A 459205-nucleotide genomic window follows, 5' to 3' on the forward strand; every position below is an offset into this window, starting at 1 on the left:
CGCCGCCGCCCGGGCCGTGGTGGAACGCGAGCTTCGCCACAGCGTTGGACGGGATGTCTTGTGGCCGTGCGACGATGACGACACCGAACGGACCGACACCACCGACAGGGATATAGCGGTAGGACTCGGTGGTTGCGCCTTCGGCTTCGCGGCCCCATTGGAAGCGACCGACCACCATGCCCAACACGTCGTTCCACACGCCGGAGCAGTCGGTACCGTCGCTGGGGTTCTGGCTGAACATTCCGCCGTAGACGTACGGATCGCCGAGCCGTGCGCCGACGAAAGCTTTAGCCGCTTCGATGTTGGCGCGGGTGATTGTCATTGCAGTGCAAGTCCTTTCAGAACGACAGAAGCGGGTCGTTGGTGGGGTCGGCGCCGAACGCCATCCACATGTAGAAGGCGGTCGAGAAGATGGCCAGGCCCGCAACGGTTCCCGCGACAACGGCCGCGATTGATCTGGCCATGTCAGAGGTTGATGTAGCCGGTGCCGAGGGCGTCCCACGGGATGGAGAAGTTCGCGGCGGTGAGGTTGTAGTCCTGGCCGAGGTCGACCCACGACACCAGAGGCTTATTCGGGGCGGTGTCGTCGTAGAACACACCCCGGCGGGCGCCGGTGACGGTGAGAGGGTTCCATGCCGGGTTGGTGCCGACCCACTTGACGCGGTCGTTCGCGGCGTCGTAGGTGACGGTGAGCGGGCTGAGGGTGACACCGCCCGCCGTGTATCCGGTTCCGGTGACCTCGTTGGTGATTGAGGACAGGTACTGATGTGCATCCTTGTCGATGGTGTAAGCGTTGGTGGTCAGCAGAAATTTGAAGGTGTCGGTGTTGAGGTTGATCTCCTTGTTCGCCAGGGAGAGACCGAACTTCCCGTACATGCCAGCGGTGATAGCCATGATTCGTTGCCTTTCATTTGTCGTTGAATGTGGTTGTGTCCGTGGGTGTTACGTGTAGGCGCGGATCCACACACCTCCCGCACCGCCAGCCCGGCCACCCACGTTCTGGACGTTGCGGCCACCCGCGCCACCGCCGGCCTGGTTGCCGACGGTGTTCGCTGCAGCTGCCGCGCCGCCGGGGTAGGTGATGCCGTTGAACGTGTAATCGCCCGCGCCTTGCCCGGTGCTGCTTCCTGAGTTGTTGCCGTTCGACCCTTTCGGGCCTCCGGGAGCAGTCAGTAACGCGGCCACGGTGGATGCTCCGCCGACGCCACCGTCACCGGCAGTCGGGCCAGCGGTACCGCCGGCGCCGACCGTCACGGCGAGTGTGGTGGCTCCGCCGAGGTCGGCCACGTTGACCGTTGTGCCGGACCAGGTTCCGGCCCTGGCGCCGTTGGCGGTGTAGAAGCCGGTGCCCTGCGAACCGCCGCCGCCCCCGATGCCGACGATGTCGAGCTTGGTCGCCCATCCCGGGATGTTGTAGGTGCCGCTCGCCGTGAACGGTGTGGTTTGGTCCATGACGACGTTGACCGACGGAGCTGGTGCGACCGCTGTGGCCGCGGCTGGCGGAGCTGCGGGCAGGGTGACACGGGTCGTCGGTGCCGGCGCCGTCACGGACGCAATGGCGGCTGGTGCTGGCGCAGCCACATTCACCTTGGGGACGGGCGCGATCGCGGTAGCCACGGCGGGCGGCGCAGCTAGGACGACGTCGTTGCCCGTCATCACACTGGGCGCCGGCGCGACGGCGGTCGCCGCTGCGGCAGGGGCGTTGATCGCCACGGCGGTCGTTGGCGCAGGTGCCACGGCGGTCGCGGCCGCCGGTGGCACTGGCAGCCCAAGGGAGATACTCGGTGGCGGAGCGGCGGCCGTGGCGGCGGCAGCGGGTGACGCGGGCAGAGTGACCCTGGTCGTTGGCGCTGGAGCGACGGCGGTGGCTACAGCGGGCGGGGCGAGCACGGTGACGCCGTGGTCACCCCACGGGATGGTGTTGCGTGTCCACCAGCCGGTGCGGGCAGCGGCCATTTAGGGCGCCTCGTCGAGCACGTACCCGGCGGCGGCCAGCGCGGTCGCGAAGTCGTTGCAGTCAGGCACCCGAAGCAGCGGAGTCATGCCGTTCGCGGGGTCGCCGTCCGCGTCGAGCACGTTGGCGTCGGCGTCGGCGAGGAACACGTCGGCGTGCGTCGGAAAGTTCACCGCACTGACGGGTAGTCGAATGCCTGTGCAGGCTTCAATCGACCCCGGCACGTCGTACCGTGCGATGGTCACCAGCAGGAAGACGCCGTCGGGTCCGTCGCCACAGTAGTAGTGGTTGGTGGTCGGGCAGAACTGCGAAAGCCCATGCCCGACAAGGGTTGCTGTCTTCATCGTCGCCTCCTGATTACCGGGTGAGAATCCACACGCAGCCGATCGCTCCAGGTCCGCCGACACCGGCCTGGTTGGGGGTGCCGTTGCAGTTGCCGCCGGCGCCGCCAGCGCCTCCGGGGTATCCGCCGGCGCCACCGTTACCGCCGACGTTCAGCGTTTGGACCGCGGCGCCGCCACCGCCGCCGCCCGATCCGCCGCACTTGGTGGCCGCGCCCGCCGACACAGACTGGCCGTCCTGACCGTTCGTCCCCCAGACGCCGTTGTTACTGCCAGGCAAACCGCCGGCGGCGATCGCGGACGAACCGCCCGATGTCGGCAGATCACGGCCGGTTCCCATCCCGCCGCCGTTGCCGCCACGGCCGGGTGTGCTCGTGGTGAGCGTGTATCCGAGCGGCGTGGCGATGCCGCCGGTGCTGCCGTGAGTCGGAGACTGGAAGACGATGGCGCCGGTGTGCGGGTTCGCCGTATTCGCCACGCGGACAACTGATCTATTGCCCTGCGTACCGATAGTGGTATCCAGTGCCGTGATGCCAGTCAGATCGACAGGCGTCACAAGCCAACTACCGTCGAGACCACCGATCTTGCCGATCGCGCTTCCGTTGTTGAAACCGTTATCGCCCTTCTGCCCGCCACCGGTGGCGATCATCAGGCACTCGGTGTGCACAGGTACCGGCCAGTTGGTTTGGTCGGCGGTGATCGGGTGCACGTTGTAGCCGTTCAGCACGGCATCGTGAACGCTCTCGACGACCTGCTGAATCTGGGCGACCGAGCCGTCACCGTCGGTGCGTTTGAACCAATGGTTCCACCAGGCTTTGAATCCGTCGCCGACCTGCTCAGCGAGGTCCTCCACGCCCTCGACCGCCGCCTTCGGAATGTTCATCAGCGCGTGGATGACATCGGCATCGGAATGGCCGGTCCCGCCGACTCCCAGCGCGTTGCAAATCGCATCGCGGATCGACTGCCCTGCCGCCGCCAGCGCGTCCTCCAGGCCGTCGACGAGGTTCTTCGGCAACTTGTCGGGTTTGGTCGCGCGTGGAGCGCCGAACCACACTGTGCCGGCGGGTGCGCCGGACATCGTCTTGAGGACGACCGATACCCGGTCCCATGGATCGGATGCCTGCCGCGTTACGAATCCGCTCAGCGTGGTCCAGTCCAGTGCCGCGCCCGATGGCTGGTGAACGGCGAAGTCGCCGCCGGCCACCTCGGCGTCGCCGTTCCACCCGATCCACGACAGGCGGATCGGTGAACCGTTTGACGAGGTGATGCCGGAGTACTTGATCTTCACCTCGGCATTGACCTTGCGGCCGATGTCGAGCTGGATGCGTTCGGAGATCAGTTCGTGGATGGTGCCGTCGAGCGTGGTGCGCACCGAACCGACCGCACCGGCAGGTTCCACATCGGGGTCGTAAACCCACTTGGTTTCGCCGACCAGCGCCGCGGGAGAGATGAAGTCCGCCAACAGGTTCGGAGTGGCGGCGGTGATCGCTCCGATCGGAATGTTGTTCAGCCACGACAGCGGATTGAGGAACGTGGCCATGATCTGCTGCCACGCCTGCTCGGGCGAAGGCAGGTGCAGCATGTCCAGGCCCTGACCGATCAGCGACTCAATGAACCGGCGCATACCGTCCAGGCCACCCTGCAGACCACCCAGGATGTCAGCCAGGACCGAAAGGTCCACGCCGGTAAGGTCTTTGATGCCTTTGATCCAGTCGTCGAACAGCTTGGACAGGTCCATCTTCGGCAGCCGCGGCAGCGTGGGGTCGAGCCGCTCGACCGGGTTGTGCGTGACCTGTACCGCTCTGCCGAGGTCAACCGACGCTGGCATGCGGATCTCTCGTCGCGACACCGCGGAAGAAGCGCCACCGGAAATCGGCGACGGGCCGCTTCAGTACCTCGCGTTCGGTCTGCGGGGATACCTCCGACGGGTCCAGGTCGCCGAGGTCCTCGAATTCGGTGATTACGAGGTACTCCGAGGCCGCCTCGCGGTCGAACGATTCACGGGTCAGCCACACCAGCATGGCGTCGTCTTCGTCGGTGTGCTGATCGACCAGCACCGGCACGACGGTCTTGAGTTCGCGTTGGTAGGCCATCAGACCTCGATCAGCTGGCAGACCAGCTGTGCGTCGGTGCGGTTGAAGCTGTACAAACCGAGCAAGCCGTCATTGACGAGGTTCACGTTGATCGTCTGCTGCTCGCCGGCATTGATCAACGCGACTTCGTTATCCATCGTCATCGCATCGGTCGGCGCTCCGGGCCGCGAAAAGTGCGGCAACAGAATGGTTTCCTGTGCGATGGTGCCCTTACCGCGGCCGATGACCTGGCCGCTGGTCGCGTCGCCGAGTCGAACCTCAGCGCCGATCTTGAACGGGTCGGTGATGTTGAGATCGACGCCGAACGCCTTGAAGTGTCCCCACACGAACGGCTTGCACGCGAAGTCGGGAACCGGCAGTTGGTACGACAGAATCCTGATGCGGCCGTTGATGATCGCGTTGACGTTGGTGAACGCCGCCTCAGGGATCGAGAAGCCGATAACCCGCTTGCCGAGGAAGCTGGACGGCTTCCACTTGCCGGCGGTCTCATCCCACATCGGGACGTCTTTGTCGACAGGCGGCAGCGTGTTGTCGTAGTCCAGCGCGCTACGGATCGCGGCCGCCGGCCCCGGGATACCCCGCGGGGCGGCGATCTTGAAGTGCAGATGCGGATTGAGCGCCGTACCCGAAGGCACCACGACGCTGGTTTCGCTCGGGTCGAGCAGCTCGATGCTGAACGACATCTGCGGCACAGGCCCCGGCTTACCCGCGTAACCCGCCGGGCGCGTGAGGTATTCGGTGCCCATCCACACGTACAGCAGGTCGCCAATCCACCAGGTCTTACCCTTGTCGGCCAGGCCGAGATCGCCGGGCAGCTGCGTCGGGGTGGTGATCGCGGGGTTGATGTGCAGATCCACCACCGGCGACGGCATGCCCGGTTCGCCCGGGTCGCCCTTGAGCACCGGGACGGTGGCCACGATGTCATCACCGACGCCCTCGAACGTGCAGGTGCGCAGGCCCGGGACTTCACCGTCGGACACGACACCGAACACATGCATGACGTTCAGCCAGTCCATCAGGTGCACCGGCTGACCGGGCAGTGGTGTGCTCACGTGAAATCTCCTTCGATTCGGGTGGGGGTCTGCCAGGGCACCAACTCGTCGAGGTCAGGCAGCTTCGGCGGCTCCGGTATTGGCCCGACCGCCGTAATCGGTTCTGGCGCATTGGGATCGTCCGGAGTGTCGACGGGCACCCAGTCGATGACACCGGCCAGCTGGCCCGGCCGGTCGGGGATGGCGCGGCGCTTGATGATCGCCTTATCGGGGTAGACGTCAGCGCCGGCCCGGGCGAGGTGGAAGGCGAAACAGACGCGCTGATCGTCGGTGAGGAACAGCACCTCGCCGCGCGGGCCGCGGGCGTAAGCGAGTGCGTCGGTGAGACGTGCAGCGGCGTCGAGTAGCCGCTGCGCGTCAGGATGGCGACTCACGAGCCAGACTCGATGATCTGCACGTCTTTGGCGAAGACGAAACACTCGAATTTCACGAGGGTTTCGTCGTTCCCCCACGGCTCTGTCGTCGGACCGCCCTCGCTGATCCAGTACGGCACCGGTTCGCCGTCGATCTCGACGACGTGGCGCACGTGGTCGATTACCACTCGTTGCGGCTCACCGCTTTTCGGACGTTTCATGAGAACTCCTTGGCATGACAGGTAGCCCCGACGCCGAGCGGCGCGGGGCAGAGCGGACAGGGGGTGAGTTAGACGCCGACGGCGGCGCCGCCGATGAGGGAGCCGATCGCGTTCCAGCCGTCCGCGAGCGCCTTCATCCCAGCTTCGAACGGGTCGTGGTCTCTGGCCTTGCCGATCGTCAAACCCAGTGTCAGAGGCTCGGTTTCGGAGACAGACCACTTCCCGCCACGGATCTGGTCGACGTAGTAGATGCTGTCGATTTCCCACATACCGCGGTCACCGATGAGGTAGTCGAACCCGTAGACATGCGGATAGCCGTCGCGGGTTGTCATCGTGAACGACACCTTGGGCGAGGTCTTCCAGATGCCCTGGCGGATCGTGAGGGCTGCCGACACGACCCAGGCGAAGCCGTTGCCGGATTCGACGTGATCGAGCAGGGCGTAGTCGTTAAGCCACACTGCCACTTTGGGATTGGTGAACTTCTGCCACGCGAAGAACAGGTCGTCCAGCTGGCCCTGGTAGATGTTGTCCAGACCCGAGGATCCCGGCTGCTGGTACGCCGAGCCCGGGTACGGAATCACTTGCTCGAGCTGAGCCAAGCCATAGCGGATCCCAAAGGTGATGCCCTGGTTCAAAATCGTCGGACTGTGACCACCGGTCCAGACCGTAGCGGCAGTACCGCGCTGCATGCGGTGCGTCGAGGTGATGATGCCCGAGTGCTTGCACTCGCGCCACACCAGATCCGGCTTCTTCGGCGCCACGCCGAGCAGCCGGCGGAAGAACGGATCGGTGATGCCGTCGCCGTCGCGGTCCAGCGGCAGGATGACCTCGGTGATCGTGTCGTCGAGCACGGCACCGATCGCGTCTAGTGCGCCGTCAAATGCAGTTCCTGTAGGACCGACGATGCCTGACTTGTTCTCGAACGCCAGGACGATGCAGTTGCGGCTCGGGCGGGCGTTCTTCTCGCCGACGATGGCGGCCAGCTCCGGGTGCGGGCTGGTGGCGTCCTCTTCCAGCCACAGGTAGTCGATCAGGCCGACACCGGTGTCCTCACCGATGGGCGCGTGAATGTCGTGCAGCATCTGGGCTTTCGCCGCGATCGGCACGATTCGCGAGGTGTCGGTGATCGGGTTCACGAACTGAACCTGGATCGGCCAGTGCAGCGGGCTGATGTTCCCGGCCCTGGTGGTCAGCCAGTGCACCGGGTCCGCCCACGAGGTCGGCAGCGACAGGAACGGCCAAAAGGTGCGCAGCAGGTTCAGGAACGTCGTAAATGCCAGGCCGGACCGTGCGTTCTGAATCCACAGCCAGGCTTTGAGCTGGAACTCCGGAGCAGACACCGGCGTCGGGATGAGCGCGATGTGCTTCGCGTGCTCGCGCAGCGAGATCAGTTCGAGGTCGACCCAGTGGGTGCCGTCCTCATCCTTGACCGCGACGACCGACTGAATCCGGTAGCCGATCCGGGTTTTCCACGACCTGATGTTCGGGTTGGGATCGACCGCCAAGTGCAGGTCTTCCATGTACCGGGTGCCCCGCGCCATCAGGTCTGCGAGCCAATCATCTCGGCGCACACGGATTTTCCCGACCCCGGTGTCGTCCCACAAGCGTTCCCAGTCGCCCTGGCGCACCTGACCGCGCAGCGTGCCGAGGTACTGCAACCGCTTGTCGAGCACCCGCAGCAGCGGCTTCTGTTTGCCGGCGCGCTTCCACATTTCGCGGCGCCCATCGAGCAGCCGGTACTTGGCGATGGAGTCGGTGGGTTCGGTGATAATCCGCGGCGGCATCAGTTGACTCCGCGCTTGTACCACTGCGGCATGACCATGGTGATCTTCCCCGCCGGATTCGTATGTGTGACTTTGATGTTCGCCATCGTCTCTGACGGGATCGGCGACATGAACCCGATGCCGCCCGGGATCCGCCGGCCGATCGGCAAGCCGGCATCGGCGTTGCTGATGTCGCCGAGAATGAAGTCGAGGATCTCGCTGTTGCGGATCATCTTCCACAGCGCGGTGTCGATCGGATCGTGCTCGGAGGTCAGCGTGCGGGCGGACGGGTCGGTGTCCACCAGGACCATGCCGTCCTGCGGCCTGATCTTGGGCAGCTTGATCATTCGGTCGGTCATGCCGTCCTGAATCGTCACGTCGCCAGCGCCTTCGACGATGAACTTCGGCCACTGTTCGTCCCAGTCGCCGTTGTTGGGCAGGCGCAGAACTCCGTGGTTGCGGCCGTTGATGATCGCGTTGGCCTCGTCGTTACGCCATTCCTTGGTCAGCACCCGCTTGCTGTAGAACGGGAACGGGCAGTGGATCGTCATGGCCGCTGCCGCGTAGTAGTTGCCGTATGCGTGCGGGTCGATCTCGACGTTGTCGTAGTTGGGCTCACCGATCCGGGCGCGGGTCCAGTGCCACCCGTCGTACCGGGTGAATTCACCGATGTAGCCCATTGGTTGGCTGGCGTCTTCGGGCCAGTCCCGGTACCACTGGCCGATGATCTGTTCGAGCGCTACAGCGGTGTCGGGGTACCGCAGCCGCGACACCGCGTTGATGTGCGGCGCGAAGTGCAGATTGAGCTGATAGATCCGCTTGGTGTAGTCGGTGCGCTCGTGCTCTTCACCGAGCATCCACGGGCCACCTGAGTATCGCTGATCGAACGATGCTCCGGTGGACCCCTTCATGCCGGGGGCCTGGACCACGCCGCGGTTGCCCTTGAAGCCGCCGGCCAGGTTGTAGATGCGTTCACTGTCGGGGGACACGTAGACGCGTTTGGTCTGATCGGACATCAGCTGACGTGCGAACGGCCCCATGTCCTCGTCGGTCCATGTCTGGAAGGACGGTTCGGCGGCGCGATCGAGGATCGGGTCGTATTTCAGCCATCTGCTTGTGCCAGCGGTCATTTCACCCTCCCATCCCGTGTCGGTTGGTCGCCGCCCACTGCCGTGCTTCGATTTTCGGCATGATCTCCCGTGGATTGACGCCGGAGACGTTGAAGGTGTCCCCTGCCGGCGCGGGGCCGGGTAGCGGTCCGGTTCCGGTACCGGCCGCGCCGATCGGTTGCAGGTTCTTCGGCTCGGTCGATGGCGCGATGTTCGGCAGGCCGAGGCTGCTGAGTGCACCGCCGAGCGGACCACCATTACCGTCAGAACCCCGTCCGTCCTCGCCGCCGGCCCATGCCTTGGCGTAGCCAGCGCCCCAATTCAGCAGGGCCAGACCGGACTTCACATTCGGCCACTCCAACGGGTTGGAAAACACCGAGCCGTCGAGCCCGATGCCTTGCAGCAGACCGGACACCAGAGACTGGCCGAACGACTGCACGCCGCCGTCACCGCCGACGGACTTCTCGGTGCCCTTCGATTTCTTGTTCAGGACCTCCGTCAGTCGCTGCTCGGCCGTGGCTTGGCGATCCACAGCAGAGTCCAGGCGCCGCTGCGCGTTGTCGCGTTTCTTCTCGGCGGCCTTGCGCTTTTTGTCGTCGGGCGCCGAGTTCAGCTCGGCGTTGGCGTCGTCGAGGTCTTTCTGCGCCGCGGCGCTGGCAGCCTTCGTGCGGCGCACCGAGGCCTGAGCGGACATCACCTGCGAGGTCGACGCACCACCACCGCCGCTGCCGCCGGTGCTCTTGCCGTTGTCGCCGCCGGCAAGTGCAATCCACGCGCGGTTCGGGAACGCCGACGCCCCCTGGGCGCCGCCCCCGAATTGGCCGCCGCCCTTCTTACCGCCCATCTCGACATTGACGTTGCCGCCGTCAGGGTCGACGATCGTGCCGGCGGTGTGTCCGCCACCCGGGCCGCCGTTCTCCCAGCCCACCCAGTAAGCGGCGACGCCGTCGGGCGGGTCGCCAGCCTGGAAGCCGCGCTTGAGCAACTCCGAGCTTTCGGACGCGGTAGCAAATCGGCCGCTGGCCCCGGTGATGAAGTTGGCGATCGTCGACTGTGCGCCACTGCAATCAGTGGAGAAGGTGTCGCCATTGCCGCCGCCCCAGTTGTAGCTGTTCCCAGCGATGTTCGAGGCGAACGACTTCAACTCGTCGACGCTGATGCCACCGGACTCGAAACTGGTAATCCCGAAGCGGCGTGCGACTTCGGCGAGGATGGCCATGGACCGCTGCCGTTTGTTCGGCGCCAACGGGATGTAGGCCTCGCCGCCGGTGGCCTCTTCCGCGAAGATCGTCCCAGCGCCGCGGCCGGCGTAGATGTCGGCAGACTGCGGCTTACGCGCCCAGCGTAGACCACCATCGGCCATCGGCACGATGGCGCCGAATAGCCGCTTCTCCGTACCGATTTCGGCCTGGCCTTCGATCTTCAGGTCACCAGTGTCGAAGCTGCCAGTCTGAGAGATGATCCGAACGGTCTTCGTCTCGGTCTTTGTCAGGTCACGCTGCTCGGCCTTGGCCTCATCGACTCCTTCGTTCTTGACGACGATGATCTTGCCGTTGTTGTTCTTGACCTCGTAGCCGAGCGCCTTCAGTGTGTCCAGGACATCGGGAGCCAGCGGGGCATCGACCTTGATGTTCTTGTCGTTGTCCTGCGAAACGGACTGGCCGAGCTTGACCAACAGATCAAACACGGCTTGCCCACCGGGCGCCGATACGTTGACCGGCACGTCTTTTGGCACCGCGTCGAACGCGGTTTTGATCTGCGACGCGGTTCCCACGACATCGTCACCGAGGCGCTTCAGTACCGGATTTGCTGTGGCGCCGGCCTGCTGTGCCCCGAGTAGGTCAATGCGCAGCTGCTTGATCTTCTCGGCCGCGACAACGCCGCCAGCGCCTTGCTTTTGAAGGTTGGCCACCAGCGCGTCGAAAACCGGCTGCCCGCCGGCCACCTGCTTGGCCAGCTCGTCCTGAGCCAGCTTCAGGTTGTCGATGGCACCTTGAGCATCCTTGGCGACTCCGGCTTGACGGCGAATTACATCGGCATACGTTCCATCCTTCTCATCGACGCCGAAGATTCCCTTGAAGCTGTGATCCTTGTCCCGGTACTCATCAGCGATCGTGGGCGTTCGTTCGGCCGCCGACTTGAGCTGGTTGTCGATCCCCGCAAGGCCACCCTTGAGCTTGTTCATCGCGTTTTCGTCGAGCTGGCCGCCCGATGCGATGAGGGCGTCGTTGAGTTCGTTCTGTGCCCGCTTCGAGTTCTTCAGCGCCTCGTTGTAGTTGTTCAACGAGGTTGTAGCGGCGTCGTTCTTCTCGGCGATCACAGCGAACGCCGTGCCAGCGGCAACCAGTGCAGCGGAGAACGGGCCGCCCAGTGCGCCAACGATTCCCGATGCTGCGCCCTTCATCATGTTCAAACCGCCGCCAACAGCGCTCCGCGCGTTGTCCCCGAGCACACGCAGGTGCGCACTGGCCGTCTTGGCTTCGGAGCCCATGCCGAATAGCACCCGGCCGCCGGTGGAGACTGTCGGGTTGGCCTGAGCCATCCACTGCACCGATGTGCGGTACGCATCCCCGAAATTCCGCACGCCAGCGACGGCGCCGGACACCCTTTGGCCCATACCCACGACGGTGCTGTTGACACTGTTCAGCGCAGGGGTGACCGCACCGAGAATCCCGGGTACTAGCTTGAAGGCGAGCCATGCGGCAGCACCGGCAGTGACCAGACCTTGATGTGCCGACATCATGTCGCCGATCACCTTGAGCGCAGGCGCGATCGTTTTCACCACGGCGGCAGTCGATTCCAGCACCGCGACGAACGTCTTCCATGCCGCGCCTCCGATGGAGATGGCCGCACTACCCAGCGACTTGCTGACTTCCACCAGGCCAGGGCCGGCCTGCTTGGCGGCGTTGGCCAGGTCGACAAACGCAGTCCTGGTGTCCGTGAGCAGCGATTGGACCTGTGGATTCTGCGCCAGTTCGGACAGCTTGTCGGGAACGTGCGAGACGCCGTCGATGACTTTCGTCAGCGGACCCTCAAGCTTGTCGTACGCCTGCAACTGGAGCGATTCGACCGTGTTCTTGAACCGCTCCCACGCCCCCGGTAGGCCTTGAGTTTTCGCAGCCGCGACGTCGGCGGCGGCGCCCTGGCGCTCGATCGCAACTCGCATACGGTCATACGATGCAGAGCCATCTTTGGCAGCGACACCGGCGATCCGCATGGCATCGGAGCCGAACAGGACCGCCGTCGCAGCCTGGTAGTCCTCCTGAGTCATCCGTTTGGCGGCCTCGCCCAGCTGTCCGTAGAGCGAGTGCAGGCCCACGAATCGGCCCTGTGCGTCGTAGACCGCGAGGCCGAGTTCCTTGATCGCGGCCTGCGCGGGCTTACCTTGATCGGTCAGTGCCAGCAGCGACGATTTGAGCAGGGTGCCGGCGTCGGAGCCTTTGATGCCGTTGTTGGCCAGTAGCGCGATCGCCGCCGCCGTGTCCTGCGCGGACAGACCGAACTGGTTGGCGACCGTGCCAGACGCCTGCAACGCGTACGCGACGTCGGTGATTTCAGCCGATGACGCGTTGGCGGCGTTGGCCAGGGTGTCCGACATCTTGCCGGCCTCTTTGGCGTCCAACCCGAATGCCTGCAAGGCCTGCGACTGGATCGTCGCGGCATCAGTCGCCGAAATTCCCGCTGCCGCAGCGAGTTGCAGGGACCCCTTGGCGGCGTCCATCGCTTGCTGGACCGTGAATCCGCCCTTGGCCAATTCGGTCATCGCAGCGGCGGCATCGTTGGCCGAGGTGGCAGGCAGGGACACATCGTTGCCCAGCGCTCGGGCGGCATCACCGGCCTTTTTCAGCTCGTCAGCGGAGGCACCAGTCACTGCCGTGAAGGTGTTCATGGTCCGCGTCCAGTCCATGCCCACCGACATGACCTGCTTGAACTGCGCCGCCAGACCCGCGACACCCGCGCCTAGCCCGAGCGTGGTCATCGCGAGCTTGGCCGAAGACGAGAAGCGCTCACCGAAGTTTCGGCCCGCAGCCGACCCCTGGCCGGCAAGGTCGGACGTGTTCACCCGAGGGGCGAGCTGCGCCGCGGAGTTGAACCGGGCGCGGAAGTTGCTGCCGGCGGCCGATCCCTGCGCCGACATCTGAGCACTGTCGATTCGCGGGGTGAGGGTTGCGCCACGGGATACCTGGTTGATTACGCGGGTGATGTCTCGCCGCATGTCTTGTGCGGAAATCGCGAGTGTTACCCATGCGCCAGCTAGTTCTGGAATGACGCACCTCCCAACATGTTTCAGTTGCTCATCAGTGAGGCGATGGCAGGGACCATCGCTGCGATCTTGTCGTCGCTCCACCCGGCCGCAGGATCCGCGGGCTCAATGCCGGGTCGCGGGGTTGGAGTCGGGAATTCGGGGCGCCCCTCGAAGTGGGCGCGCCGGAAGAACCAGGTGAGGACTTCGATCCTGTCGATCAGGACCGCGGTGAGGTGGTCGGATATTGACCAACCGCCGTCGTCACGTTCACGCTCGCGGGCCTGGTCGACCGCGTCCCGCAGGGAGGTCCCTAGGGGCGGGTAGTCGACGTAATCAGCCAGGCCTTGCCAACCAAGCTCGTCGAGGGTCAGCCGGTCCCGGATCAGGTCTCGCCGGATTGGACCCGCAAACAGGTCATCGGTGACGATCCGGGCCAGCCGAACTATTCCCCCGAGTCGAGCCCTTCAGCGCCGATCCACGCCCTGTAGAGGTCTGCGATCGGGTCGCCGACCGTATCGTCGAGTTGTATCAGCACTGCGTGCACCTGCGGGCATCCGCCACGCTTGAGCGCCGCGAACTCGATGTCGATGTCGCTCTGCAGTTCGCTGATCTTGTACAGCCACGTCTTGGAGTAAATGGCCGAGAATGCCTTGAGCGCCACGGTCTTTCCCCCAGGGAAGGTGTACGTGAACAGCTCAGTGCCATCGGGGTAGTGCTGTGACCAGTCATAGTCCGGGTCACCGGGCACTGGCGGCTTCGGATCGTCGGATTTGTCGATTTCCGGCGCGCCCTCAGGAACGGAGGCGTGGATGACGGGGCCGGTGACGTAATCGGACAGTGGGACATCACCGAGATCGGGTGCGACCTTGATCGGGTTTTCTTCCGCAGATTGCTTCTTGGACATGGCTTTTCCTCGACTCTCCTCGACTTTGGGCAAATGGTGGGGGGTCTCCCCGTGCCGCGTCGAGGGACGGCACGGGGAGACGATTCGGGGGAGGCAGCCTGTGGGTCTACGGCGCCGGGGCGACCGAGACGGTAGCGCCGACCGGGGCCAGGTTGGTGCCGTCGACCGAGATCGTCGGCACGCCGGCCGTAGTGAGCTTCACCGTCCACGGGCCGGCACCGGTGACCGTCGCCGACTTCACGCCAGGCAGCGCGGCCACCGCGGTCTGGAATGCGTTGTTGGTGGAGTTGTACCCGATCGCGGCCGGGTTGGTACCGACCTTGAAATCGAACGTGCCACCGGTCGCGGCGGTCCCGCCGAGGGTCACCACGACCGTGGTTTCCACGAGCTTGTCGTCCAGCTCGGTGACCTCGTACCAGGTGTAGCCGGCCAGATCGGGGAACAGGTCGAGCGTGATCTCGTAGACCTGCCAGTCCTTCGACTGGAAGATGATGTCGCCGATCTCTCCGACCTGCGCATCGGGGATGCGCTTGCGCACCTTGTCATTGCCGTCGACGGTATCGATGACGTACGACGCGTGCTCCAGCAGGCTGGAGTTCGACCGTGCTTCGATCAGGGTGCCGTGCAGTGCGGTGGCCTCGGTGACCTGAACGTTGGCATCGCCGTAAACCAGCTTCTTGGCTTCGGGCGACTTCGGCTCGATCAGCACGAACTTGCCGGTGTCATCCTTGCCGGTCTGGATGGCGCGAACCTTGTCGCCGTTCCAGTCTTTTTTCTTCTCCTGGTCGCGCTTGGTCGACAGGGTGAAGCCGGTTTCATCGCAGCCGCCGAGACGCGAGTTCCAGCCCGGGATGACCGGCAACGGATCGGACGGCTTGACGGGCAGAACGGTGCCCAACGGGAACCGGAAGATTCCGCCGGCCAGACCGGGCTTGAGCACTGCGGTGTTCTTCACGTTGGTGTGAGCCACTGTTTTCCTCCTTGGGAATGTGCCCCGCGCGGGGCACGAAAGATAACCCCTGTCCGCGGCGCGGGAGGGGCGACTACTTGTATTCGGTTGTGCTAGACGGGAATTGCGATCAGCCAGGACACGGTGACCTGGTACACGGCGACCTCAGGTAGGTCGGAATCATCCAGCCGTGCACACGATTCGACCTTGGTTCGGCCGACGGCACTGATGGAGTAGTCGGCGGCTTCGAGCGTCCCGGCGATCTCGCGTGCCACCCGGCCGCACTCCACGGCCTCGCCCAGGGGCATGTGGACTCGCGCAATGATCATGTAGTGCGCGATTCGTAGGTTGCCTTTGCGCCCGCCGGTGACGATGAATTTCACGAACCGGTCCGGGCGTGGATCGGGTGTGCGGGTGGCGACGGGCCAGTCGAGCCCGTTCTCGCTTAGCGCCCCGACGATGCACGTGTTGGCCATCTCTTCGACGTCGGGTGCGACGACCTTCATGAGATGGCCCGTAGCAGCGCTTGGGTTTTCGCCTCGTGGGCCATCGCGCGAGCGCCATTGGCGCGCACCCGGTACCGCGCGCGTTTGTCGTCCGATGCGTCTTCGACGACGTAGTACGGATCGGACGCAGCCGGCTGCGTCGTTGACGGGACCTCGTTGGCTCTCTCGGCCACCCGCTCGGCATGCTCCTTGACTAACGAATTCGCCGCGCCCGAGGTGAGAAGTGCTCGAAACCCGGCCTCGTTGAACTTGATTCGAACGGTCATCCACCCACCCACTTCAGTTCGACAATCCGACGATTTGGTGCGTAGCAGAATGGCCCGTGGTCGTAGTCCTTCGGCAGCCCGACCACACTGAACGCCTTGCTGTCGACGGTGAACCGGTCACGGTGGTCGACCGTCACCGCGGAGTCGATTACCAGCAGGACATCGGCGATGACGCGATCGCCACCGGTCGGCGGCTGTGGCGGTTCCGTCGAGGACGGAGCCCACCAGATGCAGTCACGCGCGACGGCCGGCCACCAGCCCGGAATCTCGTTGCCATGAGCATCCTTGACACCAGGCTTGTAGACCTCGTGCTGGCAGGTGAACCTCAGCGGTACATCAGCCACAGTCGTTCTCCCACAACGGGGTTCCGGCGATGTCTGCACCGCAGGAGCAGAAGTTCGCGCCGAGGTTACTCGAGCAGACATCCGCGTGAGAGCCCCGGCCGCCGCCGGCAGTGTCGTACGACCACGCCTTGCCCGGGGCGTTGTTGTCGCGGCACATCTCTTCGAGTTCTTCGATCTCGGAGGGAGTGAACAGACCACGGCGACGGACGGTGGTGTCCACGGTCTGTTGGAACGGTCCAGCGACGTTCTGCGTGACGGCTCCAGTGCCGGCGTCATTCCAGCGCAGGATCGCTTCGACGATCACGGCCTTGGCGGCTTCGGTGTGCTGGAAGTCGGCCTTCGCGATGCAGGGTGCTTTCAGCACCGCCCGGGCCAGCGCGCCCGTGATCATCGACTGCGCTTTGTCTTCGGCGATTGTGGCGTACGGGGCCAGATCGGCCGGGGTGATCGTTACGGGGCCGGTGACCGGCTCGGGCGTGGTCATGCCGTCTTCCTGCCTTCCTTGCCGGCGGCCCGCTTGGGTGCCCGAGCGCGCCGGGCAGAAGCCGGCGATGCATCGACGGGGGTGAGCCCGTCCATGCGTTCCGCCTTCTGCTCCGGCACGTCCACGACCACACCGGTGTCGGTGCGGTATTTGGGCATTGGGTTAGCCCGCGACCGCGTCGACGATCTTGGCGAAGGCGTTGAGGTCGGCGATGCCCCACCCGTAGATGACCTCGGCGCGGAACGCGACCTCGTTGTTGCGCTTGAGGTCACCCTGGCCGTCCGGGTCGCCGTACTCGATCATCTCCAGGCCGATGGCCCGCTGGATACCCCAGCGGATCGCCGAGAAGTCCCCGACGAATCCCTTGACCTTGGTGTCGGCTGCGGCGATGCCGACGGCGCCGACGGTGTCAGACACCGAGGAGTTGTGGTTCTCCAGCCGGCCGGCCGGTGCCGTGGCGTAGGTCAGGTCCGGGTACATCTTCGGGCCGATCTGCTCGCCCGTAGCCACCGGCATACGCTGCTTGCCGAACACCGCGGCGTAGACCGGGTCCAGGGCGACGTCCTTCGGATTGAAGCGGTCCGCGAGCACCAGTTCGTCGGCGGCGTCGAGGTTCAGCTGCGGCGCGACCCCGGCGACGACCTCCACGCTGTTGGTGGTCTGCGACAGGTACTCGGTCATCGCCGGGACTGCCGCGCCACCCGTGGGGTTGATGCCGTGGTACACACCGAAATCGAGTGCGCGCGAGAGGGCGGGCTGAATCTGCACGAGGATCTGCTGGATCGCGTTCAGCTGCTCGTCTTCGTCGGCGTACTTGACCTCTTCGGTCCAGCGCACCGTCTTGTGGAACTTGAACGGTGCGGTTTTCTTGACCGTCGGGGTGATGGTCGACGGGCCCTTGTTGGTGCCCTCCCCGACGTACTCGGCCTCACCGATGGTGAAGCTCATGAACTGGCCCTTGCCGAACTTCATCGGCTCGGACGCGGACAGGGTGGCGATGGTGGAGCCGAACTTCACCTTGCCCAGCCACGGGTCCAGGATTTCGTTGGGCAGTTCGAGCTGCGAGGTTGTCAAAACGCTCATGTTGCGATGCCTCCGTTATTCGTTGTTGCGGAACAGGTTTCGCGTGAACTCACGCATGTTGCTGCTGCCGCCTTCGTTGGTGGTGGTGCCCTTGCCTTCGTTGGACACGATGTGCCGCCTGTCTGGACGCTTGCCCGAGCGTGCGAGCAGTCGATCGACCTGCTTGAGCAGCAGTTCGGGATCGGTGGCGGTGAGGAACAGTTCGGCGTCTTCGGCGTCGATCTTGTGCAGATCGATCAGGTGTGCCTTGAGTGCCTCGGCCGTTTTCGCCGGCACCGTTGCGGCGTCGGCTTCGGCTTTTGCGAGCCGTTCGGCTGCCTTCTCGGCGTCCGTCTTCTGCGATTCCTTGAGCTGCTCAAGCTCTTTGGCTGCTGCGGCGTTTGCCTTGGCGCGCTTTTCCTGATCGCGGGCCTTCTCGCGCCAGAACTCGACCGTTTCGGTCGGCTTGCCGTCGCCGTCTACCGGGTTGTTCTGGTCGTCCGTTGCGGAGTTCCCAGCACCAGCGGTGCCATTGCCGTCGCCTGCGCCGCCGCCGCCGCCGTTGCCGCCGTCGCCGCCGTTGCCGCTACTTCCAGACATGCGTGTATCTCCCGTTCCGGGTTGATCCCCGTTCCGTTGCGGCCCGGGGAGGGGTGGTCCCCGACCGTTGCGGCGGGGAAAATTGGGTACGAAAAAACCCCGCAACCGACGGGTTACGGGGTTTTCGTTAGGGCGGTGAGGCTAAATCGCCCAACCTTGGGCGATTTGCTTAGCTCGCCGCCGACTCAGTGAATCGCCAGATGTCGGCGTCGGTGAGGCCTGCCTCACGTTCGGAGTCCTGCAAGGGCAGGCGGTAGCCGTACTCCTGCAGGTAGGCAGCTCGGGATTTCGCGATCTCCGCAAGGTCGGTGATGACCTCGGTTCCAAGCGTGCCGTTATCGAGTGCGCTCATCGTGTCCCACCTCCCGGTTCAATCAGCATCGTGGCTCGCCACATTCCTAGCCGTTCATCGTACGCCGGATTGACGATCGTGTATCGCAGCCCGCGGCCCAGCAGTATTTCGCCCTGCCCGGGGAACTTCGAGATGTCTTCGATCGCGGCAGCCGGAGTGCCGGCGGGTGCCATGACCGTCAACCGCACCGGCGTCTTGTAATCCTTGGTAGTTCCACCGCCAGGCAGTCGGGTGGTGGACATGTAGCCGCGTTCGATCCGTGGCACCCCGGCGATCTTGGCGAGGTCGTCGCCCCGGGTGATGCCGAACGCATCGACGTCCACCGTCCGGGTCAACACGGTTCGCCCGGGTAGCGGGTTGGCGGCCAGGACCGCATCGAGGTCTTTGATGCGGGCCTGCACCCACGGATCCGGTTTGGTGCTCTCACGCCGCAGCCAGCCGTTGATGCGCTCGTGGTCTTGGCCCGTGTAGCCGATAACCGACTGCCGGTACCGGCCAGTGAGACCGGACACGTGAGCGCGGCTCTGCCGGAGCCACTTCGGGTCCGGCCCAGATGGCTGGCCGAGGCCGCCCCGGGCCGGCGGTATCGGCGGGGTCGGTGGCGTGGCGACACGTCTGGACGCCTTGGACGCGTCCGTGGCGTTCTGCGCCGAGCGACCGCTGCTCGATGCGCGCCGCCCGCCGGCCGCCTTGTCCATCGCGTTGGCGATCTGTGCGGGCGTACGGGCGCCGTCGCTGCGTGCCTGGTTGTAGTCGTCGGTCCATCGCTCGACGTACGGCGCTGGCACGTACAGGCCGTCACGGTCGGGAACTGCCAGGCAGTGGCACCCATCGTGCGACTTCCGCGCTAGGGCCTGTGTGTGGTACACCGCGCCACGGGTGGCCAGCATGCGGCAGAAGCCGCACGCGTTGGCCGAAGCGTGCCGTGCCCAACGGACCCGCTCTCGTGCGGTGTTGGCTATCACCGTGTCGCGCGAGGCCGTGAATACCGCGCGGGTGCCGGTGCGTTGCAGCGCGGTCAGTGGCTTGGGTTGCAGCATTGCCCACCGCGCCGAAGCGGCGAGCTGCTCGATCGGTGCGAGCTCGGCAGGCTCGGCGATGAACGGTGCCGCGCCTGCCGGCAGCGGCGTCGATGGTTGTTCGTCGTACCAGGTGGCCGTCAGTGTCGCCGAACCGGCCAGATACGGGGTGATCAGCTGCGGGTAAGCGTCGCTGATGAACGCGAGCAGTTCACGCTGGTCGAGCCGGTCGACCGCGACGCCGAGCTTGTCGATCTGCTGCCCGAGGTCATTGGCCAGACCGGTCAGCAGGTTCTGGAACTCAGGAACCGCTACTGGCGGCACTCGCCGAATCCTGTTGCAATGCTTGAGCTGTCGCACCGTTCGGCGGCGGTGGCGGTGTCGCGGCGGTGATCCGGTCGATCAGCTTCTCGGACTGGCCCCCACGCTTTTCGGCGAGCGCGGCCTTGATCTGCTGCTCACTCAAACCGAGCAGCTCCAGTCCGACTCGAGTATCGCCGAGCCACGGGACCACCGATAACTGCTTGGTCCCAGCGTCGGCCTGGGCGGCACGCGATAGGTAGGCCGGGTTGCGCCACTTGGTGTCGATGGTGCGCCATTCCGCGGGGACCTCGTGCAGGCCGTTCTGGATGGCAAGGGCGCGAATCATGACCCGCCGGAAGGGCACCGACCAGTCATCGGTGGCGCCTTCAGCCTCGGCGATCAGCTGCTTTTCGGCATTGTCGGAGCCGTCGGCAGTGGTGCTGTTGACGGCGGCCTGCACGCCGAGAGCCGAGACGGGAAGATCGGTCTCACCGGCGAAGTCGTTGGCGGCCTGCTTGAGCAGCTCGGTGTGCGGCGTCGGCGACGACTGCTGGAACTGTTTGACGTCGGCGCGCTCTTTGCCTTCGACGGCCGAATCGTCGTCGGCGATGCCTTTGATCCGGCCCATCATGGCTTTCCACGTCGGCAGCGGATTGCCGTTGTCGTCAGTGAAGACGTCAGCTGGGTCCGCGCCGAGCATCCACAACTCGGGGAAGCTGAACAGGTCCGCGTGGCCCTCCATCCGGAGCACCACGCGCAGCGCACGGTCATGGATGGACATGACGGGCCGGGAGATGCGCGAGTATCCGAACGGGCGGCCGACCCGGGGCTTGTAGACCGCGGCCTCGGCCGGCACGCCCCACGGGTGCTCTTTCCAGTCGATTTGCCAGCGGCCGGCATCCTTCTGCGCGATCAGGGTTTTGCCTGCGAGGTACAGGTTGAACTCGGTAGGGCAGTCCTCGGCGTCGCGCTTGATGATCGACATCAGGTTGTCCAGGCGGCGGGTGCGGCCGTTCCAGTCACCAGTGGCGTTCATGGCGTCTTTGACGTGGATCAGCGACTTCGGCTCGTCCGCGTCACCCATGGTGTTGATCAGGAACGCGGGGCCGTGGATCAGCGACGAGATCATGCCACTGGAGGATTCGGCGCCGAAGTAGTTGTCGTCGAATACCTCCGTGTAGCCCAAGGAGCCGAGATCGCCATCTGGCCAGACGTATCCATCGAGGTTGCAGCGCCGGGCCAGCACATCGACAGCCTTGGCCGGCCAACCGAGCACCAGGCCCAGCTTGAAATACGAATCGGGGATGATCCCGGAGCCGAACCGTCTCACAAAGTGCTTGCCGTCATAACGGCAGGCGCGCAAGTAGTTTCGGCGGGTGCGCGCCGCGAGCTCGGCGACCAGATGGTTAATCAGATCGTTGGTGTCATCATCGACGCCAGGTAGACGCAGGGTCCGTGATTGCGCAGCGGTCATAAAACGCCTCCCCTCCTTCCCCGTCGTCTGGATTCCCTTGCAGGCCGGTGTGTTTCGGTCCCCGCCAACAACGCGAGCGCGAAGCCCACGATCGGATGAATGATGCTGTCGGGGTCACGGCGGTCGAATCCCCAGCCACCGGCGTCGCCGATCTTGCGCTTGCGGGCATCACGCAGCGCCTTGTCAACCGGGTCTTGGCCGGCGTGGCTCAGTTGTCTTGCCAACGCACGAGATTCGAAGCGCTGACAGGCCTTGACCATGTCGCGTGTGGTGCCGCGCCGGACGTTGACGCGGCGGGCGATCAAGTCCGGGATCATCTGCGCGGCCGGGGAGAGGTCGTCGATGAGTACTTCGATCCGGCGTCCGGCGACCTTCGCGATGAAGTCGATGCACGCCTTGATGTCTGTGCCGGCCCAGATCAACTCCAGGTGGGCGGTGTCGCCGTCGTCCCCGTCAAACCAGCAAGAATTCACGGCGATGTCGCCGCCGTGGCTCATGTCGACGCTGAGCCCATTCGGCGCCACGTGATGATCGGGGCCGTCGGCGCGCAGTGTGCCCCAGAATCCCTGGGTCAGGATCGGCTTGTCGACGATCACTTCGTCCCAGATGCCGAGCGCTTCGCGGCACCACGCGTGGATGTTCTTGAGTTTTTTGCGCAACCGCATCAGCGCGCGCCACGAGGTGCGGTGCGGGAACGACGGATTCGCCTCGGCGATGTACTCAGGGTTCATCGGATCGTCGCGGGCCTTCTCGGGAGCCGAGAACTCGATGTAGCAGGTGTCATGGACCTCGCCGTCGATGGCTTCCTGGCGCATCGAGGCGAACACTTCCCCGTTGTCCTGGGGACGCGGCGGGGTGCCCATCATGAAGAACAGCGGGTTCTCGACGGTGTTCTGCGTGGCCGCCATGTCCTCCATGAAGCCCTCAGAGAGGATCTGAGCTTCGTCCGCGACGATCACCCCAACGTTGGGGATTCCTCGGCCGAATCCAGTTTCTCTGGCCCCCAACAGGATTCGCGACCCGTTGTTGAAAACGATCTGCTCAGAACCACGGGCGCGGTGCACATTCTCGATGTACGGAGACACCCGCGGCATCACGGCCATGCCGGCGAGCGACTCAAACGTCTCGACGGCGGTCGTCTTGCGGTGCGCGGTCCACACCACCGTCAAGTTCGGCCTGATCAGGCACAGCGCGAAGACGATGCAGGCGACCAGGAACGTCTTCCCACATTGGCGCGGGATCGAAATGACGATGGTGTCGGCGGCGTAGTGGCCGTCGGCGTCTTTGGCCAGAATGACCCAGCCGGCCCCGGCCTGCCACCGGTCGAAGCGCCAGCCCAGGTTGCGGCAAGTGTTGCGGACCTGCGGCCACCCGGTCGAAGCGACACCGGCGGGAACGATTACGTGACGGGCGACCTCGTGCAGTGGGCGTTGGTCAGTAACCGGGGCCATTCCAGGTGCCATCCCATGGCTGGTCCGGAGCGTCGTCGACAATCGAGTCCGGGTCGTCGCCGGCCGCGCGGCGCATTGCGGCGATCTTCTCCGACAAGGTGGTCAGCTGTTGGTGCGCCCGGATACGGTCCGGCGCCTTACCGTGCTCGGCGATCTCGGCCAGTGACCGCTGCTGGGCCAGCAGGATCGTGAGCAGATCGCCGCCGTTGTCGAGGGCTTCACTGAGCGACTGCGGCGACTCGATCGACGGCGATTCGCTCGACTGCTCCGGTTGGGTGACCGTCGTTGTCGGTTCGGTCTGCTCGGCGGATCCGACGACGGTGAGGTTCGGGCGGTCCTCCGGTGTCGGTGTGCGTCTGCGGGCCACTGCCATCACGCAGCCCGGTCAGGCGAGCGCCGCGGCGCCCGCGCCGTCGCCAGAGCGAGTCTGGCCGGTGCCGGCGGGCGGTGCCGGCGGGTCAACGTCGGCCAGCTTGAGTCGTGCAAGCATGCCTTCGAGCGCAAGCCGATCTTTGCGCTGCTCGGCTCGCTCCGCGCGGACCACACCGAGCAGCGGATTTGGCCGGCGGTTGTAGCCCTGCGACCCTGCGACGGTCAGGGTTCCACCGATCGACGCGGCCAGCTCGGTGATCAGCGTGTCGCGGTCGGCGATCGCGTCGGCCAGTCGGGCGGCGTCCTCCAGGACGCGCCGTTCGTCAGGGCGCAGCGTGTACTCGGTGGTCACCGAGGTCCACAGGTGCTCACCGGGGCCATCGGTGATCAGGCCGTCCGGAACGGGCGCCTGATCGGGTGTCGTGGTGACAGCATGCAACATCGCGGGGCCTCCTTCCGGCCGTGTGAGGTTTGGGTTATTCCCACCAGCAACGCTCGGTCACGAAGGTGACCCCAGCCTGATGGGCGATCTTGTCGGACTTGTCGCGGTTGCAGTTTCGGTGTGCGGCCTGCTTGTTCGTGAGCACGTCGGCGCCGCCGTGACGAATCGGGATGACGTGGTCGACTACAAACTCGCCGGGGTCGAGGTACGGGAGCGTGTAGTCGATCGGTTCGCCACAGATGCCGCATGGCGGGTGCCTCAGGTTGCAGACGTGATGCGCGCTGCCGCAGGCCGGGTGTCCGTTGGCGATCAGGCGTCGGTCGCGGTCACGCTGCGTGGTGTTGCGCTGGCGGCCCGAGCCGCTCCGCGACGTCCGTGCCATCTGGTTGCTCCAATCGGCCCTGTACGCCGTTCTGCGGAATCGAACCCGCACGGCCGCCGCCCTGACCTTCGGCAGATCGGGTCGCTGGCGCCACCAAAAAAGTGAATCGCTCACGTTCCACCGGGTGAGGATTTCCGGACTAGGGGGGGCGGTTGCCTATGCCCTGAGGGGCGCGCGCGCAAGACGTCGGGTCGACCCGCCCAGGGGGTAGGTGCCGGGGCGATCCCTCACAACCCTGGCCCGGCGTCCGCCGGATTAAAGGCGGTGGGCAGCCCTGGGTTTAGAGGGTGGCGGGCAGCCCATGGAACGCGAATCGCCCCCAACGTCGGGAAGGCGTCAGGGGCGATTCGAGAAGGCGAGCATAAGACTCAGCCAACGGCGTGCAGCCTAACCGTCGAGGGGTCTACAACGTCAAGCACCATGAGTCGTGCGGCGTGTCGTTCCCTTGCGTTCGGCCGTGGTGCTGTGTGCCTTCAACGCGTCACCGAGCCGGTAGAACTTGGTGCCTGTGTCTGGGTCTGTCTTCACCGGCCGCAGGTGGCCGTTCGCTGCCATGTTCTGGATCCGCTTTACCGTGAGCGTCTTGTGTCCAGACCTGCCTGCTACTTGCTGAATCTGGTGGGCGGTGAGAACCTGTCGATTGGCGCGCGCCACACGCTTGTGATCCGTCGGTATGTAGTCATCGGCCGGTAGGTCAATAACCTCGCGGCACTCCAGGATTCGACCGGCAATGTCCTTGTAGGCGGTTTGTGAACCGTCAATCAGGGCAAGGTCGGTGATGTGGCGCTTGAGCCAGTTCCCGTGCGACAGTGCACTTCTGCCGCCTGTGTAGTGAATCTTGCGATGGACGCAGACGAACCGGACCCAGCCTGCGAGGCACCGGTCCAGTTCGGTTGACTTCTCTGCGGCTTCCAAATTGAACGGCAACTGTGGTCCTGGTCTGCAGTGCTTGAGCTTGCCTAGGCCCGGGCGAATGATGCTGGCCTGGCGAGTCTCGGTGACCGCGAGGTCTTCGATCAGGCCGGGCAGTTCGCCCAGCTTGTCCCGCAGCCACTGCTGCTCGTGTCGCGACAGGTAGAACTCCGTGCTCATCCTTGCATTCCTCCGAGCAGCTCGGCCACGGTTGCGTCGTCGTAGTTGGCATCGATCGGTGTCATGACGCCGCCGCGCCGTTTGAGTTCGCAGAAGAGCCAGAGTCCGGCCGTCAGGAAGCGTCTGTGCGCGCAGTCTGCGTGGGCGTCCGTACTCGCATCTGTCCAGCTGAACACCCCGAAGAATGGCTTCAAGTATTCCGTTGCAGCATCAGTAAATTCACTCAGAGCAAGGGCGAGGCTGAAGCCACCGACGCCGTTGACGAACGGCTCGTCGGGCACTAGGCCGAGGTTGGTCACTGGCTGGTCTCCTTGGTTCGTGGTTGGCAGGGTGTCTTGCGAAGGTGGCCGTTGGGCCAGTGACAGAACTCGCGGGGCACGGCGCCGCATTGTGGGCAATGACGGTGCAGCGCATGGGTTTCGGCGTAGACGGCGAGGACGGGGTCTGGTGTGCAGCCTCGCCGCGCTGGGCCTCGGCGGTAGTCCACGTCATCGGCCATCCGACGGCTAGCCATGTCCGACCGCCGGCGGAAGTCGATCGGGTGGCTGGCCTCGGTGGTGGCACGGACTCAGGTCATCGAGTCGGCCGAAGTCGTCGCAGTCCGTACAGGCCGCGATCACCCGGCGCCGCTCACGGCGCCGTTCTTCCTCGGCCAGCTCGATCGCGGCGTCGTGCTCGGCCTGTGCGGCCATCCATGCCTTGCGGTGCGTTCGAGCGTTGCCGCAGTCACCACACGAACCGCGATAGCCGTGAGGGTGCTTGTCGCAGAAGGGCGATGGAGGATCGATGGTGTGTGCACCGGGGACCAGCTCTGGTGACGTACCCCAGTTAGGTAACACCCTTGATTGATGGTGATAGGTCTCTGGTGGGAGGAACGTACGTTCCGGTAGAAACTGCACAGCCGTTCCGGTAGAACGAGTTTCAACAGGAACGGTGGTTCCGGTTGAAGAGTTGTTCACAGGAACGGTGGTTCCGGTAGAACGAGTTTCAACAGGAACCACCGTTCCGGTAGAACCGGACTCGACCCCCACGATTGATCCCGGTGCGACGAGCCGGTAGACCGCAGCCTTGTGCGCCTTCGGGTTTGCCCGCTGCGTCTGCTGGATCAGCCCGAGGGCCTTGCCGCGGTCCAGGGCCATGCGGATCGCGCGGGTGGTCATGCCACACAGCTCTGAGAGTTGAATCTCGCCCGGGAAGGCATTCGTACCGTCGGACCAGTCCGCGTACGTCTCCAGGGCGAACAGGACGGTCTTTTGGGCCGCTGTGAGTTCCGACTGGAGCACCATGCGCGCCCACCGTCTGCGTTGGTCGTACGTAAGCATCAGGCCTCCTTTCGCGGGAAGTAGCAGTCGAAGTCACAGCACGGATCGCAGCGGTAGGGGCAACCACCGTCCGCTAGCGGCGGTAGTCCGTTGTGGATGCGTGGTCGCATTTTTGGGTAATTCACGAACCCGTACTCACGTCCGCAGCGCCGACAGATGCAGCGCTGCCTTCCGTCGCGAAAGAACACCGACAACGGCAAGAGATCGCTTCCCGGGCAACGACGTTCAGTCATCGTGTGCCACGTCCTCGCCCTCGTTCCATCCCATCGCCGCGCGCACAGCGGCCATTCCGCGCGCGGCCGCCGGCCGGTGATCGATGTGGTCGCAGATCGTTCGATTCGGCGTATAGCCATCGGCGTCGCACAGCTGACAGTTGGCGATGCGCAGAGCGTTCCGCCGTGAGTCGGCCTGCGCTGTGACCGTGCGACGATGCGCCCCAACAGCATTGGACTGCTCACGCGTGAGCGGTGCGTGCGCGGTACGGGTCTCATTGAGGCGTTCGCGCTGCTGGCGTGCGCGGTCGGCAGCAGCAGCGTTCTCTCGGGCACGACGGCGCGAGTCGAAGTCGACAACCGGTTCGTCAGCCATCAGCGGCCGGTATCGGGTAGAGGTCACGGCCGTGACGCCATCCGATCAGTCGCCGCCGCTTGTGCTCGACAGCTGCGGGTGTGTTCGGTTCCCACTCGTCGATGTCGTCGTCGCCGATGCCTTCGTCCCACCAGGCCGGATTGATCTGGTCGCAGTAGAGGTGCAGGAACGCGCGGCAGTGAGCGCAGCGCTTCCACGTGAACCGGCCACAGTCGTCAATCACGAACGACCGCACGTACTTTTCGCCCGGGTTGATGGCCCGGCCGCAGTCGTCGCAGGTGTGGTGCGTGCGTGCTGTCGGCTCGGCGTGGAGAGCTGGCGGCATCAGATCAGCCCCTTGTCCGCCAACCCGAACACGAGCACCAGGAACAGCACCACGACGATCAATACGACCCCGGCCGGCAGATCACCCACGGGGCGACTCCTGTTCGATGACGGCCAGAATGTCCAGCCACGCCTTCTCGCGGCAGACGTCGCCAATCACGTGAAAAGCGTTGGCGTTCGCGCTGGATAGACATCTGATGATTTCGATTCGGGCGCGCAGCTTCACAACCTCGGCCAGCAGCTCCGGGACGAGTTGCCGCGCCCCTGCGATGAACTCGGCGTTCCGCGAGCTGCTCGGCCCGTCGCCCGTCACGGCGGGAACGATGTACGCGAACTTCGGGTCCGGGCTCTCGGCAATCAGGACGTGGAGTTCTTCGCCTTGGCCGATCAGCGTGCCGGCCAGCCATTCTGCGTGCGTCTCGTCGCTGTCGTTACTCGGTGCGGTGCAGTGCCGCCACGGACCTTTAGTGACGCCTTCAAGCGCGGCCTTGGTGCGTTCGGTCAGGTCGGCGCTCATCGGACCTCATTTCCGGTGCTGTGGGTCCAATCGGTGTCGTCCTGGTCTTCGTCGTCGCGGTTGCCTGTCTCGCCATGGATGTCGCACCATTGACAGGCCGGTTCGACGCACTCGCATTCGGGCTGGCCGCGCAGCGCGTCACGGAGGTCAGCAGCCAACTTCGGATAGTCGGCCTCGCACGAGTTGGCGTAGGCGCCCAGGGCGACGGCGGCGTGCGGATCAGTGGTGTACCGCAGCACGAATGCCGGATCCGTCAGCGGCACAATCGCCCGTCCAGCATCGGTATTGCGATAGATCGAATACTTGGCGTACAGGCCGCGCTCGCGGTCATCGATGTCACTCATCAGCACGCCTTGTTTCCGTGGCGGTACGGCCGGGTCTGGTTGTACCGGTGCTTGTCGATCACTGCAGCGATCAGTGGAATGTCGAGTTCGTCCGCCATATCGAGCACGCGAATAATCACGTCGGCAAGTTCAGAGGCGATGCCTTGAGGCTTACCGAGAGCACCACCGAATGACGGTTGATCCGAAAAGCCATCGGTCGGCTTGTTTTTCAGAGTCTCGCCATTCGGGCCAGGAATCTCATACTCGAACCACAACGGCGGCTCGTTATTACGGTGCGCTTCAAAGGCTTCCGTCACCTCGGAGTGCAGCAGCGCGGTCAATTCGCCGACGTTGCGCGGAGCTGGCAGCGGTGCGCCACGGTCAAGCTTCTCGGGGTCGATGCGCCAACCCTTTTCGTAGTTGTTGGCGGTGACGGCGTCGATCAGGACAGCAAGGCCACTGGCCACGGCGTTCTCGCCAGCGGCAGTCAGGGTTCCCTTATTGTCTGCGAAGTACGTGTTGCTGAAGGTGGTCACTGGTTGGCTTTCTTCTTGTCGGTCCAGGTGATTTCGATGAGGAACGGTGGTGGCGGCGGCAGTTGCGCCGCCTTCCAGTTGTCGTGGCAGCTGTAGCAGCGCGGCATGCCGGCGGCCGGGTGCCCGCCGCAGTCGACGCACTGCCTCGGGTCGGCCAGGTAACGGGCCTTCTGCTCGGCGATACTGCTCACGGCGACCGGGACCGGCCTTGCAGCTGCACGACTACCCGCTGGTCGGCGTCGTCCAGGCGGCGGATCGCCGCGGCGATATGGCGGGCGTGGTGAAGTCGCGTCGGCCCAACGAAGTTACAACCGCCGCAACGGAATTCCGGGTCGATGTACCGGTCAGGCAGATCGGCGTCTACCCAGTGGTGCGCGATCAGTTCGGCGATCTGCTCGTCACGCTCGACCGGATTTGTCGTGGACCGGACGAGGTGGCGGAATGCCGACCGCAGCAGCAGGGTGACGCCGATGACCATGCCGAGCGCCACGCCGGCCACGAGGGTGTCCGTCACGACTTCCACCATTCGTCGCGGCGCCAGTCGTCGAGCAGCTCGGCGGCGTGGTCGTCGGGCCATCCGGAGATCACGAACTCGTCGCCGTTGTCCCAGATGCCGAATTCGTCTTGAAGCGCCAGCTTTTGAAAGGACAGTGTGCCGGCATTGTTCGCGAGACGGGCTGCCTGCAGAAGGTTCAGCGGCGCGTCGGCCAGGGCGCCAGCGACCGCGGCGGCCAGGCCGCGCAGAGGAGACAGCAGATGGTCTACGGGTGACATCGCGTTGGTCATGTCGCTCATGCCTGCACCGCCCAAACCATCAGCGGGAGCCCGTAGATCACGAGAGCGAGTCCACCGAGCAGTGTCGCGATGCCAGCGAGATTCTGAAGGAACGTCCGCATCAGGCCACCGCCCCAAGGTGGCCGGGTTCGTCGTGCAGCACCGTGTCAGGCGTGACGGGGTAGGTTTCGCGGTTCCCGCCTTCCGGCTGCCAGTAGCCACCCCAGCACGAGTAGTAGCCGCACACCGGCACCCAGCGTTTGGGCCACCAAATGGTGCGCTCACGGATCCATGAACCGTCTGCGTGAACCGGGGTGTCGCACAGTGTGCGGCGCTGCGAGAAGAGGACGCCCCACGGGACGGTCTGGCAGGCGATCCCAGACGGAGCGGCCTTGGCGTCGGTGGCGTAGCCGATTCCGATGCCTGCGAGCACCAGGACCGCCAGCGCAGCGCCGACGACGCGACGGGCGATCCGGAAGTGGTGTTCTATGCTGGTTGTTGACATTTCGAGTCCTTTCAACTGGTCACTCGGTGTGTCTCGCCGCCCCCGCCATCCACGGGGGCGGCATCTTCTCTGTGGTGGGTGACCGGTGCCCCAACCCCAGGGCACCGGCCGTTCCGGCGGCTATCCGCCGGAAGTCGTGGCGGCCGTCGCCATCTGTTCGGCGATTCGGCGGCACCGGTACTCGATCTCTCCGCACGCCTTCCAGTACTCGAGCGTGTGCACGATGGCCGCGATGTCGCGGTGAGTGAGGTCATCGGTCGAGGTGATGGCGCGCCAGGTGACGAACGATGCGACCGACAACCGGGCCTCACGGGCCTGCACCCCGCCTTCGCGGAACAGAGCGAACGCACGACGTACCAGCGCCTGGGGCGCGTTAGGAGCCACCGCTGCCGCTCCTAAGGAGGTGTCGAGCGACGGTCCCGGTACCGATGATGCGGAGCTGGCGGCGGTGTGCCTCGCAGCCGAGCACGGCCGCTTCGAACGAGGCCCGGGGCGTCAGCTCCATGTCGCCGTCATCGGTTGAAAGCGTTGCGGTCCAACGCTTCCTGCCGGTCGAATGAATCTTGTAGACCCAGCGGTTGATGTCGGTCGCGATCCAGAAACCACGGCACGGTGGGTCGAACTGCAGAGGCTGCAAGCCAGGGCTCGGGCACCAGCACCAGACGACGAACTCCGGGCAGTCGTATCCGTTGAGTGCAGCGTCGAGCGCAGCCAGTTCGGTAGGGCTCAGCCCTTGGGTGTGCAGCAGATCGAGCATCGCCGCAGCGGCTACCGGGGTGATCACTGGACGGCCCTGTCGGTGGTCCATGTGACGATCCCAGAGACGTGGTTGCCCGCGTGGCCGGATTCCCGCGTGCAGGCATACAGGGCCTTCGAGCAGCATCCGACATGCATGCTGTCGCAACGAATTTCAGCGGGCAGCTCCACTACCGGCGTCGTCAGCCAGTCGGCCTCGGCATCGGACCAGGAGACGCCGGCGCAGGTGTGGGTGCCGCCGTGACCGTTGGTCCGCATGCAGCGGTACTGCTTGCCGCTGCGAGGTTCGGTATAGCCGGAGAAGCACGGGCGGAATGGTGGGCGCGCCGTCGGCGTGGTCACGAGTCCGCTCCTACAGTGTCGATGAATACCTCGCCCGGGTGCTCGATGTGCTGGATGGTGAGCCGGCAGTTGGTGATCGCGTTGTTGAGCAGGCTGGTCAGTTCCGGGGCCAGTTTCTTGCGCTGCGCGTTGTTGGCGTCGTTGAACAGGCGCTCGATGCGGCGGATCGCGCGTTGCAGGTCGAGTCCGGCGTTCTGAGCTTGGAGCGCCAGGGGTTGCCGGTTCTGCTGCGGCGCAGATGATTTCGACGCGCGTGACGCCGGGGCAGGAGGCACGTGCGCCGCGAGTTCTTCGCGGCGTTGGGATACGGCGGCCACTTCGTGGTCGTAACGCTCTCGGACTTCGGGCCGCAGCCGACCGAGCATCGCGATCTGGCGCGGGCTCAGGACGACGTTCGGGTTAGAGGCGTGTGCGGCGGTGAGGTCTAGTGCTACGCACCACATCTGGCCGAAGTACTTGCCGCCGTTAGCCCATTCGCCATTGTCGAGCTGAACGAGGTAGTGGCGGCTGATGCCGTGGTTGTTGCCCATCAGGGACTCATTGGGCTCCCAGCCGCCGCAGGCCGGGCAGATGAGGACGGTGATCTCGGTGTCCACGTTGTAGATGCCGGCAGCCTCGGCGCTGGCGGCGTCTACCGTCTGGGTTCGCACCAGCTCGTCGAAGGCGGCGTCCCGGATTGCGGCGGGATCGGCGACGTCAGCCCGACCCGGGTCAACAAGGTCCTTGGCTTTCGTGATCGTCATGTCGGACGTGATCGAACCGTCAGCGATGCCCGCTTCGATCTCGTCAGCCGGCAGGCGTGAGAGTTCAGCCAGCGCGACGATGGAGCTGGGCAAATCGCCCAAGGTTGGGCGATTCGAAATTGCCGGGTTGGCCGCGATGGACATGAGTCGCTTGGCCGCCGACTGGCTGATACCGATCTGCTTGAGCATCGGTAGCCACTCGCCATGCCGCACATCGGCCTTCGCTCGTGCCAGGTGCTGGCCGGCCGCGACAATCCCCTGCACAGCGGTCGACAGGTCCGCCTTGATGACCTCGGCCCACTCGTCGGCGGTGCGCACCACCTCGGCGTCGATGACCGGGTCACCGACGATGCGCGATGCGACCGCGTCGGCAGAGTCGAGCAATGCCCGGACACCGCTGCGGTCAGGCACCGCGGGCACGTCCGAGAGCCGCGCCGCGAGACCCCGGGGCTTCACAGCGCTCACGCGGAGGCCGCCTTGGCACGGTCGGCGGCCAGCTTCTCGACATCGGCACGCCGAAACAGGTAGGCGCCGTTCGGCCCCGGGACCTTCATGGCGCAGGACAGTTCGCCTTGCTCCATGAGTCGTAGGACTGTGCGATAAGACCGGTCGAGGATGCGGCCAGCTTGCGACGCGGTTATGAGTTCGTCGGGGGTCGGCGTTGGCATGCGGTCACCATGCCGCAATGCGGCATAGTGTGTCAATCGTCGTACGTCGGCGTGTTGCGCCTTTCGGCCGTATCTTGACTAGCGTCCGACATGCGCCATAATTAGGCACATGAGCGAGCAAACTGATTGGGCGCCAGTCCCTGAACTGACGCTCGGATGGCGAATCCAAATGGCTCTGAGCCATGCGGACCTGAAGCACAAAGACCTGATGGAGAAGTTCGAGGTCAGCCGCGAGACCGTGTCTCGCTGGTGCCGCGACGTCGGTCAACCGCCGAAGAAGTTCGTGCTGAACGAGATTGCAGTGATGTGCGGGGTCAGTCCGCGGTGGCTGATCGACGGCACGATGCCCCCTCCGCCCCAGGGTGGAGGGGGTGGCCTAGTCTCGGGACCAACCAGTTGATTGGGTCCCGGGCCCCGCGCCCGGCTGCATAGAGTGAGCTGACATGTCCACAGAGTCGTCGCCAAAAGGTTCTGCCACGGGAGCGCCCGCGGGGGCATCAGCTGCGTCGAACGGGTCCAACGGCTCGTCGCGGCGCGAGGAGTTGCTGGCGGTCGCCGCCAAGTTGTTCGCGGCCCGCGGGTACCACGGGACCCGCATGGACGACGTCGCCGACGCCGTCGGGCTCAACAAGGCGACCGTCTACCACTACTACGCCAGCAAGTCGCTGATCCTCTGGGACATCTACAAGTCGACCGCCGACTTCACCGTCGACGCCCTGCACGACGACCCGACGGCCTCGGCGCGCGAGACCATCTTCAACTTCACCCGGCGCCTGCTCACCGGCATCGCCACCGACCTGGAATCCGCGGCGGTGTACTTCCAGGAGGGGCCGTACATCACCGAATGGTTCACCGAGGAGCAGGTCGCCTATATCCGCAAGGCGGAAACGACGGTCTACGAGCATGTCCGCGACGTCATCGACCGGGGCATCGCCAGCGGCGAGTTCAACGACTGCGACTCGCATGTGCTCGCTCTCGGCTACATCGGGATGACGCTGGGCGCCTACCGGTGGCTGCGGCCGCACGGCCGGCGTACGGCCTCCGAAATCGCCGTCGAATTCAGCACCGCACTGCTGCGCGGACTGATCCGCGACGAAACGATCCGCACCGAGGATCCGCTCGGCGGCGGAGCATGAACGCATAGAACCGATCAGCGCTACCGAGAGGTGACCGAGGTCCGATGAAATCTCTGCTGCTGTCCCGACGGGACCTCGACTTCCTGCTGTACGAGTGGCTGAAGGTCGACGAGCTGACCGGCCGCAAGCGGTTCGCCGACCATTCGCGCGAGACCTTCGACGGCGTCCTGGACCTCAGCGAGCAGCTGGCCGAACGCTACTTCGCGCCGCACAACAAGAAGAGCGACGCCAACGAGCCGACCTTCGACGGGGAAACCGTCACGATGGTCCCCGAGGTCAAAGAGGCCTGGGACGCGTTCGTCGCGGCCGACCTGATCGGCATGTCGATGGAGGAGTCGGTCGGCGGGGCGCAGGTGCCCGCCGTCGTGGCGCAGGCGGCGTTCGCGTGGATCGCCGCGGCCAACGTGTCGACGTCGGGCTACCTGATGCTGACCATCGCCAACGCGAATCTCCTGACCAAGTTCGGGACGCCCGAACAGATCGAGACCTACGTCAAACCCATGCTGGCAGGCCGCTTTTCGGGCACCATGGCGCTCTCGGAAACGCAGGCCGGGTCGTCGCTCGCCGACGTGGCCACCCGCGCGGAACCGCGCGACGACGGCACCTACCGGCTGTTCGGGTCGAAAATGTGGATTTCGGGCGCCGAGCACGAGATCACCGACAACATCATCAATCTGGTGCTCGCCAAGATCCCCGGTGGACCTCCCGGCACCAAGGGCATCTCGCTGTTCATCGTGCCCAAGTACCTGGTCAACGCCGACGGGTCGATCGGCGAGCGCAACGACGTCGCCATCGCGGGGCTCAATCACAAGATGGGACAGCGCGGAGTCACCAACACCGTGCTGAATTTCGGTGATACGCAATTCAATCCGGGCGGCGAGAACGGCGCGGTCGGCTATCTGGTGGGCGAGCCGCACCGCGGCATTGTCTACATGTTCCAGATGATGAACGAGGCTCGTCTGGCCGTCGGCATGGGTGCGGTGTCGTTGGGTTACACGGGGTACCTCAAGTCTGTGCAGTACGCGCGGGAGCGGCCGCAGGGCCGTCCGCTGGACGTCAAGGACCCGACGACGCCGCAGGTGCCCATCGTCGAGCATCCCGACGTCCGGCGAATGCTGCTGGCGCAGAAGGCTTATGTCGAAGGCGGACTGGCCCTGGGTCTGTACTGCTCCCGCTTGGTGGATGTGCAGCACAGCGCGGAGACGGACGCCGAGGCAGATGCTGCGGGCCTGTTGATCGACATCCTGACCCCGGTCGCCAAGAGTTGGCCGTCGCAATGGTGTCTCGAAGCCAACAATCTGGCGATTCAGGTGCACGGCGGATACGGCTACACCCGCGAATACGACGTCGAGCAGCATTACCGGGACAACCGGCTGAACCCGATCCACGAGGGTACCAACGGTATCCAGAGCCTGGACTTGTTGGGCCGCAAGGTGACTCAACGCGGCGGTGCCAGCCTGGCGGCGTTGGGCGAGGTCATCGGCAAGACTGTGGCGGCCGCCGGCGAGCTGGGTGGCGAGGGCGCGGAGTTGGCGACGGCGCTGGACGCGTCCTGGCAGCGGTTGGTGGCTGTGACGGCCGGCATGTTCGGCTCGGGCGACGTCCCCGCGGTGATGGCCAACAGCCACGTCTACCTGGAGGCGTTCGGGCATGTCGTGGTCGCGTGGCTGTGGCTCGAGCAGTTCGTCGCGGCCGCCGGCAAGGACGGCGACTTCTATGACGGCAAGCGCCAGGCGGCCCGGTACTTCTTCCGGTTCGAATTGCCCAAGACCGCACCGCAATTGGACCTGTTGGAGTCGCTGGACCGCACGACGCTGGAGATGCGGGACAGCTGGTTCTAGGCGTTCACCACCCGTCGTGTCCCCAACTGTGCCGGGAGTGTGGAGTATCCGCGGAGATTGACCAGGCCGCGGCGACTCGGCGGCTCGGTGAGGTGTAGGTCAGGGAATGCCTCGAACAGGGTTCGCAGCGCCGTGACACCTTCGATGCGGGCCAGCGCTGCGCCCAGGCACGCGTGCACACCGGACGCGAATGCCAGGTGCTCGCGGGCATTCTCGCGGCTGATGTCGAAACGGGCGGGTTCGGGAAAAACCTGTGGGTCACGGTTCGCGCCGCCGAGGAACAGCGCGACCATATCGCCGGCCCGAACCAGCTGGCCCGCGATCTCGACATCGCATTTCGCGGTGCGCGAGGTCATCTGCACCGGACTGTCGATCCGCAGGATTTCCTCGATCGCACGCGGCCAGAGCTCCGGTTCAGCCTGCAGCCGAGCCAACTGGTCGGGATTCTGCAGTAGGTGGACGATGCCATTGCCGATCAGATTCACGGTGGTCTCGAATCCCGCACCGATCAGGAGCGCGGCGTTCGCCGTGAACTCGTGCGCGCCGAGGGTGTTGTCGGCGGCCAGTCGATTGAAGGGGCTGTCTCCGGGCTCCCCGGCGCGCACTTCGTCGAATCGCTGGTGGAGGGTGTGATGTGCGTCCCGGAGGCCGTCGATCGCATTGCGATACGTGGCCCATGGGATGCCGATATCCAACAGCGGTGCGCCGCAGTACCCCCACTGCAGGAGATCGGGGTGGGTCACTGCCGGAAGGTCGAGTATTTCGGCGATGATCGCGAGCGGCAGTCGAGCGGCGAAATCGGCTATGAGGTCGGCGTGCGATGTTGCGGCGAGTCGATCGATGAGTTCCGCCGTGACGTCGGTGACTCGAGTGGTCAGCCGATCGATTGCGCGTGGGGTGAAGCTTTGTGACACCGCCTGTCGGTAGCGGGTGTGGTCGGGCGCCTCAACGACCACCATCGCGGGCGGCTCGACCGGGTTGGCCACGCCGGGGTCGGTGCGGGCGATGAGGGCCCGCAGGGGCCCGGGCAATTCCATCTGGGTGGGATCAGTTGCGCGGAATCGTCTGTCGCGCAAGATGTCCCGGCATATCTGGTGATCGGTGGTAGCCCACACATAGAACTTCCGTACCAACGGCCCCTGCGCTCGGAGTCGCTCGAGGTACGGGTATGGATCCAGGCCCCGACCGTGGTTGGTCAGTACGGCGGCCATGGGATCGCCGCGGCGTGCCTGCATCCGAAGGAACGTCCGGGGCACGCCGTGCAGCGCCAGCCAACGGGACCAGAGACCTAGCTGCATTGCGGTTCCTTCCGACTGCGGTGGACGCCCGGATGAGACATGCGAGACATTAAGACAATCTTTGTCTCGCCCGGATATGATCCACCGTACGATCGACGCATTGTGCTGGCAAGGAGAAATTCCGTGACATCAAGCCGAACAGAAGATTTCGTGCGTCGGCTCTCCGAACCGGACCCTGCCGTTGTCGCGTTGGTCGAGAACCCTGACGAGATCACCACCCGCATCCTGCGGGCAGGCCTGGAACAGGCCGAGCTGGTCGGCATGCGCCGATCGACCATGGAGGACGTCGCCAAGCGCAGCGGCGTCGGGCGGGCGACCCTCTATCGGCGATTTCCCACCAAGACCGCGCTCAACGACGCCATCGTCCTGTCGGAGGTGCGCCGATTCCTCGAGGGCAGCACCCAGGCCCGCGCGCAGGGCACGACATTCGAGGACCGCATGGTCTACGACACGGTCTTCACCGTTACCTTCATCCGCGAACACGCGCTACTGAAGAAGCTGTTGCGCCTTGAACCCGAAGCGATCCTGCCGAGCCTCACCGTCGACGCCGGCCCCATCGTCGATTTCGCCACCGACTACTCGGTCGCGCTGTTTCGTCGCGAGCTGTACGGCACGAAGGCCATCACCGCCGCGCAGGAACGGCATTTGCGGACCGCGGCCGAGCTGCAGACCAGGCTCACCCTGTCGTTCATCGTCACCCCGCACACCAGCATCAAGCTCACGAGCCTCGATGACACCCGGGCCTATGTGCGCCGCTACCTGATGCCGATGGTCACGTCCTAGAACCGCACGATCTGTCGCACCGCGCGGCCGTCGGCCAGGGCGTCCATGCCGGTGTTGATGTCGTCGAGGGAAATGGTGTCGGACACCAGCTTCTCGACCGGGAGCCGGCCCGAGCGCCACAGGTCGACGAAGCGCGGAATGTCGCGCGCCGGTACCGCCGACCCGAGGTAGCTGCCGATCAGCGACCGGCCGTCTGCGACCAATGCCAAGGGCGACAACGAGATTCGCGCGTCGGGATGCGGCAGGCCGACCGTGATGGTCTTGCCGCCCGGGGCCGTCATGGCGATCGCGGTTTCGAGCGCCGCGGGGTGACCCGCCGCCTCGATCACCACGTCGGCCTTGATGTCACCCGGATCGGTGACGGCATCGTGCGCGCCGAGCGCGCGGGCCTGCTCGAGCTTGTCCGGCAACCGGTCGACGGCGACGACGCGGACGTCGTCGTGCGCCAGGGCCGTGAGCATGGCGGCCATCCCGACCCCGCCCATGCCGACGATCGCCACCGTCTGACCGGGTTTCGGTTGTCCGGCGTTCAGGACGGCGCCGCCGCCGGTCAGCACCGCACACCCCAATAGCGAGGCGACTACGGGCGGCACGTCGGCATCCACCGGCACCACGGATCGACGATCTACCACCGCGTACGTCGCGAAGGCCGACACCCCGAGGTGGTGCAGAACCGTTGTGCCGCTTCGGGATAGCCGCGTGTCGCCGCCGAGCAGCGTGCCCGCCCCGTTGGCGGCGCTGCCGGGAATGCAGGGCGCCAGGCCGTCCGTCGCGCACGACCGGCACTGGCCGCAGCGGGGCAGGAACGTCATGACGACGCGTTGCCCGACAACCAAATCCGAAGTGCCACCGACCTGTTCGACGATGCCGGCCGCCTCGTGGCCCAGCAGCATCGGCAGCGGGCGGACCCGGTTGCCGTCGACCACGGACAGGTCGGAATGACAGAGCCCGGCCGCCTCGATACGCACCAGCAGCTCGCCGTCGCCGGGCGCGGCCAGGTCCAGCTCGCTGATGGTGAGCGGCCGTGATTCGGCGTAGGGGCGGGCTCGCCCGATCTCTTCGAGTACGGCACCGCGAATCAACATGGCACCAGCCTGACAGACTGGCCGACATGGAGCAGGCACTGACCACCGCGGAATTTCCGGTGCACTGGCCCGTGCAGACCCGGTGGACCGACAACGACATGTTCGGCCACCTCAACAACGCGGTCTATTACGAGCTGTTCGACACCGCGATCAACGCGTGGATCAACACCACCCGCGACGTCGACCCGGTGGCCGCACCGTGGCTCGGGGTCGTCGCCGAATCAGGCTGCCGGTACTTCGCGGAACTGAAGTTCCCGTCGCAGCTGGTGGTCGGGCTGGCAGTGACCCGGTTGGGCAACAGCAGCGTCACCTATCGCACGGGGTTGTGGGCCGAGGAAACGGAGCACGCCGCTGAGGCTGATGCGCGGCTCGCCGCGGCGGTCGGCAGCTGGGTACACGTCTACGTCGACCGCGACACCCGTCGTCCCGTCCCGATCCCGGCGCCCATCCGAGAGCTGCTGGAGACCGCCGTCGTCGGTTGACCCTGCCTTGGTGGCGGGAAAGTGCGAGTGACCGTGTGCGTGGGCGCAGGGTCAACGGTGTGGACGGCGTCGATATGCTCTGGCGCATGCCGATCGTGAGCAAGACCGTCGAGGTCGCCGCACCCGCAGCGCAGATCCTGGGGATCGTCGCCGACTTCGAGGCCTACCCGCAGTGGAATGAAGAGGTCACCGGCTGCTGGATCCTGCACCGCTACGACGACGGCCGGCCCAGCCAGCTCCGCCTGGACACCAAGATTCAGGGCATGGACGGCTCGTACATCCAGGCCGTCTACTACCCCGGTGACGGCCAGATCCAGACCGTCATGCAGCAGGGCAATCTGTTCTCCAAGCAGGAGCAGCTGTTCTCTGTGGTCGATCTCGGGGCGAGTGCCCTGCTGACCGTCGACATGGACGTCGAGGTCGATATGCCGGGTATCCCGTCGATAATGGTCAAGAAGGTCGTCAACGACGCGCTGGACCACCTGGCCGGCAACCTCAAGACGCGCGCCGAGCAGCTCGCCGCCAACTAGGCAGGCCACAACCCGAGTTCGTCGAGGCGGCCGGTCAGTCGTTCGGCGGCGTCGTCGAACTGGCGGCGGGTCTGCCGGACGACTTCGTCGATGTCCTTGTCCCGCAAGGCCGCAATCAATTCGCGGTGATTGGCGACCGCCGCGGCACCCCACTGCGGGTCGGCGGCGTAGATGCGGACCGGTAGGTACCTGGTCGCGTGCAGCAGAAACCACGCCAGCTTGGTCCGGCCCGCGGCGCGGTTGAACTCCTTGTGAAACAGGAACTCCGCCAGGGCGATCGCGTCGGCGTCGCCTGCCGCGACGGCGTCGGCGAGTTCGTCGGTGAGCCGCTCGAGTTCGGCGATGGCGGGCGCCGTGATCCGCCGGGCCGCGTTCGCGGCGATCTCGGTAGCGATGGTGGCCTGCAGCCAGAAGATATCGGCGATGTCGTCGCGGGTGAAAGCGGACACCACATGGCCGCGGTTGGGTTCGAGCTCGACCATGCCCTCACCGCGCAGCGTGCGCAGCGCCTCCCGGACCGGCGTGATGCTCACACCCAGCGCGGCGGCGGTTTCGTCGAGTCGCACGAAGGTGCCGGGCCGCAGCGTGCCCGACATGATCGCCGTCCGGAGATGGGCCGCCACCTCGTCGGACAGCTGTTCCCGCCGACGAGCCGGCTGGAGGCCGGGTAGCGATTTCGCCGAGGCGTTCACGACATTCCTTTTTGTGGCGGGGCAGGGGACACCCGCCGGTTGTCCGGATGATGCGGGCGCCCTATTGTGACGGCAGCAACACTATATTTGATCAAATATCAGCATCGTACGTCGCGATCACCGCAATTCCGCCGCGATGCCGATCGAGACACAGGAGCAGACCGTGTCATCCGCAGCACTCGAGCAGCCCTATCTGGCCCGTCGGCAGAACTGGACCACTCACCTTGCCCGCCATGCCCTCATGCAGCCGGAGGGGACCGCGCTGCGCTTCGTCGGCCATACGGTTACCTGGAGTGAGCTGGAGCGACGCGTCACGAAGCTCGCGGGAGCGCTGAGCCGTCGAGGGGTCGGCTTCGGCGACCGGGTGCTGATCCTGATGCTGAACCGCACCGAATACGTCGAGGCGTTCCTGGCCGCCAACCTGCTCGGCGCCATCGCGGTCCCGGTCAACTTCCGCATGACGCCGCCCGAGATCGCCTACCTGGTCCGGGATTGCGACCCGAAAGCCGTGATCACCGAGCAGGTGCTGGCCCCGGTCGCCACCGCGGTGCGCGAGCTGGAACCGTCGCTGGCCACCGTGATCGTCGCCGGCGGCGTCACCGAGGGGAACGTGCTGGGGTACGAGGACGTCCTCGCCGAGGACGGAGCGCCCCCGGCGCCTGTCGATATCCCCGAGGACTCCCCGGCGCTCATCATGTACACCTCGGGCACCACCGGGTATCCCAAGGGCGCCGTGCTCACGCACGTCAACATCATGGGCCAGGCCATGACGAACCTGTTCACGATCGCGCCGGACATCAACAACGACGTCGGCTTCATCGGCGTCCCCTTCTTCCACATCGCCGGCATCGGCAACATGATCGGCGGCCTGCTCCTGGGCCTGCCGACCGTCATCTATCCGCTCGGCGCGTTCGATCCCGGCGCCCTCCTCGACGTGCTGGAGGCCGAGGGCGTCTCGTCGATCTTCCTGGTCCCCGCGCAGTGGCAGGCGGTCTGCGCGGCTCAGCGGGCCAAGCCGCGCGACGTCAAACTGCGCGTTCTTTCCTGGGGCGCGGCGCCCGCGTCGGACACTCTTCTGAGGGAGATGGCGGCGACATTCCCGGGCACGCAGATCTTTGCTGCGTTCGGGCAGACCGAAATGTCACCGGTGACGTGCATGCTGCTGAGCCAGGATGCGCTGCGGAAGTTGGGATCGGTCGGACGGGTCATCCCGACCGTGGCGGCGCGCGTCGTCGACGACAACATGAATGACGTCCCGGTGGGCGAGGTCGGCGAGATCGTCTACCGTGCGCCGACCCTGATGGCGGGATATTGGAACAGCCCGAAAGCGACCGCGGAGGCATTCGCCGGGGGTTGGTTCCATTCCGGCGACTTGGTTCGCCAGGACGAGGAGGGTTACATCTGGGTCGTCGACCGTAAAAAGGACATGATTATTTCCGGCGGCGAAAATATTTACTGTGCGGAAGTAGAGAACATTCTGGCCGCGCATCCTTCCATTACCGAAGTCGCGGTCATCGGACGCCCGCACGAAAAATGGGGTGAAGTGCCGGTGGCCGTCGTTGCGGTGGCGCCGAATGCGACCGCCGCAAGTGAAAGTGCCCTGTCCCTGGCGGATCTCGATGATTTTCTGACCGAACGGCTGGCTCGCTACAAGCACCCGAAAGCGCTCGAAATTGTCGACGCCCTGCCGCGAAATCCTTCTGGCAAGGTCCTTAAAACGGAACTCCGCGAGCGGTTCGGTGATACAAGTGTGTCGTAAGCGTGGCAAGTGACGTCGCGCTGAGGAATTCGACCACCTGAGTGGAGGGCGGATGGGCCCATGTCGCGTTTGCTGAAACTGAACGCAATTATCCCTCAGTTGGGTCACGGGGTACGCGCTGTATCGGGTACAGTCCTGTGGTCCGTCTTACTACTCGGGAGTAGCGAGACAGAAATCACTCATTTTGTGCTAGGGGCTAAGGAGGGGGCGTGCCACGCGTGAAGCCGCGGAACGGCCGTTTTCCGGAAGGGAAGGCTGAACGTTGACAGCCTCGGACAACACCTTGGTCGGTTATCTCAAGGACCAGCTGGACAAGCCGCTTACCAAGGTGGGCGGCTTCGTCAAGATGTGCATCCTCACCTTCAAAGCGCTGGTATCCCGGCCCTTCCAGTGGAAGGAGTTCGTACTTCAGTGCTGGTTCCTGATCCGGGTGGCCTTCCTGCCGACGCTGGCGGTGTCCATCCCGCTGACAGTGCTCATCATCTTCACGCTGAACATCCTGCTCGCGGAGTTCGGCGCGGCTGACGTCTCCGGCGCCGGTGCGGCCCTGGGTGCGGTCACCCAGCTGGGTCCGCTGGTGACGGTGCTGGTGGTCGCCGGCGCCGGATCGACGGCCATCTGCGCCGACCTCGGTGCCCGGACCGTCCGTGAAGAGATCGACGCCATGGAGGTGCTCGGCATCGATCCGATCGAGCGCCTGGTCGTGCCTCGCGTGGTCGCCTCGACGTTCGTCGCCTTCATGCTCAACGGCGCGGTGATCATCATCGGTCTGGTCGGTGGTTACTTCTTCGGTGTCTACATCCAGAACGTCAACGCCGGCGCCTACGTCTCGACGCTGACGCTGCTGACGGGCTTCCCAGAGGTGGTGATCTCGGTACTGAAGGCGACCATCTTCGGTCTGATCGCCGGCCTGGTCGGCTGCTTCCGCGGGCTCACCGTGGCGGGCGGCTCGAAGGGTGTCGGTACTGCGGTGAACGAGACACTGGTGCTCTGCGTCATCGCGCTGTTCGGGGTCAACGTGGTGCTGACCACGATCGGTGTCAAGTTCGGAACGCAGGCCGGGTAGCGATATGAGTACATCGACAGTTCTGCGGGGCCGGTTTCCCCGCGCCTTCTCCAAGGTCGCCGATATCGGCGCCGCGCCGGCCCGGTTGTTCGACAGCCTGGGTCACGTCGCGGTCTTCGTGGTCTCGGCCGTCGGGCACATCCCGCACGCGTTCCGCTACTACCGCAAAGAGGTATTGCGCCTCATCGCGGAGGTCGGCATGGGTACCGGTGCCATGGCCGTCATCGGCGGCACCGTGGCCATCATCGGTTTCGTCACCCTGGCCGCCGGCTCGCTGATCGCCATCCAGGGTTTTGCCTCCCTGGGCAACATCGGTGTCGCGGCCTTCACCGGCTTCTTCGCCGCCCTGGCGAACATCCGCGTCGTCGCCCCGGTCGTGACCGGTCAGGCCCTGGCCGCGACGGTCGGCGCCGGTGCCACCGCCGAGCTCGGCGCCATGCGCATCAGTGAAGAGGTCGACGCCCTCGAGGTCATGGGCGTCAAGTCGCTGTCGTTCCTGGTGTCGACCCGGCTGATCGCCGGCATGGTCGTCATCATCCCGCTCTACGCGATGGCCATCCTGCTCTCGTTCCTGTCCGCGCAGCTGGTCACCACACTGTTCTACGGGCAGTCGGTCGGTACCTACGAGCACTACTTCCACACCTTCCTTCGCGTCGACGACGTGATGTGGTCGTTCCTCGAGGTCATCATCATGTCGGTGGTCGTGCTCCTCAACCACGCCTACTTCGGCTACTACGCCAGCGGCGGTGCCGTCGGCGTGGGTGAGGCGGTGGGGCGCTCGATGCGCACCTCCCTGATCTCGATCGTCACAGTCGTCCTGCTCTTCTCGTTGGCGCTCTACGGCACCGACCCGAACTTCAACCTGACGGTGTGACGCGATGACGAATCCAAATCAGCCACCCGTTGCCGAGGGCCAGGTCCGCGCCGAGCTCAACAAGGACCGCACGCCGCCGTACAAGATCGCCGGCATCGTCCTGGCAGTCGTCGCCGCGCTCGTCCTGACCCTGACCTGGGCCCAGTTCCGCGGCTACTTCGACACCAAGGCCCAGCTGTACGTCGTGACCCCGCGCTCGGGGCTCTCCATGGACCCTGGCTCGAAGGCCACCTACAACGGGGTGCCGATCGGCCGGGTCAAGGATGTCCAGGTCGTCGGCCACTCGGGCCAGTCGCCGGAAGCCCGGTTGGTGCTCAACATCGACCCGCAGTACCTCAATCTGCTCCCCAAGAACGTCGACGTGAAGCTGCTGGCCACCACCGCCTTCGGCAACAAGTACGTCTCGTTCACCTCGCCGTCGAACCCGGCGCCGCAGCGCCTGCGGGGCGGCGACACCATCGACGTGTCCAACTGCTCCCCGCCGACGCCGCCGACCGCGTGCGTCACCACGGAGTTCAACACGCTGTTCGAGACCATCACCGCGATCTCCGAGCAGGTCGACCCGATCAAGCTCAACGCGACGCTGACCGCGGCCGCGCAGGCTCTCGACGGGCTGGGTGAGAAGTTCGGCCAGTCGCTGGTCAACGGCAACACGATCCTGGCGGACCTGAACCAGCGGATGCCGACCTTCCGACACGACACCAGGGCCCTCGCCGACCTGACCGAGGTGTACGCCAAGGCGTCCCCGGATCTGTGGGACGGCCTCAAGAGTGCCGTGACCACCGAGCGCACCCTGAACGACCAGCGCGGCAACATCGACCAGGCGCTGATGTCGGCCGTCGGGTTCGGCAACACCGGTGGTGACATCCTCGAGCGCGGCGGTCCCTATCTGGTCCGCGGCGCCCAGGACCTGCTGCCGACCGCCCGGGTGCTGGACAAGTACGCCCCCGAGCTCGACTGCCTGTTCCGCGGTTTCGCCGCCGGTGCGCCGGCCGCGGCCAAGGGCCTGGGCGGCAATGGCTACTCGCTGGTGACGCACACCGAACTCGTCGGTGCGGCCAACCAGTACGTGTACCCGGACAACCTCCCGCGGATCAACGCCTCCGGCGGTCCGATGGGTCGCCCGGGTTGCTGGACGGTCACCAAGGACATCCTCCCGATGCCCTACATGGTGATGGACACTGGCGCGTCGATCGCGCCGTACAACCACTTCGGTCTCGGGTCGCCGTTCGCGTCCGAATACGTCTGGGGTCGTCAAGACGGGGAGAACACGATCAACCCATGAGCATCAAGGGCACGGCGTTCAAACTCGCCATCTTCTCCGCGGTCCTGCTGGCATTCACCGCAGGCATCTTCATCGTGTTCGGTCAGTTCCGGTTCAGCCGGAACAACGACTACTTCGCGATCTTCGACAACACGAGCGGCCTCAAGGCCGATCAGTTCGTGCGCGCCTTCGGCGTGGAGGTCGGCAAGGTCACCGAGGTCGAGCTGATCCCCGGCGGCAAGGTGCGGGTGCACTTCAACGTCGACAAGTCGGTTCCGCTGTATCAGAAGACCTCGGCGCACATCCGCTACCAGGACCTGCTCGGCAACCGGTTCCTGGACCTCACGCGCGGCGACAGCAACCAGGTGTTGCCTCCGGGCGGCACCATCCCGGTCGAGCGCACCGAACCCGCCCTGGACCTCGACGCGCTGGTCGGTGGCTTCCGGCCGCTGTTCCGTTCGCTGGATCCGCAGAAGGTCAACACCATCGCCTCGTCGATCGTCACGATCTTCCAGGGCGAAGGCGGCACCATCAACAACATCCTGGACCAGACGGCGCAGTTCACCTCGACCGTCGGTGAGCAGGACCAGGCCATCGGTGAGGTGATCAAGAACCTCAATACGGTCCTCGACACCACCGTGAAGCACCAGAAGCAGTTCGACGACACGCTGAAGAACTTCGAGGCGCTGGTGACGGGGCTGAAGAACCGCTCCGACCCGATCGCCGACTCGGTCGCCAACATCAGCAACGCCGCCGGCTCCCTCGGCGACCTGCTGGGCGACAACCGCCCGCTGCTGCACGACACCCTCGGCTACCTCGAGAACACCCAGCAGTCGCTGGTCGACCAGAAGGAACAGCTCAACGACACCCTGCAGAAGGTGCCGCAGGCGCTGAAGATTCTGGGCCGGTCCGGCGGTGTCTACGGCGACTTCTTCAACTTCTACGTCTGCGACATCGAGTTGAAGATGAACGGTCTGCAGCCGGGTGGTCCGGTGCGCACGGTCAAGCTCACAAACCAGCCGTCCGGAAGGTGCACGCCGAAGTGAGGACCATAGAAGGATCCGACCGGGTCCGCAGAGGCATGATGGGCCTCGCCGCCGTCGCGCTGGTCACCGCGGTCGGAGCGTCCGTCACCACCGTGCCGATGCTGTTCGCGGCGCCGACGTACTACGGCCAGTTCACCGATACCGGCGGCTTGGTCGTCGGCGACTTCGTCCGCATCGACGGCGTCAACGTCGGCCAGGTCAAGTCCATGGACATCGACCGCGACAAGGTGATCATCGGTTTCCAGATCGGGACCAACACCATCGGTTCGGACAGCCGTGCGCTGATCAAGACCGAGACGATCCTTGGTCGTAAGGCCATCGAGATCGAGCCCAAGGGCACCCACAAGCTGTCGCCGCGTGGCGTGCTGCCGTTGGGGCAGACGTCCACGCCGTACCAGATTTACGACGCGATTTTCGACGTCACCCGCGCCTCGCAGGGCTGGGACACCAAGACGATCAAGGACTCGCTCAACGTGCTGTCCGAGACCGCCGACCAGACGTCGCCGCACCTGACTGCGGCGCTCGAAGGGGTGCAGAAGCTCTCGGAGACCATCGGCAAGCGCGACGACGAGGTTCGGTCGCTGCTGGCCAACGCCAACAAGATCGCTACGGTCCTCAGCGACCGCAGCGGTCAGGTCAACGCGCTGTTGGTCAATGCCCAGACGCTGCTGCACGCGCTGAACCAGCGCGGTGAGGCCATCGGCGTGCTGCTCGAGCGGGTCTCCAAGGTGTCGCACCAACTCCAGGCGACCATCGACGAGAACCCGAATATCAACCACGTGCTGGAGCAGCTCCGGACCATCAGCGACATCCTGGTCGCCCGCAAGCAGGACCTGGCCGACACGCTGGTCTCGGCGGGCAAGTTCGTGGCCTCGCTGTCGGAGGCCATCGCGTCGGGCCCGTACTTCAAGGTCATGGTCGAGAACATCCTGCCGCCGCAGCTGATGCAGCCGTTCGTGGACGCCGCGTTCAAGAAGCGCGGACTGAACCCCGAAGACTTCTGGCGCAGCGCGGGCCTGCCCGAGGCGCAGTGGCCGGACCCCAACGGCAAGCGCTTCGCCAACGGTGCGCCGCCGCCGGCTCCGCCGAAGCTCGAAGGCACGCCGGAGCATCCGGGACCCGCGGTGCCTCCCGGCTCGCCGTGCTCGTACACCCCGGGAGCGGGCGCCGACCCGTCGCCGGCCGATCCGCTGCCGTGCTCGCACCTCAGCGTCGGTCCGTTCGGTGGACCCGCCTACGCCCCGCCGGACGTCATCCCGTCGGCGCCGAACCCGGCCGGTGTGCCCACCGGCCCGGGTGTGCCGTCGGCCGCCTTCCCGGGGCAGCCGGCCGAGAACGTGCCCGGTACGCCGGTGCCGCTCCCGCCCGCACCCGTCGGTGCCCGGACGGTTCCGCTGACACCGCAGCCCGGTGACAGCGACATCGCTCCCGGATTCGCTCCGATCCCCGGGCCGCTGATCGCGCCGCCGGCGCCGCCGGGACCTGGTCCCAACGCCGGCCCGGCCGGCACCGCGCCGCTGCCGGGTAACCCGCCGTTCCTCCCGCCCGGGTCGCAAGGATAGGGCCGCCACGATGTCGACTGTCTTCAACATCCGAAACATCAAGAAGCCGAACCTGTCTCGGGGAACGCTCATCGGCGGTGCCGTCGCGCTCGTGGTGATCGTGCTCGTCGGTTTCCTCGGTCTGCAGGCGTATCGCAAGCTGACCACCACCACGGTGACGGCGTACTTCCCCGAGGTGCTCGCGCTGTACCCGGGCGACAAGATCCTCATCATGGGGGTCGAGGTCGGCGCCATCGACACGCTCGATACGCACGACGGCAAGATGAAGGTCGTCTTCCACTACTCGAACAAGTACAAGGTGCCGCAGAACGCGTCCGCCTCGGTGCTGAACCCGAGCCTGGTGGCGTCGCGCGTCATCCAGCTGTCCCCGCCGTACACCGGCGGGCCGGTCATGGAGGACGGCGCCGTCATCCCGATCGAGCGCACCCAGATCCCGATCGAGTACGACGAGCTGCGCAACCAGCTGACCCGCATCCTCGCGGAGCTTGGTCCGACCAAGGAACAGCCCAAGGGCCCGTTCGGCGACATCATCGAGTCGTTCGCCGACGGCTTCGAGGGCAAGGGCGCCCAGATCAACAAGACCCTCAAGGGCCTGTCTGATGCCGTGAACACGCTGAACCAGGGCCGCGGCGACTTCATCCAGGTGATCAAGAGCCTGGCGGTGTTCGTCAACGCGCTGCACAAGAGCGACCAGCAGTTCGTCTCCTTGAACAACGACCTGGCGTCGTTCACCAACAAGTTCACCAACACCGACCAGGAACTGGCGTCCGCGCTCAAGGACCTGAACAAGGTGATGGCGACGACCCGCACCTTCCTGGACAAGAACGGCAGCGTCCTCGCACACGACATCAACAACGTGTCGGAGGCGACGACGGCGATCCTGCAGCCGGAGCCGCGGGACGGTCTGGAACGGGCGCTGCACGCCTACCCGAACTTCCTGGCCAACCTCGAGAACATCTACTCGCCGGCCACCGGCGGTCTGATCGCCTCCGGCGTCCTGCCCGGCGTGACCAACTTCTCGAACCCGCTGCAGTTCATCTGCAGCTCCATCCAGGCCGGCAGCCGGTTGGGCTACCAGGACTCCGCCGAGCTGTGCGCGCAGTACCTGGCGCCGGTGATGGACGCGATCAAGTTCAACTACCTGCCGTTCGGTATCAACATGGCGACCACCGCCATGACGCTGCCGAAGCTGGTCACCTACTCGGAGCCGCGACTGCAGCCCCCGGGCGGGTTCAAGGACACCACGGTGCCGGGCGTGTTCTCGCGTGACACCCCGTGGTCGCACGGCCAGCACGAGGCGGGCTGGATCACCGCGCCCGGTATGCAGGGGCTCAAGGTCGGTCAGTCGACCCAGGACCTGCTGACCCCCGAGTCGCTCGGCGAGCTCATGGGTGGACCGGACATCATCCCGCCGACCGGTGGCGTCAACATGGCCGGCCCGCCGGATGCCTACAACGAGAGCAGCCCGCTGCCCCCGCCGTGGTACCCGCAGCCGGGACCGGTTTCACCGCCGCGACCGGGTAACGATCCGAGCCCGATGAGTGCCATGGCACCTGGGCCTGCTCCCGGACCGGCTCCGGCGCCCGCGCCGGCCGGACCCGCACTTCCTGCCGAAGTTGGAGGCCAATGATGACCGGGTCGATGGGGTCGGAGTCGAGGCCCTCGGCATATTCGCGACACCGCCGCGGGTGGGCGCGTAACGCCCGCCGGGTCGGCGTGTTGTCGGCAGCGGCGCTGGTGCTCAGCTCCTGCGGCTGGCGCGGCATCGCCAACGTGCCGCTGCCCGGTGGTCCGGGCACGGTGGACGGCCACTCGACGATCTACATCCAGATGCCGGAAACGTTGGGTCTGAACGCCAACAGCCGGGTCCGGGTGGCGGATGTGTTCATCGGGCGCGTGCGGTCGATCGAGCTGAAGAACTGGGTTCCGACGCTGACGGTGGACCTGAACCCCGGCATCCACCTGCCTCGCAACGTGCTGGCTCGGATCGGCCAGACCAGTTTGCTGGGTTCGCAGCACGTCGAGCTCGACGAGCCGCCGAACCCGTCGCCGCAGCAGTTGAAGAACGGCGACACCATCGAGCTGAAGAACTCTTCGGCGTTCCCGACCATCGAGCGGACGCTGGCGGGCATCTCCGGCATCCTGACCGGTGGCGGTGTGCCGAACATCGAGAAGATCCAGTCCGAGGTCTACAACATCCTCAACGGGCGCGCGGATCAGATCAAAGAGTTCCTGCACCGGTTGGACACCTTCACCGACGAGCTCAACCAGCAGCGTGACGACATCACGCGGGCCATCCGGTCGAGCGACACGCTGCTGAAGGTCGTGGCAGACCGCAACGACACCCTGGACCGGGTGCTGACGGAGACGCCGCCGCTGATCGAGCACTTCAACCAGACCCAGGACCTGTTCACCAATGCGGTGCTGGCGCTGGGCCGGTTGTCGAAGGCCGCCGACACGACGCTGTCGAACAGCAACGCCAACCTCCACACCAACCTCGCGACGTTGCAGCGGGCGCTCAAGCAGATCGCCAAGACGTCACCGAACCTGGTGCCGGCCATGAAGCTGCTGTTCACGCTGCCGTTCCCGATCGACAACATCCCGAAGGTCATCCGCGGCGACTACATGAACATCTCGCTGCACCTCGACCTGACGCTGAGCGCGATCGACAACGGCATCCTGACCGGCACCGGCCTGTCCGGTATGGCCCGTGCGCTGGAGCAGTCGTGGGGCCGCGATCCGGCGACGATGATCCCGGATGTCCGATTCACCCCGAACCCGGCCACCGCGCCGGGCGGGCCGCGAGTGGAAAGGGGGGAGTGAGAACATGCTCACCCGGTTTCTGAAGATGCAGTTGGTGATCTTCAGCATTCTCACGGTGGCCGCGCTCGTCGGCCTGTCCCTGATCTACCTGCAGTTGCCGACCTACCTCGGGGTGGGCATGTACCGGCTGTATGCCGACCTGCCGAACTCGGCCGGTCTGTACAAGACGGCCAACGTCACCTACCAGGGCATCACCATCGGCAAGGTGCTGGCGGTGGAGCCGACGGAGACCGGCGCCCGCGTCAAGATGGACATCGACGACAAGTACAAGATTCCGGTGGACGCGGTCGCGAATGTCCACTCGGTGTCGGCGGTCGGTGAGCAGTTCATCGACCTCGCGTCGCCGGGTAACCCCAGCCAGTACTTCAAAGAAGGCCAGACCGTCACCAAGGGCACGGTGCCCAAGGAAGTCGGTCCGGCGCTCGACTCGGCCGAGAACGGTCTGAAGGCGCTGCCCAAGGAGAAGATCGGGGCACTGCTCGACTACACCGCTGAGGCGGTCGGCGGGCTCGGTCCCTCACTGCAGCACCTCGTCGACGGCACCCAGGCGCTGGCGGGAGATTTCAAGGACAACCTCGGTTCGGTCGACGACATCATCCAGAACTCTGGGCCGATCATCGACAGCCAGGTCAAGTCCGGTGACGCCATCTCGCGGTGGGCCCGGAACCTGAATGTGCTGGCGAGCCAGTCGGCGCAGCAGGACGCGGCGCTGCGCGGCGCCATCCAGCAGGGTGCGCCGACGGCTGATCAGCTCAACGCGGTGTTCGGCGAGGTCCGGGACGCGCTACCGCAGTCGCTGGCCAACGTCGAGATCGTGCTCGACATGCTCAAGCGCTACAACAAGGGCCTCGAGCAGGTGCTGGTGGTGCTGCCCATGGCCGGCCCGATCGTCGACTCGCTGACCGCGGTCTACGAGAAGGAACTCCCGATCAACTTGGCGCTGGGCATCAACCAGCCGCCGCCGTGCCTCACCGGCTTCCTGCCGGCGTCGCAGTGGCGGTCCCCGGCGGACACGTCGACCGCACCGCTGGAGTCGGGCCTGTACTGCAAGATTCCGAAGGACGCCCAGAACACGGTCCGCGGTTCGCGAAACCTGCCCTGTGTGGACAATCCGGCGAAGCGCGCGGCGAGCCCGATGGAGTGCCGGGACAACAAGCCGTACGAGCCGCTGGGCACCAATCCGTGGTACGGCACCCCGGACCAGATCGTGAACTGCCCGGCCCCGGCCGCGCGCTGCGATCAGCCGGTCGACCCGGGCAAGGTGATCCCGGCGCCGTCGATCAACAACGGGATGAACCCGCTACCGGCCAACATGCTGCCGCCCCCGGAGCGGGCGTCGGCTCCGTCCAGTGACCCGATCAGTGCACCGGGCCAGGGCACGGTGGAGTGCAGCGGGCAGCAACCCAACAAGTGCCTCTACACTCCGGCAGCAGGACCAGAGGCCACCTACAACCCGCAGAGCGGACAGGTGGTCGGACCGAACGGTGTGAAGTATTCGGTCAGTAACTCGAGCAACCCAGGAGACGACGGATGGAAGGAGATGCTGGCACCAGCCAGCTGAACCCCACCGATGAGCAAGACGTCACGTCGCAGGACGTGGTGACGACAGAGCCGTCTGCCGAGGAGTCGATCGAGGAGCCGGGAGCAACCGGCGAATCAGAGGGTGCGCAGCGCCCCGCCCGAATCGGGCGGGGCATCGCACTGACGGTGTGCCTGGCGCTTGTGGTGCTGGCCGCCGCTGTTGGCGCGGGCGGCTGGTTCGCGCTCGAGTCGCATCGGGAGAGCCAGGCGCTCGCGGCGAACGAGACGGCCGCCATCGCGGCGGCCAAGGACTGCGTCACGGCCACCCAGGCGCCTGATACGTCGGCCATGATCGCTGCGCAGACGAAGATCATCGAATGCGCCACCGGCGCGTACGCGACGCAGGCCTCGTTCATGAGCGGCATCACGCTCGAGGCATACAAGGCCGCCAACGTGCAGGTGCAGATCTCGCAGATGCGGGCCGCCGTCGAGAAGCACAACGACGACGGATCGATCGACGTGCTGGTCGCGGTGCGCGTGAAGATCAGCAACAGCGCCGAGAAGGACAAGGAAGTCGGTTACCGGATGCGGGCGCAGATGGCGCCGGTCGACGGGAAGTTCAAGGTGGCCAAGCTCGACCAGGTCACCTCGTGACGGTTGGCCAGGAGACGACGAGCGCCGAGTCAGCGAGCACCGAGTCGGAGCTCGACGCGGCATCCGTGCTGGCCTCATGGCCGGCGCGGGCCGGCGCCTTCGCGCTCGACGTGGCGCTGGGCATTGCGGTCATCGCCGTCATGGCGCTGTTGGGCTACGCCGCCCGGGCCGACTGGACGCTGTGGGTCTACGCCGGTGTGGCGACGCTGGCGGCGGCCGCGATCCTGGTGAACCGGTGGCTGCTGCCGTCGATCACCGGTTGGAGCCTGGGCCGTTCGCTGTTCTCGATCCGGGTGGAACGGGTTCCCGCCGGTGTCCCCGCCGGCATGGGCCGGCTCATCATGCGCGACTTCGCGCATCTGCTGGACACCGTCGCCGTGCTGCTGGGCTGGCTGTGGCCGCTGTGGGATCCGCGGCATCGCACGTTCGCGGATCTGTTGCTGCACACCGAAGTTCGCGTGGTTCCCGCTCCTGAACACGACCCCGGCCGGCGGGCCGGACAGGTGCTGGCGGCCGGTGCGCTGGTTTGCGTGGCGGCAGTGGGGCTGAGCTACGGCGTGCAGTTCCGGCACGACCGCGCCGTCGATGAGGCGCGGCACCAGATCTCCGAGCAGGGTCCCAAGATCGTCGAGCGCGTGCTGAGCTACGGCGTCGACACCTTTCAGAACGACTTCAAGACGGCCCAGGCGCTGGTCACCGACGGGTACCGCGACCAGCTGATCAAGCAGCAGCAGGCGGTGAGCAAGAAGCCGACGACCAACCAGTACTACGCGGTGAGCAGCGCGATCCTGAGTGCCGATGCGGACAAGGCCTCGATGCTGCTGGCGTTGCAGGGGCAACGCGGCGTCGACACCAACACGCTGCGGTTCATCACCGCCACCGTGCGGGTGGACTTCGTGAAGACGCATGACGGCAAGTGGCAGCTGTCTAATCTGACGGTGCTCAAGAGCCCGCGGGGAGGACGCTGATGAGCCCGCGCCGCAAGATCGATGCCGCCGAGCGCTTCGTCGCCGGTGATTACTTCAAGGCTGTGGCGACGGTACCCCGTCGCGCGGTATTGCTCGCCATCGCTTGTATCACAACGGTTTTGGTGATCGCGGCGATCGCGGCCAGCACTTACCTGGTGGTCGAGCACGAGAAGGACGTGGCGAGTCAGGCCCGCTCGGCGGCCGTGCTGGGCTACGTGGAGGAGTTCATGAAGGGCTTCACCGCGGTCGACCCGTTCCACGCCAACGCCTACGTCGAGCGGATCGCGGGGCAGTCCACCGGCGAGTTCGCCAAACAGTTCAAGGACAAGCACGACCAGATCCTGATGCAGGTGGCGCGCGCCCAGCCTGCCGAAGGGGCGGTCGAGGCGGCCGGTGTGCAACGGTGGAATGACGACGGCAGCGCCGATGTGTTGATCGCCATGAAGCTGACGACGACGACGCCGGACGGCAACTCGACCGTGGAGAACGGATCGCGGTGGGTGGTAACGGCTACGCAGGAAGGGCAGCAGTGGAAGATCAGCCGCATGAATCCGGTGATGTGACCCCCGGGGAGTCTGTGGCCGACGCTCCGCAGCCGGCCGACGCCCCGCAGGGCAAGGCGGCCCGGCGCAGGCACCGCCTGCCCCGTCATCAACCCGTCGGTGTGGCGCCGGCCGAGGAGGCTTCCGCCGAGGCGGTCGAGGCGCCGGCTGCCGCTGCCGACGAGAAGGCAGAAGTTGTTGCCGCACCGGAAGATTCGGAAACCGAAGCGGCTGACGAGGTAGCCGAGAGCAAGTCGGCGGACGAGGCCGGAGCGGCGCCGGTGGTGTTGGTGCCGCATCGTCCCGCCGGGCGCAAGCTGCTGGTCGCAGGCGTGGCCGCGGCGGCGCTGTTTGTCGGTGCCACGGCATTCGCGGGTGCCGCGGTGCAGCCGTACCTGGCCGATCGCGCGCTGGTTCAGAACAAGTTCGAGGTCGCCAAGACCGCTGCCGCGGCGGTGACCACCTTGTGGTCGTACACGCCCAACGACATGGACAAGTTGGCGGACCGGTCGCAGCAATATCTGGCCGGCGGTTTCGCCGAGGAGTACCGCAAGTTCGTCGACTCGATCGTCGCGAGCAACAAGCAGGCTCAGGTCACCAACCAGACCAAGGTGATGGGCACAGCGGTGGAAAGTATCGGTGCAAATGAGGCCACTGCCATCGTCTACACCAACTCGGTTGCGACCAGCCCGCTGACCAAGGGCATTCCCTCCCTGCGGTACCTCTCGTACCGGCTGACGCTGAAGCGTTCCGGCGCTGATTGGAAGGTCAGTCAGATGGGCGCCCTGACCAAATTGGATCTGACGCCGCAGGTGTAGCGGTAGCCGCCGGTAGGCGTGTTTGCCTGAATTGACGCGTGCTACCTGTCAGCACACTGTGAATCGGCTGTTTCGGGTTTGATCTCGAACGGCGCCGCGCTGGCTGACGTGGGCCAACTATGGCCTGAATCACGTTCGGACCTGCGGTGGGTGTGTATCACAGGGGCTGTCGGCGTCAATATTTGCCGGCACGCCGCGGCGGATCGAAGCCGCTTCATCGGCTAGCCAGCAAACAATTTTCCCCGGACGAAAATTAGCTGACCGCCCGGCGTTTCCGAGGTGCGGTCAGCCGCGCTCGCTCGTTTGCCAGATTTGGGAAAGCGGCAGGTCAATGTGGGTGTTGGAGCTGCGATGCATTAATGTTACCGTCCGGTTGATAACCGAATTGTGGCGGCTGAGGGGACGGGGCAAATGGCTGTTACGCATCTGGCAGGACGTGTTCAAGCAAAGCGGGCGGCATTGCTGGGTGCGGCTGCCGCAACGGCTACCGCGATGACGGTGACGGCATCGGTGCCGACCGCGCCGACGCCGCGGGTGGTGCCGTCGTCGCACTCGGCCGTCAACCTGTCGGCATTCACCACGCCGTTCCCGAAGCCGGGCGTGCTTCCCGACATCACCTTCGGCGTCGGTAACGCCGCGTACAACCTCGCGCAGGGCGGCGTCGAGGCGCTGCTCCCGCCGCTCGTCCAGGCGCTCAGCGGCATCGGCGGTCTCAGCGGGCTGAACCTGACCAACCTCATCAACCAGCTGCCGAAGAATCTGCTCAGCCAGATCCTCGATGCACTGCCGATCAAGCTGACGCCGCTGCTGAGCGCCGCGCTGGGGCCGCTCATCACCGGCGCGCTGGTCCCGCTGCTGAGTGGGCTGGGCATCATGGACGCCCAGGGCAACGTGACGCTGAGCGGTCTGCTGGACATTCTGGGAATCCACCTCGACAACATCCTCGACCTGAGCGACTTGAACGTCCCCGGCGTCAACATCGTCACCGCCGGTCCGGTGTTCACGTTGCTGAAGATCGCCGGTCTGGACCTGGGCTGGACCCCGGGCACCGCAAACGCGATCGCGAACGAGATCAACAACACTGAGTACCTCGATGTCGGCGCGATGGGCCTGCTCGACACCGTGTTGGGCCGGGCCGGGCAGCTTCCGGTGCTGGGGCCGCTGGTCACTGCGCTGAAGCTTGCTATCGACACCGTCGGCGGCGCCATCGGCCTCGACAAGCTGGACCTGATCGACGTGCGGGTGCCGCTCAGCGTCGGCTTCGGACTCGGCGCGTTCTCCATGGGACAGGCGTACTCGAAGGTCCTCGCGGACCTGGCGAACCAGCCGGGCGGTGCAACGCACAGCGGCGCCAGCCCGGTCCTCGGCAGCCTGACCGTCCTGCCCATGATCCTGCTGAACAACCTGGGCCGGGCCAACGGCGGCCTGCTGGCGCGTTTCTACCCGATCGGCGACCTGCTGGGTATCAACCTGATCACCCCGGATGTCGCAGCAGCGCACAGTGGCGGCATCCCGCTGCTGAATACCGGGCTGTCCATCGGTGGTGCGAACCTGCTGCCGATCAAGGTCGACGCGACCCTCGAATACCAGCCGTTCTCGGACCTGGCCGCTTGGCCCAACCCGTTCAGCCTGGCGAACAATCTGGTCGCGGGCACCCTGCCGACCTACCTGCTACGCGGCATCTCGACCGCCACTCTGACCAACCAGCTGACCACCCAGCTGGGCGCCCTCACCGGCGGCCTGCTGACCGGAAATCCGTTGGCCGTCAACATCTATCTGACGATTCCGACCAACACGCTGCCGTTGATGGAACCGATGTACCTCACCGGCGACGTGCTGAACATGGTGAGCTTCGGGACGCTGGGCTCGCCCATCTACAAGCTGGCCAACGCCCTCGCGCCGGCCATGACCAGCCTGGTGAACCTGGGCTACACCGACGTGGTGCGCAACCCGGACGGCACCTACAGCCGCACCCTGAATGACCCCGGCACCCCGACGCCGTTCTTCTCGTTCCCGAACGTCAACTGGCAGAAGGTGCCGGCGGACATCATGAACTCGCTGGTGGCGGGATTCAAGAAGGAGTTCTTCAGCGCCAACCCGACGGATGCACCGGACAACGCGGTCGAGGCGCTGCTCAAGCTGCTGACCGGCGGCAAGCTCAACGGCTTCAACCCGCTGAGCGGCTTGTCCGGCACCGTGCAGAACCTGCTCAAGGGCGTGCTCGGCACGCTGGGCGGCCTCACGCAGGGCGCCACGGTCAACTCGCTTGCGGCGAAGGAGGGCGTCGTCAGCCCGACGGCCGCGACGGACATCCCGTCGACCACGCCGAAGTTGGCGCCGCTGTCGGCCAGCCTCACCGGCCTCACCGGCTCGAAGAAGGACGCCAAGCAGGCCACCGAGCAGACGGCCGCCGAGAAGGACAAGACGGCCGAGGACAAGACGGGCACCACGCCGGCCGCCGAAGACCCGAAGACCGACCCGAAGGTCGAGCCCAAGGCAGAGGACCCCAAGGCCGACCCGAAGTCCGACACCACGACGGGCACCGAGCAGTCGTCGGGCAAGCACGCTGCCGAGGAAGGCACCCCGTCCACGCCGGACAGCGGTAAGAAGCCGAAGCATGCCGCCGACGACACGGACGGTGCATCGACCGCAGGCAAGGACAAGAAGGACAAGAAGGCCGACAAGCCCACGAAGGCCGACAAGGACACCAAGGCCGCCAAGGCCGGCACGGACAAGTCCGAGAAGGTCGCCAAGGATGGCCCGAAGACCAAGAAGCAGAAGAAGGACGGCGCCGCGAAGTCGACCTCCGGCACTGGCGCCACCGGCGGGGGCTCGGCCGCACACGCCGGCTGATCCACGGCCAACAGGGACGCCCGACGCGAATGTGCGTCGGGCGTTCTTGTTGTCCGCCGTTGCGTTGAGTGAGAACTGAGGTCGCAAAAGGTCGAGTGCGCAGGTGCGTACGTTCGCAGTCAATCTGGTCAGGTTAGGCGGACCAGGCCTGACGAGCCGCCTGCCGGCGCACGACGGCGCCGCCACCCCGGCGGCCCTGAATCCGTCGACCGCTCTTGGGCGGGTGACGTTGTCGCTCAACGTGGCCGGTGTCGCCGGCCCGCGTGCGAAGAACGATGCGAGTTATTCGACTGGTGCCAACGACAACGCCGACGAGCAACTGGCCCAGGAGCCAGAGGCACAGACCGAGACAGACCCCGAGGCCGAGCCCGATACAGAAAAGCCCGAGACCGATACGGAGGCCGATCTTCAGACCGATGCGCAAGCACGTCGGAAAGCGCTCGATCTCGAGGCCGGTGACGGGCGGTCGGTGCCGGCGCCCGACGGCGAGAAGGACGAGTCGCGCCAGGCGCCGTGACGACACGGAACGTCCCGGGCCGGCCGCTCCAAGGTCTAGAAGGAGTCGAAAGGCGCTGGCGCCAAGGCTGATTCCGGTGCCAGCGGCACCGGTGGAGCGACGGCCTGACGCCTGATGCCTCAAGCGAAACCGAGCCAGCCGGGTAGCGCGCGTTCCCTGGAGTCGCAAAGCACTGCCGGGGTGTCGCAGGAACCGCGCGGCGTGCCGGACCCGGCCCAGCGGCCGCCGGTGTCGCGCCGCAGCACGATGGCGGAGGAACCGCCGCCGTCGAGGAGGATGGCGGTGTCGCTGCCGAGCCCCCGGAACAGGTCCTGGATTTGGTCGGGTGTGTGGCTGCCGCCCTGGAAGATGTACATCTCGTCCCGGCTCCGTACATACCCGAGCGCCGTGCGGGCAGCGCTGGGGCCGCCGTCGTTCAGCTGGCCGGTGTCGCCGGGTGCCAGCAGGCCGATGCCGCTGACCGCGACGAACCGGGCGCCCTGGCTCACCAGATTGTTGATCGGGCCGGTCGCGGCATTGAAATCGCTTGTGCTGCTTGGGGTTATCATGTATGGCGCGCCGTCGGACGGGATGATCATGGTGCTCAGCGCCGTCCACACCTCGTTGCCGCCGGACAGGCCCTGCTTGCCGGCGTAGGGGATGGTGCCGGTGACTGCGGCGTTGGTGCGGCCCTGGCCGCGGGTGTTGTCGACGTAGGCGCCGAGCGGCGAGCTGCATCCAGTGGACGTCCACGACCCGCCCTGCTGGCCGCGGATGTCGAAGAAGTTGGCGTTCACCGCGATGGTGGGCCGGCCCAGCGCCTGCCACGCCTCCAGTGGCGTGAACACCTCAGAGGCCTGCAATAGTCCTTCGGCGGTACGGGCGCGGGGATCGCGTTCGCAGCGGGACTGGATACCGCGGTGGGAGTCGACGAGCAGGCGCGGGTTCATGCGCTGCGATGCGGCTTTGATGACGAGCAGATGGCCGCCGTTGCCCGACTCGTACCAGTTACCCGCGGCGTTGAGCAGAGGGGCGGGATGGTCGCCGCCGAAGTTGTAGACCAGGAAGCTGCCGCGGTAATTGGTGATGGCGTTGACCAGTAGCGAGCGGCCGTCGGCGGCGTGGGATGCCGGTGCTCCGGCGGTGCCGGCCAGCCCGATCGCGAGGGTCAGAATCGTTGTGTGCGTGAGGAACTGCCGCAGCCGGTAGATGACGCCGCGTCGGGGAATCGGCCCGAGAAACGACATTGTGGCCCTTCCTCCGGTCCGATGCAACGACCTTCAGCGTAGCCACAGCAAACACTCTGTCAACTTTGGTCACGTCGGTATCACGGGTCGATGACGGTTGAATCACCTTGGAGCACAGTGCAATTGGCCCCGCCGCCGACCGGAGTCGGGACGGGGCCAATGCCGTCGGGGTTACGAGCCGGACAGATCGGTGTGCATTTCCCACACCAGGATCTCGGCCGGCGTGGTGGCGGTGACGCGCTGGCCGCCGGATGCGGTGAGCCGGACGGCGTCGCCCTCTTGCAGCGGCCCGGCGCCCTCGAGCGCCACCTCGCCGCGTGCCACGAACAGGTGCAGGTACTTCGCCGTCGGCAGTTCGACGGTGTCGCCGGGCTCCAGCCGCGCGCCGTGCAGCGCGGCATTGCGCTGGCCGATGGTGATGGCGGTGTCGTCGGAGTGGCCGGGCATGCCCGAGGCGATGGTGACCAGCTTCCCGCGCAACAGCTCGTCGTCGATCTCCAGCTGCTGGTAGCCCGGCGTCTTGCCGGACTCGTCGGGCACCACCCACATCTGCACGAAATGCACTGGTTCGCTGTGTGATTCGGCTCCGGTCAAACGCCAGGAGTCGTTCTTCTCCGAATGCAGAATGCCGCGTCCGGCGGACATTCGTTGGGCCAGCCCGGGGTAGATGACGCCGGAGTTGCCGGTCGAGTCCTGGTGGACGAGCGACCCGCGCAGCACCCAGGTGACGATCTCCATGTCGCGGTGCGGGTGCGTCTCGAACCCTGAGCCCGGCGCGACGCGGTCGTCGTTGTTCACCAGCAGCAGGCCGTGGTGGGTGTTGGCCGGGTCGTAGTGGCCGCCGAACGAGAACGAATGCTTGGAATCCAGCCACGAGATGCGGGTGGCGTCGCGGTCGGCGGCGCGGCGGATGTCGACTGTTTCGGCCATGTGGTCCCCTGTCGTTGTCGGTGAGCTTAGGTGTCGCTACTGGACGGCACAACATAAATGATGTGTCATATATTTCATGTGGCTGACCGACGACCAGCAGGACCTGTGGCGCGCATATCTGGCGATGAGCGGCCGCTTGCAGGCGGCGCTCAACCGACAGTTGCAGCACGATCACGGGCTGTCGCTGGCGGACTACGACGTACTGGTCGCCCTCAGCGAGCTACCGGACTGTCGGATGGGCGCACTCGGTGCGCATCTCGGGTGGGAACAGAGCCGGGTATCCCACCAACTGACGCGGATGCGGACCCGCGGCCTGATCGGGCGATCCGGGTCCGCTGACGACCGGCGTGCCGCTGTCGTCACCCTTACGGACGCCGGCCGCGAGGCGCTCGAGGCGGCCGCGCCGGGGCACGCCGAGTTGGTCCGCGGGCTGGTGTTCGACGGCATGACCCGGGCGCAGGCGGCCACGTTGCGGCGATGGACCGCGACGGTGCTGGAGCGGTTGGCCTGAACAGACCCTGTGAGTCGTGGCGAATTCGCGGCTACAGTAGGGGCCATCGGGTTTGCGGGGAGGATTCACGTGAAACATTCAGTCGTCGCTGCCGGGGTGGCGGGCGCGCTGATCGCCGGGTTGACGTTGTTGCCGGCACCCCAGGCGCATGCGGAACGGTGTGTGCCGTTGGACGGCAGCCCGCTGGTGATCAAGCGGGAGAAGAGCTTCGGCATCGGCAAAGACCTTCAGCTGCTCAGGACCTACACGTACACCGATGGCATGGTGAACTGGACCATTGAGCAGGACGGTGGCGTCAAATACAACACCGGTTTCGGCTTCGGCGCGAGAATCAACGCGGTCTACATTCCCGAGCTGAATTCGAGCGGATCTGTCCCGGGTGCCCCCGGCGAATACGTGAACATCGACAGCTGGCACTTCCACGAGCAGATCCTGGTCTGTCCGCAGTAGCCGTTCGCGGTCTTCGCTAGCGCGTTTGCTGGCCTCGCCGGCGGTCCGAGCCGTCATGTGACACAACCGTCAATTCGCCGGAAATTGCTGTTCTGCCAGTGTTAGCGTCCTGTCGTCGCAGTCAATATTGCGGGATGGGGCGGGGCACATGAGTGGCAGACATCGCGAATTCGACATCCGCGGTTCACGTTTGGCAGTGATGGGCGCAGCGGCTGTGACGGCGACCGCCGCGGTGGTCACGGCGCCCACGCCGCCCCCGCTACTGGCTGCGGAAAGCCGACTCGCGGTGAACCTCACCGCGACGACGACGCCCTACCAAACGTTCCAGAACACCGTCGACGCCGTGCTGCCGGCGCTGGTCAACCAATTCGGTCGCCAGCCGACCGTCACCTTGCAGACGCTGCTGGCGCAGATTCCGCCCAGCCTGCTGACCGACGTCCTCAACGCCAACGTCGGCACCATCAACGTGCCGTCGCTGCTCAACATGCTGAGTCCCGACCTCCTCTCCGGCCTCATGTCTCAGGTGGGTGCCGGGACGACGTCGCAGCTGAGCTCGGCGATCAGCGCGGCCGTCAGCACAGCGCTGAACAGCACGCTGTCGGGCCTGACGGGCACGAGCTTCCTGAGCACGTTGCAAACGGGTCTGGTGAGCGCGCTCGTCGCGCCGCTGCAAACCCTGCTGGGCGGGCTGTCCATCACCGTCCCCGTGGTGGGCATACAGCTCAACCTCTCCGGTCTGCTCAACGTCTCGGGACTCGCCACCACCGTGGCGAATCTCGTCGCCACCGACCTGATCGGTCAGCTCACCACGGGCATCACCAGCGGTCTGACCGGCAGCCTGTCCGGCGGCGCGCTGACCAACGGCCTCGGCAGCACCCTGACTGGTGCGCTCGGCGGCATCGTCACCGGCAACCTCGGCGATCTGGTGAACCCCCTACTGCAGGCCGCGGGCTTCCAGGACGCCGCGGGCAACATCGGCGTCGGCACGCTGCTCGACCTCGCCGGGTTGAATCTCGGCAGCCTCGTCGTCAGCAATGCGATCTCCGTGACCACGGCAGGCCCGGCGTTCACCCTGGCCAGGCTGCTGGGCGTCGACGTCGGCTGGACCCCGGGCACCGAGACTGCCATCGCGAAGTCCGTCAACAGCACCCCGTACCTCACGTTGGGCACCGATACGCTGAAGGACGCGCTGGCAACCAACCTCACCGCCGCGCTCGGCACGGGGGCGCTGACCGCCAGCCTGACGCCGATCCTGACGAACGCCCTCACCTCGACCCTGACCAGCTCGCTCACCACGAGCCTGACCACCGCGTTGACGAGCGCACTGACGAGCACCGTCGATGGCACCCTGGGCAGCACCAGCACCCTGACCACGGCGCTCACGACCGCGATCAACAGCGCCGTCGGCGATCTCGGCCTCAGCTACACCGTGCCGGTCGTCGGCACCACGATCGACCTCACCAGCACGGTGCTGAATGCGCTGACGCCGTTGGTTGGGGGGATTGTCACCGGTCTGGCCGGCGGGACGAGCATCAGCACGCTGGTCAACAGCACGGTGAGCAGCACGGTCACGAGCGTCGTCGGCAGCGTCGTCTCCGGCGCCACCACCGGACTGTCCGGCAGCGTGTCCGGCGCGCTGACCGGCGTGCTGAGCAGCGCCGTGCTCGGCGTCGTCGACGCCATCCCGTCGCTGGACATCGGCTCGGTGCGGATCCCCATCGTGGTGGCCAGCGGCCTGGGTGCGTTCTCGGCCGGTGCGGCATACCGGGATGTGCTGGCCAAGTTGTCGTCGCAGCCCGGCGGGCTGAACTACACGGGCGCCACGTCCATCGCAGGCAGCCTCACCCTGTTGCCGGAGATTCTGCTGAACAACGCGGGCCGCGCGAATGGCGGTGTGCTGGCGCGGTTCTCGTCGTTCCTTCGGATGCTGGGCATCAACGCCGTCACGCCCGACGTGGCGATCACCAGCAGCGGCGGCACGGCGCTCGGCGGCACCGGCCTGGCCCTCGGCGGCGCGAACCTGGTGCCCGTGAAGGTCGACGCGACGGTCGAGTACCAGCCGCTGTCGGACTTCGCGGCCTGGGCGAACCCGGTGACGCTGTTGAACAACCTGGCGGCCGGGCTGATGCCGACGTACATCCTGCGCGGCGTCGACCAGGAGGCGGCAGCCGGCCAGCTGATCACGCAGCTGGAATCGATGGTCACGAATCTGGCGAGCGGAGGCTCGACCGACACCAACATCTATCTGACGGCCGCGGCGAATCACCTGCCCTTGCTGGAGCCGGTCTACCTCGCCGGCGACGCGTTGAACCTCGTCGGTCTGACACCGGTCGGGAACGTTGCCTATCGGTTGGGCAACGCGCTGTCGCCGGTCCTGACCAGCCTCGTGAACCTGGGCTACTCGGATGCCTACTGGGATCCCGCGTCGGGCCAGTACCTGCGCTCCCTGAGCACCGCGGCCACCCCGGTGCAGTTCGGCGCCATGCCGCACATCGACTGGTCGAAGGTCGTTCCCCGCCTGATGACATCACTGGTCACCGGGTTCCAGACGGCATTCACGGGCCCGGTCTCGATGCCGAACGCCATCTCGGAAGCGATCTCGGTGATCAGTAAGGGCGGGAACCTGTTGAGTCTGGGTGCGCTGCCATCGACCGTTGCGGCGGCCAAGGCGCCGGCCGCGGTGGCGACGACGACGCCGACCGCGACGGCCGGTACGGCGAAGACGACACCCGCGGCCATCGCCGCGGTACCGACCGGAACGGCCGCCCAGACCGGGAAGCAGACGACGCCGACGACGGCCGCCGACACCACGTCCACGACAACGGAGTCCCCGGCGGCGGAACCGACGACCAAGGAGCCGACGAAGCCCAAGCACGCCAAGGACGATTCCGACGCCGCGGCGACGGGTCCTACCGATGCCGCGAGTGCTGCGCAGGGCGGTGCCACCTCGGACGACACCAAGGCATCCGATGCGGGTATGGGCAAGGGCAAGACGGGCAAGCCCAAGGGGGCCAAGTCCCCGAAGCCGAAAGACAATGCAGCGAGCGGGGATTCATCCGCATCGAACGCGGATGCGGACGCCGCCGGAACCGGCCGGCACCGGGCCCCGGCGTCGACCGGCGGCAAGCACCGGGCACCGGATTCGGGCACCGGCAAGCACGCTGCCTGAGCTTTGCCAGGTCCGTCCCGCGCAGCGGTCGGCCTCGCATACGCTGTCGGCGTGGATATCAATGGAGCTAGCGCGGTCGTCACCGGCGGCGCGTCAGGAATCGGTGCGGCTGTTGCCCGTCAGTTGGCCGCCAAGGGTGCCCGGGTCGTCATTGCCGACCTCCAGGCCGAGAAGGGCGAGGCCCTCGCCAAGGAGATCGGCGGCGTCTTCGTCACCGTCGACGTCACCAACACCGAGCAGATCATCGACGCGGTCAAGACCGCCGCTGACCTCGGCCCGCTGCGTGCCCTGGTGAACTCGGCCGGTGTCGGCTGGGCCCAGCGCACCATCGGCAAGGACGGCGAGTTCGAGTCGGCACACAACCTGGACCTGTACAAGAAGGTCCTCGACATCAACCTGGTCGGCACCTTCGACTGCATCCGCATCGCCGCCACCCAGATGAGCAAGAACGACTTCACCGAGGCCGGTGAGCGTGGCGCCATCGTCAACATGACCAGCGTCGCGGCGTTCGACGGCCAGATCGGCCAGGCCGCGTACTCGTCGTCCAAGGGCGGCGTCGTGGGCCTCACCCTGCCGGTCGCGCGCGACCTGTCGGCTGTGGGCATCCGCGTCAACACCGTCGCACCCGGCCTGATCGACACCCCGATCTACGGCGAGGGCGAAGCCTCGGAAGCCTTCAAGGCCAAGCTCGGCGAGTCCGTGCTGTTCCCGCACCGCCTGGGCAAGCCCGACGAGCTCGCCTCCATGGTTGTCGAGCTGCTGACCAACTCGTACATGAACGCCGAGGTCGTCCGCGTCGACGGCGGTATCCGGATGCCCCCGAAGTAGTAGTTCTCCCAGTCGGTTCCGAAAACCCCCAATCTCCAACGAGATTGGGGGTTTTCGCGCGTTTTGGAACGGGAGTCCGGGGCCTGTCCGGTCGAACCTTCGCGGTCGCCGGCGAACGCAACCGGGTGGCGGAGAAACCGGCCTTGTAGCGCCGTGCAGTTGCGTTGGGCGCGACAGCGTCCGACGGTCGGCACGAGCCTGACCTGATGGCGGAACGCCGCGTGGAAAATCGCCCTGTGGCCAGGTTCGACGAAGCTCGACGAACTCGTGACGCATCGGCGGTAGGTGTGGCTGCACATTCGCCGGGCAATTCCTGTGAATCGCTGCGTACGCTGGGATGGCATGACGCGCACGCGGTTCCGACCGGTCGTATTTCTCGCTCTGTTGATTGCCTCGTTGTGGTTGGTGGCCGGATGTAGCGGCGGCAACTCGGCACGGCATGCCGACTCCGCCCCGGCGCCGATGAAGGCGCCGATGAGCGGGCCTGCGGAGTCCAAAGGCGGTGCGCCTGAAGCGCCTCCACCACTCGTCGATCCCGCACGCGACGTCGTCAAGACCGCGTCGCTGATCCTCGTCACCGCGGACCCGGTGGCGGCGGCGGACAAGGCCACCGCGATCGTCGGCAAAGCGGATGGACGGGTCGATGAGCGCTCGGACGACGCCGGGTCAACGTCGGGCCGGGCGAGCGTCCACTTGGTGTTGCGAGTGCCTGCGAACGGTCTCGACGCCGCACTGGCCGCCCTCAAGGGGCTGGGGACGGTGCAGACGCTTGAGGTCAAGACCGACGACGTGACCGCGCACCGCGTCGACCTCGACGCCCGGATCACCGCGCTGAAGACATCGGTGGACCGGTTGCTGGCGATCATGCGCGACTCCAAGGACCCCGATGCGTTGATCAAGGCCGAGGATGCGTTGTCGTCGCGGCAGGCCGAGCTGCAGAGTCTGCAGGCGCAGCGTGACACCCTGCGAGACCAGATCACCTACAGCTCCGTCGATGTGCAGATCACCGCTGAGCGCACTGGCGGTCCCGCCCCACAGCGCTACCACGGGTTCTTGGGGCAGGTCGAGCGCGGCTGGGATACGTTGTGGGCCTTTGGTTCTCACCTGGTCTTGGCGTTCGGCTTCCTGCTGCCGTGGCTGATTCCGCTGGCGGTCCTCGGCGGCGTGCCCTACGGATTCGTCAAGTGGACGGGCTCGCGCCACAAGAGCAGCGCGCCGGCAGAGCCTGCGCCGCCTGCCGGCCCGCCGCAGGAGTAGCTCCCGCGACCAGACGCAAAACTGCCCCTCTTCGTCGGAAAAGGGGCAGTTTTGCGCCTGCTCGGCGTCTACTTGGCAGCCCCCGAACTGGCCTTTTGGCTCTTGTTCGAGTTGCTGCCGTCTGAGTCCGCCTTCGTCGGCCTGGTCGACGTATCCGCTTTGGTAGGTTTGCGAGGCTTGGTGAATGTCTTCTTCAGATCCTCACCGATCTTGTTGGTAGCGGACGTGATTTGCTTACCTGCAGTCGAGATCGCCTTGGCAGCAGCCTTTTCCGCCGCGTTGATCGCCTGACCGGGGGTGGTGATGGGTAGGGGTTTGGGTGCGGGGCTCGCGGGTTCCCTTTCGGTCTGGGGTACAGAGGATGCGGACGCAGCCGAATCATCTGTTTTCGATGCGGAATCAGAGTTTATCGAATCAATTTGCGCTGTAACGGAATCAGTCTTCGCCAGGGTGACGGTCGATGCTGACGTCGCAGATTGGGGCGACGGTGTGATTGGCGATGCGATAGATGAGTTCGGCGCCGCAGAGGCAGACGCTGGTTCGGTGCTGATGGTTGACGCCGACGCTGGGTCGGGGACCGCCGCCGCCGGCTTTGGCTTGGGTTTGCCGATTGCTTCTGCAGCGGTTTCTAGCCAGCGCAGTATGGTTCTGACCGGACCCGCTTTGCCGAGTAGTCCGCTGGTGCTGTAAGGGGCGTAACCGTTGAGCATGGCGCCGGTCAGAACGGCGGGAGCATTGAGCGCAATGCTGGCCGCTGTCACGATGTCGCCCGCTTTGACTGCGTCTACCAGTCCTTGAACCGTGTGTCCTAACGCCGTTTCGAAGCCACCCAGCGTGCCGAATAGGAAGTTCATGCCGGGACCAACAAAGAGCCCCGGTGCAGCGGCGACGAACTTCTGGAAATGCTGCGCTGCGGTATTCACAACGTCGTATGCGGTAAGCAGCGGGAATCCGATTTGGTAGGCAGGCCGGACGATCAGTGCGGTGTAGACGCTCTCGATCGCACCCGCGAAATCACCCGATGCGATCTGTGTCAGCGCCTTCTGTAGGTAACTGGCCGAACTGAACGGATTGCGGGGATCGAGCATGGACACGAAGTTGGTACCCACCGTCTGTGCGATGCCGGCCAGCTTGTTGGCATTCACGACTTGAATCGCGATCAGTTGTCGCACGAGCGGGAATGGGTTGTCGGCGACGACTTGGCCGAGATTGCCGAGGTTGGCGAAGGTGGCGGTCGCCACGGAGGCCCACGTTTCGAGCGGGTTGGTGAATGCCGTGAGCTCCACTGTCGCAGCAGAGGGCAGGGCTGGAGCATGCAGGGCCGTCGGCGGCGCCGCCACGGGGGTGAGGGCAATGACGCCTGCGCCGACCAGCGCGACGCCGGCATTCATATACGGTCGTAGAGCGAGACTCAACTCGGTCTCCTTTGGTTCAGTTGAGGACGTCAGTTGTCACTGACCGGCCCGAAAAGTACGGACTGAACCAAAGATGCGCATTCACATTCTGTGGGCCTTTTCAAATATTCGGGCCTGGTGAAGTTACCAATTGGTAGGTCTGCAAAACCGGCCACGATATGCGTTGGAAGGTCTACCATTCCGCCGACCGTGTGATCGAAAACGATGTGCCAGTGGGGTTTCGGATGGGGATGAAGCCGTGGGACGGTGACCGTCCACTCACGCCGCGAATCATGTTGGAGCGTGCGGATGTTGCCGCGCGCGGACTGTCGTTCGCCTTCTCGACGGAACAGATATCGCTGCCAACCGACTGGTGCAGCGCCAGTGATACGCACCATCTTGTGTATATATATCGCGGCGGGACAATGCATTCCATGCAGACAGCTCTGGATTGGGGGCCGTCCGGACAGGTGCCGCCGACTGCGGGAGACGTCTGGTGGAAGCCCGCTGGAATCGAATGTGCCGCCTTGGTCCAAGGAGATGTCGCGGGGATCTGCGAGATTGCCGTCCCGCGCGGGGTGATCGACGATGCCGGACTGTTGCCCAGAATCAAGTACCGGGACCGACTGATTCACCATCTCGTCGAGGAGATCTACAGCGTCGCCGACCGTGACGACGCCGTGGCGCAGTTGCTCACACATTCCATGGCGGAAACGGTTCGTCTACTGATCTGCGAGAAGTACACCGCTGCCGCGCCCAAGAAGCGGGAACACCGGGTCATCGACACCAGGACCCGCGCCACGCTTGTCGAATTCCTCAGTGACGGACTCGATTCCGAGATTCATTTGGATGCATTGGCGCAACTGGCCGGTATGCCGGTGCAGGCGTTCATCAGCGCGTTCCGACGAGCGTTTCACACGACGCCCTATCAATTCCTACTGGACCTGAGGATCGATCGCGCCAAGACACTATTGTCCTCTACCACGCAGGCGGTCGCGGAAATCGCGCTATCGGTGGGGTTCTCTACACCCAGCCACTTCGCGACCGCGTTCCGCAAGCGGGTCGGTATTTCGCCCACCGCCTACCGGGACAGTTACTGAGTTATTGGGGCGAACGCAAAACTGCCCCTTCTCCGAAGAGAGGGGGCAGTTTGCCGCGTGCGAAAAGAACAGTTACCAGTCGGACTCGTCGAAGGTGACGACGCCACGAATGTTGTTGCCGTCCAGCATGTCCTGGTAGCCCTGGTTGATGTCCTCGAGCTTGTAGGTCCGGGTGATCATGTCATCGATGTTCAGCAGGCCCGACTTGTACAGCGCGGCCAGGCGCGGGGTCTCGATGTGCGAGCTGCCGCCACCGAAGATGTTGCCCTTCAACGTCTTCTGCAGCATGGTGAACAAGAAGAGGTTCATCTTGACGTCGGCGTCCATCATCGAGCCCATGCCGGTCACGACGCAGGTGCCGGTCTTGGCCGTCAGGATCATGGCCTCTTCGATGTACTCGCCCTTCATCTCGCCGACGGCGATGATGACCTTGTCGGCCATCAGGCCCCAGGTCAGGTCGATCATCGGCGCGATGGCCTCGGCCATCGACGGGTAGACGTGCGTCGCACCGAACTTCAGCGCCTGCTCGCGCTTCCACGGGTTGGGGTCGATGGCGATGACGTGCTTGGCGCCCGAGATCACCGCGCCCTGCAGCGCGCTCATGCCGATGCCGCCGACGCCGACGATGGCGACCGACTCACCGGGCTGCACCTGCGCGACGTTGGTGGCCGAGCCGAAGCCGGTCGGGACGGCGCAGCCCATGATGGCGGCCGACTCGAACGGGATGTCCTTGTCGATCTTGACGACCGAGTCCTTGTGGACGGTCATGTACGGGGCGAACGTGCCCAGCAGGTTCATGGCCGCGACCTCTTTGCCGCCGGCGGTGTGGATGCGGTTGGTGCCGTCGGCGATCGACTTGCCACCCAGCAGGACGGCGCCGCGGTCGCACAGCGAGCGGAAGCCCTTCATACACGGCGGGCAGGAGCCACACGCCGGGATGAACGCGAGGATGACGTGGTCGCCCTCTTCGATGCCGGTGACGTTCTTGCCGACCTTGGTGACGACGCCCGCGCCCTCGTGCCCGCCGAGGCAGGGCAGCGGCATCGGGGTGGCGCCGGTGGTCAGGTGGTAATCGGAGTGGCACATGCCCGCGGCATGCATCCGGATCTGTACTTCGTCGGCAACGGGGTCGCCGAGGTCGATCTCCTCGACCTGGAACGGGGAGTTCACTTCCCACAGCAGAGCACCTTTGGTCTTCATGACGAAGATCATAGCCACAAAGTAAGAACACGTTCCAGAAAGATGCTACAGCAGGCCATCTACCTGGGTAAATATGGTGTCAGAACATGTCATGTAGGGGAACCCGAAACTAGCCCTAATAGCGCTCTGGTCCCGAAGCCGTGGCTAGCCGGCCGCGAAGTCGGGGCACAGGTGCGTGGTCGAGGCACTGACGAAGAGCGCGCCCTGGTTGAAGGCGTACGCCTTCTCGACGGCCGTCATCTCATCGAGAACCGTGACACCGCCGCGCAGGTCTCGGCAGACGCCTTGGCCGGCGGCCACCATCTGGTCGGGCGTCTTGCCCGGCAGCGCGGCCCCATTGATGCCGATCTCTTCCAGGAACGAGCCGGGGCTCGCGATCGCCGCCGGGGCCGCCAAAACGGCACTGGCTGCGGTGATCACGGCGGCACCGAGAAGCGCGATCTTCATGAGCGATCCCTTTCGTCAGCGGGTCACGAGGCTGTGCCACTGAACGTATCGGCGATCGGAGTGTGGAGATATAAGGGAGATCCCTACCGTTTGGGTAGCGGTCAGAGGCTGGGCGCGAGCCCGAACTTCTCGAACAGCCTCGGGTCCATGAATGCGACGACGTGCGAGATCCCGTCGGGCTTGATATCCAGCACGTGCAGCTGGAACGCCTCGTGCCGGCCGGTCTCGGGGTTGCGCATGTACATGCCCGCGGCGGACTGCCCGTTGGCGGTGGTGACGACGAACCGCATGTCGCCCGGGTGCTCGGCGGGGCATTTGAACCGGGACAGTTCGACGATGTCGCGCGGACCGGCGTACCAGGTGTCGAACGGCGGCATCTCCCACACCGAGTCGGCGGTGAACAGTTCGACCAGGGCGTCCATGTCGTAGGACTCGAAGGCATTGACGTACTTGGCGAGCAGGTCGCGCGCCTCGTCGGACTCCGGCGCGACCAGGGCGTCGTCCTGGCTGGGGCCGACGGAGTCGAGCTGGGCACGAGCCCGTTGCAGCAGGCTGTTGACGGCGGCGGTGGACGTTCCGACGGCCTCGCCGACCTCGGCGGCCTTCCACTGCAGGACGTCGCGCAGTACCAGTACGGCGCGTTGTCGAGGCGAAAGATGTTGCAGCGCAGCGATGAACGCCAGCCGGACCGACTCGCGTGAGCCGACGATGGTCTGCGGGTCGCCGGGGGCGTCATGCACGTCGGGCAGCGGCTCGAGCCAGGCGGTGTCGGTGCGCTCGGTGATCTCGGCGTGCGGATCGGCCGCCGGCTGACCGAGCCCGGACGGCAGCGGCCGGCGCTGACGGCCCTCCAGCGAGGTCAGGCAGGTGTTGGTGGCGATGCGGTACAGCCACGTCCGCACCGACGATTTGCCCTCGAAATTGTCGTAGGCCTTCCAGGCGCGCAGGTAGGTCTCCTGCACCAGGTCCTCGGCGTCGTGCAGGGAACCGGTCATGCGGTAACAGTGGGCCAGCAGCTCGCGCCGGTGCCGTTGGGCGTCGGACAGGAACGCATCGCGGGCCCGGGACGACGTGTCTGCTGCGCTGGAATCGCTGAGGACACTCACCCCACCCAGGGTACGCAGGGGGTGTGACATCCGGCGGGCGTCACGGCGGCGACGGACGCGCCGCGGGCGGACCCCAGATATTGTCTCTCCATGGCCACGACCCGCAGCGAACGCAGCTTCGACGGTATCGGCGGCACCAAGATCGTCTACGACGTCTGGGTGCCCAATACCGACCCGACAGGCGTCGTGGTGCTGTCCCACGGTTTCGGCGAGCACGCCCGTCGTTATGACCATGTCGCCCAGAGGTTCGGCGAGGCCGGGCTGATCACGTTCGCGCTCGACCACCGCGGGCACGGCCGCTCGGCCGGAAAGCGCGTGTTCGTCCGGGACATCTCCGAGTACACCGGGGACTTCCACCATCTCGTCGGCATCGCCACTGCCGAATACCCCGAGTTGAAGCGCGTCGTGCTGGGCCACAGCATGGGCGGCGGCATCGTGTTCTCGTACGGCGTCGAGCATCCCGACGACTACCACCTCATGGTGCTGTCGGGTCCCGCAGTCGACGCCCGGTCCCAGGTCGGCCTGCCGTTGGCGCTGGCGGCGAAGCTGCTGGGCTCCATCCTGCCTGGGCTGCCGGCGCAGAGCCTGCCGTTCGACGCGGTGTCGCGCGATCCCGAGGTGGTCGCGGCCTACAACGCCGACCCGCTCGTCTATCACGGCAAGGTGCCCGCCGGGGTGGGCAAGGTGCTCATCGGCGTCGGCGAGACCATGCCGCAGCGGGCCGCCGCCATCACCGCGCCCCTGCTGGTGGTGCACGGTGAGGAAGACAAGCTGGTGCCGGTGGCCGGCAGCCACAAGCTGGTCGAGTGCGTCGGCTCGTCCGACGTGTCGCTGAAGGTCTACCCGGAGCTCTACCACGAGGTGTTCAACGAGCCCGAGAAGGCCGTCGTCCTCGACGACGTCGTGAGCTGGATCGAAGTGCGCCTGTGACCGGAGTGTTCTCGTGAAAAGGGTTGCCCGCCCGCTGGTTTGGTTGGCGGTGCTGGCGGTCGCGGCGTGTGGTTCCAGTCCCGGAACCGACTGGGTCGACGAGGACGTCAGCTTCGTCGCCGACGGCCTGACCATCCACGGCAGCTACCGCCATGTGCCCGGCGCCGCCGCGGCGCCGTCGGTGCTGATGATCTCCGAGAGCGGCCAGACCGACCGCAATGGCGACAACGCCGTCGCCGGCAAGGTCGGCAACATGCGCCAGCTGGCCGAATACCTGTCCGGCAAGAACGTCGACAGCCTGCGCTACGACAAGGTCGGCACCGGCAAGACCGGCGTCGGGCCGCACGCCCAGAACCTCCGGGACGTGGGCAGCGCGGTCTACACCGCCGGTGCGAAGGCGGCCGTGAAGTTCCTGTCCGAGCAGAAGGGCACCGATACGTCCCGAATCTCGGTGTACGGCTTGGGCGAGGGCACGGTGCACGCGCTGGCGGTGGCCACCGACACCAGTTCGGGCGCCCCGAAGATCCGTTCCCTCGCGCTGCTGCAGCCGCTGGCCGGCCGCTATCTCGACGTCATCACCAATCGGGTGCGGTCCTCCGTCGACGCCGACGTGAAGGCCGGTGCCAAGACCCGGCAGCAGGCCGACCAGGTGCTGACCGACTGGAACGCAGCCGTCGCAACGACGCGGGCCAGCGGCACGCCGCCGGCCAAGCTGCCCGAAGGCCTGAGCGCCATCCTCAACCCCGGCAACGCCAAAGCCGTGCTGGAGGCCGACTCCATCGACCCCCTCGCGCTGGCCGCGAAGGTGCCGAACGGCACCCCTGTCCTGCTGACCTGCTCCGACTCCGACGTGCAGGCCTTCTGCGACGCCGAGCAGCCGCTGATCGCCGCCCTGGCGCACACCGCGCTGACCGTGGTTCCGCTCAAGGGCGTGAGCCATGTGCTGCGCGACGATCCCAGCGACAACGTCGCCAATTACGCCAACAAGGCGCCTCTCTCGCCGCAGCTGACGAGCGCGCTGGACGGGTTTGTCGGCAAGTAGTCACCACGCGCGGCCGCGGTAGGAAGTGTCCAACCTTCATCGGTGGGTATACCTGCATCACGACGCCTACGGGGCACGAGTGTTTCGTGGCGCCGTACGACCGACGAACAGGACGGACTGCCATGGACAAGGATGATCCCGGTTCCCGGAGTACATACACCGACGCGGACCTCGAGACCGGCGAGGCCAAGGGACCCGTCAGCGCCGTCGACGAACTTCGTCGCGCCAGGGCCACCGGCCGTGACGATACGCCCGACGTGGAACAAGAACCGGCCGAAGCGCAGGAGCCGCCGGACTGACGGCGGTTGCGGCGACGGCCACGACACGTCGCGCGCGCGGAAACGTCGTATCCGTCCCATAATGTCGCGAGCATGAGTGACGACAGGATGTTGGCCCGGATCGCGGCGCTGCTGCGGCAGGCCGAGAACACCGACAACCAGCACGAGGCCGAGGCGTTCATGGCCGCGGCGCAGCGGCTGGCCACCACGACCTCGATCGACCTGGCGGTGGCGCGGGCGCATTCGGCGACCCGGACCGCGGCGCAGGAGCCGGTGCAGCGCACCGTCACCATCGGCGATGCGGGCACCCGGGGGCTGCGGACGTTCGTGCAGTTGTTCGTGCTGATCGCCCGGGCCAACGACGTGAAATGCGACATCGCGTCCAACTCGACGTTCGTCTACGCCTACGGGTTCGCCGAGGACATCGACGCCACTCACGCCCTGTACGCCAGCGTGGTGGTGCAGATGGTGAAGTCGTCGGACGCCTACATCTCGACGGGTGCGCACCGGCCGACGCCGACGATCACCGCCCGGCTCAACTTTCAGCTGGCGTTCGGCGCGCGCGTTGGCCAGCGGCTGATCGACGCCCGCGAGGAAGCGCGGCAGGCAGCGACCTCCGAGAGCGCCGATCAGCCGGGGACCGCGGTCGCGTTGCGCAACAAGGATCTCGAGCTGGTGTCGTTCTACAAGAAGACGTCCCAGGCGCGGGGGAGCTGGCGGGCGACGAGTGCGTCGGCCGGTTACTCGTCGGCGGCGCGGCGGGCCGGGGACCGGGCGGGACGCCGCGCGCGGTTGGGGCCGAGCCCCGAATTGTCCGGTGCGCGTACGGCTCTGGAGCGATGACCCGGGACGTCCAACGGTCTGCGGTGTATGCCGCCGAGCAGTTCGTGCGTACGTTGTTCGACCGCGCGGGGGAGCGTGGCAACCGGGCGGTCGAGTTCTTCGGGGCGCAGTTGACGCTACCGCCCGAGGCGCGCTTCGGCTCCGTCGAGGCGGTGCGGCGCTACGTCGACCAGGTGTTGACCATGCCGACGGTGGCGGCGCGGTGGCCTGACGCCGGTGCGGTGGCGGTGCGGGCACGGCGGGGCGTGACGGCCGCGCACTACGAGGCGGGTGACGGGGGTGCGGTCATCGCGGTGCCCGAACGCCAATCCACCTGGGCGCTGCGGGAATTGGTCGTCTTGCACGAGGTGGCGCACCATCTGTCCGCCGCGGTGCCGCCGCACGGGCCGGCGTTCACCGCGGCCTTCTGCGACCTGGCCGACATGGTGATGGGCCCGGAGGTCGGGCACGTCCTGCGCGTGGTCTACGCCAAAGAGGGCGTGCGCTAACCCTTTCCTTTCCCCGCGAGCGGCCGTGTTTGTACGTGGACACGCCGCGTTCGGCGTGTACTTCGCGGCCCCTCGCGGCCGGCGAGCGTGCGCCTGCTGATCGTCTAATGCGGCGGCCCCAGATACGGGAAGACGTCCAGCGTGTCGGTGTGCGGACTGAGGCCCGACGGCGGGCAGTCGCCCTTGGTCAGTGAGGCCAATCGGTAGTCGATCACGTCGTCGGTGAACACCCGCCCGTTCGGGTATTTGGCCGGCAGTGACGGGTTGAACGTCAGCATGTCGGGCAGGATGCCCTCGGCGTCGACAGCGGCGACAGCCTCCTCGTCGGTATAGCCGCCGGTGTGCCCCAGGAGGTGCACGAACATCGGCATCCAGCGGTCCCGGTCGTGCTCCGGCTCGCTGGCGTTGTACTCCTCTTTGGTGTCATCGGTGTTGAAGAAGCTGCTGACCGACGGATGGCCGGCCCGGTCGACGTGCAGCAGCGCGCCGTCGCGGCGGACGCTGCAGCGTCCCCAGATGCGGATGTCGGGCGTGGCGGCCAGCAGTTCTGCGGTCGGCAGCTCCAGGACCATCGAGCACACGTTGGCCTGCGTGTTGGAATCCACTCCGGTCCAAGGGAATTCACCGCTGAGGTGGAGCGCGGTGAAGTTGCGGCCGCCTCTGATGTCGAACAGGTTCTTGATGCCGTCGAAGTCGAAGAAGAAGGCGTCGCTGCGGGCGCCGGCGAAGAACGTGTAGCCGCCGGACTCGGCGATCACCGGCTCCTTGCCGAACGACACCTCGACGCTCTCGAAGATCTTGTCGCCCACCGCCTCTGGTGATCGGGCAGCCTCTCCGGTCGCCACGTACACGTCGACCGTCTGCCGTCCTGAGTCCGGCGCGGAGAAGACGTAGCTGAATGCGATGTCGTTGCGCAGGTCACCGTCGTTGTCGATGGCGAGCCGGTAGATCGCCTCGGGATGAAGGGCGTCGGCGTTGGGGTTGGCGTTGAGGATGAGCACTGTGCGAGCCGGGTCGGCCGGCGATTGGAAGGCGTACAGATCGCAGAGGTCCAGGCGCTGGTCGCCCAAGGGTGGGCCGAGGCTCAGACCCGTGAAATGATTTGACATAGACGTCATTCAAGTGGTCGATGGACCGCGCCGAACCGGAATCGGCCAATCTGGGGACCGGATTCTCCCGCGCTAGCCTGGGGCCATGACCCAACCCGAACCGCAAGCTGTCGACCAGATGTTCAACGAGGTGCTGCGTACCGAGGACGAGACGTTGGCCGCGGCGCGCGAGTCCGCGGTGACGGCCGGCATGCCGGCCATCGAGGTGTCCGCGCAGCACGGAAAGCTGTTGTCTCTGTTGGCGACGATCAGCGGCGCCACCCGCGTGCTGGAAATCGGGACACTCGCGGGCTACAGCACCATCAACCTCGCCCGTGGCATCGGTGCCGAGGGCCGGGTGACGACGTTGGAGTACTCGCCCGAACACGCCGCGGTCGCGCGGGCCAATTTCGAGCGGGCCGGCGTCGCAGACCGGGTGGAAGTGCTGGTGGGCGCGGCGCTGGACACCTTGCCGCAGTTGGCGGAGCGGGGCGACCAGTTCGACTTCTTCTTCATCGACGCCGACAAGGAGAACAACACCGCCTACGTCGAATGGGCGGTGCGATTGGCAGTGCTGGGCGCGGTGATCGTCGTCGACAACGTCACGCGCATGGGCCGGGTGCTGGATCCGGCCGCTGATGACCTGCAGGCGCAAGGGGTGCGCAACATGCTGGAACTGGTGGGCAACCACCCGCGTCTCGAGGCCGCCGCCATCCAGACCGTCGGTGCCAAGGGCTGGGACGGCTTCGCCGTGGCGCGGGTGGGGACGTAGTGCGCAGGGTCGCTGCTGCGGGACTCGTGTTGGCGGTCGGCCTGGCACCGACGGCCTCGGCCGACGCGACGCCGCTACCGGAAGTGCCCGTCTCGTCGGGATCGACGTTCGTCGACGAGCCGTCGATCGTCGACCCACGTCCGCTGACGGCGGAGTCCTGGAGCCGCCTGGACCCGGAACCCGCACTGGCGCTGAATATCTCGATCGGATCGCCCGACTGCTACGGGGTGCACGCCACCGTGCGGGAGACCGACCAGACCGTGACGGTCACGCTGACGTCCGGCCGCCGGTCGGATCGCGAACGCATGGTCTGCACCATGATGATCATGCCCGGCACGATCGTCGTGCCGCTGGCCGATCCTGTCGGCGGTCGGGCGGTGCTGACGGCGGAGTAGAGCCACAACTCGAATTTGACGCAGCCGCTCATTCCCGGTGTTACGTTTTGGTGAGGGTGGGCGTCGACGCGCGAGGAGTTGCGGTGACAGCTTTGGCCGAGGTTCGACATTTCCGCCGCGGTGACGCGGGCTATGACGAGGCGCGCTGCGCGACGGTGTGGAATGCGCGTGTGCCGCAACGCTTTCCGGATGTCATCGTGCAGGCTTCGTGCACTGCCGATGTGGTGGTGGCGGTCCGGTATGCCCGTGCGAACCGGTTGGCGGTCGGCATCCGTTCCGGCGGGCACAGCTGGTCGGCGAATCACCTCCGCGACGGCGGCATGCTGCTCGACGTGAGCCGGCTCGATACGTGCCGGGTGGATCCCGACGCGATGACTGCCGTCGTGGGACCTGGCAAAGGCGGCAGCGTCCTGGCGACCGAGTTGGAGCAGCAAGGCCTGTTCTTCCCGTCGGGACACTGCCGGGGCGTGCGTCTCGGCGGTTACCTGCTGCAGGGCGGCTACGGCTGGCACAGCCGGGTGCTGGGGCCGGCGTGCGAAAGCGTGCTGGCGCTCGACGTGGTCACGGCCGACGGTGAACAGATCCGGTGCGACGCCGAACAACACCCGGATTTGTATTGGGCGGCAAGGGGATCCGGTCCCGGATTCTTCGGTGTGGTGACGGCATTCCACCTGCGCCTCTATCCGAAGCCCGCGGTGTGCGGCAGCAGCCTGTACGTCTACCCTTTCGAGGCTGCCGACGAAATCTACGCGTGGGCCCGCGCCATCAGCGCCGACGTTGACCGCCGCGTGGAGCTGCAGATCGTCGCCTCCCGGGCCATGCCCAGTTCGGGCCTGAGCACGCCGGGCATCGTGCTGGCCTCGCCGGTGTTCGCCGACAGTGACGACGAAGCCAAAGATGCAGTGGCACTGCTCGATACGTGCCCCGCGCGGCCGCACGCGCTGATGGCCGTGCCGTTCGCGCCGACGAACCTGCCCACCTGGTACGACGCGGTGATGAGTAACTACTTGAACGACCACCGCTACGCCGCGGACAACATGTGGACGTCGGCGTCGACGGCCGAGCTGCTACCGGGCGTGCGGAACATCCTCGAGACCATGCCGCCGCACCCGTCGCATTTCCTCTGGCTGAACTGGGGACCGTCGCCCGCCCGTCAGGACATGGCCTACAGCCTGGAGGACGAGGTGTATCTGGCGCTGTACGCCGGCTGGTCAGACGCGGCCGACGACGAAAAGTACGGTGACTGGGCCCGATCCAATATGGCGGCGATGTCGCACCTGGCCACCGGTATACAGCTGGCCGACGAGAACCTCGGCGCCCGGCCGGCGCGGTTCGCCACCGACGCGGCCATGGCGCGACTGGACGCCGTGCGCGCACAATATGACCCGGAGGGTCGCTTCTACGCCTGGATGGGACGGACATGAGCTACCTGGGTTACCGCGGCGACGACGCGGACACACCGTTCGGCAGGTTCTTCAACCCGGAGATGGCGGCGCTGCCACGTCATGTGGTGCAGGCGCTCGAGCACGGGCCACAGGCCGGCCCGGTGCTACCTGACTTCGACGAACCGTTGGCCGGGGACGGTTATCAGCAGACCGAGAACGGCTACGGCAGCCTGTCGGACGGCGGTTACACCGTCGCCGTGCGCACCGACATGCCGGGCGTGACGCCGCAGATGTGGGACTGGTGGTTCGGCTGGCACGGCTGCGACGCGCGCCGCTACAAGCTGTGGCATCCCCGGGCGCATGTGTCGGCGCAGTGGCGCGACGGCCGTGACGACCTGGCCTATATCGGCCGGACCTCGCTGGTCGAGGAGTACCTCGGCTCGGCGCTCAGTTCGGTGGCGATCCAATTCGTCGACCCGGCCCCACTGGGGCACGCCGGGCTGGCCATCGCCGCGCGCCTGGGGTCGCCCGACATCCCGGTCGATATCGGTTGGCTTGTTCATCAAGTGCGCCCGACGCCGGACGGTGCGGAGATGCGCTCCCGATTCTGGATGGGCGGACAGCACGTCAGTTTCCGGGCTGGTAAGTCCCTGGCGGACCACGCATTTCGGGTGCTTGCCGCGCGTCAGCTGCCCCATCCGCGCGACCTGCTGGTGCACTGCGCGCAGGAGATGAACCATCTCGCCGGCTTCCTGCCGGAGCTCTACGCGCAGTGCGGCCAACCCCCAAGCTGAGACTCGTGCGTCAGGAGGTGCTGCCAGTTCGCCGAGCTCGTCAGGTGGTGGCGGAAGTCGCCGCGCGGAGCAGTTCCGCCGCCTCGGTCTGATAGGCGTGCTCGGCCCACTCCAGCGGGGTCGAGTCGAATCGCCCGTCGGTGATCGACGGGTCGGCGCCCGCGTCCAGCAGCCGCCGGATCAGCGACAGGTCGCCCTCCCATGCGGCCTGGTGCAGCGGTGTCGCGCCGTCGTCGTCGCGGGCGTTCGGATCGGCGGGGAAGGCCGGCTGGATGGTCTCGACGCCGGACACATCGATGCCGTGCCGCGCGAGCAAAGCGAGACGATCGCTGAATCCGTGCTCGGCCGCCCAGCGAATCTGCCGTTGCCACAGCTGTTCTCGGGTCTCCATCGCCTCGCCGAGTCGCTGCTCCCACGGGCTGGGCGCGGGCTCGGCGAGGCCGTGGGCGAACAGCAGCTCCAGGTGCGAATCATCCGGACGGAACATCCGGTTGTAGAGCGTCTGCTGATCAACCGGATGGGCGCCGCGGCGCAGCAGCAAGGTGGCGAGCGCGGTGGCGTGCGGATGCCGGGGCTGACGCCGCGGCCCCTGCTCGCCCTCACCGAACACCCCGGTCAACAGCGTGAACGGCGTCGACATCCCGCACCAGAGGTAGCCGGCGTTCGGGTCGGCGCCGGCGTCGAGCAGCAGAGTCGCGGCCGCTATGACGTCACTTGCACTGCGGCCCAGGGGAATACGTGTGTAGCAGAGGTACATCATGGGGACCCAGCCGAACGGCCCGCCGCCGGTGTTGGCAAGTGTCGGTCGCGCGGCGAGGTGACGGTTCAAGGCGACCGGGTCGGATGCGGCGGCAGCGGCCCAGATGCTGTGCTCGGCCAACCTGGGATCGACGGCAAGCATGTCGGCGGCGGACTGCCAGCGGGGCGGGGCGTCGGATTCGTCGTAACGCAACGCCGCCAATGAGCAGAACCGGTCCGCCGCGGCGAGGGCGTCCTCGTCGACGGCGCCCGGGTCGACGCTCAGATCAGCAGCGAGCCGCAGGTAGTGCACCAGCGCCGGCCAGCCGGTGAAGCCATAGCGGCGGGCGACTGTGAATTGCGCGGCATGAAGCGCGATGCCCTCGGCGCGCTGGAACCGACGCGCTTCATCGCGGAGTTTGTCCAGGGACGGATTGGTGGGCAGTGTGCTGGCCATGACGGCCTCCTCTCATGCGCCCGCGTCCGCGAATCGGGCCGAGAAGAGGTCGGTCACAAGGTAAAACACCAGCAGGGAGGCTGAGCCCCTTCGAGCGGACGTCGGGCGGTCCTGCGCGCCCGATCGCCACTGTACCGGCCCGTGAGCGTGCGCGAAATGCACACCAATTGCGGTGTGTCCACGTACAGACACGCACGCTCGCGGAAAGCGGTTAGGTGCAGACCGCGCCGACCGCGGCCGATTGGACCAGCTTCGTGTACTTGGCCAGCACGCCCGTTTTGTAGCGCGGCGGCAACGGCTCGAATCCTTCACGGCGCGCGGCCAATTCGGCCTCGTCGACGAGGAGGTCCAGCGTGCCGTTCGCCACGTCCAGGCGGATGCGGTCACCGTCGCGCACGAACGCGATGGGACCGCCGTCGACGGCCTCCGGCGCGATGTGCCCGACGCACAGGCCCGTCGTGCCGCCAGAGAAGCGGCCGTCGGTCATCAGCAGCACGTCCTTGCCCAGGCCGGCGCCCTTGATGGCGCCGGTGATGGCCAGCATCTCGCGCATGCCCGGACCGCCCTTGGGCCCTTCATAGCGGATGACGACGACGTCGCCGTGCGTGATGGTGCCGTCTTCCAGTGCGTCCAGGGCGGCGCGCTCGCGCTCGAAAACCCTTGCGGTGCCCTCGAACACGTCGGAATCGAAGCCGGCCGACTTCACGACGGCACCCTCGGGAGCCAGCGAGCCGTGCAGGATGGTGATGCCGCCGGTCGGGTGGATCGGGTTGTTCATCGCGCGCAGCACCTTGCCGTCCGGGTCGGGCGGCGCGATGTGGGCGAGGTTCTCGGCCATGGTCTTGCCGGTGACGGTCAGGCAATCACCGTGCAGCAGACCGGCATCCAGTAGCGCGCGCATCACGACGGGCACGCCGCCGATCTCGTCGACGTCCTTCATCACGTGGCGGCCAAAGGGTTTCACGTCGGCCAGGTGGGGCACCTTGTTGCCGATGCGGGTGAAGTCGGCGAGGGTCAGCTCGACCTCGGCCTCGCGGGCAATGGCCAGCAGGTGCAGCACGGCATTGGTGGAGCCGCCGAATGCCATGACGACCGCGATGGCGTTCTCGAACGCTTCCTTGGTCAGGATGTCGCGGGCGGTGATGCCGCGGCGCAGCATCTCCACGACAGCTTCGCCGGACTTGCGGGCGAATTCGTCGCGGCGCTTGTCGATGGCCACCGGAGATGCGCTGCCCGGCAACGACATACCGAGCGCCTCGGCGGCCGACGCCATGGTGTTGGCGGTGTACATACCGCCACAGGCACCCTCACCGGGACAGATGGCGCGCTCGATGATGTCGACGTCCTCGCGGGACATCAGCCCACGCGCGCACGCACCGACGGCCTCGAAGGCGTCGATGATGGTGACTTCCTTCTCGGTGCCGTCGGTGAGCTTCGCGACGCCGGGCATGATCGAGCCGTTGTAGAAGAACACGCTCGCCAGGTCGAGCCGGGCCGCGGCCATCAACATGCCGGGGATCGACTTGTCGCAGCCGGCCAGCAGCACAGAACCGTCCAGGCGCTCGGCCTGCATCACGGTCTCGACGCTGTCCGCGATGACCTCACGCGACACCAGCGAGAAGTGCATGCCTTCGTGGCCCATCGAGATGCCGTCGGACACGGAGATGGTGCCGAACTCCAGCGGGTAGCCGCCGGCGGCGTGCACGCCCGCCTTGACGTCCTGCGCCAGTCGCTGCAGCGACATGTTGCACGGCGTGATCTCGTTCCATGACGACCCGACGCCGATCTGCGGCTTGACCCAGTCGTCGTCGCCCATGCCTACCGCGCGCAGCATGCCTCGGGCTGCGGTTTTCTCCAGGCCGTCGGTGACGTCGCGGCTGCGGGGCTTGATATCGGGCTGGTCGGCAGACATGCAGGTAAGTATGCCCTCGGGCAGTTGGTCGCCAAAATCCTTTTCAATACCCCTAAGGGGTATGCGGTACGCTGGGGTTATGACGGCAGACGAGTCGGGGGCCACCGGCGGCCATACTGGGGCCTCACACGGCGATGCGCCGCAAGAAGCCCAACACGGCTATTCGTCCAACAAGGACAACTACGCCAAGCGGCTGCGGCGCGTCGAGGGACAGGTCCGCGGCATCGCCAAGATGATCGACGAGGACAAGTACTGCATCGACGTGTTGACGCAGATCAGCGCGGTCAACAGCGCACTGCAATCGGTCGCGCTGGCGTTGCTCGACGAGCACCTGGGTCATTGCGTGAGCCATGCCGTGGCGGTCGGCGGCGACGAGGCCGAGCAGAAGCTGGCCGAGGCCTCCGCGGCGATCGCGCGGCTGGTGCGGTCCTGAATCAATCGACCCTGAGCTGAGGGCGCACTTGTGCGAGAACGCCGCGCCCTCACTGCAGCGTCAACGGAGTAGGGGTTACGCGCCGAGTTCGTCCTCGATGCGCTGGACCTTCGCGGTGAGCTGGCCGGTGTAGCCCGGACGGATATCGGACTTGAGGACCAGACTGACCCGTGGGGACACCGCCGCCACCGCTTCCACGGCCCGTTTGACCACGGCCATGACCTCGTCCCACTCGCCCTCGATGTTCGTGAACATCGCATTGGTCTCGTTGGGCAGGCCCGACTCTCGCACCACCCGCACGGCCGCTGCGACGGCTGCACCGACACCGCCGGACTCGTCACCACCCATCGGGCTGACGCTGAAGGCAACAATCACAGGTTCGATTGTGCGCGGATCCCGCGGGTACCGACAGCCGTCGAGGCGTTTCCGGAGCGTCCAGCGCCGCCGGCGGGAGTAACGCGCGACATATCTGCGCCGATCAACTGTGCAGTTCAACGCCCTTCGATGGGGCTGAAAACGCGGTGCGAGGGCCTTTCGCGGCAGGGGCCGCCCAGCGCGCTATGAGAGACTGGAGGCGTTGTGAACTGGAGGTGGCGGATGCCGCAGTGGAAGAAGAGCAAGCTACTGACCGCGGTCGTGGCGGCCGGACTGGTCGCCGGAATGACCGTCGCGACCCCGTCGGCACTGGCCGACCCGGACGCGCCGGACCCAGGTGTGGCAGCTGCGCCGATCGATCCCGGGCTGCCCGTCGAGGCCCCGCTGCCGCCGCCGATCCCGCCGGCCGGTGACCCTGTCCCCGCGCCCGCCCCGGTCATTCCCGGCGCCCCGATTCCCGGCATCGCGGAGCCCATCCCGGCAGGCACCCCGGCCGGACAGAACCCCACCCCGTTCGTCGGGCAGCCGCCGTTCAACCCGCCGACCTTCAACCCGGTCAACGGGTCCATGGTGGGCGTGGCCAAGCCGATCTACATCAACTTCCCGCGGCCCATCGCCAACAAGCAGATGGCGCAGGACGCGGTGCACATCTCGTCGAACCCGCCGGTGCCCGGCATGTTCTATTGGGTGACCGACAGCCAGCTGCGCTGGCGGCCCATCGCCTTCTGGCCGGCGAACACCGTCGTCAACATCGACGCCGCGGGCACCAAGTCCAGCTTCCGGACCGGCGACTCGCTGGTCGCCACCGCGGACAACGCGACGCACCAGATGACCATCAGCCGCAACGGCGTGGTCGAGAAAACCTTCCCGATGTCGATGGGCAAGGCTGGGGACGAGACCAAGAACGGCACCTACTACGTGCTGGAGAAGTTCGCGGAGGTGGTGATGGACTCGTCGACCTATGGCGTTCCCGTCGACTCTCCGCAGGGCTACAAGCTGAAGGTGCAGAACGCCGTCCGCATCGACAACAGTGGCGCGTTCGTGCACAGCGCGCCGTGGTCGGTGGCCGATCAGGGCAAGCGCAACGTGAGCCACGGCTGCATCAACCTGTCGCCCGACAACGCGAAGTGGTTCTATGACCAGTTCGGTAGCGGCGACCCGATCGTCGTGAAGAACTCGGTCGGTCTCTACAACTACTCCGACGGTGCCGGCGACTGGCAGTGGGGCATGCAGACCCCGGCCGCCGCACCCGCGACGTCCGGTACCTCCGGGACTCGGTAACCCGCGAGCAGGCGTAAACCCCCAATTTCCTTCGGAAATTGGGGGTTTCGCGTGTCGGGGCGCTCCTCTGTCGCCGGCTCAGTGTTGAGCCTGCGGTCAGGGCGCGGGCTACTCGAACGTTCTCACCGTGGCCGCAAGATCAATCCCAGCCGGTCATTGATTCTGCGCTCACGGTCGCCGCCACTGGGGTTTTCTCGCCCTCCCGCAGAATCGACTGACTCTGCGCTCAAACCCGCCCGGCGGACCGCTAGTTCCAGATGCGCACGCGCTCAGCGGGATCGAGGTACAGCTCGTCGGACGTGGTGACGTCGAACGCCTCGTAGAACGAGTCGATGTTCCGGATCACGCCGTTGCAGCGGAACTCCGGCGGCGAGTGCGGGTCGACGGCCAGGCGCCGAATGGCTTCGGCGTCACGGGATTTGGTGCGCCACACCTGTGCCCAGCCGAAGTAGACGCGCTGGATGCCGGTGAGCCCGTCGATGACGGGGGCCTCCTCGCCTCCGAGTGAGAGCTCGTAGGCCAGCAGGGCGATGGACAGTCCGCCCAGGTCGCCGATGTTCTCGCCGACGGTGAAGGCGCCGTTCACGTGGTGGCCCGACTCCAGTGCCCGGGGCGTGAACGCCTCGTACTGTTCGATCAACGCCTTTGTCCGCAAACCGAATTCGGCGCGGTCGGCGTCGGTCCACCAGTCGACGAGGTTACCGTCGCCGTCGTACTTGGCGCCCTGGTCGTCGAAGCCGTGCCCGATCTCGTGCCCGATCACCGCGCCGATGCCGCCGTAGTTGGCGGCGTCGTCGGCCTCGGCGTCGAAGAACGGCGGCTGCAGAATGGCTGCGGGGAAGACGATCTCGTTCATCCCCGGGTTGTAGTAGGCGTTCACCGTCTGCGGCGTCATGAACCATTCGTCGCGGTCCACCTCGCTGCCCAGCTTGGCCAACTCCCGGTCGTGCTCGACAGCCTGCCCGCGCAGGTAGTTGCCGTACAGGTCGGCGGCGTCGATCACCAGCGCCGAGTAGTCGCGCCAGCGCGCCGGATAGCCGATCTTCGGGGTGAACTTGTCCAGCTTGGCCAGCGCGCGCTGCCGGGTCTCGGGCGTCATCCACTCCAGATTGGTGATGCTGACGCGGTAGGCCTCGCGCAGGTTGGCCACCAGCTCATCCATCCGGGCCTTGTGCGCGGGCGGGAAATGCCGGTCCACGTACAGCTTTCCGACGGCGTCGCCCATCAGGCCCTCGACCAGGCCGACGCCGCGCTTCCAGCGGTCCCGGATCTCCTCGGTGCCCGACAGGGTGCGGCCGTAGAAGTCGAAGTTCTCCGCCACCACGTCGTCGGTCAGGATCGGGGCGCGGCCGCTGATCAGACGCCAGCTCAGCCACGCCTTCCAGTCCTCGAGCGGTTCGGAAGCCCACAGGGCCGCGAACGCGACAAGGAAATCTGGTTGCCGCACAACGACTTCGGCGACCACATCGGTGGACGAACCCACGGTCGTCAGCCAGCCGTTCCAGTCGAAACCCGGCGCTTCGTCGGTGAGGTCGGCAAAGCGGCGCAGGTTGTAGCTCAGGTCTGCGTCGCGGCGCTTGACCACATCCCAGTGCGCCGCAGCCAGTTTGGTCTCCAGCGCGACGATCCGGGCGGCGGTGTCGGCTTGGTCGCCCCCGACGACGAGGCTCAGCATCCGCGCGATGTGCTGCGGGTAGGCGGCCAGCACGGCGGCGTGTGCCGGCTCGCGGTAGTAGGACTCGTCGGGCAGGCCCAAGCCGGACTGGGTGAAGTGCAGCAGGTACCGCGTCGAGTCCTTGGAGTCGGTGTCGATGTAGGCGCCGGCACCACCGCCGACGCCGGTGCGCTGCAGCGCACCGAGGACCGCGGCGAGAGCGTCCGCGTCGGCGGCGTCGGCGACCAGAGCCAGCTCGGCCAGCAGCGGCGCGAGACCGACGGCAGCGACCCGCTCGGTGTCCATGAAGCTCGCGTACAGGTCGCCGATGCGCTGAGCGTCGGTGCCCACCGGGCCCGAGGCCGTCGTGATGAGATCGCGCACCTGCTCTTCGGCGCGGTCGGCCAGCAGCCGGAAAGCGCCGTCGGTGGCCCGGTCGGCCGGGATGTCGTAGTCGGTGAGCCAGCGGCCGTTGACGTGACCGAACAGGTCGTCCTGTGGACGGGCGTCGGCGTCGAGGTAGCTCAGGTCGATACCGGATCGGGGAGAGGTAGCTTCGAGAGTCACCTGGCCATCCTGCCATCGCCGCTGCAGTGGCGGCGGGCGCTGCGGGTAGCCTCACGCCCATGCCCGACGAGCGCAGCGAAGACTCCGCCGAAAAAGACGCAGCGAAAGACGCCGTGGCCGGTGACGCCGAGCCCGCCGGCAAGGCCGCTGCGCCGAGTGCTCAGACTGATCGAATCTTCAGCCCCTACGGCGTCGCCTCGGCGGTGCTGGGCGCGGTCGCGGTGGTCGCGGTGGTCCTGGCGACCTGGGTTTACCTGGGCCACCGGGCCGACGACAAGGAACGCGCGCATGAGGCGCAGGCGATGAAGGCCGCCGCGGAGTGGTCCAGCCTGCTCATCAACATGACGAAGGACAACGTCGCCGTCAACGTGCCGAAGCTGCACGAGGGCACCGTCGGCCAGCTCAATGCCGATTTCGACGCCACCGTCGCGCCGTTCACCCAGCTGGTGCAGAAGCTGCAGAGCCAGACCAGCGGGCAGATCGAGTCCGTCGCGCTGGAAACGCTGCATCACATACCGCCCGGCGAACAGGGCAAACCGCAGGTCCAGCCGGAGCTCGCCGCGATTTCCTCGGATACGACGACCGTGCTGGTGATCGCGACGTCCGTGAGCCAGAACGCCGGGGCCAAGCCGCAGACCGTGCGCTGGCGGCTGCGCCTCGGGGTGGCCGATGTCGGCGGCAAGATGCTGATTTCGCGATTGGAGACGCTGCGATGAGGAACGCGTGGCGGGTACTGGTCTTCGACGTGCTGGCGCCGCTCGCGGTGCTGGCGAGCCTCGTATACATCGGGCTGGCGTTGGAGCGGCCGCTGTGGTGGGTCGTGGTGGGCACGATCGTCGGGCTGCTGGTGCTGCAGGCGTCGGTGGTCAACTTCGTGCTGTTCCGCCGGGACGGCGTGACCATGGGCACCGACGACGACGCCCCGAAGTTGCGGCTTGCGGTCGCCGGGCTGACGGCGGTTGCCGTGGCCGCGGCCGCCATCGTGGGCTACACGAAGTGGACGGTGCCGGATCGAGCCACGAGCGCCGACATGTCCACGGTGGTCGGCATCGCCAGCAGCGTCGCAGAGGCATCGGCGACCTTCACCCCCGGCGCGCCGAACGTGTCGATCGACCGGGCCACATCGTTGATGGCGCCGCAGCGCGCCGAGGCCTACCGCAACGAGTTCAATGCGGTCGCCAAGGATCTCACCAGCCGGGGGGTGGCCGGTCAGGCCAGCACCATCTCGGCAGGCATCGAGACCATCGGACCGAATTTCGCCAGCGTCGCGGTGGTCATGCGGGCCACGCAGAACACCCCGAACAAGCCGGCACAGGCGACGGTGCTGGGACTGCGGGTCACGCTGACCAAGCAGGACGGACGTTGGCTGGTCATGGACGTGACGCCGATCGCGTCGCGGTAGCGCGGTGGGAAGGCCCGCTCAGGAGCGGGCGGAACGCATCCGGGCGAAGCGGTCCGAGAGCCGCCGCATGCGCACCAGCAGCGCGGCCGACGGGCTGGTGGTCCCGGCCGTGTAGGTCGAAAGCTCTTGTGTGCCAACGCCGATGCGGGACGCGAACTCGGTCTCGCTGAGACCGGAGCGTTCCATCAACAGCCGGATCTGGCGGGCCACCTCGGCGCACTCGTTGGCCTCGAGCTGGGTACGGGCGCGGCCGAGCACCTCGGACAGCGCCTTGGAGATGCCGTACGGGTTGGTCGTCGCCAGGATCTCTTCGACCTGCCGGGCGGTGCGGCCGAACGGGTCGCGCTTGATGGCGACGACGATGCGCTGCCAGACCGCCAGGTCGTCGTTCTCCAGTGCGGCGCGGATGGCCGACGTCGACCAGAACTCCACGGGCTTCTCGCCGGGGGCCTGCGCCGGGAACGCGACGGTGGGTGCCCCGTTGGGGCCGGGTGCGGCGGAGTCACCGGGATCGTCGGCACCAGAAGGGGTGTCCCTCACTTCGGATGTCAACGTCACCTCGCCTCCTCCAACATGGCCACCGCCACCGCCAGACAACGCTGTTTGACGTCGGGCCAATCTGCCGTTTCCTGGTCGTCGAACGGGTGCGGGTCGGCCAACCTGCGGACCAACTGGGTGGCCACCCACTGGTTCTTCGACCGTTCTCCACAGTAATACCCGTCAATTCCGGCTAGAACCGCGGCCGCGGTCCGGATGTCCATACAGGACACCAGGTCGACGAAGTCGGCGTAGTCCTGGACGCTGTTGCGGGACATGATCAGGTAGCACTTGAGCCGCAGCGTTTCGGCGCCCGTCGGGATGTCCAGCCGGTCGCCGGTGGGCAGCAGGACCGTCGTGGTCTCCACGGGACTGCGGCGCTCGATGGCGGGCCCGTCGGTGTCGCTGAGGGACAGGGCGTCGAGGGCGACCGACAGCCGTCCACCCCACATGGTGACGGGGTGCACGTCGGGGTTGTCCGACGCCGCCCGGGAATGGCCGTGTGCGCGCCGGCGCAGCAGCGCCAGCCCGGTGCGGGATCCGTCATTGCGAGCGGGTGCGGCCGCGATCCGCCGCGGCACCGCCCGTGGCACGTACTGCTGCTCGCCGGTGTCGCTGGCACCGCAGCCGCTGAACGCCAGCGGATCGGGGACGGTAACGGTCTGCGCGGCAAGGTTTTTCAGCTTGGCGGCGGACTTGACGACGCTGCGCAGCTCGGCGCCGGAGGGGCCCAGTGCGGAGATGTCGTCGGGGATGATGACCAGGCTGCCGGTATCGGTGGTGGGCAGCGGCTTGTCGAAATCGACCGACGGCAGCAGCCGGTCCAGCCACTTGGGCAACCACCAGTTCCACCGGTCGAACATCGCCATCAGCGCGGGCACCAGGACCAGTCGCACCACCGTCGCGTCGACCGCGATGGCGACAGCGCAGGCCACCCCCATCTGGGCCACCAGCGGCATGCCGGCGAAGGCGAACCCGATGAACACGGCGATCATGATCAGCGCGGCGCTGGTGATCGTGCGGGCGCTGGTGCTGACGCCGTAGGCGACGGCATCGCGCGTGTTGCCGGTCTGCAGGAAGCGTTCGCGGATGCGCGTCAACAGGAAGATCTCGTAGTCCATGGACAGGCCGAACGTCATCGCCAGTACCAGCGGCGGAATGGTGCTGTCCAGCGACTCCAGGGGTTTGAACCCGAGCGCCTGGAACCAGCCCCACTCGAAGACGATCACCAGGCTGCCGTAGGCCGCGGCCACCGACAGCACCGTCATCAGGACGCCCTTGAGCGCCAGCACGACCGAGCGGATCGAGATCAGCAGCATCACGAAGGCGATCAGCGACACGAACACGAACACGAGGACTTCGGTGTTCGCGACGCGATGGTCGAAGTCCATGATCAGCGCCGTCGGTCCGCCCACCGCGATGGCGACGTTGGGGCCGGTGACAGGCGGCAGATGCTGCCGCAGCCAGGTGATGGAGTCACGCGCGACGAGGTCTTCGGGGTCAACCGAGAGCACGACCGAGAACAGGGCGCTGCGGTTGTCATTGCTGAACACCGGCGGCGCGACCTGCGCCACGTCCGGCGCCTGCGTCATCGTTTGGTGCAGCGCGTCGAGCGTCGCGGTGTTCTGCGGGTCGGACGCCGTCGCCTCGGGGAACGTCGCCAGTACCCGGATCGGGCCGAGCGCTCCCGGGCCCAGCGCTTCCGCCGCCGCTGCCACGCCGCTGCGGATTTCGTGGGTCGGCGCGAACTGGCGCAACATGCTGTTGCCCAGTTGCATGCCGAACGACGGCGCCGCCAGGGCGACCAGGAAGACGGTGGCCAGCAGCGCCGACAGCCACGGGCACCGCATGGTGCGTTCGGTCCACTGGGTCCAGAACGGTGACTGCGTGGCGTCCGGGCGGCGGGAGACGTGCAGCCACGACGAGCGCTTGGCGACCCGCTTGCCGAACGTGGCCAGCACCGCCGGAATCAAGGTGGTCGACGTCAGCACCGCGACCGCGACGGCCAGGATGGCGCCGGTGGCCATCGACGACAGCACCGGCGTGCCGATCAGGTAGATACCCGTGATCGACGCGATCACGGTCAACCCGGACAGCAGCACCGCCAGGCCGGACGTCGCCATCGACGCGTCGACGGCCTGTTCCGGGTCGCGGCCGGCGCGAAGCTCCTCGCGGAAGCGCATGAGGATGAACAGCGAATAGTCGACGGCCAGCGCGATGCCGAACATCGACAGCGTCGTTGTCACGAAGACGCTCATCGTGACCCAGATGGACAGGAGGTAGACCACCCCCATCGTCACGATCACCGTGCAGACGCCGAGCAGCATCGGCATCGCCGCGGCGGCGAGGGAGCCGAATACCGCCAGCAGCACGATCAGGACGATCGGCAGGTTCCACTTCTCGGCCTCGGCGACGTCGTGCTTGGTCGTCTCGCTGGCGGCCGCACCGAGTGCGCCCTGCCCGATGACGTACAGCCGGACCTTGCCGTCGGCGGTCTGGCCGGGCTTGCCGCCCTCGATGCCGACCTCCTTGCGCAGCTTCTTGGCGATGTCGACGGCGCCGCTGTTGTTGAAGTCGAGCCGCAGGGTTACGACGTAGGGCTTGCCGGCTTGCGGCTCGGCCTGCGTGGGGTCGGGGACGACCTTGACGTTGGAGACGCCGGCCGCGATGCGTTTCAGCTCGTCGACAGCGGCGGTCATGTCTTCTTGTGACGCATTGGCGTTCGGGGCCGCGACCAAGGCCAGCGGCGAGGCGCCCTCGTCGGGGAAGTGGTCCTCGAGCTCGTACTGGACGTGCAGGGACTGGGAGCCGGCGACGTCGAACCCGCCGCCGCTGAGGTTGCTGGACTGGGTCGCCGCGAGATACAGAGACGGCACCATGAGCAGCAGCCAGGTGGCGAAAACCGCCCAGCGCCAACGCCGAAGCAGACCGCTCAGCCGCATCATCAACTGCTGGATGGCGAACCCTCTTCCTGCGGTCGTTCCGGTTGCCACCGGAGTCTTTTGATCGGCGTTGCGTGTCGCCGACCCTACCCCAGTATGGGGTAGGGTGACCGGCCCGCGAGCGGCGTTGAGCCGCCTGACGGGAACCTTGATCCAACTGCAACCGGGCGGCTCGCGGCCCCGTCGGCGCGGGTTCGCGGGTGGTGGGCGTCGCCGGGAACCATGCGGTGACCTGGATGTTTGCTGTGTGGATTGGTCAGCGGCCCGGCGGCGATGGCAAGATGGCGGGAGCCGAATCCCGGATGCGGTCCGGCGCATGTTCAGCGCCAGCCCGGGAAATCAGTGTTTGCCGAGTGTTTACACGGCCGTTGTTGGCCCGTAAACCCGTGAGGAGATTTGCCATGAAGACGACCAGTGCGACGGTTCGCCGCGGGCTCGCCGGGATGTTCGCTGTAACTGCACTCGGCGGTGTGATGGTCACGTCGTTCGGGGCCCCGTCGGCCGGTGCGGGCCAGGATCCGTGTGCCGCCAGCCAGGTCGCCAAGACGATCGGCATGGTGGCCACCTCGACCGGCACCTACCTCGATGCGCATCCCACCGCGAACCAGACGCTGACGACCATTTCGCAGCAGCAGCCAGGCCCGCAGTCGTTGGCAGCGCTGAAGACCTATTTCGATGCCAACCCGCAGGAGGGCGCCGCGCTGCAGAACCTGCAGGCGCCGCTGGTGACGCTGTCTTCGCAGTGCAAGCTGCCGTTGACGCTGCCGCAGCTCATGGGTCTGATGCAGTCGGTGCCGCAGGGCGGCGGGCTGCCGGCCACGTTGCCCGCGATGCCGAGCGTGCCCGGCGCCGTGCCGTTCACACCGACCCTGCCCGGCGTGACGACGGCGACGGGTTCCATCCCCGCGGCTCAGGCCGTGTCGGCGGCGCAACCCGCCGGGCGCTAGCAACGGCAGGCGGTTATCAGCTCTTCTGCTTATCTTTGAGGGGCCGGTAGCCCCGTCGGGGTTCCGCTACCGGAGCTCTCGACGAAGGGGTTTGACCACATGATGCTCACCGCACTGGCCAAGCGACGCGCTGTCGCCGGCTTCATCGGCGCCGGCGCGGTCGCCGGCAGCATGTTGTTCGGCGCCGTCCCGTCGGCCCTCGCCGACGACGTGCCGCCCAACTGCTCCGCGGCGGACCTGGCCGGCGTCAAGTCGGGTGTCGAGGCGTCGACCTCGGCCTACCTGTTCACCCACCCGGATGTGAACGACTTCTTCTCCAGCCTCCGGGGCCTGTCGAGGGACCAGGCGCACGCCAAGGTCAAGCAGTACCTGGCCGCGAACCCGCAGACCAAGGCCGAACTGCAGGGCATCCGGCAGCCGCTCAAGGATATCCGCGACCGCTGCGGTGTTCCTGGCCCAGCCGGCCGCTAGTCAGGGATTTGTGCACGAAAATCCGCGGGTAGCGCGGATTTTCGTGCACAGATCACTTCAGAAATCGAGCGACGCCGCGCCAGCCGAGCAGCAGGATGGCCGTGACGGTCGAGGCGACGATCACGAAGCTGACCGCGACACCCTGTGCCGACGCCTTGCGCAGCAGCATGCCGATGACGACGGTGCTGACCCAGACCGCCAAGCCGGTCGGGTTCAGCGCCGTCGGGCGGCGCCAGCCCCGCGACAAGGCCCAGCCCGCGACGGTCCCGGTCAGGAACGGCCAACTCGTCTGCGCCACACCGGCCAGGGTGATGCCCTCGGCGTGGCTGCGGCGGCCGATGGTGCAGAAGATCACCACGCATACCACGTCGGCGAGGAAAGCCAGTGCGGCGCTGCGGGTTCCGGTGGCCTGCTCAGTTGTCATAGGTCATCACGTCCAGATTCAGTGGGCTGACATTGTCTTCGTCGCGGGCGGTGAAGCCGGGCGCCGGCTGGGCGGGTCTGCCGGCTTCGAGTGCGTCGACGGCCGCCATATCGGCCAGGCGGCCGGTGAGCTTGAATGACCGGAAGACGAACGGCAGGCCGTCCGCGCGCAGCGGGTCAGCTGTGCTCATCACGTGGAAATGTAGATGCGGCGCGGTCGAATTGCCGGAATTGCCGACGTTTCCCAGTACCTGTCCGGTGCTCAGCCGGTCACCTGGCTTGACCTTGACGCTGCCGGTTTTCAGGTGCGCGTAGAACGCGAAGTTTCCGTTCCCGATGTCTTGGACGACGTGATTGCCGCCGTATTGCGCCAGCGTGAGTCCCGTCGGGTCGACGCCCGGCACCTGTTCGGGCAGGCCCTCGAGGACCGCCACCACCGGGCCGTCGGCCACCGCGTGCACGTCGGAGCCGAAGTAGCGATAGCTGTCCGTCTTCGCGCGGTCCCCGGTGAACAGCTGGCCGTCGGCTTGCAACTGTTCGTAGTCGATGGCGAACCGCTCTGCACCCCAGAGCTTTCCGTCGATCGGGTTGAGCGCCATCCGGTGCGGTGTCATGTCGCAGCAGCTGTTGGCGTCGACCCAGCCCGGGCCGCGCAGTGGCGGTTCGATGACGACGGGCTTGCGGCCGGACACCGTCACCGGGGCGACGGTCTCGGTCACCACCGGCGGCACGAGCGGCGGCATGGGCTTGGGGACCTTGACCACCACTCGGTGCGAAAGCTGCTGGGGCACCGCACTTCCCGGCTCCAGGCTGACGTCAAGCCACACGATCGACCGCTGGCCGGGACCCAGATCGTCGGTGCTGATCCGGGTGCCCATGGTCCGCGTCCAGTAGACGAGGCCGGCGCCGGACAGTTGCAGCAGTGGCCCCGCCGGCCCCATGACCGCGATCGAGGCGACCGTCACGGGTTCGGGTGAGGTGTTGGTGAGTAGCAGCTCGTATGCGAGATGTACCCGGCCGTCGGTGGCCGGAACCGGAACGGGCTCTGCCACCACATCGGCCAGGACCGGGGTGACCATCGGCTCGGCGGCGCCGGCGGAAGTCGTTGGGGAAGAAGAGGACTGAACCGATTTGGGTACGGTCGTACATGAAGTCAGTGCGGTGGCGAGCAACACCACCGCCGCCGCCAGCCGGCTACCCCGTGTCATGCGACGGCTCAGGACTCTCGGGCCGGGGACCCGGTTCGGTGCGAGGGGTTTCGGCCGCGTCCGGATCGAAATCCTTCTCGGTGCGGAAGAGGAAGAAGAACACCACCCAGCCGATTGCCGAGATGAAGATCCAGCTGACCAGGCGATAGATCAGCATGGTCGAGATGGCGGCTGCGAGCGTCATGCCGCTGGACACCAGGCCGGGCACGAGCACCGCCTCGACCACCAGCAGCCCACCGGGCATCAGGGGAATCGCCCCCACGGCGCGCGCCGCGGCGTACGCGACCGTCAGGCCCGCCAGCGACGGGTGGCCGCCGGTGGCGTAGGCCGCGCAGGCCAGGCATGCGACATCGGCGACCCAGTTGAAGAACGACCAACTGAACGCGATGGTCAAGGTCCGGCGGCTCAGGCTCACCGACTCCAGCTGGCTGAGGGTGCGGCGCCAGCCGTCCAGTCCGGTGTCGGTGGGCTTGCCGCGCAGCGAGTTGAACCATGACAGCAGCCGCACGCCGATGCCGTCGATCTGCTGGGGATTGGCCGCCACGGTCTGGGCCAGCAGCAGCAGCGCCACGAAACCGCCGATCGTGAAGATCAGCGACAAGGGGTTCTTGCTCGCGCCGAGCAGTACCGCGCCACCCAGCCCGAGCAGGGCGAGCCCGACCACCTGCAGAGCTCCGGACATCACCAGCTGCCACGACGCCACCAGCGGCGAGGCACCCCACAACCGCTGCTGCCGGTAGACAAAGGTGGCCGAGAGCACCGGGCCACCCGGCAGCGTGGTGGACAGTGCGTTGCCGGCATAGAACGCGGCTTCGGACCGCCACTGCTTGACTTCGACGCCGGCCGAGCGGAGCAGGGTGCGCTGAATCTGCGCGAAGCTGTGCATCGACGCCAGGGCCGCGAAGGCCGCCGCCGCGACCCACCACCACGTCGCCGACAGCAGGCTGCGCCACGCCTTGGCCAGCTGCTCCCACACCATCACGACCTCGATGGTCAGCACGGCGACGGCGATTCCGATGAGCACCCACCGCAGCCACCAGTACTTGCCGCGCACCCGACCCGGTTGCGCGCGGGCATCATCGCGACGGCAAGCCGTCCACAGCCAACGACGGCGAGCCGTCATTCGGCCTGGCACAGCCTCGTTCGACACCCGCCTAGCGTATCCGGCGTGTCGCGTGCGGCACGCCGTGTGCGGGCGCTTTGCGCAACACCCCTCGGTACGACACTCGCTACGACCCCGTGGCGTCATCGGTCGGCGCTACGCTGGCGCCCATGTCGCATGCCCGTGAAGCGGTAGATCCGGTGGTACGCAAGGCCGCAGCCTGGTCATGGCGCCTGTTGGCGATCTTCGGTGCGGTGCTCGCCGTGCTGTGGGTGGTCATCAAGCTCGAGGTCATCGTGGTGCCGGTGCTGCTGGCCACTCTGGCGACCGCGTTCCTGCTGCCCGCCGTCGACCTGTTGACCCGGCGCGGACTACCGCGCGGCGCAGCCGTCGCGGTGATGCTGCTGAGCTCCGTCGTGGTGATGGGCGGCATCCTGACGTTCGTCGTCTCCCAGTTCATCGACGGCGCCCCGGCGCTCGTCGAGCAGGTCACCAGGAGCATCGATGGCGCTCGCAGATGGTTGACCGAAGGCCCGATCCTGCATCTGAGCAGCGAGCAGATCAACAGCGTGGGCCAGACCGCCATCGATGCCCTGAAGAACAATCAGTCCAAGCTCACCAGCGGGGTCTTCTCCACTGCGGGCGCGCTGACCGAGATCATCACCGGCCTGCTGCTGGTCCTGTTCACCCTGATCTTCCTGCTGCACGGGGGCCGGGACATCTACGCGTTCGTCACCCGGATCGTGCCGGCCTCGGTGCGGGAACGGGTGCGGGACGCCGGCCGGGCCGGCTTCGGCTCGCTGATCGGGTACGTCCGGGCGACCTTCGTGGTGGCACTCGTCGACGCGGTCGGCATCGGCACCGGGTTGGCGATCATGGGCGTGCCGTTGGCGCTCCCGTTGGCATCGCTGGTGTTCCTCGGCGCGTTCGTCCCGCTGGTCGGTGCCGTGCTCACCGGTTTCGTGGCCGTGGTGGTGGCGCTGATCGCCAAGGGCTGGATCTACGCACTCATCGCGCTGGGCCTGATCATCGCCGTGCAGCAGCTGGAGGCCCACGTGCTGCAGCCGATCGTGATGGGCCGCGCGGTGTCGGTCCACCCGCTCGCCGTCGTGCTGGCGATCGCCGGTGGCGGTGTGATGGCCGGCGTCATCGGCGCGCTGATTGCCGTGCCGATCGTCGCGTTCCTCAACAGCGCCATCCGCGTGCTGGTCGCCAGCGACCCGGATGCCGAACAGGCAGAACTGCTCGCCGAGGCCGGCGCCGTGGCCACTGAGACGGTGTCACCAGGGGCCACGCCGCCTGCTACAGACGGCCCTCCCGGCGCAGCAGATCCTGCGCACTGACCCCGCCGCCGGTACCACGACGCTGGGTTTCGGCGGTATCGATCTTCTCGGTGGCGTCCGGGGCATCGCCCGGCTGAGCGCGGAATGCGGTGGTCGGCTCGTTGCCCTCGCCAGGAGCGTCTGACGGGCTCTGGATCTGCGGCCCGGAGGCGCTGATGTTGCCCCGCAGCTGGCCGAGCCACGACTCGATCTCCCGGTTGCCGGAGGCGCCCTGGCCCGATTCGGCGGGCCGGCCCGCGCCCGGCGCGCGGAACGCGGTGGTGGCGGGCTCGGAGGTCGGACCGAAGGCGGTGGTCGCCGGGTCACCGATCGCAGTGGTCGGGGGCGTCGGGTCCCCGTTCTGCGGGGTGACGGCGCGCGTCACATTCGAAACCACGTTGCGGAAGGCGCCCTTGGCGGCGCTGAACCGCGTGGTCGCGGGCTCCGCAGATTGGGCCGACGGAGCCGACGGCGGCGCGGGCGGGACCTGCGGAGCCGGCGGCTGTGCGGGAGCGCTCGGCATCCGGTTGGTCGGCGCCTGGCTCGGCGGCTGCGGCTGACCGGGGACGATGCGGGCCGGCATGGCCCGCTGGCCGGCGGCCGGATGCGTGGGATCGTGCGGCGGACGGGCCGGCGCACCGGACCCGACCAGCGCGCGCGGGTCCTCGGCTTCGCGGACCGTCGGGCGCTTGCGCTCGTCGGGCAGCTCGGTCTCGCCGAGCCCCAGCTTCTGCTGGACGCGCTTCATCCACAGCGGCGCCCACCAGCAGTCGTCGCCGAGCAGCTTCATGACGGCCGGCACCAGGAACATCCGGATGACGGTGGCGTCGAGCAGCAGCGCCATCAGCAGACCGAATGCCAGGTACTTCATCATCACCAGGTCGGAGAACGCGAACGCGCCGACGACGACAGCCAGCACCAGCGCCGCACCGGTGATCAGGCGGCCGGTCGTGGCGGTACCGATCCGGATGGCCTCGGCGGTGGACATGCCGCGCTCGCGGGCCTCCACCATGCGGGACACCAGGAAGACCTCGTAGTCGGTCGACAGACCCCAGATCACCGCGATGATCAGGCCGATCATCGGGGCCATCAGTGGCTGGGCGGTGTAGTTCATCAGCCCCGAGCCGTGCCCGTTCTCGACGAACATCCAGGTCAGGATGCCCATTGTCGACCCGAGGGTCAGGGCACTCATCAGGGCTGCCTTGATGGGCAGCACCAGCGAGCCGAACGCCAGGAACATCAGCACGGTCGTGGTGACCACCAGGATCACCACCATCAGCGGCAGCTTCTCGAACAGGGTGCTGATGCTGTCCTGCTCGAGCGCGGGGGTACCGCCGACCATGACCGTGACACCGTGCGGTTCCTGCAGGGTGCGCAATTCGTCGATCTTCTGGGCGGCGTCACCGCTGTTGATGAGACCGTTGGACAGCACGCGGACAGCCGGGTCCTTGGTGCCGCCCTCCTGATAGGTCCGCTCGGCCCACATCTTGGACTTGTCGTTGTCGTCCGGCGTCACGAACCCGCTGACGGTTCCGGCATTGGCCCGCACCTGGGCGATCTGTTGATCGGAGACGGGCTGGCCGTTGTCGCTCTTGATCACCAGCGTCAGCGCATTGGTGCGGAACCCGGGGAAGATCTTGTCGAACTCTTCCTGGGCCACGCGAACCGAGTTGTCCGGCGGCAGGTACTTCTCGCTCATACCGGCGAGGGCCAGCTGTCCCAGCGGGATGACCAGCAGGATCATGCCGATGGTGATGGGCACGGCGAATGCCAGCGGCCGTTTCATCACGACGTTGACCAACTTGCCCCAGAAGCCCTTCTCGACTTCTTCGCGGGTCTTGGTCTTCTGCGTCTTCTCGGCGAACCAGTCGATGATTCGGCGGGAGAACGGCCAGTTGGCCAGGAACGGCACCTTCAGCAGGGTGCGCACCCCCAGCGCGTCGACGTTGGTGCCGAGGATGCCCAGTACCGCGGGCAGCACGGTGTTCGACAGGAAGGCGGCCAACAGGACCGACGCGATGATCGCGTAGGTGATGGACCGCAGGAAGCCCAGTGGGATCAGCAGCAGGGGCAGCGAGGACGCGACGATGATCACGGCGGAGAACGCCACGGTCCGGCCCGAGGTCATGACGGATCTTCGTACCGCGGCCTCGACGTCGTAGCCCTCGGCGAGCTCTTCTCGGAACCGGCTCACGATGAACAGGCCGTAGTCGATGGCGATACCGAAACCCATCATGGTCACGACGGGCTGAGCGAAGAAGTGCACCGGGCCGAATTCGGCGGTGAACCGCAGGATGCCGAGCGCGCCGCCGATGGTCAGGCCGCCGATGATCGCGGGCAGCGCAGCGGCGACCGCGCCGCCGAACACGAAGAACAGCACGACCGCGACGAGCGGCACGATGGCGAGCTCGGCGCGCTTCTGGTCGGTGCCGATGGTGCCGGTCAGTTCGCTCGCGAGCGGTTCCAGGCCGGCCAGCTTGATGTTGCCGCCGTTGACCTTGTACAGGTCCGGGGCGACGGCCTGATAGTTCTTCAGGATCGCGTCGTCGTTGTCGCCCTTGAGCGGGACGGTGATGAAGGTGTGCCGCAGGTCCTGCGTCGTCATCTTCTTCAGACCGTCGCTGGGGGCCTTCAACCAGCCGACCCAGGCGACGACCTTGTCCTTGTGGTCGTTGACGAAGGTGTCCAGCTCGGCGCTGACCTTCTTCTGCCAGGCCGGGTCGGTGATCTTCTTGTCGTCGGGCGGCGTCAGAATGGCCACCACGAGGCTGGTCCGGTCGCGGCCGTAGACCTCGTCACCGAGCACCGAAGCGGCGACGGACTCGCTGCCTTCGTTGTAGAAGCCACTCTGGGTGACATGCTCGCCGAGGCTGGACCCGTATACGGCGCCACCAAGGCACAGTGCGACCATGACACCGATCACTATGTATCGGAATCGGTACACCGTTCGACCCCACCAGGCGAACACGTCAGCTCCTCACGATTATCTGCATAAAGTCCTGCTCAAAGTGATTGCCATTTTTGGCCAGCGCACACGTCATCTGTAGTTTTTCCTAAACGCGCGAGCTCAGCAGCGCGGACAACGGCCGGAAGGGCTGCAGCCACGCGCCCTGATCAGGCAGCGAATCCAGGCCGATTCGCGGCAGCGGCTCCCGGAAGACGCCAGGGATGTCTTCCAGGTCGACGAAGTCCAAGGTATCCGACGCTAACGCCCAACTGGCATGTTCGCGAAATCCGACGACGGTCGCGGGAGTGCCGTCGTGGGCGATTTCTTCGAGCGGTTGCCGGAACGCCTGGCCGTCGGCCGAGGCCACATAAATGCCGGCCAGCCCCTCGCTGCGGCGCAGCGCGATGTGGGCCAGCATGTCGCTGTCGACGTCGCTGCCCTCATCGATCTTGGGCTTGGCGAATACCGCGAAACCGACGTTGCGCAGCGCCTCCACCCACGGCCGCACGACGTCGGCGCTACCCGGGGCGATGTTGGTGAACACGGTCGCCTCGGGCTCCAGCGATACGGGAGCCTGGTCGGGCCGCCGGCCGTTGGCGATCTCGTTGGTGCGGGCCAGCAGCCAGCGGCCCAGCGCATCGAACCGGGGCCGGTGAGCGGCCGTCGGCCGGCCGCCGAGGATCGACCCGAGGCCCATGTCCAGGTTCGGCGCGTCCCAGACCAGCAGCACCCGGTGCGGCCGGGGCCCTGGCGGCGGGGTCGGCGCGAAGGGCTTGGGCTGGGGAATGGCCTGCGGAATCGCCTGCGGGAAGGCCTCAGTGGTCGTCACCTAGAGCTTCTCCCAGATGAGCTCGGTGATCGGGCTGCCCATCCGCATGCCCCGGGCCTCGTATTTGGTCGTCGGCCGCTGTACCGAGATCGGCAGGTCGGCGTCGACCGAGGTGCGCTTCAGCGTCGGCTCGGCGTCGCCCACCTCGGCGATCTGCACGGCGTAGTCGGCGTGGTCGGTGGCCGCGTGCAGGATGCCGCCGGGCTTGAGGCGGCTCGAGATCAGCGCCACGGTCTCGGCCTGCAACAGGCGGCGCTTGTGGTGCCGGGCCTTGGGCCAGGGATCGGGGAAGAACACGCGCACCGCGGTCAGGGTGCCCGGCGCGATCATGTGTTCCAGCACGTCGACGCCGTCACCGCGGACGAATCTCACATTCGTCAGGCCCGCCCGGTCGACGCCGCCGAGCAGTTGAGCCATGCCCTTGCGGTAGACCTCGACCGCGATGACGTCGAGGTGCGGTTCCTCCTGCGCCATGGCCAGCGTCGAGATGCCGGTGCCGCTGCCGATCTCCAACACGACCGGTGCGGTGCGGCCGAACCAGTCGGCGGTATCGATCAGCGGGGCCGGCTCACCGTCGTCGGAGCGGGCGACTTTGCCCAGCTCAGGCCACCGTCGGTCCCACGTGCTCTGCTGCTTGGTGGACAGGCTCGACCGGCGGGACCGGAAGCTGGTGACGCGCCGGTGCTGGTGTGCGGGGGCGTCGGTGGTTTGTCGCGGCGGCGTGGCGGTGGGTTCGGCCGCCGGGGCGCCGGCCGACGAGGCGGCGTCGACTTCCCCCGTCGCTTCGCTCGCCCCGGTGTCCTCGCGCTGGGCATACATTCATCCATCGTCTCTCATCAGGCTGTGAGAGCCCGCATCGTGGTGCAGATTGATACCCAACAGTTGCCTGGACACAGTGGGTTGAAACTGGCGTCGGCCGCACCCGCGCGGAGGTGCGACGATGGCATCCGGGGGTAGGTGGTGTCAGGGGATATCTGGCAGCGGTTCACGGCTGCTCTGGGGGGGCTGACGGACGAGGTTCCGGCGGTGGCGCACGTCGTCGCGGGACCCGATGCCGGCGACGCCGCGGGCCGCTATCGGGCCATCTGTACGGTTTTGAGTGAAATGTCCTGGGCGGCAAGTGAATTGGACGACGACCGCGTTCGGCGGTGGTTGGCCTCGGATGCGACGGCGGCACTGCTCACCGTCGCGGCGACGGCAGCGCTGGAAGCCGACGGACTGACCGTCGACCGCGGCATGGACTCCGACGCCCATCTGCGCCGAGCCGTGCACTGGCGCCGCCATGGCCGCCGTGCCACCGACGACCTGCACCGGCGCTGTGCCGCGGAGCTCAGCCGCGGTTCATTGCGGCTGCTCGCGGGGTCCGGCGCCCGGCCGGAGACGTCTCGATTGGAACTGCAGCGCATCAGGCTGGAACTGGTCCGCGATGCCCGCGCGCGGTACGGCGACCTGCGTGCCGAGCTGCTCAGGCGGGTGCCGTCCGGCCGGGTCGCGGCCGAGGATTTCGAAGCCGACGCCTGCGAGCGGCTGGCCGAGGTCGCCGACGGGATTCGTGACGCGACGGCGATCGCGCTGGGCGTCGCCGGGTCCACCGACCGGTGGCCGCTTCCCGCGGTGAGCGGTCCGGTGCTCGCCCAGCGTCCCGACGAGCTGTGGTTGGGCATCGTGCTGGGCACGGGATTCGGCTCGGGCGCGGCATTGGGGCTGGCCAGGGTGGCGACGGGGCTGGCAGGCGTGCCCGACGCGATCGGCGGGGTGCTGGCATTGGCTCTCGGTCTGGCGTTGACCGTGGCGGTCATCGGCGGCCGCGCGCGGCTGCATCGCCGGGCGGTGCTGGACCGCTGGGTGGGGACGGCCGTCGCGGCGGCACGGCAGGCGACCGAAGAGGAACTGTCGTATCGGTTACTGGAGGCCCAGGCGGCGACGGCGTCTGCACATCACAAAACGAAAAATTGAGCGATTTCGGAATTGTGCCGAGCGAGGCCGTCGCGCTACTGACCGGTAACCGTGTGCCGGTCGCCCCGAATCGCGGTACCAGCGGATACGGGACCGGTGATAAAGCTTTCTGAATCGGTCTTGTGAGAGATCGGACAGCCGCCCGATTGTCCACTTGTATGTCACTCACGTTAACCTCTAAAGAGGTATAGCTGCGATTTGCGAGCAGGAGAATTTGATGACCTCAGCGACCATTCCCGGTCTCGACGCCGCTCCCACTACTCACGCCGGGCTGCTTGCCTGGGTTCGTGAGGTTGCGGAGCTGACTCAGCCCGACCGGGTCATGTTCGCCGATGGCTCGGCAGAGGAGTACGACCGCCTCGCCGCCCACCTCGTCGAGGCCGGCACCTTCCAGAAGCTGAACCCAGAGAAGCAGCCGAATTCCTATCTGGCACTGTCGGATCCGTCCGACGTCGCCCGTGTCGAGTCGCGCACCTTCATCTGCTCGGAGCGCGAAGAGGACGCCGGTCCCACCAACAACTGGATGGACCCGGCCGAGATGCGCGGCATCATGACGGACCTCTACCGCGGCTGCATGCGCGGCCGCACCATGTGGGTCGTGCCCTTCTGCATGGGCCCGCTGGACGCCGAGGACCCCAAGCTCGGTGTCGAGATCACCGACTCGGAGTACGTCGTCGTCTCGATGCGCACCATGACCCGCATGGGGGCGGCGGCGCTGGCCAAGATCGGCGATGACGGCTTCTTCGTCAAGGCACTGCACTCCATCGGTGCGCCGCTCGAGCCCGGCCAGGCAGACGTCCCGTGGCCCTGCAACGAGACCAAATACATCACCCACTTCCCCGAGACCCGCGAGATCATGAGCTACGGCTCGGGCTACGGCGGCAACGCCCTGCTGGGTAAGAAGTGCTACTCGCTGCGGATCGCCTCGGCCATGGCCCACGACGAGGGCTGGCTCGCCGAGCACATGCTGATCCTGAAGCTGATCTCCCCGGAGAACAAGGCGTACTACATCGCCGCGGCGTTCCCGTCGGCGTGCGGTAAGACCAACCTCGCGATGCTGCAGCCCACCATCCCGGGCTGGCGCGCCGAGACCGTCGGCGACGACATCGCCTGGATGCGCTTCGGCAAGGACGGCCAGCTCTACGCCGTCAACCCCGAGTTCGGCTTCTTCGGCGTCGCGCCGGGCACCAACTGGTCGTCGAACCCGAACGCCATGAAGACCATCGCCGCCGGCAACACCGTCTTCACCAACGTCGCCAAGACCGACGACGGTGACGTCTGGTGGGAGGGCCTCGAAGGCGAGCCGGAGCACCTCATCGACTGGAAGGGCCAGGACTGGATCCTGCGGGAGACGGAGACCAAGGCGGCGCACCCGAACTCGCGCTACTGCACCCCGATCTCGCAGTGCCCGTCGGTCGCCCCCGAGTGGGATGACCCGCAGGGTGTGCCGATCTCGGCGATCCTGTTCGGCGGCCGCCGTAAGACCACGGTGCCGCTGATCACGCAGGCCCGCGACTGGCAGCACGGTGTGTTCATCGGCGCGACCCTGGGCTCCGAGCAGACCGCCGCCGCCGAAGGCAAGGTCGGCACCGTGCGCCGCGACCCGATGGCCATGCTGCCGTTCCTCGGTTACCACGTCGGTGACTACTTCCAGCACTGGATCAACATCGGCAAGAACGCCGACGAGTCGAAGATGCCGAAGATCTTCTTCGTCAACTGGTTCCGCCGTGGCGACGACGGCCGCTTCCTGTGGCCGGGCTTCGGCGAGAACAGCCGCGTGCTGAAGTGGGCCATCGAGCGCATCGAGCACCAGGCCGAGGGCAAGAGCACCCCGATCGGCATTGTTCCCACTGCGGCCGACCTCGACCTGGCCGGTCTGGACGTGGACGCAGCCGACGTCGACGAGGCGCTGGCCGTGCGTGTCGACGAGTGGCGCAACGAGCTGCCGCTGATCGAGGAGTGGTTCGAGTTCGTCGGCGAGAAGCTGCCGACGGGCATCAAGGACGAGTTCGACGCCCTCAAGCACCGCTTGGCTGAAGAGGGCTGATCCTTCCGGCGTAAACACACAACCCCCGTCTCCTCGGAGATCGGGGGTTGTGTGTATTTGGGGGCGGTCTCCGCAATCCAGGGAAGAATCCGGCGAGAGAAGTACGTCGCGTCAATCATCAGACGCGCGCAGGTGCCGTGGCTGAACTCAGGTACTCGGTGCTCGCTGTACGTCCGCCGGCTCCCCGCCACGCCCCGTCATGGTTAGCCATAAAATCAAGTTAGGGTTACCGAACTTGAAATATTCACGACGCTGACCAGCAAATTCAGCGCAACAAGCCGGGGTAATTCGTAGCAACGCTAAGTTGCTGGCGCGGTTTCTGATGGCTATGGTCAGCGACGTGACCAGCATCCGATCAGCCGGCCCGACCACGCGTCGGCCGCTTGTGCGATCCCTGCTGCTGGCCGCTGCGTTCGTTCTCCCGGCAGTGGTGCTGCGCCTCACTGGGGTGCATCCGAACCCGGTCGTCTCGCTGCTGGCCTTCGGGGCAGCCGTCGTCGCTGCCAGCTTCGTGCTGGCCTGGGCGGCCGAAGCGGCGCAGGTCGACGTGTCCGGTGGCCTCGCCATCGCCGTCCTGGCGCTGATCGCGGTGCTGCCCGAGTACGCCGTCGACCTCTACTACGCCTACGTGGCCGGCCACCACGCCGAGTACGTGCAATACGCCGCCGCCAACATGACCGGCTCCAACCGGCTGCTCATGGGGATCGGCTGGCCGGTGGTGGTGATCGTCGGCCTCTACGTCGCGCGGAAGATGTCGGCCGACAAGAGCAGCAAATCGATGCTCGCGCTGGACCCCGGCAATCGGGTCGAGCTGGGCTTCCTGCTGATCGCCGGAATCGTGGCCTTCGTCATCCCGACGACCGGCCGCATCCACCTGGTGCTCGGCGTGGCAATGCTGGCCTGGTTCGGCTTCTACCTGTACAAACTCACCCGCGGCGAGCCGGAAGAACCCGAGCTCGTCGGTACCGCCGCGGCCATCGGTGCGTTGCCGGACCGGGCCCGCCGGATCACCGTCGTGACGCTGTTCGTGGCGTCGGGCGCCGTCATCCTGATGTGCGCGGAGCCGTTCGCGAACAGTCTGATCAACGCCGGTACCGAGCTCGGCGTCGATCGCTTCCTGCTGGTGCAGTGGCTGGCGCCGCTGGCCTCGGAAGCGCCGGAATTCATCATCGCGACCATCTTCGCCGCGCGGGGCAAGAGCACGGCGGCGATCGCCACCCTCATCTCGTCCAAGGTCAACCAGTGGACGCTGCTGATGGGCTCGCTGCCGATCGCGTACCTGGCCGGCGGCGGCGGAACCGAATTGGTTCTCGACGGCCGGCAGATCGAGGAAGTGCTGCTGACCGCTACCCAGACATTGATGGGCGTCGCGCTGATCCTGTCGCTGCGGTTCCACCGGGCGACGGCGTGGCTGCTGTTGGCGCTGTTCGCGGTGCAGTTCCCGATCACCTCGACGACCGGACGGCTGGTGCTGTGCGGCGTCTACGGTGCGCTGACGGTCGTGGGTCTGATCATCAACCGCCGTCATGTGGCCGCGACGCTGCGGGCGCCGTTCGGCGGGGGCGACGATGACGGGGACGCCGTGAGGTTTGACGGCCGGGAGTTGTCGGTAGTAAGCCGGTAGGCTGCCACTTGACAGGTGTCAAGTTACTTGTCGTAGAGTGCCGTCATGCAGATTCGCCAGCATGTGGGCAATGGAAAACCGGCCGTCATCTTGCACCCGTCGGGCACCGTCGTGACGTTCGACGAACTGGAGGCCCGGGCCAACCGGCTCGCGCACCACTTCCGGGCCAACGGGCTGGTCGAGGGCGACGTCGTTGCCATCCTGATGGAGAACAACGAGCACATGCACGCCGCGATGTGGGGGGCGCGGCGCAGTGGCCTGTACTACGTGCCGATCAACATCCACCTGACGGCGGCCGAAGCCGCGTACATCATCGAGAACAGCGGAGCCACCGCGGTGATCGGCTCGGCGGCGCTCAGCGACACCTGCGCGGGCCTGGCCGAGCACCTTACGGCTGGACTGCCCAAGCTGCTCATGATCGCCGACGGTGAGCTGCCGGGTTGGGACCGCTACCCGGAATGCGTTGCGGCCCATCCTGATACGCCGATCGACGACGAGATCGAAGGTGACCTGCTGCAGTACTCGTCGGGTACGACGGGCCGTCCGAAGGGCATCAAGCGGGAGCTGACGCACCTGCCGCCGGCCGAGGTGCCGGGCCTGATGAAGATGCTGATGAGCTTCTGGCTGCCCAAGGACGCCGTCTACCTGAGCCCGGCGCCGCTGTACCACACCGCGCCGTCGGTGTGGTCGATGCAGATTCAGGCCGAGGGCGTCACCACGGTGGTGTTGGAGAAGTTCGACGCCGAGGGCTGTCTGGACGCCATCGCGCGCTACGGCGTCACGCACGGCCAGTTCGTGCCGGTGATGTTCACCCGGATGCTGAAACTGCCTCAATCCGTGCGGGATTCGTATGACCTGTCGTCGCTCAAGCGGGTCATGCACGCGGCAGCGCCGTGTCCGGTGGAGATCAAGAAGCAGATGATCGACTGGTGGGGACCCATCGTCGACGAGTACTACGCTTCCTCGGAGGCCATCGGCTCGACGTTGATCACCGCGGAGGACTGGCTGACGCATCCCGGGTCGGTCGGCAAGCCGATGCTGGGCGTCCTGCACATCCTCGACGAGGAGGGCAACGAGCAGCCGCAGGGTGTGCCCGGCGAAATCTACTTCGAGGGCGGCAACACTTTCGAGTACCTGGACGACGCCGAAAAGACCGCGGCCTCAAGGGATGAGCACGGCTGGGCCACTGTCGGCGATATCGGTTACCTCGACGAGGACGGCTACCTCTACCTCACCGACCGGCGACACCACATGATCATCAGCGGCGGCGTGAACATCTACCCGCAGGAAGCGGAGAACGTCCTCGTCACGCATCCCAAGGTGATGGACGCCGCGGTGTTCGGCATCCCCGACGCCGAGATGGGCCAGAGCGTGAAAGCGGTTGTGCAGACGGTAGATCCGGCTGACGGCACCCCGGATTTCGGTGGTGAACTGCTGGCCTGGCTGCGGGATCGGTTGACGCACTACAAGTGCCCGCGGTCCATCTCGTTCGAGGAGCAGTTGCCGCGGACCGACACGGGCAAGCTGTACAAGCAGTCGCTGATCGAGAAGTACTCGGCTGCCACTGTCTGACGCGGCTACCGCGTCAGCGCCTGGAAGCGCACTTCCAGGTTGGACCGCAGGGTGCGTTCGCTTGATGCGACCCCGATCGAGATGAATGGTTCGATGGCCTTGGCGAGCACGCGGCCGGCGAGCCCGCCGGGTAACTCGTAGTCGATCGTGGTGTGGATTTCGGTCAGCTCTTCGGCGAGTTCACGGAACCGCCAAGACGATTGGTTGACGATGCCGGCACGGGATTCGGTGGCGAGCAGGCGGTTGGGTTCGTGTGCGGTGACCTCGATGGAGGACCGGAGGGTGGCGCCGAGTTTGATGGCGCCTTCGTAGCGGGAGCCAACACCGTTCGGAATGCCGTTGATACACCGGATCTCTTGTATGCCGTAGAGCCATTCGGGCATCAGCGTGAAATCGGTGACGTAGTCGAACGCGAACGCCGTCGGCACGGAAATGGTTGAGCTGCTTTGGATCTGAACCATGAATCGACCTTAATGGGCGGAGTGGTGAACTTGGTGGATATCGGACTACTTGTCAGGCTCGGTGCCATCCAGTGCGGGCCTCCTGGTGCCAGCGCCACGAGCGCGGGACCAGCGGCCAGCTTCGCCGAATGGCGGCCCGGATGGTGCGATACGCACGGTCGTCCGCGCGTGTCCACCGAATCTTGAATCGCTCGCGCACGACCTCGGGCAGGCCGCCGAATATCGTGAGCTGCATGGGCGGAGCCAGCGCCGCCCGCGTCGCGTGCATCGGCAGCAGCCGGTCGGTCACGGCGCTCAGGCCAGGCGGCGCCGGGAAGTATGGTGACGCCGCCATATTCGGGATGGTTCGTCGTTTGATGAACGAAATCAGGTAGTCCGACGCGGGGTTGGGTTCCAGGATTTCGGTGCAGTAGCGCTCGAACTCAGCCTCGAAAGTCGTACGGTCCGGCGGCAGCGGCGCATCGCTGACGCCGTAACGGCGGTACCAGATGCAGCCCTCCGCGTAGAGCTGCTCGAAGTCGGCATCGGTGAGCTCATAGGTGTCCCAGTAGGTGGCGACTCGGTCGACCATCCGCTGGAACGTGGCGTGGGCCCACCAGTAGGTTCTCGGGTTCAGCGCGTGATAGTGCTGACCACCGGGCACCTCGCCCTTGATGTCGCGGTGGTAATCGCGGACCGCGATGCCCGTGGTGGCGCCGTCCGTGCGGTAGATGGTGCCGAGGATGCCTGGCAGGGAACGGAATACCCGGTCTACCGGATCATCGAAAAAGTTGGAATGTTCGATCAGTCCGTAGCCGATGGCAGGGTGCATCGTTTGCAACAGGCCGGCAGTGCCGCCTTCGAAAGCGATGCGCATGTCCCCTGCCCACCGCCACAGTAGTGACGCGCGGTCCAGCGGCATGTCGTTCGGCGTGCTCACGAGTTTCACGGTCCTCTTTGGTCGGTGCGTCGCGGGGCAGCTTGATCAAACGGTTGCCGGCTCGGCATCTGTGCTCGACTGCCGGCTCTGGCCATGACCGGAGTGGACAGTCGATCGGTACTTCCTCGCCGTCGGCAACTGCAATGCCGCGATGGCCACCCCGCCGTTGAGGACCGACGACACGATCGCGGCGAGCCAGAACACCGGTGTCGAGGCTTGCCCTTGAATGGCAAGGAAATTCGGCCAGGTGCAGGCCAGCACGTAGCCGAGGTACAACATCCCCACCGAGAACGGGAGGATGGCCCAGCGCCAACCGTGAAGGTGCGGAACCAGGGCCGCCAGCGCGACGCCGATCACCGCGAACATGCCGGCATTCTGGACCAGGCTCGGCAGCGGAACGCCGAAGATGGCGGCGTGGTTTCCGTAGTAGTTCATCACGCCGAAGTGCACGCACAGCATCTCCATCGGGCCCTCGGTCAGCGACATCGCGGCGAACAATGCCAGCGCCCTGGCGGCCGACCAACCGGCGAGCACGATCCGGTAACTCAGGTACGCGGTGACGCCGATCTGGATCCACGCGAAAACCACCATCAGCGCCATCGGTCGCCCGACCACTGTGAGGAGCTGGATGGGCAGGTCGTACGGGTACCACGTGGCCATGATGATGTCGTAGGTCGGTTCGACGGCGAACGCACCGAAGGTGGCGCCGCCCAGGATCAATAGCACCAGCAGGGGACTGCGGGTGCGCCAGGCGTCGATGACGGCGTACCCCACCGTTGCGACGGTGACGAGGGCAAGGCAGATCAGGAAGCCCCACGCAAAAGTCTGGTTGGCATGTAGCTCGACCGGTGGTGGGATGACGCCGGGGCCGGCTGCGATGAGGTGGTGTTGCGGGTAAATGGAAGTCTCCTTGCAATTGATGCGGCGGTCAGGCCTGAGCGGCCGGTACGGCGTTGGATATCAATGGGTTTCGAGTGACCACAGCGTCCGTGCGGTAGCGCTGCGCGATGTCGGTGTAGAGCGCTGCGATGGCAACGCCGCCGTTCAGGGCGGTGGATATGGCTGCCGCGATCCAGAAGGGGATGGGTGCGAATTGGCCGTGGATGGCGTAGAAGCTCGGCATCGTGCAGGCCACGACGTAGGCCATGAAAACCGTTGGGGGGACGATCGGAATGATCGCCCAGCTCCATCCACGGAGCTTCGGCACCAGCCAGGCCAGGACAACACCGATGACGACGAACATGCCCGCGTTCTGCACCAGTGAGGACAACGGGACGCCCAAGACCAGAGCGCGGTTGCCGTAGTAACTCATGAACCCGAAATGCACAGCGGTCATCTCGATGATGCCCTCACTGAGGGAAATGGCGGCCAGCGTCAACAGGATTCGTTTCACCGCGAGGCCGGTCACGATCATCCGATATCCCACATAGCAGGCCACGGGTATCCCGGCGGCATAGCCGATCACGACGAACCACGGGATGTGCCGACCGAGGATGGTGGCGGCGATGCCCGGCGTGTCGGCCGGGTACCAGGTCGCCAGGATGATGTCCCCGGCCGGCTCGACGAAGAAGGGGAACAGTAGTGCGCCGCTGACCAGCAGCAGGAGGAACAGTGGGTTTCGGTCTCGGCGCGTGATGATCACAGCGCTCGCCAGCGTCGTGAGAAGAGCGACGCAAACGAGCGCCAGCACGATCGAGGCTGCGGTCTGGTTGACATGTAAGTCGTTGGGCGGAGCAAGAATTCCTGACTCTCCGGCGGCCGATATCAGCATGGTCGGTTCACTGCTCCTCGAGGGTGATCGCAGCCGACGGACAGGTTGCCGCGGCGTGGTGCGCTTGCTTGAGGTCGGCGCTGCTCAGCGCGGCCGGGCCCGATGGTTGATCTCCCGCCAATCGGACGGGGCCGGCGTTATCGAGAACGAATAGACCGGGGAGGATGCGGGCGCATTGGCCCGTCTCCAGGCACAGATCGCGGTCTACGCGGATGGTGGTCATCACACCGGCTGCCGAGCATCGCCGAGGCCGGCGGTCTGGCGGTGTCGCAGCCGCACCGGAAGGCCGCCGTCGATGGTGCAGGAGAAGGTGGAGGCGTGGGTCGGGCGCCAGGCCGGATCGATGTCCAGGTGATAGCGCTGGTGCAGCAGGGTCAAGATGAATATCGCGTTCATGTAACCCATTTGAGAACCGATGCACCGGTGCGGACCCGCGCCGAACGGGATGTACGCCAACGAGGGGCGTGCCGAGGCGATCTCGGGGTCCGTGAACCGGCTCGGATCGAACGCATCCGGGTCCTGCCACCAGCGCCGATCCCGGTGCAGGGCATAGACCGATACCCCGACAATGGTGCCTTTCGGAATCCGATAGCCGCCGATTTCGCTGTCCCGCATGGTGATCCGTGGGTGGAAAGGATGCCCCTGCATCCGTTGGCCCTCGTCGAAGCAGGCCTTGACCCAGGTCAGGCGTTCCAGGTCGGCGTAGGTCGGCGCCTGCCCGTCGAGTGCGTCAACTTCGTCGTACAGACGCTGGAGGGCCGCGGGATTGTCTCGCAGCAGCGCCAATGTCCATGCCGTCGAGGCGACCACCGTTTCGTAGCCACCGCCGATCAGAATCATCAATTCGGCGACGAGATCCTTGCGGCTCAGCGGGTTACCGTCTTCATCGCGCGCGTCCAACAGCACCTGCAACAGGTCTACCCCGTCAATCGGGTTGGCCAGGCGGCGCTCGATCTGCGTTTTGATCCATCGTCGAGTGCGTCGATACGCCCGCCACAGGTTGTCGCGACCGCCAGGACGGAGGTTGGGCGGTTTGTTGATCAAAACAGCCGCGCTCATCATCTTCATGACGGTGCGGATATCGAGGTCGAGTTGGTGGATTTCGTCGTCGGTGACGGTGATGCCGAACATGGCGCGCATGAATGCCGGCATTGTCAGCCAAGCGATTTTGTGCTGGAGGTCGACGGTCGTACCTTCGTCGGCCCATCGTGACCAGGCGTCGATCCGGTGGGTGAATTCATCGACGATCGCCGGCGACAGCCCGGCGAGGGAGCTGTTGCGGAACATCGGGGTGATCAGGCGCCGCCGACGGCGGAAGGGTTCGCCTTCCATGTAGGGAATCGATGCGCCGATGATCGTGCGGGCCAGCGATTCGAAGGGGCCGATCATGCTGAAGGTGCCGGTGTTGTCAGCCATGATCTGGCCTACGTGGTCAGGGTGATTGATGCACACCACGTCCATGCCGGGCAGTGGCACCGAGAAGACATCGCCGTACTCTTCGGCACAGGTCCGCAGGTAGGTGAACGGATCACCCTGATACTCGCGCAGTACCCCGGTGACTGCGCGGCCGCGTGGGCCGGGCGGGCGGTTCGACGCTCGGCCGGTCAGGCCCAGCCGGATTTCGCGGATCGGGTTTCGGCTGAATCTGGCCAATTTGTCGGGCACACTCACTCCATTTGTTCTGCTGCGGTTGATGATTCAAGCGATTCTCGGGTCCGAGGCTGGATCAGCGTGCGGTGATCCGGGTGAAGAGTCGGACTGCGGGGGCGACGGCGGTTGCCGCTCGAATGCCCACTCGTTGCAGGCGTTCGCTGTGCACGAGCCCGCCGAGGCCGACAAGCTGGGCGGCGCCGTAGAGCATGTCCCAGTCGGTGTCGATGTGGGTGATCTTGAAGTCGTCGGTCAGGGTGTAGCGGTCGATGCCGATGAAGTTGAGGCACTGTCCGGTGCCGCGCAGCTTGACGTCGAGGCCGGGTACGACGGTCTCACCGCTCATCCGGCCGATGCCGCGCCACGGGATGGTGATGCGCCACTGCCCGTCGAAATAGTCGGCGTACGGCAGGGAGCGGATGGTGCCGTCCTGCGGGTAGAACGCGAAGTCGGGGAACACCTCGAAGCTCGCCTGACAATTGTCGATGGTGAATTGGCGGCCTTCCTTGTTCACCTGGAAGGTGGAGCTGTCGATGTAGCTGCACTCGTCGGCGATGCAGTAGTCGATCTTCTTGATGTCCTGCTCGGCCCACGCGTCGAACCAGGTCTGCGCGAAGTCGATCAAACCCTGTGCGGGAAGCCCACGTTCGATCGCGAGTTGTTCCTGCCGGGCGACCCGCTCCCAAAACTGAGGCAGCAATGCCTGGTACTTGGCGTGCTCGGGGGACGGGCCCAACTCGCTGATTTTGGACATGATTTCGCCTTTCGGGATGAATCGTGTTGGGGGCGCGGTGATCGGTTCGTCAACGCGCGAAGATGTGCACCGGAAGTCCGCCTGCCAGGCCCGTCGATACGCGCGCCACATGCCGCGGTCGCCAGCCGTTTCGGACCTGAAAGGTGTAACGCTGCAGGATTGTTCCGAGAACCAGGGTGCCTTCGATGTACGCCATTCGGGTGCCCATGCATTTTCGTGGCCCGATGCTGAAGGGCAGGAACGCGTTTCGGTTGATCTTGTCGGTGAGGAAGCGATCCGGATTGAACCGGTCGGGGTCGGTCCAGAACCGCGGATCGCGATGCAGCGCGTACTGCGTGATGACCACCTGGGACCCCTTCGGGACGAAATAGCCACCGATCTCGTCGTCGACGACCGCGGTGCGGATATTGGCGGGCGCGGCCTGGAACCGTTGCGCTTCGTCGAAGCACGCGCGGAGGTACTTGAGGTTCTCCAGATCGGCGTATTCCAGCCGCTTGTCACCGAGTGCGTCGACCTCGGCATATGCCCTGCCCAGTGCTTGGGGATTGCGACACAGCAGAGCAATCGTCCACGCCAGTGCTGCGGCCGTCGTCTCGAAGCCGGCGAACACCAGCCCCGCCGCCTCGGAGCGTCGTCGCCGCTGCTGCTGCGCGGGGCACCCGTCGAACGGCAGGTCCAGGAGCGCGTCTACCAGGTCCCGATCCTCGCCCACGGGACATCGCCGTCCGTCGGCGATGAAATGGTCGAGCAGGCCGAACAGCTCACGCTTGGCCTTTTCGCCGCTGTGACGCAAGGGGTTTGGCATCCATAGCGGCAGGAAGTGAAACGCAACCCGGCTGATGACATAGGTGCCGTACCGGCGCGCGCCGTCGACGGCGTCGTCGAGTTCCGTTGCGGTGAGCTCGATTTTGAACATCGATCGCATCAACCCGTCCATCACGACGGCGCCGAGTTCGTGCTCGAGGTTGACCTGCCGGCCGGATGTGACGTGGCGGGACCACGCGTCCAGCCGGTCGCTGATGCCATCCATCATCAGCGGAGTCGCCGCGGCGAGCGCTTTCTCGCCGAAGAACGGGTTGAACGTGGTTCGTACCCGCTTCCATTCCGCGCCTTCGAGAAGGGGCAGCGCGGCCGGCTCGCCGGAAACCAGTTCGTGAGCGGCCTCGTGTTTGACGTAGCGATCGTGGTGCCGTGTGAACACGTGGTCGACGAAGTCCGGGTGATTGATCAGGGTGAACGTGTACTCCGGGCGCCGCGACGTATTCAGCCGCACCACATCGCCGTAGCGGGCCGCGATCTTGGGCGGCAACACGTATGGCAACCGAGCTAAATCGCCCGCGCACGAGACGGCGAGTTTCAGCGCATCCCGGGGGGAGACCGACGGCGGCAGCTTTCGCTCCGCACGGGACGAGGTCTCTGCCTGCCCGCTGGTCGCAAGGTCGTTGGCCACACCCAGCTCCTCTCGTGACGTCAGCGTCGGCGTCGACGTGAATCACTGAATCACAGATCAATCATTGATTCAATGTATTGGTCGAAGTTGGGTCGACTAACATCAGCCACATGGCAGACCTGTCGTCGCTCGCCGGCGTGCTCGCCTCGGCAAACGCGCAGCCGACGACCGCGGCGCGTGAGCGGATGCTGGACGCGGCCCGGTCTGAGTTCATCGCGCACGGCATCGCGCGCACCTCGGTGGCGACCATCGCCGACCGTGCCGGCGTATCACGCCCGACGCTCTACCGGCAGTGCGGCGACAAGGATCAGATAGTTTTCGCGGTAGTCCAGCGCGATGTCATCGACTTCTTCACCCGCGCCCACCAGGCGGTTGCCGCGTTCGGCAGTGCCGAAGATCGAATGGTCGAAGCCGTTGTCATGGGACTACGCGAGTCGCGTGAGCATCCGTTGGTTCGAGCTCTGCAGACCTTCGAGGCTGAGTCGTTCACGTCTCGTCTCGTTGACCTGAACGGCGGCACTTATCGGGCCATGATCGCCGTCATCGCGGCCATGTTCGCCGACGAGGAGTACCGGCCGGCGGCGCTGGAGCGGGCGCTGGACGTCGCGCTGCGCGTTATCGCCACTTTTCTCATCTCGCCGTCGTCGTACGTGCCAACCGATAACGACGACAACGCCCGAGCCTTCGCCGACCGGTATCTGGTGCCAATCCTCCGCGCTTCGCGCTAGTTCCACTGCGCTGCGTCGACTGGTGCGCGTCTGAAACGCCCACGGGTTCTCATTTTGGTTGGGCTGGAGTGCTTCTCGCGCGTCGGCTGTCGGCGTATTCGTGGCTGTACAGAAATTCTCGGTCGTACAATCCGAGTTTCCGGCCGGCTCGCGGCAGGGTGCGGGTCAGCCAAGCGATGAACCGGGTGATGCCGTCGGCGAACGGCAGCATCTGCACGAGGGCTGCCAAGAAATCTTGATCGGTGTCGATTCGGGCGATCCGCCATTCTCCCTGTTCGCGACGGAGGATGTAGCGGTCTACGCCGCATCCGCGAATTGGTTTGCGCGGCCATGGGATAACGCGGTTCCAGAAGAACCGGGTCGCTCCGGAGTAGGGGAAGACGGCCCGTACCTGGCCGTCGAAGAAGTCGTAGTAGGGCAGGTGGGTGCCGGACCCATCCCACGGATAGAAGCCGAGTTCCCGCGCGAAGATGTAGCCGAATCGTGCGAAATCGCCTGTCTCGCTTCGCCCGTGAAACTCGAGCTGTCCGGTATTCGACATCGTCCACACGAGATCTTCCGTCCAGCAGTCCTCGAGCGCTTCGGGTGAGTCGTCGTTCCACGCGGCGAGCCACTTGCGCCAGAACTGCGCAATACCTTCCAGCGGAAAGCCGGCGGCGACGTACATGTCTTCTTGCTCTTTGCATCGCTGCAGGAACGGTTCGATGAGGGCTTCGGACTCGGCGACCGGGGGATACACGCGGCCTGGAGGTGCCTTTACCCCCCAACCGGGGTGCGAGTTTCCGGTCGTCACTTCGATGTCTGTCATACGGTGTCCTCTTGATTGTGGATTTCGATTGCGCCGGAAGGGCAGACTCGGCTGGCCTTCTGGATTCGATTCAGCGAATCGGCCTGTGGGGCAACGGCGAATCTGGCCGTCCCGTCGTCGTTCTCTGCGAATAGGTCGGGGTCGGTTCCGTAGCAGTAGCCGGCGCCCATACAGATGCCGTCGTCGACGGTTACCGAAAAGTTGGTCGTCGCCATCGGTCTCACGCTCTCGTAATCGTCACAGGCAGGCCATCTTTGATGGTTGTGGAGAAGGTGAATCGGTGTCGGGGGGTCCATCCGGGGCGAAGCTGCAGCCGGTAGCGCTGGAAGATGATCGCCAGGAGATACTGCGCGTTCATGTATGCCATGCCCGTTCCCATGCAGTGGTGCGGACCCGCGCCGAAGGCTTGGAAAGCCAGTCGGGGCCTGGCCTTGACCCGTTCTTTGTCGTGGAAGTTCTTGGGGTCGTAGGTATTCGGGTCATTGCCCCACCATCGTGGGTCTCGGTGAACCACATAGAGCGACGTGCCCACCATGGTGTACTTGGGGATCGGGAAGCCGCCGATCTCGTCGTCGACCATGGCGTAGCGCATGTTGATCGGGCCGCCCTGCAATCGTTGGCCTTCGTCGAAGCAAGATTTGGCCCATTCCAGCCGCGGCAGGTCCGTGATCGTTGGTGCGGCGCCGTTGAGCGCATCGATCTCGCTGTAAAGGCGAGTGAGGTGTTCTGGCTGTGCCAGCAGTAGCGCCAAAGTCCAGGAGAGCGAGGCCACGACAGTCTCGTATCCGCCGCCGATCAGGCCGATGAGCTCCATGATGAGGTCGCCGTCGGTCAAGGGTGAGCCGTCGCTGTACCGGGCGTCCAGCAGGACATTCAGCAGGTCGGGTTTATCGGTGGGGTTGGCTCGGCGCTGCTTCACCAGCTTCCGACACAGCAGCGCGATGCGCGCCAAGGACCGTGGGGCATTCTCGGTGCCGGGGACGGGGAGAATTCCCGGTGGCCGCATCATGAAGAGCGCCGATCCGATGGCGCGCATGCCCATTCGGATGTCGATGTCCACCTCTCGGATCTCCTGCTCGGTGATCGCCGTCGAGAACATGGATCGCAGGAATGCCGGCAGCGTGACGCTGGGTAGCACGTGTTGCAGGTCGATTTCCTTGCCGGTATCGGCCCATTGAGCCCACCGATCCACCCGTGCCACGAACTCTTCGGCGAACGTGTCGGACACGTGTGCCAGGTGTCGTTTGCCGAACATTGGCATGAGCATCCGCCGGCGTTCCCGCAGTCGCGGACCCTCCAGTGCCTGAACGGGGCTGCCCAGCTTGCTGATCAGGAGTTGCGCCAACCTGCCCTGGATCGGGGCGGTCATGCTGTATTTCAGCTCGGTGTTCTCCATGTAGTACCCGGTCAACTCGGGATGGTTCACCATGACCAGCGAATGGATGGGCAGCGGCACCCGATATATGTCGCCGTATCTCTCGTGGCACTTCTGAAAGAACGCGAAGGGGTCACGCGCCATGGGAATGGCTGACCCGAGGACTGGCAACCCGATCGGGCCTGGGGGAATCGGGCGATTGCGCCCTCGTCCGGTCGCCAGACTGTACGTCGCGCGCAATGGTTTACGTGTCGGCCAGAATGGGTCGTCTTTGAGGGTGGCCAGCACCGCGCGGCGCCCACTCGCCCACCCGGCCCGCTGATCTGCCGGGCCACTGCAACTCGCCGTGAATGTTGCCTCAGGGGCTGTTACTACCAACTCTTGGTCCACCCGAAATCCCTTCATGCTGAGACATTGGAATGTAGATGTCCCAGTGTCTCAGCGTCAAGAGGTAACATCAGCTGCGTGGATTTCGGCGCGATCTTGCGGCAATGGCCGCTGCCCCAGTCCGGCGCTGAGGATGACGAGCGAGAACGGCTGCTCGACGCAGCGCGAGCGGAGTTCGTCGCACATGGCATCCGGCGCGCCGCGGTGGCCGATATTGCCCGGCGCGCCAAAGTGTCTCGTCAGACTCTCAATCGCAAATGTGGCGACAAGGACGAGATGGTGGCAGCCGTCGTCACCCGTGAAGTATTCGAGTTCTTCCTCCGATTGGGCCAGTCGTTCGAGTCGGACGTGCCTGTCGAGGATCAAGTTGTCGAACTGTTCGTCGCGGGAGTGCGCGAATGCCAACAGAATCCGATGGTTACCGCGATCAGGGAGTACGAGCCCGAACGGATGTCGTTCAGCCTCCTTGAAGCCGAACACGACAACTATCAGATGGTGATCTCGGCCCTGGCGCTGCGCCTCATGGCGGAGTCGTTCTCCGCGGAAGGTGCGCGCCAGGCCGCCGAACTCATCACGCGGATAACGGTGACGCTCCTACTGGCGCCGTCGAAGGCCTTGCGCACCGAAACCGATGAACAGTCAAGGGAATTCGCACGCACATACTTCGTCCCAATCCTGAACGCTGCACGCGCCATCGCATAGTGTCGATGCCGAGCCATGCACTCGGCGTCATGGTGCAGTAGCCGGGGATGCCAAGGAAGGCAAGATGACACGACGGCCGCCGGAGGGGCGCCTCGCCCGCGGTGGAAAACTCGGGACCCTCGCTGCGAAGGAGGCCGTCCGAGGCGCCGGTGCGCGCCTGTCGATGATCGGCCGATCAGAAGAGGCGAAAAGCCTGCTCGCCGAACAGGCCACGATGGATGCCGCGCAAAGCCTGGTGACCGTGCTGGGCGCCATGAAGGGCGCAGCGATGAAGATTGGTCAGATGCTGTCGGTGATCGAACTCGACTTGGTACCGGAGTCGCACCGCGAACAGTTCCGCGGCAAGCTCGCGGCCCTGCGCGATCAGGCGCCCCGGGTGTCGTTCGATCAGATGCGCAAGATCATGGAGACCGATTTGGGCCGGCTCTCAACGGTATTCGCCGAGTTCGACGAAGCGCCGACTGCCGCGGCGTCGATCGGCCAGGTGTATCGGGCGCGCCTGCACGACGGTCGTGAAGTTGCCGTCAAGGTGAAATATCCCGGCATCGACCAAGCGGTCCGTGCCGACATGCAGAATCTCGGGCTCGTCATGAAACTGGTGCACACAGTGTGGCCCAGTGCGAACTCGGCGATGGTCGATGAGATCGCCCGGAACGTCGAGAGCGAACTCGATTATCTGCGGGAGGCGAAGACGCAGCATGAGGTGGCGGCGCAGTACCGAGGCCATCCGTTCATCGCGGTCCCTGACAGCGTGGTGGAACATTGCACGGACCGCGTGCTCGTCACCGAGTACGTAGACGGCGCCGGATTCGACCACATGCGGACCTTGTCGGCCACCGAACGGAATCGCATCGGCGAGTTGATCTACCGCTTCTACATCGGTTCGCTGTTCCAGCACAATGAGTTCTGTGGCGACCCGCATCCGGGAAACATCCTGCTGGCCCCCGATGGCCGGGTCGCGTTCATCGACTTCGGTCTCTACAACCGGATGGACCCGGCCAATGTGGCCTTCGAAAAGGCCGGCTTGGTAGCGGCCGCCCAAGGGCGGTCCCAAGAGCTGTATCAAATGATGGTCGACCGGGGCATCGTCGACGGGGCCGCGGAGGTGACGGCGGACGATTGCCTGGAATACGTCAGAGCCGTGAGCGAATGGCAGCTGGTTGACGAGGAGATCACCCTCACGCCCGAATTGGCGACGGGCGCAGTTCTTTACGCGATGGATCCGCGACAGACGCAGTTCGCCGGCATCAGGCGTCAGTTGCTGCCACCCGAGCACGTCTTCTCGCGACGGGCGGATTTTCTGACCTTCGGCACATTGGGACACCTACTCTCGGCCAACAATTGGCACCGGATCGGCCGAGAATGGCTATACGACGAATCGCCACACACCGAGATCGGCAGGGAGATCGCCCGCTGGCAGATCAGCCGCTAGCGCTGGTCGCGGGCGGAACCGTCCGACTTATCGGCAAGGGTTCGGTTAGGTATCCATCTGTACCGCCCCATGGACATGTGTCAGGCGGTGATGCCAGCATTACCCGCTGTGACTCTTTCCGGCCAATCGGATGCAGGCGGACCGTTTTTCGAGGACCTCAGGGTAGGTCAGGTTTTCGACTGGGCGCCGGGCATGACGTTCACCGACGGCGCGGCGGCGGTGCATCAGGCCATCCTCGGTGACCGCATGCGGCTGCCGCTGGACGCCGGACTGTCCGCGGCCGTCACCGGATCGCCGCGGGCACTGGCGCATCCGGCGCTGGTGTGTGACGTCGCGATCGGTCAGTCCACCCTGGTCACCCAGCGGGTCAAGGCGAATCTGTTCTACCGGGGCCTGCGGTTCCACCGCTTTCCGCACCTCGGCGACACCATCTCCACTCGCGCAGAAGTGGTTGGTCTCAAACAGAATTCGGCAAAACCGGGGAAGCCGCGCACCGGTCTGGCGGCACTGCGCATGATCACGATCGACCAGGACGGCCGTACCGTGCTCGATTTCCACCGGTGCGCCATGCTCCCGCTGCGCGACGACGCCGACGACACCGGCCATGCCGACGACCTCAGCACCATCGGCGTGGACGTCCCGGCCCTGCCGGACCCGGCCGCCGACTGGAATGTCGATGCCTGGCGCTCCGGGGTGCCCGGCCCGCATTTCGATGCGGCGCTCGCCGGTCAGGTGCTGACCAGCACCGCCGATGTCGTCAGCAGCGCCCCTGAGCTGGCCCGGCTGACCCTCAACATCGCTGAGACGCATCATGATTCGCGGGTGGCAGGCAGCCGCCTGGTATACGGCGGGCATACCATCGGGCTGGCACTGGCCCAGGCCACCCGGCTGTTGCCGAACATCGTCACCGTCCTCGGATGGGAGTCCTGCGACCACATCGGACCCGTGCACGAAGGCGACACCGTGTACAGCGAGCTGCACGTCGAAGCCGCGCGCGAGACGCCGGGCCGCGGCGGCACGCTCGATCTGCGGTCGCTGGTGTTCGCGGCCGCGGCCGACGGCCCCGACCGGCAGGTACTTGACTGGCGGTTCAGCGTCCTGCAGTTCTGAGCATTGTCAGAATGGCGGCGTGAGCACGCTGCGGTTGTCCGAGCTGGGCACTGACCCCGAGTCGGTGCTGCGGCTGGTCCGGTTCTTCGACGGGCTCGAGGTGACCGGCGTCGACGCGGTGCTTCGCGCAGCCGAGGAGGTCGCCGGTTGCCCGGTGCGCGTGCGGTGGGCCGGGCTCGTGCGCGAGGTGTGGCTGGACCGTGACGGTCCCGGCCATCCGCTCGACAGCGTCCTGCTCGACCGGGTCCGGCACACGCTGGGGACGGTCGGGTCCCGGGTTCCGCCGTCCTTCGGTGACCCGGCGCTGGTCGAGGTCGTGCTGTCGAGCCGGGAACGCCCCGAGGACCGGGCTCGGGCGATCAGACTGCTGGGCCTGGACGAGACCCGAGACGTCCGGGTTCTCGCGGTCTCGGCGCAGTCGTCGCCGGATGCGCTGCGGGTGATCACGTCCGCACTGTCGTCGGCGGCGGTGCGGACCGCGGACCTCGGCACCGCGACGGCAGTGCTGTGCCAGGGCCACGCCAACGCCCGGGCCTTGTCCGACGAGCTGGACCAGGCGATCGTCACCGCGTTCCCCGCGCCGCTGCCGGTCGGCGCCGACCGCGGACCCTGGGTCGGCATCGGCGCCGCCGGCCGGGTGTTCGCCGCACCGACGTCGTGGGGGCAGGCACTCCGCGCGCTGCGGTTCGCGTCGTCGACGGGCTTCGGCCGGCGTGCCGTCGCCTTCGAGCGGTTGAGCGCGCTGGAACTGCTGGCCGAGCTGCCGCCAGAAGCGACGCGGGGCAATCACGCGCTGACCAGGATCAACGAGATCGCGACGACGCCCGCGGGCCTCCTCCAGGTCGAGACGGCCGAGGCGTTCTGCGTGTTCGGATCACTGCGGCGGACCGCCGAGGAACTGCACGTGCATCACAGCACCGTGGCCGCGCGGATAGCGCACATCGAATCCCAGCTGGGGTGGGACATGGACGATCCACTGGACCGGTTCTCGGCGACACTGGTCCTGATGATCCGGCGGATCGCGCTGTCGTCTGCCGAGTTGACGGAGCCGTAGACGCCCAGATGGCAGACCGACAAGCGTCGGAGCTTTTGCCTCGATGATCCGACGCCTGTCGGATGACCGGGACTACCTTGGTTCGTGATGATGGCCACAAGAGCAGCAGCCCGCGCTCAGTCGTAGACCCGAGGAGTACCCGCATGGCCATCATCGACCCCACCAAGACCTGGGAGCTCGTGGAGGAACGCCTGTCGCGCACCACGAACGAGCGCCATCGTCAGGTGCTCGGCGTCGTGCTCGAGCACATGAAGGCTGAGGCCGTGCCGGATATGGACCGCCTGATGGCGACGTTGTCCCCGAACCCGGACTACCACTTCTGGTACGCCAACACCGATATGGGACCCAAGACCACCGAGGGTGTGCGCGCCTATTACGAGGCATTCGTGGCCAGCGGCGCGAATCATCTCGTCTTCGAGATCGATCGCCTTGCCGTCGACGATGATCTGGTGATGACCGAAGGCTGGATGAAGATGATCTACCCGGGCGCGGCCGCGCAGGCCATCGGCGTCGACGTCGAAGACCCGAGCGGCGACTACCTGCTGGTGTTCCGTCAGCTCATCAACTGGCCGATCGACGCCGACGGCCTGATCATCGGCGAGGACGCCTACCAGACAGGGCCCGTCAGCGTCACCAAGCTCGGCGTGGCCGAGCTGCCGCAGGAGTACATCGAGCAGAAGAACCGCGCGACCGTCTGATGGCTGTTACCGCCCGACGCGAAGACATCGCAGCCCTGCTGCTCGACCGCCTCGGCGACGAGCGGCTCGGGTTGCGTACCCGGGATCAGGACTGGACCTGGGACGAGGTGGTCCGTGAGTCGGCGGCTCGGGGTGCACTGGCCGCCGACCTCCGCACCGAGGGACCTTTTCACATCGGCGTGCTGCTGGACAACGTGCCCGACTTCCTCTTCTGGCTGGGCGGCGCCGCCCTCGCCGGGGCGACGATCGTCGGCATCAACCCGACGCGCGGCAACAACGAGTTGGCCGGCGAGGTCCGGCACGCGGACTGTCAGCTGATCGTCACCGATTCGGCTGGGCGGGAACGGCTTTCGGGCCTGGACCTCGGCCTCGCGCCCGACCGCATCCTGGTGATCGACGATCCGGCCTACCAACACGCGATTTGTGCACGAAAATCCGCGGCCGGCGCGGAAAATCGTGCACAAATCACGGCGGCGGAGGGCGTGAACGCCGAGTCGCTGGTCCTGCTGCTGTTCACCTCCGGCACCACGGGAGCGTCGAAGGCCGTCAAGTGCAGTCAGGGCCGCCTCGCGTGGATCGCGTACTCGGCTGTGGACAAGTTCAACCACGTCCGCGAGGACGTCGACTACTGCTGCATGCCGCTGTTCCACGGCAACGCGATCATGGCGCTGTGGGCTCCCGCGCTGGCCGTCGGCGCGACGGTGTGCCTGACGCCGAGCTTCTCGGCCTCCGGGTTCCTGCCGGACGTGCGGTACTTCGGCGCGACGTTCTTCACCTACGTGGGCAAGGCGCTCGGCTACCTGCTGGCCACCCCGGAACAGCCGGACGACGCCGACAACCTGCTCAACCGCGGGTTCGGCACCGAGGCCTCGCCGGAGGACCAGGCCTACTTCAAGCGCCGCTTCGGAGCCGAGTTGTACGAGGGGTACGGCTCCAGCGAGGGCGGCGGTGCCGTCGTCCTCGACCCGAACCAGCCCGAGGGAGCGCTCGGCCGCCCCGCCCATCCGGGCGTCGCGATCGTCAACCCGGAAACCATGATCGAATGTGTCCCAGCGGTTTTGGACCAGCATGGCCGGCTCCTCAACCCGGACGACGCGGTCGGCGAGATCATCGACAAGCTCGGCACCAAGAAGTTCGAGGGCTATTACAAGAACGACGCCGCCGACGCCGACCGGATCCGGGGCGGCTGGTATTGGACGGGTGACCTCGGCTACCTCGACGAGAACGGCTTCATCTACTTCGCGGGCCGGCGCGGTGACTGGATCCGGGTCGACGGCGAGAACACCTCGGCGCTGTCGATCGAGCGCGTGCTGCGGCGTCATCCCGAGGTGATCGCCGCGGGCGTGTACGCGGTGCCGGACCCCCGTTCGGGTGATCAGGTGATGGCCGCCATCGAGGTCGCCGATCCGGTCCTGTTCGACGTCGACAAGTTCGTGCGGTACCTCAATGACCAGGACGACCTGGGCCGCAAGGGCACGCCGCGCTTCCTGCGGATCTCGGACTCCCTGCCGGTCACCGGCTCCAACAAGGTGCTCAAGCGAGAACTGCAGGCGGACAAGTGGCATACGGACGAGCTGGTGTACCGCTGGGTGGGTAGGGGGGTACCGGTTTACGGCCTCATGTCCGACGATGCCAAGCGTGCGTTGGACGATGAGTTCACGCAGTACGGACGGCAGCGGTACCTCTGACATCAGGTAGGAGATTTGGGCATGACGGAGTGGGACGCGACGGTTGACGTGTTGGTGGCGGGCTCTGGTGGCGGTGGCGTCACCGGTGCCTACACCGCCGCGCGTGAAGGACTCGAGGTGCTGCTGGTCGAGGCCACCGACAAGTTCGGAGGCACCACCGCCTACTCCGGTGGCGGCGGGGTGTGGTTCCCGTGCAACCCGGTGCTGCAGCGGGCGGGCACCGACGACACCATCGACGACGCGCTGGAGTACTACCACGCCGTCGTCGGCGACCGGACCCCGCGCGAGCTGCAGGACACCTACGTCCGCGGCGGTGCTCCGCTGATGGAGTACCTCGAAGCCGATCCCAACATCAAGTTCGACATGCTGCCCTGGCCGGACTATTTCGGGAAGATGCCCAAGGCCCGGCTGGACGGTCAGCGGCATGTCGCGGCCCGACCACTGAAGATCGAAAAAGCGCCGGAATTCAAGGAATTGGTGCGGGGCCCGTTGGACAACGACAGGCTCGGCGTCCCGCAGCCCGACGACTACTTCATCGGCGGCCGGGCCCTCATCGCCCGCTTCCTGGTGGCGCTGAAGCAATACCCCTCCGCCACAACGCAACTGGGCACCGCGCTGGTCGAACTCGTCACCGAGAACGGTGCCGTCGTGGGTGCGATCGTGGAGACCGACGGCGTGCGCAAGGCCATCAAGGCCCGCAAGGGCGTGCTGCTCGCGGCCGGTGGTTTCGAGGGCAACGACGAGCTGCGGCACAAGTACGGCGTGCCCGGCGAGGCGCGAGACACCATGGGGCCCTGGGGAAATCTGGGCCAGGCGCATGAGGCGGGTATCGCCGTCGGGGCCGACACCGACCTGATGGAGCAGGCCTGGTGGTCGCCCGGCCTCACGCACCCGGACGGCCGCAGCGCGTTCGCGCTGTGGTTCACCGGCGGCATCTTCGTCGACCAGGACGGCAAGCGATTCGTGAACGAGTCAGCGGCGTATGACCGGATCGGCCGCGTCGTCGTGGACCGGCTGGCCAAAGGTGAGATGACGCTGCCGTTCTGGATGATCTACGACGACGGCGAAGGCGGAGCCGCCGGCGTTGTTCCTCCAATAAAAGCCACCAACGTCTCGATGGTCGAGACCGAGAAATACGTCGACGCCGGGCTGTGGCACACCGCCGACACCCTGGAGGAGCTGGCCGCCAAGATCGGTGTGCCGGCCGAGCAGCTGGCCGCGACCGTCAAACAGTTCAACGAATACGCCGACGCCGGCTCGGACCCCGACTTCGGCCGCGGTGACGAGGCCTACGATCGCGCCTTCTCCGGCGGCGCCTGTCCGATGGTCCGCATCGACAAGGCGCCGTTCCATGCGGCCAGATTTGGCATCTCGGACCTGGGCACCAAGGGCGGCCTGCGCACCGACACCACCGGCCAGGTGCTCGACACCGCAGGCAACCCGATCCCCGGTCTGTACGCGGCGGGCAACACCATGGCCGCGCCGAGCGGTTACGCGTACCCCGGCGGCGGCAACCCGATCGGCACCAGCATGGTGTTCTCCCACCTGGCTGTGCTCGACATGATCGGTCAGACGACGTAGCCATCCCGGTCAGTCAGGCCGGGCGAATTCGAAAGGGGCGCAACATGACTGATGCTGAGGTCCGGCATATCGATGCGGGTGTGGAGATGACGCGGTTCGCGCGTGGTTGGCACTGTATCGGGTTGGCTGAGTCGTTCCGTGACGGTGAGCCGCATGCGATCGAGGCGTTCGGCACCAAGTTGGTGGTGTTCGCCGACTCGCACGGGGCGCTGAAGGTGTTGGACGGCTACTGCCGGCACATGGGGGGTGACCTGTCGCAGGGCAGCGTCAAAGGGGACGCGGTGGCGTGCCCGTTCCATGACTGGCGCTGGGGTGGGGACGGCAAGTGCCAGCTGGTGCCCTATGCCAAGCGCACCCCGCGGCTGGCCCGCACCCGCGCCTGGCAGAGCACCGAGGTCAACGGGCAGCTGCTGATCTGGCACGATCCCGAAGGCTCCACCCCGGCACCGGAGCTGACCCCGCCGACCATCGACGGCTACGACGAGGGCCGGTGGTCGCCGTGGCAGTGGAACTCGCTGCTGATCGAAGGGTCGCACTGCCGCGAGATCGTCGACAACAACGTGGACATGGCGCATTTCTTCTACATCCACCACGCGTATCCGACGTATTTCAAGAACGTCATCGAGGGCCACACCGCGAGCCAGTTCATGGAGTCCAAACCGCGCCCGGATTACGCGACCCGCGAGCTGTGGGACGGCACCTATCTGCGGTCGGAGGCCACCTATTTCGGGCCGGCGTACATGATCAACTGGCTGCACAACGATCTGGCGCCGGGTTTCACGGTGGAGATCGCGTTGATCAACTGTCATTACCCGGTGACCCATGATTCGTTCGTGCTGCAGTGGGGGGTGGCGGTGCAGAACAACCCGGCGCTGCCGGCGGACAAGACCGCCAAGCTGGCGGCGTCGTTGAGCAGCAGTTTCGGGGACGGCTTCATGCAGGATGTGGAGATCTGGAAGAACAAGACCCGCATCGAGAACCCGCTGCTGACCGAGGAGGACGGCCCGGTCTATCAGCATCGCCGCTGGTACGAGCAGTTCTACGTCGATATCGCTGACGTCAAACCGGACATGGTCGCCCGCTTCGAGCAGGAAGTGGACACCACCCACGCCAACGACCTCTGGCACGAAGAGGTCGCCAAGAACCTGGCCAACCGCACCCCGGTCGGCAAGGTGCACGCCGCCCAATAGTCGCCGAAACAGCACTGAGCCGCCCTCGAAATCGAGGGCGGCTCAGGCTCGGATCGGTGTGTTGGGGCTAGCGAGCCGGGTGGGCCTGCGGGCCCTGCACGATGGCGGCGAGCTGGCCCAGGTTCTGCAGCTTGTCCATGTCCGGCGCCGATGGGACCGGGACCGCGGAGAATGCCGGCAGTACCGGGTCGGCCGGCTTGTCCTGCAGCATGCCGAGGGCCATGTAGCCGGCCACGCCCAAGCCTGCCGCCGTCAGCACCACCACAGCGGTGGAACGCCGGAACAGCTGCCGCAGGGGGCCGATGTTTTCGGTCGTCTGATGGGTCAGGGTGGTCATTGCCGTGCCTCTTCTCGGTGAAGATCACGACCGATGTGGTCGTTGGTCTGTTCAACAACCATGCGCCCCGAAATGCTTCCCCGCAAGCGTTTATTTGATCGGCTAATATTTCGAAAAGGCGGTGTGACCTGCGCAAACATCAATTAGATAGTATAATCTAAGTAACGAAGATCACGCTCGCGTGGGGCCTGGCAGGCGGGATCGGCACTGCCGCAGCAAGGTTGCGGCAGCCGGATGGGCGGTCTCGGTGGCCGATGAGTTAGCCGACGACCGCCGGGTTCAGCAGCGGCCGCAGGAACTCCACCTGGCTGGCAAAGAAGTCGCGGGCCACCTGGGTCTTGGCGGCGACACCGTCGAAGCCGTGATAGGCCCCCGGCACCACTTCGAGCGCGCATGGGACGCCCGCGGCGCGCAACCGCTCGGCGTATTCGACGTCCTCGTCGTGGAAGACGTCAAAGGTACCGACTCCGACCCAGGCGGGCGGCAGACCCGACAGATCAGTGCGCCGGGCGGGGACGGCGAGCGCGGGATCGGCGCCACCGAGGTACGCGCGCCAGCCGAAGCGATTCGACTTCTGGCTCCACAACCGCTGTCCGGGATGGTCCAGCCCCGGCCGGCTGCCCGACCGGTCGTCGATCATCGGATACACCAGAAGCTGTGCCGCCAAGGGCACTTCACCACGGTCATACGCCAGTTGCGCCAGTGCTGCGGTCATTCCGCCGCCGGCGCTCGCACCGCCGACGGCCACCCGCGCCGGATCCACGGCCGGCAGATCGACCAGCCAACGCAGTGCCGCGTAGCAGTCCTCCAGCCCGGCCGGATACGGATTGTCCGGGGCCAACCGGTATTTGACCGCGGCCACGGTGATGCCCAGTTCGTCCGCGAAACGCCGGCACAGCGCGTCGTCCTGCGCCGGGCTGCCGATGACGTAGCCGCCACCGTGAATCCACAGCAGCGCGCCGCCACGGTCGGCGCCGGGGGACGGGCGGTGCAGCCGGATCCCGACGCCCGACGGCAGCGTGAGCACCTCGACACCCTCGGGGGTACGGCGTTCCAGCCGGTTGGACACCATCCGGACGACGCGGAGGTTCCACGGCGTGATGGGGCTGCGCGGCATGAAGCGCGCGGCCCGTGCCAACTCGGGGTGGAAGTCGACTGTGTGGGAGGAGCCCGGCATGCGACCGACACTACTGACACCCGCGCGTCCGGCCCACGGTCTGCGCCTGCGTGTTCACATACAGGAAACTCGTTGCCCTGCGCGAAACTGTGCATCAGTGTTCACTGAAACGCTATGACTTCCACGCCGCATACGCATGTCGAGCCACCCGGTCTGACGGCCGAGGACGCGGGCTACCACCACACCCTCAAACCGCGCCAGCTGCAGATGATTGCGATCGGCGGTGCCATTGGCACCGGCCTGTTCCTGGGCGCCGGTGGACGGCTGCACAACGCAGGCCCCGGGCTGTTCCTCGTCTACCTGATCTGTGGCGGGTTCGTCTTCCTGATCCTGCGGGCCCTCGGCGAGCTGGTGCTGCACCGGCCGTCGTCGGGGTCGTTCGTGTCGTATGCCCGCGAATTCCTCGGGGAGAAGGCGGCTTATGTCGCCGGCTGGATGTACTTCCTGAACTGGGCCATGACGTCGATCGTCGACTCGACCGCCATCGCCACCTACTTCCACTACTGGAAGGCGTTCGACGCGATCCCGCAGTGGCTCATCGCGCTGATCGCCCTCGCCATCGTGATGGGCATGAACCTGATCTCGGTGACGCTGTTCGGCGAGCTCGAATTCTGGGCGGCCCTGATCAAGGTCGTTGCGCTGGTGACGTTCCTGGTCGTCGGCACCGTCTTCCTGGCGGGCCGGTTCAAGGTCGACGGCCAGACCACCGGCTTCAGCGTCATCGCGGACAGTGGTGGCATGTTCCCGACCGGGCTGCTGCCGCTGGTGGTGGTGACCTCTGGCGTCGTCTTCGCTTATGCCGCAGTCGAACTCGTCGGTACCGCGGCGGGGGAGACGGCCGAACCGCACAAGATCATGCCGCGCGCCATCAACTCGGTGATCTTCCGTATCGCGCTGTTCTACGTCGGGTCGCTGGTGCTGCTCGGACTGCTGCTGCCGTACACCGCCTACAAGGCGGGGGAAAGCCCCTTCGTCACCTTCTTCTCGAAGATCGGTTTCGAGGGTGCCGGCACCCTGATGAACGTTGTCGTGCTCACTGCGGCGTTCTCGAGCCTGAACGCGGGGCTGTATTCGACGGGCCGCATCCTGCGCTCTATGGCGATGAACGGCAGTGCCCCTAAGTTCACCGGCGTCATGTCGAAACGTGGTGTGCCCTATGGCGGTATCTGTCTCACCGCCAGCATCGGGCTGCTCGGTGTCGTGCTCAACGGCGTCGTGCCGGCGCAGGCCTTCGAGATAGTGCTGAACATGGCGGCGCTGGGCATCATCGCGTCGTGGGCCACCATCGTGATCTGCCAGTTGCAGCTGTTCCGCTGGTCTCAGCGGGGTGAGATGGAGCGGCCGGCGTTCCGGATGTGGGGCGCGCCGTACACCGGATACGCCACGTTGGTCTTCTTGGCCGTGGTGCTGGTGCTGATGGCGTTCGACAAGCCGGTGGGCACCTGGACGGTGGCGACGCTGGTGATCATCATCCCGGCGTTGATCGTCGGCTGGTACGCGGCGCGTGGTCGTGTTCTGGAGATCGCCAAGCAACGACAGGGTTTCACCGGCCAGTTCCCGGTGGTCGCCAACCCGCCGCCACCGGGCGAACGTCAACCTTGACGCGTTGACGTTTGCGGCCGGCCGATTCGGGGTTTACTTGGCGGGTGGAGATCATGTCGCCAACCGATGCCATGTTCCTGCTCGGCGAATCGCGGGAGCATCCGATGCACGTCGGCGGCCTGCAGCTGTTCAGCCCGCCGGAAGGCGCAGGTCCGGACTTCATTCACGACTTGCATCGGGACATGTTGGTGCACACCAACTTCACTCCCACCTACCGCAAACGCCCGGCACGGTTCCTGGGTGGTATCGCCAGCTTCGGCTGGGCCTATGACGACGAACTCGACGTCGACTACCACGTGCGCCGCTCGGCGCTGCCCTCGCCGGGACGAATCCGTGAGCTGCTCGACCTCTGCGGGCGGCTGCACACCAGCCTGCTCGACCGGCACCGTCCGCTGTGGGAGACCTACCTGGTGGAAGGTCTCGAGGACGGCCGGTTCGCCATCTATTCGAAGGTCCACCACGCGCTGCTCGACGGGGTGTCCGCGCTGCGGATGACGATGCGCACGCTGTCCGACGATCCGGCCGAGCTGGAGGTGCGGGTGCCGTGGGACCTGCCGTCGCGCAAGCGCGCACCGAAGAACAGCCCGTCGTTGGTGGGCCAGGCGGTCGAGGCTGTCGGCGCGGCGGCCGGCCTCGGCCCGTCGGCCTTCCGGGTGGCGCGCGCCGTGCTGTTGGAGCAGAACCTGACCCGGACGTTCAGCGCGCCGAAGACGATGTTCAACGTCAAGATCGGCGGAGCCCGGCGCGTGGCGGCCCAGTCCTGGCCGATCGACCGCATCAAGGCCGTCAAGCAGGCCGCCGGCGGCGTCACCGTCAACGACGTCGTGCTGGCGATGTGCTCCGGGGCGCTGCGGGGTTACCTGCTCGAGCAGGGCGCGCTGCCCGATGCGCCGCTGATCGCCATGGTCCCGGTGAGCCTGCGATCCGAGGCCGACGCCGATGCGGGTGGCAACCAGGTCGGCGCGATCCTGTGCAACCTGGCCACCGACGTCAAGGATCCGGCGACCCGGCTGCAGACCATCGCCGACTCGATGCGCGGCAACAAGCAGGTGTTCTCGGGGTTGTCCAAGACGGAGTCGATGGCGCTCTCGGCGCTGCTGCTGTCCCCGATCGCACTGTCCACCGTGCCCGGTTTCGTCGATGCCACCCCGCCGCCGTTCAACATCGTCATCTCGAACGTGCCGGGGCCGCGGGTGCCGATGTACTGGAAGGGCGCCCGGCTCGACGGCAACTATCCGCTGTCGATCGCGCTGGACGGACAGGCGCTGAACATCACGCTGGTCAACAATGGCGACAACCTCGACTTCGGGCTGGTCGGTTGCCGGCACAGCGTGCCGCACCTGCAGCGGCTGCTGGGCCACCTCGAGGATTCGCTCGCGGACCTGGAGGCTGCGGTCCGCTAGCGACCTCGTCGAACGGCGCCCGCCGCGCCCTGGCGACATCAGCGCCACGAACCTGACTGGGTGACGGAAATCGAGGTATCTGAGCGCCACGCAGTCAGGCTCGCTCAACTGTCACGAGGCGCTGCGCCACATCGTCTCCGTGGGGTCTACTCGCAGGTTCACGTTGACGTCGATCGCGCCTCGCGAAGCCCACGCATGGGCGATCCTCCGCAACACGACACCCGCAGGATCGCGCGAAGTCACGCGGATGACGAGCCAACCCATCTCGATCATCTCCTCGATCCGCGCAATGTCCTTGCGAACCTGTTCCGGGTCCGAGTGATGCCGCCCCTCGTATTCGACGGCGATCTTCAACTTCGCCCAGGCGAAGTCCACGATCCCGATGAGTACGCCGTATTCGTTGCAGACCGGGTGCTGACTCTCCGGCTGAGGAAACCCTGCGCGAACTATGAGGAGGCGCAACGCTGTCTCGCGGGGCGATTCGGCTTTGGGGTCAACGAGCGCAATGGACTTCCGCGCTTGCCGGATTCCGCGCTGCCCGGGATGACGCTGGGCTGCGAATTCGATGTCGGCGACAGTCAACCTTGTAGCCCGCGCCAGGGCGTCGATCGCGGCGACTGCGATGTTCTCGGGATACCGCCGCGCCAGATCGACCGCGGTGCGGGTCGGTGTGGTCAGTCGCAACTCGCCGATCCGGCATATCTCGTCTGTGTCGGGGCAGTCCTCCCATACGACGACGCCGCGAGTCGCTCGGCAGGGACTGCCAATGATGTTGGCAGGCAAGGCTGCATCGATATACCGGGTGCCATGCATCGCGGCGGCTGAGAACCCGGCCAGGACTCCCTGACGCCGGGATCGGAGCCAAGCGGCCTTCGCCCGCACAATCGCAGTCGGCCGCGTGCCGCGTGGCACGTAAACGTCCTTGTGTACCGCGACGAAATTCGTCCGCAGCTGGTACCGCGTCAGCCGCCCCTCTGCCAAGGCTTCGCTTCCGATAAAAGGTTCCCCCACATCGGCAGTGTGCCGGGGGATCCAGCCACGACGCCACGGTCGGCGGGCGAGCTCTGTGGATAACCTCCGCGAGCCTGACTGGGAGGCGGAAAACCGTGGGAAAAAGCGCCCTGTGGTCAGCCTCGATGCGGGCCTTACAGCGGAGGCGGCGCCCAGGGCAGGGTGATGGGGGCCATGCCCGGAATCTCGAGCACGTGCGACGGTGGGGCCGGCTCGGCAGGCGCCGCGGGTTCTGCCGGGGGCGCCTGCGGTACGTGTGCCGGGTTGTCGACGGGCGAGGCGGGAGCTGCCGGCGGGACGGGGGTGTCGGTGGCCGCGGGACTCGGTGCTTCGGCGGTAGGCGTCACCGCCGAGGATGACGACGAAGACGACGGTGCCGCCTCGGTACTCGGCGCGACCGCCGGAGCCGCGACGGTGGTCGGGGTGTTGCTCGTCGGGGCGACGTTCGTGGCGGTGGTCGTGGCGGTGGTGACGGGCGACGGCGCCACCGGGCGCGGGGCCACCGGAACGGGCGCGGCGGACGGGGCGCCGGGGGACTTCACGCTGCCGGTCAGCGGGCCGGGCGTCCGCGATGCCACACCGCACAGCACCTGGTGACTGCCGGCGGACCAGCTGGCCGGGCCGATGGGCCGGTAGTTCAGCGACAGGTCACTGGCGGACAACGTCTTCGGTGCCAGGTACGCGGTGGTCATCGTGACGCAGGCGGGGCGCAGTACCGCCTCTTGCTCGGCGTCCGATGGTGGCGCGCCGTCGTGGAAGTGCGCGCCGAGGTCGATGGGGCCGACGGCCTCGACCGAATGGGGCTCGGCGCAGTCGACGGGCACCAGGCCCGTCTGCCCGCCCTTCATGTCGGCTCCCAGGCACGTGCCGGGCGGCCATACCCGTGACTGGTCCTGTTCGGCGACCTGCCCACGGAACGGCAGCTGCTGGCCGTTCGGGCCGGGCAGTTGCAGTCCGCACAACGCGATGCGGCTGCCCGCGCCGGATCCATCCGAGCTCACCGAGCGCAGCAGGCCGTACGCGAACCGGCCGTTCGGGTCATAGTGCGACCCGAGGTACCGGCGTCCTGATACGGCGCAGGATTCCTGGTCGCCGTCGCCCTGAACCGAGTTGACGACCTCGAACAGGTGCGGGCTACTGCACTGCACGAACGCGGGTCGTTGTGGCGGCTCAGGTTGCCAGGTCAGGCAGCTGCCGGCGTGTGCGCTGCGGAAGACGGCCTCGGTGTGGTCGTCTTCGGTTGCGCCCCCGGCCGACGGGCCGACGGCGGCCACCGTGACCACGCCAGCGATCAGCTGGGCGCACAGCAAAGCCGCTAGCAAAGCGCGGCGCGACGCCCAAGTCTTGACCGATAGCACACTCATCGGTCCATAGCGTGACATATCTGACCGATCTGCGCAGCTTGGCGGATCGATCTCCACCGAGTCTCAATCGACTCGTGATACGCGACGGCCTACTTGAGCAAAGGATCGCGAGGCAGCCCGAGGATCCGCTCGGCGATGGTGTTCCGGGTGATCTCCGAGGTACCGCCCGCGATGGTCATCGCGCGGTAGCCCAGGTAGGCCTGGGTGAGCGTCGGAGTTTGCCCGGTCACGGCCGCGGGGCCGGCCAGCTTCATCCCCAGCTCGGTCTGTCGCTGCCCCTGCTCGGCGACCACGAGTTTGGTGACATTGCCCTCGGGTCCGGGACCGGTCCCCGCGATGGCCCGGCTGATCCGTCGCAGATTCAGCAGCCGCAGGGTGTGTCCCTCGGCGATCACCGCGCCGGCGCGGTCGCGCAGCCCGGCCGCCAGCTCCGGCGGGGCCGCGTCCAACAGGGCGATCAGGTCGTCGGCGCTGAAGCCGGATTGCGCGCCGGACCCGCCGCCGATCGACAGCCGCTCGTTGCCTAGCGTCGCCCGTGCCACGAGCCAGCCCTTGTTGACGTCACCGACCACGTCGGCATCCGGGACGAACACCTCGTCGAAGAACACCTCGTTGAAATGGGCATTGCCCGTCAAGCCCTTCAGGGGGTTGACGGTCACGCCGGGTGACTTCATATCGATCGCCATCATCGTGACGCCGGCGTGCTTGGGGGCGTCCGGATCGGTGCGTACCGTGGCCAGCCCCCACTGGCAGTACTGCGCCAGGCTCGTCCACACCTTCTGGCCGGTCACCAGCCAGCCGCCGTCGACCTTCTTGGCGCTGGTGCGCACCGCGGCGGCATCCGAGCCGGCTTCGGGTTCGGAAAACAGCTGGCACCACATGATCTCGCCGCGCAGCACCGGGTACACCCAGCGCTCGCGCTGCTCGTCGGTCCCGGCCTGGGCGATGGTCAGCGTCACCCAGCCGGTGATGCCGAGGTCCGGCCGCTCGACCGGCTTCTTCCCCCCGCTCGCTGCGCTCGTGCCCCCTGGCGCGCGGAACTCCTCCTCGATGGCCAGCTGCTCCAGCACGCCGGCGTCGCGGCCCCACGGCTTGGGCCAATGCGGCACCAAATAGCCGGAGTCGACAAGAAAGTCGCGCTGCTTGTCCTCGGGCAGCGACCGCAGGGTGGCTACGGCGTCGCGGGCGGCGGTGCGGTACTCGGCGGCCTCCTCGGGGAGCGCGAACGACGCGCCATGGGCCCGGCCGGTGCGCTGTCCGTCGACCACGTCGGCCAGCGGGTCGGCACCGTCACCGGTCAGCGCGGCCAGCGTGAGGGCGCGGCGCAGATACAGGTGCGCATCGTGCTCCCACGTGAAGCCGATGCCGCCGTGCAGCTGAATGTTGTTCTCGGCGTTGAAGACCTGGCTGTGGATCGCTTGCGCGGCCGCCACCGCGCCGCCGAACCAGGCGTCGTCCAGATCATCGGCGCGCGCGGCGTCCCAGGTGGCGGCGGTGGTGAGTTCGGCCGCGACGAGCATGTTGGCGGCGTGGTGCTTGACGGCCTGGAAGGTTCCGATGGTGCGGCCGAACTGCTCACGCACCTTGGCGTATTCGACCGCCATCTCCAGCGCCGCCCAGCTGACCCCGACCGCCTCGGCGGCCGCGAGAATACGAAAAGCGGTGTGCGCCTTGGCTGCTGCGCCGCGCAGAACTGCCGTTGCTTCCGCCTGGTCGAGCGTCACCGAACCGATGCTGCGGGTGGTGTCGGTGGACTCCAGTGGTGTGACGGTGACGCCGGTGGCGCCGGCATCCACGACCACCACGTCGTCGCCGGCGACCAGGACCAGCAGCGTGGCATCCGGTGCGCCGAGCACCGTCGGGCTCTCCCCGTACACCGTATGACCGGCGATGTGAACGTGTCCCGACAAACCCAGCGCGGCAACGGTGCTGCCGTCGGCCAGTCCGGGCAGCAGTTCGGTGCGTAGGGGTTCGGTACCGCACCGGTCAATGACGACGGCGGCGGCGACTGTCGGCAGGAACGGACCGGGACACAACTCGCGGCCCTGCGCCTCCAGCACCACCGCCAGCTCGGGTAGTCCGAATCCGGATCCGCCGTACTCCTCGGGGATCGCCAGGCCCTGCCACCCCAGATTGGCCGCGGCCGCCCAGAAATCGGCCGGATGCGACGGCCCGCCCTCGAGCGTGGCGCGGGCGGCCGCCCGGCTGCCGAGCCGGTGCAGCAGTCCGGTGGCCGAGTTCGCGAGGTCGTTGTGGTCGTCGGTGATCGCCAGCGCTGAGGTACCCATCGCTCGACTGTAAGCACGACGGTACGACTTCGAATAGGCCCTGATCAGCTGTGATGCACTTCACATGGGATCGGTCGCCGAACCGTGACCGCAAACTTGCCGTGGCCCCGAAATCGCGTGGTCAGCCCGGTGTACGCTCGCGAAATGACGGCTCGACCGGACAATGATGTTCACAGCCCTTCACTTGCCACCAGGCTGCGCTGGTTCATGGCGGCCAAGCCCTCCGACCACCTGTTGGCGATGGCGACGGCCGCCGCCTCGTTGCCGGTGATCGGCAAGAGCCTCGAGCCTCTCGGCGGCGCCACCGCGATGACCCTGTGGGGTATGCGGCATGTGCCGAGCTTCTGGGCGTCGACCTCCAAGGCACTGTTCACCCCGAGCGTCGCGGAGATCCGCCGGGCCGAGCGTGATTGCACCAACGAGGTCGTGCGGGCCGCGCTGACCGGCGTCGTGCCCCCGGCCGAACTCGACATCGAATGGCCCGCTCCGGAGCGCACGCCACCGTTCTGGCGGGCCCGCGAACACCGGCGTCAGGTGCACCGCACCTCGGTGCGCTACGGCGACAGCCCGTCGCAGCTGCTGGACGTCTGGCGCGCCGACGACCTCCCCAGCGAGCCGGCTCCGGTGCTGATCTATCTGCCCGGCGGTGCGTGGGTGCACGGCAGCCGGCTGCTGCAGGGCTACGCGCTGATGAGCCACCTCGCCCAACAGGGCTGGGTCTGTTTGTCCATCGACTACCGGGTGGCCCCGAATCACCGTTGGCCGCAACACATCACCGATGTCAAGACGGCGATCGCGTGGGCCCGGGCGAACGTCGACAAGTTCGGCGGCGACCGCGACTTCATCGCGATCTCCGGTGGCTCGGCCGGTGGGCACCTCGCCGCGCTGGCCGGCCTCACAGCCAACGACCCCGACCTGCAGGCGGACCTGCCCGAGGGCGCTGACACATCGGTCGACGCCGTCGTCGGCATCTACGGCCGGTACGACTGGGAGGACCGGTCCACCAAGGAGCGCGAGGAGTTCGTCGACTTCCTGGAGCGTGTCGTGGTGCGGCGCCGCATCGACAAGCACCCGGAGATCTACCGCCAGGCCTCGCCGATCGCGCGCGTGCACCGAGATGCGCCGCCGTTCCTCGTCGTCCACGGCAGCGGCGACAGCGTCATCCCGGTGGCGCAGGCGCGGGACTTCGTGCACGAGCTGCGCGCGGTGTCCGCGTCGACGGTCAGTTACATCGAATTGCCCGGTGCCGGACACGGTTTCGACATGATCGACGGTGCCCGCACCGGGTCGATGGCCACTGCCATAGGGTTGTTCCTCGACGAGGTTCGCCGGAACCAGAATCAGCACTGCGTCGAAGCGGTCGTCTAGACCATTCGACTGGGCGAGGTTCTGACCCGAAGCGCAGGAGAGGTCGAGTGAAACGACTGAGTGGGTGGGATGCGTTCCTCCTGTATTCGGAGACGCCCAACGTGCACATGCACACCCTCAAGATTGCCGTCATCGACCTCGCCGGCCTGGGCGACCGCACCTTCGGAATCGACGAATTCCGCCGCGTGCTGCGCGAACGACTGCACAAGCTCGAGCCCTTCGGATACCAACTCGTCGACATCCCGTTCAAGTTCCACCACCCGATGTGGCGGGAGCATGCTGAAGTCGACCTCGAGTATCACGTCCGGCCGTGGCGCGTGGCCGCGCCGGGCGGCCGCCGCGAACTGGACGAGGCGATCGGCGAAATCGCCAGTACCCCACTGGATCGCAGCCGGCCGCTGTGGGAGATGTACCTCGTCGAAGGCCTGGCCAACGGGCGGGTCGCGGTGGTCGGCAAGATTCATCACGCGCTGGCGGACGGGGTCGCGTCGGCCAACCTGCTGGCGCTCGGTATGGACATCACCGAGGCGCCGCAACATGACAACGATCTGTACGTGACCGACCCGGCGCCGTCGCGCGGTCAGCTGGTCCGTTCGGCGTTCGTCGATCATCTGCGGCAGATCGCGCGGATTCCCGGCGTGGTCAAGTACACCGCCGACGGTATGTCTCGGGTGCGCAAGAGCAGTCGCAAGCTGTCGCCTGAACTGACTCGGCCGTTCACCCCGCCGGCGAGCTTCATGAACCACGTGATCACGCCCCAACGGCGTTTCGCCACAGCCACTTTGGCGCTGGCGGACGTCAAGGAGACCAGCAAGAAGCTGGGCGTGACCATCAACGACCTGGTGCTGGCCATGTCGTCGGGCGCGCTGCGTGAGCTGCTGCTGAAGTACGACGGCAAGGCCGACCACCCGCTGCTCGCGTCGGTGCCGATGAGCTTTGACTTCTCGCCAGAACGTATCTCCGGCAACCGGTTCAGTGGCGTGCTGATCGCGCTGCCGGTCGATGTGGATGACCCCTCACAGCGCGTGCAGCAGGCCCGCGAGGCCGCTCTACTGGCCAAGGAGAGTCACCAGCTGGTCGGCCCGGAGCTGGTCGCGCGGTGGGCGGCCTACATGCCGCCGGCCCCGATGGAGTCGATGTTCCGCCGGCTGTCCAACAAGGACGGCCAGAACAAGGTGCTGAACCTCAACATCTCCAACGTGCCCGGGCCGCGCGAACGCGGCAAGGTGGGCGGCGCCACCGTCACCGAGATCTATTCGGTCGGCCCACTCACTGCGGGCAGTGGCCTGAACATCACCGTGTGGAGTTACGTCGACCAGCTCAACATCTCGGTGCTCGCCGACGGTGCGACCACCGATGATCCGCATGAAGTGACGACCGGCATGGTCGAGGACTTCAAGCAAATCCGCAGGGCTGCAGGACTTTCCGATGAGCTGACGGTCGTCGAGACCGCCATGGCGCAGTAGGGCTTCCCCGGCTGGTCAGTCCGACGGGCGGTTGCGGAATCTCTTGTGCAGCACCTGTCGTGACACGCCCAGGATTCGTCCGATCTCGGACCACGTCCATCCGTTGGCGCGGGCGGCTCGTCCTCGAATGTCCAGTCGTCATCGTCATCGTCGTCGAGACCGTGAGCTTTTCGGAACGCGATACCTGCGGCGTCGATCTCTTCGCGGGTCGGACGGCGTTGTTGCGGTTTCCACCACAGTCGCGGGGCTGGGTAGACCATGGCGTGTTCCTTCCGGAGTCGAGAACTGCCGAAAGTATGGGTGGTGGGACCGACATGTCTGAGCTGACCGACGCCGGTCGGACCTGTCTCTAGGTAGGTGCGGGCTGGGACCTGTCAGCTTGGCCTGACATCGTCAACCGATGCTGACAATGTCAGCGATTGCTGACAGGTCCCGATCGAACATGTCCATGAGAGAGGCGCTGCCGCTGTTCATCGATGACAGCGGCTGGTACCGGCTAGCCGAAGTTTTCGGAGCTCGCCGAGGCATGCCCCTTTTCGGCCCGCACCCACTCCAGGAACCTGGTGATCGCCTCGGCGGTGTAGTGGCCGTGTGCCGAGCCGAAGATGTCGAAAGCGTGTTGCGCGTTGGGGATTTCGGCGTACGCCACCGGTGCCGGTGACTGCTCACGCAGTGCGGCGACGAAATCCCGCCCCTCCTGGACGTCGATCAGCGTGTCGTTGGTGCCGTGCAGCACGAAGAACGGTGGGGCGTCGGGACCGATCCGTTTGATCGGCGAGGCGTCCAGGAACACCTGCGAGTCGTTGGCGAACCGCTTCTTGATGATCAGTTGCTCGAGCGCCCGCATCATTTCGGCGCGTCCGGGGCCTTCGAAACCGAACCAGTCGTACCTGCCGTACACCGGAACCGCTGCCACCACCGAGGTGTCGGCATCCTCGAAGCCGGGCTGCCACTGGGGATCTCCGGGAGTGAGAGCGGCCAGCGAGGACAGGTGACCGCCGGCGGAGCCGCCGCTGATCGCGACGAAGTCGGGGTCGCCGCCGTACGCGGCGATGTTCTCCTTGACCCAGGCCAGGGCCTGCTTCACGTCGATGATGTGCGCAGGCCACTGATGTTTCGGGCTGACGCGGTAACCGATGGACACGCAGATCCAGCCGCGGTCGGCCAGCGCACCCATCAGTGGGTACGCCTGCGGCCGGCGGTCGCCGAGCATCCAGCCGCCACCCGGAACCTGCAGCAGCACAGGGGCTTTGCCGTCGCGCGGTAGATCGGGGCGCCGCCAGATGTCGGCGAGATTGGCGCGGTGCGGACCGTACTTGACGGTGTCCTTGTTGTATTTGCGGCGCGACAGCATGGTGCGCCCGATGCCGGGGAGGCGGGGGATGCCCGGATCGGCCGGGTTGCGCGGACCGATCACGTCAGTCAGCGGCTCCTCGAACGCCGGCTGCGAGCTTCGGCTGCGGGCGAAGATGTACCCCAGGATGGCCCAGGTGATCGCGGTGATACCCAAGGCGATTCGGCCACTCGTACCCGCGAAGTGACCGCGCCGGCCACGGCGGATCGCGGACAGTACCGAGGAACTGAGCACGAAACCGGCCGCTTCACTGGACGGCCAGCCGCAGGCAAATGCGACGATGCCGGGGTTCCCGGAGCGGGCCAGCGGGCTGGCCGCGTTGGTGGCGTTCACGAGTCCGACGAGGGCCCGCAGCAGAGTCACCGCTTTACGCGCCATCGGCCAGCGCCTTCAACTCGCGGCGGTCGATCTTGCCGGTGCTGTTGCGCGGCAGTTCGGCCAGCACCGTAATCGACCGTGGCACTTTGTAATTGGCCAGATTGTCGCGCACGTGCTGCTTGAGTGCGTCCTCGGTGGCGGCTGAACCGTCGGTCAGTACGACGAACGCCGCCAGACGCTGGCCGTACTGCTCATCGTCGACTCCCAGCACCGTGGCTTCGGCGACCTCCGGCTGGGTGGACAGCGTCTTCTCCACTTCGATCGGGTACACGTTCTCGCCGCCGGACACGATCATCTCGTCGTCGCGGCCCACCACGAACAGACGGCCCGCGGCATCGAGATAGCCGACGTCACCCGATGGCATGTAGTCCTGGTGGTAGTCCTTTGTGGCACCGGAGGTGTAGCCGTCGAACTGGGTGGAGTTGCGCACGTAAATGGTGCCCACCTCACCCGTCGGCAACTCCTTGAAATCGGCGTCCAGGATCTTGATCTCGGTGCCCTCGGCGGGCCGGCCGGCGGTGTCGGGCGCGGCGCGCAGGTCGGCCGGAGTCGCCGTGGCGATCATGCCGGCCTCGGTGGCGTTGTAGTTGTTGTAGATGACGTCACCGAACTGGTCCATGAAGGAGGTGACGACGTCGGGTCGCATGCGCGATCCGGAGGCCGCGGCGAAGCGCAGCGAGCGACCGCTGTAGCGGTTGCGGATGTGGTCGGGTAGTTCCATGATGCGGTCGAACATCACTGGGACAACACACAATCCGGTCGCCTGGTACTTGTCGACGAGGGCCAGCGTGGCCTGCGGATCGAACTTGCGGCGGGTCACGACAGTGCAGGCCATGGATGCCGCGAACACCAATTGCGAGAAGCCCCAGGCGTGGAACATCGGGGCGACGACCACGGTGGTCTCCTCCGTGCGCCACGGCGTGCGGTCCAGGATCGCTTTCAATGCGTCGAGGCCACCACCGGAATGCTTGGCGCCCTTGGGAGTTCCGGTGGTCCCGGAGGTCAGCAGGATCACGCGACTCTTCTCGCCGGTACGCCGGGGCTGTACTCCCCGGTGATCGATGATGAGCGACTCGACGGTCAGCGGGTGGTCTTCGGTGTCGGTCCAGGCGACGATGCGACTGACGGGGCGGGTTTGATCCTGGAGGGCCCGGTCCACCGTCGCCGTGAACTCTTCGTCGTAGATGATGACGTCGACGTTCTCGCGTTGGACGACTTCGGCCATCGCCGGCCCGGCGAAGGAAGTGTTCAGCAGCAACACATCTGCGCCGATGCGGTTGGCCGCGATCAGCGAGTCGACGAAGCCACGGTGGTTGCGCGCCATGATGCCCACGACCTTGGCCGAGGGCAGCGTCTGCAGGGCGGCCGCGAACGCATCGCCACGTTTGTCGAGCTCACTGAAGGTCAGCGTGCCCAATTCGTCGATCAGGCCCGGGCGGTTACCGCAACGTTGCGCGGAACTCGCGAAACCTGAAGTGACGCTCATGTTTTCGCGGGCCATGGCACCGGCGATCCGGATGTACTTGTCCGGACGGAGCGGGGCGATGACCCCGGCCCGGACCATGGTGTTGACCAGGCCGGCTGTCGCGGTCAGCTTGTCGGTGATACCCACGGCCCGTCAGCCTAGTACCGGAAAGCGACGCTCTTCGGCGAGTTCGTCGAGAGCATCCTGCATGACCTTCCGGACGCGCGCGTCGACCGCGTCGATATCGGGTTCATCGCCGGACTCGAGCGCGATGGCAGTGGGATCAATGGGCGGCAGCACCTGCATGACGATCTTCGACGGCAGCGGCAGGTTGAACGGCAGCACGGCGGACAACCCGAACGGCAGGCCGACGGACAACGGCACCACCTTGGCGCGCGCGGCGCGCGCGATGGGGCCGAGGGCCTTGGCGATCCGCTCGCCGCGGGTCAGGAACAGTTGGGTCTCCTGGCCGCCGATGCCGACCATCGGCACGATCGGCACGCCGGCGTTGATGGCGGCCTTCACGTAGCCTTTACGACCGTCGAAGTCGATCTTGTTGGCGTCGGTCGACGGCCGGTAGACGTCGTAGTCACCGCCAGGGAACACGACGACGAGGCCGCCTGAGCGCAGCGCCTCGTCGGCGTTCTCGTGGCTGGCCAGGATGTAGCCGGTCTTCTTGAAGAAGTCCGCGGTCGGGCCGACCATCAGCATCGCGTGGCTGAGGGTGTAGACGGGGCGGTCGTAGCCGTACTTCTCGTAGAAGTGCGACGAGAAGATGGGCACGTCCATGGGCAGCATGCCGCCGGAGTGGTTGCTCACCACCAGGGCGCCGCCCAATGGGATGTTCTCCAGTCCGCGGACCTCGGAGCGGTGATAGACCTTCAGCAGCGGTCGGAGAATCCCCATGACCTTCTCGGTGAGGTCCGGGTCGAATTTGGTGATTTCGGGCAGCTTGGCCACGGTTTCTCCTCTGGCTGCGGCAAAAACTAGAACATGTTCTAATTTTTGATTATTCACTGGTTGACCGCCGGACGCCAATCCCCTGTGGCTAGCATCACCGTCGTGACCGAAGAAGCCACCAGCGAAGATGCCGTCCTCCTCGAACAGCGCGACCGCATACTGATCATCACCATCAACCGGCCCCAAGCCAAGAACGCCGTCAACTCAGCGGTCAGTAACGGCTTGGCAGCTGCCGCGGACCGCCTCGATGAGGACCCCGGGCTGTCGGTCGGCGTGTTGACCGGTGCCGGCGGCTCCTTCTGTGCCGGCATGGATCTCAAGGCCTTCGCCAAAGGCGAGAACATCATCTCGAGCCGTGGCTTCGGCCTGACTCAGCGTCCGCCGGCCAAGCCGCTGATCGCGGCGGTCGAAGGCTACGCGCTGGCGGGCGGCACCGAACTGGCGCTGTCGGCCGACCTGATCGTCGCTTCCAACGCGTCGGCGTTCGGTATCCCGGAGGTCAAGCGTGGTCTGGTCGCCGGCGGCGGCGGGTTGCTGCGGCTTCCGCAGCGCATCCCGTACGCCATCGCGATGGAACTCGCGCTCACGGGCGACAACCTCACCGCGACGCGGGCCCATGAACTGGGCCTGGTCAACGAGCTGACCGAGCCGGGTGCCGCACTCGATGCCGCCCTCGCGCTGGCTGAGCGCATCACGGCCAACGGCCCGCTGGCCGTGGCCGCGACGAAGCGCATCATCGTCGAGTCGCCCGACTGGTCGGATGCGGAGAAGTGGGAGAAGCAGGGCGCCATCCTGGGCCCGATCTTCATGTCGAAGGATGCCCGTGAAGGCGCAGTGGCCTTCGCCGAGAAGCGCGCGCCGCAGTGGACCGGTAGCTGACCTTCGCTACTTGGGTTTCTTCTCCGACTGCTGCACCGGGCACTGCTGCTCGACCCAGGTGTTGAGCGTGCGGCTGAACTGGCTGCGGTCGGGATCGCTGCTGTGCAGGCCGTTGGTCTTGACGAAATGTGCCACGGCGGCCTGCACATCGGCCGGCGGGTGGAAGCCGTTGATGGTGTCCCCGGCTGCCTTCGCGTCGTCGGGCGACGCTCCGGACATCAGGTTCACCACCGCACCGGTGAGCTGCAGGCACGTCCCGCCGTCGAGTTGACGGCTGGTGGGGGACGGCGGCGCTCCGGCGTCGGGCGTGCTCGGGGCGGCCGAGCTGCTCGGTGCCGGAGCGCTCGACGTCGAGGTGGTCGGCTGGGCCGGCTGCTTGTCGCCCGAGCACCCGGCCAGTAGCAGGGCAGCTGCGAACAGGGCGGCCTGACCGCCGGTGAGTCGTCGCGACGTCATGTTCTCCCGGTAGCGCATGTGTTTGTTCTACCGGGGAGATCGTTCGTGTCGGCCGCTGGGGTCGAACAAATGTCAGACCGCGGCGACGAAGTCGCTGCTGTAGAACTCGGCCGGGCTCTGCGAATGCGGCTGGGGCAGGTCAACCGCGACCCAGACGCCGGTGGTGCCCGGGGCGACGGAAAGCTGAACGGTGGAGCTGCCGTTGCCGAAGCCATCGGTGCTCAGCGCGCCGGTGGCGATGCTCGGATCGCCCGGCAGGCAGCCCAGCGCGGCATGCGGGGCCGGGATCACCCGGACGGTGTACTGCGCGTTGCGCGCACCGTCGAGCATGTCGATGCGAGCGACGGCGGTGTGCCCGTCGGAGGTGATCTCGGCCGTCGGGACCGCCGGGAACCGGAACTTCATGTAGTTGATCGGCTGCCGGTCGCAGGTGTAGGCCCGCGACATCAGGGTCATGCGGTGCGTGCCGGCGGCCTGGGCGGGCGTGGCGACCATGGTCGCGGCGGGCAGGGCGGCGCACACGGCCAACGTGGCGAAGGTGCCACTCAATTTGGACATGTGTCGAGTTTTTACCGGGACCGCCGGTAGCGCTATGGCCGCCGTCACAAGCGGGCCGAACCCACTTTCTGCGTGAATATTGACCTAGCTCACAAACTCTTTCAGAACCGGCCGACCGTCACATCCCACGGGTCCGTCGTCGCGGTGAGGCCGGCCAGTCGCCGGGCATGCCAGCTGGCGCTGCCGAACTCGTCGGCCCAGCTGCGGGCCCGCATGGTGGCGCGCCACAGCGGGTGTTCCGAGGTGGTGCCGATGGCGCCGTGCAGCTGATGGGCGATGGTCGTCACCGGGGCGACGGCCCGGCCGACGGCAACTTTGGCCACGGTGGTGGCGTAATCGGTGCGGGGGTCGCCGAAGCCATGCTGGGCGGCGGCGGTGACCGCCAGAGTGGTTGCCGCCCTGGCTCGTTCGATCTCGCCCAGCATCGTGGCCAGCGAGTGCTGCACCGCCTGGAAGGCGGCCAGCGGGCGGCCGAACTGCACGCGTGTTTCGGTATGCGCGACGGTCAGTTCGGCGGCGGCGTCGAACGCGCCGACGATCTGCACGCACCGGCACCAGGCGCCGCGGATGGTCAGTTCGTCGGCGACTGCGAACGGCAGCCGCACGACATCGCCTGCCGCCGTGTCGAATTCGATGGTGGCCCGTGGTTCTCCGGCGAGGTTGTGCCCATCGCCGCTCAGCGCCGGCGAGTCGCGCAAGGCGACGTACAGGGCGTCCGGTCCGCGGGTGGCCACCAGTACCGGCCCACATCGCGGCCAGGTGGCGACCCCGTCCGGCGCCAGCGTCATCGGGCCGGACGGCGGCACCGCCAGACCGGCTTCGGCGGCCAGCCATGTTGCCAGTACATCGGTTTCGGCGATCGGCACCGCGGCGGCGTGGCGGGCCAGCGTGCCCAGTACGACGGCCGCCGCGGCGGGTCCGGCGTCGGGGTCGCCGCTCAGCCGGGTCAGTCCGGAATTCTCGGCGGTGCACCACAGCGCGTCGTCGAACGTCAGCGGCAATGTCCGGGCGGGTGCCGCGGTTCGCCCGATCTGCTCGGCGAGTTCGCGCAGTTCGGCGAGTTCGTCCGAATACTGTTTCGTGGCAACCTGTTTGGTCCAGTTCTTGGCGACGATGCCACGCAGCACCTCGTTGGTGCCGCCGCGCAGGGTGAACAGTGGTGCGTGTACCCGAGCGGTGTCCAGCATCGCCCGCAGGCGCGGGCGGTCGGGGCCGTCGTACCGGTCCAGTAGCTCGGCGGCGATCTCCACCGAATGCTGCTCGAATCCGGTCCCCAGGTCTTTCACCAGTGCGGCGGGTACGGCCGCGTCCTGCCCCGCGGACAGTGCCCGGGCGACCGAGATCGAGAGCTGGCGCAGTGAGATCATCCGCGCCATCAGGTCGCCGATGTCGACGCCGGGTTCGTCTCGCAGCGCCTGGATGAGCGCGAAAAGCAGTGTGGCCGTGGAGAGGAAACGCTCCGGCCCGCTGCGTTCGAAACCCAGCTCCGAGGTCACTTGGTGCCATCCGGCGCCGACGGTACCGAGCAGGTCGGCGTCGGTCAGCGCGACGTCGTCGAACAGCACTTCGTTGAAATGGTGTTCGCCGTTCATCTGGACGATCGGCTCGATGGTGACGCCGGGTGCGTCGGTGGGCACGATGAACTGGCTGAAACCCGCGTGCCGATGTTGCGGGTCCAGCGGGCTGGTGCGGGCGAGCACGACGACCTGGTGCGCCAGGTGCGCGCCGCTGGTCCACACTTTGCTGCCGTTGAGGAGCCAACCGGAGTCCGTCCGGGTGGCCTTGGTGGCGACGGCGGCGAGGTCGGAACCGGCTTCGTGTTCGCTCATGCCGATTGCGGAATGCAAAGTGCCGGACGCGATACGCGGCAGCAGGCGCCGTCGCTGGTCCTCGCTGCCGTATGTCAGGAGGGCGGGCGCCACCTGCCGGTCGGCGATCCAGTGCGCGGCAACCGGGGCACCGTGGGCCAAGAGTTCCTCGGTGACCACGTAGCGGTGCATGTGGCTGCGCCCGCGGCCGCCGTACTCGACGGGAATTGTCAATCCGACGAAGCCGGCCGCGGCGAGCCGCATGCTGAAGTCGGCGTCCCACTTCGACAGCCAGCAGTCCACTCCGGGTTTCCAGCCGAACTGCTCGGCGTCCTCGGCCAGGAACCGGCGCAGGTCGTCGCGCAGTTCCGCGAGGTCACCGTCGTCGGCGCGGAGTGCGTCGAAATCGTCCATCCGGCAACAGTAATCGCGGCGCGCCGGATTGTCGGTGGGTCACGGCATACTCGGCACGATGGCGACCATTTACTACACCGCATCGAGCTTGGACGGCTTCATCGTCGACTCCGCAGGCAGCCTGGACTGGTTGCTCTCGCGTGACATCGACGTCGATGGGCCGTTCGGCTACAAGGCCTTCGAGCGGTCGGTGGGTGCTCTGGTCATGGGCTCGACGACATACCGATGGGTTGTCGAGAACGAGCCGGGCGACTGGCCGTACCCCCAACCCACGTGGGTGCTCACCTCCCGGCCCGGCATCGTCGTCGACGGCCATCCGGTGCAGACCGTCAGCGGGGATGTCGCGCAACTGCATCCGACGTTGGTCGAGGCGGCGGGTGAGCGTGACGTGTGGGTCCTCGGCGGCGGGGACGTTGCGGCGCAGTTCGTGACGGCCGGCCTGGTCGACGAGCTGGTGGTGTCCTACGCGCCGTGTTCGTTGGGCGGAGGTGCACCCGTACTGCCGGTGCGCTCGGAGTGGCGGCTGCTGGAGTCCGCGGTCAACGGGGACTTCGTCTGCGCGCGCTGGGTTCGTGCCGACAGCTAGTTACCGGCGGTGGGCAGTCCGTTGTTCTTGACGAAAGCCTTTGCCTTGATGAGGAATTCGAGCTGGGTTGCGACGTCGTGCAACGGCTCGACGCTCTGCGCGGAACGACTCAAGACCACCGCGCCTTCCAGTGCGGCGAGGCAGGTGACCGCCAGGGTTGATGCGTCGGTGTCGCTGAAGCCCTCTGCCGTGAAGGCGTGTCCGAGCGCGGTGCGCCACCGGTCGAAGATCTCGGCGGCGATGGGCGTCAAGATCGGAGCTTCGTCGCCCGAGCCGACCGCGGCGGCGACGACCGGGCACCCGGCGGTGAAGTCGCTGTCGGCCAGAATCTGATCCCAGAAGGTGACGAATCCGCGGACGAGCGCGATGCCGCCATACGCGGCGGAACCGTCGATGTGGGCGGCGATCGCATCACCGGCGAACTGCAGCGCTTCGATCAGCAGCTGGCTGCGGCCCTCGGGAAAGTGGTGGTAGACCGAGCCGCGCGGGGCACCACTGCGGACCAGCACCTCGTCGATGGTCAGGCCGGCGGCGCCACGCTCGCGCAGTACGGCGGCGGCGCTGCGCACCATGCGTTGCCGGGTGGCGCCGCGCTTGTTGACCGTCTTGGTGACGGACTCCGCTGACGTCAATGCGTGACCCGGTTCCGAAGTTGCGTCATCCGATCCTGCATCCCGCGGGCTGCGTCACGCAGCCGCTGGTTGGCGCCCAGGACGGTATGCGTGAAGCGATGGCCCTTCACGTTCACCTCGACCACCCACATGGTGCCCTCCTCGATATGGGACTCAGCATAAAACGTCCAACACATCGGACCAAAGAATGTATCCCGGGTCACACAACGCGACGGTTATGGGCATCGGCGTGGGGACTCGATCTCAGAAATATGGTCTCTTGCATAATTTTGAGATCAGGAGTTCACTGCTCCCATGACGACCGATCTCGATCTGCAGACCGTCACCCTCGAGCGCGACGGCCATGTTCTGGTGATGGGCCTGGGCCGGCCCGAGAAGCGCAATGCGTTCGACCGCGCGATGCTGGCGGATCTGTCACGGGCCTACGGCCTGCTGGAGCGTGACGACACCCTGCGCGCCGGGGTGCTCTTCGCTCACGGCGACCATTTCACCGCCGGTCTGGACCTGCTCGATGTCGCTCCGGCCATCGCTGCCGGGGAGAGCCCGTTCCCCGCTGACGGCCGCGATCCCTGGCGGCTCGACGGACCGTGGACCAAGCCGCTCGTCGCGGCAGTCCACGGACGTTGCCTGACGCTGGGCATCGAACTGCTGCTCGCATCTGACGTCCGGGTTGCTGCCGCCGACGCTCGCTTCGCCCAGATCGAGGTGCTGCGCGGTATCTATCCATTCGGCGGTGCGACGGTGCGGCTACCGCGCGACGCGGGCTGGGGCAACGCCATGCGCTGGCTGCTCACCGGCGACGAATTCGATGCGGCAGAGGCGCAGCGCATCGGTCTGGTGCAGGAGGTCGTGGACACTGCCGCGGACGCCCGCGCCCGTGCGCTCGAGTTGGCACACGCCATCGCCGAGCGGTCCGCGCCGCTGGGCGTGCAGGCGATTCTGGCATCGGCGCAACGCGCGCTCACTGACCCGCAGGCTGCGGTCGGACGACTCCAGCCCGACGTGGCCAGACTGTTCACCACCCAGGACGCCGCCGAGGGCGTCCAGTCCTTCGTCGAGCGTCGTACTGCTCAGTTCCAGGGCGCGTGAGTGCGGCACAAAACTGCCCCTTCTCCGAGGAAAAGGGGCAGTTTTGCTCGCGCAAGCGGCGCAGGAAACCTAGCCGGCGCTCTCCAGCGCGACGAGCGCGGCGGCGACGGCGAAGTACTTGTTCGAGCCGAGCTGGCGCACGGTCTTGATGTTGAACGCCGCGGCGAGGTGCTCAGCGTCGGAGTCACTGACTCCGGCCAGCGCGGCGGGTGATGCGTCGAGGATGTCCTTGAGCGGCTTGTCCTCGTATGCCTTGTCGAGCGACTTCTCCAGATCTACAGAGACAGCCATGCGTTACCTCCCAGATTGTTGTCAACGACCTTCGAACGGGCGTGACGGTATCAGCGTTAGCTGGGGTTCGCCTGGGATAAAAAAGCGGTGCTGAAAAGCCGAATGGCCACCCGGCCGAGTCCCCCGAGGGAGGGAGGACAAGGCACGGATGGCCATTCGGACGAAGCGCGCTGTTACTCCGGGGTGTAGCCGAACGGCATCAGCACACTCTTGGCCTGGCAGTAGGCCTCGATGCCCTCGGGACCGTTCTCGCGGCCGATGCCCGAGTTCTTGTAGCCGCCGAACGGAGCGCCCGGATCGAACGCGTACATGTTGACCGCGTAGGTGCCGGTGCGGATCTGCGACGCGATCTTCATGGCCTTGGGCACGTCGGTGGTGTAGACGCTGCCGGCCAGTCCGTAGTCCGAGTCGTTGGCGATCCGGATGGCGTCCTCTTCGGTGTCGAAGGGGATGATCGCCAGCACCGGGCCGAAGATCTCTTCCTGGGCGATGGTCATCGAGTTGTCGACATCGGCGAACACCGTCGGCTGCACGAACCAACCCGAATCCAGGCCCTCGGGACGGCCGCCGCCGGCGGCGATACGGGCGCCTTCCTCGACGCCCTTCTTGATGTAGCTCTCGACGCGCTCGCGCTGCTTCTCGCTGATCAGTGGGCCGATCATGGCGGCCGGGTTGTCGGGCAGGCCCACCTGCATGGCGGCCGCGCCGGCGGCCACCTTCTCGACGACCTCGTCGTACCGCGACCGCGGTGCCAGGATGCGGGTCTGGCCGACGCAGGCCTGGCCGGTGTTCATCAGGCCCGAGAACAGCAGCATCGGGAGGGTGGAGTCCAGGTCGGCGTCCTCGAGGATGATCGCCGCGGACTTGCCGCCGAGTTCCAGCGTGCAGGGCTTGAGCCGCTCGGCGGCGACCTTGCCGATCTCCTTGCCGACGGCCGAGCTGCCCGTGAAGGTGAACTTGTCGATCTCGGGGTTGGCGGTCAGCGCGCGGCCGGTCTCGGGGCCACCGGGCACGATCGACAGCACGCCCTCGGGCAGGCCGGCGTCGGCGAAGGCCTGGGCCATGGCGAACACCGACAGCGGTGTCTCGGCGGCGGGCTTGAGCACGACGGTGCAGCCGGCCAGCAGCGCGGGGCCCAGCTTGTTGGCGGCCAGGAAGAACGGCACGTTCCACGCGGCGACGGCGGCGACGACGCCGATGGGCTCGCGTGTCACCAGCGTCTGGCCGTAGATGCCGTCGCGGATGTCGCTCCACTGGAACTTGTCCGCGGCGCCGGCGTAGTAGTTGAACGACGACATGGCGGCGCCGTACTGCATCATGTCGACGATGCTCGGCGGCTGGCCGGTTTCGGCGGAGAGCAGGAACTTCAGCTCGTCGGCGCGCTCGGTCATGATGCGCGACGCCTCGGCGATGACCGCGGCCCGCTCGGCCGGCGTCATCTTGGGCCACGGGCCCTCATCGAAGGCCTTGCGTGCGGCGGCACAGGCGGCATCCACGTCGGCCTTGGCGGCCAGCGGCACCTTGCCGACGAGCTCGCCGGTGGCGGGGGAGTGCACCTCGATGACGTCCGACGTCGAGGGTTCGGTCCACTGACCGCCGATGAACAGCTGGTCCCAGGTCGTACGGAATGCCGTGCCTTGTGTCATAGATGTGCTCCTCGCGTGCGCGGTGTCATGGCCGTCACACTACCGAGTTTTCGGCCAAACGAGAACATGTTCCAATTAGGTCGCTCAGCTGGGCTGGAGCACCAACACCAGGTTGCTCGTCAAGAACTCCTGTAACACCGGTACAGAAGTCGCACGCCAGGCCCATCGCGGGTGGTAGCGGGGGAATGCGGCGACCAGTGCGCCGGTGCTGCGGGCCCACTCCAATCCCGCCGCGGCAGATACCGCGAACAACGACGATCCGTAGTCGTTCTTCGGCCGGTGGCCATGTTTGCGGGTGTACATCTCGGCTGCCCGTTTGCCGCCGAGGTAGTGCGTCAGCCCCATCTCGTGTCCGCCGAAGGGGCCCAGCCACACGGTGTACGACAGGATCACCAGCCCGCCCGGCCGGGTGACCCGCAGCATCTCGCGGCCCATCAGCCATGGCTCGCGGACATGCTCAGCGACGTTGGACGACAGACAGACGTCGACGCTGTCGTCGGCGAACGGCAGTGCCATACCCGAAGCGCGCACGAAGGTGCCTGCGCCGCCGGGTTGGGCGGCCGGGCTCGTGCTGGATGTCGCCGCCAGGACGGCTCCGGCGTGTGCCTCGGCCTCATCGGGCTCGACGCCGATGTATGTCATTCCGGCACCGGAGAATTCGGTGGCGAAGTAGCCGGGGCCGCCGCCGACGTCGAGCACGGTGGTGCCTTCGGGTGCGGTGCCGTTGAGATCGCGCCACAGGCCGTCCACCAAGTCGACGGTGTCTCGGGCGAGGCCGCCGTAGAAGCGGGCCGGGTCGCTCTGCTCGAAACGGAACTCACTGAGCAGACGGATCGAGCGGGCGAGCGTGGCCCGCTTGTACGTGGTGACCAGTCGTTTGGTGGCCCAGCGATTCACTCCGCAACCCTACTGACCGGTACCCTTCATTCGATGCCAGACCACCCCCAGCAGCTTGCTGGATCTCCTGACGAGATCCGGTCGGTGCTGCTGCTCTGCTGGCGAGATACCGGTCATCCTCAGGGTGGTGGTAGCGAGACGTATCTGCAGCGCATCGGCGCGCAGCTGGCCGAGTCCGGCGTGCGGGTGACGCTGCGGACCGCCCGGTATCGAGGTTCGTCGCGCACCGAGGTCGTCGACGGCGTCCGGATCAGCCGCGGCGGAGGCCGGCTGTCGGTGTACATCTGGGCCGGATTGGCGATGGTGCTGGCCCGCGTCGGGCTGGGCCCGCTGCGCGGCGTCCGGCCGGATGTGGTGATCGATTCACAGAATGGCATTCCCTTCCTGGCCCGCCTGGCCTACGGCCGGCGCGCGATGGTGCTGGTGCACCACTGCCACCGTGATCAGTGGCCAGTTGCCGGACGGCTCATGAGCAAGTTCGGCTGGTTCGTGGAATCACGGCTGTCACCCCGACTGCATCGGAACAACCAGTACGTGACGGTCTCGCTGCCGTCGGCCCGGGATCTGGTCGATCTGGGCGTCGACGCTTCGCGGATCGCCGTCGTCCGCAACGGGGTCGACCTTGCGCCTGCCGAGTCGTTGTCGGCGTCGCGCTCAGAGCAGCCCCGCATCGTGGTGTTGTCACGGTTGGTGCCGCACAAGCAGATCGAGGACGTGCTCGACGCCGTTGCGCTGCTGGCGCCGGTGGTGCCGGGGCTGCGCCTGGACGTCGTCGGCGGCGGCTGGTGGGACGAGCGGCTGGTGGCGCACGCCCGGCACCTGGGCATCAGTGCCGCGGTGACGTTCCACGGGCACGTCGACGAGGCCACCAAACATGAAGTGCTGCAACAAGCTTGGGTGCACGCGCTGCCGTCGCGCAAGGAAGGCTGGGCGCTGGCCGTCATCGAGGCCGCGCAGCACGGCGTGCCGACCGTCGGTTACCGGTCCTCCGGTGGCCTGACCGACTCCATCGTCGACGGTGTGACGGGCCTGCTGGTCGACGACCACCGCGGTCTGGTGACCGCGCTGGAGACCCTGCTGACCGACGACGTCCTGCGCGATCAGCTGGGTGCCAAGGCGCAGATTCGGGCCGCCGAATTCTCGTGGCCGCAAAGTGCTTCCGCGATGATGACCGTCGTCGAGGCGGTCCGGGACGGCAAGTTCGTCGACGGCATCGTCTGACGTCTTCTGACGTCTCACCGGCGCTGCGACGACCCTGCGGCGGGGCGGCAACGCCGATTCCGGGAATTGTTCGTGACGTCGATCCAAATCTGCCGTTTCGCTGCTGGGTACCGCAACGGCGCATAAACTGACGGCCAAGTCAAATTTAATAGCTTTGAGGGTCGATCTCGGATTTTCGACTTTCGGGTGTCCCTCTTGATTGGCGGATCCAGGCAACTGGGCCCGGTGCTGAAGTGCGTTCGAACTCCGTTCTCATTCAATGTAATTGGATATACCACTCCATCGAAGTACCACCAGGTCTGAGGAGTTGAACATGTGGAGTTGCCGATGACGCTTTCGACGTTCGGGCTCACGCGACTACCGAGTTCACGCACGGTCTGGCAGCCGTATTACGCGCGTCGCGTGCTGATCACCGACGCCGCGACGATCGTCCTCGCGATGCTGTTCGCGCAGTGGGTCCGATTCGGTGGAGCGGGCTATGGCCCGTCGGCCTCCATGCTCTACACCGGGTACTCGCTGGTGCTGGCGTGCCTGTGGCTTGGTGTTCTGACGCTGCATCACGCCCGTTCGGCGTCGATCCTCGGCTGTGGAATCGAAGAGTATCGCCGCGTGGCCGCGGCATCCTTCTGGACATTCGGGATCATCGCAATCGTTGCCCTGCTCGCGCGGCTCGAGATCGCACGCGGCTACCTGGCCCTGGCCTTCCCGCTGGGCACGATCGGACTACTGCTCGGACGCAAGATGTGGCGGCGTCGGGTTCGCGCGCGCCGGCAGGCGGGTGAATGTCTGACATCCGTTCTCGCCATTGGCGATCGGGATGCCGTCGCTGTACTGGCCACGGAATTGATGAACGATCCGGCTGACGGTTACGTCGTTGTCGGCGCGGGCATTCCGGGGGACCCGGGCGCGCGCGGTGACCTCATCAGGATCGGCGATCGGGTGATCCCGATCTTCGGTGACGAGAACGACGCCCTCGGCGCGCTCGGCGACCGGTGCGCCGCCGACACCGTTGCGCTGACCGACGCCGAACACTTCGGCGTGGCCGGAATCCAGCGCCTCACTTGGCGTCTCGAGGCTTCCGACGTCAACCTGGTGGTTTCGCCGGGACTGCTCGACGTGGCGGGCGCGCGGCTGGCGATGCGGCCGGTGGCCGGCATGCCGCTGCTGCACGTGGAGAAGCCGCAGTACCACGGTGCGAAGAGTTTCCTGAAGAAGGCGTTCGACTTCGGATTCGCGCTGGCGGCGCTGATCGGGACGTCGCCGTTGCTCGTGCTCACGGCCATCGCCATCAAGATGACAAGCCGCGGCCCGGTGTTCTACCGGTCAGAACGCATCGGGCTGGACGGCGAGCCGTTCACGATGATCAAGTTCCGCAGCATGGTGGTCGACGCGGAGGAGCGCCTCGAGGACCTGCTGCCGTCGAACGAGATGGCCGGCGGGGTGATGTTCAAGATGCGCGAGGACCCACGGGTGACGCTGGTGGGAAAGGTGTTGCGCCGCTACAGCATCGACGAGCTTCCGCAATTCATCAACGTGCTCAAGCAGGACATGAGCGTGGTCGGTCCGCGGCCGCCGCTGCGCCGCGAAGTCGAGTCCTACAACGGCGACATCAGGCGCAAGCTGCTCGTCAAACCCGGCGTGACGGGCCTCTGGCAGATCAGCGGACGGTCCAATCTCACGTGGGACAAAGCTGTGCGCCTTGATCTTTCGTACGTCGACAACTGGTCGATGCTCACCGACGTCGGGATCATCCTCAAGACGCTCACGGTGGTGGCACGCGGCGAGGGGGCGTATTGAGTCCCCGCCACCGCTGAACGGCCATCCCGGCCAGCGCGCCGATCAGCATGCCCAACCAGGCCAGGTGCGCCGTGATCAGTAGCGGCCGCCGCGCTGCCGCGGGTGTCGTACCGCCGACCCGGTACAGCGCAATGTCCTTGTCCCGATAGGCAATCGGTAGCGACAGCGGGGGAGCCGAGCCCTCCACGACCACCCAGCCGACCCCGGCCGTCGCCAGCTGGTGCACGTCGGCGCCGCGCAGCAGCAGGTCCTGCACTCGCCGCGCCCGTGCGCCCTCGCCGGGCACGGTCCGTCCGCCGATCACCAGGTCTCCGGTCGCCAGGACATCGGCGGACACCCAGCGGGGCAGCGGGTCCAGTACGGGCGTCGGGCCGGCCCAGGGGAACTCCCGGATGACGTCGGGCGGCAGCACCGCGACCGGTTTCGGGTCCGAGTTGATCTGTGCCGCAACCGCATACCAGCCGGCCGGGTACCGCACGGACCGAAGCTGGCCGCCGACACCCCACGCGAGGTCGGGCAATGCCGCCAACATCACGACACAACACCCCGCAGCGGCGAAAGCCGTTGGCAGCCACCGCCGAAGTGTTGCCACCGCAGCGGCACTGGCCAAGGCATAACCCGGCAACGCCAGTGCCACCCACTTCTGCCCGTCGCGCAACACGCCGGTGCTGGGAATGGTCCGGATCAGCCAGTCGAGGAACGCCGACCCGGCTCCGGTCGCCAGCAGCGCGGGCACCACCACTGCGACGACGGCGAGCACCAGCAGGGGTCGGGCGGCGGCCACGGACCACGCCTTCCGCGCGCCGAAAGCCACTACGACCAGCAGCGTCGCCGTCCCGGCCACGGCGAACAGGGTCGTCCGGGACACCGGCACCGCGGCGGCGTTCCAGATGCCACCGAGCCCGGCGAGGCTACCCAGCGTCCCGAGCCCCGGCTCGGCCCGCGCCGCGAACGCCGGTACCCCGGCGCTCGCCACCGGGAGCACCGATCGCGCCACGACCGTCGCCACCAACCAGGGCAGGGCGGCACCGACCGACGCAGCCAGCGCCACCCACACGCCGCGCCACGTTCGCGAACACACCAGCGCCACGACCAATGCCAGCAGCAGCCCCGTCGGCGTCAACCCGGCCAGGGCGATCCAGAACACGAGATGGGGCAGACCACCTTCTCGCAGCCGCAGCGCCGCTGCCGCCACCCAGGGCAGACAGCCGTAGCCGACCAGCAGGCTCCAATGCCCCTGCAACAGTCGCTCGGCGACATAGGGGTTCCACACCGCGACGGTGACGGCCACCAGCTGTCCGCCGAGGCCGGCGTCCAGAACCGCAGCGGCCAGCCGCGCCGCGCCCCAGCCGGCGAACCACAGGCCCAGGATCAGCAGCGCCTTGACCAGCACGCCGCCGTCGACGACAGGCGAGAAGACGGCCAGGAAGAAGTCTTGCGGCAGCGCCCGCGGCGCGGCCTCGGACAAACCGAGGGCCGCATCGGAGAGGTACGACCGCGGCGTCGAAACCGCGTCACGCAGCAGCAGATAGCCGGGCGCCAGCAGCGGCGCGGTGACAGCGAGCGTCAGCCCCAGCGCGTACAGCGCCGGCAGGGATTCAGGGCGAGCGAAGCGACGGGTGATGTGCGGACGAAAAGAGATCAGATCCGGTCCGGTGGCAGATCGGTCGGCCGCTGGGTGGGCAGCTTCTCGGTCATGGCCTCGGCCGCCGGCATCGGTCCGGAGTCGGTATCGCGCCGGCCGAAGAAGCCATGCCCGGCGGCGTCCAGGCCGGGATCGATCAACGCGGCCTGCGACCGCAGGCTGTACCCGGCGAGCAGCACGCCACCGACCAGGAAGACCAGCCCCAGGCCACCGAAGGTGATGGGCAGGATGCGGTCCCACAGGGCCAGCTTGTCGCGCTCGTCGTGCGCGGCGGCGACCTGCGACTCGACCGTCTGCTCGTTGGAGGTGACGGTGAAGTCGGCGAAGGTCACCTCAGGCTTGAGGGCGTCGCGCGAGTAGTAGTGGAAGCCGCGGTCCTTCTCCTTGACGATGGTGCCCGAGACCGGGTCCACCCAGAAGGTGCGCGCAGCGGCGTAGTAGCGCTGCATGGTGATCGGGTCGGTGGGCTCGGCGGACGGGACGCCCCACAGTTCGGCGCGCGCGGTCACCGAGCCGTCTTCGTCCTTGTCATACAGCGACGAGAACTTGATCGGCTCGACCAGCTTGCCGTCGGCGTCGAAGCCGACGTTCTGGGTGAATTTGTAGACCGGCAGGCCGTTGACGTCTTCTTCGCCCTCGTAGTTGGCGTCGTACGCCTTCTGCGCGATCGGGTCGAACACCTGGTAGGTCTTCTTCTCCGTGCTGAACGGGAAGCGGTAGCTCAGCCCGGTGTGAGGCAGCGCGATGTTGGTCGGCGGGTTCTGGTCCTCGATGGTCCGCGGCTTCTGCACCGAGCCGGCCGCACCCGTCACCGCGGCGGCGGTGGACCGATTCAGCGTCACGGTGTCGACGAGCGCCAGCAGCAGACCGTTCTCCTGCTGCTTGTCGGTACGGCGGACCGTGCTGCCGACCTGCAGCGTCACCACGTCGGCATTCGCCGGGTTCTCGACGCTGAGCTGTCGCTGCAGCACCACCGGGACGTTCTTGTTGATGACGAACTTCTCGCCCAGCAGCGACGCGGGGTCCAGCGCGGTGCCGGTGCCGTTGCTCACCAGTGTGGTGTCGATGTCGAGCGGAATCTTGGCGATTTTGCCCGACGTATAGGTAGTCAACAGCAGGGCAGCAATCAGCAGGGCAGCGCCGAGCCCCATCAAGACGCATGCCGCGATTCGCAACCCCACAGCGCGGTTCAACCCGTGCTCCTTACTTTGTCTGCCAGCCACACAGCAACCCGACTGACCCTAACAGCCCTTACTAAGGCACACCCTCATAGTGCTGGTGGGGCGCAAGTGAGATTCGCCGCTGACACCGGGCACCCGGCACACTGGGATCGTGGGCGAGCAAGGACACGACACCGCGGACGGCACTGAGGTGAGCGGCACCCGCAGTTTCCTGCCTGCTGTCGAGGGCATGCGGGCCTGTGCCGCCATGGGCGTCGTCCTCACTCACGTGGCGTTCCAGACGGCCAACAGCAGCGGTTGGTACGGCCGGTTGTTCACTCGTTTCGACCTGGCGGTCGCCCTGTTCTTCGCGCTGTCGGGCTTCTTGTTGTGGCGGGGTCATGCCGCCGCCGCGCGGGGTCTGCGCCATCGGCCGCCGACCGGCCACTACCTGCGCTCCCGCATCGTCCGGATCATGCCGGGCTATCTGGTCGCCGTCGTGGTGATCCTGGCGCTGTTGCCGGACGCCCATGCCGATCTCACCGTCTGGCTGGCCAACCTCACCCTGACTCAGGTTTATGTGCCGCTGACCCTGACCGCCGGGCTGACCCAGATGTGGAGCCTGGCCGTGGAGGTCAGCTTCTATCTGGTGCTGCCCGCGCTGGCGCTGCTGGCTCGCCGGTTGCCGGTGGACTGGCGGGTGCCCGCGATCGCAGCGCTGGCGGTGGCGAGCTTCGCGTGGCCCGCGCTGCCGTGGCACCTGCCGTTCGGCGTCAATCAGATGAACTGGTTGCCTGCGCTGTTCTCCTGGTTCGCCGCCGGCATGCTGCTGGCCGAGCTGACGGTGATGCCCGTCGGCCGGATGCACCTGTTGGCCCGCCGTCGGTGGGTGATGGCGGCCATCGCCGGGATTGCCTTCGTCATCGCGGCGACGCCATTGGCCGGCAACATCGGGCTGGCGCCGGGCACCGTCGGCCAGGTCGTGGTCAAGACGGCGATGGGCGCCGTCGTCGCCGGGGCGCTACTGGCGCCGCTGGTGCTGGACGCCCCCGGAACGCCGCACCGGATCCTCGGCAGCACCGCGATGGTGACGTTGGGCCGCTGGTCCTACGGCCTGTTCATCTGGCACCTCGCGGCGCTGGCCATGGTGTTCCCGGTGATCGGCGAGTTTCCGTTCAACGGCCACATGCCGATCGTGCTGATCCTGACCTGGGTTTTCGGATTCGCGATCGCTGCCGTCAGCTACGGGTTGATCGAGTCGCCATGCCGCGAGCTGCTGCGCCGCTGGGAATCCCGGCACGCGCCGTCGCCGCGGGACAGCGCGATCACGGACGTTCCGGAGCCGGCAGCAGTTGGATAGCCGCGCTACTCATCGCGGCTCGTCCCTCGCCGCTTGAACGGCGCGCGGCCGAAGTCGGATAGCCGGCGCGTCCCACAACGACGCCGCCAGCGCGGCCACCGAGATGAGCGCCAGGAACTGCACCCACGGCGAATGCCCGACGTAGCCGTCGACCGACCGCCACGGGTATGCGCTGAGCGCGGCGCCCGCACCGATCAGGCCGCTCGCCGAGGCGACGACGGTCCACCCGTCGAGCCACCGCACCCGCGACTTCAGCAGGTACCGGATGCCGACGGCCGCCGCGACGGTCGCCAGGCCGGCGAACCCGGCCACCAGGAAACCGAACCCGAGCAGGGCCACCCCGACGACCGTGGGACGCGGCTGCCAGGTCTGCGCCGGCTCGTCGTCGACTCGCCGCCGCATCGGTAGCAGCGCCAACAACGCCAGGATCGGCAGCAGCGCGAGCCCGCCGAACAGCCCGATCCGGTAGGGGGTGTTGAGCGGGAACGTCAGCGTCACGGTGCCCGCGGTACCCGCCGGCAGTACCCAGCCCTGTTGCCAGCCGTTGACGGTCACCGGCGTCAGGATGGCGCCGTTGGCGGTGTGGGCGGTCCAGCCGGGGTTGACGCTCTCGGGCACCACGAGCACCCGCTGCACCGGCGACGGCGTCACCTGTACCTCGCGGTGATCGGCGGTCCACTTCTGCAGCTGCGCGGGAGTTGTTGGGGCGCTGTGGATATGGGCCGCGAGCGGGCCGGCGAGTCGGGCGCCGACGGCGGTGAAGTAGGGCCCCGGGTTGATGAGGAGTTCCTGCTTCCCGGCGGGCAGTTGCAGCGGCGCGGACTGGCACGGCTGGGCCGCGATGGGCGCGCCGTCCAGCAGCGCGCCGACGGTCGTGCGCACCGAGGTCTGCAGGAACTGGCCGGCGACCGCGACGATCGGCCCGCGGCCGCACGGCAGCGTGATGGCGCGGCGCCGGTTCACGGCGGCATCGGCGGGGGCGATGGGCGCGCCGTGGTCGTCGAGTGCGGTGACCTCGGCCAGGCCGGGCGGCTTCACCTGGTCGAATCCCAGTGCGGTGCGGTCGATCAGGTCGTGCCAGTCGAGGATCGACAGCTTGATGGTGTCGGTCTTCGCGGGGCTGAGCTGGATGGTCTGCGGCCCGTCGCCGATCTGCCGCACCTGCGGTCCGTTGCCGAGGTCGACGGCGACGACGGTGGGGTGCGCCGGCAGCTCGGAGGCGCTCGGGACGAGTCGCAGGGCGCTGACGGTGGTCGGGGCCGGCAGGCGCACGGTCAGGTTGGCGCCACCCCGGAACTGGACGATGCCCTGCGGGGCCACCCAGGCGGTGCGCGGGTCGCCGTCGGTGGCGGCGTAGGCCGATCCCGCGACGTCGATGACGTCGGCGTCGCCGGATGCTCGGGTGGTGCCGGGCTGGCTGACCAGGTCGGCCAGGTGCGGCCCCTGCCGGGCCTGCACCCAGACGGTGGGCACGACGGCCATCGGTGCCGGCACCGTGAGGGTGCGGCTCATGTTCACGGGTTCTTCGGGTGACTGGGCCATGGTGGCGGCGCACCGGACCCCGTTCGGTCCTTCGGCGCACCCCGGCCGGCCCAGCTGGTCGTTACCCAGATCCCATTGCGCCACAGCTGATCCCGCGGGCGGCGCGGGCACGTCGACGGTGTGTCGCAGGCTCACCGCGTGGGCGAATCCGGATGCGTCGTACTGCGTCACCGAGAAGTCGGTGATGCCGAACTGCACGCCGGGTGAACCGTCGTCGGTGCCGATCGCCGTGAACCGGACCCACGACGTCTCGCCGTAGGGCAGTGCCGCGGTGAGCGGCTTGCCGGGCTCGTCGAAGCGAATCGTGCTGGTGCCGTTGGCCGTTGCCACCTCGACGCGGCGTACCTGAGCGCCGACGGCGGTGGCGCTGGGCGTCAGGGTGATGCTCGCGTTGGTCACCGGATGGTCGAAGTCGACCTGAAGCCATTGCCCCACAGCGGTTTGCAGCGAGCTGGACACCCAGCTGGTCGAGGAGTCGCCGTCGATCGCCGCGGCCGGCCCGGCGGCCGTCGCCACGTTGGGCAGCGCGGTGGAGTCGGACGACGAACTCGAGGTGGTGATCCGTCCGCCCGGCCACTGGCCGTAGGCGGGGCTGGCGCCGGGGCTCGGGTAGTCCATGACGCGGTTGAAGGTGCGCCGCGGATCGTCGGGGGCCCGCACCGCCGACGAATGGTCGTCGACGCGTCCGTAGTCGGTCTCGCGCGCCAGCGGGGTATCGGTGACGGTGACCTCTGGCGCCGGCAGCCCGGCCCGCTGCGCGTCGGACGTCAAGAGCATGGGGCCCAAGGGGTTTCGGCCCATCAGGCGCCGGCGCTCATCGATGCGCAGCAGCGACTCGGGTCCGCCGTCGACCCGGGGCATGGTGTCGGCGTCGGCCAGGTACGGCTGGGTGGTGGCGGCGCCGGCCACCTTGTAGATCTCGACGGCGGGATAACGGGGCCGCAGGCCGCTGTCGGAGACGAAGCCCTCCAGCGTGCCGGGCCCGATCGTCTCGCCGAACTGCGCGACTTTTGTGATCCCCCTGGAACCTTCCACGGCCCGGTGCACCAACAGCGGTCGCGCGGACCGGGAGTTGTCGGGATCGAGGTCATTGCGCACCACGACGAATGAGATGCCTTGGCGGGCCAGGGTGTCGGCCAGTCCGGCAGAGGGCCGTCCGGTGGCGAACAGGCGCTGCACGGAATCCAGGGCGCGGATGGTCTCTGGTGGGGTCAGCGGAATCGAGTCGCGCACGCCCCAGGCGCCGCGCTCCAATACTTGCAGCGGCTCGTCGTGCGTGTTGCCCCAGACCTGGTTGGCGAACGGCGCGCCCGGCGCGACGAGGACGCGGCCCGGCGTCTCGGCGTTGTGCGCGTCGAGCCAGTCCGCGGTCTGGTGCCAGTACTGGGGGATGGCGCGGTAGGTGCCGGGCGCGGCGAGCCGGCCCGTCCAGGCCAGCGATGTCGCGGCGACCAGTGCCGTCAGCAGCACCACGGCCACGGCCATCCGCTTGTCCCGCTCGAGGTGCGCGAACGCGTTGATCCATTCCCGGCGCGGCGCGGTGCCCGGCAAGGGAATCCGGCCCAGCACGTGGGCCAGGCCCAGCGCGAGCGGCAGCCGCAGCACGGGTTCGAGCTTGTGCACATTGCGCAATGGGGTGCCGGCGGCGTCGAGGAAGGTCTGCACCTGGTGCGCGATCGGGGAGCCCAGGCCACCCGAGTAGGCGACCGCGAGCAGCAGCAGACCGAGCAGCAGCATCGAGATGAGGCGGCCCCGGGCCGGCATGCTGCGCATCGCCAGGCCGGCCATGCCGCCGGCTGCCACCAGCGTCGTGGCCAGCACTGCCACCGAACCCGTCACCAGCGACGAACCGGCTGTCGCGTTGGTCGCGACGAACGCCGTCCAGCCGTACGTGCCGCGCAGCACCTCGGTCAGCGACAGCCACTGCGTCGTGACGCCCGACGATTCGATGAAGTCCAGGAACGGCGGGCTGATCCGGCCGAGCAGCAGCAGCGCGACGGCCCACCACAGGATCGCGAGCAGCGTGCACCCGAACCACCACGCGGTGAAGCGCCACCAACGCCGGTTGGGCCGGTGCGCGGCCCACCAGATGATCGCGGCCAGACAGCCCGTCAGCGTGGCGACGGCGTTCACCGCGCCCATGAGCGCGACGGCGGCCGCCGAGCGGGCTGCGAGTTGCCGGATCCGCGGATCGCCGCGCAGCGCCAGGATGACCGGCAGCAGCACCCACGGCGCCAGCATCATGGGCAGTGTCTCGGAGGAGATGGCGCCCAGGGTCGTCAGCGCTCGCGGGGAGAGGGCGAACGCCACGGCGGCGAGGACGCGCGAGGATCGGCTGCCGATACCCCGCCCATCGTTCAAAGCCTCGGCGACCCTGACGACGCCCCAGAAGCCGACGACCAGCAGCAGCGCCCACCACAACCGCTGGATCACCCAGCCGGGCAGGCCGATGACGTCACCGGCGAGGAAGAACGCCCCATGCGGGAACAGGTAGCCGTAGGCCTGGTTCTGCGACTGGCCGAAGGGGAGGTCGCTGCTCCACAGATTCGCCGCCCGCGCCAGGAATCGTGCGGGGTTGGCGGTGAGATCGAGTTTGGTGTCGGGCGAGACCCGGCCCGGTGACTGGGCGAATGTCAGGACCAGAGCGGCCGCAGTGACGACCCAAAGGCAGCGCCGCGAAAGTGGCGCCGCGGGATCAGCTGCGGTTGCCGTATTCGACCCGGTTGAGCACCGATGACGCTGGGTCGCCCGATTGCAGCGTCGGCTTGGTGTCCTGCTCCAGCATCAGTGTGGTGCCGAAGACCGCTGCTGCGCCGAGCAACAGACCCACCACGATGCTGGCTCCGGCGGGCACGAGGAAGCGGTCCATGGCGCCCAAACTAGCATGACGACCTGCCTGCTTCCGTGTTCGCCGGCCTGCGTGCAGGTCATCGCGGGACCAATGCGCCCCGGTTGCGCGACTCGTCGCACAGCTAGGCTCGGACCCCATGTCCCTCACCCGAACCCTCGGCGCGCTCGCACTGGTGTCCGGATTGGTAGCCGGCTGCTCGTCGTCATCCGACAAGCCGGCCGCGTCCAGCACGTCCAGCCCGGCCAAGAGCACGGCGTCGTCGAGCAAGCCGATGGACGCGCCCGCGCCGACGGCACCGCCGTGCGATCCGCAGGCTCTGCTCAGCACCCTCACCCTGCGGCAGAAGCTGGCCCAGCTGCTCATGGTCGGCGTGAAGGACGCCGCCGACGCCCGCGCCGCGGTGACGCAGCAGCAGGTCGGTGGCATCTTCATCGGTAGCTGGACGGACCTGTCCATGCTGTCGGACGGCTCGATCCCGGCGCTGCAGGCCGCCTCCGGAGCGCTGCCGCTGGCGGTCAGCATCGACGAGGAGGGCGGCCGGGTGTCCCGGCTGAAGAAGCTGATCGGCCCGCAGGAGTCGGCGCGCGTGCTGGCGGCGACCAAGACGCCGGCCGAGGTGCAGGCCATCGCCAAGGACCGCGGGCAGCAGATGAAGGACAAGTTCGGCATCACCGTCGACTTCGCGCCGGACGCCGACGTCACGGAAGAGCCCGACGACGAGGTGATCGGGGACCGCTCGTTCGGCTCGGACCCGCAGAAAGTCACTGAGTACGCCGGGGCATACGCCGCGGGCCTGCGCGAGGCGGGACTCGTACCGGTGCTCAAGCACTTCCCCGGTCACGGGCATGGCTCGGGCGACTCGCACACCGGTGGCGTGAAGACGCCGCCGCTGGAGGCGCTGAAGGACAACGACCTGGTGCCGTACCGGACGCTGACGACGCAGCAGCCCGTCGCCGTGATGGTCGGTCACCTGCAGGTGCCGGGCCTGACGCTCGGCGACGACCCCGCCAGCCTGAGCAAGCCGGCCTACGACCTGCTGCGCAGCGGCGAGTACGGCGGCCCGCCGTTCGACGGCGTGGTGTTCACCGACGACCTGACCGGCATGGCCGCCATCACCCAGCATTTCGGCGTGGCCGACGCGGCGCTCAAGGCGCTGCAGGCCGGCGCGGACGTCGCCCTGTGGATCACCACCGACGGCATCCCGGACGTGCTGGACAAGCTGGAGGCGGCCACCAAGGCCGGGCAGCTGGACCAGGCGCAGGTCGACAAGTCGGTGCTGCGGGTGGCGGCCATGAAGGGGCCGGGCGCGAAATGCGTGAAGTGAGCTGCTCCTTGAATACCCTTATCTGATGGCAGGTGGAACCAAGCGGCTGCCGCGGGCCGTCCGCGAACAGCAGATGCTCGACGCTGCCGTGCAGATGTTCTCGGTGAACGGCTATCACGAGACCTCCATGGACGCGATCGCCGCGCAGGCAGAGATCTCCAAGCCGATGCTGTACCTCTATTACGGCTCGAAGGAAGAGTTATTCGCTGCGTGCCTGGACCGGGAACTGACCCGATTCGTCGACACAGTCCGGGCGGACATCAACTTCGCGCAGAGCCCGCGTGACCTGCTCCGCAACGCGGTGCTGTCGTTCATGACGTACATCGACCGCAACCGGGCGTCCTGGATCGTGCTGTACACGCAGGCCACCAGCTCGCAGGCGTTCGCCCACACGGTGCGCGAGGGTCGCGAGAAGATCATCGACCTGGTGGCCCGGCTGCTCAGCGCGGGTACTCGAAACCCCGAACCGGACAGCGACTTCGAGATGATGGCCGTGGCCCTGGTGGGTGCGGGTGAGGCCATCGCGTCCCGCGTCAGCGCAGGCGACACCGACGTCAACGACGCCACCGAGCTGATGATCAACCTCTTCTGGCGCGGCCTGAAGGGCAAGCGCGCCGAGTCGTAGTCCCGCCGGGCCTCCCCGGCACTGCGGGACCCGACTGTGGCGGGCTGGTCGCGGGTCGTCACATTGGCCACTTGAGTACCGGTCTCCCTTGGCAGCCTTCGCCGGGAGCTGTCAGTTCAGGCTGACAATGTCAACCCATGCTGACGGCTTCAAATCGCATGTGCCGCTTGGACCACCTGGGCGCAGAAGCACCCACGCCGACATCGGCTCTGCGTCGGTGGTGTTGCGCACTCGAGCTCTCCCCCGGATACGCCGGCGGTGGCGACCGCGGTGCGCTGATAGGGTCCGCTTGAGCCAGTCGAACCCAACACGCTTGGGTCAGGGAATCCGGTGCGAAACCGGAACTGACGCGCAGCGGTGAGGAGGACAGGCGGAGCAACGGCCACTGGCCCCACGTGGGCTGGGAAGGCGCTCCGACTGGATGATCCCGAGTCCGAAGACCTGCTGGCTCGGGTTCTCGCGGCCTGGCGGCGCGAGAACCCTCCAACGGATGGACTCCGCGAACAGAGTCCCGGATCGGAAGGCGCCGCCGTGTCTCGACGCACCATTGTGCTTGTCCTACTGGTTGTTTCACTCGTCTGCTCATGCGGCGGCCCACCAGCTGCCAGCCAGAACGCCGCCGGAACTGCCGGCTATCCCGTCGCGCTCGAGAACTGCGGACGCAAGGTGACGGTGAAATCGCCGCCGCACCGCGCGGTCTCGATCAACCAGCCCGCGAATGAACTGCTCCTGGCGCTCGGCCTCGCCGACCGCATGGCCGGCACCGCATCGTGGAGCGACGACGTTCGGCCCGACCTCGCCGCGGACAACGCCAAAGTTCCTGTGCTGAGCCGGAATTTCCCCTCGTTCGAGCGGGTGCTGACAGAGAAACCCGACTTCGTGTACGCGACGTTCGATTACTCGTTCACAGACCAGGGTGTTGCCCCGCGGGAGCGGTTCGAGCGACTGGGGGTGCCGACGTATCAGTCGTCCAGCGAGTGCGGTGGTCAGAACGCGGCGCAGCAGCGGGCGTTGACGCTCGACGACATGTACGCCGAAATCGTCGATATCGCCACGATCTTCGACGTGCGTGACCGGGGCGAGAAGCTGGTGTCGTCGCTGCGGGCACGGATGGCCGGCGCGACGATCGGGCTCGAGGCCGACGACGTCTCCATGATGTGGTGGTACGCCGGTACCAGAACTCCGTACATCGCCGGCTGCTGCGGAGCGCCCGGCATCATCACCGCCGCTGTCGGGGCCCGCAACGCGTTCGCCGACAACCGGCAGCTGTGGCCGGAGATTTCGTGGGAGGCGATCCTGCAACGCGACCCCGACGTGCTCGTCCTCGCCGACCTCACCCGCGGTAACGACGGGGACAGCGTCGCCGCCAAGATCAAATTCCTCGAAACCGACCCGGCCGCAAGCAAGTTGAGGGCAGTGCGCGAGCGGCGGTGGATCGTGTTGCCCGGCAGCGCGATGGATCCATCGCTGCGCAACGTCGACGCGGTCGAGACCGTCGCGTCCGGGCTGCGCTCGTTCGGGCTGGGCGGGAAGTCCTGACGGCGGTGCGTACCTCCGGGACGGCGATGCTCGGCCTGGCGGTCCTGGCGCTGTCGATCGCGGCGGCGCTGATCGTGGGGCCGGCCGACCTGGGCATCAGTGACGTGTATGCGGTCCTCGCACAACATCTTTGGGGCCGTCCGGCGGACATTGCACCGATCGATGACGGCATCGTCTGGGAACTGCGACTGCCGCGCGCGTTGTTGGCCGCGATCTGTGGTGCGGGACTGGGCATCTGCGGAGCGATCCTGCAGTCGTTGCTGCGCAACCCGCTGGCCGATCCGTTCATGCTCGGCATCTCCTCAGGCGCGTCCACGGGTGCGGTGCTGGTCGTCGTGGCGGGGGTCGGTGGCGCGCTGACGCTGTCGGGCGGGGCGTTCGTCGGAGCGGTGATCGCGTTCGTCCTCGTGCTGGCCCTCGCGACGGCCGCCGGCGGCGGGCCGGACCGGGTGGTGTTGGCGGGAGTCGCCGGCACTCAGCTCTTTTCGGCATTGACGGCGATGGTGGTGTTTTCCTCGGCGAACGCGCAACAGACCCGCGGGGTGCTGTTCTGGTTGCTCGGCTCGCTGGGCGGCGCGAGCTGGCATCAGGTGGTGATGTGCGGCCTCGTCTGCGCGGCCTGCCTGGGTGTCTGCTGGCTGCAGTCAGATGCCTTGGACGCGTTCGCCTTCGGCCGTGACGCCGCCGCCGCGCTCGGAGTCCCGGTGCGACGGGTCCGGATCATCCTGCTGATGACGACGGCGCTGTTGACGGCCGTGCTGGTGAGTGTCGCGGGCGCAATCGGTTTCGTCGGACTGGTGTTGCCGCACGCGGCGCGGATGATCGTCGGGCCGTCGCACCGCCGACTGTTGCCGGTCACCGCGATCGCCGGCGCCGTCTTCCTGGTCTGGGTCGACGCCGCGGCCCGCACGGTGTTCGCGCCCCAGGAGTTGCCCGTCGGCGTGGTGACGGCCCTGGTCGGGGTGCCGATCTTCATGTGGATTCTCGCTCGGCGCAGGAGAATTCGATGACCGGCCCGCTCACTGCCGAATCGGTGAGTTGGTCCGCCGGGGGACGGCTCGTCATCGACGGGGTGTCGCTCTCCGTAGCCGATGGTGAGACGCTGGGCCTGCTCGGGCCCAACGGTGCCGGCAAGTCGTCTCTGTTGCGGCTGCTCGCCGGACTACGGCGTGCCGACGGTGGCGCGGTGCTGCTCGACGGACGTCCGGTTGCCGAGCATCGACGTCGCGCCGTCGCGCAACGCATCGCCGTGGTCGAGCAACAGGTCAGCACCGACCTGGACCTGACCGTCGAACAGATCGTGCGGCTGGGCCGAATTCCGCACCGTGGCATCTGGTCTGGCGATACCGAGGCCGACAACCACGCGGTCGAGCGTGCCCTCGAGCAGACCGAGACGGCGACCATGCGTGACCGGGATTGGCGGACGCTGTCCGGCGGTGAGCAGCAGCGGGTGCAGATCGCCCGGGCGCTCGCGCAAGAGCCCCGCGAACTGCTGCTCGACGAGCCCACCAACCACCTCGACATCCGGCACCAGTTCGAGTTGCTCGCGCTCATCCGCGCGCTGCCCGTGACCGCGGTGGTGACGCTGCACGACCTGACACTCGCGGCGTTGTTCTGTGACCGGCTCGTCGTGCTCGACAAGGGGCGGGTTGTTGCCGCCGGGACACCCGCTGAAGTCCTGACCGCTGAACTGATTTCGTCGGTCTACGGCGTTGCGGCCCGGGTAGTGCCCGACGACGCGGGCCGCCCGTCCATCCAGCTCCTGCCGCCGTAACTCGCGAGTAGACGCAAAACTGTCGATTCAGGCCGGCAATCGATAGTTTTCGGCCCCGAAATTGGTGACCGGCCGCCGCACGCGGGCCGCTTAACCTGGGAAGTATGCACAAACGGGCGGGGCGCATCCTGCTGGTCGTCGCTGTCCTGGTGGCGGTGGGCGTCGCCGCGTTGGCCGGGTATCGCGGCTACCGCGAGCACATCGCCCGACCCGACTTCCCGGCCGTGGACACCTCGACGCTGAGTCCCGGGCGCGCAGCCGTCGTGCACGTCCTGGCCCAGGAGTACGCGGCGCAGTCGGACATGTCGAAGTACTCAGAGGGCAACGACGAGCCCTGGTGCGCGGACTTCGCCAGCTGGGTGATGCGGGAAGCCGGAAAACCGTTCGCCAATCCCAACTCCGGGCACTGGCGCATCCCGGGCGTCATGACCCTCACCGACTATCTGCACGCCGAAGGGCGCTGGGAGCCAACGGACTACTCGCCACTGCCCGGCGACCTGGTGCTCTACGACAAACCAAGTCCGAAGGGCCAGCACGTCAACATCGTGCTCATCAACGACAACGGCACGCTGACGACAGTCGGCGGCGGCGAGGGCACCAACGTGGGCCTGTCGACCTACAAGATCGCCGACGACCCCGGCATCCGCGGTTTCGGACGGTACGAATGACGCTGTCGACTCAGCCCTGAACCACGAACAGACGCAAAGCTGTCGATTTCCAGCCGGAAATGACAGTTTTGCGTCTGTTCGCGAAGGAACTGCTAAAGCTCGGTGACCGTCGCGGTCAGGTGCGGGTAACCCTTCGACAGGTTGCGCAGTGCCAGCTCCCAGCCGCCGTCGATGGGTTCGACGTACAGCCCGACCTTTGCCGGTAACAGGACCGGCTTGCCGAACTTCACGGAGTACTTCACCGCATCCGGCAGCTGGCCTTCGATGTTGGCCAGTACCGCTGCGGCGCTGAACATTCCGTGCGCGATGGCGGTCGGGAAGCCGAACAGCTTGGCGCCGATCGAACTGGTGTGGATCGGGTTGTGGTCGCCGCCGACGTCGGCGTAATGCCGAATCTGCCCCGGCGTGATGCTGATGACCGCGTTGGGTGGCGGCAGCTTCGGCTGCTTGACCGGCTCCGGCTTCGGCTCACCCGACAGGCTGGTCCGCTGCTGGTGCAGGAACGTGGTGACCTGGCTCCACACCAGATCATTGCCGACCTTGACGTCGGTGATGATGTCGACCAGCAGACCCTTGCGGTGCTCGCGCAGGTTCTCCGCGCGCACCGCGATGTCCAGCTCGTCGGTCACCTTGATGGGCCGGTACTGGGTGATGTGGTTCTCGATGTGCACCGAACCCATTGCGGCGAACGGGAAATCGAATCCGGTGACCAACGACATCATGGTCGGGAACGTCAGTGCGAACGGGTAGGTCAGCGGCACGGTGTCGCCGAACCGCAGACCCGTCACCGCGGCGTACTCGGCCACGTTCTTGGGGTCGATGGTCAGGCCCGACACCGTGACGGTGCGAACCGGCAGGGTGGCGCCCCGCGACACGAATGGCAGCGCACCCGCCACCGCCCGTGCCATGTTGAGAAGGCCATTCGGTTGTGCCATCGCTACTGTCTCCTGTTCTTCGCGCAAGCGCTCATCACGCGCCCAGCAGGGCCTGGCCGCAGACCCGAATCGTGTTGCCGGTCACGGCGTTCGAGGCGGGGCTGGCGAAGTAGGCGATCAGCTCGGCGACATCGACCGGCAGGCCGCCCTGGAACAGCGAGTTGAGCCGGCGGCCGACCTCGCGGGTGGCCAGCGGGATGGCGTCGGTCATCTTGGTCTCGATGAAGCCAGGCGCGACGGCGTTGATGGTGACGCCCTTCTCGCCGAACACCTCCGCGTACGCGTCGGTCATGCCGATCATGCCGGCTTTGGTGGCGGCGTAGTTGGTCTGGCCACGGTTACCGGCGATACCGGCCATCGACGACAGGCCGACGATGCGGCCGCCCTCGCCGATGGTGCCGTTCTCCACCAGACCTTGCGCAAGACGCTGCGGCGCAAGCAGATTCACGGCGATGACGGAGTCCCAGCGGGCGTCGTCCATGTTGGCGAGCAGTTTGTCGCGTGTGATGCCGGCGTTGTTGACCAGCACGTCGGCCTTGCCCCCATGATGCTCGGTCAGGTGCGCGACGATCTGGGCGACGGCGTCGTCGGCCGTCACATCAAGGGCCAGCGCGGTGCCACCGACCGCGGCGGCGGTCTCGGCCAGCGCGTCAGCGGCCTGCGGGACGTCGATGGCGACGACGGCAGCGCCGTCGCGCGCGAAGACCCGCGCGATCTCGGCACCGATGCCGCGGGCGGCACCGGTCACCAGCGCGACCTTGCCGGCCAGCGGCTTGTCCCAGTCGGCCGGGGCGACGGAGTCGGCGGCGCCGACGTAGAACACCTGGCCGTCGACGTAGGCCGACTTGCCCGAGAGCAGGAAGCGGACCGTCGACTCGATGCCAGACGCGGCCGGCGAGGCCTTGGCCGAGAGGTACACCAGGCCGATGGTGGCGCCGCGCTGCAGCTCCTTGCCGAGCGACCGGGTGAAGCCTTCGAGGGCACGCTGGGCGATGCGCTCATCGATGCTGTCGGTTTCGTCCGGCGTGGTGCCGACGACGACGACGCGGCTGTTGGCGGCCAGGTTGCGCAGCACGGGGGTGAAGAACTGGTGGAGCTGCTTGAGCTGCTCGGGCTTGGTGATGCCGGTGGCGTCGAACAGCAGGCCGCCGAACGAGTCGGCCCAGCGGCCGCCGACGTTGTTGCCGACGAGGTCGTAGTCGTCGGCCAGGGCGGCGCGCAGCGGCTCGGCCACGCGGCCTTCGCCGCCGATCAGGAGTGGGCCGGCCAGGGCGGGCTCGCCGGCGTTGTAGCGGCGCAGCGGCTGGGGCTGCGGTACGCCGAGCTGCTTGGCCAGGAACGAACCCGGGCCGGAGGTCAGAACTTGGGAGAGGACGTCAGCCATTGCGGACCTTTCTGCGGACGTGTGTCGTATAGACGGAACCGTCTTGTCAGAGACGAACTTACTCCAGAGTAAGAACGGTGGGTAATATAGGCGTCAAGCAACATCTTGCCTCAGTCATCGAACCGCAACGAACTGGAGAAATACCGTGGCCGAGACCAACAGCCGCCGCCGTGTGGCCGTCCTGGGTGGTAACCGCATTCCCTTCGCACGATCCGACGGCGCATACGCCAATGCCTCCAACCAGGACATGTTCACCGCGGCCCTGGACGGCCTGATCGACCGCTTCAACCTCAAGGGCGAGAAGCTCGACATGGTGATCGGCGGCGCGGTGCTTAAGCACAGCCGTGATTTCAATCTCATGCGCGAGTGTGTCCTGGGCACCTCGCTGTCGCCCTACACGCCGGCCTTCGACCTGCAGCAGGCCTGTGGCACCGGTCTGCAGTCGGCCATCGCGGCCGCTGACGGCATCGCTGCCGGCCGCTACCAGGTGGCCGCCGCCGGTGGTGTCGACACCGCCTCGGACGCCCCGATCGCCCTCGGCAACGACCTGCGCCGCGTGCTGCTGAGCCTGCGCCGGGCCAAGTCGAACGTCGACCGCCTCAAGCTCGTCGGCAAGCTGCCGGCCGCCGTCGGCGTCGAGATTCCGGTCAACAGCGAGGCCCGCACCGGGCTGTCGATGGGCGAGCACGCTGCCCAGACCGCCAAGGAAATGGGCGTCAAGCGCACCGACCAGGACGCCCTGGCCGCCGCCAGCCACCAGAACATGGCCGCCGCGTACGACCGCGGCTTCTTCGACGACCTGGTCAGCCCCTTCCTGGGCCTGTACCGCGACAACAACCTGCGCGCCGACTCGTCCGTGGAAAAGTTGGCGAAGCTGCGTCCCGTCTTCGGCGTGAAGCTGGGTGACGCCACGATGACCGCCGGCAACTCGACCCCCCTGACCGACGGCGCCTCGGTGGCGCTGCTGTCCACCGACGAGTGGGCCGCCGAGCACAACATTCCGGTGCTGGCCTACTTCGTCGACTCCGAGACCGCCGCGGTCGACTACGTCAACGGCACAGACGGCCTGCTGATGGCCCCGACCTACGCCGTGCCGCGCCTGCTGGCCCGCAACGGCCTGACGCTGCAGGACTTCGACTTCTACGAGATCCACGAGGCCTTCGCCTCGGTGGTGCTGGCCACGCTGGCAGCCTGGGAGTCGCCGGAGTACTGCAAGGGCCGCCTCGGCCTGGACGCGCCGCTCGGCTCGATCGACCGGTCCAAGCTGAACGTCAACGGCTCGTCGCTCGCTGCAGGTCATCCGTTCGCCGCGACCGGCGGCCGCATCGTGGCCCAGCTGGCCAAGCAGCTCGCGGAGAAGAAGAAGGAGACGGGCAAGCCGGTTCGCGGCCTGATCTCCATCTGCGCCGCAGGCGGGCAGGGCGTCACCGCGATCCTGGAGGCCTGAGACCTCGAACGGGTGGGAAATGGCCGTACAACCAGCGGTTTTGCGGCCATTTCCACCATTTTCGCCAGGGCGTGTAACGCCCTGAGGTGCCCCAGCGATACCCCTAGTGCCTCGTGTTTCCGTCTGACCCCCGACCTGACGGAGGCACGGGGCACTCTCGTTTTCGGGGCCGGGCGGGGGCCCGCGGAGGTTGGTATGCGCCCCGCGCTCCTATGACGAACGTGCAGCTTTCGGCGGCCATGTTCGAGATCTGGCGGCAAAAGCCGCACATTCGGCATAGCACCCGTGAGCAGACAAGTGACCTGCCCCCTGCAGCGCGCAGACGCTCAGAGCAGCGCCGCCAGCACCGGCACATGGCTGATGCCGACGTCCTTGGCCGCGGTGGTCAGGGTGACGGGGCCCATCGCCCGGAGCTGGGCCAAGTCCTCCGAATCGGCGAGTTCCTCGCGGTAGCGGGCCGCGAAATCGTCGTACTGATCCAGATGCGCGTGGTACCACTTGCGCAGTTCATTCGACGGCGCGACGTGCGGCATCCAGGTGCCGACGCGGGGGTCTTCCTTGTGAATTCCCCTGGGCCACAACCGGTCCACGGTGACCCTGGGTGGCTGGGCCGGATCAACCGGGTCGTACACCCGAGCAGTGTCGATCATTTCGGGTCCTTGTGGATGGCCGCGGGCGGCGGCGGTGGCGTGAACAGGCTGCCTCCGACACTGCCACGCAGAGTGCGGATCGCAACCAGTCCCCAGGTGCCCAGCAGAAAGACGTAGGCCAGCACCGCGGCGACGCGGAACGCCGGCAGGCCGGTGTGCGCGGCGAGCTGAGACGTGCCGGTCACGAAGGTGCCGACCGGGAAAGTGAGGCTCCACCAGGTCAGGGCGAAGGGCATGCCGCGTCGCATGGTCCGCACGGTCAGGGCGCTGGCCAGGCTGATCCACAACACCGCGAAACCCCACACCGGGACGCCGAACAGCACCGCGAAAACGTTCATGGCGGACGCCAGATCCGGCGCGACGGCCGAGGCGGCCGCGGTGCCGAGCAGTCCCGCCGCCGTGATGCCCTGGCCGAGCGGGCCCAGCACGATCCACAACGTCGGGACGCGGGCCGACCCCGAGGTGCCGTAGTGCGCCAGCCGGCTCCAGATCATCGTGATGATGATCAGGGCCGCGATCAGTGACAGCCCGAACATCGCGAAGCAGCCGTAGAACATCGTGGTGCGGGCCGTGCCCGGCGGCAGGTGCGGCAGCAGCAGCGCCCCCGACGCCGCGGACACCATGGGCGGTACGACGGGCATCAGCCAGCCGCCGAACGCGGCGTCCGGCCCGACTTCCAGCTGCGTGAACATCAGGAACGGAATGGTCATCGCGGTGAACAGTCCGCCGATGGTGCCCGCCGTCCACAGCACCCAGTCGAGGTCGACGGCAAAGCGCGTCCCGATCAGGTCCTTGCCGATCAGTAGCGCGCCGAGGCCGACGGTCATCAACGCCATCGGCGCCGCGCCGTAGAAGTGCGTCATCTGCGGATTACGGACTTGACCGCGCGCCACCGTGGGGTGGCGCGCCCACTGCACCGACACCGCGACGATCAGCAGCACCAGCAGGGCGGTGGCGATCACCCACACGCCCTCGGCAAAGCCCCGAAGCCCGGGCAGGTGCACCGGCAGGGACGCGGCCGCGGTGGCGACGATGCCCGTGCCCATGACCGACGCGAACCAGTTGGGGCCGAAATATTGCAGTCGGGCGGTCTCTGGCGCATCGGTTGTCATGGTTCGATACTCACAGGTGACGCAATCCGACCTCAAGGAGCATCCCGTGCAGATCAGTGTTCTCGGTTCGTTGAGTGGGCTCAAGTCTCCCGTCGACGACACCATCGCGTACCTGAACCAGCTGCGTGACGAGGGATTCCGTCGGGCCTGGTATACCCAGATGCCTTACGAGCCAGACCTTCTGACGATATTGGCGGTGGCGCTGCACGAGGTCGACGACATCGAGGTCGGCACGGGAGTGCTGCCGATCCAGAATCAGCATCCGATGCTGCTGGCGCAGCGGGCCCTGACCATCAGTCAGCTGTCCGGCGGCCGGCTGCTGCTCGGGCTGGGTATGACGCACCAGGCCGTCACCGAGGGCATGTGGGGTATCCCGTGGGACAAGCCGGTACGTCGCCTCAATGAATACCTCGACGGCCTGCTGCCGCTGCTGGCCGGTGACAAGGCCAACGCCTCCGGAGAAACGGTGACCACCCGCGGCGCGTTGATGATTCCTGGCGCCCCGACCCCGCCGGTGTACATCGCCGCGCTCGGGCCGAAGCTCCTGCAGATCGCGGGGCGGCGTTCGTCGGGCACGGTGACGTGGATGACCGGTCCGAAAACCCTTGCGGGCCACGTCAGTCCGACGTTGCGCCAGGCCGCAGCCGACGCCGGCCGGGCCGACGCCGTCCGGGTGGTTGCGGCTCTGCCGGTCGCGGTCACCGACGACGTCGACGGGGCCCGCAAGCTGGCTGCCGAGCAGTTCGCGATGTACGGGCACCTGCCCTCGTACCGGGCGATGCTCGACCGCGAGGGATACGCGGGCCCGGAAGACGCCGCGATCATCGGTGACGAGCAGACGGTGCGCGATCGGCTGGCCGAACTCGAAGCCGCCGGTGTCGACGAATACGTCGGCGTGACATTCGATCCGTCCGCCGAAGGCCGGGCCCGCACCCGCGCGGTGCTCAAAAAACTGGAATCCTGACCAAGTTTGGCAAGGCTTCGTTGGCTGGCAAATCATCGCGGGCCCGGATAGCGTTGCAGGAATGGCGATCTCGTCCCACGATGCCGAGCCTCACGCGGGTTCGGTTGCGTCAAAGCTGAACTGGTTGCGCGCCGGCGTGCTCGGTGCCAACGATGGCATCGTGTCGACCGCCGGCATCGTCGTCGGTGTCGCGGCCGCGACGGCCGAGCGCGGGCCGATCTTCACCGCCGGCATGGCGGGATTGGTGGCCGGCGCGGTATCGATGGCGCTGGGCGAGTACGTGTCGGTGAGCTCTCAGCGCGATACCGAACGTGCCCTGCTGGCCAAAGAACGCCGTGAGCTCAAAGACGACCCCGCCGCCGAGCTCGACGAATTGGCCAGCCTGTTGGAAGGCAGAGGCCTGTCGCCGTCGACGGCGCGTACCGCGGCCGAAGAACTCACCGATCACAATGCCTTCGCGGCGCATGCGGTGGTCGAATTGGGCATCACGCCAGGTGAATTGGCGAACCCGTGGGCGGCTGCCTTCTCCTCTGCGGTGTCGTTCACCGTCGGCGCGTTGTTGCCCTTGGCGGCGATCTTGCTACCGCCGATGGCATACCGGGTTCCGGTGACGATGTTCGCGGTGCTCCTGGCGTTGGCCATCACCGGGGTCGTATCGGCCCGGCTCGGTGGCGCGTCTGTCGGAAAGGCTGTGGCACGTAACGTGATAGGCGGCGCCCTGGCCTTGAGTGCCACCTACCTCGTCGGCCACCTGGTTGGCGGCGTCGTCGCCTGAGCCCGGCTGAGGGACCTGCGGCCCCTGATCGCTGTCTGCGCTCAAGCGCGTTTCCCCGCCGCGGCCACGTCAGTCCTTTCAATCCATTGTGGGGATGGTGATTTCGCGGCGGAGGAGCTTCCCGGTCGGGCCCTTGGGCAGGTCGTCGAGGAACCAGATGCGGCGCGGGTACTTGTAGGCGGCCACCTGGCTCTTGACGAACTCGCGGAGTTCGTCGGCGGCGACGGCGATGCCGGGCTTGAGGCTGACGGCGGCGCCGACCTCCTCGCCGAGCGAGTCGTGCGGGATGCCCACCACAGCCGCCTCGGCGACCGCGGGGTGCGTGTAGAGGACTTCTTCGATCTCGCGGGGATAGACGTTGAAACCGCCGCGGATGATGAGCGCCTTCTTGCGGTCGACGATGTAGTAGTAGCCGTCCTCGTCGGTCCGCGCGATGTCGCCGGTGGCGAACCAGCCGTCGGCGTTGATGGCCTCTGCGGTGGCCTCCGGCAGGTTCCAGTAGCCCTTCATGACGTTGTGGCCGCGGATTTCGATCTCCCCGGGCTCACCCTGGGCCACCTCGGCGCCGTCGGTATCGACGACGCGCATCTCGACGCCCTCGACCGGCGTGCCGATCGAGCCGGGCTTGCGCGGACGGTCCGGGTGGTTGAACGCAGCCACCGGCGAGGTCTCGGACAGGCCGTAGCCCTCCAGCACCGGGCAGTCGAAGGTCTGCTCGAAGTCCTGCAGCACCTGCACCGGAATCGCGGCGCCGCCCGAGACCGCGATCCGCAGCGTGTCGGTAGACACCGAGGACGCCGAACCGGCCGCTGCCAAAAGGGCCGAATACATCGTCGGGACACCCTCGAAGATCGTGACGCCGTCCCGCGCGACCAGCTCCAGCGCCTTGGCCGGATCGAAGCGCGGCAGCAGGCTCAGGGTCGCTCCGGCGAGCACCGCCGAGTTCAGGCCGCACGTCAGGCCGAACACGTGGAAGAGCGGCAGGCAGCCCATCACCACGTCGTCGGGCCCGATGTTCAGCAGGGTCCGCACGCAGACGTCGGCATTGCGGCCCAGACCGCCGTGGGTGAGCTCGGCGCCCTTGGGCTTGCCCGTCGTCCCTGACGTGTGCAGGACGACGGCAGTGTCGTCGTCGGCGCGCTCGACCGGCGCGGGCTGCGCGGGGAGTCCGTCGACCAGCGCCGCCAACCCGGCGTCGTCGACCACCCAGCAGTCCGCGGCAGCCGCGTCGGCACCGCCCCGCGCTTCGTCGGCAAAGGCCGGCGGCGCGAACAGCGCCCTGGCGGTCGTGTTGGCGAGGTAGAACTCGATCTCCGGCGCCTTGAGCAGCGGGTTCATCGGGACCGCGACGGCACCGGCGTACAGAATCCCGTAGAACGCGGCGGCGAATGCCGGCCCGTTCGGCAGCATGACGCCAACCCGGTCGCCGGGCTCGATGCCGGCCTGCTGCAGCAGCGTGGCGACGCGGGCGGCGGCGTTGTCGAACTGGGCGTAGGTGTACGTCTGGTCGTCGCAACGGAGGGCGACGTGGTCGGGCCGACGGGTCCGGCCGGCGACGAGGTTCTGGCTCAGGTTGGTCATGTATCAAGCGTGATTCCGCGCGGCCCCAGAGGCGATGGTGGTGGGAACAACAGTGGCCACCGCTGAATGTGGCCGACCACAATCGGCACCTCACCTAAGGTTGGCTGATGGCCGGGGTGGACGAGCACATGCTGGAACTCAGCCGGATCATGCTCACGCGCGTGGAGGCTCTCGGGGAGCAGCTGGCCGACCGCATCTACAGTCGGATCGACGGGTACCGCGGCACGCCGTCAGCGCGCGACAATGTGCGCGAAAGTTGTGTCGCCAACATGACTTTCGTGTTCCACACCCTCTGCGGCGATGGCGAGGCGGATCTGTCGCCGGCCGAGGCGACCGGTCGGCAGCGGGCCGTCGAAGGCATCCCGCTGGCGGCGGTGATGACGGCCTATCGCATCGGTTTCCGGTTCATGTGGGAGAGCAGCGTCGCCGCCGCGCGCGAGGTCGGTATCCCGACCGAGTCCGTCCTCGAGGCCAGCGCGCGCATCTTCCTGAGCCAGGACGAGTTCACCCAGGCGATGACCGGCGCTTACCGGGAACAGCTGACCAGCCAGATCGTGGACCGGGAAGAGGAACGTTCGGCATTGGTCGAGGCGGTGCTGTTCGGCCGCATCACCGACCGCCAAAGCCTCTGGGAGGCAGCCGATCTGCTGGGTCTCCCGACGACAGGCCCGTATGTTGTTGCGGCAGCTGAGATTCCGTCGATCGGCAAGGTGGGGTTACCCGAGATTGCGAGCAAGCTCGCGGCCCGCGACATTCGATCGGCGTGGCGCCTGTTGCCCGATCTGCAGGTCGGCGTCGTGCACCTGCGGCAGGACGCGACGTACGGCGTGCTGGTCGAGGTACTGCGCAAGATCGCGACGGCGCGGGTCGGCCTCAGCCCGGCCTTCTCGAGCCTGGCGGAGACCGGCGAGGGCCTGCGCCTGGCTCGGCTGGCGGTCGCCGGTAAGCCGAGCCGCGACGGATTCGTCTGTGCCTTCGACGAGGCACCGCTCGCTTTCGCCGCTGTCAGCGCGCCTGAGGTGATGAACCGCATCGAGGAGTCGGTGCTCGGCGGGCTCCGTGGGCTGCCTGCCGAGGAGCGGGCCGTCCTCTCCCAGACCTTCCAGGCCTGGCTCGACGCCGGTGGCTCGGCCAACGAGGCCGCGGCCGCAATCTTCTGCCACCCCAACACTATTCGGCACCGGCTGCACCGCATCGAGGAGCGGACGGGACGGTCGCTGTCCCGTCCTCGCGACGTCGCCGAGCTGTGCCTGGCCTTCGAGATCAGCCGGCGCCTGCCGGACTGACGGCCCGGCCTCTGCAACCTCAAGCTTGTGCGGCCGTTCCGGCTCCTGGAACAAGCCGGCCACCAGTGGACTACCAGTGCGCTCTGCGATCGTCCGGAACGAGGACGCCCGGGTGGGCATCCCGGATGAAGAGGAGTGATTGTGACCGTGTTGTTGCCCGGCCAGGCCGCTGCCCCGGTGGGCCCCGCTGACCTGCGAATGATGTACGTCATGCACTACGGATTCCGGCGCGATCTGACGCATTTTTGCGTCGCGGCGCGCCGCACTCCGATCGCCGACGGGCGCACCTGGCGCGCGCTGTTGGCGCGGTGGGATCTGCTGTCCACGGTGCTGCACGATCACCATCGCAAGGAGGACGTGGTCATCTGGCCGCTGCTACGCGAACGCGCCGAGGCCGATCATGACGTCCACGCTCTTGGCGTTCTCGACGCGATGGACGCCGAACACGACCTGATCGACCCGCTGCTGCGGCGGGTACGTGAGGGCCTGGAGGCGATGACGATCGGCACCGGCGCGCCCGACCGGGAACAGCTGACCGGGGCGCTCGATGAGACCTACACCTGCCTGACCGGTCATCTCGCGCACGAGGAGCGCGCCGCGAACGCGGTGCTGCAGGCGCGGATCGGGGGTGCGGAATGGGACCACCTCGAACGCACGCAGCTGCGCGGTGGCATGAGCGCGCGCGAACTCACCCAGATGTTGCCGTGGGCTTTCAAGGACCTGCCCGACCCGCTGGCCTCGGAGCTGCTCGCGGAGGCACCGCTGGCCCTGCGGGTCATGCTGCGGATCGGGCGGCGCCGCTTCCTGCAGCTCGACGGAGCCGCGTTCGCCGCGGTGCCGGCCGGCACGACGGTAGGCACGACCCTCGTGCGCTGAGATGGTGGCGCCGGGGCCGGTTCAGAAGCCGTGCCGGCTCCGGCCCGCGGCGATGTGCGCCTCGACGCGACCGAGGCCCCAGCGGCGGGCCTGGTCGGCTGCCGCGTCCGCGTACGCGGTGGCTGCCGCGCGATCCCCGGTGACCGCCGCACCGTACGCGAGGAACAGATCCACCGGACCGATCGCCGTCGCGGTGCCGGCGGTCGCCATCCGTCCCGTGTAGTCCTGCAGGTAGCGGTAGGAGTCCACGGCAAGAGCCGGGCGGTCCAGTTCCAGCGCGATCTCGCAGTTCATCGCGGCGAACGCGGTGGCGAGATAGGTGTGGCGTTCGGTGGGCAGCGGCTGGGAGTCGACCAGGGCCGCGGCTCGATCGCGCTCGCCGCTGCGCAGTAACACCAGTGCCACCGTCGATGCGGCCGGGATCTGGCTGTCGCGGAGGAAACCGTCGAGCATCGGCAGTAGCTCTGGTGCCCGGCCGACGTGCAGTCCCACGATCGCGGCCGCGGCCTGGGCGGCTTCAAGGGTGTTGGGGGTGCGCACCTCGACGGCGAGTTCGAACAGCCGTTGTACCGACGCGGCTGCCGCCGTCTCGTCGCCGGCCATCGCGTGCCAGGGCGCGGCGACGGTGTGCAGCACCACCTCGGCTGTGCCGAGTCCGGCGGACCGCAGCCGACTGGTGAGCGCCCGAATGCCTGACCACACCGCGGCCGCGTCACCGGCCTCGTTGGCCAGGCCGGTGGCCAGCGTCGCGACCAGCATCTCCGACCGTGGGTCGCCCAGTACGTCGACGTCCGCGCGGGCGAGCCGTAGGTACTCGGCCCGGTCCGCGGCCGCGTCCGGCCGGAACCGTGCCACATATGCGCCCAGGTGCACCGACACCCGGACCCGCGGATCGTCGATCGAGCGCGCCACGTTCAGGGCCTCGGTCACCAGCGCGTCGATTCGGCGGGTGTCTCCGGAGTAGAACAGCTCCATGGCGAGGGTCAGTAGCGCCCGACTGCGCACCGCGGCCCGGTGCGGCGGCAGATGCGGCAACACCTCGGTGAGCGCATCGACCACCGGGGCGTGCACCTCGCCGTAGGGCCTGACCTGCCAGAGGGCGCCGTCGAGGTTGGCGGACAAGGTGCGTGCCGCCAGCTCCGCGGTGGCGCTCCGATCGGCGGGGTCGACGAGCCGGTCGACGAGCAGGGTCGCCGCGTCCACGCAGTCGGAGACACCCTGCCAATCACCTGACCACCGGTGCGCGTCAGTGGCCAGCATCAATAGTTCGTGGCGTTCCCGGGCGGACGCCGTCCGGTCGGTGCGTTGCAAATCGAGCGCCAGCGTCAGATGCGCCGCTTCCTCGTCGTAGTGGGCACCGGAACGCGCGTGCTGTGCGGTTTCGACCAGCGTGCGCCAGCCGGCACCGGAATCCACCGTCGCCGCGCAGCGTAGGTGGTGCTGTACCGACGCCCGCACGTCAGCGCGGGTCAGGTCGCTCCGCGCGGCGGCTTCCGCCGCGCGTCGATGCAGGTCCGCGCGCACATTGGTGGCCAGTGAACCGTGGATCACCTCCTGCACGATCGCGTGTCCGAATCGGAATCCGGCCCCGGTGTCGGCCACGATTCCCGACCTGCGGGCGGGTTCGAGGAGTGCGGCCGCATCCGCGGGGGCGGTATTCGTCACCGCGGCGAGATCCGTGGCCTGGAACGCGGCGCCGAGCACGCTGGCCGCGCGCAGCGCCTCGATGGTCGCGGCGGGGAGTGTCTCGACCCGCTCCAGCACCACGTCGGCGAGCGTGCCGCTGGGCATGTCCGCACTCTGGAGCAGCTCCACCAGGTACAGCGTGTTCCCGCCGGTCCGGTTCCACAGCGCCTGTGCCCGGTCGTCGCCGATCCCGGTCCCGACGACCGCTTCGGCCAGGGATTCCACGGCGTCGAGCGGCAGCGGACCCAGTTCGATCCGGCCGTGCTGTCTGCGGACCGAGGCGCGCAGGAACCGCTGCAGTTCGGAGCCGTCCGCCGGGTCCGGTCTGGTGGTCGCGAGGATCAGAAGCCGTTGATCGGTGAGCCGCTCGGCCAGCGCCGTCAGCGCGCGGATCAGCACCGGTCCGGCCCAGTGCAGATCTTCGAACACGAGAGCCGTCGGCATCGTCGACGCGGATTCGGTTGCGACCCGCACGGCGAGGTCGCGCAGCGCGAACTCGGAACCGGAGGTCAGCTCCTCGTAGAGGGACGGCGTCGGGCGGCCGGAAATCCCCGCCAGTGCTTCTGCCAGCGGCCACAGTTCGGGCTGGTCCGCGTCCCGGCAACGGCCGATCCCGAGCCGCAGGCCCAGCTCGGCGGCGTCCTCCGCGAATTCGACCAGCAGCCGAGTTTTGCCGGCGCCGGGTTCGCCCACGATGACGGCGACGCCGGGCGTGCCCGCAACGGCCGCCTTGGCTTCGGCCCGGAGTCGGACCTGTTCTGCGGCGCGCCCCACCAGCGGCCAGCGAGGTCGCGCGAAGGGGACCGGGGGTGACGCGGGCGCGGCGGCTGACGGTACGGATGGGGAAGTCGGCCCCGGCCACGCCAGCGTGGGATCGCGGCGCAGGATCGCGCTCTGCAGGGTGCGGACCGACTCGCTCGGGTCGAGTCCCAATTCGTCGGCCAGTTCGGCGCGCAGCGTTTGTAGTGCGGCCAGAGCGTCGGGAAGTCGACCGCTGCGGAAGAGGGCGACGGCCCACAGCGACCACCACCGTTCGTGCAGTGGATTCTCGGCGCACAGGGCGGCGAGGTCACCGACCAAGTCGTCGTGTGCGCCGACCGCGAGGCCGGCGACGATCCGCAGTTCTCGCGCGGCGGCATACAGGTCGGCGAGCCGCACCCGCTCCGCGATGGTGTCTGGGTCGTCGTCGAGTTCCGGGTACGGCTCACCGCGCCAGCGGGACAATTGGTCGTCGAGAGCCGTCGCGACCTGCTCGACCCGCGCGGCGGCCGGTCCTGTCGCGGACGGGCGGCCGAAGTCGACGAGTTCGGTCAACGTGGCGCGGGCCGCGGTCACCGTCCGTTGTAGGGCGACGTCGTCACGGTCGGCCGGCGGGATGCGCAGCGCATAGCCGCCGTGTTCCCGAACGAGCACGGCCGCCGCCTCACGGGGACCGCGCTCGGGTTCCAGGATGCGACGCAACTTGCCGATGTAGCTGTGCAGGGTGGCCGTCGCCGAGGCGGGCGGGCAGGGGCCCCACACCCGGTGGGCGAGGGTCTCGACCGAGATCCGTTCGCCCTGCGCCAACGCGAGTGCAGCGACCACGGCGCGCTGGCGGGGCGTCCCCAGGTCAATCGGCGCATCGTCCCGCAGGACGCGGATCGGCCCGAGAACAGCCAATTTCACGCGGCCGATGTTACCGGGGGGCCGGGCGGGAAAAGCCGGTGCAAAAACAGCTGCCCCCGGCGAATGCCGGGGGCAGCTGTTTTCTTGCTGAGGATCAGAAGGACGCTTCGTCCAGCTCCATGGTCTCGTTGTCGATGGATTCGAGAACGGCCCGGGTGCTGGTGAGCAGCGGCAGCATGTTCTTGGCGAAGAACGAAGCCGATGCGATCTTGCCCTCGTAGAAGGCACGCTCGTCGCCGGCGGCGCCTTCGTCCAGCGCCTTGATGGCAACCGCGGCCTGCTTCAGCAGCAGCCAGCCGATGACCAGGTCACCGACGGCGAGCAGGAAGCGAACCGAACCCAGGCCCACCTTGTAGATGGACTTCGGGTCCTCCTGAGCGGCCATCAGGTAGCCGGTCAGGGTGGCGGCCATGCCCTGCACGTCGCCCAGGGCGGTCGCGAGGAGCTCGCGCTCGGCCTTCAGGCGGCCGTTGCCGTCCTGGTTCTTGATCAGCGATTCGATCTCGCCGGCGACGAACGCCAGAGCCTGGCCCTTGTCGCGGATGATCTTGCGGAAGAAGAAGTCCTGCGCCTGGATGGCGGTGGTGCCTTCGTACAGCGAGTCGATCTTGGCGTCACGGATGTACTGCTCGACCGGGTAGTCCTGCAGGAAGCCGGAACCACCGAAGGTCTGCAGCGACTCGGTGAGCTTCTCGTAGGCCCGCTCGGAGCCGACGCCCTTGACGATCGGGAGCATCAGGTCGTTGACCTTGAAGGCCAGCTCGGCGTCCACACCGTGGACGGCCTTGGCGACCTCGGGGTCCTGGAACGACGCGGTGTACAGGTACACGGCGCGGAGGCCCTCGGCGTAGGCCTTCTGGGTCAGCAGCGCCCGGCGAACGTCGGGGTGATGCATGATCGTGACGCGCGGCGCGGTCTTGTCCATCATCTGGGTCAGGTCAGCACCCTGGATGCGGGTCTTGGCGTACTCGAGAGCGTTCAGGTAGCCGGTCGAGAGGGTCGCGATGGCCTTGGTGCCGACCATCATGCGAGCCTGCTCGATGACGTCGAACATCTGCGCAATGCCGTTGTGCACCTCGCCGACGAGCCAACCGACGGCGGGGGTGCCGTGCTGGCCGAGCGTCAGCTCACAGGTGGCCGAAACCTTCAGGCCCATCTTGTGCTCGACGTTGGTGACGAAGGCACCGTTGCGCTCGCCGGGCTCACCGGTCTCGGGGTCGAAGTGGAACTTCGGCACGAAGAACAGCGACAGACCCTTGGTGCCCGGGCCGGCGCCCTCGGGGCGGGCCAGCACCAGGTGCATGATGTTTTCGAACAGGTCGTCCGAGTCCGCCGAGGTGATGAATCGCTTCACACCGTCGATGTGCCAGGTGCCGTCGGCCTGCTGGGTGGCCTTGGTGCGGCCGGCGCCCACGTCAGAGCCGGCGTCGGGCTCGGTCAGCACCATGGTGGCGCCCCAGCCGCGCTCGGCAGCGAGGACGGCCCACTTCTTCTGCTCGTCGGTGCCGTTGTTGTAGAAGATTTCGCACATGCCCGAGCCCATGGCGTACATGTAGGCGGCCGGGTTGGCGCCGAGGACGTGCTCGATCAGGGCCCACTGCAGCGCGCGGGGCATCGGCATGCCGCCGAGCTCCTCTTTCAGACCGACCTTGTCCCAGCCGCCGTCGAGCAGTGCGCGCATCGACTTCTTGAAGGGCTCGGGCAGGGTGACGGTGTGAGTCGCGGGGTCGAAGACCGGCGGGTTGCGGTCGCCGTCGGCGAACGAATCGGCGATCGGGCCCTCAGCGAGGCGCGCGATCTCGTTGAGCATTTCCCCGGCGGTGTCGGCGTCCAGGTCGGCGAACTTGCCTTCGCCCATCGCCTTGTCTACGCCGAAGACCTCGAACAGGTTGAACACCTGGTCACGGACGTTGCTCTTGTAGTGGCCCACGATTTCTCCTCGATGAGATGGAACTGTCGGTTGGGTACTCAGGGCTAAGTTACCCACCAGTAACTGCGGCTAACTATACCGCCGGGTAACTTCAGCGCAAAGTGGTACAGAGCAATATTTTTCGCGCGACCGACCCAGTAGTTGATCGGAACCGGTTGAAGGCCATCGAAAACGCCGGGAACAGCGGTTTTGCATTGATGTGAGGCTGGTCACTGGATGTCGTTGAGGGGGAAATCACCCCATTCTTGACGTTGGCGTCAGTAATTGGGAAATTGACGTGGCGCTTGTGTCACGATGAGCCCGTGAAGTGCGTCATCCTGGGAAAACAAGACCAGATGGTCGGACGCGACGGCTGGGCTGATGTCTGAGCGCCCGGCGATCTGCTTGAACATGATCGTCAAGGACGAGGCCCACATAGTTCGGCAAGTGCTGGACGTATGCGCGCCGTACATCAGCACATGGGTGATCGTGGATACCGGCTCGACTGACGGCACCCAAGACACGATCAGAAACCACATGGCCGGCCTCGGCATACCGGGTGAGCTCCACGAACGGCCCTGGCGCAATTTCGGCCACAATCAGACTGAGGCGATGGCTCTCGCTCAGGGTCACGGGGAATATCGGTTGTGGATGGACGCTGATGACGTTTTCATCGGCGCACCCGACTTCACGCAGCTGGATGCCGACATCTACAGCCTGCGCGTCGGGTCAGGCTTTACCTACTGGCGGCCCCAGCTGATCCGCAGCGGGCTGCCCGTCCGCTGCGTCGGCGTTATCCACGCGTACCTCGCGTGCGACGAACCCAACGTTTCGTGGGCCCGCCTTGACGGCGACTACTACGTCGACTCCCGTCGTCTCGGTGCCCAAAGTAAGGATCCTCAACGGTATGTGCGTGACGCGCAGATGTTGCTGGCCGAAGTTGAGCGCAACCCGCAAGACTCGCGGTCGGTGTTCTATCTGGCGCAGAGCTACTTCGACGCAGGTGACTACATCCACGCGTACACGTGGTATCAGCGGCGGGCCGATATGGGCGGCTGGGAGGAAGAGGTCTATTACTCGCTGAATCGGGTCGCGCAGTGCATGGCACATCTGGGGCGGCCTTGGCCGGACATCCAAGACGCGTACCTGCGGGCCTGGGCGTTTCGGCCGACCCGGGCCGAGCCGCTCTACCATATTGCCGTTCATTATCGAGTTGAGCGGGACTATCAGCTCGGCTATCTGTTCGCTGAGCGGGCCGCCCAAATCCCGCTCCCTGAGGACGACAATTTGTTTGTTTTCGCGGACGTCTATTCGTGGTGCGCGATGGACGAGCAGGCCGTGTGTGCGTCGTGGATAGGCAAGCACGCGGAAGCGTTTGCGCTGTGCCGACATTTGCTTACGCGGCGCGATATCCCAGAGGGACGTCGACAAGAGATTGCGGGCAACCGCGACTTTTCGGTACCGGCCTTGCTCGATGCAGCCTCGTCATATCCCGCTGAGGTGGCCGGCAGTCTTGTCACGACTTCCCGGGAGTCGGACGTAACGGTCAGTCTGATCGCCGGACCAGACCTCGCCGTCACGGAGCGGACGCTGAACTCGTTTTTGCAGTGCTGCACCGATGTGTCGCGGGCCGGACGGTTCATTGTGGTCGACGCTGGTTTGTCCGACACCGACCGTCGGCTCCTCGAGGACCGTTATGGGTTCCTGGAATTTGCTGATTGTGGCGGTGACGGTCGGGCATCGCAGATGGCGCAGCTTCGAACGCGGATTCATGGGCGGTTCTGGCTGCACTTGGGAGAGGGCTGGCAGTTCTTTGCGCCCGAGGACTTGATCACCAGACTCATCGGGGTATTGGAAGCCGAGCCGCGCGTGCGCCAGGTGGGTATCAACTATGGCGATGCGGACAAGTTGACTGGTGTGTGCGCGTCCGAGCAGGAGGCGCGTCGCACACCCGACACCACCCGCTACGTCTTGACCGACGTGGACGCAGATGGCCCGGCGATGGTCGACACAACGCGCTTAGATCAGGCTGACGCCACCGCTACCCTCGACGAAGTTCTCTGCATCCGGAGCGTTTTCTGAGCAGTTCTAGATGTCGAAAAAGAATAGTTGAACGAGGCGGCGGGGTATGTCGCTGTCTGCCTCGAAATGGGCGTACGAGGTCGCCGAATGGAATAGTGCTGCATCCCAGATGACCAGTCGGTTGTACAGGCCGGCAATCGACTCCATCAACTCCCAATTGTCGCCGTGCTCAATGTTGTACGGGTCGTAAACAATTGATTGCGCGGCTGCCACGGCAGCGTCGGTCCCGAGTCGCTGTCGTTCGAAGGGGTGATCGGGCCTGCGGCGGCAACCGTGAGTACGGTCGCGCCAAAAACTGGTACCGCTGGAAGGTGGTGCATCGGGAGTGAGATAAACGGCGGCAGCGTAACTTTGGCTGTCGTGGTGCCACACTAGTGGGTCGCTGTGGCTGGTCTGTTGGAAGCAACCGTTGGCGTTGTGGCCCAGCCATTCCGTAACCGGCGTACCGAGGAGTCGTCCGAACTCTTCGCGCAAGTGCGGCCACAGGAAGCGCTGATCCGATCGAAGCCCCTTGTAGAAACGCAAGTCTTCGTTGTAGTTCTGGGCCAAGGCGATGGCGCGTACGGCGTCCGGGTCGGAGTAGAAATTATCGACGGCCACGACGTGCGGTACATGATGCACAAAGGCTGACGCGCTGTGGTCGTGTGCTGGGTGTAGAGCGGTTTCTGGCAGCCACATCGGCATGCGCGCGTCGCCGCTTTCAACCAGATACTGAATTTGGTTGTCCCGCAGTCGGATATCCGTGATCCGCGCCGCTGCCCCGTAGAAGGGGACGGTATCGCCGGGAGCGAGTGATGCCACGAAATTCTCCTTGATTTGCACTGTCGTTCGTGGGGTACAGACAGTCGACGACCAGTCAGTAGATATAGTTCGCGTAGGGCGCGCTTTTTGGGTTCTCCATGTCCCAGTCGAGGACCCCGTGCTCGCGCCAGATGAAGTCATCCACCCCTAGTTCCACGAATCGTTCGTGAATGCTGGCGTTATGATGCAGCATGAATGCGCGAACAAGGCGCTGTATCTCGGGGTTTCTGGTCCGCTGAGTGTTTCCGCTTGACTCATTGTTGTAGTACTGAATATATCCCCATCTCTTGATATGACACATACGCGTGGAGAGAAAAGTGCGCAGAATGAGCTCGTAGTCTTCGCATGTATGCAGTTCGGGGCTGTAGCCACCCGCTGCGAAGTAGGCGCTGCGTGTCCAGGCCCGGAAGTGGTTGGGTGCGGAGACGATATGCCGAATGGTCTTCGAGTTGACTTCGGGAGAGTTCGCGACGAGGTAAAGGGCACCCTTGTGGAACTCGCTTCGATAGCTCCCGAATCCAAATCCCCAGCCGTCGGGGAATTTTGCGTTCTCGCCGCTTTCGAAGATGTCAGCACAATCCGAGTAGAAAAAGCCGGCGTCCGGATAGGTACGGTGCGCTTCAACGAGATGCGACAGAGCGTGTGGGAGCAACTCGTCGTCGTGGTCCAGTTCAAGTAGAAGATCGCCAGTGGTGAGAGCGCACGCCCGTCGCTTGACTTCACCGATTGAACCGAGCGCACGATCGCCGCGGTGCACGCTGATGCGGTGATCTCGACGCGCCAGTTCTCGCAGTTCGTCGAAAGTCTTGCCGTCATCGGGAGAATCGTCGTAAATTACCCATTCCCAGTTCGTGTATGACTGCGAAAGTAGCGAGGAATGGGGCCGGTCAATCTTTGGGCCGGTACGGTGAGCGGCAGTGAAGATGCTAACCAGTGGCTGATCCGGGAACCTGCGTTCTACTGCGTTGGCGACGTAATTGAAAAGAACCTGCTGTGCAACATTGCCAAAATCATTGTAGTCTGCAGCGAAATGCAGCCATCGTTTACGAATTTCCATGGGCGCATCCATGAGCTCGGGGAAAGATTCCTGATTCTCGCCGAACGTAACGAATACTTGGGGTCGGTATTGTGCGACGATTTCGCTGAAGTCGGCCGACGCAGCGAATGCAAGAATGTCAAAACGATCGGCCTCCGATTTGTAGGCATCCGCAACGCGGATTCTATCGAGGCTGCTGGTATCGGTAAGCCCGAAAATGCAGACCTTAATCAAATCGAATGACATTCCAATCCCGTCGCTGAGTGCTGATCCGGCCGGGGCCCACCGATGTCCTGCGTGGTGCCAGGCTGCGAGTGGCTGGAGCGAACCAACGCCCTGGCCGTGCTGCCCAGGCTCGTGATGTTCCCCGGCGAACCAGATGATCCAACCTTCGGCGCGAAAAGGTGTGCGATTAGTTCAAATACGGCGCTGACGATGCATCCCGCGAACGAAGTCGAGAGGCAGAGGCGCTGTGCAGTGATTCGGCGCTGACCGTCGGCGCCGAAGCCGCGGTCCAGACGCGGGTTTGCTGGCTGAGTGCCGGCCAGTGCGCGGAGTCTGGTTGTGGACTGATCTGTGAGATCCGTCGCGAAATTGACGCGGCTGCTCTAAATTAGCTGCAGGCCAGGTGTGGGAGCGCGCGTAGGGAGACTGCGAGCGGGGTTGGTTGGGGCCCAGGAATGAGGTTGGGTCAATGGCGCGCCATCGGAAACAACAGCGTTCTTTGCGTCGGGCGTTGTCCAAGGCGATGTTCGCGGTCGTGGTGGCGTCCACGACTGCTGGAGCAGTGAGCAACCCAGTTGCTTATGCGCGACCGGGTGAACCGAACCCCGGCCCTGGCCAACCCAAACCGAAACCAGTCACGGCACAACCACCCCGGGGCGCTCCCACGGAATCAGCACCTGGGCCTGGCTCTGCATCGAACCCTCCTCCGCCGGCGCCACGACCGCCCAATTTGTATCCGGGCACCCCAGGCAGCCCGGTCCCCCCTAGATGGAGGCCTCCGAAGCCTCCCTGGATTCCGTGGCCTCCGTGGCATCCGCGGGGTCCCCAGGGCGCTCAGGGGCCTCAGGGTGCTCAGGGTGCGCAGGGTTCGACTGGTGTTCAGGGTTCGACCGGAGCTCAGGGTTCGACGGGTGCTCAGGGTTCGACGGGTGCGCAGGGTTCGACGGGTACCCAAGGTTCGACGGGTGCGCAGGGTTCGACTGGCGCGCAGGGTGTTTCGGGTGCCCAGGGAACCGCTGGTTCTGATGGCGCTCAAGGTTCGACCGGTGCTCAGGGTTCGACTGGCGCTCAGGGTTCGGCGGGCGCTCAGGGTTCCACCGGCGCGCAAGGTGTCACGGGTGCTCAGGGCACGGCTGGTTCTGATGGCGCCCAGGGCTCGGCCGGCGCGCAAGGTGTCACGGGTGCACAGGGCACGGCTGGTTCTGATGGCGCCCAGGGTTCGACTGGTGCGCAGGGTGTTTCGGGTGCCCAGGGCACCGCTGGTTCTGATGGTGCCCAGGGTTCGACCGGTGCCCAGGGCTCGACCGGTGCTCAGGGCACGGCCGGTTCGGACGGTGCGCAGGGTTCGACGGGTGCTCAGGGTTCGACTGGTGCGCAGGGTGTTTCGGGTGCGCAGGGCACGGCTGGTTCTGATGGCGCCCAGGGCTCGACCGGTGCTCAAGGTGTGGCCGGTGCCCAGGGCACCGCCGGTTCGGACGGTGCGCAGGGTTCGACTGGAGCGCAGGGTTCGACTGGTGCGCAGGGCTCGACCGGAGCTCAAGGTCTGGCCGGTGCTCAGGGCACGGCTGGTTCGGACGGTGCGCAGGGTTCGACTGGCGCCCAGGGCTCGGTCGGTGCTCAAGGTGTGGCCGGTGCTCAGGGCACGGCTGGTTCGGACGGTGCTCAGGGTTCGACTGGTGCGCAGGGTGTTTCGGGTGCGCAGGGCGCGGCTGGTTCCGATGGTGCGCAGGGTTCGACCGGTGCCCAGGGTGTTTCGGGTGCTCAGGGCACCGCTGGTTCTGATGGCGCCCAGGGCTCGACGGGCGCGCAGGGTTCGACTGGCGCGCAGGGTTCGACTGGTGCGCAGGGTGTTTCGGGTGCTCAGGGCACCGCTGGTTCTGATGGCGCCCAGGGCTCGGCCGGTGCTCAAGGTGTGGCCGGTGCCCAGGGCACCGCCGGTTCGGACGGTGCGCAGGGTTCGACTGGCGCGCAGGGTTCGACGGGTGCTCAGGGCACGGCTGGTTCGGACGGTGCGCAGGGTTCGACTGGTGCTCAGGGTTCGACTGGTGCGCAGGGTGTTTCGGGTGCTCAGGGCACGGCTGGTTCCGATGGCGCCCAGGGTTCGGCGGGCGCTCAGGGTTCCACCGGCGCGCAGGGTGTCACGGGTGCTCAGGGCACGGCTGGTTCTGATGGCGCCCAGGGCTCGGCCGGCGCGCAGGGTGTCACGGGTGCACAGGGCACGGCTGGTTCTGATGGCGCCCAGGGTTCGACTGGTGCGCAGGGTGTTTCGGGCGCTCAGGGCACCGCTGGTTCCGACGGTGCCCAGGGCTCGGCCGGCGCTCAGGGTTCGACTGGCGCGCAGGGTTCGGCGGGCGCTCAGGGTTCCACCGGCGCGCAGGGTGTCACGGGTGCTCAGGGCACCGCTGGTTCCGATGGCGCCCAGGGCTCGGCCGGCGCGCAAGGTGTCACGGGTGCACAGGGCACGGCTGGTTCTGATGGCGCCCAGGGTTCGGCGGGCGCTCAGGGTTCCGCCGGCGCGCAGGGTGTTTCGGGTGCGCAGGGCACGGCTGGTTCTGATGGCGCCCAGGGCTCGGCCGGCGCGCAAGGTGTCACGGGTGCTCAGGGCACGGCTGGTTCTGATGGCGCCCAGGGTTCGGCGGGCGCTCAGGGTTCCACCGGCGCGCAGGGTGTTTCGGGTGCGCAGGGCACGGCTGGTTCTGATGGCGCTCAAGGTTCGGCGGGTGCTCAGGGTTCGACTGGTGCGCAGGGTGTTTCGGGTGCGCAGGGCACCGCTGGTTCTGATGGTGCCCAGGGTTCGACCGGCGCTCAGGGTGTTTCGGGCGCTCAGGGCACCGCTGGTTCCGAGGGTGCCCAGGGTTCGACCGGCGCTCAGGGTGTTTCGGGCGCTCAGGGCACCGCTGGTTCCGACGGTGCCCAGGGCTCGGCCGGCGCTCAGGGTTCGACTGGCGCCCAGGGTTCGGCCGGCGCTCAAGGTGTCACGGGTGCGCAGGGCACCGCTGGTTCGGACGGTGCCCAGGGCTCGACCGGCGCCCAGGGCTCGACCGGAGCTCAAGGTCTGGCCGGTGCTCAGGGCACGGCTGGTTCCGATGGCGCCCAGGGCTCGGCCGGCGCTCAAGGTGTCACGGGTGCTCAGGGCACGGCTGGTTCTGATGGCGCCCAGGGTTCGACCGGTGCTCAAGGGTCGACTGGTACGCAGGGTTCGACGGGTGCTCAGGGTTCGACGGGTGCGCAGGGTGTTTCGGGTGCTCAAGGCTCGGTTGGTTCGGATGGTGCCCAGGGTTCGACCGGTGCTCAGGGTTCGACTGGTGCGCAGGGTGTTTCGGGTGCGCAGGGCACGGTTGGTTCCGATGGCGCTCAGGGTTCGACCGGTGCTCAGGGTTCGACGGGTGCGCAGGGTGTTTCGGGTGCTCAGGGCACGGCTGGTTCCGATGGCGCTCAGGGTTCGACCGGTGCTCAGGGTGTCACGGGTGCGCAGGGCACGGCCGGTTCGACCGGTGCTCAGGGTTCGACTGGTGCGCAGGGTGTTTCGGGTGCTCAGGGCACCGCTGGTTCCGATGGCGCTCAAGGTTCGACCGGCGCTCAGGGTTCGACCGGTGCCCAGGGTTCGACCGGTGCTCAAGGTGTGGCCGGCGCGCAAGGTGTCACGGGTGCTCAAGGCACCGCTGGTTCCGATGGCGCCCAGGGCTCGGCCGGCGCTCAGGGTTCGACGGGTGCTCAGGGCACCGCTGGTTCGACCGGTGCTCAAGGTTCCACCGGCGCGCAAGGTGTCACGGGTGCTCAAGGCACCGCTGGTTCCGATGGCGCTCAGGGCTCGACCGGCGCTCAAGGTTCGACCGGTGCTCAGGGTTCGACTGGTGCGCAGGGTGTTTCGGGTGCTCAGGGCACGGCTGGTTCCGATGGCGCTCAGGGTTCGACCGGTGCTCAGGGTTCGACGGGTGCGCAGGGTGTTTCGGGTGCTCAGGGCACGGCCGGTTCGACCGGTGCTCAGGGTTCGACCGGTGCGCAGGGTATTTCGGGTGCGCAGGGCACCGCTGGTTCCGATGGCGCTCAAGGTTCCACCGGCGCGCAAGGTGTCACGGGTGCTCAAGGCACCGCTGGTTCCGATGGCGCCCAGGGCTCGGCCGGCGCTCAGGGCTCGACGGGTGCTCAGGGCACCGCTGGTTCGGACGGTGCGCAGGGTTCGACGGGTGCTCAGGGCACCGCTGGTTCGGACGGTGCGCAGGGTTCGACTGGTGCGCAGGGCACCGCTGGTTCTGATGGCGCCCAGGGCTCGACCGGTGCCCAGGGCGTGGCCGGTGCTCAAGGCTCGGTTGGTTCGGATGGAGCCCAGGGTTCGACTGGTGCTCAAGGTTCGACCGGCGCGCAAGGTGTCACGGGTGCACAGGGCACCGCTGGTTCGGACGGTGCTCAAGGTTCGACCGGTGCCCAGGGCGTGGCCGGTGCTCAAGGCACCGCTGGTTCCGATGGCGCCCAGGGCTCGACCGGCGCTCAAGGTTCGACCGGTGCCCAGGGTTCGACTGGTGCGCAGGGTGTTTCGGGTGCTCAGGGCACGGCTGGTTCCGATGGCGCTCAAGGTTCGACCGGTGCCCAGGGTTCGACCGGTGCCCAGGGTTCGACCGGTGCTCAAGGTTCCACCGGCGCGCAAGGTGTCACGGGTGCTCAAGGCACCGCTGGTTCCGATGGCGCCCAGGGCTCGGCCGGCGCTCAGGGTTCGACCGGTGCCCAGGGTTCGACCGGTGCTCAAGGTGTGGCCGGCGCGCAAGGTGTCACGGGTGCTCAAGGCACCGCTGGTTCCGATGGCGCCCAGGGCTCGGCCGGCGCTCAAGGGTCGACCGGTGCCCAGGGTTCGACTGGTGCGCAGGGTGTTTCGGGTGCTCAGGGCACGGCTGGTTCCGATGGCGCTCAGGGTTCGACCGGTGCTCAGGGTTCGACTGGTGCGCAGGGTGTTTCGGGTGCTCAGGGCACGGCTGGTTCCGATGGCGCTCAGGGTTCGACCGGCGCTCAAGGTGTCACGGGTGCGCAGGGCACGGCCGGTTCGACCGGTGCTCAGGGTTCGACCGGTGCGCAGGGTATTTCGGGTGCGCAGGGCACCGCTGGTTCCGATGGCGCTCAAGGTTCCACCGGCGCGCAAGGTGTCACGGGTGCTCAAGGCACCGCTGGTTCCGATGGCGCCCAGGGCTCGGCCGGCGCTCAGGGCTCGACGGGTGCTCAGGGCACCGCTGGTTCGGACGGTGCGCAGGGTTCGACGGGTGCTCAGGGCACCGCTGGTTCGGACGGTGCGCAGGGTTCGACTGGTGCGCAGGGCACCGCTGGTTCTGATGGCGCCCAGGGCTCGACCGGTGCCCAGGGCGTGGCCGGTGCTCAAGGCTCGGTTGGTTCGGATGGAGCCCAGGGTTCGACTGGTGCTCAAGGTTCGACCGGTGCTCAGGGTTCGACTGGTGCGCAGGGTGTCACGGGTGCACAGGGCACCGCTGGTTCGGACGGTGCTCAAGGTTCGACCGGTGCCCAGGGCGTGGCCGGTGCTCAAGGCACGGCTGGTTCCGATGGCGCCCAGGGCTCGACCGGCGCTCAAGGTTCGACCGGTGCCCAGGGTTCGACGGGTGCGCAGGGTGTTTCGGGTGCGCAGGGCACGGCTGGTTCCGATGGCGCTCAGGGTTCGACCGGTGCTCAGGGTTCGACTGGTGCGCAGGGTATTTCGGGTGCGCAGGGCACCGCTGGTTCGGACGGTGCTCAGGGTTCGACCGGCGCTCAAGGTGTCACGGGTGCGCAGGGCACGGCCGGTTCGACCGGTGCTCAGGGTTCGACGGGTGCGCAGGGTGTTTCGGGTGCGCAGGGCACGGCCGGTTCGACCGGTGCTCAGGGTTCGACGGGTGCTCAGGGTGTTTCGGGTGCTCAGGGCACGGCTGGTTCGGACGGTGCCCAGGGTTCGACCGGTGCTCAAGGTTCCACCGGCGCTCAAGGTTCGACGGGTGCTCAGGGCACCGCTGGTTCTGATGGCGCCCAGGGCTCGGCCGGCGCTCAGGGTTCGACGGGTGCTCAGGGCACCGCTGGTTCGGACGGTGCGCAGGGTTCGACTGGTGCGCAGGGCACCGCTGGTTCTGATGGCGCCCAGGGCTCGACCGGTGCCCAGGGCGTGGCCGGTGCTCAAGGCTCGGTTGGTTCGGATGGAGCCCAGGGTTCGACTGGTGCTCAAGGTTCGACTGGTGCGCAGGGTGTTTCGGGTGCTCAGGGCACCGCTGGTTCCGATGGTGCCCAAGGTTCGACTGGTGCTCAGGGTTCGACTGGTGCGCAGGGTGTTTCGGGTGCTCAGGGCACCGCTGGTTCCGATGGCGCTCAAGGTTCGACTGGTGCTCAAGGTTCTACCGGCGCGCAAGGTGTGGCCGGTGCCCAGGGCACCGCCGGTTCGGACGGTGCCCAAGGTTCGACCGGCGCTCAGGGTTCGACTGGTGCGCAGGGTGTTTCGGGCGCGCAGGGCACCGCTGGTTCCGACGGTGCCCAGGGCTCGGCCGGCGCTCAAGGGTCGACCGGTGCTCAAGGTGTGGCCGGTGCGCAGGGCACCGCTGGTTCCGATGGCGCCCAGGGTTCGACGGGCGCCCAGGGCTCGACCGGTGCTCAGGGTTCGACTGGTGCGCAGGGTGTTTCGGGTACGCAGGGCACGGCTGGTTCCGATGGCGCCCAGGGTTCGACCGGTGCCCAGGGTTCGACTGGCGCGCAGGGTGTTTCGGGTGCACAGGGCACGGCTGGTTCCGATGGCGCCCAGGGTTCGACCGGTGCGCAGGGTGTTTCGGGTGCACAGGGCACGGCTGGTTCGGACGGTGCCCAGGGTTCGACCGGCGCTCAAGGTTCCACCGGCGCTCAAGGTTCGACGGGTGCTCAGGGCACCGCTGGTTCTGATGGCGCCCAGGGCTCGGCCGGCGCTCAGGGTTCGACGGGTGCTCAGGGCACCGCTGGTTCGGACGGTGCGCAGGGTTCGACTGGTGCGCAGGGCACCGCTGGTTCTGATGGCGCCCAGGGCTCGACCGGTGCCCAGGGCGTGGCCGGTGCTCAAGGCTCGGTTGGTTCGGATGGAGCCCAGGGTTCGACTGGTGCTCAAGGTTCGACTGGTGCGCAAGGTGTGGCCGGTGCCCAGGGCACCGCTGGTTCCGATGGTGCCCAAGGTTCGACTGGTGCTCAGGGTTCGACTGGTGCGCAGGGTGTTTCGGGTGCTCAGGGCACCGCTGGTTCCGATGGCGCTCAAGGTTCGACTGGTGCTCAAGGTTCTACCGGCGCGCAAGGTGTGGCCGGTGCCCAGGGCACCGCCGGTTCGGACGGTGCCCAAGGTTCGACCGGCGCTCAGGGTTCGACTGGTGCGCAGGGTGTTTCGGGCGCGCAGGGCACCGCTGGTTCCGACGGTGCCCAGGGCTCGGCCGGCGCTCAAGGGTCGACCGGTGCTCAAGGTGTGGCCGGTGCGCAGGGCACCGCTGGTTCCGATGGCGCCCAGGGTTCGACGGGCGCCCAGGGCTCGACCGGTGCTCAGGGTTCGACTGGTGCGCAGGGTGTTTCGGGTACGCAGGGCACGGCTGGTTCCGATGGCGCCCAGGGTTCGACCGGTGCCCAGGGTTCGACTGGCGCGCAGGGTGTTTCGGGTGCACAGGGCACGGCTGGTTCCGATGGCGCCCAGGGTTCGACCGGTGCGCAGGGTGTTTCGGGTGCACAGGGCACGGCTGGTTCGGACGGTGCCCAGGGTTCGACCGGCGCTCAAGGTTCCACCGGCGCGCAAGGTGTCACGGGTGCTCAAGGCACCGCTGGTTCCGATGGCGCCCAGGGCTCGGCCGGCGCTCAAGGTTCGACGGGTGCTCAGGGCACCGCTGGTTCGGACGGTGCGCAGGGTTCGACTGGTGCGCAGGGCACCGCTGGTTCTGATGGCGCCCAGGGCTCGACCGGTGCCCAGGGCGTGGCCGGTGCTCAAGGCTCGGTTGGTTCGGATGGAGCCCAGGGTTCGACTGGTGCTCAAGGTTCGACCGGTGCTCAGGGTTCGACTGGTGCGCAGGGTGTTTCGGGTGCGCAGGGCACGGCTGGTTCGGACGGTGCCCAGGGTTCGACCGGCGCTCAAGGTTCCACCGGCGCGCAAGGTGTCACGGGTGCTCAAGGCACCGCTGGTTCCGATGGCGCCCAGGGCTCGGCCGGCGCTCAAGGTTCGACGGGTGCTCAGGGCACCGCTGGTTCTGATGGCGCCCAGGGCTCGACCGGTGCCCAGGGCGTGGCCGGTGCTCAGGGTTCGACTGGTGCGCAGGGTATTTCGGGTGCGCAGGGCACCGCTGGTTCCGATGGCGCTCAAGGTTCGACCGGCGCCCAGGGTTCGACGGGCGCGCAGGGCGTCGCGGGTGCGCAGGGCACCGCTGGTTCCGATGGCGCTCAAGGTTCGACCGGCGCTCAAGGTTCCACCGGCGCGCAAGGTGTCACTGGTGCACAGGGCACGGCTGGTTCTGACGGAGCGCAGGGTTCGACTGGTGCGCAGGGCGTCGCGGGTGCTCAGGGCACGGCTGGTTCTGACGGTGCCCAAGGGTCGACCGGCGCTCAAGGTTCCACCGGCGCGCAAGGTGTCGCGGGTGCACAGGGCACCGCTGGTGCCGATGGCGCTCAAGGGTCGACCGGCGCTCAAGGTTCAACTGGTGCTCAGGGTTCGACGGGCGCGCAGGGCTTGGCCGGCGCCCAGGGCACCGCTGGTGCCGATGGCGCTCAAGGTTCGACCGGTGCCCAGGGTTCGACCGGTGCCCAGGGTTCGACGGGTGCTCAAGGTGTGGCCGGCGCTCAGGGTTCGGCGGGTGCGCAGGGTTCGACGGGTGCGCAGGGAACGGCGGGGGCGCAGGGTTCGACGGGTGCGCAGGGAACGGCGGGGGCGCAGGGAACGGCGGGGGCGCAGGGAACGGCGGGGGCGCAAGGAACGGCGGGGGCGCAGGGCGCGACCGGCTCCACCGCATTCCCGACTTACTCAAATTGCACGGGAACGGGGTTGTCGGCCGGTAGCTGCAACACCACTGTGACGCAGGCGGGGACGTATTGGATACCGGTCTACATCAGCGGACTTACCGGCGCGACGGCTGGTACTGGGCAGGGCATTACAAGCGCCCCAACTTTGACGGGCGGAACATGTACGAAGCAATATGACACTGGCACCTTCAGTGCTGGCCTGGTCTTTACGAAGACAGGCAGCGTGTACTCGTGTTCATGATCGTGGTGAGTGCATATTCGAATCTGTGAAACCGAAGACGGTCGCCGCATGTCGTGTCCGACCTGTAACGCAACGATTTTTTGGCAGTACGGGCATGAGCCCGCGGGGCGAAGATCATTAGTAACGAAGGGACTACTATGCACACCTTGGTCGGTCTTGATATTCCGCCCGCACCGCCGCCTGTCGAGGAGAAATTTCTGTCGGCTGCGAAGCTGTCGGTGATCGGACCCGCGGTAGTAGCGGCAATTCTTGGTGCGTACGCGCTGTCCCGACCTTTCGGGCTGACCGGTATCCACGGTTCGGCGCAGAGTGGTGTCGGTTACGACGACGGCATTCTGCTTGGTTCGGCGATCAGGCTGATACACGGTGACTTTCCGTACAGCAGTTTCGTGTTCCTGCACCCTCCGGGTATTTCGGTCTTGATGTCGCCGGTCGCGGCTTTGAGTCTCGTTGCTGGTTCGTCGTGGGCCCTGGTAGTAGCTCGAATCATCACAGTGCTCGTGTCGATCGCAAGCGTCGCTTTGGTGGCAGTAGCTGTTCGGCGGTACGGGCCGGTAGCGTCGACTGTCGCCGGGTTACTGTTTGCGTTGTTTCCATTGGCCCTCAATGCAACTCACTCGCTTCTGATTGCGCCCTACACGCTGTTTTTCTGTTTGGTCGGCACCGTTCTGCTCTTTGAGTCCGGCGAGGTCGCGGTGTCGCGTCGCGTCGTATACGCGGGGATGGCATTTGGCTTCGCCTGCACCTTAGGCCTTGCGGCGTTGCCGGTCGCGTTGGTCGCCACGGCTACGGTGGCTGTGGTGCACGTGCGGTTGGCAAGCAGATTCGCCGCGTCGATGGTTGGCATCTTTCTCTTGGTGTGCTCGCCGTTCTTTGCCTTGGCGCCCGGTCGATTCATCAATGATGTTGTCACTTCCCCATTTAGCCGCATGATGTCCGGCGATGCTTCGCTAGCGTTCAAAATCAGGCAATTGTCTGGTGTTGACGGCATGTCATGGATTCACCTGTCGAACCTTGTCGTCGTCACCGTCGCAATATTGGTGACGGTCGGTTTCGTCTACTGGCTATTCCGGTCGTACACCCAATTACGACCGGGTGACTGGTTCATCGTTGCCACATTGTTCTCGGTCGTGGCGGTGGCAATGGCGGGCGGTCAGCTATTTTCGGAGCAGGTCTATTTGCCCGCAGCATTCATCAGTATGGCCGCCGGCATATCGATAGGAATGCTCGCTCGGTCTGTGCACTTTCGGCGGTCAATACGATTCGGCGCGGTCGCCGTGGGTGGTGTTCTGGGCATTGCGATGCTCGTGCAGAATGCTGCACATGCCTCCACCCTGTTGGAGGGCTCGTTCAACCCAGCGGACGATCTTGAAGCCGCGGTCCCGACGGGTTCCTGTCTGGTCACGGACGTCACCACGTACGCGATCGTCGCGGACCGATTCACGTCAACCGACGCCAACTGTCCGAAGATGGTCGATCCGTTTGGGGAATGGGTTGCCGGAACCGACCGTCACACGCTGTACTCGGGAACCTATCCGGCGGGCTTCGTCCGTGACTTTGCCACCCGGATGAATCGGGCGGAGTACGTCGCACTCGTCGCGCCCATGAGTAGCTATATTCCGTGGACTCCGGAGCTGAGCCAATGGTTCCTGTCGAGCTTCGGTGCGGTCCGGCAGGCGCCGTCCATGATCGTCTACCACCACATCAAACGTGTTGCGCCGCCGGTAAATTTCACCACGTTCGTTGGGTTGTCGAGCGACGCGATCGTCGACCAAGGGTTGCAGGCGGAGCGACTGGGGAACCTCGATGCGGCGTATGGGTCGTATGTGACGGCGGCTTACCGGGACCCCGGCAACGCGGTTGCCCATTACAACCTCGGGCATCTCTATCAGGTTCGGGGCATGAATGTCGATGCCGAGCGCGAATACAGCATCGCCTTAACGATTGATCCCACGTTTGCGAACGCGCTGTTCAACCTTGCCGTGATGCACGCCGATACTGATCCGGCCCGGGCTATGGCGTTGTATCGTCACGTCCTCGAACTCAAACCTGAAAACGAGGCCGCAAAGTTCAACTTGGGCGTGCTGATGGTGAGGGCGGGCGATGAGAATGGCAAGAAACTGATCGGCGAAGTTGTTGCGGCCGACCCCGCGTTTGGTCAGCGTGTCCCCGCTGATATTCAGTTGGGTTGATCGGGGACCCGGTGTCCATTATCGAGGAGGCGTAATGGCCCAGACCGTCTGCCTGAACATGATCGTCAGAGATGAGCGACATGTGATTGGCCGCTGTCTGGAGTCGGTGAAGGGGCTGATCGACTATTGGGTGATTGTCGATACCGGTTCCACTGATGGAACGCCTGAGTTCATCAACGAGACGCTGGCCGGAATCCCAGGTGAGTTGCACCACCGACCATGGCGAGACTTTGGTACCAACCGCACCGAAGCGATTGAATTGGCAAGGGGCAAAGCCGATTTCATGCTGATCATCGACGCCGACGAACAGTTGGTGGTTCCGGGCGGATTTCGGTGGCCTGTGCTCGACCTGGATTGCTACAGCATGCTGCACTCGAACGGTGTTGCCAGCAATGAGTTTTGGCGTGACAGTATGCTCCGTGACAGCTGCAACTGGCGCTTTGTCGGTGTGCGGCACGAGTACCCTCAATGCGACGACGAAAGACTCGGGGGCCGACTTGAAGGCCCGCGTATCGTCGGGCATTTCGACGGTCACCGAAGTCAGGCACCGCAAGTCGCGAAATACTCGGCAGACGCGGCCGCTCTCGAGCAGGCATTGGCAGACGAGCCGAATAACGCACGGTACACCTTCTATCTCGCGCAGAGCTATCGGGATGCCGGCAATCTGCAGAAGGCGATCGAGGTGTATGAGCGCCGGTTCCTGATGGGTGGCTGGGATGAAGAGGTGTGGTATTCGCTGTATCAGTGCGCGTGTATCGCTGAACGTCTGAATTTCGACGAAGCCGTTGTGATCCATCTGTACATGAGGGCCTACGACGTGCGCCCGACCAGAGCTGAGCCGGTCGGAAATCTGGCGCGGTACTTGCGCGAACACAACCATATGGCGTCGGCCAGGCTGTACGCGGCGGCAGGTTTGGAAATCGAAAAGCCGAGGGATGCAATATTTCTCGAACTTGACTACTACACCTGGCGGTGTCTTGACGAGTTGGCGGTCGCAGACTACTGGCTGGGCAACTATCGGGACAGTGCGGATGCCTGCCAAGAATTGTTGGCGTCATCGGAATTGCCGGAAGCGGAGAGGTCGCGAATCAAGGCCAATCTCGATTTCGCGCTGCAAAAAATGCCCACTGACGCTCCCAATTCCGCCAAGCATGCGCGCTGTACATAGCGGCCCGGAGTTGCGAACGGTGCCGGCATGTCACGGTGGGGTATGTGGCAGGGCCCCATGCTCTCTTTGCCCTGGGTGTGAGACGAGTCACTCAGGGGTGGAGTACGGTGCACAAATGCGGCGAATTGTGGTGTGGGGGACAGGAAACATGGGGGCCACGGCCATCCGATCGGCCGTGGCGTTCCCGGGGCTCGAGCTGGCGGCGGTCATCACCTCAAGTGAGGACAAGGCCGGCCGCGATGCGGCGACGTTCGCCAACCTGGACACCCTGACCGGAAAGGTCGCCACCACCGACATCGACGCGGCCCTCGCGGACTGCGACGCGGTGGCCTATATGGCGTCCGGGGACATCCGCCCGGAGGAGGCCATCGTCGATATCGAGCGCTGTCTGCGGGCCGGCAAGCACGTCGTGACGCCGTCTCTGTACTCCCTGTATGACCCGGCTTCGGCGCCGGCCGAATGGGTCGAGCGCCTCGCCGACGCCGCAGCTGCCGGCAACGCCTCGTTGTTGGTCAGCGGGGTCGACCCCGGGTGGGGCAACGACGCGCTTGCCGTGACGGCGGCCGGGCTGTGCACCCGGATCAAGACCATCCGGTGCCAGGAGATCTTCGACTACTCCACCTACAACCAGCCCGAAGCGGTGCGGGTGCGCTGCGGTTTCGGTGGCTCGATGGATGAGACGCCGCTGATGCTGATCCCGACCATCCCGACCATGGTGTGGGGCGGCAACGTCCGGCTCATCGGCCGCGGGCTCGGCATCGAGATCGACGACATCACCGAGACCTGCGAGCGGCTGCCGCTGACCGAGGACGTCGAGAACGTCATGGGCCGCTTCGAGGCGGGCACCCAGGGCGCCTTCCGGCTGGAGGTCATCGGGTGGTCGCAGGGTGTGCAGCGCGTGATCATCGAGCACATCACCCGTATTGACCCGTCGTGCGCGCCGGACTGGCCGCAGCCCGATGAGGGCGTGGGCGATCACCGCGTGATCATCGACGGCGATCCGCAGCTGACCATCGTGGTGCGGGCCGACGTACCCGATGGGACCCGAGCCGACGGCGGCAACACCACCGCCGCCAACCGGCTCCTCGGTGCCATCGAGTGGCTCGCCACCCAGAAGCCGGGCATCTACGACGGGCTCGATGTGCCCTTGCATGCACCGCTACCGGCAGAGGTCGAGGCGACGCGCTGGGCCTAAGGACTCAGCGTGAGGACCGGGGGCAGCAGGGCAGCGATCTGTTCGCCGACCGCTTCGAAGACCTCGAGACTATGGCCGATCGGATCGGTGACTTCCACTGGCTGATGGTCCGCCAGTCGCAGACGTAGCGCGGCGAGTTCGGAGACCGTGCGCGGGCCGTATTCGGACGCAAGGAGAGCCGCTTCGCCGAGCGTGAAGGTCCTCCGAAACTGGCGTGGCGCCAATTCCAGCACCGCGATGCGGTGTGCCGTGGTCATGGTCAGGACGAGGTCGGCGTCGGAGGCGATGCGCGGAGTCAGTTGCCGCGCGGCGAAGTTGGTCGGGTCACCGCCGAGGCCGACCAAGACCTCGGCCGCGAGTCGATGGACCGGATGCCCGATCACGGCGGCGATTCCTGCGCTGGAGGCGACGAAGTCCGGCAGGCCCATCTGTCTGGCCAACCTTACTGAAAGTCGTTCTGCGGTAGGGGATCTGCAGATGTTGCCCGTGCAGACGAACAGGATGCGCATGTAGACCTCCCGGAGAGCTCTAACGCAAACGTCAATAACCCATGTATGTGCGACTTGAGCGTGCCACGATGAGCCTGTGAAGGGCATCATCCTAGCTGGGGGCTCGGGTACCAGGCTGCACCCGATCACCTTGGGTGTGTCCAAACAGCTGATTCCGGTTTACGACAAGCCGATGATCTATTACCCGCTGTCGACGCTGCTGTTGGCGCGGATTCAGGACATTCTCGTCATCACGACACCGTTCGACGCGCCCAGCTTTGAGCGTCTTCTGGGCGATGGCTCCCAGTTCGGAGCATCGATCACCTACGCGAGGCAGCCATCGCCGGACGGGCTGGCTCAGGCGTTCTCCATAGGTGCCGACTTCATCGGATCAGGGAAAGTCGCGCTGATCCTGGGCGACAACCTGTTGTACGGCCCAGGCCTGGGCACGCAATTGCAGACCTTCAACGACGTCGACGGCGGGGCGATATTCGCCTATCGGGTTGCCGAGCCTAGTCAGTACGGCGTCGTCGAGTTCGACGAACAGGGCGTGGCCGTATCGCTGGAAGAAAAGCCGAAGATCGCCAAGAGCAACTACGCCGTCCCTGGCTTGTATTTCTACGACAACGATGTGGCGTCGATCGCACGGGAACTGAAGCCGAGTGACCGCGGCGAGTACGAGATCACCGACGTCAACCGCACATACCTGGAGCAGCGTCGGCTCCATGTGGAGGTGCTGCCGCGGGGAACGGTGTGGCTCGATACCGGCACGGTCGACAGCATGACCGACGCCGCCGACTTCGTGCGCACCATGGAACGCCGTAGTGGGCTGAAAATCGGTGTGCCAGAGGAGGTTGCGTGGCGACAGGGATTTCTCAGCGACGACGAGCTCCGAGAGCGGGGCGAGTGCCAGGTGAAGTCCGGCTACGGCTGGTACCTGCTTGATCTGCTGGACCGAGAATCGTGCCGGCCGCGTACTGCGGTGGGTGCCGTAGGGCGTTGATCAGAGGGTCAGGTGTGTCAACGTGAGTCGCTCCTATTTCCAGAGGGTCCGCCTCGAAGCGGCAGCTAGGAATCTCGCGACTGACAAGCCGGCCGCTTGCGGGGCCTGAATGACGCTACTTCCTGAATGGCTCCGTTACGATCCGAGCCGCTATCCGCTCGGTTATAACCCCGGGCTCGATGGCCTTCGCGGTACCGCAACACTTTGCGTTCTTGCGGCCCACCTCAATTTCGGTGTTTGGTGTCCAGGTGCATTCCTGTACATGGACATGTTCTTCGTGATGAGCGCGTACTTGATAACCTCGCTGCTACTCAAGCGGTGGAACAACACGGGAAATGTCGGTTTCTCCACCTTCTATCTCCGACGCTTCCTTAGACTCTTTCCCGCAAACTACGCGATGATTCTTACGTTTGTCGTCGTCGCGTACCTGACTCTCTACAACTTTCGCGGGCACCTATCCCAGGCCGCGGTCGCAGCAACGTACACGACCAATTGGACTCGGGCATTCGAGGTTCCAATGCCCGAGTACCTTGGCCACACCTGGTCGCTGGCGGTGGAAGAACAGTTCTACCTGGTCTGGCCCGTGATCCTCTCGCTGCTACTCAGGGCCGTCGGGCTGCGGATGCGGCTTGTCGCGCTGATAGGGCTGCTGGCGCTTGGATTTGCGGGCTGGCGTAGCTGGCTCACTTTCCACGGAGCGTCCGAATCCCGCTTGTTCAACGGTACCGACATGCGCGGCGACGCTCTTCTGGTCGGCTGTGCGTTAGGTGTCGCGATGGCAATGCCGCACGTGCGCCAGAGCGTCACCCTGCAGCGCGCCGCGGAGCTCTTGGCGTTGCCGTCCTTCGTTGTGCTGGTTGTCGGAGGATTCACGATGGATCAACACAACCGGGCGATGTACGGCGGGATCTCGCTGATTTTCACGATGGCGTCGGCGTGCTTGATAACTGCGTTGGCGCTGCCGCGGCAGACCGTACCCCACCGCATTTTTCGGTCGCCACCGTTGGTCTTCTTCGGCCGGATCTGCTACGGGCTCTATCTCTGGCACTACCCGATATTCAATGTAATTCGGTTCAATTACGGAGTCACTGAACCGGTCTTGCTCGGGATCATCGGAGTTCCGCTGACATTCGTCGCTGCACTCTTGTCGTGGAGATTCATCGAAAGCCCCCTCTTGAAGGCGAAGGACCGACTTCCGATCGAAGGAACGAAACACGTTGCACCCCAACACTGACCTGCGGTACGACTATCCGCCTTGACCAAAGGTGGTAGGAGCAACCGAGACACTACGGTCGGCGTCGCTGGGAGCGCCACTGATGACCGAGGCCGTGCCGGGGACCGGCGACTAGTGGTTGCTAGGTAACTTGCCGTAACGGCGCGGTTCATAGAGCTCGTGCAGCCCGTCGGCGCAAGAGTCAGGCCGGCGCCCGAGTATGTGCCTGTGATGACGGGCTCTGGGAGCGTTCCGAGCGCCTGGTCAAGGACGCATGGTGCTGTCATCGGCTGGCCTGGATGCTGCGGCGTTACTGCTCTACAAACAGTAACCAGATAGATTGCAAACATCTGATCCAGCTACGCTCCACGAGCATCACGACAACCGGTCAGGCAAAGCTCTGGCGACGTCTCGGATCGACTCAGGTATTTCGTTTACCAGCGTCTTGTGGCGGCCAGAAACGAACGCGCTCCCCACTTCGCCCTTCGTGTCTGAAAGCTCTGCTAGAGCAGTAGCAAATGATACGCAAATTGCTCTGGTGCTCCAGAGGTTTGCTATTGACGGTAGGGTAAAAAACTTTGACGAAACGCCCTCTCCCGCCGATATCGTCGCCTAGCATTTTCACAGGAGCACGCCCAACACGGTGTGCGCTTGGACCTGCTAACACGCGAGGTTTCATGTCCATTCCGCTGAATGACCGAGCGACGGTCCGCATACTCGGAACGCACGGCGTGCCGGCTGCGTATGGCGGATTCGAGACTGCGGCAGAGAATGTCGGGCGGTACCTCGTCGGCCGCGGATGGCGTGTAATCGTCTATTGCCAGACGGCTCATCAGCAGGCCATCTACGAAGACGCCTGGAATGGCATCGAGCGGGTCAACATCTCGGTGCCCAATATGGGCTGCACAGGCACTGCGAAGTTCGACTGGTTATCGATCCGACATGCGCTCAAGTACTCGGACGTGTGCCTGACATTCGGTTATAACACAGGGGTTTTCAACACACTCCTGCGGCTTCGCGGTATACCGAGCATCGTCAACATGGATGGTATCGAGTGGTCACGTAAGCGGTGGGGCATCTTCTGGCAGACGGTTCTCTATATCAACGAACGACTGGCTGCCTGGTTCGCAAACGAACTGATCGCTGATCATCCCGAGCTCAACACCTACCTGAGAACCCGAGCTCCAGAACGCAAGATCACTACGATCACATACGGGGCGCATCGGGTCGACGAAGCGCCGACAGCTACGGTCCGTGCACTGGGCCTGGAGCCGAAAAAGTACCTGACCCTTGTAGCGCGGCCACTCCCTGAAAATTCGATACTTGAACTGGTACAAGCGTTTTCGGCGAAGACTCGGGGTGTCACGCTCGCAGTTCTGGGCGACTACAACGACGCCGCGGATTCCTATCACCGAACAGTGCTGGAGGCTGCCAGTGAAGAAGTCGAGTTCCTGGGGGCAATTTACGATCCGCATGTCGTTCAGGCACTGCGTTACCACTCGCTCGGTTACCTGCATGGCCATACCGTTGGCGGGACAAATCCCTCGCTTGTCGAGGCGCTCGCGGCTGGTAACCCCGTCATCGCGCACGGCAACAAGTACAACACCTGGGTCGCAGGCGATGCCGGCTTGTATTTCAACTCGTCAGCTGAGGCCGAGAAGTGCATTGATGAACTTTTGAACAACGCTGATCTCGCAACGGCAATGGGTCGTGCTGCGCTGGCACGCTTCGAAAGCGAGTTCACGTGGGATCATGTCGCCGCCCAGTATGAGGCGTTGCTCTTAAGAAGCCTGCGTACTCGTGAGTCGCGAGCAAGATTCAGAGGGAGCGAATTCCAGTGGTCAACGTAGGGGTCGTCGGTCTCGGGAAAATGGGTCTGTCCCATTTTTCGATCATCAATGCGCATCAGGACACCAACGTGGTCGGACTTTGCGATTCCAGCGGGTATATCCTCGATATTCTCACGAAATATACGGGAGTCAGCACGTATTCCAATCTCGAGACGATGCTCGACGGAACGGATATCGACGCCGTGGTGATCGCAACTCCATCGAAATACCACGCTCCGATGGTGCGCACCTGTTTGGAGCGCGGTATCCACGTATTTTGTGAGAAGCCATTTTGCCTTGACCCAGCCGACTCGGTCGCGCTTGCACAACTGGCGAGCGACAAGCGACTCGTCACGCAGGTCGGATATCACAACCGTCATATCGCCACATTTCGCGAGGTGAAGCGACTTCTCGAGGCGGGGGCGCTGGGCACTGTCACCCATGTACTGGCCGAAGCCTACGGGCCGGTGGTCCTCAAGCCCAAAGGCGGTACGTGGCGCAGCAAGAAGGAGGAGGGCGGCGGTGCGTTGTATGACTATGCCGCACATCCAGCGGATGTATTGACCTGGTACTTCGGTCGGCCGGAATCAATTTCAGGAACCGTACTCGGCAAGGTGTTTTCGGCGGAAACCGAGGATGAGGTGTTTACGACACTCAATTGGCCCGGCGGTCTCAGCGGTCAACTCTCAGTCAGTTGGTCGGATGAATCGCATCGCAAAATGACGACGTGTATTTCGATCTGGGGCACTAACGGCAAGATCGTAGTGGACCGCCAAGAGCTCAGAATCTATCTGCGCGATGCCGCGCATGCGCCGGAGGGCTACGCCAAGGGTTGGACGGTGCGATACACCACCGAGTTAACGGATGAGGTCGACTTTTACGTTCGTGGGGAGGAGTATTCGGCACAGGTTGATGTGTGGTTGAAGCGCATTGGCGACTCTGCTGTTCGGGGAACTGCGGATTTCATCGACGCCAGCGTGACCGATGAGGTATTGAATACCATTTGCAACAACACTGACGGTGGCCTGCGCCATCTCGGTGCGCAAGCGGAAATCGTTGACGAGCAATCACTTTCGGCAGCAGCGGTCGGGTTCTGGACCCGTCTGAAGAATCGACATCGCAATCACCGATTGCACTCAGGAAGTAGGTACTGATTATGGATCGTCTCTTGTTCGGTGACAACCAGTTCTTCGGCGTAAATCACATGTCGGAGGATAAGGCGCGTACGCAGGCCATGCGGTTCCAATCGTTGGATTCGATCATGTCGGTGCTGGACGCGGCATATGACGCAGACGTAACCACATTCATGTGTACAACCCACGATCGAATCGTCGACGTCGCTGACCGCTTCCGGGCGGATCCGCAGCGCTACTCTAGGCAGGTCGTGTACCCGTGCATGCCTTACGCACACAAGTATGCGAACGCGATGACGGAAGCGGGCATATTCGGCGCCATCCGGCAGTTCCTGCCCAGTGAGGGACTGTTGGATGCAGCGATGCGAGGCGGAAAATCGCTCGCCAACAAGGATATTGAGGGAGTCATCACCCTTCTGATCGATGCCGAAATGAAGATGTTTAGGGGTCTCAACACGCCGGTGATCTTCCTGCAGAACGTCGTCGTCGACTTTCTGCTCGGCATGGGCTTCACCGAGGCGTTCCGGATATTCGCCGACCATGTGTCGAGTAGGTACAACGCGGAACCGGGATTCATCACCATGAACATGCCGCGGCTTCTCATCGCTCTCGATGCTGTTGGCATTGAAAACCCGATCGTCTGCACGAGCATCAACAAGCTTGGGTTCCGGATGTCCGGCGGCATAGACAGCTATTTGGACGCATTGCACAACAGGCGGTTTCGCGCGGTCGCGATGTCGGTGTTCGCGTCGGGGGCGATTCGTGCCGACGAGGCAATCGAGTGGGTGGCTTCGCTGCCCAACATCGAATCGATGGTTTTTGGCGCTTCGAGCCGTACGAATATTGAGTCGACGGCCCAGCTCGTCACGAAGCACTGGTCTAGGACGCCGGAATTGCTTCGGACTGCGTGAGCGAGATGTTCGGGTCCGCTGCGCCAATCTTTGGCGGGGTGGAGGCGGCGAGAGGGCTCAGCAAGGGGCTCGCACGTGTCGGAACAAAAGTCTTCAGGAGCTACTCGTGGGTAAGACAATCGGTTTCGCTTTGACACTGTCACTGATGGTTGGGGCGTTGGCGGGCGCTGGCGTAGCCACGGCCACGATCCCGTCCATGGTGGGAAAGACATACGGCGAAGCAGCGGCGATGTTATCGCAATGGAAGTTTGCGTCGGAGATCTCAACCACCTTCGGAACCGAGCTGTCCCGAAACGATTGCATCGTGATCAATCAGGTGCTTCGTCCGGCCTCGCACTTCGGCTCGGCCAACATCCCGGCCAAGTTACTTCTATCGTTGGATTGCACGGCCGCAGTCGCTGATGCAACCCACCCCGGCAATTCTGCCGGCAGCCCCGAAGGCCGCCATGCAAAGCAGGAAAAGATCTTGGAGTGGTGGCGGACAAACACTCCAGAAGGACAAGCGTGGTGCACGACGAACCACTCCGCCCACCCCAATTGGGACTGGAAATTGGTCAAGGGTTGCCCCGAATAGCGGCGCGACTCTGAACCAGGTCGATGCTCCAAAGTCTGCTGCGGTGCTTGGTAATTGATGTGTTTATTGCTCCACCCGAGTGGAAGAAGCTCGGTAGGCTGAACGTCAAATGTGTATGACAACCGTGCACGGAGTGCGCGCGCCTGCAGTAAGTCGGCTTCCCGCGTGGTGACGCTTCGGAGAGAGGAACGAGGTGTGCACATGGCGGACGGCTTGATCGTTGTAGGAGTTGGTCGAAGCGGCACGTCGACCGCGACCGCGTTCGCCGAAGTTGCCGGGCTGCGTCTGCCCAACGATGTGCTTCCGGCTGACGAGTGGAACGCTGACGGATACCTGGAAAGTCGTAGCCTCATCGAGTTCAATGACCATCTGCTGGCTGCCAGTGGACAGACCTGGTGGAAACCACGTCCCGCTGACTGCGTTCAGGTGACGGAATACCACTGCTTGAGCCGTGCATCGCGGATTTTCAAGAGATCGTTTGGAAGCGGGCGGGGCTGGGTGTGGAAAGATCCCAGGCTACCGATGCTGCTGCCGTTCTGGGATGAAGTATTGGGCGTGCAACCGGCTATGGTTCCATATCGCGACCCCGTCGCGGTAGCTGCGAGCATCTCTCGGCGCGACAAGGTGAGCATCGATGTATCCCTGGCGATATGGGAGCGTCACTCACGCCAAATGCTTTTTTCGATCACCCATCGCCCAGTTCTCTTCACCGACTATGCTGAGCTCACCGAACGTCCTGAGAAATGGTTCCGTCAGCTTGTAGATTTCTGTACCGAATCTGGTTTGAACGTATGCAGCCCGGAAGTTGATTTCAATTCGCGCATCCGTCAAATCGTTCGTCCTGTTATGAGCAAACGGCCAACAGCCAACCAGCTCGAGCTGGCTGAACTGATAGCCAGCCTCCAGGGTCCCCACTCAGAATTTCGGCTACCTACGCTGCCGGACGAATCGCCCAGCACGCAGGGGCTTATCGACTCGGTGAAGGGCCCCCGATTGATCTCGCGCGTCCGCGCGGCACTCATCACGAGGCCGAAGCATGTTGTGCGACAGACTTCTACGAGCGTCGAAGCTGCGATTGATGACTGAGTTGCGCGGCACGTTGTCGACAGCGAGATGCGTTTCACGCAATCGCTCGCCGCGTCGAGCAGCGTGCAGCTACGTGGTGTGGTAGGCCGCTATGGCGCACCCGACTCGTGGTATTCAATCGCTCAAGGCGGGCTCGGCTGCCCAGGTCGTGTCGATAGTTGCGGGCTTTGGAGTGCAACTATTCACAACCCCCTATGTGCTATTCAAACTTGGTCTGCATGACTTCGGTGTGTGGTCCATTACAGGCGCGATAGCGCAGTATGGTGCTTTGTTCGATTTGGGCGTATCGCGAGCAGCAAGTCGCTATGTGGCGGTCTTTCATTCAAAAGGCGACGTGCGAAATGAGGGCAGGGTCGTTGCGGTATGCGTAGCGACGCTGTTCATCGTGGCTGCGATGCTCGGCGGCCTTGCCCTGATGGCCTCACAGCTCATCGCACCAGTGCTCGGCCTCCGAGATCCACGGCAGGCCGGCACGCTATTGCTAGTCGCTGTCGCGATTTTGTTCGTGGGGCTACTTGCAAGAGTGCTCGCCGCCGCATCGATCGGCAGGGGTCGAACCGTGCCTCCGCTGACTGCCGTCGCAATCATGTCTGCGTTGCAAGCGTTGGGTGGTGTTGTTGTTCTTGCGGTGGAACCATCGTTGATTGGATTTGCCTACGGGACTCTGGGGGGAATCGCTCTGGGTCTTGTCGTCGTTATCGCCGTCATCTTGATTGACGAACGACGAATCACCTTCGCAGTCCCCAACTGGACGATTGCACGCGAGGTCTTCGCTTACGGGATATCGTCGCAGATCGCGGCGCTTGGAGACTTGTTGCTGTTCCAATCTGGGAAGTTGGTCGCTGGAGCGCTCATCGGACCCTCTGCAGCCGGAATCTACGAGCTTGCGAGTCGGCCGGCGATGGCCGCGCAGGTCTTGGGGGCTTCTCCCGGAACTGCGCTGATGCCGCATCTGACCCGGATCTATGTGTCAGGTGGAGTCGGCGGCATTCTGGCCGAGTATGAACATCTGACACGGCGCAATACCTCTGTCGCATTGCTCATTCCGTTCGCGATGGCGGCGACCGCGGTCACCGCGATTCCTGTTTGGTTGGACGGGCCGCATCTGGACGTGGTGGCCGTCTTGCTTGCGCTGCTGATCGGCATCTCAGTCAACGTGTCGACCTCGACCTGTACTTGCACGCTCATGGCGATGGGACGCCCAGTGATGATCGCCAAGGTTACGGCGGTCGCCGGCATCCTCCAGGTGATCGCCGCGGTGCTCGCAACCAAGTTCTTCGGATTCGTGGGCCTCACAGTAGCAATCGCGATCGGCGTGCCCGTCACCAAATTGGCAGGCCTCTGGCTCATGCAGTCGAGCGCACGTATCCCACAATCATTCTATTTTCGTGCGGCCGGCGGCCCCTATGCGGTCGCTCTTGTCGCCGCGTGTTCGGCCTTGCCGATTGGCCTGATGACTATGCCTCAGAGTCGGCAGTCAGCGATAGTGCCCTTTGTTGCAGGCGCATTTGTGTATTTGTGCGTCTACCTCGTACTCGGCTGGGGCTTCGGTTATCTGCCGCGAGCTTCGAACCAAGCAAGCGAACCAGTGCCGAATGAGCGTTGGACGATGCGGACGGCGCATGTGAAAGACGTGCTCGCTGGCCGACGTAGAGGTTCAAGAAGCGGGATGCCGCCAGCCAGCTCTCCGAACCGCCATACCTCCCGCCACTGGTGGTCACGTCCGTCTGACGGTGTAGGTGGGGATCCCCTAAACAGCCCTGAACTGCGCTGCCGAGAGGAGCGTACGTCGCATTGAGGTCGATCGATGCCCGACGGTAATCAAGGTTCGACCGCGCGGTGCGGCCGTGTACCTCAAGCTCGGCGTATCCGGCCGGCGTTGGATAGTGGTTGTGACGGCCCCGCCCCGGCGCTGTCACAACCACGCCGAGTCTTCCGAATGCCCTGATCGTGAGAATCCTCTTTGACGCGCACTGGTGGGTCGACGGGCCGCGTTCGGGTCGAAATGTGTTGCGGGGATTGATTGCCGGTTGGTCGCGCGCGTTTCCTGATGACGAATTGGAACTGCGTACTCAGCGTCGCCATATTTCAGTGGTGCGAGCAGATGCCCAACAGGCGAAGCTCAAAGTCAAAGTCAGCCACTACCCGAGGTGGGCTCGCTACCATGCCCTAGCTGTTGCCACAATCGCAGTGCGTAGCGGCAGATACGACGCCGTACTCACGCAGAACTTCTGTCCGCCGTTGTCGACGGCTCCAAGGGTGGTGCTCGTACATGATGCGCTCTTCGTGACGAATCCTGAGTGGTTTACGAAGGCGGAACTGCTCTACCTGAGTGGAATACGCCCATCGCTCCGGTGGGCTACCAGCATCCTGACTACGTCCAATTCGGAGACAGTTCGGATTGGCGCTGTGTGGCCGGAGTTGCGGACTCGACTCGTGAAAGTTGGCCTGGGTGTACCTGACGGAGTACTTCAAGCCCAACCGAGGCGGCCATCGAGTCTCTCCGGCGAAGTGCCATTTGTTCTGGCGGTTGGACGGCTTAATGTGCGCAAGAACTTGGCCGGGCTGATCGAAGCGTTCATTGACATCGCCCGCGACGATCCGAAGCCGCACCTGGTCATCGCTGGGAGCGTTGACGGAGCGTATGCGCCAGTTGTGGTTCCTGATGATGTGAGTGCGCGGGTAGCTTTCTTGGGGCACGTCACCGACGACGAACTTCGATGGCTTTATGAAAATTGCGACCTATTCGTGTGCCCCTCTTTGGACGAGGGCTACGGGTTACCTCTCATCGAGGCGAATATTCTCGGCGCGCGGGTGATTGCGAGTGACATTCCGGTGTTTCGAGAGTTAGCCATTGCCGTTGCATACTTCGACCCGAGGTCAATAGCCGAGATGGCCGCTGCCATCCGCCAGGGTCTGGATACGGTCGGTTCGACCGTGGCGGGACAGTTGACGTGGGAAGGCGTGGTAAAAAACATTCGTGCGGCGATAGCGAAGTGAAGTCGCTGGTCAAACGCGTCGAATCCACAGCGAACCAGGCTCCCAAAAATCAGTCCGCTTTCCGAATACAGGACAAGAATCCGCTAGCTCAGACGGGTGGTGGTGCTTGAGAAAGTTCAGAGCGGCAACGACCTGATATTGACTATTGAAGCTCAAGAAAGCCTCTACCAAATATTGCTCATTCCAAAATCGCATCTCCTGATTCAGCCAAGCTGGCCAGTAATCCTTGGGCGTCCGGATGTCGTGAATGTGTACGAAGACTCCAGGGCTCAATATCGGCAGAAGTTCTAAATACTCGAACAGCACGTCGCCCTGCGGCCGGATCATATGAGATGAGTCGATGAACAAGATGTCGTTCGTCTCAAGTTCCGCGAAAACCGACAGGTCTACCCGCTCGACGGGCGTACGAATCAGTTCGATGTCTAATTCCTTCAACCAAGCATTCTCGTATGGCTCAATACAGATGTGTCTGCACTCGTACGATGGGTCATCGGCCTCGTTGGCCACGACGGCGTTCCGGGCCATCAGTGTCGAATGTCCGCTTCCGATTTCGACAATTCGCCTAGGCTTGGCATGGCGAATGATGTTGTAGAAGATCTCTGCGTCGCCGGGTCCGAATGCATTATTGTCGTAGTAGAAGCTCAACTCGGATTCGCGATTCATCGGAAACGCAACCAGTTCGTCATTGTATGAGAACTTCTTCAAGAGTTCGAGTTGACCACCGACGTTTAGGTCGACCGCAGTGAGTTCCCGGTCCTCTTCCAAGGGGCGGCGCAGCGTATCCGTCTCGAACAGGGGCTCGTAGTAGTGGTTCCGTATTGGGTACACTCCCAGCGCTCTGAAGAGTCTCCGGGCCCGCGGTAGGCGACCAATTCCAAGGCGACGCACGAACTTCAGTGCCAGTCCGGCTAGAAGGACGATTGGCAAGACGGCGATGTCGATCAGTGGTGCCATGAATTCGACAAGCTTGCGCACGGCGGCCCTTCCTGCCGATCAGAGTGGCGTTCCAGCCGGTACTGCATTGGAAATATGCTCCAGTTTATCGCTATCGCACGACGACCACGGAGTTTCTGCATCACCTGCGCCGTAAGAAAACTACCGCGTGACCTACGGGGTTAGTGCTTGAAGGGCCCTCCCAGACCTGCAAAACGCTGACGCGGGGATCTGCACCAGAGGAACTCAGCCCAAGCGGCGCGAGCGATGGGCCGAGTCACGATTTGGCGCACTCATTTCGACTGCGACAGAGCAAGAAGCAGGCGACACCGCGCTGATCGGACGAGCGGTGGAGCGTGAGCCGATCTGGCTACGCGCAAGTAAGTTCGACGGCCAGGTACGGGGCGAGTGGAGTTGCCCCGAGCCAGCCGGGCAGGTGATTCATATAGAGGCGAGCCGCCGGCACCAACCACGCAGCGCGCGCTGCACCTACGTGCGCAAACTCGAAATAGTTTGCCATGTTGAGCGGTCGAATCTTGCGTACGCCGGCAGCGCGGGCCATTCGTCGAACTTCGCCGAACGACATTAGCGGGTGCGGACCCCATATCGCATGCGGGTACAGGTGGGTGCGCTCGAAAAGGCGGTGGCCGAACGCTGTTGCCGACCAATCAAAGGGAGTGGTTGACCAATCATGAGCAGGATCGATCGGGAACAACTTGTTCGGAGCCGCAATTACTGCTCGGCCACCCGGCCTGAGAACCCGCATCATTTCACTGATGTAGCGCATGCGATCAGCTTCGCGCGCTGACGGTGGGTCCGGTTCACCGATGTGCTCAATTACGCCGATAGACCAGACCACGTCGAACATGTCGGACTCGAACGGAAGGTCAAGCGCAGATCCGGCCACAACGCGCTCAGGGTTCACCCCGGCGGATTGCCAGCCTGGAAGATTGCTTGGAAGGTCGACGCCCCATACGTCGATGGCCGGAAACAACTCGGCGATAACCTTGCCGATGGATCCCGTTCCGCAGCCGATGTCCAGAGCGTTGCGGTCTTCGGGCCTCAGCTGGCGTGCGAGCCAGCGTTCGGCGCGCTCGGCCCCGCGATCTATCTGGTCTGCCAGATAGTCTTCGGACGGAACAATCGCAATTGTCGAAGAATGCGGCATTAAATTGAGATAGCCTCCATCGAGAATCGGGTATGTGGCCGAACAGGACTGGCAGTCGGCCCCCGCCGCGTGATGGTCAAAGCTGCCGTGGCATTCGGGGCAGGCTATAGGACTCACGAGAGGGAGCCTTTCAGCCGTACCTTCATAGCTCATTGCTGAAGTATGGCACGCACGTATCCTCTGGATAGTCAGTTCGAATGTGTGAATCTCCTGGAGAATCCCGGAGACTTAACCTTGAGAACGAGGGTTCGGGCATGCGTTCAGACGCGTCGTAGGAACAGAGCCGGTACCTGACGTGCACCACTACGAACTCGTCTGATGCGGATGGCGGTTATCGAGTGCCCGGCCGACCAAAGTAGTGGCGGGCCAACGGGATCGCCCGGGGTCCGGCGGGGGACGAGACTTTGGGATTCGACCGAGACATGACGCCCGTCATTGCCCGTGACGTCTGTGCGATTCTCCCTGACTGGCAAGGAACCCGACTCCTAAGCGGCGTCCGAATTGGCTGAGGTCCACCTGCCAGCAACGGTTTTGGAGTCCGCCGACGTGGCCGCTCACGGTGATTCAAGGCAGGCGCCGTCCCGTGTGATGACCCCATGGACTGGGGGCTACGTCGTGCGCGATGAAGAGGGTAGGACGTCCTAGGCGACATCTTGACAAGCAAGAAGTATCGACGCACGCAGAGCCGATCAGGGGATGGGTCGACGTGCACAGCGGCGCTCGACGAGACGTGGCGGGACCTTCTGCCGACGCCCCGAACACCAAGTCGCACAAGGATAGATTGCGCCTGCATGACCAGTAGAGTGTCGTCGTGAAGCGCCCGGTCGCTGACCCGTGAAGGAATTTTTCGCGGACGGAAGTTTTGGGTGGGCAGCCACCTCGGTTGTGATTTACTGGCAGGGTGCCGACGACTTCACAGGCGTTGCTACTTGACTGCCCCGCATGTGGCGGGCAGGCCTCTCACGCTTGGACTGCGGCTGCGGGAGAAGAGGGACTTAGTCGTTTCGGAGTGGCAATCTGCGCAACATGCGGCACTGGGGTAACCGAGGGGGACTTCCCCGTCGACGCTGAACTCTACGAGAAGGGTTCATATGCCCCAGAGCGGGCCCGCGGATCGAGTCTGGCTGCACCGATTCTTCGGCAGTTCGATAGGCGCCGGCTGCAGTTCATCAGCTCTCGGTACAAAGCACCCGCGCGAGTGATCGATGCGGGCTGCGGCCGCGGCCGTTTCGTCGCAGCGGCAGCTGCGGCCGGGTTCGAGGCCGCCGGTGTCGAGCCCAGCGAACGCGGCTCGATCGGGGCTCGTGACATGTACGGGATTGAACTGATCAGGGCCGAAATCGATGCGGCACCTGTTGAACCCGGGTCATGTGACGTCGTAACGCTGTGGCATGTCCTTGAGCACGTCGATGACCCCGGCCATACCGTAGACGTGCTGAAGAACTGGCTCAGGCCTGGAGGTGGGCTTCTCATCGGGGTCCCGAACTTCGGCAGCGTGCAGGCGCGGGTGGCCCGCACTCGCTGGTACCACTTGGATTTGCCCCGGCACCGGACCCACTTCACCGAAACGGGACTCCGTACTTTGCTATCCCGTCACGGGCTTGTCGTTGTACGGTCCGACCATCAGATGATGGAGCACAACTGGTTCGGCATGTGGCAGACGGCGGTTAGCCGTTTCACCAGGCGGCCCAGCTATCTGTTTCATCTGCTCAAGCGAAACGCACCTGCCAAATCCCTGGATTTCGTCATAACCTTGTTGGCGCTGCCGTTCGTTCCGGTCGCGATCCTTGCCGAAATCGTGAGTGGGGCAAGCCGATCCGGGGGATCCATCGCTGTGTTGGCGATCAAACCTGAATCCGTTGCCGACCACTGAATTGACTCTCACGCCGGGCCGCGTCCGGGAAGTAGAACCAGATGCGGCGGGGTCGGCTGATTCCTGTCGTGTTCGGTTGCTCGGGCAGATATTTGCGTCCCTGGGCCGCGCTGGGCTCAGCGCGTGTGCACGACTGATGAAAAGTTCAGGTCATGCGAGTGGAATACCTGCGGCAGTGAAGCTTTCGGCGACTGCCGGCGCGATCTTGCTGGCGTACGGCGGCGCCATGTGCGTCTCATCGACACGGGCAGGTGTCGTACCAACGAAGCTTGGGCACCGCTGACTCGGACTGCAGAACCACGGCCGAGAGTCGATCCATGCTCCGCCCAGCGAGGCGGCCAACTTCTGCTCGGCCTCGGCTCTCGAATACCAAAGCGGCAGGATTCTTCCCACGCAGCTAGATGGCCTACTCGAAACCTTGCTGAAGCAGTCTTTGATCGCCATGTGACCTGCCGGGGGCGCTAGCAGAACTATCTTCTTAGTACTGCTCTTGAATCGCTCGATGATGTGATTGATTGAATCCGCCCATTCCTGAGTCGACATGTCCCGCGATGCGCCGGCGATTCGGTCGGACATGTACGCGTTGGAGATGATCACCGCATCTGGTTTGACGTTATTGATGACTTCGACGGCGGTGTCCTTTCGAGCAGGGCAGTCGGAAATCGCACCTATCCGAGCCAGCGTGTCCTGAGTGAAGGCGCACGTTTGCATGGTCTGGTTGAAGACCTGTAAACGACCGTTTGAATTCAAGGCCAGTTCGCGAAAGATCTCCGCGTAACCGACTCCGACCGAGTCCCCGACGAGAACAATCTTCAGCGGCGCTGATGCTGACCCGTAGTGGCAGAGCTCAGGCGGTGCGACGGCCGTGCCAGTGCATATGGCAACCTCAGGCGTTGCCATATGTTGGTCTTGTCCGCCCACAAACAACGATTCCATCGATGGATTCAGAGCGGGCCATTCGCTGGCTTTCAGGGCATCTGCGATCTCGGCTTGCAAGACCGTGTTCACAGGGCCCAAAGCCATGGCAGGAAGGGTCGCGGCCTCCTTGTCGTCCGCGGCCATATCCACTACTGCGCCACTGACCTTGTCAGCGTCTGCTGTCGGCGGCGGTTGGGTCAACCACGCGATGCCGGCAATGGCCAGAAGGCTTGCCGCACACAGTGCTGCGTATTGAGTCGACTTTGCCGGTGAGTACTTCTGCTTGCGTATTGCCTCCGCGACGGCGCGAGCCTTGTCGGGATTGGCGCGGCGCAGGGGATTCTCGATCAGGTGGTATGAGGCAATCGACAGGCTGAAAGACAGGGCCACAGCGGCAACAAAGAACGAGCCACTCACATCCATCACCGCGCCGAGCAGAACAATGACTGGCCAGTGGACCAAATACAGAGAGTATGAAATGTCACCAATGTAACCGGAAATCGGACTGCGTAAGAATGCCTGGTACTCCGGTTCCTGTCCCACTCCTGCAGCGATTACCAATGCCGCGCCGATGGCGGGCAGCAGCGCCGCCGGTGCCGGGAAACCAGGCATACCGTCACTGATGAGCGCGAAGCTGGCAAAGATGAGGATGAGGCCGGACCAGGACAAAGCTGGCTTCAGTTTGCGTGGAACTTGCGCGAGCACGCCAACGGCCGTGGCCAGGATCGCGCCAACTCCCAGCTCCCAAGCTCGCGCAAAAGTGTTGAAGTACGCCGATATCGGCGACTCCGTTGTTTCGTGCAAAGCCCACGACAGCGACGTTGCGACGATCAGGGCCATCACTGCTCCCGCAATGGCGCTCTGCCACGAATGCGACCAGTTCTTGCGAACGATGACTATGCCGATGATGAAGATCAGTGCGGGCCAGACGAAATAGAACTGCTCTTCGATCGATAGCGACCAGTAGTGCTGAATCGGCGATACGGTGGCAGCTGTGGCTTGGAAGTAGTCGGTGCCGATGCTCAGGAAGTGCCAGTTGGAGCCGAAAAATGCTGCCCATAGCGCGTCGACTCCGATCTGATGTGATCGGAACGGAAGATATACCAGTGTCGATGCGAGATATGTGAAAACCAGAACGACGGTGGCGGCAGGGACAATCCTGCGAATGCGATTCCAGTAGAATTGTCCAAACGATACGCGGCCGGATGACTCGGCGCTGCGCAGCAGATTGCCAGTGATAAGAAAACCGGAAATTACGAAGAACACATCGACCCCCACAAACCCCCCGGCGGGCCAGTGCCACAGGTGGTTGGCGAAGACGCTGAGCACGGCAACCATCCGCAGGCCCTGGATGTCGAGCCGCTGGTGCTTTCGTTCTGCCTCCCTGCGGCGCTTGCGAACTTTGCGCCCATACCGAGCTGACAGGTTCATTGGCGAGCTCCATATCGGTAGGCAGCATCGGTGTTGGATGAGCGTGCCCCGGATACTGAATCGACTCGGATGTCGCACGGTTCGGGCGCGTCGGTAAAGTTCGTGCATTCAGTCTTTGCGAGCTGTACCGCCAGTCCGGCAAAGATGAAGATCAGGCTTTCGTACTGGGTTAGCAGGGCGACGGTCAAAAATAGTGGCACTTGGCCTGCCAATGCTATCTCTGGAGCAGATGCGCGGCCGGCCACGACCCGAACGACAACCACAAGTAGTGGAAATACGATGATCCCGGTGATTATCCAGCCCCAATTGACACCGATGTAGAGCAGTGCGCTATCAATCGAGTCAGTCAATGCTGTCCCATTGAAGAAATCTGGCGATCGTCCGAACCATTGAATTTTGGGCAGGTAGAGCTCGTACAAGTAGCTGCGGAAGTAGGCGCTACCCTGTTCCTCCGCTGAGTTGCCGGCGGCCCATTGCTCAAAGGCGGGTAGGACTTGTGGGCCAATCAGAAGTGCAGTGGCGGCCGCGGTCAGTATCGCCAGAATCCGATTGGCTTGATGTCTCGCTGTGTAAGCCATGGTCAGGCCCGCGGTGAGGGCTGCGGCCAACATCGCGCTTCGGCTTCCGCTGGTGACGATCCCGGCGCCGACTGCCATGAACATCATGATCTTCCACGCATTTCGAAATGATGCACGGGCGATCAGCGGTATCGACAGCGACAGAGAGCCGCCAAGTGCGATGGCGTGTCCAAACGCCCAGGTGCTGCGGTCGCTTCCGCCGCGTGTCTGTATCTGGTGCCAGGTCTGGAATTCATTGGATTTTGAGTTCCAGTCCACAGTCCAACTGACGAATGGATGCCAGGAAAGTAGAAACTCAATCACGGCCAAACAACCCACGACCGCGAGCATCAGACTGATCGCATCAACTGTGAACTGAATTCCTGCGGCGGGCGCCAGTATTCTGATCGCAAAGTATGGAATGATCCATCGCACAACGATTTCGGCGAGCATTCCCTGATTGATGTTGTCGACCGCGAGGGCTGCCACGCCCACAATCAAAATGAGATAGCCATCGAAGATGTGAAACTGGATGCGGTGGCCGCCCAAGATTGCGGCAATGATGGCCAGCAATGCCACCACGCAGTGGATCGGAATTGTGGCAACGAGCCGAATGCTGATCCAAATCGGCACCATTGTGATGGACAACAGCCACGCCATGAGCCAGAATTCTGGCCCGGTTATTACCCTAGACGAAAGTGCGCGCATTCTGCTTTGCACTCCTATCGTATTGCCGTAGCCCGTCCCACACTCCGCAGACGGCTGAACGTGTTTTGAGGAGCCGCTCCTCGTGCTCAAGCGCTGCCATGGCGATTAAACGGAAGGATTCCACCCCACCGCTGCCGGCCAGCAGTTGTCTTCTGGGCACTCCTGTGTCACGCGCATACACGAATCGGTTCCGTGCTGACCAGTAGTAAGTAGTCGTCGAGATCGCCCGCCGGGCGCGGCCGCCAGACGATGCGCCGCCTGCGTGCCACAGGCGCGCAGTTGGCACCACACCGAGGCGCAGCCCCATCTGGTGTGCCTTCCATGAAAGAAGCGTGTCTTCCCAATAAAGGAAGTAGCTGTCGGGGAACCCGCCGAGACTGCGAAATGTGGACGCGCGCAGCATCGGCGCCGCTCCCGTGATGAAATCCGTTTCGAACACGTCGTTCCTGGCTTCGCGCAGCGGCAACCTGTAGTCCAGATGCTGGACCCGGATCGAGTCTCGATCGATCGACCCGCCGCAGTACCAAATCCACGGATCTGGCCACTCGCCGCTGAATATGAGCGGTGAGATGACTGAGAATCTTCCGACGTCTAGTTCCCTTTCGAGCCGCTCTAGGCAGCCTGGGTCAAGCCGGGTGTCTGGGTTCAGCAGCCACAGAATGTCCGTTGCTCCGATGTCGGTCCTGCTGGCAAGAAGATTCATTCCGGCGCCGAAGCCAATGTTCTCGCTGCTTAGTTGAATGCTCACGGACTGCGCGTCTCGCAGGTTGAAGCGAAGCAATTCCTGGTTCGATTCGGTTGACGAATTATCGAGTATGTGGACGGCCAACCTACGCCCACGTGGAGTTCTGCAGGGCAAGTCACGAACGAGGGCAGATGTCAGTTCTGGGGTGTTGAAGTGCACGATCAGAACGTGCAAAGTGCCGTCCGATATCCCGCTGGCGTTCATATTTCGCCCTGTCTTCCTGCCGCCGATGCCCTGTCAATGCCCCGAGTCGGGCGAAGCCGTCATTGGCGGTAACGCCGGTTGGCCGTCCTCGAGAGCCCATACCTTGTCGAAGTCAAAGACTTCGCCGGCGGGCGTTCGAGTTGGATATTCGCGCCAGAATCCGAAGGTGCCGAGGGGGATTGGCACGACGAGGGGTTTTGATATGGAAAGTCCGGGGCCCGCGACGCTTACATGGTCACCTGTGCAGCTCAGGGCGAACCTATACGGACGGTCGCGCTCCAGAGGAGGCGCAAACCCTCCGGTTGCCACCGTCTTGAATCGGCCGTTGGCCAATCGACTTTTTACTTGCCAAGTAGTGCGATCGGCTACCAACAGCACCACGTTATCGGCGACATTGACGTCCCCGGCCATGCCGATGGCCAGTGAGGTATCACTGGTGGAATCGTTGCGTCGATGGAACGTCCCCTCGGCACCGATCGTGCGGACTGGAGCGCGAAATTGGCGAAGCGCCATCACGTCGCTCTTTCCGTCGTAGGTGAAGTGCCCGTCCATCAGGTATCCGTCGGCCGCGGGAGGCAATGGCGAGTCGCCTATCGGTGCGCCGCGTAACTGCCATCCGTTGTCGAGCTGGCCCGCTGTACCTGGCCGGTCGAAATCGTCGATGAACGATGCCTCGATAGGTATGGAGTCCGGGGTTGTGATGACAGACTCCACAGTTCGGCTCGTGGGTGCTGGAAGGGGCAGTTCTCGCGACTCGTACTGCGGAGGCTCGGAGGTGCATGCGGTGAGCGCCAACAGGGCCCCGGCCACACACCAGCTCTTCTTGATGGCGACGGCTACAAACCGCAATGTGAAATCGCCAGCCGACGCGTCGATGTTCCGGAGAGTCATTGCATGACTACGTTCTACGTACGCTGTGGATGTCAGCTCGAACGGCGGTAGCCGTAGTAGTAGTAACCGCCGCCGTAGGCCGAACGGTCGCGTTGAGGCGTCATCGTGAGTATGGTGCCTAGCAGCGTGGCGCCGACATTCCGCAGGGCATCCGTGGCGTTTTTCAGCTGATCTCGCTTCGTCTGGCCGTACCGTCCAAGTAGCAGCGCACCGTCTGCATTGGCGGCCAGTAGAGCCGCGTCCGTGACGGCGAGTAGCGGACATGAATCCACGATCACGTAGTCGAACTTGCCACGAACCTCCTCGAGCAAGTTCTTGGCTGCGTGCGACGCGAGCAGTTCGCTGGGATTCGGAGGTGTTGCTCCGGCCGCCAATACGGTAAGACCGGAGAACGGCGTCTCCTGCAAGGCATCGCCAAGCGATACAGCGCCGCTGAGAACCGTGCTCAAGCCCACTGCGCCGTCTACGTTGAGGTACTTGCCTGCGACAGGACGGCGCATGTCCCCGTCGATCAGAAGTACGTTGTTCTCGACTTCCACCAGGGCGAGAGCAATGTTGATCGCCGTTATTGACTTACCGTCATTGGGGATGGAACTCGTGATCACGATTACCCGAGGTGGATTATCCACCGAGAGGAAACTGAGATTGGTACGCAGTTTTCTGAATGACTCTGCAATTCGGGAATTCTCGTTACCGAACGAGATGGCCGGCGCTGATCGTCGAGCTTTGTCTACCGGGATTTCACCGACGATCGCAGCCCCGGTGATGTCTGCCAGATCCTCCGGTCTCTTCACGGTCTTGTCGAGCATGCTCCGGCCGAGAGCGAACGCGATGCCGAGCAATACACCTGCCACCAAGCCCAATCCGAGATTCTGTGTCAGATTTGGCACCGTCGGAACCGTAGCGGCCACGGCGGATTGCTCAATCACAACCCGGGTGTCGGGAAGGCTGCCATCTGCCGGAGTTTCGAGTTCCCGAACCATCTTGACGAACTGGTCCGAAAGCGTGTTTGCGATGTCGCGCGCACGAATTGGGGAGGGATCGAGGACATCCACGTCAATCAGGACGGTGCCTGTTTTCGACCGTGCGCTGATTTCCTTGCGCAACGCCTGCGTGGACATATCAAGATGTAGTGCATTCACAGTGCGCTGGGCGAGCGCCTCGCCAGTCAGGAGAATCGTGTACGAACTGATTCTTTCTTGGGAAAGCAGATTGCCTTGATAGGTGTCGGACAGCGAACTGCCTGCGTAGGTCGAGACGAAGAGTCGCGTCGATGATTTGTAGAGCGGGGTCGTGATCGCGGTAATGACGATTGCGGCCAGCATGGCCAGAACAATCGTTGCGCAGACCGTTATCCATCTCAGCCGCAATATCTTCAGAAAACTCTGCAGATCCATGCCGCTCACTCCTTGTGATTGTCTGGCGCGGTAATCGTCTGGCGCGTCTGCCTCGTACGATGGCAGTTGCGCGTCGCAGTCAGCCTCCGTACGTCCCTCAACGCGTGTGTCGGTACCTAATGTATGTCAAGGTGCAGAGCAAATTAGCGGAACCGTCATTATTTCTGCGGGCACACTGGAACTTCGACGGTGGGTGCGGTTGTGGTGAGTAGAGGCTGAGCTGGTACCTGGGCCACGCCGGGGCCCGTGGGTTCCGAGAGTCGAAAGGTCAGCTCGCCCGATTGCCTCGGCGGAATGGCTACCTGAATCTCGAAGGTCGGGTGCCCTCGGTCCATGCCCGTAAACGCCGGAATCTCTTGACCATTGGAGAAAGCTCCGACCAATGCTGCTCCCTTGGTGGCAACAAGTCGGACCGACGTCAGCATGGAGCCCGTTGGCAAGGTGATCGGGACGTTTCGGTTGAGGTTGAGGCCCGCGGCGCCTGCTACGTAGTCGGGTAACGGTGTTTCCGGTACCACGCTTTGCAGTCTCACGGTGACGGTGGTGTTGCGGGTGGCGCCCGCACACCCCTCGGCCTTGTAGGTGACGTCCTGCCGCAGATAGTAATCAACTTTGTTGCCTGCGAGGTTGTTGAGAACGACTGCGGCATAGGGCGATGCGTCATCTGGAATTGTGTGGGCGAGCGGTGTCTGCTCCAACAATTTTTGCTCTTCGGGATCAGCGCTCCAGATCGCGATCCGCCGCTCACTGACGGCTCTGCCGAGTGCGTCGAGTAGTCGGCGGGGAGAATCCACTGCGCCTGTCATCTTCTTGACGACAGCATTTGCGATGACCTGGAGATACTGCTTGCGCGCGGCCTGGTCTGTGGGGAAGCGCAGGTACGCAGTGGATTCGGTCAGTTCGACGACGTTTTCTTGGTTGATGACTTCGCCATCCTGCATCGTGATCGGTCCGGTCGCTCCGAGTACATAGCTCAAAGCGACTGGGTCCAGCGCGATGACGCCGTCGACTTCCTGGCCGGATTGCTGCGCCCACATGGACCGCCAGATCTGCGCGGTGTACGGAAAGTGTGAGCTGAGGTTGCTGTTACGCCAGTCAGTACTTGGATTCGTGTAGCCGTACTCCCCGCTGAACTCGGGACCAAGGTCCAGTGGTTTGAATGGCCCCGTCAGTTCGGTATTGGGGCCCAACGCATTTACAGTTGGCACCCCATTGTCGAACCGAAGAATCCCGAATCCGCCGAGTATCCCGCCGGTGCCCCTGGCTTCGGCGTTGGTTTGGAACCCCATGAAGTAGGTCCGAGGTCCATCGGCGCCCATCAAAGCCGGAGCAAGCTTAGCGGTGAGGGTGGCCTCCTCCAGGAGGTCGGAGATTTTGACCGTTTGCGCTTGGAGTTCGGAACGGGCGTTCCGCAAGGCCGACAGGTACGTCGGCTCAGTGATCGCGGCGGCATCCGACTCGAGACGCCTTGCGTCCGAAGCGAGTTTGACCAATCCTGGCTCTTTCTCGCGAAGCGCTTGAACGTCGACTCGCGAGCCTTTGATCAGATGGGATGGGGAGAGAGCTGTCCCCAGCTCCGCCGCAGGCTTCAATACCTCAGATGCCAATCCCAGCACGACTTGCGAGACCTGGCGGGCCGTCTCGAACGGACTTCCCAGCCACGGAATATGGGTGGCGACTGTCCACGGTATGGACCGCACGGAGTCATTCGCGTGCTTGGCGTCTGTTTCTGCTGCGGAGGCCAGCCGCACTGCTGCTTCAACGTCGCCGGCGGACAGTGCCTCTTTTGCGTGCTGCGCGCTGGCGCGGGCCCGCTCCAGGCTGGATTTGGCAGCGTAGCCTTCGAAACCCAGCCAGCACAGGAATCCGATTGCGGCGAGTATCAGGCCTAGTGTGATGACGCGAAAACGGCGACGGTTCCGGGCATTTCGGTGCCGCGCGGTCCCGCCGTCGGTTTCGTCTTCACCGTCGCCAACCGGTCCTTCGTCCGTTGCGCGTTGAGAATGCTCGCTCACTCAGGAAACGTTCCGCATTTGAGCGACTGCCTGCTGTGCATCGACAGAACAATCAACGTCTCGCGTGACGGCACTGCCGCGGGGCCTAGCAGCCCCTGGTCAACGAGAGTGTGATGGTGCCGTACGGCCCGATCTTTGCACCCGCGCCGAGGAAGCAGACCGAAAGGTTGATGTTCGCGGTGAGCTGCTTGTACAGCGGCTGGAGGAAGGCCGGGATAATCGTCAGGGGGGTAAACGTCCCGACCAGAATCGGAGCCCCGGGGCTTGGGTTCGGCGTGTTCCCCACCCACCACCAGGGATCGTTCTGCCACCAGGTGGCCTGTGCCAAGAAATGTGGCGCCTGCGCGACGTTGTCCAAGACGTGCGTGATCGGCGCGAGGGGAGCTGGCGCCGAGATATCGGCCTGCGCCATGGCGGGAGTCAGAACGGCGGCTCCAGCGACTGCGCAGGCGGCCGCGCCGGCCTGCAACTTGGACTTGGTGTTCGAAACATGCATCGCGAGAACAGACATTGCCCGAGCCTTCCGCCGATGATATCGATCCTCATAGGAGCCTGACAGAATTGCCGGTGCACGTCAATAACTTATTGACGTGAATGCGGGGTATTTCTGGGCTGGTGTAACGGCTGAGGGCTGGATGGGACGGGTGTGCAAGCAGTCGCGTGGGACGGCGTGCACACCCGCCACAATCGTCACTCCTGTGCGGCAGGTGGTTCCGGCTCGGGTTCGCTGGCAACCTCCGCGGTAGAAGCCTCAGCCACCTCGGCCGCCGCCTCAGCCGCAGGCGCTTCCGGCGCCTCCGACGGCGGCAACTGCGACGCCAGGTGCCCGGCGAGTTCCCCGAGGGTCGGGTAGTCGAAGATCGCCGTCGGGCTGATGTCGAACTTGCCGCCGAACTGCCCGAACAACCGGTTACGAAGCTCGACCGCCATCAGCGAGTCGGTGCCCAGATCGAGGAATCGGCTCGTCGCCGCGGGCGGCTGCGCCAGGCGCAGGAAGCCCTGCACCTCCTTCTGCAGGAACTCGGTGATGAACCCGGCGCGCTGGGCGTCCGGAATCTCCTGCAGCTGCCGCAGCAGCTCGCTGTCACCGGTTGCCGCCGCGTCGCTGGTCGGCAACACCTGGTCGAGCAGCGGCGGCCGGATGCCGCCGAGCATCTTGGCGGCCCGCTGCCAGTTGGCCTTCAGGACCGTCGCCTGCGCGGCGCCGTGGCGGATCACCTCGCCGAGGGCCGCCAGGGCCGCCGACGGCTCGAGCGGCATCATGCCCTGCGCACTCAGGTTGGCGGTCGCCGCCTGCGAGCTGGCCATGCCGCCCCGGCCCCACGGACCGAAGTTGACGGCGGTCGCCGGCAGACCGAGCGCCCGGCGGTGCGCGACGAGTCCGTCGAGCAGCGCGTTGGCGGTGGCGTAGTTGGCCTGCGCCGGTGAACCCAGCACCGCCGACGCCGACGAGTAGACGATGAAGAAGTCGAGATCGTCGTCCTTCGTCAGCTTGTGCAGATGCAGCGCGCCGAAGGCCTTGGGGCCCAGGGTCTTCCGGAAGCGCTCCAGATCCTGCTGAGGGAGCAGCGCATCGTCGAGCACACCCGCCAGGTGAGCCACACCGGCCAGCGGCGGGAGTTCGGCCCGGATGCGGTCGAGCAATGCCGCGACCGAGGCTTCGTCACCGACGTCGCCGGAGAACACGTGCACCCGGCAGTGGAAACGCTCCATCATGGCGTCGATGGCGCGCTGCGCCTCGCCATCCGGCTCGCGCCGGCTGGTCAGCACGATGTCGCCGGCACCCAGCTGCGCCAGGTAGGCCGCGGTGTGCAGACCGAGCGCACCCAGGCCACCGGTGACCAGGTAGGTCCGATCCCCGTGCGGCTGCAGCGGTTTCGGCATCTGCACCACGATCTTGCCGATGTGCCGGGCCTGCTGCATCCGGCGGAACGCCGTCTTGGCCTCCGTCAGCGGATAGACCTCGGCAGGCACCGGCGTCCACTCGCCCTTGGCCAGCCCATCGGCGACCTCGTCCATGAGCCGCTGGATGTGAGCGGGGTCGGTCATCATCGTCACGTCGAGCGCGACGATCTCGTAGTTGATGTCCGGCCGCACTTCCGCCATGCGCTCGGGAGTCCAGATGTCCCGCTTGGCGATCTCGGCGAAGCGGCCGCCCTGGGCGGTCGCCCGCACGGTGGCCTCGACGAAGCCCTCGTTGGTCAGGCTGTTGAGCACCACGTCGACGCCCTCGCCGTTGGTGTCAGCGAGAATCTGGTCCGCGAAATCGGTTGTGCGCGAGTCGTAGACGTGTTCCACGCCCATCCTGCGCAGCGTCGCCCGCTTGTAGGTGCTGGCGGTCGCGAACACGGTCGCGCCCTGCTGGCGCGCCATCTGCACTGCTGCCAACCCGACACCACCGCTGGCGGCGTGGATCAGCACGCGGTCGCCCGGCTTGAGCTGCGCCCAGTCGAACGCCAGTCGGACGGTCAGCGCGGCCGCGGGCAAGGTTGCCGCGTCGACGGGGGTGATGCCGTCCGGCACGACGGCGAGCAACTGCTCCGGCACATTGAGCCGGCTCGAGAAGGCGCCCTGCATGGAGCCGAAGACCCGCTGTCCGACCTCGAATCGGGTGACCTCCGAACCCAATTCGGTGATGACGCCGCACAGGTCGCCACCGATGGGACCGGGATCGCCGGGGTAGAGACCGAGCACGTTGAGCACGTCGCGGAAGTTGAGGCCGGCGGCCTCGATCCGGACCTGCACCTCGTGCGGCTCGGGCGGTGTCACGTCCTTCTCGGTCAGGCGCAGGTTGTCGATCGCGCCACGCTCGGTGGGAGCCAGCACGTAGTCGTCCGAACGCGGCATCGGCAGGTGGCCGCTGCGCGCCCAGTGCATCAGCCGCGGCACGAGGAACTTCCCTTGCCGCAGTGCGAATTCGGACTCGGTCACCGGGGTGCCCAGAATGCCGGTCAGCCAGTTGGTGGCGTTGTCATCGGCGGCGTCGAGGTCCACGAGCCGTAGCCGCAGGGTCGGCTGCTCGTTGATGACGGTGCGACCCAGGCCCCACAGCGCGGCCTGCACCGGGTCGACGGGCTCGCCGGGCTCGGTCGCCACGGCGTGCTCGGTGACGATCCACAAGCCGCCGGTGAGGTTCAGCTTCTCCTCGGCGAGTGCGGTCTGCATCGCGCTGAGTACGGTGCCGACCTCGGTCTCCAACCGCGCTGCGACGTCGTCATCGGCGAGCCCCGAAGCGCGCCAGACGATTCCGGTGACCGGGGTGCCACTTTCGGCAGCCGTTGTGATCGCCTGCTGCCAGGCGGTGGCGTCCAGCTGCTGATCGAGCTTGATTGCTCCGGGCAGGCCGGCTGCCAATTCGTCGAAGCCGGCGATCAGCCAGTTGCCGGCGGTCTTGGTCTCTCCGTCGTCGGCCGCACCCGGGGCTGCACCCTCCTGCCAGCCCAGCGTGTACAGCAGACGGGTGGTGTCGCCGCCGAGGCCGCGCATCAGCGCCTCGCGGGGCGCACGCTTCACGGTGAACTCGGTGATGCCGCCGAGTCGCTTGCCATCGCGATCGAGGAAGTCGATGTCGAAGACCTGCGTCTCGTTGGTCAGCTCGCTGGTGTGCCAGCGGGCCCGGGCGTAGAAGCGTCGCGGCATCTTCTCGCGCAACTCGACCTGGCCGTACCGCAGCGGCAGGAACAGGTCGTGCATGCCGTGCTCGGCGGCCAGCAGCGCCGGGAAGGCCGGGAAGGCCACCCCGGTGCAGAGGTCCAGCAGCACAGGGTGAATGGGCTCGCTGCTCAGGTGCTCGGCCAGTTCATCGCCGACCGAGACATCACCGATGGCCATGCCGTCACGCACCCACAGCGACTTGAGCGACGTGGACCATGTTGGGCCCCAGGCCAATTCCATGTCGTTGAAGGTCTCGAACAGCTGCTGCGGACGCAGCCGCTCCATGCGCTCGACGACGTCCTCCATCGAACCGGCGACATTGTCCGCCGCATCTTCGTCAGAGGCGCCGGCCAACAGCGTGCCGTCGGCGTTCAACGACCACTCCGCTTCGCGGACGCCGTTCGGCCGGCTGTGCACCTGGAACTTCCAGCCTTCGCCGCCATCGAGGGCGCGGATGGTCAGCTGCGTCTCGCGAGCGGCCTTGTCGGGCAGGATGATCGGCTCGTAGAAGAAGACTTCCTTCACCCGGGCCGGAGCCCCGACCGACGCCAGGGCCATCGCCGCGTACGTCGCACCCGGCACCACGACGGTGCCGTAGATGACGTGGTGCGACAGCCAGGGCTGCGTCTTCACCGAAAGCACGTTGCTGTAGATCGTGTCGCCGGTCGCCAGATCCTTGGCACTGCCGAGGATTCCGGACGTGGCCGCGAACCCGCCGGAGCTCATGCCGACGACATTCGCGGTCTTGGGCCAGAAACGGCGCCGCTGGAAGGGGTAGGTCGGCAGTTCCACGCGGTGTCCGCGGTTCTTGGCCGAGAAGTCCGGCCGGTGCCCGCAGATGTACGTCGTGGCCAGTGCTTCGGTGATCTGCCGCTGCGCGTTGGCGCCCTTGCGCAGCGACACGATGGCCCGCGGGGTCTCCGAGCCCTCGGGCCAGCACTGCAGTGCGGCCGCGGTCAGGATCGGCTGGGGGCCGATCTCCATGAGCACCGAGCAACCCAGCGCAGCGACGGTCTTGACGCTTTCGGTGAACTGCACCGGCTGACGCGAATGCCGCCGCCAGTACTGCGCGTCGATCGGCGTCTCGGCCGTGAGGACCGCGCCGGTGCGATTGCAGATCAGCGGCAGGGTGGGCACGGCGAACTGGAACTGCGTTGCGAAGGACTCGAATTCGTCGAGTACCGGGTCCAGCAGCTCCGAATGGAAGGCGTGGCTGGTCTCGAGCCAGGTGCAGCGCGTGGCGTCCTCGCTGCAGGCGGCGACGATCTGCTCCAGATCCTCACCCGGACCCGACAGCACGGTGTTGCGGCCGTTGTACGCACCGACCGACACCCGCGGGAACGCCTCGGCGGCGCGCTCGACGTACTCGGGATCGGCGAACACCGCCACCATGCGGCCGCCGGCCGGCAGGCTGGCGAACAGCCGGCCCCGCTCGGCGATCAACCGGACGCCGTCCTCGAGGCTGAACACGCCGGCGACACAGGCCGCCGCGTACTGGCCGACGCTGTGGCCCAGCACGGCGTCGGGCTCGATGCCCCACGACTGCCACAGGCGGGCCAGACCCATCTCGACGGCGAAGATCGCAGGCTGCGCGAACGCGGTGTTACGGAGTGTCTCGGCCGCTTCACGATCGTTGCCGAACATGACCTCCAGCAGCGGGCGCGGCAGGATCGGGTCGACCGCCTGCGCACACCGGCGCACGACGTCGGCGAAAACCGGTTCGGTGTCGAACAATTCGCGCGCCATGCCGGGGTACTGGCTGCCCTGGCCGGGGAAGAACCACGCGGTGGTCGGCGGATCGGCGCACTCACCCTTGAGCACGCCCGGCCGCAGCTTGTTCGCCACCAGGTCTTCCAGCAGGTTCTTGGCGTCGTGCACGGTGTTCGCGACCACCGCGGCGCGGTGCTCGAAGTGCGAACGTCCCGCGCCTGCCGTGAAGCAGACGTCGGCGATCGAGGCATCGGGGTGTGCATCCAGCCAGTCGCGGTAGCGCTGCGCCAATGCCGTCAGGCCCTGAGCCGAGCGGGCTGACAGTGGGAGCACGCTGACGGGTTCGGCGACAGACGGGGCGAGCGCAGTGACGGGGGTTCCGGTGAGCTCCGGAGCGACGTCGTCCGTGTCCTCGTCGGCAGCCACGACGGGCGCCTCCTCCAACAGCACGTGCGCATTGGTGCCGGTGAAGCCGAAGGAGCTGACGCCGGCGCGGCGCGGGCGTCCGTCGGTGTGCCACGGCGTCGGCTTGTCCACGACCTGAACAGGCAGCGAGTCCCACGGGATGTGCGGCGACGGCTTGTTGAAATGCAGGGTCTGCGGGAGCATTTCGTGCTCCAGCGACAGCACGACCTTCACCAGGCCGGCGACGCCGGCGGCGGACTCCAGGTGCCCGATGTTGGTCTTGGCGGTGCCCATCAGCAGGGGCCGGTTGGCATCACGACCGGCACCGTAGGCGGCCGCCGCGGCCTGCACCTCGATCGGGTCGCCGAGCGGGGTGCCGGTGCCGTGCGCCTCCAGATAATCGACGTCGCCGCCGCTGAGGCCGGCTCGGGCGAGCGCGGAGTTGATGAGTCGTTGCTGCGCACCGCCATTGGGGACGGTGAGGCCGCTGGACGCACCGTCCTGGTTGACCGCGGTGCTGCGGATGACCGCCGCAATCCGGTCGCCGTCGCGCTGTGCGTCGCTGAGCCGCTTGAGGACCAGGACGCCACAGCCTTCACCGCGGACGTAGCCGTCGGCTGCGGCGTCGAAGGTCTTGCAGCGGCCGTCGGGCGCCAGCATCCGCGCGCGGGAGGCCGCGACGATGGACGCCGGGCTCAGCAGCACGTTGACGCCGCCGGCCAGCGCCATGTCGCAGTCGCCCGCGTGCAGGGCCTGAACGGCCTGGTGGACCGCGACAAGTGAAGAGCTGCAGGCGGTGTCGACCGCCATGGCCGGCCCTTCCAGGCCCAACGTGAACGACACGCGGCCGGCGATGGCGTTGAGCGCATTACCGGTGATGAAGTGCGGTTCGAGGTTCTCGACCGAGCCGCCCGAGAGCAGATGCGAATACTCGTTGGCGCCCACGCCGACGAACACGCCGGTCCGGCTGCCGCGCAACGCGGCCGGGGCGTACCCGGCGCGTTCGAGTCCCTCCCACGCGATCTCGAGCATCAGGCGCTGCTGCGGGTCGATCCACACGGCTTCACGCGGCGAGATGCCGAAGAACTCCGGATCGAACGTGTCGACGCTGTCGAGGTAACCACCGGAGCGGGTGTAGATCTTGCCCGGCGTCATGGCGTCGGGGTCGTAGAACTCGTCGACGTCGAAGCGGTCCTCGGGGATTTCGCTGATCGCGTCGACACCTTGAGAAAGCACCTGCCAGAACGCATCCGGGTCGGGCGAACCCGGGAAACGGCAGGCCACCGAGATGATGGCGATGGGCTCGTCGGCAGCGGCGAGTGACTTCAGCTCGGTGACGGCCTTGGATCTGGCTTGGGAGCCGGCTGTGTCACTCAGGTTGAGGATGTCGCTGAGCAGGTAGTCCGCGACGTCGGTGAGGCGCGGGTGGTCCATGGCGAGGGTCGCCGGAAGTTCCTTGCCCACACCCTGTTCCAGCCGGCGGCGCAGTTCGACGGCCATCAGCGAGTCCATGCCGAGGTCGAAGAACCCGGTTTCCTCGCGGATCTCGGAGGCCTCGATGCGCGTCACCTCGGCGACGGCATCCCGCAGGTACTCCAGGACCAGCTTCTTGCGCTGCTGCACCGGAGCGGCGATGAGCTGCTCGACCAGCCGTGTGTTCCCGGAGGCGCCGACGGCGCCGGCGCCGCTCGCGGATTCTGGCACCTCGCGCGCCACCTCGGCCAGCAGTGCACGCGAGCCGGCCTGCGAGTAGATCGGCAGGAACTTGGCCCAATCCATGCGCGCCACAACGGCTTCCGCAGGGGATCCGTCGGCGACCAGGACGTCGGCCATGCCGGTGAGGGCATCGGCGGGGGAGAGGGTACGGACGCCGCGGCGCTCCAGCTGAGCGCGGGCGTCGGGGTCCGCCATACCGGCTGCCCACGGGCCGAAGTTCACACTCACCCCGGCCACACCCTGCTCACGCAGGCGCCACGTCAAGCCGTCGAGGAAGGCGTTGGCCGCGCTGTAGGCGGTCTGGCCGTAGCTTCCCCACACCGCCGAGATCGACGAGGTGGACAGGAAGAAGTCGAGGTTCTGGCCCGAACCCTTCCCGTCGCTTCGCTCGCCCTGGATGACCGCTTCGCTGAGATACCAAGCACCCCAGACCTTTCCGGAGAACACCCGCTCCAGCTCGGCGTCTTCCAGGGTCGCCAGCGGGGTCGTGCTGTTCTCTCCGGCCGCATGCACGACACCGGCCAGCGGCGGCAGTTCGGAACGCAGGGTGGACATCAGGCGGGCGACGTCATGCGGATTCGCGACATCGGCGGTGATGACGCGAGCCTCGCAGCCGTGCTGCTCACGCAGCGCGTCAATGCGCTGCTGTGCCGCCTCGCTGGGCGTGCGCCGGCTCGTCAGTACCAGCTGCCGGGCACCGTGGGCGGCCAGGTAACCCGCGATCTCCAGTCCGATCGAACCGAGTCCACCAGTCACCAGATACGTTGCGTCGGCGCGCAATTCCAGCTGCGTCGGGTTCGGCTGGCCGGTACGACGGACCAGCCGGGGCACGTGTGCACCCTCGGCGCGCAGCGCGATCTGGTCCTCGCCGCGCGGCGCAGCGACCACCTGGGTGATCAGCCGCGACCATTCGTCGGTGCCGGCCTGTGCGAAATCGGTGGCCAGGTCGGCGAGACCGCCCCACACCTGCGGGTACTCGAGTGCGGCCGAACGGCCGAAGCCCCACAGGCCCGTTTGCTCCGGTGCGACGGTGTCGGTGTCGATAACGCGTTGTGCGCCACGGGTGACCACCCAGATCGGCGCCCGCAGCTCGGCGGCCGCGGCCGCGCGGAACAGGCGCTGCGTGCCGCTGAGGACTTGGTGCTGCACCCGCAGCAAGGCCTGCATGGAAGCGCGGTCAGCGTCGAGCCCGGCGACGTGCAGGATGCGCAGCGTCGGCTCGTCCTCGACTGCCGCGCGCAGGTCGGTTTCCAGCTGCTGCTCGTCGGCATCGGACCCCGGCAACCCGAGGACGCGATGCCGGTGGCCGAGCCGGTTCAGGGCCTCGGTCAATGAGGCAAGTACGGCTCCCTGACTATTTATGTCACCGATGAGGACCCACGCCGAGCCTTCGCCGATTTCCGGCGCAGCCGCGGCCTTGTCCCAGCGGATTTCGTACCGGGCGTCCGAGACGGACTGCGCGTTGCGCTGCCGGTTGTGTTGCGCGGCAAGCTTGTTCAGCACGGCGGTGGTCGACTCATCCGTGCCGCCCAGGAGGGTGGCGAGCTCGTCGATGCGGCCGTCTTCCAACAGTCGGACGGCCTCGGTGGTCGCCCCGCCGCTCATGTGTGCCGCGGCGGTCGGCGCGACTCGCTCGTCGCGGAACCAGTACGCCTTGCGCTGGAAGGGATACGTCGGCAGATCGAACTTGTGGGCCGAGCCGGGCCGGACAGCGGCGAAGTCGGGCAGGTGACCGGCCGTGTAGGTGGTGGCCAGCGCCTCGGTGATCTGACGGTGGTCAGCGCCCTTGCGGCGCAACGACGCAATGGCCCGGGGTGCGGTCGCCGGGTCGGGCCAGGCGCGCAGGGCCGCGGCCGTCAGCACCGGCTGCGGGCCGACTTCGAGCAGCACCGCGCAACCGAGCTTGGCCAGGGTCTCCACACTCTTGGAGAACTCGACGGGCTGGCGCGCGTGCCGGCGCCAGTACTGGCCGTCGAGCTTGGCGGTGCGGCCCAGGGTGTCGCCGGTGCGATTGCACACCAGGATGCGCTGCGGCGCATTGAACGTGAATTGGTTTGCGTACGACTCGAACTCGTCGAGCGCCGGGTCCAGCAGCGCGGAGTGGAACGCGTGGCTGGTCTCCAGCCAGTCGCAGCGGACGCCGTCGCCGGTCAGTGCGGCGATGGCGCGCTCGAGGTCCGCGCCCGGTCCGGAGAGCACGGTGTTGGCGCCGTTGTACGCGGCGACCGACAGGCTCGGGTATTCATCGGTGAGCCGCTCGACACGCTCCGGTGCGGCGAAGACCGCCGCCATCCGGCCGCCCGCGGGCAGGTTCCCGAACAAGCGGCCGCGCTCGACGAGCAGGCGCATGCCGTCTTCCAGGCTGAACACGCCCGCGACGCAGGCCGCGGTGTACTGGCCGACGCTGTGGCCCAGCACGACGTCGGGCTCGAAGCCCCACGACTGCCAGAGCCGGGCCAGGCCCATCTCGACGGCGAAGATCGCCGGCTGGGCGTAGCTGGTCTGCCGCAGCGTGTCATCGGGGCCCTCGAAAATGACGTCCAGCAAGGGCTTTTCGAGCACATCGGCGACGGCGGCAACACACTGCCGCACAGTGTTCGCGAACACCGGCTCGGTCTCGAACAGCTCCTTGGCCATGCCGGCGAACTGGCTGCCCTGGCCCGGGAACAACCAGGCCGTCTTGGGCTTGTCCGCGGAAGTTCCGCGCACCAGGCCCGGCGCGGGACGATCGTCGGCCAGCGCGCCGAGCAGTTCACGCGCGGACTCGAGGGAGTTCACCACCAGTGCGGCGCGGTGCTCGAAGTGGGCGCGGCCCGCGCCGGCGGTGATGCAGACGTCGGCCAGCGTGGCCTCGGGATGCGCGGCCAACCAGCCGCGGTAGTCCTCGGCGGACTGCAGCAGCGCGGCCGGGGTCCGGGCCGACAGCGGCAGCACCATGAAGCGCCGGTCGTCGGGCTCCTCGGTCGGGACCTCCGCCGGAGCGGCAGACGGCGCTTCCTCGATCAGCACATGGGCATTGGTGCCCGAGAAGCCGAACGAGCTGATGCCCGCGACGCGCGGCCGGTCGCCGCGTTCCCACGTCGTCGCTTCGTCGACCACCTTCAACGGGATGCGGTCCCACGGAATGTGTGGCGACGGGTTCTTGAAGTGCAGATGCTTCGGGAGTTCCTGATGCTCGAGCGACAGGATCACCTTGATGATCCCGGCGACGCCGGCCGCCGCCTCCAGGTGCCCGATGTTCGTCTTCACCGAGCCGATCAGCAGCGGATCGGTCGCCTCACGTCCGGCGCCGTAGGCCGCGGCCGCGGCCTGGACCTCGATCGGGTCACCCAGCGACGTGCCGGTGCCGTGCGCCTCCAGGTACCCGACATCGTTGGGCGTCAGGCCCGCACGCTCCAGCGCCTCGGCGATAACCCGTTGCTGCGCAACACCATTGGGAACCGTCAGGCCGCCGGAGGCGCCGTCCTGGTTGATGGCGCTGCCGCGGATGACGGCCCGGATCCGGTCACCGTCGCGGACGGCGTCCTCGAGCCGCTTCACGACGATGACGCCACAACCCTCGCCGCGCACATAGCCGTCGGCAGAGGCGTCGAACGTCTTGCACTTGCCATCCGGGGCCAGCATGCGGGACTGCGAGAAGGTGATCATGGTGGCCGGGCTGAGGATGACGTTCGCACCACCGGCCAGCGCGAGATCGCACTCGCCGAGCTGCAGCGCCTGGCAAGCCTGATGGACGGCCACCAGCGACGAGCTGCATGCGGTGTCGACGGTGACAGCCGGACCCTGCAGGCCCAGCCGGTAGCTGATGCGGCCGGCGGCCGCGGCGCCCGAGGTGCCGATGGCCATGTAGGCCTCGATCTCCGGGTAGGTCAGTTCGCTCGAGGCCATGCCGAGGTAGTCGTGGGTGGCCAGGCCGATGAAAACGCCGGTCTGGGTGTTGGCCAGGGCGGACGGCGCGGTGCCCGAATGCTCGACCGCACGCCATGCCATCTCCAGCAGCAGCCGCTGCTGCGGGTCCATCATCTTCGCTTCGCGGGTGGACACTCCGAAGAACGGTGCGTCGAAGCCGACGGCGTCGTCGAGGAAGCCGGCGCGGCGGGTGATGATCTTGCCCTTGGCGTCCGGGTCGGCGTCGAAGAACTCGTCGATGTCCCACCGATCCTGCGGCACCTCACTGACGGCGTCGCGGCCCTCGCGGAGCATCTCCCAGAAGGACTCGGCGTCGGTGGCGCCCGGGAAGCGAGCGGCGTACCCGACGATCGCAAAGCTGGACGTTTCCGGACCTTCGAGCGTTGCCATGAAAAAGTTGTCCTCCGCGTTTGCCGGTGACGTCCGATCCCACGCCGGAGACCGTGTTCAGCGCCAGATTTTTGAGTCGAACGGCTGGCCTTGTCGAGTGCTCAGCAGATCCCCTGGACGGCCAGCCCCGTTGCATGGCCAGTTGATCTTCCGAACGGCCACGGCCAGCTCATCTTCTGCGGGCCAGTATTACATGTAGGTTGCTGAAGCACGAGGATTCGGTCCAGCGGTGCTGGCCGGTCATCGAAGATCGCCCCACCAGGCGCAACGGCGTCCGCGGAGGTTGCCGGGGTATGTTGATGACGCCAACGGTGTGGCCGGACCTCAGTGTGTCCGAACCTGGGAGGAAAGTAATTGCGCATCGGGAAAATCACGATCGGAAAGATCGATGATTGGACGCCGATCCCAGGTGTTCTGACCTCCTGGCACCCGACCGAGGCGGCTCGCGAAGTAGCCCGGCAGGCACCTGTGAGTCCGGTTCCGGTCAGCTACATGCAGGGCCAGCACATCCGGGGCGTCGTCGAGCGCACCGGCTCGGGCCTCGAGTACTCACGGCAGATCATCGCGACGTGCGAAGTTCCTGGTCAGTGCGATATCGCAGCCATGAACGAGGCCCTCAACTCCTATCTGCGCAGGCACGACACCTACCGCAGCTGGTTCGAGTACACCGCCACCGAAGCCGGCGGAGCGGTGGGACACGGCACCGCCGACATCGTTCGACGCACGATCGCCGACCCCGAGGATCTCGAGTTCGAGCCCGTCAACCATGGTGAGCTGGCGGTCGAAGACGTCCGCAAGCACCTGGTGGACATTCCGACGCCGCTGGAGTGGGGCTGCTTCTCCTTCGGCATCGTGCAGAGCGAGGACAGCTTCAACTTCTACGCCGCCATCGACCACGTCCATGGGGACGCGGCGCTCATCGGCATCACCATGCTCGAGGCTCATGGCCGATACACAGCATTGACAACAGGGGGCTCAGCGTTTGCTCTGCCCGACGCGGGCAGCTTCGACGAGTGGTGCGTCCAGGAGCACGAGCGCACCTCGGCGCTGACCGTCGACTCGCCCGAGGTTCAGGCCTGGATCGAGTTTGCTGAGAACAACAACAACAGCATGCCGGAGTTCCCGCTGCCGCTCGGCAACGCGATGGAGCCCTCGGTCGGCGACATGGTGGGCGAGTCGCTCATGGATCCGGACCAGACGGCGCGGTTCGAGGCCGCCTGTGAAGGTGCCGGCGCCCGCTTCGTCGGTGGCCTGTTCGCCTGCATGGCCCAGGTGGAACACGAATTGACCGGTGCGGCAACGTATTACGGCCTCACTCCGCGGGACACCCGGCGCACGACGGACAACTTCATGACGCAGGGCTGGTTCACCGGCCTGGTGCCCATCACCGTGCCGATCGCGGCGGCGACCTTCAACGAAGCCGCCTGGGCGGCGCAGGAGTCGTTCGACGGCAACCTGAACATGGCGCGGGTGCCGTATTACCGCGTCCTGGAACTGGCGCCGTGGCTGGAGTGGCCGCGCCCCAACTTCCCGGTGTCGAATTTCCTGCACGGTGGCGCCGCCCCGCTCAACACCATCCTCGCGGCCACCGAGATGGGGTACGCCAACAACATCGGCATCTACTCCGACGGCCGCTACTCCTACCAGCTGACCATCTACGTGTTCCGCTACGAAGGCGGCACGGTCATGGAGGTCATGTACCCGGACAACCCCATCGCCAAGAAGTCCGTGACCCGGTACCTCGAGGTGATGAAATCGGTCTGCACGCGGATCGCCGACGGCGGGAACTGGTGACCCGTCGGGCGGGCTCGACAAGGGGCCTCAGTTGCGACGGCTAGCCGATTTCGTGGTGCGGTGGCCCCTGGTGGTGATCGGCCTGTGGATCACGCTGGCCGTGGCCCTGCCACTGGCCGTGCCGAGCCTCAACGACATGGCGCAGAAGCATCCGCTGGCGATGCTCCCCGCCGATTCCCCGTCGAGCGTCGCGGCCCGGCACATGACCGAGGCGTTCAAAGAACCCGGGACCGATGACCTGCTGTTGGTGGTTCTCATCAACGACCGCGGGCTGGACCGCAACGACGAAGCCACCTACCGCAAGCTGGTGGATGCCTTGCGCGACGACCCGCACGACGTCGTCATGCTGCAGGACTTCATCAGCACCCCGCCACTGCGGAATTTTCTGACCAGCAAGGACAAGAAAGCCTGGGTGCTGCCGGTCGGCCTGACCGGTGCGCTGGGCACCCCGCAGTCGTATGCCGCCTACAACCGCGTCGCCGACATCGTCGAACACAGCACCGCGGGCAGCCCGCTGAAGATTCACCTCGCCGGGCCGGCCGCCACCGTCGCCGACCTCACCGTCGCCGGCGAGAAGGACCGGATGCCCATCGAGATCGCCATCGCGGTCCTGGTGCTGCTCGTCCTGCTGGTCGTCTACCGCAACCCCGTCACCATGATGCTGCCGCTGGCCGGCATCGGCATGTCCCTGGTCATCGCGCAGGCGACGGTCGCCGGGCTCTCCCAGCTGACCGGCCTGGGCGTGTCGAACCAGGCCATCATCCTGTTGAGCGCCATGATCTTCGGCGCGGGCACGGACTACGCGGTGTTCCTGATCAGCCGTTACCACGACTATGTGCGACAGGGCTCCGACTCGACCGACGCCGTCCGCAAGGCGCTCGCCTCGGTCGGCAAGGTCATCACCGCGTCGGCCGCGACCGTCGGCGTCACCTTCCTCGGCATCAGCTTCGCGAAGATGGGCGTCTTCTCCACCGTCGGTGTCTCGTCGGCGATCGGCATCTTCGTGGCGTTCCTCGCCGCGGTGACGCTGCTGCCCGCCATCCTGACGCTTGTCGGCCCGCGCGGCTGGATCAAACCGCGCAACGAAATCACCGCGCAGCTGTGGCGCCGGTCCGGTGCCCGCATCGTCCGCCGGCCGCTCGTGCACCTCGTGGCCAGCCTGCTGGTGCTGATCCTGCTGGCCGCCTGCGCGAGCTTCGCGAAATTCAACTACGACGACCGCAAGGCCGTCGCCGCGTCGGCCCCGAGCTCGATCGGGTACGCCGCGCTCGAGAACCACTTCAACGTCAACCAGTCCGTCCCGTCGTACGTCCTGGTCCAGTCGCCGCGCGACCTGCGCTCCCCGCAGGCCCTCGCGGACCTCGAGCAGATGGCGTCGCGCATCAGCCAGTTGCCGGACGTCGCGATGGTCAGCGGCATCACCCGTCCGCTCGGTGAGGTGCCGCCGGAGTTCCGGGCCACCTTCCAGGCGGGTCTGGTCGGCGACCGGCTGACCGAGGGCGCCGGCATGATCGGCGACCGCACCAACGACATCAACCGGCTGGCCAAGGGCGCCGACACCCTGGCGACCAACCTCGCCGACGTGCGCGGCCAGGTCGGCCAGATCGCCACCAGCCTCCAGACGACGCTGGAGGCCTTCACCGCGATACGCAGCCAGTACGGCGGCAACAAGCTGGTGCAGAACGTCGAGGTCGCGGCCAAGCTGGTCAACAGTGTCAGCAAGCTGGGCAACACCCTGGGGCTCAATTACACCGCGGCCAAGGACATGTTCGGCTGGGTCGGTCCGGTGCTGGCGGCCCTGCAGAACAACGCGGTGTGCGACCTCGATCTGTCGTGCGCCGAAACCCGCGGCCACTTCCAGCGATTGGAACAGGCGCGCCAGGACGGCACCATCGACGAGATCAACACGCTCGCCGGGCAGCTGCAGACCATGCAGGACCAGAAGACGCTCAACGCGTCGGTGCAGCAACTCCAGAGCGCGATGACCAACCTGACCAAGGTCATGCGCAGCATGGGGATGGACAGCCCCGCGGGCGCGCAGGCCAACCTCACGAAACTCCGGCAGGGCGCGGATCGTTCGGCGAGCGGCAGCCGCGAAGTCGCCAACGGGGTCGACGAAGTCGTCGAGCAGATCAAGCTGATGCGTTCCGGCCTCGACCAGGCCGGGGCATTCCTGCTGTCGATGAAACAGAACGCCTCCGGACCGACCCAGGCGGGCTTCAACATCCCGCCTGAGGTGCTCAAGCTCGAGGCCTTCAAGTCGGCGTCCAAGATGTTCATCTCGCCCGACGGGCACTCGGTGCGGTACCTGGTCCTCACCAAGCTGGACCCGTTCAGCTCCGCCGCGATGGATCAGGTCAACACCATCCGCGACACCGCCCGAGGCGCCCAGCCGAATACCTCGCTCTCGGACGCGACGGTGTCGATGGGCGGATATCCCGTGGCGCTCAAGGACACTCGCGACTACTACCAGAACGACATCCGGTTCATCATCATCGTCACCGTCGCCGTGGTGCTGCTGATCCTGATGCTGCTGCTGCGGTCGCTCATCGCGCCGCTGTATCTGGTTGGTTCCGTGGTGCTTTCGTACTTCGCCGCGCTCGGCATCGGGGTCGTGGTGTTCCAGTACCTATTCCACCAGCCGCTGCACTGGACCGTCCCACCGCTGGCTTTCGTGGTGCTGGTCGCGGTCGGGGCCGACTACAACATGCTGTTCGTCTCGCGCATGCGTGACGAGTCGCCGCACGGCATGCGGTACGGCATCATCCGCACGCTGTCGTCGACCGGCGGGGTCATCACCGCGGCCGGCCTGATCTTCGCGGCATCGATGTGGGGTCTGCTGTTCTCCAGTATCGGTACCGTGATCCAGGGCGGCTTCGTCATCGGCGCCGGCATCCTGCTGGACACCTTCCTGGTGCGGACCATCACCGTGCCCGCCATGGCCACGCTCGTCGGAGAGGCGAACTGGTGGCCGTCCCGCCCGAAACCGCAGGGGAGCAACGCATGAAGAAGCAACTTGCCCGCTCGATGGCCATCGTGACCACGCTGCTGACGGTCGGTGCTTCCGGACCCATGGCGGACTGGATCGCGACGGCCGACGAGCCATGGGGCGGACCCGGTTACGGGTCGGGTTCGGGCGGGCCGATCACGCCCGCCATCCCGCCGATCGGTACCCCCGGCCGCGGCTACGCGCTCGGCGGCGCGCACGTCATGGGTATCCCGTACGACGAATACATCCGTCGCACCGGCGCCGACTGGTTCCCCGGCCTGAAGCGCGAGATCGTCGACTACCCCGCCGGCCAGGTCCAGGGCCACGTGCTCGGCGGCATCCCGGGCGTCGAGGAACTGCACGAGAAGATGCCGGAAATCGGGTTGAACGGCCCGAGCATCGGCGAGTCCGTCGACATCGGGCAGGACAACGTGATTCGCCGGGTCCGGGACGGCGGCCCGGGCACCGTGATCGGCCTGTCCGAAGGCGCCATGGTCGTGCACGCCGTGCAGGACCGGCTGGCCTATGACCCGGCCGCGCCGGCGCCGAACGAGCTGTCGTTCGCGACCTACGGTGACCCGCTCGCGATCAACCCGTGGACCCAGAGCTTCCTGCGCCAGAACTTCCCGGTGGGCAGCACGGTCCCGGCGCTCGACTTCCGGATGCCGCCGGTGGTCGACAGTCAGTACGACACCTACCAATTCATCTCCGCATACGACAGCATCGCCGACTGGCCCGACCGCCCGGACAACCTGATGGCGTTGGCGAACGCGGTCGTCGGCCTGGCCACGGGCCACACCGCGGTGGCGTTCACCAACCCCAAGAACGTGCCGCCGCAGAACATCGTCAAGACGGTCAACTCCAGGGGAGCGACGACCACGACGTACATGATCCCCGAGCAGCACCTGCCGCTCGTGGTGCCGTTCAAGTACCTCGGCATGTCCGAAGCGGACATGAATCACCTCGACGCCGTGATGAAACCCATGGTGGATGCGGGATATTCGCGCAACGACGACCCGGCGACCGCGCCGGTCACGGTCGATCCCGTCAACGGCTACGACCCCGCCGCCGCCACCGCCCCGGCCACCCAGGCCGCCTTCGGTGGTGCCGCCGATCCGGTCTCACAGCTGATGTCGGGTATCAACTACGTGCTGAGCCACGGGCCGAGCGCGCACTAGGGGTCAGATTCCCACCCAACCCGCCGCGACCAGCACCACACCCACCACCGCCAGCAGCCCCGCGACTTCGTGCCGCCGCCGGGCGCGAATCCAGTTGTGCAGGTTGCTCATTGCGGTGCGCGTGCGTTGCGGGGCGATGAGGTAGGCCAGGAGCGGCACCTCGACCAACGAGAACGCCACCACGTTGAAGGTCACCAGCGCACCCATCCGGACGTCGGCCTCGGCCTGCGCGGCGGCGATCACGGCCAGCGCCGCGAGATAGTCGACCGATGGCAGCGCGATGCCCAGGCCCGCGACGCCGGCGACCCACAGCGACTGGCCGTCGAGCAGGCGGCTCAGCCAGGCCGGCACCTCGCGGTCCTTTCCCTTCGTGACGGCCAGCAACAGCGCGGCCAGCAGCGCCAGCACCCCGATCACTATCTGGACCGTCGGCAGATTGAAATGCGCTGAGGCCCAAGCCGGTAACCGTGACTCGAGAAAGAACAGCACCACCGCGCCGACGGACAGACCCATCAGGAAACCGCCGCACAGGAACGCGGCCAGCTGCAGATGCGGACGCGGCCGGTTCAGCATGACAACGGACATGCCGATGCGGAACGGCTCCAGGCTGACCGCGACCGCCATCACCAGCAGGGTGATCCACATGGGATGCGCGGGCTAGGAGCTCAACCCGGCGTCCAACCGGACGAATTGCCCTTGCCGATACTGCTCGGCGCAGGCCGACCGGCGCATCTTGCCACTCGTGGTGGTCGGGATCGACCCGGCCTCGACGAAAACCACGTCGGTGACCTGCAGCCCGTGTGCACGCGAAATCGCCGCCACCACATCGTTTTTCATCACCGCGAGCTCGTCGTCGCCGGCCCGTCCCTTGAGCTCGATGATGGTGACCAGCTGGTCCGTGTGGTCGTCGGTCACGGCGATCGCGGCCACCCGGCCGCGGCTGATCTTCTGGACGGTCGCCTCGATGTCGTCGGAGTAGTGGTTGCGGCCGCGCACGATCAGCATGTCCTTGATACGGCCGACGATGAACAGGTCACCTTCCGAGATGAAGCCCTGGTCCCCGGTGCGCAGCCAGCCGGCCTCCGGGGTGCCTTCGGGGGCGTCCACCAGGGTCGCGTCGAACGCGGACCCCGTCTGCTCGGGCTTGCGCCAGTACCCGGCGGAGACGTTGTCTCCGCGGATCCAGATTTCGCCGACGACGCCGTCGGGGCACAGCTGGCAGGTGTCGGCATCGACGATCTCCAGTAGCGGTGACGGCGCCCGCCCGTAACGCATGAGCGGCGTCCCACCGGCTTTTCGCAATGCGATGCCCTGGGTGAGTTCGTCGGCCGCGAACTCGACGACCTCCGGCGGGCGGCCGTGCGCGCCGCTGGCCACGTAGAGCGTCGCCTCGGCGAGGCCGTACGACGGCACCATCATCTCGGGCCGGAAGCCGACGGCCGCGAAGCGTTCGTCGAACTTGATCAAAGTGGGCGGGTGAATGCGTTCGGCACCGTTGTTGATGCCGATGACGCCGCTGAGATCGAGCTCGGCCATCTCAGAATCGGTGACACGGCGGGTCGCGAGGTCGAACGCGAAGTTCGGTGCGGCCGACCACGCGGGGTTGTTCCGCGATAGCGCCTGCAACCAGCGGACCGGGCGCGTCAGGAAGGCGATCGGACTCATGAGGTCGGCCTTGTGGCCGGAGAAGACCGGTACCGCGATCCCGAGCACCAGGCCCATGTCGTGGTAGAAGGGCAGCCACGAGACCAGCGTCGACCCCGGCGGCAGCTCTCCGCCGTACTGCGACAGCAGATCGGCGAGCAACTGCTCGACGTTCACCCGCAGGTTCCGATGCGAGATCATCACGCCGGCCGGCAGCCGCGTCGACCCGGACGTGTACTGCAGGTAGGCGATGTCCGGCCCGGCGGGCACGTCCTCGTCGAAGTCCCGGTCGGCGTCCAGATCGAGGGTGTCGACGGCGATCACGGCGACCATGGAGGCGCCGTCGTCCACGTTCTGTGCCGCGATGTCGAACGCGGCCGCTGTGGTCAGGACGACGGTCGGCGAGGTGTCGGTGATGACGGCGCTCACCCGCTCGTCATGCGAGCCCGGCAGCGGAACCGACAGCGGCACCGCGATGAAACCCGCCTGCATGGCACCCAGGAACCCGACGATGTAGGCCAGTCCCTGCGGCGCGATGATCAGCGCGCGGTCACCGGGGACGCCGTGCATGCGGAGCTCGTGCGCCACGTTGAGGGTGCGCCGGTACAGCTGGGCCCAGGTCAGGCTCTCGGTGACGCCGTCCCAGTCGTGGTCGTAGTCGGTGAAGGTGTAGGCCACGTCGTCGGGAGTCAGGCCGGCGCGCTCGCGCAGCACGGTCAGGATCGACGCATCGGACATGGCGCCAGGTTACTCAACTCACATGTGACCGGTGGTACCTGGTTTGCCGGTCAGGTGCTGCATGCGATGCGGAGTGCTACGACGAATGTGCAGGTTTGACCCGCAATACCGCCAAATCTCAACCCGAACATGCACATTCGCCGTAGCACCTCGGCCTTGGTCTGCACTCGGGCGGCACTGGGCTGGCCGCGGTGGAAGGTGGCCGTCGAGTGTGACGAGGAAGCGGATACCCCGGGATACCGCGAATGGGTGCACAGCCACACGGCGGAGCTCGAAGCGCGGGGATGGAGCGTCATCTGGGTGACGAAGACGACGGCGGAAGGCAGAGGAAGCCCCGGCATCGTGGTGCTGCGGGCACAGGAGAAGCTGTGGGCCGCCCAGCGGAGCCGAGCGGGCCGAAGCGCTCGTGTCCCCCGATCGGGGGAAGACGATTTCGTCCGGTCGAGGGCCCGATCAGTGGACTGACCTGGGGCGTCGATTCCGCGAAGGTTATTTCAACGCCGAAGCACCCCAAACCTTCAGGAGACGAAATGACCAACACGACCACCACCCGCTCCCGCTTCACCCGCCGTATCGCGGCCGCCGCCGCCCTGGCGGTAGCGCCGGTGCTGGCATTCGGTCTCTCGCCCGCCGCCCACGCCGAGACGGGCACGCAGCACTACCAGGGTTGCGACGACCACAAGGGCGATCCCATCTGGGACGGCGTCAAGCCGCCGGCACACGGCGTCGGGGAGCACTCGCCGAAGCATCCGGGACGGAACTTCGACATCCAGTGGCCCGGCCACGATTCGACGCGCGGTTGGGCAGTGCACCCGGGTGTGGACATGAAGACGACGCAGGACCTGCTGGTGGTGCCGACCGTCCGTGAGACCGGCATCGAATGCGACAACCTGCTGCGGGGCGACGCGCCGAACTACTTCAAGCACGCCTACGAGTCGGTCCACTTCATGACGGGCGGCCCGGACTGGGCGCTCGGGATCAACTCGGCGGACGCCCGTCGGCTCAACCAGCTCCACATTCACCTGACCCGGCTGTACGCCCCGGCACGTGACGACATCGCCCAGGCGGTCAAGGCCGGCAAGGTCAGCACCGACGAGCACAAGTGGGTCGACCAGGTTGTCGAGATCACCGGCCACAATGACAAGTGGCAGGACAGCAAGCACCAGTACCGGGCCTGGATCACCGACAGCGTCGACGCCAACTTCTTCAAGAAGCTGGACGACGACATCGTCGCGCCGCTGCACAAGCAGGGCAAGTCCGCGGCGATGGCGCACGAAACCCTGCTGATCACCCGCAACCCCGCGGGCAAGGGATTCGTGGTCCTGGAAAGCAACACCACGTCCGGCATCCACGGTGTCGCCAACATCGAGGGAATCCTGGACAAGCGCTAGCCCAGTCCGCGAGAAGGCGGCCATCCGAGATCGTCTCGGGTGGCCGCTCTTTCGCATTCCGGCCGTTACGATCCGACCATGTCGCTACCCGATGGATCGGTCTTCGCCGGATTCACCGTGGTCCGAAAACTGGGTGCCGGCGGCATGGGCGAGGTGTACCTGGTTCAGCACCCGCGGCTGCCCCGCACCGACGCCCTGAAAGTACTGCCGGCGTCACTGTCCGCCGACGCCGAATACCGCCGGCGCTTCGAGCGCGAAGCCGATGCCGCGGCGACGTTGTGGCATCAGCACATCGTCGGAGTGCATGACCGCGGTGAGTGCGACGGCCGGCTGTGGATCTCGATGGACTACGTCGACGGCGCCGACGCCGGGCACGTACTGCGGACGCAGTGCCCCGGTGGAATGCCGCGCGACCAGGTGATCGCGATCGTCACCGCGATCGCCGACGCGCTGGACCATGCGCACAGCCGAGGGCTGCTGCACCGGGACGTCAAGCCCGCGAACATCCTGTTGAGCGGACCGGGCCCGGTCCGTGGCCGGGTGCTGTTGGCCGATTTCGGGATCGCCCGGCGCGTCGACGACTTCGACGGACTGACGTCGACGAACATGACGCTCGGTACGCCGAACTACGCAGCGCCGGAACAATTGCTCGGTGAGCCGCTGGACGGTCGCTCGGATCAGTACGCCTTGGCCGCCACCGCTTTTCAGCTGCTGACCGGACGGCCCCCGGGTGGCGATTCCACGCCCGTCGTACTCATCAGCCAGCGTGTGAGTGGTGTGGTGCCGCGGCTGGCGGAGGTACGCCCGGATCTCGCCGATCTGGACCCCGTGATGGCCATCGCGATGGCCCGCCGGCCTGCTGACCGCTTCCGTTCTTGTGGGGATTTCGCCGTGGCGCTCGCGCGGGGTGCGGCCGCGACGCTGCCGCCCGTCCCGGCGTCCCCCGCGGTACCCGGAGCGCCGACCGTTGCCGCCGCACCGGCCGCGGCGCCGATGGGGTTTGTGCGGCAACCGGATCCGCCGGTCACGGCGCGGCGCGGGCCGAGTCCGACGGCCTGGGCGCTCATCGGAATCGGGATCGTGTTGGTGGTGGCCCTGGTCTTCGCCGGCGTGGCACTGATGAGCGGGCGCGACGGGCGCAGCGGTTCGACGACTTCGGCGGCGGCCACCACCACCACGGCCGAGACCTCGGACGTGACCGTGACCTCGGTCGAATCCACCCCGCCGGAGACCTCCGCGGCGCTGACGCCGACGACTGCGCGAATGGTGCTGCCCGACGCCGACTCCCGCGGCTTCACCACATTCAACGGTGCCGCCCGGTGCGCCGGGGCGGACGAGGCGGACGAGGCGGCGATGCTCCTGCGGACCGCGCAGTCGGCGGTGGTGATCTGCCGCAGCAGCGTCGGCGTGCTGTATTACCTGGGCTATCGGCTGTCCGACGGCGCGACGATCCGCTTGGGAACCGTGCATGAGTCCGGCGACGGCTTCGTCGCGGTCAACGATCCCGATTCGGCTGAGTACCACGTGTCGTCGTCAGGCCTGGAGATCGTGCAGGACGGCAAGATGCTGGCGTCCGAGCCCGCGGTTGAGTCCGCTCGGTGAGCACCTGACGCGGTGCGCGTGTGTCAGGATGGCCGAGTGAAAGGGATCATCCTGGCCGGCGGCGCGGGGACGCGACTACACCCCGTCACCGCCGGGGTGTCCAAGCAGCTGATCCCGGTCTACGACAAGCCGATGATCTACTACCCGCTGTCCACACTGATGCTGGCCGGGATCACGGACATCCTGGTCATCACGACACCGCTCGACGCGCCGAGTTTCGAGCGCCTGCTCGGCGACGGGTCGCAATACGGCGTCTCGATCAGCTACGCGCAGCAGCCGTCGCCTGACGGGCTCGCGCAGGCCTTCACCATCGGCGCGGATTTCCTTGGCGGAGAGAGCGTTGCGCTCGTGCTCGGCGACAACCTGCTCTACGGTCCCGGCCTGGGTACCCAGTTGCAGCGGTTCACCAACGTCGACGGTGGGGCGATCTTCGGCTATTGGGTCGCCGAGCCGTCGGCCTACGGCGTCATCGAATTCAACGAAGCCGGACAGGCGGTTTCGCTCGAGGAAAAACCGTTGGTGCCTAAGAGCAATTACGCCGTGCCTGGGCTGTACTTCTACAGCAACGACGTGGTGTCGATCGCCCGAGAACTCGAGCCCAGTGCCCGCGGCGAGTACGAGATCACCGACATCAACCGAACGTATTTGGCGCAGAACCGGTTACGGGTGCAAGTGCTGCCTCGCGGGACGGCATGGCTCGACACCGGTACGTTCGATCAGATGACGGACGCCGCCGAATTCGTGCGCACCATCGAGCGTCGCACAGGCCTGAAGATCGGCGTGCCCGAGGAAATCGCTTGGCGGCGTGGCTATCTCAGCGGCGACGAACTGCGTGAGCGGGCCGAGCCGTTGGTGAAATCCGGCTACGGCACGTATCTGCTGGACTTGCTGGCCAGGGGGCTGTAGATGGCACGACTGCTGGTCACCGGGGGCGCCGGATTCATCGGCGCCAACTTCGTGCGATACGTCATCGAGCGCACCGACCACCACGTGACCGTGCTGGACAAGCTGACCTACGCCGGCAACCGGGAATCCCTTGCGGGCCTGCCCGAACAGCGGATGACGTTCGTCCTGGGCGACATCGCCGACGCCGCGCTGGTCGACGAGCTGATGGCGACCACCGACGTGGTCGTGCACTTCGCCGCCGAATCGCACAACGACAACTCATTGCGCGATCCGGAACCGTTCCTGCACACCAACGTGGTCGGGACCTACACGCTGCTGGAGTCGGTGCGCAAGCACGGCACCCGGCTGCACCACATCTCGACCGACGAGGTGTACGGCGACCTCGAACTCGACGACCCAGCCAAGTTCACCGAAGGCACGGCCTACAACCCGTCATCACCGTATTCGTCGACCAAAGCCGGCAGCGACCTCCTGGTGCGCGCGTGGGTGCGCTCGTTCGGCGTCCGCGCCACAATTTCCAACTGCTCCAACAACTACGGGCCCTACCAGCACGTCGAGAAGTTCATTCCACGCCAGATCACCAACGTACTGTGCGGAATCCGGCCGAAGCTCTATGGCGCGGGCCGCAATGTGCGGGACTGGATTCACGTGGACGATCACTCGTCCGCGGTCCTGACGATCATCGAGCAGGGCCGCATCGGCGAGACCTACCTGATCGGCGCCAACGGCGAAAAGGACAACAAGACTGTCATCGAGATGATCCTGGCGCAGATGGGGCAGCCGGCCGACGGCTACGACCACGTCACCGACCGCGCCGGTCACGACCTGCGCTACGCCATCGATTCGGACAAGCTGCGCAGCGAACTCGGCTGGCGGCCAAGATATCTCGACTTCGCCGACGGGCTGGCCGCCACCATCGCCTGGTATCGCGACAATGAAGCCTGGTGGCGTCCGGTCAAGGACGCCACCGAGGCGCGCTACGCCGGCCAGGGCCAGTGAGTGATGGGCAACCCGTGACCGAGTACGGAAAGCCGTTGTCCGCCAACACCACACCGATTCCGGGCCTGACCATCTGGGAATTGCCGGTGCACGGCGACAATCGCGGTTGGTTCAAGGAGAACTGGCAGCACGCGAAGATGACGGCCCTCGGGCTGCCGGATTTCGGTCCCGTCCAGAACAACATCTCGTTCAACGATGCGGCTGGCACCACCCGTGGCATCCACGCCGAACCGTGGGACAAGTTCGTGTCGGTCGCGACAGGCCGGATCTTCGGTGCCTGGGTCGACCTGCGCGCCGGCCCGACATTCGGGACGGTGTTCACCGCGGAACTCGATCCGTCGCGTGCGGTGTTCGTGCCGCGCGGGGTCGGCAACGCTTTCCAGACGCTCGAATCCGACACCGCGTACGTCTACCTGGTCAACGATCATTATTCGGCTGACGCCCAATATGTTTCGGTGAACCTGGCCGACGGGACGCTGGCCATCGAATGGCCGATCCCGCTCGAACGCGCCGAACTGTCGGCCAAAGACCGCACGCATCCCCGGCTGGCGGACGTCCAACCCGTCACACCGCGAAAGACGTTGGTACTGGGCGCGAATGGCCAAGTCGGCCGGGCGCTGCGTGCCGAATACGGCGACGATCCGGGCGTCGAGTTCGCCACCCGCGATGAGGTGGACCTGGCCGGTGACCTGGAGACGACCCGCCGGTGGCAGGACTACGACACCGTCATCAACGCCGCCGCGTACACCGCGGTGGACGACGCCGAGACCCCGAGCGGGCGCGCCGACGCCTGGGCTGTCAACGTCACCGGCGTTGCGGCGCTGGCCCGTATCGCGACGGCCCGCGGCATCACCGTGGTGCACCTCTCCAGCGACTACGTCTTCGACGGCACCTCCGGCTCCCCCTACCGGGAGGACGACCCGATCGCCCCGCTCGGGGTGTACGGCCAGACGAAAGCTGCCGGCGACCAGCTCGTCGCGACAGTGCCGCGGCACTACATCGTGCGGACGTCGTGGGTCGTCGGGGACGGCCACAACTTCGTCCGGACCATGGCATCGCTGGCCGAGCGCGGCGTCGACCCGTCGGTGGTGGACGACCAGGTCGGGCGGCTCACGTTCACCTCGGAGCTGGCCCGGGCCATCCGGCACCTGACCGCGACCGGCGCGCCGTACGGGACCTACAACGTCACCGGCGCCGGACCCGCCATGTCGTGGGCCGACATCGCCCGCCGGGTATTCGAGCTGTCCGGCCACGACCCGGCGCGGGTCACGGGCGTCAGCACGGACGCCTACTTCGCCTCCGCGACCAGAGCGGTGGCCCCGCGGCCACGCAACAGCGTGCTCGACAACCAGAAGCTCGAGTCAACGGGATTCAAACCCGAGGCAGCCGACGATTCCTTGTCGCGCTACCTCGGTCGGTAGCCGCGTTTCCCACCAAGCGGGCGCTTGCTCGGGTGCGTCGGGGAGCGCCGTGTGAAGATGGACGGACTATGAGCTCTACAGATCTCAGTCCGGCGTCCCTGCGCGCGGCGTTCGGCCACTTCCCGACGGGCGTCGTCGCCATCGCAGCCCACATCGAGGGCGAAAAGGTCGGCCTTGCCGCCAGCACCTTCGTGCCGGTTTCCCTGGAGCCGCCGCTGGTGTCGTTCTGCGTGCAGAACACCTCGACCACCTGGCCGAAGCTCCAGGACCTGCCGGCCCTGGGCATCAGCGTCCTCGGCCAGCAGCATGACGCCGCGGCGCGCACCCTGGCAGCCAAGACCGGCGACCGCTTCGCGGGCATGGAGACCGAAGCCCGAGACAACGGCGCGCTGTTCATCCACGGCACCAGCGTGTGGCTGGAGACGTCGATCGATCAATTGGTTCCCGCCGGCGATCACACCATCGTGGTCTTGGCGATCAGCGACATCGTCATCAACCCCGACGTCGAGCCGATGGTCTTCCACCGCAGCGAATTCCGCCGCCTGGAGGCCTGAGCTAAGGCTTGGCGGCCAGTTCCTGGCGGTACCCGGCCACTCGCCTCTCGAGCTCGGCGGCGTCGTCGGGCCGGCCTTCCTTACGGGCCAGTTCGGCGCGTAAGGAGAGTTCGCGGATCGCGGTCCGAATGTCGTTGACGCTGTGCGTTTCTGATTGGCCCATCTGGCTGCCTTTCGTCACGGATTGGCTGCCCCTCCGAGCCTACGCCGAAACTATCTGCGGAAGAGTTTGTTCCCCAGCCAGACGATCGGGTCGTATTTGCGGTCGGCGACGCGCTCCTTCATCGGGATCAGCGCGTTGTCGGTGATCTTGATGTGCTCGGGGCAGACCTCGGTGCAGCACTTCGTGATGTTGCAGTAACCAAGGCCGAACTCGTCCTGCGCCATGTCCTTGCGGTCCAGGGTGTCGAGCGGGTGCATGTCGAGCTCGGCCACCCGCATCAGGAAGCGCGGACCGGCGAACGCCTGCTTGTTCTCCTCGTGGTCACGCACCACGTGGCAGGTGTTCTGGCACAGGAAGCACTCGATGCACTTGCGGAACTCCTGCGAGCGCTCGACATCCTCCTGCTGCATCCGGTACTCGCCGGGCTTGAGGTCCTTCGGCGGCGCGAAAGACGGGATTTGCCGCGCCTTTTCGTAGTTGAACGACACGTCGGTCACCAGGTCGCGGATGATCGGGAACGCCCGCAGTGGGGTGATGGTGACGGTCTCGGCCGGATCGAACGTCGACATCCGGGTCATGCACATCAGCCGGGGACGGCCGTTGACCTCCGCCGAACACGAGCCGCACTTGCCGGCCTTGCAGTTCCACCGCACCGCCAGGTCCGGGGCCTGCGTGGCCTGGATGCGGTGGATGATGTCGAGCACGACCTCACCGTCGTTGACCTCGACCTTGAAGTCGTCGAGACCGCCGCCGGTGTCGTCGCCGCGCCAGACCCGCAGATTGGCTTGGTAGCTGTTGCTCATGGCTAGCTCCGTTCCGGATGGGCGGCCAGTTCGGCGTCGGTGTAGTACTTCTCCAGCTCGGACAGCTCGAAGCAGCCGAGCAGCTCGGCGGGCATTGGCACCTGCTGTTCCGGGGTGACCGTCACGTCGGGGACGATCGGATCGCCGCCACCGGCGCTGCACACCAGCAGGATGTTGCGCCAGTCGGCGTTCATCTCCGGGTAGTCGTCGCGGGTGTGACCGCCGCGGCTCTCGGTACGGGCCAGCGCCGCCTTGGCCACGCACTCGCTGACCAGCAGCATGTTCCGCATGTCGATCGCGAGGTGCCACCCGGGATTGAACTGCCGGTGCCCCTCGACGGTGATGTTGTGCATGCGGCGCTTCAGATCGTCGAGCTTGCCCAGCGCCTGCTCGATCTCTTCCTTGGTGCGGATGATGCCGACCAGGTCGTTCATCGCCTGCTGAAGCTCGGTGTGCAGGGTGTACGGGTTCTCCGCGCCGACGTGCTCGTCGAACGGTTCCAGCGCTTCCCGCGCCGCGGTGGCGAGGGCGCTGTCGGAAACGGTCGGCCGTCCGGGGAGCGCCTTCACGTACTGCGCCGCCCCGAGGCCGGCCCGCCGGCCGAACACCAGCAGGTCGCTGAGCGAGTTGCCGCCCAGCCGGTTGGAGCCGTGCATACCGCCTGAGCACTCGCCGGCCGCGAACAGGCCGGGCGTCCGGGCCGCGCCGGTGTCGGGATCGACCTCGATGCCACCCATGACGTAGTGGCAGGTCGGGCCGACCTCCATCTCGTCCTTGGTGATGTCGACCTCGGCCAGCTCCATGAACTGGTGGTACATCGACGGCAGGCGCTTCTTGATCTCCTCGGTGGGGATACGCGAAGCGATGTCGAGGTAGACGCCGCCGTGCGGGGTACCGCGACCGGCCTTGACCTCGGAGTTGATGGCGCGGGCCACCTCGTCGCGCGGCAGCAGGTCAGGGGTGCGGCGGGCGGAGTCGTTGTCCTTGAGCCACTGGTCGGCTTCTTCCTCGGTTTCGGCGTACTGGCCCTTGAACACCGAGGGGATGTAGTCGAACATGAAGCGCTTGCCCTCGGAGTTCTTCAGCACGCCGCCGTCGCCGCGCACACCCTCGGTGACCAAAATGCCCTTGACCGAGGGGGGCCAGACCATGCCCGTCGGGTGGAACTGGATGAACTCCATGTTGATCAGCGTCGCGCCGGCCCGCAGCGCCAGGGCGTGCCCGTCGCCGGTGTACTCCCAGGAGTTCGACGACACCTTGAACGACTTGCCGATACCGCCGGTGGCCAGCACCACCGCGGGCGCCTCGAACAGCACGAACCGGCCCGACTCGCGCCAGTAGCCGAACGCGCCGGCGATGCGGTCACCGTCCTTCACCAGCTCGGTGATGGTGCACTCATGAAAGACCTTGATCCGGGCCTCGTAATCACCGGTCTCGGCGAAATCCTCCTGCTGCAGCGAGACGATCTTCTGCTGCATGGTGCGGATGATCTCGAGGCCGGTGCGGTCGCCGACGTGCGCGAGCCTCGGGTAGGTGTGGCCACCGAAGTTGCGCTGGCTGATGCGGCCGTCCTTGGTGCGGTCGAACAGGGCGCCGTAGGTCTCGAGCTCCCAGACGCGGTCCGGTGCTTCGCGGGCGTGCAGCTCGGCCATGCGCCAGTTGTTCAGGAACTTGCCGCCGCGCATGGTGTCGCCGAAGTGGATCTGCCAGCTGTCCTTCGAGTTGGCGTTGCGCATCGAGGCGGCGCAGCCACCCTCGGCCATCACGGTGTGGGCCTTGCCGAACAGCGACTTACACACCACCGCGACCCGAAGACCCTGCTCGCGGGCCTCGATGACCGCACGCAACCCCGCCCCGCCGGCTCCGATTACGACGACGTCGTACTCGTGCCGTTCGAGTTCAGCCATGAAATAACTCCAAATTGTCGTGAATAGTGTTGAAAATCAAGGGATCTTGTCGCCGACGAAACTCAACCGACGAAGCGCAGGTCGCTGAACCACCCGGCCGACACGGCCATCACGTAGAAGTCCGTGAACATCAGGGTTCCCAGGGTGATCCACGCGTACAGCTTGTGCCGGGTGTTGAGCTTGCTGACCTGGGTCCAGATCCAGTAGCGCACAGGGTGTTTCGAGAAGTGCTTGAGCCGGCCCCCGGTGACGTGCCGGCACGAGTGGCAGGACACCGTGTAGACCCACAGCATGATGACGTTGCCCAGCAGGATGATGTTGCCGAGCCCGAAACCGAAACCGCTGGGCGAGTGGAACGCGACGATCGCGTCGTAGGTGTTGATCAGCGAGATGATGACCGCGATGTAGAAGAAGTAGCGGTGGGTGTTCTGGATGATCAGCGGGAGCCGCGTCTCACCGGTGTACTTGGCGTGCGGTTCCGCGACGGCGCAGGCCGTCGGGGACTGCCACACCGTGCGGTAGTAGGCGCCGCGGTAGTAGTAGCAGGTCAGCCGGAACAGCAGCAGGAACGGCAGGGACAGGGCCGCGTAGGGAATCAGCGAGAAGAGCCCGTCGGCCGGCAGGATCTGTGGCCAGAACTCGCTGGCCGCACCGCAGTTGACGCTCAGACACGGTGAGTAGAACGGCGTCAGGTAGTGGTAGTCCGCGACGTAGAAGTGGTCCCGCTGGAAGGCGCGCACCGTCGCGTAGATGACGAACGCGGCGAAACCCAGGTCGATGAGGATCGGGGATTTGAGCCAGTTGTCGGTCCGCAGCGTGCGCTGCGGTATCTGCGCACGCGTGGGGGAGAAGACGCCGGTCCCGGGACGGTTGGCGGCGGGTGCGCTCACGAAGAAAGCCTCGATTCCATTGGGGACAGGGTCTGACTGTGAAGTTGTGGGACGGGCCGGCGATGGGCACGACGGACCGTCGTGCCCATGTCGGTCAGCCGCCTACGCCACCGTCGTGGTCGTTCCAGAATTCGCTGGAGTAGTCGTGGTCGGGGATCACGATCTTTTCCTTGGCAGGGCCTTGTTGCTTGATGCCGCGGCTGAATTCCAGTTCTTCGATGTCGATGTCCAGGCGCTCGACGTCGACGGCCAGGCGCTCGGCGTCATTCGCGATGCGGCGAGTGGCGGGGGAGTCTCCGTATTTGGCGGCCAGCGAGCTGACGGACCGACGCAAACTGCCGATCAAATCGTGCAGTTCGGTGAGCTCAGTAGTGGTGGACATCATGCGACCTCCTTGGGCTGAAGGGTGTCATAAATCACATTACGACACCGGATGCTAGTCAGATCCGGAGATGAAAGTGAGACAGGTCACGTTTGTCGGCCCGGTGTCGGCAAGTCCGGGCAGTGGCTGTCGGTACGGTATGACCATGTCCGACGCGGTCCTGGCGCAGCGCGCCGAAGCACTATTGGCCCTGCACCAGCCGGGAAATCCGGTCGTCCTCCCGACGGTGTGGGACGCGTGGTCGGCGAAGCTGGCGGTGTCCGCCGGATTCGCCGCGCTGACGGTCGGCAGCCATCCGGTCGCTGACTCCGTGGGCAAGCCCGACGGTGAAGGCATGTCGTTCGAAGACCTCACCACGCGCGTCGCCCAGATCACCTCGGCAGTCGAGGTGCCGGTGTCCGTCGACATCGAATCCGGCTACGGCGAGGACCCGGGCCGCCTCATCTCCGGCCTCCTGGCCGCGGGCGCGGTGGGCCTGAACATCGAGGACACCGTGCACAAGGACGGCGGCCGCATCCGCGATGCCCAGGAGCACGCCGACCTGGTCGGTGAATTGCGCAGGGCGGCAGACGCTTCCGGTGTACACGTCGTCATCAATGCGCGCACCGACCTCTTCCTGCGCCAGATCGGCGACGAGGCCGACCGATACGACCGCGCCGTGGAGCGGTTGAAGCTGTGCGCAGCGGCCGGTGCGGACTCCCTGTACCCGGTGGGCCGCCACGACGACGACACCCTGCGCCGGTTGGCCGCCGACCTGCCGTTGCCCATCAACGCCATCGCGATCCCCGAGTCCGACGATCCCGCATCCTTCGGCCCGTTGGGCGTCGGCCGCATCAGCTTCGGGCCGTTCCTCCAGCGCGCACTGGCCACGGCGGCCGCGGATATTCTGGCGCGGTGGCAGTGAGCGACCCCGAAAACGAGCGCGGCGCCGACGAAAATCACGGGTTGTGGTGGGCCGCCGGTGTTGCCGCCGCCGTGCTGTTGATCATCCTGATTTACCAGGTGATTCAGACTTCCGAGGACTCTGAGACACCGCCCGGCCCGGTCGGTGAACCCACGGTGCTGACGACGCATCCGACCACCACCAAGCGGACGACGACCCGGACCACGACCACGACCACCACGACAACGACGACGGAAAGCACGTCGGAGACGTCGACGACGGATGAGACGACGACCTCGTCCACCAGCAGCACCTACACGCCGTCGAGCACCTCCGGTTACGGGACCTATCCCACGACCACCACGACGACGATCTACAACCCGTACACCACGGCAAGCCCCACCCCGCCCGCCGGCGTCGGATAGCCTTCCGCAGGCCTGTGATCGGGGCCACTCACTTCACGGGCGTTTGCCGCGGGCTGTGAGAAGAGCGTGACGGTCGATTCACACGCGGCAACATAATCCGCAATATCGGCTCCCTACCTTTTGGTGCATGGACGCGAAGAACCTTGTGGTCGTAGGCCACGGAATGGTCGGGCACCGCTTGGTCGAGGCGCTGCGCTCGCGGGATGCCGCGGGCCAATGGCGCATCACCGTGCTGTCCGAGGAAGCGGATGCCGCCTATGACCGGGTGGGGCTCACGGGTTACACCGAGCACTGGGACCGGTCGAAGCTGGCGTTGCCGGGCAACGGATATGACGGCGACGGGCTGGTGGACCTGGTCCTGGCCGACAAGGTCGGCGGCATCGACCGCGCCGCCAAGACGGTGGTGACCGAGTCGGGCCGCGGCATCGCGTACGACAAGCTGGTATTGGCCACGGGCTCTTACGCTTTCGTGCCGCCCGTGCCCGGTCACCAGCTCGACGGCTGCTACGTCTACCGCACGCTGGACGATCTGGACGGCATCCGCGCCGCCATGACGCGGTCGGCCGAACACGGCAACAACACCGGTGTGGTCATCGGTGGTGGTCTGCTCGGTCTGGAAGCGGCGAATGCGTTGCGCCAGTTCGGAATGCAGGCCCACATCGTCGAGCGGGCACCCCGTCCGATGAACCAGCAGCTCGACGACGCCGGCGGCGCGCTGCTGGCCCGCATGATCGGCAAGCTGGGCATCTCGGTGCACCTGGACGTCGGCACCGACGCCATCGAGTCGCTGGACGAGGGCGTGCGCGTGCTGCTCAGCGACGGCACCCTGATCGACGCCGGTCTGGTCATCTTTGCCGCCGGTGTGCGTCCGCGCGACGAGCTGGCCCGCGAGGCCGGTCTGGAGCTCGCCGAGCGTGGCGGCGTCCTGACCGACTTGTCCTGTGCGACCAGCGATCCTGACATCTACGCCATCGGTGAGGTGGCCGCTGTCGAGGGCCGGTGCTACGGCCTGGTCGGTCCCGGTTACACCACCGCCGAGGTGGTCGCCGACCGGCTACTCGGTGGCGCCGCGGAATTCCCCGAGGCCGATATGTCGACCAAGCTGAAGCTGCTCGGCGTCGACGTCGCGAGTTTCGGTGATGCGCAGGGCGTTACGCCCGACTGCCTGCAGGTCGTGGTCAATGACCCGGTGAAGCAGACCTACGCCAAGCTGGTGTTGTCCGACGACGCCCAGACCCTGCTGGGCGGCATTCTGGTCGGCGACGCGTCGGCGTACGGCGTGCTCCGTCCGATGGTCGGTGAGACGCTGCCCGGCGATCCGCTGGCGCTGATCGCGCCGGCCGGATCCGGTGAGGGCGCAAGTGCTCTCGGGGTCGGTGCCCTGCCGGACGCCGCGCAGATCTGCTCGTGCAACAACGTCACCAAGGGCGACCTGTGCAGCGCGATCGAGGGCGGGTGCTCCGACGTGCCGGGCCTGAAGGCCTGCACCAAGGCCGGCACCTCGTGTGGCTCTTGCGTGCCGCTGCTCAAGCAGCTGCTGGAAGCTCAGGGTGTCGAGCAGTCCAAGGCGCTGTGCGAGCACTTCCCGCAGTCGCGGGCCGAGATGTTCGAGATCATCTCGGCCACCTCGATCCGTACCTTCTCCGGGCTGATCGCCAAGTTCGGCACCGGAAAGGGTTGCGACATCTGCAAACCCGCGGTCGCCTCGATTCTGGCGTCGACCAGCAGCGGTCACATCCTCGACGGCGAACAGGCCGCTCTGCAGGACTCCAACGACCACTTCCTGGCCAACATCCAGAAGAACGGCAGCTACTCGGTCGTCCCACGGGTACCGGGTGGCGACATCACCCCGGAGCAGCTGATCCTGATCGGTGAGATCGCCAGGGACTTCGGGCTTTACACAAAGATCACCGGTGGTCAGCGGATCGACATGTTCGGTGCCCGCGTGGACCAGTTGCCGGAAATCTGGCGGCGCCTGGTCGACGGCGGCATGGAGTCCGGGCAGGCGTACGGCAAGTCCCTGCGTACCGTCAAGAGCTGCGTCGGTAGCGACTGGTGCCGGTACGGGCAGCAGGATTCGGTGCAGATGGCCATCGACCTCGAGCTGCGCTACCGCGGACTGCGGTCGCCGCACAAGATCAAGATGGGCGTGTCGGGCTGTGCCCGGGAATGCGCCGAGGCCCGCGGCAAGGACGTCGGCGTCATCGCGACCGAGACCGGCTGGAACCTGTACGTCGGCGGCAACGGCGGTATGACGCCCGCCCACGCGCAGCTGCTGGCCGGCGATCTCGACGACGAGACGCTGATCCGCTACATCGACCGGTTCCTGATGTTCTACATCCGCACCGCCGATCGGCTGCAGCGCACCGCGCCGTGGGTCGACCAGATGGGGCTGGACCACGTCCGTGACGTCGTGTGCGACGACTCTCTCGGTCTGGCAAGCGAATTCGAGGCCGCCATGGAACGGCACGTCGACGGCTACTCCTGCGAGTGGAAGGGCGTGCTGGACGACCGCGCGAAGCTGTCGCAGTTCGTCTCGTTCGTCAACGCGCCCGATGTCGCCGACCCGACCATCGAATTCACCGAACGCAACGGTCGCAAGGTGCCGATCGGCATGCCCACCGTCCCGCCCGCCAAGAGCTGATCAGGAGAACCCGATGACTCTCAACGACCTTTCCGAAGTTGCTCAGTACCAGGACCGTTCGGAGTGGACCGCGGTCTGCTCCTACCACCGGCTGGTGCCGGGGCGCGGGGCCGGAGTGCTGCTGCCCGACGGCACACAGGCGGCGCTGTTCCGCCTGCACGACGGATCGCTGTACGCCGTCGGCAACATCGACCCGTTCTCCGGTGCGGCCGTCATGTCACGGGGTCTCGTCGGTGACCGCGCCGGCCGGGCGTGTGTGCAGAGCCCCATCAAGAAGCAGGCTTTCGCCCTGGACGACGGTGTCTGCCTTGATGATCCCTCGGTGAGCCTGCCCGTCTACCCGATCCGGGTGTGGGCCGGGCTGGTCGAGATCGGCCCGCTCGGAGTCGACGTAGCTGCTTGAGCCAACACTCATCAGCGGGTGCAGCTGTTGTCCTCGATGGTCTGCATCACCCAGTAGGTCGCGAACTCGACGATCAGGGCGATCTCCGCAATCAGCACGGCGTGGTTGAAGCCGTCCAGCGTCAGGTGCAGGACGACAGCGGTCACCAGGGTGCCGGCCATCAGGAGTGAGATCGTCTGGTATCCGCCGCGGTAACGGCTCCCACAGGCCGGGGCGGTACCGAAGGCGGAGCTGAACACCGTCAACACGATGGCGCCGAACATTGCCGCCGCGGCAATGCCGTGGGCATTGATCCGAAACCAGTCCGGCGACGCGACGAGCACCACGACACCGGTCCCGAGCACCGCGCGCTGCAGCCACACCGCTGCGATGCCCAGCACGGTGGTGGGCCGGGAGGGCCGGAACAGCAACCATGACGCGACGCGCGAGCCGGCGAGCACCACCGTGACCGTCCAGGCGTTGAACAGTACGGCCGCCCCCGCTTTGACGGCTACGGGATCAGCTGTGCCGCACTGCAGTACGGGTCGCGTCGTGGGGACGACAGCAATCACGAAGGCCAGCACGCCGGCCAGATTCAGCAGCGTGTTCTCGGTGTCGCTGGCCCCCTGATACACGATGAGCATGGCGCCGATCGCGAACAGCGCACCGACGAAGACGGCATGTGCGGTGGTGAAGTAGTAGGCGCTGATCGAGGTCTGCCAGCACGTGGCATGCGCGCGCTCGACGACCAGTGCCGCGCCCAGCAGGACGGCCATGACCACCATGCCACCGCGGAGGAACCGGTAGGTGTCCAGCGCTACGTCGTTGCCCGTCCGCTTGGCCATGCCTCCAGTATGGGCTGGAATATCCCCCACAACTGGGCGGTACCCACCCAGCTCGGCGGGAAACCTAAGCAGCCAGCGACAAGCGGGCCGTGCGGAACCGGTGGGCCACCAGCTTGGCGACGCCCGGGTGCCGGCCCAGCGGGTCCGTCACCACGTCGGCGCCGCACGTGTACAGCCGGTCCTGAAAGAGTCCGTCGGCCAACAGGTATGACGCCACGGCGACGCGCTCGGCGCCGCGCTTCCGCAGCCGCGCCACCACGTCGCCGACCCAGTGCGTGCCGCTGATCGCGAAGGCGAGCTCGACCCGGCTGCCCAGCGTCGCCGACAGCATGGCGCAGGTCCGGCGCAGGTCACTGGCAGCGCGCGGGTCGGAAGTTCCGGCGGCGGCCAGCACCACGGAATCCGATGGACGCCAGCCTGATTCGATCAGCCGGTCGGCCAATACCCGGACCATCGCGGTCGAGGGTCCGAGCGCCGGCGTCACGGTGACGTCGCGATGGCCGCTCTCCGCGATGCCCTCCGGGATGTCCTTGTGCACGTGGTACCCCGACGACAGGAACGCCGGAACGACGACCGCCGGGCCGGGCGGCAGGCCTGACAGCACCTCGGCCGGCGTGGGTCCGAGGACGTCGACGAATGCGGTGTGCACCCGGCGGCCCAGCAGTCCACTGACCTGCTCGGCCAGATCGCCGATCATCGCGACGCCCGAGCCCTTACGGGTGCCGTGGGCGACCAGGACGGGGTTCACGACGCACCCACCGAGTAGTCGTCGACCGCCAGACGGTAGCCGCGCTTCACGACGGTCGCGACGATTTCCTTGTCGCCCAAGGTGGTTCGCAGACGCAGCACCGCGGTCTCGACGGCGTGGGTGTCCGAACCGCTGCCCGGCAACGCGGCGAGCAGTTCCTGCCGGGACACCACGGCGCCGGGCCGCAATGCCAGCGCGCGGACGATGGACATCCCGGCCGGCGACAGGTCGCGAACCACACCGTCGACGACGACGCAGGTGCCCCGGATCTCGAGGTCGTGTCCAGCGGCCCGCAGCTTCCGCGTCTGCAGCACCGGCAGTTCGTCGGCGATGTGCCGGGCCAGTGCGCCCAGGCGCATTCGCTCGGGAGCGGAGGTCGGCACGCCGAGCCGGGCCAGCGGCCGGGCCGTCACCGGTCCGACGCACATGGCGTGCACCTGGGTCCGAAACGCTTCCAGCACTTGATCATTGATGCCGAGCTCGGTCGCGCGCATCAGGGTCGCGGCAACCGCGGGGGCCGAGGTGAAGCTGACGGCGTCGAGCCGGCGTTCGGCGATGTCGCCCACCAACGAGTCAAACGCGCCACCGGGCGGCACCGGTTGCCAGCGGTACACCCTGATGGGGACGACGTCGGCGCCGGCGCGGCGCAGCTCGTCGAGAAACTCGGGGAAGGGGTCCCACTCATCGGTGGCGCCGTGCAACTGAACGGCGATCCGCAGGCCCGAGATACCGCCCTGCAGCAGGTAGCCCAGCACCTCGCGCGACGACTCGGACTCCGGTGACCATTCCTCGGGCAGCCCGGCGGCGCGCAGCGCACCGGTGGCCTTGGGACCGCGGGAGACGATCCGGGCGCGACCGAGGGCATCGGTCAGTTCGCCGGAAATCCCCCAGTCGTCGGCGGCGGACATCCAGCCGCGGAAACCGATGCCGGTCGTCGCGATCAGCACGTCGGGCGGCACATCCAGCAGCGCCCGCGTGTTGTTGCGCAACTCGTCGTCGTCGGGCAGCGGCACCATCGAGATGGCGGGGGCGGCGATCACCGTCGCGCCGCGGCGGCGCAGCAGGGTGCACAGCTCATCGGCACGTCGTGCGGAGGTCACCGCCACCCGAAATCCGGTGAGCGGGGCCCGTTCGGGATCACTCATGCGTCTAGTGAACGGACAACGTGTTTCCGGCCGGTTACTCGGCCATTGCTCAGCGGTGTCGCCAGGGCGGAATGGGTGACGTTTGCGTCACATGCGAGGCTGAGCTGGGAATTTGTCTGCGAAAACCTCACAAGGCCTCACCAGACGTCGCCCTCGCGCCAGTCACAGGTGATGTCGGCCGTGGTATCGACCTCGACCGAGACCGGCAACACGAACAGCGAATGATCGTCTTCGGGCGTGCGATCGAGGCCGGCCGGCGCCAGCACCGACGTCGTGCCGCGCCACGGCTGCCAGCCGCGCGCCGTGTAGATCGGACGTCCCGCGTCGGAGGAGCTGAGCGCCCCGATCTCGTAGGCGCCCCGGATCACCTGCTCGACGGCGTCCAAGACCGCGGTGGCCAGGCCTTGGCCGCGCCAGTCCTCGCGGACCGCAACGGCCTCGACGTAACCGCACCGCAGTGCGGTCTTGCCGTAGAGGAGCCGGCGCTGGACGACCGCGCCGTGCGCGATGATCGCGCCGTGGTGGCAGATCAGTGCGTGCATGCCACCGAGGGAGTGCTCCCAGTCGGCTTCAGAAAAGGAACTGGTCAACTCGTCCGCATTCCTATACGCCTCGATGACCATCTGCCGCGCACCTTCGCGGGTCTCGGCATCGAGATCAGCGGTGTGGACCAACCGCGCCGTGTGAACGTTGTGTACGCGGGACAGATCCGTGGGGTGCACCCCCTCGTTCTACCAGGATTGCCCAGTGCGCGCTGGTGCCTGCGCGGGTTCAGGCGCCGAACGGTTGACGCGGCCTGGACCAGTGCATGCGCACGTGCTGGCCGGGCCGGATCTGGCCCACCTTGTCGATGTCGTGGTCGGCGACGACGCCGATCACCGGGTACCCGCCGGTGACCGGGTGGTCGGGGCCGAGGATCACCGGTAAACCGTTGGGCGGCACCTGAATCGCACCTCGCGTCGCACCTTCGCTCGACAGCTGGCGATCCGGCCAGCGGTGCTGCAGCGGCCGGCCGCTCAGCCGCATCCCCACCCGGTCGCTTTGATCGGTGACGACCCACTCCGTGTGCACCAGGGCATCGGGGTCGACGAACCAGTCGTCGCGCGGACCGGGGACCACCAGCAGTTCGAGAAGGTCGTCGGCGATGGCGGCCACCGGCGCCTGGTCGAGTTCGGGGAACTCGGCGGTGTGTTCGCCGATGGTCAGCATGTCGCCCGGCTGCAGTGGCCGCGGGCCGATGGCCGACATGACGTCGTAGCTGCGGGAGCCGAGCACGGGGTCGACGACGAAGCCGCCGCGGACCGCGAAATAGCTGCGCAGCCCGGTGTGCGGCGCGCCCAGGGAGATCACCTCTCCGTCGTGCGCGTAGTGAATGCTGTTGGTGCCGAACGGCATTCCGTTCGCGGAGGGATCGGCGTCCGCGCCGGTGACGGCCACCGCGACGCCTTCTTTTCCGCCGCCGTGCAGGCGGGCGGAGAAGCCGCCGAACGTCACCTCGATGGTCGCCCGGTCGTTCGGGTTGGCCACCAGCCGGTTGGCCAGCGTGTGTGAGCGACGGTCGGCGGCGCCTGAGCGGCTCACGCCCATGTGGGCCAGGCCGGGGCGGCCCAGGTCCTCGACCAGCGCGAGTGGACCGGTCTTGAGGATTTCGAGTGTCGCGGTCATAGCTTCGCCTTTCCGTCCCTGCCGACTAACCGATTGCCCGGAACTGCACGCACATGCCGGGTGCCAGCAACGCTGGTTGCTCTCGCTCGATGTCCCACAACTCGGCGTCTGTCCGGCCGATCAACTGCCAGCCGCCCGGGGTCTCCCGCGGGTAGACGCCGGCGAACTCTCCGGCCAGCGCGACCGAGCCGGCGGGCACTCGCGTGCGCGGCTCGCTGCGCCGCGGCACCTGCAATCGCTCGTCGCCACCCACCAGGTAGGCGAAGCCCGGCGTGAAGCCACCGAACGCGACCCGCCACAGTGACCCGGTGTGGGCGGCGACCACCTCGTCCGGGGCCAGCCCGGTCAGCTTGGCGACCTCGTCGAGGTCCGTGCCGTCGTACACGACGTCGATGATCACGTCGGGCTGCGTCGATGTGCCGGCTTCGGAGGGCCCGGACTCCATGGGGTGGAGCTTGGACAACCGCTGTGCGGTGGGAATCTGATATCGCGGTGCGGCGAGCTTGACCAGGATGGTCCGCGACGCCGGCACGATGTCGAGGACACCCGGCAAACCCGCTGCGTGCAGCGTGTCGGTCCACGCCAGCACCTCGGCGGTGCTGTTGAATTCCAGTAGCAGGGCTTGGTCGCCGTAGTTGCGGACGGTGCCGAGCGTCAACGGCGCCACGGCGCTCACAGTTTCTTGTGTGACGGTCATCACTCGAAGCTACCCGCGAGTAGCTGTCGTGTCCGCATTCTTTAGCGCCTCGCCAGAGGAGCCTTAGCGATCACTCAGACGGCGAAATCGTAGGTCGGTTCGTGCCGCTTGATGTAGCTGATCACCCGGTACGTCACCGGCAGGAAGATGACCTCGACGGCAGTCTTGTACAGCCAGCCCTGGCCGGTGTAGACGGCGAAGTCGTGGAAGGTGCTGATGCCGATGGCATTGGCGGCGATGGCGCAGAACACCAGGGTGTCACCGAGTTGCCCGGCGAAGGTCGAGCCGACCAGTCGCGCCCACAGGTGCTTCTCCTTGGTGCGTTCCTTGATGGCCACCACGACCCACGCGTTGATGGTCTGCCCGACGATGAAGCCGGCCAGCCCCGCGATGATCAGCTGCGTATAGGAGTGCACGACGTTCTCGAAGTGCGCCTGGTTCGGGTAGAAGTCGGCGGCAGGTAGGTAGATCGTCGCCCAGAATGACAGTGCCGCAAGGATGTTCATGGCGAAACCCAGGTAGATCGCCCGTCGTGCGGCCTTGAAGCCGTACACCTCGGACAGCACGTCGCCGATGATGTAGGTGAGGGGGAAGACGATGAAGCCGCCGTCGGTGATGATCGGGCCGAATGCCACGCCCTTGGTGGCGGTGACGTTGGAGATGATCACCAGGGCCGTGAACACCGCGATCAGGATCGGATAGTAGGCCGATCCGACCTGCGCGAAGCGGGCGTGCTGTTCGGGGCGCTCGGTGCCGGTCACGCCGATCATCTTGGCAGGCAGGGCGGCGAGTGCAACCTCAGGCCGGCGCGGCGGCCAGCAGGGGCGGCAGTTGATCGGCGACCGCCGGGTACGACAGCACCGAGGCGAACGTGATGGCCGCGGACAGATCTCTGTTGGGAAAGACGATGCGATTGGCTTTTGCCTGGCTGAGTTGCGCGACCGTCGGGTCGGCCAGCACCGCGGGCCGCTGTTCGTCGGCATCGAGTGTCCAGATCAGCACATCCGCGCCGCGGAACGCCGTGGCCATCTGGTCGCGCGGCACGAAGGCATGTTGTCCCTTGGTGAAGGAGTCCAGCCCGTCCGGGACGGCGATGCCCATCTCGCCCAGGAAATCGGTGCGCCAGCCGGCCGGTGTGATCTCGACCCCGTCCGCGTTGGGAAGGCCGTTGACGATCAACATCTTTCGGCCGGCGAGTCTCGGGTTCGCCTTGCCCGCGCCGGCGAACTTCGCGTCGACGCCGTCGATGAGCCGCTTCATGTCGTCGGCCTTGAAGACTGCCTGTCCGATGACGGTGGCCTGGTCTTTCCACGGTTCGAAGAACGCGTCCTGGCCGGACTGGGCGACGGTCGGGGCGATCTCCGACAGCTTCTTGTAGGTGTCGGCGTCCAACCCGGCGTTGGTCGCGATGATGAGGTCGGGCTTCAGCGCGGAGATCTTGTCGACCTGGATGCCGTCGTTGAGATTCAGGACGGCCGGCTGGGCCGGGCCGAGCGCGGGCTGGGCCCACGGCCACACCGCGAAGGGTGGATTGCCGAACCACTCGGTCACGGCGATCGGCACCACGCCCACGGCCAGCAGTTCGTCCTGCCCGGTGAGGCCGGCAGACACCACGCGCTTCGGTTGCGCCGGAATCTTCGTCGACCCGAATGCGTGCGTGATGGTGACCGATCCGTCGCCGGCGACGGTGCCCGAAGCCGGCGGCTTGGTGCATGCGGCGACCACGGCGGCGCCGGTGGCACCGGCGGCCAGTGCCAGGAAGCTGCGGCGCGAGCGGAGGGGGTGCACGTCGTGAGTCTTTCACCTACCCCGGGGAATGGCTCCGCTAACACGCGAAAGCAGTCAGGGCCCGTCCTGGGCGAAGGGCTGCGGCGGCATTTGCGCGCGCGTCATTGCTCGAGTTTGCCGGCCACGTAAATATCGTTGGCGGGCAGCGCGTGGGAAGATTGGAAGCGTCAAGCATACCTTAGGTATGTAATTTGTTCGATTATTAGCTGACTGCCAGGACGTCACCAACTGGCCGAGTTTTGCCAACCACGCGCTTACGACCTGCGCCAGCCGTCAAATTGCTGGTTAATAGGCATGCCGAGCCCATGTTTCCCGTGGGTCACATGGTCCGTGCGTTACCTGTGAGTCGAGTGTTGTTGTTAGCGAGAACTGTGCGATGTCAGTCGTTTGACGTATCGCCGGACGCCCTGTGACCGTGCTCTAATTGGGGTGGACGTCGTTCTTTGACGGACAACGTGGGTTTGCTGGGAGGCGGCTATGGCGATGGATTCCGATGCGGTGCGCAGTCCACGGCGACATAGTCGGACCGAGGCCGGACCTGTGCGCCAGGGACTGGCCTCGAAGCGGCCGGAGCGCGTCGTCACGCGGCACATCCCCGAACTGCTCGTTGGTCTGCGGTGGCTGTTCGACACGGCCCAACCTGACGGCGCCGTGGTGAGTGCGGGCGGCCAGGTCGTGCGATCCGGCCGGCGGACTTTACGGTTCCGGCCGGTGGACTGGCAGGGCCACGCGGTGATCGAAATCGTCGGCCCCGCCGCGCCTGGCGACCCGTCGCCACGAGCCGAGTTGGAGGCGTACGCCCAGGCGCTTGATGACATGGGCGAAGACGTGGTGGCCAGCTGGATCGGGCGCCGAGGCCAGGTGCGCAGCATCGCATTGGCCCGCCCCGTGCATCCGACCCTCCGCGCCGCGGTCGATCGGTATGTGGCCGGGTGCCCAGAGCATCCCGGTCGGCAATGTGCGTGCGGCCGCCGGGCCCGCGACTGCAGCGTGTCGCTGCGCGCGGTTGAGCGGGCGATCGGCCGTCACCAAATCGAATTCGACGCGCTTGCGGGGCCGTGGCCCGATGCGCTGGATCCGTCCGGAGAATTGGGCGTGATCGCCGCCGGAATGGTGCCGCAACTCAGCGAGCAGAGGGTGGCCGGAAACGCCGTTTGACCGTTTCGCGGGTATCACCGCGATAAGTCGTGCAAGTTTCATTTCCCGTTCGGTTATCGCTATGCCCGAACAATCTTTATTATTCCGTTACGGACACTGCGGGGGCGGTGCCGGAATTAATTGACGGAAGCGTCTCATATGACGGTCGGGAGGTGTCGTTGCGATGACTGCGCGTGTGATCACCGGTCAGCTGCTGGCGGCTCTGGCGGTGGCTGCTCTCGGCATTTCAGCCCCCGCCTCGGCTGATGCCGGAACAGGCCAGATGGCGGCCTGCGCCGAACGAGGCAACCCGCTCGACTGCGTACCGACGAACGCCGCGGCCAATGCCGCAGAACTCGCCTATCTGACCGAGCTGCACGGCCGGCTGCAGGTGAGTGATGCTGACCTGCTCAAAACCGGGCGTCTGACCTGCAACATGTTCGTTTACGCCGGTCAGCCGACGGGCGATGCCGTGAACGATATTTCGAGATCGCTGAAAGTGAACAAGCCGTCCGCCACTTTCGTCATGGATATGGCGATGGTGCATCTGTGCCCCGGCCTGAACATCGGCGCCGACGGAGTGCCCCGCCCCCGCTATTAACACGCGAGTGAATTCACGCTGAACCCGCGTGAAATCGATGTAGGTAAGCCGGCCAGTCCCACGTATTCAGGAATTCCTTTGCGGCGGAGTATCCGTTGTCATAGAGCCGCCGCCGATCCGCGCGGGAAATGTCGAAATTCAGGTAGCCGATGCCGGCCGCGTCGACCACTATCGTTCGGGCCGCGACGGAGGGCTGGCGGAGATAGGTCTGGTCATGACCGAGCAGTGCGGTGTTGATGAGGTTCTCCAAGAGCCGCGGAGCTCCAGGTAGATCGACGACCGGTGCCAGGCCCGGACCCGGGTCGCCGTCGCCCTGCGCGGCGCGCTGGGCCGTCACGGTGATGCCGAAGCTGGGCCAGCGCGGGACCTTTCCGTCGGTGCGATCCAGTGAGTACATCGGAAAGTTCGACAGCAGTCCGCCGTCGATCAGCGTCGACGTCGTGCCCGAGCCGCTCGTGATCGTCACCGGACGAAAGAAGAACGGGATCGCCATGGATGCACTCACCGCATCCGCGACGGACTGTTCGTCGGGATCGAGGCCGTACATCCGGCGGTAGTCCCACGGCAGCCGGACCAGCGTGCCGCGGGTGATGTCGGCGACCGTGACGACCAGGCGGTAGCGCTGCTCGGGCGGCAGCTCGCGGTCGTCGAGCGCCAGATCGCCGAATGTCCGTACGCCCAGATTCCGCAGCTCGCCGTCAACCCAGTCGTGAATGGCGTCGCCCCGATACATCCCCTGGCCGCGGAAGGCGGTCCAGTACTTGCCGAGCACCGGGATTCGGCTGGTGCCAACGGGATCCAGGAACTTGCGATAGGGCAGCGACATCGCCAGCTCCTGGAGTTGGTCGCCGCTGAGCTGGCAGCCGGCCGGCTGATGACGGTTCGCGGCGGCGATCACAGCGCCCACCAGGGACCCGGCCGACGTCCCGGATACTCGGCCGACGCGATAGCCCGCGTCACCGAGCGCGACGACAGAGCCGACCAATCCGATTGCCTTGACGCCGCCACCGGACAACACCAGGTCGGCGGTCTTGACCGGGACCGCGGGGGAGTCGTCAGGCCTGTGAACCATTGCTGACGATGCTAGGTCACCGACCACGGTGCGCCTTGGACGGCAACGGACCGTGATGCCGAGGCGGCCCCGGACGGCACTGTGGCGCGCGTTACCCGGCCACTCAGCCGATTCTTAGGCGCAGACTAAGCCGCCCTCAGTACCCGTCCCTAATGTTGCTGGCACAGCGAGGGATTCACCGGAGAGGGGGTGGCGAATGGCGCATCGGTACTGTGACCGCATGTTGGCGGCACGCGCGTTTGTAATAGCAATGTCCACAGTCCTTCTCGTCCCCTCCGCGGTGGCCTCCGCAGACGACGACGCACCACCTCCCGGCCCGCCGCCGGTCTCCTTCACCATGACGTCGGGGGCGCCGATTCGGGACGGTGCCACCTACGGCATCGGAACGGTGATCGTCGCGCACTTCGCCGCCCCGGTTGATGAGGGTGCTGCCGCGCGGGACCTCGTGGTGACCGCGAACCCGCCGGTGACCGGGTCTTGGCACTGGGTCAACAACACGACCGCGCACTGGCGCCCGCCGCAGTACTGGGCGCCGGGCACCGTGGTGTCGGTGGCCGGGGGTCCGACGTTCACCATCGGCGCCTCCCACGTGTCGATCGCCGATGACGCGACGAAGAAGGTCAGCGTCTACGACGGCGGCGCGCTGGTGAAGACCATGCCGACCTCGATGGGCCGCGGCGGCACCGAAACCGTGAACGGCAAGACGCTGAGTTTCTGGACTCAGCCGGGGGTCTACACCGTGCTCGACAAGAGCAATCCGGTGGTCATGGACTCGTCGACGTACGGACTGCCGATCAACAACCACCTCGGGTACAAGGAGACCATCCCGTACGCCGTGCGCGTCAGCACCGACGGTGTGTACCTGCACCAGCTCGACGCGACGGTGTGGGCCCAGGGCAACACCAACACCAGTCACGGTTGCCTGAACCTGAATGGCGCCAACGCGCAGTGGTTCTACAACTTCTCTGTGCCGGGCGACGTGGTCGAGGTGCGGAACACCGGCGGCAAGCCCTTGCAGCTGTGGCAGAACGGCGACTGGAGTGTGCCGTGGGACCAGTGGTGATAACGATGCGGTCAAAGTTCAATGACGGTCGTGTCGATGTGACGCACGCCACAATACCTTTGGTATGCTGGTGAAAGTCACGGCAAAAGTCCTCGTCACGGCCGGTACTTAGCCGATAAAATTAGATAGCTGAATCAATCAGTTTGAAGTCAGGAGTGGTCGTGGGAGCAGTAGCGCATTTGCCGAACCAGATCGAGTCGGCGCCGTCGGCGGCGGACGCGACGCTGGCCGAGTTGTTGTCGATGTCTTCGGACATCATCGAGTCGACCTTCGCCGACCGCATCCGCGAACTCGGTGGCACGGAAGCCGAAATCCACCAGATGTCGGGTTCGGCGGCCTACGCGTTGTTCGCGTGGTCCGCGGGCCGCGGCTTCGGCGCCTGAGTCACCCGGCCGGGTAGCGCCGCGCCGGCGGTCGGCGCGCGGCTGTTGCCATCGCCCGCCAGGAGCCGGCCCTGCCACTCCAACCGGACATCCCGCTTGTGCCCGTCTCCATGCGACAACCCCGTCGCATGGAGACGGGCATTTTGCGTCAGAGGTGGTGCCCGGGTGAGTATCGCGTCGCGCTACGTATCCGCTGCCACATACCAAAACGCCGCGCGGAGAAGTGATCTCAGCGCGGCGCCTTCGGTACGACGGGTCAGACGGTCGCGTCGGCCTTCTCGGCGGGGGTCGGCCACGGCACCGGCACCGGACGCTGACGCACGATCTGCGGCCACCAGAACCACTTGCCCATGAGGGCCGCGATCGACGGCATCATGAACGACCGGACGACCAGGGTGTCGAACAGCAGACCCAGGCCGATCGTGGTGCCCACCTGGCCGATGATCCGCAGCTCGCTGATGATCATGGACGACATGGTGAAGGCGAAGACCAGGCCGGCGTTGGTGACCACCGAACCGGTGCTGCCCATGGCCCGGATGATGCCGGTGTTCAGGCCGGCATGGATCTCTTCCTTGAACCGGGCTGCCAGCAGCAGGTTGTAGTCCGCGCCCACGGCCAACAGGATGATCACCGACATCGGTATCACCATCCAGTGCAGTGGCAGGCCGATCAGGTACTGCCAGATGAGTATCGACATACCCAGCGACGCGCCCAGTGAGATGGCCACCGTCGCCACGATCACCGAGGCGGCCACCACGGCCCGGGTGATGATCAGCATGATGACGAAAATCAGTGCGAGAGCCGAGATTCCGGCGATCATCAGGTCGTAGTCGGAGCCCTCGGCCATGTCGCGGAAGGTTGCCGCACTGCCGGCCAGGTAGATCTTGGAGCCCTCCAGCGGCGTGCCCTTGATCGCCTCCTTGGCGGCCTGCTTGATGGCATCGATGTGCGAGATGCCTTCGGGGGTAAGCGGATTGCCCTCGTGCTGGATGATGAACCGCACCGACTTACCGTCCGGCGAGATGAAGTTCTTCATGCCTCGCTTGAAATCTGCGCTGTCGAAGGCCTCCGGCGGCAGGTAGAACGAGTCGTCGTTCTTCGACTTGTCGAAGGCCTCACCCATGGCACTGGAGTTCTTCTGGCCCTCGGCCTGCTGATCCAGCTGCCCCTTCTGGGTGGCGTACATCATCTGCATGTACTTCTTCATGTTCTTCATGGTCTCGATCTGCGGGGGCATGACCGTGACCATCTGCTTCGTCAGCGCGGACATCTTGTCCATGTCGGGGACGACCGTCTGGAAGTCGTCGGTCATGGTGTCGATGCCGTCGAGGGTGTCGAAGACCGAGCGCATGGACCAGCAGACCGGGATGTCGTAGCAGTGCGGTTCCCAGTACAGGTAGTTGCGGATCGGCCGGAAGAAGTCGTCGAAATCGGAGATGTGGTTGCGCAGGTCTTCGATGTCGCTCAACATGCCGTGCATCTTGCCGACCATGCTGTCCATGATGGTCGACATCTGAACCGTGATGGCCTGCATCTTCGTCATGGTGTCGATGCTCACCTGGATGTCATCCACCTGCTTGAGCATGTTGGCCATCATGTCCTGCTGGTACTTCTGGTTCATCACCTGCGTGGTGCTCTGCATGCCCAGCTGGAACGGGATGGTCGAGTGTTCGATGGGCGTGCCCTCGGGCCGGGTGATGGCCTGCACCTGGGCGATACCGGGAACGGCCACAACGGCTTTCGCGATCTTGTTGATCACCAGGAAGTCCGCCGGGTTGCGCAGGTCGTGGTCGGTCTGGACCAACAGCAGATCGGGGTTCATGCGGGCCGGGGAGAAGTGCCGGTTCGCGGCCGCGTAACCCTCGTTGGACGTGAGGTCCGCGGGCATGTACTGACGATCGTCGTAGCTCGTCTTGTAGCCGGGAATGGCGACCAGGCCGACCAACGCCACGGCGATGGTGGCGACCAGGATCGGGCCCGGCCAGCGGGTGATCGCGGCGCCGATCTTGCGCCAGCCGCGCACCCGCATCTCGCGCTTGGGCTCCAGCGTCTTGCCGAACTTGGTGACGACGGTGATGAGGGCCGGGCCGAGGGACAGCGCGGCGAGCACCACGGTGACCATGCCGATGGCCAGCGGGATGCCCAGCGTCTGGAAATACGGCAGCCGGGTGAAGTGCAGGCAGTATGTCGCACCGGCGATCGTCAGACCCGAACCGAGAATGACGTGCGCGGTGCCGTGATACATGTCGTAGTAGGCGTCCTCTTTGGACAACCCCGCCGTGCGCGCCTCCTGATACCGGCCGATCAGGAAGATGGCGTAGTCGGTCGCTGCCGCGATCGCCAGCATCGGAAGCAGGTTGGTGGCGAAGGTCGAGAGGCCGATGACGTTGTAGAAGCCGAGCACGGCCACCAGGCCACGGGCTGCACCCACGAGCACCATGACGATGAACAGCTCGATCAGCACCGTGATGACCGACCGGTAGACCAGCAGCAGCATGATGATGATGACCGCGAACGAAACCGCTTCCATCACCTTCAGGCTGCGGTCGCCGGCGACGTTCATGTCGGAGGCCTGGGCCGCCGCGCCGGTGACGTAGCTCTTCACGCCGGGCGGGGCGGGGACGCTCTTCAGAATCTTGTCGACGGTCTCGACGGACTCGTTGGCCAGCGATTCGCCCTGGTTACCGCGCAGGTAGACCTGCACGTAGGCGGACTTGCCGTCCGCGCTCTGCGAGCCGGACGCGGTCAGCGGGTCGCTCCAGAAGTCCTGGACATGCTCGACGTGTGCGGTGTCGGCCTGAAGTTTGGCGACGATCTGGTCGTAGTACGCGTGGGCAGCGGCGTCCAGCGGCTGTTGCCCCTCCAGCACCACCATGGCCGAGCTGTCGGAGTCGAATTCCTTGAAGTCGGAACCGACCTGCTTCATCGCGATCATCGATGGCGCGTCGTGCGGCGACATCGAGACCGAGCGCATCTTGCCGACCTCGTCGAGCCCCGGGACGATCGTGCTGAGCACGACGACGATGCCGATCCAGGCCACGATGACCGGGAGCGCGAGGGTGCGGATGAGGCGGGGGATCAGCGGCCGATGCGGTGGCGGCTCGGCTTTGGGGAAAGAGTCGGTCGGGGTGTCGAGGCTGTGGTTGCTCATGCAGATTTCACCAGGCAGAAGGTCTGGGCGTGCACGCCCGTGGAGGTTCGGGTGTCTTTGAGTTCGTCGTCGACGTGGACGGTGCAGGTGATGGAGTCGCCGTCGCCTTGGGCGACGATGTTGGGCGACGCGGCCGGTGCGGTGGTGGACAGGACGAGTTTCCAGGGCAGCATGGCGTGGTCGACGCGTTGCGGTTTGGCGTCCAGGTCGAGGTAGTTGATGTCGGCGTAGGCGCCGGGTTCGCCGGTGATCTCGTAGGTGACGACCTTGGGTTTGAACGGTTTGGCGTCGTCGGCGAAGTTGCGTGGGGTGACGATGACGGGGTTCTGGCCGAAGTAGCCGCGTACGCGCTGCACGGTGAAACCGGCGACGAGGGCCACGGCGAGGATGAGCAAGGGAATCCACGCCTTCTTGAGCGCGTTGCCGATCATGCAGTGATCTCCTTGGTCATGCTGACCTCCCCGTCCTTCGATTGCTCGACATGCCTCGGCGGACCATGTGAGCTGGGACGCTGCGTACCGTTTGTGTGGCGCGCCCAGCTGTGTCACATTTCAATCTGCCGATCGGCAGACTCAGAGTATCCACCAAGGTAAACTTAGACAAGTTAAGCGATTCGATTGATGCAGGTCGGTGCCCACATCGGGGCATCGCCTGTGACGCACGTGACGTCGCCGCGACAGCGGTGACGGCGGCTACACGACGACCGATGCGGGTCGCCGGTGAACAGGGAGCGAGGATTGGCCAAATCGGTGGGGCCACGCGGATCCGCGCGTGCACGGGTGATCGAAGCGGCCCTGGCGTTGTTTGCGGACCACGGCGTGAACGGCACATCGTTGCAGATGATCGCCGATCACCTCGGGGTCAGCAAGGCCTCCGTCTACTACCAGTTCCACTCCAAGGACGACATAGTGCTGGCCGTGATCCGGCCGGTGTTCGCCGACCTCGATGAGCTCGCCACCGCGATCGAGGCCGAGGAGAGTGGCCCGGCCCGCCAGGAAGCCGCGATCGCCGGGTTCGTCGAGCTCGCGGTGCGGCACCGACGCGTGACAGCCGTCTTCTATCGCGACCCGGCCATCGACGCCCTGGTGAACTCGCATGAGGAATGCAGCGCCATCAACCAGCGCCTCCGTCGGGTGCTCGGAATGGACGGCATAGACGTAGAGACCCGAGTGACCATGTCACTGGTCATCTCGGGCGTCTACGGCAGCGCGATGGATCCCGACTTGCAGGACATCCCCGACGACGAACTCCACCGCATCTTGCTGCGGTCCGCGCGGCGGCTGCTTGCGGTGGAGGAGCGGGACGCTATTCGGCGATGAAGACCGGGATCAGTCGGTCGGTCTTGGTCTGGTATTCGGCGTAGGGCGGGTACGCCTCGACAGCGCGGTCCCACCACTCCTGCCGTTCGTCACCCTCGAGTTCGCGGGTGGTCAGCTCCATGACCTTGTCGCCGTCCTGCGCCGTGATCTGTGGGTGGGCCTTGACGTTGTGGTACCAGGACGGGTGCTCGGGAGCGCCGCCCTTGGATGCCACCAGGGCGTACCGGCCGTTGTGCTCGACCCGCATCAGCGGCACGAGACGCTTCTTGCCGGACTTGGCTCCGGTGGTGGTGAACAGCACCACCGGCCGATCGAGGATCTGCACGCCATCGGTGGTGCCCTGCGCCAGAATCTGTTCGGTCTGCTTGCGCACCCAGTCGGTGGGGCTCAGTTCATGTTCGGTCACGTCGATTCCCAACGGATTGAGGAAGCCGGGTTATTCCGGTCGAGTCCAATTCTTGCCGGTTGGTGACATCCGGGGGAGTGCTCGGCCGAAATCTGTGGCTGCCGAGGCAGCCAACCTGCCAGGGCCTAGTTGACGAATCGTTGGGCGCGCGCGGGTGCCGATGAGGTGGCGCGCGCCTGCCGGAATCCGATCAACCCGCCGGCTGCGGTGAGGGTGATGATGCCGGCGAATCCGGGGACGGCGACCGCCGCAACTTCGCTGAGGCCGGCGGCCCGCAGGTAGTCCGGATAACCCGGCCGGAAGTCCTTCGCGGCGACGAGATGGGTCTCGGCGGCGAAGACGTCACGGGGCTGGACCGGCGGGACCGGCTTGTCGAGGGTGCCCGGGGTGCCCGGCGAGATGTCGCGTGGTACCGAATCAGTGCTTGCGCCAAAGGTTTTCGGCATCTGCGGGGCGTTCAGCTGGAGCGTGCGGTTGTCCGGCGGCAACTGGATGGCGGGCATGCCCGGCGTGTACTGCAGGAAGGGCAGGTTGGAAGCGGCGACGGCCAGGTCTCGGACGGTGCTCTCGATGGGGTTGATCAGGGCATCGGCGAAGACCGGCAGGGCTGCGAGACCTGGGATCGGGACCGCTTCGACGACCGTCGGGATGGTGGTCTTGACGAGATCGAGCGCCGTCAACGGAACTTGAGCGACGGCCAGCGGGAGCTGCGCCAGCGGGGCCTTGGGTTCGGTCGCGACGTTGGCGTCCTGACTGTTCTTCGTGGGCTCCGGCGCCGCGGCGGCCGACGGCTGCGGCGCTCCGTTCGTCGGCGCGGGAACAGATGCGGAGAACGTCGACGAGGCGCCGGGTGGGAGCAGTGGAGCGTTCTGGCCGGGCTTGGGCTTGACGCCGGGGACGAGGCCGGTCAGTGGCGCTCCGCCGATGATGCTGGTCGGGTGCTGGATGATGCGGGTGAACTGGCCGACCATGCCGCCCAGGGTGGTTTGCAGATTCGGTGACGAGCTGCTGCCGGTCGTGGAGCTGGTCGACGATCCGGTGGTCGTGGAGCCGGTTGTGGTGCTGCCGCCGGTCGTGGTGGACGTATCCGAGCCGGTGGTAGTGCCGCCGGTGGTCGTGCCCGTAGTGGTGCCGGTGGTGCCGGAGCTGCCGGTGGTCGAGCCGCCTGTGCTGGAGCTGCCGCTGTCGGTGTCCGCCAACGCCACAACGGCTTCGGGACCCAGCGCCAGTAAGCCCGCTGTGACGAGGCTGGAGGCGGCGAACAGCCGCGCGTGGGGCATCACGCGGAGATCACCTCCCCTTTTCTGACCAAAGTGCAGTATGTCACACCCGTCTGACCATTACCTATGAACAAACCAAGGCCTACTCCGGCGTCAATTGATGCGGAGTGTGTACGGGGTCCAGCCGACTGCCGTACGCCGGCGCGAAAGTCGTGAATCCGGCCGACTATTGACGCCTCTTTCAAATTGTGTCAAAAGGTGTTAATGGGGCAAATGTGACTAGTGGTGTTATTGAGTTGAAGGCCACATAAGAAAAGGGGACAGAATTTCAGTCCGGTCTCAGAGATCAACGTAGCGAAACGCATAGGGTTCGAACGGTTATCGGTCCGTGTTGTTTCTGTGACATTTGTAGCTCACCGTTACCGAAGTGAAACCAGTGCCCAGTGTGGCGCCGAGCACTCAGGAACAGGGAGCGTCTGATGACCGCAACTACTGAAGTGACGTACCGCAGACGACCGGTGGCCGCCCGCACGGGCCGGCCGAAGACCGGTAGGACACAGGTCGGCTCGGTGGATGTCATCGCGACGTCTGCCGCGGTGCTGCGACCTGTCGTGGTGGCCGGGGCGATCGTGGCCGCGGCCCTCATGTGGGGACCGCGCGCCCACGCCGACGTCGTCCATGACGCGCTCAACGATGTCGGCATCGGCAACAACGGGCCCGTCAGCAGCGCGATTGCCGAGGTGGGTACCTCGATCTGCCCGCTGCTGGTGCAACCGGGCAGCCAGATGGCCAGCACGGCAACCCAGATGAGCGGTAACGGCGGCATCGCACCGCCGCTGGCCGGGTTCGCCACGCAGGTTGCGATCCAGACCCAGTGCCCGGCCTTCATGACAGCGCTGGCCAATGGCAACATTCCGGCGCTGATGAACGGCGGCCTGCCGGTGACACCGCCAGGGCTGCCTGGCATGCCGTCCGTCGGGTTGCCGAACCTCACGAACGCCACCGCCGCGGTTCCGGGCACGCTGGGCGCCGCTACGACGCCCGTTTCGAGCGTCCTGGGCGCGGCCACGGCTCCGGTGCCGGGAACGCTGGGTGCGGTGACGTCGCCGCTGCCCGGCACGTTGGGTGCGGTGACGTCACCGTTGCCCGGCACGTTGGGGGCTGCGACAGCTCCGGTCCCCGGTGTACTCGGTGCCGCGACCGCGCCATTGGCTCCGACGCCGGGCCTGACCACCGCGCCGGCGGTCACCGTGCCCGCACCGGGTCTGCTGGCGCCTGCAGCGCAGGCGCCGTTGCAGCTGGCTTCCGCACCGGTCGTGCCGGCGATTCCTGGCTACTGAGGGGTGAACCTCGCCTACTGAACGTGGGCGGGAATGCATTGAGGGCTGTGGCTTTTCGAAGCCACAGCCCTCAATGTTGTTGCGCTACTGGCTAGCTGTCGTGGCTGCTGCTGCTCGACGCGTGCGACGCGCCGCCGCCCTCGGGGGCACGGTGCTTGCCGCCGGTCGAGCCCGCGGGCACCGAGACCGAACCGCTGGCTCCCTCGGGAGCGCTGTGCTTGCCGCTCTTCGTGGTGGACTTGCCTGCCTTCTTCGACTTGCCGGCGTCCGCCTTGGTGGACGTGTCGTCAGACGACTTGTCGGCACCGGACTTGCTGTCGGACTTGGTGTCCGGCTTGGTGGTGCTCTTGGTGTCGGTGTCCTTGGTGTCGGTGTCCTTGGCACCCGTGTCCGTGGCGTCCGGCTTCGTGCCGGTCTTGTCCTCGGACTTGGTGCCCGTCTTGTCGGCGTCGGTGGCCTTGTCGGTGGACTTCTCGTCAGCCTTGCCCTCGGTCTTGGGGGCGGCGGTGCTCTCGGCCTTCTTGTCGGTCTCGGTGGCCGCGGCGGGAGTCTTGTCCGTCGTGCCGGCTTCCGGCGACGTCTTACCCGTCTCGCCCGTGGTGGCCGTCTCTCCGGCGGCAGCCGGCTTGGCGGTCAGAGACAGGGTCTGGGTCTGGGTCGTCGGGCTGACCGTCGCGGCAGCCAGCGGGGTTGCCGCGGCGACCTTGCTGACAGCTGCCACGGGCGTGACCGCGGCGAGCGAATTGATGATGGCCGCCGGCGTCGCGAGGAGCTGCTGGAACGCCTTCGTCACGACGGTGATGATGGCCTGCGGGAGGGAGGTGAGGGCGGCGCCCTGCCAGAAGCCCTTGATGATCGTGTTGAGACCGTTGATCAGCGTGGCGGGTGCCGTGGCGACGGTCTTCCACAGCGCGATGGCCGGCGCGAGCGCCGAGGTGATGGCCTTGTTCGCCGTGGTGATGAGGGTCGTGGGCAGCTGGGCGGCCTGGGTCCACAGCGCGATGGCGGGCGCGAGCGCCGAGGTGATGGCGGCATTGGCCTGGGTGATGTACGGCGCGATCACCGCTGCGGTCTGGGTGTAGAGCTGGTAGAACGCCTGGAACGGCAGGCCCAGCAGGTCGAGCGGGCTGGCGGTCAGGTAGTACTTCTCGGCGTACGTCGAGATGGCTGCCGGCGCGGCGTAGACGGCGGCCACGTTGGTGTGCGTCACCTGAGGCGTGACAGCGCCCGACGCAGTTGCGACGACCACCGCAGACATCCCGGCTACGAGCGACGACTTAAGAACTGGCATAACTCTTGGGCGAGCGACAGTTTGCATGATGGTCCCCGGTGTTCGTGATACAGATCGGACTTTGGCGGTCTGAAGGTAGCCGATACCGGCACTCCCCTCTAGCTGGGCGAAAACCGGCTTCGGTGGCCTGACCTGCTCGTATGTGCGCTATTTGCTTGGCAAGGCAAATAAATCAAGCTGAAGTTTTCCAAGAATTCACCGACCGGCCGACGGCCGACGGCGTTTGTGTGACGTTCTGCCCACGCACAGGCGCAATGTTGAAGTCCTAACTATTTGCCAGTAATGCGGTGTGGGTGCTCGCCGAACCGGTCGTGGTGTGATCTGGTGCTTCTGATGTCACTCTTCACGCTTCGTGTTGCGGGGCTGGCGGCTGCAACCCTGACCGGTGCGCTGCTGGGGCTGGCCGGAAGCCCGGCTGCGTCGGCTGACCCCGCGACGGACGCCCAGGGGTTCGTCGACTCGACGGCGCGCTGCCCGACCGGAGACAGCGCGGTGGCGTTCGGGAGCACCGCCTCGTCACGGGTCGCCATCTGTAAGAGCACCGGCGGTGCGTACCAGTATCGCGGCGTCCGGATCAGCGACGGCGCGAAGCTGATCAGCGCCGCCAGTACGGACGGCCGGGGCGCTTACATCGCGACGAGCGACGGCATCACCTATACCGTGACCGCGAAATCGCTTGATATCAGTGCGGGTTCGCAGCCCATCAGGTCCGAGCCCATGACCTTCTTCCGCAGCGGCGGGCCGTTGTCCGCAACGGCGGCCGCAACACCCGCGCCTGCTCAGGCGCCGGTGGGCACGCCGACCACACCGGTCACCGGCGCGCCCGCACCGGTACCGACCACGCCGCTGCCGCCGCCATTGCCGGCGGAAGTCGGCGGTGCCCGTCCGAGCGGGCACTGACCCACAGAAGTGGTCAGGCGGGTCGAGCCGTCCAGGGCTTGACGGGATGAATGCCGCAGCTACAGGCGCCGATCGACGGGCAGGTGCACTGGATGCCCCATTCGACGATTGCGCGGGCCAGGTGCAGTTCGGCGATCTTGGCGTCGATCTCGGCGAGTTTGGTCTCGGCCAGCGCGCGGCTGGCGGGGCGGCCGGGGGCGTCGTCGGCGAACAGCAGCTGAATCTCTTCCAGTGAGAACCCGGCGGTCTTGCACAGCCGGATGACGCTGAGCCGGTCGACGACGGATTCGTCGTAGCGCCGCTGGCCCCCGACTCGCGCCGGCGCAGGGATCAGTCCGATCTGTTCGTAGTACCGCAACGCCGTCGCGGCGACGTCGGCGCGCGCCGACACTTCGCCGATGGTGAACGTGGCCATGACCCTCCTCGACAGCCCTTGACTTGGAGTCAACTCTAAGTCGTTCACTGTCCGCATGGCTACCAACGCACAGCGATCGACCATCGACGAACTGCGCAGCACCCGCTACGCGGTGCTCCGCAGCTACAAGAAGGACGGCGGCCCAGTCGACACGCCGATCTGGTTCGCGGTGGCGGAGAACTCGATCGTGTTCCGCACCAAACGCGGCCCGAAAACCGCACGGCTGCGGGCGAATCCACGAGTCGAACTGACCGCGTGCGACTACCGTGGCCGAAAGCTGAGCGGCGCAACGGCATTCGCGGGAACGGCGGCAATCCTCGACGATCCGGCCGCGGCCGACGCGAACCGCGTACTGCACCGGCGCTACGGGTGGCAGTGGAATCTGGTGCCGCTGATGCCGATTCCGGGCGTCACGCAGGTGCACGCCGGGTTGCCGTTGCGGGAGAAGTGGCGCAAGGCGCGGAACCGCGATGTCTGGGACGACAGCGCGATCGTGCGCATCGACTTCGAATAGCTCGCCGGCGCGCCCCGCAGGCGTCGAGGCCCCCAGACAAAAGCACGGTGCCGACACCAGATTGGTGTCGGCACCGTGTTGGAGGTCGAAGGTGTCAGAAAGCCGGCGTTGCGAGATGCGTCTTGCGACGGTGGTGATGAAGCAGGGCACTCAGCCAGCGGAGATCGATCAACATATTCAGTTCCTGTCTTACGCGGACTTCTTGGTGAGGAACGGCAGCAACCGGCGACGCTCGTACATGCTGTCCGAGAAATGGTGCAGCGCTTCGGAGACGGAGGTTGCGGTCGGGAAGGCGGACTCTGCGCCGCAGGCCAGCAAGGCGGTCGAAACCGGCTGGGATGCGATGAGGGACCACTCATTACCTGCTGCGATGCAGCTGTCGTTGACCTTGTCGAGCAGTTCGACACAGGACACTGCGAACGAGGTGACCCCGCTCAGGTCCAAGATGAACGGCTTCTCGGGGAGGATGCAGCGCCGTGCCTGCGCCGCAACCAGGTCCACATCAGTTTCGTCGATGACTCCGGTGACGGTGAGTACCGTCGCCAACTGGCGGCACTGGGCGCGCACCTCGGCGTCGCCGCAGGCGACCGCCGGATTGCCATAGCGGAAAGCGGCGGACGTCGTTGCGTCGCCGGTGGCCTTGCCTGTCACTACAGCCATGTGATGCCTCCCTTCGATGTCGCCGAACGCCCGACAGCTGTGTCGTTTCTTCGGCTCGAGATCGAAGCTATGTGGCCAAGTTAAGGTACCGGGGAGTAAGTCCTAAATCATCGCTAAGAAGTGTGATTGCTCCAGCTAGCAAACATGGTCTCGGCGGGGTAACGCTCACGGTCGGTGCCCTTGGTGGCCCTGGTAACCCACCCACGGCGAGTAATCGGCGATGAGAGGCTCCTGTGGCGGCCGCAATTCGTCCGGCACGTGCTGCAGATTGATCCTGATGCGGTACCAGATCGAGCTGGGTCCGCGCATGCCGTCAACCAGAACATCGATGGCTTCCAGGGCAGATGCTGCGTCGGGATGGCGGGACCGCCAGACCTCGAGGGCAGCCATGGCCTCGTCGCGGGTCTTGGTGCGGGCAACCTCGATGAGCGGCATCTGCGACGTCCGGCGCCCGTCGCCCGACGCGCCACCCTCGGGTTTCTCGGTTTTGGGCATCGGACCGAGCTCTTCGGCCAGCGCCAGCAACCCCTCCAGGCCGCCGGCAGCGTCGTCCATCCCCGCCCATGGATCACCGAATTGCGCGTACCGGGCGGGCACCGTCGACACCGTGAATTCCTCGGGGCGACAGCTGGGGACCTCGTCCCAGAACAGCGGTGTCGAGACCCGGGCGTCGGGACGCGACCGCACCGAGTACGCCGACGCGACGGTGCGGTCCTTGGCGTTCTGGTTGAAGTCGACGAAGACGCCCTGGCGTTCCTCTTTCCACCATCGGCTGGTCGCCAGGTCAGGGGCCCGCCGCTCGACCTCGCGGGCCACCGTCTGGGCGGCGAGTCGCACCTGCTTGTACGGCCAGTTCCGCTCGATCCGGGTGTAGATGTGGAAGCCGCGCGAGCCCGACGTCTTGGGCCATGCCGTCAGCCCGTAGTCGGTGAGTACGTCGCGCACCACGATGGCGACGTCGACGATCTGCGGCCACTCGACACCCGGCATGGGGTCCAGGTCGACGCGCAGTTCGTCCGGGTGCTCCAGGTCGTCGGCCCGGACCGGATGCGGGTTGAAGTCGATGCACCCGAGGCCAACCGCCCACACCAGCCCGGCGGCCTCGTCGATGACAGCTTCCTTCGCCGAGGTGCCGGAGGCGTATTTCAGCTCGGCGACGTCGACCCAGTCCGGCCGTTTCTCCGGTGCGCGCTTCTGGAATATCGCTTCCTGGGCAATGCCTTTCACGAACCGCTTCAGGATCATGGGGCGTCGTGCCACGCCGCGTAGCGCGCCGTCGGCGACGGACAGGTAGTAGTTGACGAGGTCGAGCTTGGTCACCCCGGGTTCAGGGAAGATCACCTTGTCGGGGTTGCTCACGACAACCTCGCGCCCGCCCACGTCGAGGGACCGCGAGTCACCCATGAAGTCATCGTAATTGGAGACGGAGTTCCCGCCGCGTTACCCGTGGTGTCACATATTGTTGGCTCATGGCGAAGCTGACCGACCTCCCATCGCAGGTGGCAAACAAGGTTCAGGAAACTTTGGAGAAATCGGTCGGCAAATACGTCGACCGCGGCGCGGCCGAACTGCACTACGCCAAGAAGATGTTCGAGGCCGGCGCGCTCAAACTCGAATCGCCACAGCACATCGCGGCCATGCTGGCCGACATCGTCCGGTGGGGTGAGATCGGTATGGTCCCGGCGCTCAACGCGCGTCGCACCCCGCACCGCACCGCCGTCATCGACGACGACGGCGACATCACCTTCCAGGAGTTCGACGACGCGGTGAACGCGACGGCCAACGCGTTGCGCGCCAAGGGCGTTCAGGCCGGCGAAGGCGTGGCCATCCTGGCCCGCAACCACCGGTGGTTCCTGATCTCGGTATACGGCGCGGCGCGGGTCGGCGCGCGAATCATCCTGATGAACACCGAGTTCTCGGGTCCGCAGATCAAAGAGGTCTCCGAGCGCGAGGGCGCTCAGCTCATCATCTACGACGACGAATACGCCGACGCCGTCGCGCTGTCGGAGCCGCCCCTGGGCAAGCTGCGGGCGCTGGGGCACAACCCGGACAAGCCGGAACCGTCGGACAGCATCGACGAATCCCTCGCCGACGTCGTCGCCCGGACCAGTAGTCTCGCGCCGCCGAAGGTCGCGAAGGCGGCCTCCATCATCATCCTGACCAGCGGCACCACCGGAACCCCCAAGGGTGCCAACCGAAGTGCCCCGCCGTCGCTGGCCCCGGTGGGTGGCGTGCTGTCGTCGGTGCCGTTCAAATCGGGTGAGGTCACCAGCCTGCCCGCGCCGATGTTCCACGCGCTGGGGTACCTGCACTCGACCATCGCCATGCTGCTCGGCAGCACGCTGGTGCTGCGTCGCCGGTTCAAGCCGGCCACGGTGCTCGCCGACATCGAACGGCACCGGGTCACCGCCATGGTGGTGGTGCCGGTGATGTTGTCGCGCATCCTCGACGAGCTGGACAAGACCTCGCCGAAGCCGAATCTGTCGAGCCTGCGCATTGTGTTCGTGTCGGGTTCACAGTTGGGGGCCGAGCTGGCGACGCGGGCCCTCAAGGATCTGGGCCCGGTGATCTACAACCTCTACGGGTCGACGGAGATCTCGTTCGCCACCATTGCGCGTCCGCAGGACCTGTCCATCAATCCGGCGACCGTCGGTCCGGTGGTCAAGGGCGTCCGCGTGAAGATCTTCGACGACAACGGCAACGAACTGCCGCAGGGCAGCGTCGGGCGCATCTTCGTCGGCACCACTTTCCCGTTCGAGGGATACACCGGCGGCGGTGGCAAGGAGATCATCGACGGGATGCTGTCGTCGGGGGACGTCGGCTACTTCGACGAGCGCGGTCTGCTTTTCGTCAGTGGCCGTGACGACGAGATGATCGTGTCCGGTGGTGAGAACGTGTTCCCCGCCGAAGTCGAGGACCTGATCAGCGGACACCCCGATGTGGTGGAGGCGACCGCGATCGGCGTCGACGACAAGGACTTCGGCGCGCGGCTGCGGGCCTTCGTGGTCAAGTCCGAGGGTGCGACTGTCGACGAGGACGACATCAAGGCCTACGTCCGAGATCACTTGGCGCGCTACAAGGTTCCGCGTGAGGTCGTCTTCCTCGACGAGTTGCCGCGTAACCCCACGGGCAAGATCCTCAAGCGCGCACTACGCGAAATGGACCTCTAGGTACCTAGTTGTTGACGTACCAGGACAGGCAGCCCGGCTTGTCGTGGCACGCGATGATCGCGCCTGCGTCGGGAGCCGCGCCGCGCACCTTTGGCGTGTTGCGCGCCGGCAGGTTGCAGTTCACGACATAGGGGTTCCACGGGACGACGCCGTTGACGCAGGGGTCACCGGTCGCCTGCAGGGTTGTCGCCGGACTGCGTAGTTCCGTGGGGACGATCGTGAACGCGATCGCAATGGCACCTATCAGCACCGGCCTGAGCACGCGCGACGCACGGGTCGTCAGCTCTCTTGTGGTCATGGTCATCACCACCAAAAATGTTTCCGTCTACGTCAACGGTACACCTGGATGAAGGGCCGCAGGCAGTAGGGAAAACCCCCATTTCTGCACTGAAATGGGGGTTTTCCGACGGGTGGCAGGTGCCGGTTACGGGTCGCGGGGCAGGCCCAGCAGGCGCTCGGCGATGATGTTCAGCTGCACTTCGGAGGTGCCGCCGTAGATGGTGGTGGCGCGGCCGGCCAAGAGGTACTCGTCCCACTTGCCCGCCGGTTGTTGCGGGTCGCCGATGACGGCGTCGCTGCCGAATGACGCGACCCCGAATTCGGCGTAGCCCTGGCCGGTCTTCATCGAAAGCAGTTTGGAGATCGCCGCGGCCGGCATGGGATCGCCACCGGCGAGGGTCAGCAGCGTCGAGCGCATGTTGAGCAGCTTGGCCGCGTGGCCCTCGGCGATCAGCTTGCCGGCCTCGTGCCGCTGCAGCTCGTCGAATTCGCCGTCCCGCAGGAACTCGACGAACTGCTCCAGGCTGGCCAGGAACGGCGGCTCGCTGCTGCCGATCGAAACCCGCTCGTTGGTCAGGGTGTTGCGGCTGACCTCCCAGCCGCGGTTCACCTCGCCGAGCACCATGTCGTCGGGGACGAAGACGTCGTCGATGAAGACGGTGTTGAACATCGCGTTGCCGGTGAGCTCACGCAGGGGCTTGACCTCGACGCCGGTGCTCTTCATGTCGAGCAGGAAGTACGTGATGCCTTGATGTTTCGGCGCGTTGGGGTCGGTGCGCGCCAGGAGCGCGCCCCACGCGGAGAACTGGGCGCCGGTGGTCCAGATCTTCTGGCCGGTGATGCGCCAGCCGCCGTCGACCTTGACGGCCTTGGTGGTGAGGCTGGCCAGGTCGCTGCCGGCGCCCGGCTCGGAGAACAGCTGGCACCAGATCATGTCGCCGCGGAACGTCGGCGGCAGGAAGTCCTGCTGCTGCTTGTTGGTGCCGAACGCGACGATCGACGGGATGATCCACGCCGCGATGCCCATCTGCGGGCGCCGGACCTTTCCGGTGCTGAATTCCTGGGCGATGATGATCTGTTCGATCGGCTCCGCGGCCCGGCCCCAGGGCGTCGGCAGGTGCGGTTGCACCCAACCGCCTTCGGCGATCGCGGTGTTGCGCTCCGGCCCGCTCGGAATAGCTTTCAGCGCAGCAACTTCCGCGCGGATCTCCGCGCGCAGCTTCTCGGTGTCAGGGTCGAGGTCGATGTCGATGGACCGCATGCCGGAGGTCGTGGCCAGGTCCACCACCTGCCGGGGGTGATCGGCGGCGCGGCCGAAACCGGCGACCAGTGCGATGGCATGCCGGTAGTAGACGTTGGTGTCGTGCTCCCAGGTGAAGCCGATGCCGCCGTGGACCTGGATGCAGTCCTGCGCACAGTGCTGGGCGGCGACGGGTGCCAGAGTGGCGGCCACCGCGGCGGCGAATTGGTAGTCGGAGTCGGCGTCGCCGGACGCATGCTCGTCGAGTGCGCGGGCGGCATCCCAGACGGCGCCGGTGGCGCGCTCGGTCTCGGCAATCATGTTGGCACACTTGTGCTTGATGGCCTGGAACTGACCGATGGGCCGGCCGAACTGCTCCCGGATCTTGGCGTACTCGGCGGCGGTGTCGGTGGCCCACCGTGCGACGCCGACGCACGCGGCCGACAGCAGCGTGGTGATCAGGGCGCGGGCATGGGTGTGCGTGAGCCCGGACAGCACCCGGTCGGCACCGACGGTGACGGCGTCGGCGCGCACATGCGCGACGGGGTGCAAGGGGTCGACGCTCTGGACCGGGTCGATCTGCAGTGTCGCGGTGTCCAGCACCACCCACCGGTCTTCGACCGGCACCACCAGAAGGGCCGCTTGTGCGGCCGCGGGCACGGCGCGGATCTCACCGCTGACGACGAGTCCGTCACCCTGAGTCGTGCCGGTCAGGCCCGAGTTCAGGGCGTACGCGGCGATGGTCTCGCCGGACGCGAGGCCCGGCAGCAGGGCCGACTTGGGGTCGTGCGCGGCGATCAGCGCACTGGCGATGGCCGACGGGACGAACGGGCCGGGGACGGCGCCGTAGCCGAACTCGGCCAGGGTGATCGCCAGTTCGAGGATGCCGAAGCCTTGTCCGCCAACGGCTTCCGACAGGTGCAGGCCCTGCAGGCCCTGGTCAGCCGCGGCACTCCAGTACGGCGGCGGGTTGCTGATCGGGGTTTCGAGGGCTTCGTGCAACACCTCGGAGGGCGCGACCCGCGCCACCAGGGATCGGACCGAAGCGGCCAGATCGTTGTGCTCGGACATGATCGCGATGGGCATCGTTGCCTCCTGTGACCTGCTGTGGGCGTGGTTGACGCACCCGACCAAATAACTGGTCGGTTGGTTCCGAGAGTAACCCACTGGACGGGTGTCTAGAAGTGCACCTCGTTGACTACGTTCGTCAACTGCTGTCCGGCGGCGAGTCGCTCGCAATTGCCGACCGCTTCGGCCAGGTAGCGCCGCATGGTGTCGGCGGTGTACCAGGTGGTGTGTGGGCTGACGACGACATTGCTCAGGGCGAGCAGCGGATTGCCCGGGTCGACGGGCTCGGTGGCGAAGACGTCGAGGCCGGCGGCCTGCAACGGTCCGTCGCGCAGGGCGGAGACCAGCGCGGGCTCGTCGACGACTGCGCCACGAGACGTGTTGACCAGGACCGCACCGGGTTTCATAAGGCCCAGTGCGTCGGCGTCGAGCAGTCCGGTGGTGTGGTCGGTGAGGGGCAGGTGCAGCGAGACGACGTCGCTGGCGGCAAGAAGGTCGGGGAGGGACCGCCAGCCGGGGTGGCCCTGTGCGCCACGGGTGTTGGTGTGCACGACGTCTGCGCCCATGGCGGTGACGATGGTCTCGACCCGCTTGGCGATGTTGCCGTACCCGACCAGGCCGACGGTGCAGCTGCCGATGTCCCGGACCGTCTCGCCGAGGCTCGGGTCGGTGGGCCAGCCGGTGCCGGCGCGCGTGGCGCGGTCGAGTTCCGGCAGCCGTCGTAGGGCGGCCAGCATCAGCATGACCGCGCCCTCTGCGACCGACGGCGCGTTGGCCCCCGGCATGTTGGCGACCGCGATGCCGAGGTGGGTCGCAGCGTCGACGTCGATGGTGTTGACGCCGGCGCCCATCTTGTGGACCAGTTTGAGCCGCCGGCCCCGTTCCAGGTCGTCGGCACTGACCGGCCGCAGCACGTGCCACAGCACATCGGCGTCCGGCAGCTCCCGGTAGAACGTCGCGTCGTCGTCTGCCGCGCAGTATCGGACGTCGATCAGATCCTGCAGCGGGGCAAGGAATTCGGTGACCCGTGGGCCGGGCGTGAAGTGTGCCAGCACCCGTACGGGCGGGCTCACCGCCACCGCTTGGCGATCCATTTGGCGATGAGATCTGCCTGTTCGCTGCGGGCGCCCGGGGTCGTGAAGTAGTGGTCGGAGTCGATGGCGTGCAGCGTCTTGTCCGTGGTGGCCAGCGCGTCGAAGATGCGTTGCGCATCAGAGGGATACACGCCCGAATCCTGCTCGGCGTTGATCACCAGCGCGGGGTTGTCGATGAGTGCGAGGTGCGGCTCGGCGCGGGTCTGGGCGTGCCGCAGGCTCCACATGGTCAGCCAACTGCGCAGCGTGCAGGCGGCGGCGATGCCGTTGGCCGAGCGGTTGGCCTGGATCGGGGTGCCCGCATAGCACTGATTGGCCGGGCGCTTCGTGGGTTCGAGCGTGGGGTCGATCATGCGCAGGTCGGCCCACGTCCGCATGACCGTGAAGGGGCGGTCCCGGAAGCCTGCCGCGCGCACGCGTGCGTACTCGGCCTCCACCCAGTCGGTGATCGCGTGGTTGCGGGCGACCTGCGCGTCGCGGTACCGCTGGACGAAATCGGGGGAGAAGGGCGGGCCGTTGCGCTCGTCGAAGGGGTCGAGATCGGGATCTGTTGCCAGTGCGTCGGATTCGTCGGTCACCGAGCCGTCCATCCAGTTGGTGAGGACATCCGGGCGGCCGGGATGGGCGGCGCTGGAGATGTAGCCGTCGGCCGGTAGCAGGTCGTAGACGCCCGCGGCCGGGCGCATGCCGTCCAGCGGGGTGATGTGGGGGGACAGGGCCTGGGCCTGGTAGGCGGCCATCAGCGATCCGCCACCTGAATTTCCCAGCAGAACAACGGTTTCCACGCCGGCCACCTCGCGCAGCCAGCGCACCCCGACGCCGATGTCCACGAGCGCGTGGTCGAGCAGGAAGCTGGATTCGTAGCCGCGGAAGCGGGTGTTCCAGCCGAGGAACCCGATGCCCCGCGTGGCCATGTAGTCGGCGAGATAGTGCTCGGAGAAGTCGATCTGGTAGTGGGCGGCGATCATCGCCACCTTGGGTTTACGGCCCATGCCTCGGTAGTAGATGCCCTGGCAGGGGTGCCCACCGGATCCGGCGCGCAGCGCGGTCGGTGAGTCCATCCCGATGAACTCTCGGGTGACTCCCGCGGCGGACGAATTTCCGGGTTTGTTCATGTACGCGGATTCCCCTCGTGGTAGATGGTCCGGTAGAAGATGTTGGCCAGCGTGGTGACGCAGGCGTCGTCGTCCGCGGTAGTGGCACCGTCGCCTGACAATTGGGTATAGCAGAACTGGTTCAGCATCGATACCAGAGCCACGGCAACGAGCCGCGGCTTGTCGTCCGGGCAGAAGCCTTGCTGCTGAGCATGTTTGACCATCGACACGATCAGCGAGATGGGCAGTTCGCAGATTTCGGCCCAATAGTGCGCGAAATCGTCGTTGACCATTGCCAATTGCGAGATGGCGATGACCTCGGCGAGCCGGTGCCGGTAGGTGTCCCAGTGCGCGGCGGCGGCCTGGTGGGAGCGTTCCCAGTTGGTCAGTTCGGGGCCTGTGGCGGGTAGCGCCCGGTCGCGGGCTTCGTCTCGGAAGCGTTGTGCCCATTCATGGACCATCGCCTCCTTGGAGTCGTAATAGTTGTAGAACGACGCGGTGGACCGGCCGGCTTCGGCCGCGATGTCGGAAATGGTGGTCGCCAGAATGCCTTTGCGGGCAATGACGGCGCGGGCGGCGCTGTCGATCGCCGCCTGCGTCTGGCGGCCCCGCGCGGTGGGGAGCTGCTCGCGGGGCGCGACGGTCACGGCTGGCGGTCCTTTCGACGTGTCATTGATCAAACCTGAACCTGATGTTAGATTCAGATTCGGTGATTGACCAGACCCTGTCGTCAGGAGTGCCACGATGATCAAGCCCGACAACCGCAACGCCGAATTCGAGCTGGGTGGCATCAACCATGTCGCCCTGGTCTGTGCGGACATGGCCCGGACCGTCGACTTCTACTCGGGCGTGCTGGGCATGCCGCTGGTGAAGTCGCTGGACCTGCCGGGCGGCATGGGCCAGCACTTCTTCTTCGACGCCGGCAACGGCGACTGCGTGGCGTTCTTCTGGTTCGCGCAGGCGCCGGACGGTGCGCCCGGCATCTCGCAGCCCGCGGCGCTGCCCGGCATCGGCGAGTTCATGAGTGCCGTTGGTTCGTTGAACCACTTGGCTTTTCACGTACCTGCCGAGAAGTTCGACGAGTACCGCAAGCGGCTGAAGGAAAAGGGTGTCCGGGTCGGCCCGGTGCTCAACCATGACGAGAGCCCCATGCAGGCGTCGCCGACGGTGCATCCGGGCGTGTACGTGCGGTCGTTCTACTTCCAGGACCCCGACGGCATCACGCTGGAGTTCGCCTGTTGGACCAAGGAATTCACCGAGGCCGATACCGTGACAGAGCCGAGGACGGCGGCCGACCGGCGGCCGGCGGTGTCAGCCGCGCACTGAGTCTGGCGGTCATGCCCGGGGCAGTTGCTACGCCGAGAGTGTGGACTATCGATGGCCCCATCGGCGTGTCATCGCGATTTCCGCCACGCTCGGTGAAGGGAGCAACCGATGGCCGGACGCCCGCTATCGGAAGAGGATTGCGACCGGCTCTGGCGGGCCTGGACACCTGCGGAAGTCGCTGATCGCCTCGCAGGCACCTCTGCGCGCTGGTACGTCGCTGCCGGGTGGGCACTGGACCTGTTCGTCGGCGGACTCGGACGTGACCACGACGATCTCGAAATCGGAGTTCCGCGTGAACGATTCGCCGACATCGCAGCCGCGTTTCCCGACTTCGAATGGGACGTCGTCGGGAACGGCCAGGTCTGGCCGTTCCCCGAAGAAGCGGACAGCATGCACCAGACCTGGCTGCGTGATCCGGCGACCGGGCACTATCACCTTGACGTGTTCCGTGAACCGCACCGCGGCGACCACTGGATATGCCGCCGTGACGCCTCGATCGGCAGGCCCTACGACGACTTGATCATGCGTACTGACGACGGCATCCCATATGTGATCCCTGAGGTCGTGCTCTTGTTCAAGGCGAAAGCGCCACGGACCAAAGATCAATCGGACTTCCGGCAGGCACTCCCCATGATGGACGCAACACGACGATCCCGGCTGGCCGGCTGGCTGTCGCGGGTGCATCCGGGCCACCCCTGGCTGGAGCTGCTCGGCACGTGAGCAGCGTGTGGGTGATCACTGCGCCTTGATCTCAACCATGGTTGAGGTTGCAGGCTGGATGCATGCCTACCTGGATTTGTGATGGATGCGGAGTCGAGCACGCCGACAGCGAAACGCGGCCGCCGGAGAACAGCTGTGTTTTCACCGCTGAGGTCGTCCCCATCGAGGAGCGTGGCCATCTACCACCGCACGGCACCTGGACGACTCTGGAACGTCTTGCCGCGCAGCCCCATCAGACTGAATACGTCGACCATGGTCGGGGCGTGCACAGCCTGCGCCGGGCTCCTCGGTTCGCGATCGGGCACCGGTCGTTTCTGGTACAGACCGCGGCCGGCAACATGTTGTGGGACGCACCGTCCTATCTGGACGATTCGGTCGTCGGTCTGGTGCATGCGCTCGGCGGAATCGCGGCGATCGCAGCGAGTCATCCCCACATGTTCGGCGCCCAGCTGTCCTGGAGCAAGGCCTTCGGCGGCGTTCCCGTGTACGTGAATGCTCTTGACCAGGAATGGGTTCCGGTGGCCGACCCGGTCATCGAATACTGGGACGGGGAGATCGAGCCACTGCCGGGCGTTCGGCTGGTGCACGTCGGTGGTCATATGCGGGGCAGTGCCGTGGCTTTGTGCCCTGACGGAACCCTGCTCGTCGGTGACACCATCTCGGGTGGTCTCGCCAAGGACTGGGTGTCGTTCCAACGCATGTACCCCAAGCACTTGCCGTTATCGGCAGCGGTGGTGCGACGTATCGTCGAACGCCTCGATACCTACGACTACGACCGGCTCTACACCCTTGGCGGTGACGAGATCGATCACGACGCCAAAGACGTCGTCCGCCGCTCTGCCGACGCCCATATCCGTCATGTCAGTGGTGAATTCGACCACCTCACCTGACATCACGGCGCAGCCGTGGTTACTTCGTCGCCTCGACGAAGTAGCCGCGCGGTACGCCGGGTACATCCATCGGCACCGCGGGGGCGAACCACCGGCCCCACTCATTGCCCGGCACGGCCACATCGGTGACCGCCGCCGACCAGCCGTGGCGTTCGGCGAGTGCGCCCGGTTCGTCGGTCCCGAACAGCCAGGGCGCGCCGTTGCGCGCCATCGACTGGCGCACCGCGGCCAGGACCTGCGCGTCGAGCAGTGTCCTGCCGACGACGTCGTACAGCAGCACCGAACCGGGTGCGGACAACGCGTCGACCCGCTCGAAGACGGTGCCGACGGCGGCTTCGTCGAGGTACTGCAGCAGCCCTTCGATCAACCAGACCGTCGGCTGCTGCGCGTCGAAACCGTTGGCGCGCAGAGTTTCTGTCCAGTCGCCGGTGAGATCGACGCCGACGGCCACCCGCGCGCACAAGGGTTGCGCACCGTCCAGTGCCGCAGCCTTGGCGGCGATCACCTCAGGCTGGTCCAACTCGTAGAGCGTGGTGCCGGCGGGCCAGGACAGCCGGAACGCGCGGGCGTCCATGCCTGCCGCGAGAATCACAACCTGGCGGACGGACTGTGTGGCGCGCAGCAGGGCCTCGTCCCAGAATCGGGTGCGCACCACGATCTGCCGGGTCGGCCGGTCCCCGGCCTCGGCGACCGCCTCGGCGAGCAGCCGGCGGCCCGTTTCGCCGGCCAGGCGTTCGGCAAACGGGTCGGTGAAAAGGCGATCCGGGCGGCGGGATTCGTCGGCGCGGATGGCGGCGACCAGAAGGCCCGTGTTCGCCACGTCCTGTGCTCCTTGGTGCATGCCCCCATGGTGCCCGCCGGCCTTGCGCGACGCTTGGATATTTTTGCCGCCGCGGTGATTACCCCGGCAGTCCCACGTGACTGGGCAGCGCGCTGCGCCGCTGGACGTATTGCGTCGGCGTGATCGAGGTGAAGCCGCGGAACTCGCGGACGAAGTGGGGTTGATCGAAGTACCCGAGAGCGGCTGCGACGTCGGCGCCGTCGCCGCTGCCGGAATCGAGCAGGCGCAGCGCGGCCTGCAGTCGCCGCACGCGCAGATAGGCCTTCGGGGTGAGCCCGATCTCGTTGCGGAACGTCGCGATCAATCGCTTGGGGGAGAGTCCCGTCAGCTCGGCCGCCTCGGAAACCCGAAGCGACGGTTGGCGTTCGGCGGTGTGCAGCACGGACATGAGCGTGTGGGGTATCGGCCGCAGGCGGCCCAGCAGGAAATTCTCGACGATCTCGATGCGCTGCGGCCACGCCGGTGTCGTGATCAGTCGCTCACGCAGCAGCGCGGCATCGGCGCCCCAGAGATCCGTGAGATTGGCGCAGGCATTTTCCAAGTCGGCCAACGGAATTCCGAAGAACGGCAACGCGCCGCCGGGTCGGAAGTGGATGGTCAACGCTGCTTCGCCCGGGCTGATCCGGGTGACGTATGACAGCGTGCCCGGGCCCGCGAGGAACGCTGGTTCGACCGGCAGTCGTGTGCTGCCGTCCGCCGAGAAGAACTCGACCCGGTCGCGGCCGCCGACGTCGATCACCACGGTGGCCGCGCCGCGCGGCAGGGCTCGGCTCCGGTCGGCGGTGGCGCCGCCGTGCGCCCAGTAGCCGAAGAAGTCGATGTGCTGGTTCAGCGGTGGCCGGGGCCGGTGCAGCCGGGGTCCGTTCACCGGCGGACGGCCCGCTTGCCGAGGGTGTCGAGCAGCAGTGCGAGGTGATCGATCAATTCGTCTGGGGTGAAGGTGATTTCGCCGGACAGCCAGGCGCTCAGGGTCTGCCCGACACCCCCGACCGCGAAGTGGGTGCTGGCCCGGCGACGGTCGCCGGCGGGCAACTGCAGGGCATCGCCCGCGTGTTGGCCGAGCAGCATGGCGAAGAAGAACGTCGACTCGTTGCGTTTGCGGGCCACCACTTCGTTGGACAGGTGGGCGCTGAACAGCAGTCGGCCGACCCTCGCGTCGTCCGCGATGGCGTGCACGATATTGGCCATACCGGCGCGGCTCTGCTCGTCGCGTGGCGCGGCGGCCACCGCCGCCTGCGTCGTCGTGGCCAGGTCGGCGATCACGTGGTCGAACACCGCCTCGACGAAAACGTCCTTGTCGCTGAAGCTTTCGTAGAAGTAGCGCATCGCGACACCGGCTCCCGCGCAGATGGCCCGGACCGTGAGTTCCGGCGTCGGCGGCGCGGCGCCCAATATCTCCAGCCCGGCGTCGATCAGCCGGGCCCGTCGTTGGGCCAGGCGTTCTGTCGCGTCGATCCCGCGGTACGGCCGCACCTGAGGCACCCTGCCATCTTGACACCCGCACCGCCCCGCGGGCAATATCAGGAATCAATCGTTCTCACTTTTGCGAGGAGTGGCCCATGACGGTCGATCTGGTGGAACTTCCGGTCAACGCCTGCGCGCCCGGCCGTCGGGTGCGTCGCGGCGTCCAATTCTCCGACGGATTGGTCGGCGCCGCGCTGTTGGCAGGTCCCGCCAACGTGATCATGCAGCTGGCCCGGCCGGGCGTCGGCTACGGCGTGGTGGAGAGCCGGGTCGAGAGTGGCCGGACCGACCTGCATCCGATCAAGCGTGCGCGGACCACCTTCACCTACCTCGCCGTCGCGAACTTCGGCTCCGACGAGCAGAAAGCGGCGTATCGCAGCGCGGTCAACACGGCGCACCGGCAGGTGTACTCCACCGCGGACAGCCCGGTGAAGTACAGCGCCATGGACAAGAACCTGCAGCTCTGGGTGGCGGCGTGTCTGTTCAAGGGCTCGCTCGACGTGTACCGCTTCGTCGTGGGGGAGCTGGACGACCAAACCGCCGAGGAGTTCTACCGGCAGGGCATGACGATGGGCACCACACTGCAGGTGACGCCCGAGATGTGGCCGGCCGACCGGGCCGCCTTCGACAAGTACTGGCAAGAATCGCTGGACCAGGTGCACATCGACGACACGGTGCGCGAGTACCTGTATCCGATCGCCGCGGTGCGGATGAAGGGGCTGCAGCTCCCCGGGCCCGTGCAGCGCTGGTTCGAGGCGTTCTCCCTGTTGCTCACCACGGGCTTCCTGCCGCAACGCTTCCGCGATGAGATGCAGTTGCCGTGGGATGCCAAGCGGCAGAAGCGCTTCAACTCGGTGATGAAACTCGTGAAGGCGGTCAACCGGGTGCTGCCCGGGCCGCTGCGCCGATTCCCGTTCAACTGGATGCTCCGGGACCTGGATTGGCGCATGCGCACCGGGCGCCCGCTGGTCTGAGTCTGGCCCGGGTCGCGTCTCGGTCGAGGTTCAAGTTGTCGGCGTACCCTCGCGCGGGTGCGGACCGACAATGACAGCTGGGACATCAACTCGAGCGTTGGATCGACTGCGGTGATGGTTGCCGCGGCGCGAGCATTGGAAGCGGCCAAACCGAATCCGCTTGTGGTGGACCAATATGCGGAGGTGTTCACCCGCGCGGTCGGCGGTGTCTGGGCCGACGTGCTGGACGGCGAGGCGCCCGAACATCCGTTGGCGACGCCCGAGTTCGGCGAGCCGTTCATCAACTTCCAGGGCTCGCGGACCAGGTACTTCGACACCTACTTCCAGAACGCCGCAGCAGCCGGCGTGCGCCAGATCGTGCTGTTGGCGGCCGGGCTCGACTCGCGTGCCTACCGCTTGGACTGGCCGGACGGCACCGTCATCTATGAGCTCGATCAACCGCGGGTACTCGAGTTCAAGAGGGAGGTGTTGGCCGGCAATGGGGCCGAACCGGCGGTCGAGCGCCGCGAGATCGCCATCGACCTGCGGGACGATTGGCAGCAAGCGCTCGTCGGCAGTGGCTTCGATCCGGCGCGGCCGTCGGCGTGGATCGCCGAGGGGCTGCTGATCTACCTGCCCGCGACGGCGCAGGACGAGTTGTTCAGCGGAATCGATGCGCTGGCGGCACCCGGCAGCTGGGTGGCGATCGAAGAGGGCAAGCCGATGCCCGCCGATGTCTTCGCTGCCAAGCGTGCCGCCGGGGACGACATGGCGGAAGGTTTCTTCAAGCTGATCTACAACGAGCAGATCGCCCCCGCGGCGGACTGGTTCGGCGCTCGAGGCTGGCGCGCGGAGGCCACGGGGCTCGCTGACTACTTCCGGTCGGTGGGTCGTCCCGTGCCGACGAATCCGGAAGCGGCGACCATGATCGCCTCGAACACCCTGGTCACTGCCATCAAGGAGTGAGCGCCGTCACCTGCTCGGACGGTAGGGTGCGTCTCGACAACTTAAGTTATGCAATGCTAACTTCGCAGGGGTTAGCTTAGGCATACTTAAGGAGATATGCGGGGACTCTAATATCCCGCGAACATCAACATGGGCACTGACACATTTGCGGTATCCGCCGCGGCGCACTTCCAGCAAGGCGCGCCCGCGCGACGGCACAGTGCCCGTCCTTCGGCCCGTCGGGAACCAACCCGTTCCGAGTGCCGACTCCTTCTTAGGGCGGCCGCCAGATGAGTGGCGGATCGTCCTCTGGCGTGTCGACGACGGAAAGGACCCACGTGCGACCGAGCATCGCGGGCAGTAACACAGCGCTCGCCGATGGTGATGCGGCGCAGCGGGCAACACGGGTCGACCGTGACGTGCTGACCCGGTTCGGCACCAGCTGTCTGGCGCTCGGCCTCACTGTCGACGGCCGCCGTCGTCCGGCAGACCTCGACGCCGCCCTCGGTGGCTTCCTGACCTTGACGCGCATCGCCGGCGAGCACTGTGACGCCTGGACCGGGTTGGCTGCCGCGAGCGCGGCAACGCCCGATGTGGTCGAGGCGGTCTGGCGGACGGTGTCCTCGGCGGGCGCGTTGCAGCGGGCGCTCGACCTCGCCGACGGTGATCTGGGCTTCACCTATGACAGCGGTCTGTACCTCCAGTTCCGCGCCGCCGACCGGGACGGCTTCCAACTCGCTTATGCCGCAACACTGTCCGGCGCCGGCGCGTACGAAGAGGCCGATCAACTGGTGAGCGAGCTGCTCGACCGCAAGCCCGGTTGGCTGCCGGCCCGCTGGGTGCGGGTGGCCATGCATCACCGGACCCGCCGCTGGTCCGACGTCGTCCGGCAGCTGACCCCGATCGTGAACGACCCCAACCTGGACGCGAACTACGCGCATGCCGCGCGGGTGGCGCTGGGCATCGCGCTGGCGCACCTGGGCATGTTCGCTCCCGCGCTGTCACACCTTGAGGACCCCGAGGGGCCGGTTTCGGTCGCCGCGGTGGACGGCACGTTCGTCAAGGCCCTTTCGTTGCGCGCGCAGGGCGAGGACGACGAGGCCACCGACGTGCTGGCCGAGTTGTACGCCGCCCACCCCGACAACACCGCGGCCGAGCATGCGTTGACCGACACCAGCTTCGGCATCGACCCGACGACCGCGGCCAGGATCGAGGCCCGGCACAACCCGTGGGATCCCGAGACCGAGCCGACCGAGGCCGACTTCGTCGATCCGGATGCCAAGTCGCGCAAGGCTCATCTGCTCGTCGAGGCCGAGGCCGAGCTGGCCGAGTTCATTGGCCTGGAAGAGGTCAAGTACCAGGTGGCCCGGCTGAAAAGCTCTGTGGCCATGTCGATTCGGCGGCAGGAGCGGGGCCTGGCCGTGGCCCAGCGCACCAATCACCTGGTGTTCGCCGGACCTCCCGGAACCGGTAAGACGACGATCGCCCGCGTGGTCGCCAAGATCTACTGCGGCTTGGGCTTGCTGCGCAAGGAGACGGTGCGCGAGGTGCATCGCGCCGACCTGATCGGCCAGCACATCGGTGAGACCGAGGCCAAGACCAACGCGATCATCGACAGTGCGCTCGACGGCGTGCTGTTCCTCGACGAGGCCTACGCACTGGTGTCCACCGGCGCCAAGAACGACTTCGGTCTGGTCGCCATCGACACCCTGCTGGCCCGCATGGAGAACGACCGCAGCCGTCTGGTCGTGATCATCGCCGGGTACCGCAAGGACCTGGACATGTTCCTGGACACCAACGAAGGTCTGCGCTCGCGCTTCACCCGCAGCATCGACTTCCCGTCGTACTCGGCGACCGAACTCACCGAGATCGCCATGCGGATGGCCGAAAAGCGGGACAGCGTCTTCGAACCCGCGGCGCAGGCCGAGATGGAGCAGCTGTTCGGGCACCTCGCGACGGCGACCACACCCGACGCGGCGGGCGTCGCGCGCCGCAGCCTGGACATCGCGGGTAACGGCCGTTTCGTGCGAAATCTGGTGGAACGCTCGGAAGAAGAACGTGAGTACCGGCTGGATCACCTTGCCGCCCACGACTTCACCGACGATGAACTCATGACGATCACCGCGGGTGACGTCAGCAACTCGGCCGCGCCGCTGCTGCGTGGTCTCGGACTGGTGGTACCCAAACAGTGAGTGACGACCGAAAGACCTTCAGCTCGCGGACCCCGGTGAACGACAACCCGGATCAGATCCACTACCGTCGCGGGTTCGTCACCCGGCATCAGGTGTCCGGATGGCGATTCCTCATGCGGCGCATCGCATCTGGTGTGGCCCTGCATGACACCCGGATGCTGGTCGACCCGTTGCGGACCCAGAGCCGCTCGGTTCTGGTCGGCGGCCTGGTGCTGGTCACCGGGCTGGCGGGCTGCTTCGTCTTCTCCCTGATCCGGCCCGCCGGCGTCGCGGGGAACAACGTGATCCTGGCCGACCGGGAGACCTCTGCGCTGTATGCCCGGGTGGGCGACCAACTGCACCCCGTCCTGAACCTGACGTCGGCCCGGCTCATCGCCGGGCGCCCGGACAACCCGACCCTGATCCCGAGCGCCGAACTGGACAAGTTTCCGCGCGGCAGCCTCATCGGGATTCCGGGTGCCCCGGAACGCATGGTGCCCAACACTTCTCGTGATGCCGACTGGACCGTGTGCGACGCGGCCACCGGCGACGTCGTGGGCGCGACCCTGATCACCGGTCCGCTCGCCGAAGGTGGCTCCCGCGCGGCCGCGCTGGGTGCCGATGATGCCGTGCTGGTGCGCAACGACGGCGTCGGCTCCGCCGGCGTCAACGGCGGCAGCTGGCTGCTGTGGCACGGCCAGCGCAGTGCGGTCGACCTGAACAACCGCGCGGTGACGGCAGCGCTGGGCTTGGGCGCCAACGGAGCTGCGCTCCCCGCACCTCGCCCGATCGCCGACGGCCTGTTCAACGCGATCCCCGAGTCGGCCCCGCTGGCCGCGCCGGCCATCGTCAACGCGGGCCAGCCGACGCCGTACCCGATGCCGGTTCCGGCACCGGTCGGCGCGGTGGTCACCGCGATCTCCACGGATGCCGCCACCGACAATGCCGTGCGCTACTACGCGGTCCTCGATGATGGCCTGCAACCGATTTCGCAAGTCGTGGCCGCGATTCTGCGCAACACCGATTCGTACGGTCTGGAGCAGCCGCCACGCCTGTCCGCCGACCAGGTCGCCCGCGTTCCCGTCTCCACGGCGATCAACACCGCGGCGTACCCGGACCGCCCGCTGACCGTCATCGACGCCACCAAGGCGCCGCTGACCTGCGCCCGCTGGACCAAACACGATGGCGCCACGACCAATTCGCTCACCCTGCTGGCTGGAGCGACGCTGCCGCTGCCTGCCGACGAGCGCACCGTGGCCCTCGCCGGACCGGCCGGCACCGCGCAGCGCATGGCGATGACGCCGGGCACCGGCTACTTCGTCCAGGCCACCGGTCAGGGAGGCACCCCGGCGCTGTCCGGCTACTGGATCAGCGACACCGGCGTCCGCTACGGCATCTCCACCGAAGGCGATGCCACCGACGCGAATCGGAAAACCCCTGCCGCGCTGGGACTTACCGAATCACCGCTGCCGGTGCCGTGGTCGATCCTCAGCCAGTTCACGCCCGGCCCGACGTTGTCGCGGAGTGACGCGTTGCAGAGCCCGGCGCTCGTGCCCACCCGGACGAGCCCGGCAGTCGAAATCGCCGTGAGGGAGAACCCGTGAGCCGTCTGATCTTCGAAGCGCGGCGCCGGCTGCCCATCCCGGCAACCCGCGCGAGCGTCATCACCATCGAGCCGCCGCCAGAACTGCCGCGGCTGGTGCCGCCGTCGTTGTTGCGCCGGGTGTTGCCCTACCTGATCGTCATCCTGATCGTCGGCATGATCGTGGCCCTGGTGGCCACCGGCATGCGCGTCATCTCGCCGCAGACGCTGTTCTTCCCGTTCGTGCTGCTGTTGGCCGCCACGGCTTTCTACCGCGGTTCGGACAACAAGACCCGGACCGAGGAGGTCGACGCCGAGCGCGCCGATTACCTGCGCTACCTGTCGGTGGTACGGGACAACGTGCGGGCCCAGGCTGCTGAGCAGCGCGTGGCCCGCGAGTGGTCGCACCCGGCACCCGAGCAGCTGGCCGCCGTCGCGGGTACCCGTCGTCAGTGGGAGCGCGATCCGCACGACGCCGACTTCCTGGTGGTGCGTGCCGGGTTGCACGACGCGCGTCTGGAGACGGTGCTGCAGGTCAAGGACACCGCGGCCGAGGTCGATCTGGAACCGGTGTCGCACAGCGCATTGCGCGGACTGCTCGACGTCCAGCGGACAGTGCCCGCGGTGCCCGGCGGTATCGACCTCGCGAAGGTCTCGCGGATCACGGTGCTCGGCGACGCCGACGACGTGCGGGGCGCCCTGCGCGCGTGGATCGCACAAGCGGTGACCTGGCACGACCCGGCCCTGCTCGGGATCGGCCTGGCCGTGGCGGATGCCGAAGCGCTGGAATCGGAATCGTGGTCGTGGCTGAAGTGGCTGCCGCACAGTGACATTCCGGGCCAGGTCGACGGTGTCGGTCCGGCTCGCTACCTGGCCGCCGGCGTTCCCGAGCTCGCCGGCTTGTTGGCCGCCGAACTCGGAGACCGGCAGCCGTTCGGTACCGACGACACCGCACCGCTGCGGCACCTGCTGATCGTCGTCGACGACCCGGACGCCGACCTCGGCGAGCTGTTGCCGCGCGCCGGGCTGGCGGGCGTCACGGTACTGCAGCGCGGGACGGAACAGCCGGAGTACCCGGACCCCGACCGTCCGGTGCTGCGCGTGTCCGGCGGACGCATCGAGCGGTGGGCCGCCGCCGGCTGGCAGTCGTACTTCGATGTCGCCGACGACTTCTCGCCGCACGCCGCGGCGCACCTGGCCCGCGGCCTCGCGCGCTGGGACTCCAACCCGAACCGGGCCCGCAGCACCGGCGCCGGACTGGCCACCTTCGGCACCCTGCTGGGGATTCCCGACGCGGCGGCGCTCGATGTCGCCGGCCTGTGGGCGCCGCGCACGCGGGCCGATGAGCTCCGGGTGCCCATCGGCGTCACCGCCACCGGTGAGCCGCTGATGTTCGACCTGAAGGACGAGGCCGAAGGCGGCATGGGCCCGCACGGTCTGATGATCGGTATGACGGGTTCCGGCAAGTCGCAGACCCTGATGTCGATCCTGTTGTCGCTGTTGACGACTCACTCGGCCGAGCGCCTCATCGTCATCTACGCCGACTTCAAGGGCGAGGCAGGTGCCGACATCTTCCGCGACTTCCCGCAGGTGGTCGCCGTCATCTCGAACATGGCCGAGAAGCGTTCGCTGGCCGACCGGTTCGCGGACACTCTCCGCGGCGAGGTGGCCCGGCGTGAGCAGCTGCTGATGGAGGCCGGCCGCCGGCTACAGGGCAGCGCCTTCAACTCGGTGCTCGAGTATGAGGCAGCACGAGAACAAGCAGCAGCGGCGGGCATTGAACTGCCGCCGATCCCGACGCTGCTGGTGGTCGCCGACGAGTTCTCGCTCATGCTCAGCGATCATCCCGAATACGCCGAACTGTTCGATTACGTCGCCCGTAAGGGCCGTTCATTCCGTATCCACATCCTCTTCGCGTCGCAGACGCTGGACGTGGGCCGGATCAAGGACATCGACAAGAACACCTCCTACCGCATCGGCCTGAAGGTCGCGAGCCCGTCGATCAGCCGGCAGATCATCGGTGTCGAGGATGCGTACCACATCGAGGCCGGTCCGGAGCACAAAGGCGAGGGCTTCCTGGTCCCCACGCCGGGCGCGGTGCCGGTGAAGTTCCGCAGCACGTATGTGGACGGTATCTACGACCCGCCGCGTGTCGAGAAAGCTGTTGTGGTGCACGCGGTTCCGCAACCGCAGCTGTTCCCGGCCGGCCACGTGGCCCCGGCCCCCGACACGGTGATCGTCACCGACGCGGCGCCGGATCTGCGTCCGCCCCGCAAGCTGGTCGCGACGGTCGGCGAGCAGCTGGCGCAGTACGGTCCGCAGGCGCCGCGCCTATGGCTGGCCCCGCTGGACGAGCCGATCGCACTGCCTGCGCTGTTGGCCGGCACCGAGATTCCCGCGGGCCACGGCAGGTGGCCGCTGGGTGAGATCGACCGGCCGTTCCAGATGCGTCGCGATCCGCTGGTCTTCGACGCCACTTCGGCGGCGGCGAACCTGGTCATCCACGGTGGGCCGAAGTCCGGGAAATCGACTGCGCTGCAGACCTTCATCCTGTCGGCGGCGGCGACGCACTCGCCGCGCGCCGTCACGTTCTACTGCCTCGACTACGGCGGCGGCGGGCTGCGCTCGCTCAAGCCACTGGCCCATGTCGGCAGCGTCGCATCGCCCCTGGAGCCGGAACGCATCCGGCGTACCTTCGGTGAACTCGAACAGCTGCTCGCGTCGCGCCGGGCCCGTGCCGCGGCCGGCGACGGCGATCTGCGCGATGACGGTTACGGCGACGTGTTCCTGGTGATCGACAACCTGTATGCGTTCAGCCGGGACAACACCGACACGTTCAACACGCGTAACCCGTTGTTGTCCAAGGTGACCGAACTGGTCAACACCGGTATGGCCTACGGCATCCACGTGGTCATCACGACACCGAACTGGCTCGAGGTATCGCTCGCGATGCGCGACGGCCTGGGGCTGCGGCTCGAGCTCAAGCTGGCCGACTCGCGCGACAGCAACGTGCGGTCCACAGGAAACCCGGGTGTGGCGGCGCTGTCCCGCCCCGCCGACGGCGTCCCCGCCGACCAGCCGGGTCGCGGCCTGACCATGGGCGCCGAGCACTTCCTGTTCGCCGAACCGGATCTCGGTGCGATCGCCGCCATCAACGCGCAGTACCCGGGGCAGACGGCACCGCCCGTGCGGCTGCTGCCGACGGACCTGGCTCCGGAAGCCCTTGCGCCGCTGTACCGGAACCCAGAGACTGTCGTCATCGGACAGCGCGAACAGGACCTGGCGCCGGTTGCGATCGACTTCTCGGCCAACCCACTGCTGATGGTGCTGGGCGACGCCAAGTCCGGCAAGACCACGCTGCTGCGGCACCTGATCCGGACGGTCCGGGACAACTCCACCCAGGAGTCGGTGGCGTTCAGCGTCATCGACCGCAGGCTGCATCTCGTGGACGAGCCGCTGTTCGCGGACAACGAGTACACCCCGAACGTCGACCGGGTCACCCCGGCGATGCTCGGCCTGGCCGCACTACTCGAAAATCGCAGGCCCCCAGCGGGTCTGTCGGCCGCGGAGCTGAGCGGGTGGACCTACCGGAACGGGCAGGGCAACCACCTGCACTACCTGATCATCGACGACGTCGACCAGATCCCGGACGCGCCCGCGGTCAGTGGCCCGTTCGTCGGCCAGCGGCCGTGGACGGCACTGCTGGGACTGCTGTCCCAGGCGTCCGAGCTGGGGTTGCGGGTGATCGTCACCGCCCGGGCCGCCGGCTCTGCCCACGCGGTGATGACGGCTCCGTTGTTGCGCAGGCTCAACGAGCTGCAGGCGACCACCGTCATGCTGTCCGGCAACCCGCAGGACAGCGGCCGCATCCGCGGCCACCGGTTCAACCGGCTGCCGGCCGGTCGGGCCATGGTACTCGGCGACAGCGACGAGGCCACGTACGTCCAGTTGATCAATCCACTGGTGGCAGAACCGATTACGGGACGGCCCACCGGACCACAACGAGGGGAGTTCCACTGATGACCTTGCGCGTCGTTCCCGAAGGACTGACGGCAGCCGGTGCCGCCGTCGAAGCGCTCACCGCGCGGCTCGCCGCCGCCCACGCCGCGGCCGCGCCGGCGGTCACCGCCGTGATCCCGCCCGCCGCGGATCCCGTTTCGCTGCAGACGGCGATCAGCCTGAGCGCCCACGGTGCCGAACACGAGGCCATTGCCGCGCAGGGCGTCACCGAGCTGGGGCGTGCCGGCGGTGGTGTCACCGAAGCCGGCATCAGCTACGCGACGGGCGATGCCGAAGCCGCCGCCACGTACGTGACGGCCCTGGGCTGACATGACCGCCCCCACGGGGATAGGCCTGCCGACCGGGCCAATCTGGGCGGCGCTGCCGCCCGAAGTCCATTCGACGCTGCTGTCCAGTGGGCCCGGTCCGGGCTCACTGCTGGCGGCGGCGGCTGCCTGGCAGTCGCTGAGCGCCGAATATGCCTCGGCCGCAGCTGAACTCACCGCACTGTTGGGTGAGGTCCAGGCGGGGGCCTGGGAAGGGCCGAGCGCCGAGCAGTACATCGCCTCCCACGCGCCGTACCTGACCTGGCTGGCCCAGGCCAGCGCCAACAGCGCGGCCAACGCGGTCCAGCACGAGACCGCCGCGGCGGCCTACGGCACCGCCCTGGCCGCCATGCCGACGCTTCCCGAACTGGCGCTCAACCACGTCGTGAACGCAGCGCTGATGGCGACAAACTTCTTCGGTATCAACACGATTCCGATCGCGCTGAACGAAGCCGACTATGCCCGCATGTGGCTGCAGGCGGCGACCGTCATGGGTACGTACCAGGCGGTGTCAGGCGCGGCGGTGGCGGCAGCTCCGACAACCGCGCCGGCGCCGATGATGCTGGCAGCGGGTGTCGGGGAGGCGGGCACCGCGTCGGCGAGCGCCACGCAGGCGGGCGCCCAGTTGCAGGCGGCCGATGCCGGTACGTCGCTGGACACGTCCAACGCCATCACCGACTACCTGTACAACTACATCAAGACGCTGCCTGGCGGCGACCTGATCTGGAAGTTCCTGCAGGACCCGCTGGGCCAGATCAAGCAGATGTTCTTCGATTTCCTGACGAACCCCTCGCAGGCGCTGACCACCTGGGGCCCAATGCTTTTCGCGCTCGGCTACCAGGCGTTCTTCCAGCCTGTCGGCTGGACCACGTGGGGCGTGGGTCTGACCGCGCCGCTGTGGGGGCCGGCCCTGATCGCCGTCGGGCTGTCCAGCCTGGGTCTGCTGGCATTGCTGGAGCCGGACTTCGTGCCGGAACCCGAACTCGCCGAGGCGTTCCCGCCGCCACCTCAGTTGCAGGTCGCCGACCACCAGATGCCGGTGGTCAGCGTCGCTCCGACTGTGCCGGCCACCCCGGCAAGCCCGGCGAGCGCGCCCGCGTCCGCACCGGCTTCGCCCGTCGCTCCCGCGCCGGCGGCACCGGCGCCACTGATGGCGTACGCGGTGGCCGTCGACGACCCGGGTCCGGGATTCACCCCGACGCTGCGGGACGGCGCGACCGCGCCGGCACCGGCGTCCGGTATCGCGGCGGCAGCCGCAGCGGCCGCCGCCGCGGCAGCGACCGAGCGGCGGCGGGCCCGTCGTCGTCGCGCAGCCAAGGAGCGGGGCGTCCGCGACGAGTACATGGACATGAACTCGGAGGTGGATCCCGACTTCGGGGACGACGCAGACCTCCGTAAAGAGGTGCTGGCCTCGGCCCGCGGTGCCGGGCCGATCGGCTTCAGCGGCACGGTGAGCCGCCAGGAGCAGCCGGCGACAGGCCTGAACCGCATGACCGGCAACGGTTTCGGGGGCGGCGTCACCGAACCCATGCTGCCCGGCAGCTGGGACACGGAAGGCGGTGCCAACCGCTGATCCTGCGGACCAAAAAATTTGACCACCAAAAGAATCCGGACGAACCCCGAGAGGAATCACCATGAGCATGCTCGACGCACACATCCCCCAGCTGATCGCTTCCGAATCGGCCTTCTCTGCGAAGGCCGCGCTGATGCGCAGCACCATCGGCCAGGCGGAGCAGGCCGCGCAGTCGGCCCAGGGCTTCCACCAGGGTGACTCGGCGGGCGCCTTCCAGGCCGCACACGTCCGTTTCATGGCGGTCGCTGCCAAGGTCAACGCGCTGCTCGACATCGCACAGGCCAACCTGGGCGACGCCGCCGGCACCTACGTCGCGCAGGACACCGCCGCGGCCGGCACGTACACCTCGGTCTAGCCGCCGCACCCACATCAAGACATCTAGCAGCGAGGAGATCCCATGTCCCAGATCATGTACAACTACCCGGCGATGCTGGCCCATGCCGGTGAGATGACCGCCTACGCGGGCGCCCTGCACGCCGTCGGGCTCGATATCGCCAGCGAGCAGGCGGCCCTGGCCGGCGCCTGGCAGGGTGACACCGGAACCAGCTACCAGGCGTGGCAGGCCCAGTGGAACACCGCGATGGAAGAACTCGTCCACGCCTACCGGGCGATGGCGAGCACGCACGAGACCAACACGCTCTCGATGAGCGCACGTGACAGCGCCGAAGGCGCCAAGTGGGTTTAGGTCCAACGGTTTCGGCGCGGTCCGGGTCACTCGGCGACCCGGACCGCGCCGGAGTCCCGGTCTCGGCGGTCGAACTGACCGCGGAGCAAGCCTGGTTCCTCGCGGATCGTCTGGGCGCCGGGGGCTTTCCATGGGTGCTGGCCATCACGCAGCCCTACAGCGAGCCCTCCGCCAAAGCCGGATTCGACGCAGGCCAGGTCACCGCGCTGACGCGGATGGGGGTGCTGTCTGCTGACGGCTCCGTGCATCCCGCAGTCGCGCAGTGGATTCGGGCCGTTTGCCGGCCCCGCCGCTGGCTGGAGCTGCGATGGGTGTCCGGTTCTGGCGCCATGTTGCGCGGGATTCTCGCGCGCAGCGGCGACACGACCGTCGCGGTCCTGCGCAGCGAGCATCTGATGACCTGCACCGAACTGACCGTCGCGTCCCCGGACGCGCTGGTGCCGGTGCTCACCGCAGGCTTGTCCGGACGCGCGCCGGCCCGGTTCGACGAATTCGCGATGCCGGCCCACATCGGGGCCAAGGCCGACGAACGCCTGCGCCGCGGCGACTCGCTGGACGCCGTGATGGATCACCTCGGCATCCCACCGACAGCGCACGCCGTCGTGCGGGCCGCGTTCGCGCCCGGCCGCAGCTACGTGGAGATCGTCGCGGGCGACCACCGCGACGGTCACCGGATCAGCACCGATGTCGGCGTCAGCATCGTCGACACCGCCGCGGGCCGCGTCGTCGTGGCGCCGGTGAAAGCCGTTGACGGCACCTGGATTTCAACATTCACCCCGGGCACGGACCTCGCGGTCACCGCTGCGGTGCAGCGACTGACCGCGACGCTGCCCGACGGTCCCTGGTTCCCCACGGCGAACCTGACCCGAGACTTCGAGACCTCGACTGGAGAACGGAAAGAAAATGTCCCCCAACACGTCTGGTAGTACCGCCATGCCGATTGTGCGGGTCGCGGTGCTCGCCGCAGGCGACGAGCAGGGTGGTCGCGGGCGACTCACCGACGTCGCACTGCCGGCGGGCCTGGCCCTGCGCGAGATCGTGCCCGCGGTGCGGCGCATCGTCGGAGTCAACGGGGCACCCGACTCCGCAGGCTCCGCCGAGCTGTCGCTGGCCCCGCTGGGTGGTGCGGCGTACAGCCTCGACGCGACCCTCGACACGGTCGGCGTCGTCGATGGTGACCTGCTGGCGCTGCAGCCGGTGCCCGCGGGTCCGCCGGCCCCGCGGATCGTCGAGGACATCGCCGACGCGGCCGCGATCTTCTCTGCCGCCCGCGAAAACCCCTGGGGCAATGCGCACATACGCCGTTTCGCGGCGTGGGCCGTCGTGGTCTTGACGTTGCTCGCCACCGCGCTGGCCACTCTGGTGCGGGTACGCACCGGCCAGCCGGCCGGCCTGTTCACCGTCGTCGGCGTGGCGGTGCTGACCGTCGCCGCCGCTCTGTTGACCCGGCCCGCCATGCCGCGGCTGGCGACCGCCCTGAGCCTGGCCGCCCTGCTGCCGGTCGGCGCCGCCTTCGCGCTCGCAGTCCCCGGACCGTTCGGTCCGGCCGGCCTGCTGCTCGGGGCGGCCGCGGTCGCCGCCTGGTCGATCGTCAGCATCACCGTCGGCGGGCAGGCCATCGCCGCGTTCACGGCCACGACCGTCCTCGGTCTCGCCGGCGTGATCGTCGGCGGTGCCGCGTCGATCTGGCGGCTGGGCAACGGCGTGATCGGTGCTGTGCTCATCGTTTTCGCACTGCTGGTCATGGTTCAGGCCGCGCAACTGTCGACCCTGTGGGCGCGGTTCCCGGTGCCGAACATCCCGGCGCCCGGTGACCCGACGCCGTCTGCCCTGCCGCGGTCGGTGCTGGCCGACCTGCCGCGCCGTGTTCGGGTGTGCGACGCGCACCAGACCGGCTTCCTTGCCGGGGCCGTGCTGACCCTCACCGCCGGTTCGGTGGTCCTGGTGGCCGGGGCGACCCCGTCACCGTGGGCCTGGTACGTCGTCGCGGCGGCCGCCCTCGCAACGGCTCTGCGGGCCCGCATCTGGGACTCGGTGCCGTGCAAGGTGTGGCTGCTGAGCCAGCCGTATCTGGTTGCGGCCGTGCTGCTTACGATGTTCGCCGTCGGTGGGCACTACGCCAACGCGTGGTGGGCGCTTGGTGCGCTGGCGGCGCTGGTGGCGGTGGGTGTGGTGGCCGCGCTCAACCCGCAGGTGGCCGACCCACAGACGTACTCGCTGCCGATGCGTCGCCTGGTCAGTTTCGCGGCGACGGCATTGGACGCTTCACTGATCCCGGTGCTGGCCTACCTGGTGGGTCTGTTCGCCTGGGTCATCAACCGGTGATGGTGGCCATCCGGCGCGGAATCTCCGTCCTGGCAGTCGCTTTCGCCGCCTCGGCCGGCGTGGTACCGGCGGGGCTGTTGCCGGCCGCCGGTGCCATCGTGCCGCCGCACGTCGACGAGCATGCGACCCCGCCGTCGGGCAGTGTCGGTCCGGTCGCGGCGATGGGTCAGCGCGGACCGTGCATCACGGCCGGCGTGCTGCCCGGCACCGACCCGGGCGCCCCGGGTCCGGGCCACACCCAGCTCAACGTGCCGGGTGCCTGGTCCTTCAGCCGCGGTGACGGACAGACGGTGGCGGTCATCGACACCGGCGTCCATCCCGGCCCGCGGTTGCCCAATGTCCAGGGTGGCGGTGATTTCGTGGAAAGCACTGACGGACTCACCGATTGCGACGGCCACGGCACCTTGGTCGCGGGACTGATCGCCGGTCAGCCGGGTTCGGACGGGTTCTCCGGCGTCGCGCCGGGCGCCCGCATCCTGGCCATCCGTCAGACGTCCGAGCGCTACGCCCCGCGCGGCAACGGGGGAGACCCGGCCGCGGCGCACGCAACCATCGCGGTCGCGACGCTGGCCCGCGCCGTGGTGCATGCCGCCGACCTGGGTGCCAAGGTCATCGCCATCACGGCGGTGACGTGCCTGCCCGCCGATCGGCCGGTCGATCAGACCGAACTGGGTGCGGCGCTGAAATACGCCGCGCAGGAGAAGGATGCGGTGATCGTCGCCGCCGCAGGCAATGATCGTGCCGGCCTGGCCGGTGGCCCGTCGTGCGAGGCGAATCCCCTGGACAATCCCGGGAACCCAGCCGACCCGCGGAACTGGGCCGGCGTCAAGTCGGTGTCGATCCCGTCCTGGTGGCAGCCGTACGTGCTGTCGGTCGGGTCGCTGGACGCCGCCGGACAGCCGTCGGACTTCACCACGCCCGGGCCGTGGGTGGGCATCGCGGCACCAGGCGAGAACATGGCGTCGACCGGCGTGAACGGCCTCGCCAACGCGCTGCCGAATGAGCGCGGAGATCTGTTCCCGTTGCGCAGCAGCAGCTATGCCGCGGCATATGTCGCAGGCGTTGCGGCCTTGGTGCGCAGTCGATTTCCCGCGCTGAACGCCGCTGACGTGACACACCGGCTGACCGCCACCGCGCACGGTGCCGCGCGCTCGCCGTCGAACCTGGTGGGCGCGGGCGTCGTCGACCCCGTCGCCGCACTCACCTGGGATCTGCCCGCGACAGCCCCGGCCCCGAAATCTGTCGCGGTGGCCATGCCGCCCGAGCCGGCCCCGCCGGACACCACGCCCCGGACCATTGCGTTCACCGGTGCGGCAGTGCTGGCGATCGCCGCGCTGATCGCCCTGGTCGCGTACCGAAGAAAGGACGGTGCCCGATGACGGCCCGAATCACGTTGGCATTGCTGGTGATCGTCCCGGCGGCCATGACGTTTCCGTGGCACACGACGCCGCAGAAATGGATCCTGGGCATTGCCGTCGCGGTGGTGCTGCTGGTGTTCGCCTGGCGGCGCGGCATGTTCCTGACCACCATGGTGGCGCGCCGATTCGCGGTGTGGCGCCGGAACCGGCGCGGCCCGGCGCGGCCGGCGGCGGGTCAGGTCACTGTCGTGCTGGAAGCTGATGAATTCCCTTATGACGCACTGCCTCTCGTCGCCTCCTACGTGGACCGCTACGGCGTGCGGTGCGATTCGGTGCGCGTCACGGAACGTCAGCTCGACGGTGCGCGCACCGCGTGGGTCAGTGTGACGGTGGCGGCTACGTCGAATCTTGCTGCGCTGCAGGCACGGTCGTCGGACCTGCCGCTCGCGGACATGGCGGAGAAGGTGGCCCGACGGCTGGCCGACCAGCTGCGTGAGGCCGGTGCGCCGGTCGTGGTCACCGAAGCGGCGCCTTCGCTCCGATCAGACGAGGCGCGCGAGACGTGGCGTGCGGTCCGCGACGGGGACGGGTACCTCACGGCCTACGGACTGCCCGCCGATCAGCGGCTGCCGGAATGCCTGACCGCGCTGGCCTCGACGACAGAATTGTGGACGGTACTCGAGTTCTCGCCTGGCGCAACGATTTCCGCGGCTTGCGCGGTACGTACGGCCAACGCGCCTGCCGCCGCCGCGGTCGCGGGCCTCACGCGCGAGTCGGGCCGGCAGGGGCCGCTGCTCGCGGCGATGGCCCCGGCGTCGGCCGGCGGGCTCGGCACGCGGCCGGGTGTGCTGACCACGGAGTTGCTCACGGAGCTGTCCGGGCTCGGCGTCGACGCCGCGGTTGAGTCCGCGGCCAGGGTGTAGAAGTTCGAGTAGGCAGCGCCCTACCCGCAGGGTCAACGGGCCGGGCGTGCCCGGTCGGCCTGACGGTCGCTGCCGAACATGAAGGGACCGAGGAACTTGGTCATCCGGCGCAGGTAGTCGGGCTGACTGACGTGCAGGATGTGGTTGCCGGGGAACCAGTGGAACGCGCAGCGATCCCAGTGTTTCCACAGCAATTCGGCCTGCTGCGGCGGTGCCAGCCGGTCACCCAGCCCGGCGATGATCAACCGGCGATCCTGCGGCACCAGCGGCACGTAATTCAGCGGTGAGTGGTACTGCCCCGCTGCGGCGACCAGACCCTCATCGGTGTGGGCCAACCGGTTACCCAGCTTGACGAGCAGGTTGGCCGGGAACCATTCGTCGACCGTGCGGTCCGGTGTCACCACGGGGACGTTCGGGATGACGGCCTGGATGCGGTCGTCGACCGAGGCGATCAGCGCTGAGGTGTAGCCGCCCAACGACATCCCGGTCAGCGCAATGCGATCGACCCCGGTGTGCTCCAGATAATCGAGCACAGAACGGAAATCGTGCACCGCTTGCGCCATGGCCTCGGCGAAGCCGGGGACGCCGTCCATGAAGAAGCCGTAGCCGCTGTACGGAGAGCCCTTCTCGGCCCGCGGCCCGTGGAACGGCAGGGTGTACAGCAGGACGTCATACCCGGACCGGAAGAACCACGGCAGCGAGAAGAACAAGCCGTTGAACAGGTAGGGCGAGCCCATGAACCCGTGGATCACGCACAGCGTGGGCCGCGGACCGTCGTCGTGCCGCCAGTGCTGCGCATGCACCACGTTGTTGCGGGTGTAGCCGCGGCGCCGCTCGCGGATCCCGGGGTACACGGCGTCGTAACTGCTCTGGAACGAGATGTTCTCTACCCGGCCGCGCGCGACCCACTGCGCGACCGGACCGGCGGGGCGGGCGGACACCAGGGGAGGGCCGCTGGGCGCCGGGAAGCACTGTTGCGGGTCCCTGGTGGTGGCGAGTTCGGCATAGAACCGCAGGGCGGCTGGGTCGTCGCCGGCGCGGTTGCGCACCGCCGAGGCGGCCATCCGCGGAATTATGCCGGCACCGATCACCGAGGCCAACGCGGTACGAAGCCCCAGGTCAGCCGCGGCCGAGGAGTCGACGATCAGCTTCTGCTGCCACGTCAGGTCGGCCCGTCGCGGCAGTCCGCGTGCGGTGGCATCCGCGCCCGGTACGTCGGGGACCGGGACGGGTGGGTTGAACGCATCGTCTTGCGGACTGGTCACGTTCGGATGCTAACCCCGGCCCTCTGCCCGCGTCAGCTGATCGTCGAGATCGAACACCCTGGCGGCGTTGTGGTACAGCACTTTTCGCAGCCAGTCGTCGTCGGCGGCGACTTTGGTGAGCACGTCGAGGGACTCGGCATACCGGTAAGGGATGTTGGGGAAATCGCTGCCGAACAGGATGCGGTCACCGAGCTCGGCGAGGCGCGGCAATTCGGCGGGCGGGAACGGCATGGTTTCCTCGATGAACGGGGTGAATGCCATGGTGGTGTCCAGGTGCACGCCGTCGAATTGTTCGCAGAGGTCCAGGAATTCGCTGTATTCGGGCATGCCGAGGTGCGCGATGATCAGTTTCAGTCCCGGGTGCCGGTCCAGCACGGTGCGGACCTGGCCGGGGCCGGTGTGCACGCCCGGGGTCGGGCCGGAACCGCAGTGGATGATCACCGGAACACCGGCATCGTCGATGGTGCCCCACACGTCGTTGAGCAGGGGGTCGGCCGGGTGGTAGGCGCCCACCTGAATATGCGCCTTGAAGACCTGGGCACCCCCGGCGATGGCGTCGGCGACATAGGTGGGCGCGCCGGGCTCGGGGAAGAACGTCGCGGTGGACAGGCAGTCCGGGGTCTGTGCGGCGAACTGCGCGGCCCACTGGTTCAGCCACGCCGCCATGTCGGGCTTGTGCGGATAGACCAGCGAGGTGAACGCCAGCACCCCGAAACCGCGCAGCGTCTCCAGCCGGTGCTGCTCCTCGGTGCGATAGGTGATCGGCCAGGTGCGGCCGGTGAGCGGCCCGGCACTGTCGAAGTAGTTCCACACCTTGTCCATCACGTTCTTGGGCATGAAGTGGGTGTGCACATCGATCAGGCCCGGAAGGCCCAGCGACTGCCAGAGGTCGCGTACTGACTCGTCCATTACCCAACAGAATGGCAGGCACGTGGCAGCGGCTTTCACTCCCCGTCGCTGCGCTCGCCCTGGAGGCGGCAGGATGGGGATGTGTGGAACCCGGACACCTACCTCGCCTTCGCTGACCATCGTGGTCGGCCGTTCTACGACCTGCTCGCGCGCGTCGGTGCCCAGGCGCCCCGGCGGGTGGCCGACGTGGGTTGTGGCCCGGGGAATCTGACCGCCACGCTGTCGGAGCGTTGGCCCGGCGCGGTGATCGAGGCGGTGGACAACTCACCGGAGATGGTCGCGGCGGCCCGGGCGCGCGGCGTCGACGCCCGGGTGGTTGCCGCCGCCGACTGGGCGCCCGCCGCGGACACCGATGTGATGGTGAGCAACGCTGTGCTGCAATGGGTTCCGGAACACCGCCAGCTGTTGCGGCGGTGGGTGACGCAACTGCCGAAAGGCGCCTGGCTGGCGTTCCAGGTACCCGGCAATTTCGACTCGCCGTCGCATCAGGCCGTGCGGGAGGTGGCTCGGCGTCCGGAGTTCGCCGAGGCGCTGGCCGATATCCGGTTCCGGGAGACAAACGTGGTCGACGATCCGGCGGGCTACGCCGCGCTGCTGACCGCCGCGGGCTGCGCCGTCGACGCGTGGGAGACCACGTATCTGCACCAACTGACCGGTGAAACCCCGGTGCTGGATTGGATCACGGGTACCGCGCTGACCGACGTCCGCTCCCGGCTGACCGACGAAGCCTGGGAGCAGTACCGCCAGGCCATTATCCCGCTGCTGGCGCAGGCGTATCCGCCCCAGCCCGACGGCACGACGTTCTTCCCGTTCCGCCGGATATTCGTGGTGGCCCAGACGTGAATCAGTGAATCTGCTGGTACTGGTGCTGAGTCGGGGTTCCGGGCTGGGGGCCGCTGTTCTGGTGCGCGACGATCTGGTGCACTGAGCTCGAGGTGGTGTTCGGCGCGGCATGGGCGGACGTGGCCAGGCCGATCGCGATCAGTCCGGGCGCGACGGTCAGGCCGACGACGATGATGAAGTAGCTGACCCAGCGGGTGACGATGCTCATCTGAATTCTCCTGCTGCTGTGGGCTTTTGCTGTCGTATCCGGAGTGATCCGGTGTTGACTCAAGAGTCCCGCAGCGGGCCCGTGGTGTCTGTCCGCCAGCCGGGCCCTCAATAGGATGAATTCTCTGTCCCCCAATCGGGGGACAAGGCGGGATTTGTGCACGTTTTTCCGCGGTAGCCGCGGAAAAACGTGCACAAATCACTGGTCAGCGGAGGGCGTTGAGCGCCCCCAGCACCTGGGCCACCAGCTTGTCGATGTCGGCGCCGGTGGTGTCGACCACCAGATCCGGGTTCTCCGGCGGCTCGTAGGGGGCGTCCACACCCGTCAGACCCCGTAGCTCACCGGCCTTGGCCCGCGCGTACAGGCCCTTGGGGTCGCGCTTTTCGCACTCGCTCCGTGGGGTGGATACGTAGACCTCGATGAACGGCAGCTTGGCGACGGTGCTGAGCTCGCGGGCGGTGTCCCGGTCCGACTTCAACGGAGACACCAGCGAGGCCAGCGCGACGACACCCGAGTCTGCCAGCAGCCGGGCGAGGTGACCCACGCGGCGGATGTTCTCGGCCCGGTCGCCCGCGGAGAATCCGAGGTCGTCGGACAGCCCGTGCCGGATGTTGTCGCCGTCCAGCAGGTAGGCGACCTGTCCGGTCTCGACCAGTGCCCGCTCGACCGCGACGGCCAGCGTCGACTTGCCCGATGCAGGCAACCCGGTGAACCAGATGGTGGCGCCCCGCTGCCCGGTCCGCGCCCACCGGTAGGACCGGTCCAATGACGAGTGGTGCCAACGGATATCGCTGCGCGAGTGGGTGCCGAGCTTGACCTCGCGCGGCTCGGTGATGGTGCCGGCGCCGACGGTGTCGTTGGACGTCTCGTCGATCAGGATGAAGGCGCCGCTCTCCCGATTGTCGCGGTACGGGTCCGCGATCACCGTGGAGCTGGTTCGGAGCGTGACGGCGCCGATGTCGTTGAGTACCAACTCGACCGGCTGATCGATGTCGTCCAGAGTCTCGGGATCGAGTCGGGTGTGCAGCGCCTGCACCGTGGCCCGGACGGTGCGGGTGCCCTGCTTGAGGGCCAGCCGATCACCGGCCCGCAGCGGGGTTTCGGCGAACCAGCACACCGTCGCGTCGAGTTCACGGGCCAGCACTGGGACCGTCGCGTTCTCGGCGCCGCTGACGAGCACGTCACCGCGGCCGACATCGATGTCGTCGGTCAGCTCGATCGAAACCGACAGGGGGGCAACGGCAATGGTGCGGTCGTCATCGAGGGTGTCGACGGCCGTGACGGTCGAGCTGGTGCCCGCCGGCAGGCTGAGTACGGTGTCGCCGACCCGCAGGGTGCCGGCCGTGAGTCGGCCGGTGTAGCTGCGCCGTTGTTCCGAGGTGGGCCGGGACACCCACTGGATGGGCAACCGGAGCTTGGATGGCTCGGGCTGCGGCGCGCTGAGTTCGATGCCCTCCAGGTACTCGAGCAGCGTCGGCCCCTCGTACCACGGGGTGTTTTCCGAACGGTGCACGACGTTGTCGCCGTGCTTGGCGGCCAGCGGGATCACCGTCAGGTCCACCGCCCCCAGCCGCGCCGCGACCTGCCCGAGTTCGTCGTGCACGGCGTCGAACCGGGCCTGGTCGAAGCCGACCAGGTCGATCTTGTTCACCGCCGCCGCGAAATGCTTGATACCCAACAGCTTTGCGATCCGTGCGTGGCGCAGGGTCTGCCGCAGCACCCCGGTGCGGGCATCGACGAGCAGGATGGCCACATGTGCGTTGGAGGCGCCGGTGAACATGTTGCGGGTGTAGCGCTCGTGCCCCGGGGTGTCGGCGAGGATGTAGCTGCGCGCCTCGGTGGAGAAGAAGCGGTAGGCCACGTCGATGGTGATGCCCTGTTCGCGTTCGGCGCGCAGGCCGTCGGACAGGGCGGCCAGGTCGGCGACCCCGTCATCGTCGGTGACTGCGTCCAGGTGGTCCAGGGGCAGGCTGTCGGTGTCGTGCAGCAGCCGGCCGATCAGGGTGCTCTTGCCGTCGTCGACGGAGCCCGCCGTGGCGATACGCAGCAGTTGTCGAGTAGACATCAGAAGTAACCCTCTCGCTTGCGGTCTTCCATCGCCGCCACCGACGTCCGGTCGTCGGCTCGGGTCTCGCCGCGTTCGGACACTGTGGCAGCGGAGATTTCGGCGATCACGCTCGCGATGTCGACGGCTTTCGAGCGCACGGCGCCGGTGATGGTGAGGTCGCCGACGGTGCGGTAGCGCACCCATTCGACCGCGGCGGTCTCGTCACCGGTCGGCTGCGTGTACTCGGACACGGCGAGCAGGATGCCGTCGCGTTCGAACACCTCACGCTCGTGCGCGAAGTAGATCGACGGCAGCTCAAGGTTTTCCAGCTCGATGTAGCGCCAGATGTCCAGCTCGGTCCAGTTGGACAGCGGGAACACCCGGACCTGCTCACCCTTGCGGATGCGGCCGTTGTACAGCGACCAGGGCTCGGGCCGCTGGGCGCGCGGGTCCCACTGGCCGAACTCGTCGCGGAAGCTCAGGATGCGTTCCTTTGCGCGGGCGCGTTCCTCGTCGCGGCGAGCGCCACCGAATGCGGCGTCGAAGCCGCCGGCCTCCAAAGCGTCCAGCAATGTGCGGGTCTGCTGCCGGTTACGCGACGCCCCCGGGCCCGGATCGGCAACCCGGCCGGTGTCGATGCTCTCCTGCACCGACCCGACGAGCAGCTTGTGCCCTCGACCCGTCGTGCGGCGATCCCGGAAGTCGATGACCTCGGGGAAGTTGTGGCCGGTGTCGACGTGCAGCACCGGAAACGGCAGCGGCCCCGAGTCCGTCCCGTCGCTGCGCTCGCCACCGCGCCGGAAAGCTTTCTCCGCCAACCGAAGTAGCACGATCGAGTCCTTGCCCGCGGAGAACAGCAGCACCGGGCGGTCCAGTTCGGCCACCACCTCGCGGATGATGTGCACGGCCTCGGCTTCCAGCAGTCGAAGCTCGTCGACGTGGATGGTTTCGGTGCTCATACCGGCAGCCCTTCCTTTTCGGCTTCGGCGCGGTACCGCTCCACCCAGTCGTCCGAACGCTGATCGGCCTGCCGTTCCAGCACCGGTCTTGGTGCCAGCCTGCGGTCCTGGCCGAGCGCCTCGAGGACGTCGCCGACGACTTCGGTCAGGTTGCGCCACAACACCGGATACGGCACTTCGATGCGGTTGACGTTCTCGTCGAGGAACCATTTCTGCCAGCCCTCTTCCTGAGCCCGCAGCATGCGCACGACGTGCGCGATCGCACCGGCGTGGTACTCGGCACGGGCGTCGCGCACCGGGTCGGGACGGCCCCGCCAGACGCGGGTCTGCACCGCGCGCCAGAACGACACCGCCTGGGAGACCACGTCGGGCCGATGGACATGGATCAGCACCGGATCGGAGCCGACGACGTCGCGGATGGCGGCCAGCAGTCCCTCACCGGACCGGTCCGGCAGCCCCTCGGCCCGGCGTTGCAGCTGTGCGGTCTGATTCCACATGAGCTTGCCGCCCCAGATTCCGTTGGGCGTGCGGCCGGCGGTCTGGATGTAGTCGCGCCAGATGGTCGCGGGCGCCAGTTCGGGCCTGCCGTCGATCAGCGGGTCGAGCAGCCGCAGGATCGATTCGTCGTCGGTGTCGGCGAACCATTCCCGGGGCTGTGGCGACATGCTGGTGTGCGGCAGGTACTGAAAGAACTCCTGCGGTTCGCCGGCGACACCGGTGGCGCGCAGCGACTCAACCAGAAGCGTGCTGCCGCTGCGCTGTGAGGCGAGGACCAGATAGGCCGTCGGTGCTGTCATGGCGCAAGAGCCTAGCTGGCGCTGAAATCCCTTGCAGAGTGGGATTTTTCGCACAATGAGTATTAGTCTTGCGACGTCGATTCCGGGTTGATTCCGCGGTCGGAAGCCGCCGCGGACCGGCTCGCGGCAGGGCGTCCGTGGATGCTCAGATAAGTCCCGGTGTAGCGGTCGGAGATCTGTGTCCCCGTGAAATCAGACGGTATGACATCGCCCGTCTGCTGTCGCCAGGTGTTGAGCTTGAGCGCCAATTGTGCTGCCACCGCATGGTATTCGGGCTGCACGTCGAGCAGCAGGTTGTGCCGCTCGCTGGGATCGGTGCGCAGGTCGTACAGCTCGCGCGCAGGGCGGGGGGCACCGATGGCCGGCTGCACGGCCCGGCCGGGCGGGCTGTCGGCGATGTCCCACGGCAGGTCCAGCAGCGGACGCGATGCATAGTTCTCGATGTAACTGAAGTCTTTTGTTCGCACTGCGCGAATGGGGTCGAACGAGTCGTGGTAGGTCTTCGCGGTGTAGACCGCCTCGCGCACGGCGGGCAGAGTCTGGGCCCCGGTCAGGGCCCCCGCGTGCGAAAGGCCCTCCACCTCAACCGGAACGGGCACGCCGAGCAGTTCCAGCAGCGTCGGCAGCAGGTCCACGCCGCTGAACAGTTCGTCGTAGACGTGCGGCTCGATGCCCGCGTCCCGCGGCGGGCGCACGATCATGGCGATGCCGGTCCCGGCGTCGTACAGCGTCGATTTGGCCCGCGGTAGCGCCGGGCCATGATCGGTCAGGAACACAACCCATGTGCTGCGGTCCAGTCCGGCGGCTTCCAGGGCGTCCAGCAGCTGTCCCACCGCCGCGTCGGCGACCGCGATGGAACCGTAGAACTCGGCGAGGTCGTCCCGCACGCTGTCGGTGTCGGGCAGGTAGTCGGGGACGGTGACGGTGTCGCCGGCCGCGGGTTCGTAGCGTTCCCGCGGGTAGGGCCGGTGGGTCTCGAAGAACCCGGTGGTGAGCAGGAACGGCTGCTGCGGTGGTGCCTCGAGCCACCGCAGGGCCTGCTCGACGACGTACTCACAGAAGGAATTCGACACGTCGTATTCGTCGAACCCCAGCCGCGACGGAAACGACGTCTCGTGTTGCATCCCGAACAACGCTGTGTGCCAACCGGATTCGGCGAGTAGTTGTGGCAGCGTCTGCACGCCGGCGTGGTACTCCCAGCCGTGATGCGCCAGCCCCACCAGCCCGTTGCTCTGCGGGTAGCGCCCCGTGAACAACGAACCCCGCGACGGCGAGCACAACGGGGCGGTGGCGTGGGCCCGGGTGAACAGGATGCCTTCGGCGGCCAGCTGGTCCAGCCGGGGACTGCTGACATCGCGGTGGCCGTACGCCCCGAGGTAGCGCCCGAGGTCGTGCCAGTGCACGAACAGCACGTTCTGGCCCGGCGTGTGGGGCATGGGTCGGCTACCTCCTGCGAATCGGATGACGGAACCAGTCATCTGACCGTGTACCGGCTTGCCGGGCAAGGGTTTTACGCCAAGCGATTTGTGCACGATCTTCCGCGCCACCCGCGGAAAATCGTGCACAAATCACTGGTGTCAGCGCCAGGCGAACACCGGCTGCTCGAGTTCGTCGACCGGGTCCGGCCGCCCTTCCAGGCCCAGCCAGCGCATCTGCAGCAGGACGGCACCGGTGGGCGCGTGGATGAGGTCGTTGCCCAGTGGAATCTGCACCACGGGACGGTCACTCTCGGGAATCGCGATGAACCGCGGCGAATCCGGCCGCTGCAACTGGTGCAGCCCGACGCGGTACACCGCCAGCACTTCGTCCGGCGACGGCTGCGGGTCGAGCCGGCCACCGCCCCACATCACCACGGGCGTGATGACGTATCCGGAGCGGGTCGCGTAGTCGTCGAGCAGGCCCAGCACCGACTCTTCCGGCAGTTTGATGCCGACCTCTTCGTGCAGTTCCCGCAGCGCGGCGTCCACGACGGTCTCGCCGGGATCCAGCCGCCCGCCGGGCAGGGCCCACTGCGCGGAGTGGGAGTTCAGCCGGGACGTCCGGCGGCACAGGAGAAACGCCGCGCCGCCGGCGACGTCGACCATGCGGCCGTCCAGGTTCTGGTCGGGCAACGGCCGCCCGCCGATCCATTCGTCGACCGGGGCCGGGTCGATCCGATCTTCGCCGGGCTCGGAGTCCACCAGCACGATGGCGACCGCGGCGTGGCGCTTGCTCGGGTCGTCGACCACCCGGCGCCGGTGGCCGGACAGGTGCGTCCCGATCTGCGCGCGCAGTGCTTCGTCGTACCGGATCGTCATCGGCCCGACGCTACGCCCCACCGATTCAGGCGTTCGGCGGCATCCCGCACGCGACGTACACGTACTTGTTCGGGACGTCGAAGGTGAAGGCCCGGGTGGGCAGCGCGGCCAGCAGGTCGGCGGGTAGCGGAGTCTTGTAGCGCAGGGACATCGAGCCCTCGAAGCTCGGGTCGACGGCGGAGAGGTCGGCGGCGTCCAGCAGCAGACCGGAGTCGTCCAGTTCGGCCTGGACCATGGTGCCGTCGGGATCGTCCCACAGGTGGTTGACGGTCTTGGCGCCCTTCTTCGGGACCGACGACAGCGTGCCGAGCAGCCGCTTCTCGGTGATCACCAGGGCCCCCACCAGGCTGCGGAGGGTGCTCTTGGCGACTTTGCCGGGCACATGACCGGAGAACCGGAACGTCACCGGGACGAACTCGGCGACGTGGAGAAGCCCTTCGGACTGGAGTTGCTCACGAATCTCGTCGGGCAGGTTTCCGATGCCGAGCAGCTTGCGCAGCAGAACAGCCATGCCCTCAGCGTAAGCGCCGGGGACGTAGCTTGGTGCAAGCTCAGCCGCGGTTCGGGAGAATCGTGATGGTTTTCGTGGCTGTCACCGGTGCGCCGCCGTCGGGTGGGGTGATCGAAATCGCGACGACGTAGTCGCCCGCGACGTGTTTGATGTACACAGCGTTGTCGTAACCACGGGATCCGCCGGTGCAGTTGCTGCTGCGGCGGCGCTCGTTGAGGCCGTTCGGGCCGGTGACGTCGATGACCACCGTGCAGTCGTCGGACTTGACGTCGCCGTTCTCACCGCGCGCATGCCACTCGAGCTCGAAGTTGGCCCCTCGTGAGCAGCTGCTGTCCGGTTCCAGCTGGTAGGAGTCCGGACCGACCTTGTCCATGCAGAACGTGCCGACCGCTCCGACGGTGACTGAACTGATCGCCGTCTTGGATGCGCTCGTCGTGGTTGTCGTCGTCGTCGTTGTGCTCGGGGGCGTCGTCGTGGTCGTGGTGACGGTCGTCGTTGTCGTCGTGGTTGTGGTCGTGGTGCTCGAGGATGCCGACGGCCCGCTCGGTGTGGACTGGTTGCCGCCGGTACAACCGGCGACAGCTAACGCGACCGTGACGCTGCCGAGTGCAAGCTGGACGAATTTCACCGTTACCCCCTTGGTATTTCGACTGACTCGTGCCGGATTGGTGTACTCGCAGCAAGTTATCAGCTAAGAGGGGTGGCGTAGGCCTGATCGACGGTGTCGAGTCGACCAGATCAGTTGGCGGGCAGGACGTGTTCTCCGGTCTTGTCCGTCGCCAGGCACAGCGAGCAGATGTAGCCGCCCTGCGCCGAGGCGAGCATGTCCGGCCGCTCGTACTCGTGGTGGCAGTTCTGGCAGAGCAGGTGCTCGTCGGACGGGTTGCCGTACTCGTCGTACATCGGCAGGTCGATGCCGTCGTCGGTGCGGCGCAGGTAGTACTTGCCCTTCGTCGCGATGGCGAAGATCGGCGGCAGCACCAGGCCCAGCACGATCGCCACCAGCGGCGAGTACGGCCGCAGGGCCTCACCCAGCCCGCCGAAGAACGCGATCACCGACAGACCCGCCGCGATCAGCATGGATCCGAAGCCGACGGGGTTGAAGGCGTACAGCATGCCGCGGCGGAACTCCGGCTTCATCGGCGAGAGCTTCAGCAGGAACTTGTTGATCGCGATGTCACTGGCCACCACCACAATCCAGGCCATGCCGCAGTTGGCGTAGAAGCCGAGGATGGTGTTCAGGAAGTCGAACATGTTCGCTTCCATCAGCACCAGCGCGATCAGCAGGTTGACGCCGAGGAACACGATCCGGCCGGGGTAGTGGTTGGTGATGCGGGTGTAGGAGTTGGTCCAGGCCAACGAACCTGAGTAGGCGTTGGTGACGTTGATCTTGATCTGGCTGATCACCACGAGGATGACGGCCAGGGTCAGTGCCAGCCACTTGGGCAGGAAGTTGTCGTAGATCTCGAGGAACTGGTGCACCGGCTGGTTGGCCACGCCGGCGCTGTCGGCGACGTGCCCGATCAGGTAGACCGCCAGGAACAGGCCGATGATCTGCTTGATGGCGCCGAAGAACACCCAGCCCGGTCCGGCCAGGAGCATCCAGGTCCACCACGACCGCTTGTTCTCCGGGGTCTTCGGGGGCATGAACCGCAGGTAGTCGTTCTGCTCGGCGATCTGGGCGATCAGTGACAGGCACACGCCCGCGGCCAACAGCGTCGATCCCATGTCGAAGCCCTTGACACCGTTGGCGCCCTGGTAGGCGAAGAAGTCGTGGATCGATTCGGGGTGCGAGATCAGTAGGTAGCCGAACGGCGCGACCATCAGGACGAGCCACAGCGGGGTGGTCCAGACCTGCAGCGTCGAGAGCACCTTCATGCCGTAGATGACCAGCGGGAAGATGATCAGTGTCGAGGCCGCGTAGCCGAGCCATAGCGGTAAGCCCAGGCCCAATTTGAGGCCCTGGGCCATGATCGACCCTTCGAGCGCGAAGAAGATGAAGGTGAACGTCGCGAAGATGACGTTCGTGACCACCGAGCCGTAGTAGCCGAAGCCGCTGCCGCGGGTCACCAGGTCCAGGTCGATGTTGTACCGGGCCGAGTAGTAGGCCACCGGGAACCCGGTCAGCAGGATGACGACCGCGAAGATCGCGATACCCGCCAGTGCGTTGGTGGTGCCGTACGAGATGCCGATGTTGGCACCGATCGCGAAGTCGGCCAGATAGGCGATACCGCCCAGCGCCGAGATCCCGACCACGCGCGTCGACCATTTGCGGTAGCTGCGCGGTGCGAAGCGGAGGGTGTAGTCCTCCAAGGTCTCTCGCGTCGCGGTCAACCTGTCCTGATCGACTTCTGGTGCAGCGGCAGGCGGCAGCTGCTCCTGGCTGAGGTCTTGGGTCATGGTTAGCGAAGCTATGGTCAGTTTGTTTCATGGCCGTGACGAATATGTTCCGGCCCGTAGCGAATTTCCGGCGCTCGCGCGCACCCGAAAGGAGACCGGTGACGAACCGCAACCGCTGGCTGATCGGAGGCGCGGCCGCCATCGGCTACGCCCTGCTGTGGGTCGGCTGGGTCGCGCAGTGGTCCTGGGTGACGACGCTCGACGCGTCGCTGCTCGAACCCGCGCACCGCTACGGCGCGGCGCACCCCGGCTGGGTGCTGGGCTGGAAATGGCTGTCGTTCGTCTTCGGCCCGTGGACCTACCGCATCGTCGCGGTGGTGGTCGCGTTCGTCGCGCTGGCCCGGCGGCAGCGGCGTACCGCGATCTTCCTACTTGTCGCGGTCGTGTCGTCGGGGTTGGTCACCGAGGTCGCCAAGGACATCGCACAACGAGCGCGGCCGCTGACCGCGCTGGCGCACGAACCGTCGTGGTCGTTTCCGTCGGGGCATGCGCTGGGCACCATTGCCGGTGCCCTGGGGTTGTGCGCGGTGTTCCGGATCGCTCAGGTGGCGCGCGTCCGGCTGATCGAGGCGCTGTGTGCGGTGATCGTGGTGCTCGTCGGGGTGAGCCGGGTGGTGCTCAACGTGCACAACCCGACCGACGTCCTCGCGGGTTGGTTGCTGGGTGGGTTGTGGTTCCTGCTGTGCCTGCCGCTGCTGATTCCCGGACGCCTCAAAGCCGCCGCTGATTCGCCGGTACCCGGCTGACGCCCTATCGTGCCCAAACCTTGACCCGCCCTGGCTTGACCTTCCAGCGGGCGGTTCTCGACCATGGACGGGTGCGCCGACTGTTCGCTTTGCTGTGTGCTGCCGCGCTTGCGGTGGCACTGGCACCCGTCGGCAATGCGGTGGTCACACCATGGTTCGCCAACTCGGTGGGTTCGGCCACGCAGGTGATTTCGGTTGTGGGCGTGGGCGGTTCGTCGGCCAAGATGGACGTGTACCAGCGCGGACCCGCGGGCTGGGACGCCGTCGCTGTCGGCATCCCGGCGCACGTCGGGTCAAAAGGCATGGTCCCGCAGAGCCACGACGGCAACCTACAGACCCCGATGGGCATCTTCACGCTGCCGTTCGCGTTCGGTACCGCGGCCAACCCCGGGACGGGCCTGCAGTACGTCCAGACCACACCGGACCACTGGTGGGACGGCGACACGAAGAGCCCCACCTACAACACCATGCAGGTGTGCAAAAAAGCGCAGTGCCGCTTCGACACCGACCCCGCCAGTGGCACCGAGAACCTCGACATCACGCCCTACAAGTACGCCGTCGTCATGGGCGTCAACCCGCAACGGACGCCCGGTAACGGCGGCGCGTTCTTCGTTCACATCGGCGACGGCCCGACGGCCGGGTGCGTGGCGATCGACGAGGGCACCCTGGTGAAGATCATGCGATGGCTGCAACCGGGAGCGCTGATCGCCGTTGCCAAGTGATCAGATATGAAGGGCAGAACCGGGTTTCGGCTTGAAATTCACATTTTCGAGCGGCCTCGTCGGGTCGTGGGTGCGGTCGGGGCCGGCCACGCCGATGCACCGGCCGTCCGTACGGCGATCTTGTCCACAGCGCGGACACAGCGGACGAAAAGCAATCTGGGAGAACGCCGTTCGCACGTGTCCCGAGCTGAGCTGACGCGGTCGCAGGTTAGGGTGGTGGGGTTATGAGCCACCAGTTGGGGTTGTCGATCGGGACGACCAACCTGGTCGCAGCGCGCGTCGGTGAACCACCCTTGGTGCGGCGCGCGGCGCTGCGCCTGTTCCGTGACCGCGCGCCCCAGGTCGGGTTGTCCGCGGACGTCGTCGACGACGGCGTATCACTCCGCGGTTTCGTCGAGCGGGTCGGCGATCCGGTGCCGATGGTGGCGCCAGACGGCACGGCGTATCACGCCGACCAGCTGGTGGCCGAGGCGCTGGACGCCCTGATCGAAGCGGCGGGCGGCGAGCCGCCGACGGGACAGCTGGCGATTTCCGTTCCGGCACATTGGGATACCGCGACATTGCGAGCGATGCGGGCCGTGATGCGATCGAATCCGAGTCTGGCGCCCAACGGGGTTCCGGCGCGGCTGGTGTCCGACGCGGTGGCGGCACTGACCGCGCTGCACGCCAATCCCGGTCTGCCCGCGACCGGCACCGCCGCGCTGCTCGATTTCGGTGGCGGCGGCACCAGCATCACACTGGCCGCGGCGGACTCGTCGTTCGAACCCATCGACACCGTGCGGTACACCGAATTCTCCGGCGAGGCCGTCGATCAGGCGCTGCTGTCGCATGTGCTCGACCGGGTGGGTGGCGCCGGCGGGGTGGATACCGCGGGCACCGCGGCTGTGAGTTCGCTGGAAAAGCTCCGTGAATCTTGCTGTGCGGCAAAAGAACATCTGTCGGAGGCCGAGACGGCGACGGTGCCGGTGGACATCCCGGGTCACCAGGGTGACGTCGAGGTCACCCGCGCCGAGTTGGCCGAGCTGCTGGACGAACCGCTGACCGGGGTCCTTGCGGAGCTCGATGAGCTGTTGCAGCGCAACAAGATTCCGTGGCAGTCGGTCAGCTCGGTGGTTGCGGTCGGCGGCGGTGCCCGGATACCGATGATCAGTGCCCGGCTGGCTACGCACGTTGCCGCAAAGGGTGCCGCGGGAACTCTCGTCACCACTCCGCAACCCGCGCTCGACGCCGCGGTGGGGGCGGCTCTCTTCGCGGTGTACGGCGCGGACTCCGCTGCCCAGACCGGGATGGCTCCGGCCGCATCGCTGGGCACCGCGCCGACCGCCGCTGTCGACGGTGGCTCGGCCACCGCACCCGCTGCCCTCGTCACCGATCTCGACCTGCCGGCCGACACCGCGGCCGACCGCGTGGTCAAGGCCACCGGCCCGTCGTTGGCCTGGTCCGAAGACTCTGCCGGCGGCGGAGACCTGCTGCCCTATTCCGGCGACGACGCCTTCGGCGACACCACGGCCACCCGCGCGATCGCGCAGTACGTAGCGCCGGCCGCGCCGGTGGTAGCAGAGCCGTCCAAGGCCTGGCAGCGGCTTCCGCTGATCGTGTTCGGCGTCGCGACCCTGGCCGCGATCGCGGCCGTGGGCGGCGTGACCATCGCGTTGACCGGTGACCGCAAGCCCGTCGCGCCGCCGTCGACCACGGCGCCGCCCTCGACGAGCGAATCCCCGACGCCACCCCCGCCGCCGCCAGCCGAGCCGCCGCCGCCCAGCACGGTCACCGTGACCAGCGAGGTCCCCGCGCCACCACCGGCGCAGCCCAGTCCGACGTACCAACCGCCGGTCACGCACGCACCGGCACCCACGCACACCACGACGACGCATGCCCAGACGACGACTCCGCCGCCGGTGACGACCACCGCCACCACCGCCACCACCGCCACCACGACGGAGCCGCCACCGCCGCCACCGCCGCCCACGACGGAGACGACCTCGGCGGCGCCGACGATGACGACGAGCTATATCCGGCTGCCGTTCGTCCCCGTCCCGATCCCGATCCAGGTGCCCAAGGGACCAGACCAACCGGTGGAATCGCAGCCGCCGGCCAACCCGTACTACCCGGGGCAGCCGCAATACCCGTACGGGCAGTACCCGCAGCAATATCCGCAGCAATACCCGTATTGACGAGGCGAACTGCAACGAATTCGGCCGATTTAAAGTCGGTATTTGCTATTGACATCAGCGTCAGAATATTGGCGTGAACAGGAAATTAACTTGCCCGCATACCACGAATGCGGGAACCTTGTTCTATGAATTCGACAAGAACTCGCGTCGGACTGGCAGGTGCCGCGGCAATGGTCGCACTGGGAGCGCTCGGTGCATTCTCAGCTGGAGTGACCGATGGAGGCGCCGTCGCCGGCTCTGACCACGCCCCGACCAACACCGTTTTCAACAGCCCGCAGGTGCCCGATTTCAACAACGGCGCCACGCAGACGTGGTCTCCCGCGGCTACAACTGCGTCAACGATGAGCGCGGCGCCCGCAGTTAAGGCAGGATAGGCGCCCATGAAGACTGCATGGGGTGTTGCTGCGGCAACTTCGCTGAGTGCTGTGGCTTTGATGTGCAGTGGCGTGGCTTCTGCGGGTTCTGCACCCAATGTGGTCGGCCAGAAGTTCAGTGACGCGCGCTCAGCGCTGGCCAGCGCTGGATTCAAGCCGTTGGTGTCGACGACGGTGGGTGACCAGCTCCAGTGGCCGAACTGCGTGGTGACCAACCAGGTCGCCCGTACGGTCTCGGCGCCCGCCAACAGCGGCGGTTCGAGCAGCAGTCAGATCCTGCTGTCGCTGAACTGTGAGGCCGCATTCGCCACCCCGGGCAGCCCTGGCAACTCACTCGGTAGCCCGGCGGGTTCGCAGGCCTACGCCTCTGCGTCAGCCTCGGCCGCTGCGGCTGCTTCGTCGGCCTCGGCTGCCGCGGCCGCTGAAGCGGCTGCCGCCGGCCAAGAGGGCCAGGTCTGGGAAGGCCAGCAATCCGGACGCTGAACCTGACGGGGCGTTACCGAAGGGTTTCAGTTTTTGCGGCAGTGCCGAATCCGGCCATGCTCGCGCGGGGTTCGTAGCGAGTATTGCTGATTTGCCTGCTTAGGCGTGGATTGGCTGGCTGGTGCGGATATTGCGCCGCGCGATAGTTTGCTGTTGACGTGCTCATGCCTGGGTGAAGTCGATGAGAATGTTGCTCTGACAGGTGATTTCAAGCGTGTCGCAAGTTGCGTCAACTCTGTCCGAACGGCTTGTATATTGCACTGTGCCGGAAATGGATCGTCGTAACATGATTCGCGCTTCGGGGCTCGGCCTGCTGGCCGCCGCCGCGATGCCGTCCCCCGCAGCTCTCGCGGATTCCCAACCGGGCAGTTCGCCCACCCCGCCGCTGGCTCCGCCGCCGGCCGCGCAAACGCCCTCCTACATCTTCCACGACGAGTTCGACGGCCCCGCCGGGTCGCGGCCCGATCCGGCGAAGTGGAACATCTCCCCGCAGCGCGAGACCATCAAGAACCCGGTGTTCTGGGATCGCCCGGAGAACATGGGTCAGTACCGCGACGACCGGGAGCACGTCTTCCTGGACGGCAAGGGCAACCTGGTCATCCGCGCTACGCGCGATGCCAACGGGAGATACACCAGCGGCAAGGTCTTCGGCACGTTCTGGGGTGGCATCAACACCACCTGGGAAGCCCGGATCAAGTTCAACTGCCTCACCAACGGCTGCTGGCCGGCCTGGTGGCTGTCCAACGACCACCCCGTCGTCGGTGGCGAGATCGACCTGGCCGAGTGGTACGGCAACGGCGAATGGCCGTCGGGCACCACTGTGCACGCCCGGTCGGACGGCACGTCGTTTGACACCCATCCGCACCCGATCGACGGTGGCTGGCACACCTGGCGCGTCACGTGGAACGACGCCGGGATGTCGTTCTGGCAGGACTACGCCGAGGGCATGCAGCCGTACTTCTTCGTGCCGGCCAACTCGCTGGACGACTGGCCGTTCAACCTGCCCGGTTATGCGGTGTTCCCGGTGCTGAACCTGGCAGTGTCCGGTTCTGGTGGCGGCGACCCCAAGGGTGGCAGCTACCCGGCCGAGATGCTCGTCGACTACGTACGGGTCTGGTAAACCGCCAACAACTGTTCGATGGGCCCCGCTTCGGCGGGGCCCATTCTCTTGTCGGGGTCAGCTATTGGGGTCCGCGGCCGCGGAACGTGGTGCCGGCCCGCTCCAGCAGTCCGCGCACCCGCGTGATGCCGTAGCCGGTCTCCTCGGCGAGTTGGCGGATACTCTCGCCGTTCTCGTAGCGGATGCGCAGTTCCTTGCCGATGCGTTCGGCCGTCGTCGGATCCAGTCGGACGTGCTTGGTCACCGGCGGCACCTCGATCGCGCCGCCGGCGTAGCCCTTGTGCACCTGACCGCGCGGGGTGATGTCGTCCGCGGACTCGTCGCCCCAGGCGGTCCAGCCCGGCTGCGGGTGCCGCGCGAACAGTTCCAGGTACGGTCCGGGGGAGCAGGCCTCGATGAATCCGTATTGCTCGTCGGGCTTGCGGGAGTGCTCGCGCTTGCGGGTCTCGATCATGTTGACCTGACTGCGGGCGTGCGGCAGTGTGCGCATGCTGCCGCGCACGCCGAACAGGATGATCTCGGTGACGTTCCGGAAGTAGAAGCCGACACCGCGGCCGTCGGGCCCGCCGTCCTTGCGTCGCTTGGCCCAGATGACGTTCGAGACATAGCGGTAGCCCCAGGCCTCCATGACGCGTAGTCCCTCGGGCAGCAGCGCGTTCGGTACCCAGAGGTACAGGTGTGAGTCACGCGCCGCGACGGTGGACACCGGGATGTCGCAGATGGCGTCGAGGTCGAGTGTCGAGTAACGGTCCAGGCGCCGGTGCTCGGGCGCGACCTTGCCGGTCCGGTTGGTGAAACGCCAAGGGGGATCGGCCAATACGGTCTTCCAGCCGCCGTCGACGGTGGGCAGCGGCGGGGGTGCGGCGATATCGCGCAGGGGGGCGGCCTTTGCCTGGTCGCCGGCCTGGTCGCTGCGTTTCGCCACGGTGTCACTCCTACCTTCGAATTAGATCTTTTCGAACGGAGAAGATCTTCACGAAATCGTAGGCGATGGCACCGACAGGTCAGGTCTCCCAGAGGCCGATGTCGCTGGTTGTGTCGGCGGTCTCGGGGTCGGGGGCGTGCTCGGCCCAGGTGCGGGCGCAGATCGCCACCGCCAGCAGCGGACAGCCGCCACTGTCGCCGCGCTGCATCCGCGGCCGCAGCTTCTCGGTGTTGGTGGTGGTGGTCGTGGCGAGGATGCGGCGGGCGCGCTCGTCGTCCATGCCGGCTTCGATGCCCAGCCGGTAGCCGAGCGTGCGCAGGTCGGTCTGAGTACGGGTGATGATTACCGCGACGTCGATCAGCGCCGCGTCGTACAGCGCGCGGTAGGCGCTGAGGTCGCGATCGAGGTTGCCGTCCTTGGCATTCCACTCGACGTCCAGGGCCAGGCGGTCGACGAAGTTGTCGACCTTGTAGCCCTCGTTGAATACTTCGGTGTCCTCGAGGGTGGGTTGCGTCTCGCCGGCCGGCTTGTGCGGCATCTTGCGCAGTTCCAGACGGATGCGGGTGTCGACGCGGGCCTCCCGCCAGCCCCTGTTGCGGAAGGCGGTGTTGAGCCGCGCCGCGAGTTCGGTTTCCTGACCACCGGGCTGGACGAGGTCGTCGGTGCGGAGCTGGAATTCGTGCAGGGCGGTGAGGAGCTCGTCGAACCGCTGCGGGTTGGTGGCGGCCAGGATCGCGGCCGCGTTGCGGGTTTCGATGAACTCGTACCGGTCGCGGATGTGCGCCGGCAGCACGCGGGCGTACGAGTCCGTCAGATCCACGGGGGCGACGGTAGCAGTGGGCTCACCGCTACGGCCGCCCCGCCGGGACTACATGTTGGCGCGGGCGTCGGCGACGTCGGCCGGGTCGAGCAGCACCTGCTTGTCGCCGTCGAGCGATGAGGTGATGGGGGTGGGCATACTCGGATCGGTTGAGGTGATCGTGCGAGTGAGTTTGTTGATGTTCACGTCGCCGGTCAGGTATCCCGTATGCGTTCCCGTGACGGTGATGTCGGCGACGTAGCGGATGGTGGATTGGCTCGCGGTGGAATCCGTCGACTCGGTACCGTTCAGAATCATTCCCTGGCTGTTGACGTAGTTGGTGTACGTCACCGTGCGGATGGTGTGTCCGGGGGCGCCAGGGGCCTCGCTGACAACTGCCGTCCCACCGCTGGTGCCGTTGTACGTTCCGGTGCTCGGGAGCGGAGCTGCACCCGGAACGTACGTGGCAAGCGGATGGGACCAGCTGTAGCCGGCCGGGTCGGGAGTGCTCCGGTCCGCGGCCACTGGGCCGACGCTGGTCGTGTATTTGAGGTTGGCAACCACGATCCGGCTGTCGGTCGCGTTTGCCTCCCAGAAGGTGACCGCCGTGCCGTCGGCATTCCAGCTCGCCATGCTGCGTGCGGTGTAGCCGTCATTGTTGACGAACAGCGGAATCCCGTTCTCTCCCTTGAGCTCGTCCTCCAGTGAGATGGCCCATTCCTGGTTACTGACGTTCACCGCATCGGATGCCCCCGCGTAGGCCTGGTAGACGCTGCCTTGGATGTACGCCGGCAGGAACGCGGGCCGCTCGATGCGGTCCATCGGCGAAAGCGCGTGGTAGCCGCGGGTACTGCCGACGGCGATCCACTGTTGATTGGGTGACATGTCGATGTCTTCGTCGTACTCCGGGTTGGCGGTGATGCGCGAAACGGTGCCGGTGGTCAGGTCGACTGCGATGTCGTCGACGTTGCCCGCCTCGTAGGTACCGCCGATGATGATCACCCCTTTGCCGTCCGGGGTCCACTGCTTGCCCTCCCCGACGGGGTAGACGACCTGGGCGTTGGCGACGTGGTACTCCGGAGCACCCGTGGTTGCGTTGACCGTCCGCTCGAGCGTGCCGACAATCGGTACGGCGGTGATGTTGCCTCCCTGGCCCACTTGAATCTGACTGAACAGCAACTGCTTTCCGTCGGGTGAGATACGCATCTCCCGCAGCGGATCAACAGCTCTCGCCGCCGACGGAGGCGCGACGACGGGAACCAAACGCTTTCCGTCGGCGTCGCTCTCGAAGACGGCGTAGCCGTTCGGCGTCGTCCTGACCTGAATCATCAGTCGCCCAGAACCATCCTGGAACGGTACGACTCTCGACAATCCGGCAGTGATCTCGGGTGACACGCCGCATGTCATGCAGTTCAGGCCGGTGCCGTCGACGTTGATCTGGTAGATCTCCTGGCGGCCGCCGGTGGATGGGGTGGCGCCGAAGAAGATGGTCTGTCCGTCGCCAGAGAACCGTGGGGTGTTGGGCATCATGCCGGCGGGCAGGTTCATGATGACGCGGTTGACGGTGGGGTTGAGCACGGTGAGGTCGACGGTGGTGTTGGCTGCGTGTGGCCGGAATAGGTTGAGCAGGTTGATTCTGTTGCCGTCGGTGACGGAGACGGTGAATGAATCGGTTTGTGCTGCAGTGTAATTGATGTCGTTTGGGGTGTAGGTGAATTTGCCGGTGGCTTGGTCGATGGTGACGGTGCCGTGTTGCGGTGTGTGGGTGACGGTGTAGGTGAGTTTGTCGCCTTCGGGGTCGGTGGCGCCGAGGTTGCCGGTGATGGTCTGTCCGGTTTGCACGGTGGTGGTGGGGTCGTATTTGAGTTTGGGTGCCTGGTTGAACAGGTCGCGGCGGACCCAGCCCAGCAGTGCCCACACCACGGGTGTGAACGGTTCGGGGGTGTTCGGTGCGGGCGCCAGGAACTGGTTGGTGAATTGGGTGACGATGCTGTTGAGCGCGCCGAGGATGGTGCCGATGGGGCCGGTTGGGTGGGACGTGGTGGTGGTTGGCGCGAGTACCACGCTGGCGGGATGCACGGTGGGCGAGGTGGTTTCGGCTGCGGTGACCGCTGTGGTTGCCGGTGTCAGGGCGGCTTGCGTCGTCTTGGTTGAGGGGCGGGCGGGGTTGGTGGAGTTTCCTGCGGCAGACGCGAGAGCCGGCGGCGTGGAGGGGGCCGTGGCAGTGCGTACCGTGGCGGTCGGGGTGGCGTGTGTAGGTGCGGCGACAGTGGCCGGGTGCGGCTTTTTGGAGCCGGATGTGACTGCGGCGGTGGGTGCCGCGGGCGTTGGGGTCGGCGGTGCCGTAGTCGGGGCGGTCGTGTGATCGGTATCTGCTGTGGTGTCAGGGGTTTTGGGCTCTGTTGACGTGGGCCCGGTTGCTGCGGGATCGGTGGATTCGGGTGATGCTGGGCTACGGTCTGTGTTCTTGGTTGGCTTGTGGGTGCGGGTCTGTGCGCCTGTCGCGGTTCCTGCCTTGGGTGCCGATGTGTTGCCGCCTATGGCTGCGGACGCCGTCGTGGGCGTGTCGCCGCTTGGAGCGCTCTGATCTCGTGTGCCGTGCGACGCTGCCCGCCCATGGCCGGGGGATGCCGTGGCTGCGCCGGTTTTCGGAGTTTCGGTGCCGGAGGCGGGGTTATCCGGTGAAGCGTCACGTGACACTGATGACGTGGATGGAACCGCATTAGCTACGCATGGTGTAGTGACTACCATCACTCCAACGCCCAGGGCGGCGGCTAGTGCGCCGACCCGGCCGATATGGCGAGAATAACCTTTTACCTGGAATTTTGGTGCATTCATGGGGGCTCCGCTGTGCGACCGAAGTGAAGGCCTGATCCAGGCGTTCACTTACCGACTGTAAAGTGAAGTGCTTTACGAACGTAAAGCTATGGATTATCGGGTGTCAAGCATCAGCTTGTTATTTGTCAAGTCGGCGCCTTGTCGATCGTCAAGGTTGTGCTTCACTTGATGACCAAGGAGGCGGGATGACGTCCGGGCGCGAAAAAGATGGCGGCTCGCCGATCGACACGCGGCGGCGGCTACTCGACAGTGCGCAGGTGCTGATCAGCCGGCACGGCTTCGGCGGCACGTCGTTGCAGATGATCGCCGATGAACTCGGTTTCACAAAAGCGGCCATCTACTACCATTTTCGGACTCGCGACCAGTTGCTGGTGGCACTGATGGAGCCGATGTTGCATCAGATCAGCCAGGTCGTCGAGATGGCGGAGAGTCAGCGTACGCCGCGCGTCCAGATCGACACCATGGTGCAGGGTTTTGCCCGGGTCGTCGCGAGGAACCGTCAGCTGGCCGCGGTGATGGTCTTCGACCCGGACGTGCACCGCATCCTGCAGTTGCAGCCCGACTGGGGCAATCTCATCGGGCGCCAGCTGGCACTGCTCACTCAATTGGACTCTGGCCCAACGGGAGTCGTCAAGGCGACGGCCGTACTCACCGGCCTTGCCGGGGCGGCCACCGGCGCCCCGGCAAGCATCGGCGAGGATGTACTGATCCAAGAACTGTGCGAGATCGGCCGCCGCACGATGGGGCTGCGGCCAGCGCGGCGCCCCAATACCGGCGACTCGGCGGCGCGCTCACTACCGGGGGCTGACACCGGACGGTGGAAGGACTTTCTGGCGGAGGCGTGAGCTGCCTACCGGCACGTCGACGTATTGGCTGCGATGGCGTGAGAGTCGTTCTGGTCGGTGATTGCCGGAGCCGTATACCGGCCCTTACACGTTCTGTTTGGTCTCGTCGATCTTGCTCTGGTCCATGAGGTTTTGCACGTCGCCGTCGACATCTGAGATGACGTAGCCGCTGTAGGTTTGCCGATTGGTCACCGTGGCGTCGGCCTTGAGCGAACCGGTGTGCTTTCCCGTCACCGCGATGTCGGCTGTGTAGTGGATGTACAACTGACTGGCGTTGGAACTCGTCGACTCCGTGCCGTTGAGGACCTCACCCAACTCATTGACGTAATTGGTGTAGATGACGGTCCGGATCGTTCGAGTCGAATCGTTCGGATCTGCAGCCTCACTGACCACGGCCGCACCTCCACCGGCCCCGGCGTACGTCCCCGTCGGCGGAAGTGCCGGCGCGCTGGGAACATAGCTGCTCAACTTTGGCAAGGTCGACGACAGCTGAGGCGTCGTTGTGGTCCCCTGAAGGCCGCCGACGCTCGTGGTGTACTTCAGGTTGGCGATGACCATTCGGGTATCGGTCGGGTTGTCTTTGTTTTGTTCCCAGAAGGCAACAGCACTGCCGTCAGAATTCCACCCCGGCATGCTTTGTCCGGCGTATCCGTCGCCTGGGACGGTTAGTGACAGACCGTTTTCGCGGTTCAGCTCATCGTCGAGTGCCACCACCCACGCCTGATTGGAGACGTTTATCGGATTGGCTGCGTAGGCGGTGTAGACGGGGCCGACGATGTAGGACGGCAGGAACGCCGGTCGTTGGATGCGCGACATTGGCGTCAGCGCATCTAGGCCGCGAGTACTTCCGGCGACAATCCACTTTTCGTTGGGTGATTCGAATACGTTTTCTTCGTAGTCGAGGCCGGCGGTTTCGCGAGTGATATTCCCGGTGGCGAGGTCGACCTTGATGGCATCGACGTTGCCCGCGTCGTATTGACCACCCATGATGATCACGCTCTTACCGTCGGGCGTCCAAGACTTGCCCTCGCCGTAGGGCGCCACCACGGTCGCGTCGTCGACTTCGTACCCGGTGTCGGTGCGGACCAACTTGCCGACGATGGGAATGATTGCGACATAGTTGTTGGTGCCTAACTCGAGTCGGCTGAACAGCACGTGCGTTCCATCGGGCGATATCTTCATCTCGCGTTGCGAGTCAAGGACATACGTTGGGCTGGACGGCGTGGTGAGCGGGACCAGCTGCCTGCCGTTTGCACCGTCTTCGTAGACGACGTACCGGTATTTGTCCGTGCCGGTCGTGAGCCTCAGCAGAATCCTTCCCGAACCGTCTTCGAACGGTAGCGGCTTTTGGAGGTCGCCGGTGATGTTCGTCGACACCCCACAGGTCACGCATGTGACGGCAGTGCCGTCGACGTTGATCTGGTAGATCTCCTGGCGGCCGCCGGTGGATGGGGTGGCGCCGAAGACAATGGCCTTCCCGTCTGAGGTGAAGCGGGGCCGGCTGGGATTGGTGATGCCGGCGGGCAGGTTCATGATGACGCGGTTGACGGTGGGGTTGAGCACGGTGAGGTCGACGGTGGTGTTGGCTGCGTGTGGCCGGAATAGGTTGAGCAGGTTGATTCTGTTGCCGTCGGTGACGGAGACGGTGAATGAATCGGTTTGTGCTGCAGTGTAATTGATGTCGTTTGGGGTGTAGGTGAATTTGCCGGTGGCTTGGTCGATGGTGACGGTGCCGTGTTGCGGTGTGTGGGTGACGGTGTAGGTGAGTTTGTCGCCTTCGGGGTCGGTGGCGCCGAGGTTGCCGGTGATGGTCTGTCCGGTTTGCACGGTGGTGGTGGGGTCGTATTTGAGTTTGGGTGCCTGGTTGAACAGGTCGCGGCGGACCCAGCCCAGCAGTGCCCACACCACGGGTGTGAACGGTTCGGGGGTGTTCGGTGCGGGCGCCAGGAACTGGTTGGTGAATTGGGTGACGATGCTGTTGAGCGCGCCGAGGATGGTGCCGATGGGGCCGGTTGGGTGGGACGTGGTGGTGGTTGGCGCGAGTACCACGCTGGCGGGATGCACGGTGGGCGAGGTGGTTTCGGCTGCGGTGACCGCTGTGGTTGCCGGTGTCAGGGCGGCTTGCGTCGTCTTGGTTGAGGGGCGGGCGGGGTTGGTGGAGTTTCCTGCGGCAGACGCGAGAGCCGGCGGCGTGGAGGGGGCCGTGGCAGTGCGTACCGTGGCGGTCGGGGTGGCGTGTGTAGGTGCGGCGACAGTGGCCGGGTGCGGCTTTTTGGAGCCGGATGTGACTGCGGCGGTGGGTGCCGCGGGCGTTGGGGTCGGCGGTGCCGTAGTCGGGGCGGTCGTGTGATCGGTATCTGCTGTGGTGTCAGGGGTTTTGGGCTCTGTTGACGTGGGCCCGGTTGCTGCGGGATCGGTGGATTCGGGTGATGCTGGGCTACGGTCTGTGTTCTTGGTTGGCTTGTGGGTGCGGGTCTGTGCGCCTGTCGCGGTTCCTGCCTTGGGTGCCGATGTGTTGCCGCCTATGGCTGCGGACGCCGTCGTGGGCGTGTCGCCGCTTGGAGCGCTCTGATCTCGTGTGCCGTGCGACGCTGCCCGCCCATGGCCGGGGGATGCCGTGGCTGCGCCGGTTTTCGGAGTTTCGGTGCCGGAGGCGGGGTTATCCGGTGAAGCGTCACGTGACACTGATGACGTGGATGGAACCGCATTAGCTACGCATGGTGTAGTGACTACCATCACTCCAACGCCCAGGGCGGCGGCTAGTGCGCCGACCCGGCCGATATGGCGAGAATAACCTTTTACCTGGAATTTTGGTGCATTCATGGGGGCTCCGCTGTGCGACCGAAGTGAAGGCCTGATCCAGGCGTTCACTTACCGACTGTAAAGTGAAGTGCTTTACGAACGTAAAGCTATGGATTATCGGGTGTCAAGCATCCGCGGTGATGATGTTCCGAACTGGACGTGTACCGTATCTTGCAGTTGGAGCCCGACTGGGGCGATCTCATCGGGCGTCAGCTGGCACTGCTCACTCAATTGGACTCTGGTCCAACGGGAGCCGTCAAAGCGACGGCCGCACTCACCGGTCTCGCCCGCGCGACGTCGGCGACTCGGTGTCCTGCTCACTGCCGCAGGTCGGCACCGGGCGGTGGAAGGACTTCCTGGCGGAGGCGCGAGCGGCCGTCGCTGCGGGTGAGTCCTTGACGCGTCTTGCGGTGACCTGCAGGTTGTCGCCGCGAACGTCCGGCTGACTAACCCCCTTGACGGCTGAGCAGCACCGTCTCCAACTGTTCAGCCGTCAGCGCCCAGCCGTTGTGGAAGTTGTCGTACTCGTGCGATGGCAGGAGCGAGTGCTCGATCTCCATCAGCGTCTCGCCGTCGCCGTGGGGCGTGAAGGTGACGTTGACGACGCTGGCCATCGTCGGGTCGGGCCAGTTCGAATTGCTCCACGTGAAACGCAGCAGGCGCGGGCGGTCGATCTCCAGGAAGTGCCCGATGATCAGGACGATCGTGCCGGTGGCGTCGTGGTCGACGTCGAACCGGAGCTTGCCGCCGACGTGGGGTTCGACGGTGATGGCGACGCACCTGGACGGGCGCGGGCACATCCAGTCCGCGAGTGACTCGACATCGAGCCACTCGCCGAACACCACATCCGGGACGGCCGGCATGATGCGCTGCACACGTACGGTCACGGGTTCTGTCATTGGCCATTTCCTTTGCGACGCAAGCGGTCTGCGAGGGCATCCGCCCGCACCGACCAGAAGTTGGATTGTTCGTTGATCCATTGCTGTGCCATGGTCAGGCCGTCGGGGCGTAGGGACACCCAGCGTTCGCGGCCGCGGACATCGCGTTGCACCAGGCCTGCCGATTCGAGTACGCCGATATGGCGGGAGACGCCGGCGAACGTCATCGGCAGCGGCGCGGCCAGGTCGGTGATGCGCGCATCGCCTTGCCGCAGCGTCTCCAGCAGTCGGCGGCGCGTGGGGTCGGCCAGGGCGGCGTAGGCCCGATCCAGCACCTGATCTTCAACCATCTTGTTGACTATAGCGACGGATGGTGCTCTCCTGGAATACAGATGTTCAACAAGTTTGTTTAATAAATTTGTAGAGGAGGGACGCCATGCAGAAGCCCGAAATCGTGTCAGCGGCCGAATGGGACGCCGCGCTGGAGAAGATGCTCGTCGCCGAGAAGGAATGGACCCGCAAGCGGGACCAGCTGGCCGCGATGCGCCGCCGCATGCCGTGGACGCCGGTCGCCAAGGATTACACGTTCGTCGGGCCGGACGGCGAGCTGAGTCTGGCCGAATTGTTCGGTGGACGACGGCAACTCGTCATCTATCGGGCCTTCTTCGAGGAGGGGGTGAAGGGCTGGCCCGCACACGCCTGCCGCGGCTGCTCGATGATCGCCGACAACGTCGGGCACGTCGCGCACCTGAACGCCCGCGACACCACGCTGGCCTTCGCGTCGCGCGCCCCGCAGCCCGACATCGCGCGGATGACGGCCCGGATGGGCTGGACGATGCCGTGGTACACCATCACCGACGACTTCGACGTCGACTTCGGCGTGCACGAATGGCACGGCACCAACGCGTTCATCCGCGACGGCGACGCCGTCTACCGCACCTACTTCATCAACAGCCGCGGCGACGAAGCACTGGGCACGTCGTGGAGCTACCTCGACATGACGGCGCTGGGGCGGCAGGAGACCTGGGAGGACTCCCCGCCGGGTTACCCGCAGGACACCGCCTACGAATGGTGGGACTGGCACGACACCTACGGCGAGCACCAGCCGTCCCGCTGGTTCGGCGACCCCGATCCGAGTAAGCCCGACGATCCCCGTCCGCCGCGCGTAGAAGGGTGCGCCTCCTGTGAGCGATGAAACTGATCTCGCGGATCTCTATCTGCAGACCGTGGACCGCGTCGTCGAATTGGTCAGTGCGCCAGGTACTTCGGTCGATGCGCCGGTAGCTGCCTGCCCCGGCTGGTCGGTGCGGGATGTGCTGGCGCATCTGGCCGGCGTCGCACAGGACTGGGTCGCCGGCCGCCGGGCCGCCCCGCCGAACGACGCCCAGACGGCGGCCCAGGTGGCTTGGTTCGACGGGCGCGGAGTGGACGACATTGTGCGTGCCTGGATCGACGCGGCAGCCGAGATGCCGCGGCTGGCCCGGGAGGGCGTCACACCGCCGCTCGGCGACGTCGTCGTCCACGAGCACGACATCCGGGATGCGCTCGGCCGGCCGGGTGCCCGGGATTCTGCTGCGGTGCAACGTGTTTCCGACCAGCTACTGCGCCGGTTGGAGATGCCCGTGCCGGTGCGGGTCGTCGTCGAGGACGGTGAATACTGGTGCGGTCCGGATGCCGAACCGGTGATCGAGCTGAAGACCACGCGATTCGAAGCGCTACGGTGGCGCACCGGACGGCGCAGCCGCCAGCAGATGGCGGCCATGGCCTGGTCGGGAGATCCGGGACTGGTGCTCGACCACCTGTACATGTTCGGACCCGCAACCGCCGATCTCGTTGAGTGACTACAGCCGCGGCTGGGTCAGCAACGCGACGACGGCGTCGGTCAGAGCCGCGCGGGCGACATCGAGATCCGAGGTGAAACCGATCTGCCGTTCGTTGCTGAGACCGCGGATCGCGGCGGGAAGCAGGCACCGTACGCGGTGCAGCTGGTCGGGGTCGACGTCGAGTCCGTCCATCAGATAGTCGAAACCCTGAATCCAGTCGAGCTCGCGGGCCGCGAAAGCCGCTGCGGTGCGCGGATATTCGGCGGCGATATCAGCGCGTCGCGCCGGCAGCGAGGTGCGTAGTGCCGTCAGGGCCCGGCCCTCGGTGGTGTCCAGGTAGCGCCACACCGATTCGATGGCCCCCTCCACCCGCTCCCGCAGCGTGCCGTCGCGAGCCGCGCCGGGGCCGGAAGTCCAACTACGGGAATGGATTTCGGTGATGACCGCAACCCAGAGGCCATCGAGGTCGGCGAACTGGTGCTGCACCGTGCCCCAGGTGACGCCCGCATCCTTGGCGATGCGGTTCGCCGACACCGGCTCGCCACCACTGTCGGCCAGCGCGCGGATGGCGACCTCGAGCAGGCGGGCTCGGGTTTCCAGGCCGCGCTTGTTCAGCTTGGTGCCGGCACCCGATTCCGTGACGACGGCCTGCCATTGCTCCCGGGCGCGGGCCGCCTGCGGGGAGTCGCCGGCTGCGTGCTCAGGCAAATCGGCCCGGATTCGCCGCGACCGCGCGATGCAGCGTCGGCCGGTTGGCCCGGTAGGACTCGACCACGGGCGCGAGTTCGTGTGGGCTGGCCCCGTGCATGATCACCGAATGTACGCCCAGATCATACTGGCGGGCAATGGTTTTCGCGCAGGCCTGCGGTGAGCCCTTGGCGACGGCGTCCAGCCATTCCGCGGGGATCAGCTCGGCGATCCGCTGCAGCGTCTCGAACGACGCGCTCGCATCGATGGGTCCGGCGGTGGCCGCGTCGGTGAACAGGTCGGACTGGCGGATACGGTCCCACGTCGCCCGATCCCAGCCGTTGGCTGAGACCAGCACATCGGGGTAGGCCTGCAGATACGTCGCGAGCCGTCCGACGCCGCGGCGGATCTGGTCGTCCTCGGACAACGCGTCGGGCACTGTCGCCAGACATGCCCAGATGCGGACGCTGTCGGGGTCCCGGCCGGCCTTCTCTGCGCCACGGCGCACCGCGGCGACCGACTTCTCCGTCGCCTCGTCCGAGAAAAAGGTATGCAGCACAACGAAATCGGCGATCTCGCCGGCGAGCTCCATGGTTTTCGGTCCGACCGCCACCAAGCCGATCGGCGGTCCGTCCCCCAGGCCGTTCACGTGGCGCAGCAGGGGCCACTTCCCGGCCGGGCCGTCGTGATCGAGGATCATCTCGCCCGCCCAGAGGCGGCGCAGGATGCCGAAGAAGTCGCGCAGCCGCGCCTCGGTCACGACCGGCAGGCCGATCGCCTGCCAGTAGGGCCCCATTCCGCGGCCGAACGCCATGGCGAACCGGCCTTCGGTGAGGGCATGCATGGTCGACCCGATGGTCGCGGTGACGGTGGGGTGGCGGGTGTGGTGATTGGTCGACGGCGCGATGCCCAGGGTCGTGCTGGCGCCCGCCACCGCGCCGCTGAGCACGCCCGCGTCTTTGACGGTGAAGCGCTCGCCGATGTGGCATGAGCCCAATCCCAGCGCCTCGGCGTCCCGGGCTTCGGGCAGCACCACCCGGGTATCCGCGGGGTGCCGGGTGACGGCGTAATAGCCGAGCTCGTTGAGCTGGTCCTGCGTGCTCATGGTGCGCCTTTCATCAGAGACGCTTAGCACTGTTAACCATCCGGTGGGCAATTGTCAATGAGGGTTCTCAATAACTTGGGGCGTCTGCCGATGCGCCTGCCGTGTCGATGCTCGGGAACCGGGCGTGTAGCCGGTCGATCAGGAACTTGGCTTCGTCGAGGTCGCGGCGGAGTTCGCGGGCGAGCCGCCGCATCGACCGGGCCCGTTCCGACCACGCCGACGCGTCGGGCAATGCTTCTACCCGGGACAGTCTGGAGGCGAGGTTCCATGCATGTCTGCGCAGCTCGGCGCGTAACGCGCGAGCCTGTGCCACATCGGCATCTTCGGTCACGCCGATCATATTTACATGACGGTCAATTGAGCGCGCGGCCAATTGGTTAGATTGGCTTCGAATCGTGGTCTGCGGCTCGCGAATCGCTAGGTGGTCCGCTCGGGGTTGGCTGACACCTGCTCTGCGGCCTGCTGTCGACAGATCGACAGGACGGTGTCGACAATGGCGTCGAGGAACGTTTCGTCTATCGGTTCGCCGGTCACGATCACCCGATGGTGAACCGGGCCGACGAGCCACTCGGCCAACGCGGCCACGTCGGCCTCTGGCGGTAGCTCGTTGCGTTCGATGGCGCGAAGGAACGGCTTTCGGTCGCGAGTCCGCTGATCATCGAGGTACCGGGCGCGAAATGTCTGCGCCAATGCCGGATCGTGTTGCGCTTGGCCGATGAGTGCGCGGAAGACGGCGCCTGCGTCATCGGTGGTCAGAAAGTGAACGGTGTCGCGCAGATGTGCGCGCAGGTCGGCGTCCAGGCGGCCGGTGTCGGGTGGTTCCAAGGCCGCGGCGGCATCTTCGAGGAACGCGTCCATGAGCACTTCCGTCTTGGAGCTCCACCAGCGATAGACCGTCTGTTTGGCCACTCCCGCGGCTTTGGCGATGCCTTCGATGGTGACGCCGGAGAAGCCCTTCTCGACGAGGAGGTCGTCGGCTGCGCGCAGTACGGCTTCCCGCGCGGCTTCACTACGGCCGTGCCGGTTGCCGCGGTGTGGTTGCGCGTCTGCCATGGCTCGATTGAACACCATCGTAGGCCTAGTGTAGACGCAACGTTGCGTCTACCGTGGGTCATATGACCGCAACCTTGAACCGACCGGAATACGCCTCGATCATCAATCGACTGTTCGCCGACGCGCAGTTGGACGACCAACGACGGCAAGGGCTTTCGCCGACCGACTACGCAGTCGCAGAACGCGCCGACGTTTGTCAGGACTTCTACCTTTCGGTGGCTCCTGACTCGGGCCGCCTGCTGTACAGCCTGATTCGCGCACTGAAGCCCTCGACCATCGTCGAGTACGGGATGTCCTATGGCATCTCCACCCTGCACCTGGCTGCTGCAGTCCGGGACAACGGTGTCGGGCGGATCATCACCACGGAGATGAGTTCGCAGAAGATATCGGCGGCCCGCGCGACGTTCGCCGAGGCGGGAGTTGCCGACTTGATCACGATTCTGGAAGGCGACGCCCGCGAGACTCTCGAGACCGTCAGGGAACCAGTGCAATTCGTGCTTCTGGACGGCTGGCCCGACCTCGACCTGCCGGTGCTGAAGGTGCTGGAGCCGGTGTTGGCGCCCGGCGCGCTGATCCTCGGCGATAACGTCAGGCTCGATCCCGACCATGTCTATCTCGACTACGTCAACGCCCCCGGGGGCGGCTACGTCAGCGTCCCGATTCCCCTCGACAAGGGTTTGGAGTTGACCGTTCGGGTGTAGCCGAAGTCGGGCCCGCCGCGTCGAACCTTTTTGACGGCTACTTCGTTCAATTGGTATGAGCATCATCGACTTCCGCCGCCGGCGCACCACAGCGCCGACCTTCGTGGTGGTCGACCGTCTGCACGGCCGGCGGGCCGAAGAGGTGCCCGGGGAACAGATCGCAGCCACCGTGTCATCGTGGCTCGCGGATCTGGGTGTGGACACCCCGCTGATCGATGCACTGGAAGCTGCTGCGCAAAGCCAGGATTGGCCGACCGTCTATGCCCTTGGCGAGCGACTGTCGGTCGACGTCATGGTCGCGTAGCCGGCGGAGGTCTACAACTCGCGGATCACGCGCGCGGGCGAGCCAACGGCCAGCACGCCGGGCGGGAGGTCTCGCGTGACCACCGATCCGGCGCCCACGACGGTGTTCGCACCGATGGTGACCCCCGGGCACACGATGGCCCCGCCGCCGAGCCAGACGTTGTCGTCGATCGCGATCGGTTCCGCGGCTTCCCATTTGTCTCGGCGCGGGCCTGGCTCCAGTGGATGGGTGGCCGTCAGCAGTTGCACATTGGGCCCGATCTGCACGTCGTCGCCGATCCTGATCCGTGCGACGTCGAGAAGAACGAGTCCCCAGTTCGCGAAAGTGCGTGCCCCGATGGTGGTTTGGTATCCGTAGTCGCACTGCAGCGGCGGCCGGATTTCGCTGCCTTCCCCGAACGCCCCAAGTAGCTCGGTGAGCAGGCGATTCCGTTCGGCGAGGTCGGTGGGATCGAGCGCGTTGATCAGGTGCGTCAGCTTTTGGGCGCGTTTCGATTCGCGGATCAATTCGGGATCGTCAGCGATGTAGAGGTCACCGGCGAGCATGCGCTCGCGCATCGACCGGTCGGGTTCTCCCATGGGTGCCAGGCTAGGTGCGATCGGCGGTTGATGGCAGCGGCGCTGAAATCCTCAGCGCCGCTCCTCAATCCAAAGCGAGCTTCGTCGGCGCGCCGTCGATGCTCGACAGGTTCTTCTGCTGCCAGTACTCGGCGACGCCCTCGTGGCCTTTCTTCTCGCCCCAGCTGTCGAGCAGGACGCGCTCGGACTCGACCGACATCACGGGCACACCGAAGCCGCATGAGGTCTGGACGAGATCCACGGTCAGGTCGAAGATCTGGCGGGCGCTGATATGCGGCGGGAACTGGCTGTACAGCTCGTCCCAGTCCGCATCGCCGGGCGCGACCTCTCGGGCAGTGCCATACAGCCGCAGGATCAGCGGCTCACGGTCGAACGAGCAGAACATCAACGTCATCCGCGGGTTGTCGAGCAGGTGCGCCGACGTTTCGTTGCCGCTGCCGGTCAGGTTCAGCCAGGCCACGCGATTCGGTCCAAGGACGCGGAGGGAGTCCAAGCCCTTCGGTGACAGGTTCACCCGTCCATCGCGCGCCGCCGTCGCCACGAAGTACATGCTCTGCGCCGCGATGAAGGTGCGGAACCGGTCGGTGATCTCCGGGAACTGCTTGGCCATGTGGGCATGCTTGCACGCCGGAGAGTGCGTGGGCGAGCGAGTTTCAGATGCCGGGATGGCGTGGAGTCGTCCGTCCCACCAAGGCTAGGTAGCTGTGTTGGCGGCTGCGTCGTGATGCATCTGGACTGCCGGCGCGACCCAGCGGCGGAGGAAAGCGCGCAGCTCCTCGCCATGGCGCTCGGGGCCTCCGGGATCCAAGATGAACGACTGCAGTGTCCGCAGCATGAACTCGACCAGCTCATCGAGCTGCCTACCGCAGAAACCGGCTGCGGGCCAATCGACCTGGAAGCGCTCGAGGATCGATCGTCCGAATGAAATCGACGTTTCGGAGGTGACTCCGGCGGCGAAGGCGCTCGCTTTGCCCGGGTGCATGACCAAGCTCAGATAGCGATCGTTGGGGAGTTGTTCCAGTGTGTAGGCGATGCCTTCGATCACGGCCTCGGTTGGGTCGGTGATCGATTGCAGGTCTTCGGCCAGGCGGTCCAGAAAACCTTCGACTGCCGACAATGCGGTACCGGTCATCAGTGCATCGAGGGTGGGGAAATAGCGATACACGGTCTGCCTGGTGATCCCGAGTGCAGTGGCTACATCTGACACGCTCACCGAACCTCGATGGTCGATCGACGAGCGGGCCGCGCCGACGATACGGCGAACCGCCTCGTCGTCGTCGACGGGGATGTCACCAGACCAGCCGTGTCTGCGCATCACCGCATACTTCCATCTCTCCGCTCCTCGGCGAACGCCGTCGACCCTTGACCATACATAGTGCCTCAGGTGTATGGTCCGATCATTCCCGAATGTGAAATGAGGTCAGCATGACGGCGATCGCCGAAGGACCGGTCAGCAATCAGGACGAGGAATTGACCAGGCGCGCCTTGCGCCACGCGGTCGACAAGACGACCGATATGGCCGACCGTGAGCTGCGAGTGCCCTTGCACTACTACCGCGATCCGAAAATCACTGAGATCGAGGAGTCGCAGGTGCTGCGCCGCGTACCGCTGGCGATCGTGCCGTCGGCCCAGGTTCCCAACGCCAACGACTACGTCGTGCGCTCGGTGCTGGGCGACTCGCTCCTGGTGACCCGCGATCGTGACGGCGTCAGTCACGTCTTTCTCAACTACTGCCGCCATCGCGGCGCGAAGCCGGCTTGTGGGGCCGGTAACGCCGCCCGGTTCACCTGCCCGTATCACGCATGGAGCTACAAGAACACCGGGGAACTGTTCACCGTGCCAGGCAAGGCGGGCTTCGATTCGATGGACAAGGCCGACTATGGACTCGTCGAGCTTCCGAACGAGGAGCGCCACGGCTTCATCTGGGCCGTCCTCACCGCCGGTGCCGCCATCGACGTCGACAGCCACCTCGGGTCCATCGGTCCGGAACTCGCGCTGATGAACTACGCCACGTACGGCTATCACACTGAGAAGGAGTTCCAGTCACAGGTGTCGTGGAAGGGAGCCCTCGAAGCATTCGCCGAGGGATACCACTTCCCATTCGTCCACGGCGAGAGCGTGATTGGACAGAACACCCTGCCCAATACCGGGGTATACGACGAGTACGGCAAGCACCACCGGATCGGCTTTCCCTTCAACTGGGTCGCCAACCTTGCTGACGACCCGTCCGGCTCCTGGGACCCGCACCAGAACATGGGCGTCATCTACTGGATCTATCCCAATCTGATCTTGGCGAACAGCCCGATCGGTGTGGAGATCATCGACATCCTGCCGGCTGGGGAGCCAACGCGATGCTCGGTGCGGCACAGTTGGATGGGGCGCGTGCCGGCCGCTGACGACGAGATGCGCGCGGTCTACGACCAGGTATACGACAACGTCCACGCCGCGGTCGTCGATGAAGACTTCGCCATGCTGCCCCAGTGCGGAGAAGGTGTCCGGCACGGCCAGCACGACCACATGATCATCGGCCGCAATGAGATTGGCGTTCAACACATGATCAAGGTCTTCGCCCAGGAGCTCGGTGTGGCGCTCGGATAAGGACACGCAATCTGCCGTTTTGCGAGCGTCCGGGCGCTAGATTCGGTGCCACACCCGCGCCGAAGGAGAGCCCCATGCCGAACTCCGGATTGCTGCTCAACCCGCATGACTTCGACCCTCAGAAATTCGATCCGGAGACGCGGCGTCAGCTGCGGGCGCTGATCGCATGGTTTGAGGAGCGCGGCAAGGCGCGCTTGCTGCAGGACGATCTGGCCGCGGCCTGGGTCGCCGACTTCCTCGATTTCATCAAGCGGGAGCGCATTTTCGCGACGTTCCTGACGCCGTCAGAGTTCGCGGACGGCGATCCGAACAAGCGCTGGGATACCTCACGCAATGCCGTCCTGAGCGAGATCCTGGGGTTCTACGGGCTGGCGTATTGGTACGCCGAGCAGGTCACCATCCTCGGCCTCGGCCCGATCTGGCAGAGCGACAACATCAAGGCCAAGGAACGCGCCGCCGCGCAGCTCGAGGCGGGCGGCGTCATGGCGTTCGCGTTGTCCGAGCGCGAGCACGGCGCCGACATCTACAACACCGACCTACTGCTGACGCCCACGGACGACGAGGGCGTCGTGTTCCGGGCGTCGGGGGAGAAGTACTACATCGGCAACGGCAATGTGGCGGGCATGGTGTCGGTGTTCTCGCGCCGCACCGATGTCGACGGACCCGACGGCTACGTGTGGTTCGTCGCGGACAGCCGTCATCAGAACTACGAACTGATCGACAATGTCGTGCACGGCCAGATGTTCGTCAGCACGTTCCGCCTCAACGATTATCCGGTGCATGAGGAGGACATCCTGTGCACCGGTCCCGAGGCGTTTTCGGCGGCGCTGAACACCGTCAACGTCGGCAAGTTCAACCTGTGCAGCGGCTCGATCGGGATGTGCGAGCACGCCTTCTACGAGGCGATCACGCACGCGAACAACCGGATTCTCTACGGCAACCCCGTCACCGACTTCCCGCACGTACGCGCGTCATTCGTCGACGTCTACGCCCGGTTGATCGCGATGAAGCTCTTCAGTGACCGCGCGATCGACTACTTCCGCAGCGCCGGCCTCGATGACCGTCGCTACCTGCTGTTCAACCCCGTCACCAAGTCAAAGGTCACCTCCGAGGGTGAGCGGGTCATCACCCTGTTGTGGGATGTGCTGGCCGCCAAGGGGTTTGAGAAGAACACCTATTTCAACGAGGTGAACCGCCTGATCGGTGCACTGCCCCGCCTGGAGGGCACGGTGCACGTGAACGTCGCGCAGATTCTGAAGTTCATGCCGAACTACATGTTCAACCCGGGGAGCTATCCGCAGATCGGCACCCGCGACGACACGGCCGACGACGTGTTCTTCTGGGCACAAGGGCCGGCGCGCGGCGCGTCCAAAGTGCAGTTCGCGGATTGGGCGCCCGTCTACGAGCGGCACCTCGAGGTGCCGAACGTGGCCCGCTTCTACGAGCAGGTGCAGGCGTTCAAGGATCTGCTGCTGACCGCGGCACCCGACGCCGACCAGCAGCGCGACCTCGACTTCGTTCTCGTGGTCGGGCACCTGTTCACGCTGGTCGTCTATGGACAGCTGATCCTGGAACAGGCCGAACTGACCGACCTCGACCACGATCTGCTGGATCAGATCTTCGACTTTCAGATCCGTGACTTTTCATCGTATGCCGTTGCGCTGCACGGTAAGCCGAGCTCCACGGTGGCGCAACAGGAGTGGGCGTTGTCGGCGATCCGTAAGCCCGTTGCCGATGTGGGCCGCTCCGACCGGGTCTGGGAACAGGTGGCCGCCTACGACGGTGCGTACGAGATGCGGCCCTAGTTCAGCGGGCGGAAGACCGGCAGCGCCCGATACCGCACGGTGAAGCTGGCCTCGCTGAGCGCCTCGCCCACCTCACCGTCATGGGCGAGGGTGGTCGGTCCGTCGACGGAGGTGAAGCGGAATTCCGGCACCTGCAGCTCGTGGTACAGCGGGCTGCGTTCCAGCCGACCCAACGCCACGGCCGCCGCGATGCGCAGCCGACTGAATCGTCGCCCGGTTTCCAGGATTCGCACGTCGATCAGACCGTCGTCGAGGCGCGGTCGCACCGACGGGGCGAACCCGGACGGAAAGTACGTCGAATTGCCCAGGAAGAAGAGTTCGGTCTCAAGTGTCTTGTCGTCGTAGCTGATTCGCACCGGAGCTTCCCGGCGCAGCGTCAGATAGAGCGCGCATATCCCGGCCAAGGGTTTACCCATTCGGCGTTCGAGCTTCTCGCGCATCCGCACGTAGTTCGGGTAGGCGCCGATGCTGGCGGTGTTGATCACCATGCGTTTCTCGTTGAGGCACACCAGGTCGACGTACGCCGCTGAGCCTTCCTTGATCGCCTCGACGGTCCGCGCCACCGAATCGCAGCCGATGTCCTTGGCGAAGTGGTTGAACGTGCCGCCGGGGAACACTGCGAGGGGGACGCCGGCGTCGACGGCGATGCCCGCCGCGCATGCCACGGTGCCGTCACCGCCGCCGATGGCGAGCACCTCGGTGCGTTTGGCTGTCTCCTGCAACACGGCCTCGATGTTGTCTTCTTCGCCGAGTTCGACGATCTCCATGCGTGGCAGGGCTTTTCGGGCTTCGTCGATGATCCGCTTGCCCGTCCCGTCGCCGGAGGCCGGGTTGATCACCAGCGCGACACCGGCACCCTCTGGCCGGGGCTCGGTGTGGAAGCGCAACGGATCCGAGGTCGGCAGGGTGGTGGTCGGGACGGGCGGGACGATGCGTGCGCCGAGCACCGCGATCGCCGCGCCGATGCCGAATCCGGCGAACACATCGCCGGGATAGTGCGCACCGGTGGCCACGCGCGACAGCCCGACGAGGCCCGCGAGCAGCGCCAGCGGCAGACCGGCCGGCGCGGACTCCAGACCGACGCCCACCGCGAAGGCTGCGGCGCTCGCGGAGTGTCCTGACGGCATCGAGTGCGATGTCGGCATGCGTCGGCTGAGGCGCGGGAGCGGAATCAGGCTGTGGTCCGGCCGCGGCCGCCGCCAGATCCGCTTGGCCACCTGGTTGGTCACCAGGCTGGTCACCGCGAGGCTCACGACGCCGCGCGCGGCTCCGCGCCGCACCGATGCGCTGCCGACCGCGCCCAGAGCCGCGGCGATGCCGAACCATAACTTGGAATGGTCGGCGGCCCTGGTCAGCCGGGGCATCAGGCTGTCGAGCAGTGGGCTCGGCGACTCAGCGACCGCCTCGAAGACCTCACGGTCCAACGTGCCGAGGCCTTTACCGATCGCGCGGAGATCCATGGGGCTCAAAGTATCCGTTGCGAGGGGATTTCAACCTTCGTGGAGCCGATGACGGGAATCGAACCCGCGTATTCAGCTTGGGAAGCTGATGTTCTGCCATTGAACTACATCGGCATGGTGCCGCTGCAGGATATCAACCCGGCCCGATAGGCTCCCCACGTGCTCCTCTCCGATCGCGATCTCCGGTCCGAAATCGCTGCTGGGCGCCTCGGCATCGACCCGTTCGACGACGCCATGGTGCAGCCCTCCAGCGTCGACGTCCGGCTGGACAGCCTGTTCCGGGTGTTCAACAACACCCGCTACACGCACATCGACCCGGCACAGCAGCAGGACGAGCTGACCACCCTGGTCGAGCCCGACGAAGGCGAGCCCTTCGTCCTGCACCCCGGCGAGTTCGTGCTGGGCTCGACACTCGAAACCTGCACGCTCCCACATGATCTGGCGGGCCGGCTGGAGGGCAAGTCGTCACTGGGGCGGCTCGGCCTGCTGACGCACTCGACTGCGGGCTTCATAGACCCGGGCTTCTCGGGCCACATCACGCTGGAACTGTCGAACGTCGCCAACCTGCCGATCACGCTGTGGCCCGGCATGAAGATCGGCCAGTTGTGCCTGCTCCGCCTGACCAGCCCGGCCGAGCACCCCTACGGCAGCGACAAGGTCGGCTCCAAGTACCAAGGCCAGCGCGGGCCGACGCCCTCGCGGTCGTACCTGAACTTCACCAAGCCCTGACCGCAGAGTGACTTGGTTCTGCGGGAAGGGTGCTCGTTACTCGCACTTTCTCGCCGTAGGCGCAGGGTCAACGCATACGGGCTGCTTGTTGGCGTTGATCCTGTAACCAGGGCGCGGCCTACTCGGACTTTTGGGCCACCAACGCAGGGTCAACGAAAACTGGGATTGGGTCTGCGACAGCGGCGCTGCCTACTCGGCATTTGTCGCCGTAGGCGCAGGGTCAACGGAAAGACCTCAGACTCAGCCACCCGGCATCGGGTTCATCGGGCTCATCGGCCCAACCGGGCTGGGAACTGTGGTGGTCGGCGTGGTCGACACCGTCGTGGTCGTGGAAGTAGTGGTCGTGGTGCTCGTCGAGGGACTGGTCGAAGTCGAAGTCGAGGTCGAAGAGGTCGCCGGAGGCGCCACCGGCACGCCCGTCGTCTCGGTGACGGTCGCGGTCGACGTAGAAGTCGACGGAGACGAAGACGACGAAGAACCAGCCGGGGCAAGAACCGCGCACGCCACCCGGCCGCCGGCATCACCGGTGGCCTGAGTCTCGGCGTCCGGCCCGGGGATGCCGTCGTGCGTGTACCGCGGCGGGATGTTGGCGAAGTTGTCCGGCCCCTGATGGATGATCAGCGCGCTGCCTTCAGGCCCCTTCAAGCCGGCCTCGGTGAAGGCGTCGGTCGTCGCGACGACCTTCCCGGTGCCGTCTCCGCGGATGTTCAACGGTGTCAGATCACCGCTGGCGGGATGCCCGGTATGCCCGGCGACCTGCAGATGGCCGCCGGCCGACGTGAAGTCGCCCTCGCACTTGCCGACGGAGTGGATGTGCATTCCGTGGCTGCCGGGGGCGAGGATGCCGCCGCCGGTGGTCTCCACGGTCACCGTCGCGTAGCCGTCGCTGAAGTCGATCGACGCGTTGGCGACTGGTCGTCCGTCGGACGTTTTCAGCACGACGTTCATGGCCGACGGATTGGCCTGGGTCCAGGTCGTCGGCGGCGCAGTGGTCGACGGTTTGCTGTTGTTCTGGCTGGAATTGCAGGCCGCCAGCACAAAAACGGGCGCGGTGAGCAGGGCAGCAGTTGCAGTCGTGCGCTTCAACATCTGAGCCGAGTACCCGGAAGGACCACTGTTTAATCGCCCGTTGTTTCACGCGAAACCAAGGCCCCAGCGCCAATGTGAGGCTGGTGTAACACGTCGGAAACGCAGTCGCCGCGTGCCGGAAACTCCGCCGATACATCCTCGTCAAGATTGTCGAAGGAGTCCCACGTGCAAGGCATCGATCCCGCCGCCACCGCCTGGCTGCTCGCCAGCACCGCCCTGGTCCTGCTGATGACCCCGGGCCTGGCCATCTTCTACGGCGGCATGGTCCGCACGACCGGCGTGCTCAACATGATCATGATGAGCTTCATCTCGATTCCGCTGGTCACGGTCGCGTGGCTGGTGCTCGGGTACACGCTGGCCTTCTCGGACGGCGACGGTTTCCTCGGCAACCTCGAACACTTCGGCATGGCCGGCATCAACCCCAGCACCACGCACGGCACGGTTCCCGAGCTGTTGTTCGCCACCTTCCAGCTGACCTTCGCGATCATCACTGCCGCGCTGATCAGCGGCGCCATCGCCGACCGGGCCAAGTTCTCGGCGTGGATGGTGTTCGTGCCGATCTGGGCGATCGTCGTCTACAGCGTCATCGCGCACTGGGTCTGGGGTCCGGACGGCTGGCTCGCCAAGATGGGCGCCCTGGACTACGCGGGCGGCCTGGTCGTCGAGATCGCCTCGGGCGCCTCGGCGCTGGCGCTGGCCATCGTGCTGGGCCCGCGCATCGGCTTCAAACAGGACGCCATGCGACCGCACAACCTGCCGTTCGTGCTGCTCGGCGTCGGGCTGCTGTGGTTCGGCTGGTTCGGTTTCAACGCCGGCTCGGCACTGGCCGCCAACGGCACCGCCGCGGCGATCTTCCTGAACACCCTGGTCGCCGGCTGCCTCGGCATGCTCGGCTGGCTCACCGTCGAGCAAATCCGTGACGGCAAGCCCACCACCTTCGGCGCAGCTTCGGGCGTCGTCGCCGGCCTGGTCGCCATCACCCCGTCCTGCGGCACCGTCAACACCCTGGGCGCGCTCATCGTCGGGCTGCTGGCCGGTGTGATCTGCTCGTTCGCGGTCGGCCTGAAGTTCAAGCTCAACTACGACGACTCGCTCGACGTGGTCGGCGTGCACTTCGTCGGCGGTGTGGTCGGCGTCGTGCTGATCGGCCTGCTGGCGACGGACGTCATGACCGGCGGCGCGCGTGGCCTCTTCTACGGCGGTGGATTCGTCCAGCTCGGCAAGCAGTTGCTGGCCATGGCCGTCGTCGCGGCCTACGCCTTCACCGCGACGTTCGTGCTGGGCAAGATCATCGACAAAGTGATGGGTTTCCGGGTCAGCGCCGAAGACGAAACCGCCGGCGTCGACTTCACGCAGCACGCCGAAACCGCCTACGCCGAGGGCGTGCACGGCCACCTGGGACACCGCCGGCCATCGAATTCCAGCTCGCTGAGCGATCTGCTGAAGCAGCCCCGGCCGGACGTCGAAGAGGCCTGAAACTGCTTAGGTCATCTACGCCAAAGCCGGGTAGGGTTGAATCACCGGCATTGGTGGGAGTCTGTGAGCCAGCGCCGCGGCAAGAACTTCATCGGGCTCGGTGAGCTGGGGAAATCAGTAACGACTCCACTGTTCGCTGCGATGAAGTATCTGGTTGTGGCCTGCGCTGCAGGGGTTTCCCGGTGTCGGCCTAGATAGCGTAGCGAACACTATTGGAGGGTCCGTGGACATCGTTCTGGGTGTGTCTATGACGCCAACCACGGTACGTATGGCGCTGGTTGAGGGCGCGAAGGCCGACGGCGAGATCGTCGACCACGATATTTTCGAAACACAGACGGCGGACGGTTCAGCTACGCCGGTCGAGCAGGTTGTCAGCGCCATCCTGGGAACCCGGGAGAGCGCCGAGGAGGGCGGCCACCACCTGAAGTCGGTGGGTGTCGCCTGGACCGACCACGACGCTGCCGCGCAGTTGCGCGATGCGTTGGACGCCGCCGGCGTCAAAGACGTCATGATGGTCTCCGAGCTGCACGCGGCGGGTTCCCTGGCGCAGGCCGCGGGCAAGGCGGTCGGCTACTCGAGCACCGGTCTGCTGTTCGTCGACCGCGACACCGCGACCATGTCCGTCGTCGAGCCCGACGGCGCCATTTCCAAGGTGCTGAGCCGCAGCCTGCACAGCAGCGACGCGATGGCCGTGCTCGGCGAGATGGCCGCCGCGGTCTCTGCTGCCGAGACACCACCGCAGGGCATGTTCGTCGTCGGATCCGGCGTCGACGTCACCGCCGTGCAGGCGCACCTGGGCGAACTGCTCGACATCCCGGTGAGCGCGCCGAGCGACGCCGACCTGGCACTGGCCCGCGGCGCCGGACTCGCCTCGGCCAACGCGCCGATGTTCGACGCCGCCACCGCAGGCCTGGCCTACTCGGCCGCGCCGGGTGGTGCCGTGGCCGCAGCGCCGCTCGCGGCCCCGCTGCTGACGGCCGACGAGTTCGGCTTCGACGAGCTCGGCGACGCCCCCGTGGTCGCCGATCAGGGCCGCAAGCCCTTCCTGCTCGTCGGTAGTGCGCTCACCTCGATCTTTGTCGTCGGTGTTGTGGCCCTTGCCATTTCGCTGGCGGTGAGCATCCGGCCGACGGTCGATCAACGGCCGGCGCCCGCGCAGGCTGCCATCGTGCCCAGCGCACCGATCGTCGCGCCCGCGCCGCCGGCGGCCGTTCCGCCGCCCGCGCCGGCACCTGCGGCGATCCCGGAACCGGCACCCGAAGTCGCCGCCCCGGCGCCGCGCCATGTCGAAGCACCCCAGGTGGTCAAGGAATCCGCGCCGCAGGTGCGCGTGCCCGCGCCGGCCCCGGAAGCCCCGGCCCCGGCTCCGGTCCCGGTGTCGATGCCTGACGTGCCGGCCGCTCCAGTCGAGCCCCCGCCCGCTGTGGTTCCGGCGCCGGCCCCCGTGGTGCTGCCGCCTCCGGTCATCGCGATCCCCGGTCCGCAGCCGCCCGCCTGGAACCCGTGGGCCCCGCGTCCGCGACAGCCCCAGTGGGTCGATCCGGGCAACAACTACCCGGACTACCCGAGCCGCGGCGGCCGTGGACACGACGACGACGGTTACCCGGGCAACTACCCCGGCAACGGGTATCCGGGAAACCAGTACCCCGGCAACGGCTACCCCGGAAACCAGTACCCGGGCGGCTCGAACGGGTACCCGGGCGACTACCCCGGTGACTCCGGCAAGAAGCAGAAGCAACCCAAGCAGACCTGCTTCCTGATCTTCTGCGCCCCGAAGTAGACACCTGCCGTTGGCCTGACGCTCAGTGTCGCGTAGCGATGCGCTCATCGCGGCTGCCTATCAAGGCAGTATGAGATGCACCGTGTTCGGTACCGGCTACCTCGGGGCGACGCATGCCGCCGGCATGGCGGAGCTCGGCCATGAGGTCCTCGGCGTCGACATCGACCCCGGCAAGATCGCGAAGCTGGCGGCCGGTGACATCCCGTTCTACGAGCCCGGGCTGCGAAAGATGCTGCGCGACAACATCGAAGCCGGGCGGCTGCACTTCACCACCGACTATGACGAGGCCGCCGAGTTCGGCGACGTGCACTTCCTCGGCGTGGGCACCCCGCAGAAGAAGGGGGAGTACGGCGCCGATCTGCGGCACGTGCACTCCGTCATCGACACCCTGGTCCCGCGGCTGCGCCGCTCCGCGGTGATCATCGGCAAGTCCACGGTTCCGGTGGGCGCCGCCGCCGAACTCGGGGCCCGGGCCCGTGCGCTGGCGCCGACCGGCATCGACGTCGAGGTGGCGTGGAATCCGGAGTTCCTGCGTGAAGGCTTCGCCGTGAAGGACACCCTGCACCCCGACCGCATCGTGCTTGGTGTGCAAGCGGATTCGACGCGCGCCGAAGCGGCGATCCGGGAGCTGTACGCGCGCATCCTGGAACGCGGCGTGCCGTTCCTGCTCACCGACCTGCAGACCGCGGAACTGGTCAAAGTCTCGGCCAACGCCTTTCTGGCCACCAAGATTTCGTTCATCAACGCCATCGCCGAAGTGTGCGAAGCGACCAATGCCGATGTCACCGTACTGGCCGACGCTCTGGGCTACGACCCCCGCATCGGCCGGCGATTCCTCAACGCGGGCTTGGGATTTGGCGGCGGTTGCCTGCCCAAGGACATCCGCGCCTTCATGGCCCGGGCCGGCGAACTGGGTGCCGATCCCGCGCTGACCTTCCTGCGCGAAGTGGACAGCATCAACATGCGCCGGCGCACCCGCATGGTGGAGCTGACCACCAAGGCGTGCGGCGGCACGCTGCTCGGCGCCAACATCGCGGTGCTGGGTGCGGCGTTCAAGCCCGAGTCCGACGACGTGCGCGACTCACCCGCCCTGAACGTGGCCGGCATGCTGCAGCTCAACGGCGCCGCCGTCAACGTCTATGACCCCAAGGCCATGGACAACTCCCGCCGGGTCTTCCCGACGCTCAACTACTCGACTTCCGTCCTCGACGCCTGCGACCGCGCCGACGCCGTGCTGGTCCTGACCGAATGGCAGGAGTTCCTGGACCTGGACCCCGAGCAGCTGGCGGCCACGGTCCGCGTGAAAGTGATTGTCGACGGCCGCAATTGCCTCGACGTCGCGAAATGGCAGGGCGCCGGCTGGCGGGTGCACGCGCTGGGCCGCAATCTGACGGCCTGATTTCCGACTGCAGTATGTAGCCCGACCCCGTCGGGCGTGCTTAAGCTCGGCTTCATGACGCTCAGGCAACGTCTCAACTGGTTCGCGCTGCATGCTGTCATCCGCAAGCTCGCCGCATACGGCGCGCGGCACGGTGACCTCCAGGGGCGGCTCATCGCCGATCCATCGGTGCGCGCCGACCCGGGCGCGTTCGCGGATGAACTGCGCAGCCGCGGCCGGATGTATCGCGGCCGAGCAGCCTGGATAACGGCGGATCATGCTCTGGTGCACCAGATTCTGCGTTCGGAAGACTTCACCGTCACCCAGATCGGTGGGGCGCTGCCCGGCGCGCTCGGCTGGCTGGAGGGCAAGACCACCGTCAAGGGCCGGTTGCATCCGCTGCTGCCGCCGTCACTGCTGTCGGTCGACGGGGAGCAGCACACCCGCTATCGCAAGACCGTCTCGGCGGTGTTCACCACGCGGGCCGTGTCCGCGCTGCGGGAACGGGTACAGCAGGCCGCGACGGGGCTCATCGACGACCTCGCCGCGGGAGCCACCGTTGATGTCGTGCAGAGCTACTGCTCACAGCTGCCGGTCACGGTGATCGCCGACATCCTCGGGGTGCCCGAGCACGACCGGTCGCACATTCTCGAATTCGGCGAACTGGCCGCGCCGAGCCTGGACATCGGGCTGACCTGGCAGCAGTACCTCAGAGTCGAAGAAGGGCTGGACGGGTTCAACACCTGGCTGAGCGACCACATCCGCCAGCTCCGGGCCAACCCGGGCGACAACCTCATGAGCCAGCTCATCGCCGCCAGCGACGGTGGCGCCCGCCTCAACGACGAAGAACTACGGGCCACCGCCGGTCTCGTGCTGGCGGCCGGCTTCGAGACGACGGTGAACCTGCTGGGCAACGGCATCCGAATGTTGTTGCAGCATCCCGATCAACTGGCACTGTTGCTCGCGCAGCCCGACCTCTGGCCCACCGCCGTCGAAGAGATTCTGCGGCTGGATTCGCCGGTCCAGCTGTCGGCGCGCATCGCCAAGGTCGACGTCGACATCGCCGGTTACCACGTGCGGGCCGGCGACCCCGTCATCGTCTACCTGGCCGGCGCCAACCGGGACCCGGCGGTCTTCCCGGATCCGCACCGCTTCGACGTCACCCGCGCCAACGCGGGCAAGCACCATTCCTTCTCCGGCGGGCGGCACTTCTGCCTCGGTGCGGCGCTGGCCCGGTCCGAAGGGGAAGTGGGCCTGCGGACGTTCTTCGAGCGGTTCCCCGACGCGCAACTCGCGGGCCCCGGCGCGCGGCGCGACACCAGGGTGCTGCGCGGCTGGGCGGCATTGCCGATCGCACTCGGGCAGGCGCGCGCAGCGGTACCGTCGTGAAATGGCCTTCCGCGCAGCCCTGATCGAGGAAACCGCCGCCTTCGGCGACATCATCCGCACCGCCGATCTCGAGACCCCGGTGCCCGCCTGTCCGGGGTGGACGCTCAAGCAACTATTCAAGCACGTCGGCCGCGGCAACCGCTGGTGCGCCCAGATCGTCGCCGAGCACCGGAAAGAGCCGCTCGATCCGCGCGAGGTGCGGGACGGGAAGCCGCCGGAGGACCTCGACGGCGCCATCGACTGGCTGAACGCCGGCGCGCAGGCTCTGATCGACGCGGTCGAGCACGTCGGGTCGGACGCGAAGGTGTGGACGTTCCTCGGTCCGAAGCCCGCCGGGTGGTGGATCCGGCGCCGCCTCCACGAGCAGACCGTGCACCGCGCCGATGCTGCTCTGGCGCTGGGTCTTCCGTTCGTCCTCGATCCCGAGCTGGCGGCCGACGGAGTCACCGAGACGCTGGAGCGGGTGGCGCTGATGGCCCCTGCCGGCGATCCGCCGCTGGAGCGCGGCCGGTCGCTGCACCTGCACGCCGCGGAATCCGAGCTGGGGCCCACCGGCGAGTGGCTGGTGGTCAACGACGAGGACGGCCTCGGCTGGTCGCACCAGCACGCCAAAGGTGATGCGGCAGTGCGTGGCCCGGTGTCCGGGCTGCTGCTCGCGGTCAACCGCCGGCAGACGGTCGAGGAGGCCGGCCTGGAGCTGATCGGCGACCCGGCCGTGTGGCAGCGCTGGATAGATCACTCGGCTTTCTGAGGTCCGTCGGGGTAGGTTCGCAGATATGACGACTTCCGAGATCGCCACCGTTCTGGCGTGGATCGACGCCCTCAACGACCGGGACCTGGACACCCTGGACAAGCTGTCCAGTGGCGACATCGAGATCGGCGACGCCAACGGGGCGACGCAGGGGCGGGATGCGTTGCGGGCCTGGGCAACCGACCTCGATGAGAAGTCGACGGCCGGTCGGATGTTCGTGCATGACGGCGTCGTGGTGGTCGAGCAGACCATCACCGGTGGTGGCGCCGACCGTCAGGCCGCGACCGCGTTCCGCGTGGTCCACGACCACGTCACCTCGGCGTTCCGGCACGACGACCTCGCATCGGCGCTGGCGGCTACGGAGCTGATCGAGTCGGACGCGGTGTAGCCAGCACCGCCGCTATCGCGGTGGTGAGCGGAACCGACAGTGCCAGCGCGATGCCGCCGACCGCCGACCGGGCGATCTCGATGGCCACGCTCTCACTGGTCAGCACATCACCCAGCGATCGGTTGGCGACACTGAACAGCAGCAGCAGCGGCAGCGCGCTGCCGGCGTAGGCGAGCACCAGCGTGTAGACGGTACTGGCGATGTGGTCGCGCCCCACCCGCATGGCGCCGGTGAAGATGGCCCGCCGGGACGCGCCGTGTTCGGCCAACTCGAAGGCCGTCGACGCCTGCGTGACGGTGACGTCGTTGAGCACGCCCAGCGAGCCGATGATGAAGCCGGCAAGCAGCAGTCCGGTGATCGACACCGATCCCATGTAAGCCGCGATCTCGTTGTTCTGGTCTTCGGACAGTCCGGTGAGGTGTGCCAATTCGATTGCACCCCAGGACAACACCGAAGACAGCAGCAGAGCGCTCAGGGTGCCGAGCAGGGCGGCGCTGGTGCGCAGGCTGACCCCGTGCGCCAGGTAGATCACCGCGTAGAGGATCACCGACGACGCGACGAGGGCGACCGGGATGGCCGGGCCCCCGTCGCGCAGCGCGGGCAGCAGGAACACCGTCAGCACGACGAATGCGACCGCGATACCGACCAGGGCCCGCAGCCCGCGCCAGCGGGCCACCGCGACGACCACGACGGCGAAGACGGCGGCCAGCGCGGTCAGCGGCCAGCTGCGCTCGAAGTCGAAGAAGGCGTAGGTGGTGGTGCCGGAGTCGTCGACCTGCCGCGTCACCCGGATGTGGTCGCCGGCGGCGAGGTGCGGCTGGCCGGGCCCGGTACTGAACTCCAGCAGGGTGTTGGCGCCGGAATTGGGCCCGGAGTCGATCCCGATCAACGACTGTACGCAGCTGCCCGCGCCGGGCGGTGCGGTGACGGGAGCGGAGGTCAGCACCGCGCCGGCCGACGGGCTGCCGCAGTTGTTCATGCCGGTCGACACCACGTGCCCCGCCTCGGTGCTCACGGCGCCGCCGTGGGCGTTCTGGAACGGCAGCGGGATGTCGACGGCCTTGCCGTGCGGCCACAGCAGGACGGCGCCGATCACGGTCGCCAGCCCGATCACCGCCAGGAGCCCGACGACGATCTTCGCCGCCAGGGGGCTCAATGGCGCCGGGCCGGAACTGTGCGAGTGGGTATGCGAGTGCGCCACCCGAGCCAGCGTAGGGGGTCGGGCTGAGCGTCGCGTCACGCCCGGCTGAGTGCTTCCCGCCGCTCGGCTTCGGCCACCAGTTTGGCGGACAACGTCGTCAGCACGTACTGCACCACCGCGCGGTAGCCCAGACCGGTGCCGCGCCAACGGCTTTCGATGGTGCCGCGCCAGTCGATGCGGGTGCCGTCCCCCTCGGGGGTGAAGGTCACCTGTGCCTGGTAGTTCTGCACCGGGGTCCACGACACGATGGTGTAGCCGTGCCGCCTCCCGGGCTCGTGGATGGTCGTCTGCTCCCGGGCGGGAAACCGCGGGGTACCGACCGCACGGATGGCGCCGACACCGCCGTCGTCGGCAGGTCCGCGGGTGTCCCAGGCCGAGTACTTGATCAAGGGTCGCGCCCACTCCGACCAGCGGGACCCGTCCGCCACGACGTCGAACAGGGTGCCCGGCGTGGCCTGTGTATGCCGGGTGACCAGGACTTCGTAGTGGTGTGTCATGTTGACCAAGTTAACGGAACGGTGTTCCATTAAGCAATGGATTCACCGAATTCGCCAGCGACGCTGCGGTTTGCGCGGGCCCGCAGCCCGCGGCAGCGGGAGGATCGGGTGCGTCATCTGACCGAGGTGACGCGCACGCTGCTGCACGACACCCGGGCCGCCGAGCTGACGCTCGGCGAGGTCGCGGCGGCGGCCGGCCTGGCCAAATCGGGCGTGCTGCGCTACGCCGGTTCGCGGGAGGCGTTGCTGCTGTCGGTGATGTACCACGAGCACCTCGGCTGGCTCGGCGATCTGCAGGCCCAGCTGCAAGACGAACGACGCGCTCCGGCAAAGGCTTTGGCGCACACGCTCGCACGGCGGCCGGTGCTCTGTGATCTGATCAGCGCCGCGCCGGTGTTGATCAACCGGCTGACGCCCGAGGCGGCCGAGGCCGTGCGCACTCAGGCGCGCGACGTCGAAGACCGGCTACGCGAGACCCTCAAGTCCCGGCTGGAGCTGGATCGTCAGCACCTGGTGTTGCTCACCGCCGCCATCCACGCCTTCGTCGGCTCGGTATGGGGTTGGGCCGCAATCGAATCCGTGAAGCAGCCCGAACCCGGCACCGAGCTCGAAAACACCCTCGCGGCGCTGTTGCGGACCTTCATCGCGGGACTGAAACAGCAGTGATTCGTGCACGAAAATCCGCGCTCACCGCGGAAGATCGTGCACAAGTCCCCAGAGACTACTGGCGGTAGCTCGCCAGGAAGTTGCCCAGCCGCTCGATGGCGTTGGACAGGTCCCGGGCCCACGGCAGCGTCACGATGCGCAGGTGATCCGGTGTGGGCCAATTGAATCCGGTGCCCTGGGTGAGCAGGATCTTCTCCTGCAGCAGCAGGTCGAGCACCAGCTGTTCGTCGTCCCGGATCTCGTGCACCTCGGGGTCCAGCCGCGGGAACGCGTACAGCGCGCCCTCGGGCTTGACGCAGGAGACGCCCGGAATCTCGTTCAGCTTGTTCCACGCGACGTCCCGCTGCTCGAGCAGGCGGCCGCCCGGCAGGATCAGGTCCTCGATGCTCTGGTGTCCGCCGAGTGCCACCTGAATGGCATGCTGCGCAGGCACATTCGGGCACAGCCGCATGTTGGACAGCAGGCTGATGCCCTCCAGGAAGCTGGACGCGTGCTCCTTGGGGCCGGTGATGGCGAGCCAGCCGGACCGGTAGCCGGCGACCCGATACGCCTTGGACAGGCCGTTGAACGTCAGGCACAGCATGTCGGGCGCCACCGACGCCATCGGGATGTGCTTGGCCTCGTCGTAGAGGATCTTGTCGTAGATCTCGTCGGCCAGCAGCAGCAGCTGGTGCTTGCGCGCGAGGTTGGCGATGGACTCCAGCGTCTCGCGGCTGTACACCGCGCCGGTGGGGTTGTTCGGGTTGATCACGACGATCGCCTTGGTGCGGTCGGTGATCTTCGATTCCAGGTCGGCGATGTCGGGGTTCCAGCCCTGCGTCTCGTCGCACAGGTAGTGCACCGGGGTGCCGCCGGCCAGCGCCGTCGACGCCGTCCACAGCGGGTAGTCCGGGGCCGGGATCAGCACCTGGTCGCCGTTGTCGAGCAGCGCTTGCAGCGTCATGGTGATGAGCTCGGAGACGCCGTTGCCCAGGAAGACGTCGTCGACGTCGAACCGGGGGAAGCCCTCGACCAGCTCGTAGCGCGTGACCACCGCGCGGCGGGCAGACACGATGCCCTTGGAGTCGGAGTAGCCCTGGGCGTAGGGGAGCGCGGCGATCATGTCGCGCATGATCACGTCCGGCGCCTCGAAGCCGAACGGCGCCGGGTTACCGATGTTGAGCTTGAGGATCCGGTGGCCCTCGGCCTCGAGTCGCGAAGCCTGCTCGTGTACCGGGCCACGGATCTCGTAGAGGACGTCCTGCAGTTTGGTCGACTGCGCAAACGTCCGCTGATTGCGAGGGTGGCCGCTATGCCATGTGCGGTCAGCGGGTACCTGGTGGGTGGTCACGGGTTCCATGCTCTCATCGGTGTCGAATTCTTTTGCCGATCTGCGATCGGCGCCACATATGCCAATGGCCAGCTACGACGCTCCTGGCGGTGGTCGTAGCTGGCCATTGCGGTGTACTTCGGGTTACCGCTTACCGGGGCGACGTGCGCCTGGCTTCATGCCCAGTCCGACGACCGGCGGTTCGGGCTTGGCCTCTGCCGTGGGGGCGGCAGGAGCCTCGGCTGCCGGTGCCTCGGCGGCGGGTGCCTCAGCGGCCGGCTCAGCAGCCGGTGCCGGGGCGGCCGGTGCTGCTGCCGGGGCGGCTGCCTTCTTGGCGCCCGGACGCTTGGCGCCCGCGGCCAGACCCAGACCCTTGGCCGGGGCGGCAGCCGGAGCCTCGGCGGCGGGAGCAGCCTCAGCCGCCGGAGCCGCGGCCGCCGCCGGAGCGGCAGCCTTCTTGGCACCCGGACGCTTGGCAGCCATGCCGAGGCCGGTGACCGGCTTGGCAGCAGCAGCCGAAGCCGGAGCGGAAGCCGCAGGTGCCTCTGCCGCCGGAGCGGCTTCAGCAGCGGGAGCGGCAGCCGGTGCCGGTGCAGGCTTCGGGGCTTCCTTGGCCTTCTTCTCGGCCAGTGCAGCGGAAGCCTTTGCTGCCGTGCCCTTTTCGGGCAGCGTCACCTTGCTGGTGTCGAGCGAGTTCAGCAGCAGCTGAGCAACGTCGAGCACCTCGGTCTTGTCGATGCTGCGGGTCGCCGCCACGTCGTCGACGCCGTCGCTCATCATCACGCGGCAGAACGGGCAGCCGGTCGCGATCGCCGAGGCGCCCGTGTCGACGGCCTCTTCGGCGCGCTCGGTGTTGATGCGCTTGCCGATGTGCTCTTCCATCCACATGCGGGCACCACCGGCACCACAGCACAGGCCGCGGTCGGCGTGGCGCGGCATCTCGGTGAGCTTCGCGCCGGCAGCGCCGACCAGCTCACGCGGGGCCTCGTACTCCTTGTTGTGGCGGCCGAGGAAGCAGGGGTCGTGGTAGGTGACCTCTTGGCTCGACGACGACACCGGGATCAGCTTCTTGTCCCGCACGAGGCGGTTCAGCAGCTGCGTGTGGTGCACGACGGTGTAGTTGGCGCCCAGCTGCGGGTACTCGCGGCCGATGGTGTTGAAGCAGTGCGGGCAGGTGACGACGATCTTGCGCTTGTCGGCGTCGACACCGTCGAACAGCTCGTTGATGGTCTCGACGTTCTGCGCGGCCAGCTGCTGGAACAGGAACTCGTTACCGGCGCGGCGGGCCGAGTCACCGGTGCAGGTCTCGCCGGTGCCCAGCACCAGGAACTTCACGCCCGCGGTGGCGAGCAGCTCGGCGACGGCCTTCGTGGTCTTCTTGGCGCGGTCCTCGTAGGCACCGGCACAGCCGACCCAGAACAGGTACTCGAAGCCGTCGAAGCTCTCGACGTCCTGGCCGTAGACCGGGATGTCGAAGTCCAGCTCGTCGATCCAGGTGGTGCGTTCCTTGGCGTTCTGGCCCCACGGGTTGCCCTTGAGTTCCAGGTTCTTGAACAGCACGCCGAGCTCGCCGGGGAAATCGGACTCGACCATGACCTGGTAGCGGCGCATGTCGACGATGTGGTCGATGTGCTCGATGTCCACCGGGCACTGCTCGACGCAGGCGCCACAGTTGGTGCAGGACCACAGCACGTCGGGGTCGATGACGCCACCCTGCTCAGCGGTGCCGACCAGCGGACGCAGTGCCTGCTCGGGGCCGGAGCCCTCGATACGCGCGAAGCCGTCCTCGGGGACGCCGTGGCCGTGCAGGCTGTTGCCCAGCGCGGCGAAGTCGACCGCGCCCTCTTCGGGCATCGGCTTGCCCTCGATGATGTACGGCGCCTTGGCGAACAGGTGGTCGCGCAGGTTCATCATGACGAGCTTGGGTGACAACGGCTTTCCGGTGTTCCAGGCCGGACACTGCGACTGACAACGACCGCACTCGGTGCAGGTCGCCATGTCGAGGTTGGCCTTCCAGGTGAAGTCCTCGATGCGGCCGCGGCCGAACACCGCGTCCTCGGCGGGATCGTCGAAGTCGATCGGCTCACCCTTGTACTCCATCGGCAGCAGCGGGCCGAGGCCGTCGGGCAGCCGCTTGAAGGTGACGTTGATCGGGGCCAGGCCGATGTGCAGGTGCTTGGAGTGCAGCACGATCAGCAGGAAGACCAGCATGACGCCGATGTGCGACAGCAGCGCGATGGTCTCGATCCAGACGTTGGCGGTGTGGCCCAGCGGAGCCAGCAGTGCGGCCATGCCGTCGGAGAAGAACGCGCCGTTCTGGTACGGGAAGTGTTCGCCGAGGACGTTGACGGCGGCACCGCGGAAGATCGCGTAGGTCAGGATGACCAGGAAGATCATGATGAGGATCTCCCACGCGCCACCGTTGTGCGATCCGTAGAACCGCGACTCACGACCGATGTTGTCGGGGTTCTTGGTCAGCCGGATGATCGCGAAGACGATGATGCCGGCCAGCACGGCCAGGGCGAAGAAGTCCTGCAGGAAGCCCAGGATGGCCCAGTGTCCGACGAATGGGATGGCGAACTTCGGATCGAACAGGACGCCATAGGCTTCCAGGTACACCGATGCGAGGACGAAGAAGCCCCACATGGTGAAGAAGTGCGCGATGCCGGGGATCGACCATTTGAGGAGCTTCGACTGGGCGAAGACTTCCTTGTTCTGGTTCAGGAAGCGGCGGACGAGATCGTCCTTGCGGCCACGTTCGTCGCCGAGCTTCTGCCCGGAGCTGATCAGCTTGGTCAGCCACAGGACGCGCTTGGCGGCGAACCCCAGGACGATGACCGTTGCCAACAGCCCGATGACCAGTCTGGCCACGTCGAGCGTGTGTTCGAGATTCTCCACCGCGCCTCTCCCAGTTATGTAGCTACCGACTGGTTGGTTAGTCGGAGTTACTCGTCGGTAACTTAAGCTAGATGCCTGCTCATAGTCGCATCCTGGGCAGAACGGACGCTAGCAAGGCTGTCCTAACTTGAGCTGCGGGGACGTGCTGATTTATTCGCCATGATCGGGGCGCCGTGGCACGTGCGCGGCGGCCTTCCTTATATAAGGGCGGCGTCAGGCCTTCTCGACGAGCAGCGCACGCAGCATCGACAGCATCTCCGACCGCGATTCGGCCCCCAACCTGCGGCGAATGCGGGCGACATGGTGCTCGACGGTCTTCGCGGAGATCAGCAGGCGGGCCCCGATATCGCGGTACGGCATGCCCTGCAGCACCAGCTCGGCGACCTCGCGCTCGCGGTCGGACAGCCGCGTCCAGGCGGGCGTTGCGGCGGATGTGGCTCGAGCGTCACCCGAGGCAGGAGGTGGTGTGGTGTTGCGCACATCTGCGCCCGCGGACGGCTCGCGCGGAATAGCGGCGGCCGTGAGCTCGATGGGATCCGCCGCGGCCTCGAGCGCGGCGTCCTGCTTGAGGTCTCGTGCCAGTTGCAGCATGGCACCGGAGATGCGGCCGTCCGCCGAATGCAAGGCGGCCTGACTGGCCAGGCGAGTGGCATCCCATGTCAGCCCGAAGCGGGCCAGCCCGCGGGCCGCCGCCGTCACCTCAGCGGCGTCGACGCCGTCGGCCAGAACCCGCAGCCAGGCGCGCCCGGCGCCGGCGAGCGCGGTGGCGTAGGCGCCGTGCGCGCCCTCGGCCCGGCTGGCGGCGGCCAGGGCCTGCCCGTGCGGGGCGACGGCGTCGGGTGCGTTGGCCAGGATGCCGGCGTGCACGCCCGCCCAGTGCAGCGGAACCGCCCACAGCGCCGGATTGCCGGCGGCCCGCAGCAACCCGAATGCCTCGGCGAGCGGTTGGCGCAGCTGGTCGAGCTGCTGCAACCGGGCCGCGGCCACCCACAGCTCGCCGAGCGGCAGCAGCGCGAACAGATCCAAGGAGTACTCGGCCAGCACTTCCATCGCCGCGTACCAGTGCTTCTGCAGTGCGCCCGTGTCACCGCTGCGCCGCGCGACGGCGGTCTGCAGGGCGGCGAACCACAACGCGTCACGCCGGTGCAGGTCGGCTACCTCGATCGAACCCAATGCCGGGACCGCGGAATCGAGTTGGCCGTCGAGCATCCGGATCCACCCCAGCAGCAACCGGTGGCGCAGCCCTGTGAACCCCGCATCACCGCTGCCGGTGCCGGTTCTGACCGCCCGGCCGATCACGCTGCGCGCGCGGACGGCATCGCCGCCGTGCAACGCGACGAGGCTCAGCAGTGCGGCGGGGCTGTCCGGCGCGACGGAGTGCACGCCGTTGGTGGACCCGACGGCCTGCGTGAGGCGCGCCATCGCGACGGCGAACGGCTGATCGAGCGTCAGCAGCAGGCCCTCCGCCATGCCGCGCGCCGCCCGAGCGGAAGACGTTGGCGGCATGGAGTTCTCGGCCTGCAGACAGGCCCGCGCCAGTTCGGCGTCGGCGGTGGCGACACCGACCACGGCGCCCGCGGAGGCGACGAACGGATCGGGATCGGGGCCGAGCCAGCGGAACAGGTCCGCGGCGTGCGCGGCAGCACCGTCGTGCATGGCGACGCTGGCGGCGATGCGGACCGCCTGGGCGCGGACGTCGGCGTCGTCGGCGGTGAGCAGTTCGTCGGCCAGGGCGCCGGCAGTGGTGCAGTCGCCGGTGACGGCCAGCGCGTCGGCGAGGTGGACGTCGGCGGGGGCGGTGCCGGCGCGCGCCGCGGCGCGGTACAGGCGGGCTGCCTGACGCGGCTCGGCGGGCGCGGCGCGCTGGATCAGGTCAGCGGCCAACAGGTCGTCGACGGTGCCGTGCTCCGCCAGCTTCAACGCCAATTCGGTTGACAACGTGGATGATTCGATCTGCGAGCGCAGCAACCGGCATTCGGTCTCGCGGTGTCGTGCGGCACCGACCAGTCGGGTGAGGCACCGGTGCAATGTGTCGGTGAACCGCGGTTGCAGCGAGGCGGACAACAGGCCACTGGCACGGGCCCGGTCCATCAGCGCGGCCGCGGTGTCGCCGGGCAGCTGCAGGGCGGCGGCGATGTCGTCGGGCCCCAGTTCGGGGCTCAGCGAACACAACAACAAGGTGTCCAGGAGGTGCTCGTCCAACCGGCGCAGCCGTTCGCTCAACGCGACGGACGCGGCGCGCACCGGATCGCCGCCGGCGGCCAGTGCCGCCAGCGCCGAGTACACCAGCAGGGGAATGCCGCCGGTGGCGGCGACCAGCGCCGGCACGTGGGTGGCGGGGACGCCGGCGCGGGCCAGCGCCTCGTTGATGTCGCGGGGCGTCATCGGCGCCAGCTGAATCGGCGGATGCTGCCGGCTCAGGGTGGTGGTGAGCGCGTTGAGCGCGCGCTCATGCGCCAGTGGCTCGGCGCTGACCACGACGGTGCGGCCAGGGTCGCCGGCGAGCTCGGTCAGGACGTCCAGCTCCGCCGGGGTGAGCAGCTGCGCGTCATCGATGACGATGGCCGCGTCCGGTGCCTCACCGGGCTTCGGCACCCGCGCGAGCATCGTCGTGCCGTTGGCCCGCAACGTCTTTCGCACCGCTTCCAGCGCGGTGGTCTTGCCGCTGCCGATTCCGCCGAGCACCAGCGATGTGCCGGCCGCCGCGGTCATTGGCTGGTCGATGCCGAGGGTTGCGCGGTGATGGGAGCCGACGCGGTGGCCACCGACGCGGCCGGAGCGGAACCGGTTTCCGCTGACACGGACGCCGTCTTGGGCGGCTGCTCCACCGTGGGTTGCGAACTGGGCGCCTGGGTCGTCGGCGCAGCCGTGGGCGTCTGCGTGCTGGGCTGCGTCGTCGGCGGCTTCGTCGTGGTCGGCGGCGCCTGCGTGGTGGTGGGCGGTTGCGTCGTGGTCGGCGGCTGGGTCGTCGTGGGCGGCTGGGTGGTGGTCGTCGTCGGCGGCTGCGTGGTGGTTGTGGTGGTCGTCGTGGGCGTGGTCGTCGTCGTGGTGGTTGTGGGGGTGGTCGTGGTGGTCGTCGTCGTGGTCGAGCTGGTGGTCGACGGATCGGTGGTGGTCGTGGTGACCGGCGCGTCGGTGGTGGTGACCGGGTTGGTCACCGTCGAAGTCTCCACCTGACCATTCGGATTCGTCTGTGTCACAACGGACTTCGTGGCCTTGTAGGTGCTCGTGGTGATAGAGCCGTCGGGGCCGGTGATGGTGGTGGTGACATCGACGGTCACCGGGCCGGACGGCGTGTCGTTACTGGTGAGCCCGACCGCGGCCCAGCTGCCGCCGGCGACGAGGAACGCCGCGGCGGCCGCGCCGAAGATCAGTGGTGGGCGCCGGTACCAGGGGACCGGAGCCACGTCGGGCAGGTTGTCCTCTTCTTCGTGGGCGAAGTCCATCGCCGGCCGGGCGGTCGTCTCCCCGAAGGGCGTCGCCTCGGCGTAGCCGGTCGCAAAATCTGCGGGGCCGACCGCGGCGCCGGGGTCCTCGTCGTCCGACCAGGCCAGTGACGGCCCGACCGTCGAGGACGGGGTCGCGTCGGCCGGCGGCACCGGCGCCGCCATGGTCGCGGGGCCGCCCGCCCAGCCGGCGGGTCCGGCGGCCCAACCCATGGTGGGGGCCATGCCGGTCGGTGCGTCCGCGCTCATCGTGGTCTGATCCACCGAAGGGGCGCCGGCGGCGGCAGTCAGCGCCGGCTGCGGTGAGGTCACCACCGGAACCCGGAAATGCTCCGAAAGCCGTTGGGTGACAATCGGAATCGAGGCGCCGCCACCGGCGGTGGCCACGGAGGTGAGCACGCCGGCCGGAATCTGGTTGCGCTGCAGGGTTTCCTGCACGACGGCGATCAGTCCCGCCAGCGCCGGTTCGAGCAGCCGCTCCAACTCCGGGCGGGTGATGCGCAGCGCCGACGCGAAGCCGGGCAGGTTGGCGTTGACCGACGTCGCCGTCTCGGACGAGAGGCGCTCCTTGGCCTGCCGGCACTGGTCGCGCAGTTGGGACAGCGAGCCGACGGCCGCGGTGCCGGCGGGGTCCGCGTCGGACGACTCGGTGATGCCGGCGATGACGTGGTTCAACAGCGCCTGGTCGACCAGATCGCCGGAGAACTCCGGGTAGCGCACCGTCTCGCCGATCTGGCTCAGGGTCGCGGCGTCGGCGATGGTGACGCTGGTGCCGCTGCCACCGAAATCGCACAGTGCCACTACACCGTGATCAGGCAGGCCGGACCCGGCCTTGAGGCCGGCCAGGGCGGCGGCCGCGTCGGAGACCACAGGTGCGGCGGCCAGGCCCGGCTTGCCGCGCAGCGCTGCGGAGAGTGCGCCGATGGTGGACATGCCCCAGTGCGCCGGGGCGGCGATGACGATCGGGGCGCCCCCACCCGCGGTGCGGGCCATGGCGTCGAGCGCTTCGGCCAGGACGGCTTCACCGCGATGCGCCGAACCGTCCGGGGCGATCAGCGGGATCGGGTCGCCGACCCGCTCCACGAACCCGGTCAGCACCAGGCCGCCCTGCTGCGTGGGGATGCCGACCTCGGCGGGCCGATCCGGGTACAGGGCCAGGATGGCGCGACGGCTCAGCGGCGGTCGCCCGGCCGGCACGGCCACCAGGTTGGTCTGGCCGATCGACAAACCGAGGCTCATAAACGTCCACTCCTTTGATGCGCTACCGGACTTGCACGTAGTCGGGCTGGGGCCACCCTATGCGCTGGCGGCGCGGGGTTGGGACACAATCCCCTAACGATTGATGAATCCCTAATGGGCGTGCCCCTAATGGGAGGTGTCGGGTGCTGGGGTCAGCACCGATCTCTGGGAGCTATATCGGCGATAGCATCGAAATAGTTATCAACGGGTCCCCAGGAAGGAGCAGGTGCCGTGGCAAATCCGCTACTGGATTTCGTCATGTCGGTGGTCCGCGACCCCGACGTGGCAGCCCACTACGCCGCCGACCCCGCCGGTGCCATCGCCGACGCCAACCTCAGCGGCGTCACCACGGCGGATGTCGCGCACCTGATCCCGGTGGTGTCCGAGTCCCTGGGGGCGGTGTCGTCCGCTGCGGGTGGCGTACCGACCGCCGGATTCGACGATCCAGGCGTCAACGTATGGACCAGCGGCGCCGCCACCGCGGCGTTCGACGCCTTCGATGCCTTCGACACGCACGTGCCGACGGTGGTGTCTCCGCACGTCATTTCCGATCCTGACCTGGGGGGATTCGACAGCGGACCGGTCCTGCCGGTCCACGATGCCGTGCCGGACCTGGCCGTGTCCGACGACTTGGGCCTGCACAGCGATGTTCCGGTCGTCGATGCCGGGCAGTTCGCGGATCCGGGTGCGCTCGATTGGCACCCCGTCGATACCGCCGACCCGTCGGCCGGTGTCGAACACCATCAGGACTTCGACTTCTTCAGCTGACCAGCCCACACCCGACAAACGCCGGTGGCCGCCATGGCCACCGGCGTTCTGTGTTTTCAACCGGCATTCAGCAAACACCCTACTTATCCCCTAATCCCCTAATAGGGGGAGCGTCGATACCCCACTATGTTTCGTTGGGGGTAGGGGTGGTTGCCCCGTTTGCAGGGTCCTCGACGGCCCCTAACGTTGTTCTCAGTTCGCAAGACCAAAAACTTTCAAAAGCAACACCCCAACGAAAGGGACTCCAATGACCAGCCTGATCGAATTCATCATCGACCTGTTCCGCTTCCCCACCGTCGCGAGCTCGTTCGTCGCGAACCCCGAGCAGACGATGCGTGACGCCGGCCTCGCCGGAGTCACCTCCGCGCAGCTGGCCTCGGTGGCCGCCAGTGCCGTCCCGGCCGGCGTCGTGCTCGGTGGCGGTGACCCGGTCGTCGGCCTGCAGAACGCGGTCTCGGACTACTACAGCATGTCCTCGCCGTTCTCCCCGCAGACCGGCTTCGTCTCGCAGCCGACCTTCGCTCCCAACACCGACTTCGCCAGCCACAACAACGTCCCGATCGCCAGCGGCAACGACATCCCGGTGCTGAGCCCCGACCAGCACGCCGGCGCCAACGCTCAGCAGGGTGCCTTCAACCTGGGCTTCGGTGACATCACCCTCGGTGGCAGCCACGTCCAGCAGGGCGACGGCGGCGTGAACATCGCCGGCAACAACCACGGTGACATCGCCAGCGGCAAGGGCGCCGTGCAGGGCGACGGCAACACCGTCACCAACGGCGATATCCTCACCGGCAGCCATTCCCCGGTGATCGTCGGTACCGGCAACCACGCGACCGACAACTCGCAGACCGCGGGCGGCCACATCATCCAGGGCAACTCGGGACCGGTGGTCAACGACGTCAACACCGGTGGCGGCAACGGTGGCGGTGCCAGCGCCGGCGGCGGCCTGATCGGTGGCGGCCACGCCAGCGGCGGCAGTGGCGGCAGTGGCGGCAACATCGTCATCAACGACGGCAACACCTCGTCGACGCACGTCGGTGGCAACCAGACCACGGTCGGTGGCGACCTGGGCAGCGGCAACAAGAGCGTCATCGACGACTCGTCGCACTCCTCGACCGTCAACACCAGCCTGAACAGTGGGAACACCGCCAACACCAGCATCGGTAGCGGCAACAGCACCCACACCAACATCGGCAGCGGGAACACCACCCACACCGATCTGAGCGCCGACAACTCGGTGCACAGCACGGTTGCCGACAGCTCGGTGCACGAGGCCGGCATGAACACCTACGCACCGGTCGAAACCCACACCACCACCGACATGAGCCACAACACCCACATCGATCCGCACATGCACTGATCGATCGCGACAAACCGTCCGGCGGGGCCACCTACAGGCCCCGCCGGCCGTTTGCGCATACCGTTAGTCAGTGACAATGCAGTCGAGGAGAGCCCAGTGACGCAACCGAACGAGGCGGCCCCGCGCCCGGTCGCGGTGATCGTCGAGTTGATCGACCACACCAGCCGGATCGCAGGCCTCAACGACCGCGAAGACCTGGCGGAGCGGTTGCTGGCGGCCAAGGTCCGGATCAGCGATCCGCAGATCCGGGTGGTCATCGCCGGACAGCTCAAGCAGGGCAAGAGTCAGTTGCTGAACTCGTTGCTCAACATGCCGGTGGCGCGGGTCGGTGATGACGAGAGCACGGTGCTCACCACCGTCGTCCACTACGGCGACGCGGCAGCCGCCGAGCTCGTGCTGGCTCCCGATCAGGAAGGGGCCGACCCCTCCGTGGTCGCCGTTCCACCCAATCAGCTGTCGGCCGATCTCCGGCACGCGCCGCAGGCGCAGGGCCGTCGGGTGTTGCGCGTCGAGGTCGCGGCGCCGAGTCCGATGCTCAAGGGCGGACTCACGTTCGTCGACACCCCCGGGGTCGGCGGGCTAGGGCAGCCCCACCTGTCCGCGACGCTCGGGCTGCTGCCCGACGCCGACGCCCTCCTGATGGTCAGTGACACCAGTCAGGAGTTCACCGAACCCGAGCTCACGTTCATCCGGCAGGCCCTCGAAATCTGCCCGGTGGCAACGATTGTCGCCACCAAGACCGACCTGTACCCGCACTGGCGCGAGATCGTCGCAGCCAATGGCGCGCACTTGCAGCGTGCGCGGCTGAACGTTCCGGTGACTCCTGTTTCTTCAGCGCTGCGCACCCACGCGCTGGCCCTGAACGACAAAGAACTCAACGAAGAATCCAACTTCCCGGCGATCATCAAGTTCCTCACCGACAAGGTGCTCAGTCGTGAGAACGACCGCATCAAGGACCAGGTGGTCACCGAAATCCACGCGGCCGCCGAACATCTCACCCTGGCCGTGTCCACCGAATTGGCCGCGATCAACGACCCCGACAAGATCGAACGCATCAAGGCCGAGCTGGAGCAGAAGAAGGATGAGGCCCAGAATGCGTTGCAGCAGACCGCATTGTGGCAACAGGTGCTCAACGATGGCATCGCCGACCTGACCGCTGACGTCGACCACGACCTGCGTAACCGGTTCCGCAACATCACCGCGCACACCGAGCGCATCATCGACGGCTGCGACCCCACCCAGCACTGGGCCGAGATCGGCGCCGAGTTGGAGAACGTGGTCGCGACCGCCGTCGGCGACAACTTCGTCTGGGCGCACCAACGCGCCGAGGCCCTCGCCGCGGAAGTGGCCCGCACGTTCGTCGAGGCCGGGTTGGATTCGGTCGAATTGGCGGAGGTCAGGGCCCGGGACATGGGTGCCGGACTGGGCGAGTTCAACCCCGTGGCGCGGCTCGAGTCCGAGCCGATCCGGGCCGGACACAAGGTGATCACCGGTATGCGCGGGTCCTACGGTGGTGTGCTGATGTTCGGCATGCTGACCTCGTTCGCCGGACTGGGCATGTTCAACCCGCTGTCGCTGGGCGCCGGACTGGTGCTGGGCCGCAAGGCCTACAAGGAAGACATGGAGAACCGCATGCTGCGTGTGCGCGGCGAGGCGAAGATGAACGTCCGCCGGTTCGTCGACGACGTGTCCTTCGCCGTCGGCAAGGAGTCGCGCGACCGGCTGCGAAACATCCAGCGCCACTTGCGTGATCACTACCGGGGCATCGCCAACCAGACCACCCGCTCGCTCAACGAATCGCTGCAGGCGACCCTGGCCGCGGCGCAGATCGAAGCGGGCGAACGTGACACCCGCGTGCGGGAACTGGAGCGGCAGTTGAACATTCTGCGCCAGGTCGTCGACAACGCGGTCAGATTAACTCCCGCTTTGGCCGATGCAGCGCACCGCGCTGGGGCCCAGTGAGCACAAGCGCACGTGTCCGCGCCATCATGGGCGGCGTCATCTCGGCTTACCGGTCCGACCCCGTCTACCAGCACCGGCCGCAGGCCCTGGCCGAACTGGACTGGATCGGCCGCCGGCTCGATCAGCCGATCCGCATCGCCCTGGCCGGCACCCTCAAGGCCGGCAAGTCGACGCTGGTGAATGCGCTTGTGGGCGAAGAGATCGCGCCCACCGACGCCACCGAGGCCACCCGCCTGGTCACCTGGTTCCGGCACGGCATGACGCCGCGTGTCACCGCCAACCATCGGGACGGCCGCCGTACCGACGTGCCGATCACGCGCGCCGACGGCCTGACCTTCGACCTCGCGCGGTACTCCGGCGCGCAGGGCGCGGCCAACGTGGGCGACATCGTCGACCTCGACGTGCAGTGGCCGGCAGTCGAATTGGAACACACCACCATCATCGACACGCCGGGCACGTCGTCGCTGTCACGTGACGTCTCCGACCGGACGCTGCAACTGCTGGTGCCCCGGGACGGCGTCCCTCGGGTCGATGCCGTCGTCTTCCTGCTGCGCACCCTCAACGCGCCAGACATCGCGCTGCTCAAGCAGATCGGGGAACTCGTCGGCAGCGGTTCGGGGGCCCTTGGCGTCATCGGGGTGGCGTCGCGCGCCGACGAGATCGGGGCGGGTCGGATCGACGCGATGATGTCGGCCCGCGAGGTCGCCACCCGATTCACCACGGAGCTGGACCGGACCGGCGTCTGCCAGGCGGTCGTCCCGGTGTCGGGGCTGCTGGCGCTGACCGCGCGCACGTTGCAGCAGGGCGAGTTCACGGCGCTGCAGAAGCTGGCCGCCCTGGACGGCGACGGCGCCACCGCCCTGACCAAAGCCATGCTGTCGGCGGATCGCTTTGTTAGACAGGACGATTCGCTGCCGGTGGACGCGATTACCCGGGCGGCGCTGCTGGAGCGGTTCGGCATGTTCGGTATCCGGATCGCGATCGCGGTGCTGCGCGCCGGTGTCACCGACTCCCAGGGACTGGCCGACGAGCTGCTGGACCGCAGTGGGCTGGTGGCCCTGCGCGACGTCATCGATCAGCAGTTCGCGCAGCGCGCCGACATGCTCAAGGCGCACACCGCGTTGCGCTCGCTGCGTCGCTTCGTGGAAGCCAACCCCATCTATGCGACGCCGTTCATCATGGCGGACATCGACCCGCTGCTGGCCGACACCCACGCCTTCGAAGAGTTGCGTCTGCTCGGGCAATTGCGTTCCCGGCCAACCACATTGAACGACGACGAGATGGCCTCGCTGCGCCGCATCATCGGCGGTTCGGGCACCGACGCGGCGAGCCGGCTGGGGCTCGGTAACGACGCGCCCTATGACGGCCCGCGGGCGGCGTTCGCGGCGGTGCAGCGGTGGCGCCGCCGAGCCGATCACCCGCTCAACGATCCCTTCACCGCACGCGCCTGCCGGGCCGCCGTGCGCAGCGCCGAAGCCCTGGTCGCGGACTATGCGGCCCAGGGAAGGTGAGATATTCGAGATCGTTGGCAATTTGGTACCCCGCGCAGCTACCGTTTGCGGGTGGCTCAATCGTTTGATCCCTTCGGCCTGGTAGGACGCGCGGTAGATGCCGCTCGGCTCGGCCTGGACGTCTACAGCTGGACCGAGCAGCAGATCGTCGGCGCCCTGCGTAAAGGCCTCAACGAACTGGAACCGGAAGACAACGACGACGACATCGTCTCGGCTGCAGATGCCTCGGCGCCGAAGTCCTCGAGCGCCAAACCGGGCGCTTCCGACGAGTCGCTCAACTCCAAGATGAGCGACCTGCTGAACCGGGCGCTCGACCAGAACACCGCCGGGAGCCAGACCGAGCTGTACCACCATCTGCTCGACCAGTTGGTCGCCGACGAGGCCCGCATCGTCGGCGCGTTGTCCGACGGCTCCGTCTCTCCGTTGGTCAATGTCTTCGACCGGACCCGCAAGGCGGTGCTGGAGAACGCGGCGTTGGTCGGCCGGACCGCGAACGTCGCGCTCCCGCAGATGACGCCGCAGTACGTCGGGCATTTGCTGGCGTTGCGCCTCGTGGAGATCGGCCCGGAGGATTCTGCGCTGAAAACCGAGTACGAGGTGTTGATGGCTGAGACCATCGTCCTCAACGCGATCAAGGCCGCGTCGAAGGGTCCGCTGCCCGCCAAGGTGGAGAAGCTGACGTTGACGCTGTCGCCGCTGGGCCGATCGCTGTGGGCCGCCGCCACCGCGGAGGACGACCAAGACGGGTGGCGCTGATGTCCCTGACCGAGATCCTTGTCGACTTCCGAGCGCACTGGATCATCTACTTCTCCATGCCGCTCGTGGCCGCGTTCGTCGGCTGGAGCACCAAGATCGTCGCGATGGAGATGATCTACCGGCCGCTGGAGTTCAAGGGCATCGGTCCGATCGGCTGGCAGGGGATCATCCCGCGGCGGGCCGGCAAGGTCGGCTCCACCACGATCGAGCTGCTCACCGCGAATCTGCTCAAACCCGAGGAACTGTTGTCCCGGATCGACGCCAAAGAGGCCGTCGAGGTGCTGCGCGAACCGCTGGCGGCATCGATCGACGGCATCGCTCGCGACGTCGCGGAGGAGATCCGTCCGGGCCTGTGGGATTCGCTGCCGGAGGCCGGGCGCCAGGCGATCCTCAACCGCATCCACTCCCAGGCGCCGCGCATCACCGAGAAGATGCTGAACGAGATGCAGTCGGACCTGAGCCGCTTCGTGGATCTGCAGTTCCTCGCGGTCACGACACTGGTGCGCAACAAGGAGAAGCTCAACAAGCTGATGCGCGGCCTGTCCGACGACGCCATGGCGTTCGTGCGGCGCAGCGGCATCTACTTCGGTTTGATCATCGGCACCGCGCAGATGTTCGTCTGGGCCATCTTCAAGCTGCCGTGGATCATGCCGGCGTTCGGTTTCGGCATCGGTCTGGTGAGCGACTACATCGCGCTGAACATGCTGTTCCGGCCCGTCAAGCCGACGAAGTACCTGGGCTTTATCAAGTTCCAGGGGTTGCTGCACGCCCAGCGCGACAAGATCACCGCGGATTACGCCCGCATTCTTTCCGAGGACCTGTTCGCGCCGGACATCCTGTACGACGGCATCCTCAAGGGCCCGGGTGCCGACAAGCTGTTCGCCATGATCGCGCGCGAGGTCGAGGCCGCCATCGACAGCGAGATCGGCGGCTTCACCGGCACGGTCGTGAAATTCGCGGTCGGTACGTCGAAGTACAACGCGCTCAAGGACAAGATCGTCGACCTGGTGGTCGAGCGGCTCCCGTCCACGCTGCTGGACGCGCAGGACTACGCCATGAGCAAGATCGACCTCGAGAACACCATCATCGAGAAGATGAATCAGCTCTCCAACGAGGAGTACGAGTCGATTCTGCGGCCGGTGTTCAAGGACGACGAACCGCTGATGATCGCCATCGGCGCCATCCTCGGTGGCTGTGTCGGTGAACTCCAGGTGCTGATGATCGAGTTCTTCACGCACTAGTGCGGTCGCGGTCCCGGCGGGTGGGTGCGCCGCGACTGCGTGATCGACGTGGACGTCGTCGGGGTGCGGCTGGTGGTCGTGCTGTCGCCGGACGGTGTCGATGTCGTCGACGTCGTCGTGTCGGTGGTCGGCGGCACGTCGATGTCGGTGGTCGACGGGGTCACCGACGGGTAGCTGGTGGACGTCGGGGCGGTCGTCGTGACCGTCGTGGTCGACGAATGGACCGGCTCATCCACGATGACGGGCATCGGCGGCGGCTGCGGCTGGTTGTAGTGCCGCGTCAACCAGGCCCCGGCGAAGTACAGCAGCGCGATCGCGGCCAGCGCGGCGATGCTGGCGCCCACGAGATGCGGGGTGCGCTCATGCCACGGCCGCTCGGTCATGGCCGGTCAGCGTAGCTGAGGAATGACCGCTGGTCAGCGCAGCTGGGGGATGACCTCCGTGCTGAACAACTCGATGTGGTCGAGATCGGCCATGTCCAGCACCTGCAGGTAGATTCGCTCGACTCCGGCGGCGACGAACGGCGCCAGCTTGTCGACGATCTCCGCAGGGGTGCCGACGGTCGGGGAGTTGCCGCGCATCTCGTCGACCTCGCGGCCGATGGCGGCGGCCCGGCGGGCGATCTCGGCGCCGTCCTTACCGGCGCACAGGACGAAAGCCGCCGAGTAGGTGATGCTTTCGGGCGCCCGGCCGGCCGCTTCGACAGCTGCCCTCACCCGACCGAACTGGGTGGTGAGAGTATCGATGTCCACGAACGGGATGTTGAACTCGGACGCGAACCGAGCGGCCAGCGCCGGGGTGCGCTTGGCGCCGCCGCCACCGATGATCACCGGTGGGTGGGCCTGTGCCGGCTTGGGCAGCGCCGGGGAGTTCTTGACGGTGTAGTGCTTGCCGGCGAAGTCGAAGTGCTCACCGACTGGGGTGTCCCAGAAGCCGGTGATGATCTGCAGCTGCTCTTCCAGCCGGTCGAAGCGTTCACCCAGCCCCGGGAACGGAATGGCGTAGGCCTCGTGCTCTTCGGCGAACCACCCGGCACCGAGGCCCAATTCCACACGGCCACCGCTCATTTCGTCGACCTGCGCGACGGCGATGGCGAGCGGGCCGGGGTGCCGGAACGTCGCGGAGGTGACCATGGTGCCCAGCCGGATGGTGCTGGTCTCGCGGGCGATGCCGCCGAGCGTCACCCAGGAGTCGGTGGGGCCGGGCAGCCCGTCACCGGCCATGGCCAGGTAGTGATCGGACCGGAAAAACGCGGAGTAGCCGAGCTTTTCGGCGGCCTGCGCCACGGCAAGCTGGTCGGCGTAGGTGGCACCCTGCTGCGGTTCGACGAATACCCGGAAGTCCATGCCGCCCAGCCTAGTGAATCAAAACGCCTTCACGCCCGCTGTCGAGACGAACATCCCGCGGCCGGTGCCGGCATTGGTGAAGCGGGTGCCTTCGGCCCCGGCGAGGATGGTCCAACCCACCGCCGAATACGTCTGGTAGTCCAAGGTGACGGTCGGGATCGCGCCGAGATTGCCCACGCCCCAAGACAATTTGCCGTCCGCGGTGACCCGGACGCCGTGCGCGGTCTCTCCGTTGACCTGCGGCGCATTGGCGAAGGTCGATTCGCAGTCGACAGCCGCTTTGCTGAGCTGGCACCGCGTCTGACCGGACTTGGTCGCGACGAAGACGTATCCGTTCTGCGGAGCCAAGGCCTGCGCGGTGGGTGGCACCGCACTCGGTGGGGGGATCGGGCTGACCGGAACCGGGCGGATCGCCTTTTCCGATGGGGTCGGGGTGCTCGTGGCAGACGTTGCTCCGCTGGGCAGCGCCGACTTCGGGCTTCCGGGGGTGGAGCCGTCGCAGCCGGCGAGCAGTGCGGCCGCCAATGCAGCGGTAGCAGACATGGTGAGCCGTGTGTGGTCCATCGGCCATCAGGCTACGGGAGATCTGATCGCGCTGATCCAGACCGCTGCCCCGGCGCGTCCTGCTGCCTATCGTCGATCTTCCTTAGTGAACAGAGGTGGCGATGAGCAGAAAACACATATCCCCGCTCGGTCTGGTGGGCGTCGTCGCCATTGCCGTCGCCGGAGTTCTGATCGGGTTCAAGAACATTCACAGTTCCTCGCCGGATGCGCTGCTGAACGTGTCCTATGACCCGACACGCGAGTTGTACGCGGCACTCGATCCGCAGTTCGTCGCGCAGTACCGCGACCAGACCGGAGTCACCGTCGACATCAGCCAGTCGCACGGCGGGTCCGGCCGCCAGGCGCGCAATGTCGTCGACGGTACGTCGAAGGCCGGTGTGGTCTCACTGGCCTTGGTCAGTGACGTCGACAAGCTGGCCAAGCGTGGGCTGATCGCCAAAGACTGGCAGCACCGGCTGCCCAACAACTCGGTGCCCTATACGTCGACCATTGTGTTCGTGGTCCGCAAGGACAACCCGAAGAACATCCACGACTGGCCCGACCTGGTCAAGGGCGATGTCTCGGTGGTGACTCCGGACCCGCGGACATCGGGCAACGGCAAGCTCAGCGTGCTGGCCGGGTGGGGTTCGGTGACGACCCGCGGTGGCTCCGAGGCAGCGGCCCACGACTACCTGGCGGCGTTGTTCAAGCACGTCTCCGTCGCCGATGAGGGCGCGCGCGGCGCGGCCACCAGCTTCGCCGTGCAGAAGATCGGCGATGTGCACCTGACATGGGAGAACGAGGCCATCCGGGAGGTGGCTGCGGCGCCGGGTGAGCTGCAGATCGTGTATCCGCTGGTGAGCATCAAGGCCGAACCCGCGGTGGCCTGGGTCGATGCGAACGTGGCCGGCAAGAAGACCGAGGCCTACGCCAAGGCCTACCTGGACTACCTGTTCACCGACCCGGCCCAGGACGTGATCGCGCAGTACGGTTACCGCTCGATCAACCCGCAGATCCAGGCCAAGTATCGGGCCCAGTTGCCGGACATCTCGCTGTTCCCGGTGTCCGCGATCGCCGAGGACTGGGCAGACGCCGCCGAGAAGTTCTTCGGCGACAACGGAATCGTCGACACCATTCATATTCCTGCGCAGCGAACGGTGGTGGGATCGTGAGCCTGCTTTCGAACCTGAAACTCAACTACGACCGCACCTTCGCCCGGCGCGATCTGATCGCGGGCCTGACGGTGGCCGCCATCGCTCTGCCGCAGGGCATGGCCTATGCCTTGATCGCGGGTGTCGACCCCAAGTACGGCGTCTTCTCCGCCATCGTGGTGACGCTCATCGCTTCGATATTCGGTTCGTCGTCACACCTGATCAACGGACCCACCAGCGCCATCTCGCTGTTGGTGTTCAGCTCATTGGCGTTCATCGACCCGGAGAACCGCACCGAGCTGTTCGAGGCGCTGTTCGTGCTCGGGGTGTTGGTGGGCACCATTCAGATCCTGATCTCGGTGTTCAAACTCGGTGACCTGACTCGCTATATCTCCGAGTCGGTGATCGTCGGGTTCATGTTGGCAGCCGCGTTCCTGCTTGCCCTGGGACAGTTGGGGAATGCGGTCGGCGTCAAGGACCGGGGCAACGGCACCATGCAGGTGCTGTACCGCACCTACCTCACGCTGTTCCACGGCGACGCGATCAACTACCGCGCCGTGATACTGAGTGTCACGGCTGTCGTGGCGGCCGTCGTGCTCCGAAAGTTGGTGCAGCGCTTCGGCTGGCCACAGATCGACATGCTTGCCGTGTTGGTCATCGCGGCTCTGATCGCCTACTTCTCGGGCTGGTCGACGCCGAGCCACGGCGGCAAGGCCGCCGTGTCGATCACCGGAAAGATTCCCGCCAGCCTGCCCGACTTCCACATTCCGGTGGTGCATTGGGAGTGGCTGCCGCACCTGTCGCAGGGTGCGTTGGCGGTCGCGTTCATCGGCTTGATCGAGGCCCTGTCGATCGCGAAAGCCATTGCGCACCAGACGCAGCAGAAGATCGACTACAACCGGCAGATTCTGGCGGAAGGACTGGCCAACCTGACCGGTGGTTTCTTCCAGAGCCTGCCCGGTTCGGGCTCGCTGTCGCGGTCGGCCATCAACTTCCAGGCCGGCGCGGCCACCCGGTTCTCCGGCGTCGTCGCGGCGGTGGCAGTGGCCGGCGCACTGCTGTTGTTCGCGCCGCTGTTGAGCTACATCCCGAAGGCGGCACTCGCCGGCCTGTTGTTGGTCACCGCGGTGCGTTTGGTCGACTTTCATCGGTTGGTGCGCACGGTCAAAGCGTCTCGCTACGACGCGGGGTTGGTGATCGTCACGGCAATCACCGGCGTGGTCGTCGATCTGGACAAGGCAGTGCTGCTCGGCGTCGCGCTGTCGATCCTGTTGTTCGTGCCCCGGGCCTCCAAGCTCAAGATCGCCGAGTTGGTGGTCACCCCTGAGCGGGTGGTCCGGGAACGCGTCGGCGGTGAGCCCGACAATCCGGCCATCCTGATCTACGACATCGAAGGAGAGTTGTTCTTCGGTGCCGCACCGGAAATCGAGCATGCGCTGGACGCACTCACCGAACGGGTCAAGACCGAAGGGACCCAATCCGTGGTGCTCCGGCTGAAACGGACCCGCAACCCCGATGCGGTGGGTATCGAGCGAATCGAGCGGTTCCTGCGTGACCTGGCCGAGCTGGGTGTCACCGTCCTGCTGGCCGGCGTCCGGCCCGACACGCTGGACGTCCTGGGCAACGTCGGGCTGCGTGACTGGTTCCCGGACGAACACATCTTCCCGGAAGAGGAGAAGGAGTTCTCGGCAACGCTCAAGGCAGTCCGCTACGCGGAGTCACGGCCGGTTCCCAGTGGCGTCAGCAGCGGCGGGGAGCTGTACTACCTGGTCTGACCGGACCCGCTACTGCGGAGGCAGCACCGGCGGTCGGCAGATGTTGTTGATCGGGTCCCACCACGCGCCGTCGCGGCAGTCGAGCGGCGTAGTCGAGACGGGCGGTCGGCAGCTGTTGATGTTCGGGTCCCACCAGCCGCCGGGGCAGTTCTGCACCACCGGGGCCTGGCACCGGTTCTGTACCGGATCCCACCAGGTGCCGTTGTCGCAGTCCGCGTTGCTGACGGCCGGCGCGATCGCGGCGGTGATGGCCATGGGCGCCAAGGCGGCCGCGGCGATGACGGCGGCACGCTGCAGTGACTTGTGCATGGCGCCAGCCTAAAGGGCCTCAGTTACAAGGCAAGTCACCCGGCGTGTAGTAGGGCACCCCGGCCGGGGTGTAGCACGGCGGCCGGCCTGCCGCGGCCTGGGCGGCCGCGTCCTCCGGAGCCGCCGCAGCCACCGCCGCATCGCCGGCGATGTTCGTGCAGCCGCCGGCACTGACGTGGCGGCCGCCGACACTGCCGCACACATCGGCATGTGCGGCCGGTGCGCCGACGGCCGGCACGGCCGCGGACGCGAGCAGGAACAGCACTGCAACAACGGACTTCTTCATACGAAGAGTATTGACGACTGTGTCAGTCCAGGTGTCAGTTTTCCTTGTAACCACCGCTGTCCGTCCGGGTGAAATACCGGCCCGGCGGGGGCAGCGGGTCGTGGCGCAGCGGCCCGGCGACCGGGCGGTGCCACGGCGTCATCGGCAACTCGTCGACGATGCGGACGAACGCGGGCCGTTGCTCGGCCGGCAGGCTCGCCAGCGCCTCGTCCAGGTCGGTGGCCGAGATGTCCTGCCCGTCCAACAGGGACAGTGCCGCGACGGCCACTTCGGCGTCGTCGGAAGCGACTCCGTAGGTGTGCACGAGGTCGACGGCGGGCAGCTTGCCGATGGCCGCGGTGATCGGCAGCGACGCCACCACGTCGTCGACGGTGCGGATCTGGGTGTCGACGGAGTCGATGAGCCAGTAGTCGCCGTCGCTGTCCCGACTGACCAGGCTGCCGCTGGAGAACCAGGCGTCGCCGGCCGCGAACAGATTGCGCAGCGGCGGCGCCGACGCGGTGGTCGCGGAACTGATCTTCACGAGCAGCAGGCCGGTCTCGTCGTCGGCGCACCGCACCGCGTAACCGTCGGCGCCCGAAAGAACTTGCTGCGCTTCGGGATCCCACTGCACGACCTCGACGGTCGCGCTGCCGGGCAGCGGCCGGCCCAGCGAACCGGGCTTGGCCGGGTTGACGTTGGCCAGGATCGCCTCGCCCTCGCTGGTCGACCAGAAGTCGAGAACACCGGCGGGTGCGAACCGGTCCAGCACCCGGCGCCACAGGCCGCGCGGCATGCCGGAGCCGACGAACAGCCGCACCGAGTGGTTGCGCTCGGCAGGCTGCGGCGCGGCGTTGACCAGTGGCCGCAGCTGCGCCCACGTGTAACAGACGATCGTCACGCCGTACCGACGCACTTCCGTCCAGAACGTCGTCGGGTCCAGGTCGGTGGCCATCGCCAGCCGGCTGCCGCCCGCGACCGCGCCGCCGATGCCCGTCAACAGGCCGGAGGTGTGATAGATCGGGTTGATGCAGTAGACGGTGTCGGAGTTGTTCAGCGTCGCCGACGTCGCGGTGCCGTACGCCGACAAACCGAAGCGGCCGTTGGTGACTCGGATTGGACGCGGGTCGTCGTCCGGACCGCCGAAGAAGATGAACGCGAGCTCGCCCGCGCGGCCCGGGTTGGGGCGGTACCAGTCCGGGATGCGCACGGCGTTGGTCTCGCCGATCTCCAGGGCCGTCAGGGTGCGGTCCCGATTGAGGTACGGCGTGTCCAACAGGAAGGTGTGCAGCGGGCGCCCGGCGAAGTCGGCCTCGGAATGCTCGGGGTCCGCGATGACACGGTTGACCTTGCCGAGCTCGACCTCTCGCGCGGTGTCGGCGCCGGGGCGCAGCATCACGGCCACCGCGCCGATCCGGTTGAGCGCGGTCACCACCGCCAGCGCCGACGGGCGGGTGCCCATCAACACGCCCACGTGCTCACCGGCACGCACACCCGCGGCGAGCAGGCCGCGGACCACCGCGTCGATGCGGACCTTGTTCTCACCGTAGGTGTAACTGCGGTCCTCGTACATGAAGCTGACGTCGTTGGGTGCCTGCTGGGCCTGCTCATCGAACAAGAGCGCCAACGAAATTCGCGTATTCGCGTCCAGTCTGCGGATCCGCGCCAACCGGGGCATCTGGCGCGACACCGTGCCGAACATGCCTCGGACGTCCCCGACCGAACGCGCGACGGAGCCGGCGACCATGCGGCCGGCGTCGATCAGCGTCTGCACACCCTCGGCCGGCCCCGCGGGCGCCGGTTCGCCTGCGGTCGTCGTCGCATCGATCATGGTGACGTGCTCCGGCTGCGGGCCCTTGCCCTCGGCATACCGCATCCAGTCGGCGACCAGCGGCCAGGTGTGCGACGTCGCGGTGCTGCCCACGACCAACCCGAAATGCCCTGCGTGGAGGGTGCTTTCGTAGATGTCTGCGCGCGGCGCCGCCCCCACGATCCCGCGCACCGAGGCCGGCGGGGCGATCTCGTCGACGTCGCCGACGAACGCCAGAATCGGCGAGGTGATGTCGGCAAGGGTCACCGGCCGTCCGGCGATGCTGAATCCGCCCCTCAGCATCCGGTTGTGCACCAGGAACTGCTGCAGGAACTCGGCGAGTGCCGGGCCGGGCCACGCCACCCAGCCGTCGTTCATCAGGTAGCGGCGCTGCCCTTCGCGCGGCAGCAGGGCATCGCGGTCGTGCAGCGCGGCGAGGAACTGCAGCTGGCCCGTCACTGCTTTCACCGGGTCGAGCAGCTGGAACCCCAACCGGGTCGCCCAGCCTGGCACCGACCGACCCCGCAGGACGTTCTCCATGACGAACCCCATGCCGGGAATGGCGATTTCCGCGGGGACGCCCATCGGGGCCGTTTTGCTGAGATCCACCGGGCTGCCGAAGGTGATGACGCTGGCGATGCCGACGCTCCGCCGGTACGCCGAGGTCTGGTAGCAGAACATGCCGCCCTGCGAGTAGCCGGCGAGGTGGACGTCGCCGCCGGTCAAGGTGACCATCTCGTCGATCGCCGCATCGACTGCCAGCACGTGGTCGCCCAGGTTGCGCTCCAGGCCGCCGGCTTCCTTCTCCGGCGAGCCGAAATCGATGACCCACGGGTCGATGCCGTGCTCGATCAGCGTGCGCACGCCGCTGGCCTGCGGCGATACGTCGAACACGTCGGCCGTCAGCATCAGGGGTGGCACCAGCAGCACCTGGGGACGGCCCGCCTCGCCACTGGTGCGGTACCGCCGCAGCTTGTGGATCCGGCCCTGGGCGACGACGTCGTACGGTGACGGTTCTTCGCCTGTCTCCAGCCCGCCGTAGCGGGCCACTTCCAGCCAGTTACGCGTCGTCGCCACAACCCTGTCGAAGATCACGGTCCGCCCTTTCGATCAACACTCGGTGCAGATCATGCCAAGCGGATGCGTTCACCACGGCAGTTTGACCGCCAGTCTGGGTGTCGGCGGGTTCGTCGACCGCAGATGGACGTCGGTCGAGCGGATCGGATCGAGGACTCGGGTCAGGAACGTCAGCTCGTCGGCGAGGGCCGCCTCGTGGCAGGGGCCCGAGTAGAAGTCGAAGTGGTCGGCCGGGTACTCGACCAGATGGGCGAGGTATCCGGCCTTCTTCGCGGCGCGGCGGGCGGCGTCCGGCGGCGCGATGAGGTCGTTGGTGCCGACTTGCACCAGCAGCGGGCACTCCAACTGACTCGCGTGCACGGTCGGTCGGTTGAACGCCATCTCCAGCACCGTGCGGGCGGCGAATTCGTTGCGCCAGGTGGGCCCGGCCATGGCGAGGCAGGCCTCTTCCGCGCCGGGTGTGGTGAGTGCCGCGGTGTCGCCGTGCTGTCCGGTGACGGGCACGTAGTGCGGCCGGCGCCCGAGGCGTGCCCCCGCGGCGTCGAGCAGGCCGTGCGCGACCAGGCGGGCCAGCGGCCCGGCACCCGCCTCTTTGTAGCCCTGCACCAGCGCGGCCAGGCCATCGGTCGCGGGACACAGGGACACCACGGCGGCGACCCGCTGGTCCGCGGCGGCGACAGCGATGACGTGCCCGCCGGAGTACGACGTGCCCCACAGCGCGATGCGATCGCGGTCGACGCCGGGCAGGTTCCGGGCCGCGTCGATGGCGGCGTGATAGTCCTGGCGCTGCTTCTTGACCGAAACATCCTGGCGCGGTTCGCCTTCGGAATCACCGAAGCCCCGGTAGTCGAACAGCACCACGTCCATGCCGGCGGCGGCGAAGGGCTCGGCGAACGCCAGTAGCCCGGAGTCGCGGGTACCGCCGAAGCCATGGGCCATGACGACACACGGTCGCCCGCTCTGTCCGGTCAGTGCGTCACTGTCTGCGGTCAGATGCCATGCGGCACAACGTTCGCCGTGGCTGATGAAAAAGAACTCGGTTGTCATGATCGCTCCTTCGGTCAGACCACGGACAGCGGCGCGGAGGCGGGCGTGAAGACGAGCGCGGGATCCTCGATCGGGCCGTTGCGCAGCCGTTCCTGATCCATTTCGTAGGCGTGCTTGAACGCCCATGGGCCGTATGTGCCGCCGCGCGGGAACTTCGCGACGGCTCGCTGGACATAGCCGGACGTCATGTCCAGCAATGGAACTCGTTCCATGGTGCCGTCTTCGAGGACGGGGACCACCTTGCTGTAGCCGTGCTCGTCCATGTAGTCGAGCATCCGGCAGAAGTGCTCGCAGACAAGGTCGACCTTCAACGTCCAGGCGATGTTGGTGTAGCCGACGGCGAACGCGAAGTTCGGCACGTTGGACAGCATCATCGCCTTATAGACCGTGAGGTCGGGCAGATGAAGCAGATGCCCGTCGACACTCAGCGCGATCTTGCCGAACGGCGTCATGTTCAGCCCGGTCGCCGAGATGATGATGTCGGCGGCCAACTCCTGCCCGGACTGCAGCAGGATGCCGTTCTTGGTGAACCGGTCGATGTGGTCGGTGACGATCGAGGCCTTGCCCGACGAGACCATCTTGAACAGGTCACCGTCGGGCACCATCGCGAGCCGCTGTTGCCACGGGTTGTACTTGGGCGTGAAGTGCGTGTCGACGTCGAAGTTCTTCGGCAGCTGCCGGGCCACGTTGGCGATCAACAGCTTTCGCATCAGCTTCGGGTAGCGCATGCACATCTTGAACATCCCGCGGTTCAGCGAGATGTTCTTACGTCGCACGATCTTGTACGCCCGCTCGTGGCCGAGCACCTTGTTGAGCACGTTGGCGATCGGGTCGGACGCCGGAATCGAGAACACGTAGCTCGGCGAGCGCTGCAGCATGGTGACGTGCGCGGCCTTGTCTGCCATGTTCGGGATCAGGGTGACGGCGGTGGCGCCGCTGCCGATGACGACGACGTTCTTGCCCGTGTAGTCCAGATCCTGCGACCACAGTTGGGGGTGGATCACCGGGCCCTCGAAGTCGTCCCTGCCCGGGAAGTCGGGGATGTACGGATTCTCGTAGTCGTAGTACCCGGTACCCAGGAACAGGAAGCGTGAGGTGAAGGTTTCGGGGTGCCCGTCGTGGGTGGTGGTGACGGTCCAAAGTCCTTGGCGGGAGTCGAAATTGGCCGAATCCACGTGGTAGCCGAACCGGATGTGGCCGGCCAGGTCGTTCTCCTCCACGGTCTGCTGCAGGTAGTCGAGGATGATGTGCCCGTCGGCGATGGACTTGCGGTGCGTCCACGGCTTGAAGCCGAAGCCGAAGGTCGGCATGTCCGAGTCGGACCGGATGCCCGGGTATTGGTGCAGGCTCCAGGTGCCGCCGATCCCGTCCCGGCCCTCCAACACCAGGAATGAGGTGCCCGGCCGAAAAGTCTTGAGGTGATACGCCATTCCGATGCCGGAGATGCCGGCGCCGACGACCAGGACGTCGATGGGAGCGGTGGTTGTCATGGGCACTCCTTTGCCGGTCCGGCGGGTGTACCTGCGACGTTAGTAGTGCGATGCGGCGTCCACGCCGGGTTTTGCAGACTTGTCGCGCTTACCGCGTGCACTGTGAGTTCCGGGCCTGGCCGGCGTCACCGGGCGGGCCCGCTGTCCATCGACACAGGCACGGATCCTCGACGGTTAGGTGGGCTCGGTAGTCCTGGCCGAGCCCATCCCGCCTTGGGCTACAGCACTCCCCCGTCCGCGCAGCGATCCTTGACGGTTAGGCCGGCTAAGCGGCGCCAAGCCTCGGGCTGCGGGGCCCGGCGGCTTTCTGTGCGCCATCCCATCGCCTGCATGCTGTTGGCTAGCCGATCTAACCGTCGACGATCCAGCCCCACCCTTCCCGCAGCGGTCTGTCGGTTCCAATCACGCTGCGCCCCTTCTATTTAGGCACCCTAACCGTCGGCAATGACACGCTCGCCGCGACCGCCATTTCATGTCGGTGGGCGAGCGTATGTTCGAACACATGAGCGAATCATTTGGTGGTCCCCACGCCGCGGCCGCGGCAGTCGACGCGATCACCCTCTCGACCCGGGAGGAGAACGCCGCCGGCGCCCGCCGCCTGGCGGCGATCGGTGACCTGTGGGCACTACGGGCCCCCGACGATGACATCGAGAAGAGGTATTGGGCGATCGACGGCTATGCCGGGCTGGTGGTCGAGGTTGCCGCCGCGTTGGGGGTGTCCCGCAAGCGAGCGCAGGCGCAGGTGGATCGGGCGGTGATGCTGCGCACCCGCCTGCCCAAGGTGGCGGCCGTCTACGCCAAAGGCCTGATCGATGCGGTGATGGTCGCGATGATCGTCGCCCGCACCGACCTGATCATCGACGACGACGTCGCCGGGCAGGTCGACGCCGACCTGGCCGCCAAGATCGTGGCGTGGGGGCGGTTGTCGAAACCGAAAATGGAACAACGCATCGACGCGATCATCGCCGCGTCCGACCAGGCCGGCGTGCACGCACCTCGACCCCCGTCGCAGGCCCGCTACCTCGACATCCGCGCCTGCGGCCCGGGGGCGGCGAGCATCTGCGGAACGGTCGATGCCGCGACCGCCGCCGTACTCGACGCTGCCCTGGATGACCTGGCCCGCGGGGTCTGCACGGACGATCCGCGCAGCCATGATCAACGGCGTGCCGCCGCCATCGACGCCCTCGCCCGCGGCGGTCGGTTGCGGTGCGAGTGCGGGCAATCCGACTGCCCCGCCGCGGCCGGCGAGCTACCGGCGCCGACCGTCGGCACCCGCGCGGTCATCCACGTAATCGCTACGCGCGAGGCAGTGGACGGGCAGGCCCCAGGGCTCCTGCCCGGGTACGGGCAGATCCCCGCCGAGCAGGTGGCCCACCTCGCCGAGGGGGCGACCATCCGCCGCGTGGACCTACCGCCGGATGCCGCCGAGCCGAGGTACCGGCCGTCGGCCAAGCTGGCCGAGTTCGTGCGCTGCCGGGACCTGACGTGCCGGTTCCCGGGCTGTGACCGGCCCGCCGAGGCCTGCGACCTCGACCACACCGTGCCATATCCGGCCGGCCCGACCCACCCGTCGGACCTCAAATGCCTATGCCGCTTTCACCACCTGCTCAAGACGTTCCACGGCTGGACCGACCACCAATACCCCGACGGCACCGTCGTCTGGGTCGCCCCCACCGGGCACACCTACATCACCAAACCCGAAGGCGCCCACTGGTACCCACAACTGGCCACCCCGACCGGAACACCCGAGATCGCCGAGCAACCGCCACGCACACCCGCGCGCGGGCACTGCATGCCCAAACGCCAACGCACCCGAGCCCAAGAACGCCAACAACTCGTCAACCAAGCTCGCATGGTCAACGAAGAACGCATCGCCGGCGAGGAATGGCGCCGGTGCCGCGAACTCGAAATGGCCTTGGCCGCAGAGGAATGGGATGAACCCGCACCCTTCTAGGCGGCCATCGCGGCATACCCCTCGGCGAGTGCTCGCAGCTGCGCCGCCCCGTCGCCGGCGTACGACGAACCGTGCATCAGGGCCAGCGTCGACGGATTCAACGCGGCGAGCTGTTCGAGTGTCGGCGCGAGGTTCGTCGTCAAGCCCGTGGCGTGGAAGATGGACTCCGCTTCCAGTGCCGTTGCCACGCAATCGGATTCGGTCAGCGCGGGGCAGCGCCCGGTGTGGGTAAACAGGTCGCCGGCGAGCAGGGTGGAGGTGGTCTCGTCGAACCACAGCCCCGCCTCCCAGTTGTGGGGAACATGCGGCGTGGCGATGAACCTCAACCGGTGTCCGCCGATGTCCAGGACGTCCTCGGGGGCGGCGACGGGTGGGCGGTCGCACATGTCGACCAGCGACAGCATCAACGCCAGCCCGCCGTGGATGACCTCGGCATGAGGGGCGGCGGCGAGCAGCAGGTTCATCGCGCCACACTCGTCGGCCTCGAGATGGCCGAACGAGATCCAGCGCAGCTGCTGTAGCGGGATCACCCGACTGATGGCGTCCGATACCAGCGGGAACAGCTGCCGCTGACCGCAATGGAATAGGAACGGCTCGTCGCCGGTCAGGAGGAACTGGTTGAACGTGAAGCCGTGTTCGGTGATGCCCGGAATCCAGGTGGAGATCCGGTAGATGTCGGGGGCAATCTCGTCAACTGCCGTGTTCGGGTCGGCACTCATCTGACAATGGTGCGCCCTAGCTGATCGCCGCGGCAATGCAATCGGCGAACCGCCTGGCGGTCGACCGGTCGATCTGCGCGAAATTGACTGCGATGCCGTTAATCTCAGATTCGGTCCGCTGCGGAAAGGTCGATAATGGCGCGACGATGAGGCCGTCGGCTTCGAGTGCTGCGGCAACGTCTCGGTCGCGGCGGTCACCGGGCAGCACGATGGCGACGTGCAGCCCCGCCTGTACGCCGAGCACCTCGAGGCTCGGGCAGCGTGCTTCGAGTTCGGTGATCAAAATGTCGCGGCGGCAACGGTATTCGCGGCTCGCTCGCGCCAGGTGCCGATGCAGCTCGCCGCCAGTGATCAATGCGGTGAGGGCATCGCGTGTGATCGTGGAGACCGCGATCCGGTGGTCGCGCAGGTAGGTCTGGGTCGCGTCGCGCAGGGGATCCGGCGGCACCAACCAGGCGGCGCCCAGGCTCGAGGCCAGAATTTTCGACGCAGTGCCGACGTAGGCGACGTGCTCCGCGGCGCCCGGTATCGACCGGATGGCGGGCAGTGGCGCGACGCCGTAGCGGAACTCGCCGTCGTAGTCGTCCTCGATGACGAGCGACCCGGTCCGCTTGGCCCATGCCACCAACTCGGCGCGCCGATTCACCGAGAGCCGGTGCCCGAGCGGGTATTGGTGTGCCGGTGTCGTGTAGACGATGCCGGCCTCATCGCCGAGTCGGTCGACGCACAGCCCGTCGTGGTCGACGGGAACGAAGACCGGTTGCAGGCCGCTGCGGGCGAACTCCTCCGCTGCGGCGGGATAACACGGCGACTCGAGATAGCAGCGGGTCAGGCCGCTCACCGCGGCCAGTGCCTGAAACGCGGCCGTCGACCCGGGAACGTCGAGAACCGTGTCGGTGTCGACGCCGCGGTTGACGCGGAGGTGATGGGACAGGGCGGCGGTGAAGGCGTTGTCGGTGTCCTGCCACGGAGAGAGCGTCGTGGGCCGGGACGACGCAGCGGCCCGCCACGCGCGCGTCCAAGCCCGCATGTCGATGAGCCCGGTGTCAGGTGAGCCGGGGCGGAGATCCACGATGCCGCCCGGCGGAAGCGCCGTGTCAGGTGGCGCCGGCGCCACGGTTTCGTCGTCGAGACGGGGTGCCCGGCTGGACAGCCCGGCTCTGGCGGCTGCCGTGGCGCCCACGGTTGTGCGAGTCCCGGCACCGGGCACGCCCTCGAGAAATCCGGCGGCGACCAGCTCCTCGTACGCGGCCGCGACCATGGTTCGTGACGCCCCGACCTCGTGGGCCAGGGCGCGGGTGGAAGGCAGCCAGTCCCCGTCGCCGACTTGGCCGGTGGCGATGAACGCCACCAGCTGGCTCGCGATGCCCCTGGCGCTGAGGTCGGTGATGTCGAGCGGCAGATGCACCAGCCGGGTGTGACGGGCCATGCCGCCACAATACTGGCATCACAGAAATACAATTTCTGGCTATTCCAACCAGTCCGCAATCGTGGTGATCTTGAATCATGGAGAAGGTCACCCGCAAGTACGGTCGGCAGTCCTCGGCGCGCGTCGCCCTTGATGAGTTCCTCGACGGGCAGTGGTGGGGCGTGCTCAGCGTCGGCGACGTGGCCCGCCCGAACGGCAAGGTCCGGCCGCTCGCGGTGCCGACGCTGTACGTCCGTCACGGCGACCGGATCCTCATCCACGGTTCGACGGGCGCGGGCACGCTGGGCATCCAGGGTGCGGGCCGGCAGGTCGCCTTCTGCGTGACGGCCATGGACGCACTTGTGGTGGCGCACAGCACTTTCGACTCGTCGGTGCACTACCGTTCCGCGGTGCTGTACGGCGACGTCCAGCCCGCCGCGCGTGACGACCGGGAAGCCCTGCTGGAACGGTTCAGCGAATTGCTGATCCCCGGCCGCACCGCCGAGGTGCGCGCGATGCTGCCCAAGGAGATCGCGGCGACCAACGTCATCTCCCTGCCGATCACCGACGGCGACTGGGTGTACAAGGTCAACGGCGGCCCGGTGAGCGAACCGGACGAGGAAACCACCGCCTGGGCGGGAATCGTGCCCTTCTCCGTCGCCTACGGCGCACCGCAACGGGCGGAGTGGTCGACGGCGGAGCTGCCGGAGTCGGTGCGGGCGATGGTCGCCGCGGGAGGTCACTGACCAGCATGGATGGTGCTGGATAGATGTTTTTGGGGAATCGGGAATAGATCGGGAACTGCTCCCGTTGGACTCACCGACAACAAGTTGAGTGCATCAGGCTCAAGTTCGGCTTGACAGACGGCCCCGTCCGATAGCAAGCTTGAGCGCAGTTCGCTCAGATCACCCATCAATGTCTATCAGGAGGCATCACTATGGCTCGTGCGGTCGGTATCGACCTCGGGACCACCAACTCTTGCGTCTCGGTGCTGGAGGGCGGCGATCCCGTCGTCGTAGCCAACTCTGAGGGCTCCCGGACCACCCCGTCGGTCGTCGCGTTCGCACGCAACGGCGAGGTGCTGGTCGGTCAGCCCGCGAAGAACCAGGCAGTGACCAACGTCGACCGGACCATCCGTTCGGTGAAGCGGCACATCGGCACTGACTGGACCGTCGAGATCGACGGCAAGAACTACACCTCTCAGGAGATCAGCGCGCGCACGCTGCAGAAGCTGAAGCGCGACGCGGAGGCGTACCTCGGTGAGGACATCACCGACGCCGTGATCACCGTCCCGGCCTACTTCAACGACGCCCAGCGTCAGGCCACCAAGGAAGCCGGCCAGATCGCCGGCCTCAACGTGCTGCGCATCGTCAACGAGCCGACCGCGGCCGCCCTGGCCTACGGCCTGGACAAGGGCGAGAAGGAACAGACCATCCTGGTCTTCGACCTCGGTGGCGGCACCTTCGACGTCTCGCTGCTGGAAATCGGTGAGGGCGTCGTCGAGGTCAAGGCGACCTCCGGTGACAACCACCTCGGTGGTGACGACTGGGACGAGCGCATCGTGCAGTGGCTGGTCGACAAGTTCAAGGCCACCAGCGGCATCGACCTGACCAAGGACAAGATGGCGATGCAGCGTCTGCGCGAGGCTGCCGAGAAGGCCAAGATCGAACTGAGCTCGAGCCAGAGCACCTCGATCAACCTGCCGTACATCACCGTCGACGCCGACAAGAACCCGTTGTTCCTCGACGAGCAGCTGACCCGTGCCGAGTTCCAGCGCATCACGCAGGACCTGCTCGACCGGACCCGCCAGCCGTTCCAGTCCGTGATCAAGGACGCCGGTATCTCGGTCTCCGACATCGACCACGTGGTCCTCGTCGGTGGCTCTACCCGGATGCCCGCCGTCACCGAGCTGGTCAAGGAACTGACCGGTGGCAAGGAGCCCAACAAGGGCGTCAACCCGGACGAGGTCGTGGCCGTCGGTGCCGCGCTGCAGGCCGGTGTGCTCAAGGGTGAGGTGAAAGACGTTCTGCTGCTTGACGTCACCCCGCTGTCCCTCGGTATCGAGACCAAGGGTGGCGTGATGACCAAGCTGATCGAGCGCAACACCACCATCCCGACCAAGCGGTCCGAGACCTTCACCACGGCCGACGACAACCAGCCGTCCGTGCAGATTCAGGTCTTCCAGGGCGAGCGCGAGATCGCTGCGCACAACAAGCTGCTCGGCTCCTTCGAGCTGACCGGCATTCCGCCGGCCCCGCGTGGCGTGCCGCAGATCGAGGTCACCTTCGACATCGACGTCAACGGCATCGTGCACGTGACCGCCAAGGACAAGGGCACCGGCAAGGAAAACACGATCAAGATCCAGGAAGGCTCGGGCCTGTCGCAGGACGAGATCGACCGGATGATCAAGGACGCCGAGGCGCACGCCGAAGAGGACAAGAAGCGTCGCGAAGAGGCTGACGTCCGCAACCAGGCCGAGTCGCTCGTCTATCAGACGGAGAAGTTCGTCAAGGACCAGCGCGAAGCCGAGGGCGGTTCGAAGGTCCCCGAGGACACCCTGACCAAGGTCGACGGTGCCATCGCCGAGGCCAAGACGGCGCTCGCCGGCACCGACATCGCCGCCATCAAGACGGCCATGGAGAAGCTGGGCGTCGAGAGCCAGGCCCTGGGCCAGGCGATCTACGAGGCCACTCAGGCCGAGCAGACCACGGGAGCTGGAGCTGCGGGCGCGTCATCGGCCGGTGCCGCTGCCGACGACAACGTCGTGGACGCCGAGGTCGTCGAGGACGATCAGGAGAACAAGTGAGCCAGAGCGATTCGCACGAGCCGGTGACCATCACCGACAAGCGGCGCATCGATCCGGAAACCGGCGAAAAGCGTGAGGGCGCTCCGGCGTCGGCCCCTGAGGGGTCGACGCCGGAGGCCCCGGCCTCCGCTGAGGCCGAGGCTCCGGTGTCCGACGAAGCCGCGGAGCTCAAGGCAGACCTGCAACGCCTCAAGGCCGAGTACGACAACTACCGCAAGCGGGCGATCCGTCAGGAGCAAGCTGCGGCAGAACGGGCCAAAGGCCTTGTCGCGCAGCATCTGTTGCCGGTTCTCGACGATCTCGAGCGGGCCCGTGCCCACGGCGATCTCGAGTCCGGGCCGCTGAAGTCGGTGGCGGACAAGCTGTCTGCCGCACTCGGCAACATCGGTCTGACTGCGTTCGGCGCCGAGGGTGACGAGTTCGACCCGTCGCTCCACGAGGCCGTTCAGCACGAGGGTGACGGTTCGAACCCGGTGCTGGGCACCGTGATGCGCCAGGGCTACAAGCTCGGCGAGCAGGTGCTGCGACACGCCATGGTGGGCGTGGTCGACGCGGTGCCTACCGAGTTCGGCGAGGCAACAGGTGCCTCCGACACGCCCGCCAATGCCGACGCTGCGACCGAACAGAAACCAGAATCAAACGAGTAACCGAGCGACGCTGAGGAGGTGACGCGACATGGCTCAACGTGAATGGGTCGAGAAGGACTTCTACAAGGAACTCGGCGTCACCTCTGACGCCACCAAGGATGAGATCAAGCGCGCCGCGCGCAAGGTGCTGGCCGACAACCATCCGGACCGCAATCCGAACGACGCCGCGGCCGAAGAACGGTACAAGGCCGCTTCGGAGGCCAAGGAAGTTCTGACCGACCCCGCCAAACGGGCCGAATACGACGAGACCCGGCGGCTTTTCGCCAACGGCGGCTTCGGACGTCGGTTCGGTGGCGGTGGGGGCGGTGGCGGCTTCGGCGGTTTCGGCGGCGACTCGGCCGAGTTCAACCTGGGCGACCTGTTCGACCAGGCAGGGCAGACCGGCGGCGCCAACATCGGTGACCTGTTCGGCGGCCTGTTCGGCCGGGGCGCGCAGCAGCCGCGTCCCAGCCGGCCGCGCCGTGGCAACGACCTGGAAACCGAAACCGAGCTGAGCTTCCTGGAAGCGACCAAGGGCGTGGCGATGCCGCTGCGTCTGACCAGCCCGGCACCATGCACCAACTGCCATGGCAGTGGCGCGCGTCCGGGGACCAGCCCCAAGGTGTGCCCGAACTGCAACGGCGCGGGCGTCATCAACCGCAACCAGGGGGCGTTCGGCTTCTCGGAGCCGTGCACCGACTGCCGCGGCACCGGGTCGATCATCGAGCACCCGTGTGACGAGTGCAAAGGCACCGGTGTCTCCACCCGGACGCGCACCATCAACGTGCGCATCCCTCCGGGCGTCACCGACGGTCAGCGAATCCGGCTGGCCGGGCAGGGCGAAGCGGGTCTGCGCGGTGCGCCCTCGGGCGACCTGTACGTCACCGTGCACGTCCGGCCCGACAAGGTGTTCGGCCGAGACGGCGATGACCTGACCGTCACCGTTCCGGTGAGCTTCCACGAGTTGGCTTTGGGGACAACGCTTTCCGTGCCGACGCTGGAAGGCAAAGTCGGGGTTCGGGTGCCCAAGGGCACGTCCGACGGCCGCATCCTGCGGGTGCGTGGGCGCGGTGTGCCCAAGCGTGGCACCGACGGTCATGGCGATCTGCTGGTCACCGTGAAGGTCGCGGTGCCGCCGAACCTCGAAGGTGAAGCGGCCGAAGCGCTGGAGGCATACGCAAAGGCAGAGCGGGCCAGCGGATTTGATCCGCGGGCGGGTTGGGCCGGGTCGCTGTGATGAGCGCTTGCGCGAAGAACCGAGGACACAGTGAGTGCACGACGCAAATCTGAGGACGCCCGGACCTTCCTGATTTCGGTGGCCGCCGAGCTGGCCGGTATGCACGCACAAACGCTGCGGACATACGACCGGCTCGGCCTGGTCAGCCCCGAGCGCACCTCGGGCGGCGGTCGACGGTATTCGCAGCACGACGTCGACCTGCTGCGCGAGGTGCAGCGCCTGTCTCAGGACGAGGGCGTCAACCTGGCCGGCATCAAGCGCATCATCGAACTGACCAACCAGGTCGAGGCGCTACAGGCCAGGCTCGCCGAGGTGACCGCCGAACTCGAGCGCACCCGCAAGCCCAGCACCGCACTGGTGCTGTGGGAACCGCGGCGTCGGGGGAATTCGCAGCGGGGTTAGGCGTCAGTCGGCCACCCTGTCACGCAACAACTCCCGCAACTGCGCGATCTCACCGCGAAGGTCTTCGATGTGCGCGGCGGTCACCGCGTCTTGTTTCTGATCGTCGCTCGACACGGTCTGCACGATCCACGACGCGATGGTCGCGGTGATCGAACCGACCAGACTGATCCCGCCAATCATCATGAGGCTCGCCATGACTCGGCCCGTGGTGGTGACGGGATACATGTCGCCGTAGCCCACGGTGGTGATCGTGGTCATCGCCCACCACACCGCAAGTCCGAAACTGGTGATGTGGGCGTCCGGCGCACCGCGCTCGGCTTCGTAGACCGCCAGCGCCCCGACGTACACCAGCAGCACCGCACCCGAGATGGTGTAGATGATCACCTTGCCGCGGATGGCATTTCCGATGGCTTTCTGGAGCGCACCGACCAGCACGACCAGCCGGAGCAGGCGAAGCGGCCGCAGCAGCGGCAGCAGCACGACGGCCAGGTCGATCAAGTGTCGGAAGAACCAGTACTTGCGATCCGGGGCCAGGTACAGCCGGGCCGCGTAGTCGGCGGTGAACACCGCCCACGCCAACCAGGTCACGAGGGTCAGGAGCCGGGCGACGAGTCCGCGCGGCTGAACGAGAACCTCGATGCTGTACGCGGCCAGGAACAGCGCGGCGACGGCGGCCAGCGGCCACTCCGCGCGGTGCTCCCACCTGTCGAGGCGGTCTTGCGTAGTCACGTCAGAAAGTGTGCGACACCGGCCGCGTTTTCGGAACTCAGTTGACCGTGATCGAGAACCGCGCTGTCACTGGTCGGCCCGGGGCGGCGGTGCGGTAGTCACCGCGGCGCAGTGCGTCTGTGGGCGCGGCCATGGGCTCGATGGCCACCAACGCGTCGCCGGGTGGCGCGAACAGCTGCGCGGCCGGGTAGCCGGTTTCGAAGGTCACGGTGATCCGGTGGTCACCGCCGCTGAGAATGAACTGCGCGCCGTCGGGCACCTCGTCGAAGCCGTCGTCGTAGGCGGTGTCGCCGAGCGGCCCGGACCGTGCCGGCCACGCCTCGGCAGCACCGGACGGCAACCCGCGATCGTCGGTCGGCAGGTGCCGCATCGCCGGTGTCTGCAGGACCCAATCTTCCCGAGCCACGCCCGGAATGGTCAGGTACGGGTGATACCCGAAACACAGCGGTACCGCCGTGGAAGCGGACGGTCGGACAGTCGTCTCGACGGTCAGGACACGGCCTGTCAACGTGACCCGCTGCGTCAGCACATGCGGGAAGGGGAACGACGCCAACAGGCCGGGCCGGCTGAAATCGACTGCCGCGGTGAGCGAGTTCGCCGACTGCTCGGTGACCAGCCAGCCCGGGTAGGCGGCGAGTGTGCCGTGCATGGGTGAGCCGTTCGGGTCGATACGCACGCCACCGGCGCCGGGCGTCAAGGTGACCACCGCGCCGTCGACGTCATACGTGGTGGCGCTCAACCGGTTCGCCCACGGATACAGCAGTGGGATGCCCATGGTCTTGGCGTTGGTCAGGTAGGAGTCGAGTCCGCGCCGCTGGCCGAGGAACTCGAGATCGCCATCGGCGAAAGAGGTTCCGATCATGCCCGCGCCGGGGACGAACGTCGCCGTCATCGCGGACTCGGGGTCGGTCAGTATGACGGTGCCGAGTTCGGCCATCGGTTCCTCCAGTGTCAGTGGGCCAACGGATCGTGCTGAATGCGTTCTGGTGGAGCGCCTTTCGCGATCAGCGCGGCTTTGGTCGCGGTGACCATCGTGGGCCCGCCGCACAGCAGAATCTGCCGGTCACCCCAGCTGCCGTAGCTGGTGACGACGTCGGGCAGCAGCCCGGTCTGCCGGACGTGCAGCCCGCGTGGGGGTTGGACGTCGGGGTAGTCGGCGGCCCACGGCGGGTTGGTGGTGTACTCGGACACCGGCGTGACGGACAGCCACGGATTGGTGGCCGCGATCTCCCACAGGATGCGCAGGTCGTAGAGGTCGCAGGGGTAGCGCCCGCCGAAGAACAGGTGCACGCGCGGGTTCTCGGCCTCGCGGCACAGGTTCATCAGCAGGGCCCGCAGCGGTGCCAGGCCGGTGCTGCCGGCCACCATGAGCACATCACCGTCGGAGCGTGAAACATGCATGCCGCCATGGGGGTTGGACAGCCGCCAGCGGTCGCCGGGTGCAGTCTGGTTGACGATCGCGGTGCTCACCATGCCGCCGCTGACCGATCGGATGTGGAACTCGATGGCACCGCTGGCATCGGACGGCATCGAGGGACTGAGGTGCCGCCACCGTCGCGGCCACTGCGGCACCTGCACCGCGACGTACTGGCCGGCGTGATAGGCCAGCGCCTGGTCCAGCTGTAGCCGCACCACCGAGACGTCGCGGGTGACGCGCAGATGCTCGACGACGGTGCCGTCGACGTAGGGCGGGGTCTGTTCGGAATCGGCGGCACCGCGCATGACACCGACGATCAGGTCGACGGCGTGCGTGGTGGCCTCGGCGACCCGCGCGTCCCAGCGGTCTCCGAGCTCGTCGCGCAAGGTGGCCAGCAGCGCATCGTGCAATGCCGTGTAATGCTGATGTCCCACACCGTATTTACGGTGATCACGGCCGAGTTGCGCGAGGAATGCGACCGGCTCTTCGGCGCGCTGCTCGATGAATTCGCCGAGCACCCAGAACAGTGCCTGGCTGAAGGCGGTGCGCTGGGCGGCCAGGTCCGGTGGAAAGAGGTCGCGCGCGGACAGGTCGCTCGCGAACCACCGGGTGTAGAAGCGGCCGATCACGTCGTTCCCGCCGTGCGCAGGGTCGACCGCGGCGCGCACCGTCATCAGCGCTTCGCGGTCGTCAAGTCCCATCAGGCATCGGAGAGGTGGTGTCGAAGTGGTTCTGTCCCAACGTACTGACAAAGGTGGGACCCAGCAGATCGAGTTCGCGCCGGTGCGCGTCGGCCCACGTGCCGTACGGCTGGTGCGCCAGATATTCGTTGCGGAACCGGTCATCCTCGGACACCTCGGTGACGCAGAACGTCGGGATCGCCAGGTCGACAACCGGTCCACCGCGCTCGACCTCGGCCAGCAGCAGCGGGGCGTTGCCGCCCATGAACCGGTCGAAGATCCAGCCGTCCTCACCCAGCCACACCGAGTACCGCACCTTGGTCACGACGTGCTCGGCGCGGCGGACGATTTCGCCGGCCACCAGTGGATCGAGTTCCCGCTCGGCTTCGTAGCGGGTGCCGCCCGCGGCCGGGCCCTTGGCGGTCATGGTGCCGATCGCGTCGCTGCCGATGGCGTCGATGAGGTCCATCGACGGATCGCTCAGATCGGCGGGGGCGGGGCCCTGGATGCGTACCCGGACGGCATAGCCGTCGGCCGCGAACAGGTAGGCCTGCACGATCAGGGCTGGGCTCGGGTCGGATGCGGTGACAGCGGGCAGGTCGCGGACGAGGAACTTTCGTTCGAACTCGAAATCGCCGAAGCCGGATTCGGACATGATTAGACGGTAGTCCTAGAGGTGGCTCAGACCCTTGTATGCCACGAGAAGTCCGATGATGATCAGGATCCCGGCGACGAGCACCGCGTGCTGGCGGTGCAGCCAGGCGCCGAGTCGGGCCATGGCGGGGTCCAGCCGCTCACCGGCTGCGACGTAGGTCAGCACGGGGATGGCGACCGAACTACCCGCGACCACCGTGAAAACCAGTACAGACGCCCAGGTCGCGGCGCGCGGGAGTTCGTCGGTGCTGATGGCGAGGCCGGCAGCGATGCACATGAACAGCACCTTGGGGTTCACCACGGCGAGCACCGCTGCGGTGACGAAGCCGCGGCCGGGGCTGATGTTGGTGAGCTTCCGCATCCAGGCCGGCTCGGGAGCGTCGTGGTTGCGATTGGCCCAGCGGTAGATGCCGAACGCGACCAGCAGGACGCCGATCACGATGCGCACCCACGATGCCGTGGTCGACGGATGTCCGGCCTCGGGCATCAGACCGGAGAGTTGGACGAACACCCCCGTCAGCACGGCGATGACCACCAGCCAGCCGGCGAGGAAAGTCAGACCGGTGATCCGGGCGTGGGGGGATTGCAGCACAAGCACTGCGGGAATGATCGACAGTGGCGACAGTGCGATCACCAGTGCCAGAGGAATCAGTTCGGTCAGTACCGAAACCCAATCGGTCATTTACGGCACCCCTTCGCGGTCGCGACAAGTATGCCTTCACGAGAAAGAACATTTGGACCGCCAGGAAAAGGACTTGAGACCGTATTGAAAATTGGTAGAAATTTCCTAGACTTGAGCGGAACAGACTCAACCTTGACGGCGTTGGACTCAACGACAAGCATTTTTCTGTAGACGAAAGGGAGGTGTCGTGGACTCGTTCAACCCGACCACGAAGACTCAGGCGGCGCTGACCTCAGCGTTGCAGGCGGCGACTGCCGCCGGAAACCCGGAGATCCGTCCGGCGCATTTGTTGATGGCTCTGCTGACTCAGAACGACGGCATTGCCGCACCCCTGCTGGAGGCCGTCGGCGTCGAGCCCGCGACCATCCGGGCCGAAGCGCAGCGGCTGATCGATCAGCTGCCCAGAGTCACTGGCGCCAACTCGACGCCGCAACTGTCTCGTGAGTCGGTGGCGGCCCTGACCGCTGCCCAGCATCTGGCCACCGAGATGGACGACGAATACGTCTCCACCGAGCACCTGCTGTACGGCCTGGCCAGCGGCGACTCCGACGTCGCCAAGGTTCTGGTCAACCACGGCGCCGCGCCGCAGACCCTGCGCGACGCCTTCGTGAAGGTGCGCGGCAGCGCCCGCGTCACCAGTGCCGATCCGGAGGCTACTTACCAGGCGCTGGAGAAGTACTCCACCGATCTGACCGCTCGTGCCCGGGAAGGCAAACTCGACCCGGTCATCGGGCGGGACAACGAGATTCGTCGCGTCGTGCAGGTCCTTTCGAGGCGCACGAAGAACAACCCGGTGCTGATCGGTGAGCCCGGCGTCGGCAAGACCGCGATCGTCGAGGGCCTGGCCCAGCGCATCGTGGCCGGCGACGTACCGGAGAGCCTGCGCGACAAGACCGTCGTCAGCCTGGACATGGGGTCCATGGTGGCCGGCGCCAAGTACCGCGGTGAGTTCGAGGAGCGGCTCAAGGCCGTCCTCGATGACATCAAGAACTCTGCCGGTCAGGTCATCACCTTCATCGACGAGTTACACACCATCGTGGGTGCCGGCGCCACCGGCGAGTCCGCGATGGATGCCGGCAACATGATCAAGCCGATGCTGGCGCGTGGCGAGCTGCGGCTGGTCGGTGCGACCACGCTCGACGAGTACCGCAAGTACATCGAGAAGGACGCCGCCCTGGAGCGCCGGTTCCAGCAGGTACTGGTCGGCGAGCCGTCGGTCGACGACACCATCGGGATCCTGCGCGGCCTCAAGGACCGCTACGAGGTGCACCACGGTGTCCGGATCACGGACTCGGCTCTGGTGGCCGCCGCAACCCTTTCCGATCGCTACATCACCAGCCGGTTCCTGCCGGACAAGGCCATCGACCTGGTCGACGAGGCCGCATCCCGGCTGCGCATGGAGATCGACTCCCGGCCCGTCGAGATCGACGAGGTCGAGCGGCTGGTCCGTCGCCTCGAGATCGAGGAGATGGCGCTCTCCAAGGAAGAAGACGACGCGTCGAAGGAGCGGCTCGAGAAGCTGCGTTCGGAGCTCGCCGACTACAAGGAGAAGCTGGCCGAGCTGACGACGCGGTGGCAGAACGAGAAGAACGCCATCGACATCGTCCGCGAGTTCAAGGAACAGCTGGAGGCGCTGCGCGGTGAGGCCGACCGGGCCGAACGCGACGGTGACCTGGCCAAGGCCGCCGAGCTGCGGTACGGCCGGATTCCGGCGATCGAGAAGCAACTCGACGCCGCCTTGCCGGTCGCCGAGGCCCGCGAGAACGTCATGCTGAAGGAGGAGGTCAGCCCCGACGACATCGCGGACGTGGTGTCGGCGTGGACCGGCATCCCGGCCGGCCGAATGATGGAAGGCGAGACCGCCAAGCTCCTGCGGATGGAGGAGGAACTCGGCAAGCGCGTCATCGGCCAGAAGCAAGCGGTGGCTGCAGTTTCTGATGCGGTCCGTCGGGCCCGTGCCGGCGTGGCCGACCCCAACCGGCCCACCGGATCGTTCATGTTCCTCGGACCGACCGGTGTCGGTAAGACGGAGCTGGCAAAGGCGTTGGCGGACTTCCTGTTCGACGACGAGCGCGCCATGGTCCGCATCGACATGAGCGAGTACGGCGAGAAGCACTCGGTGGCCCGTCTGGTCGGTGCCCCTCCGGGCTACGTCGGTTACGACGCCGGTGGCCAGCTGACCGAGGCGGTGCGGCGACGCCCGTACACGGTCGTGCTGTTCGACGAGGTCGAGAAGGCGCACCCGGACGTGTTCGACGTGCTGCTGCAGGTGCTCGACGAAGGACGCCTGACCGACGGTCAGGGCCGCACGGTCGACTTCCGCAACACCATCCTCATCCTGACCTCGAACCTCGGCGCCGGTGGCACCGAGGAGCAGGTGATGGCGGCGGTGCGCGCGAAGTTCAAGCCGGAGTTCATCAACCGTCTCGACGACGTGCTGATGTTCCACGCGCTCGACCCCAGCGAGCTGGTGCGGATCGTCGACATCCAGTTGGCTCAGCTGCAGAAGCGGCTGTCGCAGCGGCGGCTCCAGCTGGAGGTCTCGCTCGAGGCCAAGAAGTGGCTCGGCGACCGCGGCTTCGACCCGCTGTACGGTGCCCGTCCGCTGCGCCGCCTGGTGCAGCAGGCCATCGGCGACCAGCTGGCCAAGATGCTGCTGGCGGGGGAGGTGCACGACGGCGACGTCGTCCCGGTCCACGTCAGCGCGGACGGCGAGAGCCTGGTGCTCGGCTGAGCTGAGCTACGGGAAGCCCCGTCACATTTCCGTGTGGCGGGGCTTTTCTAGATGTTGAACCGGCCCGCGAAACCACGCAGCGGGACGTCGGCGCTCGTCAGTAGTCCGGGTGGCGCCTCGACCACCGAGGCGATGACGTTGAGCGCGGGCAGACCTGTCACCGTCATGCCGATAGAGGCGAAGTTGTCCGGATTGGACAGGTCCACACCGGGTTTCGGGTAGATCATGTGCTTGTTGTAGACGCAGGGGTCGCCCTTGATGTGAGTGATGTAGCAGCCCTTGATGTTCCAATGCGGCTCGGTATGCGGGGTCATCTGCCATTCGAGGTGCGTCTCGATGCGCGGCACACCGTCGACCATGCCCTGATACTTGATGTAGTTCCCGCCAAGGGATCCCTTGGGCAGCGTGTACCAGCCCAGGTCGACGTCCTTGGTGCAGGCGCCGAGTTCCGCACTGAACTTCACCTCGTCGAGCTCCAGCCCGAAGCAGTCCGCCATCATCAGCACACTGTCGGCGAACACCCGGGTGTACTTCTCGAGCTTCGCCGGGATCGACGGGTCATCAACGGGCAGGCCGTATCCCACCTCGATCCAGGTGTCCTTGCTGTGATGGCACGACACGTCGACGGATTCGATGGTGGTGACGTTCTCGATCTCGGCGACGTCGGCCGAGCACACCACCCCGAGGATCTGGTTGACGCCGGGGTTCATGCCGGTGCCGTAGAACGTCGACGCGCCTTTGGCGCACGCCTCGGCGAGCAGTTGTGACACCGGCTTTCCGGAGGGATGCGGGTGGTTGGTGTCGCGGTGCCAGCCGGTGATCCAGTCGGCGGTTGTGACGATATTGATCCCGGCCTCAAGGACTTTCACGTACAGGTTCTCGTCGGGGAAGACGCCGTGGAATGTGAGTACGTCAGGACGCGCGGCGATGATGTCGTCGACCGATCCGGTGGCGATGACGCCGATTGGCCCCACCCCGGCGATCTCGCCGGCGTCGCGGCCCACCTTTTCCGGTGTGTAGCAATGCAATCCGACCAATTCGAGGTCGGAGCGCTTGCGGATGCGCTTGATCATCTCGGTGCCGACGTTGCCGGTCGCCACTTGGAAGACGCGAATCGCCGGCGTTGACTCAGGAGACATCTTCGTTCGACCTTTCGGGATAGAACTGCGTGGCCCACTTGCGGATTGCGGTGAAGCCCTCGTATTCGGCGGTGGCCAGCGCGGGCGGATCCGAGTAGCGCTGGTGCGACCAGATGTGGATGTCCTGGGTGAACTGCCGGATCACCTCGTCGCCGAAGGCGGCCGCCCGCTCGGCATTCCAGGACTTCCGGCCGATGTAGACCATGAACCGGACGTCGGAGGTGGACTCGTCGACGGGCGTGACGGCGGAGATCGTGCGGTTGTCGATCATGCCCCAGCTCTTGGTCACCGCGATGCCGAGACCGCCGTTGATGGCCTCGACCCCACTGCGCACGTCGTCGATGGATTGCTGGTCGCTGCCTTCGAAGGTGATGGTGAAGTCGACGTAGGAGATCGGCGCGGCGAAATCGTGTCGGGTGAACACCGGCACGATCGGGGTCTGGTGGACGAACTTGAAGTGCGCGAAGTCGACGCCGTTTTCCAGGACATACTGCGGATGCAGCTCGAGGGATCCGCGGAACAGCCGCTGCTGCGGGTAATAGTCGGCGACGCTGCTGCCGTCGTCGAACGACGCGAACACGTCGGGCGCCTCGAAGTACGGCTCGCGGCCCTCGACGTCGTGCCAGATGTAGATGGCGTCGTTGCGTTCGGTGACGGGGTAGATGCGGATCCGGCGACCGCGGTTGGGCCGGTCCTGGTACGGGATGCAGACGTTGTGGCCCTGCCCGTTCCATTGCCAGCCGTGGAACGGGCACTGAATGGTCTCGCCGACGACATGGCCGCCGAAGCCGAGGTGCGCGCCGAGGTGCTCGCAATAGGCATTCATGACGGTGACGGCGCCGGATTCGGCGCGCCAGGCGACCATCTCCTCGCCGAAGTACTTCATGGCGTGCACCGCTCCGACGCTCACCTCATCCGACCAGGCGACCTGGAACCATCCCGTCGGCTTCATCGGCAACTGGGGTTTCGCCATGACCCGAATCGTAGGAGGTTCTGTGAAACTTTGAAAGAGGGTTCTGCGAAACTGCGCTAATCTCGGACGATGACCGCCGCGGCACGTCGGACCAACAAACGCGGCGACGCCACCCGCGAGAGCATGCTCGAGGCCGCCCGCAAGGCGCTGGCCACCGGAGATCCCGGCGCGGTATCGGCCAACCGGATCGCGAAGGAGATCGGCGCGACCTGGGGTGCGGTGAAGTACCAGTTCGGTGATATCGACGGCTTCTGGGCCGCGGTTCTGCGCCGCACGGCCGAGCGTCGGGCGGGCATGCTGAGCGATCACGACAGCGGCGCCACGCTGCGACAACGCGTCGCGACCATCATCGACCTGCTCTACGACGGCCTGACCATCGGTGATTCGCGGGCCATCGAGAATCTGCGCGCGGCGCTGCCGCGCGACCATGCCGAACTGGAACGGCTCTATCCCAAGACCGCCGCGGAGTTGTCGTCATGGGGTCAGAGCTGGCTGCAGACGTGTCAGCAGGCGTTCGCCGACCTGGATGTCGACCCCGAGCGGGTGCGCGAGGTGGCCTCGTTCATCCCCGGCGCGATGCGAGGCATTGCCTCGGAGCGCCAACTCGGCACCTATACCGATCTCGATGTGGCCCGGCGGGGGCTGACTAACGCCATCGTCGCGTACCTCAAATAGCACGTGACCAGCTTGTTACCAATTCGAGTTCGAGCATTTCGGGTACCAACCAGTAGGCTTGGCCCGATGGTCCCGCTCTGGTTCACGCTTTCCGCGCTCTGCTTCGTGGGTGCGGCGGTACTGCTGTATGTCGATATCGACCGTCGGCGCGGCCTCGGCAGACGCCGCAAGTCCTGGGCGAAGTCGCACGGGTTCGACTACGAACACGACACTCCTGACCTGGCCAAGCGGTGGAGCCGCGGCATCATGTCGACCGTCGGCGAGAACGTCCACGCCCGCAATGTGGTGCTCGGACAGATCCGCGGCGAGGCCGTTTTCATCTTCGATCTCGACGATGTCGCCACCGTGATCGCGCTGCACCGCAAGGTCGGCACCAACGTCGCCGTTGACGTCCGGCTGAAGGACATCCCGGAACCACGGGAGAACGACATCTGGCTGCTGGGCGCCATCGGCCCCCGCATGGTCTACTCCACCAACCTCGACGCCGCCCGCCGCGCCTGCGACCGCCGCATGGTGACGTTCTCGCACACCGCGCCGGATTGCGCCGAGATCATGTGGAACGAGCAGAACTGGACGCTCGTGTCCATGCCGATCACCAGCACCCGCGCTCAGTGGGACGAGGGCCTGCGCACCGTTCGTCAGTTCAACGACCTGCTTCGGGTGCTGCCGCCGGTGCCGTCCGGCCAGAGCAGCGTCGCCGGCCAGGCCGTCGCCCGTCGTAGCGGTTCGCCGAGCCGTCCGCTCAGCGCCGGTCCGATGCGGCAGAACGAGCTGCCCGCCGGCCGCAGCAACCAGGCCCCCGGCCGTGCCGACGTCGGCCGCTACACACAGTTCGCGCCGGCCCGCAACGGCCGCCCCGCGCCGAATTATCAGCGCTGACACCACCCCGCTAACCTTGGCCGCATGTCTTTTCGCAGGCTGGCCTCGCGGCTGCTGACTGTGCTGCTGGCCGGCGTGCTGGTCGCGTGTTCGGGCAGCGGTTCCGCCAACTCCGTCATCTTCGGTGCGCCCAGCGTGAAGGTCGGCGAGTCGCAGGCGCTGCTGGGCTGGAACGTGTCGGTGTCCAACCTGCGCTTCCAAGACGACCAGGTGCTGATCGACGTCGACCTGGCGGCCGCGAAAGCCGGCGGTGACCACGCCAAGCCCGAGACGTTGCGCTTCGGCCTGTACGGCGCGCTGGCGCACCCCCTGGAATCGAATGTGATCGGTGGCTGCGCCGGCGTCCCCAACCTCAAGATCAACCCGGCCGTCGTGCAGAACCCGGACAAGGTGACGGGCACGGTCTGTTTGGGTCCGATGCGTGATCAGGCTCAGGTGCGGGGCGTCTACCTGTACTCGCCGGCCGACCGCATCAAAGACACCACCGTCGCCTACGGTGCGGCGTATCCGGTGGGGCTGACGCCGACCAACGAATCCGACACCGGCCTGACCCTCAAAGCCACCAGCGTCGACGGCTTCCGGGCCGACGGCGGGCAGCTGATCCCCGCGGCGTTGGGGGATCCGACGGCGTTCACCGGCAAGGGCTACATGCTGCTGGGTCTCGAAATCGGTGGTCTGGCAAGCAAATACAAAGAGGACTCGGCCAAGCGCGGCGGGCCGCTGATGATCGCGGTGGCGCCGACGCTGCCGCCGCCCGGCCTGTCGCACATGTGTGACCTCTACGGCGCCACGCTGCTGGTCCTGCCGGATTCGAAGGTCGGCGCGATCACGACCCGCGCCTCCCTGTGCACGCAGGGCGACATCAACCAGGCGCTGCTGTACGCGACCGTCACCGTGGTGGGAACGCATGCGGCGGTGTGGATTTCGCGTGACTGACCAGGTCGCCGAGCACGCTGATGTGCCAGGCCCCACCGAATGGGGAGCCGGGCCCGGCGTCGGCCCCTGGCCCGGTGAGCTGCCCGATGATCCGCGTTACGACCCGGAGTTGTTGCGCGAGGGCGACACTCGCAACGTCGTCGACGCCTACCGGTACTGGACACGTGAGGCGATCATCGCCGACATCGACCAGCGCCGGCATCCGCTGCACATCGCGATCGAGAACTTCGGCAACGACGCCAATATCGGCGCGGTGGTCCGGACCGCGAACGCGTTTGCGGTGGACACCGTGCACATCGTCGGCCGCCGGCGGTGGAATCGCCGGGGCGCCATGGTGACTGACCGCTACCAGCGGCTCATGCACCATGCCACCACCGCGGAATTGCTGGCCTTCGCCGACGATGCCGGGCTGACCCCGGTGGCCGTCGACAACGTGCCCGGCTCGGTGCGCCTGGAAGAGACGACGCTGCCCCGGGCGTGCCTGTTGATCTTCGGGCAGGAGGGCCCCGGCATCACCGACGACGCCAAGACGGGGTCGATGATGACGGTCTCCATCGCGCAATTCGGCTCGACGCGGAGCATCAACGCCGGGGTGGCTGCCGGGATCGTCATGCACACCTGGATCACTCAACATGCAGGACTGGATCGGGCCTGGTAAGGCAGGATGGACTGCATGGATCAGCGTCCGGTGGAGCGGAGCGACGGGGATGCAGTCTGGGCCAACCGTGCGGCCAGCGCCGAGACGGCGGTGTTCAATCGACATATCCGGCGACTCTGGGGGATACCCGGCACCCAGCTGGGCGTGGTGGCCTGGCCGTCGACGCGTGCCGACCGGCTGTTCAAAAGCTGGGACTACTGGTGGCAGGCGCACCTGCTCGACTGCCTGATCGACGCGCAGCTGCGCGACCCGCAGGAGTACCGCGTGGCCCGCATCAGCCGTCAGATCCGCGGACATCGACTGCGCAACAACGGGTCCTGGACGAACAACTACTACGACGACATGGCGTGGCTGGCGCTCGCGCTGGAACGTTCCGGCCGGCTCGTCGGCGTGGCGCGGCCCAAGGCGCTCAAGACGTTTGCCGACCAGTTCCTGGGCGCGTGGGTGCCCGAGGACGGCGGCGGTATCCCGTGGCGCAAGCAGGACCAGTTCTTCAACGCCCCCGCGAACGGTCCGGCCGGCATCTTCCTCGCCCGCCACGACCGCCTGCGGCGGGCGCAGCAGATGGCCGACTGGATCGACGACACGCTGATCGACCCCGACACGCACCTGGTGTTCGACGGCATCAAGGCCGGTTCGATGGTGCGCGCCCAGTACACGTATTGCCAGGGCGTGGTGCTGGGCCTGGAAGTGGAGTTGGCCGTGCGTACCGGGGACGCGCGGCACGCCGAGCGGGTGCACCGCCTGGTGGCCGCGGTGAAGGACCACATGCTCGACGACGGTGTGATCAGGGGAGCCGGCGGCGGCGATGGTGGCCTGTTCGGCGCCATCCTGGTCCGTTACCTGACGCTGGTGGCCACCACGCTGCCGGGAGACTCCGTGGACGACGAAACTGCCAGGCAGACCGCCCGCGAGCTGGTGCTCAAGTCGGCGCAGTCGGCGTGGGACAACCGTCAGTCCGTCAACGGCATCCCGCTGTTCGGTGCGTTCTGGGATCGCGCTGCCGAGCTGCCGAAGGACGCCGGAGAGACGGCGAAATCCGTTGATGGCGCGGTGACTTCATCCGATATCGCGGAACGCGACCTCTCGGTGCAGGTGGCCGGCTGGATGGTGATGGAAGCGGCTTACGTGTTGACCGCCGACGCTGAGGCCGGCGAGCCCTGACCTACTGTCCCTTGGGTGTCAGCTCGCGGCAGTACGCGTAGATGGCCAGCCCGCCGAACTTGACGGCGTCGTCGTTGGACAGATTGCCTGCGTTCTTCTTCAGGTAGCTCAGCGCCGAGTTGACGCCCCCGCTTCGCATGGCGCTGCAGGTGCCGTGCGCGAGCTTGATCGCGGTGCTGTTCGGCATGAGGATGCCCTTGTCGTGCACGGCTTGCAGGAACATCGGGTCAATCTGGTCGTCGGCGTGGGCAGGGCCGGCCATCACGATGGCGACCGCCGACGAGGCCGCGGCGAGCAGAGCTGCCGTGCGAGTGCGTTTCATCCGGATCTCCCATGCAAGATCGATTTGCTGACAGGCTACGCGAGGCCCACCGTTCCCGGGTGGAGTCGCTTGTTGACGAATACCGGAATTTCTTCAGAAGCGTCAGCGTCATATACTTAGCCCGCATATTGCATTTTGATTTTTTTGCTTATTTCGGAGGTTGGCCATGGCCACGTTGAAGAAGATTGCGTCGACTACAGCACTTGCAGCAAGCCTCGGAGCTGCGTTTTTGGGTCTCGGTGCAGGCATTTCCGCAGCTGCGCCGGTGACTGACCCGACCATCATCCCGATGGACCGTGGCTGGGGCCACGGCCACGACGACTGGGACGGTCACGGCCGTGGTTGGGGTGGTCCGGGCTGGCGCGGCGGCGGCTGGGATGGCCCGGAGGTGTACGTCAACCTTCCGTGCGTAACTGGCCCGGCCGGTTTCGTCACCGTCTGCCCGTAGCTCTTCGCCGCCGGCGATTCATCTCCATCGCTCTGGGGAACCCCTGGCCTTGTACCGCCAGATATCCCGGACGCGAAGGAGAAGAATTTTGGTACGCAAGAGCGTTGTGATCTGTGTGGTCGCCCTCGGGTTGGCCGGCTGTGCGACGGAGAAATCCGAACCGAGTGCCGGCTCGCCGAATTCGGGGCTGCGTGCCCCGCAGGTCATCGTCGACGGACAACCCCGGGCCGTGAGCGGCGGTGTCACCTGTCACGAGGCGGGCGACAATGTCACGATCGGCATCGGTGACATGTCCAGCGGGGTGGGTGCCGTGGTGACCACGAGCAATCCGCCTCAGGTGCGCACCGTCGGACTCGGCACGGTAGACGGTGTCGCACTGGGCTTCACGAGTTCCGAGCCCGGCGAGGCGGACAACGCCGTAGCCGCGGTGCGGGGCAAGTCGTACTCGATCAAGGGCACTGCCAGCGGCAGCGACCTGAGCAATCCGCGGTCGCCGCAACAGGTGAACAAGAGCTTCGAGATGGATGTCGCCTGCCCGTGAGGGTGCGCGATCCGGCGTGACCCACCAGGATGATTGGTCGTGACCACGCCGACAGAGGATGCATCGCCGCGAGTGTCCCTGGGCACCGTTCTTCGGGAGTGGGGCACCATCGGCTGCATCGGTTTCGGTGGCCCGCCCACGCACATCAAGTTGCTGCGCAGCCTGTGCGTGGAGCGGCGCCGCTGGATCGGCGCGACGGAGTTCGAAGACGCGATCGCGACGTGCAACCTGTTGCCGGGGCCGGCGTCCACGCAGCTGTCGATCTATTGCGCTTGGCGCGTGCGCGGCCGGCTCGGTGCGTTGGTCGGTGGCGCCGCGTTCATCATTCCGGGGCTCATCGTCATCCTGGGGCTGGCGGCGCTGTTCCTGGCCGGTTCACCGCCGCGGTGGGTGTTGGCCGCAGGCGCCGGCGCGGGTGCCGCAGTGGCGGCGGTCGCGGTGCATGCGGGGGCCGCGCTGATTCCCGCCAGTTGGCAGCGGCGAACCAGTTCCATCTGGTGGCTGGTGTACCTCGCAGCGGGTGCGGTCGCGGCGGCGCTGCTGGGTCCGTGGCTGGTGCTGGTGCTGTTGGCATGCGGCGCAATCGAATTGGCGCGGACGACGACGCTGCCCAGGGCCGGCGCTCGCAGCATGCCGGTGCTGGCGTTCCAGTCCCTGACGCTGGGCACGTTGGCTTCGCTGTGCTGGGTGGCGTTGAAAGTCGGTGCGCTGTCGTACGGCGGCGGATTCGTCATCATTCCGCTCATGCAGGCCGACGCTGTCGACCACTACCACTGGATGACCGGGGCGCAGTTCCTCAATGCTGTTGCGCTGGGCCAGATCACGCCGGGGCCGGTGGTGCAGACCGTCGCCGTCGTCGGCTACGCGGCCGCCGGATTGCTCGGTGGGGTGCTCGCCTCGGTGGTGGCGTTCAGTCCGTCGTTCCTGTTCATCCTGTTGGGTGCCAAGCACTTCGACCGGATTCGTGCCAACGGTTACGTGCGCGCTTTCCTGGACGGCGCGGGTCCGGCCGCCGTCGGTGCGATTCTGGGTTCTGCGGTGCCACTGGCCATGTCGATCAGTCAGATGTGGCAGTACGTGGTGCTGGCGGTGGCGGTGGTCGCGGTGTTCAGCCGGGTGAACGTCGTGATCACGCTGCTGTTGGCCGCCGGGGCCGGCGTCCTCGCCACCGCGCTCGGGCTGCCGTTGCCGAGCTGATCGGCGGTCAGCAGCAATTCGGGTCGAGCACCCGGCACAACGCGGAGAGCGCGTCCCGGCGGGGCGTGTGGTGCACGTTCATGCCCTGGCGCTCCGAGCTGACGAACCCGGCGGCGCGCAGTTGGCCGAGGTGATGGCTGACCGTGGATTCGGCGAGGCCCACCGCGGCCGCGAGGGAGCCGGTGGTGCACGGCGCTCCGCAGGTGAACAGCAGGGACATCAGCTTGACGCGCGCCGGGTCGGCGAGCGCCTTGAGCCGCATGGCCACATCGAGTGCGGCGCCGTCGTCCGTAGGGGCGGCGGCCATGGGGGTGCAGCACACCGGCTGGGACATGTCGATCACGGGCAGCGCCTTGGGCATGTGGCCGATGCTACCCGAAGTTCTTGACATATATCGAAAAGGTGCGTAGAAAGACGTTGCCGAGAATTTCGACATACGTCTCACACCTTGGGAGTTCACCATGTCTCGTGCTCAGCTCGCCCTCAACGTCGACAACCTCGACGAGTCGATCGCGTTCTACAGCAAGCTCTTTGGTACTGAACCGGCGAAGGTCAAGCCCGGTTATGCCAACTTCGCGATTGCGAACCCGCCGCTCAAACTGGTGCTGCTCGAGAACCCCGGGCATGGTGGGTCGGTGAACCACCTGGGGGTGGAGGTCGAATCCAGCGACACCGTGCATGCGGAGATCGCGCGGCTCACCGAGGCGGGGATGTTCACTGAAGAGGAGATCGGCACCACCTGTTGCTTCGCCACGCAGGACAAGGTGTGGGTGACCGCGCCGGGAGGGGAGCGCTGGGAGGTCTACACCGTGCTCGAAGACTCCGAGACCTTCGGTGCCGCCCCGAGTGGATCGGACGATGCGGTGTGTTGCGGGACGCAGGCATGACGCAGACCGCTGACGCCGGCGCGGCGACAGCTCGGCTCTCGACGCTCGACCGGTACCTGCCGGTCTGGATCGGGCTGGCCATGGCGGCCGGGCTCTTGCTCGGCCGCTGGGTGCCCGGACTGGACGCCGTGCTGGAAAAGGTTCAGGTGGACGGTATTTCGCTGCCGATCGCGCTGGGCCTGCTGATCATGATGTATCCAGTGCTGGCCAAGGTCCGGTACGACCGCCTCGACGCCGTGACCTCCGACCGCAAGCTGCTGGTGTCCTCACTGGTGCTGAACTGGGTGTTCGGGCCTGCGCTGATGTTCGCGCTGGCGTGGCTGTTCCTGTCGGACCTGCCCGAGTACCGGACCGGGCTCATCGTCGTCGGCCTGGCGCGGTGCATCGCCATGGTCATCATCTGGAACGACCTCGCGTGTGGAGACCGCGAAGCCGCCGCCGTGCTGGTGGCACTCAACTCGGTGTTCCAGGTGCTGATGTTCGCGGTGCTCGGCTGGTTCTATTTGTCGGTGCTCCCGGGTTGGCTGCACCTGCCGCAGACCGCGATTGCGACGTCGCCGGGCCAGATCGCCAAGTCGGTCCTGATCTTCCTGGGGATCCCGTTGGCCGCCGGTTACCTGTCGCGCCGGCTGGGGGAGAGGGTCAAGGGGCGCACCTGGTACGAGTCGGCGTTCCTGCCCCGGATCGGGCCATGGGCACTCTATGGCTTGCTGTTCACCATCGTGATTCTCTTTGCGCTGCAAGGACATCAGATCACCACCCGCCCGTGGGACGTCGCGCGGATCGCGCTGCCGCTGCTGGCCTACTTCGCGATCATGTGGGGCGGTGGCTATGCGCTCGGTGCGGCACTCGGCCTCGGCTACGAACGCACCACGACCCTGGCGTTCACCGCGGCGGGCAACAACTTCGAACTGGCCATCGCCGTGGCCATCGCGACGTGGGGTGCGACCTCCGGGCAAGCCCTGGCCGGCGTTGTCGGACCGCTGATCGAGGTGCCGGTTCTTGTCGGGCTGGTCTATCTGTCACTCGCGCTGCGATCCCGGCTGAGGAGCGTTCACGCATGAATCCCAAACCCAGTGTGCTGTTCGTGTGCGTGCACAACGCGGGCCGGTCGCAGATGGCCGCGGCCTTGTTGACGCAGCTGTCCGAAGGGCGCATCGAAGTACGTTCCGCGGGAACGGCTCCCGCTGACGCGATCAACCCCGTTGCCGTCGCGGCCATGGCCGAGCTCGGCATCGACATCACCACCGAAGCGCCCAAGGTGCTCACCCCCGACACCGTGCAGACCAGCGACGTCGTGATCACCATGGGGTGCGGCGACACCTGCCCGTATTTTCCGGGGGTGTCGTACCGCGACTGGAAGCTCGATGACCCGGCCGGCCGGTCGATCGAGGCCGTCCGGCCGATCCGCGACGCCATCGCCGACCGCGTTCGAGACCTCGTCGACGAGCTGCTGCCCAGCTAGGCGAGGCTGCCGAGGTACGCCTGCGACTCGATCAGCCCCTCGTCGCTGGGCGCCTGACCTTCGCCGAACACCCGCTGCTGTTGCCTGGCGCGCAGATCATGGTGTGCGTCAGCGGGTTTCGCGTAGCCGTAGCGGTTGCGCGCTTCCTGCGGAGTGAGCACCTCGCCGGACACGGGTGCGACGCCGAGGATGTACGGCGCCGCCACGGGCGCCACAGACGGTGCGATCAGTTGTGCCACAGCGATTTTCAGTCGCGGATTCGCATCGACGATCCCGTACGCCAGTTTGAGCAACGGGCGCACCGCGATGTCGACCGCACGCGGCTGGTCGAAACCGCTGAGCCTGCGCATCCAGCGGGGCATGGTGGCGATGGCGCCCGCCCGCAGGATGAGGTTGATGAGCTCGACCACCGGCTTCAGCGGCAGCGGCGCCGGCGGTAGCACGACCTTGGCATTGAGCAGGTGGTCCATCATGGCGCGCGCGGCTTCGCTGACCGCCAGGTGCGGACGCATCTCGTCGAAGTACGCGCGCACGCCTGCGCTGGTACGCGGCACGTCGGCCGGGTCGCAGGTCTGGAACTCGGCCGCGATGGCGCACTCCTCCCAGTACTGGTTCTCCTCTTCCGGGGTGAGCTTGCCGCCGCCGTACATCTCGTAGGCGGTCAGCACCGAATGCCACCCCGTCAGCAGGATCCACAGCTGCGAATGGGGGTTGTTCGCGTCGTACTTGTTGCCGCTGACCGGCTCGGTGCCGATCGCCTTGGAGTGGACTTTGACGAGCACGTCGGCGGCCTTGACCACCGACTCGCTGTCGCCGAATGCGACCGTCGCGAAATAGCGCACGGTGCGGTCGTAGCGGGTGCGGGGCCGGTCGTAGTTGGCACCGGTGGCATCGACCGCGGCGATCAGGGACGGGTCGAGTTCCTCGACCACGACGGCGCGCTGCAGACCGGTCACCGGGGTGGTCGTGTGTCCCCACACCTTCCACGTCACGGTGCCGGGGCCGAAGAATCCGTAGTCGGCAAGGGGCTGCACTGGCTGGGACACACTTACTCCTTGTTCGTCAGGCCGCGGCGAACGCGCGGCACATGAGTCGTCCGTAGAACTCGCCGAGACTGTCTGCGTCCCAGTCGTTTTCAGGGTCGAGCAGGGACCGGACCGCGGCCTCGCTCGAGGACACGAACAGTTCGGTCAGAATCGGCATCTTGCGATTGAGGTCGCCGGTCTGCCACCACGTCGTCAGTGCCGGTGCGATCCAGCGCGAGGAACTTCTCGCGAGTGCGCGACGGGTCTCGGCGACCATGTCGGCGACCGCCGGATCGGCGTGGGCCAGGTACACGAAACGCCAGGTGTCCGGTTGGTTTTCGACGGCGTGCAGCAGCGCGCGGTAGCCATCGATGAAGGCCGCCTCCGGGTCGTCGCCGCGGCCGGTGTGCAGGGCTGCGAGCAGGGTCTCCCGCAGCGATTCGCCCTCGCGATCCAGCAGTGCGGCAAGGAGTTCCACCCGGTCCTTGAAGCACGAGTAGACCACCGGCCGGGTGACGCCGAGGTGGGTGGCCACGGCGCCGATGGTCACTGCCGCGGTGCCGGATTCGGCGGCGATGTGCAGCGCGGCATCGAGGATCTGCGGCCGGCGACGCTCCGGGCCCAGATGGGCTGCCCGCTCACGGGGCTTCGTCGGGGCGTCGGTGGTCATGCAGCGAATGTAGCAGGATTATTCTTGCTTGAATAATTTTTCTTCATTCTTGTAGGATTTTCCGACATGACCATGCTCAACCCGCACAAGCCGGACTTCGCCGACTTCGACGAGCGGACCCAGCAGATCTTCATCGCCACCATCGAGTTCTTCGAGAGTCACGGCAAGGCCTGGCTGACGCAGCAGGACCGGGACCGGGTCTGGTACGCGGAGTTCATCGAATTCCTCAAGAAGGAAAGGGTTTTCGCGACCTTCCTGACGCCGGCATCGGAAGCGGACGGTGACCCGGACAAGCGGTGGGACACCGCGCGCAACGCGATGTTCAGCGAGATCCTGGGCTTCTACGGCATGCAGTACTGGTACGTCTGGCAGGTCACCATCCTGGGGCTCGGCCCCATCTGGCAGTCATCGAACGCGGCGGCCCGCAAGCGCGCCGCCGAGCTCCTCGAAGCCGGTGAGATCTTCGCGTTCGGGCTGTCCGAGAAGGACCACGGCGCCGACGTGTACTCCACGGACATGGTGCTGACGCCCGTTCCGGAGGGCTATCGCGCGAACGGCGGGAAGTACTACATCGGCAACGGAAACCTCGCCCGCATGGTGTCGGTGTTCGGCCGCCGCGCCGACAAGCCGATCCTGGACAGCTCGACCGCGCTGGACGGCGGCAAGCCCGACGAGGATTTCGAGGGGTATCTTTTCTTCGCGGCCGACAGTCAGCATGCCGACTACAAGCTGCGCAAGAACGTCGTCAACGGCCAGATGTATGTTGCCGCTTTCGATCTGGAGAATTACGCGGTCTCCGCCGACGACATCCTGCACGCCGGCAAGGGCGCTTTCCACGCCGCGATCAACACCGTCAACATCGGCAAGTTCAACCTCGGGTTCGGCTCGATCGGCACCTGTGAACACGCGATGTACGAGGCGATCACGCACGCCGAGAACCGAATCCTGTTCGGCCAGCACGTCACCGAGTTCCCGCAGATCCGCCGCATGCTCACCGAGGCGTACGCCCGGCTGGCCGGGATGAAGCTCTACAGCGAGCGCGCCATCGACTACATGCGGTCGGCGTCGGCCGCCGACCGCCGGTACCTGCTGTTCAACGCCATCGAGAAGATGACCGTCACGCGCGAGGGCGAGAAGATCGTCACGCTGCTGTCGGACACCATCGCCGCACGCGGCTTCGAAAGCGACATGTTCTTCCCGATGGCGCTGCTCGGTTCGGTCGGCCCGCCCCGCCTCGAGGGCACCGTCCACGTCAACATGGCGCTCTCGCTGAAGTTCATGCAGAACTTCATGTTCCGTCCCGCCGACGCCGGCTTGCTGGCGCTGCAGCAGCTTCCCGTGGAGTACTCGCCGAACGCGGCGACGCGGGCCGTGGCGAACAGCCTGCGGGCGGCGGGTTCGGCCGTGGTGCCCCAGATCGCGCGAATCCCGAAGGCGCCGAAGGCACTGCGCACCGAAGTACTGCCGCGCGTGCGCCGCCGTCGGGACTTCACCAACGACGACTTCCTGTTCGCGCAAGGCCCCAGCCGCGGTCTGGGCCGGGTCGCCTTCACGGGCTGGCGGGGCGTACTCCGGGAGTTCGCGCACCTGCCGAATGTCGCGGTCTTTCTCAAGCAGGCCACTGGTTTCCAGACCCTGCTTGCGGCCGCCACGCCGACCGCACGCCAGCAGGAGGACGTCGACTTCCTGTTCGCGATCGGAGAGCTGTTCACCCTGCTGCCCTACGCGCAGCTGATCCTGGAACAGGCCGCCATCGACGGCACCGACCACGACGTGCTGGACCAGCTGTTCGAAGTCCTGGTCACCGACTTCTCCCGGCACGCCACCACGCTGCACTGCAAGACCAGTGCCACGGCCGCGCAGAAGAAGCTCGCGCTGGACCTCATCGCGGAACCGGTCGGCGACGCGGCGCGCTTCGAACGCATGGTCCGCACCGTGCGGGACCTGGCCGGCCGGTACGAGATGGCGCCCTAGGGTCGCCGGCCCCGCACGGCATCCGAGTTACTAGCAGGGGGCGCCGGGCGGCGTGTAGTACGGGACGCCTTCGACTGTGTAGCAAGGGACTTCGCCTGTCACGTACGGCTCGTGGGCCGCCGCGATGGCGGTGCCGACGGCGACGTCACCGGCGATGTTGGTGCAGCCGCCGGCGGAGAAGTGACGGCCGCCGGCAGAGGCGCAGACGTCGGCGCCGGCCGTGGGTGCGGCCAGCAGCGGGGTGACCGCCAGGGCAGCGCCCATCAGGGGGATGGATACCAGCGCGGTCAAACGGGTGGTCATGGTGTTCCTTCGGGGGTCAGGGGAGTTTGGTGACTGCCGGGGGCTTCCAGGTGCCGTCGATGATCGACGGCGGGGTCTCGGTCGGCCAGTACAGGCGCAGCATGAGGTTGAACGCCCCGGTCGGTGCCGGCAGCCAGTTCGCCTGCTTCTGCGGACCCGGATTGTCGTGTTGCAGAAAGAGATCGACTGAACCGTCCGGGTTGCGGGTCAGATTGTCACGCTGGCTCAGCGTGTAGCGGTTCAGTGGGTTGCCGACGAAGAAGTAGCCCTCGTCGTACATGGTCAGCGACCAGAAGCCCTTCGCCGGCGGCAGTTGGTCCTTGGCGAAATGCACCACGTACTTGTTGGCGCCGTTGTACGGCTGCCCGTCGGCGTCGGCCTTCGACGTGGGGTAGACGGCGTCCTGGGGCCGGTTGGCGCCCAGCCCGATTGCCGTGACCAGGGCCCGCTGCAGATAGTCGGTGCCGTATTGCCCGGTCTTGGTGGTGAACTGCCAGCCGTTGACGGTGTCGAGCGCGCTGTAGTGGTCCATGATCTTGGCGACGCCGACCTTGGGTATCGGCTGCAGGGCGGCGGCGACATCGGGGCCGAGCTTGCCGATGTCGAACTTCTCGCCGGGCACGATGCCGAGTTTGGCCATCTTCTCGATGATCGGCTTGTCGGCCTCGGCCGGCGGGTTGTCCTTCAGCAGTCCGGCCAACATGGTGAAGTAGGCCTCGGTGCCGAGATTCTCGACCTGGTCGCGCACGGGGGTCTTCATGTCGATGCTGGGATCGACCTTGCCGGCCGGCGGGGTGTATGGCTTGCCGTAAGAGCTGAGGGGCACAAGGGAAATCTGGTCCTGCAGCGCGTGCACAGCGGCGTAGTCCGCAGGCGTGCCGTCACAGTAGATGCGGCCGAGCAGCCACACCATCGCGGTCGGCGACTTGTATTCGGTGACGCCAGGCGGCAGCGTCCCCTTCCAGTTCGGCCCGGTGATGGCATAGGTCTGCGGACCGGTTCCGGTGGTGCGCTTGCCTGGCACCTGGAACACGTCGGTCCAGCCCGACAGCATGGGGAACAGGTAGTAGCGATCGTGGGCATCCGGCAGCGTCAGCACCACCGGTTCGGTTGTGACATCGACGAATCCGTTGGTGTACAGGGTGTCGGCGTTGGGGGCGGTGACGTCGCGGAACTGCGCGTCGGGGTACTGGCGCATCCGCATCAGCTGACCCATCGGGGCGCGCGGCTGGTCGACCTGGGCGACGTTGGTCATGACGCGCCGCGTCATCTCCATGGTCATCAGCGGGTAGCCGTACACGTAGGCATCGGTCGCGATGGACTTGGCGTCGTCGGCAGATAGCCTCTCGGGTTTGCTGGATGTGGAGCATCCCGATGCGGTGGCCATGACGGTGGCCGTGGCCAGAGCGGTCAGGGCAGTGGCCCACCGACGATATCTACCCACCATGGGGGCGGTACTCCGTTCGTGTTGTCGCGGCCTGCGCGGGGCTGGTATCGCCGACGCGACAAGGCCGCATCGAATCCCCCGGGGCATTTACTGTGCAGCACGGTACCCTCATGTGTCTTGACATTTCACGACCGATTTTTGACATTTGGAGACATGGCGGTCATTCGAGGGACGGCGCTGACGAACTTCGATGAGCTCGTTGCTGAACTCGGCGGCGACCATCGTGCCTTCCTCGACGCCGCACACATCCCGGCCGACGATGTCGGCCGTCACGACCGGTTCATCTCGTTGCCCAACGGAGCACGATTGCTCGAAGCCGCCGCGGCTGCCCTCGACACTCCCGATTTCGGGCGACGCCTGGCGCTACGCCAGGACATCGACATCTTGGGTCCGGTCGGTTTGGCGGCCCGGAACGCCACCACGGTTGCCGATGCGTTCGTCGTCTTCGACAAGTTCATGGCGGCGTACAGCCCGGCGATCAGTGCCCGCGTGACGGTCCCGATCGCCGCCGATCTGCGCCGCTTCGAATTCGAGTACCAATTGGATCCGGCGCCGCCGCAGGCGCAGGCGATCGAGTTGTCGCTCGGTGTCACGCTGCAGGTGCTGCGGTTGTTCCTCGGTGCCGACTACCGTCCGCTCATGGTGCACCTGCCGCACGCGGCACGCACTCCGGCCGATGACTACCAGCTGTACTTCGGCTGTCCGCCCGTCTTCGGCGAACCCGTCGCCGGCTTCACTCTCCGCGCCGCCGATCTGCAGCGGCCACTGCCCACCGACCACATCGCGCACCAAACCGCGGTTGCTCACCTGACCCATACCATCGGTGAATCCGGGCCCGATACAACACAATTGGTACGCAGCTTGGTCCGTCAGCTGCTGCCCGCCGGAGCGGTCGGGCTGTCCGACATCGCGCGTCACATCGGGCTGCATCCGAAAGCGTTGCAGCGCCGACTCTCGGCCGAGGACACCACGTTCGCCGAACTTGCGGACCAGACTCGTCGGGACGTCGCACAGCGACTGCTCCTCGATACCGATCTGCCCCTGGAACAACTGTGCCGGCAGCTCGGCTACGCCGAACAGAGCGTCCTCACGCGGTCCTGCAAACGGTGGTTCGATGCCACGCCCACGGCGTACCGGAACGCGCGGCGGTGACGGTTCAGCTCAGCCGCGTCCAGAGGCAGTAACCGGAGAACTCGACCGAGGATGCCGTGGGCGAGACGTCGAAGTGCAGTGTCTGGTCCGGTGCCCCGTCGGTGACCACGGGCGCGCCGACCACACCGGCGCTGATCACCGCGCGCTGCTCGACGCGGCATTGTTTCCCGCTGCCGAGTGGGGTGCCACTCCACTTGCCGGACATCAGGTTCGGATTACGCATGCCCTGGCCGCGCAGGGCGATCACCGGTCCGGTGCTCCACCAACGGTCGCTGGGTTCCGCAGGTAGCGCGACGGCCTGCCAACGCCCTTCGTGGCACTGCAGCGGGGTGTTGGCCCCCGCCGCGGGCGACGGTGTCGTCGGCATGGTGGTGGCTTCGTCGGCGGTCGGCGGGCACAGCTGATCCTGTTGGGGCGCAATGGGATCGGCCGCGCACAGCGGTGCCGCCGCGGTCGCCAGGGCGACGGCGGCTGCGATCAGAGCGGTCGCGCGGATCACGGCTACAGCTTCGTGAGATCGGTCTTCATCAGCATGACGTCGTACTCGCTCCACAACGACAGGTTCCAGTACAGATCGGTACCCGTGCCCAGGGTCGACGGCGACCACGGCTGCATCATGGGCGCGTAGATGCCACCATTCTGTTGCGGCATCAGCACCGTGGCCGCGGACCACGTGCCCTGCGGCGTATCGGCAGTGCGCAGCACGACGTTGTTGAACTGGTCGGCGTAGAGCGTCACGTACTTGCCCAGCGTCGGGTTGTACTGCACCGACATCTCGCTGACGTGGTTGCCGGCCTTGGCGATACCGCATGCGCCGGTGTCCTGGCCGAACACCACGCCGGCCTTCGCGGGGTCCTTGTACCAGCCCTGTTTGATCGCACCGATGCCGAACCAGCCGCCGGCACTGCCCTTGTTGTAGTACTCGTACTTGGACGCGTCGAGGATGTCCGCCTCGGCCACCCGCGAGATGTAGGCAGCTCCGCCGCGCCCGTTCGGGGTGCCGTACGAGTAGACGTAGCCGTCCCCCGGACGCACCAGGGCCGCCTGCTGGAAATTGGCGTTGCCGCCCCAGTTCTGGCGAACGCTCTGCGGTGCGATGGTCCAGTTCTCGCCGTTATCGGTCGAGTACGCCATCGCCGAATAGTTCGTCGTCCAGCTGCCGGGCGCACCCCACTGCTTGACGGACATGAAACTCAGGTACTGGGTGGCGCCGAACTGAGTGCCCGGCGTCGGCACCGAGATGCCCGACGTCGGGATCAGCGTCACTCCGGACGGCAGGCCCGCGGGGAGTTTGGCGGGCAGGATGATCTGGCGTGCCGTCGTCGGCGACGACAGCGGGGTACCACCGAACATGTTGCCGTTGAGCCACTGGCCGGCCGGGATCGAAATGCCGTCCGCGAGATTGGCATCCGAGGAGCGGAACAGGATGTTGTTCAGCCAGTTTCCGGTCATGTTGGGGCCGCTGAAGGTGTCTCCAAAAGCCATCAGCACCTGGTGCTCGTTGATCGGGGTGCTGGGGTCGTCGGCAATTCCGTTGTCCCACACGGTGCCGACATCGGTGCCCCAGACGCCGAACCGGTTGTAGGTGTCGTTGGGGGCGAAGTTGCCCGTCACCCAGTCGACGAAACTTGTTGACGGACTGAGCTGTTGACCTGGTGTGGGCCAGGCCGGCCGGGGGTTCATGACCGCGGTGAGCGCGGCCATCGGATTGCTCAGCACCTGGCCGGTGGTGGTGAGTGCGCTGACGACGTTCTGTGGCTTGATGGCCGTCAGGAGGTTGTCGATCTCTTTGCGAGCGAAGGCCAGCACGGTCCACGCCAGCGTCGGCTGGGCGGGGCTGCCTGCCGGGTTGAACGCCCAATTCAGGGCGCCGGAAACGGCTTTCATCACGGCCGCCACCGGATTCAGCGCCTTGGCGGCGGGTGCGGTGACGTTCGAGGTGAGCAGGTGCGTCGTCGCGGCGACGGGCGTCGGCGACGCAGTGACCACGCTCGTGGTGACCTTCATGGCCGTCGGTGCGACAGCGGCCACGCTGACCGGCTTGGGCGCGGTGGTCTGCTGGCCGGCGGCGGCCGGCTTGGCGGGCGTCAGCCGTGGCGGTTTCGGGGTCTTCGGAACCGCGGCGGTCGATGCGACGTCGTTGGCGGTCGTGCTCTTCGACGGATTCCCCCGCCCGCGGTTCTTGGTCAGCGGCTTGTCCGGCTTGGTCTCGGACTTGGTCTCGGACTTGGGGTCCGTCTTGGGATCAGCCGACGTGTCGTCCGTGGTTCCGGTGGACGGCGTCTCGGTCTTGTCCCCGTCCTTCGTGGGCTTGGGCTTGCCGCGACGAGGTTTGGTGGGGTTGCCCGAAGTGGCAGAGACCCCGGCATTTTCGCCCGAGGAAGCTGCTGGACCGGCCGGCGCTCCGGCGTCGGTCTGGTCGGCCCAGGCGGCCCCCTGACCGGATGCGATCGCGGTCCCGATGCCGAGCGCGACGGCGAGTCTCCCGACGCGGCCGACGTATCTTGCGGCGCTCATCGTGTCTCCCTGTTGTTCCAGCTAATTAACCTATGGAACAACATCGGCTCGCGTCGCGGGAGACTTTCGACGGGTTGATTCCGTCTCGATACCGTCAGCGGAGCAGGCCGGCTTCCCGCAGTGCGTCCTCGTACAGTTCGATGGCGTGGTCGATGCCCCGATCGACCCAACTGTCGACGAAGGCCACCCGGTCGGCGATCAGCTGGATACCGGTGGCCCAGCGCTCGAAATCGCCGGTGCGGCGCAGAATATCGATCTGGACGCGGGTGCCCTTGAGGTGGATGAACCCGCCCAATTCCGTGGTCTGCGGGCGCAGCACCGTGACGTCGAAACCGTCGATCCGGCCGTCGTCGACGAGGGCCTGCAGGTAGCCGCGGGCATTGCGCAGGGCCTCGAGCGCCTGGCGCTCACGGCCCTGGGTGGGCAGCCCCCAGGCGATCCAGATTCCGGTTTCGGACATGGCGCTTTACGCTACGCGCGCGCCGAGCAGTCGGCGGGGAAGTCGCGGGCGGCGCATGGTGCGCGCCACCCATTCGCCGAGCGTCACCCCGGCGGCCAGGGTGCAGCCGACCATGACGGCCGTGAAGAGGTTGGAGATGGCTGCCAATGTCTGGCCGGCCATGATCTCGGACAGCCCGCGATAGACCGCGAGACCGGGCACGAGCGGCGTGATGCCGGCGACGGAGACGATGATCGGCGGGACCACGGCGCGCCGGGCCAGCAAGCCACCGGCCAGGCCGACGACCGTGGCGGCGACCGCGGAGGCCACGATCGGGCCCAGCCCCGCGTTCAGGATCGACCCGACCAGTCCCGCCCCGACGGCGCCCGAGGCGAACGAGGTGGCAAGTGCCTTCAACGAGGCATAGCTGGCGAGCGCGAAGGCCGCTGACGCCAGGCCGCCGGTGAGCACCATGATCGGCAGTGGCGCGTAGGGGAGCACCTCCTGCTGCATCGGCGGGAGGCCGGCGCCGAGAGCGGAGGTGAGCCGGAGCGCGATGCCCACACCGCCGACCAGGCCCGCGGTGAAGACCATCACCTCGATGAACCGTCCGGCCGCGGTGACCGGTGCACCCGTGATGGCGTCCTGCACCGAACCGACGAGCGACAGCCCCGCCATGAGCACGATGATGCCCGACACGATGATGCGGTACGGCGCGACGATGGCACTGTGCTCGATGGCGAGTTTGTAGATGAACGCGGCCGGGACCGTCGCCATGAAACCGCCCATCACCTGCTGGAAGAAGTACGGCAGGCCGAGCTTGCCGAGGGCGACGTTGGTTCCGTAGATCGCGGCGGTGGTGACGAACGAGACGACGGCGAGCGTCGGGCTGCCGCCGAGCATGAGCGTCACCGCGGCGGCCATCAGCGCCCACCCGGACAGCGCCACCTTGCGCGAATACGGATGATCCGCGGCGACGATGTGGTCGAGTGCCGCGCGGGCGGGCTTGAGGCCGAGATGTCCGCGGCCGATCCGCCGCAGCAGCGTGTCGACCTGTTCCAGGCGCGTGTAATCCAGTGATCGGTACTTCACCGTGCGCATGTAGTTGGTGGGCGGCAGGCCCGGACCGCGCCGGGCCGAGACGTGGATGGCGTTGTAGGTGACGTCGACGGCGCAGTCGGCCAGGCCATAGGTGGCGGCGACGAACGCGATCTGCTTACTGGTGTCGATGGCGCCGGTGCCCGAATCCAGCAGCACCTCGCCGACGTTCATCGCCAGCTCGACGACCTCGGTGACGGCGTGTTCGTCGCTCACGTCGATGGGTTGCAATGGCGTGATGACGGGCAAGCCCGCGGTATCGGCGGTGGACGGCCGGTCACCGAGAAGTCGCCGCCGGGCGGTGGCGACGCGATCACGCAATGTCACATCAGAATCGTAGGTCCCGAGGGTGGCGCCTCATCGCCCCTCCGTGTGCGTTTGCCCCGGTCGAAGGAGCGTTGTCCTTTGCTGTGGGCCAGATCACCGGCGGGCGGCGTTCGGTTGGGTGGCGATTCACCGACTACACCTTGCACAAGCTCGTCGTCGCGGACGGGCCGGGGATCTGTTGTGCACGGGGAGAATCGGGCGTGGGGGATGTACTGCCGGAGCGCCGGCTGTGGCGGCGGGCTGCCCGCTGGTGGCCGGTGCTGGTGGCGTTGGTGGCCACGATCGCGCTCGCGATCGGTGGTCAGCATTGGTTTGCCAGTTCGGCCCGTTCAAAGCCTGAAGGCGAGCCGGCCGAGTCGCCGGCGCAGCGATTCGCCGATGCCGCGATGGCCGCATTCGCCGGATCGACCACGATCGCGGTCCCGGCCCTGACGCCCGACCAGCGGGCTGCGGGACTGCCTGCCGAGCCGGTGGCCGGCCTGAGCGCGACGACATCGGCCGGGCCGCTACAGCTGGTCCTTCCCGCCGGCCTGGATACCGCCCAACGCACCAGGAGTGGATCGGTGGTCTACCCCGAGCATGGCGCTGGGGTTGATTTCCTGGCCGAGAACACCGGCACTGGGACGCGTGCCGTGGCCCGCATCGACAGCCCGACCGGCGTGCGGATGGTCACCACGTTCGTGCGCACACCCGCCGACACCGTCCTGCTGGCCCACCCCGGTGGATTTCTGACCATCAACCGGGCCACTCCGACCGCGGAACCCGTCGGCGTGTTCAGTCCGGCCGAAACCCGTGACACCGCAGGCAAACTCGTACCTTCGTCGTACGTGGCTCGCCGGCTCCGCCCCGGTCTGTATCAACTCTCCGAGGTCATCGACCCGCGACCGGACACCGTGTGGCCGGTGTTCGGAGTCCAAGCAGTGAACCCGCTCGGCACGACCAACCCGGCGGCGACCGCGGTCGTCGTCGCCGGGGCGGCGGTTACGGTGACCGGTGCCGGCGGGCCGGCCGGTACTGCCGCGATCACCGCGGCAGTGGCCAATCTCGGTGCCGCCGGCCGACAGCTCGCCGCAGAAGCCATGCCCGACAACCAAACTCTCGGCGTTGTCTCAACGGTCGCCGACACGGCCACCATGCGCACCCCTGGTGGCGCCGCCAAGAAGGTTGCCGAAGAAGGCGCCGACATCGTCGCCAAACAGGTGGTCACGTACACGGGCGACGTCGTCGACGCCGCCACGGTCGTCCCCGACCCGGCACAGCTACGCGACCTAGGATGAGTTCAGCTCGGGGCGAGGGGGACGAACGTGACGGATGATCCGGTGATCGCGCAGTTGGTGCGAGCGGTCGAGCAGAGTCCGGACTCACTGGCCCTGCGCCTGCACCTGGCCGGACTGCTGGCCGAACGGGGCCGGCACGCCGAGGCGTTGGCGCACTGCGGTGCGGTGCTGGCCGCAGACCCGACCGACACCACGGCGCAGGGGTTGTTGCAGCAATGCACCGCGGCACTGGCCGCGCCTACGCCTACACCCACGCAAGTGCCTGAACCTGGAGCACCGCAATCGAAGTCATCGTTCGACTGGGACGCGGCCGAAGACCAGGTGTCCGACATCGTCAAGCCCGCGTTTGTCGATGAACCCGCCCAGGCGGTGAGCGAGGACGACTTCGAGGCGGTCACCCGTAGCGACGTGCGACTGGCGGACATCGGCGGTATGGAGGCCGTCAAGAAGCAACTGGAGCTCTCCCTGCTGGGACCGCTGCGCAACCCGGAGCTGATGAAGGCCTACAAGATGTCGGCTCGCGGCGGTCTGCTGCTCTACGGGCCGCCCGGGTGTGGGAAGTCGTTCATCGCCAAGGCGGTGTCGGGCGAGTTGGGTGCGAACTTCTATCAGGTCGGCATCGCGGACGTGTTGCACCGGTGGTTCGGTGAGAGCGAACGCAGCATCCGCGCGGTCTTCGACACCGCGCGGCGTAACGCGCCGTGTGTGCTGTTCTTCGACGAAGTTGACGCGCTGGGCCACCGCCGATCCGCGTTGAGCGGTACCTCCGGTATCCGGACCATCGTCAATACCCTTCTGGAGGAACTGGATTCAGCCTCGGCCAGCAACGACGGCGTGTACATCCTGGGCGCCACAAACGCGCCGTGGGATGTCGATGCCGCGCTGCGTCGACCGGGCCGGTTCGACCGGATGGTCTTCGTCGGGTTGCCCGACACCGAGGCGCGGGCCAGTATCGGGCGGTTGCATCTGCAGGATCGTCCGATCGAGGGGATCGACCTGTCCGCGCTGGCGGCCCGGACTGCGGGTTTCTCCGGCGCGGATCTGGCCCATGTCTGCGACACCGCAACGCAATTGGCGATGGCGGACTCGCTGCACAGCGGCCAGGTGCGGCCGGTGCGGATGTCCGATGTGGAGGCGGCGCTGCGCCAGGTCCGCCCGTCGACCGGCCCGTGGTTCGATACGGCCCGCAACGTCGTTGAATTCGGCAATCGGGACGGCACCTACGACGAGCTGGCGAAGTACCTGCGGCGCAACAAAATTCGGTGACAGCCGACAGTGTCGATGCCGCGCTGCAGCAGGCGCGGGTGTACCTCGACGTGGACAACCACCAGCGCGCCCGCGAGGTGCTGGCCGGTGCGCTTTCGATGGCGCCCGATGATCCGGTGCTGCTCATCCTCGATGCGCAGGCCGCGGTCGGGCTCGACGACTACATCGGTGCCGAGCGCCGGCTCTATGCCGCACTGAAAACGGCCCCCGACAACGAACACGCGATTCGCTTGTACGCCTTGGCGCTTCGTGGGCAGGGGCGGCTGCACGAGGCGAAGTGGATGGCCTGGCGCGCGGTCTGCGGCAACCCGAACGAGTATCGAACCCACTTGGTGTATGCCCAAATCCTTTCGGATGAAGGCTGGTTCGATGCCGCGCTGGCCGAGGTCACCGAAGCGATCCGCCTCGAGCCGTCAGATCCTGATTTGTTTGTCCTGCGGGGGAACATCTTTCGGAAGATGTCTCGAACCGCCGAGTCGGATACGGAATATACTGCCGCGCTCCGGCTGCAACCCGATCACGCGATAGCGACCCACAACCTGGCGGTCAACCGGATGACGCGGGGACGGCTGTTGGGCGCGCTGCGGGGCTTCCACGGCGCCGGCACGCTCGACCCCGCCCTCGGCGGTCTGGCACGGCGCAACATCGCACTCGCCATGGCCCGGTGGCTGCGGTGGTGCACTGCCGGAGTGCTGTTCCTGCTGTGGCTGCTGCTGGTCACCGCAGCCCCGGGCAACACGCTGGGGATGGGACCGCGGCTCGGGATCGCCGCGGCGACCATCGGTCTGGGCGCCGCGCTGGCAAAGCTGGTGGTCACCGTCGGGCGCCGGACCTTGGCTTCGGCCCTGAAAACCCGGCCACTGCTCGCGGTTCGTCTTGTGGTCGTTGTCGTCGCAGTGGTCCTGGGCGCTCTCACAGCCGTGAGCCCCCGGCAGCTGGAAGTGGTGCAGATCGGCGCTCCGATGCTGCTCATCGTCAGCCTCGTGCTGGCTTGGGTAGGCCGCTTCACACGACAGTAGGCAGTGCGGGGCTAGTACGACTGCCCATTGGCGTATCGCTCGCGACGGAAGTGGCGACCGTTGCCGCGGTTGCGACTCTTGTACGTCGGCAGCTGTGAGTCACAGTTCGGACAGATCAGCCGCAGGTTCTCCCGGCGGTTGTTCGTCGGGTTGCCGTCGATGTGGTCGAGTACCAACGCGAGCGGCAGGTCGTGCCAGGTCGTGTCGGCACCGCAGATTGCACAGCAATCAGATTGAGCGCCGAGAAGATACTCCCGGATGTAATGGCCTTGGTGGCTGTCGATTCGTCCGATACCCGTTTCGAGCCACTGTTTAGTGCGCGTATCGCGGCGTGCTGAAGCTTGACACGCGTTACCGCAATAGCTCTTCTGGCTGCGTTTCACCAGCGGACTGCCACAACCAAGGCACGACCTCATGAGGCGACGTTACGACGAGCCACCGACAATTGGTCGCTACCTATGTGGAGCCCCCCGTCGGGATTGAACCGACGACATCCGCTTTACAAGAGCGGTGCTCTACCACTGAGCTAGGGAGGCATGCGGTTCGAGAATGGTCGAACCGCCCCGAATCCTAACCCGTCAAGGTCACTCGCCGGATCCCGGCTGTTCCTGGCCGTTCTCGTCGATGACCTGCCGTGCCGCGGCCGCCCGGGCTGCGCGCTTGCCGCGCTGGCGGCTCAGCGGGATGCGACCGGCGATGTTGCTCAGCGGATTCACCGCGTCGTTGAGGACGAGCACCGCGTCGTACAGCTTGTCGACGGTCGGGGCGAGCCCGGCGAGCACGGGCGCCAGTTGGTTGAGGTTGTCGACGACTTCGTTCAACTTCATCAGGGCGCCGTCGGGTGCGGTGAGGACGTCGATCGCGCCGCCCTCATCGAGCAGCCGTTCGGCGATACCGCCCTCGCTGAGCAGCCGGTCCACCAGGCCGCCGTCAGAGAGCATCTTGTCGACCGGCCCGCCATCGCCGAGGAGGCGGTCGGCGATGCCGTCGGCGCGCAGCACCCGGTCGACCACCCCGTTGTCGGCCAACAGCCGGTCGGCGATACCACCTTCGCCGACCAGTCGATCGGCGATGCCTTCCGGGCGAAGGACCCGGTCCACCAGGCCACCGTCGGCGAGCATCTGTTCCACGACACCGCCTTCGGCCAGTCCGCGGTCGGCCACCCCGCCCGGGGCGAGGACCCGGTCAAGGATGCCGTCGGCGGACAGCACGCGGTCGACGACACCGCCGTCGGCGAGGACGCGGTCGGCGGGGCCGCCCGGTTCGAGCAGTCGGTCCACGATGCCGCCCGAACTCAGCAGCCGGTCCACCACTCCGCCGTCGGCGAGGACACGGTCGGCCGGTCCGCCCTCGGCGATCAGGCGGGCGGCGATGCCGTCCTCGCTGAGTACCCGGTCGACGACACCGTCCGGGGCGAGCACCTGTTCGGCGAAGCCACCTGGGGCGAGGACTCGGGACAACGCGCCGTCGTCGGATGTCAATTGGTCCAGCAGGCCGCCGTCGAGCGTCAGTTGGTCGATGATGCCGCCGGGTGCCAGTGCCCGCGTCACGGCGCCGCCCTCGGCGGTCAGGCGGTCGAGGAGGCCGCCGTCCTGGCTGATCTGATCGACCAGGCCGCCCGGGCGGAGCAACCGATCGAGTACGCCGCCCGGCGCCAGCGCCCGGCCCAGCGGAGCGTCGTCGTCGACCAGTCGGGTGAGACGGCCGGCCCGGCTGAGCGTGTCATCGAGGCCGAGCATGGACATGACGGGCGAACCCACGCTGGTGTCGCCGAGTGCGTGTTGCACGCTCGACAGCGTGCCGCTGGCGATTTCGAGACCGGCGCTGGCGATCTTGAGCGGCGTCGAGGCCAGGTCTGACAGGGCTTTACCCAAATCCATCGGCCAAGTGTATGGCGCGGATCACATTTGATGTCGCTGAGGTAGGTACCGGCGGTCCGGCTATCTGCTGAATGACTCACAGTATCTTCACAGCTACCGAGCAGGGAGGATTTAAGGCCTGCGAGGACCATGGCTGCATGGCTATGGCTGCAGTTCCTGAGGCGACGCCCGAAGCTCGGATTCTCGTCGTCGACGATGAGACCAACATCGTCGAGCTGCTGTCGGTCAGTCTGAAGTTCCAGGGCTTCGAGGTGCATTCCGCCTCCAATGGCCCTGCCGCGCTCGACAAGGCCCGCGAGGTCAAGCCCGATGCCGTGATCCTCGACGTGATGATGCCCGGTATGGACGGGTTCGGCGTGCTGCGCCGGATGCGGGCCGACGGTATCGATGCGCCCGCGCTGTTCCTCACCGCCCGCGACAGCCTGCAGGACAAGGTGGCCGGCCTGACGCTCGGCGGCGACGACTACGTCACCAAGCCGTTCAGCCTCGAAGAGGTCGTGGCGCGGCTGCGAGTGATCCTGCGCCGCACCGGCCGTGGCGTCGAAGAGCCCCGTAGCGCGCGGCTGACGTTCGCCGACATCGAGCTCGACGAGGACACCCACGAGGTGTGGAAGGCCGGCGAACCGGTGTCGCTGTCGCCCACCGAGTTCACGCTGCTGCGCTACTTCATCATCAACGCGGGCACTGTCCTGTCGAAGCCGAAGATCCTCGACCACGTGTGGCGCTACGACTTCGGCGGTGACGTGAACGTCGTCGAGTCGTACGTGTCGTACCTGCGTCGCAAGATCGACACGGGTGAGAAGCGCCTGCTGCACACGTTGCGGGGAGTCGGTTACGTGCTCCGCGAGCCGCGGTGATGAGCGCTTGCGCGAAGAACAGACGGCGCTGATGAGCGCTTGCGCGAAGAACAGACCGCGCTGAGGGATTTCTGGCGAGACATCGCCAACAATGGAGTGATGACACGCCGGCTGGGTGAGCGAAGCGACGGGACAAGTCGCGGCGCACGCGGTATCCCACTGCGAGTGGGGCTGGTCGCCGCGACGGTGCTGCTGGCGGCCTGCGGTCTGCTGGCCTCCGGCGTCGCCGTCACGTCGATCATGCAGCACAGCCTGATCAACCGCGTCGACGAGACGCTGCTCGACGCCTCGCGGAGCTGGGCGCAGGAACCGCGGCGCATCCCGGCCACCCCGATCGAAGGGCCGAACCCGGCGCGGCCGCCGTCGAACTTCTACGTCCGTGGCATCGATCCCGACGGCCGGGTGTGGATCGCCGTCAACGACAACGACGCACAGCCCGCCCTGCCGGACACTAATGACGTCGGTCCGGTGCCGACGACGGTCGGCTCGATCCACCACTCCGACGTGAAGTGGCGGGCCATGACGGTGCGCGGCCCGGACGGGGAATTGACGACGGTCGCGATCGACCTGTCCGACGTGGCGTCGACGGTGCGCGCGCTGGCGTGGTCGCAGGTCGGCATCGGTGCCGCGGTGCTGCTGATCCTGGGCATCGCCGGTTATGTCGCGGTGCACCGCAGCCTCCGGCCGCTGGACGAGGTGGAGCGCACGGCGGCCGACATTGCTTCGGGACAGCTCGACCGTCGTGTTCCCGAGCGAGACTCACGCACCGAGGTCGGCCGATTGTCGTTGGCGCTCAACGGCATGCTGGCGCAGATTCAGAACGCCGTCGCCTCGTCGGAGCAGTCGGCGGAGACGGCGCGGACCTCCGAGGACCGGATGCGCCGCTTCATCACCGACGCCAGCCACGAGCTGCGGACGCCGCTGACCACCATCCGCGGATTCGCCGAGCTGTACCGGCAGGGCGCCGCCAGTGACGTCGAGATGCTGATGAGCCGCATCGAGAGCGAGGCCCGGCGGATGGGCCTGCTGGTCGAGGATCTGCTGCTGCTGGCGCGCCTGGACCAACAGCGGCCGCTGGAGCAGCGGCCCGTCGACCTGCTGATCCTGGCCACCGACGCCGTGCACGACGCGCGCTCGATCGCACCGCAGCGGGCGGTGTCGCTGGAACTACTGGACGGGCCGGGCACCCCGGAAGTGCTGGGCGACGAGCCTCGGCTGCGGCAGGTGCTCGGCAACTTGGTGATGAACGCGGTGCAGCACACCCCGGAGTCCGGCGGCATCACGGTGCGCGTCGGCACGGCCGGCGGCGACGCGGTGCTGGAGGTCTGCGATCAGGGACCGGGCCTGACGGCCGAGGACGCCCACCGCATCTTCGAGCGCTTCTACCGCACCGATTCGTCGCGTACGCGGACCAGCGGCGGCACGGGCCTCGGCCTGTCGATCGTCGACTCGCTGGTGCGGGCGCACGGCGGCGTGGTCACGGTCACCACCGCGCCGGGGCACGGGTGCCGATTCACGGTGCGTCTGCCGCGTATCGGCGGCGCCGCAGGGTCAACCGAGGGCAGCGATGATCTTGGCCTGAGCCTCGTCGAGTGATTCCGGCGACGGGTTGCGGTCGACGTTGGCGAACCCGAAGTCGGACAGGTTGCGGGCCGGGAACACGTGCACGTGCAGGTGCGGCACCTCGAGCCCGGCGATGATCACGCCGGCGCGCTCGGCGTCGAAGGCTTGGCACACCGCGCGGCCGATCTTCTGCGACACCGCCATGACCTTGTTGAACAGCTCGGGATCCAGGTCCTGCCAGTTGTCCACCTCGGCCCGGGGCACCACCAGCGTGTGGCCCTGCGTCATGGGCTCGATGGTGAGGAACGCGACGACGTCGTCGTCCTCGTAGACGAATCGGCCCGGAATGTCGCGGTTGATGATCATGGTGAACACGGACGGCATGAGCCCCAGCCTATTGCTCGACGCGGGTGCCCGATAGCCAGGGATCGATGTCCGTGCCGGCTGGGCTGGCGAACGGGCTGTCGCCGATGGTCTCGTAGTCCTGCTGAAAAGCGTCCGCGGTCAAGTGTTTTCGCGGATTCCGGCCCGTTCCGATGAAGCCTGCCAGCTCGAAGTCCAAGGCGCCGGACAGGGATCGGTTACTGCCGAAGTAGACGGCGCGTTTGACGGCCGCGATGGCGTAGGGGGAGCGCCGGGACAGTCGCTGCGCGGTGGCCCGGACGTCGTCGAGCAACCCGTCGGCGGGGGCGAGCCGGTGCACGACGCCGGCGTCGAAGGCCTCGCGCGCCGTCAGGGGGCGGCCTTCCAGCATGTGCTCCAGCGCGGCGGACATCCCGAGCATGGCCGGAAGTCGTTGGCTCCCACCGCCTCCCGGCACCAGCCCGGCGAGAATCTCGATCAGGCCGATGCGGACCTGGTCGGCGTCGGCCGCGATGCGCAGGTCGCAGAACAGCGCGAGCTCGAACCCGCCACCGAGCGCCGCGCCGTTGATCGCGGCGAGGTAGACGACGCCCGACCGGTTCATCCGGGTGATGGTGCGTTTGAGGATGGTGCTGTAGACGATGCCGGTGCCCCAGTCGCCGCCGCGGGTCTCGGTGGCCTTGAGCAGCGCAGGCACGCGCATGGCGGCGTTGTTGAGCTTGATGGACCAGGTCACGGCGCGCGACGGCAGTGGCGGTGTCGCCATCTGGAAGAAAAGCTGCACCTGTTCGGGTTCGGAGTGCGAGATGAATTTGTCGCCGGTGCCGGTCAGGATGACCGCGCCGACCGACGCATCTTGATCCGCGGCGCGCGTCAGCCGGTCCATGTCCTTGACCAGGCGCAGGGACAGGAAGTGGTTCGGCGGGTCATCGAACCGCGCGGTGAGGACGCGGCCGTCCTGGTGCAGCGTCAGGGTTTCCAGGTTCAGCTCGGCAGTGCGAACCGGGGCTCGTCGTGGCACGGTGTCGTCCTAGGAGTTCACGGTCTGGACCAGGGCAGGAATGGGCCCGTCCGGCACGATGGTGAGCGGCGCGGTGATGGGGAACGTCGACTCGCGTGAGGTCAGCCGGCAGTGCCGGACGATCGAGGCGAGCTCCAGGGTCGCCGCGGTGAGGGCGAAGAACTCGCCGATGCAGGAGCGCGGCCCACCGCCGAACGGCAGGAACTGCCACTGCATCCGCGAGCGGCCCGCGCTGAACCGGTCGGGATCGAATTCCAGTGGGCGGTCCCACAACTCCGGGTCGCGGTGCATGGCGTAGACCCCGACCAGGAGCATGCTCCCGGCCTCGACCCGGAATCCGTCGACGGCCATGTCCTGCCGGGCAATACGCATCACCCCGGGCGTCGGGCCGCCGAGGCGCAGGGCCTCCTGGATGACGCTCACGGTGTAGGGCAGGTGGCTGCGCGGATTGGTCCGCAGCACGGTCTCGTCGACCGCGGACACCTCGGCGGCGACCCGATCGAAGATCTCGGGATGACGGCCCAGCGCCCACAGCGCGTAGGCGAGTGTCGTCGCGGTGGTCTCCAGTCCGGAGGCCAGGAAGATGACGAGCTCGTGGCAGATTTCCTCGTCCGTCAACGGTTCTGCCGTCTCCGGGTCCCGGGCCGCCATCATGGCGCGGACCAGCGGAGCGCTGAGCTCCGGGTCGGTGCGACAGTCCTGCAGGATCTGTGCGGCGAGGTCGTGTGCCACCTTGTTGAACTTGACCGCGAAGCGTCGCTCCTTGGTCGGCACCCAGCTGGGCAGCTTCACCGGGGCGCGGCCACGGTCCGCGATGTACTTGCTGATCCGGCGCAGCGGGTCGACCAATTCATCTGTGTACGAACCAGGTTCGAATCCCATGATGGTGCGGCCGAGCACCCGCATGGTGATCCGCCGGCTCTCCTGGTCGAGGTCGATCTCGGATCCGTCCCGCCAGGAGGTCGCGGCGTCGGTGGCGATGTCGTACATCTGCTCGTTGAGTTCGGCGATGCGCGCGGTGGTGAACACCGGCTGCAGCATGCGGCGCCGCCCGACCCATTCCTTGTGGCTGAAGTTCAGCAGCGATCCGCCGTTGAGCTTCTGCTGTTCGGTCATGAACGGGAAGTCGCGGTCGACGGCAGGGAAGGTCGCGGTCAGGACGTCACGCGCACCCTGCGGCGAGGTCACGGCGATGATCGGCGGCATTATCCACTTCGGCGCGATCCGCACGGTCGTGACGGGACCGCCGGCGTCGCGGAAGGTCTCACATCCGCTGTGCGCCAACTGGATTGCCGCGATGCGCTCGCGCAGACCCAAGGGCACGTCGGGGGCCGGCGGCAGCCGGCCGACATCCGGTGCGTCGGTTGACACTGTCGGCTCCTGTCGTCAGATGCCGTACCGGACACCGGTGTGGTGTTCGGCGGCAACCCAATTCGCGGTCATCAGGGCTTGGTCGGTGGCCGCGCGGCCGGCCTTCGCCGGCGCAGGCAGGCCGCGCATCCCGAAGAAGCGGTCGGGCCCGTAGTAGCCGCCGCCGATGACGTCGTCCGCCGCTGCGGCGTAGGCGATCGACAAGGCGGCGACATCTGCCGGCTGGCCGATGGCCCGGCACGAGGCGCGCCAGGAGACGTCGCCCCACTTGCGGCCCGAGTGCATGCCCGCGTCGGTATCGGCCCAACCGGGTTGCGCGGATACCGATTTCAGCGTGCTGCCGGCAGCCGACAGGCGGCGCTGCAGTTCGTTCGCGAACAACAGGTTGGCGAGCTTGGCCTGGCAGTACCCGTCGAACGCGGAGTACCTCCGGGTGCGCCAGCCGGGATCGGCGGGGGCGAGCTTGCCGAAGCCCGGCCGGCCGACGAATTCGTGCGCGCGGCTGGTGACCACCACGACCCGATCGGTGATCCGGTCCAGGAGCTGGCCGACCAACGCGAAATGTCCGAGATGGTTGATGCCGGTGTGCAATTCGAAACCGTCGGCGGTCAGGCCGTAGGGCACGTGGCATACCCCGGCGAGCGCGATCACAGTGTCGACGGGGCCGCAGGCGGCCGCCGCGGACTTCACGGAGTCCAGGTTCGCCAGGTCGAGGTTCAGGGTCTGTGCGGCGGGACCGATTTCGCCGGCCAGTGCCTCGGCCTGTTCGCGGCGACGGCAGGCCAGGATCACCTGGGCGCCGGCGCCCGCCAGGTGCCGCGCCGTGGCGGTGCCGAGGCCACCGTTGGCGCCCGTGATCAGGACGGTCCGGCCGGTCTGGTCAGGAATTCGCGCGCCGAGCCAGTCCCTGGCGACCTTGGTGGCAGGGGCGCTGATCGACCGCGCCATCTAGCCGCGGGCCCACTTGGGCTGGATGAAGACGCCTTCGGCCTCGATGGTGACGCCCTGGTCATCGGCGATGTGGGCGACTCCGTAGGCCTTGAAGCCCTCCGTGCGCACGATGCGCGCCTCGGCCCGTAGCTTGCCCAGCGGGGTGGGGCGAACGTACTTCACGTTGATGGTGCCGGTGAAGCGGGTGGTGCCGTCGTTCGACGCCACCTCACCCAGCACGTGGTCGAGGATCATGGCGCAGACCCCGCCGTGAGCGTGGTTGGGCGGGCCCTCGTAGGCGGCACCGAGGGAGAACTCGGACCAGACATAGTCCGTCGCCTCGAGGACGACGGTCAGAGGCGGCGCGACCGGATTACGCAGGCCCACAACGGCATTGGTCCACGGCAGCCACTCGCCTTCGGTAGTGAAGCGCAGGCCCCACGTCTTTTCCAGTTGCTTGGAGCGCAAACGTGCAGTGGCCGAATCGATTTCGGCTTTCGCGGCCGCGACGGTGTCGGGATCGGCGTCGCTTCGGGCCGTCGCGTCCATGAGCTCGCGGACCGACTGGGTCAGCGGCTCGAATACGGAACGGAGGTGTTCGGCTTCCTCGGGGCTGAGGGTATCGGTGCTGAAGTCGAGCATGTCGCTACTAGAACATGTTCTACCGGATGCTGTCGAGCCCACAGTTTGCTGTGATGGCGCCTGACGGTTTGCCAGAGTGGTCGGTCTCGCGGCGCTGACCGTTCGGTCTGCGGGCCGTTGCGCCGCTTGGGTCAGCCTCCTTCCTGACGCCGTTTTCGGTTGTGCGACAACGTGGTTCCGGATGTGACGACGGTTACATCGACTCTGGTCGCGCACAAATATTGAAACAGGTTCTAACTAGTTCGCTAAATTCATAATTAACGCTCCTGACGTGGATATTTACGCGAAAGGAATATAGACCGCGTCTGAATTGCGTGCTACAAACTATTGCCGTTAGTAGCTGAAAACAGCACAACGAAGAACAGCCATGCCGTAATGTCCGCGCGCACACGACAGTTCTGAACAGTCCGCGGTTTACGCGGCGCGGCGAGCGGACGTCGTTGCCGAGGAGGGCAAGAACCTTGACCAATCCCGTAGTCGTTGCGTATGCGCGGACCCCGTTCACGCGTTCGCTGGTAGGTGGACTGGCCAACGTTTCCGAGTTCGACCTCGCGAGCACCGTGATCCGCGAGGTGATTCACCGCGCCGGTGTGGACCCCGAGCTGATCGACAACATCGTGCTCGGTGAGGTGCTGCAGGGCGGCGGCTGCATCGCCCGGTACTCGGCCCTGGACATGGGGCTGCCGGTGGATACGCCGGCGGTGGCGGTCGGCGGCTGGTGTGCGTCCGGAATGATGGCGATGCATCAGGCCGTGGCGACCATCAAGGCAGGCATGGGCAAGTGCGTCATCGCCGGTGGTCTCAACACGCCCTCGGCGTCGCCGCTCGCCGGTCCGCATTTCGCGGCCACCGGCATCACCGACACCCAGATCGCCCCGATGCACCCCGGCATCGGCGAGATGCCCGCGCTCGACCTGGCCCGCACCCTCGGCGAAGGCACCGCGCGGCAGTACGGCCTGACCCGCGAAGAGGTCGATGAGTGGTCGGCCCGCGCGCACACCCTGGCCTCGGACGCCATCGACGGCGGCGTCCTCGATGCGGAGAAGGTCGCCGTAAAAGTCGACGGTGCAGAGGTTTTCGCCGACGAACTACCGTGCCGCGAGTTCAACATGACCAACCTGTCGGCGCTGACGTCGTTCCTCGGTGCGGACTGCACGGTGACGCCGGGCAACCAGACGGGCCTGACCGACGGCGCCGCCGCCATGATGATCTGCGACCCGGACTTCGCGGCCGCCCATGGCCTCACGCCGCTGGCCGAGATCGTCGGCTGGTCGGTCGTCGGCTCGGAGCCCGAGCGCGCCACCGACGCTGCCATCACCGCCACTCGGCGGGCACTCGATGGCGCCGGCATCAGCACCGAGGCCGTCGATCTGTACGACGTCCACGACTCCTACGCTTCCATCGGCATCGCCTATGAGCGCTCGCTGAACATCGGCCGCGACCGGCTCAACGTGCACGGCGGCGGTCTGGCGCTCGGCCACCCCTACGGCGCCTCAGGTACCCGCGTGGCCGGCACCTTGATCAATGAACTGCGGCGACGCGGCGGTGGCATCGGCGCTGGTGCGATCGTCAGCGCAGGTGGTCTGGGCGCCGCCGTCGTGCTCAACGTCTTCCCGCCGGCAGCGTGACGCGACGATGCTCGAACTGATCTCGCGCGTGGTGATCGCCGCGCCCAAACGGACTCTCGTCGCCACCGTCATGCTGATGTCGGTCTTCGGGATACTTTCCGCGCCCATCGGCGACATGCTCGGGGCCGGCGGATTCACCGACCCCGATGCCCAGTCGAACCGCGCCAACAAGGTGCTCACCGAAGAGTTCCACCGCGGGTTCGTGAACCTGAATCTGTTGGTGCAGGCCGACGACTCGGGGGTGCCGGTGACCGCCCCTCCTCTGCGGGCCCAGGTGGACCGGTTGGTCACCGAGCTGCGCGGCACCGAGCACGTCGCCCGGGTGCTGTCGCCGTTCGAGGCACCCGATCCGGTCGCGGCCGGGCTGGTGAGCAAGGACGGTCGCTCGGCCCTGGTCATCGCCTTCCTGGACGGCAACGAGACCACGGGCATCGCCTCGTCCACCGCCCTGGTGGAACGCTATGTCGGACACCGGGATCCGGGGCTGACCATCTCCGCAGGCGGTCCCGGCGCCGTCTACTCCGCGGTCAACGAGCAGAGCCGGCACGACCTGACCCTCAGCGAGGCCATCGTGCTGCCGTTGACGTTCCTGGTCCTGGTGTGGGTGTTCGGCGGCGTGGTCGCGGCACTGGTGCCGCTGGCCGTCGGGGCCTTCGCAATCTCGGGATCGGTTGCGATCCTTCGGGTTCTGGCCGAGTTCGTCGACGTCTCGGTGTTCGCGCTCAACCTCGCGGTGGCGCTGGGGCTGGCCCTGGCCATCGACTACTCACTGCTGCTCGTGAGCCGATACCGCGAGGAGGTCGGTGACGGCTCCCATGCCGACGAGGCGTTGCGACGCACCATGCGCACCGCCGGTCGCACTGTCGTGTTCTCGGCGGCGACTGTCGCGCTGTGCCTGGCGACCCTGGCGGTCTTCCCGATGTACTTCCTGCGCTCGTTCGCGTACGGCGCGGTGTCGGTGGTGGCCATGGCCGCGCTCGCGGCGCTGGTCATCACACCGGCCGCCATCCGCGTCGCGGGCAAGCGGATCGGCAAGCCGGGCCGGCGTGGCCCGCTGACCGAATCACGTTGGTACTCCTGGACGCACGCGGTGATGCGTCGCCCCAAGATCGCCGCCGCCGTCACTCTCATTCCGCTCGTCGTCGTCGGACTGCCGTTCCTGAACATCAAATTCGGCTTCCCCGACGACCGCATCCTGCCGACCACGTCGTCGGCCCGACAGGTGGGTGACCGCATCCGCAGTGACTTCACGCAGGACGCCGGCCTGCCGGTGCACATAGTCCTGTTGCACGGCAACGGCGCGCGCGACAATGCCGCGATCGATACCTACGCCGCCGAGCTGTCCAAGGTGCCGACCGTGGTCGCGGCGGCCGGACCGGGTGCCACGTACGCCGGTGGGCGTGCGGTCGGACCCGCGGGCCACGAGGCGGGCACCGGCACCGACGCCAGCTTCCTGACAGTGACAACCACGACGCTGCCGTTCAGCGCGGCGTCCGACGAAGCCCTGGACCGGTTGCATGCCGTACCCCCGCCGGCCGGCATGACGCCCCTGTTCACCGGAGCCGCGCAGTCCAACCGCGACGGCGTCGAGGCCATCGCCACCCGGGTGCCCACCATGCTCGGGCTGATCGCCATGGTGATGTTCGTCCTGCTGTTCCTGCTGAGCGGCAGCGTGATCATCCCGCTGAAGGCGCTGGTGCTCAATGCCTTGTCACTCACCGCGACGTTCGGCGCGCTGGTGTGGATCTTCCAGGAGGGGCACCTCGGCGGCCTGGGGACGACGGTCGTGGGCACGTTGGTGTCGACCATGCCGGTGCTGATGTTCTGCGTCGCGTTCGGACTGTCGATGGATTATGAGGTGTTCATCATCGCCCGCATCCGCGAATTCTGGCTGGCCTCAGATCGTTCCGATGCGGCCGGTCGCGAATCGGTGGCCCTGGGCCTGGCGGGCACCGGCCGGATCGTCACCGCCGCGGCGCTCGTCATGGCGATCACCTTCGCCGGACTGGTGGCCTCACAGGTGTCGTTCCTGCGCATCTTCGGCTTCGGGCTGGCGGTCGCGATCCTGGTGGACGCCATCGTGATCCGGACCGTGCTGTTGCCGGCCGTCATGGTGCTGCTAGGTAAGGCGAACTGGTGGGCACCCGCGCCGCTGGCCCGGCTGCACGCCCGCATCGGCCTGAATGAGGGTGCACCGCCTACCAATTCGTCAGTCCCAGCGGAAGTCGGGTAATGAATCAGATGGCCACACGCAGTCTGCTGTTGACGGGCGCCACCTCCGGGCTGGGGCTCGGGCTGGCGCAACGGGTCGTGGGAACGCCGGGCTGGCACTGCGTGCTACCCGTCCGCAACGCCGAGCGCGGCGCGGAACTCAAGGCCCTGCTCGGTGACCGGGCCACCGATGCCTTCACCCACATCGTGGTGTGCGATCAGGGGTCTCAGGAGAGCGTGCGTCGCGCCGCCTCCGAAATCGCGCGCCTCGTGGGGGACGGCGTCATCCCGCCGCTGAGCACCGTCGTGCTCAACGCCGCGGTGCTGCGCAACGATGCACATGAGCTGAGCGCCGACGGCATCGAATTGACCGTCGCCACCAACCTTTTCGGCCCGCACGCGCTGCTGGCGCGGATCAGTCCGCAGCTCGCCGACGATGCCCGCGTCATGATCGTCGGGTCCCCGACCATCCGCGAGACGCTGTTCCAGCGGCTGGCGCGGGTGAAGACCGCGGAGTGGAAACCGCTCGCCGAGCAGTGCCTGCCCAGCGATGACGGTGTCCAGGCGTACGCGCGCACCAAGCTCGGCCTGTTCTACCTGTCCCGCGCGGCGGGGTGGCTGGTGCCAGAGGGCATGTCCGCGGCGTACTTCGATCCGGGTGTGATGCCTGGCACGAACATCCTGCGCGAGCGTGGTCAGTTCAGCCAGGTCTACTGGCGCCGGGTGCTCCCGTACATCGCCTGGACCTTCGGCGGGGTCACCGTCGGCCGCGGCGCGCGGTCGATGTCTCCCTATGTGCTGCACCAGAAGTCGATGGGGGACAGCGGATTCCTGTCGGTCAAATGGGGCAAGCGCGCGCCGGCCGTCGACCCGGCGCGGGTGCACGAGTACTTCGTGGCGGCCAACGACATCACCGGCATCGGCGAGTCCGACGCCGCACCGTGGTGGTCGCAACCGGACCGCCTGCTTGGTCAGCCGGTCGGGCCGCGCGCCTGATGGCACCGCGCAAGTCACTGGTCATGGGCGCCAGTGGCTTCCTCGGCTCCCACGTGACGCGTCAACTCGTCGAGCGCGGCGACGACGTCCGGGTGCTGCTGCGGGAGAGCAGCTCCACCAAAGGGATCGACGATCTCGACGTCGAGCGTTGCTACGGAGACATTTTCGCCGACGACGCCGTGCGGGCCGCGATGGCCGACCGGGACGTCGTCTTCTACTGCGTCGTCGACGCGCGGGCCATGCTGCCCGACCCGGCACCGTTGTTCCGGACCAACGTCGACGGACTGCGCCGCGTGCTGGACATCGCGGTGGATGCCGACCTCGAAAAGTTCGTGTTCGTCAGCACCATCTGCACCATCGCCGTCAGCTCTGACGGCAGTGCCGTCACCGAAGAGACCCCGTTCAACTGGGGGGACAAGGGCGGCGACTACGTGCGATCACGTCGTACCGCAGAGCAACTCGTGCTGGAGGCCGCCAGGATTCGGGGGCTGCCCGCTGTCGCGATGTGCGTATCGAACACCTACGGCCCGGGGGATTGGCAACCGACGCCGCACGGTGAGATCGTCGCTCGTACCGCCGCCGGCCGGATGCGGTTCTATGCCGCCCGCGCGGCGGCTGAAGTCGTCGGTATCGAGGACGCGGCTCGTGCGTTGCTGCTGGCGGCGGAACGAGGCCGCGCCGGAGAGCGATACATCATCTCGGAAAGTTATCTGTCATTGCGGACCATCTTGGAGACGGCGGCCGACGAAATCGGGGTCCGACCACCACGATTCGGCATTCCGAAGGCCGCGATGTATGCGGGCGCCTACGCCGCGCTGCCGCTCCGCGCCGGGTGTCCGGGCAAGGTGCCGCCGCTGCTCACCATCACGCGGTTGCTGTACCTGCCGTCACCAGCGGACCACAGCAAGGCCCGCCGTGAGTTGGGCTGGGAACCGGAGCCGACCGTGAATGCCATTCGCCGAGCGGCCCGGTTCTACGCCGAGCACCACATCGTGTAGTTCGGCGCTTACTCCGCCGGCTGCTCGAACTTCATCGCCTCGAGGTTCCAGTAGCCGCGCAAGTTGGTGATGAGCCCGGCGTCGTCGACCTTATAGGTGAAGGGGCCGCGGACGGTGGCCACGAAACCGTTCGGGAACTCGGTGCGCAACACCAGGATGTAGGCGATCTCGTGGGGCGAGCTGGACGGGAACGTCTCCTCGCAGGTGATCGTCAACTGGTTGGGCCCGATGTTGGTGTCGTAGAAGGCCGCAAGCGCCTCCTTGCCTTTCACGCCGGTACCGTCCGGGTTGGTGACGGACTCGCCGATCGGGTCTTCGACGACGATGTCGTCGGCCATCAGGGCCAGCCAGCCCTCGCGGTCGTGGCTCTGGACGCAACGCCACGACGACTGAGAGGCGATGACAACGGGACTGTCGGACAAGGTGTTTCCTTCCATTCATGCTGAAACGGCGCCCCGGCAGGCGGTTACTCGAACCTTCCCTGCCGAAGCGCCGTTTCGGGCCGGCGCGTCTCGCTCAGCGGTCGGCGTCGGTGTACCGGATGACGCCGCGGATGTTGCGGCCTTCGAGCATGTCCTGGTAGCCCTCGTTGATCTGCTCCAGCTTGTACTGCCGGGTGACCATGTCGTCGAGGTTCAGGCGGCCGGCCTTGTACATGGCCAGCAGCGACGGGATGTCGTGGTGGGGGTTGCCGCCACCGAAGATGGTGCCCTGCAGGCGCTTCTGCATCAGCGTCAGCATCGACAGGTTCAGCTTCACGTCCAGGCTGGCCATGTTCGCCACCGCGGTCACCACGCAGGTGCCGCCCTTGCTGGTGATGTTCAGGTAGTTGTCGATGTCCTCACCGTGCAGCTCACCGACGGTGACGATGGTCTTGCTGGCCATGCGGCCTTCGGTGACCTCGGCGACACCGGCCATGGCGCTGAAGATGTCGGGGTAGGCGTGGGTGGCGCCGAACTTGAGTGCGTTGTCGCGTTTGAACTCAACAGGATCCACGACGAAGACGTTGCGTGCGCCGGCGTTCAGCGCACCCTGCAGGGCGCCGGTACCGACACCACCGACACCGACGATGCACACGTCGTCGCCGGGGCGGACGTCACCGCTGCGGACCGCCGAGCCGTAACCGGTGGTGACGCCGCAGCCGACGAGGCAGGCCACCTCGAACGGGATGGTGGGATCGATCTTCACGACCGAGCTCTTGTGCACCACCATGTACGGGCTGAACGTGCCCAGGAGGGTCATCGGGAGGACCGGCGTGCCGTCGGCGGCGTGCACGCGGTGGGTGCCGTCGGAGACCGCGGTGCCGGTCAGCAGGTACATGCCCAGGTCACACAGGTTGCGCATGCCCGCCTGACAGGACGGACATTCGCCACACGACGGGATGAAAGACAGCACGACGTGGTCGCCGACGGCGATGTGGTCGACGCCGGGGCCGACCTCGACCACGATGCCGGCGCCCTCATGGCCGCCGAGGACAGGGAAGCCCGCCATCGGGATGTCGCCGGTCACCAGGTGGTGGTCGGAGTGGCACATGCCCGACGCTTCCATCTGGATCTTGACCTCGTCCTTGACGGGGTCGCCGATCTCGATCTCCTCGATCGTCCACGGCTTGTTGAACTCCCAGATGAGAGCACCTTTTGTCTTCACCGCATGTGCCTTCCACTAGAACCTGTTTCACTCAGACTAGAGGGAATAGTTAGATACGTCACACCCACCCCCAATCAACTGCTTGGCCGGTTCACCAGATCGGTACCGGGGCCTCGCCCAGGGGGTAGTAGCCCGGCAGTTGCTCGCCGGCCAGGCTGCGCTGGATGCGCTGCTGCATGCCCTTGGAGAGCTTGCCGGCCGTCATCAGGTCGAGGTAGAGCTTCTGTACGTGGCCGAAGTCGAAGAAATCGCGCTGCCACGCGATCTTCGGTTCGCCGTCGACGTTCTCCAGCCGGAACCAGCTGCCGCCGATGCCGTAGATCTCCCGCCCCGGAGCGGTCGGATCATCCGGATCCGTCACCACCTGCTTCCAGAAGCCGACGACCTCACCCTGCTTGTCGTCGATCACCACCCGTTGATACGGGTACTTCCAGCCTTCCAGGCCTTCCATCTCCAAACCCAAAGCGATATCGCGGATTTCGGCCTTGCCGAGGCACATCACGTCTTCCTTCGGGCCGATGTTCCAGCCGTAGGTGGCGTCGTCGGTGTAGAAGTCGGCCATGGGCTTCCAGTCGCCGGCCGCCTCGGCGTCCCGGTTGACCTGCAGCCACCGCTCGACCCATTCTTCGAGTTGTTCGCGGGGGAATGACGTCATTGTCTTGTCCTTTGTTTTCAGCTGGTTTCGCGAATGAACAGGGCTTGGGTAGGGCACTCGGCCACGGCGCGCTCGATCTCGTCGCGTGCCTCGTCGGGCGGGTTCTCGTCGAGGATCTCGACGGTGCCGCGCTTGGGCACGTTGAAATAGTCCGGCGCCTCCAGGGCACACATGGCGTGGCCCTGGCACAGATCGCGATCGACCTCGATCTTGTAGGTGCCCATGGCCTAACCGCGCTTCCGGTACCGCACGTTGGCAGGCCGCTCGAGCTGGACGACCATCTTCGAGTGGTCGTTGCGGTAGCTCTCGGCGGGCTGGGCCATCTCGAACTCGTACTCGCGCAACAGCACCGAGAAGATGGCCTTGATCTGCATCTGCGCGAACGCCGCACCCACACAGCGGTGTTTACCGGCGCCGAACGGAATCCAGGTCCACCGGTTGAGCAGGTCTTCCTGACGCGGCTTGTCGTAGCGGTCGGGGTTGAAGGCATCCGGGTCCGGGAAATCCTCGGGAATCCGGTTGGAGATCGCCGGCGAGGTGGCCACCATCTGGCCCTTGTGGATGGGGTGCCCGGCGACCTCGAACTCGTCCTGCGCGACACGCATCAGGATGATCAGCGGCGGGTGCAGGCGCAGGGTTTCCTTGAGCGCGTTGTCCAGATTCGGAATCTGGCGCAGCGCATGGAAACTCACCTCCTGGCCGTCCGAGTAGAGGTCGTCGAGCTCCTGCTGGACCTTGGCGTAGAAGTCGGGGTGGCGCAGCAGTTCGATCAGCGTCCAGGACGACGTGCCCGAGCTGGTGTGGTGCCCGGCGAACATCAGCGAGATGAACATGCCGGTGACCTCGTTGGCACTGAAGCGCGGGTTGCCCTCCTCGTCCTTGATCGACACCAGGACGTCGAGCAGGTCCCGATCGCTCTTGTCGGTGGGCGGGTTGGCAATTCGCCCGGTCATGACCTCCTGCACGAGCTCCACCAGGTTGGCCCGCGCCTCGTCACGGATCCGGAAGCTCTCGATGGGCAGGTACGGGTCGACGTAGCAGAGCGGATCGGTGCCGCGCTCGAGCAGGTGGTAGTAGTTCGCGAACCGCGAGTCGAGCTGGTTGCGGAATTTCGGGCCGATCAGGCAGGCCGTCGACGTGTAGATGGTGAGCTCGGAGAAGAACTCCAGCAGATCGATTTCTCCTGATTCGCCCCAGTTCTCGGTCATCCGCCGCACCTCGCGCTCGATGGTGGCGGCGTGTCCCTTCATCTGCTCACCGCGCAACGCGGTGTTGTGCAACATCTCCGCTCGACGCTCGGGATCGGCGTCGAACACCACGCCCTCGCCGAAGATCGGCGTCATGAACGGATAGGCCTCGGCCTGGTTGAGTTCGCTGTCGCTGGAGCGGAAGAAGAATTCGTTGGCCTCGGCGCCCGTCAGCAGTACGACCTGCTTGTCGGCCAGTTGGAAGATGCCGGCGTCGCCGCATTCGTCGCGCACGCGCTGCATCAGGCCGATCGGGTCGGTGCGGAACTCCTCCAGGTGGCCGTGCTCCTCCGCGCCACCCGAAACCCGTTGTACCTCAGTGGTGATCGTCATGAGTTGGGCATCCCTTCTTCTCCCAGGGCGAGCGACTGGCGTTCCTTGGCTTCGGCCAGCGGGGCTTCGGGCTGAAGCTCCATGTTGGCGATGAAGCCGCCGCGCGGGGTCTCGGCGACGAACGTGATGGCGCGGGCCAGGTCGGCGGCGCGCAGGAAGTAGCTGTGGCGGGCCTGGCCCCATTTGGCCCAATCCTCGAGGGCCGGGCCGATTTTCTCGGCAGGCAGGCTCCAGCCCATCGACGTCATGGTCGGGCCGGGATGCACCACCGAGGCGCGTACCCCGGTGCCTTCCAGTTCCATCTGCAGGTTGGTCACCATCGCCACCAGACCGGCCTTCGCGGCACCGTAGGCGCCCATGTGCGGACGTTGCCGCAGCGCCACGTCCGAGCCGACGAAGATCAGGTCGCCGCGCCGGCGCTCCACCATGCCGTCGAGGACGGCGCGGGCCATCCGGTTGGCGCCGACCAGGTGAATTTGCAGCTGCTGAGCGAAGTCGTCGGTGCTCATCTCGTGCAGCCGGCCGAAGTTGGTGTCGCCGGCGCCGGTGACCAGGACCTCGATGTCGCCGAGCGCCGCTGTCGCCTTGGCGACGAAGTTCTCGACCGATGCCGTGTCGGTGACGTCCAGCGGCAGCGCAATCGCTTCTCCGCCTTCGGCTTTGATCTGGTCGACGAGTTCCTGACATTTCTCCACCCGGCGGGCGCCCAGGGCAACCGGGAAGCCGTGGGCCGCGAGCGCGGTCGCCGTCGCGGCGCCGATGCCCGAGGAGGCGCCGGCCACGATGGCGGGCCTGCGGGTGGGGTGCGGTTCAAAACGGGCCATTTAGCGTGCCTTAATCTGTGATGGGTTTCAGCGGTGGGACACCGCGATGGGCAGATGCGCGAATCCACGTACTGAACTGGAATGGACTCGGACGGAGTTGTCCTCGTCCACCTCGTAGCCGCGGATACGTTTGAACAATTCGGTCAGGGCGACCCGGGCTTCCATGCGGGCCAGGTGCGCGCCCAGGCAGAAGTGGGCGCCGCTGCCGAAACTCACGAGCTTCGAACCGATGTCGCGTCCGATGCGGTACTCGTCGGGCGCCTCGAACACCCGCTCGTCGCGATTGGCCGAGCCGGCCAGCAGGATCACGACCTCGCCGGCGGGGACGGTGGTGCCGTAGAACTCGAGGTCCTCGACGACCGCCCGGGCCAGGAGTTGGCTCGAGGTGTCGTAGCGCAGCGTCTCCTCGATCCACGGTGCGATCAGTTCGTGGTCATCGAAGATCGGGGCCAGTTGGTCGGGGTTTTTGTGGCCCCAATACGCCGCATTGGCAAGCAGTTTCGTCGTGGTCTCGTTGCCGGCGACCACCATCAGGAACAGGAACGCCATGATCTCGTCGTCGGTGAGTTTGTCGCCGTCGATCTCGGCTTCCACCAGTGCCGAGGTGAGGTCGTCGGACTGAGACTTGCGGCGCTGCTTGACCATGTCGGCGTAGTACATCAACAGCTCACCCGATGCGGCGATGGCCGACGTCGGGACGTCGGACACGCCGTCCTCGCGGTGCATCACCCCGTCGGCCAGCGCGCGGATGCGGACGCGGTCCACCTGAGGGACGCCCATCAGCTCGCTGATGACGTCCATGGGCAGCTTGCCCGCGAAGTCGTCGACGTAGTCGAAGCTTTCTGAATGTTCCAGTGCTGCATCCAAATGCTGGACGGCGATCTCGGTCACGCGGCCTTCCAGCTCGCGGATGCGCCTCGGCGTGAAACCCTTGGAGACCAGCGTGCGCAGCCGTAGATGTGCTGGATCATCAAGGGCGAGAAACGACATCACGCGGTGTGCCTCGTCGTTGCGTGAGATCGGGTCCAGCGCGACGCCGTGCTTGTTGGACAGGGCGGTGCTGTTCCGGAAACCGCGCAGCACGTCCTCGTGCCGGGACAGTGCCCAGAAGTTGAGCTTGTCGTTCCGGTAGATCGGCGCCTCGTCCCGCAGCCGCCGGTAGTACGGATACGGATCCTCGTGGAAGTCGTAGCTGTAGGGGTCGATCAGTAATTCGACTTCCCCGGGCGAGCGAAGCGACGGGGATGTGTTGGCTGTCATGCGTTGTTGCCCACCTTGGGTTATTGATTGTCTCCGACAATGAGCCCGACGACATACGACAGTCGGTCCGCGATCTGGTGATAGGTGTAGGCGCCGCTGCCGGCGTTGACGAGCGCGCCGAAGTACGTCATCTCCAGCGCCGACAGCAGGCGCGGGTCGGCATCGGGGCCGACGGCCGAGCGGATGCGCTTGTGGATTTCGCCACCGATGCGGTCGCGCACCTTGCGGACGGTCTCGTCGTCTCCGGACAGCAGCGCCGTCGTGCAGGCGGCCGCCACTCCGGGCTCGTCGGCGACGACAAGGGCCAGGCTGCGCAGCGCTTGTTCGACACGGCTGGCCATCGACTGATTCACGTCGGTGAAGTACGGCACCTGCCGAACCATGTCCAGGTACACCTCGGCGATGAGGTGGTTCTTTGACGAGAAGTAGGTGTAGGCGGTAGCCGGCGCGACCTTGGCCCGCGCCGCCACCGCCCGCACCGTCAGGTCGGCGTAGGACGACTCCCGCAACATCTCGCGGCCGGCGGCAAGAACCTTCTGAAAGGTTTCTTCCTGGCGGCGATTGCGCGGCTGGTCGTCCACTTCTTGGCCGGTACTGGTGACGGCGGCCACTACATCGCTGGACACATGTCCAAGTTAGCCGATGGCGTGCGGCGGAAGCAAGATGTCGGCATGAATATGCAGGTAAATCGGCTATATGCGACTGGTTTCGCGTCCGATTCTGGTTCGACCCTTGCTAGTCGACGGCGGCTGACGCTATGGTTCGACTGAACGTTGTCGGACAGTTGTCCAACTAAAATCGCATTGCTGGACTTCGTCCAGTGGGCAGGAGTGCAGATGGCCTTGCTGGCTGATCGTGAAAGTCGCCTTCTCATCGACGGGAAACTGGTGCCGGGTTCCCGTGGCACGTTCCCGACCGTCAATCCCGCCACCGAGGAAGTGCTCGGGGTGGCGGCCGACGCCACGGTGGGGGACATGGCCGACGCCGTCGACGCTGCCCGGCGGGCATTCGACGAGACCGACTGGTCCACCAATGTCGAACTGCGGGTGCGCTGCCTGCGGCAACTGCAGCAGGCCATGCGCGACCACGCTGACGAGCTGCGCGAGCTGACCATCTCGGAGGTCGGTGCACCCCGGATGCTCACCGCCGGAGCGCATTTGGACGGCCCGATCGAAGATTTGAGCTTCGCCGCCGACACCGCGGAGGGCTACCAGTGGACCACCGATCTGGGACATGCCACGCCGCAGGGCATTCCGACCAACCGGACCATCGCGCGCGAGGCCATCGGTGTCGTCGGCGCCATCACGCCGTGGAATTTCCCGCACCAGATCAACCTGGCGAAAGTCGGGCCGGCGCTGGCAGCGGGCAACACCCTGGTCCTCAAGCCGGC

The 459205-nt window shown here is 66.6% G+C and carries 414 protein-coding genes, 2 tRNA genes, 3 pseudogenes and 1 riboswitch (2 of these 420 cut by a window edge); of the genes and pseudogenes, 189 read left to right on the forward strand and 230 right to left on the reverse strand.

Features of this window, described 5'->3' with window-relative positions; genetic code table 11:
* From ACWW1C_RS00545 to ACWW1C_RS00770, 46 genes are all read right to left on the reverse strand, one after another.
* Positions 1-322: the 5' portion of a hypothetical protein gene (locus tag ACWW1C_RS00545; protein WP_455981609.1), read on the reverse strand. The gene continues 1151 nt to the left of window position 1, outside the view; the window shows 322 of its 1473 coding nt (coding positions 1-322); its start codon is at positions 320-322; its stop codon lies beyond the left edge, outside the window.
* Between the two features lie 16 nt (positions 323-338).
* Positions 339-464 carry a hypothetical protein gene (locus ACWW1C_RS00550; protein ID WP_455981610.1) on the reverse strand — a complete coding sequence of 42 codons (126 nt, stop codon included), beginning with the start codon at positions 462-464 and terminating at the stop codon, positions 339-341.
* 1 nt (position 465) lies between these two features.
* Positions 466-894 carry a hypothetical protein gene (locus ACWW1C_RS00555; protein ID WP_455981611.1) on the reverse strand — a complete coding sequence of 143 codons (429 nt, stop codon included), beginning with the start codon at positions 892-894 and terminating at the stop codon, positions 466-468.
* 48 nt (positions 895-942) lie between these two features.
* Positions 943-1956, reverse strand: a complete 1014-nt coding sequence (locus tag ACWW1C_RS00560; RefSeq protein ID WP_455981612.1) for a glycine-rich domain-containing protein — start codon at positions 1954-1956, stop codon at positions 943-945.
* Positions 1957-2298, reverse strand: a complete 342-nt coding sequence (locus tag ACWW1C_RS00565; protein ID WP_455981613.1) for a DUF7572 family protein — start codon at positions 2296-2298, stop codon at positions 1957-1959.
* Between the two features lie 13 nt (positions 2299-2311).
* Complete coding sequence (locus ACWW1C_RS00570) at positions 2312-4123, reverse strand: hypothetical protein (protein ID WP_455981614.1); 1812 nt, start codon at positions 4121-4123, stop codon at positions 2312-2314.
* A complete protein-coding gene (locus tag ACWW1C_RS00575; RefSeq protein WP_455981615.1) occupies positions 4107-4388 on the reverse strand; it encodes a hypothetical protein in 282 nt (93 codons plus the stop codon). Before ACWW1C_RS00575 ends, ACWW1C_RS00570 begins: the two co-directional genes overlap by 17 nt.
* Positions 4388-5440: a phage tail protein gene (locus ACWW1C_RS00580; RefSeq protein ID WP_455981616.1), complete on the reverse strand. Its 1053-nt coding sequence runs from the start codon at positions 5438-5440 to the stop codon at positions 4388-4390. The genes ACWW1C_RS00575 and ACWW1C_RS00580 overlap by 1 nt, the downstream gene beginning before the upstream one ends.
* Positions 5437-5814: a phage gene 29 protein family protein gene (locus tag ACWW1C_RS00585; RefSeq protein ID WP_455981617.1), complete on the reverse strand. Its 378-nt coding sequence runs from the start codon at positions 5812-5814 to the stop codon at positions 5437-5439. The genes ACWW1C_RS00580 and ACWW1C_RS00585 overlap by 4 nt, the downstream gene beginning before the upstream one ends.
* On the reverse strand, positions 5811-6014 hold the full coding sequence (locus tag ACWW1C_RS00590; RefSeq protein WP_455981618.1) for a hypothetical protein: 204 nt from the start codon (positions 6012-6014) through the stop codon (positions 5811-5813). Before ACWW1C_RS00590 ends, ACWW1C_RS00585 begins: the two co-directional genes overlap by 4 nt.
* A 68-nt stretch (positions 6015-6082) precedes the next feature.
* Positions 6083-7798, reverse strand: coding sequence for a Gp37-like protein (locus tag ACWW1C_RS00595; RefSeq protein WP_455981619.1), 1716 nt, complete (start codon positions 7796-7798; stop codon positions 6083-6085).
* On the reverse strand, positions 7798-8907 hold the full coding sequence (locus ACWW1C_RS00600; protein WP_455981620.1) for a hypothetical protein: 1110 nt from the start codon (positions 8905-8907) through the stop codon (positions 7798-7800). The genes ACWW1C_RS00595 and ACWW1C_RS00600 overlap by 1 nt, the downstream gene beginning before the upstream one ends.
* A 1-nt stretch (position 8908) precedes the next feature.
* Positions 8909-13024 (reverse strand): phage tail tape measure protein, encoded by a 4116-nt coding sequence (locus ACWW1C_RS00605; RefSeq protein WP_455981621.1) that lies wholly within the window; start codon positions 13022-13024, stop codon positions 8909-8911.
* A gap of 550 nt (positions 13025-13574) precedes the next feature.
* Positions 13575-14036 (reverse strand): hypothetical protein, encoded by a 462-nt coding sequence (locus tag ACWW1C_RS00610; RefSeq protein ID WP_455981622.1) that lies wholly within the window; start codon positions 14034-14036, stop codon positions 13575-13577.
* A gap of 106 nt (positions 14037-14142) precedes the next feature.
* Positions 14143-15006 carry a phage tail tube protein gene (locus tag ACWW1C_RS00615; RefSeq protein ID WP_455981623.1) on the reverse strand — a complete coding sequence of 288 codons (864 nt, stop codon included), beginning with the start codon at positions 15004-15006 and terminating at the stop codon, positions 14143-14145.
* A 92-nt stretch (positions 15007-15098) separates the two neighbouring features.
* A complete protein-coding gene (locus ACWW1C_RS00620; protein WP_455981624.1) occupies positions 15099-15491 on the reverse strand; it encodes a hypothetical protein in 393 nt (130 codons plus the stop codon).
* Complete coding sequence (locus ACWW1C_RS00625; RefSeq protein WP_455981625.1) at positions 15488-15757, reverse strand: hypothetical protein; 270 nt, start codon at positions 15755-15757, stop codon at positions 15488-15490. The genes ACWW1C_RS00620 and ACWW1C_RS00625 overlap by 4 nt, the downstream gene beginning before the upstream one ends.
* Positions 15754-16101 carry a hypothetical protein gene (locus ACWW1C_RS00630; RefSeq protein ID WP_455981626.1) on the reverse strand — a complete coding sequence of 116 codons (348 nt, stop codon included), beginning with the start codon at positions 16099-16101 and terminating at the stop codon, positions 15754-15756. Before ACWW1C_RS00630 ends, ACWW1C_RS00625 begins: the two co-directional genes overlap by 4 nt.
* On the reverse strand, positions 16094-16585 hold the full coding sequence (locus tag ACWW1C_RS00635; RefSeq protein WP_455981627.1) for a hypothetical protein: 492 nt from the start codon (positions 16583-16585) through the stop codon (positions 16094-16096). The genes ACWW1C_RS00630 and ACWW1C_RS00635 overlap by 8 nt, the downstream gene beginning before the upstream one ends.
* Positions 16582-16743, reverse strand: coding sequence for a hypothetical protein (locus ACWW1C_RS00640; protein ID WP_455981628.1), 162 nt, complete (start codon positions 16741-16743; stop codon positions 16582-16584). Before ACWW1C_RS00640 ends, ACWW1C_RS00635 begins: the two co-directional genes overlap by 4 nt.
* A gap of 4 nt (positions 16744-16747) precedes the next feature.
* Positions 16748-17668, reverse strand: coding sequence for a hypothetical protein (locus ACWW1C_RS00645; protein ID WP_455981629.1), 921 nt, complete (start codon positions 17666-17668; stop codon positions 16748-16750).
* Between the two features lie 15 nt (positions 17669-17683).
* Positions 17684-18247: a hypothetical protein gene (locus ACWW1C_RS00650; RefSeq protein ID WP_455981630.1), complete on the reverse strand. Its 564-nt coding sequence runs from the start codon at positions 18245-18247 to the stop codon at positions 17684-17686.
* A gap of 169 nt (positions 18248-18416) precedes the next feature.
* The gene (locus ACWW1C_RS00655) at positions 18417-18599 is read right to left on the reverse strand and encodes a hypothetical protein (RefSeq protein WP_455981631.1); all 183 of its coding nucleotides are present in this window, start codon (positions 18597-18599) and stop codon (positions 18417-18419) included.
* Entirely contained in the window at positions 18596-19942 is a 1347-nt protein-coding gene (locus ACWW1C_RS00660; protein WP_455981632.1) for a VG15 protein, read from the reverse strand. Before ACWW1C_RS00660 ends, ACWW1C_RS00655 begins: the two co-directional genes overlap by 4 nt.
* On the reverse strand, positions 19920-21395 hold the full coding sequence (locus ACWW1C_RS00665) for a phage portal protein (protein ID WP_455981633.1): 1476 nt from the start codon (positions 21393-21395) through the stop codon (positions 19920-19922). The genes ACWW1C_RS00660 and ACWW1C_RS00665 overlap by 23 nt, the downstream gene beginning before the upstream one ends.
* Positions 21392-22846 (reverse strand): terminase, encoded by a 1455-nt coding sequence (locus ACWW1C_RS00670; RefSeq protein WP_455981634.1) that lies wholly within the window; start codon positions 22844-22846, stop codon positions 21392-21394. The genes ACWW1C_RS00665 and ACWW1C_RS00670 overlap by 4 nt, the downstream gene beginning before the upstream one ends.
* Positions 22830-23213 carry a hypothetical protein gene (locus ACWW1C_RS00675; RefSeq protein ID WP_455981635.1) on the reverse strand — a complete coding sequence of 128 codons (384 nt, stop codon included), beginning with the start codon at positions 23211-23213 and terminating at the stop codon, positions 22830-22832. The genes ACWW1C_RS00670 and ACWW1C_RS00675 overlap by 17 nt, the downstream gene beginning before the upstream one ends.
* A gap of 18 nt (positions 23214-23231) precedes the next feature.
* Positions 23232-23660, reverse strand: a complete 429-nt coding sequence (locus ACWW1C_RS00680; protein ID WP_455981636.1) for a hypothetical protein — start codon at positions 23658-23660, stop codon at positions 23232-23234.
* Positions 23661-23694: 34 nt separating this feature from the next.
* Positions 23695-24042 carry an HNH endonuclease gene (locus ACWW1C_RS00685; RefSeq protein WP_455981637.1) on the reverse strand — a complete coding sequence of 116 codons (348 nt, stop codon included), beginning with the start codon at positions 24040-24042 and terminating at the stop codon, positions 23695-23697.
* A 411-nt stretch (positions 24043-24453) separates the two neighbouring features.
* Entirely contained in the window at positions 24454-25134 is a 681-nt protein-coding gene (locus tag ACWW1C_RS00690; protein WP_455981638.1) for a hypothetical protein, read from the reverse strand.
* A complete protein-coding gene (locus tag ACWW1C_RS00695; protein ID WP_455981639.1) occupies positions 25131-25433 on the reverse strand; it encodes a hypothetical protein in 303 nt (100 codons plus the stop codon). Before ACWW1C_RS00695 ends, ACWW1C_RS00690 begins: the two co-directional genes overlap by 4 nt.
* Before the next feature lie 207 nt (positions 25434-25640).
* Positions 25641-26420 (reverse strand): hypothetical protein, encoded by a 780-nt coding sequence (locus tag ACWW1C_RS00700; RefSeq protein ID WP_455981640.1) that lies wholly within the window; start codon positions 26418-26420, stop codon positions 25641-25643.
* A gap of 261 nt (positions 26421-26681) precedes the next feature.
* Entirely contained in the window at positions 26682-27044 is a 363-nt protein-coding gene (locus ACWW1C_RS00705; protein ID WP_455981641.1) for a hypothetical protein, read from the reverse strand.
* The gene (locus ACWW1C_RS00710) at positions 27037-27369 is read right to left on the reverse strand and encodes a hypothetical protein (RefSeq protein ID WP_455981642.1); all 333 of its coding nucleotides are present in this window, start codon (positions 27367-27369) and stop codon (positions 27037-27039) included. Before ACWW1C_RS00710 ends, ACWW1C_RS00705 begins: the two co-directional genes overlap by 8 nt.
* Before the next feature lie 81 nt (positions 27370-27450).
* A complete protein-coding gene (locus ACWW1C_RS00715) occupies positions 27451-27885 on the reverse strand; it encodes a hypothetical protein (protein ID WP_455981644.1) in 435 nt (144 codons plus the stop codon).
* Entirely contained in the window at positions 27882-28229 is a 348-nt protein-coding gene (locus ACWW1C_RS00720; RefSeq protein WP_455981645.1) for a hypothetical protein, read from the reverse strand. The genes ACWW1C_RS00715 and ACWW1C_RS00720 overlap by 4 nt, the downstream gene beginning before the upstream one ends.
* Positions 28229-28744 (reverse strand): hypothetical protein, encoded by a 516-nt coding sequence (locus ACWW1C_RS00725; RefSeq protein WP_455981646.1) that lies wholly within the window; start codon positions 28742-28744, stop codon positions 28229-28231. Before ACWW1C_RS00725 ends, ACWW1C_RS00720 begins: the two co-directional genes overlap by 1 nt.
* Positions 28741-28935 (reverse strand): hypothetical protein, encoded by a 195-nt coding sequence (locus ACWW1C_RS00730; RefSeq protein ID WP_455981647.1) that lies wholly within the window; start codon positions 28933-28935, stop codon positions 28741-28743. Before ACWW1C_RS00730 ends, ACWW1C_RS00725 begins: the two co-directional genes overlap by 4 nt.
* On the reverse strand, positions 28932-29258 hold the full coding sequence (locus tag ACWW1C_RS00735) for a hypothetical protein (RefSeq protein WP_455981648.1): 327 nt from the start codon (positions 29256-29258) through the stop codon (positions 28932-28934). The genes ACWW1C_RS00730 and ACWW1C_RS00735 overlap by 4 nt, the downstream gene beginning before the upstream one ends.
* Positions 29255-29539: a hypothetical protein gene (locus ACWW1C_RS00740; RefSeq protein WP_455981649.1), complete on the reverse strand. Its 285-nt coding sequence runs from the start codon at positions 29537-29539 to the stop codon at positions 29255-29257. The genes ACWW1C_RS00735 and ACWW1C_RS00740 overlap by 4 nt, the downstream gene beginning before the upstream one ends.
* A 100-nt stretch (positions 29540-29639) precedes the next feature.
* On the reverse strand, positions 29640-30023 hold the full coding sequence (locus ACWW1C_RS00745; RefSeq protein ID WP_455981650.1) for a CDGP domain-containing protein: 384 nt from the start codon (positions 30021-30023) through the stop codon (positions 29640-29642).
* 120 nt (positions 30024-30143) lie between these two features.
* Positions 30144-30407, reverse strand: a complete 264-nt coding sequence (locus tag ACWW1C_RS00750) for a hypothetical protein (protein WP_455981651.1) — start codon at positions 30405-30407, stop codon at positions 30144-30146.
* On the reverse strand, positions 30397-30780 hold the full coding sequence (locus tag ACWW1C_RS00755) for a hypothetical protein (protein WP_455981652.1): 384 nt from the start codon (positions 30778-30780) through the stop codon (positions 30397-30399). Before ACWW1C_RS00755 ends, ACWW1C_RS00750 begins: the two co-directional genes overlap by 11 nt.
* 23 nt (positions 30781-30803) lie before the next feature.
* On the reverse strand, positions 30804-31121 hold the full coding sequence (locus ACWW1C_RS00760) for a hypothetical protein (RefSeq protein WP_455981653.1): 318 nt from the start codon (positions 31119-31121) through the stop codon (positions 30804-30806).
* Positions 31118-32329, reverse strand: a complete 1212-nt coding sequence (locus ACWW1C_RS00765) for a hypothetical protein (RefSeq protein WP_455981654.1) — start codon at positions 32327-32329, stop codon at positions 31118-31120. The genes ACWW1C_RS00760 and ACWW1C_RS00765 overlap by 4 nt, the downstream gene beginning before the upstream one ends.
* Positions 32326-32532 (reverse strand): helix-turn-helix domain-containing protein, encoded by a 207-nt coding sequence (locus ACWW1C_RS00770; protein ID WP_455981655.1) that lies wholly within the window; start codon positions 32530-32532, stop codon positions 32326-32328. The genes ACWW1C_RS00765 and ACWW1C_RS00770 overlap by 4 nt, the downstream gene beginning before the upstream one ends.
* A gap of 109 nt (positions 32533-32641) precedes the next feature.
* Here ACWW1C_RS00770 and ACWW1C_RS00775 point away from each other — a divergent pair, with 109 nt between their 5' ends.
* Genes ACWW1C_RS00775 through ACWW1C_RS00785 form a run of 3 tightly spaced genes read left to right on the forward strand, consistent with a single transcriptional unit; the run spans position 32642 to position 35509 of the window.
* On the forward strand, positions 32642-32932 hold the full coding sequence (locus ACWW1C_RS00775) for a hypothetical protein (RefSeq protein ID WP_455981656.1): 291 nt from the start codon (positions 32642-32644) through the stop codon (positions 32930-32932).
* Positions 32933-32975: 43 nt separating this feature from the next.
* Positions 32976-33668, forward strand: coding sequence for a TetR/AcrR family transcriptional regulator (locus tag ACWW1C_RS00780; protein WP_455981657.1), 693 nt, complete (start codon positions 32976-32978; stop codon positions 33666-33668).
* Between the two features lie 44 nt (positions 33669-33712).
* A complete protein-coding gene (locus tag ACWW1C_RS00785) occupies positions 33713-35509 on the forward strand; it encodes an acyl-CoA dehydrogenase (RefSeq protein WP_455981658.1) in 1797 nt (598 codons plus the stop codon).
* On the opposite strand, the gene ACWW1C_RS00790 is transcribed toward ACWW1C_RS00785, so the two are convergent.
* Positions 35506-36807: a cytochrome P450 gene (locus tag ACWW1C_RS00790; protein ID WP_455981659.1), complete on the reverse strand. Its 1302-nt coding sequence runs from the start codon at positions 36805-36807 to the stop codon at positions 35506-35508. The two genes, ACWW1C_RS00785 and ACWW1C_RS00790, sit on opposite strands and share 4 nt — an antisense overlap.
* A gap of 123 nt (positions 36808-36930) precedes the next feature.
* On the opposite strand from ACWW1C_RS00790, the gene ACWW1C_RS00795 reads away from it, so the two are divergent.
* Complete coding sequence (locus ACWW1C_RS00795; protein ID WP_455981660.1) at positions 36931-37590, forward strand: helix-turn-helix domain-containing protein; 660 nt, start codon at positions 36931-36933, stop codon at positions 37588-37590.
* Here the strand turns inward: ACWW1C_RS00795 and ACWW1C_RS00800 are convergent.
* Positions 37587-38675 (reverse strand): alcohol dehydrogenase catalytic domain-containing protein, encoded by a 1089-nt coding sequence (locus ACWW1C_RS00800; RefSeq protein WP_455981661.1) that lies wholly within the window; start codon positions 38673-38675, stop codon positions 37587-37589. The two genes, ACWW1C_RS00795 and ACWW1C_RS00800, sit on opposite strands and share 4 nt — an antisense overlap.
* Before the next feature lie 26 nt (positions 38676-38701).
* On the opposite strand from ACWW1C_RS00800, the gene ACWW1C_RS00805 reads away from it, so the two are divergent.
* Complete coding sequence (locus ACWW1C_RS00805) at positions 38702-39157, forward strand: acyl-CoA thioesterase (RefSeq protein WP_455981662.1); 456 nt, start codon at positions 38702-38704, stop codon at positions 39155-39157.
* Between the two features lie 86 nt (positions 39158-39243).
* On the forward strand, positions 39244-39687 hold the full coding sequence (locus ACWW1C_RS00810) for an SRPBCC family protein (RefSeq protein WP_455981663.1): 444 nt from the start codon (positions 39244-39246) through the stop codon (positions 39685-39687).
* Here the strand turns inward: ACWW1C_RS00810 and ACWW1C_RS00815 are convergent.
* Complete coding sequence (locus ACWW1C_RS00815; protein ID WP_455981664.1) at positions 39684-40379, reverse strand: GntR family transcriptional regulator; 696 nt, start codon at positions 40377-40379, stop codon at positions 39684-39686. The two genes, ACWW1C_RS00810 and ACWW1C_RS00815, sit on opposite strands and share 4 nt — an antisense overlap.
* Positions 40380-40515: 136 nt before the next feature.
* Here ACWW1C_RS00815 and fadD5 point away from each other — a divergent pair, with 136 nt between their 5' ends.
* From fadD5 to ACWW1C_RS00890, 15 genes are all read left to right on the forward strand, one after another.
* Complete coding sequence (gene fadD5 / locus ACWW1C_RS00820; RefSeq protein WP_455981665.1) at positions 40516-42138, forward strand: fatty-acid--CoA ligase FadD5; 1623 nt, start codon at positions 40516-40518, stop codon at positions 42136-42138.
* A gap of 262 nt (positions 42139-42400) precedes the next feature.
* Entirely contained in the window at positions 42401-43204 is an 804-nt protein-coding gene (locus ACWW1C_RS00825; RefSeq protein ID WP_455981666.1) for an MlaE family ABC transporter permease, read from the forward strand.
* Positions 43205-43208: 4 nt separating this feature from the next.
* Complete coding sequence (locus tag ACWW1C_RS00830) at positions 43209-44078, forward strand: MlaE family ABC transporter permease (RefSeq protein WP_155900416.1); 870 nt, start codon at positions 43209-43211, stop codon at positions 44076-44078.
* A gap of 4 nt (positions 44079-44082) precedes the next feature.
* Entirely contained in the window at positions 44083-45363 is a 1281-nt protein-coding gene (locus ACWW1C_RS00835) for an MCE family protein (protein ID WP_455981667.1), read from the forward strand.
* Entirely contained in the window at positions 45360-46388 is a 1029-nt protein-coding gene (locus ACWW1C_RS00840) for a virulence factor Mce family protein (protein WP_455981668.1), read from the forward strand. Before ACWW1C_RS00835 ends, ACWW1C_RS00840 begins: the two co-directional genes overlap by 4 nt.
* The gene (locus ACWW1C_RS00845) at positions 46385-47950 is read left to right on the forward strand and encodes an MCE family protein (RefSeq protein ID WP_455981669.1); all 1566 of its coding nucleotides are present in this window, start codon (positions 46385-46387) and stop codon (positions 47948-47950) included. Before ACWW1C_RS00840 ends, ACWW1C_RS00845 begins: the two co-directional genes overlap by 4 nt.
* Positions 47951-47960: 10 nt before the next feature.
* On the forward strand, positions 47961-49580 hold the full coding sequence (locus ACWW1C_RS00850; RefSeq protein WP_455981670.1) for a virulence factor Mce family protein: 1620 nt from the start codon (positions 47961-47963) through the stop codon (positions 49578-49580).
* 11 nt (positions 49581-49591) lie between these two features.
* Positions 49592-50773, forward strand: coding sequence for a virulence factor Mce family protein (locus tag ACWW1C_RS00855; RefSeq protein WP_455984493.1), 1182 nt, complete (start codon positions 49592-49594; stop codon positions 50771-50773).
* Between the two features lie 4 nt (positions 50774-50777).
* Entirely contained in the window at positions 50778-52334 is a 1557-nt protein-coding gene (locus tag ACWW1C_RS00860) for a virulence factor Mce family protein (protein WP_455981671.1), read from the forward strand.
* Positions 52304-52948: a hypothetical protein gene (locus ACWW1C_RS00865; RefSeq protein ID WP_455981672.1), complete on the forward strand. Its 645-nt coding sequence runs from the start codon at positions 52304-52306 to the stop codon at positions 52946-52948. The genes ACWW1C_RS00860 and ACWW1C_RS00865 overlap by 31 nt, the downstream gene beginning before the upstream one ends.
* Positions 52945-53916, forward strand: coding sequence for an RDD family protein (locus ACWW1C_RS00870; RefSeq protein WP_455981673.1), 972 nt, complete (start codon positions 52945-52947; stop codon positions 53914-53916). Before ACWW1C_RS00865 ends, ACWW1C_RS00870 begins: the two co-directional genes overlap by 4 nt.
* On the forward strand, positions 53916-54479 hold the full coding sequence (locus ACWW1C_RS00875) for a mammalian cell entry protein (RefSeq protein ID WP_455981674.1): 564 nt from the start codon (positions 53916-53918) through the stop codon (positions 54477-54479). Before ACWW1C_RS00870 ends, ACWW1C_RS00875 begins: the two co-directional genes overlap by 1 nt.
* Complete coding sequence (locus ACWW1C_RS00880) at positions 54446-55276, forward strand: mammalian cell entry protein (protein ID WP_455981675.1); 831 nt, start codon at positions 54446-54448, stop codon at positions 55274-55276. The genes ACWW1C_RS00875 and ACWW1C_RS00880 overlap by 34 nt, the downstream gene beginning before the upstream one ends.
* Before the next feature lie 411 nt (positions 55277-55687).
* Positions 55688-58129, forward strand: a complete 2442-nt coding sequence (locus ACWW1C_RS00885) for a hypothetical protein (RefSeq protein WP_455981676.1) — start codon at positions 55688-55690, stop codon at positions 58127-58129.
* A 103-nt stretch (positions 58130-58232) separates the two neighbouring features.
* Positions 58233-58646: a hypothetical protein gene (locus ACWW1C_RS00890; RefSeq protein ID WP_455981677.1), complete on the forward strand. Its 414-nt coding sequence runs from the start codon at positions 58233-58235 to the stop codon at positions 58644-58646.
* A gap of 119 nt (positions 58647-58765) precedes the next feature.
* Here ACWW1C_RS00890 and ACWW1C_RS00895 read toward each other — a convergent pair whose 3' ends face one another.
* Positions 58766-59872, reverse strand: coding sequence for a phosphodiester glycosidase family protein (locus tag ACWW1C_RS00895; RefSeq protein WP_455981678.1), 1107 nt, complete (start codon positions 59870-59872; stop codon positions 58766-58768).
* A gap of 171 nt (positions 59873-60043) precedes the next feature.
* Positions 60044-60802 carry a pirin family protein gene (locus tag ACWW1C_RS00900; RefSeq protein WP_455981679.1) on the reverse strand — a complete coding sequence of 253 codons (759 nt, stop codon included), beginning with the start codon at positions 60800-60802 and terminating at the stop codon, positions 60044-60046.
* A gap of 76 nt (positions 60803-60878) precedes the next feature.
* Here ACWW1C_RS00900 and ACWW1C_RS00905 point away from each other — a divergent pair, with 76 nt between their 5' ends.
* The 5 genes from ACWW1C_RS00905 to ACWW1C_RS00925 all read left to right on the forward strand — a co-directional run bounded on the left by ACWW1C_RS00905 (position 60879) and on the right by ACWW1C_RS00925 (position 67017).
* Positions 60879-61313: a MarR family winged helix-turn-helix transcriptional regulator gene (locus ACWW1C_RS00905; RefSeq protein WP_455981680.1), complete on the forward strand. Its 435-nt coding sequence runs from the start codon at positions 60879-60881 to the stop codon at positions 61311-61313.
* Positions 61314-61382: 69 nt separating this feature from the next.
* On the forward strand, positions 61383-61763 hold the full coding sequence (locus ACWW1C_RS00910; RefSeq protein WP_455981681.1) for a hypothetical protein: 381 nt from the start codon (positions 61383-61385) through the stop codon (positions 61761-61763).
* Positions 61764-61911: 148 nt separating this feature from the next.
* A complete protein-coding gene (locus tag ACWW1C_RS00915; protein WP_455981682.1) occupies positions 61912-64932 on the forward strand; it encodes a hypothetical protein in 3021 nt (1006 codons plus the stop codon).
* A gap of 51 nt (positions 64933-64983) precedes the next feature.
* Entirely contained in the window at positions 64984-65760 is a 777-nt protein-coding gene (locus ACWW1C_RS00920; RefSeq protein ID WP_138247590.1) for an SDR family NAD(P)-dependent oxidoreductase, read from the forward strand.
* Positions 65761-66102: 342 nt separating this feature from the next.
* Positions 66103-67017 (forward strand): DUF4349 domain-containing protein, encoded by a 915-nt coding sequence (locus ACWW1C_RS00925; RefSeq protein ID WP_455981683.1) that lies wholly within the window; start codon positions 66103-66105, stop codon positions 67015-67017.
* Between the two features lie 68 nt (positions 67018-67085).
* On the opposite strand, the gene ACWW1C_RS00930 is transcribed toward ACWW1C_RS00925, so the two are convergent.
* Positions 67086-68408: a hypothetical protein gene (locus ACWW1C_RS00930; RefSeq protein WP_455981684.1), complete on the reverse strand. Its 1323-nt coding sequence runs from the start codon at positions 68406-68408 to the stop codon at positions 67086-67088.
* A gap of 215 nt (positions 68409-68623) precedes the next feature.
* Here ACWW1C_RS00930 and ACWW1C_RS00935 point away from each other — a divergent pair, with 215 nt between their 5' ends.
* Complete coding sequence (locus tag ACWW1C_RS00935) at positions 68624-69511, forward strand: helix-turn-helix transcriptional regulator (protein ID WP_455981685.1); 888 nt, start codon at positions 68624-68626, stop codon at positions 69509-69511.
* 72 nt (positions 69512-69583) lie between these two features.
* Here the strand turns inward: ACWW1C_RS00935 and ACWW1C_RS00940 are convergent, their stop codons facing one another.
* From ACWW1C_RS00940 to ACWW1C_RS00950, 3 genes are all read right to left on the reverse strand, one after another.
* Complete coding sequence (locus ACWW1C_RS00940; RefSeq protein WP_455981686.1) at positions 69584-70711, reverse strand: NDMA-dependent alcohol dehydrogenase; 1128 nt, start codon at positions 70709-70711, stop codon at positions 69584-69586.
* A gap of 144 nt (positions 70712-70855) precedes the next feature.
* On the reverse strand, positions 70856-71158 hold the full coding sequence (locus ACWW1C_RS00945) for a DUF732 domain-containing protein (protein ID WP_455981687.1): 303 nt from the start codon (positions 71156-71158) through the stop codon (positions 70856-70858).
* A 101-nt stretch (positions 71159-71259) separates the two neighbouring features.
* The gene (locus ACWW1C_RS00950; protein ID WP_455981688.1) at positions 71260-72294 is read right to left on the reverse strand and encodes a sigma-70 family RNA polymerase sigma factor; all 1035 of its coding nucleotides are present in this window, start codon (positions 72292-72294) and stop codon (positions 71260-71262) included.
* Positions 72295-72354: 60 nt separating this feature from the next.
* Here ACWW1C_RS00950 and ACWW1C_RS00955 point away from each other — a divergent pair, with 60 nt between their 5' ends.
* The 5 genes from ACWW1C_RS00955 (at position 72355) to ACWW1C_RS00975 (ending at position 75845) form a co-directional block, all read left to right on the forward strand.
* Positions 72355-73194 (forward strand): alpha/beta hydrolase, encoded by an 840-nt coding sequence (locus ACWW1C_RS00955; RefSeq protein WP_455981689.1) that lies wholly within the window; start codon positions 72355-72357, stop codon positions 73192-73194.
* A gap of 13 nt (positions 73195-73207) precedes the next feature.
* Positions 73208-74236, forward strand: a complete 1029-nt coding sequence (locus tag ACWW1C_RS00960; RefSeq protein WP_455981690.1) for a hypothetical protein — start codon at positions 73208-73210, stop codon at positions 74234-74236.
* Positions 74237-74358: 122 nt separating this feature from the next.
* Positions 74359-74535, forward strand: a complete 177-nt coding sequence (locus ACWW1C_RS00965) for a hypothetical protein (protein WP_455981691.1) — start codon at positions 74359-74361, stop codon at positions 74533-74535.
* A 72-nt stretch (positions 74536-74607) separates the two neighbouring features.
* Positions 74608-75357, forward strand: coding sequence for a DUF2786 domain-containing protein (locus tag ACWW1C_RS00970; protein WP_455981692.1), 750 nt, complete (start codon positions 74608-74610; stop codon positions 75355-75357).
* Positions 75354-75845, forward strand: a complete 492-nt coding sequence (locus ACWW1C_RS00975; RefSeq protein WP_455981693.1) for a TIGR04338 family metallohydrolase — start codon at positions 75354-75356, stop codon at positions 75843-75845. Before ACWW1C_RS00970 ends, ACWW1C_RS00975 begins: the two co-directional genes overlap by 4 nt.
* Positions 75846-75949: 104 nt before the next feature.
* On the opposite strand, the gene ACWW1C_RS00980 is transcribed toward ACWW1C_RS00975, so the two are convergent.
* Positions 75950-76954, reverse strand: coding sequence for a DUF4331 family protein (locus ACWW1C_RS00980; RefSeq protein ID WP_455981694.1), 1005 nt, complete (start codon positions 76952-76954; stop codon positions 75950-75952).
* 85 nt (positions 76955-77039) lie between these two features.
* Between ACWW1C_RS00980 and ACWW1C_RS00985 the strand changes: the two genes are divergently transcribed.
* The 4 genes from ACWW1C_RS00985 (at position 77040) to ACWW1C_RS01000 (ending at position 80279) form a co-directional block, all read left to right on the forward strand.
* Positions 77040-77705: an O-methyltransferase gene (locus tag ACWW1C_RS00985; RefSeq protein ID WP_455981695.1), complete on the forward strand. Its 666-nt coding sequence runs from the start codon at positions 77040-77042 to the stop codon at positions 77703-77705.
* Entirely contained in the window at positions 77705-78100 is a 396-nt protein-coding gene (locus tag ACWW1C_RS00990; RefSeq protein WP_455981696.1) for a hypothetical protein, read from the forward strand. Before ACWW1C_RS00985 ends, ACWW1C_RS00990 begins: the two co-directional genes overlap by 1 nt.
* An 83-nt stretch (positions 78101-78183) precedes the next feature.
* Positions 78184-79524 (forward strand): FAD-binding oxidoreductase, encoded by a 1341-nt coding sequence (locus ACWW1C_RS00995; protein WP_455981697.1) that lies wholly within the window; start codon positions 78184-78186, stop codon positions 79522-79524.
* Positions 79521-80279 (forward strand): DAPG hydrolase family protein, encoded by a 759-nt coding sequence (locus tag ACWW1C_RS01000; protein WP_455981698.1) that lies wholly within the window; start codon positions 79521-79523, stop codon positions 80277-80279. The genes ACWW1C_RS00995 and ACWW1C_RS01000 overlap by 4 nt, the downstream gene beginning before the upstream one ends.
* Positions 80280-80319: 40 nt before the next feature.
* On the opposite strand, the gene ACWW1C_RS01005 is transcribed toward ACWW1C_RS01000, so the two are convergent.
* Together ACWW1C_RS01005 and ilvD are read right to left on the reverse strand one after the other, a co-directional pair.
* Entirely contained in the window at positions 80320-81474 is a 1155-nt protein-coding gene (locus ACWW1C_RS01005; RefSeq protein WP_455981699.1) for an ankyrin repeat domain-containing protein, read from the reverse strand.
* A 211-nt stretch (positions 81475-81685) separates the two neighbouring features.
* Complete coding sequence (ilvD, locus tag ACWW1C_RS01010) at positions 81686-83386, reverse strand: dihydroxy-acid dehydratase (RefSeq protein WP_455981700.1); 1701 nt, start codon at positions 83384-83386, stop codon at positions 81686-81688.
* 79 nt (positions 83387-83465) lie between these two features.
* Here ilvD and ricR point away from each other — a divergent pair, with 79 nt between their 5' ends.
* On the forward strand, positions 83466-83819 hold the full coding sequence (gene ricR / locus ACWW1C_RS01015) for a copper-sensing transcriptional repressor RicR (protein ID WP_455981701.1): 354 nt from the start codon (positions 83466-83468) through the stop codon (positions 83817-83819).
* Positions 83820-83894: 75 nt separating this feature from the next.
* Here ricR and ACWW1C_RS01020 read toward each other — a convergent pair whose 3' ends face one another.
* Complete coding sequence (locus ACWW1C_RS01020) at positions 83895-84194, reverse strand: MTH1187 family thiamine-binding protein (RefSeq protein WP_455981702.1); 300 nt, start codon at positions 84192-84194, stop codon at positions 83895-83897.
* Positions 84195-84416: 222 nt separating this feature from the next.
* Between ACWW1C_RS01020 and ACWW1C_RS01025 the strand changes: the two genes are divergently transcribed.
* Positions 84417-85475, forward strand: a complete 1059-nt coding sequence (locus ACWW1C_RS01025) for a L,D-transpeptidase (RefSeq protein ID WP_455981703.1) — start codon at positions 84417-84419, stop codon at positions 85473-85475.
* A gap of 247 nt (positions 85476-85722) precedes the next feature.
* On the opposite strand, the gene ACWW1C_RS01030 is transcribed toward ACWW1C_RS01025, so the two are convergent.
* Positions 85723-87696, reverse strand: a complete 1974-nt coding sequence (locus tag ACWW1C_RS01030; RefSeq protein WP_455981704.1) for a M13 family metallopeptidase — start codon at positions 87694-87696, stop codon at positions 85723-85725.
* A gap of 59 nt (positions 87697-87755) precedes the next feature.
* Between ACWW1C_RS01030 and ACWW1C_RS01035 the strand changes: the two genes are divergently transcribed.
* Both ACWW1C_RS01035 and ACWW1C_RS01040 read left to right on the forward strand, forming a co-directional pair.
* Positions 87756-88412, forward strand: a complete 657-nt coding sequence (locus ACWW1C_RS01035; protein ID WP_455981705.1) for a hypothetical protein — start codon at positions 87756-87758, stop codon at positions 88410-88412.
* The gene (locus ACWW1C_RS01040) at positions 88409-89098 is read left to right on the forward strand and encodes a hypothetical protein (RefSeq protein WP_455981706.1); all 690 of its coding nucleotides are present in this window, start codon (positions 88409-88411) and stop codon (positions 89096-89098) included. Before ACWW1C_RS01035 ends, ACWW1C_RS01040 begins: the two co-directional genes overlap by 4 nt.
* A gap of 18 nt (positions 89099-89116) precedes the next feature.
* Here the strand turns inward: ACWW1C_RS01040 and ACWW1C_RS01045 are convergent, their stop codons facing one another.
* Positions 89117-89656 carry a helix-turn-helix domain-containing protein gene (locus tag ACWW1C_RS01045; protein ID WP_455981707.1) on the reverse strand — a complete coding sequence of 180 codons (540 nt, stop codon included), beginning with the start codon at positions 89654-89656 and terminating at the stop codon, positions 89117-89119.
* The gene (locus ACWW1C_RS01050; RefSeq protein ID WP_455984494.1) at positions 89653-92580 is read right to left on the reverse strand and encodes an MMPL family transporter; all 2928 of its coding nucleotides are present in this window, start codon (positions 92578-92580) and stop codon (positions 89653-89655) included. The genes ACWW1C_RS01045 and ACWW1C_RS01050 overlap by 4 nt, the downstream gene beginning before the upstream one ends.
* A gap of 398 nt (positions 92581-92978) precedes the next feature.
* Between ACWW1C_RS01050 and ACWW1C_RS01055 the strand changes: the two genes are divergently transcribed.
* Both ACWW1C_RS01055 and ACWW1C_RS01060 read left to right on the forward strand, forming a co-directional pair.
* A complete protein-coding gene (locus tag ACWW1C_RS01055; RefSeq protein ID WP_455981708.1) occupies positions 92979-93524 on the forward strand; it encodes a hemophore in 546 nt (181 codons plus the stop codon).
* 99 nt (positions 93525-93623) lie between these two features.
* On the forward strand, positions 93624-93995 hold the full coding sequence (locus tag ACWW1C_RS01060; protein WP_455981709.1) for a heme-binding protein: 372 nt from the start codon (positions 93624-93626) through the stop codon (positions 93993-93995).
* A 52-nt stretch (positions 93996-94047) separates the two neighbouring features.
* Here the strand turns inward: ACWW1C_RS01060 and ACWW1C_RS01065 are convergent, their stop codons facing one another.
* Genes ACWW1C_RS01065 through ACWW1C_RS01075 form a run of 3 tightly spaced genes read right to left on the reverse strand, consistent with a single transcriptional unit; the run spans position 94048 to position 96749 of the window.
* On the reverse strand, positions 94048-94419 hold the full coding sequence (locus tag ACWW1C_RS01065) for a DUF3054 domain-containing protein (protein WP_455981710.1): 372 nt from the start codon (positions 94417-94419) through the stop codon (positions 94048-94050).
* Complete coding sequence (locus tag ACWW1C_RS01070; RefSeq protein WP_455981711.1) at positions 94409-95626, reverse strand: M23 family metallopeptidase; 1218 nt, start codon at positions 95624-95626, stop codon at positions 94409-94411. The genes ACWW1C_RS01065 and ACWW1C_RS01070 overlap by 11 nt, the downstream gene beginning before the upstream one ends.
* On the reverse strand, positions 95613-96749 hold the full coding sequence (locus ACWW1C_RS01075) for a lysylphosphatidylglycerol synthase transmembrane domain-containing protein (RefSeq protein WP_455984495.1): 1137 nt from the start codon (positions 96747-96749) through the stop codon (positions 95613-95615). The genes ACWW1C_RS01070 and ACWW1C_RS01075 overlap by 14 nt, the downstream gene beginning before the upstream one ends.
* Positions 96750-96898: 149 nt before the next feature.
* On the opposite strand from ACWW1C_RS01075, the gene ACWW1C_RS01080 reads away from it, so the two are divergent.
* Positions 96899-98071, forward strand: coding sequence for an AI-2E family transporter (locus ACWW1C_RS01080; protein ID WP_455981712.1), 1173 nt, complete (start codon positions 96899-96901; stop codon positions 98069-98071).
* On the opposite strand, the gene ACWW1C_RS01085 is transcribed toward ACWW1C_RS01080, so the two are convergent.
* The 3 genes from ACWW1C_RS01085 to trmB form a co-directional block, all read right to left on the reverse strand.
* A complete protein-coding gene (locus ACWW1C_RS01085; RefSeq protein WP_455981713.1) occupies positions 98031-101018 on the reverse strand; it encodes an MMPL family transporter in 2988 nt (995 codons plus the stop codon). The two genes, ACWW1C_RS01080 and ACWW1C_RS01085, sit on opposite strands and share 41 nt — an antisense overlap.
* 85 nt (positions 101019-101103) lie before the next feature.
* The gene (locus ACWW1C_RS01090; protein ID WP_455984496.1) at positions 101104-101784 is read right to left on the reverse strand and encodes an NYN domain-containing protein; all 681 of its coding nucleotides are present in this window, start codon (positions 101782-101784) and stop codon (positions 101104-101106) included.
* 42 nt (positions 101785-101826) lie between these two features.
* Positions 101827-102645, reverse strand: a complete 819-nt coding sequence (gene trmB, locus ACWW1C_RS01095; RefSeq protein WP_455981714.1) for a tRNA (guanosine(46)-N7)-methyltransferase TrmB — start codon at positions 102643-102645, stop codon at positions 101827-101829.
* A gap of 207 nt (positions 102646-102852) precedes the next feature.
* Here trmB and ACWW1C_RS01100 point away from each other — a divergent pair, with 207 nt between their 5' ends.
* From ACWW1C_RS01100 to fadD4, 4 genes are all read left to right on the forward strand, one after another.
* Complete coding sequence (locus tag ACWW1C_RS01100; RefSeq protein ID WP_455981715.1) at positions 102853-103782, forward strand: hypothetical protein; 930 nt, start codon at positions 102853-102855, stop codon at positions 103780-103782.
* A gap of 217 nt (positions 103783-103999) precedes the next feature.
* The gene (locus ACWW1C_RS01105; protein ID WP_455981716.1) at positions 104000-105829 is read left to right on the forward strand and encodes a phosphoenolpyruvate carboxykinase (GTP); all 1830 of its coding nucleotides are present in this window, start codon (positions 104000-104002) and stop codon (positions 105827-105829) included.
* 340 nt (positions 105830-106169) lie between these two features.
* Complete coding sequence (locus tag ACWW1C_RS01110; RefSeq protein WP_455981717.1) at positions 106170-107453, forward strand: sodium:proton exchanger; 1284 nt, start codon at positions 106170-106172, stop codon at positions 107451-107453.
* Positions 107454-107498: 45 nt separating this feature from the next.
* Complete coding sequence (gene fadD4, locus ACWW1C_RS01115) at positions 107499-109025, forward strand: fatty-acid--CoA ligase FadD4 (protein ID WP_455981718.1); 1527 nt, start codon at positions 107499-107501, stop codon at positions 109023-109025.
* Positions 109026-109030: 5 nt separating this feature from the next.
* Here fadD4 and ACWW1C_RS01120 read toward each other — a convergent pair whose 3' ends face one another.
* From ACWW1C_RS01120 to ACWW1C_RS01155, 8 genes are all read right to left on the reverse strand, one after another.
* Positions 109031-109486 (reverse strand): SRPBCC family protein, encoded by a 456-nt coding sequence (locus ACWW1C_RS01120; protein WP_455981719.1) that lies wholly within the window; start codon positions 109484-109486, stop codon positions 109031-109033.
* 52 nt (positions 109487-109538) lie between these two features.
* Positions 109539-110387: an oxygenase MpaB family protein gene (locus ACWW1C_RS01125; protein ID WP_455984497.1), complete on the reverse strand. Its 849-nt coding sequence runs from the start codon at positions 110385-110387 to the stop codon at positions 109539-109541.
* A 63-nt stretch (positions 110388-110450) separates the two neighbouring features.
* The gene (locus ACWW1C_RS01130; RefSeq protein ID WP_455981720.1) at positions 110451-111179 is read right to left on the reverse strand and encodes a hypothetical protein; all 729 of its coding nucleotides are present in this window, start codon (positions 111177-111179) and stop codon (positions 110451-110453) included.
* Positions 111180-111333: 154 nt separating this feature from the next.
* Positions 111334-112176: a hypothetical protein gene (locus ACWW1C_RS01135; RefSeq protein WP_455981721.1), complete on the reverse strand. Its 843-nt coding sequence runs from the start codon at positions 112174-112176 to the stop codon at positions 111334-111336.
* Between the two features lie 7 nt (positions 112177-112183).
* Positions 112184-112399 carry a ferredoxin gene (locus tag ACWW1C_RS01140; RefSeq protein ID WP_455984498.1) on the reverse strand — a complete coding sequence of 72 codons (216 nt, stop codon included), beginning with the start codon at positions 112397-112399 and terminating at the stop codon, positions 112184-112186.
* Positions 112399-113841, reverse strand: a complete 1443-nt coding sequence (locus tag ACWW1C_RS01145; RefSeq protein ID WP_455981722.1) for a cytochrome P450 — start codon at positions 113839-113841, stop codon at positions 112399-112401. Before ACWW1C_RS01145 ends, ACWW1C_RS01140 begins: the two co-directional genes overlap by 1 nt.
* A 61-nt stretch (positions 113842-113902) precedes the next feature.
* Positions 113903-114580 carry a nuclear transport factor 2 family protein gene (locus ACWW1C_RS01150; protein WP_455981723.1) on the reverse strand — a complete coding sequence of 226 codons (678 nt, stop codon included), beginning with the start codon at positions 114578-114580 and terminating at the stop codon, positions 113903-113905.
* A gap of 49 nt (positions 114581-114629) precedes the next feature.
* On the reverse strand, positions 114630-115970 hold the full coding sequence (locus tag ACWW1C_RS01155) for a cytochrome P450 (protein ID WP_455984499.1): 1341 nt from the start codon (positions 115968-115970) through the stop codon (positions 114630-114632).
* A gap of 170 nt (positions 115971-116140) precedes the next feature.
* Between ACWW1C_RS01155 and ACWW1C_RS01160 the strand changes: the two genes are divergently transcribed.
* Complete coding sequence (locus ACWW1C_RS01160; RefSeq protein WP_455981724.1) at positions 116141-116758, forward strand: TetR/AcrR family transcriptional regulator; 618 nt, start codon at positions 116141-116143, stop codon at positions 116756-116758.
* A 49-nt stretch (positions 116759-116807) separates the two neighbouring features.
* Here ACWW1C_RS01160 and ACWW1C_RS01165 read toward each other — a convergent pair whose 3' ends face one another.
* From ACWW1C_RS01165 to ACWW1C_RS01175, 3 genes are read right to left on the reverse strand one after another with little or no spacing between them, the layout of a single operon-like run.
* Positions 116808-117566 (reverse strand): nuclear transport factor 2 family protein, encoded by a 759-nt coding sequence (locus tag ACWW1C_RS01165; RefSeq protein ID WP_455981725.1) that lies wholly within the window; start codon positions 117564-117566, stop codon positions 116808-116810.
* A complete protein-coding gene (locus ACWW1C_RS01170; protein ID WP_455981726.1) occupies positions 117563-117781 on the reverse strand; it encodes a ferredoxin in 219 nt (72 codons plus the stop codon). Before ACWW1C_RS01170 ends, ACWW1C_RS01165 begins: the two co-directional genes overlap by 4 nt.
* Positions 117782-117786: 5 nt before the next feature.
* On the reverse strand, positions 117787-119085 hold the full coding sequence (locus tag ACWW1C_RS01175; RefSeq protein WP_455981727.1) for a cytochrome P450: 1299 nt from the start codon (positions 119083-119085) through the stop codon (positions 117787-117789).
* A 321-nt stretch (positions 119086-119406) separates the two neighbouring features.
* Here ACWW1C_RS01175 and ACWW1C_RS01180 point away from each other — a divergent pair, with 321 nt between their 5' ends.
* The 8 genes from ACWW1C_RS01180 (at position 119407) to ACWW1C_RS01215 (ending at position 128783) form a co-directional block, all read left to right on the forward strand.
* Positions 119407-120030: a TetR/AcrR family transcriptional regulator gene (locus ACWW1C_RS01180; RefSeq protein WP_455981728.1), complete on the forward strand. Its 624-nt coding sequence runs from the start codon at positions 119407-119409 to the stop codon at positions 120028-120030.
* Between the two features lie 64 nt (positions 120031-120094).
* On the forward strand, positions 120095-121462 hold the full coding sequence (locus ACWW1C_RS01185; RefSeq protein ID WP_455981729.1) for an ABC1 kinase family protein: 1368 nt from the start codon (positions 120095-120097) through the stop codon (positions 121460-121462).
* Positions 121463-121552: 90 nt separating this feature from the next.
* Positions 121553-122572, forward strand: a complete 1020-nt coding sequence (locus ACWW1C_RS01190; protein ID WP_455981730.1) for a MaoC family dehydratase — start codon at positions 121553-121555, stop codon at positions 122570-122572.
* Between the two features lie 19 nt (positions 122573-122591).
* Complete coding sequence (locus ACWW1C_RS01195) at positions 122592-123626, forward strand: PucR family transcriptional regulator (protein ID WP_455981731.1); 1035 nt, start codon at positions 122592-122594, stop codon at positions 123624-123626.
* 143 nt (positions 123627-123769) lie between these two features.
* Complete coding sequence (locus tag ACWW1C_RS01200; RefSeq protein ID WP_455981732.1) at positions 123770-124324, forward strand: nuclear transport factor 2 family protein; 555 nt, start codon at positions 123770-123772, stop codon at positions 124322-124324.
* Complete coding sequence (locus ACWW1C_RS01205; protein ID WP_455981733.1) at positions 124324-126012, forward strand: AMP-binding protein; 1689 nt, start codon at positions 124324-124326, stop codon at positions 126010-126012. Before ACWW1C_RS01200 ends, ACWW1C_RS01205 begins: the two co-directional genes overlap by 1 nt.
* A 21-nt stretch (positions 126013-126033) precedes the next feature.
* Positions 126034-127593, forward strand: a complete 1560-nt coding sequence (locus ACWW1C_RS01210) for an FAD-binding protein (protein WP_455981734.1) — start codon at positions 126034-126036, stop codon at positions 127591-127593.
* 44 nt (positions 127594-127637) lie between these two features.
* The gene (locus ACWW1C_RS01215; protein WP_455981735.1) at positions 127638-128783 is read left to right on the forward strand and encodes a Rieske 2Fe-2S domain-containing protein; all 1146 of its coding nucleotides are present in this window, start codon (positions 127638-127640) and stop codon (positions 128781-128783) included.
* 67 nt (positions 128784-128850) lie between these two features.
* Here the strand turns inward: ACWW1C_RS01215 and ACWW1C_RS01220 are convergent, their stop codons facing one another.
* Entirely contained in the window at positions 128851-129120 is a 270-nt protein-coding gene (locus ACWW1C_RS01220) for a hypothetical protein (protein ID WP_267320507.1), read from the reverse strand.
* A 259-nt stretch (positions 129121-129379) separates the two neighbouring features.
* Positions 129380-130297: an alpha/beta hydrolase gene (locus ACWW1C_RS01225; RefSeq protein WP_455981736.1), complete on the reverse strand. Its 918-nt coding sequence runs from the start codon at positions 130295-130297 to the stop codon at positions 129380-129382.
* A 114-nt stretch (positions 130298-130411) separates the two neighbouring features.
* Between ACWW1C_RS01225 and ACWW1C_RS01230 the strand changes: the two genes are divergently transcribed.
* Positions 130412-131899 carry an amino acid permease gene (locus ACWW1C_RS01230; protein ID WP_455981737.1) on the forward strand — a complete coding sequence of 496 codons (1488 nt, stop codon included), beginning with the start codon at positions 130412-130414 and terminating at the stop codon, positions 131897-131899.
* A 44-nt stretch (positions 131900-131943) separates the two neighbouring features.
* The gene (locus ACWW1C_RS01235; protein WP_455981738.1) at positions 131944-133302 is read left to right on the forward strand and encodes a WS/DGAT/MGAT family O-acyltransferase; all 1359 of its coding nucleotides are present in this window, start codon (positions 131944-131946) and stop codon (positions 133300-133302) included.
* 111 nt (positions 133303-133413) lie between these two features.
* Here ACWW1C_RS01235 and ACWW1C_RS01240 read toward each other — a convergent pair whose 3' ends face one another.
* The 3 genes from ACWW1C_RS01240 to ACWW1C_RS01250 form a co-directional block, all read right to left on the reverse strand.
* On the reverse strand, positions 133414-134313 hold the full coding sequence (locus ACWW1C_RS01240; RefSeq protein ID WP_455981739.1) for a DUF559 domain-containing protein: 900 nt from the start codon (positions 134311-134313) through the stop codon (positions 133414-133416).
* Positions 134314-134447: 134 nt separating this feature from the next.
* On the reverse strand, positions 134448-135677 hold the full coding sequence (locus ACWW1C_RS01245; protein ID WP_455981740.1) for a septum formation family protein: 1230 nt from the start codon (positions 135675-135677) through the stop codon (positions 134448-134450).
* Positions 135678-135766: 89 nt separating this feature from the next.
* Positions 135767-137965, reverse strand: coding sequence for an acyl-CoA dehydrogenase (locus tag ACWW1C_RS01250; RefSeq protein ID WP_455981741.1), 2199 nt, complete (start codon positions 137963-137965; stop codon positions 135767-135769).
* A gap of 144 nt (positions 137966-138109) precedes the next feature.
* Here ACWW1C_RS01250 and ACWW1C_RS01255 point away from each other — a divergent pair, with 144 nt between their 5' ends.
* Both ACWW1C_RS01255 and ACWW1C_RS01260 read left to right on the forward strand, forming a co-directional pair.
* Complete coding sequence (locus ACWW1C_RS01255) at positions 138110-139333, forward strand: alpha/beta hydrolase fold domain-containing protein (RefSeq protein ID WP_455981742.1); 1224 nt, start codon at positions 138110-138112, stop codon at positions 139331-139333.
* A gap of 47 nt (positions 139334-139380) precedes the next feature.
* Positions 139381-140799 carry a WS/DGAT/MGAT family O-acyltransferase gene (locus tag ACWW1C_RS01260; protein WP_455981743.1) on the forward strand — a complete coding sequence of 473 codons (1419 nt, stop codon included), beginning with the start codon at positions 139381-139383 and terminating at the stop codon, positions 140797-140799.
* A gap of 496 nt (positions 140800-141295) precedes the next feature.
* On the opposite strand, the gene ACWW1C_RS01265 is transcribed toward ACWW1C_RS01260, so the two are convergent.
* The 3 genes from ACWW1C_RS01265 to ACWW1C_RS01275 are packed head-to-tail and all read right to left on the reverse strand — an operon-like array spanning position 141296 to position 144902.
* Positions 141296-142531 carry an alpha/beta hydrolase gene (locus tag ACWW1C_RS01265; RefSeq protein ID WP_455981744.1) on the reverse strand — a complete coding sequence of 412 codons (1236 nt, stop codon included), beginning with the start codon at positions 142529-142531 and terminating at the stop codon, positions 141296-141298.
* Positions 142521-144095, reverse strand: coding sequence for an acyl-CoA ligase FadD12 (fadD12, locus tag ACWW1C_RS01270; protein WP_455984500.1), 1575 nt, complete (start codon positions 144093-144095; stop codon positions 142521-142523). Before fadD12 ends, ACWW1C_RS01265 begins: the two co-directional genes overlap by 11 nt.
* Before the next feature lie 54 nt (positions 144096-144149).
* The gene (locus ACWW1C_RS01275; protein WP_455984501.1) at positions 144150-144902 is read right to left on the reverse strand and encodes a lysophospholipid acyltransferase family protein; all 753 of its coding nucleotides are present in this window, start codon (positions 144900-144902) and stop codon (positions 144150-144152) included.
* A gap of 147 nt (positions 144903-145049) precedes the next feature.
* Here ACWW1C_RS01275 and ACWW1C_RS01280 point away from each other — a divergent pair, with 147 nt between their 5' ends.
* Positions 145050-145835: a crotonase/enoyl-CoA hydratase family protein gene (locus tag ACWW1C_RS01280; RefSeq protein ID WP_455984502.1), complete on the forward strand. Its 786-nt coding sequence runs from the start codon at positions 145050-145052 to the stop codon at positions 145833-145835.
* Between the two features lie 6 nt (positions 145836-145841).
* On the opposite strand, the gene ACWW1C_RS01285 is transcribed toward ACWW1C_RS01280, so the two are convergent.
* From ACWW1C_RS01285 to ACWW1C_RS01300, 4 genes and pseudogenes are all read right to left on the reverse strand, one after another.
* On the reverse strand, positions 145842-146291 hold the full coding sequence (locus ACWW1C_RS01285) for a hypothetical protein (protein WP_455981745.1): 450 nt from the start codon (positions 146289-146291) through the stop codon (positions 145842-145844).
* A gap of 72 nt (positions 146292-146363) precedes the next feature.
* Entirely contained in the window at positions 146364-146849 is a 486-nt protein-coding gene (locus ACWW1C_RS01290; RefSeq protein ID WP_455981746.1) for a hypothetical protein, read from the reverse strand.
* Between the two features lie 101 nt (positions 146850-146950).
* Positions 146951-147637 carry an acyl-CoA dehydrogenase family protein gene (locus ACWW1C_RS01295; protein WP_455984503.1) on the reverse strand — a complete coding sequence of 229 codons (687 nt, stop codon included), beginning with the start codon at positions 147635-147637 and terminating at the stop codon, positions 146951-146953.
* 315 nt (positions 147638-147952) lie between these two features.
* Positions 147953-149071: pseudogene (locus tag ACWW1C_RS01300) on the reverse strand (acyl-CoA dehydrogenase family protein); the annotation flags it as partial.
* 58 nt (positions 149072-149129) lie between these two features.
* Here ACWW1C_RS01300 and ACWW1C_RS01305 point away from each other — a divergent pair.
* On the forward strand, positions 149130-149657 hold the full coding sequence (locus tag ACWW1C_RS01305; RefSeq protein ID WP_455981747.1) for a dihydrofolate reductase family protein: 528 nt from the start codon (positions 149130-149132) through the stop codon (positions 149655-149657).
* On the opposite strand, the gene ACWW1C_RS01310 is transcribed toward ACWW1C_RS01305, so the two are convergent.
* Both ACWW1C_RS01310 and ACWW1C_RS01315 read right to left on the reverse strand, forming a co-directional pair.
* On the reverse strand, positions 149654-150229 hold the full coding sequence (locus tag ACWW1C_RS01310; protein ID WP_455984504.1) for a TetR/AcrR family transcriptional regulator: 576 nt from the start codon (positions 150227-150229) through the stop codon (positions 149654-149656). The two genes, ACWW1C_RS01305 and ACWW1C_RS01310, sit on opposite strands and share 4 nt — an antisense overlap.
* Before the next feature lie 56 nt (positions 150230-150285).
* Entirely contained in the window at positions 150286-150420 is a 135-nt protein-coding gene (locus tag ACWW1C_RS01315) for a hypothetical protein (protein ID WP_455981748.1), read from the reverse strand.
* Positions 150421-150583: 163 nt separating this feature from the next.
* Between ACWW1C_RS01315 and ACWW1C_RS01320 the strand changes: the two genes are divergently transcribed.
* Complete coding sequence (locus ACWW1C_RS01320; RefSeq protein WP_455981749.1) at positions 150584-151378, forward strand: crotonase/enoyl-CoA hydratase family protein; 795 nt, start codon at positions 150584-150586, stop codon at positions 151376-151378.
* 69 nt (positions 151379-151447) lie between these two features.
* Here ACWW1C_RS01320 and ACWW1C_RS01325 read toward each other — a convergent pair whose 3' ends face one another.
* The 3 genes from ACWW1C_RS01325 to ACWW1C_RS01335 form a co-directional block, all read right to left on the reverse strand.
* Positions 151448-151669 carry a hypothetical protein gene (locus tag ACWW1C_RS01325; RefSeq protein ID WP_455981750.1) on the reverse strand — a complete coding sequence of 74 codons (222 nt, stop codon included), beginning with the start codon at positions 151667-151669 and terminating at the stop codon, positions 151448-151450.
* A 173-nt stretch (positions 151670-151842) separates the two neighbouring features.
* Positions 151843-153315 carry an aldehyde dehydrogenase gene (locus ACWW1C_RS01330; protein ID WP_455981751.1) on the reverse strand — a complete coding sequence of 491 codons (1473 nt, stop codon included), beginning with the start codon at positions 153313-153315 and terminating at the stop codon, positions 151843-151845.
* Positions 153316-153399: 84 nt separating this feature from the next.
* Positions 153400-154212 (reverse strand): class I SAM-dependent methyltransferase, encoded by an 813-nt coding sequence (locus tag ACWW1C_RS01335; protein ID WP_455981752.1) that lies wholly within the window; start codon positions 154210-154212, stop codon positions 153400-153402.
* Between the two features lie 33 nt (positions 154213-154245).
* Between ACWW1C_RS01335 and ACWW1C_RS01340 the strand changes: the two genes are divergently transcribed.
* A complete protein-coding gene (locus ACWW1C_RS01340) occupies positions 154246-155433 on the forward strand; it encodes a glycosyltransferase family 4 protein (RefSeq protein WP_455981753.1) in 1188 nt (395 codons plus the stop codon).
* A gap of 327 nt (positions 155434-155760) precedes the next feature.
* On the forward strand, positions 155761-157230 hold the full coding sequence (locus ACWW1C_RS01345) for a sugar transferase (RefSeq protein ID WP_455981754.1): 1470 nt from the start codon (positions 155761-155763) through the stop codon (positions 157228-157230).
* Here the strand turns inward: ACWW1C_RS01345 and ACWW1C_RS01350 are convergent.
* Together ACWW1C_RS01350 and ACWW1C_RS01355 are read right to left on the reverse strand one after the other, a co-directional pair.
* A complete protein-coding gene (locus ACWW1C_RS01350) occupies positions 157196-158824 on the reverse strand; it encodes a hypothetical protein (protein WP_455984505.1) in 1629 nt (542 codons plus the stop codon). The genes ACWW1C_RS01345 and ACWW1C_RS01350 overlap by 35 nt on opposite strands.
* A 47-nt stretch (positions 158825-158871) precedes the next feature.
* Positions 158872-160068, reverse strand: coding sequence for a DUF3068 domain-containing protein (locus ACWW1C_RS01355; RefSeq protein ID WP_455981755.1), 1197 nt, complete (start codon positions 160066-160068; stop codon positions 158872-158874).
* Between the two features lie 217 nt (positions 160069-160285).
* On the opposite strand from ACWW1C_RS01355, the gene ACWW1C_RS01360 reads away from it, so the two are divergent.
* Positions 160286-161395, forward strand: coding sequence for an acyltransferase family protein (locus ACWW1C_RS01360; RefSeq protein ID WP_455984506.1), 1110 nt, complete (start codon positions 160286-160288; stop codon positions 161393-161395).
* A 9-nt stretch (positions 161396-161404) separates the two neighbouring features.
* On the opposite strand, the gene ACWW1C_RS01365 is transcribed toward ACWW1C_RS01360, so the two are convergent.
* Both ACWW1C_RS01365 and ACWW1C_RS01370 read right to left on the reverse strand, forming a co-directional pair.
* The gene (locus ACWW1C_RS01365) at positions 161405-165580 is read right to left on the reverse strand and encodes an alpha-(1->3)-arabinofuranosyltransferase domain-containing protein (protein ID WP_455984507.1); all 4176 of its coding nucleotides are present in this window, start codon (positions 165578-165580) and stop codon (positions 161405-161407) included.
* 52 nt (positions 165581-165632) lie between these two features.
* Positions 165633-165806 carry a DUF2613 domain-containing protein gene (locus tag ACWW1C_RS01370; protein WP_020103457.1) on the reverse strand — a complete coding sequence of 58 codons (174 nt, stop codon included), beginning with the start codon at positions 165804-165806 and terminating at the stop codon, positions 165633-165635.
* 118 nt (positions 165807-165924) lie between these two features.
* Between ACWW1C_RS01370 and ACWW1C_RS01375 the strand changes: the two genes are divergently transcribed.
* The 6 genes from ACWW1C_RS01375 (at position 165925) to ACWW1C_RS01400 (ending at position 171718) form a co-directional block, all read left to right on the forward strand.
* Positions 165925-167112: a glycoside hydrolase family 3 N-terminal domain-containing protein gene (locus ACWW1C_RS01375; protein WP_455981756.1), complete on the forward strand. Its 1188-nt coding sequence runs from the start codon at positions 165925-165927 to the stop codon at positions 167110-167112.
* 25 nt (positions 167113-167137) lie between these two features.
* Positions 167138-167737 carry a TetR/AcrR family transcriptional regulator gene (locus ACWW1C_RS01380; RefSeq protein WP_020103459.1) on the forward strand — a complete coding sequence of 200 codons (600 nt, stop codon included), beginning with the start codon at positions 167138-167140 and terminating at the stop codon, positions 167735-167737.
* A 278-nt stretch (positions 167738-168015) separates the two neighbouring features.
* A riboswitch (cobalamin riboswitch) is annotated at positions 168016-168200 on the forward strand.
* Between the two features lie 68 nt (positions 168201-168268).
* Positions 168269-169276 (forward strand): ABC transporter substrate-binding protein, encoded by a 1008-nt coding sequence (locus ACWW1C_RS01385; protein ID WP_455981757.1) that lies wholly within the window; start codon positions 168269-168271, stop codon positions 169274-169276.
* Between the two features lie 26 nt (positions 169277-169302).
* Positions 169303-170286, forward strand: coding sequence for a FecCD family ABC transporter permease (locus ACWW1C_RS01390; protein ID WP_455984112.1), 984 nt, complete (start codon positions 169303-169305; stop codon positions 170284-170286).
* Positions 170283-171050, forward strand: a complete 768-nt coding sequence (locus ACWW1C_RS01395; RefSeq protein ID WP_455981758.1) for an ABC transporter ATP-binding protein — start codon at positions 170283-170285, stop codon at positions 171048-171050. Before ACWW1C_RS01390 ends, ACWW1C_RS01395 begins: the two co-directional genes overlap by 4 nt.
* 104 nt (positions 171051-171154) lie before the next feature.
* The gene (locus tag ACWW1C_RS01400) at positions 171155-171718 is read left to right on the forward strand and encodes a CHAP domain-containing protein (protein ID WP_455981759.1); all 564 of its coding nucleotides are present in this window, start codon (positions 171155-171157) and stop codon (positions 171716-171718) included.
* A 92-nt stretch (positions 171719-171810) separates the two neighbouring features.
* Here the strand turns inward: ACWW1C_RS01400 and ACWW1C_RS01405 are convergent, their stop codons facing one another.
* Together ACWW1C_RS01405 and ACWW1C_RS01410 are read right to left on the reverse strand one after the other, a co-directional pair.
* Positions 171811-172653 carry a MaoC/PaaZ C-terminal domain-containing protein gene (locus tag ACWW1C_RS01405; RefSeq protein ID WP_455981760.1) on the reverse strand — a complete coding sequence of 281 codons (843 nt, stop codon included), beginning with the start codon at positions 172651-172653 and terminating at the stop codon, positions 171811-171813.
* A 34-nt stretch (positions 172654-172687) separates the two neighbouring features.
* A complete protein-coding gene (locus ACWW1C_RS01410; protein WP_455981761.1) occupies positions 172688-174037 on the reverse strand; it encodes a 3-oxoacyl-ACP reductase in 1350 nt (449 codons plus the stop codon).
* Between the two features lie 145 nt (positions 174038-174182).
* Between ACWW1C_RS01410 and ACWW1C_RS01415 the strand changes: the two genes are divergently transcribed.
* Entirely contained in the window at positions 174183-175484 is a 1302-nt protein-coding gene (locus tag ACWW1C_RS01415; protein WP_455981762.1) for an acetyl-CoA C-acetyltransferase, read from the forward strand.
* A 326-nt stretch (positions 175485-175810) separates the two neighbouring features.
* On the opposite strand, the gene ACWW1C_RS01420 is transcribed toward ACWW1C_RS01415, so the two are convergent.
* The gene (locus ACWW1C_RS01420; protein ID WP_455981763.1) at positions 175811-176134 is read right to left on the reverse strand and encodes a DUF488 domain-containing protein; all 324 of its coding nucleotides are present in this window, start codon (positions 176132-176134) and stop codon (positions 175811-175813) included.
* Complete coding sequence (locus ACWW1C_RS01425; RefSeq protein WP_455981764.1) at positions 176131-177246, reverse strand: TDT family transporter; 1116 nt, start codon at positions 177244-177246, stop codon at positions 176131-176133. Before ACWW1C_RS01425 ends, ACWW1C_RS01420 begins: the two co-directional genes overlap by 4 nt.
* Between ACWW1C_RS01425 and ACWW1C_RS01430 the strand changes: the two genes are divergently transcribed.
* Together ACWW1C_RS01430 and ACWW1C_RS01435 are read left to right on the forward strand one after the other, a co-directional pair.
* Positions 177245-178210 (forward strand): TIGR03564 family F420-dependent LLM class oxidoreductase, encoded by a 966-nt coding sequence (locus ACWW1C_RS01430; RefSeq protein WP_455981765.1) that lies wholly within the window; start codon positions 177245-177247, stop codon positions 178208-178210. The genes ACWW1C_RS01425 and ACWW1C_RS01430 overlap by 2 nt on opposite strands.
* A 61-nt stretch (positions 178211-178271) precedes the next feature.
* Positions 178272-178985, forward strand: coding sequence for a VIT1/CCC1 transporter family protein (locus ACWW1C_RS01435; protein ID WP_455981766.1), 714 nt, complete (start codon positions 178272-178274; stop codon positions 178983-178985).
* Positions 178986-179063: 78 nt separating this feature from the next.
* Here the strand turns inward: ACWW1C_RS01435 and ACWW1C_RS01440 are convergent, their stop codons facing one another.
* Positions 179064-180566 (reverse strand): long-chain-fatty-acid--CoA ligase, encoded by a 1503-nt coding sequence (locus ACWW1C_RS01440; RefSeq protein WP_455981767.1) that lies wholly within the window; start codon positions 180564-180566, stop codon positions 179064-179066.
* A gap of 107 nt (positions 180567-180673) precedes the next feature.
* On the opposite strand from ACWW1C_RS01440, the gene ACWW1C_RS01445 reads away from it, so the two are divergent.
* Together ACWW1C_RS01445 and ACWW1C_RS01450 are read left to right on the forward strand one after the other, a co-directional pair.
* Positions 180674-181852: a PucR family transcriptional regulator gene (locus ACWW1C_RS01445; RefSeq protein WP_455981768.1), complete on the forward strand. Its 1179-nt coding sequence runs from the start codon at positions 180674-180676 to the stop codon at positions 181850-181852.
* Between the two features lie 141 nt (positions 181853-181993).
* Positions 181994-182728: a hemerythrin domain-containing protein gene (locus ACWW1C_RS01450; RefSeq protein ID WP_455981769.1), complete on the forward strand. Its 735-nt coding sequence runs from the start codon at positions 181994-181996 to the stop codon at positions 182726-182728.
* A 21-nt stretch (positions 182729-182749) separates the two neighbouring features.
* On the opposite strand, the gene ACWW1C_RS01455 is transcribed toward ACWW1C_RS01450, so the two are convergent.
* Entirely contained in the window at positions 182750-186079 is a 3330-nt protein-coding gene (locus ACWW1C_RS01455; protein WP_455981770.1) for a BTAD domain-containing putative transcriptional regulator, read from the reverse strand.
* Positions 186080-186173: 94 nt separating this feature from the next.
* Positions 186174-188009 carry an acyl-CoA dehydrogenase gene (locus ACWW1C_RS01460; protein ID WP_455981771.1) on the reverse strand — a complete coding sequence of 612 codons (1836 nt, stop codon included), beginning with the start codon at positions 188007-188009 and terminating at the stop codon, positions 186174-186176.
* A gap of 360 nt (positions 188010-188369) precedes the next feature.
* Here ACWW1C_RS01460 and ACWW1C_RS01465 point away from each other — a divergent pair, with 360 nt between their 5' ends.
* Positions 188370-190070: a glycosyltransferase gene (locus tag ACWW1C_RS01465; protein ID WP_455981772.1), complete on the forward strand. Its 1701-nt coding sequence runs from the start codon at positions 188370-188372 to the stop codon at positions 190068-190070.
* 6 nt (positions 190071-190076) lie between these two features.
* On the opposite strand, the gene ACWW1C_RS01470 is transcribed toward ACWW1C_RS01465, so the two are convergent.
* The 4 genes from ACWW1C_RS01470 to ACWW1C_RS01485 all read right to left on the reverse strand — a co-directional run bounded on the left by ACWW1C_RS01470 (position 190077) and on the right by ACWW1C_RS01485 (position 201052).
* Positions 190077-190871, reverse strand: a complete 795-nt coding sequence (locus tag ACWW1C_RS01470; protein WP_455981773.1) for a DUF6445 family protein — start codon at positions 190869-190871, stop codon at positions 190077-190079.
* 55 nt (positions 190872-190926) lie between these two features.
* Positions 190927-192153 carry a glycosyltransferase gene (locus tag ACWW1C_RS01475; protein WP_455981774.1) on the reverse strand — a complete coding sequence of 409 codons (1227 nt, stop codon included), beginning with the start codon at positions 192151-192153 and terminating at the stop codon, positions 190927-190929.
* A 649-nt stretch (positions 192154-192802) separates the two neighbouring features.
* The gene (locus ACWW1C_RS01480; protein ID WP_455981775.1) at positions 192803-200773 is read right to left on the reverse strand and encodes a hypothetical protein; all 7971 of its coding nucleotides are present in this window, start codon (positions 200771-200773) and stop codon (positions 192803-192805) included.
* 3 nt (positions 200774-200776) lie between these two features.
* The gene (locus ACWW1C_RS01485) at positions 200777-201052 is read right to left on the reverse strand and encodes a hypothetical protein (RefSeq protein WP_455981776.1); all 276 of its coding nucleotides are present in this window, start codon (positions 201050-201052) and stop codon (positions 200777-200779) included.
* A 437-nt stretch (positions 201053-201489) separates the two neighbouring features.
* Between ACWW1C_RS01485 and ACWW1C_RS01490 the strand changes: the two genes are divergently transcribed.
* The 3 genes from ACWW1C_RS01490 (at position 201490) to ACWW1C_RS01500 (ending at position 205898) form a co-directional block, all read left to right on the forward strand.
* Complete coding sequence (locus tag ACWW1C_RS01490) at positions 201490-203535, forward strand: tetratricopeptide repeat protein (protein ID WP_455981777.1); 2046 nt, start codon at positions 201490-201492, stop codon at positions 203533-203535.
* A gap of 34 nt (positions 203536-203569) precedes the next feature.
* Positions 203570-204703: a tetratricopeptide repeat-containing glycosyltransferase gene (locus tag ACWW1C_RS01495; protein ID WP_455981778.1), complete on the forward strand. Its 1134-nt coding sequence runs from the start codon at positions 203570-203572 to the stop codon at positions 204701-204703.
* Positions 204704-204818: 115 nt separating this feature from the next.
* Positions 204819-205898: an NAD(P)H-dependent amine dehydrogenase family protein gene (locus tag ACWW1C_RS01500; RefSeq protein WP_455981779.1), complete on the forward strand. Its 1080-nt coding sequence runs from the start codon at positions 204819-204821 to the stop codon at positions 205896-205898.
* Here the strand turns inward: ACWW1C_RS01500 and ACWW1C_RS01505 are convergent.
* On the reverse strand, positions 205895-206407 hold the full coding sequence (locus ACWW1C_RS01505) for an arsenate reductase/protein-tyrosine-phosphatase family protein (RefSeq protein ID WP_455981780.1): 513 nt from the start codon (positions 206405-206407) through the stop codon (positions 205895-205897). The genes ACWW1C_RS01500 and ACWW1C_RS01505 overlap by 4 nt on opposite strands.
* A 76-nt stretch (positions 206408-206483) precedes the next feature.
* On the opposite strand from ACWW1C_RS01505, the gene rfbA (ACWW1C_RS01510) reads away from it, so the two are divergent.
* The 9 genes from rfbA (ACWW1C_RS01510) (at position 206484) to ACWW1C_RS01550 (ending at position 217135) form a co-directional block, all read left to right on the forward strand.
* Positions 206484-207389 (forward strand): glucose-1-phosphate thymidylyltransferase RfbA, encoded by a 906-nt coding sequence (gene rfbA, locus ACWW1C_RS01510; RefSeq protein WP_455981781.1) that lies wholly within the window; start codon positions 206484-206486, stop codon positions 207387-207389.
* A gap of 109 nt (positions 207390-207498) precedes the next feature.
* Positions 207499-208623, forward strand: coding sequence for an acyltransferase family protein (locus tag ACWW1C_RS01515; protein ID WP_455981782.1), 1125 nt, complete (start codon positions 207499-207501; stop codon positions 208621-208623).
* Positions 208624-209279: 656 nt separating this feature from the next.
* Positions 209280-210452 (forward strand): DUF1972 domain-containing protein, encoded by a 1173-nt coding sequence (locus tag ACWW1C_RS01520; RefSeq protein WP_455981783.1) that lies wholly within the window; start codon positions 209280-209282, stop codon positions 210450-210452.
* Positions 210440-211585, forward strand: coding sequence for a Gfo/Idh/MocA family protein (locus tag ACWW1C_RS01525; protein WP_455981784.1), 1146 nt, complete (start codon positions 210440-210442; stop codon positions 211583-211585). Before ACWW1C_RS01520 ends, ACWW1C_RS01525 begins: the two co-directional genes overlap by 13 nt.
* A complete protein-coding gene (locus ACWW1C_RS01530; protein ID WP_455984113.1) occupies positions 211582-212475 on the forward strand; it encodes a hypothetical protein in 894 nt (297 codons plus the stop codon). Before ACWW1C_RS01525 ends, ACWW1C_RS01530 begins: the two co-directional genes overlap by 4 nt.
* Positions 212476-212581: 106 nt before the next feature.
* The gene (locus ACWW1C_RS01535; protein ID WP_455981785.1) at positions 212582-213049 is read left to right on the forward strand and encodes a hypothetical protein; all 468 of its coding nucleotides are present in this window, start codon (positions 212582-212584) and stop codon (positions 213047-213049) included.
* 201 nt (positions 213050-213250) lie between these two features.
* Positions 213251-214135, forward strand: coding sequence for a hypothetical protein (locus ACWW1C_RS01540; RefSeq protein WP_455981786.1), 885 nt, complete (start codon positions 213251-213253; stop codon positions 214133-214135).
* A gap of 91 nt (positions 214136-214226) precedes the next feature.
* Positions 214227-215933, forward strand: a complete 1707-nt coding sequence (locus ACWW1C_RS01545) for an oligosaccharide flippase family protein (protein WP_455981787.1) — start codon at positions 214227-214229, stop codon at positions 215931-215933.
* 713 nt (positions 215934-216646) lie between these two features.
* Complete coding sequence (locus ACWW1C_RS01550; RefSeq protein ID WP_455981788.1) at positions 216647-217135, forward strand: glycosyltransferase; 489 nt, start codon at positions 216647-216649, stop codon at positions 217133-217135.
* A 9-nt stretch (positions 217136-217144) separates the two neighbouring features.
* On the opposite strand, the gene ACWW1C_RS01555 is transcribed toward ACWW1C_RS01550, so the two are convergent.
* Together ACWW1C_RS01555 and ACWW1C_RS01560 are read right to left on the reverse strand one after the other, a co-directional pair.
* A complete protein-coding gene (locus ACWW1C_RS01555; RefSeq protein ID WP_455981789.1) occupies positions 217145-218110 on the reverse strand; it encodes a class I SAM-dependent methyltransferase in 966 nt (321 codons plus the stop codon).
* A 328-nt stretch (positions 218111-218438) separates the two neighbouring features.
* Positions 218439-219389 carry a methyltransferase domain-containing protein gene (locus tag ACWW1C_RS01560; RefSeq protein ID WP_455981790.1) on the reverse strand — a complete coding sequence of 317 codons (951 nt, stop codon included), beginning with the start codon at positions 219387-219389 and terminating at the stop codon, positions 218439-218441.
* 1045 nt (positions 219390-220434) lie between these two features.
* Between ACWW1C_RS01560 and ACWW1C_RS01565 the strand changes: the two genes are divergently transcribed.
* On the forward strand, positions 220435-221109 hold the full coding sequence (locus ACWW1C_RS01565; protein WP_455981791.1) for a methyltransferase domain-containing protein: 675 nt from the start codon (positions 220435-220437) through the stop codon (positions 221107-221109).
* Between the two features lie 150 nt (positions 221110-221259).
* Here the strand turns inward: ACWW1C_RS01565 and ACWW1C_RS01570 are convergent, their stop codons facing one another.
* The 8 genes from ACWW1C_RS01570 to ACWW1C_RS01605 form a co-directional block, all read right to left on the reverse strand.
* Positions 221260-223458, reverse strand: coding sequence for an acyltransferase family protein (locus tag ACWW1C_RS01570; protein WP_455981792.1), 2199 nt, complete (start codon positions 223456-223458; stop codon positions 221260-221262).
* A complete protein-coding gene (locus ACWW1C_RS01575) occupies positions 223455-224675 on the reverse strand; it encodes a hypothetical protein (RefSeq protein WP_455981793.1) in 1221 nt (406 codons plus the stop codon). The genes ACWW1C_RS01570 and ACWW1C_RS01575 overlap by 4 nt, the downstream gene beginning before the upstream one ends.
* Positions 224676-224703: 28 nt before the next feature.
* Positions 224704-225471, reverse strand: coding sequence for a glycosyltransferase family 2 protein (locus ACWW1C_RS01580; protein ID WP_455981794.1), 768 nt, complete (start codon positions 225469-225471; stop codon positions 224704-224706).
* A 234-nt stretch (positions 225472-225705) separates the two neighbouring features.
* The gene (locus ACWW1C_RS01585; protein WP_455981795.1) at positions 225706-226563 is read right to left on the reverse strand and encodes a hypothetical protein; all 858 of its coding nucleotides are present in this window, start codon (positions 226561-226563) and stop codon (positions 225706-225708) included.
* Between the two features lie 32 nt (positions 226564-226595).
* Positions 226596-227960, reverse strand: coding sequence for a polysaccharide biosynthesis tyrosine autokinase (locus ACWW1C_RS01590; protein WP_455981796.1), 1365 nt, complete (start codon positions 227958-227960; stop codon positions 226596-226598).
* Positions 227961-228118: 158 nt separating this feature from the next.
* Positions 228119-229975: a DUF4012 domain-containing protein gene (locus tag ACWW1C_RS01595; protein WP_455981797.1), complete on the reverse strand. Its 1857-nt coding sequence runs from the start codon at positions 229973-229975 to the stop codon at positions 228119-228121.
* An 85-nt stretch (positions 229976-230060) separates the two neighbouring features.
* Positions 230061-230486 carry a hypothetical protein gene (locus ACWW1C_RS01600; protein WP_455981798.1) on the reverse strand — a complete coding sequence of 142 codons (426 nt, stop codon included), beginning with the start codon at positions 230484-230486 and terminating at the stop codon, positions 230061-230063.
* A gap of 179 nt (positions 230487-230665) precedes the next feature.
* Complete coding sequence (locus tag ACWW1C_RS01605) at positions 230666-241759, reverse strand: type I polyketide synthase (protein ID WP_455981799.1); 11094 nt, start codon at positions 241757-241759, stop codon at positions 230666-230668.
* Positions 241760-242113: 354 nt separating this feature from the next.
* Here ACWW1C_RS01605 and ACWW1C_RS01610 point away from each other — a divergent pair, with 354 nt between their 5' ends.
* From ACWW1C_RS01610 to pe, 3 genes are read left to right on the forward strand one after another with little or no spacing between them, the layout of a single operon-like run.
* Positions 242114-243553, forward strand: coding sequence for a condensation domain-containing protein (locus tag ACWW1C_RS01610; RefSeq protein ID WP_455981800.1), 1440 nt, complete (start codon positions 242114-242116; stop codon positions 243551-243553).
* Between the two features lie 31 nt (positions 243554-243584).
* Positions 243585-246560: an MMPL/RND family transporter gene (locus ACWW1C_RS01615; RefSeq protein WP_455981801.1), complete on the forward strand. Its 2976-nt coding sequence runs from the start codon at positions 243585-243587 to the stop codon at positions 246558-246560.
* Positions 246557-247720 (forward strand): acyltransferase PE, encoded by a 1164-nt coding sequence (pe, locus tag ACWW1C_RS01620; protein WP_455981802.1) that lies wholly within the window; start codon positions 246557-246559, stop codon positions 247718-247720. The genes ACWW1C_RS01615 and pe overlap by 4 nt, the downstream gene beginning before the upstream one ends.
* A gap of 3 nt (positions 247721-247723) precedes the next feature.
* Here the strand turns inward: pe and ACWW1C_RS01625 are convergent, their stop codons facing one another.
* Positions 247724-248365, reverse strand: coding sequence for a GAP family protein (locus ACWW1C_RS01625; protein ID WP_455981803.1), 642 nt, complete (start codon positions 248363-248365; stop codon positions 247724-247726).
* Between the two features lie 12 nt (positions 248366-248377).
* Positions 248378-250102 carry an AMP-binding protein gene (locus tag ACWW1C_RS01630; RefSeq protein WP_455981804.1) on the reverse strand — a complete coding sequence of 575 codons (1725 nt, stop codon included), beginning with the start codon at positions 250100-250102 and terminating at the stop codon, positions 248378-248380.
* A 129-nt stretch (positions 250103-250231) separates the two neighbouring features.
* On the opposite strand from ACWW1C_RS01630, the gene ACWW1C_RS01635 reads away from it, so the two are divergent.
* The 7 genes from ACWW1C_RS01635 to ACWW1C_RS01665 all read left to right on the forward strand — a co-directional run bounded on the left by ACWW1C_RS01635 (position 250232) and on the right by ACWW1C_RS01665 (position 256975).
* Positions 250232-250567, forward strand: a complete 336-nt coding sequence (locus tag ACWW1C_RS01635) for a hypothetical protein (protein WP_455981805.1) — start codon at positions 250232-250234, stop codon at positions 250565-250567.
* Between the two features lie 65 nt (positions 250568-250632).
* Positions 250633-251493 (forward strand): CDP-diacylglycerol diphosphatase, encoded by an 861-nt coding sequence (locus ACWW1C_RS01640; RefSeq protein WP_455981806.1) that lies wholly within the window; start codon positions 250633-250635, stop codon positions 251491-251493.
* 78 nt (positions 251494-251571) lie between these two features.
* Positions 251572-253095 (forward strand): serine/threonine-protein kinase, encoded by a 1524-nt coding sequence (locus tag ACWW1C_RS01645; protein WP_455981807.1) that lies wholly within the window; start codon positions 251572-251574, stop codon positions 253093-253095.
* A gap of 36 nt (positions 253096-253131) precedes the next feature.
* Positions 253132-254001: a glucose-1-phosphate thymidylyltransferase RfbA gene (gene rfbA, locus ACWW1C_RS01650; protein WP_455981808.1), complete on the forward strand. Its 870-nt coding sequence runs from the start codon at positions 253132-253134 to the stop codon at positions 253999-254001.
* The gene (gene rfbB, locus ACWW1C_RS01655) at positions 254002-255000 is read left to right on the forward strand and encodes a dTDP-glucose 4,6-dehydratase (protein WP_455981809.1); all 999 of its coding nucleotides are present in this window, start codon (positions 254002-254004) and stop codon (positions 254998-255000) included.
* Between the two features lie 14 nt (positions 255001-255014).
* Positions 255015-256421: a sugar nucleotide-binding protein gene (locus ACWW1C_RS01660; RefSeq protein WP_455981810.1), complete on the forward strand. Its 1407-nt coding sequence runs from the start codon at positions 255015-255017 to the stop codon at positions 256419-256421.
* Positions 256422-256489: 68 nt separating this feature from the next.
* Positions 256490-256975, forward strand: a complete 486-nt coding sequence (locus ACWW1C_RS01665) for a flavin reductase family protein (RefSeq protein WP_455981811.1) — start codon at positions 256490-256492, stop codon at positions 256973-256975.
* A 1-nt stretch (position 256976) separates the two neighbouring features.
* On the opposite strand, the gene ACWW1C_RS01670 is transcribed toward ACWW1C_RS01665, so the two are convergent.
* The 5 genes from ACWW1C_RS01670 to ACWW1C_RS01690 all read right to left on the reverse strand — a co-directional run bounded on the left by ACWW1C_RS01670 (position 256977) and on the right by ACWW1C_RS01690 (position 261120).
* Complete coding sequence (locus ACWW1C_RS01670) at positions 256977-257138, reverse strand: hypothetical protein (RefSeq protein ID WP_455981812.1); 162 nt, start codon at positions 257136-257138, stop codon at positions 256977-256979.
* A 50-nt stretch (positions 257139-257188) separates the two neighbouring features.
* Complete coding sequence (locus ACWW1C_RS01675; RefSeq protein WP_155900521.1) at positions 257189-257941, reverse strand: succinate dehydrogenase/fumarate reductase iron-sulfur subunit; 753 nt, start codon at positions 257939-257941, stop codon at positions 257189-257191.
* A gap of 2 nt (positions 257942-257943) precedes the next feature.
* Positions 257944-259848, reverse strand: coding sequence for a fumarate reductase/succinate dehydrogenase flavoprotein subunit (locus tag ACWW1C_RS01680; RefSeq protein ID WP_455981813.1), 1905 nt, complete (start codon positions 259846-259848; stop codon positions 257944-257946).
* A gap of 62 nt (positions 259849-259910) precedes the next feature.
* Positions 259911-260738, reverse strand: a complete 828-nt coding sequence (locus ACWW1C_RS01685; protein ID WP_455981814.1) for a hypothetical protein — start codon at positions 260736-260738, stop codon at positions 259911-259913.
* A 94-nt stretch (positions 260739-260832) separates the two neighbouring features.
* Complete coding sequence (locus ACWW1C_RS01690) at positions 260833-261120, reverse strand: hypothetical protein (RefSeq protein ID WP_455981815.1); 288 nt, start codon at positions 261118-261120, stop codon at positions 260833-260835.
* Positions 261121-261265: 145 nt separating this feature from the next.
* On the opposite strand from ACWW1C_RS01690, the gene ACWW1C_RS01695 reads away from it, so the two are divergent.
* The 4 genes from ACWW1C_RS01695 (at position 261266) to nirD (ending at position 265475) form a co-directional block, all read left to right on the forward strand.
* Entirely contained in the window at positions 261266-262024 is a 759-nt protein-coding gene (locus ACWW1C_RS01695; RefSeq protein ID WP_455981816.1) for an isocitrate lyase/PEP mutase family protein, read from the forward strand.
* A complete protein-coding gene (locus tag ACWW1C_RS01700; RefSeq protein WP_455981817.1) occupies positions 262021-262428 on the forward strand; it encodes a hypothetical protein in 408 nt (135 codons plus the stop codon). The genes ACWW1C_RS01695 and ACWW1C_RS01700 overlap by 4 nt, the downstream gene beginning before the upstream one ends.
* Positions 262429-262555: 127 nt before the next feature.
* Entirely contained in the window at positions 262556-265072 is a 2517-nt protein-coding gene (gene nirB, locus ACWW1C_RS01705; protein WP_455981818.1) for a nitrite reductase large subunit NirB, read from the forward strand.
* Between the two features lie 13 nt (positions 265073-265085).
* A complete protein-coding gene (gene nirD / locus ACWW1C_RS01710; protein WP_133763513.1) occupies positions 265086-265475 on the forward strand; it encodes a nitrite reductase small subunit NirD in 390 nt (129 codons plus the stop codon).
* Positions 265476-265486: 11 nt separating this feature from the next.
* On the opposite strand, the gene ACWW1C_RS01715 is transcribed toward nirD, so the two are convergent.
* The 8 genes from ACWW1C_RS01715 to ACWW1C_RS01750 all read right to left on the reverse strand — a co-directional run bounded on the left by ACWW1C_RS01715 (position 265487) and on the right by ACWW1C_RS01750 (position 272342).
* Positions 265487-266299: a hypothetical protein gene (locus ACWW1C_RS01715; protein ID WP_455981819.1), complete on the reverse strand. Its 813-nt coding sequence runs from the start codon at positions 266297-266299 to the stop codon at positions 265487-265489.
* 64 nt (positions 266300-266363) lie between these two features.
* Complete coding sequence (locus tag ACWW1C_RS01720) at positions 266364-267047, reverse strand: sirohydrochlorin chelatase (protein WP_455981820.1); 684 nt, start codon at positions 267045-267047, stop codon at positions 266364-266366.
* Positions 267044-268192, reverse strand: a complete 1149-nt coding sequence (locus tag ACWW1C_RS01725) for a uroporphyrinogen-III synthase (protein WP_455981821.1) — start codon at positions 268190-268192, stop codon at positions 267044-267046. Before ACWW1C_RS01725 ends, ACWW1C_RS01720 begins: the two co-directional genes overlap by 4 nt.
* Positions 268193-268329: 137 nt before the next feature.
* The gene (locus tag ACWW1C_RS01730) at positions 268330-268914 is read right to left on the reverse strand and encodes a GNAT family N-acetyltransferase (protein ID WP_455981822.1); all 585 of its coding nucleotides are present in this window, start codon (positions 268912-268914) and stop codon (positions 268330-268332) included.
* A 49-nt stretch (positions 268915-268963) separates the two neighbouring features.
* Positions 268964-269857, reverse strand: a complete 894-nt coding sequence (locus ACWW1C_RS01735) for a 5-oxoprolinase/urea amidolyase family protein (protein WP_455981823.1) — start codon at positions 269855-269857, stop codon at positions 268964-268966.
* Between the two features lie 25 nt (positions 269858-269882).
* Complete coding sequence (locus tag ACWW1C_RS01740; RefSeq protein ID WP_455981824.1) at positions 269883-270554, reverse strand: 5-oxoprolinase subunit B family protein; 672 nt, start codon at positions 270552-270554, stop codon at positions 269883-269885.
* A 74-nt stretch (positions 270555-270628) separates the two neighbouring features.
* Complete coding sequence (locus ACWW1C_RS01745) at positions 270629-271324, reverse strand: queuosine precursor transporter (protein WP_455981825.1); 696 nt, start codon at positions 271322-271324, stop codon at positions 270629-270631.
* Between the two features lie 28 nt (positions 271325-271352).
* Positions 271353-272342, reverse strand: coding sequence for an ABC transporter substrate-binding protein (locus tag ACWW1C_RS01750; protein ID WP_455981826.1), 990 nt, complete (start codon positions 272340-272342; stop codon positions 271353-271355).
* A 477-nt stretch (positions 272343-272819) separates the two neighbouring features.
* Here ACWW1C_RS01750 and ACWW1C_RS01755 point away from each other — a divergent pair, with 477 nt between their 5' ends.
* The gene (locus ACWW1C_RS01755) at positions 272820-273500 is read left to right on the forward strand and encodes a hypothetical protein (protein ID WP_455981827.1); all 681 of its coding nucleotides are present in this window, start codon (positions 272820-272822) and stop codon (positions 273498-273500) included.
* Between the two features lie 163 nt (positions 273501-273663).
* Entirely contained in the window at positions 273664-274080 is a 417-nt protein-coding gene (locus tag ACWW1C_RS01760) for a DUF732 domain-containing protein (protein WP_455981828.1), read from the forward strand.
* A gap of 13 nt (positions 274081-274093) precedes the next feature.
* On the opposite strand, the gene ACWW1C_RS01765 is transcribed toward ACWW1C_RS01760, so the two are convergent.
* Entirely contained in the window at positions 274094-275152 is a 1059-nt protein-coding gene (locus ACWW1C_RS01765; protein WP_455981829.1) for a patatin-like phospholipase family protein, read from the reverse strand.
* Between the two features lie 307 nt (positions 275153-275459).
* Here ACWW1C_RS01765 and ACWW1C_RS01770 point away from each other — a divergent pair.
* A pseudogene (locus ACWW1C_RS01770) lies at positions 275460-276215 on the forward strand (L,D-transpeptidase); the annotation flags it as partial.
* A gap of 161 nt (positions 276216-276376) precedes the next feature.
* Positions 276377-276598 carry a hypothetical protein gene (locus tag ACWW1C_RS01775; protein ID WP_455981830.1) on the forward strand — a complete coding sequence of 74 codons (222 nt, stop codon included), beginning with the start codon at positions 276377-276379 and terminating at the stop codon, positions 276596-276598.
* Between the two features lie 256 nt (positions 276599-276854).
* Here the strand turns inward: ACWW1C_RS01775 and ACWW1C_RS01780 are convergent, their stop codons facing one another.
* Positions 276855-279749: an MMPL/RND family transporter gene (locus ACWW1C_RS01780; RefSeq protein ID WP_455981831.1), complete on the reverse strand. Its 2895-nt coding sequence runs from the start codon at positions 279747-279749 to the stop codon at positions 276855-276857.
* Entirely contained in the window at positions 279746-280180 is a 435-nt protein-coding gene (locus tag ACWW1C_RS01785) for an MmpS family protein (RefSeq protein ID WP_455981832.1), read from the reverse strand. The genes ACWW1C_RS01780 and ACWW1C_RS01785 overlap by 4 nt, the downstream gene beginning before the upstream one ends.
* Before the next feature lie 306 nt (positions 280181-280486).
* On the opposite strand from ACWW1C_RS01785, the gene ACWW1C_RS01790 reads away from it, so the two are divergent.
* Positions 280487-281068, forward strand: a complete 582-nt coding sequence (locus ACWW1C_RS01790) for a TetR/AcrR family transcriptional regulator (RefSeq protein ID WP_455981833.1) — start codon at positions 280487-280489, stop codon at positions 281066-281068.
* Here ACWW1C_RS01790 and ACWW1C_RS01795 read toward each other — a convergent pair.
* Together ACWW1C_RS01795 and ACWW1C_RS01800 are read right to left on the reverse strand one after the other, a co-directional pair.
* Positions 281055-281474, reverse strand: a complete 420-nt coding sequence (locus ACWW1C_RS01795; protein WP_267324513.1) for a nitroreductase family deazaflavin-dependent oxidoreductase — start codon at positions 281472-281474, stop codon at positions 281055-281057. The genes ACWW1C_RS01790 and ACWW1C_RS01795 overlap by 14 nt on opposite strands.
* A 125-nt stretch (positions 281475-281599) precedes the next feature.
* The gene (locus tag ACWW1C_RS01800; RefSeq protein ID WP_455981834.1) at positions 281600-282757 is read right to left on the reverse strand and encodes a hypothetical protein; all 1158 of its coding nucleotides are present in this window, start codon (positions 282755-282757) and stop codon (positions 281600-281602) included.
* A gap of 416 nt (positions 282758-283173) precedes the next feature.
* Here ACWW1C_RS01800 and ACWW1C_RS01805 point away from each other — a divergent pair, with 416 nt between their 5' ends.
* Positions 283174-284034, forward strand: a complete 861-nt coding sequence (locus ACWW1C_RS01805; RefSeq protein WP_455981835.1) for a hypothetical protein — start codon at positions 283174-283176, stop codon at positions 284032-284034.
* 91 nt (positions 284035-284125) lie between these two features.
* On the opposite strand, the gene ACWW1C_RS01810 is transcribed toward ACWW1C_RS01805, so the two are convergent.
* Positions 284126-285283, reverse strand: a complete 1158-nt coding sequence (locus ACWW1C_RS01810) for a hypothetical protein (protein ID WP_455981836.1) — start codon at positions 285281-285283, stop codon at positions 284126-284128.
* 375 nt (positions 285284-285658) lie between these two features.
* Here ACWW1C_RS01810 and ACWW1C_RS01815 point away from each other — a divergent pair, with 375 nt between their 5' ends.
* A complete protein-coding gene (locus ACWW1C_RS01815) occupies positions 285659-286225 on the forward strand; it encodes a hypothetical protein (protein ID WP_455981837.1) in 567 nt (188 codons plus the stop codon).
* A 13-nt stretch (positions 286226-286238) separates the two neighbouring features.
* Here the strand turns inward: ACWW1C_RS01815 and ACWW1C_RS01820 are convergent, their stop codons facing one another.
* Entirely contained in the window at positions 286239-286640 is a 402-nt protein-coding gene (locus ACWW1C_RS01820; RefSeq protein ID WP_455981838.1) for a MerR family transcriptional regulator, read from the reverse strand.
* A gap of 55 nt (positions 286641-286695) precedes the next feature.
* Here ACWW1C_RS01820 and ACWW1C_RS01825 point away from each other — a divergent pair, with 55 nt between their 5' ends.
* Positions 286696-287154 carry a PPOX class F420-dependent oxidoreductase gene (locus tag ACWW1C_RS01825; RefSeq protein WP_455981839.1) on the forward strand — a complete coding sequence of 153 codons (459 nt, stop codon included), beginning with the start codon at positions 286696-286698 and terminating at the stop codon, positions 287152-287154.
* 189 nt (positions 287155-287343) lie between these two features.
* On the opposite strand, the gene ACWW1C_RS01830 is transcribed toward ACWW1C_RS01825, so the two are convergent.
* Together ACWW1C_RS01830 and ligD are read right to left on the reverse strand one after the other, a co-directional pair.
* Complete coding sequence (locus ACWW1C_RS01830) at positions 287344-287814, reverse strand: STAS domain-containing protein (protein ID WP_455981840.1); 471 nt, start codon at positions 287812-287814, stop codon at positions 287344-287346.
* Between the two features lie 165 nt (positions 287815-287979).
* Positions 287980-289218 carry a non-homologous end-joining DNA ligase gene (gene ligD, locus ACWW1C_RS01835; RefSeq protein ID WP_455981841.1) on the reverse strand — a complete coding sequence of 413 codons (1239 nt, stop codon included), beginning with the start codon at positions 289216-289218 and terminating at the stop codon, positions 287980-287982.
* A 65-nt stretch (positions 289219-289283) separates the two neighbouring features.
* Here ligD and fadD2 point away from each other — a divergent pair, with 65 nt between their 5' ends.
* Positions 289284-290984: a long-chain-fatty-acid--CoA ligase FadD2 gene (fadD2, locus tag ACWW1C_RS01840; protein ID WP_455981842.1), complete on the forward strand. Its 1701-nt coding sequence runs from the start codon at positions 289284-289286 to the stop codon at positions 290982-290984.
* A gap of 4 nt (positions 290985-290988) precedes the next feature.
* Here the strand turns inward: fadD2 and ACWW1C_RS01845 are convergent, their stop codons facing one another.
* From ACWW1C_RS01845 to ACWW1C_RS01865, 5 genes are all read right to left on the reverse strand, one after another.
* Complete coding sequence (locus tag ACWW1C_RS01845; protein WP_455981843.1) at positions 290989-291282, reverse strand: hypothetical protein; 294 nt, start codon at positions 291280-291282, stop codon at positions 290989-290991.
* 126 nt (positions 291283-291408) lie between these two features.
* Positions 291409-293589, reverse strand: a complete 2181-nt coding sequence (locus tag ACWW1C_RS01850; protein ID WP_455981844.1) for an acyl-CoA dehydrogenase — start codon at positions 293587-293589, stop codon at positions 291409-291411.
* A 92-nt stretch (positions 293590-293681) separates the two neighbouring features.
* A complete protein-coding gene (locus ACWW1C_RS01855) occupies positions 293682-294665 on the reverse strand; it encodes a 2-hydroxyacid dehydrogenase (RefSeq protein ID WP_455981845.1) in 984 nt (327 codons plus the stop codon).
* Complete coding sequence (locus ACWW1C_RS01860; protein WP_455981846.1) at positions 294641-295780, reverse strand: alpha/beta hydrolase; 1140 nt, start codon at positions 295778-295780, stop codon at positions 294641-294643. Before ACWW1C_RS01860 ends, ACWW1C_RS01855 begins: the two co-directional genes overlap by 25 nt.
* Positions 295777-296406 (reverse strand): TetR/AcrR family transcriptional regulator, encoded by a 630-nt coding sequence (locus ACWW1C_RS01865; protein WP_455981847.1) that lies wholly within the window; start codon positions 296404-296406, stop codon positions 295777-295779. Before ACWW1C_RS01865 ends, ACWW1C_RS01860 begins: the two co-directional genes overlap by 4 nt.
* 97 nt (positions 296407-296503) lie before the next feature.
* On the opposite strand from ACWW1C_RS01865, the gene ACWW1C_RS01870 reads away from it, so the two are divergent.
* The 3 genes from ACWW1C_RS01870 to ACWW1C_RS01880 all read left to right on the forward strand — a co-directional run bounded on the left by ACWW1C_RS01870 (position 296504) and on the right by ACWW1C_RS01880 (position 298695).
* On the forward strand, positions 296504-297085 hold the full coding sequence (locus ACWW1C_RS01870) for a VOC family protein (protein WP_455981848.1): 582 nt from the start codon (positions 296504-296506) through the stop codon (positions 297083-297085).
* A gap of 108 nt (positions 297086-297193) precedes the next feature.
* The gene (locus ACWW1C_RS01875; RefSeq protein WP_455981849.1) at positions 297194-297805 is read left to right on the forward strand and encodes a nucleotidyltransferase domain-containing protein; all 612 of its coding nucleotides are present in this window, start codon (positions 297194-297196) and stop codon (positions 297803-297805) included.
* A gap of 62 nt (positions 297806-297867) precedes the next feature.
* Complete coding sequence (locus ACWW1C_RS01880) at positions 297868-298695, forward strand: hydrolase (protein ID WP_455981850.1); 828 nt, start codon at positions 297868-297870, stop codon at positions 298693-298695.
* 19 nt (positions 298696-298714) lie between these two features.
* Here ACWW1C_RS01880 and ACWW1C_RS01885 read toward each other — a convergent pair whose 3' ends face one another.
* Genes ACWW1C_RS01885 through ACWW1C_RS01895 form a run of 3 tightly spaced genes read right to left on the reverse strand, consistent with a single transcriptional unit; the run spans position 298715 to position 301018 of the window.
* Positions 298715-299536, reverse strand: coding sequence for an SAM-dependent methyltransferase (locus ACWW1C_RS01885; RefSeq protein WP_455981851.1), 822 nt, complete (start codon positions 299534-299536; stop codon positions 298715-298717).
* Between the two features lie 58 nt (positions 299537-299594).
* On the reverse strand, positions 299595-300404 hold the full coding sequence (locus ACWW1C_RS01890) for a helix-turn-helix domain-containing protein (RefSeq protein ID WP_455981852.1): 810 nt from the start codon (positions 300402-300404) through the stop codon (positions 299595-299597).
* Complete coding sequence (locus ACWW1C_RS01895; RefSeq protein WP_455981853.1) at positions 300401-301018, reverse strand: TetR/AcrR family transcriptional regulator; 618 nt, start codon at positions 301016-301018, stop codon at positions 300401-300403. Before ACWW1C_RS01895 ends, ACWW1C_RS01890 begins: the two co-directional genes overlap by 4 nt.
* 77 nt (positions 301019-301095) lie before the next feature.
* On the opposite strand from ACWW1C_RS01895, the gene ACWW1C_RS01900 reads away from it, so the two are divergent.
* From ACWW1C_RS01900 to eccE, 13 genes are all read left to right on the forward strand, one after another.
* Positions 301096-301974, forward strand: a complete 879-nt coding sequence (locus tag ACWW1C_RS01900) for an oxygenase MpaB family protein (RefSeq protein WP_455981854.1) — start codon at positions 301096-301098, stop codon at positions 301972-301974.
* A gap of 57 nt (positions 301975-302031) precedes the next feature.
* Entirely contained in the window at positions 302032-302919 is an 888-nt protein-coding gene (locus ACWW1C_RS01905; RefSeq protein WP_455981855.1) for a class I SAM-dependent methyltransferase, read from the forward strand.
* 317 nt (positions 302920-303236) lie between these two features.
* Entirely contained in the window at positions 303237-305090 is a 1854-nt protein-coding gene (gene eccA / locus ACWW1C_RS01910) for a type VII secretion AAA-ATPase EccA (RefSeq protein WP_455981856.1), read from the forward strand.
* Complete coding sequence (eccB, locus tag ACWW1C_RS01915) at positions 305087-306673, forward strand: type VII secretion protein EccB (RefSeq protein ID WP_455981857.1); 1587 nt, start codon at positions 305087-305089, stop codon at positions 306671-306673. The genes eccA and eccB overlap by 4 nt, the downstream gene beginning before the upstream one ends.
* A complete protein-coding gene (eccCa, locus tag ACWW1C_RS01920; RefSeq protein ID WP_455981858.1) occupies positions 306670-310671 on the forward strand; it encodes a type VII secretion protein EccCa in 4002 nt (1333 codons plus the stop codon). The genes eccB and eccCa overlap by 4 nt, the downstream gene beginning before the upstream one ends.
* The gene (locus ACWW1C_RS01925) at positions 310671-310979 is read left to right on the forward strand and encodes a PE family protein (protein ID WP_455981859.1); all 309 of its coding nucleotides are present in this window, start codon (positions 310671-310673) and stop codon (positions 310977-310979) included. Before eccCa ends, ACWW1C_RS01925 begins: the two co-directional genes overlap by 1 nt.
* Before the next feature lies 1 nt (position 310980).
* Positions 310981-312549, forward strand: a complete 1569-nt coding sequence (locus ACWW1C_RS01930) for a PPE domain-containing protein (RefSeq protein ID WP_455981860.1) — start codon at positions 310981-310983, stop codon at positions 312547-312549.
* Between the two features lie 61 nt (positions 312550-312610).
* Positions 312611-312904 carry a WXG100 family type VII secretion target gene (locus ACWW1C_RS01935; RefSeq protein ID WP_455981861.1) on the forward strand — a complete coding sequence of 98 codons (294 nt, stop codon included), beginning with the start codon at positions 312611-312613 and terminating at the stop codon, positions 312902-312904.
* A gap of 42 nt (positions 312905-312946) precedes the next feature.
* Complete coding sequence (locus tag ACWW1C_RS01940; RefSeq protein WP_061000613.1) at positions 312947-313234, forward strand: WXG100 family type VII secretion target; 288 nt, start codon at positions 312947-312949, stop codon at positions 313232-313234.
* Positions 313235-313308: 74 nt separating this feature from the next.
* Positions 313309-314160: an ESX secretion-associated protein EspG gene (locus ACWW1C_RS01945; RefSeq protein ID WP_455984114.1), complete on the forward strand. Its 852-nt coding sequence runs from the start codon at positions 313309-313311 to the stop codon at positions 314158-314160.
* A gap of 7 nt (positions 314161-314167) precedes the next feature.
* Complete coding sequence (gene eccD / locus ACWW1C_RS01950; protein ID WP_455981862.1) at positions 314168-315559, forward strand: type VII secretion integral membrane protein EccD; 1392 nt, start codon at positions 314168-314170, stop codon at positions 315557-315559.
* Positions 315559-316938, forward strand: coding sequence for a type VII secretion-associated serine protease mycosin (gene mycP, locus ACWW1C_RS01955; protein WP_455981863.1), 1380 nt, complete (start codon positions 315559-315561; stop codon positions 316936-316938). Before eccD ends, mycP begins: the two co-directional genes overlap by 1 nt.
* The gene (gene eccE, locus ACWW1C_RS01960) at positions 316935-317840 is read left to right on the forward strand and encodes a type VII secretion protein EccE (protein WP_455981864.1); all 906 of its coding nucleotides are present in this window, start codon (positions 316935-316937) and stop codon (positions 317838-317840) included. Before mycP ends, eccE begins: the two co-directional genes overlap by 4 nt.
* Positions 317841-317872: 32 nt before the next feature.
* Here the strand turns inward: eccE and ACWW1C_RS01965 are convergent, their stop codons facing one another.
* Together ACWW1C_RS01965 and ACWW1C_RS01970 are read right to left on the reverse strand one after the other, a co-directional pair.
* Complete coding sequence (locus ACWW1C_RS01965) at positions 317873-319105, reverse strand: alpha/beta hydrolase family protein (RefSeq protein WP_455981865.1); 1233 nt, start codon at positions 319103-319105, stop codon at positions 317873-317875.
* A 9-nt stretch (positions 319106-319114) separates the two neighbouring features.
* The gene (locus ACWW1C_RS01970; RefSeq protein ID WP_455981866.1) at positions 319115-320014 is read right to left on the reverse strand and encodes an amidohydrolase family protein; all 900 of its coding nucleotides are present in this window, start codon (positions 320012-320014) and stop codon (positions 319115-319117) included.
* Between the two features lie 81 nt (positions 320015-320095).
* Between ACWW1C_RS01970 and ACWW1C_RS01975 the strand changes: the two genes are divergently transcribed.
* Positions 320096-320857: a trans-aconitate 2-methyltransferase gene (locus ACWW1C_RS01975; RefSeq protein ID WP_455981867.1), complete on the forward strand. Its 762-nt coding sequence runs from the start codon at positions 320096-320098 to the stop codon at positions 320855-320857.
* A 1-nt stretch (position 320858) separates the two neighbouring features.
* Here the strand turns inward: ACWW1C_RS01975 and ACWW1C_RS01980 are convergent, their stop codons facing one another.
* The 9 genes from ACWW1C_RS01980 to ACWW1C_RS02020 form a co-directional block, all read right to left on the reverse strand.
* Positions 320859-321065 carry a hypothetical protein gene (locus tag ACWW1C_RS01980; RefSeq protein WP_455981868.1) on the reverse strand — a complete coding sequence of 69 codons (207 nt, stop codon included), beginning with the start codon at positions 321063-321065 and terminating at the stop codon, positions 320859-320861.
* Positions 321066-321270: 205 nt separating this feature from the next.
* The gene (gene cysC / locus ACWW1C_RS01985; protein ID WP_455981869.1) at positions 321271-323130 is read right to left on the reverse strand and encodes an adenylyl-sulfate kinase; all 1860 of its coding nucleotides are present in this window, start codon (positions 323128-323130) and stop codon (positions 321271-321273) included.
* Positions 323130-324071 carry a sulfate adenylyltransferase subunit CysD gene (cysD, locus tag ACWW1C_RS01990; protein WP_455981870.1) on the reverse strand — a complete coding sequence of 314 codons (942 nt, stop codon included), beginning with the start codon at positions 324069-324071 and terminating at the stop codon, positions 323130-323132. Before cysD ends, cysC begins: the two co-directional genes overlap by 1 nt.
* Positions 324068-324868, reverse strand: coding sequence for a trehalose 2-sulfotransferase (gene stf0 / locus ACWW1C_RS01995; protein ID WP_455981871.1), 801 nt, complete (start codon positions 324866-324868; stop codon positions 324068-324070). The genes cysD and stf0 overlap by 4 nt, the downstream gene beginning before the upstream one ends.
* A 62-nt stretch (positions 324869-324930) precedes the next feature.
* The gene (locus ACWW1C_RS02000) at positions 324931-326304 is read right to left on the reverse strand and encodes a sulfatase family protein (RefSeq protein ID WP_455981872.1); all 1374 of its coding nucleotides are present in this window, start codon (positions 326302-326304) and stop codon (positions 324931-324933) included.
* Positions 326305-326445: 141 nt separating this feature from the next.
* Positions 326446-327165 (reverse strand): NUDIX hydrolase, encoded by a 720-nt coding sequence (locus ACWW1C_RS02005; protein ID WP_455981873.1) that lies wholly within the window; start codon positions 327163-327165, stop codon positions 326446-326448.
* Positions 327166-327190: 25 nt separating this feature from the next.
* Complete coding sequence (locus ACWW1C_RS02010) at positions 327191-327676, reverse strand: hypothetical protein (RefSeq protein ID WP_455981874.1); 486 nt, start codon at positions 327674-327676, stop codon at positions 327191-327193.
* A 40-nt stretch (positions 327677-327716) separates the two neighbouring features.
* A complete protein-coding gene (locus ACWW1C_RS02015) occupies positions 327717-328304 on the reverse strand; it encodes a hypothetical protein (protein ID WP_455981875.1) in 588 nt (195 codons plus the stop codon).
* Between the two features lie 110 nt (positions 328305-328414).
* The gene (locus tag ACWW1C_RS02020) at positions 328415-330076 is read right to left on the reverse strand and encodes a purine-cytosine permease family protein (protein ID WP_455981876.1); all 1662 of its coding nucleotides are present in this window, start codon (positions 330074-330076) and stop codon (positions 328415-328417) included.
* Positions 330077-330174: 98 nt separating this feature from the next.
* Between ACWW1C_RS02020 and ACWW1C_RS02025 the strand changes: the two genes are divergently transcribed.
* The 5 genes from ACWW1C_RS02025 (at position 330175) to ACWW1C_RS02045 (ending at position 335695) form a co-directional block, all read left to right on the forward strand.
* Positions 330175-330822, forward strand: a complete 648-nt coding sequence (locus ACWW1C_RS02025; protein WP_455981877.1) for a phosphatase PAP2 family protein — start codon at positions 330175-330177, stop codon at positions 330820-330822.
* Between the two features lie 71 nt (positions 330823-330893).
* On the forward strand, positions 330894-331544 hold the full coding sequence (locus tag ACWW1C_RS02030; protein ID WP_455981878.1) for a L,D-transpeptidase family protein: 651 nt from the start codon (positions 330894-330896) through the stop codon (positions 331542-331544).
* Between the two features lie 224 nt (positions 331545-331768).
* Positions 331769-333718: an Hsp70 family protein gene (locus ACWW1C_RS02035; RefSeq protein ID WP_455981879.1), complete on the forward strand. Its 1950-nt coding sequence runs from the start codon at positions 331769-331771 to the stop codon at positions 333716-333718.
* A gap of 380 nt (positions 333719-334098) precedes the next feature.
* Positions 334099-334575, forward strand: a complete 477-nt coding sequence (locus ACWW1C_RS02040; RefSeq protein ID WP_455981880.1) for a hypothetical protein — start codon at positions 334099-334101, stop codon at positions 334573-334575.
* Between the two features lie 271 nt (positions 334576-334846).
* Complete coding sequence (locus ACWW1C_RS02045; protein ID WP_455981881.1) at positions 334847-335695, forward strand: glycoside hydrolase family 16 protein; 849 nt, start codon at positions 334847-334849, stop codon at positions 335693-335695.
* Positions 335696-335756: 61 nt separating this feature from the next.
* Here ACWW1C_RS02045 and ACWW1C_RS02050 read toward each other — a convergent pair whose 3' ends face one another.
* The 3 genes from ACWW1C_RS02050 to ACWW1C_RS02060 form a co-directional block, all read right to left on the reverse strand.
* On the reverse strand, positions 335757-336620 hold the full coding sequence (locus ACWW1C_RS02050; protein WP_455981882.1) for an MT-A70 family methyltransferase: 864 nt from the start codon (positions 336618-336620) through the stop codon (positions 335757-335759).
* Between the two features lie 79 nt (positions 336621-336699).
* On the reverse strand, positions 336700-337440 hold the full coding sequence (locus ACWW1C_RS02055) for a BglII/BstYI family type II restriction endonuclease (protein ID WP_455981883.1): 741 nt from the start codon (positions 337438-337440) through the stop codon (positions 336700-336702).
* A 48-nt stretch (positions 337441-337488) separates the two neighbouring features.
* The gene (locus ACWW1C_RS02060; protein WP_455981884.1) at positions 337489-339498 is read right to left on the reverse strand and encodes an Ig-like domain-containing protein; all 2010 of its coding nucleotides are present in this window, start codon (positions 339496-339498) and stop codon (positions 337489-337491) included.
* A 139-nt stretch (positions 339499-339637) separates the two neighbouring features.
* Here ACWW1C_RS02060 and ACWW1C_RS02065 point away from each other — a divergent pair, with 139 nt between their 5' ends.
* Both ACWW1C_RS02065 and ACWW1C_RS02070 read left to right on the forward strand, forming a co-directional pair.
* Positions 339638-339784 (forward strand): hypothetical protein, encoded by a 147-nt coding sequence (locus ACWW1C_RS02065; protein ID WP_455981885.1) that lies wholly within the window; start codon positions 339638-339640, stop codon positions 339782-339784.
* A gap of 658 nt (positions 339785-340442) precedes the next feature.
* Positions 340443-341102 (forward strand): TetR/AcrR family transcriptional regulator, encoded by a 660-nt coding sequence (locus ACWW1C_RS02070; protein WP_455981886.1) that lies wholly within the window; start codon positions 340443-340445, stop codon positions 341100-341102.
* A gap of 84 nt (positions 341103-341186) precedes the next feature.
* On the opposite strand, the gene ACWW1C_RS02075 is transcribed toward ACWW1C_RS02070, so the two are convergent.
* From ACWW1C_RS02075 to ACWW1C_RS02085, 3 genes are all read right to left on the reverse strand, one after another.
* The gene (locus tag ACWW1C_RS02075) at positions 341187-343973 is read right to left on the reverse strand and encodes an Ig-like domain-containing protein (protein ID WP_455981887.1); all 2787 of its coding nucleotides are present in this window, start codon (positions 343971-343973) and stop codon (positions 341187-341189) included.
* A gap of 377 nt (positions 343974-344350) precedes the next feature.
* The gene (locus ACWW1C_RS02080) at positions 344351-344803 is read right to left on the reverse strand and encodes an SRPBCC family protein (protein WP_455981888.1); all 453 of its coding nucleotides are present in this window, start codon (positions 344801-344803) and stop codon (positions 344351-344353) included.
* Positions 344800-345132 (reverse strand): ArsR/SmtB family transcription factor, encoded by a 333-nt coding sequence (locus tag ACWW1C_RS02085; RefSeq protein ID WP_138247754.1) that lies wholly within the window; start codon positions 345130-345132, stop codon positions 344800-344802. The genes ACWW1C_RS02080 and ACWW1C_RS02085 overlap by 4 nt, the downstream gene beginning before the upstream one ends.
* 86 nt (positions 345133-345218) lie before the next feature.
* Here ACWW1C_RS02085 and ACWW1C_RS02090 point away from each other — a divergent pair, with 86 nt between their 5' ends.
* Positions 345219-345977, forward strand: coding sequence for a DUF899 domain-containing protein (locus tag ACWW1C_RS02090; RefSeq protein WP_455981889.1), 759 nt, complete (start codon positions 345219-345221; stop codon positions 345975-345977).
* The gene (locus ACWW1C_RS02095) at positions 345967-346623 is read left to right on the forward strand and encodes a maleylpyruvate isomerase family mycothiol-dependent enzyme (protein WP_455981890.1); all 657 of its coding nucleotides are present in this window, start codon (positions 345967-345969) and stop codon (positions 346621-346623) included. Before ACWW1C_RS02090 ends, ACWW1C_RS02095 begins: the two co-directional genes overlap by 11 nt.
* Here ACWW1C_RS02095 and ACWW1C_RS02100 read toward each other — a convergent pair whose 3' ends face one another.
* From ACWW1C_RS02100 to ACWW1C_RS02115, 4 genes are all read right to left on the reverse strand, one after another.
* Positions 346624-347313 carry a TetR/AcrR family transcriptional regulator gene (locus ACWW1C_RS02100; protein ID WP_455981891.1) on the reverse strand — a complete coding sequence of 230 codons (690 nt, stop codon included), beginning with the start codon at positions 347311-347313 and terminating at the stop codon, positions 346624-346626.
* On the reverse strand, positions 347306-348397 hold the full coding sequence (locus ACWW1C_RS02105) for a TIGR03857 family LLM class F420-dependent oxidoreductase (protein ID WP_455981892.1): 1092 nt from the start codon (positions 348395-348397) through the stop codon (positions 347306-347308). The genes ACWW1C_RS02100 and ACWW1C_RS02105 overlap by 8 nt, the downstream gene beginning before the upstream one ends.
* Positions 348398-348464: 67 nt before the next feature.
* Positions 348465-348728 carry a hypothetical protein gene (locus ACWW1C_RS02110; protein WP_455981893.1) on the reverse strand — a complete coding sequence of 88 codons (264 nt, stop codon included), beginning with the start codon at positions 348726-348728 and terminating at the stop codon, positions 348465-348467.
* 86 nt (positions 348729-348814) lie between these two features.
* The gene (locus tag ACWW1C_RS02115) at positions 348815-349450 is read right to left on the reverse strand and encodes a TetR/AcrR family transcriptional regulator (protein ID WP_455981894.1); all 636 of its coding nucleotides are present in this window, start codon (positions 349448-349450) and stop codon (positions 348815-348817) included.
* 62 nt (positions 349451-349512) lie between these two features.
* On the opposite strand from ACWW1C_RS02115, the gene ACWW1C_RS02120 reads away from it, so the two are divergent.
* Entirely contained in the window at positions 349513-350151 is a 639-nt protein-coding gene (locus tag ACWW1C_RS02120; RefSeq protein ID WP_455981895.1) for an O-methyltransferase, read from the forward strand.
* A gap of 55 nt (positions 350152-350206) precedes the next feature.
* Positions 350207-350455, forward strand: coding sequence for a hypothetical protein (locus ACWW1C_RS02125; RefSeq protein ID WP_455981896.1), 249 nt, complete (start codon positions 350207-350209; stop codon positions 350453-350455).
* Between the two features lie 11 nt (positions 350456-350466).
* On the opposite strand, the gene ACWW1C_RS02130 is transcribed toward ACWW1C_RS02125, so the two are convergent.
* The 3 genes from ACWW1C_RS02130 to ACWW1C_RS02140 form a co-directional block, all read right to left on the reverse strand.
* Complete coding sequence (locus ACWW1C_RS02130; RefSeq protein WP_455981897.1) at positions 350467-351033, reverse strand: sugar O-acetyltransferase; 567 nt, start codon at positions 351031-351033, stop codon at positions 350467-350469.
* Between the two features lie 64 nt (positions 351034-351097).
* Entirely contained in the window at positions 351098-351643 is a 546-nt protein-coding gene (locus tag ACWW1C_RS02135) for a pyridoxamine 5'-phosphate oxidase family protein (RefSeq protein ID WP_455981898.1), read from the reverse strand.
* Between the two features lie 84 nt (positions 351644-351727).
* Positions 351728-352348 (reverse strand): TetR/AcrR family transcriptional regulator, encoded by a 621-nt coding sequence (locus ACWW1C_RS02140; RefSeq protein ID WP_455981899.1) that lies wholly within the window; start codon positions 352346-352348, stop codon positions 351728-351730.
* A 110-nt stretch (positions 352349-352458) separates the two neighbouring features.
* Here ACWW1C_RS02140 and ACWW1C_RS02145 point away from each other — a divergent pair, with 110 nt between their 5' ends.
* Together ACWW1C_RS02145 and ACWW1C_RS02150 are read left to right on the forward strand one after the other, a co-directional pair.
* Positions 352459-353631: an aromatic ring-hydroxylating oxygenase subunit alpha gene (locus ACWW1C_RS02145; protein ID WP_455981900.1), complete on the forward strand. Its 1173-nt coding sequence runs from the start codon at positions 352459-352461 to the stop codon at positions 353629-353631.
* A gap of 74 nt (positions 353632-353705) precedes the next feature.
* Positions 353706-355436, forward strand: coding sequence for an acyl-CoA dehydrogenase family protein (locus ACWW1C_RS02150; protein ID WP_455981901.1), 1731 nt, complete (start codon positions 353706-353708; stop codon positions 355434-355436).
* Here ACWW1C_RS02150 and ACWW1C_RS02155 read toward each other — a convergent pair.
* Complete coding sequence (locus tag ACWW1C_RS02155) at positions 355433-356896, reverse strand: bifunctional phosphatase PAP2/diacylglycerol kinase family protein (RefSeq protein ID WP_455981902.1); 1464 nt, start codon at positions 356894-356896, stop codon at positions 355433-355435. The two genes, ACWW1C_RS02150 and ACWW1C_RS02155, sit on opposite strands and share 4 nt — an antisense overlap.
* A 40-nt stretch (positions 356897-356936) precedes the next feature.
* A tRNA-Gly gene (locus ACWW1C_RS02160) sits at positions 356937-357010 on the reverse strand.
* 45 nt (positions 357011-357055) lie between these two features.
* Between ACWW1C_RS02160 and dcd the strand changes: the two genes are divergently transcribed.
* The gene (dcd, locus tag ACWW1C_RS02165; protein ID WP_455981903.1) at positions 357056-357625 is read left to right on the forward strand and encodes a dCTP deaminase; all 570 of its coding nucleotides are present in this window, start codon (positions 357056-357058) and stop codon (positions 357623-357625) included.
* Between the two features lie 240 nt (positions 357626-357865).
* Here dcd and ACWW1C_RS02170 read toward each other — a convergent pair whose 3' ends face one another.
* Complete coding sequence (locus ACWW1C_RS02170) at positions 357866-358714, reverse strand: superoxide dismutase family protein (protein ID WP_455981904.1); 849 nt, start codon at positions 358712-358714, stop codon at positions 357866-357868.
* Positions 358715-358879: 165 nt separating this feature from the next.
* Between ACWW1C_RS02170 and ACWW1C_RS02175 the strand changes: the two genes are divergently transcribed.
* The 6 genes from ACWW1C_RS02175 to ACWW1C_RS02200 all read left to right on the forward strand — a co-directional run bounded on the left by ACWW1C_RS02175 (position 358880) and on the right by ACWW1C_RS02200 (position 365876).
* Complete coding sequence (locus tag ACWW1C_RS02175) at positions 358880-360190, forward strand: ammonium transporter (RefSeq protein WP_455981905.1); 1311 nt, start codon at positions 358880-358882, stop codon at positions 360188-360190.
* A 247-nt stretch (positions 360191-360437) separates the two neighbouring features.
* A complete protein-coding gene (locus ACWW1C_RS02180; RefSeq protein WP_455981906.1) occupies positions 360438-361970 on the forward strand; it encodes a DUF7159 family protein in 1533 nt (510 codons plus the stop codon).
* 70 nt (positions 361971-362040) lie between these two features.
* Positions 362041-363369: a UDP-glucose dehydrogenase family protein gene (locus tag ACWW1C_RS02185; RefSeq protein WP_455981907.1), complete on the forward strand. Its 1329-nt coding sequence runs from the start codon at positions 362041-362043 to the stop codon at positions 363367-363369.
* 54 nt (positions 363370-363423) lie between these two features.
* Complete coding sequence (locus tag ACWW1C_RS02190; protein ID WP_455981908.1) at positions 363424-364737, forward strand: cytochrome P450; 1314 nt, start codon at positions 363424-363426, stop codon at positions 364735-364737.
* A gap of 1 nt (position 364738) precedes the next feature.
* Positions 364739-365488, forward strand: a complete 750-nt coding sequence (locus ACWW1C_RS02195; protein WP_455981909.1) for a maleylpyruvate isomerase family mycothiol-dependent enzyme — start codon at positions 364739-364741, stop codon at positions 365486-365488.
* Between the two features lie 25 nt (positions 365489-365513).
* A complete protein-coding gene (locus ACWW1C_RS02200; RefSeq protein ID WP_455981910.1) occupies positions 365514-365876 on the forward strand; it encodes a nuclear transport factor 2 family protein in 363 nt (120 codons plus the stop codon).
* Here the strand turns inward: ACWW1C_RS02200 and ACWW1C_RS02205 are convergent.
* Positions 365845-367077, reverse strand: a complete 1233-nt coding sequence (locus ACWW1C_RS02205) for a YibE/F family protein (RefSeq protein ID WP_455981911.1) — start codon at positions 367075-367077, stop codon at positions 365845-365847. The genes ACWW1C_RS02200 and ACWW1C_RS02205 overlap by 32 nt on opposite strands.
* Positions 367078-367112: 35 nt before the next feature.
* Positions 367113-367574, reverse strand: a complete 462-nt coding sequence (locus ACWW1C_RS02210; protein WP_455981912.1) for an SRPBCC family protein — start codon at positions 367572-367574, stop codon at positions 367113-367115.
* Positions 367575-367610: 36 nt separating this feature from the next.
* Here ACWW1C_RS02210 and ACWW1C_RS02215 point away from each other — a divergent pair, with 36 nt between their 5' ends.
* On the forward strand, positions 367611-368240 hold the full coding sequence (locus tag ACWW1C_RS02215; protein WP_455981913.1) for a TetR/AcrR family transcriptional regulator: 630 nt from the start codon (positions 367611-367613) through the stop codon (positions 368238-368240).
* Positions 368241-368295: 55 nt separating this feature from the next.
* Here the strand turns inward: ACWW1C_RS02215 and ACWW1C_RS02220 are convergent, their stop codons facing one another.
* From ACWW1C_RS02220 to ACWW1C_RS02235, 4 genes are all read right to left on the reverse strand, one after another.
* Positions 368296-369579, reverse strand: coding sequence for a pyridoxal phosphate-dependent aminotransferase (locus tag ACWW1C_RS02220; RefSeq protein ID WP_455981914.1), 1284 nt, complete (start codon positions 369577-369579; stop codon positions 368296-368298).
* A gap of 114 nt (positions 369580-369693) precedes the next feature.
* Positions 369694-372447 (reverse strand): heterodisulfide reductase-related iron-sulfur binding cluster, encoded by a 2754-nt coding sequence (locus tag ACWW1C_RS02225; protein ID WP_455981915.1) that lies wholly within the window; start codon positions 372445-372447, stop codon positions 369694-369696.
* Between the two features lie 213 nt (positions 372448-372660).
* Entirely contained in the window at positions 372661-375159 is a 2499-nt protein-coding gene (gene iniR, locus ACWW1C_RS02230) for an isoniazid response ATPase/transcriptional regulator IniR (RefSeq protein ID WP_455981916.1), read from the reverse strand.
* Positions 375156-377132 carry an Hsp70 family protein gene (locus ACWW1C_RS02235; RefSeq protein ID WP_455981917.1) on the reverse strand — a complete coding sequence of 659 codons (1977 nt, stop codon included), beginning with the start codon at positions 377130-377132 and terminating at the stop codon, positions 375156-375158. The genes iniR and ACWW1C_RS02235 overlap by 4 nt, the downstream gene beginning before the upstream one ends.
* A gap of 231 nt (positions 377133-377363) precedes the next feature.
* Between ACWW1C_RS02235 and ACWW1C_RS02240 the strand changes: the two genes are divergently transcribed.
* The 6 genes from ACWW1C_RS02240 to ACWW1C_RS02265 all read left to right on the forward strand — a co-directional run bounded on the left by ACWW1C_RS02240 (position 377364) and on the right by ACWW1C_RS02265 (position 384730).
* Positions 377364-377900 carry an Rv0340 family IniB-related protein gene (locus ACWW1C_RS02240; protein WP_455981918.1) on the forward strand — a complete coding sequence of 179 codons (537 nt, stop codon included), beginning with the start codon at positions 377364-377366 and terminating at the stop codon, positions 377898-377900.
* Between the two features lie 247 nt (positions 377901-378147).
* A complete protein-coding gene (locus ACWW1C_RS02245; protein WP_455981919.1) occupies positions 378148-379260 on the forward strand; it encodes an IniB N-terminal domain-containing protein in 1113 nt (370 codons plus the stop codon).
* Positions 379261-379356: 96 nt separating this feature from the next.
* The gene (locus ACWW1C_RS02250) at positions 379357-381222 is read left to right on the forward strand and encodes a dynamin family protein (protein ID WP_455981920.1); all 1866 of its coding nucleotides are present in this window, start codon (positions 379357-379359) and stop codon (positions 381220-381222) included.
* Positions 381219-382733, forward strand: a complete 1515-nt coding sequence (locus ACWW1C_RS02255; RefSeq protein WP_455981921.1) for a dynamin family protein — start codon at positions 381219-381221, stop codon at positions 382731-382733. Before ACWW1C_RS02250 ends, ACWW1C_RS02255 begins: the two co-directional genes overlap by 4 nt.
* A 51-nt stretch (positions 382734-382784) precedes the next feature.
* Entirely contained in the window at positions 382785-383489 is a 705-nt protein-coding gene (locus tag ACWW1C_RS02260; RefSeq protein WP_455981922.1) for an Abi-alpha family protein, read from the forward strand.
* On the forward strand, positions 383489-384730 hold the full coding sequence (locus tag ACWW1C_RS02265) for a DUF445 domain-containing protein (protein WP_455981923.1): 1242 nt from the start codon (positions 383489-383491) through the stop codon (positions 384728-384730). The genes ACWW1C_RS02260 and ACWW1C_RS02265 overlap by 1 nt, the downstream gene beginning before the upstream one ends.
* On the opposite strand, the gene ACWW1C_RS02270 is transcribed toward ACWW1C_RS02265, so the two are convergent.
* From ACWW1C_RS02270 to ACWW1C_RS02280, 3 genes are read right to left on the reverse strand one after another with little or no spacing between them, the layout of a single operon-like run.
* The gene (locus ACWW1C_RS02270) at positions 384727-385113 is read right to left on the reverse strand and encodes a hypothetical protein (protein WP_455981924.1); all 387 of its coding nucleotides are present in this window, start codon (positions 385111-385113) and stop codon (positions 384727-384729) included. The two genes, ACWW1C_RS02265 and ACWW1C_RS02270, sit on opposite strands and share 4 nt — an antisense overlap.
* Positions 385114-385146: 33 nt before the next feature.
* Positions 385147-386076, reverse strand: a complete 930-nt coding sequence (locus tag ACWW1C_RS02275; RefSeq protein WP_455981925.1) for an LLM class F420-dependent oxidoreductase — start codon at positions 386074-386076, stop codon at positions 385147-385149.
* 18 nt (positions 386077-386094) lie between these two features.
* Positions 386095-386619 carry a hypothetical protein gene (locus ACWW1C_RS02280; protein ID WP_455981926.1) on the reverse strand — a complete coding sequence of 175 codons (525 nt, stop codon included), beginning with the start codon at positions 386617-386619 and terminating at the stop codon, positions 386095-386097.
* A gap of 122 nt (positions 386620-386741) precedes the next feature.
* On the opposite strand from ACWW1C_RS02280, the gene ACWW1C_RS02285 reads away from it, so the two are divergent.
* Together ACWW1C_RS02285 and ACWW1C_RS02290 are read left to right on the forward strand one after the other, a co-directional pair.
* Positions 386742-387791 (forward strand): sulfate ABC transporter substrate-binding protein, encoded by a 1050-nt coding sequence (locus ACWW1C_RS02285; protein WP_455981927.1) that lies wholly within the window; start codon positions 386742-386744, stop codon positions 387789-387791.
* The gene (locus tag ACWW1C_RS02290) at positions 387788-389545 is read left to right on the forward strand and encodes a SulP family inorganic anion transporter (RefSeq protein ID WP_455981928.1); all 1758 of its coding nucleotides are present in this window, start codon (positions 387788-387790) and stop codon (positions 389543-389545) included. The genes ACWW1C_RS02285 and ACWW1C_RS02290 overlap by 4 nt, the downstream gene beginning before the upstream one ends.
* A 9-nt stretch (positions 389546-389554) precedes the next feature.
* Here the strand turns inward: ACWW1C_RS02290 and ACWW1C_RS02295 are convergent, their stop codons facing one another.
* The 5 genes from ACWW1C_RS02295 to ACWW1C_RS02315 are packed head-to-tail and all read right to left on the reverse strand — an operon-like array spanning position 389555 to position 395543.
* Entirely contained in the window at positions 389555-389854 is a 300-nt protein-coding gene (locus ACWW1C_RS02295) for a hypothetical protein (protein WP_455981929.1), read from the reverse strand.
* 19 nt (positions 389855-389873) lie between these two features.
* Complete coding sequence (locus ACWW1C_RS02300) at positions 389874-390140, reverse strand: hypothetical protein (RefSeq protein ID WP_455981930.1); 267 nt, start codon at positions 390138-390140, stop codon at positions 389874-389876.
* Positions 390141-390174: 34 nt separating this feature from the next.
* A complete protein-coding gene (locus ACWW1C_RS02305; protein ID WP_455981931.1) occupies positions 390175-393024 on the reverse strand; it encodes an AMP-binding protein in 2850 nt (949 codons plus the stop codon).
* 51 nt (positions 393025-393075) lie between these two features.
* A complete protein-coding gene (locus ACWW1C_RS02310; protein ID WP_455981932.1) occupies positions 393076-394053 on the reverse strand; it encodes an alpha/beta hydrolase in 978 nt (325 codons plus the stop codon).
* A gap of 14 nt (positions 394054-394067) precedes the next feature.
* Positions 394068-395543: a flavin-containing monooxygenase gene (locus tag ACWW1C_RS02315; protein ID WP_455981933.1), complete on the reverse strand. Its 1476-nt coding sequence runs from the start codon at positions 395541-395543 to the stop codon at positions 394068-394070.
* A 502-nt stretch (positions 395544-396045) separates the two neighbouring features.
* On the opposite strand from ACWW1C_RS02315, the gene ACWW1C_RS02320 reads away from it, so the two are divergent.
* Complete coding sequence (locus ACWW1C_RS02320) at positions 396046-397497, forward strand: DUF222 domain-containing protein (protein ID WP_455981934.1); 1452 nt, start codon at positions 396046-396048, stop codon at positions 397495-397497.
* Here the strand turns inward: ACWW1C_RS02320 and ACWW1C_RS02325 are convergent.
* Complete coding sequence (locus ACWW1C_RS02325; protein WP_455981935.1) at positions 397494-398216, reverse strand: oxygen-binding di-iron domain-containing protein; 723 nt, start codon at positions 398214-398216, stop codon at positions 397494-397496. The genes ACWW1C_RS02320 and ACWW1C_RS02325 overlap by 4 nt on opposite strands.
* A gap of 16 nt (positions 398217-398232) precedes the next feature.
* On the reverse strand, positions 398233-399645 hold the full coding sequence (locus ACWW1C_RS02330; RefSeq protein ID WP_455981936.1) for an aminotransferase-like domain-containing protein: 1413 nt from the start codon (positions 399643-399645) through the stop codon (positions 398233-398235).
* 77 nt (positions 399646-399722) lie between these two features.
* Between ACWW1C_RS02330 and ACWW1C_RS02335 the strand changes: the two genes are divergently transcribed.
* From ACWW1C_RS02335 to ACWW1C_RS02355, 5 genes are all read left to right on the forward strand, one after another.
* Positions 399723-400370: a pyridoxamine 5'-phosphate oxidase family protein gene (locus tag ACWW1C_RS02335; protein ID WP_455981937.1), complete on the forward strand. Its 648-nt coding sequence runs from the start codon at positions 399723-399725 to the stop codon at positions 400368-400370.
* Positions 400371-400561: 191 nt separating this feature from the next.
* Positions 400562-402430 (forward strand): molecular chaperone DnaK, encoded by a 1869-nt coding sequence (dnaK, locus tag ACWW1C_RS02340; RefSeq protein ID WP_455981938.1) that lies wholly within the window; start codon positions 400562-400564, stop codon positions 402428-402430.
* Positions 402427-403077, forward strand: a complete 651-nt coding sequence (gene grpE, locus ACWW1C_RS02345; RefSeq protein ID WP_455981939.1) for a nucleotide exchange factor GrpE — start codon at positions 402427-402429, stop codon at positions 403075-403077. Before dnaK ends, grpE begins: the two co-directional genes overlap by 4 nt.
* 28 nt (positions 403078-403105) lie before the next feature.
* Positions 403106-404293, forward strand: a complete 1188-nt coding sequence (gene dnaJ, locus ACWW1C_RS02350) for a molecular chaperone DnaJ (RefSeq protein WP_455981940.1) — start codon at positions 403106-403108, stop codon at positions 404291-404293.
* Between the two features lie 99 nt (positions 404294-404392).
* Positions 404393-404695, forward strand: coding sequence for a heat shock protein transcriptional repressor HspR (locus tag ACWW1C_RS02355; protein ID WP_455984115.1), 303 nt, complete (start codon positions 404393-404395; stop codon positions 404693-404695).
* Between the two features lie 3 nt (positions 404696-404698).
* Here the strand turns inward: ACWW1C_RS02355 and ACWW1C_RS02360 are convergent, their stop codons facing one another.
* Genes ACWW1C_RS02360 through ACWW1C_RS02380 form a run of 5 tightly spaced genes read right to left on the reverse strand, consistent with a single transcriptional unit; the run spans position 404699 to position 408857 of the window.
* The gene (locus ACWW1C_RS02360) at positions 404699-405424 is read right to left on the reverse strand and encodes a potassium channel family protein (protein WP_455981941.1); all 726 of its coding nucleotides are present in this window, start codon (positions 405422-405424) and stop codon (positions 404699-404701) included.
* A 37-nt stretch (positions 405425-405461) separates the two neighbouring features.
* On the reverse strand, positions 405462-406361 hold the full coding sequence (locus ACWW1C_RS02365) for an aldose 1-epimerase (RefSeq protein ID WP_455981942.1): 900 nt from the start codon (positions 406359-406361) through the stop codon (positions 405462-405464).
* Positions 406362-406375: 14 nt separating this feature from the next.
* Entirely contained in the window at positions 406376-407542 is a 1167-nt protein-coding gene (locus ACWW1C_RS02370) for an FAD-binding oxidoreductase (protein ID WP_455981943.1), read from the reverse strand.
* Positions 407532-408176: a CYTH domain-containing protein gene (locus ACWW1C_RS02375; RefSeq protein WP_455981945.1), complete on the reverse strand. Its 645-nt coding sequence runs from the start codon at positions 408174-408176 to the stop codon at positions 407532-407534. The genes ACWW1C_RS02370 and ACWW1C_RS02375 overlap by 11 nt, the downstream gene beginning before the upstream one ends.
* A gap of 15 nt (positions 408177-408191) precedes the next feature.
* Positions 408192-408857, reverse strand: a complete 666-nt coding sequence (locus ACWW1C_RS02380) for a GAP family protein (protein WP_455981946.1) — start codon at positions 408855-408857, stop codon at positions 408192-408194.
* A gap of 187 nt (positions 408858-409044) precedes the next feature.
* Between ACWW1C_RS02380 and clpB the strand changes: the two genes are divergently transcribed.
* Positions 409045-411591, forward strand: coding sequence for an ATP-dependent chaperone ClpB (gene clpB / locus ACWW1C_RS02385; RefSeq protein ID WP_455981947.1), 2547 nt, complete (start codon positions 409045-409047; stop codon positions 411589-411591).
* Positions 411592-411638: 47 nt separating this feature from the next.
* On the opposite strand, the gene ACWW1C_RS02390 is transcribed toward clpB, so the two are convergent.
* On the reverse strand, positions 411639-412730 hold the full coding sequence (locus ACWW1C_RS02390; protein ID WP_455981948.1) for an NAD(P)H-dependent amine dehydrogenase family protein: 1092 nt from the start codon (positions 412728-412730) through the stop codon (positions 411639-411641).
* Complete coding sequence (locus tag ACWW1C_RS02395; protein WP_455981949.1) at positions 412720-413703, reverse strand: Rieske 2Fe-2S domain-containing protein; 984 nt, start codon at positions 413701-413703, stop codon at positions 412720-412722. The genes ACWW1C_RS02390 and ACWW1C_RS02395 overlap by 11 nt, the downstream gene beginning before the upstream one ends.
* Positions 413704-413772: 69 nt before the next feature.
* On the opposite strand from ACWW1C_RS02395, the gene ACWW1C_RS02400 reads away from it, so the two are divergent.
* The 5 genes from ACWW1C_RS02400 (at position 413773) to ACWW1C_RS02420 (ending at position 418015) form a co-directional block, all read left to right on the forward strand.
* On the forward strand, positions 413773-414378 hold the full coding sequence (locus ACWW1C_RS02400; protein ID WP_455981950.1) for a TetR/AcrR family transcriptional regulator: 606 nt from the start codon (positions 413773-413775) through the stop codon (positions 414376-414378).
* Positions 414379-414444: 66 nt separating this feature from the next.
* Complete coding sequence (ttfA, locus tag ACWW1C_RS02405; RefSeq protein ID WP_455981951.1) at positions 414445-415257, forward strand: trehalose monomycolate transport factor TtfA; 813 nt, start codon at positions 414445-414447, stop codon at positions 415255-415257.
* Between the two features lie 24 nt (positions 415258-415281).
* A complete protein-coding gene (locus tag ACWW1C_RS02410; RefSeq protein WP_455981952.1) occupies positions 415282-416193 on the forward strand; it encodes a hypothetical protein in 912 nt (303 codons plus the stop codon).
* Positions 416165-416851, forward strand: a complete 687-nt coding sequence (locus ACWW1C_RS02415) for a TrmH family RNA methyltransferase (protein WP_455981953.1) — start codon at positions 416165-416167, stop codon at positions 416849-416851. Before ACWW1C_RS02410 ends, ACWW1C_RS02415 begins: the two co-directional genes overlap by 29 nt.
* 15 nt (positions 416852-416866) lie before the next feature.
* Entirely contained in the window at positions 416867-418015 is a 1149-nt protein-coding gene (locus tag ACWW1C_RS02420; protein ID WP_455981954.1) for a glycoside hydrolase family 76 protein, read from the forward strand.
* Between the two features lies 1 nt (position 418016).
* Here ACWW1C_RS02420 and ACWW1C_RS02425 read toward each other — a convergent pair whose 3' ends face one another.
* Complete coding sequence (locus ACWW1C_RS02425) at positions 418017-418337, reverse strand: DUF732 domain-containing protein (RefSeq protein ID WP_455981955.1); 321 nt, start codon at positions 418335-418337, stop codon at positions 418017-418019.
* Between the two features lie 265 nt (positions 418338-418602).
* Here ACWW1C_RS02425 and ACWW1C_RS02430 point away from each other — a divergent pair, with 265 nt between their 5' ends.
* The 3 genes from ACWW1C_RS02430 (at position 418603) to chrA (ending at position 420523) form a co-directional block, all read left to right on the forward strand.
* A complete protein-coding gene (locus ACWW1C_RS02430; protein ID WP_455981956.1) occupies positions 418603-418785 on the forward strand; it encodes a hypothetical protein in 183 nt (60 codons plus the stop codon).
* Between the two features lie 106 nt (positions 418786-418891).
* On the forward strand, positions 418892-419326 hold the full coding sequence (locus ACWW1C_RS02435) for a lipoprotein LpqH (RefSeq protein WP_455981957.1): 435 nt from the start codon (positions 418892-418894) through the stop codon (positions 419324-419326).
* A 39-nt stretch (positions 419327-419365) separates the two neighbouring features.
* Positions 419366-420523 carry a chromate efflux transporter gene (gene chrA / locus ACWW1C_RS02440; RefSeq protein ID WP_455981958.1) on the forward strand — a complete coding sequence of 386 codons (1158 nt, stop codon included), beginning with the start codon at positions 419366-419368 and terminating at the stop codon, positions 420521-420523.
* Between the two features lie 7 nt (positions 420524-420530).
* On the opposite strand, the gene ACWW1C_RS02445 is transcribed toward chrA, so the two are convergent.
* The gene (locus tag ACWW1C_RS02445; protein WP_455981959.1) at positions 420531-420884 is read right to left on the reverse strand and encodes an Rv2640c family ArsR-like transcriptional regulator; all 354 of its coding nucleotides are present in this window, start codon (positions 420882-420884) and stop codon (positions 420531-420533) included.
* A gap of 100 nt (positions 420885-420984) precedes the next feature.
* Here ACWW1C_RS02445 and ACWW1C_RS02450 point away from each other — a divergent pair, with 100 nt between their 5' ends.
* Both ACWW1C_RS02450 and arsB read left to right on the forward strand, forming a co-directional pair.
* Positions 420985-421410 (forward strand): ArsI/CadI family heavy metal resistance metalloenzyme, encoded by a 426-nt coding sequence (locus ACWW1C_RS02450; RefSeq protein WP_455981960.1) that lies wholly within the window; start codon positions 420985-420987, stop codon positions 421408-421410.
* Positions 421407-422875: pseudogene (gene arsB, locus ACWW1C_RS02455) on the forward strand (ACR3 family arsenite efflux transporter). The gene ACWW1C_RS02450 and the pseudogene arsB overlap by 4 nt, the downstream one beginning before the upstream one ends.
* Here arsB and ACWW1C_RS02460 read toward each other — a convergent pair.
* Together ACWW1C_RS02460 and ACWW1C_RS02465 are read right to left on the reverse strand one after the other, a co-directional pair.
* The gene (locus tag ACWW1C_RS02460; RefSeq protein WP_455981961.1) at positions 422872-423921 is read right to left on the reverse strand and encodes an oxygenase MpaB family protein; all 1050 of its coding nucleotides are present in this window, start codon (positions 423919-423921) and stop codon (positions 422872-422874) included. The pseudogene arsB and the gene ACWW1C_RS02460 sit on opposite strands and share 4 nt — an antisense overlap.
* Before the next feature lie 16 nt (positions 423922-423937).
* Positions 423938-424570, reverse strand: coding sequence for a TetR/AcrR family transcriptional regulator (locus ACWW1C_RS02465; protein WP_455981962.1), 633 nt, complete (start codon positions 424568-424570; stop codon positions 423938-423940).
* A 66-nt stretch (positions 424571-424636) separates the two neighbouring features.
* On the opposite strand from ACWW1C_RS02465, the gene ACWW1C_RS02470 reads away from it, so the two are divergent.
* The gene (locus ACWW1C_RS02470) at positions 424637-426544 is read left to right on the forward strand and encodes an acyl-CoA dehydrogenase (protein ID WP_455981963.1); all 1908 of its coding nucleotides are present in this window, start codon (positions 424637-424639) and stop codon (positions 426542-426544) included.
* Positions 426545-426574: 30 nt separating this feature from the next.
* Here ACWW1C_RS02470 and ACWW1C_RS02475 read toward each other — a convergent pair whose 3' ends face one another.
* Together ACWW1C_RS02475 and ACWW1C_RS02480 are read right to left on the reverse strand one after the other, a co-directional pair.
* Positions 426575-426847: a hypothetical protein gene (locus ACWW1C_RS02475; RefSeq protein ID WP_455981964.1), complete on the reverse strand. Its 273-nt coding sequence runs from the start codon at positions 426845-426847 to the stop codon at positions 426575-426577.
* Positions 426848-426863: 16 nt separating this feature from the next.
* The gene (locus tag ACWW1C_RS02480) at positions 426864-428234 is read right to left on the reverse strand and encodes a DUF1254 domain-containing protein (RefSeq protein ID WP_455984116.1); all 1371 of its coding nucleotides are present in this window, start codon (positions 428232-428234) and stop codon (positions 426864-426866) included.
* Between the two features lie 213 nt (positions 428235-428447).
* Between ACWW1C_RS02480 and ACWW1C_RS02485 the strand changes: the two genes are divergently transcribed.
* Positions 428448-429446: an AraC family transcriptional regulator gene (locus ACWW1C_RS02485; protein WP_455981965.1), complete on the forward strand. Its 999-nt coding sequence runs from the start codon at positions 428448-428450 to the stop codon at positions 429444-429446.
* A gap of 4 nt (positions 429447-429450) precedes the next feature.
* Here ACWW1C_RS02485 and ACWW1C_RS02490 read toward each other — a convergent pair whose 3' ends face one another.
* The 4 genes from ACWW1C_RS02490 to ACWW1C_RS02505 form a co-directional block, all read right to left on the reverse strand.
* On the reverse strand, positions 429451-429945 hold the full coding sequence (locus ACWW1C_RS02490; RefSeq protein WP_455981966.1) for a hypothetical protein: 495 nt from the start codon (positions 429943-429945) through the stop codon (positions 429451-429453).
* 2 nt (positions 429946-429947) lie between these two features.
* Complete coding sequence (locus ACWW1C_RS02495; protein ID WP_455981967.1) at positions 429948-431963, reverse strand: DUF4185 domain-containing protein; 2016 nt, start codon at positions 431961-431963, stop codon at positions 429948-429950.
* 94 nt (positions 431964-432057) lie between these two features.
* Positions 432058-432423, reverse strand: coding sequence for a hypothetical protein (locus tag ACWW1C_RS02500; RefSeq protein WP_455981968.1), 366 nt, complete (start codon positions 432421-432423; stop codon positions 432058-432060).
* A gap of 6 nt (positions 432424-432429) precedes the next feature.
* Complete coding sequence (locus ACWW1C_RS02505; RefSeq protein ID WP_455981969.1) at positions 432430-433827, reverse strand: threonine/serine ThrE exporter family protein; 1398 nt, start codon at positions 433825-433827, stop codon at positions 432430-432432.
* Positions 433828-434027: 200 nt separating this feature from the next.
* On the opposite strand from ACWW1C_RS02505, the gene ACWW1C_RS02510 reads away from it, so the two are divergent.
* The 3 genes from ACWW1C_RS02510 to ACWW1C_RS02520 are packed head-to-tail and all read left to right on the forward strand — an operon-like array spanning position 434028 to position 437389.
* Complete coding sequence (locus tag ACWW1C_RS02510) at positions 434028-435104, forward strand: hypothetical protein (RefSeq protein WP_455981970.1); 1077 nt, start codon at positions 434028-434030, stop codon at positions 435102-435104.
* Positions 435105-435131: 27 nt separating this feature from the next.
* Entirely contained in the window at positions 435132-436370 is a 1239-nt protein-coding gene (locus tag ACWW1C_RS02515; RefSeq protein ID WP_455981971.1) for an AAA family ATPase, read from the forward strand.
* On the forward strand, positions 436367-437389 hold the full coding sequence (locus ACWW1C_RS02520; protein ID WP_455981972.1) for a tetratricopeptide repeat protein: 1023 nt from the start codon (positions 436367-436369) through the stop codon (positions 437387-437389). The genes ACWW1C_RS02515 and ACWW1C_RS02520 overlap by 4 nt, the downstream gene beginning before the upstream one ends.
* 11 nt (positions 437390-437400) lie before the next feature.
* On the opposite strand, the gene ACWW1C_RS02525 is transcribed toward ACWW1C_RS02520, so the two are convergent.
* The 3 genes from ACWW1C_RS02525 to ACWW1C_RS02535 form a co-directional block, all read right to left on the reverse strand.
* Positions 437401-437805, reverse strand: a complete 405-nt coding sequence (locus ACWW1C_RS02525) for an HNH endonuclease (protein ID WP_455981973.1) — start codon at positions 437803-437805, stop codon at positions 437401-437403.
* A gap of 45 nt (positions 437806-437850) precedes the next feature.
* Positions 437851-437925 (reverse strand) — tRNA-Thr (locus ACWW1C_RS02530).
* A 48-nt stretch (positions 437926-437973) separates the two neighbouring features.
* Positions 437974-439269: a hypothetical protein gene (locus tag ACWW1C_RS02535; protein ID WP_455981974.1), complete on the reverse strand. Its 1296-nt coding sequence runs from the start codon at positions 439267-439269 to the stop codon at positions 437974-437976.
* A 137-nt stretch (positions 439270-439406) separates the two neighbouring features.
* Between ACWW1C_RS02535 and ACWW1C_RS02540 the strand changes: the two genes are divergently transcribed.
* Positions 439407-440126: a response regulator transcription factor gene (locus ACWW1C_RS02540; protein ID WP_020098732.1), complete on the forward strand. Its 720-nt coding sequence runs from the start codon at positions 439407-439409 to the stop codon at positions 440124-440126.
* A 99-nt stretch (positions 440127-440225) separates the two neighbouring features.
* Positions 440226-441722, forward strand: coding sequence for a sensor histidine kinase (locus tag ACWW1C_RS02545; protein ID WP_455981975.1), 1497 nt, complete (start codon positions 440226-440228; stop codon positions 441720-441722).
* On the opposite strand, the gene ACWW1C_RS02550 is transcribed toward ACWW1C_RS02545, so the two are convergent.
* From ACWW1C_RS02550 to ACWW1C_RS02570, 5 genes are read right to left on the reverse strand one after another with little or no spacing between them, the layout of a single operon-like run.
* On the reverse strand, positions 441678-442073 hold the full coding sequence (locus tag ACWW1C_RS02550) for an HIT family protein (RefSeq protein ID WP_455981976.1): 396 nt from the start codon (positions 442071-442073) through the stop codon (positions 441678-441680). The genes ACWW1C_RS02545 and ACWW1C_RS02550 overlap by 45 nt on opposite strands.
* Positions 442074-442083: 10 nt before the next feature.
* Positions 442084-443073 carry an enoyl-CoA hydratase/isomerase family protein gene (locus ACWW1C_RS02555; protein ID WP_455981977.1) on the reverse strand — a complete coding sequence of 330 codons (990 nt, stop codon included), beginning with the start codon at positions 443071-443073 and terminating at the stop codon, positions 442084-442086.
* 9 nt (positions 443074-443082) lie between these two features.
* A complete protein-coding gene (locus ACWW1C_RS02560; RefSeq protein WP_455981978.1) occupies positions 443083-444444 on the reverse strand; it encodes a cytochrome P450 in 1362 nt (453 codons plus the stop codon).
* Between the two features lie 15 nt (positions 444445-444459).
* Positions 444460-445392, reverse strand: a complete 933-nt coding sequence (locus tag ACWW1C_RS02565; RefSeq protein ID WP_455981979.1) for an SDR family NAD(P)-dependent oxidoreductase — start codon at positions 445390-445392, stop codon at positions 444460-444462.
* Entirely contained in the window at positions 445393-446016 is a 624-nt protein-coding gene (locus tag ACWW1C_RS02570; protein ID WP_455981980.1) for a PaaI family thioesterase, read from the reverse strand.
* A 461-nt stretch (positions 446017-446477) separates the two neighbouring features.
* Here ACWW1C_RS02570 and ACWW1C_RS02575 point away from each other — a divergent pair, with 461 nt between their 5' ends.
* From ACWW1C_RS02575 to ACWW1C_RS02590, 4 genes are read left to right on the forward strand one after another with little or no spacing between them, the layout of a single operon-like run.
* Positions 446478-447644, forward strand: coding sequence for a thiolase family protein (locus tag ACWW1C_RS02575; protein WP_455981981.1), 1167 nt, complete (start codon positions 446478-446480; stop codon positions 447642-447644).
* A gap of 7 nt (positions 447645-447651) precedes the next feature.
* Positions 447652-449877: an MMPL family transporter gene (locus tag ACWW1C_RS02580; protein ID WP_455981982.1), complete on the forward strand. Its 2226-nt coding sequence runs from the start codon at positions 447652-447654 to the stop codon at positions 449875-449877.
* An 8-nt stretch (positions 449878-449885) separates the two neighbouring features.
* The gene (locus tag ACWW1C_RS02585; RefSeq protein ID WP_455981983.1) at positions 449886-450851 is read left to right on the forward strand and encodes an SDR family NAD(P)-dependent oxidoreductase; all 966 of its coding nucleotides are present in this window, start codon (positions 449886-449888) and stop codon (positions 450849-450851) included.
* Positions 450851-451849 (forward strand): NAD-dependent epimerase/dehydratase family protein, encoded by a 999-nt coding sequence (locus tag ACWW1C_RS02590; protein ID WP_455981984.1) that lies wholly within the window; start codon positions 450851-450853, stop codon positions 451847-451849. The genes ACWW1C_RS02585 and ACWW1C_RS02590 overlap by 1 nt, the downstream gene beginning before the upstream one ends.
* 8 nt (positions 451850-451857) lie before the next feature.
* Here the strand turns inward: ACWW1C_RS02590 and ACWW1C_RS02595 are convergent, their stop codons facing one another.
* The 8 genes from ACWW1C_RS02595 to ACWW1C_RS02630 all read right to left on the reverse strand — a co-directional run bounded on the left by ACWW1C_RS02595 (position 451858) and on the right by ACWW1C_RS02630 (position 458441).
* Complete coding sequence (locus ACWW1C_RS02595) at positions 451858-452286, reverse strand: nuclear transport factor 2 family protein (RefSeq protein WP_455981985.1); 429 nt, start codon at positions 452284-452286, stop codon at positions 451858-451860.
* Positions 452287-452365: 79 nt separating this feature from the next.
* A complete protein-coding gene (locus tag ACWW1C_RS02600; protein ID WP_043390316.1) occupies positions 452366-453496 on the reverse strand; it encodes an NDMA-dependent alcohol dehydrogenase in 1131 nt (376 codons plus the stop codon).
* A gap of 91 nt (positions 453497-453587) precedes the next feature.
* Entirely contained in the window at positions 453588-454151 is a 564-nt protein-coding gene (locus ACWW1C_RS02605; protein WP_455981986.1) for a nuclear transport factor 2 family protein, read from the reverse strand.
* Between the two features lie 17 nt (positions 454152-454168).
* Positions 454169-454375, reverse strand: coding sequence for a ferredoxin (locus tag ACWW1C_RS02610; RefSeq protein ID WP_455981987.1), 207 nt, complete (start codon positions 454373-454375; stop codon positions 454169-454171).
* Positions 454376-454378: 3 nt separating this feature from the next.
* Positions 454379-455731 carry a cytochrome P450 gene (locus ACWW1C_RS02615; protein ID WP_455981988.1) on the reverse strand — a complete coding sequence of 451 codons (1353 nt, stop codon included), beginning with the start codon at positions 455729-455731 and terminating at the stop codon, positions 454379-454381.
* The gene (locus ACWW1C_RS02620) at positions 455728-456555 is read right to left on the reverse strand and encodes an SDR family oxidoreductase (protein WP_455981989.1); all 828 of its coding nucleotides are present in this window, start codon (positions 456553-456555) and stop codon (positions 455728-455730) included. Before ACWW1C_RS02620 ends, ACWW1C_RS02615 begins: the two co-directional genes overlap by 4 nt.
* 27 nt (positions 456556-456582) lie before the next feature.
* Positions 456583-457815: a cytochrome P450 gene (locus ACWW1C_RS02625; RefSeq protein ID WP_455981990.1), complete on the reverse strand. Its 1233-nt coding sequence runs from the start codon at positions 457813-457815 to the stop codon at positions 456583-456585.
* Positions 457816-457835: 20 nt separating this feature from the next.
* Entirely contained in the window at positions 457836-458441 is a 606-nt protein-coding gene (locus ACWW1C_RS02630) for a TetR/AcrR family transcriptional regulator (protein WP_455981991.1), read from the reverse strand.
* Between the two features lie 210 nt (positions 458442-458651).
* Here ACWW1C_RS02630 and ACWW1C_RS02635 point away from each other — a divergent pair, with 210 nt between their 5' ends.
* Positions 458652-459205, forward strand: the beginning of a protein-coding gene (locus ACWW1C_RS02635; RefSeq protein WP_455981992.1) for an aldehyde dehydrogenase. It continues 916 nt past the right edge of the window; only the first 554 of its 1470 coding nucleotides appear in the window; it begins with the start codon at positions 458652-458654; its stop codon lies off the right edge, out of view.

Source organism: Mycobacterium sp. HM-7, from assembly GCF_053852335.1.

Excerpts from the sequence above, each read along its gene's own strand:
- ACWW1C_RS02010 (WP_455981874.1), bottom strand. The coding sequence starts at position 327,676 with ATGGCTGTTCTGCTGCGCAAGCTGCTCGGCATCGGAAACCTGCCCGAC.
- ACWW1C_RS02235 (WP_455981917.1), bottom strand. The coding sequence starts at position 377,132 with ATGAGCCTCGGTTTGTCGATCGGCCAGACCAACCTGGTGGCCGTGCCG.
- ACWW1C_RS02565 (WP_455981979.1), bottom strand. The coding sequence starts at position 445,392 with ATGGCGCGGTCGATCAGCGCCCCTGCCACCAAGGTCGCCAGGGACTGG.
- ACWW1C_RS02210 (WP_455981912.1), bottom strand. The coding sequence starts at position 367,574 with ATGACACACCACTACGAAGTCCTGGTCACCCGGCATACACAGGCCACG.
- ACWW1C_RS00975 (WP_455981693.1), top strand. The coding sequence starts at position 75,354 with ATGACCCGGGACGTCCAACGGTCTGCGGTGTATGCCGCCGAGCAGTTC.
- ACWW1C_RS00970 (WP_455981692.1), top strand. The coding sequence starts at position 74,608 with ATGAGTGACGACAGGATGTTGGCCCGGATCGCGGCGCTGCTGCGGCAG.
- ACWW1C_RS00780 (WP_455981657.1), top strand. The coding sequence starts at position 32,976 with ATGTCCACAGAGTCGTCGCCAAAAGGTTCTGCCACGGGAGCGCCCGCG.
- ACWW1C_RS00945 (WP_455981687.1), bottom strand. The coding sequence starts at position 71,158 with ATGAAGATCGCGCTTCTCGGTGCCGCCGTGATCACCGCAGCCAGTGCC.
- ACWW1C_RS01065 (WP_455981710.1), bottom strand. The coding sequence starts at position 94,419 with ATGACAACTGAGCAGGCCACCGGAACCCGCAGCGCCGCACTGGCTTTC.
- ACWW1C_RS02195 (WP_455981909.1), top strand. The coding sequence starts at position 364,739 with ATGGCCTTCCGCGCAGCCCTGATCGAGGAAACCGCCGCCTTCGGCGAC.
- ACWW1C_RS02125 (WP_455981896.1), top strand. The coding sequence starts at position 350,207 with ATGAGCATCATCGACTTCCGCCGCCGGCGCACCACAGCGCCGACCTTC.
- ACWW1C_RS00865 (WP_455981672.1), top strand. The coding sequence starts at position 52,304 with ATGGAAGGAGATGCTGGCACCAGCCAGCTGAACCCCACCGATGAGCAA.
- ACWW1C_RS01285 (WP_455981745.1), bottom strand. The coding sequence starts at position 146,291 with ATGACGTCGCGACGACTCACCGGCGGTCAGGCCGCCCTGTTCGCAGCT.
- ACWW1C_RS02395 (WP_455981949.1), bottom strand. The coding sequence starts at position 413,703 with ATGGCGAAACCCCAGTTGCCGATGAAGCCGACGGGATGGTTCCAGGTC.
- ACWW1C_RS01820 (WP_455981838.1), bottom strand. The coding sequence starts at position 286,640 with ATGGCCACGTTCACCATCGGCGAAGTGTCGGCGCGCGCCGACGTCGCC.
- ACWW1C_RS01400 (WP_455981759.1), top strand. The coding sequence starts at position 171,155 with ATGCACAAACGGGCGGGGCGCATCCTGCTGGTCGTCGCTGTCCTGGTG.
- ACWW1C_RS02105 (WP_455981892.1), bottom strand. The coding sequence starts at position 348,397 with ATGAGCACGCAGGACCAGCTCAACGAGCTCGGCTATTACGCCGTCACC.
- ACWW1C_RS02545 (WP_455981975.1), top strand. The coding sequence starts at position 440,226 with ATGACACGCCGGCTGGGTGAGCGAAGCGACGGGACAAGTCGCGGCGCA.
- stf0 (WP_455981871.1), bottom strand. The coding sequence starts at position 324,868 with ATGACAGCACCGACGGCCTATCTGGTCCTCGCCTCACAGCGCAGCGGC.
- ACWW1C_RS01190 (WP_455981730.1), top strand. The coding sequence starts at position 121,553 with ATGCCAGCATTACCCGCTGTGACTCTTTCCGGCCAATCGGATGCAGGC.
- ACWW1C_RS01320 (WP_455981749.1), top strand. The coding sequence starts at position 150,584 with ATGACGACCGATCTCGATCTGCAGACCGTCACCCTCGAGCGCGACGGC.
- ACWW1C_RS02580 (WP_455981982.1), top strand. The coding sequence starts at position 447,652 with ATGCTCGAACTGATCTCGCGCGTGGTGATCGCCGCGCCCAAACGGACT.
- ACWW1C_RS02080 (WP_455981888.1), bottom strand. The coding sequence starts at position 344,803 with ATGACAGAACCCGTGACCGTACGTGTGCAGCGCATCATGCCGGCCGTC.
- ACWW1C_RS01025 (WP_455981703.1), top strand. The coding sequence starts at position 84,417 with ATGCCGCAGTGGAAGAAGAGCAAGCTACTGACCGCGGTCGTGGCGGCC.
- ACWW1C_RS01000 (WP_455981698.1), top strand. The coding sequence starts at position 79,521 with ATGAGCTACCTGGGTTACCGCGGCGACGACGCGGACACACCGTTCGGC.
- ACWW1C_RS00625 (WP_455981625.1), bottom strand. The coding sequence starts at position 15,757 with ATGACCGTTCGAATCAAGTTCAACGAGGCCGGGTTTCGAGCACTTCTC.
- ACWW1C_RS02090 (WP_455981889.1), top strand. The coding sequence starts at position 345,219 with ATGCAGAAGCCCGAAATCGTGTCAGCGGCCGAATGGGACGCCGCGCTG.
- ACWW1C_RS02465 (WP_455981962.1), bottom strand. The coding sequence starts at position 424,570 with ATGACCACCGACGCCCCGACGAAGCCCCGTGAGCGGGCAGCCCATCTG.
- ACWW1C_RS02365 (WP_455981942.1), bottom strand. The coding sequence starts at position 406,361 with ATGGCCGAACTCGGCACCGTCATACTGACCGACCCCGAGTCCGCGATG.
- ACWW1C_RS02045 (WP_455981881.1), top strand. The coding sequence starts at position 334,847 with ATGGATCGTCGTAACATGATTCGCGCTTCGGGGCTCGGCCTGCTGGCC.
- ACWW1C_RS02275 (WP_455981925.1), bottom strand. The coding sequence starts at position 386,076 with ATGGACTTCCGGGTATTCGTCGAACCGCAGCAGGGTGCCACCTACGCC.
- ACWW1C_RS02485 (WP_455981965.1), top strand. The coding sequence starts at position 428,448 with ATGGCGGTCATTCGAGGGACGGCGCTGACGAACTTCGATGAGCTCGTT.
- ACWW1C_RS01410 (WP_455981761.1), bottom strand. The coding sequence starts at position 174,037 with ATGGCTGACGTCCTCTCCCAAGTTCTGACCTCCGGCCCGGGTTCGTTC.
- ACWW1C_RS00710 (WP_455981642.1), bottom strand. The coding sequence starts at position 27,369 with ATGCCGCCAGCTCTCCACGCCGAGCCGACAGCACGCACGCACCACACC.
- ACWW1C_RS01305 (WP_455981747.1), top strand. The coding sequence starts at position 149,130 with ATGGCGACCATTTACTACACCGCATCGAGCTTGGACGGCTTCATCGTC.
- ACWW1C_RS01970 (WP_455981866.1), bottom strand. The coding sequence starts at position 320,014 with ATGGACGAGTCAGTACGCGACCTCTGGCAGTCGCTGGGCCTTCCGGGC.
- ACWW1C_RS02475 (WP_455981964.1), bottom strand. The coding sequence starts at position 426,847 with ATGACCACCCGTTTGACCGCGCTGGTATCCATCCCCCTGATGGGCGCT.
- ACWW1C_RS02400 (WP_455981950.1), top strand. The coding sequence starts at position 413,773 with ATGACCGCCGCGGCACGTCGGACCAACAAACGCGGCGACGCCACCCGC.
- ACWW1C_RS01465 (WP_455981772.1), top strand. The coding sequence starts at position 188,370 with ATGTCTGAGCGCCCGGCGATCTGCTTGAACATGATCGTCAAGGACGAG.
- ACWW1C_RS01135 (WP_455981721.1), bottom strand. The coding sequence starts at position 112,176 with ATGCTGATATCGGCCGCCGGAGAGTCAGGAATTCTTGCTCCGCCCAAC.
- ACWW1C_RS01310 (WP_455984504.1), bottom strand. The coding sequence starts at position 150,229 with ATGGTGCGCAGCGCCGCCGCCGTACTGCGCGAGCGTGGCGCCGCCGGC.
- ACWW1C_RS01075 (WP_455984495.1), bottom strand. The coding sequence starts at position 96,749 with ATGACGGCTCGCCGTCGTTGGCTGTGGACGGCTTGCCGTCGCGATGAT.
- ACWW1C_RS02150 (WP_455981901.1), top strand. The coding sequence starts at position 353,706 with ATGCCGAACTCCGGATTGCTGCTCAACCCGCATGACTTCGACCCTCAG.
- ACWW1C_RS01170 (WP_455981726.1), bottom strand. The coding sequence starts at position 117,781 with ATGGCGACGACCAACTTTTCGGTAACCGTCGACGACGGCATCTGTATG.
- ACWW1C_RS01740 (WP_455981824.1), bottom strand. The coding sequence starts at position 270,554 with ATGACCGTCACACAAGAAACTGTGAGCGCCGTGGCGCCGTTGACGCTC.
- ACWW1C_RS00955 (WP_455981689.1), top strand. The coding sequence starts at position 72,355 with ATGGCCACGACCCGCAGCGAACGCAGCTTCGACGGTATCGGCGGCACC.
- ACWW1C_RS02070 (WP_455981886.1), top strand. The coding sequence starts at position 340,443 with ATGACGTCCGGGCGCGAAAAAGATGGCGGCTCGCCGATCGACACGCGG.
- ACWW1C_RS01625 (WP_455981803.1), bottom strand. The coding sequence starts at position 248,365 with ATGTGGATCACCCTGCTGGTGATGGCGGTCGCGGTCAGCCTGGAGCCG.
- ACWW1C_RS02370 (WP_455981943.1), bottom strand. The coding sequence starts at position 407,542 with ATGGGACTTGACGACCGCGAAGCGCTGATGACGGTGCGCGCCGCGGTC.
- ACWW1C_RS02615 (WP_455981988.1), bottom strand. The coding sequence starts at position 455,731 with ATGACGATCACCACTGAGGTACAACGGGTTTCGGGTGGCGCGGAGGAG.
- ACWW1C_RS01925 (WP_455981859.1), top strand. The coding sequence starts at position 310,671 with ATGACCTTGCGCGTCGTTCCCGAAGGACTGACGGCAGCCGGTGCCGCC.
- ACWW1C_RS00745 (WP_455981650.1), bottom strand. The coding sequence starts at position 30,023 with ATGTCAACAACCAGCATAGAACACCACTTCCGGATCGCCCGTCGCGTC.
- ACWW1C_RS02525 (WP_455981973.1), bottom strand. The coding sequence starts at position 437,805 with ATGAGGTCGTGCCTTGGTTGTGGCAGTCCGCTGGTGAAACGCAGCCAG.
- ACWW1C_RS01570 (WP_455981792.1), bottom strand. The coding sequence starts at position 223,458 with ATGAACCTGTCAGCTCGGTATGGGCGCAAAGTTCGCAAGCGCCGCAGG.
- ACWW1C_RS02625 (WP_455981990.1), bottom strand. The coding sequence starts at position 457,815 with ATGACAGCCAACACATCCCCGTCGCTTCGCTCGCCCGGGGAAGTCGAA.
- ACWW1C_RS00700 (WP_455981640.1), bottom strand. The coding sequence starts at position 26,420 with ATGGTGCTCCAGTCGGAACTCACAGCGGCCCAAAAGACCGTCCTGTTC.
- nirB (WP_455981818.1), top strand. The coding sequence starts at position 262,556 with ATGGACGCGAAGAACCTTGTGGTCGTAGGCCACGGAATGGTCGGGCAC.
- ACWW1C_RS00940 (WP_455981686.1), bottom strand. The coding sequence starts at position 70,711 with ATGAAGACCAAAGGTGCTCTGCTGTGGGAAGTGAACTCCCCGTTCCAG.
- ACWW1C_RS02605 (WP_455981986.1), bottom strand. The coding sequence starts at position 454,151 with ATGACGTCATTCCCCCGCGAACAACTCGAAGAATGGGTCGAGCGGTGG.
- ACWW1C_RS00900 (WP_455981679.1), bottom strand. The coding sequence starts at position 60,802 with ATGGCCGAAACAGTCGACATCCGCCGCGCCGCCGACCGCGACGCCACC.
- ACWW1C_RS02005 (WP_455981873.1), bottom strand. The coding sequence starts at position 327,165 with ATGACGATCCGGTACGACGAAGCACTGCGCGCGCAGATCGGGACGCAC.
- ACWW1C_RS02035 (WP_455981879.1), top strand. The coding sequence starts at position 331,769 with ATGAGCCACCAGTTGGGGTTGTCGATCGGGACGACCAACCTGGTCGCA.
- ACWW1C_RS01495 (WP_455981778.1), top strand. The coding sequence starts at position 203,570 with ATGGCCCAGACCGTCTGCCTGAACATGATCGTCAGAGATGAGCGACAT.
- ACWW1C_RS01255 (WP_455981742.1), top strand. The coding sequence starts at position 138,110 with ATGACGGCTCGACCGGACAATGATGTTCACAGCCCTTCACTTGCCACC.
- ACWW1C_RS01475 (WP_455981774.1), bottom strand. The coding sequence starts at position 192,153 with ATGTCATTCGATTTGATTAAGGTCTGCATTTTCGGGCTTACCGATACC.
- ACWW1C_RS00620 (WP_455981624.1), bottom strand. The coding sequence starts at position 15,491 with ATGAAGGTCGTCGCACCCGACGTCGAAGAGATGGCCAACACGTGCATC.
- ACWW1C_RS01380 (WP_020103459.1), top strand. The coding sequence starts at position 167,138 with ATGGCAGGTGGAACCAAGCGGCTGCCGCGGGCCGTCCGCGAACAGCAG.
- ACWW1C_RS00665 (WP_455981633.1), bottom strand. The coding sequence starts at position 21,395 with ATGACCGCTGCGCAATCACGGACCCTGCGTCTACCTGGCGTCGATGAT.
- ACWW1C_RS02590 (WP_455981984.1), top strand. The coding sequence starts at position 450,851 with ATGGCACCGCGCAAGTCACTGGTCATGGGCGCCAGTGGCTTCCTCGGC.
- ACWW1C_RS01540 (WP_455981786.1), top strand. The coding sequence starts at position 213,251 with ATGGCGGACGGCTTGATCGTTGTAGGAGTTGGTCGAAGCGGCACGTCG.
- ACWW1C_RS00560 (WP_455981612.1), bottom strand. The coding sequence starts at position 1,956 with ATGGCCGCTGCCCGCACCGGCTGGTGGACACGCAACACCATCCCGTGG.
- dnaJ (WP_455981940.1), top strand. The coding sequence starts at position 403,106 with ATGGCTCAACGTGAATGGGTCGAGAAGGACTTCTACAAGGAACTCGGC.
- ACWW1C_RS01040 (WP_455981706.1), top strand. The coding sequence starts at position 88,409 with ATGAGGAACGCGTGGCGGGTACTGGTCTTCGACGTGCTGGCGCCGCTC.
- ACWW1C_RS02380 (WP_455981946.1), bottom strand. The coding sequence starts at position 408,857 with ATGACCGATTGGGTTTCGGTACTGACCGAACTGATTCCTCTGGCACTG.
- ACWW1C_RS01780 (WP_455981831.1), bottom strand. The coding sequence starts at position 279,749 with ATGAGCAACCACAGCCTCGACACCCCGACCGACTCTTTCCCCAAAGCC.
- ACWW1C_RS01870 (WP_455981848.1), top strand. The coding sequence starts at position 296,504 with ATGATCAAGCCCGACAACCGCAACGCCGAATTCGAGCTGGGTGGCATC.
- ACWW1C_RS01275 (WP_455984501.1), bottom strand. The coding sequence starts at position 144,902 with ATGGGGATTCTCCGACCGCTGCTGAAGGTCTATCACCGCTCCGAGGTC.
- ACWW1C_RS01220 (WP_267320507.1), bottom strand. The coding sequence starts at position 129,120 with ATGACCACCCTGACCCATCAGACGACCGAAAACATCGGCCCCCTGCGG.
- ACWW1C_RS01175 (WP_455981727.1), bottom strand. The coding sequence starts at position 119,085 with ATGGCGCGTGACCCCTTCGCGTTCTTTCAGAAGTGCCACGAGAGATAC.
- ACWW1C_RS02390 (WP_455981948.1), bottom strand. The coding sequence starts at position 412,730 with ATGTCTCCTGAGTCAACGCCGGCGATTCGCGTCTTCCAAGTGGCGACC.
- ACWW1C_RS01185 (WP_455981729.1), top strand. The coding sequence starts at position 120,095 with ATGACACGACGGCCGCCGGAGGGGCGCCTCGCCCGCGGTGGAAAACTC.
- ACWW1C_RS01070 (WP_455981711.1), bottom strand. The coding sequence starts at position 95,626 with ATGACACGGGGTAGCCGGCTGGCGGCGGCGGTGGTGTTGCTCGCCACC.
- ACWW1C_RS01900 (WP_455981854.1), top strand. The coding sequence starts at position 301,096 with ATGACGGTCGATCTGGTGGAACTTCCGGTCAACGCCTGCGCGCCCGGC.
- ACWW1C_RS01340 (WP_455981753.1), top strand. The coding sequence starts at position 154,246 with ATGCCAGACCACCCCCAGCAGCTTGCTGGATCTCCTGACGAGATCCGG.
- ACWW1C_RS01205 (WP_455981733.1), top strand. The coding sequence starts at position 124,324 with ATGGCTGTTACCGCCCGACGCGAAGACATCGCAGCCCTGCTGCTCGAC.
- ACWW1C_RS01500 (WP_455981779.1), top strand. The coding sequence starts at position 204,819 with ATGCGGCGAATTGTGGTGTGGGGGACAGGAAACATGGGGGCCACGGCC.
- nirD (WP_133763513.1), top strand. The coding sequence starts at position 265,086 with ATGACTCTCAACGACCTTTCCGAAGTTGCTCAGTACCAGGACCGTTCG.
- ACWW1C_RS02335 (WP_455981937.1), top strand. The coding sequence starts at position 399,723 with ATGGAGAAGGTCACCCGCAAGTACGGTCGGCAGTCCTCGGCGCGCGTC.
- ACWW1C_RS02285 (WP_455981927.1), top strand. The coding sequence starts at position 386,742 with ATGAGCAGAAAACACATATCCCCGCTCGGTCTGGTGGGCGTCGTCGCC.
- ACWW1C_RS01680 (WP_455981813.1), bottom strand. The coding sequence starts at position 259,848 with ATGGCTGAACTCGAACGGCACGAGTACGACGTCGTCGTAATCGGAGCC.
- ACWW1C_RS02310 (WP_455981932.1), bottom strand. The coding sequence starts at position 394,053 with ATGACAACCGAGTTCTTTTTCATCAGCCACGGCGAACGTTGTGCCGCA.
- ACWW1C_RS02445 (WP_455981959.1), bottom strand. The coding sequence starts at position 420,884 with ATGCCCAAGGCGCTGCCCGTGATCGACATGTCCCAGCCGGTGTGCTGC.
- ACWW1C_RS01105 (WP_455981716.1), top strand. The coding sequence starts at position 104,000 with ATGACCTCAGCGACCATTCCCGGTCTCGACGCCGCTCCCACTACTCAC.
- ACWW1C_RS02410 (WP_455981952.1), top strand. The coding sequence starts at position 415,282 with ATGTCTTTTCGCAGGCTGGCCTCGCGGCTGCTGACTGTGCTGCTGGCC.
- ACWW1C_RS01325 (WP_455981750.1), bottom strand. The coding sequence starts at position 151,669 with ATGGCTGTCTCTGTAGATCTGGAGAAGTCGCTCGACAAGGCATACGAG.
- ACWW1C_RS01035 (WP_455981705.1), top strand. The coding sequence starts at position 87,756 with ATGCCCGACGAGCGCAGCGAAGACTCCGCCGAAAAAGACGCAGCGAAA.
- ACWW1C_RS00705 (WP_455981641.1), bottom strand. The coding sequence starts at position 27,044 with ATGGCTGACGAACCGGTTGTCGACTTCGACTCGCGCCGTCGTGCCCGA.
- ACWW1C_RS01980 (WP_455981868.1), bottom strand. The coding sequence starts at position 321,065 with ATGAGCATCGTCACCCGCTGGGTCAGCTACTTCATCATCGTCGTCGGC.
- ACWW1C_RS02130 (WP_455981897.1), bottom strand. The coding sequence starts at position 351,033 with ATGGGAGAACCCGACCGGTCGATGCGCGAGCGCATGCTCGCCGGTGAC.
- ACWW1C_RS00640 (WP_455981628.1), bottom strand. The coding sequence starts at position 16,743 with ATGCCCAAATACCGCACCGACACCGGTGTGGTCGTGGACGTGCCGGAG.
- ACWW1C_RS01825 (WP_455981839.1), top strand. The coding sequence starts at position 286,696 with ATGGCTACCAACGCACAGCGATCGACCATCGACGAACTGCGCAGCACC.
- ACWW1C_RS00785 (WP_455981658.1), top strand. The coding sequence starts at position 33,713 with ATGAAATCTCTGCTGCTGTCCCGACGGGACCTCGACTTCCTGCTGTAC.
- ACWW1C_RS01290 (WP_455981746.1), bottom strand. The coding sequence starts at position 146,849 with ATGTCCAAATTGAGTGGCACCTTCGCCACGTTGGCCGTGTGCGCCGCC.
- ACWW1C_RS02535 (WP_455981974.1), bottom strand. The coding sequence starts at position 439,269 with ATGGATTTGGGTAAAGCCCTGTCAGACCTGGCCTCGACGCCGCTCAAG.
- ACWW1C_RS02220 (WP_455981914.1), bottom strand. The coding sequence starts at position 369,579 with ATGGAACCCGTGACCACCCACCAGGTACCCGCTGACCGCACATGGCAT.
- ACWW1C_RS01505 (WP_455981780.1), bottom strand. The coding sequence starts at position 206,407 with ATGCGCATCCTGTTCGTCTGCACGGGCAACATCTGCAGATCCCCTACC.
- fadD2 (WP_455981842.1), top strand. The coding sequence starts at position 289,284 with ATGGCGAAGCTGACCGACCTCCCATCGCAGGTGGCAAACAAGGTTCAG.
- ACWW1C_RS01575 (WP_455981793.1), bottom strand. The coding sequence starts at position 224,675 with ATGGCGTGGCTGTTGTCCATCACAATGGTGCCGATTTGGATCAGCATT.
- ACWW1C_RS01605 (WP_455981799.1), bottom strand. The coding sequence starts at position 241,759 with ATGGCAACGCTCGAAGGTCCGGAAACGTCCAGCTTTGCGATCGTCGGG.
- ACWW1C_RS00875 (WP_455981674.1), top strand. The coding sequence starts at position 53,916 with ATGAGCCCGCGCCGCAAGATCGATGCCGCCGAGCGCTTCGTCGCCGGT.
- ricR (WP_455981701.1), top strand. The coding sequence starts at position 83,466 with ATGACGGCAGACGAGTCGGGGGCCACCGGCGGCCATACTGGGGCCTCA.
- ACWW1C_RS02190 (WP_455981908.1), top strand. The coding sequence starts at position 363,424 with ATGACGCTCAGGCAACGTCTCAACTGGTTCGCGCTGCATGCTGTCATC.
- ACWW1C_RS02375 (WP_455981945.1), bottom strand. The coding sequence starts at position 408,176 with ATGTCCGAATCCGGCTTCGGCGATTTCGAGTTCGAACGAAAGTTCCTC.
- ACWW1C_RS01935 (WP_455981861.1), top strand. The coding sequence starts at position 312,611 with ATGAGCATGCTCGACGCACACATCCCCCAGCTGATCGCTTCCGAATCG.
- ACWW1C_RS01140 (WP_455984498.1), bottom strand. The coding sequence starts at position 112,399 with ATGACCACCATCCGCGTAGACCGCGATCTGTGCCTGGAGACGGGCCAA.
- trmB (WP_455981714.1), bottom strand. The coding sequence starts at position 102,645 with ATGTATGCCCAGCGCGAGGACACCGGGGCGAGCGAAGCGACGGGGGAA.
- ACWW1C_RS01785 (WP_455981832.1), bottom strand. The coding sequence starts at position 280,180 with ATGATCGGCAACGCGCTCAAGAAGGCGTGGATTCCCTTGCTCATCCTC.
- ACWW1C_RS00770 (WP_455981655.1), bottom strand. The coding sequence starts at position 32,532 with ATGCCAACGCCGACCCCCGACGAACTCATAACCGCGTCGCAAGCTGGC.
- ACWW1C_RS01120 (WP_455981719.1), bottom strand. The coding sequence starts at position 109,486 with ATGGTTCAGATCCAAAGCAGCTCAACCATTTCCGTGCCGACGGCGTTC.
- ACWW1C_RS01515 (WP_455981782.1), top strand. The coding sequence starts at position 207,499 with ATGACGCTACTTCCTGAATGGCTCCGTTACGATCCGAGCCGCTATCCG.
- ACWW1C_RS01330 (WP_455981751.1), bottom strand. The coding sequence starts at position 153,315 with ATGACACAAGGCACGGCATTCCGTACGACCTGGGACCAGCTGTTCATC.
- ACWW1C_RS02300 (WP_455981930.1), bottom strand. The coding sequence starts at position 390,140 with ATGAAGAAGTCCGTTGTTGCAGTGCTGTTCCTGCTCGCGTCCGCGGCC.
- rfbB (WP_455981809.1), top strand. The coding sequence starts at position 254,002 with ATGGCACGACTGCTGGTCACCGGGGGCGCCGGATTCATCGGCGCCAAC.
- ACWW1C_RS00600 (WP_455981620.1), bottom strand. The coding sequence starts at position 8,907 with ATGACCGCTGGCACAAGCAGATGGCTGAAATACGACCCGATCCTCGAT.
- ACWW1C_RS00590 (WP_455981618.1), bottom strand. The coding sequence starts at position 6,014 with ATGAAACGTCCGAAAAGCGGTGAGCCGCAACGAGTGGTAATCGACCAC.
- ACWW1C_RS00690 (WP_455981638.1), bottom strand. The coding sequence starts at position 25,134 with ATGAGCACGGAGTTCTACCTGTCGCGACACGAGCAGCAGTGGCTGCGG.
- ACWW1C_RS01645 (WP_455981807.1), top strand. The coding sequence starts at position 251,572 with ATGTCGCTACCCGATGGATCGGTCTTCGCCGGATTCACCGTGGTCCGA.
- ACWW1C_RS02610 (WP_455981987.1), bottom strand. The coding sequence starts at position 454,375 with ATGGGCACCTACAAGATCGAGGTCGATCGCGATCTGTGCCAGGGCCAC.
- ACWW1C_RS01815 (WP_455981837.1), top strand. The coding sequence starts at position 285,659 with ATGTCACTCTTCACGCTTCGTGTTGCGGGGCTGGCGGCTGCAACCCTG.
- ACWW1C_RS01805 (WP_455981835.1), top strand. The coding sequence starts at position 283,174 with ATGACCGCAACTACTGAAGTGACGTACCGCAGACGACCGGTGGCCGCC.
- ACWW1C_RS00925 (WP_455981683.1), top strand. The coding sequence starts at position 66,103 with ATGACGCGCACGCGGTTCCGACCGGTCGTATTTCTCGCTCTGTTGATT.
- ACWW1C_RS01520 (WP_455981783.1), top strand. The coding sequence starts at position 209,280 with ATGTCCATTCCGCTGAATGACCGAGCGACGGTCCGCATACTCGGAACG.
- ACWW1C_RS01845 (WP_455981843.1), bottom strand. The coding sequence starts at position 291,282 with ATGACCACAAGAGAGCTGACGACCCGTGCGTCGCGCGTGCTCAGGCCG.
- ACWW1C_RS01370 (WP_020103457.1), bottom strand. The coding sequence starts at position 165,806 with ATGGACCGCTTCCTCGTGCCCGCCGGAGCCAGCATCGTGGTGGGTCTG.
- ACWW1C_RS01755 (WP_455981827.1), top strand. The coding sequence starts at position 272,820 with ATGGCGATGGATTCCGATGCGGTGCGCAGTCCACGGCGACATAGTCGG.
- ACWW1C_RS00605 (WP_455981621.1), bottom strand. The coding sequence starts at position 13,024 with ATGTCGGCGCAGGGATCGGCCGCCGGCAGCAACTTCCGCGCCCGGTTC.
- ACWW1C_RS01050 (WP_455984494.1), bottom strand. The coding sequence starts at position 92,580 with ATGATGCGGCTGAGCGGTCTGCTTCGGCGTTGGCGCTGGGCGGTTTTC.
- ACWW1C_RS01670 (WP_455981812.1), bottom strand. The coding sequence starts at position 257,138 with ATGGGCCAATCAGAAACGCACAGCGTCAACGACATTCGGACCGCGATC.
- ACWW1C_RS01375 (WP_455981756.1), top strand. The coding sequence starts at position 165,925 with ATGTCCCTCACCCGAACCCTCGGCGCGCTCGCACTGGTGTCCGGATTG.
- ACWW1C_RS00685 (WP_455981637.1), bottom strand. The coding sequence starts at position 24,042 with ATGGCACGGACGTCGCGGAGCGGCTCGGGCCGCCAGCGCAACACCACG.
- ACWW1C_RS00930 (WP_455981684.1), bottom strand. The coding sequence starts at position 68,408 with ATGAATGCCGGCGTCGCGCTGGTCGGCGCAGGCGTCATTGCCCTCACC.
- ACWW1C_RS01060 (WP_455981709.1), top strand. The coding sequence starts at position 93,624 with ATGATGCTCACCGCACTGGCCAAGCGACGCGCTGTCGCCGGCTTCATC.
- ACWW1C_RS00680 (WP_455981636.1), bottom strand. The coding sequence starts at position 23,660 with ATGTTGCATGCTGTCACCACGACACCCGATCAGGCGCCCGTTCCGGAC.
- ACWW1C_RS00855 (WP_455984493.1), top strand. The coding sequence starts at position 49,592 with ATGGGGTCGGAGTCGAGGCCCTCGGCATATTCGCGACACCGCCGCGGG.
- ACWW1C_RS01665 (WP_455981811.1), top strand. The coding sequence starts at position 256,490 with ATGAGCTCTACAGATCTCAGTCCGGCGTCCCTGCGCGCGGCGTTCGGC.
- ACWW1C_RS00840 (WP_455981668.1), top strand. The coding sequence starts at position 45,360 with ATGAGCATCAAGGGCACGGCGTTCAAACTCGCCATCTTCTCCGCGGTC.
- ACWW1C_RS00650 (WP_455981630.1), bottom strand. The coding sequence starts at position 18,247 with ATGTCTGGAAGTAGCGGCAACGGCGGCGACGGCGGCAACGGCGGCGGC.
- ACWW1C_RS01440 (WP_455981767.1), bottom strand. The coding sequence starts at position 180,566 with ATGACCAACCTGAGCCAGAACCTCGTCGCCGGCCGGACCCGTCGGCCC.
- ACWW1C_RS01005 (WP_455981699.1), bottom strand. The coding sequence starts at position 81,474 with ATGGCCAGCACACTGCCCACCAATCCGTCCCTGGACAAACTCCGCGAT.
- ACWW1C_RS01425 (WP_455981764.1), bottom strand. The coding sequence starts at position 177,246 with ATGACAACCGATGCGCCAGAGACCGCCCGACTGCAATATTTCGGCCCC.
- ACWW1C_RS02270 (WP_455981924.1), bottom strand. The coding sequence starts at position 385,113 with ATGACCGAGCGGCCGTGGCATGAGCGCACCCCGCATCTCGTGGGCGCC.
- ACWW1C_RS02170 (WP_455981904.1), bottom strand. The coding sequence starts at position 358,714 with ATGTTGAAGCGCACGACTGCAACTGCTGCCCTGCTCACCGCGCCCGTT.
- ACWW1C_RS00720 (WP_455981645.1), bottom strand. The coding sequence starts at position 28,229 with ATGAGTGACATCGATGACCGCGAGCGCGGCCTGTACGCCAAGTATTCG.
- ACWW1C_RS01690 (WP_455981815.1), bottom strand. The coding sequence starts at position 261,120 with ATGTCCACCACTACTGAGCTCACCGAACTGCACGATTTGATCGGCAGT.
- ACWW1C_RS01230 (WP_455981737.1), top strand. The coding sequence starts at position 130,412 with ATGACTTCCACGCCGCATACGCATGTCGAGCCACCCGGTCTGACGGCC.
- ACWW1C_RS02145 (WP_455981900.1), top strand. The coding sequence starts at position 352,459 with ATGACGGCGATCGCCGAAGGACCGGTCAGCAATCAGGACGAGGAATTG.
- cysC (WP_455981869.1), bottom strand. The coding sequence starts at position 323,130 with ATGTCTACTCGACAACTGCTGCGTATCGCCACGGCGGGCTCCGTCGAC.
- ACWW1C_RS02550 (WP_455981976.1), bottom strand. The coding sequence starts at position 442,073 with ATGCCGTCCGTGTTCACCATGATCATCAACCGCGACATTCCGGGCCGA.
- ACWW1C_RS02180 (WP_455981906.1), top strand. The coding sequence starts at position 360,438 with ATGACGCCAACCACGGTACGTATGGCGCTGGTTGAGGGCGCGAAGGCC.
- ACWW1C_RS01880 (WP_455981850.1), top strand. The coding sequence starts at position 297,868 with ATGCCTACCTGGATTTGTGATGGATGCGGAGTCGAGCACGCCGACAGC.
- ACWW1C_RS02085 (WP_138247754.1), bottom strand. The coding sequence starts at position 345,132 with ATGGTTGAAGATCAGGTGCTGGATCGGGCCTACGCCGCCCTGGCCGAC.
- ACWW1C_RS00885 (WP_455981676.1), top strand. The coding sequence starts at position 55,688 with ATGGCTGTTACGCATCTGGCAGGACGTGTTCAAGCAAAGCGGGCGGCA.
- ACWW1C_RS00550 (WP_455981610.1), bottom strand. The coding sequence starts at position 464 with ATGGCCAGATCAATCGCGGCCGTTGTCGCGGGAACCGTTGCGGGCCTG.
- ACWW1C_RS01200 (WP_455981732.1), top strand. The coding sequence starts at position 123,770 with ATGGCCATCATCGACCCCACCAAGACCTGGGAGCTCGTGGAGGAACGC.
- ACWW1C_RS00610 (WP_455981622.1), bottom strand. The coding sequence starts at position 14,036 with ATGTCCAAGAAGCAATCTGCGGAAGAAAACCCGATCAAGGTCGCACCC.
- ACWW1C_RS02115 (WP_455981894.1), bottom strand. The coding sequence starts at position 349,450 with ATGGCAGACGCGCAACCACACCGCGGCAACCGGCACGGCCGTAGTGAA.
- ACWW1C_RS02425 (WP_455981955.1), bottom strand. The coding sequence starts at position 418,337 with ATGAAACGCACTCGCACGGCAGCTCTGCTCGCCGCGGCCTCGTCGGCG.
- ACWW1C_RS01695 (WP_455981816.1), top strand. The coding sequence starts at position 261,266 with ATGTCCGACGCGGTCCTGGCGCAGCGCGCCGAAGCACTATTGGCCCTG.
- ACWW1C_RS00980 (WP_455981694.1), bottom strand. The coding sequence starts at position 76,954 with ATGTCAAATCATTTCACGGGTCTGAGCCTCGGCCCACCCTTGGGCGAC.
- ACWW1C_RS00895 (WP_455981678.1), bottom strand. The coding sequence starts at position 59,872 with ATGTCGTTTCTCGGGCCGATTCCCCGACGCGGCGTCATCTACCGGCTG.
- ACWW1C_RS02040 (WP_455981880.1), top strand. The coding sequence starts at position 334,099 with ATGAAGACTGCATGGGGTGTTGCTGCGGCAACTTCGCTGAGTGCTGTG.
- ACWW1C_RS01940 (WP_061000613.1), top strand. The coding sequence starts at position 312,947 with ATGTCCCAGATCATGTACAACTACCCGGCGATGCTGGCCCATGCCGGT.
- ligD (WP_455981841.1), bottom strand. The coding sequence starts at position 289,218 with ATGGGTGACTCGCGGTCCCTCGACGTGGGCGGGCGCGAGGTTGTCGTG.
- ACWW1C_RS00670 (WP_455981634.1), bottom strand. The coding sequence starts at position 22,846 with ATGGCCCCGGTTACTGACCAACGCCCACTGCACGAGGTCGCCCGTCAC.
- ACWW1C_RS00805 (WP_455981662.1), top strand. The coding sequence starts at position 38,702 with ATGGAGCAGGCACTGACCACCGCGGAATTTCCGGTGCACTGGCCCGTG.
- ACWW1C_RS01055 (WP_455981708.1), top strand. The coding sequence starts at position 92,979 with ATGAAGACGACCAGTGCGACGGTTCGCCGCGGGCTCGCCGGGATGTTC.
- ACWW1C_RS01395 (WP_455981758.1), top strand. The coding sequence starts at position 170,283 with ATGACCGGCCCGCTCACTGCCGAATCGGTGAGTTGGTCCGCCGGGGGA.
- ACWW1C_RS01590 (WP_455981796.1), bottom strand. The coding sequence starts at position 227,960 with ATGGATCTGCAGAGTTTTCTGAAGATATTGCGGCTGAGATGGATAACG.
- ACWW1C_RS01430 (WP_455981765.1), top strand. The coding sequence starts at position 177,245 with ATGGTTCGATACTCACAGGTGACGCAATCCGACCTCAAGGAGCATCCC.
- ACWW1C_RS01225 (WP_455981736.1), bottom strand. The coding sequence starts at position 130,297 with ATGCCGGGCTCCTCCCACACAGTCGACTTCCACCCCGAGTTGGCACGG.
- ACWW1C_RS01390 (WP_455984112.1), top strand. The coding sequence starts at position 169,303 with ATGCTCGGCCTGGCGGTCCTGGCGCTGTCGATCGCGGCGGCGCTGATC.
- ACWW1C_RS02480 (WP_455984116.1), bottom strand. The coding sequence starts at position 428,234 with ATGGCCACCGCATCGGGATGCTCCACATCCAGCAAACCCGAGAGGCTA.
- ACWW1C_RS01860 (WP_455981846.1), bottom strand. The coding sequence starts at position 295,780 with ATGAACAAACCCGGAAATTCGTCCGCCGCGGGAGTCACCCGAGAGTTC.
- iniR (WP_455981916.1), bottom strand. The coding sequence starts at position 375,159 with ATGACCGCGGCGGCCGGCACATCGCTGGTGCTCGGCGGAATCGGCAGC.
- ACWW1C_RS00905 (WP_455981680.1), top strand. The coding sequence starts at position 60,879 with ATGTGGCTGACCGACGACCAGCAGGACCTGTGGCGCGCATATCTGGCG.
- ACWW1C_RS02570 (WP_455981980.1), bottom strand. The coding sequence starts at position 446,016 with ATGCTCGACTTCAGCACCGATACCCTCAGCCCCGAGGAAGCCGAACAC.
- ACWW1C_RS01210 (WP_455981734.1), top strand. The coding sequence starts at position 126,034 with ATGACGGAGTGGGACGCGACGGTTGACGTGTTGGTGGCGGGCTCTGGT.
- ttfA (WP_455981951.1), top strand. The coding sequence starts at position 414,445 with ATGGTCCCGCTCTGGTTCACGCTTTCCGCGCTCTGCTTCGTGGGTGCG.
- ACWW1C_RS02450 (WP_455981960.1), top strand. The coding sequence starts at position 420,985 with ATGTCTCGTGCTCAGCTCGCCCTCAACGTCGACAACCTCGACGAGTCG.
- ACWW1C_RS02185 (WP_455981907.1), top strand. The coding sequence starts at position 362,041 with ATGAGATGCACCGTGTTCGGTACCGGCTACCTCGGGGCGACGCATGCC.
- ACWW1C_RS02330 (WP_455981936.1), bottom strand. The coding sequence starts at position 399,645 with ATGGCCCGTCACACCCGGCTGGTGCATCTGCCGCTCGACATCACCGAC.
- ACWW1C_RS00575 (WP_455981615.1), bottom strand. The coding sequence starts at position 4,388 with ATGGCCTACCAACGCGAACTCAAGACCGTCGTGCCGGTGCTGGTCGAT.
- ACWW1C_RS01560 (WP_455981790.1), bottom strand. The coding sequence starts at position 219,389 with ATGAGCTATGAAGGTACGGCTGAAAGGCTCCCTCTCGTGAGTCCTATA.
- ACWW1C_RS02500 (WP_455981968.1), bottom strand. The coding sequence starts at position 432,423 with ATGTCCGAAACCGGAATCTGGATCGCCTGGGGGCTGCCCACCCAGGGC.
- ACWW1C_RS01160 (WP_455981724.1), top strand. The coding sequence starts at position 116,141 with ATGGCAGACCTGTCGTCGCTCGCCGGCGTGCTCGCCTCGGCAAACGCG.
- ACWW1C_RS01745 (WP_455981825.1), bottom strand. The coding sequence starts at position 271,324 with ATGATCGGCGTGACCGGCACCGAGCGCCCCGAACAGCACGCCCGCTTC.
- ACWW1C_RS02135 (WP_455981898.1), bottom strand. The coding sequence starts at position 351,643 with ATGGCCAAGCAGTTCCCGGAGATCACCGACCGGTTCCGCACCTTCATC.
- ACWW1C_RS01735 (WP_455981823.1), bottom strand. The coding sequence starts at position 269,857 with ATGACCGCGACACTCGAAATCCTCAAGACCGGTCCACTCGCGCTGGTC.
- ACWW1C_RS02155 (WP_455981902.1), bottom strand. The coding sequence starts at position 356,896 with ATGGATCTCCGCGCGATCGGTAAAGGCCTCGGCACGTTGGACCGTGAG.
- ACWW1C_RS00715 (WP_455981644.1), bottom strand. The coding sequence starts at position 27,885 with ATGAGCGCCGACCTGACCGAACGCACCAAGGCCGCGCTTGAAGGCGTC.
- ACWW1C_RS01765 (WP_455981829.1), bottom strand. The coding sequence starts at position 275,152 with ATGGTTCACAGGCCTGACGACTCCCCCGCGGTCCCGGTCAAGACCGCC.
- ACWW1C_RS00810 (WP_455981663.1), top strand. The coding sequence starts at position 39,244 with ATGCCGATCGTGAGCAAGACCGTCGAGGTCGCCGCACCCGCAGCGCAG.
- dnaK (WP_455981938.1), top strand. The coding sequence starts at position 400,562 with ATGGCTCGTGCGGTCGGTATCGACCTCGGGACCACCAACTCTTGCGTC.
- ACWW1C_RS00755 (WP_455981652.1), bottom strand. The coding sequence starts at position 30,780 with ATGCTCGATCTGCTGCACACCCAAGGGCTGAGCCCTACCGAACTGGCT.
- ACWW1C_RS02215 (WP_455981913.1), top strand. The coding sequence starts at position 367,611 with ATGGATTCACCGAATTCGCCAGCGACGCTGCGGTTTGCGCGGGCCCGC.
- ACWW1C_RS00860 (WP_455981671.1), top strand. The coding sequence starts at position 50,778 with ATGCTCACCCGGTTTCTGAAGATGCAGTTGGTGATCTTCAGCATTCTC.
- mycP (WP_455981863.1), top strand. The coding sequence starts at position 315,559 with ATGGTGGCCATCCGGCGCGGAATCTCCGTCCTGGCAGTCGCTTTCGCC.
- ACWW1C_RS02000 (WP_455981872.1), bottom strand. The coding sequence starts at position 326,304 with ATGCCCCACACGCCGGGCCAGAACGTGCTGTTCGTGCACTGGCACGAC.
- ACWW1C_RS00655 (WP_455981631.1), bottom strand. The coding sequence starts at position 18,599 with ATGAGCGCACTCGATAACGGCACGCTTGGAACCGAGGTCATCACCGAC.
- eccE (WP_455981864.1), top strand. The coding sequence starts at position 316,935 with ATGACGGCCCGAATCACGTTGGCATTGCTGGTGATCGTCCCGGCGGCC.
- ACWW1C_RS01445 (WP_455981768.1), top strand. The coding sequence starts at position 180,674 with ATGGCCGGGGTGGACGAGCACATGCTGGAACTCAGCCGGATCATGCTC.
- ACWW1C_RS02470 (WP_455981963.1), top strand. The coding sequence starts at position 424,637 with ATGACCATGCTCAACCCGCACAAGCCGGACTTCGCCGACTTCGACGAG.
- ACWW1C_RS02595 (WP_455981985.1), bottom strand. The coding sequence starts at position 452,286 with ATGGAAGGAAACACCTTGTCCGACAGTCCCGTTGTCATCGCCTCTCAG.
- ACWW1C_RS00790 (WP_455981659.1), bottom strand. The coding sequence starts at position 36,807 with ATGCAGCTAGGTCTCTGGTCCCGTTGGCTGGCGCTGCACGGCGTGCCC.
- ACWW1C_RS02415 (WP_455981953.1), top strand. The coding sequence starts at position 416,165 with ATGCGGCGGTGTGGATTTCGCGTGACTGACCAGGTCGCCGAGCACGCT.
- ACWW1C_RS00985 (WP_455981695.1), top strand. The coding sequence starts at position 77,040 with ATGACCCAACCCGAACCGCAAGCTGTCGACCAGATGTTCAACGAGGTG.
- ACWW1C_RS02540 (WP_020098732.1), top strand. The coding sequence starts at position 439,407 with ATGGCTATGGCTGCAGTTCCTGAGGCGACGCCCGAAGCTCGGATTCTC.
- cysD (WP_455981870.1), bottom strand. The coding sequence starts at position 324,071 with ATGAGCACCGAAACCATCCACGTCGACGAGCTTCGACTGCTGGAAGCC.
- fadD5 (WP_455981665.1), top strand. The coding sequence starts at position 40,516 with ATGCCGATCGAGACACAGGAGCAGACCGTGTCATCCGCAGCACTCGAG.
- ACWW1C_RS01630 (WP_455981804.1), bottom strand. The coding sequence starts at position 250,102 with ATGTCCGATGCGTCGATCCTGACCGTGCTGCGCGAGCGCGCCGGCCTG.
- ACWW1C_RS01930 (WP_455981860.1), top strand. The coding sequence starts at position 310,981 with ATGACCGCCCCCACGGGGATAGGCCTGCCGACCGGGCCAATCTGGGCG.
- ACWW1C_RS01265 (WP_455981744.1), bottom strand. The coding sequence starts at position 142,531 with ATGGCGCGTAAAGCGGTGACTCTGCTGCGGGCCCTCGTCGGACTCGTG.
- ACWW1C_RS01635 (WP_455981805.1), top strand. The coding sequence starts at position 250,232 with ATGCACATTCGCCGTAGCACCTCGGCCTTGGTCTGCACTCGGGCGGCA.
- ACWW1C_RS01715 (WP_455981819.1), bottom strand. The coding sequence starts at position 266,299 with ATGGCCAAGCGGACGGGCAACGACGTAGCGCTGGACACCTACCGGTTC.
- fadD4 (WP_455981718.1), top strand. The coding sequence starts at position 107,499 with ATGCAGATTCGCCAGCATGTGGGCAATGGAAAACCGGCCGTCATCTTG.
- ACWW1C_RS02315 (WP_455981933.1), bottom strand. The coding sequence starts at position 395,543 with ATGACAACCACCGCTCCCATCGACGTCCTGGTCGTCGGCGCCGGCATC.
- ACWW1C_RS01545 (WP_455981787.1), top strand. The coding sequence starts at position 214,227 with ATGGCGCACCCGACTCGTGGTATTCAATCGCTCAAGGCGGGCTCGGCT.
- ACWW1C_RS01250 (WP_455981741.1), bottom strand. The coding sequence starts at position 137,965 with ATGGGTACCTCAGCGCTGGCGATCACCGACGACCACAACGACCTCGCG.
- ACWW1C_RS00850 (WP_455981670.1), top strand. The coding sequence starts at position 47,961 with ATGTCGACTGTCTTCAACATCCGAAACATCAAGAAGCCGAACCTGTCT.
- ACWW1C_RS02320 (WP_455981934.1), top strand. The coding sequence starts at position 396,046 with ATGAGCGAATCATTTGGTGGTCCCCACGCCGCGGCCGCGGCAGTCGAC.
- ilvD (WP_455981700.1), bottom strand. The coding sequence starts at position 83,386 with ATGTCTGCCGACCAGCCCGATATCAAGCCCCGCAGCCGCGACGTCACC.
- ACWW1C_RS01830 (WP_455981840.1), bottom strand. The coding sequence starts at position 287,814 with ATGGCTGTAGTGACAGGCAAGGCCACCGGCGACGCAACGACGTCCGCC.
- ACWW1C_RS01855 (WP_455981845.1), bottom strand. The coding sequence starts at position 294,665 with ATGGATCGCCAAGCGGTGGCGGTGAGCCCGCCCGTACGGGTGCTGGCA.
- ACWW1C_RS00915 (WP_455981682.1), top strand. The coding sequence starts at position 61,912 with ATGAGTGGCAGACATCGCGAATTCGACATCCGCGGTTCACGTTTGGCA.
- ACWW1C_RS02620 (WP_455981989.1), bottom strand. The coding sequence starts at position 456,555 with ATGGCCCGTTTTGAACCGCACCCCACCCGCAGGCCCGCCATCGTGGCC.
- ACWW1C_RS00565 (WP_455981613.1), bottom strand. The coding sequence starts at position 2,298 with ATGAAGACAGCAACCCTTGTCGGGCATGGGCTTTCGCAGTTCTGCCCG.
- ACWW1C_RS00775 (WP_455981656.1), top strand. The coding sequence starts at position 32,642 with ATGAGCGAGCAAACTGATTGGGCGCCAGTCCCTGAACTGACGCTCGGA.
- ACWW1C_RS00740 (WP_455981649.1), bottom strand. The coding sequence starts at position 29,539 with ATGAGCGACATGACCAACGCGATGTCACCCGTAGACCATCTGCTGTCT.
- ACWW1C_RS01080 (WP_455981712.1), top strand. The coding sequence starts at position 96,899 with ATGTCGCATGCCCGTGAAGCGGTAGATCCGGTGGTACGCAAGGCCGCA.
- ACWW1C_RS00800 (WP_455981661.1), bottom strand. The coding sequence starts at position 38,675 with ATGTTGATTCGCGGTGCCGTACTCGAAGAGATCGGGCGAGCCCGCCCC.
- ACWW1C_RS01725 (WP_455981821.1), bottom strand. The coding sequence starts at position 268,192 with ATGAGTGATCCCGAACGGGCCCCGCTCACCGGATTTCGGGTGGCGGTG.
- ACWW1C_RS01850 (WP_455981844.1), bottom strand. The coding sequence starts at position 293,589 with ATGCCCATCGCGATCATGTCCGAGCACAACGATCTGGCCGCTTCGGTC.
- ACWW1C_RS02420 (WP_455981954.1), top strand. The coding sequence starts at position 416,867 with ATGGATCAGCGTCCGGTGGAGCGGAGCGACGGGGATGCAGTCTGGGCC.
- ACWW1C_RS01405 (WP_455981760.1), bottom strand. The coding sequence starts at position 172,653 with ATGGCACAACCGAATGGCCTTCTCAACATGGCACGGGCGGTGGCGGGT.
- ACWW1C_RS01215 (WP_455981735.1), top strand. The coding sequence starts at position 127,638 with ATGACTGATGCTGAGGTCCGGCATATCGATGCGGGTGTGGAGATGACG.
- fadD12 (WP_455984500.1), bottom strand. The coding sequence starts at position 144,095 with ATGGTCCGGGCCGGGGTCATCGCCCCGCTCCGTCCGGACAAGTACATC.
- ACWW1C_RS00595 (WP_455981619.1), bottom strand. The coding sequence starts at position 7,798 with ATGCCGCCGCGGATTATCACCGAACCCACCGACTCCATCGCCAAGTAC.
- ACWW1C_RS01875 (WP_455981849.1), top strand. The coding sequence starts at position 297,194 with ATGGCCGGACGCCCGCTATCGGAAGAGGATTGCGACCGGCTCTGGCGG.
- ACWW1C_RS01885 (WP_455981851.1), bottom strand. The coding sequence starts at position 299,536 with ATGCACCAAGGAGCACAGGACGTGGCGAACACGGGCCTTCTGGTCGCC.
- ACWW1C_RS01125 (WP_455984497.1), bottom strand. The coding sequence starts at position 110,387 with ATGCCGCTGGACCGCGCGTCACTACTGTGGCGGTGGGCAGGGGACATG.
- ACWW1C_RS02295 (WP_455981929.1), bottom strand. The coding sequence starts at position 389,854 with ATGCACAAGTCACTGCAGCGTGCCGCCGTCATCGCCGCGGCCGCCTTG.
- ACWW1C_RS02495 (WP_455981967.1), bottom strand. The coding sequence starts at position 431,963 with ATGAGCGCCGCAAGATACGTCGGCCGCGTCGGGAGACTCGCCGTCGCG.
- ACWW1C_RS00965 (WP_455981691.1), top strand. The coding sequence starts at position 74,359 with ATGGACAAGGATGATCCCGGTTCCCGGAGTACATACACCGACGCGGAC.
- pe (WP_455981802.1), top strand. The coding sequence starts at position 246,557 with ATGAAGAAGCAACTTGCCCGCTCGATGGCCATCGTGACCACGCTGCTG.
- ACWW1C_RS01585 (WP_455981795.1), bottom strand. The coding sequence starts at position 226,563 with ATGACTCTCCGGAACATCGACGCGTCGGCTGGCGATTTCACATTGCGG.
- ACWW1C_RS01435 (WP_455981766.1), top strand. The coding sequence starts at position 178,272 with ATGGCGATCTCGTCCCACGATGCCGAGCCTCACGCGGGTTCGGTTGCG.
- ACWW1C_RS01315 (WP_455981748.1), bottom strand. The coding sequence starts at position 150,420 with ATGTGGGTGGTCGAGGTGAACGTGAAGGGCCATCGCTTCACGCATACC.
- ACWW1C_RS02140 (WP_455981899.1), bottom strand. The coding sequence starts at position 352,348 with ATGCGCAGACACGGCTGGTCTGGTGACATCCCCGTCGACGACGACGAG.
- ACWW1C_RS02325 (WP_455981935.1), bottom strand. The coding sequence starts at position 398,216 with ATGAGTGCCGACCCGAACACGGCAGTTGACGAGATTGCCCCCGACATC.
- ACWW1C_RS01345 (WP_455981754.1), top strand. The coding sequence starts at position 155,761 with ATGACGCTTTCGACGTTCGGGCTCACGCGACTACCGAGTTCACGCACG.
- ACWW1C_RS00570 (WP_455981614.1), bottom strand. The coding sequence starts at position 4,123 with ATGCCAGCGTCGGTTGACCTCGGCAGAGCGGTACAGGTCACGCACAAC.
- ACWW1C_RS01165 (WP_455981725.1), bottom strand. The coding sequence starts at position 117,566 with ATGACAGACATCGAAGTGACGACCGGAAACTCGCACCCCGGTTGGGGG.
- ACWW1C_RS01640 (WP_455981806.1), top strand. The coding sequence starts at position 250,633 with ATGACCAACACGACCACCACCCGCTCCCGCTTCACCCGCCGTATCGCG.
- ACWW1C_RS02120 (WP_455981895.1), top strand. The coding sequence starts at position 349,513 with ATGACCGCAACCTTGAACCGACCGGAATACGCCTCGATCATCAATCGA.
- ACWW1C_RS00835 (WP_455981667.1), top strand. The coding sequence starts at position 44,083 with ATGACGAATCCAAATCAGCCACCCGTTGCCGAGGGCCAGGTCCGCGCC.
- ACWW1C_RS00950 (WP_455981688.1), bottom strand. The coding sequence starts at position 72,294 with ATGTCACACCCCCTGCGTACCCTGGGTGGGGTGAGTGTCCTCAGCGAT.
- ACWW1C_RS01150 (WP_455981723.1), bottom strand. The coding sequence starts at position 114,580 with ATGTCCAAAATCAGCGAGTTGGGCCCGTCCCCCGAGCACGCCAAGTAC.
- ACWW1C_RS02245 (WP_455981919.1), top strand. The coding sequence starts at position 378,148 with ATGACCAGCCTGATCGAATTCATCATCGACCTGTTCCGCTTCCCCACC.
- ACWW1C_RS00555 (WP_455981611.1), bottom strand. The coding sequence starts at position 894 with ATGGCTATCACCGCTGGCATGTACGGGAAGTTCGGTCTCTCCCTGGCG.
- ACWW1C_RS01295 (WP_455984503.1), bottom strand. The coding sequence starts at position 147,637 with ATGACGCTGGCGCCGGACGGGGTCGCCACCTGGCCGCGATGTGGGCCG.
- ACWW1C_RS02020 (WP_455981876.1), bottom strand. The coding sequence starts at position 330,076 with ATGACCCAAGACCTCAGCCAGGAGCAGCTGCCGCCTGCCGCTGCACCA.
- ACWW1C_RS02200 (WP_455981910.1), top strand. The coding sequence starts at position 365,514 with ATGACGACTTCCGAGATCGCCACCGTTCTGGCGTGGATCGACGCCCTC.
- ACWW1C_RS01360 (WP_455984506.1), top strand. The coding sequence starts at position 160,286 with ATGCGGGCCTGTGCCGCCATGGGCGTCGTCCTCACTCACGTGGCGTTC.
- ACWW1C_RS01245 (WP_455981740.1), bottom strand. The coding sequence starts at position 135,677 with ATGAGTGTGCTATCGGTCAAGACTTGGGCGTCGCGCCGCGCTTTGCTA.
- ACWW1C_RS02265 (WP_455981923.1), top strand. The coding sequence starts at position 383,489 with ATGTCCCTGACCGAGATCCTTGTCGACTTCCGAGCGCACTGGATCATC.
- ACWW1C_RS00830 (WP_155900416.1), top strand. The coding sequence starts at position 43,209 with ATGAGTACATCGACAGTTCTGCGGGGCCGGTTTCCCCGCGCCTTCTCC.
- ACWW1C_RS01675 (WP_155900521.1), bottom strand. The coding sequence starts at position 257,941 with ATGAGCAACAGCTACCAAGCCAATCTGCGGGTCTGGCGCGGCGACGAC.
- ACWW1C_RS02585 (WP_455981983.1), top strand. The coding sequence starts at position 449,886 with ATGGCCACACGCAGTCTGCTGTTGACGGGCGCCACCTCCGGGCTGGGG.
- ACWW1C_RS01760 (WP_455981828.1), top strand. The coding sequence starts at position 273,664 with ATGACTGCGCGTGTGATCACCGGTCAGCTGCTGGCGGCTCTGGCGGTG.
- ACWW1C_RS01420 (WP_455981763.1), bottom strand. The coding sequence starts at position 176,134 with ATGATCGACACTGCTCGGGTGTACGACCCGGTTGATCCGGCCCAGCCA.
- ACWW1C_RS01600 (WP_455981798.1), bottom strand. The coding sequence starts at position 230,486 with ATGTCTGTTCTCGCGATGCATGTTTCGAACACCAAGTCCAAGTTGCAG.
- ACWW1C_RS02280 (WP_455981926.1), bottom strand. The coding sequence starts at position 386,619 with ATGTCTGCTACCGCTGCATTGGCGGCCGCACTGCTCGCCGGCTGCGAC.
- ACWW1C_RS00645 (WP_455981629.1), bottom strand. The coding sequence starts at position 17,668 with ATGAGCGTTTTGACAACCTCGCAGCTCGAACTGCCCAACGAAATCCTG.
- ACWW1C_RS00635 (WP_455981627.1), bottom strand. The coding sequence starts at position 16,585 with ATGACCACGCCCGAGCCGGTCACCGGCCCCGTAACGATCACCCCGGCC.
- ACWW1C_RS02355 (WP_455984115.1), top strand. The coding sequence starts at position 404,393 with ATGCACGCACAAACGCTGCGGACATACGACCGGCTCGGCCTGGTCAGC.
- eccD (WP_455981862.1), top strand. The coding sequence starts at position 314,168 with ATGCCGATTGTGCGGGTCGCGGTGCTCGCCGCAGGCGACGAGCAGGGT.